General features: G+C 66.8%; 451 protein-coding genes, 1 tRNA gene, 1 pseudogene and 2 riboswitches (2 of these 455 running past the window's edge). Of the genes and pseudogenes, 193 read left to right on the plus strand and 260 right to left on the minus strand.

Features of this window, described 5'->3' with window-relative positions:
* The 3 genes in view from AB0876_RS15805 to AB0876_RS15815 are tightly spaced (at most 33 nt apart) and all read left to right on the plus strand, a layout consistent with a single transcriptional unit that may run on beyond the window.
* A protein-coding gene (locus tag AB0876_RS15805; protein WP_526042381.1) for an NADH-quinone oxidoreductase subunit M crosses the window boundary here: on the plus strand, positions 1-1,132 show its 3' portion. The gene continues 464 nt to the left of window position 1, outside the view; 1,132 of the gene's 1,596 nt are visible here — the last part of the coding sequence; the start codon falls outside the window, past its left edge; its stop codon occupies positions 1,130-1,132.
* A 2-nt stretch (positions 1,133-1,134) separates the two neighbouring features.
* Positions 1,135-2,700: an NADH-quinone oxidoreductase subunit NuoN gene (gene nuoN / locus AB0876_RS15810; protein ID WP_526042382.1), complete on the plus strand. Its 1,566-nt coding sequence runs from the start codon at positions 1,135-1,137 to the stop codon at positions 2,698-2,700.
* Between the two features lie 33 nt (positions 2,701-2,733).
* Positions 2,734-3,501 carry an enoyl-CoA hydratase gene (locus tag AB0876_RS15815; RefSeq protein ID WP_491838326.1) on the plus strand — a complete coding sequence of 256 codons (768 nt, stop codon included), beginning with the start codon at positions 2,734-2,736 and terminating at the stop codon, positions 3,499-3,501.
* On the opposite strand, the gene AB0876_RS15820 is transcribed toward AB0876_RS15815, so the two are convergent.
* The 6 genes from AB0876_RS15820 to AB0876_RS15845 all read right to left on the minus strand — a co-directional run bounded on the left by AB0876_RS15820 (position 3,498) and on the right by AB0876_RS15845 (position 9,051).
* A complete protein-coding gene (locus tag AB0876_RS15820) occupies positions 3,498-4,544 on the minus strand; it encodes a zinc-dependent alcohol dehydrogenase family protein (protein ID WP_491838325.1) in 1,047 nt (348 codons plus the stop codon). The two genes, AB0876_RS15815 and AB0876_RS15820, sit on opposite strands and share 4 nt — an antisense overlap.
* A gap of 31 nt (positions 4,545-4,575) precedes the next feature.
* Positions 4,576-5,250: a PIG-L deacetylase family protein gene (locus AB0876_RS15825; protein WP_491838324.1), complete on the minus strand. Its 675-nt coding sequence runs from the start codon at positions 5,248-5,250 to the stop codon at positions 4,576-4,578.
* Positions 5,251-5,252: 2 nt separating this feature from the next.
* Positions 5,253-5,651, minus strand: a complete 399-nt coding sequence (locus AB0876_RS15830) for a YybH family protein (protein WP_491838323.1) — start codon at positions 5,649-5,651, stop codon at positions 5,253-5,255.
* Positions 5,652-5,692: 41 nt separating this feature from the next.
* Positions 5,693-7,057, minus strand: coding sequence for an LLM class flavin-dependent oxidoreductase (locus AB0876_RS15835; protein WP_491838322.1), 1,365 nt, complete (start codon positions 7,055-7,057; stop codon positions 5,693-5,695).
* Positions 7,054-8,346: an MFS transporter gene (locus AB0876_RS15840; protein WP_526042754.1), complete on the minus strand. Its 1,293-nt coding sequence runs from the start codon at positions 8,344-8,346 to the stop codon at positions 7,054-7,056. The genes AB0876_RS15835 and AB0876_RS15840 overlap by 4 nt, the downstream gene beginning before the upstream one ends.
* Before the next feature lie 96 nt (positions 8,347-8,442).
* Complete coding sequence (locus tag AB0876_RS15845; protein WP_064878888.1) at positions 8,443-9,051, minus strand: TetR/AcrR family transcriptional regulator; 609 nt, start codon at positions 9,049-9,051, stop codon at positions 8,443-8,445.
* 45 nt (positions 9,052-9,096) lie between these two features.
* Here AB0876_RS15845 and AB0876_RS15850 point away from each other — a divergent pair, with 45 nt between their 5' ends.
* Both AB0876_RS15850 and AB0876_RS15855 read left to right on the plus strand, forming a co-directional pair.
* The gene (locus AB0876_RS15850) at positions 9,097-10,242 is read left to right on the plus strand and encodes a phosphotransferase family protein (RefSeq protein ID WP_491838321.1); all 1,146 of its coding nucleotides are present in this window, start codon (positions 9,097-9,099) and stop codon (positions 10,240-10,242) included.
* The gene (locus AB0876_RS15855) at positions 10,243-11,358 is read left to right on the plus strand and encodes an Rv3169 family protein (protein WP_491838320.1); all 1,116 of its coding nucleotides are present in this window, start codon (positions 10,243-10,245) and stop codon (positions 11,356-11,358) included.
* A 186-nt stretch (positions 11,359-11,544) separates the two neighbouring features.
* Here the strand turns inward: AB0876_RS15855 and AB0876_RS15860 are convergent, their stop codons facing one another.
* The gene (locus AB0876_RS15860) at positions 11,545-11,946 is read right to left on the minus strand and encodes a DUF4345 domain-containing protein (protein WP_491838319.1); all 402 of its coding nucleotides are present in this window, start codon (positions 11,944-11,946) and stop codon (positions 11,545-11,547) included.
* Between AB0876_RS15860 and AB0876_RS15865 the strand changes: the two genes are divergently transcribed.
* Positions 11,945-12,700: a helix-turn-helix transcriptional regulator gene (locus tag AB0876_RS15865; RefSeq protein WP_526042383.1), complete on the plus strand. Its 756-nt coding sequence runs from the start codon at positions 11,945-11,947 to the stop codon at positions 12,698-12,700. The genes AB0876_RS15860 and AB0876_RS15865 overlap by 2 nt on opposite strands.
* A gap of 19 nt (positions 12,701-12,719) precedes the next feature.
* On the opposite strand, the gene AB0876_RS15870 is transcribed toward AB0876_RS15865, so the two are convergent.
* The 4 genes from AB0876_RS15870 to AB0876_RS15885 all read right to left on the minus strand — a co-directional run bounded on the left by AB0876_RS15870 (position 12,720) and on the right by AB0876_RS15885 (position 16,428).
* Positions 12,720-13,085, minus strand: coding sequence for a DoxX family protein (locus AB0876_RS15870; RefSeq protein WP_491838317.1), 366 nt, complete (start codon positions 13,083-13,085; stop codon positions 12,720-12,722).
* Positions 13,082-13,684, minus strand: coding sequence for a TetR/AcrR family transcriptional regulator (locus tag AB0876_RS15875; protein ID WP_491838316.1), 603 nt, complete (start codon positions 13,682-13,684; stop codon positions 13,082-13,084). The genes AB0876_RS15870 and AB0876_RS15875 overlap by 4 nt, the downstream gene beginning before the upstream one ends.
* Before the next feature lie 212 nt (positions 13,685-13,896).
* Positions 13,897-15,390 carry a flavin-containing monooxygenase gene (locus AB0876_RS15880; protein ID WP_491838315.1) on the minus strand — a complete coding sequence of 498 codons (1,494 nt, stop codon included), beginning with the start codon at positions 15,388-15,390 and terminating at the stop codon, positions 13,897-13,899.
* 45 nt (positions 15,391-15,435) lie between these two features.
* Entirely contained in the window at positions 15,436-16,428 is a 993-nt protein-coding gene (locus AB0876_RS15885) for a TIGR03617 family F420-dependent LLM class oxidoreductase (protein WP_526042755.1), read from the minus strand.
* Positions 16,429-16,455: 27 nt separating this feature from the next.
* On the opposite strand from AB0876_RS15885, the gene AB0876_RS15890 reads away from it, so the two are divergent.
* Positions 16,456-17,817 (plus strand): flavin monoamine oxidase family protein, encoded by a 1,362-nt coding sequence (locus tag AB0876_RS15890; RefSeq protein WP_491838314.1) that lies wholly within the window; start codon positions 16,456-16,458, stop codon positions 17,815-17,817.
* On the opposite strand, the gene AB0876_RS15895 is transcribed toward AB0876_RS15890, so the two are convergent.
* The gene (locus tag AB0876_RS15895) at positions 17,807-18,733 is read right to left on the minus strand and encodes an alpha/beta fold hydrolase (protein ID WP_491838313.1); all 927 of its coding nucleotides are present in this window, start codon (positions 18,731-18,733) and stop codon (positions 17,807-17,809) included. The two genes, AB0876_RS15890 and AB0876_RS15895, sit on opposite strands and share 11 nt — an antisense overlap.
* 43 nt (positions 18,734-18,776) lie before the next feature.
* Positions 18,777-19,874 carry an NAD(P)-dependent alcohol dehydrogenase gene (locus AB0876_RS15900; RefSeq protein ID WP_526042384.1) on the minus strand — a complete coding sequence of 366 codons (1,098 nt, stop codon included), beginning with the start codon at positions 19,872-19,874 and terminating at the stop codon, positions 18,777-18,779.
* Between the two features lie 69 nt (positions 19,875-19,943).
* Here AB0876_RS15900 and AB0876_RS15905 point away from each other — a divergent pair, with 69 nt between their 5' ends.
* Positions 19,944-20,924 (plus strand): NADPH:quinone oxidoreductase family protein, encoded by a 981-nt coding sequence (locus tag AB0876_RS15905; protein WP_491838311.1) that lies wholly within the window; start codon positions 19,944-19,946, stop codon positions 20,922-20,924.
* Positions 20,925-20,963: 39 nt separating this feature from the next.
* Complete coding sequence (locus AB0876_RS15910) at positions 20,964-21,386, plus strand: nitroreductase family deazaflavin-dependent oxidoreductase (protein WP_064929660.1); 423 nt, start codon at positions 20,964-20,966, stop codon at positions 21,384-21,386.
* Between the two features lie 3 nt (positions 21,387-21,389).
* Here the strand turns inward: AB0876_RS15910 and AB0876_RS15915 are convergent, their stop codons facing one another.
* The gene (locus tag AB0876_RS15915) at positions 21,390-23,378 is read right to left on the minus strand and encodes an acyltransferase family protein (RefSeq protein ID WP_526042385.1); all 1,989 of its coding nucleotides are present in this window, start codon (positions 23,376-23,378) and stop codon (positions 21,390-21,392) included.
* Positions 23,379-23,667: 289 nt separating this feature from the next.
* Here AB0876_RS15915 and AB0876_RS15920 point away from each other — a divergent pair, with 289 nt between their 5' ends.
* From AB0876_RS15920 to AB0876_RS15930, 3 genes are read left to right on the plus strand one after another with little or no spacing between them, the layout of a single operon-like run.
* The gene (locus tag AB0876_RS15920; RefSeq protein WP_526042386.1) at positions 23,668-24,864 is read left to right on the plus strand and encodes an acyl-CoA dehydrogenase family protein; all 1,197 of its coding nucleotides are present in this window, start codon (positions 23,668-23,670) and stop codon (positions 24,862-24,864) included.
* On the plus strand, positions 24,861-26,324 hold the full coding sequence (locus AB0876_RS15925) for an aldehyde dehydrogenase family protein (protein ID WP_491838307.1): 1,464 nt from the start codon (positions 24,861-24,863) through the stop codon (positions 26,322-26,324). The genes AB0876_RS15920 and AB0876_RS15925 overlap by 4 nt, the downstream gene beginning before the upstream one ends.
* A gap of 2 nt (positions 26,325-26,326) precedes the next feature.
* Complete coding sequence (locus tag AB0876_RS15930; protein WP_491839305.1) at positions 26,327-27,484, plus strand: CaiB/BaiF CoA transferase family protein; 1,158 nt, start codon at positions 26,327-26,329, stop codon at positions 27,482-27,484.
* Here the strand turns inward: AB0876_RS15930 and AB0876_RS15935 are convergent.
* Positions 27,444-28,937, minus strand: a complete 1,494-nt coding sequence (locus AB0876_RS15935; RefSeq protein WP_526042387.1) for a PucR family transcriptional regulator — start codon at positions 28,935-28,937, stop codon at positions 27,444-27,446. The two genes, AB0876_RS15930 and AB0876_RS15935, sit on opposite strands and share 41 nt — an antisense overlap.
* Positions 28,938-29,180: 243 nt before the next feature.
* Between AB0876_RS15935 and AB0876_RS15940 the strand changes: the two genes are divergently transcribed.
* Positions 29,181-29,330, plus strand: coding sequence for a hypothetical protein (locus AB0876_RS15940; RefSeq protein ID WP_088304596.1), 150 nt, complete (start codon positions 29,181-29,183; stop codon positions 29,328-29,330).
* A gap of 71 nt (positions 29,331-29,401) precedes the next feature.
* Here the strand turns inward: AB0876_RS15940 and AB0876_RS15945 are convergent, their stop codons facing one another.
* Both AB0876_RS15945 and AB0876_RS15950 read right to left on the minus strand, forming a co-directional pair.
* A complete protein-coding gene (locus tag AB0876_RS15945) occupies positions 29,402-30,139 on the minus strand; it encodes an SDR family oxidoreductase (RefSeq protein ID WP_491838305.1) in 738 nt (245 codons plus the stop codon).
* A 38-nt stretch (positions 30,140-30,177) separates the two neighbouring features.
* The gene (locus tag AB0876_RS15950; protein ID WP_526042388.1) at positions 30,178-31,620 is read right to left on the minus strand and encodes a DHA2 family efflux MFS transporter permease subunit; all 1,443 of its coding nucleotides are present in this window, start codon (positions 31,618-31,620) and stop codon (positions 30,178-30,180) included.
* Between the two features lie 334 nt (positions 31,621-31,954).
* Between AB0876_RS15950 and AB0876_RS15955 the strand changes: the two genes are divergently transcribed.
* The 3 genes from AB0876_RS15955 to AB0876_RS15965 all read left to right on the plus strand — a co-directional run bounded on the left by AB0876_RS15955 (position 31,955) and on the right by AB0876_RS15965 (position 35,292).
* Positions 31,955-33,385 (plus strand): TIGR00366 family protein, encoded by a 1,431-nt coding sequence (locus AB0876_RS15955; protein ID WP_491838303.1) that lies wholly within the window; start codon positions 31,955-31,957, stop codon positions 33,383-33,385.
* A 74-nt stretch (positions 33,386-33,459) separates the two neighbouring features.
* Complete coding sequence (locus AB0876_RS15960) at positions 33,460-34,527, plus strand: SAM-dependent methyltransferase (RefSeq protein WP_526042389.1); 1,068 nt, start codon at positions 33,460-33,462, stop codon at positions 34,525-34,527.
* 9 nt (positions 34,528-34,536) lie between these two features.
* The gene (locus AB0876_RS15965; RefSeq protein WP_463790033.1) at positions 34,537-35,292 is read left to right on the plus strand and encodes a hypothetical protein; all 756 of its coding nucleotides are present in this window, start codon (positions 34,537-34,539) and stop codon (positions 35,290-35,292) included.
* Positions 35,293-35,560: 268 nt separating this feature from the next.
* Here AB0876_RS15965 and AB0876_RS15970 read toward each other — a convergent pair.
* The 5 genes from AB0876_RS15970 to AB0876_RS15990 form a co-directional block, all read right to left on the minus strand.
* Positions 35,561-35,637 (minus strand) — tRNA-Met (locus AB0876_RS15970).
* A gap of 84 nt (positions 35,638-35,721) precedes the next feature.
* Complete coding sequence (locus AB0876_RS15975; protein ID WP_526042390.1) at positions 35,722-37,116, minus strand: FAD-binding oxidoreductase; 1,395 nt, start codon at positions 37,114-37,116, stop codon at positions 35,722-35,724.
* 129 nt (positions 37,117-37,245) lie between these two features.
* Positions 37,246-37,776, minus strand: coding sequence for a hypothetical protein (locus AB0876_RS15980; protein WP_526042391.1), 531 nt, complete (start codon positions 37,774-37,776; stop codon positions 37,246-37,248).
* A 28-nt stretch (positions 37,777-37,804) separates the two neighbouring features.
* Positions 37,805-40,813 (minus strand): UPF0182 family membrane protein, encoded by a 3,009-nt coding sequence (locus AB0876_RS15985; protein WP_526042392.1) that lies wholly within the window; start codon positions 40,811-40,813, stop codon positions 37,805-37,807.
* Positions 40,814-40,911: 98 nt separating this feature from the next.
* Positions 40,912-41,940: a YlbL family protein gene (locus tag AB0876_RS15990; protein ID WP_526042393.1), complete on the minus strand. Its 1,029-nt coding sequence runs from the start codon at positions 41,938-41,940 to the stop codon at positions 40,912-40,914.
* A 91-nt stretch (positions 41,941-42,031) separates the two neighbouring features.
* Between AB0876_RS15990 and AB0876_RS15995 the strand changes: the two genes are divergently transcribed.
* From AB0876_RS15995 to AB0876_RS16005, 3 genes are read left to right on the plus strand one after another with little or no spacing between them, the layout of a single operon-like run.
* Entirely contained in the window at positions 42,032-43,465 is a 1,434-nt protein-coding gene (locus AB0876_RS15995) for a zinc-dependent metalloprotease (RefSeq protein ID WP_526042394.1), read from the plus strand.
* Between the two features lie 60 nt (positions 43,466-43,525).
* Positions 43,526-44,374 carry a bacteriocin biosynthesis cyclodehydratase domain-containing protein gene (locus AB0876_RS16000; protein ID WP_491838295.1) on the plus strand — a complete coding sequence of 283 codons (849 nt, stop codon included), beginning with the start codon at positions 43,526-43,528 and terminating at the stop codon, positions 44,372-44,374.
* A 42-nt stretch (positions 44,375-44,416) separates the two neighbouring features.
* Positions 44,417-45,751: a macrolide-binding ATPase MABP-1 gene (locus tag AB0876_RS16005; RefSeq protein ID WP_491838294.1), complete on the plus strand. Its 1,335-nt coding sequence runs from the start codon at positions 44,417-44,419 to the stop codon at positions 45,749-45,751.
* Between the two features lie 115 nt (positions 45,752-45,866).
* On the opposite strand, the gene AB0876_RS16010 is transcribed toward AB0876_RS16005, so the two are convergent.
* The 3 genes from AB0876_RS16010 to AB0876_RS16020 form a co-directional block, all read right to left on the minus strand.
* Complete coding sequence (locus AB0876_RS16010; RefSeq protein ID WP_082448913.1) at positions 45,867-46,178, minus strand: WhiB family transcriptional regulator; 312 nt, start codon at positions 46,176-46,178, stop codon at positions 45,867-45,869.
* A 486-nt stretch (positions 46,179-46,664) separates the two neighbouring features.
* Positions 46,665-48,779, minus strand: coding sequence for a UvrD-helicase domain-containing protein (locus tag AB0876_RS16015; RefSeq protein WP_526042395.1), 2,115 nt, complete (start codon positions 48,777-48,779; stop codon positions 46,665-46,667).
* A 55-nt stretch (positions 48,780-48,834) separates the two neighbouring features.
* Complete coding sequence (locus AB0876_RS16020; RefSeq protein WP_526042396.1) at positions 48,835-49,578, minus strand: SDR family oxidoreductase; 744 nt, start codon at positions 49,576-49,578, stop codon at positions 48,835-48,837.
* Between the two features lie 71 nt (positions 49,579-49,649).
* Between AB0876_RS16020 and AB0876_RS16025 the strand changes: the two genes are divergently transcribed.
* Positions 49,650-50,126 carry an RrF2 family transcriptional regulator gene (locus AB0876_RS16025; protein WP_526042397.1) on the plus strand — a complete coding sequence of 159 codons (477 nt, stop codon included), beginning with the start codon at positions 49,650-49,652 and terminating at the stop codon, positions 50,124-50,126.
* A 24-nt stretch (positions 50,127-50,150) separates the two neighbouring features.
* Here AB0876_RS16025 and AB0876_RS16030 read toward each other — a convergent pair whose 3' ends face one another.
* Genes AB0876_RS16030 through AB0876_RS16040 form a run of 3 tightly spaced genes read right to left on the minus strand, consistent with a single transcriptional unit; the run spans position 50,151 to position 52,313 of the window.
* Complete coding sequence (locus tag AB0876_RS16030) at positions 50,151-50,591, minus strand: hypothetical protein (protein ID WP_491838291.1); 441 nt, start codon at positions 50,589-50,591, stop codon at positions 50,151-50,153.
* Positions 50,592-50,602: 11 nt separating this feature from the next.
* A complete protein-coding gene (locus AB0876_RS16035) occupies positions 50,603-51,487 on the minus strand; it encodes a dihydrodipicolinate synthase family protein (protein ID WP_491838290.1) in 885 nt (294 codons plus the stop codon).
* Between the two features lie 40 nt (positions 51,488-51,527).
* Complete coding sequence (locus AB0876_RS16040) at positions 51,528-52,313, minus strand: aldolase (protein ID WP_491838289.1); 786 nt, start codon at positions 52,311-52,313, stop codon at positions 51,528-51,530.
* Positions 52,314-52,467: 154 nt separating this feature from the next.
* Here AB0876_RS16040 and AB0876_RS16045 point away from each other — a divergent pair, with 154 nt between their 5' ends.
* On the plus strand, positions 52,468-53,406 hold the full coding sequence (locus AB0876_RS16045; protein WP_526042756.1) for a carbon-nitrogen hydrolase family protein: 939 nt from the start codon (positions 52,468-52,470) through the stop codon (positions 53,404-53,406).
* A gap of 145 nt (positions 53,407-53,551) precedes the next feature.
* Entirely contained in the window at positions 53,552-53,863 is a 312-nt protein-coding gene (locus AB0876_RS16050; RefSeq protein WP_491838288.1) for a hypothetical protein, read from the plus strand.
* 7 nt (positions 53,864-53,870) lie between these two features.
* Here the strand turns inward: AB0876_RS16050 and AB0876_RS16055 are convergent, their stop codons facing one another.
* From AB0876_RS16055 to AB0876_RS16065, 3 genes are all read right to left on the minus strand, one after another.
* A complete protein-coding gene (locus AB0876_RS16055; protein WP_526042398.1) occupies positions 53,871-54,398 on the minus strand; it encodes a helix-turn-helix domain-containing protein in 528 nt (175 codons plus the stop codon).
* Between the two features lie 112 nt (positions 54,399-54,510).
* Positions 54,511-55,524 (minus strand): acyl-CoA dehydrogenase family protein, encoded by a 1,014-nt coding sequence (locus AB0876_RS16060; protein ID WP_526042399.1) that lies wholly within the window; start codon positions 55,522-55,524, stop codon positions 54,511-54,513.
* Complete coding sequence (locus AB0876_RS16065; RefSeq protein ID WP_526042400.1) at positions 55,521-56,657, minus strand: acyl-CoA dehydrogenase family protein; 1,137 nt, start codon at positions 56,655-56,657, stop codon at positions 55,521-55,523. Before AB0876_RS16065 ends, AB0876_RS16060 begins: the two co-directional genes overlap by 4 nt.
* 101 nt (positions 56,658-56,758) lie before the next feature.
* On the opposite strand from AB0876_RS16065, the gene mrx1 reads away from it, so the two are divergent.
* On the plus strand, positions 56,759-57,004 hold the full coding sequence (mrx1, locus tag AB0876_RS16070) for a mycoredoxin Mrx1 (RefSeq protein ID WP_054601722.1): 246 nt from the start codon (positions 56,759-56,761) through the stop codon (positions 57,002-57,004).
* Positions 57,005-57,009: 5 nt separating this feature from the next.
* On the opposite strand, the gene nudC is transcribed toward mrx1, so the two are convergent.
* Complete coding sequence (nudC, locus tag AB0876_RS16075) at positions 57,010-57,954, minus strand: NAD(+) diphosphatase (protein ID WP_491838284.1); 945 nt, start codon at positions 57,952-57,954, stop codon at positions 57,010-57,012.
* Positions 57,951-59,045 carry a potassium channel family protein gene (locus AB0876_RS16080; RefSeq protein WP_491838283.1) on the minus strand — a complete coding sequence of 365 codons (1,095 nt, stop codon included), beginning with the start codon at positions 59,043-59,045 and terminating at the stop codon, positions 57,951-57,953. Before AB0876_RS16080 ends, nudC begins: the two co-directional genes overlap by 4 nt.
* Positions 59,046-59,120: 75 nt before the next feature.
* Here AB0876_RS16080 and AB0876_RS16085 point away from each other — a divergent pair, with 75 nt between their 5' ends.
* Both AB0876_RS16085 and AB0876_RS16090 read left to right on the plus strand, forming a co-directional pair.
* A complete protein-coding gene (locus AB0876_RS16085) occupies positions 59,121-59,510 on the plus strand; it encodes a DoxX family protein (protein WP_064888262.1) in 390 nt (129 codons plus the stop codon).
* A 118-nt stretch (positions 59,511-59,628) separates the two neighbouring features.
* Complete coding sequence (locus tag AB0876_RS16090) at positions 59,629-60,354, plus strand: VIT1/CCC1 transporter family protein (protein ID WP_526042757.1); 726 nt, start codon at positions 59,629-59,631, stop codon at positions 60,352-60,354.
* Between the two features lie 11 nt (positions 60,355-60,365).
* Here AB0876_RS16090 and AB0876_RS16095 read toward each other — a convergent pair whose 3' ends face one another.
* The gene (locus AB0876_RS16095) at positions 60,366-63,695 is read right to left on the minus strand and encodes an ATP-dependent helicase (protein WP_526042401.1); all 3,330 of its coding nucleotides are present in this window, start codon (positions 63,693-63,695) and stop codon (positions 60,366-60,368) included.
* A complete protein-coding gene (locus AB0876_RS16100; RefSeq protein ID WP_526042402.1) occupies positions 63,692-66,847 on the minus strand; it encodes an ATP-dependent helicase in 3,156 nt (1,051 codons plus the stop codon). The genes AB0876_RS16095 and AB0876_RS16100 overlap by 4 nt, the downstream gene beginning before the upstream one ends.
* Positions 66,848-67,047: 200 nt before the next feature.
* Between AB0876_RS16100 and AB0876_RS16105 the strand changes: the two genes are divergently transcribed.
* On the plus strand, positions 67,048-67,821 hold the full coding sequence (locus AB0876_RS16105; RefSeq protein WP_526042403.1) for an alpha/beta fold hydrolase: 774 nt from the start codon (positions 67,048-67,050) through the stop codon (positions 67,819-67,821).
* Between the two features lies 1 nt (position 67,822).
* Complete coding sequence (locus tag AB0876_RS16110; protein WP_526042404.1) at positions 67,823-68,119, plus strand: MGMT family protein; 297 nt, start codon at positions 67,823-67,825, stop codon at positions 68,117-68,119.
* Between the two features lie 76 nt (positions 68,120-68,195).
* Here AB0876_RS16110 and AB0876_RS16115 read toward each other — a convergent pair whose 3' ends face one another.
* From AB0876_RS16115 to AB0876_RS16125, 3 genes are all read right to left on the minus strand, one after another.
* Positions 68,196-69,050, minus strand: a complete 855-nt coding sequence (locus AB0876_RS16115) for a TIGR02569 family protein (RefSeq protein WP_055112101.1) — start codon at positions 69,048-69,050, stop codon at positions 68,196-68,198.
* Positions 69,051-69,086: 36 nt separating this feature from the next.
* On the minus strand, positions 69,087-70,265 hold the full coding sequence (gene moeZ / locus AB0876_RS16120) for an adenylyltransferase/sulfurtransferase MoeZ (protein WP_526042758.1): 1,179 nt from the start codon (positions 70,263-70,265) through the stop codon (positions 69,087-69,089).
* Positions 70,266-70,452: 187 nt separating this feature from the next.
* A complete protein-coding gene (locus tag AB0876_RS16125) occupies positions 70,453-71,490 on the minus strand; it encodes a DUF3152 domain-containing protein (protein ID WP_491838277.1) in 1,038 nt (345 codons plus the stop codon).
* 199 nt (positions 71,491-71,689) lie between these two features.
* Between AB0876_RS16125 and fasR the strand changes: the two genes are divergently transcribed.
* Complete coding sequence (fasR, locus tag AB0876_RS16130) at positions 71,690-72,346, plus strand: HTH-type transcriptional activator FasR (protein ID WP_055119841.1); 657 nt, start codon at positions 71,690-71,692, stop codon at positions 72,344-72,346.
* 3 nt (positions 72,347-72,349) lie between these two features.
* Here the strand turns inward: fasR and AB0876_RS16135 are convergent, their stop codons facing one another.
* The gene (locus AB0876_RS16135; protein WP_055112097.1) at positions 72,350-72,589 is read right to left on the minus strand and encodes a DUF3107 domain-containing protein; all 240 of its coding nucleotides are present in this window, start codon (positions 72,587-72,589) and stop codon (positions 72,350-72,352) included.
* 231 nt (positions 72,590-72,820) lie between these two features.
* Between AB0876_RS16135 and AB0876_RS16140 the strand changes: the two genes are divergently transcribed.
* Entirely contained in the window at positions 72,821-73,597 is a 777-nt protein-coding gene (locus AB0876_RS16140) for an MmpS family transport accessory protein (RefSeq protein WP_526042405.1), read from the plus strand.
* 39 nt (positions 73,598-73,636) lie between these two features.
* Here the strand turns inward: AB0876_RS16140 and AB0876_RS16145 are convergent, their stop codons facing one another.
* Positions 73,637-74,335: a ferritin-like fold-containing protein gene (locus AB0876_RS16145; protein WP_055112093.1), complete on the minus strand. Its 699-nt coding sequence runs from the start codon at positions 74,333-74,335 to the stop codon at positions 73,637-73,639.
* A gap of 298 nt (positions 74,336-74,633) precedes the next feature.
* Here AB0876_RS16145 and AB0876_RS16150 point away from each other — a divergent pair, with 298 nt between their 5' ends.
* Positions 74,634-76,139, plus strand: a complete 1,506-nt coding sequence (locus AB0876_RS16150) for a DEAD/DEAH box helicase (protein WP_526042406.1) — start codon at positions 74,634-74,636, stop codon at positions 76,137-76,139.
* Between the two features lie 27 nt (positions 76,140-76,166).
* Positions 76,167-77,393: an Rv3212 family protein gene (locus tag AB0876_RS16155; RefSeq protein WP_491838274.1), complete on the plus strand. Its 1,227-nt coding sequence runs from the start codon at positions 76,167-76,169 to the stop codon at positions 77,391-77,393.
* Positions 77,394-77,407: 14 nt separating this feature from the next.
* Here the strand turns inward: AB0876_RS16155 and AB0876_RS16160 are convergent, their stop codons facing one another.
* Complete coding sequence (locus AB0876_RS16160; protein WP_491838273.1) at positions 77,408-78,109, minus strand: PP2C family protein-serine/threonine phosphatase; 702 nt, start codon at positions 78,107-78,109, stop codon at positions 77,408-77,410.
* A gap of 185 nt (positions 78,110-78,294) precedes the next feature.
* Entirely contained in the window at positions 78,295-79,122 is an 828-nt protein-coding gene (locus AB0876_RS16165; RefSeq protein ID WP_055112086.1) for a ParA family protein, read from the minus strand.
* Positions 79,123-79,150: 28 nt separating this feature from the next.
* On the opposite strand from AB0876_RS16165, the gene AB0876_RS16170 reads away from it, so the two are divergent.
* From AB0876_RS16170 to AB0876_RS16180, 3 genes are read left to right on the plus strand one after another with little or no spacing between them, the layout of a single operon-like run.
* Entirely contained in the window at positions 79,151-79,762 is a 612-nt protein-coding gene (locus AB0876_RS16170) for an acid phosphatase (RefSeq protein ID WP_526042407.1), read from the plus strand.
* Positions 79,747-80,844, plus strand: coding sequence for an isochorismate synthase (locus tag AB0876_RS16175; protein ID WP_526042408.1), 1,098 nt, complete (start codon positions 79,747-79,749; stop codon positions 80,842-80,844). The genes AB0876_RS16170 and AB0876_RS16175 overlap by 16 nt, the downstream gene beginning before the upstream one ends.
* The gene (locus AB0876_RS16180) at positions 80,841-81,329 is read left to right on the plus strand and encodes a GNAT family N-acetyltransferase (RefSeq protein ID WP_491838270.1); all 489 of its coding nucleotides are present in this window, start codon (positions 80,841-80,843) and stop codon (positions 81,327-81,329) included. Before AB0876_RS16175 ends, AB0876_RS16180 begins: the two co-directional genes overlap by 4 nt.
* On the opposite strand, the gene AB0876_RS16185 is transcribed toward AB0876_RS16180, so the two are convergent.
* Positions 81,326-81,703 (minus strand): hypothetical protein, encoded by a 378-nt coding sequence (locus AB0876_RS16185; RefSeq protein ID WP_491838269.1) that lies wholly within the window; start codon positions 81,701-81,703, stop codon positions 81,326-81,328. The two genes, AB0876_RS16180 and AB0876_RS16185, sit on opposite strands and share 4 nt — an antisense overlap.
* Complete coding sequence (gene aroQ, locus AB0876_RS16190) at positions 81,700-82,140, minus strand: type II 3-dehydroquinate dehydratase (protein WP_491838268.1); 441 nt, start codon at positions 82,138-82,140, stop codon at positions 81,700-81,702. The genes AB0876_RS16185 and aroQ overlap by 4 nt, the downstream gene beginning before the upstream one ends.
* A gap of 126 nt (positions 82,141-82,266) precedes the next feature.
* On the opposite strand from aroQ, the gene AB0876_RS16195 reads away from it, so the two are divergent.
* The 3 genes from AB0876_RS16195 to whiB1 all read left to right on the plus strand — a co-directional run bounded on the left by AB0876_RS16195 (position 82,267) and on the right by whiB1 (position 84,164).
* Positions 82,267-82,653, plus strand: a complete 387-nt coding sequence (locus AB0876_RS16195; protein ID WP_526042409.1) for a YchJ family metal-binding protein — start codon at positions 82,267-82,269, stop codon at positions 82,651-82,653.
* A gap of 35 nt (positions 82,654-82,688) precedes the next feature.
* Positions 82,689-83,651: a diacylglycerol/lipid kinase family protein gene (locus AB0876_RS16200; protein ID WP_526042410.1), complete on the plus strand. Its 963-nt coding sequence runs from the start codon at positions 82,689-82,691 to the stop codon at positions 83,649-83,651.
* 258 nt (positions 83,652-83,909) lie between these two features.
* Positions 83,910-84,164 (plus strand): transcriptional regulator WhiB1, encoded by a 255-nt coding sequence (whiB1, locus tag AB0876_RS16205; RefSeq protein ID WP_003882795.1) that lies wholly within the window; start codon positions 83,910-83,912, stop codon positions 84,162-84,164.
* A gap of 183 nt (positions 84,165-84,347) precedes the next feature.
* Here the strand turns inward: whiB1 and pdtaS are convergent, their stop codons facing one another.
* The gene (gene pdtaS, locus AB0876_RS16210; protein WP_526042411.1) at positions 84,348-85,847 is read right to left on the minus strand and encodes a two-component system sensor histidine kinase PdtaS; all 1,500 of its coding nucleotides are present in this window, start codon (positions 85,845-85,847) and stop codon (positions 84,348-84,350) included.
* Between the two features lie 37 nt (positions 85,848-85,884).
* Positions 85,885-86,100: a biotin/lipoyl-binding carrier protein gene (locus tag AB0876_RS16215; RefSeq protein WP_328816164.1), complete on the minus strand. Its 216-nt coding sequence runs from the start codon at positions 86,098-86,100 to the stop codon at positions 85,885-85,887.
* A 135-nt stretch (positions 86,101-86,235) separates the two neighbouring features.
* Here AB0876_RS16215 and AB0876_RS16220 point away from each other — a divergent pair, with 135 nt between their 5' ends.
* On the plus strand, positions 86,236-86,328 hold the full coding sequence (locus tag AB0876_RS16220; protein ID WP_003882799.1) for a 50S ribosomal protein bL37: 93 nt from the start codon (positions 86,236-86,238) through the stop codon (positions 86,326-86,328).
* A gap of 81 nt (positions 86,329-86,409) precedes the next feature.
* On the opposite strand, the gene rsrA is transcribed toward AB0876_RS16220, so the two are convergent.
* Entirely contained in the window at positions 86,410-86,724 is a 315-nt protein-coding gene (gene rsrA / locus AB0876_RS16225; protein WP_055112068.1) for a mycothiol system anti-sigma-R factor, read from the minus strand.
* A complete protein-coding gene (locus AB0876_RS16230; RefSeq protein ID WP_055112066.1) occupies positions 86,721-87,365 on the minus strand; it encodes a sigma-70 family RNA polymerase sigma factor in 645 nt (214 codons plus the stop codon). The genes rsrA and AB0876_RS16230 overlap by 4 nt, the downstream gene beginning before the upstream one ends.
* A gap of 228 nt (positions 87,366-87,593) precedes the next feature.
* Here AB0876_RS16230 and AB0876_RS16235 point away from each other — a divergent pair, with 228 nt between their 5' ends.
* The 8 genes from AB0876_RS16235 to AB0876_RS16270 all read left to right on the plus strand — a co-directional run bounded on the left by AB0876_RS16235 (position 87,594) and on the right by AB0876_RS16270 (position 97,157).
* On the plus strand, positions 87,594-88,082 hold the full coding sequence (locus tag AB0876_RS16235; protein WP_526042412.1) for an aminoacyl-tRNA deacylase: 489 nt from the start codon (positions 87,594-87,596) through the stop codon (positions 88,080-88,082).
* Positions 88,083-88,203: 121 nt separating this feature from the next.
* Complete coding sequence (locus AB0876_RS16240; RefSeq protein ID WP_491838263.1) at positions 88,204-89,322, plus strand: acyl-CoA dehydrogenase family protein; 1,119 nt, start codon at positions 88,204-88,206, stop codon at positions 89,320-89,322.
* Between the two features lie 2 nt (positions 89,323-89,324).
* Entirely contained in the window at positions 89,325-90,521 is a 1,197-nt protein-coding gene (locus AB0876_RS16245; protein WP_491838262.1) for an acyl-CoA dehydrogenase family protein, read from the plus strand.
* 3 nt (positions 90,522-90,524) lie between these two features.
* Positions 90,525-92,942 (plus strand): CaiB/BaiF CoA-transferase family protein, encoded by a 2,418-nt coding sequence (locus tag AB0876_RS16250; protein ID WP_526042413.1) that lies wholly within the window; start codon positions 90,525-90,527, stop codon positions 92,940-92,942.
* 80 nt (positions 92,943-93,022) lie between these two features.
* Positions 93,023-93,943: a LysR family transcriptional regulator gene (locus tag AB0876_RS16255; protein WP_491838260.1), complete on the plus strand. Its 921-nt coding sequence runs from the start codon at positions 93,023-93,025 to the stop codon at positions 93,941-93,943.
* A gap of 13 nt (positions 93,944-93,956) precedes the next feature.
* Complete coding sequence (locus AB0876_RS16260) at positions 93,957-94,511, plus strand: M15 family metallopeptidase (RefSeq protein ID WP_491839301.1); 555 nt, start codon at positions 93,957-93,959, stop codon at positions 94,509-94,511.
* 95 nt (positions 94,512-94,606) lie between these two features.
* Complete coding sequence (locus AB0876_RS16265) at positions 94,607-95,455, plus strand: SDR family oxidoreductase (protein WP_491838259.1); 849 nt, start codon at positions 94,607-94,609, stop codon at positions 95,453-95,455.
* A gap of 100 nt (positions 95,456-95,555) precedes the next feature.
* A complete protein-coding gene (locus tag AB0876_RS16270; RefSeq protein ID WP_526042414.1) occupies positions 95,556-97,157 on the plus strand; it encodes an HNH endonuclease signature motif containing protein in 1,602 nt (533 codons plus the stop codon).
* Here AB0876_RS16270 and AB0876_RS16275 read toward each other — a convergent pair.
* Positions 97,154-98,341, minus strand: coding sequence for an NDMA-dependent alcohol dehydrogenase (locus AB0876_RS16275; protein ID WP_491838257.1), 1,188 nt, complete (start codon positions 98,339-98,341; stop codon positions 97,154-97,156). The genes AB0876_RS16270 and AB0876_RS16275 overlap by 4 nt on opposite strands.
* Positions 98,342-98,409: 68 nt before the next feature.
* Here AB0876_RS16275 and AB0876_RS16280 point away from each other — a divergent pair, with 68 nt between their 5' ends.
* The gene (locus AB0876_RS16280) at positions 98,410-99,204 is read left to right on the plus strand and encodes a class I SAM-dependent methyltransferase (RefSeq protein ID WP_491838256.1); all 795 of its coding nucleotides are present in this window, start codon (positions 98,410-98,412) and stop codon (positions 99,202-99,204) included.
* Here the strand turns inward: AB0876_RS16280 and AB0876_RS16285 are convergent.
* Genes AB0876_RS16285 through AB0876_RS16300 form a run of 4 tightly spaced genes read right to left on the minus strand, consistent with a single transcriptional unit; the run spans position 99,201 to position 102,954 of the window.
* A complete protein-coding gene (locus tag AB0876_RS16285) occupies positions 99,201-100,046 on the minus strand; it encodes an enoyl-CoA hydratase/isomerase family protein (protein ID WP_526042415.1) in 846 nt (281 codons plus the stop codon). The two genes, AB0876_RS16280 and AB0876_RS16285, sit on opposite strands and share 4 nt — an antisense overlap.
* Complete coding sequence (locus tag AB0876_RS16290; protein ID WP_491838254.1) at positions 100,046-100,636, minus strand: TetR/AcrR family transcriptional regulator; 591 nt, start codon at positions 100,634-100,636, stop codon at positions 100,046-100,048. Before AB0876_RS16290 ends, AB0876_RS16285 begins: the two co-directional genes overlap by 1 nt.
* A 42-nt stretch (positions 100,637-100,678) precedes the next feature.
* Positions 100,679-102,187 (minus strand): DUF7782 domain-containing protein, encoded by a 1,509-nt coding sequence (locus AB0876_RS16295; protein WP_491838253.1) that lies wholly within the window; start codon positions 102,185-102,187, stop codon positions 100,679-100,681.
* Positions 102,184-102,954: an SOS response-associated peptidase gene (locus AB0876_RS16300; RefSeq protein ID WP_491839300.1), complete on the minus strand. Its 771-nt coding sequence runs from the start codon at positions 102,952-102,954 to the stop codon at positions 102,184-102,186. Before AB0876_RS16300 ends, AB0876_RS16295 begins: the two co-directional genes overlap by 4 nt.
* Before the next feature lie 45 nt (positions 102,955-102,999).
* Here AB0876_RS16300 and aroA point away from each other — a divergent pair, with 45 nt between their 5' ends.
* Genes aroA through AB0876_RS16315 form a run of 3 tightly spaced genes read left to right on the plus strand, consistent with a single transcriptional unit; the run spans position 103,000 to position 106,164 of the window.
* Positions 103,000-104,334, plus strand: coding sequence for a 3-phosphoshikimate 1-carboxyvinyltransferase (aroA, locus tag AB0876_RS16305; protein WP_491838252.1), 1,335 nt, complete (start codon positions 103,000-103,002; stop codon positions 104,332-104,334).
* A gap of 6 nt (positions 104,335-104,340) precedes the next feature.
* The gene (gene rsgA, locus AB0876_RS16310) at positions 104,341-105,321 is read left to right on the plus strand and encodes a ribosome small subunit-dependent GTPase A (RefSeq protein WP_491838251.1); all 981 of its coding nucleotides are present in this window, start codon (positions 104,341-104,343) and stop codon (positions 105,319-105,321) included.
* Positions 105,322-105,357: 36 nt separating this feature from the next.
* Positions 105,358-106,164 (plus strand): SDR family oxidoreductase, encoded by an 807-nt coding sequence (locus tag AB0876_RS16315; protein ID WP_491838250.1) that lies wholly within the window; start codon positions 105,358-105,360, stop codon positions 106,162-106,164.
* A gap of 4 nt (positions 106,165-106,168) precedes the next feature.
* On the opposite strand, the gene AB0876_RS16320 is transcribed toward AB0876_RS16315, so the two are convergent.
* The 8 genes from AB0876_RS16320 to AB0876_RS16355 form a co-directional block, all read right to left on the minus strand.
* Positions 106,169-106,591 carry a hypothetical protein gene (locus AB0876_RS16320; protein WP_491838249.1) on the minus strand — a complete coding sequence of 141 codons (423 nt, stop codon included), beginning with the start codon at positions 106,589-106,591 and terminating at the stop codon, positions 106,169-106,171.
* 64 nt (positions 106,592-106,655) lie between these two features.
* A complete protein-coding gene (locus AB0876_RS16325; protein ID WP_491838248.1) occupies positions 106,656-107,894 on the minus strand; it encodes a fatty acid desaturase family protein in 1,239 nt (412 codons plus the stop codon).
* 68 nt (positions 107,895-107,962) lie between these two features.
* Positions 107,963-109,099 carry a ferredoxin reductase gene (locus AB0876_RS16330; protein ID WP_526042416.1) on the minus strand — a complete coding sequence of 379 codons (1,137 nt, stop codon included), beginning with the start codon at positions 109,097-109,099 and terminating at the stop codon, positions 107,963-107,965.
* Between the two features lie 58 nt (positions 109,100-109,157).
* Positions 109,158-110,567 carry a metal-dependent hydrolase family protein gene (locus AB0876_RS16335; RefSeq protein ID WP_491838246.1) on the minus strand — a complete coding sequence of 470 codons (1,410 nt, stop codon included), beginning with the start codon at positions 110,565-110,567 and terminating at the stop codon, positions 109,158-109,160.
* Positions 110,568-110,587: 20 nt separating this feature from the next.
* The gene (locus AB0876_RS16340) at positions 110,588-111,097 is read right to left on the minus strand and encodes a DUF6912 family protein (protein ID WP_491838245.1); all 510 of its coding nucleotides are present in this window, start codon (positions 111,095-111,097) and stop codon (positions 110,588-110,590) included.
* A gap of 9 nt (positions 111,098-111,106) precedes the next feature.
* Entirely contained in the window at positions 111,107-112,834 is a 1,728-nt protein-coding gene (locus AB0876_RS16345; protein ID WP_491838244.1) for a BCCT family transporter, read from the minus strand.
* 121 nt (positions 112,835-112,955) lie between these two features.
* On the minus strand, positions 112,956-114,365 hold the full coding sequence (locus AB0876_RS16350) for a WS/DGAT/MGAT family O-acyltransferase (RefSeq protein WP_064929018.1): 1,410 nt from the start codon (positions 114,363-114,365) through the stop codon (positions 112,956-112,958).
* Between the two features lie 115 nt (positions 114,366-114,480).
* Entirely contained in the window at positions 114,481-116,334 is a 1,854-nt protein-coding gene (locus AB0876_RS16355; protein WP_491838243.1) for an ABC transporter ATP-binding protein/permease, read from the minus strand.
* Positions 116,335-116,490: 156 nt separating this feature from the next.
* On the opposite strand from AB0876_RS16355, the gene AB0876_RS16360 reads away from it, so the two are divergent.
* Positions 116,491-116,988, plus strand: a complete 498-nt coding sequence (locus AB0876_RS16360; RefSeq protein ID WP_491838242.1) for an Rv3235 family protein — start codon at positions 116,491-116,493, stop codon at positions 116,986-116,988.
* Here AB0876_RS16360 and secA read toward each other — a convergent pair.
* The 9 genes from secA to AB0876_RS16405 form a co-directional block, all read right to left on the minus strand.
* Positions 116,985-119,843 (minus strand): preprotein translocase subunit SecA, encoded by a 2,859-nt coding sequence (secA, locus tag AB0876_RS16365; protein WP_491838241.1) that lies wholly within the window; start codon positions 119,841-119,843, stop codon positions 116,985-116,987. The two genes, AB0876_RS16360 and secA, sit on opposite strands and share 4 nt — an antisense overlap.
* A 161-nt stretch (positions 119,844-120,004) precedes the next feature.
* Positions 120,005-120,655 carry a ribosome hibernation-promoting factor, HPF/YfiA family gene (gene hpf / locus AB0876_RS16370; RefSeq protein ID WP_526042759.1) on the minus strand — a complete coding sequence of 217 codons (651 nt, stop codon included), beginning with the start codon at positions 120,653-120,655 and terminating at the stop codon, positions 120,005-120,007.
* A gap of 330 nt (positions 120,656-120,985) precedes the next feature.
* Positions 120,986-121,615 carry a ComF family protein gene (locus AB0876_RS16375; RefSeq protein ID WP_491839299.1) on the minus strand — a complete coding sequence of 210 codons (630 nt, stop codon included), beginning with the start codon at positions 121,613-121,615 and terminating at the stop codon, positions 120,986-120,988.
* Positions 121,616-121,918: 303 nt separating this feature from the next.
* Entirely contained in the window at positions 121,919-123,679 is a 1,761-nt protein-coding gene (gene lpqB / locus AB0876_RS16380) for an MtrAB system accessory lipoprotein LpqB (RefSeq protein WP_491838239.1), read from the minus strand.
* Positions 123,676-125,337 (minus strand): MtrAB system histidine kinase MtrB, encoded by a 1,662-nt coding sequence (mtrB, locus tag AB0876_RS16385; protein ID WP_064886498.1) that lies wholly within the window; start codon positions 125,335-125,337, stop codon positions 123,676-123,678. The genes lpqB and mtrB overlap by 4 nt, the downstream gene beginning before the upstream one ends.
* Before the next feature lie 46 nt (positions 125,338-125,383).
* Positions 125,384-126,070: a two-component system response regulator MtrA gene (mtrA, locus tag AB0876_RS16390; RefSeq protein WP_019343547.1), complete on the minus strand. Its 687-nt coding sequence runs from the start codon at positions 126,068-126,070 to the stop codon at positions 125,384-125,386.
* A gap of 52 nt (positions 126,071-126,122) precedes the next feature.
* Entirely contained in the window at positions 126,123-126,755 is a 633-nt protein-coding gene (locus AB0876_RS16395; RefSeq protein ID WP_526042417.1) for a dTMP kinase, read from the minus strand.
* 178 nt (positions 126,756-126,933) lie between these two features.
* Positions 126,934-127,956: a tetratricopeptide repeat protein gene (locus AB0876_RS16400; protein WP_526042418.1), complete on the minus strand. Its 1,023-nt coding sequence runs from the start codon at positions 127,954-127,956 to the stop codon at positions 126,934-126,936.
* Complete coding sequence (locus AB0876_RS16405; protein WP_064886431.1) at positions 127,953-129,173, minus strand: AAA family ATPase; 1,221 nt, start codon at positions 129,171-129,173, stop codon at positions 127,953-127,955. The genes AB0876_RS16400 and AB0876_RS16405 overlap by 4 nt, the downstream gene beginning before the upstream one ends.
* A 133-nt stretch (positions 129,174-129,306) precedes the next feature.
* Between AB0876_RS16405 and AB0876_RS16410 the strand changes: the two genes are divergently transcribed.
* Positions 129,307-131,166 carry a fatty acyl-AMP ligase gene (locus tag AB0876_RS16410; protein WP_499045261.1) on the plus strand — a complete coding sequence of 620 codons (1,860 nt, stop codon included), beginning with the start codon at positions 129,307-129,309 and terminating at the stop codon, positions 131,164-131,166.
* Between the two features lie 523 nt (positions 131,167-131,689).
* Complete coding sequence (gene gjpA, locus AB0876_RS16415) at positions 131,690-133,477, plus strand: outer membrane porin GjpA (RefSeq protein ID WP_526042419.1); 1,788 nt, start codon at positions 131,690-131,692, stop codon at positions 133,475-133,477.
* Between the two features lie 77 nt (positions 133,478-133,554).
* Here the strand turns inward: gjpA and ahcY are convergent, their stop codons facing one another.
* From ahcY to AB0876_RS16445, 6 genes are all read right to left on the minus strand, one after another.
* Positions 133,555-135,015, minus strand: a complete 1,461-nt coding sequence (ahcY, locus tag AB0876_RS16420; protein ID WP_448442580.1) for an adenosylhomocysteinase — start codon at positions 135,013-135,015, stop codon at positions 133,555-133,557.
* A 136-nt stretch (positions 135,016-135,151) separates the two neighbouring features.
* The gene (gene alkX, locus AB0876_RS16425; RefSeq protein WP_055111995.1) at positions 135,152-135,775 is read right to left on the minus strand and encodes a TetR family transcriptional regulator AlkX; all 624 of its coding nucleotides are present in this window, start codon (positions 135,773-135,775) and stop codon (positions 135,152-135,154) included.
* Positions 135,776-135,828: 53 nt separating this feature from the next.
* Positions 135,829-136,047 carry a rubredoxin gene (locus AB0876_RS16430; protein WP_055111993.1) on the minus strand — a complete coding sequence of 73 codons (219 nt, stop codon included), beginning with the start codon at positions 136,045-136,047 and terminating at the stop codon, positions 135,829-135,831.
* Positions 136,044-136,217 (minus strand): rubredoxin, encoded by a 174-nt coding sequence (locus tag AB0876_RS16435; RefSeq protein WP_082448908.1) that lies wholly within the window; start codon positions 136,215-136,217, stop codon positions 136,044-136,046. The genes AB0876_RS16430 and AB0876_RS16435 overlap by 4 nt, the downstream gene beginning before the upstream one ends.
* Entirely contained in the window at positions 136,214-137,368 is a 1,155-nt protein-coding gene (locus tag AB0876_RS16440) for an alkane 1-monooxygenase (RefSeq protein WP_413784938.1), read from the minus strand. The genes AB0876_RS16435 and AB0876_RS16440 overlap by 4 nt, the downstream gene beginning before the upstream one ends.
* 218 nt (positions 137,369-137,586) lie before the next feature.
* The gene (locus AB0876_RS16445; RefSeq protein ID WP_003882728.1) at positions 137,587-139,065 is read right to left on the minus strand and encodes an amino acid permease; all 1,479 of its coding nucleotides are present in this window, start codon (positions 139,063-139,065) and stop codon (positions 137,587-137,589) included.
* Between the two features lie 123 nt (positions 139,066-139,188).
* Here AB0876_RS16445 and AB0876_RS16450 point away from each other — a divergent pair, with 123 nt between their 5' ends.
* Entirely contained in the window at positions 139,189-140,022 is an 834-nt protein-coding gene (locus tag AB0876_RS16450; RefSeq protein WP_064886436.1) for a class I SAM-dependent methyltransferase, read from the plus strand.
* Positions 140,023-140,203: 181 nt separating this feature from the next.
* Here the strand turns inward: AB0876_RS16450 and AB0876_RS16455 are convergent, their stop codons facing one another.
* On the minus strand, positions 140,204-141,511 hold the full coding sequence (locus tag AB0876_RS16455; RefSeq protein WP_448442576.1) for a diiron oxygenase: 1,308 nt from the start codon (positions 141,509-141,511) through the stop codon (positions 140,204-140,206).
* Positions 141,512-141,809: 298 nt separating this feature from the next.
* Between AB0876_RS16455 and AB0876_RS16460 the strand changes: the two genes are divergently transcribed.
* Positions 141,810-143,210 (plus strand): FAD-dependent oxidoreductase, encoded by a 1,401-nt coding sequence (locus AB0876_RS16460; protein ID WP_526042420.1) that lies wholly within the window; start codon positions 141,810-141,812, stop codon positions 143,208-143,210.
* On the opposite strand, the gene manA is transcribed toward AB0876_RS16460, so the two are convergent.
* The 4 genes from manA to AB0876_RS16480 all read right to left on the minus strand — a co-directional run bounded on the left by manA (position 143,207) and on the right by AB0876_RS16480 (position 147,429).
* Positions 143,207-144,433, minus strand: a complete 1,227-nt coding sequence (gene manA / locus AB0876_RS16465) for a mannose-6-phosphate isomerase, class I (protein ID WP_448442572.1) — start codon at positions 144,431-144,433, stop codon at positions 143,207-143,209. The genes AB0876_RS16460 and manA overlap by 4 nt on opposite strands.
* 3 nt (positions 144,434-144,436) lie before the next feature.
* Complete coding sequence (locus tag AB0876_RS16470; RefSeq protein WP_064959537.1) at positions 144,437-145,507, minus strand: hypothetical protein; 1,071 nt, start codon at positions 145,505-145,507, stop codon at positions 144,437-144,439.
* The gene (locus tag AB0876_RS16475) at positions 145,504-146,892 is read right to left on the minus strand and encodes a phosphomannomutase/phosphoglucomutase (RefSeq protein WP_448442570.1); all 1,389 of its coding nucleotides are present in this window, start codon (positions 146,890-146,892) and stop codon (positions 145,504-145,506) included. Before AB0876_RS16475 ends, AB0876_RS16470 begins: the two co-directional genes overlap by 4 nt.
* Positions 146,893-147,009: 117 nt before the next feature.
* Positions 147,010-147,429 carry a DUF3499 domain-containing protein gene (locus AB0876_RS16480; RefSeq protein ID WP_055111973.1) on the minus strand — a complete coding sequence of 140 codons (420 nt, stop codon included), beginning with the start codon at positions 147,427-147,429 and terminating at the stop codon, positions 147,010-147,012.
* Between the two features lie 131 nt (positions 147,430-147,560).
* Between AB0876_RS16480 and AB0876_RS16485 the strand changes: the two genes are divergently transcribed.
* Positions 147,561-147,983, plus strand: coding sequence for a metallopeptidase family protein (locus AB0876_RS16485; protein ID WP_055111971.1), 423 nt, complete (start codon positions 147,561-147,563; stop codon positions 147,981-147,983).
* 43 nt (positions 147,984-148,026) lie between these two features.
* On the opposite strand, the gene AB0876_RS16490 is transcribed toward AB0876_RS16485, so the two are convergent.
* Positions 148,027-148,431, minus strand: coding sequence for a WhiB family transcriptional regulator (locus AB0876_RS16490; RefSeq protein WP_064886442.1), 405 nt, complete (start codon positions 148,429-148,431; stop codon positions 148,027-148,029).
* A 294-nt stretch (positions 148,432-148,725) separates the two neighbouring features.
* Here AB0876_RS16490 and cofD point away from each other — a divergent pair, with 294 nt between their 5' ends.
* Genes cofD through AB0876_RS16505 form a run of 3 tightly spaced genes read left to right on the plus strand, consistent with a single transcriptional unit; the run spans position 148,726 to position 151,612 of the window.
* Positions 148,726-149,715, plus strand: coding sequence for a 2-phospho-L-lactate transferase (gene cofD, locus AB0876_RS16495; protein ID WP_448442567.1), 990 nt, complete (start codon positions 148,726-148,728; stop codon positions 149,713-149,715).
* 8 nt (positions 149,716-149,723) lie between these two features.
* Positions 149,724-151,067 carry a coenzyme F420-0:L-glutamate ligase gene (locus tag AB0876_RS16500; RefSeq protein WP_526042760.1) on the plus strand — a complete coding sequence of 448 codons (1,344 nt, stop codon included), beginning with the start codon at positions 149,724-149,726 and terminating at the stop codon, positions 151,065-151,067.
* On the plus strand, positions 151,064-151,612 hold the full coding sequence (locus AB0876_RS16505) for an NUDIX domain-containing protein (protein WP_448442563.1): 549 nt from the start codon (positions 151,064-151,066) through the stop codon (positions 151,610-151,612). The genes AB0876_RS16500 and AB0876_RS16505 overlap by 4 nt, the downstream gene beginning before the upstream one ends.
* Here AB0876_RS16505 and AB0876_RS16510 read toward each other — a convergent pair.
* On the minus strand, positions 151,609-151,956 hold the full coding sequence (locus AB0876_RS16510; RefSeq protein WP_064886446.1) for a DUF732 domain-containing protein: 348 nt from the start codon (positions 151,954-151,956) through the stop codon (positions 151,609-151,611). The two genes, AB0876_RS16505 and AB0876_RS16510, sit on opposite strands and share 4 nt — an antisense overlap.
* A 163-nt stretch (positions 151,957-152,119) precedes the next feature.
* Here AB0876_RS16510 and AB0876_RS16515 point away from each other — a divergent pair, with 163 nt between their 5' ends.
* Positions 152,120-153,469: a hypothetical protein gene (locus tag AB0876_RS16515; protein ID WP_064959541.1), complete on the plus strand. Its 1,350-nt coding sequence runs from the start codon at positions 152,120-152,122 to the stop codon at positions 153,467-153,469.
* An 80-nt stretch (positions 153,470-153,549) separates the two neighbouring features.
* Here AB0876_RS16515 and manB read toward each other — a convergent pair whose 3' ends face one another.
* The 3 genes from manB to rfbD are packed head-to-tail and all read right to left on the minus strand — an operon-like array spanning position 153,550 to position 156,402.
* Positions 153,550-154,629 carry a mannose-1-phosphate guanylyltransferase ManB gene (gene manB, locus AB0876_RS16520; RefSeq protein WP_064886448.1) on the minus strand — a complete coding sequence of 360 codons (1,080 nt, stop codon included), beginning with the start codon at positions 154,627-154,629 and terminating at the stop codon, positions 153,550-153,552.
* A 1-nt stretch (position 154,630) separates the two neighbouring features.
* Entirely contained in the window at positions 154,631-155,521 is an 891-nt protein-coding gene (locus tag AB0876_RS16525) for a glycosyltransferase (protein ID WP_448442559.1), read from the minus strand.
* Positions 155,518-156,402: a dTDP-4-dehydrorhamnose reductase gene (gene rfbD / locus AB0876_RS16530; RefSeq protein ID WP_448442557.1), complete on the minus strand. Its 885-nt coding sequence runs from the start codon at positions 156,400-156,402 to the stop codon at positions 155,518-155,520. Before rfbD ends, AB0876_RS16525 begins: the two co-directional genes overlap by 4 nt.
* A gap of 67 nt (positions 156,403-156,469) precedes the next feature.
* Between rfbD and AB0876_RS16535 the strand changes: the two genes are divergently transcribed.
* A complete protein-coding gene (locus tag AB0876_RS16535) occupies positions 156,470-157,957 on the plus strand; it encodes an LCP family glycopolymer transferase (protein WP_448442555.1) in 1,488 nt (495 codons plus the stop codon).
* 25 nt (positions 157,958-157,982) lie between these two features.
* Positions 157,983-158,687, plus strand: coding sequence for a TIGR03089 family protein (locus AB0876_RS16540; protein WP_526042421.1), 705 nt, complete (start codon positions 157,983-157,985; stop codon positions 158,685-158,687).
* A gap of 86 nt (positions 158,688-158,773) precedes the next feature.
* Here the strand turns inward: AB0876_RS16540 and AB0876_RS16545 are convergent, their stop codons facing one another.
* A complete protein-coding gene (locus AB0876_RS16545) occupies positions 158,774-159,943 on the minus strand; it encodes an acyl-CoA dehydrogenase family protein (RefSeq protein WP_448442551.1) in 1,170 nt (389 codons plus the stop codon).
* A gap of 136 nt (positions 159,944-160,079) precedes the next feature.
* Between AB0876_RS16545 and AB0876_RS16550 the strand changes: the two genes are divergently transcribed.
* Positions 160,080-160,736, plus strand: coding sequence for a TetR family transcriptional regulator (locus tag AB0876_RS16550; RefSeq protein WP_448442549.1), 657 nt, complete (start codon positions 160,080-160,082; stop codon positions 160,734-160,736).
* A gap of 15 nt (positions 160,737-160,751) precedes the next feature.
* Here AB0876_RS16550 and purE read toward each other — a convergent pair whose 3' ends face one another.
* Both purE and AB0876_RS16560 read right to left on the minus strand, forming a co-directional pair.
* Positions 160,752-161,261, minus strand: coding sequence for a 5-(carboxyamino)imidazole ribonucleotide mutase (gene purE / locus AB0876_RS16555; RefSeq protein WP_082963521.1), 510 nt, complete (start codon positions 161,259-161,261; stop codon positions 160,752-160,754).
* Entirely contained in the window at positions 161,248-162,480 is a 1,233-nt protein-coding gene (locus AB0876_RS16560) for a 5-(carboxyamino)imidazole ribonucleotide synthase (RefSeq protein WP_082941845.1), read from the minus strand. The genes purE and AB0876_RS16560 overlap by 14 nt, the downstream gene beginning before the upstream one ends.
* Before the next feature lie 114 nt (positions 162,481-162,594).
* Between AB0876_RS16560 and AB0876_RS16565 the strand changes: the two genes are divergently transcribed.
* The gene (locus tag AB0876_RS16565) at positions 162,595-163,284 is read left to right on the plus strand and encodes a GtrA family protein (RefSeq protein ID WP_064886453.1); all 690 of its coding nucleotides are present in this window, start codon (positions 162,595-162,597) and stop codon (positions 163,282-163,284) included.
* A 25-nt stretch (positions 163,285-163,309) separates the two neighbouring features.
* Here the strand turns inward: AB0876_RS16565 and AB0876_RS16570 are convergent, their stop codons facing one another.
* The 16 genes from AB0876_RS16570 to AB0876_RS16645 form a co-directional block, all read right to left on the minus strand.
* A complete protein-coding gene (locus tag AB0876_RS16570; RefSeq protein ID WP_526042422.1) occupies positions 163,310-163,996 on the minus strand; it encodes an AI-2E family transporter in 687 nt (228 codons plus the stop codon).
* Between the two features lie 10 nt (positions 163,997-164,006).
* On the minus strand, positions 164,007-164,180 hold the full coding sequence (locus tag AB0876_RS16575) for a CsbD family protein (protein WP_064959548.1): 174 nt from the start codon (positions 164,178-164,180) through the stop codon (positions 164,007-164,009).
* Between the two features lie 110 nt (positions 164,181-164,290).
* A complete protein-coding gene (locus AB0876_RS16580) occupies positions 164,291-164,911 on the minus strand; it encodes an SAM-dependent methyltransferase (protein ID WP_064959549.1) in 621 nt (206 codons plus the stop codon).
* A 29-nt stretch (positions 164,912-164,940) separates the two neighbouring features.
* Complete coding sequence (locus AB0876_RS16585; protein ID WP_463789980.1) at positions 164,941-165,720, minus strand: PIG-L deacetylase family protein; 780 nt, start codon at positions 165,718-165,720, stop codon at positions 164,941-164,943.
* A complete protein-coding gene (locus tag AB0876_RS16590; protein ID WP_526042423.1) occupies positions 165,717-166,670 on the minus strand; it encodes an acyl-CoA dehydrogenase family protein in 954 nt (317 codons plus the stop codon). The genes AB0876_RS16585 and AB0876_RS16590 overlap by 4 nt, the downstream gene beginning before the upstream one ends.
* On the minus strand, positions 166,667-167,416 hold the full coding sequence (locus AB0876_RS16595; RefSeq protein WP_064959551.1) for a glycosyltransferase family 2 protein: 750 nt from the start codon (positions 167,414-167,416) through the stop codon (positions 166,667-166,669). Before AB0876_RS16595 ends, AB0876_RS16590 begins: the two co-directional genes overlap by 4 nt.
* Positions 167,417-167,503: 87 nt before the next feature.
* The gene (locus AB0876_RS16600) at positions 167,504-168,022 is read right to left on the minus strand and encodes a PH domain-containing protein (RefSeq protein WP_499045190.1); all 519 of its coding nucleotides are present in this window, start codon (positions 168,020-168,022) and stop codon (positions 167,504-167,506) included.
* A gap of 9 nt (positions 168,023-168,031) precedes the next feature.
* Complete coding sequence (locus tag AB0876_RS16605) at positions 168,032-168,832, minus strand: biotin--[acetyl-CoA-carboxylase] ligase (protein WP_448442541.1); 801 nt, start codon at positions 168,830-168,832, stop codon at positions 168,032-168,034.
* A gap of 24 nt (positions 168,833-168,856) precedes the next feature.
* Positions 168,857-169,987: a Rieske 2Fe-2S domain-containing protein gene (locus tag AB0876_RS16610; RefSeq protein WP_448442539.1), complete on the minus strand. Its 1,131-nt coding sequence runs from the start codon at positions 169,985-169,987 to the stop codon at positions 168,857-168,859.
* A gap of 30 nt (positions 169,988-170,017) precedes the next feature.
* Positions 170,018-171,562, minus strand: coding sequence for an FAD-binding protein (locus AB0876_RS16615; protein ID WP_526042424.1), 1,545 nt, complete (start codon positions 171,560-171,562; stop codon positions 170,018-170,020).
* Between the two features lie 10 nt (positions 171,563-171,572).
* Positions 171,573-173,231: a steroid-22-oyl-CoA synthetase gene (gene casI, locus AB0876_RS16620; RefSeq protein WP_499045185.1), complete on the minus strand. Its 1,659-nt coding sequence runs from the start codon at positions 173,229-173,231 to the stop codon at positions 171,573-171,575.
* Positions 173,224-173,787 carry a nuclear transport factor 2 family protein gene (locus tag AB0876_RS16625; protein WP_499045183.1) on the minus strand — a complete coding sequence of 188 codons (564 nt, stop codon included), beginning with the start codon at positions 173,785-173,787 and terminating at the stop codon, positions 173,224-173,226. Before AB0876_RS16625 ends, casI begins: the two co-directional genes overlap by 8 nt.
* A 214-nt stretch (positions 173,788-174,001) precedes the next feature.
* Positions 174,002-175,144, minus strand: a complete 1,143-nt coding sequence (locus tag AB0876_RS16630; protein ID WP_499045181.1) for a PucR family transcriptional regulator — start codon at positions 175,142-175,144, stop codon at positions 174,002-174,004.
* Between the two features lie 34 nt (positions 175,145-175,178).
* Positions 175,179-176,222 carry a GDP-L-fucose synthase family protein gene (locus AB0876_RS16635; RefSeq protein WP_498885156.1) on the minus strand — a complete coding sequence of 348 codons (1,044 nt, stop codon included), beginning with the start codon at positions 176,220-176,222 and terminating at the stop codon, positions 175,179-175,181.
* Positions 176,171-177,196: a GDP-mannose 4,6-dehydratase gene (gene gmd / locus AB0876_RS16640; RefSeq protein WP_064886501.1), complete on the minus strand. Its 1,026-nt coding sequence runs from the start codon at positions 177,194-177,196 to the stop codon at positions 176,171-176,173. Before gmd ends, AB0876_RS16635 begins: the two co-directional genes overlap by 52 nt.
* 68 nt (positions 177,197-177,264) lie before the next feature.
* Complete coding sequence (locus AB0876_RS16645; protein ID WP_448442527.1) at positions 177,265-178,725, minus strand: sugar transferase; 1,461 nt, start codon at positions 178,723-178,725, stop codon at positions 177,265-177,267.
* 307 nt (positions 178,726-179,032) lie between these two features.
* On the opposite strand from AB0876_RS16645, the gene AB0876_RS16650 reads away from it, so the two are divergent.
* Positions 179,033-179,422 carry a hypothetical protein gene (locus AB0876_RS16650; protein WP_499045179.1) on the plus strand — a complete coding sequence of 130 codons (390 nt, stop codon included), beginning with the start codon at positions 179,033-179,035 and terminating at the stop codon, positions 179,420-179,422.
* Positions 179,419-179,808 (plus strand): hypothetical protein, encoded by a 390-nt coding sequence (locus AB0876_RS16655; protein WP_448442523.1) that lies wholly within the window; start codon positions 179,419-179,421, stop codon positions 179,806-179,808. The genes AB0876_RS16650 and AB0876_RS16655 overlap by 4 nt, the downstream gene beginning before the upstream one ends.
* 9 nt (positions 179,809-179,817) lie before the next feature.
* Here the strand turns inward: AB0876_RS16655 and AB0876_RS16660 are convergent, their stop codons facing one another.
* From AB0876_RS16660 to AB0876_RS16685, 6 genes are read right to left on the minus strand one after another with little or no spacing between them, the layout of a single operon-like run.
* Positions 179,818-180,369 carry a YdcF family protein gene (locus AB0876_RS16660; RefSeq protein ID WP_463789970.1) on the minus strand — a complete coding sequence of 184 codons (552 nt, stop codon included), beginning with the start codon at positions 180,367-180,369 and terminating at the stop codon, positions 179,818-179,820.
* 20 nt (positions 180,370-180,389) lie between these two features.
* Positions 180,390-181,553, minus strand: a complete 1,164-nt coding sequence (locus AB0876_RS16665) for a glycosyltransferase (protein WP_499045175.1) — start codon at positions 181,551-181,553, stop codon at positions 180,390-180,392.
* Positions 181,546-182,859: an MATE family efflux transporter gene (locus tag AB0876_RS16670; RefSeq protein WP_499045173.1), complete on the minus strand. Its 1,314-nt coding sequence runs from the start codon at positions 182,857-182,859 to the stop codon at positions 181,546-181,548. The genes AB0876_RS16665 and AB0876_RS16670 overlap by 8 nt, the downstream gene beginning before the upstream one ends.
* A gap of 58 nt (positions 182,860-182,917) precedes the next feature.
* Positions 182,918-184,165, minus strand: a complete 1,248-nt coding sequence (locus AB0876_RS16675; protein ID WP_526042425.1) for a hypothetical protein — start codon at positions 184,163-184,165, stop codon at positions 182,918-182,920.
* The gene (locus tag AB0876_RS16680; RefSeq protein ID WP_526042426.1) at positions 184,162-185,406 is read right to left on the minus strand and encodes a glycosyltransferase family 4 protein; all 1,245 of its coding nucleotides are present in this window, start codon (positions 185,404-185,406) and stop codon (positions 184,162-184,164) included. Before AB0876_RS16680 ends, AB0876_RS16675 begins: the two co-directional genes overlap by 4 nt.
* On the minus strand, positions 185,397-185,975 hold the full coding sequence (locus tag AB0876_RS16685; protein ID WP_526042761.1) for a putative colanic acid biosynthesis acetyltransferase: 579 nt from the start codon (positions 185,973-185,975) through the stop codon (positions 185,397-185,399). The genes AB0876_RS16680 and AB0876_RS16685 overlap by 10 nt, the downstream gene beginning before the upstream one ends.
* Positions 185,976-186,427: 452 nt before the next feature.
* On the opposite strand from AB0876_RS16685, the gene AB0876_RS16690 reads away from it, so the two are divergent.
* The 4 genes from AB0876_RS16690 to AB0876_RS16705 all read left to right on the plus strand — a co-directional run bounded on the left by AB0876_RS16690 (position 186,428) and on the right by AB0876_RS16705 (position 189,822).
* Complete coding sequence (locus tag AB0876_RS16690) at positions 186,428-187,147, plus strand: acyltransferase (RefSeq protein ID WP_448457008.1); 720 nt, start codon at positions 186,428-186,430, stop codon at positions 187,145-187,147.
* Positions 187,148-187,274: 127 nt separating this feature from the next.
* Positions 187,275-188,903, plus strand: a complete 1,629-nt coding sequence (locus AB0876_RS16695) for an acyl-CoA carboxylase subunit beta (RefSeq protein WP_055111898.1) — start codon at positions 187,275-187,277, stop codon at positions 188,901-188,903.
* Between the two features lie 20 nt (positions 188,904-188,923).
* Positions 188,924-189,172 carry an acyl-CoA carboxylase epsilon subunit gene (locus tag AB0876_RS16700; RefSeq protein WP_526042427.1) on the plus strand — a complete coding sequence of 83 codons (249 nt, stop codon included), beginning with the start codon at positions 188,924-188,926 and terminating at the stop codon, positions 189,170-189,172.
* Between the two features lie 11 nt (positions 189,173-189,183).
* The gene (locus tag AB0876_RS16705; protein ID WP_526042428.1) at positions 189,184-189,822 is read left to right on the plus strand and encodes a Maf family protein; all 639 of its coding nucleotides are present in this window, start codon (positions 189,184-189,186) and stop codon (positions 189,820-189,822) included.
* Positions 189,823-189,861: 39 nt separating this feature from the next.
* Here AB0876_RS16705 and AB0876_RS16710 read toward each other — a convergent pair whose 3' ends face one another.
* The gene (locus AB0876_RS16710; RefSeq protein WP_526042429.1) at positions 189,862-190,971 is read right to left on the minus strand and encodes an alpha/beta fold hydrolase; all 1,110 of its coding nucleotides are present in this window, start codon (positions 190,969-190,971) and stop codon (positions 189,862-189,864) included.
* Positions 190,972-191,227: 256 nt separating this feature from the next.
* Between AB0876_RS16710 and AB0876_RS16715 the strand changes: the two genes are divergently transcribed.
* From AB0876_RS16715 to AB0876_RS16725, 3 genes are all read left to right on the plus strand, one after another.
* Entirely contained in the window at positions 191,228-191,455 is a 228-nt protein-coding gene (locus AB0876_RS16715) for a hypothetical protein (RefSeq protein WP_231395893.1), read from the plus strand.
* An 81-nt stretch (positions 191,456-191,536) separates the two neighbouring features.
* Entirely contained in the window at positions 191,537-192,436 is a 900-nt protein-coding gene (locus tag AB0876_RS16720; protein ID WP_064928885.1) for a sulfurtransferase, read from the plus strand.
* 2 nt (positions 192,437-192,438) lie between these two features.
* Positions 192,439-192,849, plus strand: a complete 411-nt coding sequence (locus AB0876_RS16725) for a SufE family protein (RefSeq protein WP_526042762.1) — start codon at positions 192,439-192,441, stop codon at positions 192,847-192,849.
* Between the two features lie 15 nt (positions 192,850-192,864).
* Here the strand turns inward: AB0876_RS16725 and AB0876_RS16730 are convergent, their stop codons facing one another.
* A complete protein-coding gene (locus tag AB0876_RS16730) occupies positions 192,865-194,004 on the minus strand; it encodes a DUF6199 family natural product biosynthesis protein (protein ID WP_526042430.1) in 1,140 nt (379 codons plus the stop codon).
* A 201-nt stretch (positions 194,005-194,205) separates the two neighbouring features.
* On the opposite strand from AB0876_RS16730, the gene AB0876_RS16735 reads away from it, so the two are divergent.
* From AB0876_RS16735 to AB0876_RS16745, 3 genes are all read left to right on the plus strand, one after another.
* Positions 194,206-195,999: an acetyl/propionyl/methylcrotonyl-CoA carboxylase subunit alpha gene (locus tag AB0876_RS16735; protein ID WP_526042431.1), complete on the plus strand. Its 1,794-nt coding sequence runs from the start codon at positions 194,206-194,208 to the stop codon at positions 195,997-195,999.
* A 109-nt stretch (positions 196,000-196,108) separates the two neighbouring features.
* On the plus strand, positions 196,109-196,441 hold the full coding sequence (locus AB0876_RS16740; RefSeq protein ID WP_409549560.1) for a hypothetical protein: 333 nt from the start codon (positions 196,109-196,111) through the stop codon (positions 196,439-196,441).
* Complete coding sequence (locus AB0876_RS16745; protein WP_491838177.1) at positions 196,438-197,424, plus strand: malate dehydrogenase; 987 nt, start codon at positions 196,438-196,440, stop codon at positions 197,422-197,424. Before AB0876_RS16740 ends, AB0876_RS16745 begins: the two co-directional genes overlap by 4 nt.
* Positions 197,425-197,427: 3 nt before the next feature.
* On the opposite strand, the gene AB0876_RS16750 is transcribed toward AB0876_RS16745, so the two are convergent.
* A complete protein-coding gene (locus AB0876_RS16750; RefSeq protein WP_526042432.1) occupies positions 197,428-197,976 on the minus strand; it encodes a nucleotidyltransferase family protein in 549 nt (182 codons plus the stop codon).
* 196 nt (positions 197,977-198,172) lie between these two features.
* On the opposite strand from AB0876_RS16750, the gene AB0876_RS16755 reads away from it, so the two are divergent.
* On the plus strand, positions 198,173-198,595 hold the full coding sequence (locus AB0876_RS16755; RefSeq protein ID WP_491838175.1) for an STAS domain-containing protein: 423 nt from the start codon (positions 198,173-198,175) through the stop codon (positions 198,593-198,595).
* Here the strand turns inward: AB0876_RS16755 and AB0876_RS16760 are convergent.
* Positions 198,566-199,288 carry an RNA polymerase sigma factor SigF gene (locus AB0876_RS16760; RefSeq protein ID WP_491839296.1) on the minus strand — a complete coding sequence of 241 codons (723 nt, stop codon included), beginning with the start codon at positions 199,286-199,288 and terminating at the stop codon, positions 198,566-198,568. The genes AB0876_RS16755 and AB0876_RS16760 overlap by 30 nt on opposite strands.
* Before the next feature lie 26 nt (positions 199,289-199,314).
* Positions 199,315-199,749, minus strand: a complete 435-nt coding sequence (locus AB0876_RS16765) for an ATP-binding protein (RefSeq protein WP_491838174.1) — start codon at positions 199,747-199,749, stop codon at positions 199,315-199,317.
* Positions 199,750-199,965: 216 nt separating this feature from the next.
* On the opposite strand from AB0876_RS16765, the gene AB0876_RS16770 reads away from it, so the two are divergent.
* Positions 199,966-200,511: a DUF6328 family protein gene (locus tag AB0876_RS16770; RefSeq protein ID WP_491838173.1), complete on the plus strand. Its 546-nt coding sequence runs from the start codon at positions 199,966-199,968 to the stop codon at positions 200,509-200,511.
* Here the strand turns inward: AB0876_RS16770 and AB0876_RS16775 are convergent.
* Positions 200,479-201,465 (minus strand): LLM class F420-dependent oxidoreductase, encoded by a 987-nt coding sequence (locus AB0876_RS16775; protein ID WP_491838172.1) that lies wholly within the window; start codon positions 201,463-201,465, stop codon positions 200,479-200,481. The two genes, AB0876_RS16770 and AB0876_RS16775, sit on opposite strands and share 33 nt — an antisense overlap.
* A gap of 50 nt (positions 201,466-201,515) precedes the next feature.
* Here AB0876_RS16775 and AB0876_RS16780 point away from each other — a divergent pair, with 50 nt between their 5' ends.
* Positions 201,516-201,860 carry a hypothetical protein gene (locus tag AB0876_RS16780; protein WP_491838171.1) on the plus strand — a complete coding sequence of 115 codons (345 nt, stop codon included), beginning with the start codon at positions 201,516-201,518 and terminating at the stop codon, positions 201,858-201,860.
* 62 nt (positions 201,861-201,922) lie between these two features.
* Here the strand turns inward: AB0876_RS16780 and usfY (AB0876_RS16785) are convergent, their stop codons facing one another.
* From usfY (AB0876_RS16785) to AB0876_RS16800, 4 genes are all read right to left on the minus strand, one after another.
* Positions 201,923-202,231, minus strand: a complete 309-nt coding sequence (gene usfY / locus AB0876_RS16785) for a protein UsfY (protein WP_055111866.1) — start codon at positions 202,229-202,231, stop codon at positions 201,923-201,925.
* Between the two features lie 201 nt (positions 202,232-202,432).
* Positions 202,433-202,690: a DUF7218 family protein gene (locus AB0876_RS16790; RefSeq protein WP_491838170.1), complete on the minus strand. Its 258-nt coding sequence runs from the start codon at positions 202,688-202,690 to the stop codon at positions 202,433-202,435.
* Between the two features lie 17 nt (positions 202,691-202,707).
* Positions 202,708-202,863: a hypothetical protein gene (locus AB0876_RS16795; RefSeq protein ID WP_088304566.1), complete on the minus strand. Its 156-nt coding sequence runs from the start codon at positions 202,861-202,863 to the stop codon at positions 202,708-202,710.
* Positions 202,864-202,870: 7 nt separating this feature from the next.
* Positions 202,871-203,104, minus strand: a complete 234-nt coding sequence (locus AB0876_RS16800) for a hypothetical protein (RefSeq protein ID WP_064928857.1) — start codon at positions 203,102-203,104, stop codon at positions 202,871-202,873.
* 86 nt (positions 203,105-203,190) lie between these two features.
* Between AB0876_RS16800 and AB0876_RS16805 the strand changes: the two genes are divergently transcribed.
* The 4 genes from AB0876_RS16805 to AB0876_RS16820 all read left to right on the plus strand — a co-directional run bounded on the left by AB0876_RS16805 (position 203,191) and on the right by AB0876_RS16820 (position 205,387).
* Positions 203,191-203,511, plus strand: coding sequence for an ArsR/SmtB family transcription factor (locus AB0876_RS16805; RefSeq protein ID WP_491838169.1), 321 nt, complete (start codon positions 203,191-203,193; stop codon positions 203,509-203,511).
* Positions 203,508-203,996, plus strand: a complete 489-nt coding sequence (locus tag AB0876_RS16810; RefSeq protein ID WP_491838168.1) for an SRPBCC family protein — start codon at positions 203,508-203,510, stop codon at positions 203,994-203,996. The genes AB0876_RS16805 and AB0876_RS16810 overlap by 4 nt, the downstream gene beginning before the upstream one ends.
* Positions 203,993-204,619 (plus strand): maleylpyruvate isomerase family mycothiol-dependent enzyme, encoded by a 627-nt coding sequence (locus AB0876_RS16815; protein ID WP_526042433.1) that lies wholly within the window; start codon positions 203,993-203,995, stop codon positions 204,617-204,619. The genes AB0876_RS16810 and AB0876_RS16815 overlap by 4 nt, the downstream gene beginning before the upstream one ends.
* A gap of 339 nt (positions 204,620-204,958) precedes the next feature.
* The gene (locus AB0876_RS16820; protein ID WP_491838166.1) at positions 204,959-205,387 is read left to right on the plus strand and encodes an STAS domain-containing protein; all 429 of its coding nucleotides are present in this window, start codon (positions 204,959-204,961) and stop codon (positions 205,385-205,387) included.
* On the opposite strand, the gene AB0876_RS16825 is transcribed toward AB0876_RS16820, so the two are convergent.
* Entirely contained in the window at positions 205,381-205,785 is a 405-nt protein-coding gene (locus AB0876_RS16825) for an anti-sigma factor (RefSeq protein WP_491838165.1), read from the minus strand. The two genes, AB0876_RS16820 and AB0876_RS16825, sit on opposite strands and share 7 nt — an antisense overlap.
* Positions 205,786-205,945: 160 nt before the next feature.
* On the opposite strand from AB0876_RS16825, the gene AB0876_RS16830 reads away from it, so the two are divergent.
* From AB0876_RS16830 to AB0876_RS16860, 7 genes are all read left to right on the plus strand, one after another.
* On the plus strand, positions 205,946-206,965 hold the full coding sequence (locus tag AB0876_RS16830; RefSeq protein WP_491838164.1) for a DNA topoisomerase IB: 1,020 nt from the start codon (positions 205,946-205,948) through the stop codon (positions 206,963-206,965).
* A 48-nt stretch (positions 206,966-207,013) separates the two neighbouring features.
* Positions 207,014-207,238: a hypothetical protein gene (locus tag AB0876_RS16835; protein WP_491838163.1), complete on the plus strand. Its 225-nt coding sequence runs from the start codon at positions 207,014-207,016 to the stop codon at positions 207,236-207,238.
* A 12-nt stretch (positions 207,239-207,250) separates the two neighbouring features.
* Positions 207,251-207,724: a hypothetical protein gene (locus AB0876_RS16840; RefSeq protein WP_491838162.1), complete on the plus strand. Its 474-nt coding sequence runs from the start codon at positions 207,251-207,253 to the stop codon at positions 207,722-207,724.
* The gene (locus tag AB0876_RS16845) at positions 207,724-208,953 is read left to right on the plus strand and encodes an Nramp family divalent metal transporter (RefSeq protein WP_491838161.1); all 1,230 of its coding nucleotides are present in this window, start codon (positions 207,724-207,726) and stop codon (positions 208,951-208,953) included. Before AB0876_RS16840 ends, AB0876_RS16845 begins: the two co-directional genes overlap by 1 nt.
* Positions 208,950-209,315: a PRC-barrel domain-containing protein gene (locus AB0876_RS16850; RefSeq protein WP_491838160.1), complete on the plus strand. Its 366-nt coding sequence runs from the start codon at positions 208,950-208,952 to the stop codon at positions 209,313-209,315. The genes AB0876_RS16845 and AB0876_RS16850 overlap by 4 nt, the downstream gene beginning before the upstream one ends.
* Positions 209,302-209,640, plus strand: a complete 339-nt coding sequence (locus AB0876_RS16855) for a hypothetical protein (RefSeq protein WP_491838159.1) — start codon at positions 209,302-209,304, stop codon at positions 209,638-209,640. The genes AB0876_RS16850 and AB0876_RS16855 overlap by 14 nt, the downstream gene beginning before the upstream one ends.
* A gap of 226 nt (positions 209,641-209,866) precedes the next feature.
* Positions 209,867-210,886, plus strand: a complete 1,020-nt coding sequence (locus tag AB0876_RS16860; RefSeq protein WP_491839294.1) for an iron-containing redox enzyme family protein — start codon at positions 209,867-209,869, stop codon at positions 210,884-210,886.
* Here AB0876_RS16860 and AB0876_RS16865 read toward each other — a convergent pair.
* Both AB0876_RS16865 and AB0876_RS16870 read right to left on the minus strand, forming a co-directional pair.
* Complete coding sequence (locus AB0876_RS16865) at positions 210,866-211,081, minus strand: CDGSH iron-sulfur domain-containing protein (RefSeq protein ID WP_491838158.1); 216 nt, start codon at positions 211,079-211,081, stop codon at positions 210,866-210,868. The genes AB0876_RS16860 and AB0876_RS16865 overlap by 21 nt on opposite strands.
* The gene (locus AB0876_RS16870; RefSeq protein WP_491838157.1) at positions 211,078-211,755 is read right to left on the minus strand and encodes a HemK2/MTQ2 family protein methyltransferase; all 678 of its coding nucleotides are present in this window, start codon (positions 211,753-211,755) and stop codon (positions 211,078-211,080) included. Before AB0876_RS16870 ends, AB0876_RS16865 begins: the two co-directional genes overlap by 4 nt.
* A gap of 159 nt (positions 211,756-211,914) precedes the next feature.
* Between AB0876_RS16870 and mbp1 the strand changes: the two genes are divergently transcribed.
* Positions 211,915-212,157 carry a microaggregate-binding protein 1 gene (mbp1, locus tag AB0876_RS16875; RefSeq protein ID WP_029107199.1) on the plus strand — a complete coding sequence of 81 codons (243 nt, stop codon included), beginning with the start codon at positions 211,915-211,917 and terminating at the stop codon, positions 212,155-212,157.
* Between the two features lie 64 nt (positions 212,158-212,221).
* On the opposite strand, the gene usfY (AB0876_RS16880) is transcribed toward mbp1, so the two are convergent.
* The 3 genes from usfY (AB0876_RS16880) to AB0876_RS16890 are packed head-to-tail and all read right to left on the minus strand — an operon-like array spanning position 212,222 to position 213,877.
* Positions 212,222-212,530, minus strand: a complete 309-nt coding sequence (gene usfY / locus AB0876_RS16880; protein WP_491838156.1) for a protein UsfY — start codon at positions 212,528-212,530, stop codon at positions 212,222-212,224.
* A gap of 12 nt (positions 212,531-212,542) precedes the next feature.
* Positions 212,543-213,160 (minus strand): flavodoxin family protein, encoded by a 618-nt coding sequence (locus AB0876_RS16885; protein ID WP_491838155.1) that lies wholly within the window; start codon positions 213,158-213,160, stop codon positions 212,543-212,545.
* A gap of 30 nt (positions 213,161-213,190) precedes the next feature.
* Positions 213,191-213,877: a PAS and ANTAR domain-containing protein gene (locus AB0876_RS16890; RefSeq protein ID WP_491838154.1), complete on the minus strand. Its 687-nt coding sequence runs from the start codon at positions 213,875-213,877 to the stop codon at positions 213,191-213,193.
* A gap of 72 nt (positions 213,878-213,949) precedes the next feature.
* Here AB0876_RS16890 and AB0876_RS16895 point away from each other — a divergent pair, with 72 nt between their 5' ends.
* Positions 213,950-214,513, plus strand: coding sequence for a restriction endonuclease (locus tag AB0876_RS16895; protein WP_491838153.1), 564 nt, complete (start codon positions 213,950-213,952; stop codon positions 214,511-214,513).
* On the opposite strand, the gene lat is transcribed toward AB0876_RS16895, so the two are convergent.
* Both lat and AB0876_RS16905 read right to left on the minus strand, forming a co-directional pair.
* Positions 214,510-215,844, minus strand: coding sequence for an L-lysine 6-transaminase (gene lat, locus AB0876_RS16900; protein WP_491838152.1), 1,335 nt, complete (start codon positions 215,842-215,844; stop codon positions 214,510-214,512). The two genes, AB0876_RS16895 and lat, sit on opposite strands and share 4 nt — an antisense overlap.
* A 52-nt stretch (positions 215,845-215,896) precedes the next feature.
* On the minus strand, positions 215,897-216,361 hold the full coding sequence (locus AB0876_RS16905; protein WP_491838151.1) for an Lrp/AsnC family transcriptional regulator: 465 nt from the start codon (positions 216,359-216,361) through the stop codon (positions 215,897-215,899).
* Positions 216,362-216,403: 42 nt separating this feature from the next.
* Between AB0876_RS16905 and amaB the strand changes: the two genes are divergently transcribed.
* On the plus strand, positions 216,404-217,954 hold the full coding sequence (gene amaB / locus AB0876_RS16910; protein ID WP_491838150.1) for an L-piperidine-6-carboxylate dehydrogenase: 1,551 nt from the start codon (positions 216,404-216,406) through the stop codon (positions 217,952-217,954).
* Between the two features lie 5 nt (positions 217,955-217,959).
* Here amaB and AB0876_RS16915 read toward each other — a convergent pair whose 3' ends face one another.
* From AB0876_RS16915 to AB0876_RS16925, 3 genes and pseudogenes are all read right to left on the minus strand, one after another.
* Positions 217,960-218,208 (minus strand): hypothetical protein, encoded by a 249-nt coding sequence (locus AB0876_RS16915; RefSeq protein WP_491838149.1) that lies wholly within the window; start codon positions 218,206-218,208, stop codon positions 217,960-217,962.
* An 82-nt stretch (positions 218,209-218,290) separates the two neighbouring features.
* Positions 218,291-219,001, minus strand: coding sequence for a Rieske (2Fe-2S) protein (locus AB0876_RS16920; protein WP_491839293.1), 711 nt, complete (start codon positions 218,999-219,001; stop codon positions 218,291-218,293).
* Between the two features lie 30 nt (positions 219,002-219,031).
* Positions 219,032-219,247, minus strand: a pseudogene (locus AB0876_RS16925) (RNA polymerase sigma factor); the annotation flags it as partial.
* A 189-nt stretch (positions 219,248-219,436) separates the two neighbouring features.
* Here AB0876_RS16925 and AB0876_RS16930 point away from each other — a divergent pair.
* The 3 genes from AB0876_RS16930 to AB0876_RS16940 are packed head-to-tail and all read left to right on the plus strand — an operon-like array spanning position 219,437 to position 221,526.
* Positions 219,437-219,799 carry a cupredoxin domain-containing protein gene (locus AB0876_RS16930; RefSeq protein ID WP_491838148.1) on the plus strand — a complete coding sequence of 121 codons (363 nt, stop codon included), beginning with the start codon at positions 219,437-219,439 and terminating at the stop codon, positions 219,797-219,799.
* Positions 219,796-220,713 (plus strand): metallophosphoesterase family protein, encoded by a 918-nt coding sequence (locus AB0876_RS16935; protein WP_491838147.1) that lies wholly within the window; start codon positions 219,796-219,798, stop codon positions 220,711-220,713. The genes AB0876_RS16930 and AB0876_RS16935 overlap by 4 nt, the downstream gene beginning before the upstream one ends.
* 9 nt (positions 220,714-220,722) lie before the next feature.
* Positions 220,723-221,526 carry an SDR family NAD(P)-dependent oxidoreductase gene (locus tag AB0876_RS16940; RefSeq protein WP_491838146.1) on the plus strand — a complete coding sequence of 268 codons (804 nt, stop codon included), beginning with the start codon at positions 220,723-220,725 and terminating at the stop codon, positions 221,524-221,526.
* Here AB0876_RS16940 and AB0876_RS16945 read toward each other — a convergent pair.
* Both AB0876_RS16945 and AB0876_RS16950 read right to left on the minus strand, forming a co-directional pair.
* Positions 221,506-222,957 carry a lipase maturation factor family protein gene (locus AB0876_RS16945; protein ID WP_491838145.1) on the minus strand — a complete coding sequence of 484 codons (1,452 nt, stop codon included), beginning with the start codon at positions 222,955-222,957 and terminating at the stop codon, positions 221,506-221,508. The two genes, AB0876_RS16940 and AB0876_RS16945, sit on opposite strands and share 21 nt — an antisense overlap.
* An 80-nt stretch (positions 222,958-223,037) precedes the next feature.
* Positions 223,038-224,429 carry a cytochrome P450 gene (locus tag AB0876_RS16950; protein WP_491838144.1) on the minus strand — a complete coding sequence of 464 codons (1,392 nt, stop codon included), beginning with the start codon at positions 224,427-224,429 and terminating at the stop codon, positions 223,038-223,040.
* Positions 224,430-224,491: 62 nt separating this feature from the next.
* Between AB0876_RS16950 and AB0876_RS16955 the strand changes: the two genes are divergently transcribed.
* Positions 224,492-225,145, plus strand: coding sequence for a TetR/AcrR family transcriptional regulator (locus AB0876_RS16955; RefSeq protein WP_491838143.1), 654 nt, complete (start codon positions 224,492-224,494; stop codon positions 225,143-225,145).
* Between the two features lie 36 nt (positions 225,146-225,181).
* Positions 225,182-229,702 (plus strand): ATP-dependent helicase, encoded by a 4,521-nt coding sequence (locus AB0876_RS16960; protein WP_526042434.1) that lies wholly within the window; start codon positions 225,182-225,184, stop codon positions 229,700-229,702.
* Positions 229,703-229,708: 6 nt separating this feature from the next.
* Here the strand turns inward: AB0876_RS16960 and AB0876_RS16965 are convergent, their stop codons facing one another.
* Positions 229,709-230,245, minus strand: coding sequence for a TrmH family RNA methyltransferase (locus tag AB0876_RS16965; protein WP_491838141.1), 537 nt, complete (start codon positions 230,243-230,245; stop codon positions 229,709-229,711).
* A gap of 102 nt (positions 230,246-230,347) precedes the next feature.
* Between AB0876_RS16965 and nei2 the strand changes: the two genes are divergently transcribed.
* Together nei2 and AB0876_RS16975 are read left to right on the plus strand one after the other, a co-directional pair.
* On the plus strand, positions 230,348-231,100 hold the full coding sequence (gene nei2 / locus AB0876_RS16970; RefSeq protein WP_491838140.1) for an endonuclease VIII Nei2: 753 nt from the start codon (positions 230,348-230,350) through the stop codon (positions 231,098-231,100).
* A 68-nt stretch (positions 231,101-231,168) separates the two neighbouring features.
* Positions 231,169-232,713, plus strand: coding sequence for an HNH endonuclease signature motif containing protein (locus tag AB0876_RS16975; protein ID WP_526042435.1), 1,545 nt, complete (start codon positions 231,169-231,171; stop codon positions 232,711-232,713).
* Positions 232,714-232,733: 20 nt separating this feature from the next.
* On the opposite strand, the gene AB0876_RS16980 is transcribed toward AB0876_RS16975, so the two are convergent.
* Both AB0876_RS16980 and AB0876_RS16985 read right to left on the minus strand, forming a co-directional pair.
* A complete protein-coding gene (locus tag AB0876_RS16980) occupies positions 232,734-234,050 on the minus strand; it encodes a flavin monoamine oxidase family protein (RefSeq protein WP_526042436.1) in 1,317 nt (438 codons plus the stop codon).
* A gap of 90 nt (positions 234,051-234,140) precedes the next feature.
* The gene (locus AB0876_RS16985; RefSeq protein ID WP_491838137.1) at positions 234,141-234,749 is read right to left on the minus strand and encodes a TetR/AcrR family transcriptional regulator; all 609 of its coding nucleotides are present in this window, start codon (positions 234,747-234,749) and stop codon (positions 234,141-234,143) included.
* A gap of 42 nt (positions 234,750-234,791) precedes the next feature.
* Between AB0876_RS16985 and AB0876_RS16990 the strand changes: the two genes are divergently transcribed.
* Complete coding sequence (locus AB0876_RS16990; RefSeq protein WP_526042437.1) at positions 234,792-235,307, plus strand: GNAT family N-acetyltransferase; 516 nt, start codon at positions 234,792-234,794, stop codon at positions 235,305-235,307.
* Here the strand turns inward: AB0876_RS16990 and AB0876_RS16995 are convergent.
* Positions 235,297-236,445 (minus strand): fatty acid desaturase family protein, encoded by a 1,149-nt coding sequence (locus AB0876_RS16995; RefSeq protein ID WP_526042438.1) that lies wholly within the window; start codon positions 236,443-236,445, stop codon positions 235,297-235,299. The genes AB0876_RS16990 and AB0876_RS16995 overlap by 11 nt on opposite strands.
* 38 nt (positions 236,446-236,483) lie before the next feature.
* Positions 236,484-237,536 carry a ferredoxin reductase gene (locus AB0876_RS17000; RefSeq protein WP_526042439.1) on the minus strand — a complete coding sequence of 351 codons (1,053 nt, stop codon included), beginning with the start codon at positions 237,534-237,536 and terminating at the stop codon, positions 236,484-236,486.
* A 145-nt stretch (positions 237,537-237,681) separates the two neighbouring features.
* Here AB0876_RS17000 and AB0876_RS17005 point away from each other — a divergent pair, with 145 nt between their 5' ends.
* The 6 genes from AB0876_RS17005 (at position 237,682) to AB0876_RS17030 (ending at position 245,960) form a co-directional block, all read left to right on the plus strand.
* Complete coding sequence (locus AB0876_RS17005) at positions 237,682-238,374, plus strand: TetR family transcriptional regulator (RefSeq protein WP_491838133.1); 693 nt, start codon at positions 237,682-237,684, stop codon at positions 238,372-238,374.
* A gap of 37 nt (positions 238,375-238,411) precedes the next feature.
* The gene (locus tag AB0876_RS17010; RefSeq protein WP_055111379.1) at positions 238,412-238,894 is read left to right on the plus strand and encodes an Lrp/AsnC family transcriptional regulator; all 483 of its coding nucleotides are present in this window, start codon (positions 238,412-238,414) and stop codon (positions 238,892-238,894) included.
* Positions 238,895-239,057: 163 nt separating this feature from the next.
* A complete protein-coding gene (locus tag AB0876_RS17015) occupies positions 239,058-242,537 on the plus strand; it encodes an indolepyruvate ferredoxin oxidoreductase family protein (RefSeq protein ID WP_526042440.1) in 3,480 nt (1,159 codons plus the stop codon).
* 42 nt (positions 242,538-242,579) lie between these two features.
* The gene (locus AB0876_RS17020) at positions 242,580-243,641 is read left to right on the plus strand and encodes a Glu/Leu/Phe/Val dehydrogenase dimerization domain-containing protein (protein WP_526042763.1); all 1,062 of its coding nucleotides are present in this window, start codon (positions 242,580-242,582) and stop codon (positions 243,639-243,641) included.
* A complete protein-coding gene (locus AB0876_RS17025; RefSeq protein ID WP_526042441.1) occupies positions 243,641-245,140 on the plus strand; it encodes an amino acid permease in 1,500 nt (499 codons plus the stop codon). Before AB0876_RS17020 ends, AB0876_RS17025 begins: the two co-directional genes overlap by 1 nt.
* 28 nt (positions 245,141-245,168) lie before the next feature.
* Complete coding sequence (locus AB0876_RS17030; RefSeq protein WP_491838130.1) at positions 245,169-245,960, plus strand: enoyl-CoA hydratase/isomerase family protein; 792 nt, start codon at positions 245,169-245,171, stop codon at positions 245,958-245,960.
* A gap of 3 nt (positions 245,961-245,963) precedes the next feature.
* Here AB0876_RS17030 and AB0876_RS17035 read toward each other — a convergent pair whose 3' ends face one another.
* The 4 genes from AB0876_RS17035 to AB0876_RS17050 are packed head-to-tail and all read right to left on the minus strand — an operon-like array spanning position 245,964 to position 250,019.
* A complete protein-coding gene (locus AB0876_RS17035) occupies positions 245,964-246,575 on the minus strand; it encodes a hypothetical protein (protein WP_526042442.1) in 612 nt (203 codons plus the stop codon).
* Entirely contained in the window at positions 246,572-247,342 is a 771-nt protein-coding gene (locus tag AB0876_RS17040) for an SDR family NAD(P)-dependent oxidoreductase (protein WP_526042443.1), read from the minus strand. Before AB0876_RS17040 ends, AB0876_RS17035 begins: the two co-directional genes overlap by 4 nt.
* A 41-nt stretch (positions 247,343-247,383) precedes the next feature.
* The gene (locus AB0876_RS17045; protein WP_526042444.1) at positions 247,384-248,277 is read right to left on the minus strand and encodes a pseudouridine synthase; all 894 of its coding nucleotides are present in this window, start codon (positions 248,275-248,277) and stop codon (positions 247,384-247,386) included.
* Positions 248,274-250,019 (minus strand): glycerol-3-phosphate dehydrogenase/oxidase, encoded by a 1,746-nt coding sequence (locus AB0876_RS17050; RefSeq protein ID WP_491838126.1) that lies wholly within the window; start codon positions 250,017-250,019, stop codon positions 248,274-248,276. Before AB0876_RS17050 ends, AB0876_RS17045 begins: the two co-directional genes overlap by 4 nt.
* Before the next feature lie 103 nt (positions 250,020-250,122).
* Here AB0876_RS17050 and AB0876_RS17055 point away from each other — a divergent pair, with 103 nt between their 5' ends.
* Positions 250,123-250,755 (plus strand): hypothetical protein, encoded by a 633-nt coding sequence (locus AB0876_RS17055; protein WP_526042445.1) that lies wholly within the window; start codon positions 250,123-250,125, stop codon positions 250,753-250,755.
* A 9-nt stretch (positions 250,756-250,764) separates the two neighbouring features.
* Here AB0876_RS17055 and AB0876_RS17060 read toward each other — a convergent pair whose 3' ends face one another.
* Positions 250,765-252,180: an NAD(P)H-quinone dehydrogenase gene (locus AB0876_RS17060; RefSeq protein ID WP_526042446.1), complete on the minus strand. Its 1,416-nt coding sequence runs from the start codon at positions 252,178-252,180 to the stop codon at positions 250,765-250,767.
* A 41-nt stretch (positions 252,181-252,221) separates the two neighbouring features.
* Here AB0876_RS17060 and AB0876_RS17065 point away from each other — a divergent pair, with 41 nt between their 5' ends.
* Positions 252,222-252,689, plus strand: a complete 468-nt coding sequence (locus AB0876_RS17065; RefSeq protein ID WP_055109562.1) for a gamma-glutamylcyclotransferase family protein — start codon at positions 252,222-252,224, stop codon at positions 252,687-252,689.
* Positions 252,690-252,699: 10 nt separating this feature from the next.
* On the opposite strand, the gene AB0876_RS17070 is transcribed toward AB0876_RS17065, so the two are convergent.
* Both AB0876_RS17070 and AB0876_RS17075 read right to left on the minus strand, forming a co-directional pair.
* Positions 252,700-253,866 (minus strand): M20 family metallopeptidase, encoded by a 1,167-nt coding sequence (locus AB0876_RS17070; RefSeq protein ID WP_055109563.1) that lies wholly within the window; start codon positions 253,864-253,866, stop codon positions 252,700-252,702.
* On the minus strand, positions 253,863-255,047 hold the full coding sequence (locus tag AB0876_RS17075; RefSeq protein ID WP_526042447.1) for a M20 family metallopeptidase: 1,185 nt from the start codon (positions 255,045-255,047) through the stop codon (positions 253,863-253,865). The genes AB0876_RS17070 and AB0876_RS17075 overlap by 4 nt, the downstream gene beginning before the upstream one ends.
* Positions 255,048-255,094: 47 nt before the next feature.
* Between AB0876_RS17075 and AB0876_RS17080 the strand changes: the two genes are divergently transcribed.
* Positions 255,095-255,886 carry a purine-nucleoside phosphorylase gene (locus AB0876_RS17080; protein ID WP_526042448.1) on the plus strand — a complete coding sequence of 264 codons (792 nt, stop codon included), beginning with the start codon at positions 255,095-255,097 and terminating at the stop codon, positions 255,884-255,886.
* On the opposite strand, the gene AB0876_RS17085 is transcribed toward AB0876_RS17080, so the two are convergent.
* Entirely contained in the window at positions 255,883-256,428 is a 546-nt protein-coding gene (locus AB0876_RS17085; RefSeq protein WP_526042449.1) for a TetR/AcrR family transcriptional regulator, read from the minus strand. The genes AB0876_RS17080 and AB0876_RS17085 overlap by 4 nt on opposite strands.
* Before the next feature lie 100 nt (positions 256,429-256,528).
* Between AB0876_RS17085 and AB0876_RS17090 the strand changes: the two genes are divergently transcribed.
* Entirely contained in the window at positions 256,529-257,689 is a 1,161-nt protein-coding gene (locus tag AB0876_RS17090; RefSeq protein ID WP_526042450.1) for an FAD-dependent oxidoreductase, read from the plus strand.
* 14 nt (positions 257,690-257,703) lie between these two features.
* Positions 257,704-258,471 carry a hypothetical protein gene (locus AB0876_RS17095; RefSeq protein WP_491838117.1) on the plus strand — a complete coding sequence of 256 codons (768 nt, stop codon included), beginning with the start codon at positions 257,704-257,706 and terminating at the stop codon, positions 258,469-258,471.
* Here the strand turns inward: AB0876_RS17095 and AB0876_RS17100 are convergent.
* Positions 258,426-259,532: an AbrB family protein gene (locus tag AB0876_RS17100; RefSeq protein ID WP_491839291.1), complete on the minus strand. Its 1,107-nt coding sequence runs from the start codon at positions 259,530-259,532 to the stop codon at positions 258,426-258,428. The genes AB0876_RS17095 and AB0876_RS17100 overlap by 46 nt on opposite strands.
* Before the next feature lie 109 nt (positions 259,533-259,641).
* Here AB0876_RS17100 and AB0876_RS17105 point away from each other — a divergent pair, with 109 nt between their 5' ends.
* The 3 genes from AB0876_RS17105 to AB0876_RS17115 are packed head-to-tail and all read left to right on the plus strand — an operon-like array spanning position 259,642 to position 263,218.
* The gene (locus tag AB0876_RS17105; RefSeq protein WP_491838116.1) at positions 259,642-260,088 is read left to right on the plus strand and encodes a MarR family winged helix-turn-helix transcriptional regulator; all 447 of its coding nucleotides are present in this window, start codon (positions 259,642-259,644) and stop codon (positions 260,086-260,088) included.
* Positions 260,085-261,701 carry a phospho-sugar mutase gene (locus tag AB0876_RS17110; RefSeq protein WP_491838115.1) on the plus strand — a complete coding sequence of 539 codons (1,617 nt, stop codon included), beginning with the start codon at positions 260,085-260,087 and terminating at the stop codon, positions 261,699-261,701. The genes AB0876_RS17105 and AB0876_RS17110 overlap by 4 nt, the downstream gene beginning before the upstream one ends.
* Before the next feature lie 11 nt (positions 261,702-261,712).
* On the plus strand, positions 261,713-263,218 hold the full coding sequence (locus tag AB0876_RS17115; RefSeq protein WP_491838114.1) for a hypothetical protein: 1,506 nt from the start codon (positions 261,713-261,715) through the stop codon (positions 263,216-263,218).
* Here the strand turns inward: AB0876_RS17115 and upp are convergent.
* Positions 263,215-263,838 carry a uracil phosphoribosyltransferase gene (upp, locus tag AB0876_RS17120; RefSeq protein ID WP_064879401.1) on the minus strand — a complete coding sequence of 208 codons (624 nt, stop codon included), beginning with the start codon at positions 263,836-263,838 and terminating at the stop codon, positions 263,215-263,217. The genes AB0876_RS17115 and upp overlap by 4 nt on opposite strands.
* Before the next feature lie 158 nt (positions 263,839-263,996).
* Between upp and AB0876_RS17125 the strand changes: the two genes are divergently transcribed.
* The 5 genes from AB0876_RS17125 (at position 263,997) to satS (ending at position 268,309) form a co-directional block, all read left to right on the plus strand.
* Positions 263,997-264,635 (plus strand): sigma-70 family RNA polymerase sigma factor, encoded by a 639-nt coding sequence (locus AB0876_RS17125; protein WP_491838113.1) that lies wholly within the window; start codon positions 263,997-263,999, stop codon positions 264,633-264,635.
* Positions 264,636-264,654: 19 nt separating this feature from the next.
* Positions 264,655-265,392 carry an SDR family NAD(P)-dependent oxidoreductase gene (locus AB0876_RS17130; protein ID WP_491838112.1) on the plus strand — a complete coding sequence of 246 codons (738 nt, stop codon included), beginning with the start codon at positions 264,655-264,657 and terminating at the stop codon, positions 265,390-265,392.
* Between the two features lie 176 nt (positions 265,393-265,568).
* On the plus strand, positions 265,569-265,874 hold the full coding sequence (locus AB0876_RS17135) for a hypothetical protein (protein ID WP_491838111.1): 306 nt from the start codon (positions 265,569-265,571) through the stop codon (positions 265,872-265,874).
* A gap of 2 nt (positions 265,875-265,876) precedes the next feature.
* Positions 265,877-266,959, plus strand: a complete 1,083-nt coding sequence (locus tag AB0876_RS17140) for a C40 family peptidase (protein WP_526042451.1) — start codon at positions 265,877-265,879, stop codon at positions 266,957-266,959.
* A gap of 72 nt (positions 266,960-267,031) precedes the next feature.
* Positions 267,032-268,309, plus strand: coding sequence for a protein export chaperone SatS (satS, locus tag AB0876_RS17145; protein ID WP_491838109.1), 1,278 nt, complete (start codon positions 267,032-267,034; stop codon positions 268,307-268,309).
* A gap of 3 nt (positions 268,310-268,312) precedes the next feature.
* Here satS and AB0876_RS17150 read toward each other — a convergent pair whose 3' ends face one another.
* Complete coding sequence (locus tag AB0876_RS17150) at positions 268,313-269,869, minus strand: BamB-related PQQ repeat family beta-propellar protein (RefSeq protein WP_526042452.1); 1,557 nt, start codon at positions 269,867-269,869, stop codon at positions 268,313-268,315.
* Between the two features lie 70 nt (positions 269,870-269,939).
* On the opposite strand from AB0876_RS17150, the gene AB0876_RS17155 reads away from it, so the two are divergent.
* The gene (locus AB0876_RS17155; RefSeq protein ID WP_491838107.1) at positions 269,940-270,749 is read left to right on the plus strand and encodes an alpha/beta fold hydrolase; all 810 of its coding nucleotides are present in this window, start codon (positions 269,940-269,942) and stop codon (positions 270,747-270,749) included.
* A 15-nt stretch (positions 270,750-270,764) separates the two neighbouring features.
* Here AB0876_RS17155 and AB0876_RS17160 read toward each other — a convergent pair whose 3' ends face one another.
* The 5 genes from AB0876_RS17160 to AB0876_RS17180 all read right to left on the minus strand — a co-directional run bounded on the left by AB0876_RS17160 (position 270,765) and on the right by AB0876_RS17180 (position 275,596).
* Complete coding sequence (locus tag AB0876_RS17160; RefSeq protein WP_526042453.1) at positions 270,765-272,171, minus strand: DUF1254 domain-containing protein; 1,407 nt, start codon at positions 272,169-272,171, stop codon at positions 270,765-270,767.
* A 75-nt stretch (positions 272,172-272,246) separates the two neighbouring features.
* Entirely contained in the window at positions 272,247-272,519 is a 273-nt protein-coding gene (locus AB0876_RS17165; RefSeq protein WP_526042454.1) for a hypothetical protein, read from the minus strand.
* Positions 272,520-272,646: 127 nt separating this feature from the next.
* The gene (locus AB0876_RS17170) at positions 272,647-273,735 is read right to left on the minus strand and encodes an adenosine deaminase (RefSeq protein WP_491838104.1); all 1,089 of its coding nucleotides are present in this window, start codon (positions 273,733-273,735) and stop codon (positions 272,647-272,649) included.
* Between the two features lie 111 nt (positions 273,736-273,846).
* Positions 273,847-275,148 carry a thymidine phosphorylase gene (locus AB0876_RS17175; protein ID WP_491838103.1) on the minus strand — a complete coding sequence of 434 codons (1,302 nt, stop codon included), beginning with the start codon at positions 275,146-275,148 and terminating at the stop codon, positions 273,847-273,849.
* Positions 275,149-275,197: 49 nt separating this feature from the next.
* Entirely contained in the window at positions 275,198-275,596 is a 399-nt protein-coding gene (locus AB0876_RS17180; RefSeq protein ID WP_491838102.1) for a cytidine deaminase, read from the minus strand.
* Between the two features lie 214 nt (positions 275,597-275,810).
* Between AB0876_RS17180 and sdhC the strand changes: the two genes are divergently transcribed.
* The 6 genes from sdhC to AB0876_RS17210 all read left to right on the plus strand — a co-directional run bounded on the left by sdhC (position 275,811) and on the right by AB0876_RS17210 (position 280,908).
* Positions 275,811-276,227 carry a succinate dehydrogenase, cytochrome b556 subunit gene (gene sdhC / locus AB0876_RS17185; RefSeq protein ID WP_082448777.1) on the plus strand — a complete coding sequence of 139 codons (417 nt, stop codon included), beginning with the start codon at positions 275,811-275,813 and terminating at the stop codon, positions 276,225-276,227.
* Between the two features lie 47 nt (positions 276,228-276,274).
* Positions 276,275-276,697 (plus strand): succinate dehydrogenase hydrophobic membrane anchor subunit, encoded by a 423-nt coding sequence (locus AB0876_RS17190; protein WP_003882378.1) that lies wholly within the window; start codon positions 276,275-276,277, stop codon positions 276,695-276,697.
* 3 nt (positions 276,698-276,700) lie between these two features.
* Positions 276,701-278,455 (plus strand): succinate dehydrogenase flavoprotein subunit, encoded by a 1,755-nt coding sequence (sdhA, locus tag AB0876_RS17195; protein ID WP_491838101.1) that lies wholly within the window; start codon positions 276,701-276,703, stop codon positions 278,453-278,455.
* 3 nt (positions 278,456-278,458) lie between these two features.
* Positions 278,459-279,244 (plus strand): succinate dehydrogenase iron-sulfur subunit, encoded by a 786-nt coding sequence (locus AB0876_RS17200; protein ID WP_064879385.1) that lies wholly within the window; start codon positions 278,459-278,461, stop codon positions 279,242-279,244.
* Between the two features lie 161 nt (positions 279,245-279,405).
* Positions 279,406-280,008 (plus strand): carboxymuconolactone decarboxylase family protein, encoded by a 603-nt coding sequence (locus AB0876_RS17205; protein WP_491838100.1) that lies wholly within the window; start codon positions 279,406-279,408, stop codon positions 280,006-280,008.
* Between the two features lie 108 nt (positions 280,009-280,116).
* Entirely contained in the window at positions 280,117-280,908 is a 792-nt protein-coding gene (locus AB0876_RS17210) for a phosphatidylethanolamine N-methyltransferase family domain-containing protein (protein WP_526042455.1), read from the plus strand.
* A gap of 3 nt (positions 280,909-280,911) precedes the next feature.
* On the opposite strand, the gene AB0876_RS17215 is transcribed toward AB0876_RS17210, so the two are convergent.
* From AB0876_RS17215 to AB0876_RS17265, 11 genes are all read right to left on the minus strand, one after another.
* The gene (locus AB0876_RS17215; protein ID WP_526042456.1) at positions 280,912-281,406 is read right to left on the minus strand and encodes a PPOX class F420-dependent oxidoreductase; all 495 of its coding nucleotides are present in this window, start codon (positions 281,404-281,406) and stop codon (positions 280,912-280,914) included.
* The gene (gene sigJ, locus AB0876_RS17220; protein ID WP_526042457.1) at positions 281,406-282,332 is read right to left on the minus strand and encodes an RNA polymerase sigma factor SigJ; all 927 of its coding nucleotides are present in this window, start codon (positions 282,330-282,332) and stop codon (positions 281,406-281,408) included. Before sigJ ends, AB0876_RS17215 begins: the two co-directional genes overlap by 1 nt.
* A 23-nt stretch (positions 282,333-282,355) precedes the next feature.
* Positions 282,356-282,694, minus strand: a complete 339-nt coding sequence (locus AB0876_RS17225; protein WP_526042458.1) for a cupin domain-containing protein — start codon at positions 282,692-282,694, stop codon at positions 282,356-282,358.
* A 16-nt stretch (positions 282,695-282,710) separates the two neighbouring features.
* Complete coding sequence (locus AB0876_RS17230; protein WP_491838095.1) at positions 282,711-284,129, minus strand: NAD(P)/FAD-dependent oxidoreductase; 1,419 nt, start codon at positions 284,127-284,129, stop codon at positions 282,711-282,713.
* 53 nt (positions 284,130-284,182) lie between these two features.
* Positions 284,183-285,271 (minus strand): ABC transporter ATP-binding protein, encoded by a 1,089-nt coding sequence (locus AB0876_RS17235; RefSeq protein WP_491838094.1) that lies wholly within the window; start codon positions 285,269-285,271, stop codon positions 284,183-284,185.
* Positions 285,261-286,061: an ABC transporter permease gene (locus AB0876_RS17240; RefSeq protein WP_526042459.1), complete on the minus strand. Its 801-nt coding sequence runs from the start codon at positions 286,059-286,061 to the stop codon at positions 285,261-285,263. Before AB0876_RS17240 ends, AB0876_RS17235 begins: the two co-directional genes overlap by 11 nt.
* Entirely contained in the window at positions 286,058-286,945 is an 888-nt protein-coding gene (locus AB0876_RS17245) for an ABC transporter permease (protein WP_526042460.1), read from the minus strand. The genes AB0876_RS17240 and AB0876_RS17245 overlap by 4 nt, the downstream gene beginning before the upstream one ends.
* Positions 286,946-286,961: 16 nt before the next feature.
* Positions 286,962-288,086, minus strand: coding sequence for an ABC transporter substrate-binding protein (locus AB0876_RS17250; RefSeq protein WP_135360872.1), 1,125 nt, complete (start codon positions 288,084-288,086; stop codon positions 286,962-286,964).
* 71 nt (positions 288,087-288,157) lie between these two features.
* Positions 288,158-288,751 (minus strand): type II toxin-antitoxin system RelB family anti-toxin, encoded by a 594-nt coding sequence (gene relB / locus AB0876_RS17255; protein WP_003882365.1) that lies wholly within the window; start codon positions 288,749-288,751, stop codon positions 288,158-288,160.
* Positions 288,752-288,989: 238 nt separating this feature from the next.
* Positions 288,990-290,138 carry an FAD-dependent oxidoreductase gene (locus tag AB0876_RS17260; protein WP_526042764.1) on the minus strand — a complete coding sequence of 383 codons (1,149 nt, stop codon included), beginning with the start codon at positions 290,136-290,138 and terminating at the stop codon, positions 288,990-288,992.
* 28 nt (positions 290,139-290,166) lie between these two features.
* On the minus strand, positions 290,167-291,654 hold the full coding sequence (locus AB0876_RS17265; protein ID WP_526042461.1) for an aminobutyraldehyde dehydrogenase: 1,488 nt from the start codon (positions 291,652-291,654) through the stop codon (positions 290,167-290,169).
* Between the two features lie 123 nt (positions 291,655-291,777).
* Here AB0876_RS17265 and AB0876_RS17270 point away from each other — a divergent pair, with 123 nt between their 5' ends.
* The 6 genes from AB0876_RS17270 to AB0876_RS17295 all read left to right on the plus strand — a co-directional run bounded on the left by AB0876_RS17270 (position 291,778) and on the right by AB0876_RS17295 (position 298,092).
* Positions 291,778-292,293: an Lrp/AsnC family transcriptional regulator gene (locus AB0876_RS17270; RefSeq protein ID WP_463793300.1), complete on the plus strand. Its 516-nt coding sequence runs from the start codon at positions 291,778-291,780 to the stop codon at positions 292,291-292,293.
* The gene (locus AB0876_RS17275) at positions 292,290-293,678 is read left to right on the plus strand and encodes an aspartate aminotransferase family protein (protein WP_064936410.1); all 1,389 of its coding nucleotides are present in this window, start codon (positions 292,290-292,292) and stop codon (positions 293,676-293,678) included. The genes AB0876_RS17270 and AB0876_RS17275 overlap by 4 nt, the downstream gene beginning before the upstream one ends.
* A gap of 62 nt (positions 293,679-293,740) precedes the next feature.
* The gene (locus AB0876_RS17280) at positions 293,741-294,766 is read left to right on the plus strand and encodes an SMP-30/gluconolactonase/LRE family protein (protein ID WP_526042462.1); all 1,026 of its coding nucleotides are present in this window, start codon (positions 293,741-293,743) and stop codon (positions 294,764-294,766) included.
* 114 nt (positions 294,767-294,880) lie between these two features.
* A complete protein-coding gene (locus AB0876_RS17285; RefSeq protein ID WP_526042463.1) occupies positions 294,881-296,095 on the plus strand; it encodes a D-alanyl-D-alanine carboxypeptidase family protein in 1,215 nt (404 codons plus the stop codon).
* 126 nt (positions 296,096-296,221) lie between these two features.
* On the plus strand, positions 296,222-296,851 hold the full coding sequence (locus AB0876_RS17290; protein WP_526042464.1) for a TetR/AcrR family transcriptional regulator: 630 nt from the start codon (positions 296,222-296,224) through the stop codon (positions 296,849-296,851).
* Positions 296,848-298,092, plus strand: a complete 1,245-nt coding sequence (locus AB0876_RS17295; RefSeq protein WP_526042465.1) for a glycosyltransferase — start codon at positions 296,848-296,850, stop codon at positions 298,090-298,092. The genes AB0876_RS17290 and AB0876_RS17295 overlap by 4 nt, the downstream gene beginning before the upstream one ends.
* A gap of 97 nt (positions 298,093-298,189) precedes the next feature.
* On the opposite strand, the gene AB0876_RS17300 is transcribed toward AB0876_RS17295, so the two are convergent.
* Complete coding sequence (locus tag AB0876_RS17300; RefSeq protein ID WP_526042466.1) at positions 298,190-299,047, minus strand: nitronate monooxygenase; 858 nt, start codon at positions 299,045-299,047, stop codon at positions 298,190-298,192.
* A 21-nt stretch (positions 299,048-299,068) separates the two neighbouring features.
* Positions 299,069-299,133: riboswitch (guanidine-III (ykkC-III) riboswitch) on the plus strand.
* 12 nt (positions 299,134-299,145) lie between these two features.
* On the opposite strand from AB0876_RS17300, the gene AB0876_RS17305 reads away from it, so the two are divergent.
* Positions 299,146-299,463, plus strand: coding sequence for a DMT family transporter (locus AB0876_RS17305; protein WP_491838087.1), 318 nt, complete (start codon positions 299,146-299,148; stop codon positions 299,461-299,463).
* Between the two features lie 230 nt (positions 299,464-299,693).
* Here AB0876_RS17305 and yhjD read toward each other — a convergent pair whose 3' ends face one another.
* Genes yhjD through AB0876_RS17320 form a run of 3 tightly spaced genes read right to left on the minus strand, consistent with a single transcriptional unit; the run spans position 299,694 to position 302,195 of the window.
* Complete coding sequence (gene yhjD / locus AB0876_RS17310) at positions 299,694-300,710, minus strand: inner membrane protein YhjD (protein WP_526042467.1); 1,017 nt, start codon at positions 300,708-300,710, stop codon at positions 299,694-299,696.
* A gap of 20 nt (positions 300,711-300,730) precedes the next feature.
* Entirely contained in the window at positions 300,731-301,747 is a 1,017-nt protein-coding gene (gene trpS, locus AB0876_RS17315; RefSeq protein WP_526042468.1) for a tryptophan--tRNA ligase, read from the minus strand.
* Between the two features lie 34 nt (positions 301,748-301,781).
* Complete coding sequence (locus AB0876_RS17320) at positions 301,782-302,195, minus strand: MarR family winged helix-turn-helix transcriptional regulator (protein ID WP_491838084.1); 414 nt, start codon at positions 302,193-302,195, stop codon at positions 301,782-301,784.
* Positions 302,196-302,246: 51 nt separating this feature from the next.
* Here AB0876_RS17320 and AB0876_RS17325 point away from each other — a divergent pair, with 51 nt between their 5' ends.
* Positions 302,247-302,864, plus strand: coding sequence for a TIGR03086 family metal-binding protein (locus AB0876_RS17325; protein ID WP_526042469.1), 618 nt, complete (start codon positions 302,247-302,249; stop codon positions 302,862-302,864).
* Here the strand turns inward: AB0876_RS17325 and AB0876_RS17330 are convergent.
* Positions 302,855-303,646 (minus strand): exodeoxyribonuclease III, encoded by a 792-nt coding sequence (locus tag AB0876_RS17330; RefSeq protein ID WP_526042765.1) that lies wholly within the window; start codon positions 303,644-303,646, stop codon positions 302,855-302,857. The genes AB0876_RS17325 and AB0876_RS17330 overlap by 10 nt on opposite strands.
* Before the next feature lie 89 nt (positions 303,647-303,735).
* On the opposite strand from AB0876_RS17330, the gene ephH reads away from it, so the two are divergent.
* Positions 303,736-304,563: an epoxide hydrolase EphH gene (ephH, locus tag AB0876_RS17335; RefSeq protein ID WP_526042470.1), complete on the plus strand. Its 828-nt coding sequence runs from the start codon at positions 303,736-303,738 to the stop codon at positions 304,561-304,563.
* Positions 304,564-304,639: 76 nt separating this feature from the next.
* Here the strand turns inward: ephH and AB0876_RS17340 are convergent, their stop codons facing one another.
* On the minus strand, positions 304,640-306,880 hold the full coding sequence (locus tag AB0876_RS17340) for an NADP-dependent isocitrate dehydrogenase (protein WP_526042471.1): 2,241 nt from the start codon (positions 306,878-306,880) through the stop codon (positions 304,640-304,642).
* Positions 306,881-307,158: 278 nt separating this feature from the next.
* Positions 307,159-307,278: riboswitch (SAM riboswitch) on the plus strand.
* Between the two features lie 171 nt (positions 307,279-307,449).
* On the opposite strand from AB0876_RS17340, the gene AB0876_RS17345 reads away from it, so the two are divergent.
* From AB0876_RS17345 to AB0876_RS17355, 3 genes are read left to right on the plus strand one after another with little or no spacing between them, the layout of a single operon-like run.
* On the plus strand, positions 307,450-308,772 hold the full coding sequence (locus tag AB0876_RS17345; RefSeq protein ID WP_526042472.1) for a bifunctional o-acetylhomoserine/o-acetylserine sulfhydrylase: 1,323 nt from the start codon (positions 307,450-307,452) through the stop codon (positions 308,770-308,772).
* A 20-nt stretch (positions 308,773-308,792) separates the two neighbouring features.
* A complete protein-coding gene (gene metX / locus AB0876_RS17350) occupies positions 308,793-309,923 on the plus strand; it encodes a homoserine O-acetyltransferase MetX (protein ID WP_526042473.1) in 1,131 nt (376 codons plus the stop codon).
* A complete protein-coding gene (locus AB0876_RS17355; RefSeq protein WP_526042474.1) occupies positions 309,920-310,645 on the plus strand; it encodes a class I SAM-dependent methyltransferase in 726 nt (241 codons plus the stop codon). Before metX ends, AB0876_RS17355 begins: the two co-directional genes overlap by 4 nt.
* A gap of 11 nt (positions 310,646-310,656) precedes the next feature.
* Here AB0876_RS17355 and AB0876_RS17360 read toward each other — a convergent pair whose 3' ends face one another.
* Positions 310,657-311,190, minus strand: coding sequence for a winged helix-turn-helix transcriptional regulator (locus tag AB0876_RS17360; protein ID WP_526042475.1), 534 nt, complete (start codon positions 311,188-311,190; stop codon positions 310,657-310,659).
* A gap of 52 nt (positions 311,191-311,242) precedes the next feature.
* Between AB0876_RS17360 and AB0876_RS17365 the strand changes: the two genes are divergently transcribed.
* Positions 311,243-311,662, plus strand: coding sequence for a nuclear transport factor 2 family protein (locus tag AB0876_RS17365; RefSeq protein ID WP_526042476.1), 420 nt, complete (start codon positions 311,243-311,245; stop codon positions 311,660-311,662).
* On the opposite strand, the gene AB0876_RS17370 is transcribed toward AB0876_RS17365, so the two are convergent.
* Both AB0876_RS17370 and AB0876_RS17375 read right to left on the minus strand, forming a co-directional pair.
* Positions 311,652-313,199, minus strand: coding sequence for an FAD-dependent oxidoreductase (locus AB0876_RS17370; protein WP_526042477.1), 1,548 nt, complete (start codon positions 313,197-313,199; stop codon positions 311,652-311,654). The genes AB0876_RS17365 and AB0876_RS17370 overlap by 11 nt on opposite strands.
* Entirely contained in the window at positions 313,196-313,819 is a 624-nt protein-coding gene (locus AB0876_RS17375) for a TetR/AcrR family transcriptional regulator (protein ID WP_526042478.1), read from the minus strand. The genes AB0876_RS17370 and AB0876_RS17375 overlap by 4 nt, the downstream gene beginning before the upstream one ends.
* A gap of 104 nt (positions 313,820-313,923) precedes the next feature.
* Here AB0876_RS17375 and AB0876_RS17380 point away from each other — a divergent pair, with 104 nt between their 5' ends.
* From AB0876_RS17380 to erm, 3 genes are all read left to right on the plus strand, one after another.
* Entirely contained in the window at positions 313,924-314,268 is a 345-nt protein-coding gene (locus AB0876_RS17380; RefSeq protein WP_491838073.1) for a type II toxin-antitoxin system Phd/YefM family antitoxin, read from the plus strand.
* 9 nt (positions 314,269-314,277) lie between these two features.
* Positions 314,278-314,901, plus strand: coding sequence for an ATPase (locus AB0876_RS17385; protein WP_526042479.1), 624 nt, complete (start codon positions 314,278-314,280; stop codon positions 314,899-314,901).
* Between the two features lie 136 nt (positions 314,902-315,037).
* Complete coding sequence (erm, locus tag AB0876_RS17390; RefSeq protein ID WP_526042480.1) at positions 315,038-315,778, plus strand: 23S ribosomal RNA methyltransferase Erm; 741 nt, start codon at positions 315,038-315,040, stop codon at positions 315,776-315,778.
* On the opposite strand, the gene AB0876_RS17395 is transcribed toward erm, so the two are convergent.
* Positions 315,775-316,068 (minus strand): DUF3017 domain-containing protein, encoded by a 294-nt coding sequence (locus AB0876_RS17395; protein ID WP_055109665.1) that lies wholly within the window; start codon positions 316,066-316,068, stop codon positions 315,775-315,777. The genes erm and AB0876_RS17395 overlap by 4 nt on opposite strands.
* Positions 316,065-316,916, minus strand: a complete 852-nt coding sequence (locus AB0876_RS17400; protein ID WP_064880194.1) for a bifunctional methylenetetrahydrofolate dehydrogenase/methenyltetrahydrofolate cyclohydrolase — start codon at positions 316,914-316,916, stop codon at positions 316,065-316,067. Before AB0876_RS17400 ends, AB0876_RS17395 begins: the two co-directional genes overlap by 4 nt.
* Before the next feature lie 37 nt (positions 316,917-316,953).
* Between AB0876_RS17400 and AB0876_RS17405 the strand changes: the two genes are divergently transcribed.
* Together AB0876_RS17405 and AB0876_RS17410 are read left to right on the plus strand one after the other, a co-directional pair.
* The gene (locus AB0876_RS17405) at positions 316,954-318,177 is read left to right on the plus strand and encodes an NADH:flavin oxidoreductase (protein WP_526042481.1); all 1,224 of its coding nucleotides are present in this window, start codon (positions 316,954-316,956) and stop codon (positions 318,175-318,177) included.
* Between the two features lie 23 nt (positions 318,178-318,200).
* Entirely contained in the window at positions 318,201-319,085 is an 885-nt protein-coding gene (locus AB0876_RS17410; protein WP_491839288.1) for a diphosphate--fructose-6-phosphate 1-phosphotransferase, read from the plus strand.
* Here the strand turns inward: AB0876_RS17410 and AB0876_RS17415 are convergent.
* Positions 319,082-320,842: a BamB-related PQQ repeat family beta-propellar protein gene (locus AB0876_RS17415; protein ID WP_526042482.1), complete on the minus strand. Its 1,761-nt coding sequence runs from the start codon at positions 320,840-320,842 to the stop codon at positions 319,082-319,084. The two genes, AB0876_RS17410 and AB0876_RS17415, sit on opposite strands and share 4 nt — an antisense overlap.
* A gap of 76 nt (positions 320,843-320,918) precedes the next feature.
* Between AB0876_RS17415 and AB0876_RS17420 the strand changes: the two genes are divergently transcribed.
* Complete coding sequence (locus tag AB0876_RS17420; protein WP_491838068.1) at positions 320,919-323,582, plus strand: FHA domain-containing protein; 2,664 nt, start codon at positions 320,919-320,921, stop codon at positions 323,580-323,582.
* 182 nt (positions 323,583-323,764) lie between these two features.
* Here AB0876_RS17420 and AB0876_RS17425 read toward each other — a convergent pair whose 3' ends face one another.
* The 5 genes from AB0876_RS17425 to AB0876_RS17445 are packed head-to-tail and all read right to left on the minus strand — an operon-like array spanning position 323,765 to position 328,727.
* Positions 323,765-324,328 carry a pentapeptide repeat-containing protein gene (locus AB0876_RS17425; RefSeq protein WP_418020357.1) on the minus strand — a complete coding sequence of 188 codons (564 nt, stop codon included), beginning with the start codon at positions 324,326-324,328 and terminating at the stop codon, positions 323,765-323,767.
* A 3-nt stretch (positions 324,329-324,331) separates the two neighbouring features.
* Positions 324,332-324,943 (minus strand): GTP-binding protein, encoded by a 612-nt coding sequence (locus AB0876_RS17430; RefSeq protein ID WP_526042483.1) that lies wholly within the window; start codon positions 324,941-324,943, stop codon positions 324,332-324,334.
* Positions 324,924-325,289, minus strand: a complete 366-nt coding sequence (locus AB0876_RS17435) for a DUF742 domain-containing protein (RefSeq protein WP_082448780.1) — start codon at positions 325,287-325,289, stop codon at positions 324,924-324,926. Before AB0876_RS17435 ends, AB0876_RS17430 begins: the two co-directional genes overlap by 20 nt.
* Before the next feature lie 34 nt (positions 325,290-325,323).
* Positions 325,324-325,731 carry a roadblock/LC7 domain-containing protein gene (locus tag AB0876_RS17440; protein ID WP_019346515.1) on the minus strand — a complete coding sequence of 136 codons (408 nt, stop codon included), beginning with the start codon at positions 325,729-325,731 and terminating at the stop codon, positions 325,324-325,326.
* Positions 325,728-328,727: a HAMP domain-containing sensor histidine kinase gene (locus AB0876_RS17445; protein ID WP_526042484.1), complete on the minus strand. Its 3,000-nt coding sequence runs from the start codon at positions 328,725-328,727 to the stop codon at positions 325,728-325,730. The genes AB0876_RS17440 and AB0876_RS17445 overlap by 4 nt, the downstream gene beginning before the upstream one ends.
* Before the next feature lie 331 nt (positions 328,728-329,058).
* Between AB0876_RS17445 and AB0876_RS17450 the strand changes: the two genes are divergently transcribed.
* Entirely contained in the window at positions 329,059-329,523 is a 465-nt protein-coding gene (locus AB0876_RS17450) for a tRNA (cytidine(34)-2'-O)-methyltransferase (protein WP_491838066.1), read from the plus strand.
* A 111-nt stretch (positions 329,524-329,634) separates the two neighbouring features.
* On the opposite strand, the gene AB0876_RS17455 is transcribed toward AB0876_RS17450, so the two are convergent.
* Positions 329,635-330,288, minus strand: coding sequence for a nitroreductase family protein (locus AB0876_RS17455; RefSeq protein ID WP_526042485.1), 654 nt, complete (start codon positions 330,286-330,288; stop codon positions 329,635-329,637).
* A 146-nt stretch (positions 330,289-330,434) separates the two neighbouring features.
* The gene (locus AB0876_RS17460; RefSeq protein ID WP_064880189.1) at positions 330,435-331,007 is read right to left on the minus strand and encodes a hypothetical protein; all 573 of its coding nucleotides are present in this window, start codon (positions 331,005-331,007) and stop codon (positions 330,435-330,437) included.
* Between the two features lie 306 nt (positions 331,008-331,313).
* Between AB0876_RS17460 and AB0876_RS17465 the strand changes: the two genes are divergently transcribed.
* Positions 331,314-332,243 (plus strand): hypothetical protein, encoded by a 930-nt coding sequence (locus tag AB0876_RS17465; protein WP_526042486.1) that lies wholly within the window; start codon positions 331,314-331,316, stop codon positions 332,241-332,243.
* A gap of 17 nt (positions 332,244-332,260) precedes the next feature.
* Here AB0876_RS17465 and AB0876_RS17470 read toward each other — a convergent pair whose 3' ends face one another.
* Entirely contained in the window at positions 332,261-335,545 is a 3,285-nt protein-coding gene (locus AB0876_RS17470) for a DNA polymerase III subunit alpha (protein ID WP_526042487.1), read from the minus strand.
* 141 nt (positions 335,546-335,686) lie between these two features.
* Between AB0876_RS17470 and AB0876_RS17475 the strand changes: the two genes are divergently transcribed.
* Positions 335,687-336,688, plus strand: coding sequence for a hypothetical protein (locus tag AB0876_RS17475; protein ID WP_526042488.1), 1,002 nt, complete (start codon positions 335,687-335,689; stop codon positions 336,686-336,688).
* 29 nt (positions 336,689-336,717) lie between these two features.
* Here AB0876_RS17475 and AB0876_RS17480 read toward each other — a convergent pair whose 3' ends face one another.
* From AB0876_RS17480 to AB0876_RS17490, 3 genes are all read right to left on the minus strand, one after another.
* Entirely contained in the window at positions 336,718-338,274 is a 1,557-nt protein-coding gene (locus AB0876_RS17480; protein WP_526042489.1) for an amino acid permease, read from the minus strand.
* Complete coding sequence (locus AB0876_RS17485) at positions 338,271-339,161, minus strand: universal stress protein (protein ID WP_491839287.1); 891 nt, start codon at positions 339,159-339,161, stop codon at positions 338,271-338,273. Before AB0876_RS17485 ends, AB0876_RS17480 begins: the two co-directional genes overlap by 4 nt.
* A gap of 114 nt (positions 339,162-339,275) precedes the next feature.
* Positions 339,276-340,145: a MaoC family dehydratase gene (locus tag AB0876_RS17490; protein ID WP_055109688.1), complete on the minus strand. Its 870-nt coding sequence runs from the start codon at positions 340,143-340,145 to the stop codon at positions 339,276-339,278.
* Positions 340,146-340,225: 80 nt separating this feature from the next.
* Here AB0876_RS17490 and AB0876_RS17495 point away from each other — a divergent pair, with 80 nt between their 5' ends.
* Positions 340,226-342,253 carry an SDR family oxidoreductase gene (locus tag AB0876_RS17495; protein WP_526042490.1) on the plus strand — a complete coding sequence of 676 codons (2,028 nt, stop codon included), beginning with the start codon at positions 340,226-340,228 and terminating at the stop codon, positions 342,251-342,253.
* Position 342,254: 1 nt separating this feature from the next.
* Here the strand turns inward: AB0876_RS17495 and AB0876_RS17500 are convergent, their stop codons facing one another.
* Positions 342,255-342,902, minus strand: a complete 648-nt coding sequence (locus tag AB0876_RS17500) for a TetR/AcrR family transcriptional regulator (RefSeq protein WP_491838036.1) — start codon at positions 342,900-342,902, stop codon at positions 342,255-342,257.
* A gap of 51 nt (positions 342,903-342,953) precedes the next feature.
* On the opposite strand from AB0876_RS17500, the gene AB0876_RS17505 reads away from it, so the two are divergent.
* From AB0876_RS17505 to AB0876_RS17515, 3 genes are all read left to right on the plus strand, one after another.
* Entirely contained in the window at positions 342,954-343,700 is a 747-nt protein-coding gene (locus AB0876_RS17505; RefSeq protein WP_526042491.1) for an SDR family NAD(P)-dependent oxidoreductase, read from the plus strand.
* Positions 343,701-343,716: 16 nt separating this feature from the next.
* Positions 343,717-344,034, plus strand: coding sequence for an SMR family transporter (locus tag AB0876_RS17510; protein ID WP_448445682.1), 318 nt, complete (start codon positions 343,717-343,719; stop codon positions 344,032-344,034).
* Between the two features lie 90 nt (positions 344,035-344,124).
* Positions 344,125-345,159, plus strand: a complete 1,035-nt coding sequence (locus AB0876_RS17515; RefSeq protein WP_491839283.1) for a nucleoside hydrolase — start codon at positions 344,125-344,127, stop codon at positions 345,157-345,159.
* A gap of 7 nt (positions 345,160-345,166) precedes the next feature.
* Here AB0876_RS17515 and AB0876_RS17520 read toward each other — a convergent pair whose 3' ends face one another.
* Both AB0876_RS17520 and imuA' read right to left on the minus strand, forming a co-directional pair.
* A complete protein-coding gene (locus tag AB0876_RS17520) occupies positions 345,167-346,753 on the minus strand; it encodes a DNA polymerase Y family protein (protein ID WP_526042492.1) in 1,587 nt (528 codons plus the stop codon).
* Positions 346,754-346,756: 3 nt separating this feature from the next.
* Positions 346,757-347,464: a DnaE2-dependent mutagenesis accessory factor ImuA' gene (imuA', locus tag AB0876_RS17525; protein ID WP_491838032.1), complete on the minus strand. Its 708-nt coding sequence runs from the start codon at positions 347,462-347,464 to the stop codon at positions 346,757-346,759.
* Positions 347,465-347,758: 294 nt separating this feature from the next.
* Here imuA' and AB0876_RS17530 point away from each other — a divergent pair, with 294 nt between their 5' ends.
* The 7 genes from AB0876_RS17530 to AB0876_RS17560 all read left to right on the plus strand — a co-directional run bounded on the left by AB0876_RS17530 (position 347,759) and on the right by AB0876_RS17560 (position 354,391).
* Entirely contained in the window at positions 347,759-348,055 is a 297-nt protein-coding gene (locus AB0876_RS17530) for a hypothetical protein (protein WP_491838031.1), read from the plus strand.
* Positions 348,056-348,309: 254 nt separating this feature from the next.
* Positions 348,310-348,594, plus strand: a complete 285-nt coding sequence (locus AB0876_RS17535; protein ID WP_526042493.1) for a hypothetical protein — start codon at positions 348,310-348,312, stop codon at positions 348,592-348,594.
* Between the two features lie 40 nt (positions 348,595-348,634).
* Positions 348,635-350,248, plus strand: coding sequence for a S53 family peptidase (locus AB0876_RS17540; protein ID WP_526042494.1), 1,614 nt, complete (start codon positions 348,635-348,637; stop codon positions 350,246-350,248).
* Positions 350,245-351,453 carry a zinc ribbon domain-containing protein gene (locus AB0876_RS17545; RefSeq protein WP_135359315.1) on the plus strand — a complete coding sequence of 403 codons (1,209 nt, stop codon included), beginning with the start codon at positions 350,245-350,247 and terminating at the stop codon, positions 351,451-351,453. The genes AB0876_RS17540 and AB0876_RS17545 overlap by 4 nt, the downstream gene beginning before the upstream one ends.
* Positions 351,450-352,169: a hypothetical protein gene (locus AB0876_RS17550; protein ID WP_526042495.1), complete on the plus strand. Its 720-nt coding sequence runs from the start codon at positions 351,450-351,452 to the stop codon at positions 352,167-352,169. The genes AB0876_RS17545 and AB0876_RS17550 overlap by 4 nt, the downstream gene beginning before the upstream one ends.
* A gap of 127 nt (positions 352,170-352,296) precedes the next feature.
* Positions 352,297-352,584: a hypothetical protein gene (locus tag AB0876_RS17555; protein ID WP_526042496.1), complete on the plus strand. Its 288-nt coding sequence runs from the start codon at positions 352,297-352,299 to the stop codon at positions 352,582-352,584.
* A 190-nt stretch (positions 352,585-352,774) separates the two neighbouring features.
* Positions 352,775-354,391, plus strand: a complete 1,617-nt coding sequence (locus AB0876_RS17560; RefSeq protein WP_526042497.1) for a zinc ribbon domain-containing protein — start codon at positions 352,775-352,777, stop codon at positions 354,389-354,391.
* Here the strand turns inward: AB0876_RS17560 and guaA are convergent, their stop codons facing one another.
* Positions 354,392-355,951: a glutamine-hydrolyzing GMP synthase gene (guaA, locus tag AB0876_RS17565; protein ID WP_491838026.1), complete on the minus strand. Its 1,560-nt coding sequence runs from the start codon at positions 355,949-355,951 to the stop codon at positions 354,392-354,394. It lies immediately after the preceding gene.
* Between the two features lie 113 nt (positions 355,952-356,064).
* On the opposite strand from guaA, the gene AB0876_RS17570 reads away from it, so the two are divergent.
* The 5 genes from AB0876_RS17570 to AB0876_RS17590 all read left to right on the plus strand — a co-directional run bounded on the left by AB0876_RS17570 (position 356,065) and on the right by AB0876_RS17590 (position 361,361).
* Positions 356,065-356,313 (plus strand): DUF7683 domain-containing protein, encoded by a 249-nt coding sequence (locus AB0876_RS17570; RefSeq protein WP_491838025.1) that lies wholly within the window; start codon positions 356,065-356,067, stop codon positions 356,311-356,313.
* A gap of 38 nt (positions 356,314-356,351) precedes the next feature.
* Complete coding sequence (locus AB0876_RS17575; protein ID WP_491838024.1) at positions 356,352-356,597, plus strand: DUF7683 domain-containing protein; 246 nt, start codon at positions 356,352-356,354, stop codon at positions 356,595-356,597.
* Positions 356,598-356,689: 92 nt separating this feature from the next.
* The gene (locus tag AB0876_RS17580) at positions 356,690-357,433 is read left to right on the plus strand and encodes a beta-phosphoglucomutase family hydrolase (protein ID WP_491839281.1); all 744 of its coding nucleotides are present in this window, start codon (positions 356,690-356,692) and stop codon (positions 357,431-357,433) included.
* Positions 357,433-359,790, plus strand: coding sequence for a glycoside hydrolase family 65 protein (locus AB0876_RS17585; RefSeq protein ID WP_491838023.1), 2,358 nt, complete (start codon positions 357,433-357,435; stop codon positions 359,788-359,790). The genes AB0876_RS17580 and AB0876_RS17585 overlap by 1 nt, the downstream gene beginning before the upstream one ends.
* A 116-nt stretch (positions 359,791-359,906) precedes the next feature.
* Positions 359,907-361,361, plus strand: coding sequence for a catalase (locus tag AB0876_RS17590; RefSeq protein WP_526042498.1), 1,455 nt, complete (start codon positions 359,907-359,909; stop codon positions 361,359-361,361).
* Here AB0876_RS17590 and AB0876_RS17595 read toward each other — a convergent pair whose 3' ends face one another.
* Positions 361,362-361,943, minus strand: a complete 582-nt coding sequence (locus AB0876_RS17595) for a TetR/AcrR family transcriptional regulator (RefSeq protein ID WP_491838021.1) — start codon at positions 361,941-361,943, stop codon at positions 361,362-361,364.
* A 73-nt stretch (positions 361,944-362,016) separates the two neighbouring features.
* On the opposite strand from AB0876_RS17595, the gene AB0876_RS17600 reads away from it, so the two are divergent.
* On the plus strand, positions 362,017-362,913 hold the full coding sequence (locus AB0876_RS17600) for a TauD/TfdA dioxygenase family protein (protein WP_526042499.1): 897 nt from the start codon (positions 362,017-362,019) through the stop codon (positions 362,911-362,913).
* Here the strand turns inward: AB0876_RS17600 and AB0876_RS17605 are convergent, their stop codons facing one another.
* Both AB0876_RS17605 and AB0876_RS17610 read right to left on the minus strand, forming a co-directional pair.
* A complete protein-coding gene (locus AB0876_RS17605; protein ID WP_526042500.1) occupies positions 362,914-364,905 on the minus strand; it encodes a YhgE/Pip family protein in 1,992 nt (663 codons plus the stop codon).
* Positions 364,905-365,684: a P-loop NTPase family protein gene (locus tag AB0876_RS17610; protein WP_526042501.1), complete on the minus strand. Its 780-nt coding sequence runs from the start codon at positions 365,682-365,684 to the stop codon at positions 364,905-364,907. The genes AB0876_RS17605 and AB0876_RS17610 overlap by 1 nt, the downstream gene beginning before the upstream one ends.
* A 46-nt stretch (positions 365,685-365,730) precedes the next feature.
* Between AB0876_RS17610 and AB0876_RS17615 the strand changes: the two genes are divergently transcribed.
* Entirely contained in the window at positions 365,731-366,354 is a 624-nt protein-coding gene (locus AB0876_RS17615) for a TetR/AcrR family transcriptional regulator (RefSeq protein WP_526042766.1), read from the plus strand.
* A gap of 5 nt (positions 366,355-366,359) precedes the next feature.
* Here the strand turns inward: AB0876_RS17615 and phoU are convergent, their stop codons facing one another.
* The 4 genes from phoU to guaB form a co-directional block, all read right to left on the minus strand.
* Positions 366,360-367,019 carry a phosphate signaling complex protein PhoU gene (gene phoU / locus AB0876_RS17620; RefSeq protein WP_055111425.1) on the minus strand — a complete coding sequence of 220 codons (660 nt, stop codon included), beginning with the start codon at positions 367,017-367,019 and terminating at the stop codon, positions 366,360-366,362.
* A gap of 66 nt (positions 367,020-367,085) precedes the next feature.
* On the minus strand, positions 367,086-368,822 hold the full coding sequence (locus AB0876_RS17625) for a GMC oxidoreductase (RefSeq protein WP_526042502.1): 1,737 nt from the start codon (positions 368,820-368,822) through the stop codon (positions 367,086-367,088).
* Positions 368,823-369,023: 201 nt separating this feature from the next.
* A complete protein-coding gene (locus AB0876_RS17630; protein ID WP_499049484.1) occupies positions 369,024-370,151 on the minus strand; it encodes a GuaB3 family IMP dehydrogenase-related protein in 1,128 nt (375 codons plus the stop codon).
* A 38-nt stretch (positions 370,152-370,189) separates the two neighbouring features.
* Complete coding sequence (gene guaB / locus AB0876_RS17635) at positions 370,190-371,731, minus strand: IMP dehydrogenase (protein ID WP_055109737.1); 1,542 nt, start codon at positions 371,729-371,731, stop codon at positions 370,190-370,192.
* Positions 371,732-371,889: 158 nt separating this feature from the next.
* Here guaB and AB0876_RS17640 point away from each other — a divergent pair, with 158 nt between their 5' ends.
* Positions 371,890-372,294, plus strand: a complete 405-nt coding sequence (locus AB0876_RS17640; protein ID WP_003882245.1) for a DUF5319 domain-containing protein — start codon at positions 371,890-371,892, stop codon at positions 372,292-372,294.
* Here the strand turns inward: AB0876_RS17640 and AB0876_RS17645 are convergent.
* The 3 genes from AB0876_RS17645 to AB0876_RS17655 form a co-directional block, all read right to left on the minus strand.
* A complete protein-coding gene (locus tag AB0876_RS17645) occupies positions 372,285-373,472 on the minus strand; it encodes an anti-sigma-D factor RsdA (protein WP_498885321.1) in 1,188 nt (395 codons plus the stop codon). The genes AB0876_RS17640 and AB0876_RS17645 overlap by 10 nt on opposite strands.
* Positions 373,465-374,043, minus strand: coding sequence for a sigma-70 family RNA polymerase sigma factor (locus AB0876_RS17650; RefSeq protein ID WP_055109741.1), 579 nt, complete (start codon positions 374,041-374,043; stop codon positions 373,465-373,467). Before AB0876_RS17650 ends, AB0876_RS17645 begins: the two co-directional genes overlap by 8 nt.
* A 101-nt stretch (positions 374,044-374,144) precedes the next feature.
* Positions 374,145-374,942 (minus strand): hypothetical protein, encoded by a 798-nt coding sequence (locus AB0876_RS17655; protein WP_526042503.1) that lies wholly within the window; start codon positions 374,940-374,942, stop codon positions 374,145-374,147.
* A gap of 437 nt (positions 374,943-375,379) precedes the next feature.
* Between AB0876_RS17655 and AB0876_RS17660 the strand changes: the two genes are divergently transcribed.
* Entirely contained in the window at positions 375,380-375,670 is a 291-nt protein-coding gene (locus AB0876_RS17660; RefSeq protein ID WP_055111427.1) for a WhiB family transcriptional regulator, read from the plus strand.
* Between the two features lie 89 nt (positions 375,671-375,759).
* Here the strand turns inward: AB0876_RS17660 and AB0876_RS17665 are convergent, their stop codons facing one another.
* Entirely contained in the window at positions 375,760-376,104 is a 345-nt protein-coding gene (locus AB0876_RS17665) for a DoxX family protein (protein WP_064960857.1), read from the minus strand.
* 95 nt (positions 376,105-376,199) lie between these two features.
* Here AB0876_RS17665 and AB0876_RS17670 point away from each other — a divergent pair, with 95 nt between their 5' ends.
* A complete protein-coding gene (locus AB0876_RS17670; protein ID WP_498885324.1) occupies positions 376,200-377,066 on the plus strand; it encodes a sigma-70 family RNA polymerase sigma factor in 867 nt (288 codons plus the stop codon).
* Here the strand turns inward: AB0876_RS17670 and AB0876_RS17675 are convergent.
* A complete protein-coding gene (locus AB0876_RS17675) occupies positions 377,063-378,520 on the minus strand; it encodes an amidase (RefSeq protein WP_448445714.1) in 1,458 nt (485 codons plus the stop codon). The genes AB0876_RS17670 and AB0876_RS17675 overlap by 4 nt on opposite strands.
* Before the next feature lie 173 nt (positions 378,521-378,693).
* Between AB0876_RS17675 and AB0876_RS17680 the strand changes: the two genes are divergently transcribed.
* Positions 378,694-379,158 (plus strand): OsmC family protein, encoded by a 465-nt coding sequence (locus tag AB0876_RS17680; RefSeq protein WP_526042504.1) that lies wholly within the window; start codon positions 378,694-378,696, stop codon positions 379,156-379,158.
* Between the two features lie 99 nt (positions 379,159-379,257).
* Positions 379,258-379,665: a nitroreductase family deazaflavin-dependent oxidoreductase gene (locus AB0876_RS17685; RefSeq protein WP_491838010.1), complete on the plus strand. Its 408-nt coding sequence runs from the start codon at positions 379,258-379,260 to the stop codon at positions 379,663-379,665.
* Between the two features lie 19 nt (positions 379,666-379,684).
* Here AB0876_RS17685 and AB0876_RS17690 read toward each other — a convergent pair whose 3' ends face one another.
* The gene (locus AB0876_RS17690) at positions 379,685-380,233 is read right to left on the minus strand and encodes a TetR/AcrR family transcriptional regulator (protein ID WP_491838009.1); all 549 of its coding nucleotides are present in this window, start codon (positions 380,231-380,233) and stop codon (positions 379,685-379,687) included.
* A 137-nt stretch (positions 380,234-380,370) separates the two neighbouring features.
* Between AB0876_RS17690 and AB0876_RS17695 the strand changes: the two genes are divergently transcribed.
* Complete coding sequence (locus AB0876_RS17695; protein ID WP_526042505.1) at positions 380,371-380,772, plus strand: hypothetical protein; 402 nt, start codon at positions 380,371-380,373, stop codon at positions 380,770-380,772.
* A gap of 13 nt (positions 380,773-380,785) precedes the next feature.
* On the opposite strand, the gene AB0876_RS17700 is transcribed toward AB0876_RS17695, so the two are convergent.
* From AB0876_RS17700 to AB0876_RS17720, 5 genes are all read right to left on the minus strand, one after another.
* Positions 380,786-381,580, minus strand: coding sequence for an enoyl-CoA hydratase (locus tag AB0876_RS17700; protein ID WP_526042506.1), 795 nt, complete (start codon positions 381,578-381,580; stop codon positions 380,786-380,788).
* A complete protein-coding gene (locus AB0876_RS17705) occupies positions 381,577-382,611 on the minus strand; it encodes a zinc-binding dehydrogenase (RefSeq protein WP_491838006.1) in 1,035 nt (344 codons plus the stop codon). The genes AB0876_RS17700 and AB0876_RS17705 overlap by 4 nt, the downstream gene beginning before the upstream one ends.
* 118 nt (positions 382,612-382,729) lie before the next feature.
* Positions 382,730-383,314 carry an HD domain-containing protein gene (locus tag AB0876_RS17710; RefSeq protein ID WP_526042507.1) on the minus strand — a complete coding sequence of 195 codons (585 nt, stop codon included), beginning with the start codon at positions 383,312-383,314 and terminating at the stop codon, positions 382,730-382,732.
* A 15-nt stretch (positions 383,315-383,329) separates the two neighbouring features.
* Complete coding sequence (locus tag AB0876_RS17715) at positions 383,330-384,781, minus strand: FAD-dependent oxidoreductase (protein ID WP_491838004.1); 1,452 nt, start codon at positions 384,779-384,781, stop codon at positions 383,330-383,332.
* Between the two features lie 92 nt (positions 384,782-384,873).
* Positions 384,874-386,499, minus strand: coding sequence for a BamB-related PQQ repeat family beta-propellar protein (locus AB0876_RS17720; protein WP_526042508.1), 1,626 nt, complete (start codon positions 386,497-386,499; stop codon positions 384,874-384,876).
* A gap of 79 nt (positions 386,500-386,578) precedes the next feature.
* On the opposite strand from AB0876_RS17720, the gene AB0876_RS17725 reads away from it, so the two are divergent.
* Together AB0876_RS17725 and AB0876_RS17730 are read left to right on the plus strand one after the other, a co-directional pair.
* A complete protein-coding gene (locus AB0876_RS17725; RefSeq protein WP_491838002.1) occupies positions 386,579-387,244 on the plus strand; it encodes a DUF6891 domain-containing protein in 666 nt (221 codons plus the stop codon).
* A 66-nt stretch (positions 387,245-387,310) separates the two neighbouring features.
* Positions 387,311-387,856: a hypothetical protein gene (locus tag AB0876_RS17730; protein ID WP_526042509.1), complete on the plus strand. Its 546-nt coding sequence runs from the start codon at positions 387,311-387,313 to the stop codon at positions 387,854-387,856.
* Here the strand turns inward: AB0876_RS17730 and AB0876_RS17735 are convergent.
* Entirely contained in the window at positions 387,819-388,298 is a 480-nt protein-coding gene (locus tag AB0876_RS17735) for an SRPBCC family protein (RefSeq protein ID WP_491838000.1), read from the minus strand. The genes AB0876_RS17730 and AB0876_RS17735 overlap by 38 nt on opposite strands.
* A 353-nt stretch (positions 388,299-388,651) precedes the next feature.
* Here AB0876_RS17735 and AB0876_RS17740 point away from each other — a divergent pair, with 353 nt between their 5' ends.
* From AB0876_RS17740 to AB0876_RS17750, 3 genes are all read left to right on the plus strand, one after another.
* On the plus strand, positions 388,652-388,849 hold the full coding sequence (locus tag AB0876_RS17740) for a hypothetical protein (RefSeq protein WP_526042510.1): 198 nt from the start codon (positions 388,652-388,654) through the stop codon (positions 388,847-388,849).
* A gap of 396 nt (positions 388,850-389,245) precedes the next feature.
* Positions 389,246-389,470, plus strand: coding sequence for a hypothetical protein (locus tag AB0876_RS17745; RefSeq protein WP_526042511.1), 225 nt, complete (start codon positions 389,246-389,248; stop codon positions 389,468-389,470).
* Positions 389,471-389,571: 101 nt separating this feature from the next.
* Positions 389,572-390,030 carry a hypothetical protein gene (locus AB0876_RS17750; protein ID WP_526042512.1) on the plus strand — a complete coding sequence of 153 codons (459 nt, stop codon included), beginning with the start codon at positions 389,572-389,574 and terminating at the stop codon, positions 390,028-390,030.
* A 33-nt stretch (positions 390,031-390,063) separates the two neighbouring features.
* Here the strand turns inward: AB0876_RS17750 and AB0876_RS17755 are convergent, their stop codons facing one another.
* On the minus strand, positions 390,064-390,471 hold the full coding sequence (locus AB0876_RS17755; protein WP_526042513.1) for a DUF2510 domain-containing protein: 408 nt from the start codon (positions 390,469-390,471) through the stop codon (positions 390,064-390,066).
* A gap of 229 nt (positions 390,472-390,700) precedes the next feature.
* Between AB0876_RS17755 and AB0876_RS17760 the strand changes: the two genes are divergently transcribed.
* Positions 390,701-391,012, plus strand: coding sequence for a DUF2510 domain-containing protein (locus AB0876_RS17760; RefSeq protein WP_526042514.1), 312 nt, complete (start codon positions 390,701-390,703; stop codon positions 391,010-391,012).
* 246 nt (positions 391,013-391,258) lie between these two features.
* Here the strand turns inward: AB0876_RS17760 and groL are convergent, their stop codons facing one another.
* A complete protein-coding gene (gene groL / locus AB0876_RS17765; RefSeq protein WP_526042515.1) occupies positions 391,259-392,878 on the minus strand; it encodes a chaperonin GroEL in 1,620 nt (539 codons plus the stop codon).
* Between the two features lie 87 nt (positions 392,879-392,965).
* Entirely contained in the window at positions 392,966-393,268 is a 303-nt protein-coding gene (gene groES / locus AB0876_RS17770) for a co-chaperone GroES (RefSeq protein ID WP_036390082.1), read from the minus strand.
* A 256-nt stretch (positions 393,269-393,524) separates the two neighbouring features.
* Between groES and AB0876_RS17775 the strand changes: the two genes are divergently transcribed.
* A complete protein-coding gene (locus AB0876_RS17775; RefSeq protein WP_526042516.1) occupies positions 393,525-394,817 on the plus strand; it encodes an HNH endonuclease signature motif containing protein in 1,293 nt (430 codons plus the stop codon).
* Here AB0876_RS17775 and AB0876_RS17780 read toward each other — a convergent pair.
* From AB0876_RS17780 to AB0876_RS17790, 3 genes are read right to left on the minus strand one after another with little or no spacing between them, the layout of a single operon-like run.
* Positions 394,752-396,419, minus strand: a complete 1,668-nt coding sequence (locus AB0876_RS17780) for a diol dehydratase reactivase ATPase-like domain-containing protein (protein ID WP_526042517.1) — start codon at positions 396,417-396,419, stop codon at positions 394,752-394,754. The genes AB0876_RS17775 and AB0876_RS17780 overlap by 66 nt on opposite strands.
* Positions 396,416-396,775, minus strand: coding sequence for a diol dehydratase small subunit (locus AB0876_RS17785; protein ID WP_491837982.1), 360 nt, complete (start codon positions 396,773-396,775; stop codon positions 396,416-396,418). Before AB0876_RS17785 ends, AB0876_RS17780 begins: the two co-directional genes overlap by 4 nt.
* Entirely contained in the window at positions 396,772-399,039 is a 2,268-nt protein-coding gene (locus tag AB0876_RS17790; protein ID WP_526042518.1) for a propanediol/glycerol family dehydratase large subunit, read from the minus strand. Before AB0876_RS17790 ends, AB0876_RS17785 begins: the two co-directional genes overlap by 4 nt.
* 263 nt (positions 399,040-399,302) lie before the next feature.
* Between AB0876_RS17790 and AB0876_RS17795 the strand changes: the two genes are divergently transcribed.
* Positions 399,303-400,745 (plus strand): APC family permease, encoded by a 1,443-nt coding sequence (locus tag AB0876_RS17795; protein WP_491837980.1) that lies wholly within the window; start codon positions 399,303-399,305, stop codon positions 400,743-400,745.
* A 112-nt stretch (positions 400,746-400,857) separates the two neighbouring features.
* Positions 400,858-401,892, plus strand: coding sequence for a PucR family transcriptional regulator ligand-binding domain-containing protein (locus AB0876_RS17800; RefSeq protein ID WP_491837979.1), 1,035 nt, complete (start codon positions 400,858-400,860; stop codon positions 401,890-401,892).
* 1 nt (position 401,893) lies between these two features.
* On the opposite strand, the gene AB0876_RS17805 is transcribed toward AB0876_RS17800, so the two are convergent.
* The 10 genes from AB0876_RS17805 to AB0876_RS17850 form a co-directional block, all read right to left on the minus strand.
* Positions 401,894-402,361: a nuclear transport factor 2 family protein gene (locus AB0876_RS17805; RefSeq protein ID WP_491837978.1), complete on the minus strand. Its 468-nt coding sequence runs from the start codon at positions 402,359-402,361 to the stop codon at positions 401,894-401,896.
* Positions 402,358-403,380 (minus strand): tRNA (adenosine(37)-N6)-threonylcarbamoyltransferase complex transferase subunit TsaD, encoded by a 1,023-nt coding sequence (gene tsaD, locus AB0876_RS17810; RefSeq protein ID WP_491837977.1) that lies wholly within the window; start codon positions 403,378-403,380, stop codon positions 402,358-402,360. Before tsaD ends, AB0876_RS17805 begins: the two co-directional genes overlap by 4 nt.
* Positions 403,377-403,838, minus strand: a complete 462-nt coding sequence (gene rimI / locus AB0876_RS17815) for a ribosomal protein S18-alanine N-acetyltransferase (protein ID WP_491837976.1) — start codon at positions 403,836-403,838, stop codon at positions 403,377-403,379. The genes tsaD and rimI overlap by 4 nt, the downstream gene beginning before the upstream one ends.
* Positions 403,835-404,479 (minus strand): tRNA (adenosine(37)-N6)-threonylcarbamoyltransferase complex dimerization subunit type 1 TsaB, encoded by a 645-nt coding sequence (gene tsaB / locus AB0876_RS17820; RefSeq protein WP_526042519.1) that lies wholly within the window; start codon positions 404,477-404,479, stop codon positions 403,835-403,837. Before tsaB ends, rimI begins: the two co-directional genes overlap by 4 nt.
* Positions 404,476-404,943, minus strand: a complete 468-nt coding sequence (tsaE, locus tag AB0876_RS17825; protein ID WP_055109778.1) for a tRNA (adenosine(37)-N6)-threonylcarbamoyltransferase complex ATPase subunit type 1 TsaE — start codon at positions 404,941-404,943, stop codon at positions 404,476-404,478. The genes tsaB and tsaE overlap by 4 nt, the downstream gene beginning before the upstream one ends.
* Positions 404,936-406,024, minus strand: coding sequence for an alpha/beta fold hydrolase (locus AB0876_RS17830; protein ID WP_491837974.1), 1,089 nt, complete (start codon positions 406,022-406,024; stop codon positions 404,936-404,938). Before AB0876_RS17830 ends, tsaE begins: the two co-directional genes overlap by 8 nt.
* Positions 406,021-407,190 (minus strand): alanine racemase, encoded by a 1,170-nt coding sequence (alr, locus tag AB0876_RS17835; protein ID WP_526042520.1) that lies wholly within the window; start codon positions 407,188-407,190, stop codon positions 406,021-406,023. Before alr ends, AB0876_RS17830 begins: the two co-directional genes overlap by 4 nt.
* Positions 407,191-407,259: 69 nt before the next feature.
* Positions 407,260-408,651, minus strand: a complete 1,392-nt coding sequence (gene gad / locus AB0876_RS17840; protein ID WP_491837972.1) for a glutamate decarboxylase — start codon at positions 408,649-408,651, stop codon at positions 407,260-407,262.
* A gap of 15 nt (positions 408,652-408,666) precedes the next feature.
* Positions 408,667-410,079 (minus strand): NAD(P)H-hydrate dehydratase, encoded by a 1,413-nt coding sequence (locus AB0876_RS17845; RefSeq protein ID WP_526042767.1) that lies wholly within the window; start codon positions 410,077-410,079, stop codon positions 408,667-408,669.
* 182 nt (positions 410,080-410,261) lie between these two features.
* Positions 410,262-410,912, minus strand: a complete 651-nt coding sequence (locus AB0876_RS17850; protein ID WP_526042521.1) for a TetR/AcrR family transcriptional regulator — start codon at positions 410,910-410,912, stop codon at positions 410,262-410,264.
* 66 nt (positions 410,913-410,978) lie between these two features.
* Between AB0876_RS17850 and AB0876_RS17855 the strand changes: the two genes are divergently transcribed.
* Positions 410,979-411,935 carry a PDR/VanB family oxidoreductase gene (locus tag AB0876_RS17855; protein WP_526042522.1) on the plus strand — a complete coding sequence of 319 codons (957 nt, stop codon included), beginning with the start codon at positions 410,979-410,981 and terminating at the stop codon, positions 411,933-411,935.
* 8 nt (positions 411,936-411,943) lie between these two features.
* Entirely contained in the window at positions 411,944-412,615 is a 672-nt protein-coding gene (locus tag AB0876_RS17860; RefSeq protein WP_526042523.1) for an MSMEG_1061 family FMN-dependent PPOX-type flavoprotein, read from the plus strand.
* A gap of 2 nt (positions 412,616-412,617) precedes the next feature.
* On the opposite strand, the gene AB0876_RS17865 is transcribed toward AB0876_RS17860, so the two are convergent.
* Complete coding sequence (locus AB0876_RS17865) at positions 412,618-413,697, minus strand: zinc-dependent dehydrogenase (RefSeq protein ID WP_526042524.1); 1,080 nt, start codon at positions 413,695-413,697, stop codon at positions 412,618-412,620.
* Positions 413,698-413,895: 198 nt separating this feature from the next.
* Here AB0876_RS17865 and AB0876_RS17870 point away from each other — a divergent pair, with 198 nt between their 5' ends.
* Together AB0876_RS17870 and AB0876_RS17875 are read left to right on the plus strand one after the other, a co-directional pair.
* Positions 413,896-415,878: a PTS mannitol transporter subunit IICBA gene (locus AB0876_RS17870; RefSeq protein ID WP_526042768.1), complete on the plus strand. Its 1,983-nt coding sequence runs from the start codon at positions 413,896-413,898 to the stop codon at positions 415,876-415,878.
* A gap of 35 nt (positions 415,879-415,913) precedes the next feature.
* Positions 415,914-416,672, plus strand: coding sequence for a DeoR/GlpR family DNA-binding transcription regulator (locus tag AB0876_RS17875; RefSeq protein ID WP_491837967.1), 759 nt, complete (start codon positions 415,914-415,916; stop codon positions 416,670-416,672).
* A 15-nt stretch (positions 416,673-416,687) separates the two neighbouring features.
* On the opposite strand, the gene AB0876_RS17880 is transcribed toward AB0876_RS17875, so the two are convergent.
* On the minus strand, positions 416,688-417,608 hold the full coding sequence (locus AB0876_RS17880) for an alpha/beta fold hydrolase (RefSeq protein ID WP_526042525.1): 921 nt from the start codon (positions 417,606-417,608) through the stop codon (positions 416,688-416,690).
* Between the two features lie 17 nt (positions 417,609-417,625).
* On the minus strand, positions 417,626-419,503 hold the full coding sequence (glmS, locus tag AB0876_RS17885; protein WP_526042526.1) for a glutamine--fructose-6-phosphate transaminase (isomerizing): 1,878 nt from the start codon (positions 419,501-419,503) through the stop codon (positions 417,626-417,628).
* Positions 419,504-419,644: 141 nt separating this feature from the next.
* Here glmS and AB0876_RS17890 point away from each other — a divergent pair, with 141 nt between their 5' ends.
* Positions 419,645-420,496, plus strand: a complete 852-nt coding sequence (locus tag AB0876_RS17890; RefSeq protein WP_491837964.1) for a dienelactone hydrolase family protein — start codon at positions 419,645-419,647, stop codon at positions 420,494-420,496.
* A gap of 7 nt (positions 420,497-420,503) precedes the next feature.
* Here the strand turns inward: AB0876_RS17890 and AB0876_RS17895 are convergent, their stop codons facing one another.
* Positions 420,504-421,220, minus strand: coding sequence for an SDR family oxidoreductase (locus AB0876_RS17895; RefSeq protein ID WP_491837963.1), 717 nt, complete (start codon positions 421,218-421,220; stop codon positions 420,504-420,506).
* Positions 421,221-421,291: 71 nt separating this feature from the next.
* On the opposite strand from AB0876_RS17895, the gene AB0876_RS17900 reads away from it, so the two are divergent.
* Both AB0876_RS17900 and AB0876_RS17905 read left to right on the plus strand, forming a co-directional pair.
* Positions 421,292-422,176, plus strand: a complete 885-nt coding sequence (locus tag AB0876_RS17900) for a LysR family transcriptional regulator (RefSeq protein WP_526042527.1) — start codon at positions 421,292-421,294, stop codon at positions 422,174-422,176.
* Positions 422,176-422,787, plus strand: a complete 612-nt coding sequence (locus AB0876_RS17905; protein WP_526042528.1) for a hypothetical protein — start codon at positions 422,176-422,178, stop codon at positions 422,785-422,787. Before AB0876_RS17900 ends, AB0876_RS17905 begins: the two co-directional genes overlap by 1 nt.
* Positions 422,788-422,909: 122 nt before the next feature.
* Here the strand turns inward: AB0876_RS17905 and AB0876_RS17910 are convergent, their stop codons facing one another.
* Positions 422,910-423,104 (minus strand): Rv2686c family ABC transporter permease subunit, encoded by a 195-nt coding sequence (locus AB0876_RS17910; RefSeq protein ID WP_526042529.1) that lies wholly within the window; start codon positions 423,102-423,104, stop codon positions 422,910-422,912.
* A 29-nt stretch (positions 423,105-423,133) separates the two neighbouring features.
* On the opposite strand from AB0876_RS17910, the gene AB0876_RS17915 reads away from it, so the two are divergent.
* Positions 423,134-424,174, plus strand: coding sequence for an LLM class F420-dependent oxidoreductase (locus AB0876_RS17915; protein WP_526042530.1), 1,041 nt, complete (start codon positions 423,134-423,136; stop codon positions 424,172-424,174).
* On the opposite strand, the gene AB0876_RS17920 is transcribed toward AB0876_RS17915, so the two are convergent.
* The 3 genes from AB0876_RS17920 to AB0876_RS17930 all read right to left on the minus strand — a co-directional run bounded on the left by AB0876_RS17920 (position 424,164) and on the right by AB0876_RS17930 (position 425,651).
* Complete coding sequence (locus AB0876_RS17920; protein WP_526042531.1) at positions 424,164-424,334, minus strand: hypothetical protein; 171 nt, start codon at positions 424,332-424,334, stop codon at positions 424,164-424,166. The two genes, AB0876_RS17915 and AB0876_RS17920, sit on opposite strands and share 11 nt — an antisense overlap.
* 176 nt (positions 424,335-424,510) lie before the next feature.
* Positions 424,511-425,164, minus strand: a complete 654-nt coding sequence (locus AB0876_RS17925) for a TetR/AcrR family transcriptional regulator (RefSeq protein WP_526042532.1) — start codon at positions 425,162-425,164, stop codon at positions 424,511-424,513.
* A 43-nt stretch (positions 425,165-425,207) separates the two neighbouring features.
* A complete protein-coding gene (locus tag AB0876_RS17930; protein ID WP_526042533.1) occupies positions 425,208-425,651 on the minus strand; it encodes a hypothetical protein in 444 nt (147 codons plus the stop codon).
* A 30-nt stretch (positions 425,652-425,681) separates the two neighbouring features.
* Here AB0876_RS17930 and pdxR point away from each other — a divergent pair, with 30 nt between their 5' ends.
* Positions 425,682-427,103 carry a MocR-like pyridoxine biosynthesis transcription factor PdxR gene (pdxR, locus tag AB0876_RS17935; RefSeq protein WP_526042534.1) on the plus strand — a complete coding sequence of 474 codons (1,422 nt, stop codon included), beginning with the start codon at positions 425,682-425,684 and terminating at the stop codon, positions 427,101-427,103.
* Positions 427,104-427,228: 125 nt separating this feature from the next.
* Here the strand turns inward: pdxR and AB0876_RS17940 are convergent, their stop codons facing one another.
* The 16 genes from AB0876_RS17940 to AB0876_RS18015 form a co-directional block, all read right to left on the minus strand.
* Positions 427,229-428,368 carry an aromatic ring-hydroxylating oxygenase subunit alpha gene (locus AB0876_RS17940; RefSeq protein ID WP_526042535.1) on the minus strand — a complete coding sequence of 380 codons (1,140 nt, stop codon included), beginning with the start codon at positions 428,366-428,368 and terminating at the stop codon, positions 427,229-427,231.
* A 125-nt stretch (positions 428,369-428,493) separates the two neighbouring features.
* Entirely contained in the window at positions 428,494-429,924 is a 1,431-nt protein-coding gene (locus AB0876_RS17945) for a hypothetical protein (protein ID WP_526042536.1), read from the minus strand.
* A 3-nt stretch (positions 429,925-429,927) separates the two neighbouring features.
* Positions 429,928-430,233 carry a type VII secretion target gene (locus tag AB0876_RS17950; RefSeq protein WP_526042537.1) on the minus strand — a complete coding sequence of 102 codons (306 nt, stop codon included), beginning with the start codon at positions 430,231-430,233 and terminating at the stop codon, positions 429,928-429,930.
* Positions 430,234-430,302: 69 nt separating this feature from the next.
* Complete coding sequence (gene glmM, locus AB0876_RS17955; RefSeq protein ID WP_526042538.1) at positions 430,303-431,643, minus strand: phosphoglucosamine mutase; 1,341 nt, start codon at positions 431,641-431,643, stop codon at positions 430,303-430,305.
* Positions 431,644-431,798: 155 nt separating this feature from the next.
* On the minus strand, positions 431,799-432,227 hold the full coding sequence (locus tag AB0876_RS17960) for a hypothetical protein (RefSeq protein WP_526042539.1): 429 nt from the start codon (positions 432,225-432,227) through the stop codon (positions 431,799-431,801).
* A 331-nt stretch (positions 432,228-432,558) separates the two neighbouring features.
* Positions 432,559-432,996 carry a 30S ribosomal protein S9 gene (gene rpsI / locus AB0876_RS17965; protein ID WP_498886184.1) on the minus strand — a complete coding sequence of 146 codons (438 nt, stop codon included), beginning with the start codon at positions 432,994-432,996 and terminating at the stop codon, positions 432,559-432,561.
* A 35-nt stretch (positions 432,997-433,031) separates the two neighbouring features.
* The gene (gene rplM, locus AB0876_RS17970; RefSeq protein WP_526042540.1) at positions 433,032-433,475 is read right to left on the minus strand and encodes a 50S ribosomal protein L13; all 444 of its coding nucleotides are present in this window, start codon (positions 433,473-433,475) and stop codon (positions 433,032-433,034) included.
* A gap of 246 nt (positions 433,476-433,721) precedes the next feature.
* On the minus strand, positions 433,722-435,008 hold the full coding sequence (locus AB0876_RS17975) for an HAD family hydrolase (protein WP_526042541.1): 1,287 nt from the start codon (positions 435,006-435,008) through the stop codon (positions 433,722-433,724).
* A 13-nt stretch (positions 435,009-435,021) separates the two neighbouring features.
* Positions 435,022-435,795 (minus strand): ethanolamine ammonia-lyase subunit EutC, encoded by a 774-nt coding sequence (eutC, locus tag AB0876_RS17980; protein WP_526042542.1) that lies wholly within the window; start codon positions 435,793-435,795, stop codon positions 435,022-435,024.
* Positions 435,792-437,207, minus strand: coding sequence for an ethanolamine ammonia-lyase subunit EutB (locus AB0876_RS17985; RefSeq protein ID WP_526042543.1), 1,416 nt, complete (start codon positions 437,205-437,207; stop codon positions 435,792-435,794). The genes eutC and AB0876_RS17985 overlap by 4 nt, the downstream gene beginning before the upstream one ends.
* Positions 437,204-438,619, minus strand: coding sequence for an ethanolamine permease (gene eat / locus AB0876_RS17990; protein ID WP_064933008.1), 1,416 nt, complete (start codon positions 438,617-438,619; stop codon positions 437,204-437,206). The genes AB0876_RS17985 and eat overlap by 4 nt, the downstream gene beginning before the upstream one ends.
* 221 nt (positions 438,620-438,840) lie before the next feature.
* Positions 438,841-439,281 (minus strand): glycerol dehydratase reactivase beta/small subunit family protein, encoded by a 441-nt coding sequence (locus AB0876_RS17995; RefSeq protein WP_526042544.1) that lies wholly within the window; start codon positions 439,279-439,281, stop codon positions 438,841-438,843.
* Positions 439,190-441,049, minus strand: a complete 1,860-nt coding sequence (locus AB0876_RS18000; RefSeq protein ID WP_526042545.1) for a diol dehydratase reactivase subunit alpha — start codon at positions 441,047-441,049, stop codon at positions 439,190-439,192. The genes AB0876_RS17995 and AB0876_RS18000 overlap by 92 nt, the downstream gene beginning before the upstream one ends.
* The gene (locus tag AB0876_RS18005) at positions 441,049-441,645 is read right to left on the minus strand and encodes a propanediol/glycerol family dehydratase medium subunit (RefSeq protein WP_491837924.1); all 597 of its coding nucleotides are present in this window, start codon (positions 441,643-441,645) and stop codon (positions 441,049-441,051) included. The genes AB0876_RS18000 and AB0876_RS18005 overlap by 1 nt, the downstream gene beginning before the upstream one ends.
* A 1-nt stretch (position 441,646) precedes the next feature.
* Complete coding sequence (locus AB0876_RS18010; RefSeq protein WP_526042546.1) at positions 441,647-443,365, minus strand: propanediol/glycerol family dehydratase large subunit; 1,719 nt, start codon at positions 443,363-443,365, stop codon at positions 441,647-441,649.
* 10 nt (positions 443,366-443,375) lie between these two features.
* Positions 443,376-443,804 (minus strand): diol dehydratase small subunit, encoded by a 429-nt coding sequence (locus AB0876_RS18015; protein WP_526042547.1) that lies wholly within the window; start codon positions 443,802-443,804, stop codon positions 443,376-443,378.
* A 124-nt stretch (positions 443,805-443,928) separates the two neighbouring features.
* Between AB0876_RS18015 and AB0876_RS18020 the strand changes: the two genes are divergently transcribed.
* Positions 443,929-444,654, plus strand: a complete 726-nt coding sequence (locus tag AB0876_RS18020) for a (2Fe-2S)-binding protein (RefSeq protein ID WP_526042548.1) — start codon at positions 443,929-443,931, stop codon at positions 444,652-444,654.
* A 28-nt stretch (positions 444,655-444,682) separates the two neighbouring features.
* Here the strand turns inward: AB0876_RS18020 and AB0876_RS18025 are convergent, their stop codons facing one another.
* The 4 genes from AB0876_RS18025 to AB0876_RS18040 form a co-directional block, all read right to left on the minus strand.
* On the minus strand, positions 444,683-445,081 hold the full coding sequence (locus AB0876_RS18025) for a heme-binding protein (RefSeq protein ID WP_526042549.1): 399 nt from the start codon (positions 445,079-445,081) through the stop codon (positions 444,683-444,685).
* Positions 445,082-445,207: 126 nt separating this feature from the next.
* Positions 445,208-446,269: an alcohol dehydrogenase AdhP gene (adhP, locus tag AB0876_RS18030; RefSeq protein ID WP_526042550.1), complete on the minus strand. Its 1,062-nt coding sequence runs from the start codon at positions 446,267-446,269 to the stop codon at positions 445,208-445,210.
* A gap of 151 nt (positions 446,270-446,420) precedes the next feature.
* Entirely contained in the window at positions 446,421-447,944 is a 1,524-nt protein-coding gene (gene adh, locus AB0876_RS18035) for an aldehyde dehydrogenase (RefSeq protein WP_526042551.1), read from the minus strand.
* Between the two features lie 108 nt (positions 447,945-448,052).
* Entirely contained in the window at positions 448,053-449,318 is a 1,266-nt protein-coding gene (locus tag AB0876_RS18040) for a GAF domain-containing protein (protein WP_491837918.1), read from the minus strand.
* A gap of 319 nt (positions 449,319-449,637) precedes the next feature.
* Here AB0876_RS18040 and AB0876_RS18045 point away from each other — a divergent pair, with 319 nt between their 5' ends.
* Positions 449,638-451,050 carry a DEAD/DEAH box helicase gene (locus tag AB0876_RS18045; RefSeq protein ID WP_491837917.1) on the plus strand — a complete coding sequence of 471 codons (1,413 nt, stop codon included), beginning with the start codon at positions 449,638-449,640 and terminating at the stop codon, positions 451,048-451,050.
* A gap of 82 nt (positions 451,051-451,132) precedes the next feature.
* Here AB0876_RS18045 and AB0876_RS18050 read toward each other — a convergent pair whose 3' ends face one another.
* The 4 genes from AB0876_RS18050 to eccCb all read right to left on the minus strand — a co-directional run.
* The gene (locus AB0876_RS18050; RefSeq protein ID WP_064883162.1) at positions 451,133-451,429 is read right to left on the minus strand and encodes a WXG100 family type VII secretion target; all 297 of its coding nucleotides are present in this window, start codon (positions 451,427-451,429) and stop codon (positions 451,133-451,135) included.
* Positions 451,430-451,441: 12 nt separating this feature from the next.
* Positions 451,442-451,765, minus strand: coding sequence for a WXG100 family type VII secretion target (locus AB0876_RS18055; protein ID WP_491837916.1), 324 nt, complete (start codon positions 451,763-451,765; stop codon positions 451,442-451,444).
* A gap of 77 nt (positions 451,766-451,842) precedes the next feature.
* Complete coding sequence (locus AB0876_RS18060; protein WP_526042552.1) at positions 451,843-452,991, minus strand: type VII secretion-associated protein; 1,149 nt, start codon at positions 452,989-452,991, stop codon at positions 451,843-451,845.
* Positions 452,988-454,148, minus strand: the 3' portion of a protein-coding gene (gene eccCb, locus AB0876_RS18065; RefSeq protein ID WP_526042769.1) for a type VII secretion protein EccCb. Its footprint extends 2,601 nt past the window's final position; the window shows 1,161 of its 3,762 coding nt (coding positions 2,602-3,762); its start codon lies beyond the right edge, outside the window — the gene reads right to left on this strand; it ends in the stop codon at positions 452,988-452,990. Before eccCb ends, AB0876_RS18060 begins: the two co-directional genes overlap by 4 nt.

Genomic DNA, 454,148 nt, shown 5'->3' on the forward strand with positions numbered 1-454,148 from the left:
GATGTATTTCCTGATCGGTGGGTTCGGAGGAAACCGAGCTCAAGCTTCCAAAGCAGCAGTGAAGTTCCTGCTGTACAACCTGTTCGGCGGCCTGGTCATGCTGGCCGCGGTGATCGGGCTCTACGTGGTCACCGCGGGCAGCGATGCCTTCGATTCGGGCACGTTCGACTTCCGCGCGATCGTCGCCGCGGTCTCGTCCGGCGAGCTCGTGATCAACCCCGCGGTGGCGAACTTCCTGTTCCTGGGTTTCGTGTTCGCATTCGCGGTCAAGGCACCGTTGTGGCCGTTCCACCGCTGGCTGCCCGATGCCGCGGTTCAGGCCACCCCGGCCAGCGCGGTGCTGATGATGGCCATCATGGACAAGGTCGGCACGTTCGGCATGCTGCGCTACTGCCTACCGCTGTTCCCCGATGCGTCAACGTATTTCCGGCCCCTGGTCATCACTCTCGCGGTGATCGGCATCGTCTACGGCGCCGTCCTGGCGATCGGCCAGACCGATGTGATGCGGTTGATCGCCTACACCTCGATCTCGCATTTCGGTTTCATCATCCTCGGCATCTTCGTGATGACCAGTCAGGGTCAGGCCGGGTCGGCCCTCTACATGATCAACCATGGGATCTCCACGGCCGCACTGTTCCTGATCGCCGGATTCCTGGTCTCGCGCCGTGGCTCCCGGTTGATCGATTCCTACGGCGGCGTGCAGAAGGTGGCACCGGTCCTTGCCGGAACGTTCCTGGTGGCGGGCCTGGCCACGTTGTCCTTGCCGGGCCTGGCGCCGTTCATCAGTGAATTCCTGGTTCTCATCGGCACATTCACTCGCTACCCGGTGGTCGCGGTGTTCGCCGCCACCGCCCTGGTGCTGTCCGCCGTGTACATCCTGTGGATGTACCAACGGATGATGACCGGTCCGGTCCCCGAAGGGCTCTCGGGCGACGCACACCGGATTCGGGACCTGGTTCCTCGCGAGCTCGCCGTGGTGGTCCCCCTGATCGCGCTGCTGCTGGTGTTGGGCATCTATCCCAAACCCGCTCTGGACGTGATCAATCCGGCCGTCCAGCACACGTTGACCACCATCGGACAGAACGATCCGCCGCCGCAGATGTTGCCCAAGATCGCAGAGGGGGTCCGCTGATCATGGTGACGCCGAGCATCGAATACGGCCTGCTCTCCCCCATGCTGATCGTGTTCGGGGTGGGGGTGGCCGGTGTGCTGGTCGAGGCTTTCCTGTCCCGATCGGCCCGCTACCGGGTACAGGTGGTCCTTGCACTGGGCGGATTGCTCGCCGCCGTCGTGGCCGTCGTCCTGGTGGCCCGGGACCTTCACGGCACCCCCGGCCGACCCGCGGTGCTGGGCTCGGTGGTCCTCGATGCACCCGCACTGTTCCTGCAGGGCACCATCGCCGTCGTCGGCGCACTGGGGATCCTGCTGATCGCCGAACGGCAGCCCAGAACTGCCACGCAAGACGGCGTCGCCGGTCTGGACGGCTTCACGCCTCAGGCCTCCGCGGTGCCGGGAAGCGTGGCCGAGAAGATGGCCACCAAGGCCGGGGTGATGCAGACCGAGGTCTTCCCGTTGACCATGTTCGCCATCGGCGGCATGCTCCTGTTCCCGGCCGCCGATGATCTGCTGACCATGTTCATCGCGCTGGAAGTCCTTTCGCTTCCGCTGTACCTGCTGTGCGGGCTGGCCCGACACCGGCGGTTGCTGTCGCAGGAAGCGTCGATGAAATACTTTCTGCTGGGCGCCTTCTCGTCGGCCTTCTTCCTGTACGGCGCGGCCATGCTGTACGGCTACGCCGGTACCCTCGATCTGGCCGGAATCGCCACGGCCGTGGGCACCAAGGCACCCAACACTCCGTTGGCACTGATCGGTGTTGCCCTCTTGCTGGTCGGGGTGTTGTTCAAAGTCGGTGCCGTTCCGTTCCATTCGTGGATTCCCGACGTGTACCAGGGCGCCCCGACCGCGATCACCGCGTTCATGGCCGCGGGGACCAAGATCGCTGCGTTCGGCGCCATGCTGCGCATCTTCTACGTGGCGCTGCCGCAGTTGCGCGACGACTGGCGGCCCGTGCTGTGGGCGATCGCGATCCTGACCATGGTGGTCGGCACCATCACCGCCGTCACCCAGACGGACGTGAAACGCATGCTCGCCTACTCGGCGGTGGCCCACTCGGGTTTCATCCTCACCGGCGTGATCGCCGCCAACCCCGCCGGAGTGTCCTCCACGCTGTTCTACCTGTTCACCTACGGATTCAGCACACTGGGCGCGTTCGCGGTCGTCGGCCTGGTTCGCAACGCCGCCGACGAGGAGGAGACCTCGATGGCGCAGTGGGCCGGCCTGGGCCGGCGATATCCCATTGTCGGCGTGGTGTTTTCGCTGTTCCTGCTGGCGTTCGCCGGAATTCCGCTGACCAGCGGATTCGTCAGCAAGTTCGCGGTGTTCAAGGCCGCCGGTGAAGGCGGGGCCATCCCGCTGGTCATCATCGGCGTCATCGCCAGTGCCGTGGCGGCCTATTTCTACGTGCGGGTGATCGTGCTGATGTTCTTCACCGACCCGCCCGAGGAGGCACCCGAAGTCGTGGTTCCGAGTGGACTCACCACCGCCGTCATCACCGTCACCGCGGCCGTCACCTTCGCGCTCGGCGCCCTGCCGCAGCCGCTGCTGGACCTGGCCAACAATGCCGAGACCTTCCTGCGGTGAGTTCCTGCCTCGAGCAGTCGCTACATTCGACTCATGACGACGGTCCTGACCACTGACCACGGCGCCATCCGGGTCCTCACTCTGAATCGTCCCCAGTCGCGGAACGCGCTGGGACGCGAGCTCATCGAGGAGCTGTACGGCGCCCTGGACGACGCCGATACCGACCCGGCCGTACGGACGATCGTGCTCACCGGGACCGACCCGGCGTTCTGCGCCGGCGTCGACCTCAAAGAGGCCCAGACGCTCGGCATGGACTACTTCGAGAAGTTCCGGTCGCACAACTGCATCACCAAGACCGGCGAGTTGCGCACCCCGATCATCGGGGCGATCAACGGAGCGACGTTCACCGGCGGGCTGGAGATGGTTCTGGGCTGCGACTTCCTGATCGCCTCCGAGCGGGCGGTGTTCGCCGACACCCACGCCCGGGTCGGCATCCTGCCCGGCGGCGGGATGACCGCACGACTGCCTCACGTGGTGGGTGCGGCAATGGCGCGCCGGCTGTCGATGACCGGGGAGGTCATCGATGCCGCCCGCGCCGAACACCTCGGCCTGGTCACCGAGGTGGTTCCGCACGAGCGGCTGTTGGAGCGGGCACTGGAACTGGCCGGTCAGATCGCCGAGGTGCCGGGACCGACCATGGCCGGTCTCAAAGAGATCTACACCCGCGGCAGCCGGCCGATCGTCGGTCCCGCACTCGCCGCCGAGCAGGAGATCGCCGGCGCGCAGGCCCGGGATTTCGACGGTCTGGGTGACCGCTATCAGGCGGTGGCCCAACGTAACCGGGGTCAGATCGACAGCTAGCCCGTCGAGGCCGGCTCGATGATCGTCATCCCCGGCCCGGTGGGCGTGTCCATGGCGGCCATCGCCGCGCCCGCCTGCTCGAGTCCCACACGCCGGGTAACCAGCAACTCCGGTTGCAGTGCGCCGGACGCGAGGAGACCCAGCATCGCCGGGTAGTCGACGGCAGCCATGCCGTGCGACCCGAGGATCGCGAGTTCCTGGGCGATCACCCGGTCCATCGGAAGCGCGGTCTGTGCCGCATCACCCAGCAGGAGCCCGACCTGGATGTGCCGACCGCGCCGCCGCAACGAGGACACGGAGGCCGCCGCGACCGCCGGATGCCCGATCGCGTCGACCCCGATGTGTGCACCGCCGCCGGTCCGTTTCACCACGTCCGCTGCGGTGTCGGGGATCTCGGTGGCATTGATCAGCTCATCGGCTCCGAGACGGCTCGCGACGTCGAGCGCCTCGGCGCTGCGGTCCACGGCAACGACCTTGGCGCCGAACGCTTTCGCGATCATCACCGCCGACAGGCCTACCCCGCCGCACCCGTGAACCGCGACCCACTGCCCGGGCTGCACCTCACCGCGGGTGACCAGGGCTCGGTACGAGGTCGCGAATCGGCACCCCAGCGAGGCCGCCGCCACGAACGAGACCGCGTCGGGCAGACGGACAAGGTTGGCTTGCGCCCGCGGGACCGCGACCCGCTGCGCGAAGGAGCCGGGCAGAGTGAACCCCGGCTGGAGCTGGTCGGGGCATACCTGGGCATTGCCGGACACGCAGAACTCGCAGTGACCGCAACCCAGGACGAACGGCGCGGTCACCCGATCGCCCATCTGCCAGCCCGCTACCTCGGCGCCCACCGCCACGACGGTCCCGGCGAATTCGTGTCCGGGAATGATCGGCAAGGCCACCGGATCGTGTCCCCGCCAGGCGTGCCAGTCGGACCGGCACACGCCGGTGGCCGCCACCTCGACGACCACCCCGTCGTCGGGACATTCAGGGTCGGCCATGTCGACCACGACGGGCCGCCCACCCACCTCGGAATAGACCACTGCACGCACAGTTGCGATGGTAGGCCGACTCCTGCCCGGTTCAGCGATGCCGCGTCAGAATGAAGCCGACGGTGCGCCCGCCGAATCCCGGCAGGGCGGGCGTCGACATCTCGACCTGTTGTCGGGCCTGCTCGACGACGGGAGTCTGCGGGTCGAGCACCGACAGGTAAACCTCATGGGCGGCAAGAGAACTCACTGCCACATCGGTATAGTCGTCGACGACCTCGCAGTGCGACGGGTCCGGCCCGTTCTCGAAGAGCCAGGCCGGCGGGTCGGCCAGGCTGTCGTACGCCGCCGCGACGGCGTGGGCGAATTCGATGTGGTCACGCTGATTGGGTGCGCCGGGCGCCCAGCTCGGCCCGCTGTAGAGGGTGACGACGACGTCGGGGCTCACTGCCTCGATGGTCTCGGCGATCTTCGCCCGCAGTTCAGGGGTGTCGCGGATATTGCTGTCCGGAAAGTCCCAGAACGACACGTCATCAACCCCGACGATGGCCGCCGACCGCCGCTGCTCCCCCTCCCGCAACGGCCCGGCCTGTTCGGGCGGCATACCGGCGATGCCGACCTCACCACGCGAGGCCAGCGCGTACTTCACGGACTTACCCTCGTCGGTCCACTTCGCGACGGCAGCCCCGACGCCGTACTCGGGATCGTCCGGGTGCGCCACCAACACCAGCGCGGTTTGCCAATCGGCGGGAAACGGTTGCACGGCCATCGCTAACTCACCCGGGTGTTGTGGGCGGAACGGATCAGCCAGCGTTCGTCGTTCTCGACGAGGACGTAGCTGATGATGCCGCTGCGGTCCTGCGCCTTCGCGTCCGGCTGGACGTGGTCGGGCCAGTCCCAACGGGTGTGCACCAGCGCCACCCCCGGTGCGATCTCATCGATGGCCTCGACCCGCTGCGTGTAGTTGTGCTTCTGCCGGACAACGGATTCCGGAACATCGCGGTGCCCTTCGACATTGTCTTGACGCGAAGTCCACCACAATCCGCTGTGCGCGACGAAGTCGGCGTCCTCGGTGAAGTACCGGCCCCAGCCATCCATGTCGTGCGCTACCCACAGGTCGGTGGTGGCGGCGATGACGGCCCTGATGTCCTGTCGGTCCTTCAGATTCATTCCACCAGTGTCGGACCTCAACCGTGGTTCATGTCAATGCCTCAGGCCCAGTACGGCGGCCGGTGGGCGGCGCCGGGATGGTCAGGCGAGAGCAACGGTCCGGCCCCTCCCAGATGCTCACGGAGTGTCACCCGCTCACCGTGGTCGGGCACCCTGCCGCGACGACGCAGTTCGGGCACGACATGGCGGGCGAAGTCGACGAAGGTGCCCGGTGTGGTGACATAGGCCAGGTTGAACCCGTCGACGTCGGCCTCGTCGGCCCAGCGTTCGAGTTCGTCGGCGACCTCCGTCGCTGAGCCCACCACCACCGGCCCACGCCCGCCCAGACCGACCTCGTCGGCCAACTCCCCCGCCGTCCAGTTCCGGTCCGGCGTGGTAAACGATGCCAGCGCCGAACGATTGGCCTCGGTCTGCACGTATCTCAGCGGTTCGTCGGCACCGAGCTCGGCCAGATCGACCCCGGTCCAGCCGCCGAACAGCGCCAGCGCACCGTCCGCGCTGACGTACTGCCGGTAGTCGTCCAGCTTGGCCACGGCCGCCTCATGGGTCTCTGCGACGATCGGGGTCAGCATCGTGAAAACCTTGATGGACCGGGGATCTCGTCCGTGCTCAGCTGCAGCGGCGCGCAGCGCCTTGACCGGCTCGGCGACAATCTCGGGCGTCGGGCCGGAAACGAACACCGCCTCGGCATGCGCCGCGGCGAACCGGACCCCTCGCGGCGAGGCACCCGCCTGAAACAGCACAGGGGTGCGCTGCGGAGACGGTTCGCACAGGAACGGCCCTGGGACGCTGAAGTAGCGACCCTTGTGCTCGATGTCATGGACTTTCGCTGGGTCGGTGAACACGCCCCGTTCCCGGTCACGGACGACGGCGCCGGGTTCCCACGATGCCTCCCACAGCTTGTAGCAGACCTCGAGGTACTCCTCGGCGATGTCGTACCGCTCGTCGTGTGGGATCTGGGTGTCCAGTCCCAGATTGCGTGCGGCACTGTCGAGATAGGAGGTGACGATGTTCCAGGCCACCCGACCGCCCGTCAGGTGATCCAGGGTGGAGAAACGACGTGCCAAGGCGTAGGGCTGCTCATAGGTCAACGACGCCGTGACACCGAATCCCAGGGTTTCGGTGACCGCTGCCATGGCCGAAACCGCCAGCGTCGGGTCGTTGACGGGAACCTGTGCGGCATCGGCCACCGCCGCATCCCGTGAACCGCCGTAGACGTCGTAGACGCCGAGCACGTCTGCGAGAAACAGCGCGTCGAAGCCACCGGCCTCCAGCGTGCGGGCCAGCTCCGTCCAGTACCCGAGTTCGCGGTACCGGTAGCCCCGATCTTCGGGATGACGCCACAACCCCGGGGACTGGTGTCCGACACAGGCCATGTCGAAGGCGTTGAGGTAGATCCTGGTCATGATGCATCCCCGATCTCGTCCAGATGTGTTTCCCGCGCGAAATAGGCGGCGGTGAAGGTGATCGCCGTCAGCACCGCGAAATACCCCACGATCAGCCAGGGGCTGCCGCCGCCGGCGACCAGCAGGGCCGCGGCGATCAGCGGTGCGAAGCCTCCCGAGAGCACCGCACCGATCTGATAACCCAGCGAAGCACCGCTGTAGCGCAGCCGTGTGTCGAACAGTTCCCCGAACCAGGCGGCCTGTGGACCGTACATGGCGTCATGGGCGACGTTGACGCCGAACACGATCGACAACACGATCGCGATGTGCGATCCGGTTCCGGCGGCGACGAAGAACAGGATCAGGGCCAATACTCCGGCCACCGCACCGAACAGATACGGAGGACGCCTACCGACCCGGTCGGACAGCACGGCCCACGCGGGCGTGCTGATCAGGCCGACGGCAGACGCGATCAAGACGGCTGTCAACCCGACCTGACTGCCCGCTGACGACGAATCCTGCAGGTACGTCAATGAATACGTGGTCAACAGGACAAACAGGGCGATCTGCGAGAACCGCAGTGCCGTGGTGATCAACACATTGCGCGGCTGCGTGCGCAATACCTCCAGCACCGGCAGCCGCGCCACCTCGCCGCGATCCCGGACCTGGGTGAACACCTCGGCATCGGTAAGCCTCAGCCGGATCACCAGACCGACGACGACCAGAACGGCACTGAGCAGGAAGGGGATTCGCCAACCATAGGCCAGGAAGGTGTCGGGCCCGGTGATTGTCCTGGTGAGGTAGAAGACCGCCGTCGACAACAACATGCCCGCCGGCGAACCCAATTGGGTGAAGCTGCCGAACAGACCGCGTCGACCGGCCGGCGCGTGTTCCACCGAAAGTAATGCCGCACCACCCCATTCGGCACCCACCGCCAGACCCTGGAGCAACCGCAGGAATACCAGCAGCACGGGTGCGATCAGCCCGACCTGGGCGTAGGTCGGCAGGAGTCCGATCGCGAAGGTACTGAGGCCCATGCCGACGAGTGCCGCTACCAGAACCGATTTGCGGCCCAGACGATCGCCGTAGTGGCCTGATATCAGGGCGCCCAGGGGCCGGGCCCCGAACCCCGCGGCATAGGTCGCGAACGCGGCCAGTGTGCCTGCCGTCGACGAAATATTCGGGAAGAACAGCGGTTTGAAGACCAGGGCCGCAGCCGTGGCGTACAGGTAGAAGTCGTACCACTCGATCGTGGTGCCGACCGCACTGCCCAACGCGACGGTGCGCGCACTCGGCTTGGCGGTGGCCAGTGAACGTGGGTCGGTAACAGTCACGTGGCCGCAGGTTATGCGGCGTCGGGAGCGCCCGGAAGATTTGTCCTCAGTGTGACGTAAAGGCGTCGGGCGTCATGGTTTGACGGTCGCCCCGTGCACCAGGATGGCCGCCGTCTGCGCCACCCACTCGTCGTCGAGTTCACGTTCCGGCCACAGCAGCATCCGCAGCATGGTCGAGCCGCCGATGAGCTCCACCAGGCGGTCGGGGTCGACATCTGGTTGGACCTCACCCCGCACGATGCCGTCGACGATCCGGGCTCGCACGGTGACGAAGGTCCCGGCGAACCTCTGCATCACGCGGGAGTTCAGGTCGGTGTCGGCGACGACGTCCGCGACCAGTCCGGGCAAGGCCGCACGCATGACCGGGCTGGTGAACACATCGCGGGCGGCGCCGATCATCGCCCGAATGTCGGCGGCGATGTCACCGGCCGGCGCGGTCAGACCTGACGCGGTCGCGGGGAACACCGCCTCGTGGACCAACTCGGCCTTGCTCGACCACCGGCGGTACAGCGCGGTTTTCGTGGTCTGCGCGCGCTCGGCGACCGCGGCCATCGTCAGGTTCGCGTAACCGATTTCGACAAGCAGGTCCACGGTGGCCTGCAATATGGCAGCGTCGATGCGCGGGTCACGGGGACGCCCCGCTCCGGCGGTCTTGCCAACCGGTGATGGCTCTGCTTTCATAACGCTACTAACAGTATCGTAATTGTGGCCGTAAGGAACAGTTGAATGGCAAACGAGGCCGTGGACGCTCCTGTGGAGAACGTCGACCACCTGCAACGCTCCAGCCGCGACGTCACCACCCTCCCCTCGGTGCTGTCGAAATGGCTGTCCTCCGTGATGCCGGGCGGTGTCACCCCCGAAATCACCGTGGAAAGCGGTGTGGACTCAAACGGTATGTCCTCAGAAACGATCATGCTGACCGGACGCTGGCAGGAGAACGGCGAGCCGAAGGAGCAAAAGTGGGTGGCCCGCGTCGCCCCCACCCAGGACGATGTCCCGGTGTTCTCGTCGTACCGGCTGGACCACCAGTTCGAGGTGATGCGGCAGGTCGGCGAACTCACCGACGTGCCCGTCCCCAACGTGCGCTGGATGGACACCACCGGCGAGGTGCTGGGCACGCCGTTCTTCCTGATGGACCGGGTCGACGGCCAGGTTCCGCCCGATGTCATGCCCTACACCTTCGGCGGGAACTGGTTCGCCGACGCCCCGATCGAACGCCAGCGCGAACTGCAGGACAGCACCGTGGCGGTGCTCGCCAAGCTGCATGCGATCCCAGATGCCGCAGAGCGGTTCGGGTTCCTGTCCGAGATCGATCCGCCCGGGGACACCCCGCTGCGCCGGCACTTCGGCTGGCTGAAGGACTGGTACGAATTCTCGGTCCCCGATATCGGCCGCTCACCACTCGTCGAGCGAGCGCTGAAATGGCTCGAGGACAACTTCCCCGAGGACGTCGCGGCGTCCGAAACCGTTTTGACGTGGGGTGATTCGCGTATCGGCAACGTGCTGTACGACGACTTCCGCCCTGCTGCCGTCCTCGATTGGGAGATGGCGACCCTCGGCCCCCGCGAGCTCGATGTCTCCTGGATCATCTTCGCGCACATGGTGTTTCAGGAGCTGTCCGGCATGGCCGGATTGCCCGGTCTGCCCGACGTAATGCGTGAGGAAGATGTCCGCGCGACCTACCGCGAGTTGACCGGGGTAGAACTCGGCGACCTGCGCTGGTTCTACATCTATTCGGGCGTCATCTGGTGTTGCGTGTTCATGCGCACCGGCGCCCGGCGCGTGCACTTCGGCGAGACCGAGAAGCCCGACGATGTCGAAACGATGTTCTACCACGCGCCGTTGCTGCGGCGCCTGATCGAGGAGTCCTAAATGCTCGGCCCGATGGACGAATACCCCGTCCACCAAGTCCCCCAGCCGATCGCCTGGCCCGGCTCGTCCGACCGGAACTTCTACGACCGTTCGTATTTCAACGCCCATGACCGCACCGGTGACATCTTCGTCATCACCGGTCTCGGCTACTACCCCAACCTCGGGGTGAAGGACGCCTACTTCCTGGTACGGCGCGGGGACGAGCAGACCGCCGTGCACCTGTCCGACGCGATCGATCAGGACCGGCTCAACCAGCACGTGCTCGGCTACCGGGTCGAGGTCACCGAACCGCTGCGCAAGATCCGGATCGTGCTCGACGAGACCGAGGGCGTCGCCGCGGATCTCACCTGGAACGGTCTGTTCGACGTGGTACAGGAGCAGCCGCACCTGATGCGTCAGGGAAACCGGGTCACGCTCGACGCCCAGCGCTTCGCCCAAACCGGTTCCTGGAGCGGCCATCTGGAGATCGACGGCCAGCGCATCGACGTCGACCCGGAGACCTGGATCGGCTCCCGCGACCGGTCCTGGGGCATCCGTCCGGTCGGTGAGGCCGAGCCTGCGGGGCGTCCGGCCGACCCGCCGTTCGAAGGCATGTGGTGGCTGTACGTCCCGATGGCGTTCGACGACTTCTCGATCGTCTTCATCATCCAGGAGGATCCCAGCGGATTCCGCTCGCTCAACGACTGCAGCCGGGTCTTCAAGGACGGCCGCGTCGAGCAGCTCGGCTGGCCGCGGGTGAAGATCCACTACCGCTCCGGCACCCGGATTCCGACCGGCGCCACCATCGAGGCCACCACGCCCGACGGCACGCCCGTCCGGTTCGACGTGGAATCCAAACTGCCGGTGCCGATCCACGTCGGCGGCGGTTACGGCGGCGACGTCGACTGGATCCACGGCGTGTGGAAGGGCGAGAAGTTCACCGAACGGCGCACCTACGACATGACCGATCCGGCCGTCGTCGGCCGCACCGCGTTCGGTGTGATCGACCACGTCGGTCGCGCCGTCTGCACCGAAGGCAACGGTGCACCGGTCGAGGGTTGGGGCCTGTTCGAGCACGGCGCACTCGGCCGCCACGATCCGTCCGGCTTCGCCGATTGGCTCACCGTCGCCCCGTAGCTTGTCACTCGCCAGCTGGCTGTTTGTCACGCCAGAGTGGCTGTCGCCGCCGGCGGCCACTCTGGCGTGACAATGCAATGCGGGCCCATGCCACGGCGTCACGCTGGCGTGACGCTCGGGCTCGAGTGCCACTCTGGCGTGACAATGCGGCGGGAAAGCGCGGCAGCGGAAAGCTCGGCAGGACGCCTACGCAGCCCAGAACAGCGCGCCCGCGCCGATCGCCTCGACCAGGCAGTAGAACCAGTTGGGGTAGAACGACGTACGTTCGTCGAACACCGCCGATACACCGCGGCCGACTGCCATCCCGGCCAGCGCGGCGCCGACGGTGATCAGGATCCCGGTGCGGACCTCCCCCGGCGTCACGGCCGCGTAGGTCAGCACCGCGGCGATCGCGATACCGAAACCGCCATACACGCCACGGACTTCCGCGCGGGCTGCGGCCGTTCTGAGGTCGTAGTCGAACGGACGCAGAATCGTCTGCGGAGCTGCCAGGGCGTAGACACCCATGCCGAGGAAGAACACCCCGGCCACGACGATCACTGCGATAACCACGGTAGCCTCCTGATCAATTGATGAGGAGGCCAGCATGCCGCCTGAACCCGGACCCGCGCTTCCACAAACCTGCTGCCCGACGGTCTGGCTATGGCCGGGGCAGGCGCTCTACGCCGGGCCGGGACTCGGCCTTGAGCCGCATTCCGGATCGGTGTGGTGCCTGGCCGTCGGCATCGACGGGCCGCTGACCGTGACACTCCAGGGCAGCGCAACCGTCGCACGCAGCGTGTTGATCCCGCCCCGGCTCACCCATCACCTTTCGATGCAGGGCGGGTTGGTGTCGAGCTACCTCGATCCCAGCTCGCAACGCAGCGCGTCGTGCCGGCAGCAGTTCACCGAGTTCCGGGACGGCATCGGGGTAGGCCATGCCGCCGAGACCAGACTGACGGCCATGCCGGAGGACGACGAGGCCGCGCGGCGCTGGCTGGACCTGGCCGCCCCGGATACCCCTCATCGGATCGACCCGCGGATCGAATTGGTGGCCAAGCAGATTCGCGAGGATCCCGCCGCAGCGGTATCCGCACGCGAACTCGCAGCCGCCGCGGGTGTCTCCGAATCGCGGTTCCTGCACCTGTTCCGCCGCGAGGCAGGAACGAGTCTGCGGCGCTACCGGATCTGGAGCCGGCTGGTCGCGGCCGGGACTGCCGTGGCGGCCGGTGAGAATCTGACGACCGCTGCCGCCGATGCCGGGTTCGCCAGCCCGTCACACCTGGCCGACACCTTCAAGACCACGTTCGGGCTGTCGGCGACGCAGTTGTTGACGACGGGGCTGCGCATCCGCACGCCGTGACGTGGTTGGACAGCATGCCTCATACCGCGTAGGAGACCACCAGTACGAAGGCCGAGAACAGCAGCATGCCTATGCAATTGATCCAGAATTCCTGTTTGAGAAATCGGGCGCGGTAGTGCGCATAGCAGGCGCACAGGAAATAGACGACAATTCCCACATTGGCCGAGAACGCCACGCCTGGATATTTGAGACCGGCAATCAACCCGACGCCGGCAAGAAGTTTGACCACGATCAGCACCCACCACCAGTCACGAGGGAGTCCGACACCATCGAGGCATCCTTGGATGAATCGCGGCGGCTTGAGCGAGATCAGCGCGTCCCCGAGGATCACGATCGCCAGAATTGCGGTGAGCCACCACCAGTGCGGCGTGTCGATCACAATCATTCTCCTTGTCGGGTTGGTGCGATGACGCACTCGATGACGTCGCGTAGTTGGTCGGGCACCGACCGGTGTCCCAATGCCTGGTTGTTGCCGCTGAGCACAATGCCCAGGTATGCGAAGTAGATGGTGCGAGCATTGCGCGCGGCATCAGACTCGCCGAGACCGAGGTGCAGCAGAGCGGATTCGATTTCGCCCACCAGGATTTCTGCCAGATCACCAAAGATGCTCGAAGTGTGATCTCCGCGAACAATGATCGACGCATACCGGCGTGAGAGGGCTGGATCTTCGGCGAAGTAGGTCAGGAACGGTTCGAACAGTTTGGCGATCGCCTTCGGCGCATTCGTGTGAGATGGCCTTCGGGTGAGACTTTTCCGGTTGGCGTGCACCGCTGCGATCCGGTCGTCGAACACTGCCACCAACAAGCCGTCTTTGTCTCCGACGCTCATCACGGTCCCGCTGCTCACTCCGGCATCGGTTGCGATCTGCCGAACAGTCGTCGAATCAAAGCCTTGCTCGCGGAACAGCTTTTCGGCGGTCGCCAAAACCTTGCGCTGGGTTGCATCCCGCTGTTCGGCCCTTGACTGAACATGTTCAGTGAACATGTTCAGGACACTGCCACCTCGTCGGGCGCCGTGTCAAGGACGAGATTGTCCGAACGGTGGAAAAGGCGGCACACCAGCCACACTGGTCGCCGCGTGGGGGCTGCGGTTGGAACCGTTTGCCCTGCGCATCCGCACACCGTGACGTGACGAGCGTGCACAAACCGCTGACGAAATACGGCGTGTCGGGCAGCAGACACGCACGGTCGCGGTGCTTAGGAGGCCACCGACTCGGCAGCAGGGGCGCGGCCGAAGACCATCGACTCGTCGATGCGGTCGAAGCGGTGGTCGATGGCATCCAGCACGTAGTTGTGCCGCACGTGCCACGGCCGCTTGGTGCCCGAACGCGGCAGCGCATGCTCGGAACGCTGGATATAGCCGGCCTCAAGGTCCCAGGTCCGCTTCTCCGGCATCGGCGCCGCACCCTTGTGCGGGTAGGCGTGGGTGTAGCCGTGAGCGCCCATGTAGGCCAACAGGTTTGCGAACGCCCGCGCGGTCATGTCGGCGCGCAGCGTCCACGACGCGTTCGTGTAGCCGATGCACCAAGCCAGGTTCGGGACATCCTCGAGCAGGAACTCCTTGTAGACATACCGCTCGGTCGGCTTGACCTCGTGACCGTCCAGCGACAACCGGATGCCGCCGAGGGCCTGTAGTTGCAGGCCGGTCGCGGTGACGATCACGTCGGCATCGACCCGCGCGCCCGACTTCAACACGATGCCCGCGGCGTCGATGTGGTCGATGTGATCGGTGACGACATCGACCCGTCCGTCGCTGATGTGCCCGAACAGATCCCCGTCGAGCACCAGGCACAACCGTTGATCCCACGGCTTGTACCGCGGCTTGAAATGTACGTCGACGGGATACCCCTCGGGCAGCAGGGCCACCGTCCGGCTGCGCAGGAACCGGCGACCGAGGTCGGGTGCCTTACGGAAGAAGAAGTAGCTCAGCACGTGGATCATCGCGTTGCGGAACCGCACGATCTGATGAGAGAGCTTGCGCGGAAGAAACTTACGGATCGCCTGCACCGAGGGAACGATGCGGTCCGCCGCCACCATGTAGGTCGGTGAGCGCTGGAGCATCGTGACGTGCGACGCCTGCTGTGCCAGAGCGGGCACCAGACTGACCGCGGTGGCCCCACTGCCGATCACCACGACGCGCTTGCTCGAGTAATCCAGTGACTCGGGCCAGAACTGCGGGTGCACGACGTCGCCACCGAACGTCTCGATGCCGGGGAACTCCGGGGTGTAGGGCTCGTCGTAGTTGTAGTAGCCGGTGCCGCAGAACAGGTACCGGCACCGGAAGGTCACGGCCTGGCCGTCCTGCTCGGTATGCACCGTCCAGGTGTCGGTGCCCGAATCCCAATCCGCCGACAGCACACGGGTGTTGAACCGGATATGGCGGTCGATACCGTGTTCCCGGGCAGTCTCGGTCAGGTAGTCCCGAATATCGCTGCCGTCGGCGACGTTCTCCGGCCGGGTCCAGGGTTGATACGGGAAGCTCAGCGTGAAGATGTCGCTGTCCGAGCGGATCCCCGGATACCGGAACAGGTCCCAGGTGCCGCCGATCCGCGCCCGGCGTTCCAGCACGGTGTAGGTCAGCCCGGGACTCTTCTCGTGGACACGATAGGCCGCGCCCAGCCCCGAGATCCCGGCCCCGATGATGAGCACATCCGAATAGTCCGGATCCGCCGCCTGGCGATCACCGCCCATGGCGAACCTCCTTTGGTCCCGACGAGTACCACCCACCCTAGGCGTTCAGTCGCGCAGCGCGTCGACGATCTGGGCAAGCGAATCCACCGCGATCGGGCCGGGTTGGTACAGGCAGATCCGCTCGGACACCCCGGCCACGCGGTCCCGGATGTGGGCGGCGACATCGGCGGGGCTACCGCAGGCCGCGATGGTGTGCAGCACCTCGTCGTCGATCAGCGAACCCATCTCCTGCCAGCGGCCCTGCTTGGACAACGCGTTGAGTTCCGGCTGCAGGTCACCCCAGCCGTGCACGTCCAGCACCGGGCGATAGGCCGGGGTCGAGCCGTAGAAGGCCAGCAGCCGCCGCGTCGCGTCGTGAGTCGGGTCATTTTCGGATCCGACCGACACGATGATCTCCGGAACGATCGCCAGCTCTCCCGCGTCACGTCCGGCGGCGGCGAGCCCGTCACGCACCGCGGGCAACGTCGCCTCGTGCAGGAACCGCTTCGACCCGAACGGCATGACCAGCAGGCCGTCGGCGAACTGCGCGGTGGCCCGGGTGAGCCGCGGGCCCAGCGCACCGACATAGATCGGCGGCGGACCGTACGGGTTGTCCCGCGGGGTGAACGTGGGCGTCATCAAGGTGTGCCGGTAGTAGTCGCCTCTGAAATTCAAGGAGTCGAGTCCGTCTGGGTTCTCCCAGGCAGCGAAGATCGCCCGCAACGCCGCGACGAACTCGGACATCCGGGCCACCGGCCGGTCGAAGTCCGCACCGAAGCGCTTCTCGATCTGTGTCCGGATCTGGGTACCGAGCCCGAGCGTGAACCTTCCACCGGACAGGATCTGGTGGTCGATCGCCTGGTGTGCCAGGTGAATCGGGTTACGGGGAAACGCAATTGCCACATTCGTCATCAGGTCGAGATCCCCGACCGTGGAAGCGAGCGTCAGCGGGGTGAACACGTCGTGGGGTCCCTCGAAGGTGAACACCCCACTGGCACCGGCCTCGCGCAGGGCCGCAGCCCGACCCATCGCGTCGCGCGGCCCGAACAACGCTGTCATGACCTTCACGCGTGAGAGCCTAGACAGGTGAGCATCCCAACGAGCACCGACGTCGTCGTCGTGGGTGCCGGTTTCGCCGGCCTGTCCGCTGCCCGCGCCCTGACCCGGCTCGGACACGAGGTGGTGGTGCTCGAGGGCCGCGACCGGGTTGGCGGACGCTCGTCGACCACCACGATCGCCGGCGTGCCGGTCGACCTGGGCGGCACGTTCGTCGGCCCCACCCAGGACGCGGTGCTGGCGCTGGCCGACGAACTCGGGTGCCGCACCGTGCCCACCTACGACCGCGGCAAGAACCTGATTCGCTGGCATGGCCGGGTCCGGTCCTACCGCAGCACGATCCCGCGGCTGTCGATGATGGAACTGTTCGACGTATCCCGCATCCAGTGGCGCTTCGAACGGCTCTGCCGGCTCATCCGGGTCAATGAGCCGTGGAAGAGTTCGAACGCCGAGAAGCTCGACGAGCTCACGCTGGAGCAGTGGCTGCGCTCGGCCGGGGCCAACGCCTCGACGCGCAACCTCATGGCGATCATGTCCCGGGTCACGTGGGGCGCCGAGCCCGACGAGGTGTCGATGTTGCACGCCGCCCGCTACGTCAAGGCCGCCGGCGGGCTCGATCGCATGCTCGACGTCCGTGGCGGCGCCCAACAGGACCGGTTTCCCGGCGGCACCCAGCAGATCGCGTCGAAGATGGCCGAGGAACTCGGAGATCGGGTGGTGCTCGACGCCCCGGTGGGCCGCATCGAACGCCACGACGACGGCACCGTCGCAGTGACATGTCCCTCCGGCGTGGTGCAGGCACGCGCGGTGATCGTGGCGATCCCGCCACAGCACCGGACCGGGATCGAGTTCAGCCCGGCGCTGCCCAAGCCATATACCGACTTGGCGGCGAACTGGCCGCAGGGCAACCTCAGCAAGGCATATGCCGCCTATGAACGACCGTTCTGGCGCACCAACGGTTGCTCAGGCGAAGCATTGTCCGACGAGGGCCCCGTCTTCATCACCTTCGATGTGAGCCCGGCGGACGGCAGTTCCGGCGGACCCGGAATCCTGCTCGGGTTCACCGACGCCCGCACCTTCGACCGGTTGTCACCCGCGGAGCGCCGCGAGCAGGCCCTGTCCGGGTTCGCCACCCTGTTCGGCGACGCGGCCCGCCAACCGATCGATTACGTCGACCACTGTTGGAGCGCAGAACAATTCGCTCCGGGCGGGCCGACGGCGGCGGTGCCGCCGGGATCGTGGACTCAGTACGGCAAGTGGCTGCGGGAACCGGTGGACGCGATCCACTGGGCCGGCACCGAAACCGCGAATGAGTGGACCGGGTTTCTCGACGGAGCGGTGCGGTCCGGCCAGCGTGCGGCCGCCGAAGTCGCAGGTCGCCTTACTGATTGACCACCTGGGGCGACGCGACCGATTCGGCCAGCGCCCGCAACTGGGCGTTCACCTGCGACGGGCATTCCAGGATGGCGCAGTGCCCACCGGGCATCTCGACGAAGGCATGCAGGTTCGGGGCGTCGGCGGCGATCCGGCGGGCGGCGTTGATGGGTAGCAAGCGGTCCTTGGAGCTGCCGATCACCAGCGTGGGCACCGACAGGTTCTGCAGCGAGATGTGTTGTGGGCCCAGCCCGTTCACCAGCGTGCGGGCCCAGCCGCCGCGTCCGGCGGCCGGAGTCTCGGCGAACAGTTGATAGATGAACTCAGCGACCGACGGATCGGCGTCACGGCCCACTGCCAGACGGGCGACGAATCGCTTGTTGGGACGCTCGACGATCCGCGGCATCCGCGTACCGCCGAAGGTCCGGATCGCCGTGCCGGCTGCCCGGGCCCGCGTCGACGCCAGCGGGGCCGGCACCCTCAACAGCTTCACGTCGCGCACCAGGTCTCCGGTGGTGGTGTTGATCAGTGCGACGGCGTCGGCACGGGCGGGAACCCGGGCCGGATAGCGTTGCGACCATGAAGTGATCGCGATACCGCCCATCGAATGCCCGGCGACGACGGCACGTTCACCAGGCCTCAGCGTGGCGTCGAGTACCGCGTCGAGATCGGCGGCGAGGTGGTTGAGGCTGTAGCGGTGACGCCCGCGCGGGGTCTCGCTGTGGCCGTGTCCGCGATGGTCGTAGGCGATGACGCGGAAGTCCGTGGCCAGATCGGCGATCTGGTGCGCCCAGACGCCGATGGCACACGTGATGCCGTGAGCCAACACGATCGGGTAGCCGTCCTCGGGCCCGAACACCTCGGCATGCAGCCGCACGCCGTCGACGGCGCGCACCTCGACAGTGCGTCCCGGTGGTAGCTGGGGAAGGGTCATGATGCTCCGATCGTTGGCGTCGTTGCCGGGTGAAACAGAGGCATTACGAGCTTACCGTTTGGGTAATCAGCACGGGTTTTACCACGTCAGCGGACTTTGCGGCGGCCCACGCGCGGCCGAAGTCGTCGAACGGGTAGCGGCTGACGAACTTGTCGAGCGGTAGTTCGCCACGCCGGTACAGATCGACCAGGCGCGGGATGAAGGTCTGCGGTTCGCTGTCTCCCTCGACCACACCGCGCACGCTCAGCCCCTTGCCCATGATCGCGGCGACCGGCAGTTCGGCCGTCAACGCGCCGAGGCCCAGTAGCGCCAGGGTGCCGCGCTCGCGCAACACCGTGATCGCTGTCATCAGGACGTCCGGGCGCGCGGTGGTGTCGACTGCCGCGGCCGCTCCCCCGGTCAGCTCGAGCACGGCCGCGGCCACGTCGCCGCCGGCGGTCGGGTCGATCGTGGCGGTGGCACCCAACTCGATTGCCAGCGAACGTCGTTCGGCGATCGGGTCGACTGCGACGACGGACCGGCACCCCGCAATGCGGGCGCCCATGACCGCGGAAAGCCCCACCGCGCCGGCCCCGAACACCACAAGTGCATCCGTGGGTTGCGGCGCAAGCACATTGAGCACGGCGCCCACCCCGGTCTGCACGCTGCAGCCCAGTGGGGCGGCCAGCGCGGGGTCGATCGGCTGGGGCAGCACCACAGCGTTGCGGCTGCCGGCGATCGCATACGTGCAGAAACTGGACTGGCCGAAGAAGCCGCTCCCGATGGGGACACCGTCGGCGTGCAGCGCGCTGGACTCTCCGCGGGTGCCGCGCATGTTCAGGTCGGTGGAACGTTCGCAGTAGGCCGGGGTGTCCGCCTGGCAGTTGGAGCAGGCGCCGCAACTGGCGAAGGTGAGAACGACCTGGTCCCCCACCGCGGGTACGGCATCCGGCCCCGCCTCGATGACCGTGCCCGCACCTTCGTGACCGAACACCATCGGCAGCTTTCGAAACCGCGCCGCGACACTCACATCGGTGTGGCAGATGCCCACTGCGTCGATGCGAACCAGCACTTCGTCGCCGCGGGGTGGACGAATCTGCACGTCGGTGAGCTGGGGATCGGCTCCGGCGTCGAGCACCACCGCAGCGCGGGCGTTGAGCATCCGGTGATGCTAAGCCACGGACTTGACACCTGTCACAATTGGCTGGCGACCCACCAGAAGGAGACAACGATGCGTGCAGCACAGATCACCCGACTCGACGGTCCGGACGCGGTGCGGGTGGCCGAGGTGGAGGAGCCCTCCAGTGCCGAGGGCGCCGATCAGGTCGTGATCGACGTCCACGCCGCTGGGGTCGCCTTCCCTGACGCCCTGCTCACCCGGGGTCTCTACCAGTACAAGCCGGAGCTTCCGTTCACCCCGGGCGCCGAGATCGCCGGCGTGGTGCGCAGCGCCCCCGCCGATGCCCATGTCGCCGCCGGCGACCGCGTGCTGGGCCTGACCATGCTGTCGGGCGGCATGGCCGAAGTCGTCGCCCTGCCTTCCGAGCGCGTGTTCCCCCTACCGGACGCCGTGTCGTTCGAGGCCGGCGCCGGCATCCTGTTCAACGATCTGACCGTCCAGTTCGCCCTGCGCACCCGCGGCCGGCTGGCCGAGGGCGAGACCGTCCTGGTGCACGGCGCCGCGGGCGGCATCGGCACCTCGGCGCTGCGGCTGGCCCCGGCATTGGGAGCCGCACGCACCATCGCGGTGGTATCCACCGAGGAGAAGGCCGAGATCGCCAGGGCCGCAGGCGCTTCCGACGTGGTGTTGGCTGACGGGTTCCGCGATGCGGTGAAGGAACTCACCGGCGGGCGGGGCGTGGACATCGTGGTCGACCCGGTCGGCGGGGATCGCTTCACCGACTCGCTGCGATCGCTGGCCGTGGGCGGACGGCTTCTGGTCATCGGGTTCACCGGCGGCGAGATCCCTACCGTGAAGGTCAATCGCCTACTGCTCAACAACGTCGACGTCGTCGGCGCGGGGTGGGGCGCCTGGACGTTCTCCCACCCCGGCTACCTGCAGGAGCAGTGGGCCGAACTGCAGCCCCTGCTGGCCTCCGGCGCAGTGCCCGCACCACAGCCCGAGGTGTTTCCGCTCGAGCAGGCCGCACAGGCCATCGCGTCGCTGGAGAACCGCAGCGCCAAGGGCAAGGTGGTGCTGAAGCTGCGGTGACCCGGGAATAACAGCGCCCGCGCCGGTGTTGCGGGGTGCGTGAGTGAACATGCCGAACTGAGCCCGACCGACTGGGTACGCGACCAGACCCAACGCATCCTGGAACAAGGCACCACCGAGGGCGTCGAGGTGCTCGACCGTCCGATCGTGCTGTTCACGACGACGGGCGCCAAGTCCGGCAAGAAGCGGTACGTACCGCTGATGCGCGTGGAGGAGAACGGCCGCTACGCGATGGTGGCCTCCAAGGGCGGCGCACCGGAGCATCCGTCGTGGTACTTCAACGTCAAGGCCAACCCCGCCGTGACGGTGCAGGACGGCGACAAGACGGTCTCGCTGACCGCCCGCGAAATCTCCGGTGACGAGCGCGAACACTGGTGGAAGCTCGCCGTAGAGGCCTACCCGCCCTACGCCGAATACCAGACCAAGACCGACCGACAGATTCCGGTCTTCATCGTCGAATGACGACTACCACCATCCGAGGGCGTCGGACATCTGCCGCGCCAACTCGGTGGTGAGTGTCCGCACGTAGGTCGCCGACAGGTGGTGGGCATCGTGGTACACCAACACGTTGCCCTCCACGGCGCGGCAGATCGTCGGCCGGCACACCGCATCGGTGAGGTCGAGAACCTTCATCAGCGGATAGTCGGCCAGGTAGTCAAGGGTCGGATTGCGTTGCGCCAGGGCTTCGTTGCGCGGTACCCCACAGGACTCGACGTCACCGCCCTTGGACAGGCAGTCCACCGGCGAGAAGAACCAGCCGTCACGGAGCATCCACGGCGTGTCACGCATGCCGAGCATCGGAATCCCATTGGCGGACAACTCATCCCATATGCCCAGATAGTAGTCGGGCACGTAGTCGCCCGGGCCGTTGAGGATCGGGCGCGTCGAGGTGAAGAACACGTAGTCCGGTCGGTCGGCGATGATCTGCGCCAAGGCGTTGTCCGACCACGTTCGACAGGACGGATATTTCTCGAACGACCCCGCGATGATCGGCACGGGTTTGGTGGTCAGCGGACAACCGAACTTCAGGTAGGTGGTCACCTTGACGCCGTGTTGGCGTCCGATCTGATGTAGCGCCGTCAGCCAGTGCTCGGAATGCGACCCACCCGCCAACGCGATGGTGTGGGCGCCGTTGGGATCTCCGTACACGCAGGTGACGACCTCGCCACCGGTGAACCCCGTGACGCAATGATCGATCGACGACGGCGGGATGTCGTCATCTGCTTCCAGCGCGCTCGGGCGCATCGGCAGTTTGGCGACCCGGTGATTCTCGGTGAGCGCGAGCGCGCCCGGGTAGTCCCGCATCGACAGCATGCTGAGTTCCGCGCCGCTGGCCCGGGCGAGGGCGACATGTCCGCGCCACATCAGCGACGACGCCACCAGCAGCACCGTCATCAGCAGCACCGCGGCACCCGGCACAGCCCACATGCGGGCAAGCCGATACCACCGGGCTTGCCATTGCGCCCTGGCTGACCATGCGGTGAGCCAGGCAATCAGGACGGCGGCCAGAGCGACAGCGGCGCCATCGGCCAGGCCGACGGCATCGTCATTGATGAAGGCCAGCCAGAAGATCAACAAGGGCCAGTGCCACAGGTACAGCGGGTAGGCCATCGATCCGAACGCGACCAACGGGCCGCTGCGCAGGATTTCGTTCGCCCTCGGCGGCATCGCCTGGGCTGCGCTGACTATCACCAGCACGGTCGCCGCCACCGGAATCAACGCCCAGGCGCCCGGGGACTGCACCGTCCGGTCCGTGAGCACACCGCACACCAGGATCGCCGCCAGACCGGCCGCGGCGACACCGGCGCGCAGCCAACACGGCCACCGAAGTCGACCCACCGGCCCGGCCACGAGTGCCGCCGCGAGAACCCCGGCCAACACCTCCCAGGCCCGGGCGAAGGTGCTGTAGTAGGCGAGCATCGGGCTATCCGACTGCGTCGTGACCGCGTAGTACAGCGAGGCCGCCAGCGCGACAGCGGACACCCCGACCAGGATTGTGGGTCGTGCGAGGCGTCCCCGACGCGCCGTCACCGCCATGACCACCCCGGCGAGCACAAAGAACGCCAGAGTGAACTGGCCCAGCATCGAGAGCGCCCACAGGTGATGCAGCGGGGTCACTGTCTCGCCGGCCTGGACATAGTCGTCGGCCGAGCCCAGCAACTGCCAATTCTGATAGAAGCCCAGGCTGGCCAGGGTCTGATCAGCGAAGGCCTCCCACCTGGTCTCCGGCTGGACAAGAACCGTCAGCACCGCACACACGGCCAGCGCGAGAACCAACGGAGGCACCACCCGGCGCACCACCCGGCCCATCTCTGCGGCCAGCGCCGCGGGGCTCGCCAGGCTGCGCAGAACCCGACCACCGATGAAGAAGCCGGTCAGAACCAGCAGGACATCCAGCCCGCCGCAGGCCCGCCCGAACCAGAAATGGCAGATGACGACCATCACGATGGCCATACCACTCAACCCGATCAGGTCATCGCGAACCCGCCGCGCAACGGAAGGTACGAGAACCGGATCGCCAACAATCACCTGCACACTGAACTTTCCCTGGGGTGTCTTCGCCGGTCACTGACGAAGGAACACCCTCGGGCCACGCCGTTCGCCGCACCGAGCATAGGCCACCCAACCGGGTGGTCAGGTCCGGCAACTGGGTACCCGAATTCTCCCTATCGGACAGGTAGTAAGCCCCTGTTGTACGAATCGGACATAGGCATGTGCGCGCGGGCAAATCTAGCCTGGAGGCATGACCGCCACCGCCACACCGGCTGCCAAGAAGTCCACCTACCGGCCGCTGGAGCTGTTCGACACCGACCGGTTGCTCGACGACGACGAACGCGAGATCGCGGCGACCGTGCGCAAGTTTGTCGATACCCGCCTGCGGCCCAACGTCGGCGAATGGTTCGAATCGGCCACCCTGCCCCGGGAGCTGGCCAAGGAGTTCGGCAAGCTCGGCGTTCTCGGTATGCACCTGCAGGGCTACGGCTGTGCGGGCACGAACGCCGTCAGCTACGGGCTGGCCTGCATGGAGCTGGAGGCCGGCGACAGCGGGTTCCGCAGCTTCGTCTCCGTCCAGGGCTCGCTGTCGATGTTCTCCATCTACCGCTACGGCTCGGAGGAACAGAAGAACGAATGGCTGCCCCGGCTGGCCGCCGGTGATGCGATCGGCTGCTTCGGCCTGACCGAACCCGACTTCGGTTCCAACCCGGCCGGAATGCGCACCCGCGCCCGCCGCGACGGAAGCGACTGGGTGCTCAACGGCACCAAGATGTGGATCACCAACGGCAACCTCGCCGACGTGGCCACCGTGTGGGCGCAGACCGACGAGGGTATTCGCGGCTTCCTGGTGCCCACCGACACCCCGGGCTTCACCGCCAACGAGATTCACCGCAAGCTCTCCCTGCGTGCCTCGGTCACCTCCGAGCTCGTGCTGGACAACGTCCGGCTGCCCGCCTCGGCGCAGCTGCCGCTGGCCGAAGGACTGTCTGCCCCGCTGTCGTGCCTCAACGAGGCCCGGTTCGGCATCGTGTTCGGCTCACTCGGTGCGGCCCGCGACAGCCTGGAGACCGCGATCGACTACGCCGGCTCGCGCGAGGTGTTCGACAAGCCACTGACCAGCTACCAGCTCACCCAGGAAAAGCTCGCGAACATGACGGTCGAACTCGGCAAGGGGATGCTGCTGGCAATCCACCTGGGCCGCATCAAGGATGCCGAAGCGGTACGGCCAGAGCAGATCAGCCTGGGCAAGCTCAACAACGTCCGCGAAGCACTGGCCATCGCCCGTGAATGCCGGACACTGTTGGGCGGCAGCGGCATCACCCTCGAATACTCGCCGCTGCGCCACGCCAACAACCTCGAATCCGTCCTCACCTACGAGGGCACCTCCGAGATGCACCTGCTGTCCATCGGCAAGGCGCTGACCGGGCAGGCGGCCTTCCGTTGATGACCGCTGCCATCGAGCACCTGATCGGCGGACAATGGGTACCCGGCACCGGCGACACGCTGCTCAGCGTGAACCCGGCACAACCGAGTCTGGTTGTGGCCCAGGGAAGTAATGCCCGCACTTCCGACGTCGACGCCGCGGTGGCCGCCGCCACCGCGGCAGCGCCGGCCTGGGCCGCCACCCCGATGCACCAGCGCGGCACGGTCCTGCTGGGCGCCGCGGACATCGTCGACCGCCACGCCGAGGCGTGGGGGCTCGAGCTGGCGCGTGAAGAGGGCAAGACGAAAGCCGAAGGCGTCGGCGAGGTTCGGCGGGCCGCCCAGATCCTGCGCTACTACGGGAACGAGGGTGATCGGCAGGCAGGCGAGATCTACGCCTCGCCCCGGGCCGGTGAACAGATCCTCATCACCCGAAAGCCGCTCGGCGTGGTCGGGGTGATCACCCCGTTCAACTTCCCCATCGCCATTCCGGCCTGGAAGATCGCGCCCGCATTGATCTACGGCAACACCGTCCTGTGGAAACCGGCGAGCACCGTTCCGCTGCTGGCGATCCGACTCGCCCAGGCGCTCAGCGACGGCGGCCTGCCCGCCGGCGTGCTCAACCTGCTGATCGGCGGATCCGACGTCGGCAACGCCATCGTCGACCACCCCGGCATCGACGGCATCACGTTCACCGGTTCCACCGGGGTCGGACGGCGTATTGCCGCGTCCGCAGCCGCGCGCGGAGTCCCGGCGCAGGCCGAGATGGGCGGTAAGAACGCCGCCGTCGTGCTCGACGACGCTGATGTCGAACTGGCCCTCGAGCAGGTGATGCTCGGCGCGTTCCGCTCGACCGGTCAGAAGTGCACCGCCACGTCCCGCCTGATCGTCACCGACGGGATCGCCGACGAGTTCCTGGCCGCGCTGGCCGAGCGCGCCGCGTCCCTGACGGTCGGGGATCCGACCGACGACGCAACCCAGATGGGGCCTGTCGTCAATGACGCTGCACACCGGTCTATTTCGGCGGGGATTCAGAACGCTGCCGCGCAGGGTGCCACGGTGTTGACCGGTGGCACCCCCTACTCGGAGGGCCTGCTGGCCGAGGGCTACTTCATCGCACCGACTGTCGTCGAACTCAACGGCGAAGCCGCCGACGTGTGGACCGACGAATTGTTCGGACCGGTCCTTGCCGTCAAGCGGGCCGCCGATGCCGACGCCGCGTTCAGCCTTGCCAATGACAGCGAGTTCGGGCTCTCGGCAGCGATTTTCACCCAGGACCTGACCCGGGCGCTGCAGGCTGTCGAGCAGATCGACGTCGGCGTGCTGCACGTCAACTCCGAGTCTGCCGGTGCCGACCCGCATGTACCGTTCGGCGGAGCCAAGAAGAGCGGGCTCGGCCCCAAGGAGCAGGGCGGCGCCGCACGGGAATTCTTCACCCACACCACCACGGTGTACCTGCGGGGCGGGCGGCCGGGCGCATGAACGTGAGCACGGGTGCCCTCGACGGAGTCGTCGTCGTCGATTTCAGCCGCGTCCTTGCCGGGCCGTACGCGACCATGATGCTCGGCGACTTCGGCGCCGAGGTCATCAAGGTCGAACGCCCGGGCACCGGCGACGACACCCGCGCGTGGGGTCCGCCTTACGACTCGACCGGCGTGGCAACGTATTTCAACGCCGTCAACCGCAACAAGCGTTCGGTGACGCTCGACCTCACCGACCCCGACGACCGCGAGCACGCCCGATCCCTGGTAGCCCGCGCCGACATCGTGGTGGAGAACTTCCGGCCGGGGACGATGGAGAAACTCGGCCTGGGCTACGAAGATCTGCGGGCGATCCGTCCCGATCTGATCTACTGCTCGATCACCGGGTTCGGCCGGGACGGCGGCGCCGAACTGCCGGGCTATGACCTGCTGGTGCAGGCGGTCGGCGGGTTGATGAGTGTCACCGGAACCGAGCCCGGCGATCCGACCAAGGCCGGCGTGGCCCTGGTCGACGTGCTGGCCGGCCTGCACGCGCTGAGTGGAATCCTGGCGGCGCTGGCGCACCGCGACCGCACCGGAGTCGGACAGCGCGTCGACACCAATCTCTTCTCGGTGTTGTTGTCCTCCATGGTCAATCAGGCTTCCGGGTACCTCGGGGCCGGCGCGGTGCCGCAGATCATGGGCAATCGCCATCCGAGTATCGCGCCGTACCAGACGTTCGACACCGCAGACCGGCCCATCGCGGTCGCCGTCGGCAACGACAAACAGTTCCGGTCCTTCGCCGCCGCCATCGGCGAACCACAGCTGGCCCAGGATCCCCGGTTCGCCACCAATCCGGACCGGGTCGCCCACCGGGATGCATTGTGCGCCATCATCGAAACCGCGCTGAAGAGACACGGTGCCGATCACTGGTACGCCGCGCTGACCGCCTCTAGTGTGCCGGCCGGCCCGATCAACGACCTGGCGGAGGCATTCGCGTTCGCCCACCGACTCGGCTTGGAAGCGACCGTCGCGGTGCCCGGAACACCCACACCCCAAGTGGCCAACCCGATCACCTTGTCGGCGACCCCGGTCAGCTACCGCAGTGGACCACCACGCCTGGGCGCCGGCGACGACGCTCTCAGCCCGGCCGGCGAGACGCCAGCAGCTGCCAGGCCTTGAGCGCCAACCACAGCTGTGCCCGGGTGTCGGCCGATTCAAGGTCGTCACCCAACAGTTGGGAGATCCGCCGCATCCGGTTGCGCATGGTGTGGCGGTGCACCGCAAGCTCGGTGGCCGCCGCCTCCATCTGACCGTTGCGGCCGAGGAAGGCCGCGAGGGTGGGGATGAGATCCTCCCCACCCGCCAGTGCGTCCAATGGAGCTGCCAACACCCGTAATTCGGTCGTGCTCCGACCCTCGAGCAGCACACCCATCGGGCTGAGTTCACCGAATTCGGTGAACCTCCCGCTGCCGGAATGCGCCGCGATGCGGGCCTGCTCCAAGGCCGTGGACAGATCGGTCAGCCCGGCAGTTCGGCTCATCCCACCGCTGACCGTGATTCCCGTCTTTTGCTCGAGTTCCTCGATCACCGTGCGGATGCGACGTCGGCTCCCGGCCGCCGGCACGATGATCACGATCTCGTCACCCATCGGGGCCATCAGAAACGATGTCAGTACCCGACCCAGCACGTGCTGCGCGGCCAGCAGCGGGCCCGCGCCGGTGAACGACGCCACCACGATGTCGCCGTCGGGCTCAAAACCGAAGTAACGCAACACCGCACCGTCGACAGCACCCGCGCCGGAAATCATCTCGCGGGCCACTGCAGTCCGCAACAGCTGCTCGGCATCGACCACCCGGGCCGGTTTCTCGATCGCGATCGAGATCAGCGACACGGCATGGGCGACCAGGAGCCGGTCGGCATTGGACATCGGATCGGACGTGCGTATCGCAAGCCGTCCGCGAACGGGCTGGGCGGCCCGTAGATTCTGGATGGTCACATAGGCATCCCCGTCGGCGGTGACATGGGCTCCGTGCCGACGCGCGGTCTGAACCTGCTCTCCGAGCACGGCGGTCAGCCGCTCCCGGTCGTCGCCGCCGGCCGCCAGCACAGTGCCGTCGTTGTCCACCACGACGACGGTCGCGGACAGACGATCCGCCAAAGCGTCGACCACCCCGGGAATGCCGCCCCGCAGTGTCGCCCGGGCCAGTACCTCCTGATCGTCGACCACGCGCTGCACCGAGCGCAGTTCGTCGGCCTTGAGCGCGTCGATCACCGCCCGCGCGATCGCGATGAACGGCGTCGACGCGGGCACTTCGAGCACGGGAATCCCCAACTGATCTCCGGCGGCACGTACCGCCGGCGGGATGTCGGCGATCATGGTGCCGGTGTCGACGGCCAGCGCCGCGGTACCGGCCGCGGCCAGGCGTGCCACGTAGGCGAATTGCGCGTCGGCGTCCGCTCCGATGTTGATGCCGGTCGTCATCACCAGCTCGCCGCCGGCCAGATACGGAGCCGGGTCGGGCAACTCGATCGCATGCGCCCACGAGATCTCGCGGTCCGCGCCGCGCGCTCCGGCCACCAGGACCAGACCGAGACTGTCGACCTCGGTCAGATCCCGCACGGTGAGTGCCACAGGAGAAGTCTTACTCCTTTTCCGCAGTCGGCGGCATCACCACGGCACTTGACTGTGACCGCGCCCACTCCCTTCCGGCGAAACAGGTTGAGCTGTAGCGAAACTCACACTCTAAGAATTGCTTTTAGACAGCCGCTGCGAGGACCATGGGAGATGTCCATTTCGCTCGGGCGATCCCCGAGGTGTGGACGTCAACAAACAACGAGTACCCGTGATCCGGGGCACTTTCGAGGAGTGAGAAGTATGTCCTTCGCACAGTTTCGCGCAAACCAGAAGCGCGCCAACATGCGGCGCCGCCTCTATGCGCGGATCAACGAACTGCCGAACTCGTCGGTTCGCGAAGAGTTGATCGCAGTAGTTCAGCGGCACGAGCTTCAGGATGCAGATCACTGAGATGACGATTCCGCTGTACAGAGCCGGTGGCCCGAAGGCCTCCGGCTCTGTTGTTTTCGGCGTCCGGTCCGTCAGCCGCGGCCGAAGTACGGCATGGACCGCGCCATCACCGTCAGCGACGGCACCGACACCTCCAGGGGCAGATCGATCAGGTGCGCCACGGCGCGGGCCACATGCTCGACATCGAAAGTCGGCTCAGCTGCGAGACTTCCGTCGGCCTGCAGGGTCTGGTGACTGAATCCCGCGGTCATGTCGGTCGCGGCATTGCCGATGTCGATCTGGGTGATGCAGATGTCGATATCGCGTAGGTCCAACAACATTGACGCGGTCAGCCCACTCATCGCGTGTTTGGTGACGGTGTAGGCCAGGCTTCTGGGGCGGGGCCGGTGTGCCGAGATCGAACCGTTGTTGATGATCCGCCCGCCGCGCGGCAGCTGGGCGGCCATGACTCGAGCGGCTTCCCGGGCACAGAACACCGCGCCGTCGACATTGGTGCGCCATGTGTCGTGCCACTGCTGGTCGTCGAGGTCGGCGATCGACGCCGACGGCCCGAACACCCCGGCGTTGTTGAACAACACGTCGACGCGCCCGAATGTCGACACCGCGTCGGCGAACAACGCCTGCACCGAGGCTGAATCCGTGACGTCGGTAGGCACGACGCGGGTGTTCGGATTCCCGCCTCCCACCTCGACCAGCGGCTCGGCACGGCGACCCGCCAACACGAGCTGATGACCGGCGTCCAGCAGAACCCGGGCCGTCGCGCGGCCGATACCACTACCCGCGCCCGTGATGACCACGACTTTGCCCATGCGCCCGATTGTGCCCGACCTCGGCCGAGCGCCCGCGCCTAATGTGTCGGCGTGCCACCCGCCGGGCTCGGCCGCGGGGCGGTGAAGAAGGACCCGGTCACGGCGAACACGCTGATCACCGCGGCGGCGGTGAAGGCCGCATGCACGCCGGGCAGATCCGGGGCCCCACCCGAGTGGGACGCCTTGGTCATCACCGTCACGAACAACGCGGTTCCCGCCGCACCGCCGACCTGCTGCAGCGTCGTCAGAATGGCGCTGCCGTGCGAGTAGAACCGGTCGGGCAGGACTGCGAGCGCGTCAGTCATCAACGGCGTGAACATCATCGACAGCCCGAGCATCATGACCGACTGCAAGACCACCAGTTCCCAGACCGGCGACGCCGCCGACAGCAGCGTGAAACCCCACAGCGACACACACAGCATCAACGACCCGGGCACGACCAGCAGACGGGCGCCGTGACGGTCATAGGCCCGCCCGACCAGCGGCCCGGCCAACCCCATCAACAGCCCGCCGGGCAGCGTCGCCAACCCGGCGACCAACGCGCTCTGCTTCAGCACGTCCTGCACATACAACGGCACCATGATGATGGCGCCGAACAACCCCATGAAGCCGAGGACCACCAGGCTCAGCGACACCGAGAACCGCCGATAGGTGAACGGCCGCAGGTCCAGGAACGCACGGTCGCGGCGTTGCAGCTGTATCTGCCGCGCACCGAATGCCACCATCGCCACGGCCCCGATCACCATCGGCACCCACGCAGGTACCGCCTGCCGGCTGTGCGCGGACTCGCCCATGAGCGACAGCCCGAACACCAAGCCCGCGAACGCGATCGCCGACAGCGGGACCGAGACGGGATCGATCGGGGTGGGATGCTCCCGTTCGTCGTCGACGCGCAGCCACGCGAGACCAGCGCTCAGCGCGAGCAGGGCGATCGGCAGCACGATCCAGAACATCCACCGCCAGTCCAGCGAGCCGAGGATGAACCCCGACAGCGTAGGCCCGATCGCCGGTGCGACGGCGATGACGATCGAGATGGTGCCCATCATCTGGCCGCGCCGGTCGGCGGGAATCAGCGTCATGACCGTCGTCATCAGCAGCGGCATCATGACCGCGGTACCGCAGGCCTGCACGATGCGTCCGACCAGCAGGACCGTGAAACCCGGCGCGAGCGCGGCCACCAGCGTGCCGGTGCAGAACAACGACATCGACGCGAGGTAGATACTGCGCACCGGGAACCGCTGCAGCAGCGAACCCGACATCGGGATGACCACCGCCATGGTCAACAAGAAGCCACTGGTGAGCCATTGCGCGGTGCTCGCCGAGATGTCCAGGTCGACGATCAGTGCAGGTAACGCAACGCTCATGATCGTCTCGTTGAGGATCATCACGAACGCCGAGCTGACCAACAGCGCGATGATGACATTGGCGCTCGACTGGGCACGCGGTTGCGCCGCGATCTCCCCCGCGCTCGGGCCCGTCATTGTTTCCCACTCTCCTAGCTCCCCCGAGCTTTGCCTGCGCAGCCACCCAGGGTAGGTCGGACACCCGACATCAGGGAAACCGATTTTGCTGCGGCCGACCGGCCGCAGGCACTGCTCGCCCATCGAGCCGTCGCGCGAAGCGCTGGGCCAGTGCGGTATTCGCACCGAGTGGGCATAACCCACACCCGGCAGTTCGTCGGTGAATTGCAGCTGTCGATCCTTCCCGGCCAACCGCCCACTGCGGAGTGTTCCGAAGACTAGAGTCCGTGCCGAACCGCGGCGCCTGCCGCCGATGGCGGCAGCGCCTGGGACACCAAAACGGCGAGGTGGATCAATGACCACGAGCGAAGAACCGCGGACCAAGCGCCGCGGCATCATGCAGTCCCTCACCGGGCTGTGTGTCCGCTATGTCGAGCGCTTGATGCCCGACCCATATCTGTTCGCGGTCATCCTGACCCTCGTCGTCGCCGGCCTGGTCGCCTTCTTGGTGCACGGTGCAACGCCCGACGGCATGCTCAAGGCGTGGTACGGCGGCGTCTGGGGATCGCAGAACATCTTCACGTTCGCCTTCCAGATGGTTCTGATCCTGGTGACGGGCTACACACTCGCCGAGGCGCCGATTCTGAAACGGGCCATCGTCGCCATCGCCGCCAAACCGAACAACCAGGTTCAGGGCGCCTTCCTCTGCTTCGGCGTGAGCGCTGTTCTCTCCCTGCTGAACTGGGGACTCGGGTTGGTGGCCGGCGCGCTGGTCGCCCGGCAGGTTGCGAAGCGATTCACCGACGCGCATTTCGGCTACCTCATCGCGGCGGCGTTCATGGGCTTCATCGTCTGGACGCAGGGGCTCTCGTCGTCGATCGCCCTGGCGAACACGGACAGCACCAGCCCGATCAACGTGATCCACAAGATCACCGGCGTCACTGTGCCGCTGAGCCTGACGATCTTCCAGCCCTACAGCTGGCTGTCGGTGATCGTCGTGCTGGCGCTGCTCGCGCTCGCCATCTGGCGGATGGAACCGACGCAGAGCCTCGCACCCGATCCCGCAGTGTTCGAGGACGAGGATGCGCCCGAAGAAATGGGCGGATCGCCGGCTTCGTCGGCGGAAGGCAAGAAGACGTTCGCCGAATGGCTGGAAAACCTGTGGATCCTCAATGTTTTGGTATTCGCCGCGGGTATCGCCTATTTCGTGCTCAGCGGCTTCGCACTGAACATCTCATCGATGATCATGTTGTTCACCATCACCAGCGCGTTGCTGCACCGGACACCGATCCGGTTCATCCGGGCCTTCACCGGTGCCGCCAAGGTGTCCGGCCCACTGCTCCTGCAGTACCCGCTGTACGGCGGTCTGGTCGGCTTGCTGGGCTATCAGGCGGTGGAGGGTGCCAAACCGCTGCAGACTCTGCTGGCCGAAGCGTTCGTGAACGGCGCGACCCAGTACACGCTGCCGTTCCTGACCTTCATCGGCTCGTTGATCATCAGCCTGTTCGTGCCGTCGGGCGGTGGGCACTGGGCGGTACAGGGCCCGATCGCCGTCGATTCGGCGCTGGCGATCGGTCAGGACTCACCGGCGTACCTGGGATTGATCTCCATGGCGGTCGCAGTCGGCGAGGGCGTCGCGAACATGATCCAGCCGTTCTGGCTACTGCCCCTGCTGGCGATTGCGAAGCTCAATGTCCGCCAGGTGATGGGCTTCACGGTGGTCGCGTTCCTGATCGGAGTGGTGGTGCTGGGCGCCACCACGCTCCTTGCGCCGTACGTGATCTGAAGTCGGTGTCACAAACAAAAATCGGGTAGTGCACTACTGCATACTGCGCTGCAGCGTCACGCAAGTATCGGCCCATGACAATCACGGACGCGGCGCCGCACAATGGCAGCGCTCCCACATTCCTGGTATCCGCCAACGATGCACCACATCCCCTGGCCCTCATCGCAGCCCGTTTCAAAGAAGCGATGAGGGCCGCGGACAAGCTGATCATCGACGGCCGTGCCACACCCGATGAGGCACAGGCCCATGTTTCGTCCGCCTGCAATGCCCTCTCCGACCAGATCCACCTCCACTTGCGGCCGGGTAACCCCGGCGTCGACGAGATGGGGGCATTCATACACGCGGAGACCTACCCGTACCTGGGGCTGAGCACCCTGATCGACCGCTCCTACACCAAACCGCGGGGCTATGCCGGGGACTATCTGACGTTGCAGATGGTCTACGACGACCAACCGGACGGGGTACGCAGGCTCGGTCCCTACATCGACCGGTGGTTTCTCGACATACCGGCTTCGCGCGCCGTGAAGAATCGTCGACAGCTGCTGCGCGACACCATCATCGACACTGCGCGGGCCTGCAACGATAGACGGGCTGCGATCACAAGTCTGGCCTGCGGGCCCGCCCGGGAGATCTTCGACATCTTCTCCGAGCCAGACCACCCGGACATCACCGCTACCTGTCTGGACATCGACGACCAGGCATTGGCCTACGCACAGAGCCTCGCAGACAGTGCCGGTGTGACCGGAAGAGTTACGTTCGTTCAAGCCAACGTCGTCAAACTAGCGCTGGGACGTCAAACTCTGACGTTGGGCGATCAGGATCTGGTGTATTCGATTGGCCTCATCGACTATCTGGCCGATCACCTCGTCATCAGACTGCTCGACTGGATCTACCGCCACCTGCGTCCAGGTGGCACGGCGATTGTCGGGAACTTCGATGTCGACAATCCGGACCGGGCGTTCATGGACCACCTGCTGGACTGGAGGCTGATTCACCGGTCACCGCAAGACTTGGCAGATCTGTTCGCACGATCGGAGTTCGGGCACGCGCCGGTCGAGATTCGTCGCGAAGCCACGGGGATCAACCTGTTCGCTTCGGCTACCCGGCCGAAACCATCACCCGCAGTTACTTCACAGGCTTAGGGTCGCGACATGCGGGAGTCAACCGTGATACGCCGAATAGCCTCGGTAACTGTCGTCGTGTCGATGATCGGCGTGGGTACGGCGTGCCACTCCGGCGGTTCGGGCAACTCCAGCAGTCCGGCTCCGACCACCAGCGCATCGGCCAACGTCGCGCCGTTCAGCGGATTCATCGAAGCCGTCAACGGCGCCAAAGGGCCCGTCACTTACCGGGCGGAGCTCCCTCAGCTGCGCGACGGAGACGCAACGGCCCGCGACGAGTTCAACACCGGCATGCGCGCGGCCCTCGACGAATACCTCACGCCGCCCGACGACAACCGCCCGGTGACGGTCGCGCCCGGCGTCATCGATGAAGACAAGCGCAGCGAGGTGTCCCACATCGGTTTCGGCGCGGTGGCCGGCGTGCTGCTGCTCAACATCTTCGTCGACCATGCAGCGCACCCGTTCAACACCGTGTCCACGAAGGTGATCGACGTCCACACGGCGAAGCCGATCCTGATCACCGATCTGTTCACCGACCAGACTGCCGGACTGACCGCGTTGGTCGACGGCATCAAGGCCGAGATGGCCGACGAGGAGAAGTTGGCCAATCAGCCCGCGCCGGCCCCGGTCGCCGATCAACTCGGCAATTGGGTACCCGACGACGACGGACTGGTTGTCTACGTTTCGGTCGCCCACGTACTCGGCGACTACTACCCGGTGACCGTGCACTGGGACGCCATCGCGGGCGTGCTCGCGCCGGGGATGCGGGACACGCTGACGAAATAGCCTGCGGTCACGTCTCGTTTCGTCGGAACAGCCGGGTGCGACGAGCTGGGTGATCTCGCTTGGCGTCGTTTGAATTGGCCCGCTTCCGGCGTTGACGACGGTGTGTTTGACGTCGCCGGTGATCTCCCATTGCGTGGTGCACCTCGCGGGATCGACGGCTCGTGCCCACGTGTGGGAGTTCAGATCTCCACCGACAAGCACTGTCGATCCGCGTTCCCAATCCATAGAAAATGGCCCTCGGAGATAATCTCCGAGGGCCATTTCCTCTTGGTAGCGGGGACAGGATTCGAACCTGCGACCTCTGGGTTATGAGCCCAGCGAGCTACCGAGCTGCTCCACCCCGCGTTGCGAATACAAGGTTACCGGGGTCTTACGTCGAGCTCCAAATCGAGTGCTCAGAGAGGTTTCCGGCCCGAAAACGACCGGAAATCAGCCCACAAAACGCACCACCTGACCGCACCGGAACACCCCGGCCGGGTCGTGCCGGTCGGCCAGTGCGGCCAACCAGTGCCGGGTGTCCTCGTCATAGACCCGGGCGGCCCGCCCGGCGTCCTCGGACGGTGCGAAATTGGCGAGCTGGCCGCCGCTGGACCATGGCGACAGCGCCACGATGAGCGCTCCGGCCTGCGGCACCACGGCATCGGCAATCGGGGGCACCAGGACCCCGATGGTGCTCACCGCGAAGGCGGCGTCGCGATGGCAGAACGCGCTGCGGTGCCGGCCCTCACGGGCCAGCGCCCCGCCCAGCATCCGGACTTCCACGATCGTCTGCACCGAGCCCGAATCCGGCCCGGCCGCGGCCAGCAGCACCTCGACCGTCTCCGCGGTCAGTTCCCGCAACAGCGTGTGATGCTCGAAGATCGGCATCGGATCCACCGGGTCGGCGTGCACGGCGCCGATGGCGGCATAGGGCATCACCGCGACGGTATCGAGCACCGGGGTCGCGACTGCGCGCATCGGCGCCAGCAACCGCTCAGCCTCGGCGAAATCGCCAAGGGCTGCGTACCGCACCGCCACGGTCAAGCGGCCGGCCAACGGTTCCGGAACTCCGGGCATCGGCGGGAGCTGTTGCAGTGCAATGGATGTCGAGATCGAATCGGGCAGCGCGGCACACCACCCCGCCCACTCGCGCAGCACAACGCCGGCGTCGGCACCATCGAAATACACCGCGCCACCGTAGAACTCAGCGATGGGCAGCAAATCGATCTCGACCGAGGTGACGATACCCAGCGTCGACTTTCCGCCGCGCAGCCCCCAGAACAACTCCGCGTTCTCCTCCGGCGTGGCACGCAGCAACTCCCCCGCCCCGGTGACCAACTCGAACGATCGCACGTAGTCCGACGACAGCCCGAAAGTGCGGACCAACGGCCCGATGCCTGCGCCGGTGAGAAACCCCACGACGCCCACGCTGGGGGCCGAACCGCCCAGCCCGGCCAGACCGTGCGGGGAAGCCGCGTCCTGCACCTGCTGCCACGTGGCCCCGGCCGCCACCCGCGCGGTACGCGCCACGGGATCGACGCTGACACCTGTCATCGCAGAGGTCAGCACCAGGATCGTGTCGCGGGCCACCGCCATGGTGCCGTGACCGGTGGCCTGGACGGCGACCCGGTAACCTCTGGCCGCCGCGAAGCCCACGGTGTTGGCGATGTCGTAGGCGGTGGCCGCCAGCACCACCGCGGCAGGCTCGACAGCGGCCGCCGCATTCCACGGGGTGGCCCGTTCATAGCCGGCTTCCCCAGGTAGGGCCACGGGGGCGGCGACGTGGGCTCGCAGGCCCTTCAACGCGTCGTCCAGGCCGTCGTGGGCGACATCGGTCAGGGTCATCGGGGTCCTCTCAAGATGAGCGCAGAAAGTCGTGCAAGATACTCGCCACACAGCATCGCCTAGCCGACTTGGCGTTGACTTGGCGGCCAGTTCAGAGAGGCAGTGGCGCGGCAGTAGACCTGCGCCGCATCACTTCTTTTGCGGCCTGCACACCCCTGCGAACTCCTTGCCTTCCTTCTCCGTCACACCCGCGTCGTCGAGCCAACCGACGCCTTCGAAGTAGAAGGTCCCGGCCGGGTGACTGGTCGATCCGGCGGCGACCTCGGCCGTCCGAGCGGTCGCGGGGTACCCCCCGGGCGTGGACTGCACATTGAGGAACAAATATTCTTCTGTGCGCCAATCGAAGTCAGGCGGCGGCGCTTCCGTCACGGTCAGACCCGGATAGGGTCCACCGACGGTGAACCGGTCGAGAGTCGCCGTACCGGAGGGATCGGTCAACACGAGCTTCGGGCCGAATCCAAATCCGACCTCCACCGACCGCACCCCGGCGCAGCCCGGCGGCATCCAGATCTCCAGCTTGCCGTCGGTGACCCGGGCGCCGAACGCCGGCCGCATCGGGGCGGCGAACGGCGCATCCGACCACGGACGCTCCCCGGTCCGGCAAGCGGTGAGCTCCGCCGCCACCAGCAGCGTCAACAGCACGGCCAGCCAGGACCTCACGAGTCACCCCCGCCTGCGAAGCCCTCCGCTACTTCGACGAATTGAACTTGTTCATCGCATCGTTCAAGCGCTGCAACGCCTGCCCGTACTTACCGAAGTCGCCACTGCGCTGTGCATCCTGTGCCTCCGACAGCGCCGATTCGACGTCCTTGAGCGCCGCGGACTTGGCCGGCGACAGCTGCACCGGCTCACCTGGCGGCACTGCGGCGGCCGGCGGTGGGACGGCCTGGGGCGCCTGGCCGTCGGCATTGGCCGGTGGCGGCGCCGCCGGTGCCGCTTCCGGCGTCGCGGCAGACTGCGGCTTGCCGTCGGTGGGGGCCACATTGGTGGCGGTGGCGCCGGCACCCGGCCCGAACAGCTCGGTCAGCGCGGCACCGACGGTCGGGCCGTAACCCACCTTGTCGCCGTAGAGCATGGCCACGCGGATCAACCGCGGATAGGTCGAGGCTGCGTCACTGGTTCCCGGTGACGCGTAAACCGGTGCCACATAAAGCAATCCACCGTCGGCCACCGGCAGGGTCAACAGGTTGCCCCACCGGATCCGGTTCAGGTTGTCGCGTCCGATCACACCGAGGTCCTGCGTCACCGCGGTATCGGTACTGATCGCGTTGAACGCCTGCTTGGGCCCCTTGACCTCGCCCGGGATCGTCAGCACGGTGATCTTGCCGTAGGTCGCCGGGTCCGAGCTGGCGCTGACATAGGCCGCCAAGAACTCGCGCTGCAGCCAGTTCAATGCACTGGTCAACTGGAACGACGGCGAACCATTGTTGTTCACCAGGTCTTTGGCGACGATGTAGAACGGCGGCTGATAGCTGCTTGCCGTCGGGTTGGGATCCAGCGGCACATTCCAGAAGTCGGCGTTGGTGAAGAACTTCACCGGGTCGTCGACGTGGTACTTGGTCAGCAGCGACCGCTGAACCTTGAACAGATCCTCGGGATAACGCAGGTGCGCCTGCAGTTCCGGAGAGATGTCCGCCTTCGGCTTGACCGTGCCGGGGAACACGCTCATCCAGGCCTTGAGCACCGGATCCTGCTCGTCCTGGGCGTACAGCGTGACCGTGCCGTCGTAGGCATCGACGGTGGCCTTGACCGAGTTGCGGATGTACGACACCTGCTTGTCCGGTGCCAGCCGGTTGACCGCCACCTCGTTCGAATCGGCCGTCGCGCTCGACAACGTCGTCAACTCCGAATACGGATAGTTGTCCAGCGTGGTGTAGCCGTCGACGATCCAGACCATTCGCTTGTTGACGATCGCCGGGTACACGGATGTGTCGGTGGTCAGCCACGGCGCCACCGCCTCCACCCGCTCGGCCGGATCCCGGTTGAACAGGATCTTGCTGTTCTCACCGATCACGTTGGACAGCAGGAAGTTTCGCTCGGCGAACTTGGCGGCGAACACTGACCGGGCCAGCCAGTTACCGATCGGCACACCGCCGGTGCCCGAGTACGTGTAGTTCTTGGTGTCGGTGTTGGTCTCGTAGTCGTATTCGCGGTCGACGTCACCGTTCTTGCCGACGATCGCATAGTCGGCCGCGGTATCGGCGATCACCGGCCCGAAGTACACCCGGGGCTGGTCCAGCGGTGCCGGCCCGGGCGAGACCACCTTGCCGTTGGCACCGACGACGCTGGCGAGGAACTCCGGGTAACCACCGTTCTGGTTGGGGTCGTCGGCGATACCGCGCACCGTGTTGGCCGGCGAGGCGATGAAGCCGTTGCCGTGGGTGTAGACGGTGTGCCGGTTGATCCAGTCGCGCTGGTTCTCGATCAGCCGGTCCGGATTGAGTTCGCGCGCGGCGACGACGAAGTCACGAAGATTGCCGTCAGAGCCGGCGTAGCGGTCGATGGCCAGCTGATCCGGGAAGAAGTAGAAGTTCTTACCCTGCTGGAACTGGGTGAACGCGGGGCTGACGATCGTCGGATCGAGCAACCGGATGTTCGACGTGGTCGCCCGGTCCGCAGCGACCTGCGCGGCGGTGGTCTGACCGTTGCTCTCGTAATTGCGGTACGTCACCGTGTCGTCGGTGAGCCCGTAGGCCTGCCGGGTCGCGGTGATACTGCGGCTGATGTACTCGCTCTCCTTCTGCGCGGCGTTGGGCTTGACGCTGAACTGCTCGACGATCAGCGGCCACCCTGCACCGACCACCATCGAGCTCAGCAGCAACAGCACCACGCCGATGGCCGGAATCCGCAAATCACGCAGCACGATCGCCGAGAACACCGCCACCGCGCAGATCAGGGCGATCGCCAGCAGGATCAGCTTGGCAGGCAGCACGGCGTTGATATCGGTGTAGCCCGCACCGGTGAACGGCTTGCCGGCGCGGGTATTGCTCAGCAACTCGTAGCGGTCCAGCCAGTACGCGAATGCCTTGAGCAGGATCAGGAAGCCGACCAGGCTGATCAGCTGGATGCGCGCAGCGCGGCTCAGCGCTCCGCTGCGACCGGCGAGACGGATTCCGCCGAACACATAGTGCCCCAGCAGATTCGCGACGAACGCCAGGAAGGTCGCGACGAACAGATACGTCAGGACCAGCCGATAGAACGGCAGGTCGAACGCGTAGAAGCCCAGATCCCGACCGAACTGCGGATCGGTGATCCCGAAGTCACTGCCGTGCAGGAACAACTGCACGCGCACCCAGTAGCTCTGCGCGATGACACCGGCCAGCAGGCCGATGAAGACCGGCACCCCGATCCCGAACAAGCGCAGCCGGGCCAACACGGTGGTCCGGTAACGCGCCACCGGATCGTTCGGGCCCGCCGCCGGGACGAACACCGGACGGGTGCGATAGGCCAGGGCCAGGCCGGCGAACACCACCAGACCGATGAGCAGGCCGACCACGAGGAACACGATGAGCCGGGTGGCCAGCACCGTGGTGAACACCGAGCGGTACCCCAGCTCGCCGAACCACAACCAGTCGACATAGCCGTCGACGACCCGAGGCCCGATCAACAGCGCCAGCACTGCCACCAGTGCCAGGCCGATCAGTATCCGGCTACGTCGCGTCAGCTTCGGCATCCTCGCCGCGGGCCGCATCCCCACTCGTGAACTCCCGTTTCAGCCTCGGTGGACTCGTGGCATGCCCGACGGGGCCGCCCGATTTTCTACAACTCTAGCCATCCACAGGCTGCGCGCGGGTTTCAGCAACGAGGCGGTTCGCCACCGGCAGAAATCGTGTGCAACGCATCGACGGCCTGGGTCAAGGTGTCCACCTTCACCAACTCCATGCCGTCCTGAGGCGCAGAACGCGCCTCGGTGCAGTTGTCGGCCGGTACCAGGAACACCGAGGCGCCCGCTTCCTTGGCCGCCAGCATCTTGTGCGTGATGCCACCGATCGACCCGACCTTGCCCTCACCGGTGATGGTTCCCGTGCCCGCGATGAACTTGCCGTCGTTGAGATCACCGGTGCTCAGCTTGTCGACCACGGCCAAGCTGAACATCAGGCCGGCAGACGGGCCGCCGATGTTGGCCAGGTTGAAGTCGATGGCGAACGGCGCCCACGGCGCATCGAGCACACCCACGCCCAGGAATCCGTAGTCCCGATCCGGGTTGTCCCCGAGCGTGATCGTCGCGACCCCGGGCGGGGCGTTCTTGCGCCGGAAGTCGATCACCAACTGCTCGCCCGGCTTGGTCTTCTTCAAGATGGCCTGGAACTCGTCGAGGTTGGCCACCGGTATCCCGTTCACGCCGTCGATCGCGTCACCGTCGCGCAGCTTGCCCGCCGAGGGGCCGGGATCGGTGACGCTCTGCACGGTCACCGCCACGGGGTACTTCAGGAACGACAGCGCCGCGTACTCGGCGCTGTCCTCGGACCGCTTGAAATCCGAGTTGTTGGCCTCGTCGATCTCGTTCTTGGATTTGTCCGGCGGGTACACCAGGTCGCGCGGCACCAGTTGCTCACGGCCCGACATCCACAACGCCATCGCCTGGCCCAGGGTCAGGCCGTCACGCTGGGACACCGTGGTCATGTTCAGGTGCCCCGCCGTGGGGTGGACGTGTGCATCGGGGCCTTGGATGTCGACGACCTGCTTGCCCTCGACCTCGCCCAGGGTGTTGAACGTCGGACCCGGCCCCAACGAGACGAAGGGCACCGTCACCACCGACAGCAGGACGCCGAACGCCAAAATCGGCACCAGCGCAACCAGCAGCGTCAAAATCCGCCTGTTCACGCCGCCCACAGTAAAGCCTGAACCATCGTGTTCACCCACAGCGTGACCCACAGGCACACCCGGGCACCCCGTCATGAGTACCGTTGTGGGTATGGCTGACCTGCCCTTCGGCTTCTCCGCCGGGAACGACCCCGACCGAGACAAAGACAAGAAGGACCCCGATTCGGGATCCGGTTCCGGCAACTCCGGGCCAGGTCCGGGGTCGGATCCGTTCGGTTTCGGCATGGGCGGAGCCAACTTCGACATGGGCGATCTCGGGCAGATCTTCACCAAGCTCGGGGAGATGTTCAGCGGCGCAAGTGGCGCCATGGGCGGCAAACAATCCGGTCCGGTGAACTACGACCTGGCCCGGCAGTTGGCGTCCAACTCGATCGGATTCGTCGCCCCGGTGCCGGAGAAGACCGCCGGCGCGGTCGCGGACGCGGTACGCCTGGCCGAGACCTGGCTCGACGGGGTCACCCCGCTGCCCGCGGGCACCACCAGGTCGGTGGCGTGGACGCCGAGCGACTGGCTGGACCACACGCTCGACACCTGGAAGCGGCTGTGTGACCCGGTGGCCGAGCAGATCTCCTCGGTGTGGGCGTCGGCGCTTCCAGAAGAGGCCAAGAGCATGGCCGGCCCGCTGCTGGCGATGATGTCGCAGATGGGCGGCATGGCGTTCGGCTCCCAACTGGGCCAGGCGCTGGGCAAGCTGTCCCGCGAAGTGCTCACCTCCACCGACGTCGGCCTGCCGCTGGGTCCCAAGGGCGTCGCGGCCCTCATGCCCGAGGCCATCGAATCGCTCGCCGAGGGACTGGAGCGTCCGCGCAGCGAGATCCTGACCTTCCTGGCCGCCCGCGAGGCTGCCCACCACCGACTGTTCAGCCATGTGCCGTGGCTATCGAGCCAGCTGCTCGGCGCCGTCGAGGCCTTCGCCAAGGGCATGAAGGTCGACATGTCGGGCATCGAGGACTTCGCCCGCGGGTTCAATCCGGCCTCCCTCGGCGACCCGTCGGAGATGGAACAGCTGCTCAATCAGGGCATCTTCGAGCCCAAGGCCACACCCGAACAGGAAGCCGCCCTGGAACGGCTCGAAACCCTGCTGGCCCTCATCGAGGGCTGGGTGCAGACCGTCGTCACCGCCGCGCTGGGCGACCGGATTCCAGGCACCTCCGCGCTGGCCGAAATGCTCCGTCGTCGACGCGCCACCGGTGGACCCGCCGAACAGACCTTCGCCACGCTCGTCGGCCTGGAACTGCGCCCCCGCAAGATGCGCGAAGCCGCGGTGCTGTGGGAACGGCTCACCGAGGCCGTCGGCACCGATGTCCGCGACAGCGTGTGGCAACACCCCGACCTGCTGCCGAGCGCGGCCGATCTAGACGAGCCGGCCGGCTTCATCGACCGGATGGTCGGCGGCGACACCAGCGGCATCGACAGTGCCTTCGAACAGGCTTTGGCTGATCTTGAAAAAGAAGCCGATCTGGAGAAAGAACAGCGCGAGGGTGGCAACGGCGACGCCAAGGATGACGGCGACAGCGACAACTGACCCTCTCAGCCCTGTGGATAACTGAAACGGCGGTGCCTGCCGCCGTGGCAGAGTCATCGCATGACGCGCTACGTGCTCGCCGCAGGCCGTCCGATCCTGCTGCGCCCCGACGACTCGGTTCAGTTGGGCTGGGACCCGCGGCGCGCGGTACTGGTGCGGCCGCCGGCCGGACTGAGCCAGGCACAATTGGCCGATCTGCTGCGGGCACTGCAAGCGGGCGCAACCCGCGACGAATTGGCCATGGCGGCAGGAACATTCGACGATGCTGAGGCGATCGACGAGCTCATCGGCGCATTGACCGAAGCCGAGATGCTCACGGCGCTGACTGCCGCGCCGCCACGGCCGGCCCGGTCGGCCTCCATCCGCGTGCACGGCCGCGGACCACTCTCGGAACTGCTGACCAACGGCCTGCGCTGCTCGGGCGCCCGGGTCAGGCACAGCACGCACCCGCACACCAGGAACGTGGCGGCCTCCACCGACCTCGTGGTGCTGGCCGATTACCAGATGTCCGACCCGCGGCTGCTGCAAGAACTGCATCGCGGCGGAATCGCCCACCTGCCGGTGCGGGTCCGCGACGGCGCCGGTCTGGTGGGGCCGCTGGTGGTGCCCGGCCAGACCAGCTGCCTGCACTGCGCCGATCTGCACCGCGCCGATCGCGACGCGGCGTGGCCGGCCGTGGCCACCCAGCTCAGAGGTGCCGTGGGCAGCGCCAGCCGCGCGACCATCCTGGCCACCGCGGCCCTGGCCATGCGTCAGGTCGATCTGGTGATCCGTGCCGTCAGCCATTCTGGCGGTGCGCAGCCGGCGCCCGAGGCGCCGCCGACGCTCAACACCACACTCGAACTCGACGCCGACGGGTACGCGATCGCTGCCAGACATTGGTCCCGCCACCCCGACTGCCCGTGTTGAAAACGAATGTTGCCAGTTAGTTGCGGCACATTCAGGAGCATCGTGGATGATGGTCTGGTGACCGACATCAAACGGGGAAGCGTCGCACGGAATGCGAAGCTGGCCGGTCTGGCCGGCGGTATGGCGGGACGGGCAGCACTAGGCTTCGGCAAGCGTCTGACCGGCAAGTCCAAGGACGAAGTCACCGCCGAACTGATGGACAAAGCCGCTCAACAATTGTTCGCCGTGCTCGGTGAGCTCAAGGGCGGAGCGATGAAGGTGGGCCAGGCACTGTCGGTGCTGGAGGCGGCCATCCCCGAGCAGTACGGCAAGCCGTATCGCGAAGCTCTGACCAAATTGCAGCGCGAAGCTCCCCCGCTGCCGGCAGCCAAGGTGCACCGCGTGCTCGATGCACAGCTGGGCACCAAATGGCGGGAGCGGTTCACCTCCTTCGACGACACCCCGGTGGCCTCGGCCAGCATCGGCCAGGTGCACAAGGCGGTCTGGTCCGACGGCCGTGAGGTGGCCGTCAAGATTCAATACCCCGGTGCCGACGAGGCACTGCGCGCGGACCTCAAGACGATCCAGCGCCTGGTCGGCGTGTTCAAGCAGCTGGCCCCTGGCGTCGACATCCAGGGCATCGTCGACGAGTTGATCGAACGCACCGACATGGAGCTGGACTACCGGCTCGAGGCCGAGAATCAGCGTGCGTTCGCCAAGGCGTACCGCGACGATCCGCACTTCCGCGTTCCGGCCATCGTCGCCAGCGCACCGAAGGTCGTCATCGCCGAATGGATGGACGGCATCCCGATGTCGGTGATCATCCGCGAGGGCACGCCCGAACAGCGCGACCTGATGGGCACCCGACTGTCCGAGCTCACCTTTGACGCGCCCAAGCGCTTGCAGATGATGCACGGCGATGCCCATCCGGGGAATTTCATGTTGCTGCCCGACGGGCGGATGGGCGTCATCGACTTCGGCGCTGTCGCGCCACTGCCCGACGGCTTCCCGACGTCTCTGGGTGAGTGCATCCGGCTGGCTCGGGACAAGAACTACGACGAGCTGCTGCCCACCATGGAGGAAGCCGGTTTCATCCAGAAGGGCCAACAGGTTTCGATCGAGGAAGTCGACGACATGTTGCGCCAGTACGTCGAACCGATCGAGGTCGACGTGTTCCACTACAACCGCCGTTGGATTCAGCGGATGGCGGCCGGTCAGATGGACAACTGGGTGGCCCAGATCAGGACAGCCCGCCAGCTCGATCTGCCGCCGAACCTGGCCATCCCGCTGCGGGTGATCGCTTCGACCATCGCCATGTGCTGTCAGCTCGACGCGCATGTGCCGGTGAAAGCCATTGCCACCGAACTGGTTCCGGGTTTCGCGGACGAAGCGGCCTGACCCCCGCTCGCTTCTCGAATGTCACGCTGGAGTGACGCCCGGCTTCGGGCGTCACTCCAGCGTGACAATGGCGGGTTCGTCCGTGTGGACCGACGCGGAGGCCCCGGCCGCCGCACTAGGCGGCGGCCGGGTTACCTGCGGCGTTCTTCCGCGGACGGCCACGCGGCCGCTTGCGGGCCACAATGGTTCCGCGGTCGAGGATCTCGCCGCCCCAGACGCCCCACGGCTCCTGCCGTTCCAGCGCGGCGGCCAGGCACTCGTTACGGATCGGGCAATCCGCGCACAGTGCCTTGGCCTGCTCCAGATCGACTGGGCTCTCGGCGAACCACAGATCGGGATTCCCGATGTGGCATGGCACCGCCGGCAGCCGCTCTTCGCATGTCACCGGCGCGACGCTCATCTCCGGAGCGGTCATCGCAATGGACATGTGCTTATCCCCCTGCTTCCTGGTCGTTTGTTGTCGGCGATCTGTCTCTTCGAGGGATCTGCGACCAGGTTTCGAGGGTTGGAACAACTCCCAAAAACAATGGCCACGGATCCGGTTGACTGCGGGTCCGTGGCCATTTGGCTGTGATGGGAGCTCTTCCTAGAAGGGGCTCCGATCCACGGACGCGCCAGTCGCGGCGGCGGGACGGCGCTTATGCTGCGGCGCAATAGCAGCAGCGGCGGCGGCCGGCCATCCGGCGGCGGGGGCAGCGGGTGCGGCGTACCGACGGGCTGCCGGGGAAACCGCGGCAACGGCGACGGCGAGCACGGACGACGGCATGCCAGCAACCGCTACACCGCTGAATTCGATGTTGTTATCCATTGCGGGCACCCTCCTTCCGTCTCGTTACCAGAGCTGTGTTACGAGGCTAAAGCCTAACAGCCAGATCGCACAACCTATTTTCTACCTGCGGTTTTGGCACGATCTTTACGAATTTTGGCGGCCGCGAACCAACTCGAGAACATCTGGGCCGTATTGCTCAAGCTTGCGCGCACCGATCCCGGGAAGCGCCACCAGTGCGGCTTCGTCGGTCGGCAGAGACTCGGCGATGGCGATCAGAGTGTTGTCCGTGAACACCACATAGGCCGGCACTTTCATCTCCTTGGAGACCCGTAGCCGCCATTCCTTGAGCTCGGCGAGCAGCTCCTCGTCCAAGTCCGACGGGCAGGTTTCGCAGCGCCGCAACATGATCGCGGGCGGAGTTGTCAGAGCGGCATTGCAGACCCGGCAGCGCGGCGCCGGTCCTCGCTGACGACGCGACCGGTCCGGGCTTGAGCCGGCCCCGTTCTGCAGCTGCGGCGCGATGCCGTTGAGGAACCGCGACGGCCGTCGGCCCTGCCGCCCGCCCGGGGTCCGGGCCAGCGCCCAGCTCAGCCCCAGGTGTACCCGGGCACGGGTGACCCCGACATAGAGCAGCCGACGCTCCTCCTCCACCGGTTCACTGTCGGGTCCGTGCGCGAGCGCATGGGAGATCGGCAAAGTGTTGTCGGCCAGGCCTACCAGGTACACCGCATCCCACTCCAGCCCCTTGGCGGCGTGCAGCGACGCCAGCGTCACGCCCTGCACCACCGGTGGGTGGCGCGAGTCGGCCCGCTGGCGCAGTTCGGCGACCAATGCCCGCAGATCCAGCTCAGGGCGCACCGCGACCTCTTCGTCGACCAGTTCGGCCAACGCCGTCAACGCTTCCCAGCGTTCCCGCGCCTTGGTGCCGGCCGGCGGCTCGGCCGTCAACCCCAGCGGTTCCAGGAGCTCACGCACGAGGGCGGGCAGGTTGTCCTCGGGAATGTCCCGCTCCGCGAAGCGTTGCATCGCTACCAGTGACTGACGGATCTCCTGGCGGCTGAAAAAGCCCTCGCCGCCGCGCACCTGGAACGCAACCCCCGCCTCGGTGAGCGCCTCCTCATAGACCTCGGACTGCGCGTTGATCCGGTAGAGCACCGCGATTTCGGCCGGCTCCGTTCCGTTTTCGATCAGCTTCTTGATGGACCGGGCGACGGCGTTGGCCTCGGCGACCTCGTCCGGATATTCGGAAAACGTCGGCTCGGGACCAGAATCGCGCTGCCCCACCAGATGCAGCTTGCTGCCGGCCATCCGGCCACGTGCGGCTGCGATCACCCGGTTGGCCAGTGACACCACCTGCGGCGTCGAGCGGTAGTCGCGCTCCAGCCGCACCACCGCGGCGTCGGGGAAACGTCGCGAGAAGTCCAGCAGGAACCGCGGGGTGGCCCCGGTGAACGAGTAGATCGTCTGGTTGGCATCACCGACCACGGTGAGATCGTCGCGCTCCCCCAGCCACGCGTCGAGCACCCGTTGCTGCAGGGGCGTGACGTCCTGGTACTCGTCGACGACGAAGCAGCGGTAGCGGTCGCGGAATTCCTGCGCGACGGCGGCGTCGTTTTCGATGGCCGCGGCGGTGTGCAGCAGCAGGTCGTCGAAGTCCAGCAATGCTGAGCCGTCGCGGCGCGCCTTGAGCGCCTCGTAGCCCGAATAGACCGCCGCCACCTTGGAGGCGTCGAACGGAATGTCACGCCCGGTCTTCGCGACGGCCGTGCTGTAGGCCTCGGGGGTGATCAAAGATGCCTTGGCCCATTCGATTTCGCCGGCCAGGTCACGGACATCGTCAGTACTGGTCTGCATACCCGCCCGGTTGGCGGCCTGTGCGACGACGGAGAACTTGCTGTCGAGCAACTCCCATCCGGTGTCGCCGACCAGCCGCGGCCAGAAGTACTGCAGCTGCCGGCGCGCCGCGGCGTGAAACGTCACCGCCTGCACCGCAGCGGTGTTCACCCCCGACTCCTGGCCCAGCACGCGCAACCGGCTCCGCATCTCCCCGGCCGCGCGCGCGGTGAAGGTCACCGCCAGCACCTGACTGGGCGCGACGTGACCACCGGCCACCAGATGCGCGATCCGGCGGGTGATGGTGCGGGTCTTGCCGGTGCCCGCGCCGGCGAGCACGCACACCGGACCGCGGGCGGCCAGCACAGCCTCCCGCTGCTCATCGTCCAGATCGCCCAAGGCGGGCGAGGGAGCCTCCAACGGCATGCGGTCCATGGTGTCAGAGACCGGTGACATCATCGGGCCCGGCGTGTCCCCCGGCCTACCGCTGCCGGCTCAGCCACTGGTCGAAGGTGGTGGGCGCGATGCGGGCATTCTCACCGGGCAACAAGGCATTGCCCGACATCGACAGCCCGAAGATCGACGACCACGTCGGCACCAGCGTCAACTCACGCCCGCGCGCCGCCAGGGTCCGGCGGGCCAGGTCCACCAGATCCTGGGTCTGCGGACCGGCCACGTCGACGTGGCGGCCCTGCGGGTCGCCCACCACCACCTCGGCGAGCACGGCGGCCACGTCGTCGGGATCGATGGGCTGAACCAGCAACGGGGCGATTTCGGCACGCCCGTTCTGCTCGGTCCAACGCACCACCATCTCGGCGAAATCATGGAACTGGGTGGCCGGCACGATCGTCCACGGCACGGACCCGGCCTCGATCAGCCGCTCCTGCTCGCGTTTTCCGGCATAGTGCGGATTGCCCTCGATGTCGTGGATTCCCACGATGGACAGCAGCACATGGTGCGCCACTCCCGTGCGTGCTTCGGCCGCGAGCAAGTTGCGGGTGGCGGTGCCCAGGTAGTCCACGGTGCTGTCCCGGTCCGCGGGCGGCGCACTGATCGCGTCGACGACCGCCTGCACCCCGGCCAGGGCCGCGTCGAGACCCTCCCCGGTGGACAGGTCCACCCCGTTCGAGCGGCTCATCGCCACCACGTCGTGTCCGGCACCCTGCAGCGCCGCGACCACGCGCGCGCCGATGTTCCCTGTAGCCCCGGCAACTGCGATCCGCATGACGACTCCTGTCCTGGCCGATAGATATCTCGGACTATATAGGTCCTTGATATCTGTAATAAACTTCGGCCGTGAAACTTCCCGTGGCTACGGAGTGGGCGCTGCACTGCGCGACGTCGCTGGCGCAGCTCGAGGCCGGGACCACCGCATCGGCCGCCGATCTCGCGGAGTACTTCGACCTGCCCGCGGCCTACCTCGCCAAGCAGCTGCAGGCGCTCACCCGTGCGAGCGTGCTGACCGCGACGACCGGCCCGCGCGGTGGGTTCCGGCTCGGGCGGGCACCAGCCGACATCACGCTGCTGCAGATCGTCGAAGCCGTCGACGGTGCGGCCGCTCCCTACGAATGCCGCGAGATCCGGCAGCAGGGCCGCGGCGCCCTACCTGCCGTCTGGTGCCGCCACGAGTGCATCCTGGCCGTGAAAATGGCTGAGGCGCACCAGGCTTGGCGGGCCAGCCTCGACGACGTCACGCTTGCCGACATCCTCGCCGACATCCCGGCCGCGGCACCGGCCCGCACCCGAAAGTTGTTGGGCAGGCGGGGCACATAGCCGGATCGCGCCCGCCCGGTCAACTCAGCCCCATTGTCCGACCACGTATCCGACGAGCAGAACCGCGAATCCACCGATCTCACCGGCGATCAGCAGCGCCATCGAGACGTGCATCCCGGCATTCGGGTGTTCGAACTGATTCGTCGTGTCACGCCGCGCGCCATGGACGATGTAGCTGATGATCGCGGCGAGGAAGAAGAACACCAGCACCATGGCCGCAGTCAGGTTGACCCAGTCCGGCCACGCACTGAGTTCGACGAACACCGCGGTCAGCAGCGTCGCGAACGCATACAGCAGCGACGCACGATGGGCGATGTCGACATACGGATGGGCGACGTGCTGCGCGGAAGTGGCCATCTGCCGGTACTTCCACACTCCGAGTGCGAGTGCCAGCAGGAAGATCAGCCCGGCCGCGAGCAACGTCGTCGCGGTGGCAATACCCAACGCCGGGATGGCGCGATCCATGCCGCCGCCCCTCACGACACGTCGAGGAGCCGGCGCAGTTCCTCGCGATCGTCGCCATCGAGCGGGAGCAACGGCAGCCGCGGCACGCCGACCCCCTGGCCCACCAGTTCCAGGCCGCCTTTGATCGTGGTGGGCAGACCGCCCGCGACGATGAACTCCAGGAAGGGCTTGAGTTCGGTGTAGATGGCCTCAGCCTTCGTCCAGTCTCCGGCCTGTGCCGCTGCGTAGAGATCCAGGCACGGCTGCGGCAGCAGGTTCGGCGCCGCTGTACACCAGCCCCTGGCTCCCGCCTTGAAGGCCTTGAGAATCATGGGATTACTGCCGTTGTAGAACGGCAGCCGGCCGTCGGTGAGCTCGGACAGGCGCTCCATGCGGGTGATGTCACCGGTGGATTCCTTGACCATGGTGACGTTGTCGATGTCGTTGAACATCTGCACCAGCAGCTCCGGCCGCATGTCGATGCCACTGGTCGCCGGGTTGTTGTAGACCATGATCGGAATCCCGATCGCGGCGCCGATCGCCGCGTAGTGCTGGGCGATCTCCCGTTCGGACAGCTTCCAATACGAGATCGGCAGCACCATCACCGCGTCGGCACCGGCGCGCTCGGCGTACTGGGCCCGGCGAATGGTGTTGGCCGTGGTCAGATCTGAGGCTCCGATGATGACGGGGACCCGCCGGTCGACCACCCCGATCGTGGTGTCGATGACGGCATCGAACTCGGCTTCGGTGAGGTACGCCGACTCACCGGTGCTGCCGAGCGGGACGATGCCGTGCGCTCCGCCGGCCACCAGGCGTTCGACCAGGGCAGCGAGCTTGCCCGTGTCGATCTGGTGGTCGTCGGTGAACGGCGTCACCGGATAGGCGAGAATTCCGTGGATCTCAGTGTTGGCAGTCATGTTCGTCCTTCTTCCGTACGGTTGGAGCTGGCTTCGGGGATCAACTGGTGAGCGCGTCGGGGTGATTGCGCAGCGCGCGCCGGGCGTAGTAGGCGAAGTTGGCCTGGCTGCGTTTGGGCCGCAGCGTCCAGTCGTGGGCCTCGCGGGCCAGTCGCGGCGGCAGTTCGGCGATGGTGCCCGCGGCCATGGCGGCCAGTTGCAGTTTGGCGCCGCGCTCGATCAGCATCGCCAGCGAGCATGATTCCTCGATGCTCGCTCCGGCGATCACATGGCCGTGGTGGGCCAACAGGATCGCCTTCTTGTCCCCCAGTGCGGCGCTGATGATCTCGCCCTCTTCGTTGCCGACCGGAACGCCGGGCCAGTCGGCCAGGAAGGCGCAATCGTCGTACAGGGGCGCGATGTCCATCTGCGATACCTGCAGCGGGACTTCCAGCATCGACAGCGCCGCGACGTGGAACGGATGCGTGTGCACGATGCACTGGACGTCGGGCCTGGCGCGGTAGATCCAGGTGTGGAATCGATTGGCGGGATTGGCCATTCCCTCGCCCTCGAGGACGTTGAGATCTTCGTCGACCAGCAACAGATTGTCTTCGGAGATCTCGTCGAAGCCCAGCCCCAGCCGTTGGGTGTAGTAGGTACCGGGCGTGCCGGCCCGCGCGGTGATCTGACCGGCCAGGCCGGAGTCGTGGCCCGCGTCGAAAAGTGCCCGACACGTCAACGCCAGCTTCTGCCGCGTCGTCAGGGTCGACTCTTCGATATGAGTCGACAACCCGTCGAGGGCACGCTGCATCAGAACTTGTTTCGAATCACCAAGCGTAGTCGTCATCTCGGCCTGCCTTTCTCGGTGGGGAACCAGCGACACAAGAATTACCGTATGACACTTTGTGTCCTGATGTCAACGTTGCTGAGCACCAGCTACGCTTGCCAGCAGGTGACACCATGTGTCCACCGTGCATTCACAATCCAAGGAGAGTTCGATCATGGTCCTGGCGGCGGCAGTCCAACTCGACGCGACACTCGCCGATGTTCCGGCCAACCTGGCCGCCTGCGAGCGGCTCAGCGATGAGGCCGGGCATGCGGGGGCACGGATCATCGCGCTACCGGAGTTCTTCTCCACGGGGATCGGCTTCGCAGCCTCGCTGGCCGACGCAGCGTTACCCCCGGACGGCCCCGCCACGCAGCTTCTCACCACGCTCGCCCGCCGGCACTCAGCCCTGGTGGGCGGCTCTTTCCTCTGCCGCGACCCCGACGGACACGTCCGCAACGCGTATTTTCTCGCCGATCCGACCGGCGTCATCGGGCGACACGACAAGGACCTCCCCACGATGTGGGAGAACGCGTTCTACGTGGGCGGCAACGACGACGGCGTCATCGACACCGCCGGGTATCAGGTAGGCGCCGCGGTGTGCTGGGAGCTGATGCGCACAGACACGGTCCGACGCCTGCGGGGTCGCGTGGACCTCCTCATGACCGGCTCGGGCTGGTGGTCGATCCCCCGGTGGCAACCACATGCCGTGTTCGACCGCATGGAGCACAACAACCGTCGCACCGCGCGCACAGCGGCGGCCTCGTTCTCCCGCTATATCGGTGCACCCTGCGTGCACGCGGCCCACGCAGGCAACCTCGAATGCTCAATGCCCTGGTTGCCGGCGACCTACCGCGGCCACTTCGAGGGCTCGACCATGATCACCACGGCCGCCGGCGAGATCGTCGCCGAACGACGGGCCGAGGAAGGAGAGGGCGTGGTTCTCGGGGAGATCGCGGTCGGCCGCCGGGATCCCGGCCTGTCCGCCCCCAGCGGCTATTGGTTACACAAGCGCGGCCTCCTACCGAGCACAGTCTGGCACTACCAGCGCTGGCACGGCCGCCCGTGGTACCGACGCAACGTGGCTGGCACCCCATCGGGGGTATCGGCCTAGGAACACCTTCACCGGGCGAAACCCGGTCGAAACATGCGCTTTTCACCCCGACAACCGCAGGCCAAACAATATGTTTCCTTCATGACACATTGTGTCCTATGATTCGAGGCGTACTGCTCGGACCATCGAGAAGGAGTGCAAAGCCATGAAGCACATCGCAACCATCACGGCGCTTTCTGTGGGCGTAGTCGCCGGCGGCCTCACTGTCGGCGCCGCGGTCGCCGCGGCGGCCCCGACCGGACCGTCGGCAGCAGAAACCATCGCGCGACTACAGGCCGAAGGCAAGCGGGTGATCATCAACCGGGTCGGCAGCGGCCCGCTCAGTCAGTGCATGGTGACCGATGTCCGCTCAGTGGTCTTACGGCCGCAGGCGAAGACGGTCACGATCCACGGCCTGCCGGATCTGGAGCCCATCCCCACCGTGCACGTGAACCTCAAGTGCTCGCGCGGGTCCTGAACGTAAGTCAGCGGTTACGGCCGTACTCGGTGTGGGTGATCACCAGAACCTCACTGGGCGTGCTCCCCCGCTGCCGCAGCTGGTGCGGTAACGACGCATCGAAATATGCGCAATCGCCGGGTTCCAGGATGACCAGGTCGTCCTGGTAGCGCAGCTCCACGACACCTGCGTGGACGAACACCAGCTCCTGCCCGGCATGCTCTGGATGCGGATGTTCGGCGAACTTCAGTGTCGGTCGCACGATGAACGGCGACATCGACTTTCCGAGCATTCCCGCGGCCACGGCGTGATAGCGGCTGCTGCCCCGCTCGCCCGCACGGTCGATGGACAACGTCGTGACGGCAGGATCCTCGGAGAACAACTGTGCGACATCGACCTCGAGCGCACGCGCCAACTTCATCGCCACCGCGATCGACGGGGTGGAACGCTGGCGTTCGACCTTGGACAGGTAACTCTTGGTCAACCCCGTCGCCTCGGCGAGCTCCTCAAGCGTCATGCCCCGCTGTTGACGCACAGCACGCAACAGAGCGCTCATAACACCTCCTGCTCCCGGCGAAGAATACCCAATTCGGGTAATAGTCCCATAGGACAGCCAGTGTCATATCGTCGACATTCCGATCGGCCATACTCTCCTGGTGACGCGCGAACTATCCGCCGGCACCAGTGACCAACGCCCACAACCCGTCCGCGCCAGCCCGAGTGGCGTACTCGGTGAGCTTGTCGTCCCATTGCGCGACCGACCCGTACTCCGAGCGCCACGACAGTGCCGGCATGGTGAACTCGTGCAGGCGATGCTCGCGGGTGGTACCGATCGCGCCGTGGACCTGATGAGCGTTGCGCACGACCACTGACGCCGCATGGCCCGCGCAGGAACGTGCGACTGCGACAAGGAAATCCAACTGCGGTGAGGACCAATCCGAACGCAGCGCCTCGGCCAACGCGCCGTCGGTGGCCGCGCGAGCCAGTGCCGACTCGGCAGCGATGTCGGCCACCAGGTTCTGCACCGCCTGGAATTTCGCCAGCGGCCGGCCGAACTGGGTGCGCTCGGTCGTGTGAGCCACCGACATCGCCAGGATCCGGTCGAGTGCGGCACATACCTGAATCGCCCGCACCAGTGCGGCACGGCGGGTGAAATGATCGAACACGTTGTCGGGCAACGATGTTCCGCCCAACGCGGCGAGATCTGCTCTGACGTCATCGCGCGGCTCCCCCGCCCGGTTGTGGCCGGGGATGACCGTCAGCGACGCGGTGTCCACGTCGGCCACGCGGTAGCCCGCATCGTCGCGCCAGAGCACCACCACCCGCTCGGAGTCCGCCGCCCACGGCACCCCGCGGGCCGCACCGTCGGCGTCGAGCAGGCAGGCGGTGCGGCGCGCGTCGTCGACCTCCAGCCCGGCCGTCTCCAGCAGCCAGCAGGCCAGCAGATCGTGTTCACCCAGTGGGACACTCACGCCGTGACCGGCGGCCGCGCGCAGTAACTCGGCGGCCTCAGCCCAGCCGGCCCCGCTACCGCCGCCTTCCTCGGCTCCGGTCAGCCGGATCAGCCCGAGTTCCCCAAGTTGGTCCCACAATTCGTCGACGCCCTCACCGGGCGCGTACTTCTCACGGTGGGCGGCGAACACCGCCGCCATCATCTCCACCAGTTCGGTGTCGACACTCATCTCATCCCCAATCCCCGCGCAATGACCCCGCGCAACACCTCGTTGGTACCGCCGCGCAGGGTGAACCCCGGACGCTGGGCCACGGCGTCGGCCAGCATCGCGTCGTAGCTCTCGTCCTCCGTCTCCCCGAGAACGTCGGCGAAATCGGCAATATCGCCTTCGGTGGATGTTCCGAGCACCTTCACCACAGCCGCCGCGGTGTCGGCCGGCTCGTGCCGCTCCAGCGCTCCTGCCACCGCCATCGACATCTGGTGCAGTCCGGTGATGCGGGCCAGATAGCGCCCCAGATCTGGGTGGCGCGGCAGAGATCCGTCGCGCATGTGCGAGGCCAGGTCGGCCAGCAGCGGGAAGGTCGACAGGAAGCGCTCGGGCCCACTGCGTTCGAAGCTGAGCTCGGAGGTCACCTGCTGCCAACCGTTGCCGATGGTGCCGAACACCATGGTGTCGGGCACGAACACCTCATCGAGGATCACCTCGTTGAAATGGTGCTTGCCGTTCATCGAGATGATGGGCCGGATGTCCACGCCGGGCGCGTGCAGATCGACGATGAACTGGCTCAGGCCGTCGTGGCGGTGTGCGGGATCGACCGGCGCACTGCGGGCCAGGCAGATGAACGCGTGGGCCAGATGTGCCCCCGATGTCCACACCTTCGCACCGGTGATCGCCCAACCCCCGTCGACCTGCACCGCCTTGGTGCGCACGCTGGCCAGATCTGATCCGGAATCCGGCTCGCTCATGCCGATTCCGAAATAGCACTCACCTTTGGCGATGGCGGGTAAGAACTTTCGTCGCTGCTCCTCGGTGCCGTACTTGAGCAGTGACGGGACGATCTGCCGGTCGGCGATCCAGTGCGCCCCCACCGGAGCCCCGGCCGCCAGCAGCTCCTCGGTGACCACGAAGCGTTCCTGGTGGCTGCGCCCGTGCCCGCCGTAGGAGACCGGCACCGTCATGCCCAACCAGTCGTTGGCGGCCAGCGCCCGGCTGAAGTCCTCGTCCCAACCGGTCAGCCAGCTGTCGGCATACCGGCCGATCCTGCCGGCCCGCTGCTGCTCGGCGACGAATGCGCGCACCTGTAGCCGCAGCTCGTCGAGCGCGTGCGGGTCGCCGGCCACCGGCGGTACCAATCGGGTCATGTTCGGCTCCGTCCCATTGCAGATTGGCAACTTACCGCTGCGGGCCGGAGACCTGCGTCACCGCGGGGATCAGGCAGCCGTTCAGCTACGTTATGTGCACTATGACTGCTACACCCACTGTGACCATGTACACCACGACGTGGTGCGGCTACTGCTCGCGGCTCAAGATGGCGTTGAAGTCCGAGGGCATCGCCTGGACCGAGGTCGACATCGAGCAGGATCCGGCCGCCGCCGAGTTCGTCGGGTCGGTCAACGGCGGTAACCACGTGGTACCGACCCTGAAGTTCGCCGACGGGTCGACGCTGACCAACCCGACCATCAAGCAGGTCAAGGCCAAGCTCGGCTAGCCGTCTCAGTCCAGCGCCGCCCAGGATTCGATGATCTCGCGAGCGATCGAAATCGAGCCGGGCAGCAGCAACCGTGACCGGGAATCGCCGTCGGCCGCACCCCAGTCCCCCTGGTCCAGCGCTTCACGGATCTCGGCCCGGGTGAACCAGCCGGCCTCGGCGATCTCGCCGTCATTGAACGAGAACGGCTGCTCGGGATCGCCGACGGCGTGGAAGCCCACCATCAGCGACCGCGGGAACGGCCACGGCTGACTCCCCAGGTACTGCACATCGGTCACCGTGATGCCGATCTCCTCGGAGATCTCCCGCACCACACAGGTCTCGAAGGATTCACCGGCCTCGACGAAACCGGCGAGGATCGAGAACAACCGCTCGGGCCACACCGTCTGCCGGGCCAGCACCGCGCGGTCGAAGCCGTCATGAACCAGGCAGATCACCGCCGGGTCGATGCGCGGGAACTCCTCGTGGCCGTTGACCGGGTCGACGCGGGACCAGCCGCCTTTGGCCGGTTTGGTGGCGCCACCGTCCACCGCGCTGAACCGGGCCCGGTCATGCCAGTTGAGCAACGCTGTCGCGGTCGACACCAACTGGGCGCTGACGTCGTCGAAGACCTCACCGGCCCGGCGTAGGTCGAGCACCTCGACCGGCTGGTCCGGGTCCTCGGGCCCCTCCAGAGCGCTGCGAATGCCCCAGACATGCCGCCCGTCGGCCAGCCGTCCCAAGAACACCGCGTGCTCCGGCGGCTTGTCGGTGCCCAGGCTCGAAGCCTTGCCGAGGACCACCTGGCCACCTGAGATCAGCACCTGGTTGCGTCGGTCGACCCGCAGCAGCAGCGCGTCCTTCCAGCCTTCGGTCGCGGCGTCGATATCGGTGCGCAGGGCATCGGCACGGTCGGCACCGACCCGCGAGAGCAGAGGAACGTTGCGCAGGCCGAAGGTTCTAGGTGTCATCGCTCGGCGTCCGCGCTGCGGATGTAGAGCAGCCGGTCCCCGGCCTCCAGCGCATCCACCTCAGGCGCGTCGACCCGCACCAACCGGCCGCCGCGCACCACACCCAGCACGATGTCGTGCAGATGGCGCGGAGAGCCGCCCTCCTCCTTCGGAGTGACCTCGCGCTCGGCGATGGCGAAGCCCGCGTCGGGAGTCAGCAGATCCTCCATCATCTCCACCACGCTGGGTGTCTGCGTCGCGATACCGAGCAGGCGGCCGGCGGTCTCGGACGACACGACCGTGGAGTCCGCGCCCGACTGCTTGAGCAGATGCAGGTTGTCCGACTCCCGCACCGCCGCGATGATCTTGGCTTTGGGGGCCAACTCGCGGGCCGTCAACGTGACCAGTACCGCGCTGGCGTCGTTGTCTGCCGCGACGATGATCGACTTGGCGTGCTGGGCGCCTGCCAGCCGCAGGACACCGGAATTGGTGGCGTCGCCATGCACGGTCACCAACCCAGCGCCCTTGGCGCGTTCCAGCGCTGCCGCGTTCTCGTCGACGACGACGATGTCAGCCGGGGAGACCTCGTCGCCGACCATTGCGGCGACCGCCGTCCGGCCCTTGGTGCCGTATCCGATGACGACGGTGTGGTTACGCACTTTGTTCCTCCATCGCTGAATCTTCAGCGCCTGCCGGGATTGGGTGGTCAGGGTTTCCACGGTGGTACCGATGAGAACGATCAGGAAGGCCACCCGCAGTGGCGTGATGACGATGACGTTCACCAGCCGGGCCGAATCCGAGTACGGCGTGATGTCGCCGTACCCCGTGGTCGACAGCGACACCGTCGCGTAGTACAGGCAATCCAGGAACGTCAACGGATTGTCGGGATTCGGGGCACTGTCGTTGTCCCGATACCCGTAGCGGTCTGCGTAGACGATGAGCACCGCCGCGAACAGCGCGCCCAACGCGTACAGCACCCGCATGAAGATCTTGCGGGCCGGGCTGACGAACGGCTCGGGGATGCGCAGCACATCGACGAGCGCGGCATCCGGGCGCGAAGTCAGGTTCGGGTCCATCGCGGCGAGCCGGCGCCGCAGCCTGCCTTTAGCCACGCGACCCCATCATCGAGCAAAGCACCCCGGGATGTGCCGGGATCATTCCGATCAGACGCACGCCACAATGTAACCATGACCGCACCCGAGCCTCAGCGGATCTCCTCCGCACCCACCGCACAACGCATGGCGGCCCTGCTCCTGGGCATGGGCACGCTGCACTTCGTCGCGCCCAAACCCTTCGACTCGATCATCCCGGCCGAGCTGCCCGGCAGCGCCCGCTTCTACACCTACGCCTCCGGCGTCGGCGAGCTGGCCACCGGCGCCCTGCTCGCCGCGCCCCGCACCCGGCGCCTCGGCGCACTGGCCGCCGTGGCCCTGTTCATCGCCGTGTTCCCCGGCAACGTGAACATGGTCCGGCTGTGGTGGGACAAGCCCTGGCCGATGCGGATCGTGGCGATCGCCCGGCTGCCGCTGCAGATCCCGATGATCACCACGGCACTGCGGGTGTACCGCAACTCGTAGCCGCGCTACCAGAACAACTGGCTACCAACGAGTTTCACCGCCCGGCGCAGGTTCGGACCCTTCCCGAGCCGAGGTTTGGCAAGGCTATCGTTGCTGGTGACGTGCCGTTTTGATCGATATGGTCGGGATCGTGACGAATCCCAGCCATCCCTCCGAGCCGCACGTCGGATCACTGTCGTCGAAGCTGAACTGGCTGCGCGCCGGGGTTTTGGGCGCCAACGACGGCATCGTCTCCACCGCAGGCATCGTGGTGGGTGTGGCCGCGGCGACGGTGGAGCAAGCGCCGATTCTGACCGCCGGCATCGCAGGCCTGGCCGCCGGCGCAGTCTCGATGGCGTTGGGTGAGTACGTCTCGGTGAGCACGCAACGCGACACCGAACGCGCACTGCTGCGCAAGGAACGCCGCGAGTTGCGTGACGACCCGGCCGCCGAATTGGACGAGTTGAGCGCGCTCTACGAGGCCAAGGGGCTGTCGACGGCGACCGCACGCACGGTGGCCGAGGAACTCACCGACCACGACGCCTTCGCCGCGCACGCCGAGGTCGAATTGGGTATCGATCCCAAGGATCTGACCAATCCGTGGCAGGCGGCAGCATCCTCGGCGCTGTCCTTCACCATCGGTGCGCTGCTGCCGTTAATCGCGATCCTGGTCCCACCGACAACGTGGCGTATCCCGGTGACCGTGGTGGCGGTGCTGCTGGCGCTGATGCTCACCGGGGCGGTATCGGCCGGGCTGGGTGGGGCGCCGAAGGGACGCGCGGTGCTGCGCAACGTGATCGGCGGCGGCCTGGCCCTCGCGATCACCTATCTGATCGGCCTTCTGGTGGGCACCACCATCACCTGACCGGAATACATCTAGAACTCCCGGGCCCCGCTCGACGATGCCGCGGGGTCGGCCAGCAGCGCGACGAGTTCGTCCTCCCCTGGTAGCGCTTCCGGGCTGACGGTCCGCCCCGAGCGCACATAGTGGAACGCGGCCCGTACCGACTCCGGTGCGCATCCGCGCAGCGACGCCCAGGCCAGGCGGTATACCGCGAGCTGAACCGCGGCCTGCGCCATGGCTTCCGGCGTGGCCGGCGGCTCGCCCGTCTTCCAGTCGACCACGGTGGTCGTGCCGTCCTCGTCTGCGAACACCGCGTCGATACGGCCGCGCACGACGGTTGTTCGAGTCGTTCCGATCGCCATGTCGAAGGGCACCTCCACCTCGATCGGGGTGCGTGCGGCCCACGACGACATGACGAAGGCGTCCTGCAACTCGGACAGTTCGGCAGCGCTCGCACGTCCGCTGTCACTGTCCACCGCACCGGGGATGTCGTCGAGGTCGAACAGCCGTTCCGAATGGAAGAACCGCTGCACCCACTCGTGAAACGCGGTGCCCAGCAGCGCATGCGGGTCCGGGCGTTGCGGCAACCTCCGGCGCAGGCGCTGCAACGCAGCCTCCCGGTCACGGCTCAACTCCACCAAGGTGCTGACCGACACCTGGCCGGGCAGCTCAAGCGGCGCGACCTGTGGCGCACGATCCCGCTCGGCCAGAAGTGCATCGACATCGGCGGCCCAGCCCTCGGCGTCGGCGGTGTCGGTGTCGGTGTCGGTGTCAGCGGCGTGCTCCGAGCCCGCCTCCGCCCGGCTGCCGTCGGCCAACACCTGGGCCACCAGCGCCGCACCCCGGTCGACGTCGGACTCTCTGGCGGGGGCCGCCGGCCAGATCGCTTCGACAGCCTTGTCCCGCAACGGGTTGACCTCGCCGGCCGACGGGTCGGGAGCCCACTGTTCGATCTCGCCACACGGCTGCCCCTGCGCGGCCGCATCCTCGATGATGGTCTTGATCTCACACAGGAACTCCGAGGGCCCACGCGGCTTGCTTTCGGTGGCACCCCAGTGATGCCCGGAGATCAGCAGGGTGTCCTCCGAGCGGGTGATCGCGACGTAGAGCAACCGGCGCTCCTCGTCGATGCGCCGCTGCTCGAGGCTCCGTTTGTGATCAGAGATCTTGTCCGACAGGATCTTCCGGTCGTTGATGTCAGACGTGTCGAGCACGGGCACACCCAACTCCGACTCGGTCGCACGATCGCCACGCAGCAGCGGAGGCAGATCCGACGAGTCGGTGAGCCAGGTACGTGCCGATGCGGTCGACGGAAATACCCGGCCGCTGAGGTGTGGCACCGCGACCACCTGCCATTCCAGCCCCTTGGCGGCGTGCACGGTCAGGATCTGCACCCGGTCGTGCGACACCGTCAATTCGGCGGGCGCCAGGCCATTTTCGACCTCCGTCGCCACATCCAGGTAGGCCAGCAGCGCGAGCACCGACCCACCCGCGCGCCCGGCGAAATCGGCCACCAGGTCACAGAAGGTGTCGAGGTTCTCGGTCCCGGTCCAACCCGCCGCCACCGGGCGGGCCGCGCGAGCCTCGGCATCCAGTCCCGCGACCCGTCGCACCTCGGCCACCAACTCGGGCAGCGGGTGGCTCAGATGTGCCCGCAGCATGGTCAGTTCGCGCCCGAGCGCCTCGATCCGCTGATAACCCGCAGGCGAATAGTGTTCGGCGGCACCGGGATCGCAGAGCGCGTCGGCCAGACAGGCCGAGTCCGCATCCGGAGCGGCCTGAGCGACGATCTCCGCGGCGCTGGGCTCCCCCACCGGACGATCGTCGAGTTCCCTGGCCCGGCGCCACAGCGCGGCGATGTCCCGGGCACCGAACCGCCACCGCGGCCCCGTCAGCACCCGCATCACCGCGGACCCCGCGGCGGGATCGGCCACCAGCCGCAGCATCGCGACCAGGTCGGCCACCTCGGGTACCGCCAACAGTCCGGCCACCCCGACCACCTCGGCCGGCACCCCGCGGGCGCTGAGTGCCTCGGCCATCGGCGCGGCGTCGGCGTTACGCCGCACCAGCACCGCTGCGGTCGGCGTCTCCGTCCCCTGTGCCACCGCCCCGTGGTAGATCCGGGCCAGATGGTCTGCGACCCAATCACGTTCGGTCTCGACATTATTGAGCAGCGCACACCGGATGGTGCCCGGCTCGGCATCGGGCCTGGGCCGCAGTTCATGCACCGTCACCGAGCGACGCCGGGCTTCGGCCGATACCGCGTTGGCCAGATGCAGGGCACTCGGCGGGTTACGCCAACTGGTGCGCAGTTCCAGCGTCGGGGCGGGACTCCCGTCGATCAGCGGAAAGTCAGTGGTGAACCGGGGCAGGTTGGTTGCCGACGCGCCCCGCCAGCCATAGATCGACTGGATCGGGTCACCCACCGCAGTCAGTGCCAGGCCTTCGTCGACGCCTCCGCCGAACAGCGAGGACAGCGCCACCCGCTGCGCGTGCCCGGTGTCCTGGTACTCATCGAGGAGCACCACCCGGAAACGCTGCCGCAGTTGTTCACCAACCTGCGGGAAATTCGCGGCCAGCCGCGCCGCCGCGGACATCTGCATACCGAAATCCATCACCTTGTCGGCGCGCATCCGCTGGTGCAGCGCATCGATCAACGGCACCAGCTCGGTGCGTTCGGTCTGGGTGGCCAGCATCTTGAGCAGCCACTGGCTGGGCCCGCGGTCACGCTGATAGGGGCCGGCAGGCAGGGTGTGCACCAACCGCTCCAGCTCCACGTGCGTATCACGCAGTTGATCGGTGTCCACCAGGTGCTCGGCCAGCGCGCCGGCCAGGCGCAGCACCATGCCGGTGACAGCGGCCGGGGTCTTCTCGATGGCCAACTCCCCCGGGTGCGCACACACCACATCGAAGGCCAGCTGCCACAGCTCCGTCTCACTGAGCAGCCGGGTGTCCGGCTCGACCGGGAGCAGCAGCCCGTGCTCGCGCAGCAGGGTGCCGGCGAACGCGTGATAGGTACTGACCGTGGCGATTTCATCGGCGCCGCCGGGCACCGGCGCCAGACCGGCACCGGCAAGGCGGGCCAGCCGGGTCCGGACTCGGCGCAGCAACTGGCCCGCGGCCTTGCGGGTGAAGGTCAGGCCCAGTACTTGTGAGGGGGTGGCATAGCCATTGGCCACCAACCAGACGACCCGGGCCGCCATGGTCTCGGTCTTACCGGCGCCCGCGCCCGCGATGACCACCAACGGTCCCGGCGGTGCGGCGATCACCGCGGCCTGCTCCTCGGTCGGCGGGAACAGTCCCAGCGCGGAGGACAATTCGGCCGGGCTGTACCGCACGGCGGCCTGTGCGGATTCCGTCATGACCGGTCCCCCGCAGCCTGGGCCGGGCACGACGAACGCACCGGGCAGTTCGCGCAACCGTCGTTGACGCGGGCCACGAACTGCGGCCCGGCGGTGGCCGCCGCCGCACTGCTGACCGTGCCCAGCCAATCGGCACGAGTGTCTGGTGTCATCGGATCCTGTTCGCGTTCGGTGGCGCCCGCCGCACCTGCCTTGCCCAGGTATACCAACCGGCCCCCGCCCGGCTGATCCCCCTGCGGCAGTAGTCCCGCGGCCACCGCCAGCTGATACGTGGCCAGCTGGGCGTGCTTCTGCGCGTCGTCCTTGGTGACCGGACTCTTACCGGTCTTCAGGTCGACCACGACGAGCCGATCCGCCTGATCCCGCTCGAGCCGATCCAGCCGGCCCCGCACCCGAACGCCCGGCCCGTCGGGACCCGGCTCGACGAGCACGCCCTCGACGTCGATCTCGGTGGAAACCTCGGTCAGCTGTGCCCGGGAGTCCGCGCGCCACCTGGTGAAGGTTTCCAGCATCTCGCGGTGGCGGGACAACTCGTTGTCCGAGTACCACCTTGCCTCGAAAGGCAGGTCTTCCCAGACCTTTTCCAGGTCGTTGACCAGCTGGCTCTCGGTCTTTCCGGAGTCGGCGACCAGCGCATGCAGCAATGAGCCGACCGTCGAACGCACGTCGCGCCCGTCACTGCCGCCGTGGCGCTCCAGCAGCCAGCGCAGCGGGCAGTCGGTGAGCATCTGCAGCGTGGACGGCGACAACACAACCTCAGGCGCCACGCCATCGGTCTCAGACCACAGCGGCTCCTCGGTAGACAACGCCGTCATGGTGTGCCATTGCGAAGGATCCGCCCCCGGCACACCGGCTGCGGCCAGCCTGGCCAACTGAGTTGCCGCGCAGGACCGGGACTCGTCGTCGACAGCACCCTCCGGCGCGCACACGACCGCCCGCAGCCGGCCGACCACCGCCGACGGCAACAGCACCCGCGGTGCGGCCAACGGCGGAAGCGGAACGGATTCCGTTGCCACCTCGGCCAGTTCGGCACAGAACAAAGACGGCAGCAACGATTCGTCCCCGCCATCGCTGTCGACCGCGGTCACCAGCAGCCGGGTCCGGGCCCGCCCCATCGCTGCCATCAACAGCCGCCGTTCCTCGGCGAGTAGAGGGGCGCGGGTCGACACTGCGCGGTCATCGGGCGCGGCCACCCCGTCGAGCACATCAACCAGATTCTGCGTACCCAGGATCCCGCCGCGCGGAATGGTATTGGGCCACAGTCCTTCCTGCACTCCGGCGATCACCACGAAGTCCCATTCGCGGCCGAGTGCAGCATGCGCGCTGAGCACCGAGACCGCGTCAGGCCTGGTGTTCGAATCCGAGGCCGACATCGACGAGCCCAAGGTCGCCACATGGTCCACCAGCCCGCGCAGCGATGCCCCCGCCGTGCGGCTCACAAACTGATCGGCCACATCGAACAGGGTGGTCACCGCGTCGAGGTCACGGTCGGCCTGGGCACCGATGGTGCCGCCCCGCTCACTGGCGGCCAGCCAGCGCGGCTGCAACCGGCAGGCGTTCCAGACCTGCCACAAGGTGTGGCGCGGATCGGCGCCGTCCCGTTGGCTGCGACGGGCGGCGGCCAGCACCGACCGCAGCCGGCGCAGCGGCTTGACGTGTTCGGCCGACAACCCGGCCGGCTCCGCGTCGATGGCCGCAACGAGCAGATCGGTGAAATCCTTTGGTGGCGTGGAGCCATCGGCACGTCGCAGCGCCCGTCGCAACTGCCGCAGGGTCACCGGGTCGACGCGTCCGATCGGACCGGTGAGCAGGTTGATCGCGCTGTCGCCGTCGAGTCTCCCGGCCGCCGCCACCTCCAACACCGTCAGCAGGGCCGCGACCGCAGGCTGCTGGGCCAGCCCCAGATCGGCACCCGTGGCGTGCACCGGCACCCCGGCCCCACTCAGTGCCCGCGCCAGAGCCGCGCCTACCCGCGGAACCGAACGCACCACCACCGCCATCTCCGACCAGGGCACCCCGTCCACCAGATGAGCACGGCGCAGTGCGTCGGCGATGTAGGCGTTCTCGGCATGCGGCGTGGCCGCCAACCGCATGGTCACCTCACCTTGTCCATGCTCGGGGTTGCCTTCCATCGCGCGCCCGGCCCCCACACCGGGCAGCCGGCGGGCGATACCCGAGATCGCCGCAGCGACCGCGGGGGCACAGCGGCGTGACTCGGTGAGGATGATCGCCGGGGCATCCTCGCCGCCGTGATCGCGCAACAACACCGGATCGGCGCCGCGGTAGGAGAACACCGTCTGGTCCGGGTCACCCGCGATCACGGTCAAGCCCGCCCCGGCAGCCAGCACCCGCACCAACAACGCGGCCTGTGGGTCGAGGTGCTGGGCGTCGTCGACCAGCAGCAGGCTGATCCGCGCCCGCTCGGCGGCCAGCAGATCCGCGTCGGTCCCGAGCGCCTCCAGCGCCGCACCGACCAGTTCGGCTGCCCCCAGCGCGGGGACCGTGGCCTGCGGTGCGGCCATCCCGACGGCCGACCGCAACAGCATGATCTGCTCGTAGGCCTGGGCAAACCGGCCCGCCGCCAACCATTCCGGACGTCCCGCCGAACGGCCCAGCCGTTGCAGGGCACGCGGATCCACGCCGCGCTCGGTGCAGCGGGCCATCAGATCACGCAGCTCGGTGGCGAAGCCCGCGGTACTCAGCGCGGGCCACAGCTGCTCGGGCCAGCCCACGAGGGAATCCGCGCCGTCCTCGATATCTCCGGCCAGCAGTTCCCGGATGATGCCGTCCTGTTCAGCAGTGGTGATCAGCCGCGGCGGCGGATCACCGTTGCGCTGAGCCGCCAGCCGCAGCAGCGCGAACGCATAGGAATGCACGGTGCGCACCATCGGTTCCCGTACGACACCGTGCGTGCCCGCCCCGAGCAGGCGGGCGGTGATGGCGGCCCTGGCCTCGCCCCGCAACCGGGCCGAACCGGTCAGCAACAGCACCGACTCGGGATCGGTGCCTGCCGCGATGTGCTCGACCGCGGTGTGGATCAACAGCGAGCTCTTGCCGGTGCCCGGCCCGCCCAACACCCGCACCACACCACCGCGCCCCGGTACCAGCAGCTCGGTGCCGGCCAGTGCCGGTTCGATGTGGTGTGTGGTCATGGAGGAGATGACACCAGAAGGGACCGACAAGTAGCGGAGCGGATTGGAGCGAAAGGCCCGACAAGTAGCGGAGCGGATTGGAGCGAAAGGCCCGACAAGTAGCGGAGCGGATTGGAGCGAAAGGCCCGACAAGTAGCGGAGCGGATTGGAGCGAAAGGCCCGACAAGTAACGGTGCCGCGACTCCTGGCAGCATGAACGGATGTCAGCCGACAAGTTGCACGTCCACCGTTACGGTCCCGCCGATCCGGCCCGTCTGTTGCTCGTCCACGGATTGACCGGACACGGGGAACGCTGGAAGACATTGGCCGAACAACACCTGCCCGAGGTGGCCGTGCTGGCGCCAGATCTGCTCGGGCACGGCCGCTCGTCGTGGGCCGCCCCGTGGACGCTCGACGCCAATGTCGAGGCCCTGGCATCGCTGTTGGACGGTCCGACGCTGGTGGCCGGGCATTCGTTCGGCGGTGCGGTGGCACTCAATCTCGCTGCCGCACATCCCGATCTGGTCAGCGGGCTGCTGCTGTTGGACCCTGCGGTCGAACTCGACGGCGAATGGATGCGTGACATCGCCGATTCCATGTTGGCCTCGCCCGACTATCCCGACCGCGCCGAGGCACGCGCGGAGAAGGCCAACGGTTCGTGGGGCGAGGTAGCACCGGATGAGTTGGACCGTGACCTCGACGAGCACCTCGTCGAACTACCCGGCGGCCGCTACGGGTGGCGGATCAGCATCCCGGCGATGATGTCGTATTGGAGCGAGCTGGCCCGCCCGGTTGCGCTGCCGCGCAAGGGCACACCCACGGTGCTGGTTCGCGCTACCCGCACCAGCCCGCCGTATGCGCGGGACGGTCTCATCGGCGCACTCAGCAGACAACTTGGCCCGGACTTCACCCTGCTGGATTGGGACTGCGATCACATGGTGGCCCAGGCCAAGCCCGCCGAGACCGCGAAGCTGATCCTCGAGCAACTGGGCTGACATGCCCGCCGTCACCGAGGAACAGGTGGAGACCGTGCGCGCACTGGTCGCCGCGATCCCGTCGGGCCGCGTCTGCACGTACGGCGACATCGCCGATGCCGCAGAGCTTTCCAGTCCGCGAATCGTCGGTTGGATCATGCGGACAGACTCCTCGGACCTGCCCTGGCACCGGGTGATCCCGGCATCGGGGCGCCCGGCCCCGCACCTGGCGACCCGGCAGTTGGAACGGCTGCGCGCCGAAGGGGTGCTCGCCGTCGACGGGCGGGTCCGCCTGACCGAGTACCGCCACCGGTTCTGACCGCGAACAGACACATAGGTACCCGGAAGTGGTCGAAACGGGGTACTGCCGCGTCTGCTTGCGGGAGAAAGGTGAGTTACAGGATCAGCCGGACCAGCGAGGCAGTGCGGGCCAGGCCCGGGAAGGCCGCGGCAGTCGACCGCGGGTGCAGCGCGTGAACGGCGAGGCGGAACATCAACGCCCGCAACAACATCTGCGGCCATTCGGGCAGTGACTGCCACCGCTCGACCAGCCCGTCGTCGGCGTCGCCCCAGGACAGTGCGTCGATCACCACGACCCCGGCAGCCCACGGGGCGGGGCGCCAGTACGGGGTGATGTCGGTGATTCCCGGCGCGGCCGTCCCGGCGAAAAGCACTGTGCCGTAAAGGTCACCGTGGACCAGTTGACTGGAGCTCTTGGTCGGCCTGCGCAGGCCGGCCAACTGATTGATCAGTTCGACCGAGCGCTGACCGTCTGACGAACCGGGCGAGACCCTCGCGCCGGGCGGCAACGAATGCAGCGGCCGGTCCTCCCAGGCCGCCCGGTCGGCGGCGATGAACACGTCGACGTCAGCCCATGGCGCGACGGGCGGTTGGGTGAGGAAGCGGGGCCGCTCCAGCTTCGCGGTGGCCTCGTGCAATCGCACTGCGGCCGACACCACCTCGTCGTGACGGGGCTCGGGAGTCCCGGCGACGAAGGTGTCGGCACGCCACCCGGCGACCACGTAGCGGCCGTCCGTCGAGCGGACCGGGCGGGCCAGCCGCACGCCGTCGATGAACAGCGATTCCCGCACCTTGGCCGACCACGCCGCACGGGCGTGCTCGGGCACCATCGACATCACAACCTCGCCGCAGCGCCAGCCACCCTCCCAGCCTGAGCCGAGCGGTACCGGGCGCACCCCGGACAGGCCGAACGCCGCCAGCACATGTTCCGGCGGCCGTTCCACACTCACAACCTCAGCCTAAGGTGTGGACCGGCAAACCAGCCGTCAGTACATCACCATGTCGGGCTCGAGTTGCTTGGCCCAGGCCACAATTCCGCCCTGCAGATGCACCGCGTCGGAGAAACCGGCCTGTTTGACGATGGCGAGCACCTCAGCGGAACGTATCCCGGTCTTGCAGTACAGCACCGGTGTCCGGTCCACCGGGAGCTTGGCCAGTGCGTCACCCGACTCGAACGTCGGCTTCGGGATCAGCTCGGCGCCCTCGATGTGATTGATATCCCACTCGACGGGCTCGCGGACATCGATCAGCGCCAACGGTTTCCCGGAATCGATGAGCTCCTTGAGCTCCAGCGGGGTGACCGTCGACCCGGCAGCGGCCTCCGCGGCGGCATCCGAAACCACACCGCAGAAGGCTTCGTAATCGATCAACTCGGTGATCTTGGGAGTCGCCGGGTCCTTGCGGATCCGGATGGTGCGGTAGGTCATGTCCAGCGCGTCATAGACCATCAGCCGGCCCAGCAGTGGCTCGCCGATGCCGGTGATGAGCTTGATTGCCTCGGTCCCCATCACCGACGCGATCGAGGCGCACAGGATGCCCAGCACGCCACCTTCGGCGCACGAGGGCACCATGCCCGGCGGCGGCGGCTCGGGATAGAGGTCGCGGTAGTTCAGGCCGAGACCGTCGGGAGCGTCCTCCCAGAACACCGATACCTGACCCTCGAACCGGTAGATCGAACCCCACACATAAGGCTTGCCTGCCAGCACCGCGGCATCGTTGACCAGGTAGCGGGTGGCGAAGTTGTCGGTGCCGTCGAGGATCAGGTCGTACTGGCTGAACAGCTCCACCGCATTGTCGGGTTCCAACCGGAACTCGTGCAGATTCACCGTCACCAGCGGGTTGATCTCCAGCACCGACTCCTTGGCGCTCTGCGCCTTGGATCGCCCGATGTCGGACTGACCGTGGATGATCTGCCGCTGCAGATTGGACTCGTCGACGACATCGAACTCGACGATGCCGATGGTGCCCACCCCGGCCGCGGCCAGGTACAGCAATGTCGGTGAACCGAGCCCACCGGCCCCGATCACCAGCACCTTGGCATTCTTCAGCCGCTTCTGCCCGATCACGCCGACATCCGGAATGATCAGGTGCCGGCTGTAGCGCGTCACTTCTTCGCGCGTCAGCTCGGCGGCCGGCTCGACCAACGGCGGTAACGACACGTCCAAATTCGCGGACACCGGATGTCTCCTCAGTTTCAGATGATCAGTTCATCGTCCCAGCTGCTCGTACCCACAACGGTAATCCGGTGCCGATGCTTCCCGTGCCCCGCCCACCGCGATCGCTCCGGCCACGTGTCCAGCCACCGATCTCGACGCCCGTGCCGCGCGGCGAATCCCACCACGGCGGCGGCGGTCAGGCGATCGGGTACGGCCAGGGATTGAACTTGCAGGTCAGACCATCGGCCGTGACAGTTCCGGGGTCGAACTTGGCGGCATCGTCATTCGAGGTGGAGAACGTCTGCTGCATCATGATCGGCGCCAGCTTCCCGTTGGCTTCACAGGCTTCATGGCGCTGGTACCCGATGGCGTGACCAACCTCATGGTTGATCAGGTACTGGCGGTAGGACCCGATGTCCCCCTGGAACGGCACCGCACCGCGCACCCAACGAGCCTCGTTGACGAAGACGCGGGGCTGATGCCCGTCGTACGACGGGTTGTAGCAGGACGATTCCAGCTCGATGTCGTAGCCACAGCCCTCCCGGACCGTCATCGGAGAGGTCAGCGACACCCGGAAATCGGGTTCGACACCGCTGGTCTCATCGACCCGGGTGAAGGCGAACAGCCCGTTGTGCGTCCAGCTCTTCGGATTGGCCAGGGTCTCGCTGACCATCCGGGCAAAACCGTCGTCACCTCCGAACGCGGTGGTGTCGACTCCGTCCTCGACCTCGACGCTGTAGGTGAACGACTTCGTGGTGCCCTGGCCGATCTTGGGAGTGGTGCCCGGCACGATCCGCCAGGTCCGGGCGCCGGCCTCGGTGAACTGGCCGCCGGCGGGCAGGATCCCGGTGGGCAGGTTCGCGTCGAACTGGGTCAGGCCCTTGGGCGGCGCGCCGATGATCGAGGTGCTGGCCACATCGATCGTGGGAGGGCCCTGCACCGGGCCCTCCTCTTCCTGCGCGGAGTGCGGCGCGCTGGTGCCGGTGATCGTCTGGTACATGACCACCACGGTCAGCACGATGAGGACCGGCAGCGCATACGCGCGCCAGCCGTAGGTGGACACGAAGCGGCCGATCCACGTCTGCTTACGCCACTGCTGGTGGTCGTCGCGGTTGGATCTGGCTCGTCCTGAATCGGAGGCAATCGGATCTCGCTGAGCGCGTAGCGGCTCCCGCCACTCGTTGCGCAGCGCCGGGACACGGCCACCCCCGCGACGTCCCGGGTCGTAGGTCACCGGACCAGAATGGCACAGAGTCCTGTGGATGGGTTCGGAGCGCAGCTATGCCGTGACCTCGCCGGTGTCATTTCGAAATCCATGCCGTTTCGCATCGCCCGCACGACGGCAGTGACGAGTCACGGTAGTAGTGTCGGTGCGATCAGCGGCTCGGATGAACATGTCCAAGTGCGCCAGAGCAATACAGATTGAGGACCTGATGAGCGATCTCGCCAACACCGCCGAGAGGAGAGGCGACAAGCCTGCGACCGGTGGTCGACGCGGCAACCGCCTGCCTCGTGATGAGCGGCGCGGACAGCTGTTGGCAGCCGCCAGCGAGGTATTCGTCGAACGCGGATACCACGCGGCAGGGATGGATGAGATCGCCGAACGCGCGGGTGTGAGCAAACCCGTTCTGTATCAACACTTCTCGTCGAAGCTCGAGCTGTACCTGGCAGTGCTGCAGCGCCATGTCGACAACCTGGTGTCCGGCGTGCGCCAGGCCTTGCGCACCACGACCGACAACCGGCAGCGGCTGCGTGCCGCGGTCGAGGCGTTCTTCGATTTCATCGAGCACGACAGCCAGGGGTACCGGCTGATTTTCGAGAATGACTACGTCAGCGAGCCGCAGGTGGCGGCTCAGGTGAAGGTGGCAACCGAGGCCTGCACCGATGCGGTGTTCGATCTGATCAGCCGCGATTCCGGTCTGGAGGCGCACCGCGCCAGGATGATCGCGGTCGGACTGGTGGCCATCAGCGTCGACTCGGCGCGGTACTGGCTGACCAATGAACGGCCGATCGACCGGAATACCGCCGTGGACGGCACGGTGCAGTTCGCCTGGGGCGGACTGTCACACGTGCCACTCACGCGGTCGTAGAACTCAGGCGGATTCCGCCCCCACGCCGAAACCGACCCGACGCACGTCGGCGGCGCCGATCTCCACATAGGCGATCCGGCTGTTCTGCACCAGGAATCGCCGTCCCTTCTCATCGGTCAACGCCAGCACACCCGAATCCTTGGCGAGTGCGTCGGTGACCTGCTGCTCCACCTCGGTGGGTGTCTGCGCGCTGTTGAAGGTGAGCTCGCGCGGGCTGTCCGTGACACCGATTTTGACCTCCACGCTGGACCCTTCTTTCTTTCTCACAACGTTTGTCGACTTCCCTGAGCAGGCTAGTGGACGGTCGGACCCGCCTGCCGCGAGCGGGGCTGGACAAGAGGTACGCCGTGCGCGAAACACAGATACCGAACCGAGTCCGGACCGTGACCGACACGCACCGAACTCAACCTCATCTGTCACTTTCGTCTCGATAGCATCAGTTTCGATATTGGACGAGACGACTGGGACAGCCGCATGACCAGGCACTATTCGCCGTATGACACCACTCCGACCGAGCGCTTCGGGGATCACCCGTATGAGTCGGGCGGGTACTCCGGCCATACCTCGGCCGGCTACAACTACAGCCCAGAGTCGGACCATTCGGTCGATTACGACGCCGACTACGACGACTACGACGACGAGGTCACGTTCTACGAGGACCCCATCGACCGGCGCTGGATCTGGGTGGCCGCTGTGGCCGGCGCGATCCTGTTGATCGCGGTGATCTGCACCGTGGTGATCCTCGGCGGCGGGGACAGCGGTTCGGTGTCGGCCACGCTGACCTCACCGGCGGCCCAGCCGACACAGACCACCCAACCGGCCCAGGACGCCACCTCCAAGCCGGTCCCGCCGCGCGCAGCACCGACGGCGCCGCTGTCCCCCGAAACCGTGACCACGGTGACGCCGTCACCCAGTGCCACCGCGGCGCCTGCGCCCGTCGCCCCGCCGGCCGAGGCGGCCCCACCCGCAGCCGCCGTGAGTCCGAACACCATCACCTACCGGGTGACCGGCAACCGGCAGCTCATCGACCTGGTGACCATCGTCTACACCGACGCGCAGGGCGCCCTGCAGACCGACATCAACGTCGCGCTGCCCTGGGCCAAGACCGTCGTGCTCAACCCCGGCGTCACGCTCAAGTCGGTGACCGCGACCAGCGTCGCGGGTCAGCTCAACTGCTCGATCACCGACGCGGCGGGCGGCGTGATCATGGCGCAGAACAACAACACGATGATCACCACCTGCACGCAGTAGAGACAGAACCTCTCAGCGGCGACTGGGTCTGGCGGATATCTACGCCAGGCCCAGTTCCTGCATCCGGGACTGATGGGTGTTCTGCAGCCTGCCGAAGAACTCGGCCAGCTGGGTCAGGCCCTCGCCGCTCGACATCACCAGGTCGACCAGTTCGTCGTGATCGGCCAGCACGAACTGCGCCTGGGTGACGGCCTCACCGAGCAGTCGACGCGCCCACAGCGCCAGTCGGTGCCGCTGGCGATCGCTGGCAGTCACCGCCGCGCGCACCTCGGCGACCACGAACTGCGAATGCCCGGTTTCGGACAGCACCGCGCGCACCACTTTGGCCACCTGCTCGGGTAACGCGTCAGCGATCTCCAGGTAGAAATCCGCCGCCAGCGCATCACCGATGTAGGTCTTGACCAACGCCTCCAGCCAGGTGCTCGGCGTAGTCATCCGGTGGTAGTTCTCCAGCACCGAGGCGTATTTCGTCATCGCCGAAACGACGTCAACTCCCCTGTGCTCCAACGCATCCCGAAGCAATTCGTAGTGACCCATCTCCGCAGCGGCCATGCTCGCCATGTTGATCCGGCCACGCAGGTTCGGCGCCATACGCGCCTCTTCGGTAAGCCGGTAGAACGCCGCGACCTCGCCGTAGGCCAGCACCGCGAACAACTCGTTGACCCCGGGATGATCCGCCGTCACGCCCGAATCGACCGGTTCTGCGATCCGTTCCGCGGCAGGCTGAGGCGAATTCATGAAGCCAACTCTAGACGCCGTCGGGAGACCTGGATCGGCTGGCAAATCGGTCCACATCCCGCGACCAGCTACAATGGCAGACGGTAACGGCTTCGAGCCGACTGTTTCAGCGCCCGAACCGCTACCAGGAAATGTGCGTGCACGCAGTTGGCCCGCCCTGTGGAGCTGGGCCCAGCGGATCGGCAGCGCCGATGGATACGACCCGTATCCGGTGAACCCGACCGTTGTTTCATCGTCAAAACTCCGTGTGCGCTGGATGCCCGTGAGGTTTGACAGTGAAAGGCCACCTCTTCCAACCATGACTCATGTAAATAAAACGTTTGCCGAGCTCGGCGTCCGCGACGAAATCGTCCGCGCCCTCCGTGAGACCGGTATCGAACACCCCTTTGCCATCCAGGAACTGACCCTCCCGCTCGCGCTTGCCGGCGACGATCTGATCGGTCAGGCCCGCACCGGTATGGGCAAGACCTACGCCTTCGGTGTCCCGCTGCTGCATCGCATCTCCACCGACGAGACCCGCCCGCTCAACGGCACCCCCCGTGCCCTGATCGTCGTGCCCACCCGTGAGCTCTGCATTCAGGTCTATGGCGACCTCGCCGGAGCGGCCAAGTACGTCACCACGGGCGATCGCAAATTCTCCGTGACCTCGATCTACGGCGGCCGTCCCTACGAGCCCCAGATCGAAGCGCTGCGCAAGGGCGTCGACGTCGTCGTCGGCACCCCGGGCCGCCTGCTCGACCTGGCCCAGCAGGGGCACCTCCAGCTCGGCGGACTGTCCGTGCTCGTGCTCGACGAAGCCGACGAGATGCTGGACCTGGGCTTCCTGCCCGACATCGAGCGCATCCTGCGGCTGACCCCGGACGATCGTCAGTCGATGCTGTTCTCGGCCACCATGCCCGACCCGATCATCACGCTGGCCCGCACGTTCATGAACCAGCCGACTCACATCCGGGCCGAGGCCCCGCACTCGGCGGCCACCCACGACACCACCGAGCAGTTCGCCTATCGGGCCCACGCTCTGGACAAGTCCGAGCTGGTGAGCCGGATCCTGCAGGCCGAGGGCCGCGGCGCCACGATGATCTTCACCCGCACCAAGCGCACCGCACAGAAGGTGTCCGACGAGCTCGCCGAGCGTGGATTCAAGGTCGACGCCGTGCACGGCGATCTCGGCCAGGGTGCCCGCGAGAAGGCACTCAAGTCGTTCCGCAGCGGCGCCGTCGACGTGCTGGTCGCGACCGACGTCGCGGCACGGGGTATTGACATCGACGACGTCACACACGTCATCAACTACCAGTGCCCCGAGGACGAGCAGGCCTACGTGCACCGCATCGGACGCACCGGCCGCGCCGGCAAGACCGGTGTCGCCATCACCCTGGTCGACTGGGACGAACTGGGCCGGTGGGAAACGATCGACAAGGCGCTGGGCCTGAACTGCCCCGATCCGGCAGAGACCTATTCCAGCTCACCGCATATCTACGAAGAGCTGGGCATCCCGACCGACGCCACGGGCACCATCGGCGAGCCCGTCAAGGCCAAGGCCAAGGCCAAGCGCAGCCCCGACGAGAAGCGCATCTCCTCGGCCGACTCCGAGGGCCGGCCGGCCAAGACCCGGACCCGCAACCGTCGGCGTACCCGCGGCGGCGAGGCGGCCTCCGGTCACCCCGAAGGCGCCGCCCCGGCAGCCGAGAGCACCGATTCCGCACCGGTCACCGACTCGGAGGACACCGCCGGCGATGCATCGTCCGCCGGACGACGTCGACGTCGGCGCCGCCCCCGGAAGACCGAGACCGCCACGGCCGGCTGACCGGCGCACGCCAGACAAGACCGGTCAGTGGTCAAACCCGAACGCCGCACCCGCGGCGACATGGCCGCCGCGGCGGCAATCGTCGCGATCGTCGCGCTGGCGGCCGGCCTGATCTGGTGGACGAGTGACGCCCGGGCCACCATCAGCAGACCGGCTGCAGCGCCCGTTCCCTACCTGACGCCGGCCCACGAGGTACCGGCCGGGCTGCAGCAGTTGTGGACCGCCGACAGCCCTCGGACCACCGAACCCGTGCTCGCCGGCGGATCGGTGGTGACCGCCGAGGGTTCCACCGTCGAAGGCCGTGACCCCGCCAGTGGCGCCGTGCTGTGGAGCTACGCCCGCGACCTCGAACTGTGCGGTGTGACGGCGGTGTACCAGTACGCGGTCGCGGTGTATCCCGATGTCCGCGGCTGCGGACAGGTCAGCACCGTCGACGGCAAGACCGGCAGGCGCGGGCCTGCCCGCACCGCCTACGCCGACCCCGAAGTTCAGCTGACGTCCGACGGCTCCACGGTGCTCTCGGCCGGGGACAGTCGACTTGAGCTGTGGCGCTCGGACATGGTCCGGATGCTGTCCTATGGTGCGCTGGACGCCCGCATCAAGCCCGACGTGCCGGCATCACCGGTATGCCGCCAGCTGTCGGCAGCAGCGAATTCCTCGGCCGTGTCGGTGCTGGAATCGTGCCCGAAGAGCAAGTTCATCCGGCTGACGCTGCTGCGCCCAGCCGACGAAGAAGACACTCCCGAAGTGCGCTACGTCGAACTGCAGGACATCACCGACGAGTCCGGGGCCAAGGTGATCGCGGTGTCCGGCACCACGACCGCGGTGTATCTGCCCACACCGAGGCCGATGGTCAACGTCATCGACGAGACCGGAAAGACGCTTGCCAGCCTGCCGCTGGCCAAGCCTGCGGCGCCGCAGTCGACGACCACCCGAGCCGGGGATCTGATCACCTGGTGGACCGGCGACTCGGTTCTGGTGTTCAGCACCAACGGAGGGTCCGGCCTTCAGTACAAGTTCACCGTCAGCCCGTCGGGGCCGCATCTTCCGGTCGGGCCCGCCACGGTGATGGCCGGTCGGTTATTGGTTCCGGTCAGCGACGGTTACGACGTCTTCGACCAGGAGACCGGAGCCGGCCAGCGGCACATCGCACTGCCGCGTAGCCCCAGCGTGTCGCCGGTGGTGCCGGTGGCGGCCGGTGACACCGTGCTCGAACAGCGCGGCACGCAACTGGTGGCCCTCGGCGCGAACTGAACCGGACGTCCGGCTCAGCCGATATCGATCACGATCACCGTGGTGTTGTCGCTGCCGCCGGCGTCGTTGGCGACCTGGACCAGCCGCTGCGCAACGACCTCGGGGTCGTCCTCTGCGGCGGCGTCGACGATGTCGGCATCATCCGCACCGGCGAACAATCCGTCACTGCTGATCAACAGCCGGTCTCCCGGACGACACTCCAGATCGAACAGATCGGGCCGGATGGCGGGGCCGATACCGAGCGCCCGGGTCAGCAGATGCCGGTGCGGGTGGAAGCGGGCCTCTTCACGGGTGATCTCACCGGCCCGCACCAGCTCTCCGGAAACACTGTGATCGTTGGTCAGCTGACTCATCGCGCCCTCGCGGATCAGGTTGAGCGGCGAATCCCCGATGTTGATGGCCAGCGGCCCGCCCTGCTCGTCGCCGAAGAACGCCACCACGGTCAGCGTGGCACCCGAACTGGTACCCGACGCGCTGACATGCGCGAAAACCTGTTCATTGGCCTGCTGGACCGCCCCGATCAGGCCGTCGCGGTCGGGCGCGGCGGTGAAGCCTGCGGCGAGCGCCTCCACCGCGATCCGGCTGGCGTGGTCACCTTCGGGTCCGAAACCGTCGGCCACCGCGTACAGAATGCCGTCGGCGAGCAGCGAATCCTGGTTGCTCTCCCGCACCGGGCCCTGGTCGGTGGCCGTCGCGGACCGTAGCACCGAAGCCATGGAGTTCGTCCTCTCGTCGCTCCGGCGACCCCCTGCCACCGGAAAAGGCACTGTTCACCGAGCCGCCCGTTGCTGACCGGTACCTCCGGTCGGAATAGGGCGATCCCCGCGACAGGCATGCGTGCTCCGCGGAGCAACCTCGCCGTGCGCGCCTGGGCAACCTGGTCTGTCCATGGGACTGCTCCCTACACCACCTCAGGTGCGAAGGTCGGCAGCTTCTTGCCGGACTTCCAGTGTTTGAGCAGGGCCTGGGCCAGCTCACGATAGGCCAGCCCGCCCTTGCTCTTGCGGCCGGCCAGCACCGAGGATCCCGATGCGCTGGCCTCGGCGAACCGCACGGTGCGCGGAATCGGCGGAGCCAGTACGGGCAGTTCGTACCGGTCAGCGACATCCAGCAGCACGTCACGGCTGTGCGTGGTGCGCGAATCGTAGAGCGTCGGCAGCGCGCCGAGCAGTGCCAGCTCGGGGTTGGTGATCTGCTGTACGTCGGAGATCGTGCGCAGGAACTGGCCCACGCCGCGGTGGGCCAGGGTCTCGCACTGCAACGGCACGATCACCTCGTTCGCGGCCGTCAGACCGTTGAGCGTCAACACGCCCAGAGATGGCGGGCAGTCGATGATCACCACGTCGAAATCGTCGGAAACCTTGGCCAAGGCCCGTTTGAGCGCATACTCCCGCCCGGCCCGCATCAGCAGCATTGCTTCGGATCCAGCCAGATCGATGTTGGCCGGCAGCAGCGTCATCCCCTCGGCCGTCTCGACCAGCGCCGCCCCCGGCTCGACGTCGCCGAGCAATACCTCGTGTACCGACACCGGCAGCTTGTCCGGGTCGTGGCCCAATGAAAACGTCAGACAGCCTTGCGGATCCAGATCGACCAGCAGCACCCGCCGACCCTGCTCGGACATCGCCGCACCCAGCGACGCCACCGTCGTCGTCTTGGCTACCCCACCCTTTTGATTGGCGACCGCTAATACTCGCGTCACACCTTCATCCAAGCACGCTCCCGGCGGCATTGCCGGAACGTGCGGCAGAATCGCCGGTGTGAGCGACCGCCTGCACCGCCTGATCCTGCTTCGCCACGGCGAGACCGAATGGTCGGCTACCGGCAGGCACACCGGCCGCACCGAGCAGAATTTGACCGAAACCGGACGGGAGCAGGCCGTGCTGGCCCGCCCGGCACTCGCCGAGTTGCAGCTGACCGAGCCACTGGTGATCAGCAGCCCGCGGCGCCGCGCGCTGGACACCGCCGAACTGGCCGGACTGCATGTCGACGAGATCGACCCCGAGCTGTCCGAATGGGATTACGGCGACTATGAGGGACTGACCACACCTCAGATCCGCGAAAGCGTGCCCGACTGGCTGGTGTGGACACATGGCTGTCCCGGCGGCGAGAGCGTCGATCAGGTTTCCGCCCGTGCCGACCGCGCGATCGGCACGGCGCTGGATCATCTGGCCACCCGAGACGTGGTGTTCGTCGGGCACGGGCATTTCTCCCGGGCGATGTTGACCCGCTGGGCGGAACTGCCGGTGTCCGAAGGGATCCGGCTGTCGATGGTGCCGGCATCGCTGGCAGTCTGCGGATTCGAGCACGGTGTGCGTCAGATCACCGCGCTCGGGCTGACCGGTCACCCCAACCCGTGCCTGTCGCAGTGAACCCGTCGTTCGTGTTGGCCGGGCCGAAGGGCGCCGTCCTGGCCGAGGGGGTGCGCACCGGATTCGCCTATATCGCCGACGCCCAGGCCGCGCTGCGGTCGGGTACGCCAATAGTGCTGGGCGCGTTGCCATTCGATCCGGCCACACCGGCCGCGTTGTACGAACCCGATGCGGTCCGGTTCACCGATGTGCTCCCGGACTGGCCCGTGAATCCGTCCCCGACGGTGGTGGAGCGCGAAACCCTGCCACCGGGATCGGTGCACCGCGAGCGGGTGGCCGAGGCGATCCGGCGGCTGCAGGATCCGCAGATCCCGATCGACAAGGTGGTGCTGGCCCGCTCGCTGCGCCTGTCCACGGATTCCGCATGGGACGTCCGGACCGTGTTACGCCGACTGGCCGACGCCGACCCCGCCGCCACCGTCTACCTGGCCGATCTGTCTCCGGCGGGCGGCGCGAATGCCGGCACGGCCCTGGTGGGCGCGAGCCCCGAACTGTTGGTGGCGCGCGAGGGCGAGACGGTGATCTGCCAGCCCTTCGCCGGGTCGGCACCACGCTCGGCCGATCCTGCCGTGGACGCCGCCAACGCGACCGCGCTGGCGGCTTCGGCGAAGAACCGCCACGAGCACCAACTGGTGGTCGACATGATGCGTCGGGCGCTCGAGCCCTTGTGCGTCGAGCTGCAGATCGCCGAGGAACCACAGCTGCACGGCACCGACGCACTGTGGCACCTGAGCACCCCCGTGGTGGGCCGTCTTCGCGAAAAAGACACCACCGCAATCGATCTGGCACTCGCACTGCACCCCACCCCCGCGGTCGGCGGGGTGCCGACCGACCGCGCCGCCGCACTGATCGGCGAACTGGAGGGCGATCGCGGGTTCTACGCGGGCGCCGTGGGCTGGTGCGACAGCAGCGGCGACGGGCGCTGGGTGGTGTCGATCCGGTGTGCGGTGCTGTCCGCGGATCGATGCACGGCCCTGGCCAGCGCCGGCGGCGGTATCGTCGCCGAATCCGATCCCGACGACGAAGTCGACGAGACCACCACGAAATTCAGAACCATCCTGACTGGACTAGGGGCGACATGAGCGAGTTGATCCGCCGGGCGCGACCCGGCGACGAGGTCGAGATCACCGCGATGATCCGCGAGTTGGCCGAGTTCGAACGCGCCGCCGATGAGTGCACCGTCACCGAAACGCAGATGCACACAGCACTTTTCGGTGACCGACCGGTGGCCTATGCGCACATGCTGGAGGTCGACGGGCAGGTGGCCGCGACGGCGGTGTGGTTCCTGAACTTCTCCACCTGGGACGGCGTCGCCGGCCTCTATCTGGAGGACCTCTACGTGCGTCCGGCCTTCCGGCGCCGCGGACTGGCCCGAAAGCTGTTGTCCACCTTGGCCGCCGAATGCGTCGAACAGGGCTACACCCGGATGACCTGGGCGGTGCTGAACTGGAACGTCAACGCCATCGCACTGTATGACGCCGTGGGCGGCAAGCCGCAGACCGAGTGGACCACCTACCGAGTATCGGGACCAGAGCTTTCAGCACTGGCCGCCGAGCAGCGCGGCTAATCGCGTCGGGCGATCCAGTCCACCGAGGAGGGGCTGAACAGCAGACCCAGGGTGATCAGGGCGAGCAGCCCGACCAGCACGCCGTACACCACGTGGTGCGAGGTGATCACGTACCAGGCCACCGGCAGCAACAGCAGGTTGGCCAACACCGCGATCCCCCGGCCCCAATACCGCGCGGCGATCAGCGCCCAGCCACCCGCGAGCACCCCACCACCGATCAGCAGGAACCAGATCGCTGTGCCGTACCCGCTGACGATGTGCTGATCTGCACCGCCCAGCGCCCGCACCAGCAGCACGACCGCCATGACCAGCGCGGCGATCCCTTCGGCCGCGGTCAGAAAACCTGCGTACCGGATGGCGGGAGGCTGGATCACGACTCCCGCTCCGCCAGGTACCGCACCGCGTATTCGTAGCCGGCCGGACCCGCGCCGGCGATGACGACCTCGGCGACTGCCGAGACGTACGAGTGATGCCGGAACGCCTCGCGAGTGTGGATGTTGCTCAGGTGAACCTCGACCACCGGCAGTTCGGCGGCGCTGAGCGCATCGCGGATCGCCACCGAGGTGTGGCTGTAGGCCGCCGGATTGATGATGATGCCGACGCAGTCCTGCCGGGCCGCCTGAATGGCGTCGACGAGCGCACCCTCGTGGTTGCTCTGCACGGCGCGGACCTCGAAGCCGAACTCGGCCGCCAGGTCGGCCACCCGCTGCTCGATCTGGGCCAGCGTGGTGGAGCCGTAGATCTCGGGCTGCCGGGTGCCCAGCATGTTGAGATTCGGTCCGTTGACGAGCAGTAATCGGCGTGCGGTCACGTCCTGTACGGTACCGACGCCCGCGTGGTTTTCGACGTCCAGATCGACGTCAGGGTCGTGAGCGGGCAGAAAACACAGCCCTCACGTCGATCTCGGCGCCCAGGACCGCCCGGAATACTTGCCTACGTGACCGACCAACCCTGCCCGTGCGGCACCGGCCTGGCCTACGCCGACTGCTGCGGGCCGCTGCACACCGGTACGCAGCAGGCCCCCACGGCCGTTGCCCTGATGCGGTCCCGGTTCAGCGCGTTCGCCGTCGGCGACGTCGACTACCTGTTGACCTCCTGGCATCCCGACACCCGCCCCGCCGACCTGTCCCTCGACGGGGACATCGTGTGGCGGCGGTTGCAGATCGTCGACACAAAGTCGGGAGGCGAAGACGACACCGAAGGCGTGGTCGAGTTCCGCGCCCAGTACGTCCACGACGGCAGCCGGCACATCCTGCATGAACGGAGCCGTTTCGAGCGGGTCGGCGGCCGGTGGCGCTACCTGGATGGACAGATTCACGAATAACTGCCGTACACCTTGCCCGGTTAGGCTCATGCCCCGTGCGTGCCGTGCTGATCGTCAATCCGAACGCGACCTCGACCACCCCGGCCGGGCGTGACCTGCTCGCCCACGCGCTGGAAAGTCGGGTGACGCTGACCGTCGAACACACCAATCATCGAGGTCACGCCATCGAGATCGCCCGCGATGCCGCACGTGACGGTGTGGACGTGCTGATCGTGCACGGTGGAGACGGCACGGTCAACGAAGTCGTCAACGGCCTGCTCGGCGACTGTGGAACCCGTCCCGACGCCGCCCTGGCGCCCGCGGTCGCCGTCGTGCCCGGCGGTTCGGCCAACGTCTTCGCCCGGGCGCTGGGCATCAGCCCCGATCCCATCGAGGCCACCAACCAACTCGTCGACCTCCTCGGCGGCTACCGGATGGGACGCCCGTGGCGCCGCATCGGCCTGATGGACTGCGGCGAGCGCTGGGGCGTGTTCACCGCCGGGATGGGCGTGGACGGCGACGTGGTGGCGGCGGTGGAGGCCCAGCGTGCGAAGGGACGCAAGGTCACCGCATCCCGCTACATCCGGGTGGCTGTGCGGGAGTTCCTGACGACCGCACGCCGGGAACCGACGTTGACGCTGCATCTGCCGGGCGCCGACCCGATTGCCGGGGTGCACTTCGCGTTCGTGTCGAACTCCAGCCCCTGGACGTATGCGAACAGCCGCCCGGTGTGGACGAACCCCGAAACCACGTTCGACACCGGCTTGGGAGTGTTCGCCACCACGAGCATGAACATCTGGTCGAATCTGCGTCTGGTCCGGCAGATGGTGGCCCGCAAGCCCCGCCTCGAGGCCAAGCACCTGATCCGCGACGACAACGTCTCATCGGTCACCGTGACGAGCAACACGCCTGCCGCCTGCCAGATTGACGGAGATTACATCGGCACGCGCGAAACCATGACGTTCACGTCGGTTCCCGAGGCGCTCAGCGTCGTCGCACCGACGAATAAAAGTGATTGACCTGCGCAAACACACCGCCTAGGGTGGAATTAGGGCGCAGCTAGATCCAGAGTGTAGTACACAGGAGTGAGGGTTCTGGTCACCGCCCCACCCAGTGACATTGCCCACGTGTTAACTCAATGCTATTGACATCTGTTCAGCCTGTGAAAGCATCAATGCAACAGTGCAGAAACATTCGTGTGCACGCGTTAACAGCCGAAGAAAATCTGGTGCGCTTTGCCGCGCACACATGACATGTCTAACGAGGAGTTTGATCTTATGGATTGGCGCCACAAGGCCGTCTGTCGCGACGAAGATCCGGAGCTGTTCTTCCCCGTGGGAAACAGTGGCCCGGCGCTTGCTCAGATCGCCGACGCGAAGCTGGTCTGCAACCGTTGCCCTGTAACCACTGAGTGCCTCACCTGGGCCTTGGACTCCGGCCAGGACGCCGGCGTGTGGGGCGGGATGAGCGAGGACGAGCGTCGTGCGCTCAAGCGTCGCAACGCCCGCACCAAAGCCCGCACCGGAGTCTGACCTTTCGGTTCAGATCACGACGCAAGCTATGGCCCCGACAATGTCGGGGCCATAGCTTATTTTTTGGACAATTCGCTACAGCAAATTGCGTAATTGTCATCACACCTTCTATTGACGCAACTGAGTAATTGCTTCAGTGGTACTGGCGTCCCACTGTGAACGCCCTGTGGCCCGCGGCCGGGCTCACTGGATGCCGCGACTGCGCCTGCCGATCGGCACCCGCAGCACTACATCGGTCCCCCCCGACGGGACATCGTGCATACCCAGCGAGCCGTCCAATTCCGCGGTGACCAGCGTTCGCACGATCTGCAGGCCCAGCCGGTCGGACTTCTCCAGGCTGAACCCGTCGGGCACGCCACGCCCGTCGTCGTGCACCACGACGTCGAGCCAGCGGGCGGAGCGCTCGGCCCGGATGGTCACGCAACCCTGGGGCGTGTCGGCGTCGAAGGCATGCTCGATGGCGTTCTGCACCAATTCGGTGATCACCATGATCAAGGCCGTCGCGCGGTCGGCGTCGAGCACGCCGAGGGCGCCGTCGCGGTTGATCCGGATCGGGGTGTCCACCGAGGCAACGTCGTTCATGATCGGCAGGATCCGGTCGATCACCTCGTCGAGGTTGACCTCCTCGTCGACCGACATCGACAACGCGTCGTGTACCAGTGCGATCGACGACACCCGTCGCACCGATTCGATCAGCGCCTCGCGGGCCTCCAGGTTGTTGGTCCGGCGTGCCTGCAGTCGCAACAGGGCCGCCACGGTCTGCAGGTTGTTCTTCACCCGGTGATGGATCTCGCGGATGGTGGCGTCCTTGCTCAGCAGCGCACGGTCGCGCCGTTTGACCTCGGTGACGTCGCGGATCAGGACGGCGGCTCCGACCGCGGCGCCATGCACGACCAACGGCAGGGTCCGCAACAGTACCGCCGCACCGCCGGCGTCGACCTCCATGCGCATGCTGGAGCCTCCGGCCAGGGAGTCGCGGACGTGGTTGGCCAGTTCCTGGGCCTCGAACGGGTCGGAGATCAACGGCCGGGTGACGGTGACCAGATTGTGCCCGTCGAGCTCGGACGCCAGGCCCATGCGGTGATAGGCCGAGATGGCGTTGGGACTGGCGAACACCACATCGCCGACCTTGTCGAGGCGGATGAAACCGTCGCCCACCCGCGGGCTGGAACGCGACATGGCCAGATCGCCGACGTTCGGGAAGGTGCCCTCGGACAGCATGTGCAGCAGATCGCTCGCACAGTCCAGGTAGGCGCCCTCCAGCGGGCTGGCCATCCGACGGGCGGCCAGCGCGGTCTGGTGGGTCAACACCGCGACCACGTGATCGCGATGCCGCACGGGCACGGCTTCCACGTTCAGACCGGGGAGATCCGGCGAATGTCGTTGTGTGCCACCGTTTCCCCGTCCGATCGCACCCGACTCGAACGCCGTGGTGACGACGGGGAGGTCTGCGGCCGCAGCCAGCGTGCCGACCGAGTCGGCCAGCAAGACGGTGGGGGCGGTATTGGGCCGCACCTGCGCGACGCACACCAGCACGCCGTCGTCGCGGCGAACCCACATCAGATAGTCGGCGAACGACAGGTCGGCCAGCAGCTGCCACTCCCCGACCACCGCATGCAGGTGGTCCACGGCGCTGCCGGGCAGCATCGTGTGTTCGGCGAGCAGGTCACCGAGAGTGGACATCAGCCAACGTCCACCGGGAACAGGGAAACGAACCGAGTCAGTCGATCACCGCGATGAGATCGCCGGCCTGGATCACGTCGCCCTCGGCGACGCTGACCTTGGTAACGGTGCCCGCGACCTCAGCGAGGACCGGGATCTCCATCTTCATCGACTCGAGCAGCACCAGGGTGTCCCCCGCACCGATCTGATCGCCCTCGTGAACCACGACCTCCAGCACACTGGCCACGATTTCGGCGCGAACGTCCTCGGCCATCTTCACCCCACTTCACTCCGGCGCTAACCCGACTACTTCTGCGGCCTATATCGAACCACAACCCCGGGTGGACAGCGCCGCCCCCGGGGCATGAGACACTAGGGAGCAAGTTCTTACACCATCTGGAGGATCATCATGGCCAAGCGTGGCCGCAAGAAGCGGGACCGCAAGCACTCGAAGGCGAACCACGGCAAGCGCCCCAACGCCGGTTCGAAGTCAGTGCGCTAGCCGCTTCGGCAGACTGTGACCGCCCGACTCCCTTCGGAGATCGGGCGGTTTGTCGTCGGGCCACACAGGCTCAGCGCCTGGTCAGCCCCGGATGATGGTGGTCTGGCTGATCTGGATCCGCAGCCGTTCCCGCAGCCCCTCAGGAGCCTTTTCACCGCTGCACTTGGCCGCGATGAGCTTCTTGACGCGCTCCTCGACCCCGTAGTGACGTAGGCACGCCGGGCATTCTTCGAGATGGTGCTTGAGCTTGTCACGGCTTTCGGCCGTGCACTCGCCGTCGAGCAACGTCCATACCTCGGCGATCACCGCGGCGCACTCCGGATGTTCGGGGTCGACGGGTCCCACCGGCGGGCTCCAGCGCTCGTCCTCGCGATTCGACTCACGGTCCCCGCTCATGAGGACACCTCCTCCGGCTCACCAAGCTGCTGACCTCGGATGAAGCCGCGATCCCTGGCCACATCGGCCAGCAGGTCACGTAGCTGCTTGCGGCCGCGGTGCAGGCGGGACATCACGGTCCCGATGGGAGTATCCATGATCTCGGCGATCTCCTTGTAGGGGAAGCCCTCGACGTCGGCGTAATACACCGCCATCCGGAATTCCTCGGGCAGCGCCTGCAGCGCTGCCTTGATCTCGGTGTCGGGCAGCGACTCCAGTGCTTCGACCTCCGCCGACCGCAAACCGGTCGAGGAGTGCTCGGCGTTGGCAGCCAGCTGCCAGTCGGTGATCTCGTCGGTCGGGTACTCGGCAGGTTGGCGCTGCTTCTTGCGGTAGCTGTTGATGTAGGTGTTGGTCAGGATGCGGTAGAGCCACGCCTTGAGGTTGGTGCCCTCACGGAACGACCGGAAGCCGGCGTATGCCTTGACCATGGTTTCCTGCAGCAGGTCCTCGGCGTCGGCGGGGTTGCGGGTCATGCGCAGGGCGCCGCCGTAGAGCTGGTCCAGCAGCGGGATGGCATCGCGTTCGAACCGTGCGGTCAGCTCGGCATCGGTTTCAGTCGGCTGCGGCGTGTCAGGCTCGGCCTGCTCGACGTCAGTCATCGTGGGAAACACCTTCCCTTCTGTCACGGCGCCACCAAGGGGTCCGGAATACCACTGGGTATCCGGCGTCCGTTCCAGGCAAACGGTTGGCACCAGAATCCTCCTTACAGATCCTAGAGCGTGCTACCGACAAGTAGCGCTGAGCAGGTGTCGAGAGCAATAACAGCATGCAGGGGCCACTGTGTTCCCGCACGTTGGTCCCGCGCGTGCCCGGCTACGCTGAGCGCCGTGGCACGTGCAGCGACACCCGCGATCGCAGCTCTGGTGGCGGCGGGCATCGACCACCAGGTCGTGCAGTACCACCACGATTCCCGCAACGAGTCGTTCGGGGCGGAGGCGGTCGCGGAACTGGCGGCGGACGGCTTCGCCGCCGAGCAGGTGTTCAAGACGCTGGTCATCGCCTTGCCGAAGGGCCTGGCCGTGGCCGTGCTACCGGTGCCGAGCAAGTTGTCGCTGAAGGCCGCGGCGGCGGCGCTGGGGGTTCCGAAGGCCGAGATGGCCGACCCGGCGGCAGCCCAGCGCTCCAGCGGATACGTGGTCGGCGGCATCTCCCCGCTGGGCCAGCGCAAGGCGCTGCCCACCGTCGTCGACGCCAGGGCACTGGCGTTCGACAAGGTGCTGTGCAGCGCGGGCAGGCGGGGTTGGGACATCGCGCTGGCTCCGGCCGACCTGATTCGGGCCACCGGCGCAGTAACCGCCGAGATCGCGGTCATCTGAACCCTCCGACCCGGCTTCGCCGTCGGCATGTCGCAATTGGAAACGTACCGGTGTCCGAATCCGTGATTTACATCACGAGCCCCGCCGGATTGCATGGACCCGACAAGGAAGGCTGGAGCCCATGACGATCAGTGTGGCCGAGCGGGCAGAACTGGCCGCCGCGGTCTCCGCGTTGCTGCACGACGAATGCACCGAGCAGGACGTACGAAGGGTGATGGACAGCGACGACGGGTTCGACCGCGAGTTGTGGCGCAAGCTCGCCGCCCAGGGGGTGACCGGCCTGCTGGTCGACACCGAGTACGGCGGCGTCGGCCTGAGCGCCCTCGAACTCGAGGCCGTCGCGGAGGCGACCGGTGCCGCGCTGCTACCGGCACCGTTCCTGTCCAGCGCGGTGCTGGCGTCAGCCCTGATCGACGCGGCAGGTTCCGACGCCGACAAGCAACGCCTACTGCCTGCCCTGGTCGAGGGCACGTCGGTGGGCACCGTCGCGGTGACCGGCTCCCGGGGAACCTGGGCGCCGGAGGGCGTCGCGGTTCGCGCCGCTTCGGCCACCGATGGCCCGGAAGGCACCGACCACACGCTGACCGGCAATGCTCACTACGTCATGCACGGGCAGGTCGCCGACGTGATCCTGGTGGTGGCCCGCGTCAACGGAGACTTCGGCGTCTTCCAGATCGCACCCGACGCGGACGGTTTCGAGCGCACGGCCGCAACGGTTTTCGACGCGACCGTCCCGTTGTCGACCTACACCTTCGACACCGCCCCGGCCCGTCGCATCGGCACCGCCGGCTGGGACGCGGTGCAGCGCGCCCTCGACCTCGGATTGGTCGCTCTGGCGGGTGAACAGGTGGGCGGGACCAGGCGGATCTTCGACATCACCGTGGACTATCTCAAGACCCGGATCCAGTTCGGCCGTCCCATCGGCAGCTTCCAGGCCCTCAAGCACATGGCGGCTGACTTGCTGGTTCAGGTGGAATCGGCCACCTCGGCCGCCCAGCATGCCGCAACCGAACTTGCCGCTGATAGCGAAAAAGTCAGTGGTGCAATCGGTCTGGCCGGATTCACCTGCGCCGAGGCCTACCATACGACCGCCCTGTCGGCGATCCAGATGCACGGCGGCATCGCGTTCACCTGGGAGCACCCGGCCCACCTGTTCCTGCGCCGGGCCCGTACCGGCCTGCACCTGCTCGGCGGCTCGGGCCTGCACCGCGAGCGCTACCTCTCGTCGAAAGGCGCCTGACGATGACCGCCAACGAACTACCCGGCGCCGATCAACTGCGCACCGAGGTGCGCGACTGGCTCGCCCAGAACTGGTCAGGGTTACCGAAATCCACGAATCCGTGGGTCAGCTCCCCCGAGCGGGTGGCCTGGCTGGAGAAGGTGCTCGACGCGGGCTACGCGGTGCCGACCTACCCCACCGAATGGTTCGGGCGGGCGTACCCGAACGCACTGGCGGCGGTGATCGAGCAGGAGTTCCGGGCGGTCAAGGCACCCGGTGCGCGCCAGGACAAATACAGCATCCCGGCCAACACTGCGCTCAAGTTCGGCACCGATCGGCTCAAGAACGACCTGGTGCGTGAGTTCCTGACCGAGCGGGCCCGCACCTGCCTGCTCTACAGCGAGCCCGGGGCCGGATCCGATCTGGCCGCCGTGCGCACCACCGCGGTCCGCGACGGCGACGAGTGGGTGGTCAACGGCCAGAAGGTGTGGACCTCGGGTGCCACCACGTCCGAGTACGCGCTGCTGATCGCCCGCACCGACTGGGATGTGCCCAAGCACAAAGGCTTGAGCTTCTTCATGATTCCGATGCGACAGCCGGGTATCGAGGTGCGTCCGCTGGTCCAGATCACCGGCGAATCGCACTTCAACGAGGTCTTCATCACCGACGCGCGGGTGTCCGAAGCCTACCTGCTCGGCGGGGAAGGCAACGGATGGCGGGTGCTGCAGACCGCACTGGCCTACGAGCGGTCGATCATGGGCGACGGCGGGCGCGGCTCACGCAACCGCACCCGGGCCGACGACCTCATCGGCCTGGCCCGCGACCATGGCCGCCTGGAGGATCCGGCAGTCCGCAAGGAACTGGCCGACGTACTGGCGTTGCGCGAACTCAACTCGCTCAACAACGCCCGCGCCAAGGCCGCTGCGGCCCAAGGTACTTCCAGCTCCATCATGTCGCTCGGGAAGCTGGCCATGTCGAACATCCTGCACGCCGAGGCGCGCCTCAAGACCGAGATCATCGGCGCCGAAGCACTTTTGGCCGGTCCCGAGAACCCCGAGGCCGACGACATCAACTTCCTGACCCTCAACGCGTTCTTCACCTCGATCGGCGGCGGCACCGACCAGGTCCAGCGCAACATCATCGGTGAGCGCGTACTCGGCCTGGCCAAGGAACCCGAGGTCGATCGGGACATCCCGTTCCGCCAGGCCCGCCGGAGCTGAGCGGTGACCAACCCCGACGACTACGACCCGCCGCTGGCCGGGGTGCGCATCCTCGACCTGTCCCGCGGCCCGATGACGGCGGTCGGCCGCCTGCTGGCCGACCTCGGCGCCTCGGTGACCCAGGTGCACATCCCCGGTGTCACCGAGGCACCCGACGATCGCCTCGCCGCAGGTGGCGGGGTCGATCCCGAATCGGTGGGCGCCGCGATCAACCGGTACGGCCTGAGCACCGTCGTCATCGATCTCTCGATCCCCGACGACCGCCGTCGCTGGGTTCACCTGTTGGCCGGGGCCGACATCCTGATCGAGGACACCTGTCCGGACTCTTCGGCCGAGAAAGCCTTGGCGGCGCGCAATATTCACGCCGAACACCCGGGCCTGGTGATCCTGTCCATCAGCGATTTCGGCCGCGATACCAGCTATCGCGGTTGGCACGCCACGACCCCGGTGCTGCACGCGCTGACCAGCGAGCTGTCCCGCTCGGGTATCCCGGGGCGGGAGCCCCTGGTGCCGCCGGCGGCGCAGCTGCCCTATCACGTGGCGGCAGCGCAGGCCGCGGTGATGACCGTCAGCGTGCATCTGGACCGATTACGTACGGGCGAAGGCGATCTCATCGATTTCTCGATTCTCGACGGCGCCATGCAGACCCTCGATCCTCCGCACGGAACAGTGGGGACGGCCTCGGCCGGAGTGGCGTTGAGCCGCCAACGACGCAACTGGAACGCCGAACGACTGCGATACCCGATCATCGCGTGCAAGGACGGGCACGTGCGAATCTGCCTTTTGGCAAAACGCCAGTGGCACGGCATGTTCGAGTGGATGGGCCGACCCGACGAGTTCGCCGATCCTTCGTTCGACCGGCTCAAGGTGCGGCTCAGCTCGCCCGAGCTGCTGGCCGGCGTCGGCCGGTTCTGCGCCGGGCAGACCCGGGCCGAGCTGGAGGTCGCCGGCCAGCGCCACGGAGTGCCGACGGCGGCGGTGCTGACACTGGCCGAAACCCTCGGCACCGACCAGGTCATGAGCCGCGGGTACTTCCACGAGGTGGAGCTGGCCCCGGGAATGCCTGCGCCCGTGCCGGCCGGCGTCGTCGAGATCGACGGGCACCGGGCCAAGGCGCCGGCCCGGTCCGACCATGAGGCCGACGGACACCCGCGCCACCTCGATGTGGCACCGCTACTCGCCGGCCGCGACCGCCGCAACGAAGGCCTTCCGCTGGAAGGTGTACGGGTGCTGGATCTCGGCGTGATCGTCGTCGGGTCCGACACCGGGCGACTCTTCGGCGATCTCGGCGCCAACGTCATCAAGATCGAGAACTCCGCGTTCCCGGATGGCCTGCGGGGCAACCTGACCTCGATGTCGCCGACGTACGCCGCCGGCCACCGCAACAAACGTTCGATCGGCATCGATCTGCGGACGCCGCGGGGCCGGGCAGTGGCGCACCAGCTGGTCGCGATGTCCGACGTCGTGCTGACCAACTTCAAACCGGGCGTGGCCGAGACGCTGGGAATGGACTACCAGACGTTGCGGGACGTGAACCCCGGCATCGTGGTCGTGGACAGTTCGGCCTTCGGGCCCACCGGACCTTGGGCCAAGCGAATGGGCTACGGCCCGCTGGTCCGTGCAGCCGCCGGGTTCACCGACCTGTGGGTGTATCCGGATGAACCAGAGTCGTTCTGCGACACCGTCACCGTCTACCCCGATCACGTGGCGGCCCGAATCGGCGCGCTCGGGGCGCTGGCGCTGCTGCTGCGCCGCGAACGGACCGGGACCGGTGGATCGGCCAGCGTCGCGCAGTCGGAGGTGATGCTGAGCCATCTGGCGGGAGAGATCGCGGCGGAGGTCCTGGTGCGCCGCGGCCACGAATCCTCGGCCCTACCGGTCCACGATGCCCCGTGGGGCCTGTTCCCGGCTGCCGGCGAGGACACCTGGCTCGCGGTCACCGTGCGCGATGACGCTGATTGGCACGCCCTGTGTGGGGTGATCAGTCGTCCCGACCTCGGCGCCGACGCGCAACTGGGCACCCGTAGTGGCCGGGACGCTCACCGTGGCCGCATCGACGAGGCGGTGCGGTCCTGGACCGCACAGCGCCCGGCGACCGAGGCGATGGAGCTGCTGCAGTCGGCCGGTGTGCCTGCCGGCGCCGCGCTGCATGCCGACGACATCGCCGGCTGGGACTATTACGTGCAGCGCCGCGCCTTCCGCGAGGAGTTGCACCCCCACGCCGAGGAGCCGTTCACGATGGAGAACGTGCAGATCCATTCGGATCGCGTCGCCGATCCACCGCTGATCCAGGCGCCGTTGCTCGGCGAGCAGACCCGCGACATCGCCGTCGAACTGTTGGGCCTCGACAAGGCCGACATCGACGAGCTGATCGAGACCGGGGTGCTCGAAGTGCCGCAGAGCGCCGTGCCAACAGGCTGAACACCACGCCTGCCGGCGACTGATCGGGTGTCCCTCGTACGATTCGTGGGTCCCCTCGCCCTCACGCCGGAAAAGACCGCATGGACTTCACCAGACTCAGGTACTTCGTGGCGGTCGCCGAGGAATTGCACTTCAAGCGGGCCGCCGACCGGTTGATGATCACGCCGCCCCCGCTGAGCAAGCAGATCAAGCTGCTGGAATCAGAACTCGGCGGGCAGCTCTTCGAGCGCAACTACCACGAGGTCCGGTTGACGCCGCTGGGCGCCAAACTGCTCGGCCCTGCGCGCGAAATCCTGCGCCAGGTCGAGGAATTGAAGGCCACCGCGACCCGGCTCACCGAAGGAGCCGCCACCGTCCGGGTCGGTGCCACCGCCTATGCGCCATCGGATTTCGTGGCGCAGGTCCAGACGGCCGTCGCCAACTTGCCGGTACCGACCGAGTTCAGCGTTCCGGGGTCGGCCGCCGAGGTGACCGCCAAGTTGGTGTCCGGTCATCTCGATCTCGGTCTGATCCATCTACCCACCGCCGACAAGCGGCTGCAGTACCGCGTGGTGGCCACCTTCCAGGGCGCGGTGGCGGTCCGTTTCGACGATCCACTGGCCACCAGGGACCTGGTGTCCATCGAGGAGCTCCGCGATCGCGATGTGGTCATCGACTTCGCCCGACCCAATCCTGTCATGCTGGCCGGCCTGACCCGTGCGCTCAATGCCCGGGGGGTGACCCGCATCGTGCGCACCACCAACCAGTTCGGCGGCGAACTGGAGATGGCCGCGCAGGTGTTCAACCGCCACCTCGTCGCGGTGGTGCCCTACGCACCCGAGTCGCTGATCGGCAAGATCTTCTCGCCACCGGAATTCACGCTGGTGCCGATCGACGAGAGCACCTGGTCGCCGGCCCGGATCGCTCTGGCCTGGGTGCCTGATCGCCTGAAGAACCCCACCGAGATCGAGTCGCTGGTGGAGGAGCTGGCGGTCGACCTGGCCCGCGGGCGGGCGCAGTAGTGTGGGCACAGTGATACCGAAGCTGGTGGGCACCACTGTGGCCTCGAGCGTCGCCGTCCTGGCGGCCCTGCTCGGCCAGCCGGCGCCGGCCGGACCGCAGATCCGGTTGGTCGACAACCCCGTCCCGATGACCCAGGGGGACGGCTCGCTGCCCGACGGGCAGGTCCTCACCCCGTATGACGTGCAGAATCCGGCGATCGGCCGGTTGGACCCGCGCCTGCTGGCCGCCATTCAGAACGCTGCCGATGCCGCGGCCGCCGACGGCGTGACCATGACGATCAACTCGGGGTGGCGCTCGGCCGGTTTCCAGCAGTCACTGCTGGATCAGGCGGTGCAGACATACGGCAGCCTGGCGGCGGCCCGTCAGTACGTGCAGACGCCGGCTGCGTCCCGGCACGTGACCGGGGAGGCGGTCGATGTCGGGGGTCCGCAGGCCGATCACTGGCTGATCGCCAACGGTGCCCGCTTCGGGCTGTGCCAGATCTACGCCAACGAGCTGTGGCACTTCGAACTCGTCGCCGACCCGGCCGGCAACTGCCCGGCGCTGCAACCCAACGCGGCAGGCTGAGCCGCCGCCGATTTCTGCATGAGGGTTGCTGGGATCGTCGATCAACCGCCCGGGTGTAGAAACCACGAGCCCTGCAGGCGCTTATCGTGTTCCCTATGACTCTGTCCGGGAAGACCATGTTCATCTCCGGCGCCAGCCGCGGCATCGGGTTGGCGATCGCCAAGAAGGCCGCCGCCGACGGCGCCAACATCGCGCTGGTCGCCAAGACCGCCGAACCGCATCCCAAGCTCGAAGGCACCGTCTACACGGCCGCCAAGGAGATCGAAGAGGCCGGCGGGCAGGCTCTGCCGATCGTCGGAGACGTGCGTGACGGCGACTCGGTGGCCGCGGCAGTAGAACAAGCGGTCACCCAATTCGGCGGTATCGATCTCTGCGTCAACAACGCCTCGGCGATCAATCTCGGCTCCATCGAGGAAGTTCCGCTCAAGCGCTTCGACCTGATGAACGGGATCCAGATCCGCGGCACCTACGCCGTGTCGCAGGCCTGCATCCCGCACATGAAGGGCCGCGAAAACCCCCACATCCTGACGCTGTCCCCGCCGATCCGCCTGGAGTCGGAGTGGCTCAAGCCGACCGCGTACATGATGGCCAAGTACGGAATGACGTTGTGTGCCTTGGGTATCGCCGAGGAGATGCGCGAGGCAGGCATCGCGTCGAACACGCTGTGGCCGCGCACCCTGGTGGCCACCGCGGCGGTGCAGAACCTGCTCGGCGGTGACGAGGCCATGGGCCGCGCCCGCAAGCCCGACGTCTACGCCGACGCGGCCTACGCGATCTTCAACAAGCCCGCCCGCGAGTACACGGGCCAGAGCTTGTTGTGTGAGGACGTACTGCTCGCGAACGGCGTGACCGATCTGTCGGTGTACGACTGCGTGCCCGGATCAGAACTCGGCGTCGACCTGTGGGTGGACACCCCCAACCCGCCGGGATACGTCCAGCGCTGATTCGCGCCGCTCGCCAGGCGATTGCCCGCCTGGCGAGCGACAATTCAGCGACAATCGAAAAGTGTGGCCAACCTGCTGATATGCGAGTAATATCGAACATGTGTTCGAATTGCTCAATCGGTCGGCGCTCCGTGAATACACTGACGCCGCACTGATCGACGCGCTCGAGCACCGCACCCGCGCCGAAGCCATCGAAGCCGCCGGACGTCTGGCAACCATCGCCGAGATCGTGGCCCGCCACTGCGACGACGAAGACGACATCTCCGCATTCCGGGTGATCGACGGCTGGGAAACCGCCACCGCCGCGATCAGCGCCGCCTGCAACCTGACCCGCCGCGCCGCCTCCACCCAAATGCGCATCGCCCAAGCCCTACGCGAACGGCTCCCCAAAGTCGCCGCCGTATTCGCCCGCGGAGACATCTCAACCGCCGTCGTCTCCACCATCACCTGGCGCACCCAACTCGTCACCGACGACGACGCCATACAACTGATCGACACCGCCCTGGCCGGCGCCGCCACCACCTACGGCGCACTGACCGCCTCCAAGACCGAACAGGCCATTGACGTATGGGTCGAAAAATTCGACCCCGCCGCCGTACGCAAAACCCGCACCGCCGCCCGAGAACGCGACATCCACTTCGGCGACCCCGACGACCCCAACGGCACCGTCTCCATCTGGGGACGCCTACTCGCCACCGACGCAGCCCTGCTCAAAAACCTACTCAACGCCATGGCCCGCGGAGTCTGCGACAACGACCCCCGCACCCTCGGCCAACGCCGCTCCGACGCACTGGGCGCCATCGGCGCCGGAGCCGACCACCTCACCTGCCAATGCAACAACCCCGACTGCCCAGCCACCGGCGTCGACCCCCGCTCCCGTGCCGTAGTGATCCACCTACTCGCACAACTCCTGCCCCAAAGCGCCGCCAACGCCCAAGAAGACGAGGACCACGCCGGCGCAGACGACGCCACCCAGGAGCCCGACGGCAATGACGACCCGGTCGACACTTCCGCCGACGAACCTGCAGCGCAACCACCCCGCGACCCCCGCATCCACGGCGAACCCGATCCCAGCGATCACGCCGACGACCGGAAACCGGCTGTAACCGGCGGCCCCGCAGTCATTCTCGGCGGCGGGATAGTGCCCGCACCGCTACTGGCCGAACTGATCGCCACCGGCGCCACGGTCAAACACCTCACCGACCCCGAGGACCTCACCACCCAAACCAACTACCGGCCCTCGCCGAAACTGGCCACATTCGTCCGGATGCGCGACCTCGTGTGCATGTTCCCCGGCTGCGCAGTATCAGCCCACAACTGCGATCTCGACCACGCCACCCCCTGGCCGGCCGGTCACACCCATCCCGGCAACCTCGGCCCCAAATGCCGAACCCACCACCTCCTCAAGACATTCCAAACCGGCGAGAACGGCTGGACCGACACCCAGCACCCCGACGGCAGCCACACCTGGACCTCCCCCACCGGCCACACCTACCAAACGACGCCCTTCAGTCAGATCCTGTTTCCCGATTGGACCAGCCACACCCCAGCCCCACCGACAACACCAGCACCAACACCCACCACCACCGACCGGCACATGAAAATGCCGCTGCGCCAACAAACCCGCCAACAAACCCGCACCCAACGCATCAACACCGAACGCCGACTCAACACAGAACAAGACAAACCGCCGCCGTACTAATCGAATTCGATGATGCCGCGGATATTGCGCCCCTCACGCATATCGGTGATGGCGTCGTTGATCTGATCGAGCCGGTACCGCCGCGTGACCAGTTCGTCGAGTTTGAGGTGGCCGTTGCGATACATGTCCAGCAGCATGGGCATACTCGCACGGGCGTTCATCCCGCCGTAGAGCAGTCCCTTGAACGTCTTGCAGTTCTGCAGCATGTCGACCAGCACCATCGGCACCATGCTGAGCTCGATCTTCGGCACGGCGGTCATCAGGCAGGTACCCCCCTTGCGGGTCAGCATCAGGGCCGGCGCCACCATCTCTGCGCGTACGACGCTCGGTGTGAGCACCACCCGGTCTGCCATAACCCCGCGGGTCAGTTCCTGAACCAGCGGTATCGCTGCTTCCATCGACGGACAGGTGTCCGTCGCGCCGAAGAACTTCGCCGTGTCCCGTTTGAACTCGACGGGGTCCACCGCGATCACCAGGTTGGCGCCTGCTGCACGGGCACCCTGAACCGCGTTCATCCCCACTCCGCCGGTGCCGACGATCACGACTGTGTCGCCGGGCTGTGTTCCGACACCGACGGTTCCCGAACCCCAGCCTGTCGTCACGCCGCAGGACAGCAGTGATGCGGCCACGAGTGGAACCGACTCGTCGAGCTTGATCACCGAATGTTCAGACAGGACCGCGTATTCGGAGAAAGTGCCGAGCTGACCGAAGGCCATCAGGTCCTCGTCGCCGAGGTGATGCCTGATGGTGTTGTCGGTGACCATCTCCTTGGCCATCATCATCGCCCCGTTGTCGCAGAGGTACGTCATCCCCGACACGCACCAGCGGCACGTGCCGCACGCCGCGATGAACGACAGGCCGACGTGATCGCCCGGTTGCACAGACTGCACACCCGGCCCGACGGCCTCGACGATGCCGGCCCCCTCGTGTCCACCGAGCATCGGGAAGTAGTCCGGCGCAGGCATACCCATCGCCTCGTATATGGCCAACAGCTCCGGCGTCGGCACCATGTCGCCGGTCGCGAAGTGGTCGTCGGTGTGGCAGATCCCGGCCACGGCCATCTTTACCAGGACCTCACCGGTTCGCGGCGGGTCGAGGGTGACCTCTTCGATCTCCCAGTCCAGCCCGACGCCGCGCAGTACTGCGCCCCGGCACTTCAGCGGCTTTGCAGGTGATTCGGTCATTCATCGAGCATCTGTCCGCCATGCAGGGCGCAATAGCGTATCCGCATACCCCATCTAGGCTCGTCTGCATGTCTGACCCGCAACCCACCAACTGGGCCGCCGGCCGCTATCAAGCAGTCGCCGAACAGATCGTCGTCATCGCCGGTGAGGTCGTCGCCACCGCCGACCGGCTGCGGCCGGTCCGCGACACCACCCTGGTCGACCTGGCGTGCGGCACCGGAAGCGCTGCACTGGCTGCCACTGAGGCCGGGGCCCACGTCACCGGCGTGGACCTCACCGCCGAGCTGATCGCCATCGCCTCAGAGCGCCCTGGAGCCGACGCGGTGCAGTGGGTCGTCGCCGACGCCGCCCACACCGGGCTGCCCGCGGGCGGATTCGACACCGTGGTGTCGAACATGGGGATCATCTTCGTCGAGCCCACCAGCCTGGTGGCCGAGGTCGCCCGGCTGTTGAACCCGGGCGGGATCTTCGCGTTCTCCACCTGGATCCGTGACGAGGCCGGCAGCCCGTTCTTCACCCCGATCGTGGAAACCCTCGGTGCGCCGCCGGCGGCGGCCTACTCGCCCGATCAGTGGGGCGATCCCGATGTCGTGCTCTCGCGCCTCGGCGTTGGTTTCAACGATGTCCATTTCGAAACCGCCTCACACACATGGAAATTCGACTCTGTCGAAACGGCGGTCCGATTCATCTCGGACGAATCGCCGATGCACGTCAACCTGCTGAGCCGGCTGGATGACGTGACGCGAACCCGGCTGCTCGACGCCTTCACCGCGGCGCTGGCCGCACAGACCGAGGACGACGGCCGGGTCGTCTTCGACGCGCCCTATGCGGTGGTGACGGCACGCAAGATCAGGAACGATTAGCGCGCCCGCGTCCCGCCGGACAGCATGGTCTCGACGCTGTCGGCGAAAGCCGCGGTGGTGAAACAAGTCGGTTCGGCGAACTCTTCGAGCATGAGCGCGTCGTTCCAACTGGCGTCGGCCGCGGTCCGCAGCAGGGGTTTGGTCATCGCGACCGCGTGCGGCGGCAGCGCGGCGACCCGGGAACACCATTCGTCGGCGGTGGCGAGTAGCTGGTCGTGGGCGACGACCTCGTGCACCAGGCCCAGCCGCTGCGCGGTTTCGGCGTCGATGTGCTCGCCTTTCAGGTAGTAGGCCAGCGCACCCTGATAGCCGAGTCGCCGGGTGAGCGCCCAACTGGTGCCCACCTCCGGGATCAATCCGAGGCGGGCGAAGGCAGGCACGATGATGGCCCGCTCACTGGCGATGGTCAGATCGCACGTCAGCGCCCAGGCCAGCCCGACACCGGCGGCCGGACCGTTGAGGGCGGCCACGAAGACGGTGTCCGCGCCCGCGATGAGCCGGGCGATACCTCCGAATTCGCGTCGTATCCAGCGCCATACGTCCGCCGTTCCCTCGGCCCGGTACCGATTCTCGACGGCCGCACGCATCATGCGCAGGTCGCCGCCCGCGCTGAAGCCCGGGTCTGCGCCCGTCAGCACGACAGCGCGAATCTCGTTGTCTGCCACCAACTCCTCCAGAGCCCGGCGCAGCTGCCGGACCAGCGGCGCGGACAGTACGTTCAGCCGGTCAGGTTCGTCGAGGGTCACCACCGCGCGGTCGCCGCTGCGCTCGACCACAATCCGTTGTGGCGCAGCCGGATCGTCGCCTTCGGCAACCATGCCGCGATACAAGGGCTCGTCCATCAGAAATTCTCCTCAATCGGTTTGGCCTGCAATGCATTCCATGCCGCATCGGCAAATGTCTCGACGACCTCGCTGTCCATCTCGGTGACATCGCCGGCCACCCAGTGGCGGGCGTACTCCTGCGCGGGGCCGAACCATAGGGCGGCCGTGACGCCGGGATGGATGGCGGAAAGCACTCCGTAGGCGCGGTGTGGCCGCCACCAGGCCTGGATCGCCGCGAAGAAGTCCTGATTGGCCGCCCGCAACGCGCTGCTGTCGAGCCGGTCGCCCAGCAGGAGTGCGGCTTCGCCGCGGTGTGCTGCGATCCAGTTCAGGTGATGCCGCACCCCGCCGCGAATTCCTTCTTCGGCGGTGTCCTGCCCACGCAGCATCTCCACGAAACCGGCCTGGTACTCCGCCATGACCTGGGCGTAGACCGCCGCTGCCAGCGCCGGCTTGTCGGGAAAGTGGTGGTAGAGCGATCCGACGCTCACCTCGGCCTCACGCCGCATCTCGTCGAGCGTCGGGGCGATGGTCCCCTCCGACCCGAACCGTCGTCGCGCGACCGCCAGTAATCGGTCCCGCGCGCCCCTACCCTTTGACGGCGCCACGAGGATTACTCTAGCAAAACCGAGCAATCCTCTAAAGAGCTGTCATTCTGCCTGGTAGAGGATTCCGCGGCCGATCGCTTCCCGCACCTCCGGCAGCGCGGCCTGCGCCAGTGCGTCGGCATCGACGCCGTGATGGGTGGCCAGCAGTTGGATCAAGGCACCCAACGGCACCTCGCCGCGGCAGCCCGCCAGAAGCGCTCGCATCACCTCGTCGACCCCGATGACGGCGGCCGGACCGCCAGGGCGGCGCACCGCGGCGCCCACCTCCTGCCAGCCATCCGGCCCGGGCAGCGCCTGCGCCTCCAGGAACACCGGCGCCGTGGAGAGCCGGGCTGCGAGCAGCGTGTCGTCGGAGGTGTCGCGCAGGAATGCCCGCCGGGCGAAGAACGCGTCCACCTCGGCTCCGGTGACCGCCTCGTCGACGCCGGTGATCTCCTCGAGGATCTGCTCGGGCAGTTCCCCGTTTCGCGGGACCCGCAGCGAGATCATGCCCATCCCGACGCCGGCGATCCCCTGTTCGGTGAACCAGTCGAGCCATTCACCACCGCGCTGCGCCTGCCGATCGAGGTCTTCTCCGGCGTCGGCCAGCCACAACGAGACATAGCTGACCGGGTCGGCCAGCTCGCGCTGTACCACCCAGGCGTGCAGGCCGGTGCCGGCCAGCCAGCCTGAAACCCGCTCCCGCCAGTCGTGGCCCTCGCGCACAATCCAGTTCGCCATGATGTGGGCAGTGCCACCCGGGGACAGATGATCACCGATCTGCTCGATCAGGCTCTGGCACAACGCATCTCCCGCCACACCCGAATCGCGGTAGATGTAATCGCGGGCACCCGAACCCACCACGAACGGTGGATTGGAGACGATCAGATCGAATCGCTCGCCCGCCACCGGTTCGAAGAGGCTGCCCTGACGCAGGTCCCACGACATGCCGTTCAGCCGTGCAGTCATCGCGGCCAGTACCAGCGCCCGCTCGTTGGTGTCGGTCGCGACGATCTCGTCGCAGTGTGCGTCCAGATGCAGCGCCTGGATACCGCATCCGGTTCCGAGGTCGAGAGCGCGGCCGACCGGGTTACGCGTGACCGCCCGCGCCAATGACACCGACGCCCCGCCGATGCCGAGCACGTGATCGTGTCGCAACGGCCCCCGGCGCACCGCCGCGTCCTGGTCGGACACGACGTAAAAATCCCGGGCTCCGTCGCTGTGCGGGCGGATGTCGAGCGCGGCCCGAACCTTGTCGCCGGTGAACTCCAGTACGCCGCCCGCAGCCAGCGCCTGCGGGCTGGTCGACGGGAATGCCGCCTCGACCAGATCGCGCGCCTCCTCGGTCCCGAGCAGCAGCAGACGCACCAGCACGGCCAGCCGCTGCCGGTCCGCCGGGGCGGCATGGGTGACCCGCAGGACCGGCCACCACACGCCCCGGCCCAGCGCGGCGTTGGCGTCGGCGCCGAGCAGCTCGGCCACCCCGTCGGTGGTGAATCCGGCCGATCGCAGGTCGGCACCGATTGCGTCGACCAGGTCAGGATCGACCACACCGGCATCGATGCCGCTCAAAACAACCCCATCTCTTCGGGCTCGGCCGGCTCGATGAGCTCGGGGCCGTTGTTGCGGACACTGTTGACCAGTCGTGACACCTCACGGACGGCGATCCGGTCGAGATCCCCGTGACCACGCAGCAGGCCCTCGTCGATGGGGGCGTCGGGATCCATCCAGCGGTCCCAGTCGGGCGCGCTGATGGTCAGCGGCATCCGGTCATGGATCTCGGCGAGCGGTCCGGCGGAGTCGGTGGTGATGATCGTGCAACTGAGCAGGGGCGGCGCGTCCTTCGGTGCGCCCTGCGGACGCCACGTCGTCCACAGCCCCGCCATGAACAGCAGCTCGCCGTCGGCGCCGTACATGTAGTACGGGGTCTTGGCGGCTTTCTTGCCGGCCGTGTCCGCGTTCGGCTTCCACTCGTACCAACCGTCCATCGGGATCAGACACCGCTTGCTCTTGGCGGAGTTGCGGAATGCCGGTGACGTGGTGACCTTCTCGGCGCGCGCGTTGATCAGCAGCGGTCCCTTGGTGTCGGGGCCGCCACCCTCGGCCGTCTTCACCCACGGCGGGATCAGCCCCCAGCGCATGGACCGGACCCGGCGGGTCGATTCGTCCTCCGGCTCGGTGTGCCGTTTGACCACGCTGCTGATGCTCGTGGTGGGGGCGACGTTGTAATTGGCGCCTGCCACATCCTTGTCTCCCGGGCTCGACGCGCTCTCGTCGAGCGCCTGGATCTTCTGCGCCAGCAGCGCCGGATCGGTGGTCACCGCGAAACGTCCACACATAGTGCCCATGGTTGCAGAGTCCGCGGACAAGGCAGGATGTAGTGCGTGAGTGCACGTGAGGAGCAAACAGAACACTGGCAGGCCCCGTCGACGACGGTGCCGGTCGACGCCACCGTCACGGTGCCGGGTTCGAAGTCTCTGACCAACCGTGCACTCGTACTGGCCGCTCTGGCCACCGCGCAGGGGCCCTCCACCGTCAGCGGCGCGCTGCGCAGCCGCGACACCGACTTGATGATCGACGCGATCCGCACCCTCGGCGTCAGCGTCACGGCAGCCGAACACGACGACACCGCGCTGACCGTCAGTGGCCGCATCGCGCCGGCCCCGGATGCGCGGGTCGATTGCGGGCTGGCCGGCACCGTGCTGCGGTTCGTGCCCCCGGTCGCCGCGTTGGGCACCGCCTCGGTCACCTTCGACGGCGACGAGCAGGCCCGGTCCCGGCCGATCTCCCCGCTACTCAACGGGCTGCGTGGGCTCGGAGTCGAGGTGGACGGTGACGGTCTGCCGTTCGCGGTACTCGGCCGGGGCGCCGTCGCCGGTGGCACCGTCGAGATCGACGCGTCGGGTTCCTCGCAGTTCGTCTCCGGGTTGTTGTTGTCGGGTGCGACCTTCACCGACGGGCTCACCATCGTGCACACCGGAGCCTCGGTGCCGTCGGCCCCGCACGTCGCGATGACGGTGGCGATGCTGCGCGACGCCGGGGTGCAGGTCGATGACTCGACCCCCAACCGCTGGCGGGTCTCCCCCGGGCCGGTCACCGCGCGGGCCTGGCACATCGAACCGGATCTGTCGAACTCCACGCCCTTTCTGGCCGCTGCGATCGTCACCGGCGGAACGGTGCGGATCGCAGGCTGGCCGTCGGCCAGCATCCAGCCCGCCGACACCATCCTCGACCTTCTGACGAAGGTGAATGCGACTGTCCACCAACGTGATACCCATTTGGAGGTCAGCGGCGCCGAAGGGTATGGCGGGTTTGACGCCGACCTGCACGACGTCGGCGAGCTCGCCCCCACGGTGGCAGCGCTGGCCGCATTGGCCGCTGACGGCTCGACGTCACGGCTGCGGGGTATCGCGCACCTGCGCGGGCACGAGACCGACCGGCTGGCCGCACTGACCGCCGAGATCAACGGGCTCGGCGGCGATTGCGCCGAGACCGAGGACGGCCTGCTCATCACCGCACGGCCGCTGCACGGCGGAGTGTGGCGCTCTTACGCCGACCACCGGATGGCCACCGCCGGCGCGATCATCGGCCTGCGCGTAGCGGGTGTCGCGGTGGAGAACATCGAGACCACCGCCAAGACCCTGCCCGATTTCCCGCGCATGTGGGAGCAGATGCTGGCGGGCGACCCGCATACTGGCCTTCATACGAGGGGGAAGTAAACCACTTTGGGAGCGCGGGAATACGACGAGTCCGATGTCCGGATCAGGCCGGGCCGGGGTACCCGTCCGCGCACCAAGACCCGCCCCGACCACGCCGATGCCCAGTCCGCGATGGTGGTGACCGTCGACCGCGGCCGCTGGGGCTGCGCCCTGGATCGCGACCCGCATCACCGCGTGGTCGCGATGCGGGCCCGTGAACTGGGCCGCACCCCGATCGTCGTCGGCGACGACGTCGACATCGTCGGCGACCTGTCCGGCCGCCCCGACACCCTGGCTCGGATCGTCCGCCGTGGTGAACGCCGAACAGTGTTGCGCCGCACCGCTGATGACACCGATCCGACGGAACGGGTGGTGGTCGCCAACGCCGACCAGCTGCTGATCGTGGTGGCTCTCGCCGATCCGCCGCCACGCACGGGCTTCGTCGAACGCGCGCTGATCGCCGCCTACGCGGGCGGCCTGAAACCGGTGCTGTGCCTGACGAAATCCGATCTCGCCGACCCCGAGCCGTTCGCCGCCCAGTTCACCGATCTCGATCTGACCATCGTCACCGCGGGCCGTGACGATCCACTCGACGCCGTCGCACCGCTGCTGACCGATCAAGTCACCGTGTTCCTCGGGCATTCCGGCGTGGGTAAGTCGACGCTGGTGAATCGCCTTGTCCCGGAGGCTGATCGGGCCACGGGCGAGGTCTCGGGCGTCGGCAAGGGCAAGCACACGTCCACCCAGTCGGTGGCACTGCCGCTCGACGGGCAGGGCTGGGTGATCGACACCCCGGGCATCAGGTCGTTCGGGTTGGCGCACATTCAACCGGACGACGTGATCAGGGCGTTCTCGGATCTGGCCGACACCATCGAGGACTGTCCGCGCGGCTGCGGCCATATGGGCCCACCAGCCGATCCCGAATGTGCGCTGGACACCCTGACCGGGCCGGCGGCGGGCCGGGTCGCGGCGGCGCGTCACCTGTTGACCGCTCTGCGGGAAGCCTGACCTGCGCCGACGTCTCGGCGACTATGGTCGCTGATCGTGGCTACTTACGTTCTCACCGGCAGCGCCTCTGGGCTTGGAGCGGCAACCAAGAAACGGCTGGAATCCGACGGGCATCGGGTGATCGGCGTCGACCTGCGCGGGGCCGACGTGAACGTGGACCTGAGCACCCCCGACGGGCGTGCGGAGGCGATCGTCAAGGTCACCGAACTGGCCGACGGCGGCATCGACGGTTTCGTCCCGTTCGCCGGTCTGGCCGCCGCAACCGGCCGTCCGGCGGACCTGCTCATCGCCGTCAACTACTTCGGTGCCATCGAGCTGCTGGAAGGTCTGCGTCCGCTGCTGGCCGGCCGGGAGAACGCCTCGGTGGTGCTGATCAGTTCGAATTCGACGACCACCCAACCCAATTGGCCGGTAGAGCTGGCCGAGGCCTGCCTGGCCGGTGACGAGACGGGCGCCAACACCGTCGCCTCCACCTACGGCGATTACGCGGCGCTGCAGGCCTACCCGGCGACCAAGGCAGCCCTGGCGTACTACGCCCGCACCAAGTCGGCGGAGTACATCGCCGACGGCATCCGGCTCAACGCGATCGCGCCGGGGCTCATCGACACCCCGATGACCCAGGAGGGCCGCAAGGATCCGCTGACGGGTGCGGGGATGGAGCAGTTCCTCAAGACGATCCCCGCCGGACGCGGCGGGCGGCCCGAAGAGGTGGCCGCGCTGGTGACATTCCTGCTGGGCCCCGATGCGGGTTACTTCGTCGGGTCGGTCATCTTCGTCGATGGCGGTATCGACGCCGCCCTCCGGGGCAAGGACTGGCCGAAGGTCTGGGAACTCAACATGTAACGGGTCAGTGCTTGGTCTTGGCCTGGTCGGCCGCAGCCTGCTGCTGTTCCTCCTCGGCCTGCTGCTTGGCCGCCGCGATGGCGGCGCGCCCCTCCGGGCTGGCGGCCGAGTTGCCCGGGGTCTTGGCCGAGGCCACCCCGGCGTTGCAGTTCAGGTTGATCAGCACCGTGTCGGTGACGGGCGCGAAGTTGTCCCCTTTGTGCCAGGACGCCTTCTCCGAGCTCGCCACCACGCAGTCGTCGTCAGCCTCGGAATCACCCGAGCGGGTCGCGACGACACCCTTCATCCCGGCATCGGACAGCTCCGACTGCACGTCGGAGTATTTCTGCCCGGCGTAGTCGTCGGCCGCGGCGATACCGGTGGCCAGTGCACCCACCGGAACGGCCGAGGCGCCCAGCACCAGGGCTGCCGCAAGTAGCTTCCTCACGAACGCAGAATATGAACGACGACTGCGAGGACCCTGGGAGTGCGTCGGGCAATTGCTTGGAGTCTCAGCGCCGGCGCCAGCCCCGCACGGTCGCGATGGCCGTCTTCAGACCACGACGACGTCCCGTCGTCGGATCGGTGACGCCGTACCCGTCGAGCTCGGTGAACATCCGCTCACTGCGCGTTTCCGGGGCGTTGTCGGCCGTGTCCTTCAGGAACCGGTCCGGCAGCGACAGTTTGGCGATCGTGCGCCAGGTCTTGCCGTACTGCACCAGGAACGGCCCCGTGGTGTAGGGCAGGTCGTACTTGTCGCACAGCGCCCGCACCCGGACCGCGATCTCGGCGTACCGATTGCTCGGCAGATCCGGGAACAGGTGATGCTCGATCTGGTAGCTCAGATTGCCGCTCATGAAGGCCAGCACCGGTCCCGAGTTGAAGTTGGCGCTGCCCAGCATCTGGCGCAGATACCACTGCCCCTTGGACTCACCGACCATGTCGGTCTTGGTGAATTTCTCTGCGCCATCGGGGAAATGGCCGCAGAAGATCACCGCGTTGGCCCAGACATTGCGGATGACGTTGGCCACCGCGTTGGCCTTCAAGGTGGACTTGAAGGTGGCACCGGGCGACAGCGACGTGATCGCCGGCCAGACCACGTAGTCCTTGGCCAGCTGGTGGCCGGCCTTGACGCCGAACTCACGGACCCGGACGAGCGTCGCGTTGCGGTTGTCGCGGCCCTTGAAGATCTTGCCGAGCTCCAGGTGCTGCAACCCGACGCCCCACTCGAAGCCGATCGCGAGAAGGGTGTTGAAGAGCAGGTTGCCGTAGAGGTTGAACGGCTTCCACTTGGCATCCCGGGTCACTCGGATGACGCCGTAGCCCACGTCGTCATCCATGCCGAGGATGTTCGTGTACTTGTGGTGCATGAAGTTGTGGGTGAACCGCCAGTGCTTGGACGCCCCGCTCATGTCCCACTCCCACGACGAGGAGTGAATCTCGGGATCGTTCATCCAGTCCCACTGGCCGTGCATGGTGTTGTGGCCGATCTCCATGTTCTCGATGATCTTGGCCACGCCCAGGGTGATGGTGCCCGCCCACCACGCGGAACGCTTCGAGCTCGCCGCGAGCATGACGCGGCCGGCGACGTCGAGCGCACGTTGCGCCGCGATGGTGCGGCGGATGTAGCGGGCGTCCCGCTCACCACGGGAGTCTTCGATGTCTTGTCGGATCGCGTCGAGTTCGATGCCCAGATTCTCGATGTCGGCATCGGTCAGATGCGCGAATGCGGGAACGTCGGTTACTGCCATCGTCAGCCTCCTCTCAATTACCTACGGTAGCGTAACCTACGATCCCGTAGGTTACTAGCCAGTAAAGCTTAAACATCCAGCACGCAGTCGCCGGAGGCGGCGGAAACACACGTCTGGATCCTGGTGCCCGGGTCATGCTCGACGCCGGTGCGTAGATCGCGCACATGCCCTTCGACCAGGCCCACCACACAGGACTGGCAGATCCCCATCCGACAGCCGAACGGCATCTGAATCCCGACCTGCTCCCCCGCGTCCATCAACGGCGTCGCGCCGTCGATCGTGACCTCCTTGCCGCTGCGCTCGAACGTCACCGTGCCCCCGGCGCCGTGCGGAGCCGCCCGCGACACCGCGAACCGCTCCAGGTGCAGGTGCTCGGCGATACCGGCGGCCTCCCACACCTGTTCGGCGTCGTTGAGCATGCCCTCGGGCCCGCACGCCCATGCTTGACGCTCGCGCCAATCGGGAACCAACTCACCGAGTTGCGCAAGATCAAGCCTGCCTTCGGTCCGAGTGCTGCGCAACAACAGCCGATAGCCGGGATGCGCATCGTGCAGTTCCGCCAGCTCCTGCCCGAACATCACATCGGATTCGGTTGGCGCGGAATGCACGTGCACGATGTCGGTGATCTGGCCCCGGCGCACCAGGGTGCGCAGCATCGACATCACCGGGGTGATGCCCGAGCCCGCCGTCACGAACAGGACCGTTGCCGGCGCCGGTTGCGGCATGACGAAGTTGCCCTGCGGCGCGGCCAGTCGCACCACGGTTCCCGCCTGGAGACCGTCGACGAGGTGCGCCGACAAGAAGCCCTCCGGCATCGCCTTGACGGTGATCGCGATGGTGCGCGCGGACTTCTCCGGCGTCGAGGTCAGCGAATATGACCGCCAGCGCCAGCGCCCGTCGATCAGCACACCGATGCCGATGTACTGACCGGGCTCATAGTCGAACGCGAACCCCCAGCCCGGCTTGATCACCAGGGTCGCCGAGTCGGCGGTTTCCCGCCGCACCTCGACCACCCGGCCGCGCAACTCCCGTGCCGACCACAACGGGTTGGCCAGTTTGAGGTAGTCGTCGGGCAGCAGCGGCGTGGTCACCTGACCTACGATGCGGCGAAGCGCGTTCCAGCCGGGGCGCCGCGCGGCGCCGGCGATCGTGGGGCGGACCGTGTCGGCCACATTGGCCGAGACCTTGATGGAGTTCTTGGCCATGAACCTACGGTACCGTAGGTTACTGCCCCGTAGCTAGTCGTACGTCCGCTCTCACAGGTCAGGACGCCAAGGTGTTCTTGTACGTTTTCCCATCCTTCATGATCACTTTGAAATTACGTTCCGGGTCGGCGACCAGGTCCAATTGAGCCAGCGGGTCACCGTCGACCAGCAAGAGATCCGCCAGCGCCCCCTCCTGCACCACGCCCAGCTTTCCGGCGTACGGACTGCGCTTGCCTGACATCGCCAGCAGTTCGGCGTTGGTCCCGGTGGCCATCGTCAACGTCTCGGCGGGTGAGAACCACTTGCCCAGCCCGGCCAACAGCGCGCCCTGTTTCGGCGCCAGCTGCGGCGAGAACAGGATGTCGGTGCCGAAGGCCGTCTTGAGCTTGTACTTGCGGGCCAACTGATAGACGTTGCCGACGCCGTCGACGATCTCCTTGGCCTTGGCGGCCTCGTCGGAGCCCGGCGGAAACGCACCGATCATCTCGGCCGGGATGGGCTGCGTGCTCAGCCAGATGTTCTTGTCCGCCATCTCTTTGGCCGTCGCCTCATCCATCAGGTGGGCGTGCTCGATGCAGGTGACGCCGGCGCGGATCGCCTGCTGGATGGTTTGCGGGGTGTAGGCGTGTACGGCCACATAGGTGCCCCAGTTGCCGGCCGCTTCGGTGGCCGCCCGCAGTTCGGGTTCGGTGAAGGTGGTGACGTCGAGCGGACTGTGCGGGGAGGACACCCCGCCCCCGGCGGTCAGCTTGATCTGCGAGGCACCCTGGAACAGCTGCTCGCGCGCACGCATCCGCACCTCGTCGGGACTGTCGGCCACCATGGCGGCGCCGAGTTCCTCCTGACGCGACTGCGGGCCACCGGGATTGCGCGGCAGATCCGCGGGGGTACGGAAGTCACCATGGCCGCTGGTGACGGTGATGATCGCACCCGACGGGAAGATGCGCGGTCCGTCGATGACGCCTTCGTCGATGGCCTTCTTGAGCCCGAAGCTCGGGCCACCGAGATCGCGCACCGTGGTGAATCCACGCATCAAGGTGTCGCCGGCCTCGGCGCCGGCCAACAGGTTGAGGTACCCCGGATCCAACGTCGTCAGCTGTGTCACCGGCGGCCGCACGAGCATTGTGTGCCAATGGTTGTCGATCAGCCCGGGCATCAACGTGCGTCCACCGCCGTCGATCACCGTGGCGGCCGGATCAGCCGGGAGCTCCGCGGTGGAGATCCGTTCGATCCGGTTCCCTTTCACCCGCACATTCGACGGCGCCGACAGCCGATCACTATGGCCGTCAAAGATTTTCACGTTGCGGAAGTCCGTGGTGGCCACCCCCGGTGCCGCAGGCGGCGGCGCAGACTCCGCGGGACGACCCGGTTCCGAGGGTCCGGCCGCTGAGGTGTCACCCCCGCCGGTCGAACATGCCGCACTCGCCAAGACCACGGCCAGCACCGCCAACAGCCCGAATCCGCGCATCAAAATCCCCGTCTCGTCGATCAGAGCAGTTCAAGCAGGAACGGCAATTCCTGCGGGGCGTACCACGCCAGGTCGTGATCCTGGGCGTCTCCCACCGTGAGTTCGGCGTCCTCGTCGCCCATGTCCGCCTCGTCGATGACGTCCACTGCGGCCAGCACCGCCGACTCCGCATCGGCATTGTCGACGTACACCGCGACCACGGCATCGATCGGCAACGGCCCGGACAGCCGCACCACGGCGTCGTCGAGATCAGGGCGAATCGTCACCTCCACGTCCGGCCCCGGGTCGGCCACCACGACCGCGCGCCGTGGCGGCAGGCCCGAATCGGACGGGCCGCCGGCCAGCAACCGCAGGGAGGCCAGCGCGGCTTCCCGCAAGGCCACCTCGGCGAGTTCGTCGTCGTCGCCCTCGGCATATGCCTCCCGCAACGTCGGGGTGACCGCGAACGCGGTCCCGTTCACGACGAGCAGGTGACGGTCGGCGACGAGCTGCTGCAGGGCGACCAGGGTCGTCGGGATGTAGACGCGCACACCGCGAGGTTAATCGTCCGCGGCGTCTCTGCGGTCGTCGGCTTGCGGGTCCTTCTCCACCGAAATCACGAAATCGTCGCCGTGCTGGGTGACACCGGCGACCACCGCATCGTTGACCGCCTCCAGCGCGTACTCGCGGCGCACCACCAGCGGATCCTGGCGCAGGTCCCGGACCAGCGACACCGCGAGCCCGATCATCACGAGCACAAAGGGCACCGCGACGATGATGGTGATCGACTGCAGGCCGTTCAGCGCGTCGGCTCCACCGACCAGCAGCATGACCGCGGCCACCGCCCCGGTGGCAACACCCCAGAAGATCACCGTGGGCCGGGTCGGCTTGATGGTGCCGCGCTCGGACAGCGAACCCATCACGATCGAGGCCGCATCGGCACCGGACACGAAGAAGATGGCGACGAGCACCATCACCACCACGCTGGTGACGGTCGCGATCGGATACTCGCCGAGCAAGCTGAACAGCTGTTGCTCCTGGCTGCCCATGCCGGCCAGGTCCACCCCGTTCTGCTGCTCGAAGATGGCCGCGCCGCCGAACACACAGAACCAGACCACCGACACCACGCTGGGCACCAGCAGCACGCCCGTGACGAACTGCCGGATGGTGCGGCCGCGGGAGATCCGGGCGATGAACATCCCGACGAAGGGGGTCCAGGAGATCCACCAGGCCCAGTAGAAGATGGTCCAGCTCTGCAGCCAGGTGCTGACCGCTTCGCCTTCGGCACCGGTCCGGGCGGCCATCTGGGCGAGATCTCCGAAGTAACTGCCGATGGACGTCGGAATCATGTTCAGCATGAACATGGTCGGGCCGACCAGGAAGATGAACAGCGCCATGGCCAGCGCCAGCACCATGTTGATGTTGGACAACCACTGGATCCCGCGCGCGACCCCGGACACCGCCGACAGGACGAAGGCGATGGTGAGGATCGTGATGATGCCGATCAGGACCGCATTGCCGGTTTCACCGATTCCGGCGACGATGTGCAGCCCGCTGCGGATCTGCAGCGCGCCGAGGCCGAGCGAGGCGGCGGACCCGAACAGCGTGGCGAAGATCGCCAGCATGTCGATCACCTTGCCCCACGGCCCGTTGGCGTGTCTGCCCAGCAACGGCTCGAACGCTGCCGACACCAGCTGCAACCGGCCCTTGCGGTAGACGCCGTAAGCGATGGTCAGGCCGACGACGGCGTAGATCGCCCACGGGTGCAACGTCCAGTGGAACATCGTGGTCGCCATCGCGGTCTCGGCCGCCCTGGGATTGCCGGGTCCCCCGGTTCCCGGTGGCGGCGAGGCGAAATGCGACAGCGGCTCGGACACCCCGAAGAACATCAGGCCGATACCCATGCCGGCGCTGAACATCATCGCCACCCAGGACACGGTGCGGAACTCCGGCTCGTCGTCGTCACGGCCTAGCGGGATGTTGCCGTAGCGGCTCATCGCCAGCCAGATCACGAAGATCACGAACCCGGACGCCGTCAGGACGAACAACCAACCAACATCGGCCATCACCCAGCCGAGGGCGTTCTTCGAGGCGCTGGCAAGCGAATCCGTGCTGACGAATCCCCAGACCAGGAATGCGAGCGCGATGACGGCGGTGACCCCGAAAACCACCCAGTCGACGCCGGCGCGGCGGGTGTAGGCCTTCTGCTCTACCGGGACGTCGAGCACCGGGTGGTGGGGCACCACCTCGGCAACCGACTTGAGCGCATCCTCGGTCTTCTTGACCATGGATCTCTTGGCCTCGTGCGTGTTCTCGTCGGATCTACTTTTTCGTATCTCAGCTGGCATGATCAATTCATCAGACCGCGAATTGCAGCTCAGGTCAAACAGCCCACGCGTCGTGCCGGGTTTATCTCGCCGCCTCGAGCAACTCTTCGAGGGATTCGCGGAACAGGCTCGGCAACACGTCGACGTCGCTCATCGCGTCCCGGTCGGCGTTGATCCCGAAGTACAACATGCCGTTGTACGACGTGACCCCGATGGCCAGCACCTGGTTCTGCAGCAACGGCGGCACCGCGTACGTCTCCAGCAACTTGGTGCCCGCGACATACATCTGCTTCTGGGCCCCGGGCACGTTGGTGATCAGCAGGTTGAACAGCCGCGCCGAGAAACCTGTCGCCACCCGAATACCCATGGCGTGCAAGGTCGGCGGCGCGAACCCGGACAGTGTCACGATGGTGCGCGCATCGACCAGGCTGGCTGCGGTGGAATGAGATTCGGTGGCGTGGGCGATCTGCGACAGCCGCACCACCGCATTGCCCTCGCCGACCGGGAGGTCGACCAGGAACGGCGACACCTCGCTGATGGCCTGGCCCGGTCCCGTGGAGTCCAGTTCGGCATCCGGGTACACCGACATCGGCGCCATCGCCCGGACGGTGGTGGTCGGGGTGACCGGTTCCCCCCGGGACAGCAGCCAGTTGCGCAGCGCGCCGGCCACCACAGCGAGGACGACGTCGTTGATGTCGCAGTTGTAGCGGGCCCGCACCAGTCGGTAGTCCTCCAGCCGATGCTCGTCCACCGAGAACCTGCGGTTGCGCGAGACCGTGGTGTTGAGCGGACTGCTCGGGGCCGTGCCGCGGGCGACCGTGCGGGCCACATCGGCAACGCGACGGCCCACCGCCGCCAGTTCGCTGGCACTGGTGGCCACCTCGGTCACCGTGTCACGCAAGGCCGCGAGCTGGGTGGTCGGGCGGGTGATCCACTCCCCGATCGCACCGAGCATCAACTGACGGTCGCTGGGTTCGCGGGCCGGGATCCAGATGTCCTCGCCGAACTCCGGCGGCTTCTGCGCGCGATCGACGATCACGTGCCCGATCTCGAGCGCGGTCATCCCGTTGACCAGGGCCTGGTGCGTCTTGGTGTAGATGGCGATGCGGTTCTTGGTCAACCCTTCGACCAGGTACATCTCCCACAGCGGACGGGTCCGGTCCAGCGGCCGCGAGCCGAGCCGGGCGATCAGGTCGTGCAGCTGCGCGTCGCTTCCCGGAGACGGCAGCGCCGAGCGCCGAATGTGATAGGTGATGTCGAAATCCCGGTCGTCCACCCACACCGGCCGGGCCAGGCCCAGCGTCACCTCACGCACCTTCTGCCGGTAGCGAGGGATCTGCGGCAGCCGGTGCTCGACGGTCTCCAGCAGGGTCTCGTAACTCAAGCCGGCCCGCGGCTTGCGCAGGATCGACAAGGACCCCACATACATCGGCGTAGCCGTGTTCTCCAGATGGAAGAACGCTGCGTCGGACGCCGACAGCCTGTTCACCATGCGGCGCCAACCTCCCCTTCTCGCTCCCTTGAACCCGTCACGTTAACCGGCGAATCTGCTGCTCCGCATCACGGGTGCTACCGCGCGTCAATTTCACGCCGGAGCTACTGAGAGTTCATCCCGGGATCACCGAGAGCTCCCAGCGCCCACTGCCCTCCAACTGCAACCGTGACCGGTGATGCCGGTCGATGGTGGACCGGTGCCCCACACTGACCACCACACAGTCGGGTAACCGTTCCCGCACCAGCCCATACATGGCGTCCTCCAGTCCCTCGTCCAAAGCGGAGGTCGACTCGTCGAGGAACACCACCCGCGGACGGACCAGCAGCACCCGCGCAAAGGACACCCGCTGCTGCTCGCCCAGGGACAGCACCGACGCCCAGTCGGCCTCCTCGTCCAGGCGCTCGGTCAGATGCCCGAGGGCCACCGCGCGCAAGGTGTCCCGCAGTTCGCTGTCGCCCACATCGGCAATCGGCAACGGGTACACCACCGAGGCCCGCAGGTCGCCCAGCGGCAGGTACGGCAGTTGGGGCAGGAACAGCGTCGACCACCCGTACGGATACTCCGCCAGTCCCCGGGCCCTCGGCCACAACTCGGCCAGGCTGCGCAGCAGGGTCGTCTTACCGCACCCGGACGGCCCCTTGACCACCACGCTGTCACCCGGGTTCAGCACCATCGACAGATCCGCGATCAGCGGACGCCCCTGCAGGTCGTCGACCTGTACCTCCGTGAGCGCCAGCGAATCACGGGTGGCCGCGACCGAGATCCGGGGCAGCTCCCGGGCCCGGTGATCACTCTCGAGCATCTGATCGATGCGCATCAGGGCAGCCCGGTAGACGGTGAACTCGTCATAGCTGTCCCGGAAGAACGACATTGCGCCACAGACATTTCCGAACGCCGCAACCGTCTGCAGCAGACCGCCGAGCGTGATCTGACCGGCAAAGAACCGCGGCGCCTGCACGATGTAGGGGATCATGCCCGTCGTCACGTCTCCGACCCCGCGGTTCCAGCCGTTGAGGCGCAACTGCGCGAACACGATTCGCCACATGTTGGCGATGATCTCGGCGAACCGGGAGTGCAGCAGTTTCCGTTCACGCTCCCCACCTCGGTAGAACGCAACGCGCTCGGCACTGTCGCGCAACCGCACCAGCGCATAGCGGAAACTGGCGCTGAACCGTTCGTTGAGGAAGTTCAGCCGGACCAGGGGGCGGCCGATCCAGAACGCGATGACCGTCACCGTGATCGAGAAGATGAACGCCACGAAGACCATCGCCCGCGGAATCACCCAGCCGCCCAACTGCAATGGCCCTGATAGTTGCCACAACACCCCGGTGAACATGACGATCAACAAAGACTTGCTCACCGCGCCGATGCTCAGGTCGACCGATTTGGTGGTGAAGGTCTCGACGTCGGTCTGGATGCGCTGATCAGGGTTCTCCACCGGCGCATCAAGAAAGCGGTTGCGGTAGAACGCATCGCCGGCCATCCAGTCGTCGACCAGCCGGGCGTTGAGCCAGACCCGCCAATGGATCGAGAAGACGCGGCGCAGGAACAGGTCGACAACGGTGTAGATGACGGTGAGCGCCACCAGAATCCCGCTGATCGCAAACGACGTCATGAACGCCTGGCGCGCGGCGTCGAGTTTCGCGTCGTCGTGGGTGGCGAGTGCCTCCGAACCGGCCTGCACCGCATTCATCAGGTCCGCGTACTGGTAGGTGAAAATGACCACCACCCGCGCCGCATACACGGTGTGCCACAGGATGAACGCCAGCAGCGCCCAGGTGCGCCAACTACCCGCGCCGGTGAAGAACGGTGCGTTGACGCGCCAGAACTGTTGTCCCCACCGGGTGAACCTGGCGATGAGCACTGCCACGACGAGGAACACCACGAACGTGATCACCCACGCCTGCAGCGTCCACACCAGCGAGCGCAGCGGCTCGGCCGGCCAATCGATGCTGGGCTGAACCATTCTGTTCTCCCTGGTTCGACGACTCTCGTCACGCTAACCGGAGAAACCGAGCGCCGGATTATCCGTGCTTTCGGCACGCCGAACCCATGCGATCATGGGTAGGTCTGCACCTCTCCAGCAGATGTCGTCCGTGATGCCGACCGCTGGAGGTTGCCTGTGACCACCCCGAAACGCGCTGTGCAGCCGCTGACCGCACCCGTCATCGACTGCGAGCCGCCGGCGCTGCCACTGGGCGGCCCACCGCCTGACGTACCTGCCGCCGCCGCTTGCCCGGCCCCGACCGTGCTGCACGGGCACAGCCCGCGCCGGTTGCGGCTGGTCAGCCCCGAACCCGAACGCCAATTGCACCCCGGCGCGGCGCAATTCGCCGACATGGCCCTGCGCCGGGTCCTTGAGGTCGTCGACCGGCGCAGGCCGCCGTCTCAGCTGAAATCACTGATGAGCCAGCTGTTGCTGGACGCGGTCGTCGCCTCCGCCACATCCCGGCACGTCACCACCGCCAGCCTGCGTCGGGTGGGGTTACGCCCGGCAGCCTCACCCGAGGCCGCCGAGCTGTTCGCCACCTATACCCGCGGGGCGCGCGTACGCGCCATCGCCGGGCGTATCGAATTGCGCAGTGGCCGTTGGCAACTCACTGCGCTGCAGTTGGGTTAACCCTTGCGGTGCGACTTCGACGGCCGGCCGGTCTTGGCCTGCTTGCGGGCTGCTTCGCGCCGCTCGCGCCGTGTGCCACCACCGGAGGACGCGGCATGCTTCCCGCCACCGCCGGACCGCTGCACCTCCGCGGTTCCGTCCTCGGACGGTCCGGTGTAGGTCAGCGGCGGAGCGTCGTTCTCGATGCCCTTGGCGCGCAATGCAGGTGCCGGGCGCTCCTTGGTCGCCACCGCACCCGACTCCGCGTCTGCGGCGGTGGCCTCACCGGCCTTCGCTGCGGCGGCCGCGGCGAACTCGGCCAGCCCGCTGGGGGCGGCCACCGGTGCCACCTGGGTGCTCGGCTGCGAAGGCACAGCCTCGACCTGGACGTTGAACAGGAATCCGACCGACTCCTCCTTGAGCGCGTCGAGCATGCCGACGAACATGTCGTAGCCCTCGCGCTGGTACTCGACCAGCGGATCGCGCTGCGCCATCGCGCGCAGGCCGATGCCCTCCTTGAGGTAGTCCATCTCGTAGAGGTGCTCGCGCCACTTGCGGTCGATCACGTTGAGCAGGACGTTGCGCTCCAGCTGGCGCATGGCCCCCTCGCCCGCCAGTTCCTCGAGCTGCTTCTCGCGCTCGGCGTAGGCACGGTCGGCGTCGGCGACCAGTGCTTCGAGCAACTCGTCACGGGTCAGCTCACCGGGCTCGCCCACCGCATCGGAATCGACCAGGTCGTGGTGGTCGATGCCCACCGGGTACAGCGTCTTGAGCGCCTCCCACAGCTTGGCCAGATCCCAGTCCTCGGCATAACCCTCGGCGGTGGCACCGTCGACGTAGGCGGTGATCACGTCGACGAGCATGTCGTGGGCCTGTTCCTGGAGGTTCTCGCCCTCCAGGAGCATCCGCCGCTCCTTGTAGATGACCTTGCGCTGCTGGTTCATCACCTCGTCGTACTTGAGGACGTTCTTGCGGACCTCGAAGTTCTGCTGCTCGACCTGGGTCTGCGCGCTCTTGATCGCGCGGGTCACCATCTTGGCCTCGATCGGCACATCGTCGGGCAGGTTCAGCCTCGTCAGCAGCGACTCCAGGGTCGCGCCGTTGAACCGTCGCATCAACTCGTCACCCAGCGACAGGTAGAACCGGGACTCGCCTGGGTCGCCCTGGCGGCCCGAGCGGCCGCGCAGCTGGTTGTCGATACGCCGGGACTCATGACGCTCGGTGCCCAGCACATACAGCCCACCGGCCTCGGTGACCTTCTCGGCCTCCTTGTTGGCCTCTTCCTTGATGGCCGTGAGGGTGTCGTCCCAGGCGGCCTCGTACTCCTCCGGAGTCTCCACCGGATCCAGGCCCTTTTCGCGCAGCCGCTTGTCGGCCAGGAAGTCGGCGTTGCCGCCGAGCACGATGTCCGTACCACGACCGGCCATGTTGGTGGCGACCGTGATGGCGCCGAGCCGGCCGGCCTCGGCGATGATGTTCGCCTCCTGCTCGTGGTACTTCGCGTTCAGGACGTTGTGCGGAATCTTGCGCTTGGTGAACTGCCGCGACAGGTACTCGGAGCGCTCGACGCTGGTGGTACCGATCAGCACCGGCTGACCCTTTTCATAGCGCTCGGACACGTCGTCGACGACCGCGATGTACTTGGCTTCCTCGGTCTTGTAGATCAGGTCGCCCTGATCGGCACGGACCATCGGCTTGTTGGTGGGGATCGGCACCACACCCAGCTTGTAGATCTCGTGCAGCTCGGCGGCCTCGGTCTCGGCCGTACCGGTCATGCCGGACAGCTTGTCGTAGAGCCGGAAGTAGTTCTGCAGCGTGATGGTGGCCAGTGTCTGGTTCTCGGCCTTGATCTCGACGTGCTCTTTGGCCTCGATCGCCTGGTGCATGCCCTCGTTGTAGCGGCGTCCCAGCAGAACACGGCCGGTGAACTCGTCGACGATGAGCACCTCGCCGTCGCGGACGATGTAGTCCTTGTCGCGCTGGAACAGCTCCTTGGCCTTGATGGCGTTGTTCAGGTAGCTGACCAGCGGCGAGTTGGCCGCCTCGTAGAGGTTCTCGATGCCCAACTGGTCCTCGACGAACTCCACGCCCAGCTCGTGCACGCCGATGGTGCGCTTGCGGATGTCGACCTCGTAGTGGGTGTCCTTCTCCATCAACGGGGCCAGCCGGGCGAACTCGCTGTACCAGTTGGAGGCGCCGTCGGCGGGGCCCGAGATGATCAGCGGGGTACGGGCCTCGTCGATGAGGATCGAGTCGACCTCGTCCACGATCGCGAAGTTGTGGCCACGCTGGACCATGTCCTCGGTGGAGTGCGCCATGTTGTCGCGCAGGTAGTCGAACCCGAACTCGTTGTTGGTGCCGTAGGTGATGTCGGCGTGGTACGCCGTCCTGCGCTCCTCCGGGGTCAGGCCCGAGAGGATGACGCCGACCTCCAGGCCCAGGAACCGGTGCACGCGGCCCATCCACTCGCTGTCGCGTTTGGCCAGGTAGTCGTTGACCGTAACCACGTGCACGCCCTCGCCGGACAGCGCGTTGAGGTAGGCCGGCAGCACCGCGGTCAGGGTCTTGCCCTCACCGGTCTTCATCTCGGCGACGTTGCCGAAGTGCAGCGCCGCGCCGCCCATGATCTGGACCTCGAAGTGCTTTTGGGACAGCACGCGCCACGCCGCCTCACGGGCCACCGCGAACGCCTCGGGCAGCAGGTCGTCGAGGTCCTCGCCATCGGCGATGCGCTTCTTGAACTCGTCGGTCTTGCCGCGCAGCTCGGCGTCCGAGAGCTTCTCCATGTCGTCGGACAAGGTGTCGACATAGTCGGCCACCTTCTTGAGGCGCTTGACCATGCGGCCTTCACCGAGACGGAGCAACTTCGACAGCACGCTATTTCCCCTGTGGGTTCGATGGATCCCGTGGGCGGGATCGCACGGGCTTAGTTGACGTCCATCGTAGGTGACCGGTCGAAGTCGCTGGTTCTGCTGGCGCGAAGAGACAAAATCGCACCCCGGAATGCTCCGAGGTGCGATTCTGCGCCTTCTGGCGGTCAGGCCAGACGGATCAGCCCGTAGTCGTAGGCGTGGCGGCGATACACCACCGACGGGCGGTCGCTCTCCTTGTCTTGGAACAGGAAGAAATCGTGGCCGACCAGCTCCATCTCATAGAGGGCGTCGTCGACGGTCATCGGCTTCGCCGGGTGTTCTTTGGTCCGTACGATCCGGCCCGGCTCATGGTCGTCGAGACCATCCGACAATCCGGCATCGGCCGTCGCGGTCGGCTGCTGCTCGAACAGCGTCTCGTGCGCGGTTGCTTCGGCCAGCGAGACCGGGGTCTTGTCGCCGTAGTGGATCTTGCGGCGGTCCTTGCTCTTGCGGAGCCTGCTTTCGAGTTTGCCGGCCGCTGATTCCAGGGCCGCATAGAAGCTGTCTGCGCAGGCCTCGCCGCGCACCACCGGGCCACGGCCGCGGGCCGTGATCTCGACGTGCTGGCAGTTTTTGCGCTGACGGCGGTTACGTTCGTGGTCGAGTTCGACGTCGAACAGGTAGATGGTGCGGTCGAACCGCTCCAGGCGCGACAACTTCTCCGAGACGTAGATACGGAAGTGATCGGGAACTTCGACGTTTCGACCTTTGACCACGACCTCTGCGTTCGGCTCCGGGGTGGTGTCGCCGACCTGCTCGTCGGGGTCGACCACCATGGTGGCGCTTGTGTCCGGGGAATGGGTTGACATACTCGGCAACTCGTTTCTCTCAGTTGTCACACGCGTTCACGCGTGCCCTACTTCTCAACGAATCGAGATGGTGCCGATGGGCCGAATAGTTTGCTCCACCCATCGGCGAAAGGTGTCGGGTACTCACCTCCTACCGTTTGGCAGTGAAGTGGCGCCGCGTTCCGGGGGCGCCGCCGTGAGTCGTTCACGGGTGGTTGCTGCCGACGGTAGTCCGTGTTCACCCACTCGTGCCACCAATTTCAAATACGTGTTCTCAGTTCTTCATGTGGGTTTGATCTCGGCGAAATGACGCGCGCGTCAGGCGTGTGAAATCGCCAGTACAACAGCCACGTCGGCCCCCGAAGTGGTAAGCATCCGCACCGATTCGGCCGCCGTGGCTCCGGTGGTGACGATGTCGTCGACCAGCACCACTTCACCCGCGACCGGTCTGATCAGACGCACGCGGCCGGCGATGTTGCGCTGGCGCGCGGCGCCCGACAGGCCCACCGAATCCCGCACCCACGGCCGCAGGCGCAGCGCGGGCACCACACCGACACCCGGTAGACCGGCGACCGCCGCCGTGGCGATCCGGCGGACCGGGTCACCACCGCGCCGACGCGCCGCGACGAGACGGGTGGGGGCCGGGACCAGTGTCACCGGCGTGCCGATGACGCCCCAGGTCAGCAGATGCTGCAGGCCGGCATTCAGCGCGCCGGCCAGCGGGACGATCAGGTCGCTGCGGCCGTGTTCCTTGGCCGCCACGATGGCGCGCCGGCGGATACCGGCGTGGCGGCCCAGGGCAAACACCGGAACTCCCGGATCGGTTCGCGGAGTGACCAGGTGCGGCTCGTCCTCGCCGACGCTCAGCTGCGCGGCACACGTCGCACACCACCTGGTCGACGGTGCCCCACAGCCACCGCACTCCAGCGGCAGGATGAGGTCGAGCATGCCGGCAGTCTGCGCGTCGGGGCCGACATCTTCGCCGGGCTCGGCCGGCGATTGAGCGCGGTGCTTGCCCGCCGCGCTTCGTCGCATGCCCGTCGCTTCGCCGTCGATTTCCACCGCAGGGTCGCGACGCGCGCCGCGGCACAGCCCACAGGTCGAAAATGGCGACAACTGCGCAGCCGTTCTTCGCCCCATCGCCGCCGATTTCCACCGCAGGCTCGCGACGAGCGCCGCGGCACAACCCTCACGTAGAAACCGGCACGGTGCGCGATGGCGCGGTGCGCGCCGAAGGAGTCCGCCGACGAATCAACCCGGCAGCACGGGCAACGAGCCGGGAACCATCAGCGGCCGCACCTCGACCCACCCGGGGTTGTCCTCACTGACCGATGCGGACAACTGCATCACCCCGCGCTGGTCGGCGACGTAGACCGTCGACGGATTCGCGGCCACCATGCCCACCGGGACCTGCAGATTGCGGCTGGGCCCGTCCGAGTTCACCCCGTCGAGATTGACGTAGGACACCGGGTGCGCCGGATCGGTCCGGCTGACCACGATGTCGTCGCCGGTACGCCAGGAAAGCGACACCACCGTGTTGCCCAGGCCGAAGCCGAGGCGCCGCGGATAGGTCAGCAGGAACTGGCCTTCCGGTGTCCGCTCGATCCCGGCCAGGATCACCTGCCCACCGATCACCATCGCCGCGCGGGTGCCGTCCCGCGACAGCTGCAGTTCGGTGATGGGGCCGGGATATCGGGTGACCACGGCCGCCGCGTCGACGGGGATACGGGCGGGCACACCGGACGCGTCGCGGATGGCGCGGACCACGTTGACGTCGTCGACCACCACCCACACGGCCTGGTCCAGCGACCAGCTCGGCCGGCTCAGGGTGCGGCCCTCGATGGCCATCGCGGTGGGGCCTCCCAGCGGGCCCATCCACAGCGAGGCGGCCGTCGCCTCCGGGGCATCGGGCAACACGACGACTGACGCCGCATCCTGACCATTGCGCGACACCGCTGCCGACTTCTGATTGGGTGCCGAACCGAACGCGCCGGGCACACGGGTGGTGCTCTGCCCGTCCAACGCCACCAGCGATCCGCCGACCAGTGCGTGCAGGCCGGCGGCCGCGCCGGGCACCGCCCCCGGGTCGGTGGCCGCGACGTCGGAGGTCTCCCAGCCGTCGGCGAACCGGTCGTCCAGCGGGGCACCGTCGACGTTGATCACGTAAGGCCCACTGATCCCGGCCCGCGACAGGGTCCAGATGATCTGTGCGGCGAGCAGTTGCCTGCTGTGCGGATCGGTGGTCGAGAGGTTCTCGAGGTCGATTCGGGCGCCGCCGTAGCCGCGCCCCACTCCGGTCTTTCCACCGTCGGCCCGGGTGACCGGACCACGCAGCCGCAATGGTGCGTCGAGCAGATTACGCACGGCCCTGGCGATCTCCGGGCGAGGTCCGGAAACCAGTTTGGAGATCAGTTCGGTGGCCAACTGGTCGGGATCGGACACCGCGACATAACGCGGGTCCGGTACGACCGTGGTTCCGGTCGGGTCGACGAAGTAGAGCGTGTTGCGCTTGTAGGTGGACTGAAACTGTTGCCAGTCAAGGAAAACCCCGTTGGGCAGCCGGTCGATGCGCCAACCGGCCGGAGTCTGGACCAGCTCGATCGGGCCGGGGTCGGGCAGTGCCCCCTCCCCGGTCTCGAACACCCCCATGTCGGACAGGGATCCCAGGATGTCTGCCCGCATGCTCACCGAAACCCGGTCCGCGCCACGGGTTTCGACGAACACCACCCGGTCGAGCAGCAGTGCGCTGCCGGCGTCGTCCCACGAGCTGGACGCCGACTCGGTGAGGAACTGCCGGGCCGCGAGGTGCCGGTTCGCGGGATCGGCGGTGGCCTTGAGGAATTCGCGCAGGAGAACGTCGGGGTCCATGCCCGGCGCCGGTTTCGGCAGGTTCGGTGGCGCCGGCCGGTCGACGGTGCCGATCGCTTGAGGGGAGGACGAATTCGGAATTCCGGCGCATCCGGACACCAGAACTACCAGACCGACGACCACCACCGTCAGTAGGCGCTTCACACGTTCTCCTCCGCATGCTCGCGGTCGCGGTTGGGACGCTGGCGCGACTTCTGCTGCTGCGAAGCAGGTTTCAGCGGCAGCGGGCTGGTGGTCACCTTGTGGCCGCGTACCAGGGGCAGCGTCAGACGGAAGCAGGCTCCCTTGCCGGGTTCACCCCAGGCCTCCAACCGGCCCTGGTGCAGGCGCGCATCCTCGATGCTGATGGCCAGGCCCAGGCCGGTGCCACCGGAGCGGCGCACCCGGGACGGGTCGGACCGCCAGAACCGGCTGAACACCAGCTTCTCCTCGCCGGGACGCAGGCCGACACCGTAATCGCGCACGGTGACGGCGACGGTGTCCTCGTCGGCAGCCATCCGGATGCGCACCGGTTTGCGTTCGGCGTGGTCGATGGCGTTGGCGATGAGGTTGCGCAGGATGCGTTCCACCCGACGCGGATCCACCTCGGCGATCACCTCGTCACCCGGCATGTTGACGTCGAGCTCGACCTCGGCATCGGCCGCCAGGTGTCCGACGTTGTCCAGCGCGCTCTGCACCGTCGTCCGCAGATCCACCGACTCCACCGACAGCTCGGCCACGCCGGCGTCGTGGCGGGAGATCTCCAGGAGGTCGGCCAGCAGGGTCTCGAACCGGTCCAACTCGTTGACCATGAGCTCGGTAGACCGGCGCAGGGCGGGGTCGAGGTCCTCGCTGTGATCGTGGATCAGGTCGGCGGCCATGCGCACCGTGGTCAGCGGGGTCCGCAGTTCATGGCTGACGTCAGAGGTGAAGCGGCGCTGCAGGTTTCCGAATTCCTCGAGCTGCTGGATTTGGCGCGACAGACTCTCGGCCATGTCGTTGAACGACACCGCGAGCCGGGCCATGTCGTCCTCGCCGCGCACCGGCATCCGCTCGGTCAGGTGGCCCTCAGCGAACCGCTCGGCGATCCGCGAGGCGGACCGGACCGGCTGCACGATCTGACGGGCCACCACCAGAGCGATCGCCGCCAGCAGACCGAGCAGCACCACGCCGCCGGTCGCCATGGTGCCGCGCACCAGGGAGATGGTGCTTTCCTCGTTGTTCAGCGGAAAGATCAGGTACAGCTCAAGATTGGGCACCGACGAGGACGCCGGGCTGCCGACGATCAGCGCAGGACCGGAGAACGCATCGGTGGCGACCGGGGTGTACTGGTAGCTGACCTGTCCGGCCTTGACGAAGTCACGTAGCGCCTTGGGCACCTGTTGCACCGGCCCGGCCGCAGCGGCTTCGCGCGGCCCGTCGCCGGGGACCATGAGCACCGCGTCGAACGCACCGGCCACATCCGCTCGAGCGTCGGCCTTGCGATCGATCAGGGTGTTCCGGGCCAACTGCAGACTGCTGTCGAGCGACCGGCTCTCCTCACCGCCGACGATGCCGCCGACCGTGACGCGGGCCCGTTCCACCTCCTCGGTGGCGGCCTTGACCTTGACCTCGAGGATCCGGTCGGTGATCTGGCTGGTCAGCACGAAGCCGAGCACCAGGATGACGGCGAGCGAGAGCCCCAGGGTCAGCGTCACGACCCGCAGTTGCAGCGAACGGCGCCAGACCAGGCTCACTGCCCGTCCGAGCGTCCCCAATCCGCGCAACAGCGGACCAGAACCTCCCCAGCGGCCACGGATGCGGCGCCTGGAGCTGAAGATCACGGCCACCGCCGGGCGGTGAGCGTTACGGCGACGGCGAGCCGTCCTGTCACGGCGGTCCGGCCTTGTATCCCACTCCTCGAACGGTCAATACCACCTGCGGGTTCTCCGGGTCTTTCTCGACCTTGGCCCGCAACCGCTGGACATGCACGTTCACCAAACGGGTGTCAGCGGGGTGGCGATATCCCCACACCTGTTCGAGCAGCACATCACGAGTAAACACCTGGCGTGGTTTGCGTGCCAGCGCCACCAGCAGGTCGAACTCCAGCGGTGTCAGCGAAATCTGCTCGCCCTGCCGGGTCACCTTGTGGGCGGGCACGTCGATCTCGACATCGTTGATCGAGAGCAGCTCGGCAGGCTCGTCCTCGTTGCGGCGCAGACGCGCGCGCACCCGGGCCACCAGCTCCTTCGGCTTGAAAGGCTTCATCACGTAGTCGTCGGCGCCGGACTCCAGGCCGAGTACCACGTCAACAGTGTCGGTCTTGGCCGTCAGCATGACGATGGGCACGCCGGAGTCGGCACGGAGCACCCGGCACACGTCGATCCCGTTCATGCCGGGCAGCATCAGATCCAACAGGACCAGGTCAGGCCGCAATTCGCGGACCGCTGTCAGCGCCTGGCTGCCATCGCCGATGACCGCGGTGTCGAATCCTTCACCACGCAAGACGATGGTGAGCATCTCGGCCAGCGATGGGTCGTCGTCGACGACAAGGATCCTTTGCCTCATGGTGTCCATGGTGTCACCCGATCGCGATAAAACCGGGGTACCACACGCGGGTTTCTCCGCTTTATCTGCTGCTTAGCCGCCTCGCCAAGGCCGCTGGGTCCACATCGGGGCCCGCGACCGCCCATCGGCCGCACCAGTCGGCGGCTGCCAGCGCGGCATACACCGCACCGGTGCGCTGTTGCAGCCCGCCGTCGCGCTCGTAGGCGTCCTTGGCGCGGTCGGCCTCGGTGTTGGCGCGATGCTCGGCCCGCGCAGCAGCCAGCTCGGTCGGGACGTCGAGCAGAATCTGCCAATCCGGGCTGGGGAGTTTGAGGCGGTCGAACTCGAGCTCACGCACCCAGGCCACCGCCTCCCCGTCGGCGCCCTGGTGGAGCCGGGCCGCGCTGTAGGCGGCGTTGGACGCCACGTAGCGATCCAGGATGACGACGTCATAGGCCGCCTGGAGATGTTCGATCTCGTCCCGGGCACCGGCGCGGTCGAGCGCGAACAGGGTGGCCATCGCGTAGACGGATTCGGCCAGATCGCCGTGGGCGCCGTGCAGCGCCTCGGCGGCCAGGTCCGCGGGCACCGAGCGGTGATAGCGCGGGAACGCCAGGGTGCCGACGGAGAGGTGGTCGGCCTCGAACGCGGACCGCAGGCCACCCGTCAACGTACGTTTGCCTGCGCCGTCGACACCCTCGATCGCAATGAGCACCCCGCGAGCCTAGCTCTGCGGCGGCCGTCGCCCCCCAATGTCACGCCAGAGTGGCGCCAGCCCTCGAGCGTCACGCTGGAGTGGCGGCTCGTTGGCCACGTAGCCATCGGTGATCGTGTTGTCCCGCAACGTCCCGTCTATGTCGAAGGCGATGGTTACCTGCTCCACTTGCCATCCCCTACTGACCGCTCAGCCAGCCGTACACCCGCAGACACACGGCCCCGAACAACAACAACGGGCCCGAGAGATCTGTCAGCGGAGTCGATCCCACCACCACGGTGGCCACCCCCGCGACGATCGCGAACACCAGGAACAGTAGGCGGACGGCCAGGAAGGTTCGCTCACGTAACACTGCACGCAGCGTCGAGCGCGGCACGCTGCGCACGAGCCAGGCGATCACCGCCACCAACCCGAGCGTCAGCAAGGCGGTGAAAATCCTTGGTACCACGGTCGGTTGGGAATCGCCGTGCGCGGCCATCACGGAGATCATCGCGAATGCCAGGAAGATGACGCACGCCGTGGAAACGCGCAGTACGCGGATCAGTACCACCCCGATGTTGCGGCGGGCCAACGCGCCCAGTCCCGGGTCCAGCCGGCCCGCCCCGAGGAAGCCGTTGATCGACGTCGTCAACTTGCCCCACTTCAGCCTGGCGACCGCTAGATTGTGGACTGCCGAGGCGTGGTCGGGCTCCAGCCGCAAGGCTGCCTGGTAGTTGTCCTCGGCAGCGGTGGAACTCCCCAGCGCCCGGTGGATGTCACCGCGCAGCACCAGCGAGTCCACCGACTCGGGGTGCAACCGGAGAGCTTCGTCGATCACGTCGAGCGCCTCGCGCGACCGCCCGGCCTCGTGCAACAGACTGGCGTAGGTGTAATGCACGGAATAGATGTGCGGATTCTCCGTGGCTGCTTTCCACGCCATCTGCAGCGCTTCCTGCCGCCGTCCCTGTCCGTTCAGCGCGAGGGCATACACACGCATCACGTGTTCGTCGCCGGGAGCGGCGGCCAACGCCGAATGCGCGGCCTGCGCCGCCCGCTGATAGTCCTTCAACCCCAGGCACGCACGGGCGTACTGCGCAAGGAGTCCGGCATCGTTGGGGGCTTCGGCCAACGCGGACTGCAGCACTTCGGCAGCCCGCTGGTAGTTTCTGGTGCCCAGATACGCCTCGGCGACATCGCCGGGGCCTGCGGCTGCCGACGTCACCGAAGTTTGTTCCGCCGCATGTATTTTGCGAGATCGTCGTAGGTGCCGTCGCGGTTGCTGAACTCCACGACGTTACGTGCGGTCTCGAACCACGGTCCGGTCGACGGCCGGATCTGCGCCACCGCGGCGTCGATGTCGGACATCTGAACGGGCCGCACCTGACCGCTTCGCAGAGATTCGGCCATCGCCAATTGCGTTGCGGTATCACAGACATGGGCCAGGTCGGCGCCGGAGAAACCGTCGGTACGTTTGGCCACCGACGCCAGGTTGATGCCCTCCACCGGCCGGTCCTGCAGATGCAACTTCATGATCGCCGCACGCGCATCGACGTCAGGCAATGACACGAAGATCATCCGGTCGAACCGGCCGGGCCTGCGCAGCGCGGCGTCGACATCCCATGGAGCGTTGGTGGCGCCCAGCACGTAGACACCGTCGTTGTCGGATGTGGCCGAATCCAGTTCTTCCAGAAGGGCGTTCACGACGGTCCGTAACCCGGCAGACCCGCTCAGTGCCGAACGACGATGACCGAGCGCATCCACCTCGTCGAAGAACAGCACGCAGGGCGCGTTGCGACGCGCGTTGTCGAAGATCGCCCGGACACTGTGTTCGCTCTCGCCGAGCCAACGGGACAACACGTCGGCGATCCCGACCTGATAGAAGTTCGCCCCGAGTTCGCCGGACACCGCCTTGGCGATGTACGTCTTGCCGCATCCGGGTGGGCCGTACAGCAGCAGTCCGCCGCGCGCGGACACCTTGAATGCCTTCATCAGCTCGGGATTGCGGATGGGGCCCAGCAGTGAGAGCTCGAGCTGTTTCTTGACCTCGGCCATCCCCGCGATGTCGTCGAGCCGGACCGACGTGCGCTGCAGTGCGTCGTAGTCGTTCTCGTTGACGGCTTCGGCGGGTTCGGTGACGAATGCCGGTTTGACGATGTCGGCGACCTCCTTCTCGGCCGCCGTCCAGTCGAAGCCCCGAGCGGGCTCTGCGGGCGCAGCAGGCGCTGACGCGCCCGCCAGGCCGGCGCTGCACTGCTGCAGCAGCGTCACGGCCCGGATGTTCGAGGCGTCCTGGGCCAGCACTGCGCTGCAATGTGTCAGCGCCTCGGCATAGCGGCCCCGTTCGACCAGCAAAGTGGCCAGGTGCAGGCGCAACTCTGCCAGCTCCGGGCTGCGTTCAACAGCGGCAGCTAACTCCTGGATGACTGCGTCCTCAGCCATGCAAACCCCCGATCGATCGCTGGTGAAATCCTATCCGGAGCTCGACGCCGCCTCCTGCGGGTAATCCGAGGGCCCTCCGGGGCGTCCGGTACGGTCGCCTGATCCCAGGAATCGCCGACGTATGAGGTAGCGGATGCACCAGAACACAGTGCTCGCGGTGAAGCCCGCCGCAGCAACCCTGCTGGAGATGCTGCAGCAGCGGGCCGCGACGTATCAGGACAAGGTTGCGTTCAGCTTCTCCTACGACGGCGACGACCAGAACCGCACCCAGCTGACCTACCGCGACCTGGATCGACGGGCCCGCGCGATCGCGTCCACCCTGCAAGAACTGGGCGCTGCCGGTGAACGCGTTCTGGTCCTGTGCCGGCCCGGCCTGGATTCCGTCGCCGGGTTCTTCGGCTGCATCTACGCGGGCGCTGTCGCCGTGCCGGTGCACGAGCGGCTGGCTCCGCGTCTGTCCTCGGTGGTGCCCGACGCACATGCGCGCTTCGCCCTGGCCACCGCCGAGACGCAGGCGAAGATCAAGGCCGCCATCGATGAGTTGGCCGAGGGGCGTGACCTGCGGTGGGTCCGCACCGATGAGGTGGACGGCGCTTCCGCAGACGGCAGCGGCTGGACAGCACCCGATGTCGACGCCGACGCGATCGCCATGGTGCAGTACACGTCTGGCTCCACCACGACCCCGAAGGGCGTCGCCCTGACGCACCGAAACCTTATGCACAACATGGAGTCGATCCGCCAGGTATGGCACGGCGACGACACCGCAACCAGCGTGTTCTGGCTGCCGTCCCACCACGACATGGGGCTGATCGGCGGGATCCTCTCGATGATCTACGTCGGGTGCACCACCCATCTGATGTCGCCGTCCTCCTTCGTCAAACGGCCGATGGGCTGGCTCGAAGCGATCTCCCGGCTTCGCGCAACCTTCACCGCCGCACCGAACTTCGCCTACGACCGGTGTGTCGACGAGAGCACCGCAGAGCAGCGCGCGGCGCTCGATCTGTCCAGCCTGGCCACCGCCATGAACGGCGCCGAACCGGTACAGGCCGGCACGCTGGAGAAGTTCGCCGAGGCGTTCGCACCGGCGGGCTTCCGGCCGGAGGCGCTGTGTCCGGTGTACGGGCTCGCGGAGGCGACGTTGCTGGTGTCCGGCGGGTCGGACTCCGCGTTGCCGGTCGTTGCACACGTCGATCGCACCGGCCTTCAGGTCGATCGCGTCGTCGACGTCGACCCGGGACATCCGGCTGCTCTGGCGTTGGTGGGATGCGGTCGTCCGCGAGGCGGCCAGGACGTGGCCATCGTCGACCCGCAGACCCACCAGCCTTGTGGGGCAGACGAAGTCGGCGAGATCTGGATCGCCGGTCCCAGCGTCGGTTGGGGCTATTGGGCCCGACCGGACGAGACGACGCAGACGTTCTCGGCGACGCTGCCAGACGAATCCGGCGGCCCGTTCCTGCGCACCGGCGATCTGGGTTTCCTTCGTTCGGGCGAGCTGTACATCACGGGACGCTGCAAGGACCTCGTCGTCATCCGTGGCGGCAACTACTACCCCAACGACATCGAGCGGACGGTGCAGGACTGCCATCCGGCACTCGTCTCGGGCCGCGGCGCCGTCTTCACAATCACTCCCGGCCTGGGCGCCGTCGAACAGATGGTGATCGTGCAGGAGGTGGCGCGCCGACGAGAGGGGTCGGCCGACCTCGCCGCGGTGGCCGATGCGATCCGGACCGCGGTGACCACGCGATACGGAGTCGAGCCGAATTCGGTTCTACTGGTGGAACATCTGTCGATTCCGACGACGTCGAGCGGCAAGATCCAACGGGGCCGGTGCCGGCAACAGTTGCTCGACGACGAGATCGCACCCGTGGCGCACTGGCGTAGGCCGTCGGCACTCGATGACCTCGCCAAGGCCAGGGAACTCGAGGCGGCGATCCAGATTGCCGAGCTGATCAAGGCGGAGGCGGCCCGCCAGCAGGCCGCCGGCCAGAACTGACTCAAAAGCTGACCAAGATTGTTAGCTGACCGTGGCCACCCGACCGGGTGGCCACGGGTTGTCGCGTCCGAATCTGGTCGGCACGACCCAGGCACGGCCCGTACCGCGAGCCACGGTTTCCGCCCACCCACGCACAAATGACGCTGCACCGAGATGCCTCGACCTCGCGCGCCTGCCCCATCCGAGCCGGATGACCGACTACCGGCAGCACGCCCGGAACGGGGCTTGATCGCATGAATCATGTTGTCAGACAAATTTTTTGACAGACGACACACGATCTCGCCGGGCGCTCGGCGACGCGAATCGATACCTCACCCCGAGGTCGTTCGCGACATAAGAAAATGTCTAATTATTAGCCCAAATCAGGTTCGAGCCCAGCGAGCAGCGGATTCCCGCGCCGCAACGCGTTGCTCGAAGGCGCGGAACCTTAAACTGGCTACATTCGTTGCCCAAATTTTGCATCTGCAACTACTTGGCCAGGCTATGGTCTGTCCGATTATTTACAGATGCGAAAGGAGATGCCGTGCATCTCGTTGCTCAGCCCCACACTGCCGTGGGTGCAAAGCAAGAAACCACCCGTCACTGGCTCACTGCAGCCGGAGTCGTTGTCGCCGCTGCCGGAATGATCGCTGCCACGCCGGGGATCTCCCCGGTCCAGGCCGGCGTTCAGCACGACATCCAGGCCGACGCGGTCCGGCTGACGGCGGGTTGGGACCCCTTCGCGCCGTTGCAGGCGGCCTTCGACACTGCGAAAGCCAACGGCACGATCCTGGGCGACAACTTCCTGTTGGCCCCGGGAGTCGGACTGCAACAGGCGATCGCCAACCAGATCGGTTACGCCAAGCAGCTGTTCGACGACCCGTCGAGCTTCGAGGCCGTGTCGCAACAGTTCGCAGCCAATGCGATGAAGGTGCTGACCGGTCTCACCCTGATCGGCGCGGACGAGGAAACCAGGGACGCGGTGGTCAAGCACACCCTGGGTGGTATGCACGGCATGGCGCTCGACATGTTCCCCGGCTTCCTGGCCGAAGGTGTTGACCCCGAGGCCTTCTCGGCGGTCATGAGTGTCTTGGCCTCGCCGCTGAGCGGTGTGCTCATCGGCTCCATCGGGCCGGTCGTCAGCCCCGCGGTGGCGCTCCTCAACAGTGCCGTGGCGATCTCAAACGCGCTTCAGGCCGGTGACTCGACGACGGCGCTCTCCAGCCTGCTCGGGGTACCGGCCGGCATGGTCGACGCGTTCCTCAACGGTGCCAACCTCAACCTCGATGCGCTGGCGCCCATGATCAACGATGCGGGGCTGATCAAGGACACCGTCACCATCGCCGGGCTCAACATCGCGTTCGGCGGTCTGCTCACCCCGGGCTCCACCGACCGGAGCACCTACGAGTACACCGACGAAGACGGCAACAAGGTCACGATCCCCTCGGTCGGCGGCTCGATCTTCAACAGCCTCGGCATGGATATCAAGCTCGGTGCCCTGCCCATCTCGGTCAAGGGTGAGGCCGTCGGCCCGATCGGCGCCCTGCAGGGTCTGTCGCAGACGGTCGGCGTGCTGCTCGGCAGCGGCTGGGACGATTGGGACGGCAAGGGGAATGCTCCTGCCCCGAAGCCCCCGCTGTTCGGACTGCATCCGCTCGCGACGGGCGACATTCTGAGCGACACCGCCGAAAGTGCAGGCGTCACCAAACTTCGTGAAGCGTTGAAGGGTGCCGCTGTCGAGAACATCGTCAAGAAGCTGCAAGGCATCACCACGGGCACCGAAGAGGCCGCCGACCTGGCTCCGGTCACGGATGCCGACAGTTCGGTCACCGACAGTTCAGCCGCCAACGCCATCGCAGCGGCCAACGAGCTGACGCACACAACCGTGAACAAGACCGTCACGGTGTCGTTGGAGAAGCCGGCCGCCGTACCCGCGGCCGCGGATGCCACCAAGGCCCCCGCCACCACCAAGGTCGATACCGCCGACGAGACCAGCGCCACCGACGAGACCGCCGGAACGGCAACGGAATCGGCTGACGATGCCGGGACCGTAGTGGAGGCGACGCCTAAGGCCCAGACCCGCCTGAAGGCGCCGTCTACCCGGCCGGCCGGCCCGACGGACAAGGCCCCGCGCAGCAATCTGGTCAAGGGCGTCAAGGATGCAGTGAAGAACGTCCGCAACGGCCTGGGCGCGAACAGCACCCGCAAGTCCAGCGAATCTGCCTCCAGCTCAAACGGTTCGAGTGCCGGTGCGTCCAGCTCCGGTTCCGAATCCACCAAGCCGGCCAAGAAGGACGCCGGCAGCAAGAGCAAGCACGACAACAAGAAGTAATCGGCCAGCAGACAGAAAAATGCCCCAAATCGCTTGATTTGGGGCATTTTTCCGTCTGGTCGCGCTACCTCAGTGACTCAGTAGCGGTAGTGCTCCGGCTTGTACGGGCCGTCGACGTCGACGCCGATGTACTCGGCCTGCTCCTTGGTGAGCTTGGTCAGCGAGCCACCCAGCGCCTCGACGTGGATGCGCGCCACCTTCTCATCGAGGTGCTTGGCCAGGCGGTAGACCTCGTTGTCGTACTCGTCGTTCTTGGTCCACAGCTCGATCTGGGCGATCACCTGGTTCGAGAAGCTGTTGCTCATCACGAACGACGGGTGGCCCGTGGCGTTTCCGAGGTTGAGCAGTCGGCCCTCGCTCAGCACGATGATCGACTTGCCCGAGTCGCCGAAGGTCCACTGGTCGACCTGCGGCTTGATGTTCAACCGCGTAGCGCCCGACTTCTCCAGGGCCGCCATGTCGATCTCGTTGTCGAAGTGGCCGATGTTGCCCAGGATCGCGTGGTCCTTCATCGCCTTCATGTGGTCCAGCAGGATGATGTCGAAGTTGCCGGTCGCGGTCACCACGATGTCGGCGTTGCCGATCGCCTCTTCGACGGTCACCACGTCGTAGCCGTCCATCAGCGCCTGCAGGGCGTTGATCGGGTCGACCTCGGTGACCTGCACGCGGGCGCCCTGACCGGCCAGCGACTCGGCACAGCCCTTGCCCACGTCGCCGTAGCCGCAGATCAGCACCTTCTTGCCGCCGATCAGCGCGTCGGTGCCACGGTTGATGCCGTCGACCAGCGAGTGCCGGGTGCCGTACTTGTTGTCGAACTTGCTCTTGGTGACCGAGTCGTTGACGTTGATGGCCGGGAACGCCAGCTCACCCGCGGCGGCGAACTGGTACAGCCGCAGCACGCCGGTGGTGGTCTCCTCGGTGACACCCTTGACCGACGCGGCGATCTTGGTCCACTTGTCCTTCTCGGTCTCGAAGCGCTTGCGCACCAGGGACAGGAAGACCTTCCACTCGGCCGAGTCGTCTTCCTCGGAGGGCGGGACCACGCCGGCCTTCTCGTACTCGGCGCCACGCAGCACGAGCATGGTGGCGTCGCCGCCGTCGTCGAGGATCATGTTCGCCGGCTCACCCTCCCAGGTGAGCATCTGCTCGGCGGCCCACCAGTACTCCTCCAGCGTCTCGCCCTTCCAGGCGAACACGGGGGTGCCCTTGGGCTCCTCCGGGGTGCCGTTCGGACCGACGACGACCGCCGCGGCGGCATGGTCCTGGGTGGAGAAGATGTTGCAGGAAGCCCATCGCACTTCGGCGCCGAGAGCAACCAGCGTCTCGATCAGCACCGCGGTCTGCACGGTCATGTGCAGTGAGCCGGAGATGCGGGCGCCCTTGAGCGGCTGCACGTCGTGGTACTCGCGGCGCAGCGCCATGAGGCCGGGCATCTCGTGCTCGGCCAGGCGGATCTCCTTGCGGCCGAATTCGGCCAGCGAGAGGTCGGCCACCTTGTAGTCGATACCGTTGAGGCTGTCGGCCTTCAACTCGGTCATGTAGAGCCCTCTTTCAGTCGTGATTGCTTGCACGCGCGCAGACGCGCCCGACGGCGACGCCACACGCAGATACCTCTAGCCTGCGGGCTCGCGGGACAGGCGCTCATGCGGAGTAACGGCAGCGGCGCTCTGACAGCTACGGGGTATCTATGACACCGTAGCGCTCGGCGAAAGGCGTCATGAGTCGGGCCAGGTCACCGGCCACGTCGTGGTCCGCCTCGGGCGGCATCGACACGTAACTCATCGCCAGGCGCACGATCGCCCGGGCCAGCACCCCGGCGTCCTCGTCACTGGCTTTCATCCAGCTGTTCTGAAAGGTTCCGGTCAACCGGGCGGAGCATCGGGAGATGATCGGGCCGCTGCCGGTGGTGATGATCTGGAGCAGGTCGGGCTTGGAAGCGCCGGTGAGCAACGAGATCACCAGCGGATCGGCGGCCGATTCCAGGAAGAACGCCCGGAACCCCTCCAGGAACGCCGCGTGCACCTCGCCGACGTTGTTGTTGATCGCATTGTCGACCGCGTCGACCAGCCGGTCCGCCAGACGCATGGCATAACCCTCGGCCAGCCCCTGCCGGGAGCCGAACTCGTTGTAGATCGTCTGACGGCTGATCCCCGCGACCTGGGCCACGTGCGAGAGCGTGATGGCCGACCAGTCGCGGGTCAACAGCAGTTCCCGCATGCCGTCGAGAATCGAATCGCGCAGCAGCACCCTGGATGCCTCCGCATACGGGATGCGCTGTTTGTCTCGCGGCCGACTCACACGGGCGACAATATCGCTTTCCGTCCGTGTTTCGAGCGCGTCGCTCGAAGCCGTCAAGGCCGTGCGACCTCGACCATCTCGAAATCGGTCTTCGCAGCGCCACAATCCGGGCAGCTCCAGTCCTCGGGGATGTCATCCCATCGGGTCCCCGGCGCGATGCCGTCCTCGGGCCAGCCCTTGGCCTCGTCGTACTCGAATCCGCACTGGACGCAGATGTACAGCTTGTACGGCTCGGTGCCGGTCGGCTCCTCGCGCAAGCGCTCGTCGGTCATTTCACTGCTCCCATCGGTTCGAAGTCGACCTTCTCCCGCACCGCACAGTCCGGGCAGCACCAGTCGTCGGGCACGTCGCTCCATGGAGTTCCGGCCGGGAACCCCTCTCGCGGAGCGCCTTTCGCTTCGTCGTACACGTAGCCGCATCCGGGACACTCGTAGGCGCTCACGCGGCATCACCGGCCCCGTAGCGCGCCAACACCTTCGCCCGCAGCCGCGGCTGGATGTTCACCTTGGTGATGTCACCGTCGTAGTGCTCCAGCACCCGGTGGTCCATCAGCTTGCGCCACAACGGCGGCAGGTAGGTGAGCCCGATCAGCGACGCATACCCGCTGGGCAGGTTGGGTGCGCCGTCGATGCTGCGCAGGGTCTGGTACCGGCGGGTGGGGTTGGCGTGGTGATCGCTGTGCCGCTGCAGGTGATACAGGAACAGGTTGGTGACGATGTGGTCGGAGTTCCAGCTGTGCACCGGGGCGCACCGCTCGTAGCGACCGCTGGCCGTCTTCTGCCGCAACAGCCCGTAGTGCTCGAGGTAGTTCACCGATTCCAGCAGGCTGAAGCCGTAGATGGCCTGGATGACGATGAACGGGATCAGCGCGGGTCCGAACACCGCGATCAGGATGCCGAAGAACACCACCGACATGGCCCACGCATTGAGAACGTCGTTGGACCAGTGCCACGGCGACTTGTCCTGCCGGCGCAAGCGCTGGGCCTCCAACTCCCACGACGAGCGCAGGCTACCGAACACGCTGCGCGGCAGGAACTCCCAGAAGGTCTCGCCGAAACGCGCCGACGCGGGATCCTCGGGCGTGGCGACCCGCACGTGGTGCCCACGGTTGTGCTCGATGTAGAAGTGGCCGTACCAGGTCTGGGCCAGCGTGATCTTGGACAGCCAGCGCTCCAACGAGTCTCGCTTGTGCCCCATCTCATGCGCGGTGTTGATGCCCACCCCTCCGAGCACACCCACCGACAACGCGATACCGATCTTGGCCGGCCAACCGAGTCCGCCGTCGAACCCGAGCCAGCTGAGATCGGACGCCGTGAACAGATACGCGCCCATGACGACGCTCGCGTACTGGAACGGGATGTAGAGGTAGGTGCAGTACCGGTAGTACTTGTCGTTCTCCAGCTGCTCCATCACCTCGTCGGGCGGGTTCTGGCCGTCGGGCCCGAACCGCAGGTCCAACAGCGGCAGCAGCACGTAGAGCAGGATCGGCCCGATCCACAGTGGCACCTGGGCGGCGGTGTGCCAGCCGAGCTGGTTGAGCCCCCAGATCAGCGGCAGCATCACGAAGATCGCCGTCGGGGCGATCAGGCCCATGAGCCACAGATGCCGCTTCTTGTCCCGCCACTGCCCGACGTCTGCGACGTCCGGTCCGCTCGAGAGTTCCGCCACCACGATGAGCCTCCTTGTGTGAGTGCTGTCACTGCGATGACTTGACTATAAGCGCGCCTATGTCTCTTGTCTAGACATTGACCTATCTTTTGTAAAGTGACCCAGGCCACGAGGGATCCACTGCGGTCGAGCGTCGATTTCAGCTACTGCGACGGCGTCGCCGCGACTTCCCTACTGGCCAGCGTCGAATGACTCCGGCCGTACACGGCGTACACCACCACCCCGATCACCATCCAGAGCAGGAACCGGATCCAGGTCAGCCCGGTGAGGTTGAGCATCAACCACAGGCACGCCAGGATCGCGGCGATCGGCAACACCGGCACCCACGGCACGCGGAATCCGCGCTTCAGATCGGGCCGGGTCCGCCGCAGCACGATCACCCCGGCCGAGACCAGCACGAAGGCGAACAGCGTGCCGATGTTGACCATCTCCTCGAGCCGGCCCATCGGGAACACCGAGGCGGCGATCGCCACCAGCACCCCGACGATCAGGGTGATGCGGACCGGCGTCCCGTGGGTGCCGGTCACGGCCAGCTGTCGCGGCAGCAGACCGTCGCGCGACATCGCGAACAGCACGCGGGTCTGTCCCAGCATCAGCACGATCACCACCGTGGTGAGCCCGGCAAGCGCGCCGATGGAGATCACCTTCGCGGCCCAGTGCACACCGTTGGCTTCGAAGGCAGTGGCCAGGTTGGCGTGGCCGTCGGGTGCATCGCGTAGCACGGTGTAGGACACCATGCCGGAAAGCACCACCGACACCGCGACGTACAACACGGTGACGATCCCGAGTGAGGCCAGGATGCCGCGGGGTACGTCACGCTGCGGATCGCGGGTCTCCTCGGCAGTGGTTGCGACGACGTCGAACCCGATGAACGCGAAGAACACGATCGAGGCACCGGCCAGCACCCCGTACCAGCCGTAGTGGCTGCCCGCCGCGCCGGTCAACAACGAGAACAGTGACTGGTCGGCCCCGCTCGCCCCCTCGCCGGCCTCGTTCGGCGGAATGAACGGGGTGTAGTTGGCGGCCTTTATATAGAAGGCGCCCACGACCACCACCAACAGCACAACCGACACCTTGATGACGGTGATGACCAGGCTGAAGAGCGCTGACAACTTGGTGCCCACCACCAGCAGGACCGTCACCAGCGCGATGATCACCAACGCGCCCCAGTCGATCTCCAGACCGCCGAAATCCGCGATCCCGCCCCCGAACCCGAACACGGTTCCGAGGTAGCTCGACCACCCCTTGGCCACCACCGCGGACGCGACGGCGAACTCCAGGATCAGGTCCCATCCGATGATCCACGCCGCGAACTCCCCGAACGTGGCATAGGAGAAGGTGTACGCGCTACCGGCCACCGGCACGGTAGAGGCGAACTCCGCGTAGCACAGGGCGGCCAACCCGCACGCGACGGCGGCGATGACGAAGGCAATCGAGATCGCAGGCCCGGTCAAGTTGCCCGCCGTGGAAGCGGTGATGGTGAAAATGCCCGCACCGATGACGACCGAGACACCGAACACCGTCAGGTCCCACCAGGTGAGGTCCTTGCGGAGCCGGGTCGACGGTTCGTCGGTGTCGGCAATCGACTGTTCGACAGATTTGATTCGCCGAAGGGCAGACATCCCGTCATGCTCCCATCACGGTGGCGGTGAAACCGGTAGGACTCTCAAACTTCGCCGAACCGTGCCCTGCCGCGAGAGTGGGGCGTACGTCACACTCGGCGCCGATCGTGATACGGTCCGCGCATGGCTGAGCTCCCCTATTTCGACTTGCTGATCGATGAACGGCAGGAAGGTGGCGAAACGGGCCAGCTGTGGGAAAACCAGGTGCACTGGGGCTACTGGGAAGACCCCAAGACCGCCAAGGGCACCCGGGATGACTACATCGCGGCCATGGAGCAGATGGACCATGTCCTGTTCGCCGCCGGAAAGGTTGCCGACGGGCAGAAGCTGCTGGACGCCGGCTGCGGGTTCGGTGGGACCATCCAGCAGATCAACGGCACCTACTCGGACATGGACCTCACCGGCCTCAACATCGACCCGCGCCAGCTCGCGGCGGCCGAGGCCCAGACCAAGCCCGTCAACGGCAACAAGATCGGTTGGGTCGAGGCCGACGCCTGCCAGTTGCCGTTCGAGGACAACTCCTTCGACCGTGTCCTGGCCGTCGAATGCATCTTCCACTTCCCGTCCCGCGAGAAGTTCCTCGCCGAAGCCGCGCGGGTGCTCAAGCCGGGCGGGTACCTGGCGGTGTCCGACTTCGTACCGACCCTGATGTTCTTCGGGAAGACCCCGATCTGGATGGCGATCCGTCCCCGGATCGCGAAGTCCTACGGAACGCTCGGGAATGTCCCGCTGCGGGGTTACCGGTCCATGGGTAAGCGTGCGGGGCTCGAGCTCGCCGAGAAACGCAACATCCGGAAGAACACCTTGCCGACGTACCCCTTCCTGCTCAAGTTCTTTCGCGAGCAGGGGTCAGCGGACGCCCAGAAGACGATGATCGTCGGCACACGCTGGATGAAGTGGCTGTCCAAGGCCGGCCTCATCCAATACCGCGTGTACACGTTCCAAAAGCCCGCCTGACCGGTAGCCGGATCGGCCTGAAACTCCTCGACTGACGCGGCGCCGCCCGCGCAGGCCGTCATGCGCCGAGGCCGGCCGAGACCAGGGGCACCAGACTCACTCAGGCTCAGCGGTTCTCCCCGGATACGCGTCGCAGGACGTTGCCGGTCGGCAACGTCCTGCGCAAACGATTCAGGTTGGCTCAGAGGGTGGGCATGAATTCGGCGAGTGCCAGGATCATGAAGACCACCAAGGCGAGTCCGATCAGCCCGCCGGCGGGAATCATGGCCACGCACACCACTATCCACACAAGAAGCCTCGGCCATTCGAACGGCTGGTTGCCCATCACACCGCCACGGCGCTCCCGGAACGTGTGATAGGCCGCCCACACGCCCGCGCCGGCAGCGGCGCAGCCGATGATCTTCAGGCCGTCCGGCGCCACCAGCAGGGCAACGCCCGCCATGATCGCCACGGCCGCAAGGCGGGCCGCCACTGCCGTGCGAAGCCCGGTCACGCGCGTGATCGCCGAGCCGCGATCCGGCTCACCGCGGTACCGCGGTAGCCGCCCGTCGATACCCAACATTCGCCAGATCCAGCGCGACCACACCGTCCGCAAACCGAGGTCCTCGGCTACTCGCCGAACATCGGCAGCCGATTCAGCCATCATCTGGCGCGACTGATCGCTCCGCCAGAACGCAGCCTTGAAAACCCGTCGCGGAACACCGAATTGCCGGGCAAATGTGCGCGGCGGCCCCATCATCTCCCCGATCAACCACCGCAGAAAGAACGGGAAAAGAATTGCGTACCACGCTCGCTTGCGCCGACTGACGCTCTGCATTCGCTGAGCCAGAAGGTCGTCGGCAAACGATATATGGCGCGCTTCCTCGGCCAGGTGAATGTAGGTGATCTTGTTCAGCAGCGGCGGCACGTGCGCTGCGCCACGATGCTGCAGCGTCTGCTGGAAGTGCAGCGGCTGTTCACCGCACAGCACCCCGATGAAGTGAATCATGTTGGCATAACCGCCGATAAAGCCCAGGATCGGTCCGATAAACCGGGACCCTCGCCGCATTCCTGGCACGTCCTCGCCAGTGCGGTTGACGAATTCCTGGAACATCTGGATGTGATTGCATTCGTCGATCAGTTCGTGGAGCAGATACTGGAATACCGGCGAACCATTCGGCATCTTGCCGGCGTAATGCACCACTCCTCGAATCAACATCATTTCGAATTGGAGGGTGACCTTCAGGGTGTTCGCAGTTACCCAGCGTCCCATGTCGATACGGCGCTGCAAAGGCTGTTGGGCATACCATTCAGTAGCCGCGAGCGGGGCACTGTCCGGGTCGAGTTGCCATCGCGGGTCGTCGTCTGCCAGCGCGTTTTCGGGTGCGTCCCAGTCGATGTCAACGTACGGATCGAAGCGTCGACGGACCGTCGCACGAGAGAGGGCCTCCACCCTGTCGAAATAGAGGTCCCCCGTTGCCGTGCCGTCCGCGTCGCTGACCGTTGTCATTGCCCCATCCGTTGACTGTGAGTTTCCTTGCAGAGGGTATCAACTTGAGAGCCATATCACGCCTCCAGCCACAGGATTGTGCCACGAGTTGTTGCACGTTCGTTAGACAGGCCCACTGGGCGGGACGCCCGGTTGCGCCACCCGGGTGCACGGACCGTGCCTGCAGCGCAGCGCAGGCCCACACCCGGACACCCAGGAGCACACTCCCCAATCGAGGACGCGTGGCCCGTCGTTACAGTTGACGCTGCTTCTGATTTTTGTGCGCCGGACGCCGTGGGCCCAGTACCGTGTCGATCTAATGCACAGCTCATCCAGAACCCTCGCGACCCACGCCGTTGTCATCGGCGGCAGCATCGCCGGGCTGTGCGCGGCCAGGGTCCTCGCCGATCACTACGGCCACGTCACCCTGTACGAGCGTGACGAGCTGCCGGATCAGCCCGTCAACCGCGGCGCCATACCGCAGGGCCAACATGTGCACCTCCTGATGGCTCGCGGGGCCGACGAGTTGGAGGCCCTCTTTCCCGGATTGCTCGTCGACATGGTGGCCGCGAACGTTCCGGTGGTGGAGAACCGACCGTCCTCCATCCACTTCGAGGCCGGCGGGCACCTACTCGGTACCGGACAGACGCTCAAGTCAAACTTCACCGCGTACGTGCCCAGCCGCGGACAGCTGGAATGGCAGATTCGCAGACGGGTGTCGGGATTGCCCAACGTGCAGATCCTGCGACGGGGAGTGAGCGAACCGCAGTACGACCCCGGTACCGAACGGGTCACCGGCCTCGTGCTCGACGACGGTGAACAGGTTGCGGCGGACATGGTGGTCGACGCCTCCGGCCGCGGCAGTCGGCTGCCAGTGTGGTTGGAACAGTGGGGCTACGAGCGACCGCCCGAGGAATCGATCAAAGTCGGGGTCACGTACGCGTCACAGCGGGTCCGTATCCCCGCGGAGCTGATCAACGAGAAAATGGTCGTCGTCAGTGCGGCGCATGACAGCGGTCTTGGTATGGGCATGCTGTTCCACGAGGATGGCATCTGGACGGTCACCGCGTTCGGTGTCGCCAAGGCCGAGCCACCGAGCGATTTCGCCGGCATCAAACAACTTGGTGGCACCGCGCTGCCACCGCACCTTGCGACGGCGTTGCGCGCCGGTGAAGCGGTGGGTGACATGAACTTTCACCGTTATCCGGTGGCCAAGTGGCGGCGCTACGACAAACTGGACCGGTTCCCTGACGGGATCTTTCCGTTCGGCGATGCGGTGGTCAGCTTGAATCCGACGTACGGGCAGGGCGTGACCATGTCGACCGTGCAGGCGGCCAATCTGCGCCAGGTGCTCGCCGAAGGAACCCAAGATCTGGTTCGCCGACTGGCACGGCGCACCGCGAAAACCACCTACCCGGTGTGGATGATGAACTCGGTTGCCGATCAGGTGAAGCACGGGGCGGAAGGCGACAAGGCCTTCTGGTACAGCCCGTTGTTCGGTCTCTTCGACCAGTTCCTCGGCGCAGCCGAAACGGATCCCGTTCTGGCCGAGTGGTTTCTGCGGCGTACGAGCATGCTCGACAGCCTGTGGCTCACTCCACCCCCACGGATCGTCGGACGTGCGATCCGCCACAACATCAAGGCGTGGCTGGCCGAACGCCGCCGGCGCCCCAATGGCTCCGAGCAGTCGCTTACCGCCCGCGGCCGATCTGTCGGCTAGATCCCGATCGTCACGCGGAACAGTTTCGTCGGCTCGGCCGCGGTCAGCCGGATGGGACCGTCCTCGGCCGCCACCCACGCCGCCGCGCCACGCTGCAGCGTCAGCTTGTCGTCGTCGGCATAGATCACGGCGGCGCCTTCGATACACAACAGCAGCTGCGGACCATCGTGGTGGGAGTGCACGTCGATCTCGTCACCGAGGTGCTCACCGTCGACCGTCAGCGCCGACACCGCGAATTCCTGCGCGGGCGTCCGATAGATGGTTTCCGTTCCCTCCGTGACGGTTTCCGACCGCAGCCGATCTTCCGGCGTCGGGGTGAAGTCCAGCACCCGCAATAGTTCCGGCACGTCGACGTGCTTCGGGGTCAGCCCGCCGCGCAGCACGTTGTCCGAGTTGGCCATCACCTCAACGCCGACACCATGCAGATAGGCATGCAGATTTCCGGCGGGAAGGTAGATGCCCTCGCCAGGTCCCAGGCTGATGCGGTTCAGCAACAGGGAGGCCAACACCCCGGCATCGCCGGGGTATCGTTCACCGAGTTCCAGCACCGTCTTGACCTCGGCTGCGAATTTCTTTGCCCCGGAACGGATGTAGTGGACCGCCCCGTCGAGAACAGCCGGCACCAACACGTCGAGATCGGGCTGCGGCGCGGTGATCCAGGTAGTGAACAGGGCCCGCAACCCGTCGGCATCGGACTGATCCGACAGCAGGTTAATGAACGGATCGAGATCCGAGACCGCCAGCGCACGCATCAACTCGACCGTGCGGTCTACCGGGCGGAATCCGGCCAGCGCATCGAATTGTCCCAACGCAACCAGCAATTCGGGTTTATGGCTCCGGTCACGATAATTGCGGACGGGTGAGGACACCGGGATGTCGAGTCGGTCCTCGCGGTCGAAGCCCTCCCTCGCCTGCGCGGCACTTGGATGGGCCTGCAACGACAACGGCTCATCTGCGGCCAGCACCTTCACGAGGAAGGGCAGCGCATCGCCGAATCTGCCGATCGCCACGCTGCCCAGTTGCCCCTCGGGGTCGTCCTGAACGGCCTGGAGCAACGACTTTTCACCGTGTTCGGTCTGTAGCCACGCCGGGTCCTGCGGATGTGCGCCGAGCCACAGCTCGGCCTCCGGATGGATTGTCGGACTGGGCCTTCCGGTGAAATCAGCGATTGCAGTGCGCGAACCCCAGGCATAGGTCCGCACCGCTCCCCGTAGCAGATGCACGTCTTATCCTCGAACCAGTTTCAAATACACGGCCGTCATCTCCAAGCGGACAGCCAGAACCGCCAGTTGTTGTTCCGGGCGCCCCACCGGCAGGGTCGTCCCAGCCTGGTCCGGCACATCCTCGGCACCGATCATCACGATGTCGTCGAAGCCGCTGACCCTCGCCCCCACCAGTTGTCGTTCGGTATCGGTGATCAAGGCGAACGTACGCATGCGGCGCGGCAGCGGTCCGTCGATCTCCTCGTCGTGGAACAAGGACCGGGTCTCAGGGTGGGCGACCGCGCCGCTGCCGATCGCAGCGAGAACGTCACCCAGTCCGGCGGCGGCCACCACTTCACCCGCCAGCCTCAGCATCACCGTCGCCCCGTGCCGGGCCAGCGCCAGGGTGGCCGGATTGTCACCGGCCAGCACGACCGCCCTGTCCGACATCCGTTCGGCCAGGGTCTTGGCCGGGTTGGTGAACAGGTCCCGTCCGGCGCTGTTGCGAAGGGCCTCGGCATCCAATTCGTCTGCGAGCGCGGCCAGATCCACGCGCATACCGTGATCCACCACTTGCAGCGCGGCCAGACCCGCGGCCAGGTATCGAGTCAGTCCGAAGTCGTCGGGAACCCACAACCTGGGTGCCAGCACCACCGCGCGTCCGGCCGCGACATCACGCAACGGGCCCTCGTGCGGCGCCACGATCAGCACCCGGGCCCCGCGACGCACCCCGGTGGCCGCCGCGTTCACCAGAGCCGGATCGCCCGGATCGTCACCGGCCACGATCACCACGTCGAGTGCCCCCAGCCACGGCGGGGTCTCGGCGGCCACCACGATGGGAGCGGCGATCGATGCGCCGAGAACGGCGGCCAACATGGCGCCTGCATTCTCGGCAGCGCCGCGGCCGGCAACCCAAATCACCGTCCGCGGAGGATGATCGGCGTGCAGCGGGTCGAGCAGTCCTTCGGCCACTGCCGCGGCGGTCGCCCGAACCTGGGCACCCGCCATGGCCGCCGCCCGTAGCAGACCGTTGCGATCGGCGGCCAGAAGTCCGTCACCGTCGTCCAGGTCGACCGTGGCGTCCACGGCGTTCACGGCACCGGCTCGCTCACCCCACGGATCTGTCCCGAAACTCTGTCGACGAGGGCGGCGACGTCCTCGGCAGTGCGTGCTTCCACGTTCAGACGCAGCAGCGGTTCGGTATTCGACGTGCGCAGGTTGAACCAGCTGCCACCGCCGAGATCGACGGTGACGCCGTCGAGGTGGTCGATGGACTGGATCGAGCCGGAGAACGACTTCAGCACGGCATCGACACAGGCCGGCGCGTCGCTGACGGTGAAGTTGATCTCGCCGGAGGCCTCATAGCGCTGATAGTCCGCCATGAAGTCAGACAGCGGACGATCCTGCTCGCCCAGGGCGGCCAACACGTGCAGGGCCGCGAGCATGCCGGAATCGGCGCCCCAGAAATCACGGAAGTAGTAGTGCGCCGAGTGTTCTCCGCCGAAGATGGCGCCGGTCTCGGCCATCAGGCCCTTGATGTAGGAGTGCCCGACCCGGGACCGCACAGGAGTGCCGCCGCGCTCGATCACCAACTCGGGAACAGCGCGCGAGGTGATCAGATTGTGGATCACGGTGGCACCGATTTCCCGCTTGAGCTCACGGGCGGCCACCAATGCGGTCACCGCGGACGGCGACACCGGACGGCCGAGTTCGTCGACGACGAAGCAGCGGTCGGCATCACCGTCGAACGCCAGGCCGATATCGGCGCCGCTGGCCAGTACGTGGGCCTGCAGGTCGACGAGGTTGGCCGGATCCAGTGGGTTGGCCTCGTGATTGGGGAAGCTGCCGTCGAGTTCGAAGAACAACGGGAGAATCGTGGCCCCCGGGATCGGCCCGAGCACCGCAGGCGTGGTGTGGCCGGCCATTCCGTTGCCCGCGTCCACTGCGATGCGCAGCGGACGCAGCCCGGTCAGATCGACCAGAGAGCGGAGGAAGGTGCCGTAGTCCGCCAGCACATCGCGATCGGAGATCACACCGGGCGGGCCGTCGTGGGCAGGCACCCCCGAAATCACCTCGTCGGAGATCATGGACAGTCCGGTGTCCTTGCCTACCGGTTTGGCCCCGGCGCGGCACAGTTTGATCCCGTTGTACGCAGCCGGGTTGTGGCTGGCGGTGAACATCGCTCCGGGGCAGTCCAACAGACCCGAGGCGAAGTAGAGCTGATCGGTGGAGGCCAACCCGATGCGGACCACATCCAAGCCCTGGGCTGTCACGCCGTCGGCGAATGCGGCCGCCAGCGTCGGCGAACTCTCTCGCATGTCATAGCCGATCACGACCTGTGTGGCGCCCTCGGCGCGGACCAGGCGAGCGAACGCACCGGCGACGTCGGCCACGAACGCTTCGTCGATCTGGCTACCGACCAGACCACGGACGTCATAGGCCTTGATGACATCGTGAACAGCCGCCGCTGGCCTAGACATATAGCTCCTTGTGAAACGGGATCGTTGGCGCCAGCCTAACCGTCGGGCGGCGCCGACACGTTCACTACTCTTGGGCCGGTCGTCGTCTAATCAGGATCTAATCAGGGCTAGTCCGTACTAGTTGTCGGGGTCCGGCAAGACCCGCAGGTGCCCGCGACGGCGGCCGTTGGTCTCGGCGGGACGCGCCTGCGGCGCCATCACCGCACTGGCCCCCACACCGGTGGAGGGATCGGAGAATCCGGCCACCACCCCGCTGTGGGGAACCGCACCGGGCTGGCCTTCACGCACGGCGTCGGCGAGTGCGACGAGGTCGTCCTCGTCGGGGTGGGTGGGCAGCGGGCCGGCATGACGGACCAACTCCCAGCCTCGCGGTGCCGTGATCCGGCCGGCGTGGCCGACGCAGAGGTCCCAGGAGTGGGGTTCAGACACCGTGGCCAGGGGTCCGACCACCGCCGTGGAGTCGGAGTAGACAAAAGTCAACGTCGCCACGGCATAGTGCGGGCACCCGGGCCGGCAGCAGCGACGGGGAACATTCACGCAACAGAGATTACTTTGGACGGTCGCTGTGCGGTGCCGGACACGCGCAGCCGTCGGGTCCCCGATCCCGAACCGTTACGATCATCGCCGTGGCCCAGCGAAACCCATGGCGATCGCGTCGCGGCCGCGACATGCGCGGACCGCTGCTGCCGCGCTCGGTTCCCGGCTGGCGTAGTCGGGGCGAGCGGTTCGACATGGCTGTACTGGAAGCGTATGAGCCGATCGAGCGTCGGTGGGCGGCGCGGATCAAAGAACTCGATGTCGCGGTGGATGAGATTCCGCGGATGTCCCCGAAGGATCCCGAGGGCGTGCAATGGCCGCCCGAGGTCATCGCCGACGGACCGATCGCGCTGGCGCGGTTGATACCTGCTGGGGTTGATGTCAGAGGAAATGCGACCCGGGCTCGAATTGTCTTGTTCCGCAAGCCCATCGAGCGCCGGGTCAAAGGATCCGATGAGCTAGCTGACCTGCTGCATGAAATCCTGGTGGCCCAGGTGGCCACCTATCTGGGAGTTGAACCGTCAGTCATCGACCCAACGATCGACGACGACTGACGTCGAGCGCTACATCGTGCGATGAGCGCTCCGCCGGAGAGCGTCAGATGATGCCGCGCTTGAGGCGGCGACGCTCCCGTTCGGACAATCCTCCCCAGATGCCGAAGCGCTCATCGTGCGCGAGCGCGTACTCCAGGCAGGCATCCTTGACTTCACAGCCCAGGCAGATGCGCTTGGCCTCGCGGGTAGACCCGCCCTTCTCCGGAAAGAACGCCTCCGGGTCGGTCTGTGCGCACAGCGCACGTTCCTGCCATTGGTCGTCTTCGTCTTCCGGATCAACATCAATGTGTTCGGGAACCGAACTCACCGGAACCAGACTCAGTTGAGGACGTCCGGCCGCCCCCAGCGGTGTCGGTCCCACGTTGATGTGCGGTGCGTTGTCTACCGAGCCGAGTAGCCGATCGTCAAACCGGACCACATGATCGAAATCGCCGCTCTCATAAGACATTATCCCCCGCCTCCTCACTCGGTCTCGTAGATCCTAAGTGGAGCCCCACTACTGCGATGTGCGGTCACCCCATTCGAACAGTTGATCGAATCTCGGTCCGCGACACCGGAATCGGTCACCAACCGGGAAATGACACATCTGTGATTACACACGTGTTAGCTGCCAGGGTCAAGCGCCAGGACGCGAATTCATACCATCTCGTAATGTCAAATCGGCGCGTCGCGACATCGGCGTGTCCTGCCCGTGACGACGTCGTTTCCATCCGCACGCTCTCAACGCTTAGGGTCGGACGTTGTGAAGATCACCGTTCTGGTCGGCGGCGTCGGAGGCGCCCGGTTTTTGCTGGGCGTACAGCACCTGTTGGGCCTCGGCCAGTTCGCCGGGACCGACAGCAAGCAAAAACATGAACTCACCGCGATCGTGAACGTCGGTGACGACGCCTGGATGCACGGCGTGCGCATCTGCCCGGACCTCGACACCTGCATGTACACGCTGGGTGGCGGTATCGACCCCGAACGCGGCTGGGGTCACCGCAATGAAACGTGGCACGCCAAGGAAGAACTCGCTGCCTACGGTGTGCAACCCGACTGGTTCGGACTCGGCGACCGGGACTTGGCCACCCATCTGGTTCGCACCCAGATGCTGCGCGCCGGCTACCCGCTGTCACAGGTCACCGAGGCATTGTGTAAGCGCTGGTCACCGGGGGCGCGGTTGCTGCCCGTCACCGACGACCGCAGCGAGACCCACGTGGTGATCACCGACCCCGAGGATGGGGAACGACGGGCCATCCACTTCCAGGAGTGGTGGGTGCGTCACCGCGCGCAGGTGCCCTCACACAGCTTTGCGTTCGTCGGAGCGGAACAGGCAACCGCGGCGCCGGGCGTCGCCGAGGCAATCACCGACGCCGATGCGGTGTTGCTGGCGCCGTCGAATCCCGTCGTGAGTATCGGACCGATCCTGCAGATTCCCGGCGTCCGCGGCGCGCTGCGCTCGACCAAGGCGCCGGTGGTCGGCTACTCCCCCATCATCAATGGAAAACCGTTGCGCGGCATGGCCGATGAGTGCCTGTCCATCATCGGTGTGGAATCCACGTCACAGGCCGTCGGCCGGCATTTCGGCGCCCGGTCGGGCACCGGAATCCTGGACGGCTGGCTGATACACGAGGGCGATGAGGCCGACATCGCGGGAGTTCAGGTGCGCGCGGTGCCACTGCTGATGACCGACCCGTCGACCACCGCCGAGATGGTGCGGGCCGGCCTTGACCTGGCCGGCGTTGCGCTGTGAGCACTGCTGTGAACACCGAACACGGCTCCGGCGACAAGGTCGAGATCCTGCCGGTGGCAGGGCTTCCTGAGTTCCGCCCCGGAGATGACCTGGCCACCGTTCTTGCCGAAGCGGCACCTTGGCTGCGCGACGGTGATGTACTGGTGGTCACCAGTAAGGTCGTCTCCAAGTGCGAGGGCCGCATCGTCACCGCTCCTTCCGATCCGGAAGAGCGGGATACCCTGCGGCGCAAGCTGATCGACAGCGAGGCGGTTCGGGTACTGGCCCGCAAGGGCCGGACGCTGATCACCGAGAACGCGATCGGGCTGGTCCAAGCCGCCGCCGGCGTCGACGGCTCCAATGTCGACTCGAACGAGTTGGCGCTGCTGCCGGTCGATCCCGACGGCAGCGCGCAGGCACTACGTGTCGGCCTCCGTGAGAAACTCGGCGTCGCCGTCGGCGTCGTGATCACCGACACCATGGGCCGCGCCTGGCGCAACGGCCAGGCCGATTTCGCGATCGGCGCGTCCGGGCTCACCGTTCTCCACGGCTACGCCGGAGCGCGCGACCGGCACGGCAATGAGCTGCTGGTCACCGAGGTGGCCGTGGCTGACGAGATCGCTGCCGCAGCGGATCTGGTGAAGGGCAAGCTCACCGCGATCCCCGTCGCCGTCGTGCGTGGGCTTGAGCTGACCGACGACGGGTCGAACGCGGCCACATTGCTGCGCTCCGGCGAGGACGACCTGTTCTGGCTCGGCACAGCCGAGTCGATCGAGCTGGGACGCAGCCAGGCTCAGCTGCTGCGCCGCTCGGTGCGCGCGTTCTCCGACGAGCCCGTCGACCACGCGCTCATCGAAGCCGCCATCGGCGAGGCGCTGACCGCACCCGCGCCGCACCACACCCGTCCGGTGCGGTTCGTCTGGATGCAGGACGATGCCACCCGCGTCCGGCTCCTGGACCGGATGAAAGACAAGTGGCGGGACGATCTGAGCGGCGACGGCCGAGATCCCGAGTCCGTCGAGCGGCGCCTGAACCGCGGTCAGATCCTGTACGACGCTCCGGAACTGGTGATTCCGTTCATGGTTCCCGACGGTGCCCACAGCTATCCCGACGAAGCCCGCACGCAGGCCGAACACACCATGTTCACCGTCGCCGTGGGCGCGGCGGTGCAGGCCCTGCTGGTGGCGCTGGCGGTGCGTGAGGTGGGCAGCTGCTGGATCGGATCCACGATCTTCGCCGCCGATCTGGTCCGTTCCGAGCTCGATCTCCCGCCGGATTGGGAGCCCCTCGGGGCCATCGCGATCGGTCACCCCGCCGATCCGCAGCCTCCCCGCGACCCGGTGCCCACCGACGGCCTGCTGGTCGTGAAGTGAGCGCCGAGAGCCTGCACGCCTCCGCCGTCGAGGTGTTGACGCATTGGCAGACAGCCGATCCCGGTCAGGACACGCTGCGACATGCGGTGCTGTCATTTCTGGCTGCCCGTCCGGATGCCTGTCTCCGGGCATGCGTTCCCGGTCACATCACCGCCTCGGCACTGGTCGTCGACCACACCGGCACGCAGACACTGCTCACCCTGCATCCGCGCTTCGGCCGCTGGCTGCAACTCGGCGGGCATTGTGAGGAAACCGATTCCGACATTCGCGCCGCCGCGTTGCGCGAGGCCACCGAGGAGTCCGGGATCACCGGGCTGATCATCGACACACAACTGGCCGCGCTGCACGTGCACCCGGTCACCTGCTCGCTCGGGGTACCGACCCGCCACCTCGACATGCAGTTCGTGGTAAGGGCCCCCGAAGGTGCCGAGATCGCCTGCAGTGACGAGTCTTTGGATCTACGGTGGTGGCCGTTGGAGGCGCTGCCCGAGGGTACCGACTTCGGGTTGACCCAGCTTGCCGGCACCGTGACCGGAGCCCCCTAGCGCGGCGCCTGCGTGCAGTAGGACCGACGGGCTGCGCGCAGTGCAACTGCGGCTTGATCCGGAGCAGCGCCGTACTGGCCCGCCATCTGATCGATCACCGCCTGTGCCGGCGTACCGGTATAGAGCAGGCGGCACATCTCCCGGCCCACCATCAGCAACTGGTCATCGTCACCGGGGAACACCCCGCGCGTGGCTTTGAGGTAGGTGTTGTCTTCCCCGGTCAGCGGGATGGGCCAGGCCACCGCCTCCGGTGCGGTGATTCCCAGAACCCCTCCGAGCACCACCAGAGCCGCCAGCGGCGCCACCCCATTGCGCCGCAATACGTTGAACATGCCGTTGGACATGACCCTCCCCTTCTGCCGATAGAAGCCTAAGGCCGCCGGGGGTCCGGCAAACACACTTTTTCGGCGCCAGAGGCCGCCGAAGTTAGGTAGTCGACTACTCAAGCGCTGCTGGGCCCGATCTCCCTACCGTTGATACGCCACGGAAATACGGGTGGGAGGCACCATGAGCCTGCAGATCGAATCCCCTGCCGAAGACTCCGCCGGCGGCAAGAATGGCGACAAGCCGCCGGAGCAGCAGACTTCGCAAGTCGAAACCCCGCTGGGTGTCCGCCCCCGGGTCACAGAGGCTCTGCTGCTTATCTGCCTGACTGTCCAGACCGCAGTAGTTCTCTGGCTCGCGGTCTGGGACGCCACGCTGACCCGTTCAGCCTGGGATCTGTTAGGTGCCGCACTGCTTCTCGGTATCGGGATCACATGCGCGCTCGCGATCGGCGCGATACTGAGAAAATCGTCGAGCGCGTTCCTCACGGCGATGACAAGCCAGATCTTCGTGGTCTGTCTGGCGGCGTACGTGTGGCTCGTCGACGAGCGCAGCCCGGTCCGGCAACTGATCGGTATCACCGGGACGGCGCTGGTCTTCGGCGCGGTTGCTCTCTTCTGGATGGTCTACCTGGCCAGGTACACCCATGGAGCGATCAACCGGGGCGCGGTGGCAGTCGTCGCATTGTTCCCGGTGTTGGGACTGGTCCAGTTCTGGCTGCAATCGGACTACCTGCCTGCGCGTTCACTTCCCCTGGTCGATGTGCAAGCCGAACTGACTCCAGTGGGTTCCTCGGGTTCGATCATCCACTTGTCCGCCAACCTCACCATCCATAATCGCAGTTCGGTAGCGGTCGACATCCCGGCGGGCGTCATGCGGATAAGGGCATACCCGTTCGGGGTCCCGGAGGAGCCTGCGACCACCAATACGGTTGCCTCGTACCTGGATCCGGTGGGAAGCATGATCGGCGACTACCGCCAGATCCCGGTCCTGCCCAGCGACTCCAAGTTGCTGTATGCGGGCAGCATCGGCGCCGCTGGGAAGTTCCTGACGCCCGGGTCCACCACAGGCGCGCAGATGATTCTCGATATCAACCCGCAGACTGTGCGGTTGGTCCAGATGGGTGTCAGCATCGTCGCCGTGACCCGCCGCGCTGTGCAGGACACCCGGACCTGCTACGAACCCAAGAAGTCCTACACCGAGGACATTGAAGCGTTCCTGAAAGAGGCACGCCGGCTGCATGATTGGGTGGGTGGTGGCCAGGCGCTCTGCACCGAGACGCAATTCGCGGCCAGGGGTGCGATCGAAGAACTGGTCTCCGACCACCCGGTGCTGAGGATCTCCACCGTGGTGGACCACCCCGTGTTCACGACGCCGATGTTGGTACCGCTTCTGGGCACCAAAACCTCTCTCGACGATCCGGCGGGCGGGATGGACGAGGCCGCTACCATCGAAACAGCGACGCCCTCAGGGATATTCGGCGGAGGTGCCGAATATGCACCTGCCGACTCCGACTTGCACAAGACGGGCTGAGCACCACCGAGGCTACGGTTTATGACGCATTTCCGCCGATTCTCGTCAGATAGCGCAGTTTCGGCGCAGTAGCCGCGATCTCAGACGTCGGTGGAGTACCGGATGCCGCCGTCGGGGATGGACACCCCGGGCCACACCCTGGCACCGCGCAACAGTTCGCAGCGCGCACCGATGTCGGCACCGTCGCCGATCACGCCGTCGCGGATCAGTGCGCGCGGACCGATACGGGCACCGAAGCCCACGATCGAACGTTCAATCACCGCACCGGCTTCCACGCGCACCCCGTCGAAGATCACCGCGCCGTCGAGGCGGGCGCCCGCACCGATCTCGGCTCCGCGGCCCACCACGGTGCCGCCGATCAGCAAGGCGCCCGGCGCGACCGCCGCACCTTCGTGGACCAGTGACTCACCACGCTGGCCGTTGAGCGCCGGCGACGGCGCGATGCCACGAACCAGATCGGCAGAGCCGCGGACGAAATCGTCCGGCGTGCCCATGTCCCGCCAATACGAGGCGTCCACATACCCGCACATCTTCAGTCCGCGGGAGAGCACCTCGGGGAAGATCTCGCGCTCGACCGACAGGGCCCGTCCGCGCGGGATCTCGTCGATCACGTTGCGGTTGAACACATAACAGCCCGCATTGATCTGGTCGGTCGGCGGATCCTGGGTTTTCTCGAGGAACGCGGTCACGAACCCGTCGGCATCGGTGGGCACGCAGCCGAACGCCCGCGGATCGCTGACGCGCACCAGATGCAGCGTGACGTCGGCCTGGTGGGTGTCATGGGACTGGAGCAACGCGCCGAGATCGGCCGCCGACAGCACGTCACCGTTGAACACCATGGCCGTGTCGTAGCGCAGCTTGTCGGCCACGTTGGCGATGGCGCCACCGGTGCCGAGAGCCTCGGTCTCGGTGACGTATTCGATCTCCAGCCCCAGATCCGAGCCGTTACCGAAAGCTTCCTCGAAAACCTCGGCCTTGTACGAGGTGCCCATCACGACATGTTTGATGCCGGCCACCGCGATCCGGGCCAGCAGATGGGTCAGGAACGGCACGCCCGCCGTCGGCAACATCGGCTTGGGCGCCGAGAGGGTCAGCGGCCGCAGCCTGGTGCCTCGTCCACCGACGAGGACGACGGCGTCCACCTCCGCGGGATTGATCACGTCAGTGCCCTTTCGCCTGTTTACGTCGTGAACTACCGACCACCAGGCCCGCACGTGCTGCCAGCGCGCCCCGAATTGTCCACCGTAACGGCGCCTGCCAGGGCGCCGGGTATCGATCAGCCAAGAAAGTGTAGGTACTGCGGTGATGGGCGGCCAAGTTGCGCGCCGGGTCACGGCCGGTGGAGTGCCCCTTGTGGTGCAGCACCTCCGCCGTCGGGACGTAGACGTTCTGCCAGCCGGCCCGGGCGATCCGGTCACCGAGGTCGACGTCTTCCATATACATGAAGTAGCGCTCGTCGAACCCCCCGACCGCGTCGAAGGCGGCCCGGCGCATCAGCAGGCAGGAACCGGACAGCCAGCCGACCTCGCGCTCACTCGGGTCCTGCCGGTCCTGGCGGTAGGCCGCCGTCCACGGATTCGACTTCCAGAACGGGCCCACCACGGCATGCATGCCGCCACGGACCAGGCTCGGCTGATGGCGCGCCGACGGGTACACGGAACCGTCGGGATCGCGGACCAACGGTCCGAGCGCCCCCGCGCGCGGCCACCTCTTCGCCGCGTCGAGCAGCAGGTCGATCGAACGTGGGCCCCACTGCACGTCGGGGTTGGCGACGATGAAAAATTCCGGGCACTCCGCATCCGAGATCTGCTCGGCGCCGCGGTTGACGGCGCTGCCGTAACCCAGATTGCTGCCGGTTCGGAGCAGGCGCACGTTCGGGTAGCGCTTCTCGGCCAGCTCGGGTGCGCCGTCCGTTGAACCGTTGTCAGCCATCACGACCGTCACCGGACGGTCGGTGGCCAGGGCGAGGGAGGCCAGGAAACGGTCCAGGTGTCGACCCGGCGAGTACGTCACCGTCACCACCACGAGCGGGCGGGCCGCATCCTCAGTCACGGCGTAGAGGGTAGCGGGCCGGACGGGCTCTCTTTTCCAACCGCTGCTGCCAGGGCTTCCCGCCAATCGCGCAGCGGGGTCAGGCCCGCTTCGGCGGATCGGCGCGCGGACAAGACTGTGTAGGCCGGGCGCGGCGCGGGCCGCGGGTGACGGTCACTCCCGACCGGCCGAACCCGCTCCGGATCGGCACCGACGGCCACGAAGGTCTCTCGCGCCTGGTCGAACCGGCTGGCCGACCCCGCGTTGGCGGCATGCAACACGCCGGGTCGCACACCGCCGTCGGCGATCTGCAGCAGAGCCGTCACCAGGTCGCCGGTGTAGGTAGGTGACCCGATCTGGTCGGCGACCACATCCACGGGGCCGTCGCCGGCGGCCAGCCGGCGCATGGTCGCCACGAAGTCTTTCCCGTCGCCACCGCGGTACACCCATGCCGTGCGAACGACGTACGCATCGGGTTTGGCGGTCAGCACCGCCTGTTCCCCGGCCAGTTTGGTCTGGCCGTAGATGTTGACCGGCCCGGTGGGGTCGTCGACCTCATAGGGGGTGCGACGCTGCGCCGAGGCGCCGAATACATAGTCGGTGGAGATGTGCACCAGCGCGGCACCGGCGCCGGCACACGCCGTAGCGAGGTTGCCCGGGCCCACGACATTGACCGCGTGGGCCCGGTCCTGGTCGGTTTCTGCGGCGTCCACCTGCGTGTATGCCGCGCAGTTGATCACCACATCGCCGGACTCGACGAACCCTCGCACTGTGTCGACGTTGGTGATATCACAATCGGCAGAGGTCAGGGCCAGCACGTCACGACCCTCACGACGTCCCTGATCAGCCAATACGCGGCCGACCATGCCGCCGGCCCCGGTGATCACAATCCGTTGCGCCATGCGACCGAGTCTGGCACGCCGGTCCGCGTTACCCGGCTCACGTCCAGGCCGCAAGTAGCCTGGGCACGTGCGCATCCCCCTCCTTCGCTCCCTTGCTGTCGCCACGGCGTCGGCCGTGGTGCTCGGAACAGGGGTGGCCTGGTCCCAGATCCGCTCGTTCGAATCCGGCATCAACCACATCAGCTCTGCGGCGCTCGGCGGCGGCGGTGAGGACGGCGCCATCGACATCCTGCTGGTCGGGATGGACAGCCGCACCGACGCCCACGGCAACCCGCTGTCGCAGGAAGAGCTGGACACCCTGCGCGCCGGTGACGACGTCTCGACCAATACCGACACCATCATCCTGATCCGCATCCCCAACAACGGGAAGTCGGCCACCGCCATCTCCATCCCTCGCGATTCGTACGTCGAAGCACCGGGCTGGGGAAAGATGAAGATCAACGGCGTGTTCGGGGACGTCAAGCTCGACCGCATGAAGCAGCTCGTCGAGGTCGAGGGCGAGGATCCGGCGGTCGCCGAGCCCAAGGCCACCGAAGCCGCTCGCGAGGAGCTCATCCAGACGGTCGCCTCGTTGACCGGCGTCACCGTGGACCATTACGCCGAAATCGGACTACTCGGCTTCGCGCTGATCACCGATGCCCTGGGCGGCGTCAATGTCTGCCTCAAAGATGCTGTCTACGAACCGCTCTCCGGTGCCGATTTTCCCGCCGGCTGGCAGAAACTCAACGGCCCGCAGGCACTGAGCTTCGTTCGGCAACGTCATGACCTGCCGCGCGGCGACCTCGACCGGGTGACCCGCCAGCAGTCGGTGATGGCGTCGCTGGCCCATGAGGTGATCTCCAGCAAGACGCTGTCCAGCCCGGGAACGCTGGGTCGGCTGCAGGATGCCGTGCAGCGCTCGGTGGTGATCTCCGACGGCTGGGACATCATGAATTTCGTCGAACAGCTGCAGAAGCTTGCAGCCGGCAGCGTGGCGTTCGCCACCATCCCGATCCTGCGTGAGGACGGCTGGAGCGACGACGGCATGCAGAGCGTCGTCCGGGTGGATCCCGACGAGGTCCACCAGTGGGTGTCGAGCCTGCTGCAGGACCAGGACCAGGGCAAGACCGAACAACTCAGCTACTCACCGGAGAACACCACCGTCGAGGTGGTCAACGGCACCGACATCAACGGCCTGGCGGCCGCGGTGTCACAGGTACTGGGCAACAAGGGATTCGTGCCCGGTGCCACCGGTAACCACGAGGGCGCCCCGCCCGCGTCCAGCCAGGTGCTGGCCGCCAAGAGCGATGACCTCGGCGCCCAGGCGGTGTCCAAGGATCTCGGCGGGCTGCCGGTGAACGAGGATTCGTCGCTGCCACCCGGTGCGGTACGGGTGGTCCTGGCCGCGGATTACACCGGCCCCGGCTCCGACGGCATGGATCCGACCTCAGGCGCGGGCATCGTGGATCCGGCCGCGGCCGGCGACAGTTACAGCGATACCGGCGAACAGACCCCGCCACCACCGCCGTCGCCGATCCTCAATGCAGGTTCGGACGATCCCAAGTGCGTGAACTGATCGTCCTCGAGTAAAACCAGAGGCTATGAGCACAGTCAGCGCTGCGATCCTGGATCCGTTGTTGGCCGCGGACCCGGCAGGCCCACGGATCACCTACTACGACGACGCGACCGGTGAGCGCATCGAGTTGTCGGCGGTGACCATGGCCAACTGGGCCGCCAAGACCGCCAACCTGCTGCGCGACGAGATGGGCGCGGGCCCGGGAACCCGGGTGGCGGTGCTGCTGCCCGCTCACTGGCAGACGGCCGCGGCGCTGTTCGGGATCTGGTGGATCGGCAGTGAAGTAGTGCTGGACGGGGACGCTGACATGGCTCTGTGCACGCGGGACCGGCTCGACGAGGCCGACGACGCGGTATCCGGAGGCGAGGTTGCGGTGCTGTCGCTGGATCCGTTCGGCAAGCCGGCGCCGGATCTGCCGATCGGGGTCACCGACTACGCCACCGCGGTACGGGTCCACGGTGATCAGATCGTGCCCGAGCGGGTTCCGGGCCCGGCCCTGGCCGGGCGATCGGTGTCCGAGGTATTGGAAGCGGCCAGAAATTCCGCTGCCGCACAGGGTTTCACCGCCGACGACCGAGTGCTCTCGAGCGCGGCGTGGGCCACTCCAGACGAGCTCGTCGCGAATCTGATCGCAGTGTTCGCCGCCGGGGCGTCACTCGTGCAGGTGGCCAATCCCGATGTGGACGCACAGGAACGGCGTCGCACCACGGAGAAAGTCACCCGCGGCTAGATCAACGTGCCCCGAAAAGCCCGATGGCCAGTTACCGCACGGCCTTTCGATGAAAGCGTGCGCCAACTGGCCACTGGGCGTCGGAATTACTTCAGCAGGGCGCGGCTCATGACCACGCGCTGAATCTGGTTGGTGCCCTCGTAGATCTGGGTGATCTTGGCGTCACGCATCATGCGCTCGACCGGGAAGTCCACGGTGTAACCGGCGCCGCCGAACAGCTGCACCGCATCGGTGGTGACCTCCATGGCCACATCCGAGGCCAGGCACTTGCTCGCCGCCGAGATGAAGCCGAGGTTGCCCTCGCCGCGCTCGGCGCGCGCCGCGGCCGAGTACACCATCAACCGCGCGGCCTCCACCTTCATGGCCATGTCGGCGAGCATGAACTGCACGCCCTGGTTGTCACTGACCGGACGGCCGAACTGCTTGCGGTCCTTGGTGTAGGCGATCGCCGCGTCCAACGCACCCTGAGCGATACCGACGGCTTGCGCGCCGATGGTCGGGCGCGTGTGGTCCAGTGTGGCCAGCGCGGTCTTGAACCCGGTGCCGGGATCGCCGATGATCCGGTCCCCCGGAACGCGGCAGTTCTCGAAATACAACTCGGTCGTCGGGCTGCCCTTGATGCCGAGCTTGCGCTCCTTGGGGCCGACCACGAAGCCCTCGTCGTCCTTGTGGACCATGAACGCCGAGATGCCGTTGGCGCCCTTGTCGGGGTCGGTCACCGCCATGACGGTGTACCAGGTCGACTTGCCGCCGTTGGTGATCCAGCACTTGGTGCCGTTGAGGATCCAGCCGTCACCGTCGGCCTTGGCGCGGGTCCGCATGCCGGCGGCGTCGCTGCCCGCCTCGCGCTCGGACAGCGCGTAGGACGCCATCGCCTCACCCGAGGCGAGCGACGGCAGCACCTGCTTCTTCAGCTCATCCGAGCCGCGCAGGATCAGACCCATGGTGCCCAGCTTGTTGACCGCCGGGATCAGCGACGCCGAGCAATCCACCCGGGCCACTTCCTCGATCACGATGCAGGCCGCGACCGAGTCCGCTCCCTGGCCGCCGTACTCCTCCGGCACGTGAATCGCGTTGAAACCCGAGGCGTTCAGGGCCTGCAGGGCTTCTTCCGGGAAACGCGCATTCTCGTCGACGTCGGCAGCGTGCGGGGCGATTTCCTTCTCCGCCAGCGCCCGAATCGCCGACCGAAGCTCCTGATGCTCCTCCGGCAGCTGAAACAGATCGAATGATGGGTTACCGGCCCAACCAGCCATGATCTTCTCCTTCGCTATCAGCCCTTGGCTCTCTTGGTTTCCATCGTTGCCCGGACTGCACATCGAGTACATCGCCCTGCTACTTTTGGTACCCAGTACCATAGCATCGGCACTCAGTACCATGAAAGGTGCACTCATGCCCGACCTGCCAAGTACCCGGGAGCGCCTGGTGAGCGCGGCATTCGAGCTGTTCGAGGAGCGTGGATACGAGGCCACCAGCGTCGACGACATCGCGACACGGGCGGGGGTGGGACGCACCACTGCGTTCCGTCAGTTCGGGTCGAAAGAGGCGTTGATCTTTCCCGATCACGAGGCGCTGCTACGCCGCGCAGACGAGAGATTGTCGGCAACGCCGGCCGAAGCGCTCCCCGCCGAGGTCATCGCGGTGGCGACCACCTCGGTCTTCGAGAACTATCTCGCCGAGGGCGAGCGTGCCCGGACGCGGTACCGGCTCACCCGCTCGGTACCTGCCCTGCGCGACTTCGAAACAGCCGTGGTGTCGCGGTATGTCCGGCTGTTCACCAAACACCTTCGGACCGCGCAGACCGAGGATTGGACGGCGGGCCTGCGCGCCGAACTGTTCGCCAACGCCGTCGTCGCCGCACACAACCATGTTCTGCGCCGGTGGTTGCGTGGCGATGTGACCAACCCGCGGTCAGACCTGGCCGAGGCGCTGGCCGCCACCTGGCCGATCTACCGGGGCGGTAGCGGCCGCACCGCCGTTGTGGTGATGTCGACCGATGAACCGGTCGAGTCCCTGACGTCTCGTATTCGCGAGCTCATCGGGGATTGACTCACTGTCGCCCGGTCAGCCCAGCAGGCGATCGCGCAGGGCGGCGTCCTTCTCCAGCACCATGGTTTCCAGATCCGCCTGGAATTTCACCATCCGGGCCTGTAGTGCGGGATCTGACGAACCGAGGATTCGTACGGCCAGCAAGCCCGCATTGCGTGCTCCGCCAATGGAAACCGTGGCCACCGGCACCCCGGCCGGCATCTGCACGATCGACAGCAGCGAGTCCATGCCGTCGAGACGGGCCAGCGGCACCGGGACGCCGATGACCGGAAGCGGTGTCGCGGACGCCACCATGCCGGGTAGGTGCGCCGCGCCACCCGCTCCGGCGATGATCACCTCGATCCCCCGGTCTGCGGCGGTCTTGGCGTAGTCGAGCATCCGCTGCGGGGTGCGGTGCGCGGAGACGACACCGACCTCGAACGGCACCTCGAACTCTGCGAGGGCGGTGGCCGCGTCGGACATCACCGACCAGTCACTGTCGCTGCCCATGATGAGGCCAACCCTGGGGCCGTTACTCTGCGCCATGTTCATCCCATCCGTCGGTCCACTCGCCGTGCGACAACCAGTGCGCCGCGCGCACCGCACGCTCGCGAAGTTCATCCATATCCGTGCCGATGATGTTGACGTGTCCGAGTTTGCGTCCGGGCCGCTCGCCCTTGCCGTACAGGTGCACCTTCGCGTCGGGGATCCGCGCGAAGAGGTGGTGCAGGCGCTCGTCCATCGACATCGTCGGTGTCTCCGGAGCCCCCAGCACGTTGGCCATCACCGCGGCCGGGGCAATCGCAGAGGTGTCACCCAACGGGTAGTCCAGCACGGCCCGCAGGTGCTGCTCGAACTGGCTGGTGACCGCGCCGTCCATGGTCCAGTGCCCGGAGTTGTGCGGCCGCATCGCCAACTCGTTGACCAGCAGCGTGCCGTCGACCGTCTCGAACAACTCGACCGCCAGCACCCCGACGACGCCGAGTTCGTTCGCCACTCGCAGGCCGAGTTCCTGTGCGGCCGAGCCGAGTTCGTCGGACAGTCCGGGAGCCGGGGCGTACACCTCGACGCAGATACCGTTGCGTTGCACGGTTTCGACGACGGGCCAGGCCGCCCCCTGTCCGAACGGCGAGCGCGCCACCAGCGCGGCCAGTTCCCGGCGCATCGCGACACGTTCCTCGGCCAGTACCGGTACCCCGTCGGCCAGGTAGCCGGCCACGACCTCGCGCGCGGTCGCCACGTCGTCGGCCATCACCACGCCCTTGCCGTCGTAGCCGCCGCGCACCGTCTTGATCACCACCGGGCCGTCGATCTCCCGCACGAATTCCTCGACGTCGGCGACCGAGGTGATCTCGGCGAAGCGCGGCACCGGGACACCCAGGCTGTGCAGCTTGCGACGCATGAGCAGCTTGTCCTGGGCGTGCACGAGCGCCTGCGGCGGCGGGTTGACCGTGATGCCTTCGGCCACGAGTGTGTCCAGGTGTTCGGTGGGCACGTGCTCGTGGTCGAACGTCAACACCGTGGCGCCGTCCGCCGCCCGGCGCAGCGCGTCCAGGTCGGTGTGAGAGCCGATGACGACATCGGGAGTGACCTGCGCGGCGGATTCGTCCGGTCCGGCGGACAGCACCCGCAGGGTCTGCCCCAGCGCGACGGCCGCCTGGTGGGTCATCCTCGCGAGCTGGCCGCCGCCGATCATCACCACTGTCGGATTCCGCCTGCTCACGGGCGAAGGCGGCTTCTGGGGAGTTGTCGGCACGCACTCCATGGTGTCATGCGCGAATTCATGACTTCGTCATGACCGGCGCATTGACCTGCGGTTAAGGTCCGGGGCCCGCAACGATGCGGCATCTGACGGGGCATTTACGTACACTGCCTAGTTGTGTCCTTTGCCGATGCGACAATCGCTCGATTGCCGCGGTTCGTCCGTCCCTACGCCGAGCGGCATCACGAGCTGATCAAGTTCGCGATCGTCGGCGCGACGACGTTTGTCATCGATTCGGCCATTTTCTACACCCTCAAACTCACGGTGCTGGAACCCAAACCGGTCACCGCCAAGATCATCGCCGGCATCGTCGCGGTCATCGCCTCCTACATCCTCAACCGGGAATGGAGCTTCCAGAACCGCGGCGGCCGCGAGCGCCACCACGAGGCCTTGCTGTTCTTCGCGTTCAGCGGCGTGGGTGTGCTGCTGTCGATGCTGCCGCTGTATTTCTCCAGCTATGTGCTCGGCCTTCGGGTTCCCGAGGTCTCACTGACTGTGGAGAACATCGCCGACTTCATCTCCGCCTACATTCTGGGCAACCTGCTTCAGATGGCCTTCCGGTTCTGGGCGTTCCGCCGCTGGGTGTTCCCCGACGAGTTCGTCGACAAGCCCGACCTGGCACTGGAGTCCACACTCACCGGCGGTGGCTTCGCCGAAGCGCTGGAGAACCATTCCGAACTCCACAAGCCCGCGACCGTGACGCCGCTGCGCACGCGCGGATCAGACGGGGTCCTCCGGCGGCCGGGCCGTCGCTCGAAGGCGCGTCAACTCGGTGACTCATCGGACCCCGTGTCGAAGAGTTCCTGACATCTCGGCCCCGACGTCAGACCGGTCATCGACGGTCGAGCTGCGGGAAGAGCGTCTCCCGCGCCAGTAGCACCAGCACGATGACCGCCCCGCTGACCGCGCCGACGACGATTTTCCCGGCACCGACGATGCCACCGGCCAAGGCGGAAGCGTTTCCGCCCGCGAGTGCATCATTGAGCTTGTCCTGCAGGTGGAATCGGCCGTCGAGCTGGTCGACGATCGGGTATCGGTGCTGCAGGTCATGCAGGTAGTCGGGAGCGTTGTGGACGAGTGCGCTGCCCTGGGTGACCAGAGGCGGAATCGCGGCCGCCACGAACCCCGCGATCATGAGGATCGCCGCCAAGAACACCACCGTCACCGCCGACCAGCGCGGGATCCGGTGGCGCACCAACCAGGACACGGCAGGCTCAAGGCCGATCGCGACGAACCCGGCGACGACGATGAGGATCACCGCCCCGCGCGCAGCGATCAGCAGCTCGATGCCGCCGTAGGTGACAGCCACCCCCGCCGCGCCGGCCATGCCGATCATGAAGGGCGAAGCGCGGTTGAAACGAGGCCCCGCCTCGCCCAGCGGGTGGGCCGGCGAACTGATCTGCGCCGCGCCCTTCTCCGCAGCGACGATCACGTCACCCTCGGCCTCCGTGTGAGGTTGACCGACGGATTTGTCGTGGGCCGCGTCGGCACCGGCGGCCGATGCATCACGGCCAGACATCGTCGTGGGGTCAGTCCTTGAAGACGTCCTTGATCTTCTCCCCGGCCTGCTTCACGTTGCCTTTGGCCTGGTCCTTGTGCCCCTCGGCCTCGGTGTCCCTGTCTCCGGTGGCCTGACCGACCTTCTCCTTGGCCTTTCCTGCGAGCTCTTCGGCCTTGTTCTTGGCCTTGTCGACGGCGCTCATGTGTTTCTCCTTCAAACTGGCTTGGCCACGGGTTCGCGGCACGGGAATGACATAGCGCGGGAACGAGATTCGTCGCGCAGTCACGCATCGGATACCCAACCCGGCGATATCTAACCCTTCTCTGGAGATCCGCGATCAGCTCCCGGCACACCATTGCGCGCAGCGACGGACGCAGCACTGTGGGTGTCGAAGACCTCGATGACCACGTCGCGGTCGCGGTAGCCGCCGATCGAAATGAGACCCGGCGTCGCCCCGATGACCCGGTTGGCCTGATCACCGCTGAGCGGATAGTCGGCGACCTCGTGACGCCAGTGCGCCGCTATCACCGTCGCACCGCGGGCCAACTGCGGACACTCCCGGCGGAGCAGCTCAGCCAGCAATTCCTCGTCCAGGTAGTACGCCACTTCAGAAAGCACAAGTAGGTCGAAAGGCCCTGGCGGCCAAGGATCGTCGAGAGATCCACGGGTCAGGGTGACGCGGTCCCGCGTCCCGTCACGGTCATCGGCACGCAATCGGACGTCGGCGATCTGTAGCGCGGACGCCGCCACATCCATTGCGGTGACGTGATCGCAGCGCCCGGCGAGCAGGGCGGTGAGGGTGCCGATCGAGCAACCCGGCTCGAAGGCATGCCGATAGCGCCGGTACGGCAACATCGACAGAGTGATCGCGTACTTGCGTTGCTCATACCAGCGGGTCGCCAGCTGCCATGGGTCGGCCGAGGCCGCGTACATGCGGTCGAAGTATGCGTCGGGCAGGCGCGTCAACGGAACACCAGCTCTCCGACCGCGAGCAGGCGAGGCAACACGAACGGCGGCAGCACTGGGCCCCCACCAGGCGCAGAAGGGTGAAACTGACTGCGGAAGCATTGCGCGGCAACCTGCTTGAGCCCCACGGCGGAGGCCGTCAATGGCACCGTAAGCGCCCGATCCCAGGGCACTGCGGAGTCTCCAGGCCTGGCCCAGTGCCACATCCAGACCGGGTACTCGAGCAGAACTGCTGCGGTGCGGCGCACGGCCGTGGCGGCGGCCCGTCCGACGGCCTCGTGATCCGGGTGCCCGTCACCGCGCCACGTTGTGGCACACCAGGTCCCGGGCGGGCAAGCCTGGAGAATCCCGGTCAGCAGATCGGTGATCGAGTCCTGGTGGGCGGCAAGCTCGCCGTCAGGTAATGCGAGGCTGATCGGCTCACCCACACCGAGAACCTTTGCTGCCTTTACCAACTCGGCTCTCCTGGTCCGTTCCAGCCGGAATCTGTCGACCGGGGTGAGATCGCCTTGGGCCGCCCCGCCGTCACTGACCGACACCACCTGGACGTCGATACCCCGCGCCGCCAGCAGCGCCGTGGTCGCCCCGAAGCCGAGGGTCTCGTCGTCGGGATGCGGTGCGACCACCACCAGCGCGGGACAAGTGCTGAGATCCAACTCGCCGAAGGAGCGGCCCCAACTGGTCCAGACGTGGCCGGGGGTGCCGCCGCAGCTCAGCGGCCGTGACCCGAACCGCGGTGCGTTGCCGCACGATTCAGCAGACTCCGCGGCAGTCATCGGTGCTCCCCCGCCAGCCTTCCGAGCGCGGCGAGGTCACGCTCGGCGTGGCTCTGCCGCACGTAGATCGTCAGATCCGCGACGTGTCGTGCGTGCTGGGCATCCTGGCACAGCGGCGCTGGCCCGAGTGCGCGGCCTGTGCGGGTGATCGCCGCGTCGACAGCGGTTTCGATGACGGCGCGGGTTCGCCTGGCCAACAATTGGGCCGACTCGGACCGGTCGAACGGGTCGGCGTCGGTCGCCGCAGCCGCCGCGGCCAGCATCGCTTCGGCGGCCGCGATCGCAGCGTCGACAGCGCCGAGGTGGGCCAGCGCATGCTCGTCGGCGTCTCCGCGTGCGACGCGGCCGTACAGGGGTGCGGCGACCGCGCGGGCGGCGCCGAGCCAGCACGCCGCGACGCCGATCGCGCCGTGCCAGAAGCCGGGACGATCCAGATAGTCGCCGGGACCACCGACGGGTACCCCGAGCACATTGCTGAATTGGACCGAGCGGGTGTCACTGGCCGCCATGCCGGCATTCCTCCAGGTACTGGGCAGGGGCTGCACCCCGGCGCTGTCAGTCGCCACCAGGTACAGCCCGCGGCGGCCGTCGTCTCGGCGAGCTGTGACCAACGCGTGTGTGCAGAGCCCCGCTCCCGAGCACCACGGTTTGGTTCCTGACAGTCTCACTGTGTCTGTTTCGCGGTCTCCCGTGGTGTGGGCGTTGAGTACGGCCTCCGGGTCTTCGGCGGCCCACACCGCCCACAGCTCGCCTGGGGCAGGCGGTTTGCCCCCGAGCTCGTCGAGGATCGCGACCGCGTCGACGTGAGCTTCCGCGAGTCGCCCGGCGACGACGTCGATTTCCGTCAGCTCCGCAAGCCGCTGCCAGCGCCGCGCCGTCGCACCGGAACCTGGTAGTGGCAACTCCAGCCGGCCTGACTCCAGCCAGTTCCGGACCAAGCTCGCCGTCATGCGGAATCCCTTTCTGCCGAAGGGAATACGGATCGCGATAAATCGCGGAGGTAACTGGCGAAGCCGCCGGGAGCGCGGCCGTTCCGCCGCGCTGACGTGGTGACCGACAGCGACGGGTCCCGCCGTATCCGATAGGAGGCGGTCTCGAACCTTTCGACCAGTTCGACATCCTCGCCAGTCGTCAGCGGGTGGAAGCCGCCAACCCGCCAGTACGCGTCGGCACGGAAACCCATGTTGGCGCCGTGGATGTGGTTGTGACTGTTGCTGCCCCGCATATCGGACTCGTATGCATGCAGGTACCGACGGACCAGTGCGGCGGGGTGATGCCGCCAGTCGGCCACCCGCACCACCCCCAGCACCATGTCGGCAGCCGGCGCGGTCTGACGCAGCAGCCAGTCGGGGTCCACTCGGCTGTCGGCGTCGGTGGTGGCGTACCAGACACGCGAGTCGTCGACGTGGTTGCTCAGCGAGTGCGCGTAGGAGAAACCGGCGGCTCGGCTCGCACCGACGTTGCCCGCCTCGACACTGACGAAGTGGACGTCGCAGCCGAACTGGCCCGCCAACTGGGCGCTGCTGTCGTCACAGGAATCGAGGACGACTACGACCAGCACCGGCCCCTGCCAACATGCCGCGGCCGTGGTGATCCCGCGCAGGCAGCGAGGCAACACTGCAGCTTCGTTGTGGGCCGGTATCACCACCACGGCCTGATCGAAGGCGGTCTCCAAGTGGTTCGGCCGTGCGGTCATGGCTGATAGATAGCCATTTCCACCCGATTCCACACCCACTGGCCCCAGTGGCGGCGGCAACTGGCCCGGCCGTCACCCGACGCAGTGTCAGCTGGGCGACTCTTCGGACCCCAGAGTGTCGAAAACTTCGTGATACAGCAGTGAATGCACCTGTTCCACACGCGGAATGTCGTGGAATTCCAGGGGATCCTGCGACGCTGATTCAATGATCAACGTGCCGGTGCGCATCAGCCGGTCGGTCAGCCCGTGGCGGAATTCGACGCTGTTGATCCGCGCGAGCGGGATGTCGATGCCCGAGCGGGTCAGGAGGCCGTGCCGGAACATCACCCGGCGGTCGGTGATGACGAAGTGGGTGGTCCACCAGTTCAGGAATGGCCAGACCGTCAGCCAGCCGACCACGATCAGCCAGATCGAGCCGATCACGATGAACAGGACGTTCTTGGCGGTGGCCTGCCAGTCCATGGTGTTGACCACGGCTGCGACGAACGCCGAGGCCGCAGTGATCAGGACCAGGACCAGGACCGGTCCGATCAGGCGTTTCCAGTGGGGGTGCCGATGCAGCACCACCTGCTCGTCCTTGGCCAGCACATTCTCCGGGTAGCCCACGGCAGAACTCTACGACTCCTCGGGGCGCAGGTGCGTGATGTCGCCCGCAGACAACGTGACCTGTTCGGTTGCGGTGTCGATGATCAGGCGCCCGAGATCGTCGACGTCGACGGCAGTGCCCACCAAGGTGTTGTCGCCGGGAAGGATCGCGCGGACGCGGCTGCCGATGGTGACGCTGCGGGCACGGTAGTCGGCCGCGAGCGACGGATCGTCATCGCGCCAGGCGGTGATACGTGCGTCGAGATGACGCAGCAGGGCCCGCGCGAGCGGCGTGCGGTCCACGGTCGCCGTGCCGAGTTGGGTGAGCGAGGTGGCGCGCGGATCGGGTGCTTCCTCGGCGGTCATCGTCACGTTCAGGCCGAGGCCGACGACGATGACCGGAGCCGGCGAGGCCACCTCGGCGAGGATGCCGGCCAGCTTTCCGCCGCCGGGCCCTACCAGGACGTCATTGGGCCATTTCAGGCCGACCCGCGTCCCGGCGACCTCGGCGACCGCATCGACGGTGGCCAGGCCGGTGGCCAACGGCAGCCACCCCCAACGGTTCGGGGACACCGCCGAGCCGTCGACGCCGAAGGACACGATCACCTGTGAGCGGGGCGGTGCTGACCAGTGCCTGCCGTGTCGGCCGCGGCCGGCGTGCTGATGCTCGGCGAACAGCACCGCGCCGGCGATGTCCTCGCCCGACGCCGCCCGCGCCAACAGGTCGGCATTGGTTGATCCGGTCTCATCGACGACATCGACGCGCCGCCACGACAGGCCCTCGAGCCCGTCGCGCAAAGTCGTCACGTCCAACGCTGGCCTTGTGTTCATCGCGGCCAAGCTTACGGCGCGACGTCAGTGGGAAGCCCGGGCAGCGTTGGGCGCCGCGAGGTTGTCGGCGACCTCCTGGTGCCACAGCTCGTTGGCATGCGTGGTGTCGACCTCCTGCTCGAAGCGGTCGGTCATGTCCGGTGTGACATCGGCGAGATCGACGTAGAACTGCTCGTACCAGCGGCGGTGGTGGTAGACGGGGCCGTCCTCCTCGGTCAGCAGCGGGTTGTCGATGCGTGCCTTGTGTTTCCAGATCTCGACGTCCTCCATGAAGCCGTCACCGAACGTCCGGCTCATCGTGGCTGCGAGTTTCTCGGCCTTGTCGCCGGGCATCGTTGGATTCTGCTGGACCGCGACACCCCACTGCAGCACGAACGAATCGTGCGTCACCGGGTAGTGACAGTTGATCAGGGCGATCTCGACGGTGAAGTTTGGGGCAAGGTCGTTGTGCAACCAGTTGATCATGTAGGCCGGACCGAAATACGTTGCCTCCGAACGCAAGTAGGTGCCGTCCCAGAGTTCTCTGGTGGCGTAGTCCGGCCGTGGCTTGGACTCCATGAACTGGCTGGCCGTGTGGCCTTCGATGACATTCTTGAAGTACGTCGGGTAGGCGTGATGGATGTAGAAGAAGTGCGCCATGTCGACGTTGTTGTCGACGATCTCGCGGCAGTGGGACCCTTCGATGAGAATCGAATTCCACTGCCACGGCGACCAGATCCCGTCCTCATAGCCTTCGATGGTGGGCGGCGTCAGCTCGGCCGGGGGCGTCGAGCCCTCTGGATCGTGCCAGACCAGCAGCTGGCCGTTGACCTCGGTCGTGTCCCACTTGCGGGTACGCGCCAGTCGCGGTGTCCGCTTGGCATATGGCACCAGCTTGCACTTTCCGTCGGCGCCCCAACGCCAGTCGTGGAACGGGCAGGCCAGGTTGTCGTCCTTGACCGAGCCCATCGACAGGTCACCGCCCATGTGCCTGCAGTACGAGTCGAGTACGTGCAGTGCGCCGGCGGAGTCGGAATAGACGACCAGCTTGGTGCCGAAGGCTTCGATACCGTGCGGCTTCCCGTCCCGAAACGTGTCAGCGAGGCCGACGCAGTGCCAGCCGCGCGCGAAGCGCGTCATCGCAACGCCGGTGTCGATTTCCCGGATGTCACTCATTGCTACCTCGGTTCTTCGCGCAAGCGCTCATCACATGTCTCTCCCTAGCATGTCTTTGACCGCCAGGTGGCTGAACAGCATGCTGGTTCCGATCGGATTTCCGCCGCCCGGATAGGCGGTGCCGCTCGGGGCGGCCATGGTGTTGCCCGCGGCATACAGTCCGGCGATCACCTGACCGTCCCCGTCGAGCACCCGGGCCGCGGTGTCGGTACGCAACCCGCCCTTGGTGCCCAGGTCGGAGATGCCGAAAGCAGCGGCGTGGAACGGGCCCTTCTCGATCGCGACGAGTGGGGATGCGCCGCCGGAGAACGCCCGGTCGTACGCCTCGTCGCCGCGCCCGAAGTCCTCGTCCGAGCCGGCGTAGACGAAGCCGTTGAAGCGCGTCACGGTGGCAGTCAGGTTCTCGGCGGGAATGCCGATCTTGGCGGCCAGTTCCTCCAGGGTGTCGGCGGTGTGCCACAGCCCGGCGTCGAGGTAGCGCTGCGTGTCGACCATCGAGACGTTGGTGGCCTTGACGGGAGGGACTTCCCCCTCCCGGTCGTCGTAGATCATCCAGTACGGCAACGTCATCGAACCGTCGGCCAGCCGCGGCAGGATTGCCCGGCCGATCCGGTCGTAGGCGGCAGATTCGTTGACGAAACGCTGTCCGTTCTGGTCGACGAAGATACCGCCGGTGAACCACAGCGCGAACGCCGAACGGCCGTCGGGGTGCGTCAACCCCGGGGACCACCAGGCCTGCTCCATCAGGTCGACGTCGGCGCCGACGGCCATCGCCGCCTGGTGTGCCTGGCCCAGGTTGGCCGGCGGCCCCATGGTGTCGCGGGCGACGCCAGGAACCCCGTGTTCACGGCGCAGTTCGTCGTTGCCTTCGAAGCCGCCGGCAGCGAGCAGCACTCCGCGGCGGGCCCGGATCGCCCGCCGCTCGCCGTCGGATTCGACGATCGCACCGGTCACGGTCCCGTCCTCGACCACCAATTCGACCAGCGGGGTGTTGCGGCGAAGTGAGGTATTCGGGTACTGCTCAATGGCTTTGAGGAACCGGGCGATCAGTGCCCGGCCGCCGATGAAGTAGTCATCCGGCTGCTCGGCGCCCAGCCGGTCGGCGTCCAGCGGGCCTCGTACCAGCTCGCGCAGGTGCGGGGCTTTCTCCACCTTCAGTGGGCGGGCCGCGATGTGGCGCTGGCCGTCGGCGCGAGCCTTGGGCGCCTTGCCGAAGTAGTCCGGCCACGGCATCGGCGCGAACTTCAGATTCTCGTCGGCTTCCAGGTACTCGATCAACCCGGCGCCGCCGCGGACGTAGGTGTCCTGCAGCTCCCGCGGCGTACGGTCCCCGACGACGGCGTGGTAGTACTCCAGCGCATCTTCGATGGTGTCGTCGGTGCCCGCCCGCTTCAGCACCGGGTTGCACGGGAACCACACGCCGCCGCCACCCGAATACGCTGTGGTGCCGCCGTATTTGTCGCTGGCTTCCACCAGGGTCACCGACAGACCCTCGCGAGCCGCGGTGTAGGCGCCGGTCACGCCGCCACCTCCCGATCCCGCGACCAGGACGTCACATTCCTCTGCCCATTTCATGCGGACCGCCTCATAGGTAACGCTGCCTCCCGTACTGCGCGAACTCGGCGTCCAGCGCCTGCTTGCCATCGTCGCCCATGGCCAGATACGCCGGTGCTCCGCGTCCCGCCCACCGGTACACCACCTCGTCGGTGTGCCAGCGTTCCTGCTGCAGTTTCCGTTTGAGCACCTTGTTGGACCCGGTCACCGGCAGATTCTTGGATACCCGCAGGAAACGCGGAATTGCCTTGGTGCCCAGGTCATCCTGTTCGGACAGGTAGGACACGAAGGCGGCGGGGTCGAAGCCGGCGGGATCGGCCACCTCGATCGCAGCCATCACCTGATCGCCCGAGCGCGGATCGGGCACCGCGTAGACGCCGGCCGCCACCACATCGGGATGGCGGCGCAGCACCCGCTCGATGTTGAGCGCGGAGGTGTTCTCGCCGTCCACCCGGATCCAGTCGCCGCGACGGCCCGCGAAGTAGATGAACCCCTGCTCGTCGAGATAGCCGAGATCCCCGGTCCAGTACCAGCCGTTGCGGATACGTTCGGCGTTGGCCTCGTCGTTCTTGTAGTAGCCCTCGAACGTGCGGGTGCCGAACTTGTCGACGATCTCCCCCACCGCGTCGTCGGGGTTGAGGACCCGGCCGTGCTCATCGAAAACCGCAGGCGCACAATCGTTCAGCGATTCAGGGTCGATGATCGCCACCCCCTCATGCGCGGGCCGGCCGAGCGCACCCGGCGGCATGTCGGGGGCCAGCACCACTGCCCCACCGCCTTCGCTGGAGCCGTAGCCCTCGAACAGTTCGGCGTCGAAGCGGCGGCGGAACTCGTTCTGGTCATCAGGCGACGCCTCGGTACCGAAGCCGCGGACCAACGGGTTCTCGGCATCGTCGGGTTGTTCGGCGGTGGCCATCAGATAGCCGAGCGCCTTTCCCACATAGGTGAAGAACGTCGCGCCGAAGTACCGCACGTCGGGCAGGAAACCGGACGCCGAGAAGGATGGCGTCAGGCACACCGTGGCACCGACGGACAACGCCGGCGCCCACAGCGCCATGATGGCGTTGCCGTGGAACAGCGGCATGCAGCAGTACTCCACGTCCTCGCGCACATGGCCGAACTTCTCGGCGGCCGCATAGCCGATCCGGGCCAGCCTGCCCTGGCTGCAGATGACGGCCTTGGAGGCGCCCGTCGTTCCCGAGGTGAACAGCAGCAACATCAGGGAGTCCTCGGTGACCCCGGGCGCGACCGCAGGGGTGACACAATGTGCGTCGAGTTGCGCCGCATGGTCCGGGCCGTCGACCACCAGGAACCGGTCCGGCGCCAACCCGACGTCGAGGTCACGCAGACGCGCGGCACCCGCGGTGTCGGTGACGATCAATTGGCAGTCGGCAAGCCGGATTTCGGCTGCGAGCTCGGCGGCGCCCCGGGTCGGGTTGATCCCGACGATGGTCGCCCCGACCAGGGCCGCACCACCGAGCCAGAACAGGAAGTCCGGCACGTTGTCCAGCAGCACGCCGATGTGCAGCGGGCCGTCCACCCGCATCGCCTCCGCCAGCGCACCACGCGCCGCGGATTCGGCAACCACCTCGTCCCACGTCCAGTCCCGGTCGCGGGTGCGCAGGCCGACGTGTTGGTCGCCGACCCGGTCGAGCAGCAGTGAGGCGATGTCGGTTCGAGCGTCAGGCATTGGCTTGGGCGGCGGCGCGCTTCTGGTCGATGTAGGCCTGCGGCAGGTCCTCTTCGCTCAGCTTGGTCACGCTGACCGGGCCGGTCTGGTAGGCGTCCTCACCGACGATCAGGCCGTCGGCGTCGATCGGCCAGTTGATGAGCTGACGGAACAGCAGCAGGTAATCGCCGGCCGGGTCTTCGACCTCGACACCGATCGCCTGCGCGGCCGCGCCCGGGTAGATCATCTTCATCCAGCCTTCGGTCATCACCAGATCATCGTCGAGGGCGAGGCGATCGATCTCGAAAACGAGATGGTTGGCGCCACTGGCCACGAATTCCTCGTAGTAGGCACGCACGCCCTCGGTGGTCTTGGGGCCCATATCGGCGTTCGCGTACCAGAAGTGGTAGTCCGGGTTCGGGGCCAGGGTGGCCATCAGCCGCTCCATGTCGGGCTCGGCCTCGGCCTTCATGTGCTCGAGAACGATGCTGAGCACCTGACGGTGCCGCTCGTTGGTGGTGACGGCAAGACGCTCTTCCACGGGGACCCAGGTCTTGGTCGGGTCGATAACGGCCATGTCGGCCTCCTTGTCGGTTGTGAGCTCGTGTGGGCTGCACCGCAATCTTTGGCCAATGAGGTGATGGTGGTCACCCGCCATGCGTCGGTCTATTCCACCAATTCATCCGACAGTTGTCGACCGGATCGAGCTGCGCCTGCCGACTGGCCACTTATGCCACGGCCATCGCGATATGGCGTGCCATAAGTGGCCACTCGCCGGCGAGGCCCGGCGCCTACAGCAGGTCCGCATCGGCGAGTTCGGCCGAGGACATCGCGATCCGCCGCACCATGAGCACCAGCGTGCCCAGGAAGCGGTCGACAGGGTCGTCGAAATCCCATCCCATTGCGGCCTGCACACGCGCCAGCCGCGCCGCGACGGTGCTGTGGTGCACGTGCAGTTCGGCGGCGGTCCGCCGCAGCGAGCCGTACACGAAGAACGCCTCGGTGGTCCGCACGTCGAGATCCCCGGCAGGAGATGAAGCAATCTCGTTGATATGGGCCACATCTCGGTTGCGACGCACCCGGTCGATCGGCAGGTCGGCCAGAAGTTCCAGTGAGCTCAACCGCTCGTAGGCCACCACCCGCCTGCCGAATCCCGTTGATGACGCGAACCGCAACGCGCGCACGGCCTCATGCCACGACGTCGACGCGCTGAATGCGTTTCCCACGGAGCCGATTCCGACCCACGGTCCCGACGCGGTGCCGACATTCACCACTGTCGGGAACTGCTCGACGATGACGCGCTCCAGGCGGTCCGAGAACTCACGTATGTCGAACGGTCCCTGACACACGATGGCCGTCGCGTTACCGATGACGGCGGACCGCACCGCCGGCGCGGGCAGCTCGCCGGTGATGAGCCGCACCGTCTCCCGCGGCGGATGTCCCGATGCCGCCAGCACAAATGTCGGCCGGCTCTCGTCGAGCCCCAACAGTCGGATGGCCCGGGCCCGGTCTTCACGGTGCTCTTTGGCCGACAGCACGACCTCGAGCAGTGCCGGGTCCCCGAGGTGCGGTGTCCCGCTCACCCCGGTCCGTGCCGCGACGCGACCCAGTACCCGTCGCAGCCGGTCCAGCAGCACCTCGTCCAGCGGATGCCCGGATCCGTCACGTTCCACCCAGACGAGCGTCTCGTGCTGATCCGATGTCGGCGCGGCGGTGTCGTCGATCGGATCGAGCCGTCCCGACGCGTCGTAGCGGACAACGGTGCCGCCGGGCCAGCGGACCCCGACCGGGCAACCCGCCGTCAACGCGGCAAACTGCACGGCGGCGTCGGCGTTGACCTCCTGCTCCTCCAGCCCGTCGAATTGCGCGATGAGCCGCAGCACCGATGCGGGGTCGGTGCCCAGTTCGGACAGCACCAGCGGCCCGGGGGTCATGGTCGAGAGCGTAGGCCCACGGCTGGGCAGGCCCTCAGGCGAGTGCCACCCGCCTGACGTCCGCCCGATTCTGTCGGTACCACGCCAGGGTCTGCTCGATCCCGTCATGCAGCGAAATCGACGGTTGCCAACCGCTGTCCCGCAAGGTGCTGATGTCCAGCAGCTTGCGGGGGGTGCCGTCGGGCTTGCTGGTGTCCCAGGCCGTCTCGCCCTCGTATCCCACTGCAGTCGCGACGAGCTGCGCTGTCTCTCGGATCGAGTGGTCTGTCCCGGTGCCCACGTTGACCTGTTGTGGCCCGTCGAACTGCTGAAGCAGATGTAGACAGGCCGACGCCATGTCGTCGACATGCATGAACTCACGGCGCACGGTGCCGGTGCCCCAGTTCGTCACCTGGGACTTGCCCGATTCCTTCGCTTCTTCGTACCGGTGGATCAAGGCCGGTAGGACGTGCGAGGTCGTCGGGGAGAAATTGTCACCGGGCCCGTACAGGTTCGTCGGCATTGCCGATATCCACGGCAAGCCGTATTGCCGCCGTACCGCCTGGACCGCCACGATTCCGGCGATCTTCGCGATCGCGTAGGCATCGTTGGTCTCCTCCAGGGATCCGGTCAGCAATGCATCCTCGGTGATCGGCTGTGCTGCCATCTTCGGGTAGATGCATGACGATCCGAGAAAGAGCAGACGCTGGGTGCCGTATTTGAGCGCCGCGTCCATCACGTTGGTCTGTATCCGCAGATTCTCGGAGATGAAGTCCACCGGGTAGGTCTTGTTCGCCAGGATTCCACCGACCCGCGCCGCCGCCAAAATCACCACCGGTGGTTGGGTTTTCGCGAAGAACTCGAATGTCGCCGCCCGGTCGGTCAGATCCAACTCACGGTGCGACCGGCCGATGAGATCGGTAAATCCCTCCGATTGCAGCTTCCGGTGGATCGCGGACCCGACCATGCCCCGATGGCCGGCGATGTACGTCGGCGCTGCGGGGTCGAGCGGATGTGCCGTGTTGACAAGGTCATTCCGAAGCAATGTCAGCCCCACCCCGCCAAGGCCGGCGTGTCGATCCATGGCTTGCCGAGGCATTCGAGCTGCGCGATGTCGGCCTCCACCATGATCTGTGCGAGTTGGGGCGTACGCACCGTCGGACTCCAGCCGAGCAGCCGGTCGGCTCTGGCGGCGTCACCGACGAGCGCATCGACCTCGGTGGGACGCAGGTAGCGCTCGTCGAACCGGACGTGCCGTTCCCAGTCCAGGCCCGCATGTTCGAAGGCGGCGACGAGAAAGTCGCGCACGGTGTACCGGTCGCCGGTGGCGAGCACGTAATCTTCGGGCTCATCGACCTGCAGCGTGCGCCACATCCCCTCGACGTATTCCGGTGCGTAACCCCAGTCGCGGATCGCGTCCAGGTTGCCGAGATAGAGGTGCTCATCGATCCCGGCTTTGATCCGCGCGGCGGCTCGGGTGATCTTCCTTGTCACGAAAGTCTCACCACGGCGCGGTGACTCGTGGTTGAACAGGATCCCGTTGACGGCGAACATCCCGTAGGCCTCGCGGTAATTCCGGGTCATCCAGTACGAGTAGACCTTGGCTGCCCCGTAGGGCGAGCGCGGATAGAAGCTTGTCTGCTCGTTCTGCGGAGGGGGTGAACCACCGAACATCTCTGAACTGGAGGCCTGGTAGAAGCGACACGGAACCTTCGAGATCCGCACGGCCTCCAGCAGTCGTGCGGAACCGATACCGGTGGTGTCACCCGTGTGTTCGGGTTCGTCGAAGCTGACCCGCACATGCGATTGTGCGGCCAGGTTGTACACCTCGTCCGGTTCGATGGTGCTCAGCAGGGTTACCAACCGCGCGCCGTCGCTGAGATCGCCATAGTGCAAGAACAGTTGCGCGTGTGGATCGTGTGGATCGACGTACAGATGATCGATCCGAGCGGTGTTGAAGGACGAAGACCGACGGATCAGCCCATGCACCTCGTAACCCTTGTTGAGCAGGAACTCGGTCAGGTAAGAACCGTCCTGACCCGTGATTCCGGTGATCAGGGCTTTCTTCTTCACCTGATTCACTGCGTGTTCTCCTTAATCTCGTACACCCGTAAAGCATTGGGTGGATTTGCTTTTGGAGATCAGTACGCTCCCTGGCTGAGCAGCACTGCCCGCACGGTCTTGGCGATGATGACCAGGTCGGCCACCATCGACCAGTTCTCGACATAGGAAAGATCCAGCCGCACCGATTCCTGCCAAGACAGGTCCGCCCGTCCACTGACCTGCCACAGACCGGTGATACCCGGCTTGACGAGCAATCTGCGCTGAACGTCGCCATCGTAGGTTTCGACCTCCTGCCGCAGCGGTGGACGAGGGCCGACGACGCTCATTTCCTGCCTGAGCACGTTGACGAACTGTGGCAGCTCATCGATGCTGAGCCGGCGGAGGATCTTGCCCACCGATGTGACGCGCGGATCGTCCTTGATCTTGAAGAGAACTCCGCCGGAGCTCTCGTTCAGGTTTTGCAGGCTCTCCAGTTGACGATCCGCATCCGAGACCATCGTACGGAACTTCAGCATTGCGAACGGCCGGCCGTCGATGCCGATGCGTTCGGCCGTGTAGAACACCGGTCCCCGGCTGTCGAGCTTGATGGCGATCGCCGCGGCCAGCAGCACCGGGGAGGCAACGACGAGTGCGGCCGCCGCGAAAACGAAGTCAAATGCCCGTTTCTCGAATCGCTTCGCGCCGTCGTACTGCGGCTTCTCGACATGTACCAGCGGGAATCCGGCTACCGGCCGCATCTCTAGCCGCGCCCCGGAAACGTCCATCACACCCGGCGAGACCACGAGGTCGACTCCCATCGCCTCCAGGTCCCACATGAGTTTCCGAATCCCCTCGTAGCCGAAGTGGTCGACGCCCGTTACGGCTACCGTGTCGGCGCCGCATTCTCGGATGGCGTCCAGGACATACTCCTCGCCACCCATGATCGGGATTTCCTGATCGCCCACGGTGAGACGTTCGCCCGCGGGCGCTCCATAGCCTGGAATGCCCACTGCCACAATGGCGTATCCGGCGCGCGGATCGCGGGTCAACTCCTGCGCGAGATAAGAGACCGCATCGGCATCACCGATCGCCATCACCGCCGTCTGATAACGCCCCTCCGCCCGTTGCTTGGCAAGGTAACGACGCCAACCCCACCTGGTCAGGCACAACGTGACGGTTCCGGTGGGCAGCGCAACCGCAAGGTAGCCGCGCGCAATCTCGAGCTGAAGTAGGAACGCAATTATCGCGATGCCCCCGAAGGTCCAGAAAGACGCAGACGCAACGCGTTTGTACTCCTCGGCACCCGCCCCGGTCACCCGCGGCGACCTGGTTCGACACAGCGAGAGCGCACCCAGCCAGATGGCGCCGAACAGTATCGAAACGGACGTGATGTATCCGTCGGTGCTGGAAAGATCCGGCGCTTGCCCGAAACGGACGTACTGCGCCAGCACCACCGCCGCGCACACCACGAGAACGTCGGTGATCAGAATGTTGACCAGGTACTGCCGTTGCCATCGAGTGCGTTTGAACACTTCTCGCGGCATCGTCACGACGGTCATTTTTTGTCGTGCACCTCCCCGGCCCATGGCCGGCGGGAATGCCTCGCAATCCACTCATACGCGCAATTGCGGCAATCTTTACAACAACAACCGCGCGACCCTGGGCGTCGTACATCGATTATGCGGTCCGTTTGCAATCTAACAGTTCCTCATCGTTGTCGGCCGGGCAGGTTTGGGGCAGAGCGGCACGAAAGGACTCAATTCAGCTCGCTTTTCGAGCACACGCTGCGAAAACGCACACAGTGGCAACGGATGTTGTGACAACCCACACCACGACGTCGACCAGCGGCGGTTAACCTGATCAGCGATGACCTCGACTTCGGCCGGCAGTTGGCAGCTGCGGTGGATCATTGTGGGCGCCGTAGGCGGAGCTGTGGTGCGCCATCTCGCGATCCAGATATGGGATACGCCCGCCCATCTGCTTCTGATCACCCTGATCGTAATGACGATCTCCGGTTTCGCGATGGGCGCCGCACTCACTTGGCCTGTGCGCCAACAGTTCCGGTCCTTCACCTGGGGCGCAGCCGGAGCTGCGGCCAGCCTCAGCGGCTACAACGCCCTCGCCATCGACCAGCCTGCGCTGAGCGCACTCACGATGCTGCTGTTGGCACCCGTGTGCGCCTTGTCGGGTCTGTGCGGCGGCGCAGTACTGGGATTGCGAATGAGCCCTGCGAGAGGCGAGGACACCCTGCCGTGATCACCGATCTGCTGCTGGTTGCGGCAGGTGCTGCGGCGGGCGCCCCTGCTGCGGTCTACCTCTATCGAAATGCCGACAGATGGCGCATCATTGCGATCAACTCTGTGGTGTGCGCCCTGCTGGGGTGTCTCACCGCCCTGCAGACCACGATGGATTCGCCGCCTCCCGTCCTGCTCGTCGGTGAGGGACTACTGGTGACGGCGGCGCCGATGACCACCGTGTTGCTCCCGCTGGCCGCGATCGACCCGCGCGGGTACCCCTGGCAGACGATCCGCCGCACTGCGCGCACCCTCGCGTTAACCGCCATGTACTGCAGCGCATTTGCCATGATCGGATATCTCAGTGTCTATGTATTCGCGGGCGTCCAGTACAAGCTGAAGTGGTGACTCACCGGCTCAGTCACACTTCTTCGACTCCATCACCGCCTTTCCCAACGCGAAGAACTGGTACAGGTAGGTGTACTCCCACGAGCCCGCAGACAGGCGGTATTCGCGCGGTACTGCGCGCATCACGGTGGAGTCTGCCGAGGAGGAGAAACAATGCTCGAAGATGAAACGGGCCCGGGGTAAGTGGTACTGCCAGGAAGCGACCACCACAGTGGCCCAGCCTCTTTCGCGGGCCAACTGCCGAATCAGCTTCGCCTCACCGAGGGTGGTAGAGGGCTTCGGTGGCACGCACAACACTTCGACACCTGGTGGACGCCGGTTGCACGCCTTCTTCATCACCGGATCCGATGACCGATATGGGTTGGACAACACCAACACTGGGGCGACGCCATCGCGGACCAGTTGAAAGCCATAGTCCTCGCGGCCATCGTGCTCACCACCGAGAACGAACACCGCGTCGGCCTTACGCAAGTCGTCCTGCGGTGCGTAACGGAACACCACCGTGCCGACGGCAGCGACGAGAAGCAGAAGAACCACCACGGCAGTGGCGACAACGGTCACGCCGATACGCAAGCGCCGAGTCAATCGTCCTCCCCCACATAGACGGCGGCCAGGTCGCGAGCGATGGCTTCCATGCTGAAGACCGCGGCAGCAGTCTGGCGCGCAGCAGCGCTCATCTTCTCCCGCAGCTGCTGGTCGATGATCAATGTGCGCATCGCCTCGATCAGAGCATCCTCCGATTCATCCACCACGATTCCGCTACCAGAAGCACGCACCGTTTCCGCCAGCCCACAGCTCTCGGTGATCACCACAGGCAATCCGACCGACATCGCCTCCAGCACCGACATCGGAAAGGGTTCATCGACCGAGGGCAATACGTAGATGGACGCGGCAGCCATCCGCGCCACCGTACGGTCCGGTGGCAACGCTCCCTCCCAACGGATCTCGTCGGACCGGCTATCAGATCGCGCGATGGTATCGAGAACCTCGGTCCCCTCGCCTTCGTCGGGACCGACCAGGGTGAACCGCGCATCGCACCCCGCCGCGAGCAGGCGGGCGGCGGCTTTCGCAAAGAGCACGGGACGTTTCCGTGCCTGTAACCGCGCCAGGTACAGCACCTCGACGCACCCGGCCGTCCGGTCGGCACGGGCAGCCGCGTGCGCCCCTTCGTACCCGGGAACGCCGTTGCGAAGGTGCCGCACCGCAGCCTCGGGTTGCACGCGTAGCAGTGCGGCCCGCTCGTCTTCGGTCAGATACAGAACGGCGGCTGCTCGGCGCAGAATCGGCCGGGTCAGAATGCGGTCCAGGATCGGTGCAATCGGATGACTGCTGTCGGTGACCATTCCGTGGGTCTGCACGACCAGGCGCTTCCGCAGCATCAGCGCGATCGCGGCCGCCGGCAACGTGATCAGATCGCGTGCCAGGTGCACATGGATCACGTCGAAAGACTTGCGGTTGCGCATCATCCAGCCGAGCAGCGCCGGAGCGAGCAATCCGGAGAATCCCAACATGGGAATGATGCTGCGGGCCTTCGCGAGTCGGACCGGAACCCCGTCGAGCACGGTGGGAATCTGCGGATAGCCGCGCACCGCACCCGCGACCAGGGTTCGATGACCGGCCGCGCGCAGTTGTCGGGTTAAGTTGAACGCCACCCTGACCGGCCCGCCGTAGGCACCGTCCGGCGTGATCAGCGTAACGACGTGAAGCACGGCCGGCCGAACCGCACCGGTGAACTCCTCACTCATCGGACCTGCGGCCTCTCATCTCCGCTTCGAGGACATCGACCGTCGGCCAGGCAATCCCGGTCTTTTCCAACGGCTTTTGCAACTCGACCGCAGCGTCCTGGCCGGCAGAGGGCGCCTCAGTCGCGCCGTGCCATGCAACGCGCCGGGCGAGCCCAACACCGACCAGAGCGGCGAGAACACCCGCCACAGCCAGCGAGATGGCGATGGCGACCGCTGTGCCCACTGCCAGTCCGGCGCACAGGCACAGACCGAGTTGCAGGCCGATCTGGAATAGCTTGACCCGCAAGACCGTCCTGCTCATGCCCCGCGCCTGGAAGAAGCTGTACACGCTGACCATCCAGCACATTGCCGCGCATTCGATCCCGAGATAGACGACGAGTGCCGAGGCATACGTCCACGTGTCGCCCAGGATGGCGGAGCCCAGTCGGCTCGGGATGAGGGCCAGGCACAGGCCTGCCACCACGGTCAAACCCGACGTAGCGATGGATGTCTTGACGAGTACCCGCCACTGCTCGCCGATCGATGCCGCTGCACGGCGGACATGCGGAACGAACACCAGAGGCAATGCCGACACCAGCATTGCAATCGGCCCGAACAGTGTCGCCGCGCCGCGCAGCCCGGCCGCCGCGGTGCCGCTCACCACTACCGTCACGGTCAGTGTCACGAGGGTGGCACCAACCTGGTTGAGCGCATAGACAATTCCGAATCTCAGCCGGGCACGGTCATACGTGCGCCACCACCCGACGAGGCGATGACCCCGTGGTCTGGTCTGCAGGACCCGCATCAGCACCACCGCCGAAACGAGTCCGCCCACACCCCACAGGTACACCGTGACCACTGCCGACATCCCGGAGGTGATCAGGTTGACCAGGTAGACGGCCAGGATCCACACCACCCAGAACCCATCACAGACGGCCGCGGCGAGTGGTCTGCCTTGTGCGATCGCGACGAATCGCAGCACATCCTGGGCCAGGACGGCAACCAGGCTCACGGCGAACGCCACACCGATCCAGATCTGGCCGAAAACTCCTGACAGGACCAGCAATACCGCGCCCGCGACGACCGATGTCAGCAGCGACCAACTAATCGCGTACCCGCCTTCGGCCGATATCTCGCGCCGGTACATGTTGCTGGTCAGCAGCAGCGCGGTACCCAGCGCCCCCCGGTTGAAGCCGATCCAGGTGGTGGCCACCGTGACGAGCAGGGCGACGATCCCGAACTGCTCGGCCGGTGAAACCTGGGCCACCGCAAAGACCATCAGCGCATTGCTGGCGCTCGACAACACCTGGTCGGCGGTGGTGATCACCCCTGTCGAGCGTGTTCGCGGCCCACTCTCAGTCGACGGCATCGGTGTCCGAACCATCTCACCGCCCCACCCGACTGTTCGGTGTTGCAATCTGGCCCATGCGCACCAGCGGCGAATCTGTCGCCACGATCCGGTCGAGGACCGCGGAAATCGTCTCGGGGTCGAATGTGCTTTCGTAGTACGACGCGGTGAGATGCAGTTCGGAGTCGACGCGGTTGACGGCCAACGAGATCTGGTTCGAGTAGCGCACCGGCGCCTTGCGGACGAAGTGGTGTCCGTTCGGCGTGGTCGCCCAGGAAATCTTGCTGCCCGCAGCCGAGTTGGCGTGGTCGGTCACGACGATCCGGGCCCGTCGGCTGTTGGTCTGCCAACGGGGAAGGTCGGCTGGACGGGTACGGAGCCGCGCGGCGTATGCCATGCCGTACCGGACCAGGGCTCGGCACCCGTGCGTGTACTCGCTTATCGCACCGGCCACCAGGGCCGGGTCGTAAGGTGGCGCAACCTGTATGGGCGCGATGCCGACGAAATTCGCCAAGGTGCCCGCCCCGGGCGGAAGGTACCGCCCCAGGTCGACCAGGAGGCCGACCTCGTCTTCCGGCGTTATTCCGTGGCTGCACAGTCCGTCCAGAAAGGCCGAGAGGACGATGGCCGCCAGCGGTGCGCGTGGCAGGCAGATGTCACGGTTCGCCCGCACCTCTTCCAGGAAGCCGGGTCGGCTTCGGGCGTATGCCAACGATTCCGGTTCATCGAATTGCCCGGTGGGAACCACGGCGGCACTGCGGCGCAGCGGTTCGTCCAGTGCCCGCAGCAGGCGCATGGGTTCTTTGCGCGCGGTGTGGGCAAAGGCACGCAGGCCAGGGTTACTGGTGGTCGCCACGGGTGCGGGTTCACTGAATCCGTGACTTTCCGAGCCGGCCGCTGCGATCACCTCGCTGAACAGCCGTCCGCCACCGAGACCGTGGTCGAAATTCAGAAACAGCCATCGGTCCGCGATGTGGACGTGCACGGTAGCCGGCGGAACCGCCGGACCACCGGCCAGCAGGTCGAGCATCGCCCGGGCGGGGTCAGAAATATCCGGGGCCGGGCCGCTGGTCAGCACCACCCCGTCGCACGCCGGATCGAAATCCCAGTGCCGCGACCTGCGGGTCGGACGCAAGCCTAGGCGGTTCTGCGGTCCCGCCACAGCGATGGTCTGCAGCCGCGCTTTGAGCAGGTCCGGCGGGAGCACCCGCTCCAGCGGCCCCACCAGATAGGTGGCCGGCTGCCCGGCGTAAAAGCAGTCGTTGCGACTTACCTGAGTGGTCACGCCGGCAGTCCTCGGGCAGCGGAAGCCAGATCGCTCACCCACTTCTCATACTGCGCAACCGCATTGGCCGCGCCGAGGCGATCGCGGGCATATCGCGCCCCGCAGGAGCCGAATCGCTGCCGGGTCTGCTCATCGCCGGCGAGCTGTCGCACCGAGTCGACAAGGGATTCTGGATCACCCGGCGGAATGACGAGTCCGGCTCCGGATGCACGAAGCTCTTCGGCGCTTCCGCTGGTCGGTTCGGTGGCGGCGATAATCGGCTTGGCCGCAGCGAAGTACGACGTCAGCTTGCTCGGAACGGCCATCTCGCCCACTCCGGGACGCTCGTTGACGAGCAGGATGTCCGCGGCAGCCAGCGCCGCGCGAAACTCGCCGTCAGGCAACGGGTCGATCAGTTGCACGGCTTCGGCGTCCCGGGCGATAGCGTCGAGCAGGCGACGCTGGTTACCGTCGCCGACCAGGACAAAGCGGATGTCGGGGTCGTCGACCTCCGCGTCACCGGCGAGTTTCCCTGCGGCAACCACGTTTTCAAGGCCCTGCTTCACACCCATATTGCCGGTGTGCATCACGATGGTCTCGTTGGGCTGCCAACCGTACTTCTCTCGCACTGCCGACGGTGCGCTCGCAGGGTCGGCGTCGTCGATATGGGTCCAATTCCGGATGACAGCCAGATCGTCACTGCGCACGCCGATCTCGGCCAGTGAATCGGCAAACCGTGGGTGAATGACCGCGACGCCGGTTGCGGACCTCAGGACCGTCGATTCCAGCCGGGCGGCCACCGCGGCGGACCGCCCTCCGACCGCCCCGGTTTCCACCACGCCCTTGCTGTACACGTCCTGCACGATGACCCCGACCGGGGTCTTCGACAACCGGGCCCGCGCGACCACGGGAGCGGCGGACAGCAGCGCGGGACTCACGGTGATCACCACCTCGGGGTCATCCCACTTGTGGCTGGCCACCGCAGATCCGAAGCTGGCCTCCATCCGGATTCGGCCCAGTGCGCTGTGCGCGTCTGGCACGTAATGGCCGACGCGGTGCACAGTCACACCTCGCACCGCCTCGGTACAGCGGCGCACGCCTTGGTACTCCTGGGCGACACGCCACTGGGGGTAATGCGGCAACCCGGTGATCACCGTGACGTCATGTCCACGCTCGGCGAGTCCTTCGGCAATCCCGGTGGTATACGGGGCTATTCCGGTCACTTCCGGCGCGTAGTTGATACCGATGATCGTCACCCGCATGCGGCCCCCTTCGTCGGCCGCGGCGGGAACAGCGTATGACCGGCCGGAACGTCCTGGGAGACAAGAGTGGTCGCGGCGATGGTCGCGCCGTCGCCGATTCGCACCCCCCGCAACACGGTTGCGCGGGCAGCCAGCCAGACCTGGTCACCTATCACGATGGGCCCATTATCGAACTCGAACGTCGGACTGGCCCGATCATGGCTACCGGTGCACAGCAGAACATCTTGGGAGACACACGAATTCGATCCGATTTTCACATTTTCGAGGTTGAGTATCCACGCACCCTCACCGATCCACGAATACGCGCCCACGTCGAGCTTCCACGGCCAGTGGATTTTGACGTCGTGGCGGATCAGCGCGCCGATCCCAATCCTGGCGCCGAATGCCCGCAGTACGGCAACCCGCACCCGGTTCGGCATCCACCACCGGAACAGAACGGATCGCGAAACGACCAGCCACATGATCTGCACCGGCAGACTCCGGCCGCGGTCATAGCCCGTCCCGGCAAAGCCGGAGAGCGCAAATCGATTGCCGGTGGAGGGCAGTTCGCTCGATGACGTTGATGACATTGGCGCGATCAGGTGAAAGCTCCCGTCCGCTTGGCGGCGCACGGAGGTCCACAACAACAACGATTGCGCAATCACGCGACATCACAATGTTCGCTTGTCGGACGTCCCCCGGCGCCGTACCGGCATTTTCATCACGACCCCGGTCACTGATCCAGGTCGTGGGCACCCAGTGTCTGCGACACTGGCGTGACGTCCCGACCATACGCAACGACAAGCGATCTGGCACCCGTCACCTGTCAGAGCGTGGATCAGCACTTTCGGGTCGTCGTCCTGATCTACCCCGAATCAGCTGTGCCCACACGGATATCGGTGTGTACCTCATCTCGTGGCCTCCGTGATCCGCCCCACAAACTGTCGTAGCGGTAAACGCGTGAGTGGTCCGGCGTCAGTAGATTCGGCAGTACCGACCGACGATGTCCGCCATGGGACCACTGGCGGAGAAAGGCGTATCGATGCTGGAAATGCTTTGCTGGCTTCTACTTCCGCCGTCGTCGTTCAAGAACCGGGTACTGCGGTTGTTCGGTCATCGAATCGCCGGCACCGCCAGAGTCGGTCCGACCGTTGTCCGCAACGTCGGGCGTTTTGAGCTGGGCGAAGGCACTCGGATCGGAGCATTCAATGTGGTCCGCGGGCTGGGGTTGGTGCGTTTCGACGACTACGCGGCGATGGAATCGTGGAATTGGATATCGGCACACCCCGCCTTCCAGCAACTCGACGCTCGGGCCGGGACGCTGTTCCTCGGCTACGGCGCGAAGCTGGGCAGCAGGCACTACGCGGACTGCTCCGGCACGATCGTCGTCCGCGAGTACGCCGCGGTCGGCGGCAACCGGTGCCTCCTGCAGACCCACGAGCCCGATTTCGCCCACAAGCGCCAAACGGTCGGCCGGATAACCGTCGGACACCATTCACTGGTCGGCAGCCGAGCCGTGATGCTGAAGGACAGCCACCTTCCCGATCAGTCGCTGCTGGCCGCCAATTCGACCCTGACCCGCGGATCGACACCTGAGTCGAAGCGCGGGCTGTACGCCGGGTCGCCGGCCACCTGGAAGCGGGAGACCCATGGTGAGTACTTCGACCGCGACACGCTCAGCATGACCGAACATGTGATCGACAGCCCCATGGGTGTGCTGCCCGAGGACCGTGCGCTCGACACCGGACCGTTCGGTCCCTGACCGGCCTGCACGCCCCGCGAACCCATTTGCCCCATGCGTGGACACGTCTCAGTCCGGACGGAGCGTGACGCGCGCCACGCCCACCTCTCTTAGACCAGTCTTAGGGTTACCGATAGCATCGTGACCCATGACGAGCGTTACCGAGCCGTCCGCCGAGCACCAGGTGGACATCCACACCACTGCAGGCAAGCTGGCTGATCTCAAGAGGCGGGCCGAGGAGACGCTGCATCCTGTCGGCGAAGAAGCCGTGGAGAAGGTGCACGCCAAGGGCAAGCTGACGGCCCGAGAGCGCATCCTCGCGCTGCTCGACGAAGGTTCGTTCGTCGAGCTCGACGCGCTCGCCAAGCACCGCAGCACCAACTTCGGCCTGGAGAACAACCGGCCGCTGGGCGACGGTGTGATCACCGGCTACGGCACCATCGACGGCCGCGACGTCTGCATCTTCAGCCAGGACGCCACCGTCTTCGGCGGCAGCCTCGGCGAGGTCTACGGCGAGAAGATCGTCAAGGTCCAGGAGCTGGCCATCAAGACCGGCCGCCCCCTGATCGGCATCAACGACGGCGCCGGCGCCCGCATCCAGGAGGGTGTGGTCTCCCTCGGCCTGTACAGCCGGATCTTCCACAACAACATCAAGGCCTCGGGTGTCATCCCGCAGATCTCGCTGATCATGGGCGCGGCGGCCGGTGGCCACGTGTACTCCCCCGCCTTGACCGACTTCATCGTCATGGTCGACCAGACCAGCCAGATGTTCATCACCGGCCCGGACGTCATCAAGACCGTCACCGGCGAGGACGTCACCATGGAGGAGCTGGGCGGCGCCCACACCCACATGGCCAAGTCCGGTACCGCGCACTACGTCGCCTCGGGTGAGCAGGACGCCTTCGAGTACGTCCGCGATCTGCTGAGCTACCTGCCCCCGAACAACTACGCCGAGCCGCCGCACTACCCGGTCGCACCGGCGCAGGGCTCGATCGAAGAGACCCTGACCGACGAGGACATCGAGCTCGACACGCTGATCCCGGACTCCCCGAATCAGCCGTACGACATGCACGAGGTCATCACCCGCATCCTCGACGACGACGAGTTCCTCGAGGTGCAGGCCGGGTACGCCGGCAACATCGTGGTCGGCTTCGGCCGGGTCGACGGTCGCCCGGTGGGCATCGTGGCCAACCAGCCCACCCAGTTCGCCGGCTGCCTCGACATCAACGCCTCGGAGAAGGCCGCCCGGTTCATCCGGACGTGCGACTGCTTCAACATCCCGATCGTCCTGCTGGTCGACGTCCCGGGCTTCCTGCCCGGCACGGACCAGGAGTACAACGGCATCATCCGCCGCGGCGCCAAGCTGCTCTACGCCTACGGTGAGGCCACGGTCGCCAAGGTCACCGTCATCACCCGCAAGTCCTACGGTGGCGCGTACTGCGTGATGGGCTCGAAGGACATGGGCGCCGACGTGGTCGTGGCCTGGCCGACGGCCCAGATCGCCGTGATGGGTGCCTCGGGCGCGGTGGGCTTCGTCTACCGCTCGCAGCTCAAACAGGCGGCGCAGGACGGCCAAGATGTTGATGCGCTGCGCCTGGAACTGCAGCAGACCTACGAGGACACTCTGGTCAACCCGTACATCGCGGCGGAGCGCGGTTACGTCGACGCGGTCATCCCGCCGTCGCACACCCGCGGCTACGTGGCCAATGCACTGCGACTGCTGGAGCGCAAGATCATCCAGATGCCGCCGAAGAAGCACGGAAACATCCCACTGTGAGCGGGGCGAGCGAGGCGACTGTGGCTGACGAAACCGCCACCGAAGAGGTCAAGGCCGACCACGAGGCACACATCAAGGTGCTGCGTGGTCAGCCCACCGATGAGGAGATGGCCGCGCTGATGGCCGTCCTCAGCACTGCGGGTGGCGGCGACACCGGCCCTGTACTGCGGGATCGCAATCTGTGGGGCCACCCGGTGGACAAGCTGCGCTACTCGATCTTCAGCTGGCAGCGGGTGACGCTGCTGGAGCGCACCCACATGCGGCGCTAGTGGATAGCTGAATGACCCGGGTCGTCCTGGGTTCGGCATCGACAGGCCGGCTTGGCGTTCTGCGCCAGGCCGGCCTCGATCCGTTGGTGGTGGTGTCAGGCGTCGACGAGGACGCCGTCATCGCATCATTGGCCGATGCACCGCCCGAGCGCGTGGTGAGCGGCCTGGCCGCAGCCAAGGCAGACGAGGTGGCATCCCATGTTCCGGCCGCCATCGCCGCGGACTGCGTGGTCATCGGTTGTGACTCGATGCTGTTTCTCGACGGACGCTTGTGCGGCAAGCCCGGGGACGTCGATACCGCGCGGCAGCAATGGCAGGCCATGGCGGGCCGGACGGCCCAGCTGTACTCCGGTCATGCCGTACTCGTGGTCCGCGACGGCACCGTCACCCACCGGCTGGCCGATACCGGTATCACCGCAGTGCATTTCGGCTCGCCGACGGAATCGGATCTGGAAGCCTATCTACGCAGCGGCGAACCACTCGGTGTCGCAGGCGGTTTCACGCTCGACGGGCTGGGTGGCTGGTTCATCGAAGGCATCGAAGGCGATCCGTCCAACGTGATCGGGCTGAGCCTCCCGCTGCTACGTCGGATGCTCGCCGAGTGTGGTCTGTCCGTCGCACGACTCTGGGCGGGTTCGGCGCAGCTCTGAAGGCCGAGGGGCGCCCTCACACCCACGGGCGTGAAACCCTCATGCCGGGCGTGCGACCCGCCTTCTTCTGGCCGTGCGAGCTGCGGCGATCCGCACGACCTCCTTCGACGCCCGACGGATCAGCTCCATCTCGACGCGCTCGACACGCAGGCGCCGGCCGGCCCCGATCGTCTTGGCTCCGGCGGTGAGCCGGTGCACCCACGCGTCGGGTTCGATCAACGCCGTCTCCCACGCCTGCGCGTCGCGCCAGTCGTCCAGGCCGACCGCGGTGGCCTCGCAGCGCAGGGCTGCGCCGAGTTCGCGGTCGAGAAGTTGGCGCACCGCATCGGCGCCCCGCCACGGATCGTTTATCAGCCAGGAATGGTAGGCACCGGGTATCCGGTACAGCGTCGCGTCGGCCTCATCCGCCAGTTCCACCGCGCACTCGAACGGCACTATGCCGTCACTTTCCCCGTGCAGCACCATCGTGGGGACCTCCCGATCCCGCAACTTTCGCAGTAGGGAGCCGCATTTATCGGATCGCATCAAGGCGCGCGCGGCGCCGGCGAAACCGGTGTGCGGCAGCATTTTGCCCATCGACACCGCGGTCAGCATTCGCAGGTACCGGTTGACGGCGGCTACCTTCATCCAGATCGGGTCGCGATACATGTCGGAGACGGCTCCGGCCACGGCGCGCATCATCAGCCGTGGTGACCGCATGGTCGTCTCAAGGGCGGCGTCGAACGACGCCCCTGCCGCAGCGTCGATGAGCAGCGCCGCAAGTACCCGGTCGGGCGCGATCGCGGCGAGTTGTATGACTATCCGGCCGCCCATCGAATGACCGGCGAGAACAGCACGCCGAATACCGAGTACATCGAGCGTACGCAAGACCAAATCAGTGCGGTCGTTCAATTCATCTGCCTCACAAGGCAAATCGACAGTGTCTCCGTGCCCGGCAACGTCGATCGCCACGACGAGAAATCCGAGTGCGGCGATACGGTTGAGCAATCGCAGGTAATGCCGGCGGTTGAGGCCGAGGCCGTGCAGGAAGACCATGGGCACGCCGTGGCCCCCGATCGAGACTCCGACCTGGAGGCCATCGTCGAGTTCGAGCACGTGATGCTCGAAGCGCACCCCTCGTCCCGCGAGATCGGTTGCCACCGCGTCCATCCCGGCTCCTTCGTTTTGGAAACGGGTATACCCCGGCGGGGCATTTGTAAACCCGATGGCAGGGAGCCGCCGGCACTGCGCCTGCCCGGGCGGCCTCATGTGTTGGGGCTCAATGCAGTTCGGGGGCACGCCACCGTCTGCCGCCGACTTTCCGACGCCCGCGGTTGCGCGGAGTGATCAAATTGCAACCTTTTCGCCTGGCGCCACGCCGCGTCGATGTCGCGAATAGTCTCAACTGTGGGTTGACACTGGGCCGATGCCAGTCGAAGAAACAATGTGGGATGTTCGTGTAGCACGCGACTTCGAGACCTGTGATCTGGAGCGGCTGCGCGCCGCATTCGCCGACATCATCTCCAAGCGCCTGTCTCCCGGCAAGCGTCTGCTGCGCGTGGTGACCTGGTCTCAGAACGGCGGCTCGCTCTTCCGCGCCAACAACGGCGTCCGCCGTTTCGCCGTGGCCTACGAGGTCGCGTTCACCGCGTGACTCACCGCCTGGGCGGCAAATCCACGCCGGTCACCGACACTGCCACATCGCGAATATCCGGACCGACGGTACGCTCATGGTGTGCCGCTGCCTGCTGATCCCAGCCCCACTCTTGCCGAGTACGCCCATCCGGAGCGCCTGGTCACCGCCGATTGGCTGGCCAGCAACCTGGGTCGGCCCGGCTTGGCCATCGTCGAATCCGACGAGGATGTCCTTCTCTACGACACCGGCCACATCCCCGGTGCGGTCAAGATCGACTGGCATCTCGACCTCAACGACCCCAATGTGCGCGACTACATCAACGGTGAGCAGTTCGCCGAGCTGATGGATCGCAAGGGCATCAGCCGCGACGACACCGTCGTCATCTACGGCGACAAGAGCAACTGGTGGGCGGCCTACGCCCTGTGGGTGTTCACCCTGTTCGGGCACCCCGACGTGCGCCTGCTCGACGGCGGCCGCGACCTGTGGGTTTCCCACGGTCGCGACACCACGCTCGAGGTGCCCACCCGTCAGTCCAGCGGCTATCCGGTCGTGGAGCGCAACGACGCCCCGATCCGGGCCTACCGCAACGACGTACTGGACATCCTCGGCAAGCAACCGCTGATCGACGTCCGCTCGCCCCAGGAGTACACCGGCGAACGCACCCACATGCCCGACTATCCGGAAGAGGGCGCGCTTCGCGGCGGGCACATTCCGACGGCGAAGTCGATCCCCTGGGCCAAGGCGGCCCGGGACAGCGGTCAGTTCCGTAGTCGCGCCGAGCTCGAGGAGCTCTACGGTTTCCTCAAGCCCTCCGACGGCGTGACCCCGGAAACAGTCGTCTACTGCCGCATCGGTGAGCGCTCCAGCCACACGTGGTTCGTGTTGACCCACCTGCTGGGGCTGCCCGGGGTGCGCAACTACGACGGCTCGTGGACCGAGTGGGGCAACGCCGTGCGGGTCCCGGTGGCTGTCGGTCCCGATCCGGGCGAAGCTCCGTGACGATGCCGGCCGCCCTGGCCGAGGTCGTCTCCGACTTCCAGGAGGTTGCCGGCCAGGATAAGTTGCAGCTGTTGTTGGAGTTCGCCAACGAGCTGCCCCCTTTGCCGACTCATCTTGAGGAAGCGGCAATGGAGCCGGTGCCGGAGTGCCAGTCCCCGTTGTTCCTCGACGTCGACGCGTCCGACCGGGACGAGGTGCGGCTGTACTTCAGCGCTCCCCCGGAGGCTCCGACGACGCGCGGCTTCGCCGCGATCCTGGCCACCGGTCTGGACGGCCAGTCCGCCGATGACATCTTGGCGGTGCCCGATGACTTCTACACCGCGCTGGGCCTGGCCGCGTTGATCAGCCCGCTGCGGCTTCGCGGTATGTCGGCGATGCTGACGCGAATCAAGCGGCGGCTGCGCGGCGCCTGAGCCGGCGAAGGCAGGTCAGCTCCGCGGCACCCGATTCCCCGGCGCCGCGCCGGAAACCTCGACAGCGGCCTCGTTCGATACCGGACCGTCGGTGACAATCGTTGTGCTATCGGTGATTTCACCCCACCGACTGGTTTTCACCCGCACTTGCGAACCTCCGGCCCGGCACTGCGCATCGTCCGTGGCGGGGTGCCGGCCGGCCTCGGACCAACGCAGCCGCACGTTGACTGTCACAGTGGGCGTACCGAGGCCGGACACCGTGGGCACCGCCTGACAGCCCCCGGACGGACTGCTCGACGAAATGCCGTCCTCGACCTGGACGCCCTTCGGGACGAGATACGACACCTCCAGGAATTGCGCGTCCTTGTGGATGCCGCCGGATCCGGCCGCGATGGCGTAACCCACGATCGGCAGCGCTCCGCGGTCGGAAACGAGCGGAACGGAGCCGTCCGCGTTGGGCACCTCGGCGAGTTCGGGAACGACATTGCCGACCGCTGCAGCCACCCCGTTGCCGTCTTCTGTCAGGATCGGTCCGCTGGTGGTGATTACCGGCGCCGCGGCCGGGAACGGGCCCAGGGAGACCTTTTCCAGCTTGGCCCCGTTGCCGATCCGACAAGAATCGTTCTGGTCCATATCGCCGAGGCGCTCCGGTGCCCAGGAGAGGCCGATCGTCACGTCGAGGCGCCCGTCGTCACTTGGAGTCTTCGTCGGGACCGACGCGCACGGGTAGGTGAACCGCTCCGACATGGTCCGGATGTAGCCCGGCACCGACCGGGACGGCGCCGTGTAATACAAGTCGACCGAGACGCCCACGGGCACGTACCTGGCTATATAGCCGATCACCGGCAGCAGACCGCGTGTCTCGGGTTGTGGCACCACGAAGGCCGCCTCAGCCGCCTGCTGCTGCGCCTGCGCCTCGCGGCGGTCCTTCCGTTGGAAGTCACTGTGAATGACTGACCAGCCCACGAACAGCGCGAGAAGGATCACGAACATGCCGCCGGCCCGGGTCATCCCGTAGGCCACATCGCTCGGTTCGTTGGCCTCGGGATGGCGGAACTTCCAGGACTGCGTGGCCCACCAGATGCCCCGCGGCGCCGCCGCCATCACGCCGCCCACCAACACGCCCACGACAATCAGAAAAATCCCCACACCCACGGACCAACAGTAATAGCGTCGGGCTGTCGGTCGACTCGGTATTTCAGCCCGTCAGCAGGGCTGATGAGTTCACCGAGAAATCCAGCGCGAAACCTACTCACCGGTAACCGATACCGGATTGGGAAGCCTCAAGGTGCGGCGCATAAACTGCCCGCGATAGATTCTTAAAGACGTTTCTTAGAGAACTGCCGAGGAGGCACCGTGGCCAACCACGCCAGCTCAAAGATCTCCAAGGTGCTGGTCGCCAATCGCGGGGAGATCGCGGTCCGGGTGATCCGCGCCGCTAAAGACGCTGGACTTGCCAGCGTGGCCGTGTACGCCGAACCAGACGCCGATGCACCGCACGTACGGCTTGCCGATGAAGCTTTCGCCTTGGGGGGCCAGACCTCAGCCGAGTCCTACCTGGTGTTCGAGAAGCTCCTGGACGCCGCCGCGAAGTCCGGCGCCAACGCGATCCACCCGGGTTACGGCTTCCTGTCGGAGAACGCCGACTTCGCCCAGGCCGTGCTCGATGCCGGGCTGATCTGGATCGGGCCCAGCCCGCAGTCGATCCGGGATCTCGGTGACAAGGTCACCGCGCGCCACATCGCCGCCAAGGCCAAGGCGCCGCTGGTGCCGGGCACCCCGGACCCGGTCAAGGATGCCGACGAGGTCGTGGCGTTCGCCAAGGAGTTCGGCGTGCCGGTCGCGATCAAGGCCGCCTTCGGTGGTGGCGGTCGCGGCATGAAGGTGGCCCGCACGCTCGAGGAGATCCCGGAGCTGTTCGAGTCGGCGACCCGTGAGGCCGTCGCGGCGTTCGGTCGCGGTGAGTGCTTCGTCGAGCGCTACCTGGACAAGCCGCGCCACGTCGAGGCTCAGGTCATCGCCGATACCCACGGCAACGTCATCGTCGCCGGTACCCGCGACTGCTCGCTGCAGCGCCGCTTCCAGAAGCTGGTCGAGGAGGCCCCCGCGCCGTTCCTGACCGACGCGCAGCGCAAGGAGATCCACGAGTCCGCCAAGCGCATCTGCAAGGAGGCTGGTTACTACGGTGCCGGCACCGTCGAGTACCTGGTCGGCCAGGACGGCCTGATCTCCTTCCTCGAGGTCAACACCCGCCTGCAGGTGGAACACCCCGTCACCGAGGAGACCTCGGGCATCGACCTGGTGTTGCAGCAGTTCAAGATCGCCAACGGCGAAGCCCTGGATATCACCGAGGACCCGACTCCGCGCGGCCACTCCTTCGAGTTCCGCATCAACGGCGAGGACGCCGGCCGCGGCTTCCTGCCTGCCCCCGGTCCGGTCACCAAGTTCGAGGCCCCGACCGGCCCGGGCGTCCGGATGGACTCCGGTGTGGAGAGCGGCTCGGTCATCGGCGGTCAGTTCGACTCGATGCTGGCCAAGCTGATCGTCACCGGTGCCACCCGCGATGAGGCTCTGGCCCGCTCCCGCCGTGCGCTGGCAGAGTTCAACGTCGAGGGCCTGGCCACCGTCATCCCGTTCCACCGGGCTGTGGTGTCCGACCCCGCCTTCATCGGCGACGAGGACGGTTTCACCGTCCACACCCGCTGGATCGAGACCGAGTGGGACAACACCGTCGAACCGTTCACCGGTGGCGATCCGATCGAGGAAGAGGACACCATTCCTCGCCAGACCGTGGTCGTCGAGGTCGGTGGGCGTCGCCTCGAGGTGTCGCTGCCCGGTGACCTGGCGCTCGGCGGAGGCGGCGGCGCTGCCCCCGGCGCGATCCGCAAGAAGCCCAAGGCCCGCAAGCGCGGCGCCAGCGGCGGCGCGGCAGCCTCGGGTGACTCGGTGACCGCGCCGATGCAGGGCACCGTGGTCAAGGTGGCCGTCGAGGAGGGCCAGGAGGTGGCCGCAGGCGACCTCGTGGTGGTTCTGGAGGCCATGAAGATGGAGAACCCGGTGACCGCCCACAAGGACGGCGTCATCACGGGGTTGGCCGTCGAGGCCGGTGCCGCCATCACCCAGGGCACCGTGATCGCCGAGATCAAGTAATTCTTCTCACGCCGAGTGGCCACTTGTGGCACGGATTCTGTTGAATCTTGTGCTGTAAGTGGCCACTCGGCATTTGTGCCGGCATGTGTGACAGCAGGGTGGAGGTCTTGTGGAACCTGTGGAGATCAACAACGGCCAGTGGTATCTGCGCGGGCTGCGCGCCGACGACCGTGTCGATGACCGGCCGGCGCTCACCGACCTGGGCGAGGACGACCTGGACTACGTGCACGACGCCACGGACGGTTGGGCCGATGACACCCGGTACACGTGGGCCGTCTGTGAACCGACCACCGGCGAACTGCTCGCGGAGGTCATCCTCGATCCCGTCACCGGATTCCTGAGCAGCCGAGGCCGGCCCGGATTCGAGGACGCCGCCGCGATCTCGGAGGACACCGTGCGGCGCTACGCGACGCAGGTGCTCGGGCTGGAGGTGCACACGTGACCGCCCCCAAAGTCGTCACGGTCACCGGCGCGGCAGGCCAGATCGGCTACGCCGCGCTGTTCCGCATCGGTGCCGGCGCCCTGCTGGGACGCGACGTGCCGGTGAAGCTACGCCTGCTGGAACTGCCCGCGGCGATCCGCGCGGCCGAGGGCGTGGTCATGGAGCTGGTCGACAGCGCCTTCGACGGGCTGGTCGACGTCGAGATCTACGACGACCCGGTGCGAGCATTCGACGGGGTCGACGTTGCGCTGCTGGTCGGGGCCAGGCCCCGCAGTAAAGGCATGGAACGCGCCGACCTGTTGGCGGCCAACGCCGCGATCTTCGCCGAGTCGGGCAAGGCCCTGAACTCCGGTGCCGCCGCCGACGTGCGCGTCGTGGTGGTCGGCAACCCGGCCAACACCAACGCGTTGGTGGCCGCGGCCCACGCTCCCGACATTCCGTCCGAGCGATTCACCGCGCTGACCCGCCTCGACCACAACCGCGCTGTCGCGGCTCTGGCCACCCATGCCGGTGTGCACGTCACCGACGTGTCCCGGGTGACTGTGTGGGGCAACCATTCCCCGAGCATGTACCCCGACATCTTTCACGCGGTGGTCGCCGGGCGGCCGGGTTCGGAGTACGCCGCTGACACCGCCTGGCTGACCGACGACTTCATCCCGACCGTGGCCACCCGCGGTACCGCGATCATCGAGGCTCGTGGCACCTCCTCGGCCGCGTCGGCCGCCAACGCCGCCATCGACCACGTCCGGGATTGGGTGGACGGCACCGATGCCGACGACTGGACCTCGGTGGCTCTGCCGTCTCCCGGCGTCTACGGGGTGCCTGAGGGCGTGGTCGCCTCGCTGCCGGTGCGTGCGGTCGACGGCGCATGGGAGATCGTGGAGGGCCTGGAGATCAACGACTTCTCCCGGGCCCGTATCGACGCGTCGGTGGCCGAGCTGCTCGACGAGCGTCACGCGGTCGAGCGACTGGGTCTGCTGTAGCGGTCAGCGTTCGTCGATGTCCAGACCGGTTGCCAGGTCACCGCATTCGACCGCGACGACGTTGTCGCGGCCGCCGAGAAATGCCCGGGCGCCCTGGTCGCCGTCCAGAGTGCCCGTGAGCTCAGAGAGGTGCCTGCGGGCCACGACGACGGGGTGGCCGGGACGGCCCTGGTAGATGGCGCGGGCCAGGCCGGAACCGGAGCCGCGCGCCGCAGCCAGGACCCGCGCAACGACGTCGTCCGCCACGTCCGGCGTGTCCACGGTGTGCAGGATGACCCATTCCGCGTCGCCCACGGCGGCGAGCCCTTCGCGGACCGACGCGCTCATGCCGTCGGCCCAGCGTGCGGCCACCACGGCGCGGGCGGGCGCAGGCACGTCCACCACGGCGGCGCCCAGTACCACGATCACGTCGTCGCACCCGCCGCCGGCGAGTGCGGCCACCGCATGCTGGAGCCAAACACCCTCTTCAGCAAGAACTTTCGGCATTCCGAAGCGACTGCCCGCGCCGGCGGCCAGCACCACCCCGGCAACGGCTGCGTCAGCGTTCGGCATGCGAACAGTCTGACCTTGAACTCTAAGAATCCACTCAGACAAATTGTCCGATGACCTTGATCGCGGTAGGGTCCAAGGCAGGTTGAGTTCACAGCCGCAGCGGGCGTCAACGGCATACGCGCGGGAACTCCCGTTGTTGTCGATTGACGCCGCACCAACAGTACGAATACGCGTATTACGACTGATGGAGCTAAGAATGACCGTCTTTTCGACGAACGCACTGATCGACCGGACCGACAATTCGCAGGCCGGGTTTTCGACCCGCCGACTGCCGCCGTCAACGGCGGTGATCAGCGCTCACGGCGAGATCGATGCCACCAACGCAAACGAGTTCGCCGACTACGCATTGCGACACGCCGACGAGTCCGAGCGGCTGGCCGTCGACTTGACAGAGGTCGAGTTCTTCGGCACCGCAGGGCTTTCCGCCCTCAAGGCCATCGAAGCGCGCTGCTCTGTCAGCGATATCGACTGGGTTCTGGTGCCGAGCAAGGCGGTAAACCGACTGCTCCGCATCTGCGACCCCGAGTCGGACTGGCACACGTGCTACAGCGTGGCCGCGGCCCTGTCCACGTTGAACGGCAAAACCCCGCTACTGCAACTGGTCACGAAGTCGCGCTAGCGATTTCGCCAGCAGCCTCGACACGTGCATCTGCGAGACACCGACCCGCTCGGCGATCTGCGTCTGCGTCATGGATTCGAAGAAGCGCAGCAGCAGTACCGTCCGTTCGCGCTCAGGTAGTTGAGCGAGCAACGGCCGCAACGTCTCTCGATTGTCGATTTGATCCAGGCCGTCGTCCAGGTCGCCGAGCGTGTCCACGATCGCGGGCGCATCCTCGTCTCCACCGCCACCGCTGTCGATCGAAAGGGTGTTGTACGAGCTGCCCGCCACCAGGCCTTCGATCACCTCTTCGCGGTCCATGTCGAGTTCCGCGGCGAGCTCAGAGGCCGTCGGCGCACGGCCCAGCCGCTGGGACAACTCCGCAGTCGCCGAGCCGAGCCGCAGGTGCAGTTCCTTGAGCCGCCGTGGCACCTTCACCGACCAGCTGTTGTCCCGGAAGTGGCGTCGGACCTCCCCCATGATCGTCGGCACTGCAAATGACACGAAGTCTGACCCGGCCTCGACGTCGAACCGGTTCACCGCGTTCACCAGTCCGACCCGTGCCACCTGGACCAGGTCCTCGCGCGGTTCACCGCGGCCGTCGAATCGCCGCGCGATGTGGTCGGCGAGGGGCAGGCACCGCGCGACGATCCGCTCACGTTGACGTTCACGGGCCGGCGAGTCCTCGGACAGTCCGCTGAGTTCGCGAAACATGTCGCGAACATCCGCATATTCCGACGTCACCGCAGCAGGCTCGCTCGCCTCGTCGTCAAGGTGATGCCGTGTACCTGCCCGGCCTCGGGGCCGTCACCGTCGGTGAACGTGGTGACCTCATCGGACAGGGAGCTCAATACGTGCCAACTGAAGCTGCCGGGCTCGACGACGGCAGGCTCCGTGCTCGTCGTGGAGGCGGTGATGACGACGGATTCTTCCTGGGGGTCGACGGTCAGTCGCAGCGTCGAATCCGGCGACGCGGCCCGGATCAAAGCCGTGCAGGCCTCGTCCACGGCCAACCGGAGGTCAGCGACGACGTCGAAATCAAGATCTTCGAATGCTGCTACCGCAGCGATAAGCGTACGTACTACAGCCAGGTTCTCCAGCCTGGCAGCGACCCGAATCTCCACTGACCGCTCCGCGCGGTTCAGCGGCTTGGGTTGGCCTTGTTCGTCGGCCATCTCACCTCCCGACATCTCGGATCGACAGTATCCCAGGTGGGGACCCGCCCCTCACGAGTCGGCTCTGCTGACCACAACGCGTCGCGATGTCGGTCTCGACTTCGACACTGCTGTTCCTTTCCTGCACCCTCACGCGGCCCCGCGTGGAACCTCCGGCCAGGGATGCCCATCGCGGCGCGACCTGAAACCTCTGACAAACGTGGGATTATCGAACGTATGGATCCGGACCGTCCCGAGCTGGATCAGCGCTGGGACCAGACCGCCCGGCATGAAACGGAAGCCGAACGGCTTGACCGTAACTGGAGCAGCCTGCTGCAGGAACTGCGGGTCGTTCAGACCGGTGTCCAGCTGCTCACCGGCCTGCTGCTGACTCTGCCGTTCCAGGAACGATTCCCGATGCTCGACGAGCCCATGCGGGTCGTCTATCTCGTGACGGTCGCATGTTCGGCCGCCGCCACCGCGCTGCTCGTCGCCCCGGTGGGGATGCATCGCATCCTGTTCCGCAGGCACCGGTTGAACCTGCTGGTGTCCGCCGCGCACAGGTGCGCATTCATCGGGCTGGTGTTGCTCGGGCTCGCGATGACCGGGGTGACCGAGTTGATCTTCGACACGGTTGCCGGGCGCGAGGCCGGAGTGATCGCCGGGGTCGTCGCCCTGCTGACGTTCGTCGGAGTCTGGCTGCTGCTGCCGTTTGCGATGCGGCTGGGTCATCCGATGTCGGCCGGACCCTCAGTCGAGTTCGGCGCGCAGCGCAGCCAATAGCGGCCGCGCCGCCTCGTCGAGAAAGCGCTGCTGTCCCTCATCACCGATCTGGACCAGGGCGATATCGGTGAACCCCGCGTCGCGGTAGGGGGCCACGGCGGCGACGATCGCGTCCAGGTCCGGTCCGCACGGGATGGCACCGGCCACGTCCTCGGGACGCACGAACCGGGTTGCCGCCGCGAATCCCGCCGGAGTCGGCAGGTCGGCGTTGACCGCCCAGCCACCGCCGAACCAGCGGAACTGGTCATGGGCGCGCTCCACCGCCGCGGCCCGGTCAGGATCCCAGCACACCGGTACCTGTCCGATCACGCGTCCCTCGGGCAGTACGCCGGTGGCCTGACGGCGCTCCTGCCACCCTTCGACGATCTCCCGGTCGGGTGCGACGTTGATCAGGTGATCGGCGGCCACGGCAAGCTTCTCGAGTGCTTTCTCACCCGTCATCGAGACGGCGATGGTCACCGGCACTTCCGGCACATCCCAGATCCGCGCGGAGTCCACCTCGTAGAACTCTCCCCGGAAATCGATCAGGTCCCCGCCGAGGAGTTCACGAATCAGCTTGATCGCCTCGGCGAGCATGTCGAGGCGACGGTCCACGGTGGGCCATCCCTTCCCCACCACGTGTTCGTTGAGGTTCTCCCCGCTGCCGAGACCGAGGGTGAACCGGCCGTCGGCCAGGATCTGCACGGTGGCTGCCTGCTGGGCGACTATCGCCGGGTGATATCTGATCGTCGGACAGGTCACATACGAATACAGCTGCACGGTATTCGTCGCGTGGGCCACCGCGCCCAACACCGGCCAGGCATTCGGGGCGTGGCCCTGACTGGACAGCCACGGGCTGTAGTGGTCACTGCTCACCTCGAAGTCGAAGCCCGCCCGCTCTGCCGATACCGCGTAATCGACCAGCTGTCGTGGGCCGCTCTGCTCGGTCATCAAGGTGTATCCGAATCTGGCCATGCCGCACGAATACCCGTGCAGAAGTTCATGAAACTGGGTATGCGAAGCCCATGACCGAATCACAGACTGTGCAGACACAGGACACCGGCAATCGCCGACTTCGGATCTCGACGACATGGGTACTGGCCCTGTTGACGGTGCCGGCGGCCATCGCGGTGTTCCTGTACGGCATGGGTGCGGTGATGGGCATGGCCGGCTGCACCAACGAGGCGTGCGCGAACAAGGGCCCGGGCGAATTCTGGTTCGGGATCCTGTTCTACGGCGCGCCGGTGGTGCCCGTGGTCACGATCGCCATATCGATATTCACCTCGCGGCTCCGGTACGGCGTTCTGGTCCCCCTCATCGGATTAGCACTTTTGGCAATCGATTTCGCGGTACTGGCACTCACATTCTGAGCCATAGCGCATCGCAAGACAGGGACCCGGCCGCACAGCGGCCGGGACGGTCGTCACAGGGCTCAGCTGCTGGGCCGCTGCCTCATCACGCCGGGATGGTCGGTGTACCAGCGGTCCTCGATGCGACGCACCCGCATGTGCTCGAGCGCCAGCCACATCGATCCGATGACAAACCCGGCGGCAGACAAGGTGCCCACCATCAGTCCGACATCGGAATGGCCGGTGGCGAACGCCGCCAGGGTGCCGACAAACAGGACCAACCCCACGAGGATCAGTACCAGCGCGGGCATGATGACGTTGTCCTTCATCGACTCGCCGGCATGCGGCCGGGTTGTCCGGGCGTGGTCAACTGGATCTTTTGGGCCATGCATGGCTGCTCCTTCCGCCATTTCTCGCCCCACCTGCCGTACATGGGCTGCCTTCCACGGTAGATCTCCTAGGCGTCTCTGGCGACAAAACCGGCATGATCGCCTCCCGCCGGCCCGCCTACCGCCCGAGAACGCCTTGAGCTGCGAAGACGGCCCGGCCGCGACGGTTGCGCCGTCGGCCGGGCCGTTCCTCAGTCAGCCAGCTCAGTGATTGCGGAGCATCCCGATCAGCTGATGCTTGTTCTTGTCGGAATACCCTTTGATACCAAGCTCTTTGGCCCGCTGTCGCAGATGATCGACCGTCCAGTCGTCATAGGAACCGGACTCGCCTCCGGCGCGTCCGACACTCGAACGCCCCTTGGCGGCAGCGGCGTTCGAGATCCGCGCCGCCTTCTCCTTCGAGTTGCCCTCGTCTCGCAGCTCCTCGTAGAGCTTCTCGTCCTTGATCGACGGATTCGGCATCGTGCACCTTCCTTTTCTCAGTACCAGCTTCGCCGCCCGGCAACCGGCCGTCCGATGGCCCCGAGCAGCCAGAACACGCCGCCGATGACCAGCAGGATCACGCCGACCACCCAGAGCAGGTAGATGTTGAAGATCAGACCGAGGATGAGCAGAATCGCTCCGAGCAGAATCATGGTGACCTCAATTCACGGCGGCGATGGAGGCCATCGCGCTGGGTTGGGGCAAACGGCACTCGTCCACCTTCGGATTGACGCCCGCGTAGTTGAGCGGACCGGCGATGACCGTGAGCGCTATCGCGCCCGCAGTCGCGCAGTTCGTTGATCCACCATGGAAATAATCGCGCTGCCAGGCTGCCACCACGCCGATGATCAGCCAGATGAGCACGAGTGTTCCAAACAATCCACCAAGTCTCATGACATGCGAAGTACCCCGCTGACGCGCGGGTCAAACTTGGGCAAACCGGTCGATCACGCGCATTGGTAAGCATAGACTTACCGTTCGTGACCACTTACCCACTGGCAGATCCGTGGGCCGCCCTGGCCGACGGCACACGGCGAGCCATCGTCAGGAGGTTGGCTTCGGGGCCGATAGCAGTGGGCGAGTTGGCCCGCGACCTCCCGATCAGCCGGCCGGCGGTCTCACAGCATCTGAAGGTTCTGAAATGCGCTGGGCTGGTGACCGATCGGGCAGTCGGAACCCGGCGTCTGTACCACGTCAATCCCGAGGGCGTCGCGGCCCTGCGTGCCGAGTTGGACGCCTTCTGGGGCCAGGCGCTGGACGCCTACCGGAACATCGTCGAGCAGGAGGGAGAGTCGAAGTGACACCCGCAAAGGTCGAGCCCATCCGCAAGAGTGTCGTCGTCGGCGCAGCAGTGGAACGGGCGTTCGCACTGTTCGTCGATCGATTCGATGCGATCAAGCCCCGCGAACACAATCTGCTCTCGGTTCCGATCGCGCAGACCGTCTTCGAACCCTACGTCGGCGGCAGGATCTACGACGTCGGGACCGACGGCAGCCGATGTGAGTGGGCGCGGGTCCTGGTCTACGAACCGCCCACCCGCATCGTCTTCTCCTGGGACATCGGACCGACGTGGCGCATCGAATCCGACCTGGATCGGACGAGCGAGGTGGAAGTCCGGTTCATCGCCGAAGGCGACGATCGCACGCGGGTCGAGTTGGAACACCGACATCTCGAGCGCCATGGCGACGACTGGCAGGCGGTGGCCGGCGGGGTCGGCGGCGACGCCGGATGGCCGCTGTACCTGGGGCGCTTTCTCGACGTGGTCACACAGGAGGCATCACGATGAGCACCGACGAACCGTCGCTCATGGACCTGGCCTGCGCCGAGCGAACCGATCTCGCCGACTTCCTGGCCACCTTGACTCCCGAACAATGGGGGACCGAGTCACTGTGCGCCGGATGGACCGTGAAAGACGTTGTCGCGCATGTCATCAGTTATGACGAACTGAACATCGCAGGGTTGCTCAAACGCTTCGCAAAGGGACGGATCGTGCGTGCCAACGAGATCGGTGTCGCAGAGTACGCGGCGATGTCCACCGACGAACTGCTCGCGTTTCTTTACCGACATCTGCGACCGCATGGCCTGACCGCCGGATTCGGCGGCATGATCGGCCTGGTCGACGGCACCGTCCATCACCAGGACATCCGCCGCGCACTCGGCCGCCCCCGAGTGGTGCCCGCGCAGCGGTTGCAACGAATCCTGCCCTTGGTGCCGGGTAACCCGCGACTGGGAGCCGGCCGGCGGATCAGAGAACTCCGGTTGCGGGCCGACGACATCGAATGGGTACACGGCGACGGCCCAGAAGTCACCGGCCACGGCGAGGCACTGCTGCTGGCCATGACCGGCCGCAGGCAAGCCGCCGAAGAACTCACGGGCCCCGGCGTGGCAACCCTGCTAAGCCGACTCTGACGGCGCGACGGCGCACAGCACCATCGAAATACACCTTGCCCGTAGCGGTTTGACCCTCAGCCGGCGTCGTGGCGGACATCCCACGAGGCCGGCCCACTGCCACCCGCGCGTGCCGGCGGTGTGACTAATGTGGCCGACGGGACGGGAGGGACGAATGACGCACCGAGATTGATTGTTCGAGCCCACGAGGGCGCGTAGAGTCCTATGCAGGTTGAGTTCACAGCCGCCCCGGAATCGTCATCGGGTGCAGGGTAGTGATACTCCCTGTATCCAGGGGTTTTGAGCCTACAGAGCCTGAACAGTGACGTGACCACAGTAATTGCTACTGAGGGAGTCACGATGTCCACCATCAACGCCGCGAAGCCGGCAAAAACGTCTTCCACCGACCACAGCCGCGCGCAGTTCTATGCGCAATGGCTCTGGCCGGCGACGTCAGTAATCAGCGTCCAAGGCGAGTTGGACGCGTCCAACGCCACCGAGCTGACCGAATGCGGAATCCGGAACAGCAGGCCGCGCGGACAGCTGGTCCTGGACCTGAGCGAAGTCGAGTTCTTCGGCGCAGGGTGCTTCGCCTGCCTACACACCCTCAACGTGCGGTGCGCCTGCGAGGGCATCGACTGGGTCCTGATCCCCAGCACCGCTGTTTCCCGGGTATTGGGGATCTGCGATCCCGCCTGCGCGTTGCCGGTCTCCAACGAGCTTCCGGCCGCCCTGTCGATGCTGCGCGATCAGCCACGGCAGCTTCAATTGGTGAACGTGCATCACTGACGTCGCGCCGAGGTCCCCTGCCGCCGGATGGTCAGCGAGATGCCCAGCGTCGGCTCGGGACTGCCGGTGCGCTCGAAATCGGCATCGTCGACAAAGCTGTCCACGCGATCGGTGAGCGCTTCCAATACCCGGCGGCTGAAGCCGCTCAAGACGGCACTGCCAGGGGCGTTGTCGGCAAGGGCACAGTCCGTCGACACGCGGACGTTGAGTTCGTGGGGGCGGGGGTCTTGCACCAGTACCAGGTAAGCCCCTGGCGAGGCGATGCCGATCAGCACTGTGCACGCTTCATCAACCGCCAGCGCCAGATCATCCGCTGTATCGCTGCTGAGGTCTTCATAGTCGGCCAGACAGCACGTCATCGCTCTCACCACGGCCAGCGCCTCGACTCTGGCAGGCACCCTGAGTTCCACGGCTCGCGGCCCGCTGGTGTGGCCAGATCCCCCGTGGGGTATCCGCCGACCGTGCAGCACAGTGAGCCGAGGTCCCGGTACCCGCTCAGATGACATACCTGTCGCGTACCCGCGGCGTTCCAGTCGCTAAACCAAAGGGGCGGACCCGATGAGGCTACGTCGAAGCGTCATCGGCGATCCGGGGCTCCGCCGGGTACGTCGTGGCCGTGGATTCGGTTACCGCGACGACGAGGGCGCTGCTGTCACTGATCCGGCGACGCTGAAGCGCATCGAGGATCTGGTCATTCCGCCGGCTTGGAAGAAAGTCTGGATATGTCCCTACCCCAACGGACACATCCAGGCCGTCGGCACCGACGTCGCGGGACGGCGGCAGTACCTCTATCACTCTCAATGGCAGCAGGAGCGCAGCGAGGAGAAATTCGACCGGGTGCTGGAGTTGTCGGCCGGGCTGACTGACTGGCGCACCGACATCGCAACTGATCTGCGTCGACGCGGGCTGACCCGCGATCGCGTACTGGCACTTGGCCTTCGCTTGTTGGACCTCGGATACTTCCGGGCCGGCGGCGATCAGTACGCCCAGGAGAATAATTCGTTCGGCATCGCGACGCTGCTGCGTGAACACATCACCCTGCGGCCGGATGCAGTCGGATTCGACTATCCGGCCAAGAGCGGCGTGCGCCGCGCGCTGGTGGTGGAAGATCCAGCGGTGGTACGGGCGGTGCGGTCGCTGCAGCGGGCTCGTGGCAATGACGATCGCCTACTGGCATACCGCAACTCGTCGGAATGGACCGAGGTCCACGCCGACGACCTCAATGTGCGGTTCAAAGAGATGGTCGGTGACGAGTACACCGTGAAGGACCTGCGAACGTGGCACGGCACAGTGCTGGCGGCCGAGGCGTTCGTCGACGCGGATCCGCCGGTCGACGACAAGGTGATCAAACGCGTCGAATCCGCGGTAATGCGCGAAGTCTCCGAGGCTCTCGGCAACACCCCGGCGGTGGCCCGTAGCGCCTACGTCGACCCGCGGGTGGTCGACGCATATCGGGACGGATTGACGATCGCAGCCGGATTCCGCCGCGCTACCCGCACACGGAACAGCGACAGACGCCAGGAGATCCTGGATCGCAGTACAGCCCGGTTGATCCGAAAGGTGGCCCGACGGGCATGACCGAACCCTGGAGCGTTTGATCAAACGGCCACGGGGTATTCGGGCCGCATGACCCGCGAAGACGTGCCCGACGAGGTGCCCGTTGCCGATGCACTCGAGCAGCAACGCGAGCAGACCGACTCGGTGCCCGACGCCGAAGCCCCGGTCTCCGATGTGGACAGCCCACCGCTGGAGGCGACAGAACCTGACTGGCAGGAACAACGCGAGGTGGTCGCCGACGACGCGGGTCGCGACGAGTTCGACCGCGAAGACGGCGAGACGCTGCCCGGGTGAGGGTAGGGCGTCATGGCCGGAGAAGGTGACCCCGAAGACAAACCGCGACGAGTACGGGCGGCGCTACTTGCCGCCCTGCTGGTGGTCTCCCTGGGTCTGTTGCTGACCTGCTGCCCGGCCAACCGCGACGGCATGTCGGGCCAGCTCGCCCAGGCGATGGAAGAGTCGGTGGCCGCCGCCCGCAGCGGGGCATACGCGCTCGACCTCCGGACACGTGACCGGTCCACACCGCAACTGGTGAGCGTTCAGATCTCCGATGCGCGTGACGAGATCGCCAAGGCCTACAAGGGAATTGCCGACCTCAAAGCCAGTTATCCGGTCGATCTCGACCGCCAGAGAATGCTCACCGAAGCCATGACGACCATGATCGGTCAACTCAATGCCGCATCCGCGCGGGTCCGCGAGATCGCCACCGAACCCGACTTGACCGTACTGCGCACCCAACTCCTGACATCGGCCGCCGCGCTGGAAGCCGGCTACCGCTGATGAAGAAGTTCTTCGCGGTAGCGCTGGGGATCCTGACCGCGATCGGTGGGTTCCTCGACATCGGCGACCTGGTGACCAACGCCGTGGTCGGTTCGCGGTTCGGTCTCGCACTCGTCTGGGTTGTGCTCGTGGGCGTGGTCGGCATCTGCTTGTTCGCCCAGATGGCGGGCCGGGTCGCCGCGGTCAGCGGGCGAGCCACGTTCGAGATCATCCGGGAACGCCTGGGCCCGCGCACCGCCGCGGCCAACCTGAGCGCATCGTTTCTGATCAACCTGATGACGCTGACCGCCGAGATCGGTGGTGTGGCACTGGCCCTGCAACTTGCCACCGACGTCGGACGGATGCTGTGGATACCGGTGGCAGCCGTGGCGGTGTGGCTGGTGGTCTGGCGGGTCAAGTTCTCGGTCATGGAGAACACCGCCGGTCTGGCGGGCCTGTGCCTGATCGTGTTCGCCGTCGCCGTCTTTGCCCTGCAACCGCATTGGGGCGAGCTCGCCCATCAGGTCGCGCAACCGGTGATCCCGGAATCCGAGTCCTCCGCGACGTACTGGTACTACGCGATCGCACTGTTCGGCGCGGCAATGACGCCGTACGAGGTGTTCTTCTTCTCCTCCGGTGCCGTAGAAGAGCATTGGAAGACAAAAGATCTCGGGGTCTCACGCCTCAACGTCCTGGTCGGGTTCCCGCTCGGCGGCATCCTGTCGGTCGCCATTGCCGCCTGTGCGACGTTGGTTCTCCTGCCGAATCAGATCGAGGTGACGTCGCTGTCTCAAGTGGTGATGCCGGTTATCGAGGCCGGCGGCAAGCTGGCCCTGGCGTTCGCGATCATCGGCATCGTGGCGGCCACATTCGGCGCGGCCCTTGAGACCACACTGTCCAGCGGCTACACCTTGGCGCAGTTCTTGGGGTGGCCGTGGGGCAAGTTCCGCCGTCCGGCCGAGGCATCCCGCTTCCACGTGGTGATGTTCGTGAGCATCGTCGTCGGTGCCGCCGTTCTGTTCACCGGCGTCGACCCGGTCATGGTCACCGAGTACTCGGTCGTGTTCTCGGCTATCGCACTCCCCCTGACCTACCTGCCCATCCTGATCGTGGCCAACGATCCGGAATACATGGGCGACAAGACCAATGGAAGGTTGCTCAACATGTTCGGGTCCGTGTACCTGGTGATAATCGTGGCGGCCTCGCTGGCGGCCATTCCGCTGATGATCGTGACCGGGGCAGGCCAGTGAGAATCGTCGACGCGCGCCTGCACCTGTTGGACCGGCAGATACTCGACGACGACGGCGCCCCGGTCGGCATCGTCGACGACCTCGAACTCGACGGCATCGAGGCCGATGTGGATATCGAACCGGGCAGCCCGGCACCATACGTCAGCGCGATCCTGTCCGGTCAGGTGGTGATGACCCGGATCCTCGGCGGCGCGCCACCGCGGTCGATGCTGCACGAAATTCCGTGGCAGCAGGTCGCTTCGGTCGCCGTGACCGTGCAACTGACGGACTCCGAACTGCCGTCGGACACCGATTGGGTAGAGCGCTGGTTGCGCGATCACATCGTCGCCCGCATCCCGGGAGGGCGTCATGCAGCTGAGTAACCTGCTGGGGCTCCGCGTGCTGGATGCCGGCCACCACCCCGTCGGTACCGTCATCGATGTCCGGCTCAAGATCGCAGACCATAGCGGGGAGCGACCAGGCCGCCCAGAACTGGCCGGCCTGGTCGTGAGCCCCCGTACTCGCTCGTCGTACCTGGGTTACGAACGTACGGGCATCAACGCCCCGGCCCTCATCGCAACCATCGCCGCATGGCGCCATCGAGGCACCTTTCTGGCGGCATGGGAAGACGTGGCCCGGATCGGGTCCGACCACGTCACGCTGCGTGTCGGCTACAGCCGACGTTCGCCGGCCCTGCCGACTCAGTGACCCCGTCACCGTGGCAGTGCCACAGCAATTCGGTGAGGGCGTACTCACTGAGAGCCTGCCGCTGCTCGCGCTCGATGACATCGGCGATCCGCTCGAAAACGGACGGTGCTGGTCCGGCCATGTTTCTCACCTCGACTCCAACAAGTTGCGGTATACCCCGCCCGGTACCCCAACAAACCGACGGGCCGGTTTACCAGAGACCGTCGACGGGCATACCTCAACCGCCATGACGACGCTCTTCAACGCTCCGGAACCGGGGCTTCCGCCTGCGAAGGGGCCCATCTCCGCCGCGCTGATCGACAGGCTCGGCGATCGCGCACCGCACAACCACCTCGAACCGGTCTGGATTCCGCTGCGCGATTCCGATCCGCTCGGCCTGGATGTGCAGCTGTCGCTCTATCTCTGCTACGAACTGCACTACCGGGGATTCTCCGGTGTCGATCAGGACTGGGAGTGGAACGCCGGCCTGTTGCACCTTCGCTCGCAGTTCGAACGGATCTTTCTCGCGGCGGTCCGCCGCGAGGTCGGCAGAATCGACCTCGAGGACTCTGCCGAGCGAGAGATGGCGCGCTTGTCGGTCGAGCCCCGTGACGGCACCGGCCCGTCGTATCACCTTCGTGATGCGGGCACGTGGGAGCAGATGCGCGAGTACTTCGTGCACCGGTCGCTGTACCACCTCAAAGAGGGTGACCCGCACGCCTGGCTGATCCCCCGCCTCAGCGGCCAGGCCAAGGCCGCCTTCGTCGCCGTCGAATACGACGAATACGGCGCCGGCTCGTCAGACCGCATCCACCAGAACCTGTTCGCCGACCTCCTGAAAGAGGCCGAGCTGGACGATGCCTACCTCGGCTATCTCGACGCGGTACCGGCCGAAAGCCTCGCGTTGGTCAATCTGATGTCCATGTTCGGCCTGCATCGACGACTACGTGGCGCCGCCACCGGGCACTTCGCGGCCACCGAGATCACCTCTTCACCGGGGTCGCAGCGCCTGGTGGCCGCCCTGGAGCGGCTCGAGGCGCCCGAGGCGTGTGTCCGGTTCTACCGTGAGCATGTCGAAGCCGACGCGGTACACGAGCAGGTCGTCCGCCACGATGTGGTGGGCGACCTCGTGCGGCGCGAACCCGAACTCGACCGCGACGTGGTGTTCGGGATGCGGGCGTTCGCCGCCATGGAGGACAGGTTGGCCGATCACCTGATGAAAAGCTGGCTGGCCGAACGTAGTTCGCTATGCCGACCGCTTTCCTGAGCTTGGGCAGGACCGCTTGATCTTGCGGTGGCTGGTGTCACACAACGGATAGGTCTTGGACCGGCGACACGTACAGATGGCCACCATGAACCGATCGGATTCGACGGTGCTCCCGTCGGGCAGCTCGATTCGGACGGGCCCTTCGACGAGGATCGGCCCCCCCTGGACCACTCGCACTGCCCGGCGATCGGTCATGGCTTGTCCGCCCGGATGACGACCAGTTCTTCTTCCGTCCGGTCATCGGTCAGACGCCCGGTGTCTCGAAGCCACGGAGCTTGTAAGTGCAGCACCGGTCCGAACGGAATTCGTTGGGTGACATAGATGTCCGCATCCAGCCCACCCGCACGCAACAGCCTCACCGACTCCGTGACGTCGGCGAACTCGGATTGGACGAGGTACAGAGATCCGCCTTCCGCCAGCATTTCGACAGCCGAGCGGCACAATGGGTCGAGGATCAGCCGACCGTCCGGACCGCCGTTCCAGGAAGCCATCGGGCCGGTCGACAGCATCATTCCGGCAGAGGTTTCCGGTGCCACCGGAACGTAGGGCGGGTTGCACACGACGATGTCGAACGGTTCGTGTTCCAGCGCCTGAGTCCACGAACCGAGCCTGGCGTCGACATCGACCTGTGCAGCCAATGCGTTGGCCTGGGTGCATCGCACCGCGCTCGGCGAAATATCCAGCGCGGTAACCGCACTGGCGCCCAGCTCGGCCGCGGCAATGGCAACCACTCCGCTCCCGGCGCACAGGTCCACCACCCGGCGGCCGGACACCACACCGTTGCGCGTGAGGGCATCGATGAGCAGCCATGAGTCCTGCTGCGGGCAATAGACGTTCTCCGCGCCAACGGCAATGCTTCCGGAAATCACCCCTATTCGGTACCCATCCGGGCGCCAGGCAAACTCGCTTGTCGCGAACGCCACGATTAGGCACGTCACGTTTAGTGCCTGCGCATCAGGGAATCCAAGGTGTGCGTGGAGAAGCCGCGTAGTAAACACCAATCCACTCCTGAAGCGGAAAGGTAGAGCATGACCGAGAAGAACTCAGGACCTGAAGAAGGCATCAAGGGCGTCGTCGAGGACGTCAAGGGCAAGGCCAAGGAAGCTGTCGGCACCGTGACCGGGCGCGAAGACCTCGTTCGTGAGGGCAAAGCGCAGCAGGACAAGGCCGATGCGCAGCAGGACGCCGCCAAGAAGGAGGCCGAAGCCGAATCGGCCCGGGCGGGTGCCAAGGCCGCCGAGAAGCGCGAGCAGGCGAGCCAGCGTCCCTAGCCCGGCCTGATTGAAAGAGATGGCCCAGCAACAACCTGTTGCTGGGCCATCTCGTGTATTCAGGTCAGCTGTTCGGCGCTTGCCTGATCACATCGGGATGCTCTGCGTACCACCGTTCTTCGAGGCGACGCACGCGCTGGTGAGCGACCAGGAGCCAGAGCCCGCCGCCCAGCAGTCCCACCGCGGCGAGAATCGCGAGCACCACCGCTGCTCCGGTGTTACCGGTCGCGAAGCCGACCAGGCATGCAACAAACATCACCAGACCCACACCGACCAGGATCAGAGCGGGCATGTTGCGGTTGTCTTTCATCGACTCGCCGGCATGCGGCCTGGTTGTCCTGGTGTGGTCGACGGGGTCGTCGGGACCTTTCATTGTTTCTCCCTTTCACTCATAGCGCGGGTATTGGCCGACCTTGAGTAGTCCGGCCAGGTGCGCCGCGTTGCGCGCGGCCGCGGCGGTGGCGTCGGCGACGGGATCGGGCACCTCGTCGAGATCCAGGTAATCGGTGCCGTGCATGGCCTCGCCGTTCCAGTACGTACAGCCCTGCGCCGGAATGGTGTAGCCGATGTCGTTGAGCGCCTGGAAGAGATCGGCGACCGTCTTGTGCGCGCCGTCCTCGTTGCCGACAACCGACACCAGCGCCACTTTGCCCGCCAACACCGGGCGGCCGGCGTCGTCGGTATTGGAAAGCTCGGCATCCAGCCGCTCGAGAACGCGCTGCGCGATGCTCGCCGGGTGCCCGAGCCATACCGGTGTCGACAGCAGCAGGATGTCGGCGTCCAGAATCTTCCTACGGATCTCGGGCCACTGGTCGTCGCCACCCATATCGGCTTCGACCCCGGGCTCGATGATGAAGTCTGCGCACCGGACCGACTCGGTGCTGACGCCGAGCACACCGAGATTCTCGCGAACCTGATCGGCGATCAGCTCGCTACTGGACTCGGCCGGCCGGCGTTTGAGACTGCAGACCAAAGCCAGCGCAGTCAGGTTCGGCGCGGTCATGGGTCCGAGGCTTCCCAGGACCGGGACGGGCTAAACCTCCGGGCCGACCCGCTGGTGGGCGGTGAGCAGTAACCGGTCGAACACCACGCGGCTCGGAAGCGTCTCGGTGTAGTCGAGCGCCAGAAAATCTCGTGCCAGCTGCTCGGCAAGCAGGCGCAGCTTGGTGTTGGTTTCCTGTGACCGCCATTTCAGCAGCTCGAACGCCGCATCTTCGTCGAGCCGGTAGATCAGCATCAACATGCCTTTGGCCTGCTCGATCGCACCACGGGCCTCGGCGATCTCGGCCACCACCTCGGTGACCGCCTGCTGCCGCGCCCGCGCGACGGACGGAGAGACGTCGACGTAGAAACCGTGCGTTCCGATGACCGCGCCGGAGTCATCGAAGAGCTGATCCCCGACGACGACGACCTGGTGGACGTCGCCGGCCGTATCGATGATCCGGTGTCGGGTGCTGAACGCACCCGAGGTGCGCCGCATCTCAAGCAGGGTGGCTGCCACCTGCCCGTAGTCCTCGGGGTGCTTGTGGGACAGCACCACCTCGGTCGTCGGGTTCGCGGTACCCGGTTCATACCCGTGCATCCGCTCCACCTGCGGCGACCATTCCCAGCGCTCATCGGCGAAGTAGAACCTGAACCAGCCGACCCGCTGCGCCTCACCGCCGGCAAAGGCATGCTCAATCGGCGAGTTGCGGTTTCCCTCGGCCGAGTCACTCGTCACGGGGTTGAGAATAACGCGCCGGGCTGGCGGCAACTCAATTGATTGTCACAGGTGAGGTCTACATTCGGCGCTGTGAGACGGCTTCGGATCAAGGTCCTCATCGCAGCCGGGGTCGCGGCGGCGATCGCAAGTCATCTGGCCGGGGTCGGCACGGCATGGAGCCTGGTCATCGGCGTCCTGTTGCCGCTGACCTTGGCGGCCACGCCACGGTTCGTCGCGGGCGCCTTCCACGGTGCCCGCACACCCGGCGTCCGTGAGCAGGCCGCCACCCAGATGACCGGGCTGGAGTTCGAGGATCGCGTGGCCCAGGTGGCCCGCAGCTGTGGACTGCCGGTGATCATGACCCCTCTCACCGGCGACTGGGGGGTGGATCTGATCGTCGGTCGCAGGCCCAATCGGATTGCGGTGCAGTGCAAATGCCTGTCACGTCCGGTGGGGGCCGGCGCCGTACAGGAGGTCGTCGCGGGCGCTCCGATGCAGGATTGTGCCAGGACCATGGTGGTCACCAACAACGAATTCACCCCGGCTGCACGCAAACTCGCCGAACTGCACGGGTGCGAGCTGGTGGGCGGAGCAGAGTTGCCCAGGCTCAAGTCGATCCTGCGTCGCGCGGCGTCGGCGGAACGTGCGCCCTAGCCCGCCAGCGGTGATCTCAGTGCAGCCCGCACCGCGTCGAGGCACGCATCGATCTCGGTACGCGTGACGGTCAGCGCCGGCCGGAACCGCACCGAGTCGGTGCCGCTCGGCAGCATGATGACGTGGCTGCCCCACAACCGGCGAATCAGCTCGTCGCGGGCGGCGGGCGAAGGCAGGCTGAATGCGCACATCAGACCGCGCCCTCGCGGATCGAGCACGGTATCGGCGAAATCCACTGCCAACTCCCGTAACTGGCCGAGAAGGTAGTCGCCGATCAGCGCGGCATTGCGCAACAGTCCGTCGGACTCGATGACCTCCAGGATGCGGCGCGACCGCACCATGTCGACCAGGTTGCCACCCCAGGTGGAGTTGATCCGCGAGCTGGCGGTGAACACGTTGTCGACGACCTCGTCGACCCGCCGGCCGGCCATCACGCCACACACCTGGGTTTTCTTGCCGAACGCGACGATATCCGGCGTGACTCCCAATTGCTGGTAGGCCCAGGCGGTTCCGGTGATACCACACCCGGTCTGCACCTCGTCGAAGATCAGCAGGGCGTCGAATTCGTCGCATAGCTCCCGCATCGCGGAGAAGAACTGCGGCCGCATGTGCCGGTCACCACCCTCACCCTGGATCGGCTCGGCGATGAAGCAGGCGATGTCGTCCGGGTTGGCCTCGAACGCCGCCCTTGCCTGCCGTAGCGAATCAGCTTCGACCGCAGCAATATCCACCCCTGGTCGCAGGTACGGGGCATCCATGCGGGGCCAGTCGAACTTGGGGAAGCGGGCCACCTTCACCGGGTCGGTGTTGGTCAGCGACATCGTGTATCCGCTGCGGCCGTGGAAGGCTCCGCGCAGGTGGAGCACCTTGGTACCGAGGGCCGCGTCGATCCCGCGGGCCTCGTTGTGGCGGCTCTTCCAGTCGAACGCCACCTTGAGAGCATTCTCGACCGCCAGGGCTCCGCCGTCGACGAAGAACAGGTGCGGAAGGTCCGGGTCTCCGAGTACCCGGCGGAAGGCGTCGACGAATCGGGCCAACGGCACGCTGTAGATGTCGGAATTGCTGGGCTTGTTCACCGCGACCCGGGCCAGTTCGGCCCGGAAATGTTCGTCGTCGGCCAGCGCCGGATGGTTCATCCCGAGCGCGGACGAAGCGAAGAAGGTGAACATGTCCAGGAAACGGTCGCCGGTACGTGCATCCACCAGATAGGAGCCCCGGGAGCGGTCGAGGTCGAGGACGAAATCGAAGCCGTCGGTCAGGATGCTGCGGGCCAGGACGGCTCGTACCTGGTCAGGCGTTACCTGCGGCGTAGGTGTCAACACTGCAGTCATGACACCATCTTAGCGGAATCTTTACGGTGAATATGGGACTAAACCGTAATCGTTACGGAACGTAGTCTCGTCCGCTGTAAAATGTCTGCAAGATGATCGTGCTGCGCGTGCGGACGTTGGCAGCGGTCCTGATCCGCTGGAGCAGGTCCTCCAACGCCCGCGCCGAGGCCACCCGAACCAGCAGGACGTAGCTCTCGTCACCGGCCACCGAGTGACACGACTCGATTTCGGGGATGTGCTGCAACCGGGCGGGTGCATCATCGGGTTGAGACGGATCGAGAGGGGTGATGGCGACGAACGCCGAGAGCATGTTGCCCAGCGCCTCGGGGTTGAGCCGCGCAGCGTATCCGGTCACCACGCCCCGCGACTCCAACCGGCGCACCCGCGCCTGCACCGCCGAGACCGACAATCCGGCCACTGCGGCCAGCTGCGCCAGTGTGGCCCTGCCGTCGGCCACCAGCGCGCGGACGAGAGTCCGGTCGGTGTCGTCCAGCACGTGCTCGTCGGCTTCACCCATGGTCGGAAACTGTAACGCCGCCACCAACCAGAAAGGCAGACGATGACCACCACCGAACGGACCGACCTCCCCACGGCAGAGGTGTTGCGCCGGCGGGTACGGCAGGCTCTCGATGCTGTGGGGGCGACGGCGGAACTGGGTGAACCGACCGCCCCGGGTCCCGGCCTGCACGCCAGCACCCCGATCAGCGGCGACGTATTGTTCACGCTGCCAGAGGACAGTCCCGATCAGGTCGATGCTGCGATCACCGCTGCGGCACAGGCCTTCTCGACATGGCGCACCACTCCGGCACCGGTACGCGGCGCGTTGGTGGCGCGGCTGGGCGAGTTGCTCGTCGAGCACAAGGCAGATCTGGCGACACTGGTGACGGTGGAGGCGGGCAAGATCACCTCAGAGGCACTGGGCGAGGTCCAGGAAATGATCGACGTCTGCCAGTTCGCGGTCGGGCTGTCACGCCAGTTGTACGGTCGCACCATCGCTTCCGAACGTCCCGGGCACCGACTGATGGAGACGTGGCACCCGCTGGGCGTCGTCGGCGTGATCACCGCGTTCAACTTTCCGGTTGCGGTGTGGGCGTGGAACACCGCGATCGCCCTGGTGTGCGGCGATACCGTGGTGTGGAAACCCTCTGAGCTGACTCCCCTGACCGCGATCGCCTGTCAGGCGCTGATCGAACGCGCCGCAACCGATGTCGGTGCGCCCACGGAAGTGAGCCGGCTGATCCTCGGCGGGCGCGAGTTGGGTGAACGACTGGTCGACGATCCGCGGGTGGCGCTGCTCAGCGCGACCGGTTCGGTGCGGATGGGCCAACAGGTGGGTCCGCGCGTTGCCGCCCGGTTCGGCAAGGCGCTGCTCGAGTTGGGTGGCAACAATGCCGCGATCGTGACTCCCTCGGCCGATCTGGATCTCGCCGTGCGCGCCATCGTGTTCTCCGCCGCGGGCACCGCGGGACAACGCTGCACCACGCTGCGCCGGTTGATCGTGCACTCGTCCATTGCCGACGACCTGGTGTCCCGAATCGTCGCGGCCTACCAGAGCCTGCCCGTCGGTGATCCGAGTGTGGACAGCACCCTGGTCGGCCCGCTCATCCACACCCGCGCCTATCGCGACATGGTCGGGGCGTTGGAGCAGGCCCGCGCCGATGGCGGCGAGGTGTTCGGCGGTGAGCGTCACGACCTGGGTGACGAGGGCGCGTTCTACGTGGCTCCCGCAGTGGTCCGGATGCCTGCGCAATCCGCGGTGGTGCACACCGAGACGTTCGCGCCGATTCTCTACGTCCTGACCTACGACGATATCGACGACGCGATCGCCCTGAACAATGCGGTGCCACAAGGGCTTTCCTCGGCCATCTTCACCACCGATGTGCGCGAGGCCGAGCGGTTCATGGCCGCCGACGGATCCGACTGCGGTATCGCCAATGTCAACATCGGGACGTCGGGCGCCGAGATCGGCGGGGCGTTCGGCGGCGAGAAGCACACCGGCGGTGGCCGCGAATCAGGCTCGGATGCCTGGAAGGCGTACATGCGTCGCGCGACCAACACGGTCAACTATTCCTCCGAGCTGCCACTGGCTCAGGGCGTGCACTTCGGCTAGCCGGCTCAGCCGTCCTGTTGACACACGACGTCGACGTACACGGTGGTGAACTGCAGCGCGGTGGTGCGTGTGGCGGGCACCCCGTGCACATCGGTCACCCTGCACTGCGACAGCGGAACTCCGTTGTCCCCGTTGATCTGAACGGTGTACCCGGCAGCCGTCAGGTCCCGCACCACATCGGCGGCTCTGGTACCGCCGGTGGGTGCTGCCGAGGCCGGGGCGGCAGCACCCAGGAACCCCACTACCACTGCCACAGCGCATATCGATCGGTTCATCTGGAGGCCCTCCCGCATCCGTAGGTTTCACCTATCGATACGCACTGTGGTTACATCCGGTTCAGGCCGGCCGCTCCGGCGGCCGTGGGGCCAACACCTCGATGCTCCCGCCTCGCTCTCGGACATCGAAGTGCGGCAACGGCTTCGGCGCGATCGGAAGTTGGTGTGTGAGTACCTGGCCGGCCGGCGAGAACGACGTCACGTGGCACGGGCAGCGAAGGCTGTCCACGGCGCCGTCGAACCACAGCTTGCACCCCTGATGGGTGCATACCCCCGATACGGCATCGACCTTTCCTCCCGCCCGCCGGACGAATCCCGACACCGTGCCGAGGTCGAACGACAGCACGGAACCCTCTGCGAGATCGGCGCTTCTCGCCACCGGCAGCCACTCGCCGTCGTTGGGCACCAGGTCAGCACCGTCGGCCTGCGCAGGCTCGGTGGGCTGCTCCCGGTCGGACACGACATGGTCGATCGATACGGCGGCGACGGCCGCGGTCGCCGCCGCGGCGGTGCCCACGATGACCTGCCGGCGGGTGGCCGACGGCCCCGGCCGCGCCGGTTCGTCCGCTTCTGCATGGGAAAGCTGTTGGGCGATACGGCTCTTGAGGTCATCGACGAACTCCGGCCGGGGTTCGACTGCGTCGGGACGTGCTGCCCGCAGTTCGATCGCCGCGCGAATCTGTGCGGCGTCGAAGTCGTCGGCCGGGAAGGATTCGGGTCGTCGCCCGGCGAGTAGATCGTCGACGTATTTGCGTACCCCGCGCCTGGTCACCGTGACTCTCCCTCGTTGATCTGAGCGGCCAGAGCGGACCTCGGCCACGCTCGCCGAGAGCCGCAGCGGCCGAAGCGCGGCCAAGAAGACCTCCGAGGTCAGGTCCTCGGCGTCGGCGTGGCTGCCCAACCGCGCGTAGAGCAATCGGTACACCCACGTCAGGTTGTCGTCGTACACGGCGTCCCAGCTCGGATAACACCCCTCCGGCACGATCCGCAGTTCCGGGCGCTCACGTCCGACAGGCATCGAGCATCCTCAGCACCGGCCACCCGCCTTTCACCATGCGGGAACCCGGAGCAGGCTCCCGCACACCTAGATAGAGCGGCGGGTTACACGCGAACGGCGTCCGCATCTGACCAGCATCCACCGGTGTAACCCGGCGCGCTATCTCCTGATGACCGTTTCTGCGCCGCTCTCGACACAACGGAGGTTCCGATGGTCCGACGATTCCCTGCCTCTGCGGCCGTTGCCGCCCTGGCAATAACGGCGGCGTCCGCGTGCTCCGGTGCGCCGGCCGCGCCGGCAAGCACATCGTCGGCACCGGTCCCCGGAACCGCCGTCAGCATCGACAACTTCGCGTTCGCTCCCGCCACGCTGACGGTGCACCGTGGCGACACCGTGACGTGGACCAATCACGACGAGGAACCGCACACCGTCGCGGCCGGCGACGGCTCGTTCCGCTCCCCCGGCATGGACTCCAACGCCACCTTCAGCTTCACCTTCACCAAACCGGGTAGCTACGACTACATCTGCTCGATTCACCCCTCCATGCGCGGCACCGTGGTGGTGACCTCATGACCGATTCGCACGCCATGAGCCGTCGCCAACTCATCCGCCACGGCGCCTGGTTCGGCGCCGCGGTCGGTCTCGCGGTGGTCGGCGGTGAGGTGATCTCGCATGCCGCGGTCAAACCCACCGCGGTGGTGTCGGGGCCGACGATGCGTTTCGCCCAGGTCTCCGACAGCCATATCGGGTTCAACGGATCCGCCAATACCGATGTGGCCGGGTCCTTCGGCCGGGCGATCGACCAGATCAATTCGCTGGACTACACCCCGGATTTCGTCATCCACACCGGTGATCTCACGCACCTGTCCACGCCCGCACAGTTCGATCGGGTCAAGCAGATGATGGGCGACCTCAAGACACCGCTCGTGTTCACGGTGCCCGGCGAACACGATTCGGTCGACGACGCCGGCCAGAAGTACCGGTCGGTGTTCGGAGCGGGCGCCCGCGGCGACGGGTGGTACAGCTTCGACATCGCCGGGGTACACGTCATCGGGCTGGTCAACACGTTGAACCTGAAGAAGCTGGGGCATCTCGGCGTCGATCAACTGGACTTCATCGAGAAGGACGTCGCCCCGTTGTCCTCGGACACTCCGATCGTGGTGTTCAGCCACATTCCGTTGTTCGCGATGTACCCGGACTGGGGCTGGGGTACCGACGACGCCACTCAGGCGTTGAGCTACCTGCGCCGGTTCGCCTCGGTCACCTGTCTCAACGGTCATGTGCACCAACTGTTCTCGAAGACCGAGGGCAACGTGACGTTCCACAGCGGTACCACCACCGCCTATCCCCTGCCGCATCCCGGCGACGGTCCGGCGCCCAAACCGCTGACCCTCCCTGCCGGTCGCCTGCACGACGCCCTGGGAATCCGGGAAGTCAGCTACACCAAGGGCACCACGGCACTGGCGCTCAAGGAGGACCGGCTGTAAGCAGGAGGCATGCAGATTGAGAACTCGGTGGCGGTCATCACCGGCGCCGGATCGGGAATCGGCCGTGCGCTGGCCACATCGTTCGCGGCGGCAGGTGCACGCGTGGTCGCCGCCGACCTCGACGCGGAGTCGGCCGAGCAGACGGCGGCCCAGATCCGTTCCGGCGGCGGGCAGGCACTGGGTGTTCGGGCCGACGCCGGTGTCACCGCCGATATCGAGGAGCTGACCACCACCGAGTTCGGCCCGGTCGACATCTACGTCGCCAACGCCGGGATTCTCGGCGCACCGGGCCTCGGCACCGACGAGGACTGGGATTCGATCCTGGACGTCAACCTGCGCGCACATATCCGCGCCGCGCAAGTGCTTGTGCCGCAATGGTTGTCGCGCGGAGGCGGATACTTCGTATCCCTTGCCTCGGCGGCCGGTCTACTGTCCCAGATCGGAGCCGCCGGGTATGCCGTGACCAAACACGCCGCGGTCGGCTTCGCCGAATGGCTGGCCATCACCTACGGCGATGACAACATCGGGGTCAGCTGTGTGTGCCCGCTGGGTGTGGACACCCCGCTCCTCGACGCGGTACGTACTTCGGCCGATCCGGACGCCGCGGCCGGTGCCGCGTCGATCGTGCAGTCCGGCGAGGTCATCAGTGCAGAACAGGTGGCCACCGCAACGGTCGAGGCCGTGCAGTCGGGCCGGTTTCTCGTGCTGCCGCACCCGCAGGTGCTCGACATGTACCGGCACAAGGGTTCCGATTACGACCGGTGGATCGCCGGGATGCGCCGCTACCAGCGCTCACTGCGCGCCGGCCGATGAGCGGCCCGCCGCAGGCAACGATTGCGGCGGCACGTACACGCCCAGCGATATGCGGTGCCACCAGACGTGTTCGTGCCGCAGCTCGGTCCAGGTGCTGAACTCGTACCGGTACAGCGTCGCCCGCACGTATCGCGGCGGATCGTCCGGGAAGGGATTGCACCGCAGCAGCTTCAGCGTGTCTCGATCGTTCTCCAGCAGCCGGGTCAGCAGCATGCGCAGCCAGCCGTGGGCGTAGGCCGGTGAGATGGCGGCGAACCACATCAGCCAGTCCAAGCGAAGGTGATAGGGCGCGAACTGCCGCGGCCATCGACGGACATCGCCGGGCTTGCCCTTGAACTCGTACTCCTTCCACACGGTGTGCTCACCCAGGCTGGCGTCCGAGGTGCCCTCCAAAACCACTTCGTCACGGGTGCGGCCGACGGTGCCGAACGCGCCGTACGAATTCACCAGGTGATAGCGGGTGTACGAGGCATTCATCCGCTGACGTTTCGAGATGAGGTTGCGGGCCGGCAGGTAGCTCATCACCGCCACCGCGGCCGCGAATCCGACCACCGCCACGATGAACCACACTGGGGTCGGGCCGAATTGATGTTCAGGAACCGGGAACAGTGCGGCGGCACTGGAATCCGACACCGCGCTGAAGGCCAGGACGATGGTGATCCAGTTGAGCCAGGCGAAGTTGCCCGACGCGACCAGCCACAGCTGGGTGACGATCACGACGAGCGCGGCCCCACTGGCCACCGGTTGCGGGGCGAACAAGGCGAACGGCACGATGAGTTGGGCAAAGTGGTTGCCGGCCACCTCGATTCGGTGCAGGGGCTTGGGCAAATGGTGGAAGAACCAGCTCAGCGGCCCCGGCATGGGTTGCGTTTCATGGTGGTAGTACAGGCAGGTGAGGTTGCGCCAGCACGGATCACCTCGGAGTTTGATCAGCCCGGCGCCGAACTCGACCCGGAACACGAGCCACCGGGCCAACCACAGCACCAGCAGCGGAGGGCCGACGTCGTCGTTGCCCAGGAAGGTCACCAGGAACCCGGCTTCCAGCAGCAGCGATTCCCACCCGAACGAGTACCACGTCTGGCCGACGTTCACGATCGACAGGTACAGCGCCCACAGGAGCAGCCAGGCCGGCATCGCGACCCACAGCGGCACCATGTCGCCGCAACCGACGAGCAGGGCGGCGGCGAGCAACGCACCCGTTGCGCACACGCCGGCGAAGAAGCGGTCGGTGTAGTGAAACTGAAACAGGCTCGGGGCGCTGCGGAATGAGTTGGCAGCCAGGAATCGCGGGATCGGCAGCAGGCCGCGCGCACCGAGGAGGCCGCGGAACTGCCGGGCCGCCACGATGAACGCGATCAGGTAGATCGCGGCGGTTCCCCGCTGCAATACCTGTCGGGCCAACCAGTATTCGTCTGCGATGAACCATTCCATGCGCGGACCTGACGACGTTGCGGGTCTGTCCACGAGAACGGTACCCCGAATCGGGGCATTTCATGCGCGGTACGCCGACGCTAGCGGCGCCGCAGGGTCAACCGGAAGCCGGCCGGCATCATGGTCAGGCGCTCCTGCACCTGCAGCGTGTAGTCCGGATCGGCGATCAGGTCATAGCGGCGGATCAGCACGGCGAGCATCAACACGGCTTCATGGAGGGCGAACTGTCTACCTATGCAAGATCTTTCACCGGTCCCGAACGGCTTGTACAGGCCACCGGGGCGCGTCCGCATCTGCTCCGGGGTGAACCGGTCGGGGTCGAATGCCTCAGGGTCGTGCCCCCAGCGCGGATCCCGGTGCAGGGTCGAGGTCAGGGCCAGCGCCCAGTCACCCTTGCGCATCGGGTGCATTCCGGCCAGCACGGTGTCCTCGCGGGCCGCCCGGTAGTAGGCCGGAACCGTCGGCTGCAACCGCAATGACTCGTCGAGAACGCGCCGGACATACCGTAATTTGGCGACCTTCTCGAACTCGGGCCGCTGCTCGTCGCCCCACACCTCCTCGACCTCGGCGCGGGCCCGGGCCAGCACCTCCGGGTGCCGCGACAGGAAGTACAGCGCGAATGACAAGGCACCGGAGGTAGTTTCGTGGCCGGCGATCAAGAAGTTGATCAGCTGGTAGCGAATGTTGGCGGCGTCGAGATCGGACTCCAGCATGATTTGCAGCAGGTCGTCGTGGCGCCCCGATGGCTGTGTCCGCCGTGCGGCGACGATGTCGTCGGCCAGGCCGTGCAGATAACGTGCGTCGCGGTGGAGCCGGTGCTCGTAGCGCCGGTAGGCGAACGGGGGCAGGAATGTTTCCCGCAGCACCCCGAGGCGGTCAGCGGCCAGCAGCGCCGAGACCATGTGGGCAACGAACGGGTGGACGGTGTCGCTCTGGAAACACCGGAACGAGTACCCGGCAGTGCACCGCCCGATGGTCTCCAGGGTGACCCGGGTGGTGTCGGCCGAGACATCGACGGTTTCGCCGGCGCCGGCCTGCTGATCCCAATGGTCGGTGAGCTCGTCGGCGACGTCGAACATCACCGCGTGATAGCGGCGCATCGCGGACTGGCTGAACGCCGGCATCAGCAGTTGATGCGCCGTGAGCCAGTTCGGCTCGTCGTTGTAGGCGGTGAACAGTCCATCGCCCGCCACGATCCGCAGGGCCTCGATATCGGGGCCCACATGCTTGCAGAACCGGGTTTCGTCGTTGAGATCGTTGACCGCGTCGGCACCGGCGGCCACCACGTAACGGGCACCCAGGAACCGGAACTCGCAGATGGGCCCCAGCTCGGCCATGCCCATGGCGTTCTGCATCGAGGAATCCGGCTGCAGACCGAAGATGTCACCGAGCAGGGGCACCCGCCGCGGTGGGTGGGGCAGTTTCGGATACTTGGCACCTTCAGGTGAGGTCCGCGCGCCCACGACGGTCATGACACCAGATTTCCGCCTTGTTATACATGTGTCAAGTAAGGGCCTGGCGTTAGGCTGCAGTCGTGGGTGCCGAGTCGAGACGCCGGCTGTCCCCCGCCGACAGACGCAACGAGCTGTTGGCGCTGGGAGCCGAGGTGTTCGGCCAGCGACCGTACGACGAGGTCCGCATCGACGAGATCGCTGAGCGCGCCGGGGTCTCTCGCGCCCTGATGTACCACTACTTCCCCGACAAGCGGGCCTTCTTCGCCGCCGTCGTCCGAGCCGAGGGCGAGCGGTTGTTCGAGGCCACCAGCACGCCTCCCGAGCCTGGTCAGAGCCTGTTCGGCCAGCTGCGCGCCGGCGTTCTGGCCTATCTGCGCTACGACGAGGAGCATCCGCACGGCGCTTGGGCCGCGTACATGGGTCTGGGTCGCACCGACCCAGTGCTGCGCGGCGTCGACGACATCGACAACGACCGCCAGGCCGACCGGATCATGGGCCGGATCAGCGACGCGATATCCGAGCCCCTCGACGCCAAGGTCGAACGCGATCTGCGGGCCACCGTGTACGGCTGGCTGGCCCTGACCTTCGAGATGTGCCGACAACGGCTCAAGGACCCCTCGATCGACGCGGGATTCGTCGCCGACAGCTGCGCGCACGCCCTGCTCGACGCCATCGGCCGGGTGCCGGGCCTGCCCGCCGAACTGGTGTGTGCGGCTGCTCCCGAACACCGCTGAAACCCACTTGTCGGTGCTGCGCGGCAGGATGGCTAGATGACCACCACGCCGGCAGACCCGCTGGCCCGGTTCAGTGCGCTGACCCGGGAGTGGTTCACGGCCGCCTTCCCGGCCCCGACGGCTGCCCAGGCCCAGGCCTGGTCCGCCATCGCCGAGGGGCACAACACCCTGGTCATCGCCCCCACCGGGTCGGGTAAGACCCTCGCCGCGTTCCTGTGGGCCATCGACGAGCTGGCCCAGTTGCCGCCCGATCCCCGCTCCGGCACCACCGTGCTCTACGTATCGCCGCTCAAGGCCCTGGCCGTCGACGTCGAACGCAACCTGCGCACCCCGCTGACCGGGATCACCCGGGTGGCCGAACGTCACGGGGTGCCGGCCCCGTCCATCAGCGTCGGCGTCCGCTCCGGGGACACCCCGCCCAGTGCGCGCCGCGCGATGCTGGCCAAGCCGCCCGACATCCTGATCACCACGCCGGAATCCCTGTTCCTGATGCTGACCTCGGCGGCCCGCGAGACCCTTGCCAACGTCCGGACCGTGATCGTCGACGAGGTCCACGCCGTCGCCGCCACCAAACGTGGTGCGCACCTGGCCCTTTCACTCGAACGGCTCGACCAGCTGCTCGACAAACCCGCCCAGCGGATCGGCTTGTCGGCCACGGTGCGTCCTCCCGAGGAGGTGGCCCGGTTCCTGTCGGGCCAGGCCCCCACCACCATCGTCGCCCCGCCGTCCGGCAAGACCTTCGACCTCTCCGTGCAGGTCCCGGTGCCGGACATGGCCAACCTCGACAACAACAGCATCTGGCCCGACGTCGAGGAGCGCATCGTCGACCTGATCGAGTCACACCAGTCCTCGATCGTGTTCGCCAACTCCCGCCGGCTGGCCGAACGGCTGACCTCACGTCTCAACGAGATCCACGCCGAACGGACCGGAGTCGAGCTCTCACTCGACCACAATCCGGAGGTGGGTGGTGGCGCCCCGGCCCAACTCATGGCCAGCGGTCAGGCCAACGGCGCGCCGACGCTACTGGCCCGCGCGCACCACGGTTCGGTCAGCAAGGAGCAGCGGGCCCAGGTCGAAGACGACCTCAAGACCGGCCGGTTACGCGCCGTGGTCGCCACCTCCAGCCTGGAGCTGGGCATCGACATGGGTGCGGTCGATCTGGTGATCCAGGTCGAGTCGCCGCCGTCGGTGGCCAGCGGGCTGCAGCGCATCGGACGTGCCGGGCACCAGGTCGGCGAGATCTCCCAGGGCGTGCTGTTCCCGAAGCACCGCACCGATCTGATCGGCTGCGCGGTGACGGTGCAGCGCATGCGCTCCGGTGACATCGAGACCATGCACGTGCCGGCCAACCCGCTCGACGTGCTGGCCCAGCACACGGTGGCGGCGGCCGCCCTGGAGCCGGTGGATGCCGACGCATGGTTCGACGCGGTGCGCCGCAGCGCTCCGTTCGCCACGCTCCCGCGCAGTGCGTTCGAAGCCACGTTGGACCTGTTGTCCGGCAAGTATCCGTCCACCGAGTTCGCCGAGCTGCGGCCACGCCTGGTCTACGACCGCGACCACGGCATCCTGACCGGCCGCCCGGGCGCCCAGCGCCTGGCAGTCACCTCCGGCGGGGCCATCCCAGATCGCGGGCTGTTCACCGTGTACCTGGCCACCGAATCGGAAAAGCCTTCCCGGGTCGGCGAACTCGACGAAGAGATGGTCTACGAATCTCGCCCCGGCGACGTCATCTCCCTGGGCGCAACCAGTTGGCGGATCACCGAGATCACCCACGACCGGGTTCTGGTGATCCCCGCCCCGGGTCAGCCGGCCCGGCTGCCGTTCTGGCGTGGCGACAGCGTGGGACGGCCCGCCGAATTGGGCGAGGCGGTCGGGGCATTCACCGGGGAACTCGCCGCGCTAAATCGCGCTGAGTTCGATGAGCGTTGCCAGACAATGGGTTTCGCCGGTTTCGCCACCGACAACCTGTACCAGCTGTTGCACGACCAGCGCGAGGCCACCGGTGTGGTCCCCAGCGACAGCACTTTTGTGGTGGAGTGTTTCCGGGATGAGCTGGGCGACTGGCGGGTGATCCTGCATTCTCCGTACGGCCTGCGGGTCCACGGGCCGCTGGCCCTGGCGGTCGGTCGACGGTTGCGGGAACGCTACGGCATCGACGAGAAGCCCACCGCCTCAGACGACGGCATCATCGTGCGGCTGCCCGACAGCGGCGAAACCCCGCCCGGTGCAGACCTGTTCGTGTTCGACGCCGACGAGATCGAACCCATCGTCACGGCCGAGGTGGGCGGTTCGGCGTTGTTCGCGTCCCGCTTCCGCGAATGCGCCGCGAGAGCCCTGCTGCTGCCGCGCCGGCACCCCGGCAAGCGATCCCCGTTGTGGCATCAACGGCAACGCGCCGCGCAACTGCTCGACATCGCCCGCAAGTACCCGGACTTCCCGATCGTGCTGGAAACCGTGCGCGAATGCCTGCAGGACGTCTACGACGTTCCCGCCCTGACCGAGCTGATGCGCCGGGTGGCCCAACGCCGGCTGCGCGTGCTCGAGGTGGAGACCGCCACCCCGTCACCGTTCGCGGCCTCGCTGTTGTTCGGCTACGTGGGTGCGTTCATGTACGAGGGCGACAGTCCGCTGGCCGAGCGGCGCGCGGCCGCGCTGGCCTTGGACACCGTGCTGCTCTCCGAACTGCTCGGCCGGGTGGAACTCCGCGAACTGCTGGATCCGGCGGTCGTCGCCTCTACTTCGGCACAGCTGCAACACCTGACGGAAGAACGAGCCGCGCGCGACGCCGAGGCCGTGGCCGACCTGTTGCGGATGCTGGGCCCGCTCACTGAGGCCGAGATCGCCGAGCGCGCCACCACCGACACCATCGGGGGCTGGCTCGACGGGCTGCACTCCGCCAAACGCGCGCTGCCCGTGACCTACGCCGGCCAGACCTGGTGGGCAGCAGTAGAAGACATCGGACTGTTGCGCGACGGGGTCGGGGCGCCGGTACCCGTCGGGGTGCCCATGGCATTCACCGAATCCATCGACGACCCCCTCGGGGATCTGATCGGACGCTACGCCCGTACCCACGGCCCGTTCACCACCACCGAGGTCGCCGTGCGGTTCGGGCTCGGCCTGCGGGTGACCGCAGATGTGTTGGGCCGCATGGCTGTCGACGGCCGGCTGGTGCGCGGCGAGTTCGTCGATGATCTTCCCGGCGATCAGTGGTGCGACGCCGAGGTACTGCGCATCCTGCGCCGTCGCTCATTGGCCGCGTTGCGCGCCCAGGTCGAGCCCGTCAGCATCGCCGCCTATGGCCGCTTCCTGCCGTCCTGGCAGCACGTGGGGTCCAACCACAGCGCTGGTATCGACGGGTTGGCCTCGGTGATCGAGCAACTGTCCGGAGTCCTCCTGCCCGCGTCGGCCGTGGAATCGCTGGTGTTCGGGCAGCGGGTTCGCGACTATCAGCCGGCGATGTTGGATGAGCTGCTCGCTTCCGGGGAGGTCATGTGGTCCGGTGCCGGGCAGATCGGCAGCAGTGACGGTTGGGTGACGTTCCACCTGGCCGAGACTGCGCCACTGACGCTACTGATCCCTGCAGAGATCGAGTTCACCGACACCCACCGGGCCATCATGGAGACGCTCGGGCACGGCGGGGCGTATTTCTTCCGTCAGCTGGCCGATCAAACCGCCGAATCCGAGCTCAAAACGGCGCTGTGGGAACTGATCTGGGCCGGCTGGATCACCGGAGACACCTTCGCACCGGTGCGGGCGATGCTGTCGGGTCCCCGACGGTCAGGGGCACCCGCACACCGTCAGCGTCAGCGTCCACCCCGGCTCAGCCGCTACAGCGTCGCACGCCCGCACAGCCGCGCGGCTGATCCGATGGTGTCCGGCCGGTGGTCGACACTACCTGGTGCCGAACCGGATTCGACCGTGCGGGCGCACTTCCAGGCCGAGCTGCTGTTGAACCGGCACGGGGTGCTGACCAAGGGGGCAGCGGCAGCCGAGGGCGTGCCGGGCGGGTTCGCCACGTTGTACAAGGTGCTGAGTGCATTCGAGGACGCCGGCCGCTGCCAGCGGGGCTACTTCGTCGAGTCACTCGGCGGGGCCCAGTTCGCGGCGGCCTCGACCGTCGACCGACTCCGGTCCTATCTCGACGGCGTCGATCCCCGGCGCCCCGAGTACCACGCCGTGATGCTCGCCGCGACCGACCCGGCCAACCCGTACGGCGCCGCGTTGGCCTGGCCCGATCGCTCAGGCGACTCCGATGCCCATCGACCCGGCCGCAAGGCCGGTGCCCTCGTCGCACTCGTCGACGGGCAGTTGGTCTGGTTCCTGGAGCGTGGTGGCAAGACCCTGCTCAGCTTCACCTCCGATCCCGACACGCAACGGGCCGCCGCAGGCGCTCTGGCCGAACTCGTGAGCGCCGGGCGCATGCCGTCACTACTGGTCGAGCGGATCAACGGGGTGGCCGTACTCGATCCCGGGGTCGACGAGGATCGCGCCACCGTGCAAGAGGCGCTGCTCGGCGTCGGGTTCGCCCGCACCCCGCGTGGTTTGCGACTGAGGTAGCCGGCCTCACAGGAGGCCTGCGACCTTGTACAGCACGAGCGATCCCGCGACAGCCACGTTGAGGCTGTGGCCCGTACCCACCATCGGAATCTCGACCGCGAGATCAAGCAATTCCATTGCATCGGAAGGTATACCGCCGCCCTCGTTGCCGAGAACCACCACGGTGCGGGAGCGCGCCGCAGGCAGGTCCGCCAGGCGGATCGACTCGTCGGTGAGTTCGACGCCGATGATGCGCGTTGATCGCTCCCGCTGCTTGTCCAGCCAGCCGACGACGTCGCCGTAGATCCAATGGACGCACGACCTGTGCCGCAGCGTGTTTCCCTTACGGAGAGCCTCGGGAACCCATGGCAACCGGGGCACGGCCAGACATGCGCCCACCGCATCGCACGTGCGGAGCAGCGTGCCGAGATTGACCCCATGCTTGGGCCACAGCGGCGCGACGATGATGTGGTTCCAACACTGGTGACGGCCCGAGCGGCGCTGCCGGTGGATCTCTTTACGGGTACGAATACGAGGCGCCGACTGCGGCGCCGTACCGCTCATCGGGGGGCGGGAACGCCCTTCCCGCGGAGTCGAGAATTTATCACCGGGCGATTATGCCATCGAGCATCCGCCAACTTCCATGGCAACTGGTTCAATGAAAACATGCCCGAGGGAGATACCGTCTTCCACACCGCCACGGCGCTGCGCACTGCTCTGGCGGGAAAAATGTTGACGCGCTGCGACATTCGGGTTCCGCGCTATGCCACCGTCGACCTGACCGGGCACATGGTCGACGAGGTGATCAGCCGAGGCAAGCACCTGTTCATCCGAGTTGGTCCGGCCAGCATCCACTCCCACCTGAAGATGGAGGGCAGTTGGCGTATCGGCTGGCCCAAAGGCGCGGCGCATCGCATCCGCATCGTGCTGGAGACTGCCGACAGCCGGGCCACCGGGATCGATCTCGGCGTTCTCGAAGTACTCGACCGCGACACCGATATGGCCGCGGTGGAGCATCTGGGGCCGGACCTGCTCGGCCCCGACTGGGAGCCGCGCACCGCTGTGGCCAATTTGGTTTCTGATCCCGATCGAGCCCTGGCGCCGGCCCTGCTCGATCAACGGGTGATGGCAGGGGTGGGCAACGTCTACTGCAACGAGCTGTGTTTTATCTTCGGACGTCTGCCCACCTCGCCGGTGAGCTCGCTGGCCGATCCCCTACGCGTCGTGCAACGTGCTCGGGACATGCTGTGGCTCAACCGGTCCCGCTGGAACCGCACCACCACCGGGGATACCCGGCCAGGACGTCAGCTCTGGGTGTACGGCCGCGCCGGTGAACCATGCCGACGCTGCGGGACACTGATCGAGACCGATGCCGGCGGTGAGCGGGTGACCTACTGGTGTCCGACCTGTCAAACGTAAGGCCGTTGCATCGACGTCCTGAGACATAACGCCTGTGCGTGTCCGGGGGTCGGCGTATTATCGAACACATGTTCGAAGGCGATTCCGATGTGGCACTGATCGACGCGATGTCCGCGTCGGCCCGTGCGGAATCAGCGGCCATTGCGGGGCGGCTGGCCGCGATCGGGGCGTTGGACCGCCTGCGGGAACACGAGTTGGCCGAATCGATCTTTTGGACCACCGATCCGTTCGAAGAAGTGTCCGCCGAAGTGTCGGCGGCGTTGCGGATCAGTCGTGGCCGCGCCGGTACTCAGGTGCATCACGCCCGGGTGCTGCGCGACAAACTCCCGTTGGTGGCGGCCCGGTTCGCCGTTGGGGACATCGACTACCGGGTGGTGCGGATGATCATCGCCCGCACCGGCATCGTGGATCCCGCAGTGTGGACGGGGTTGGATGAGGAACTCGCCGGCCGGGCGCATAAATGGATGCGGTTCTCCGAACGACAGCTACGCGACCGGGTGGATCAATGGATCGCCAAACTCGACCCCAACGGGGTACGAGTCCCACCCCCTATCGACGACGGGCGGTTCGTTCAGGTCGAACCAAGCACCCCGGGCATGGCCTCGGTATGGGCCAACCTCCACGCCGCCGACGGGGTCGCCTTCAGTCAACGCCTTGACGCGGTCGCCGACACCGTCTGCAAACACGACCCCCGCACCCGCGAACAGCGCCGCGCCGATGCCGTGGGACCGGTCGCCCGACTCGAATCCCAACTGCCGTGCCTGTGCGGACTCGACGACTGCCCCGCCAAACAAAAACGCGCCGCCGCGGATGCAGCGATCGTGCACGTGCTGGCCGACCAGGCCACCGTGGACGGTCGCTCGGATGATCCGGGGTATCTGGCCGGCCATGGCATCCTGCCCGCCGAATCGGTCCGCGACCTGGCCGCCACCGCCAAGGTCAAACCCGTACGCATACCCACCGGGCGCCCGGCTGAGCCCACGGAGCCTGGCGAGCCGAAGGAACCCGGTGAGGCCGCCGACACGGCTGAGCCTGGCGAGCTCAGCGATCCGGCCGAGCCGGAACGCCCTGAGCCCGCTGCTGCCGGCGAGCCGCAGTACCGCCCCTCGGTCGCACTGTCAGAGTTCATCCACTGGCGCGACCTGACGTGCCGATTCCCGGGCTGTGATGCCCCCGTCGAACGCTGCGATATCGACCACACCGCACCCTGGCCTACCGGGCCGACACATCCCTCGAACACCAAACTATTTTGCCGCGCACACCATTTAGTGAAAACGTTCTGCCCCGGCTGGAGCGACCGTCAACGACCCGACGGCACCATCGAGATCACCACCCCCACCGGACACACCCACGTGACCGAACCCCACGGCGCCGGCATGTTCCCCACCCTGGGCCAACCCACCGGGGACCTCAACCTCCCCGAACCGCAAGCACCACCCAACTTCAATCGCGCGGCGAAAATGCCCAAACGCAGCCGCACCCGCGAACAAGACCGACAAGACCGCATCGCCGACGAACGACGCCTACGCGCCGAACTCAACAACGACCTCGACGTCGAACGCCAATACCAAGCCTGGCTCGCCGAAGAATACGGACCACCACCACCCTTCTGAGACAGGGCGATCATGGGCTGCTATGCAGGTAGCGCCTGAGTGACCTCCTGCGCCACCCGAGTACCTGATTCGATGGCGCCCTCGATATAGCCGGCATGGTCGCTCGCGGTTTCGGTTCCCGCCCAATGGATGTGGCCAACAGGCTCGAAGGGCCACGGAAGTAGCCCGTCCAGGGTGCCCGCGATGGGCAGTGCCATATAGCCGCCGCCGACGTATTCATCGGTCTGCCAAGACTTCTCATGCCAGCTGACCGGCTCAAGCACCTCTGGCCCGATGTGACCGATCAAGGGTTCCAGCACGGCCCTGCGACGCTCATCGGCGCTGAGACCATCGAGCTGACGGGCCGCGGGCCCCCCGACGAGCACACATAGATGCCCCGGACCGTCCGGCGGGCTGGTGTCGAACACGCCGCTACCCGGGCCGTCGAGGACGATGAGCTCACCACCCTTGCGCTGCCTCCAGAACGGCCGGTGGTACACCGCAATGGCCTTGTAGACCGATCCCATATACGTGTCATCCGCAAGCCGCGCCCGCTCTGGCGGCAGCGGCGGTTGGTGGGTGATAGACCGCGCCATTGGCGCCGGTACAGTGACGATCACCTTGGCGGCCCGCACCGCGCCCGCGGTGGACTCGACTGTCACGCCAGATTCGTCGCGGCTGATCTTTACGACCTTATGCCCCAGGCGGATCCGGGAACCGAGCTCGGCAGCAAAACCGTCGGCCAGCCCCCGCATACCCTCGACGATCAGGGAATCCTGCGCGCCTCCCTTGGTCGACAACATGGTGAGCACGCCGCCTTGCTGGCGGATCATTCGCGCCATCGCATACACCGAGTGTCGGTCCAGATCGGCAGTCCACGACACCGCCGCAATCACTTCCAGCAGCCGGCGTGCAGTGCGGCCCGGCACCCGGCGCAGCCATGAGTCCACAGTCTTGTCGTTCCACCGCTGCGGAACTCCGGTGCGGGACAACACCTCTACACCGGCCAGCGCCAATACCGCCGTGAGCACAGCCGGCGATGCTGCCGACAACCGACGTGAGCGGTCGACGAGGCCGGGCATCGGACGCGTGTGCATCTGATACCTGGTGAGGCCGAACTCGTCGACCAGCGACGAGAGCCGGTGGTGCCCGTGGCCGATCCACTGACCACCGAGGTCGACCGTCGACCCCAGCGCGGTGGTCTCGCTCATCGTTCGGCCGCCGAGTCGGTCCGAAGCTTCCAATACGAGCACGTCGATTCCGCGACGGTGCAGCTCGCGGGCTGCCATCAGCCCCGATACTCCCGCGCCGACCACGACCACCGTGGTCTGTTCCGTTGCGTCTTCTTGCGCCGTCATCACGACCCGTCATTTCTAAGTCGGTCAACCGTCCGACTTTTATAGCACGAGAGGACCCGAGGGCGACAGCCCGGCGCCGTCCTCAAGCCACTAGGCCGCAGGCTGCGGGTCCGCGAGCGTCACCAGCATCTGGATCGCGTGGTCGAGGTCGCGGCGCGCGCGCCCGCGGTCCCGGCTCGCCACGTACTGGATGATCAGCCCGTCGAGCATCGCGAGCCCGAGGCGGCCCAGCGTGGCGAAGTCCACGGCGCAGCACTCCCCGGCGGCGTTGGCGGACTGCTCACAGAACTCGGTGACCAGCGCGGTGTACCGGTCGTACTGCAGCCGCGCCAGCCCCTCCGAGCCCTCGCTGCGCACGGAGTACATCGCCAGTTCGTACTGCATGACCTGCACCCCGACGTCACCTTCGACCAGGGCCTCCCAGAACGTCGTGACACCGTGGCTCAGGGCGTGCGCCAGACCTTGGTCGAGTTCCAGGCTGCCGTGCACGGTGGCGACGACATCGTCGATGACGGCGACAATGACGGCGCGCAGCATCTGATCCTTGGACGGAAACACGTAGTGCAAGGTGCCGAGCGGGATGCCCGCCTCCGCCGCGACTGCGCGCAGGGTCGTTCCCGGCACGCCGACGTCACTGAGGACGCGGATCGCCGCCGCGACGATCTGCTCCTGACGCTCGGCTGCCTTGACGTAGGCCATCGGAACCTCTCCCCTCAACTGAGCGACAGCTTAGGGTGAAACATGGCCAACGTCGTCGTCCGCGCTACGTCACCGGACGACCTTGATGCGATCAGCGCGATCTATGCCCATCACGTCGAGACCGGGGTCGCCACGTTCGAACTGATCCCACCGCATCGCGAAGAGTGGGAGAGTCGGCTGGCGACCGCGCGTGAACGTGAATTGCCGTTCCTCACCGCCACACTCGACGACGAGATCGTCGGCTATGCCTACTGCTCGCCGTGGAAGCTGCGCCCGGCGTATCGGCACACCGTGGAGAACTCGATCTACCTGGCACCACAAACCGCCGGCCGCGGCATCGGAACCCTACTGCTGCAAGGACTTCTGAGCGGCTGCACTGCGGCAGGCATCCGTGAGGTCATCGCCGTGGTGGTCGACACCGACGAGGCGGCGGCATCTCTTGCCCTGCACCGCAAGCACGGTTTCGCTGAGGCGGGCCGACTGCGCGCGGTCGGATACAAGCACGGACGATGGCTGGACACGGTGCTGCTTCAGTGCAGCCTGTCGATCAGCAGTTGACGAGTTCGGGCTCGCAGATCGGCTGCGATGCAGGCTCCTTGGCAACCGACTCCTCGACCGGGACTTCCTTGGGCGCAGCATCCTTGGGCGTGCCGCCCCAGGGGAACGCCAGTCGCACGATCTTGCGCACGACGGAGGCGAACTGCTTGTGGATCGGGCCAGTGTTGTAGGGCAGGCCGTAGCGCTGGCAGATCTCCTTCACCTCGCCTGAGATCTCGGCGTAGCGATGCGCCGGGATGTCCGGGAACAGGTGGTGTTCGATCTGGAAGGACAGGTTGCCGCTGAAGATGTGGAACCACTTGCCGCCGGTCAGGTTTGCCGAGCCGAGCAACTGGCGGAAGTACCACTGTCCACGGGTCTCGTTCTCGGTCTCCTCGATGGTGAACTCGTGGGTCCCCTCCGGGAAGTGCCCGCAGAAGATGATCGTGTAGGACCACACGTTGCGCATCAGGTTGGCGGTCATGTTGCCCGCGAACACAAATGGCGCGAACGGCCCTGCCAGCAGCGGGAAGGCCACGTAGTCCTTCACGGTCTGCTTGCGCACCTTCGCCCACATCTCGCGCAACATGTCCTTCTTGTCCCGCAGGCGGATCTCACCGGTGCGGATGCGCTCGGTCTCGAGCTCGTGCAGCGCGACACCATACTGGAAGAACACCATCAGCAGGAAGGCGTACAGCGGATTTCCCAGGTAGTACGGGCTCCACTTCTGGTCTTCGCTCATCCGCAGGACGCCGTAACCGATGTCGCGGTCCATGTCGACGATGTTGGTGTAGGTGTGGTGCATGTAGTTGTGCGAGTGCCGCCATTGATTGGACGGGCACGCCGAATCCCACTCGAAGTTCTGGCCGCGCAACGCCGGATCGCCCATCCAGTCGTACTGGCCGTGCATGACGTTGTGGCCGATCTCCATGTTGTCGAGGATCTTCGACAATCCGAGCATCACCGTGCCGATCGGCCACGCCGGCGGCAGGAACAGCAAGGCACGGCCACCGACCTCAAGCTTGCGTTGCATCTTGATGATGTCGCGGATGTAGGTGGCGTCGCGCTCACCGAGGTCGGCGAGCGCGCGTTCACGGATGGAGTCGAGTTCGGCGCCGAAGGTCTCGAACTGCTCGGGGGTCAGGGTGTAGTGAGTCATGGTGTGTCCTTTCTTCGAAAAGGGCTGAAAGTAGGTGTCTAGAGGTCGATCTGGACGTCGCCGCAGGGGGCGGTCACACAGATTTCGATGTTTTCGTCAGGGTCCGTCGAGACCGCGCCGGTGATCAGGTTTTTCACCGGGCCGCTGATCTTCTTGCGGGTGCAGGTGTGGCAGATGCCCATCCGGCAACCGCTCGTCGGATTCAGTCCGGCGGCCTCGGCCTGCTCCAGGATCGAGCGGCCGTCGTCGACGACTGCGACGACGCTTTCGGTGAAGGCGACGGTTCCGCCGGACACCTCGGTCGGCGCGGCGATCACCGGCGGCACAAAGCTCTCCGAACGGGCTTCGGGCAGCAGGCCCTTGACCGCGGAGACCAGAGCCGGTGGGCCGCAGACGAACACCGCGTCGGGGTTCGGCATCGCGGCGGCCAGGTGGTCCGGACCGAAGTGTCCGGTCAGGTCGCCCTGGTTCGAACGGGTGTAGCTGTGCAGCACCGTGACGCCCGGGGTCGCCGCCAGTTCGGTGGCGTACGCAGCCTCTTCGGGGTTACGGGAGTAGTGGATGAAGGCAACCTCGCCGTCGAAGTTCTCCTCGCGCAGGGTGCGCAGCATGGAGAGCACCGGCGTGATGCCGCTGCCGCCGGAGACCAGCAGGATGCGGCGGGGGCGCTGTTCCGGAATGACAAAGTCGCCGCCGACCGAGTCGAGGCCGAGGACCATGCCCGGCGCTGCGTTGCGGTACAGGTACTGCGAGACCAGTCCGTCGTCGTGCAGGCCGATGGTCAACTCGATGACGGGGCTGCCTTCGGCGTTGGCCGGCGAGTAGCACCGGGTGCGGCGGCGGCCGTCGATCTCCACGGTCAGGTTGATGTGCTGGCCGGCCTTGAAACCCCGCCAGGCGTCGTTGGGCTGCAGGGTCAAGGTGACGCTGCGGGGAGTCTGCTTACGGACGGCGACCACCTTGGCGCGGGCGTCATTGACGGTCCAGGTGCGGTCATAAACCTCGGTGTACCGGTCCACGCCGTGCGGGCCGGTGAGGATCCCAACCAGGGCGGAGCGCCGGATTCGGCGGCTCAAAGTTTCGGTGAACATGTGTACACAATGAAGCCGTCGAGCCGTTCACGTCAAGGGTTAAGCCGCAGGTTGTTGTGCGGATCACGTGGTGAACAAATGTGCCGACATGTCATACACAATCGTTCTGATCAGGCGTTCGATGTCCCTGTGCTAGCTTTTTTCGGTGAACAGTCGTAGCCCCAGTTCACGAGACCGGCGGTCAAGCCGCTCGTCAAGCTCCCGGTCCAAGGACAAAACCAAGGACAACCTGTCTCGCGAGGAGCGCAAGGAAGCCACCCGCCGCGCGATCATCACGGCCGCCCTGAAGTTGCTCGAAGAGGACAGTTTCAGCGCGCTCAGCCTGCGTGAGGTCACCCGGGAGGCCGGAATCGTGCCTGCCGCCTTCTACCGGCACTTCGAAACCATGGACGCGCTCGGCCTGGTGCTGATCGACGAGTCCTTCCGCGCCCTCCGGGAGATGCTCCGCGGCGGTCGCGCCGGCCAGCTCGACCCCAAGCGCATCATCGAGTCCTCGGTCGACATCCTGTTCAACAGCGTCGCCGAACGGCCCGAGCACTGGCGCTTCATCAGCCGGGAACGCAACACCGGGGTCACTGTCGTGCGCTATGCGATCCGCACGGAGATCCGGTTGATCACCTCCGAGCTGGCCATCGACCTGGCCCGGCTACCCGGCCTGACCACATGGAGCAGCGAGGATCTCAATATCCTGTCCGGGCTGTTCGTCAATTCGATGATGGTCACGGCGGAATCCATCGAGGACGCCAACGACGCGAAGGCGCTCGCAGACATCAAGCAGACCGCACGCAAGCAGCTCCGCATGATCGTGGTCGGCGTCGCGGGCTGGAATAGCCGCTGACGTCACCGCCCGAACCGTGGCAATGGGAAAATGCCACATGGCCATCAAGATTGACGCCCTCGATGCCGCACTGCTGTCGGCATTGGCGACCGACCCACGCACGCCGATTCTTGAGCTGGCGTCGCGACTGAAGGTCGCCCGCAACACGGTGCAGGCGCGCATGAAGCGGCTCGAGGAATCCGGTCTGGTCCGCGGATTCCCACCGAACATCGACCTGGCGGAACTCGGGTACGCGGTGCACGCCTTCGTCGGTATCGAAACCGACCAGAACAAGATGAACGCCATCATCGACGCGCTGCGCGCAGTCCCCCACGTGCTGGAGGTGCACGCAACGACCGGCCGGGCCGATCTCCTGGTCCGCATTGCCGCCCAGACCCAAGAGGAGCTACTGCGGCTCATCCAGGAAGTGCATCGGATCGACGGCGTCAAGCATTCGGAAACCATGCTCGCGATGGCGACTCCGGTCGAATACCGGTCGCTGCCCCTCGTACAGCATCTGACTCAGCACTCAACAAAATGATGCGTGGATCACAGTGCTCCACGTCACAATTGAGCAATCTGATCAACATTTTCGCCAACTATTGACGCGGATCACCCTCCACGGCAGATTTCGCTGCACCGATTGCTAGTAGTTCTCGCTTCGCAGCTCACGATCTGAGTTGTGGAAAGTGTGGAGGTTATCCGTGACCAGCGTGCTGTCCCGATCCGAACTCACCGCGACGGAACCCGTCGCGCCGTACGACCTCGACGACCGGTATCGAGTGGGGGCCGGACCGGTATTGCTCACCGGGGTGCAGGCGATCGCGCGAATGATGGTCGAGCAGCATGTCCGTGACCTCCGCGCCGGTCGCCGCGTGGCAACCTTCGTCTCCGGCTACCAGGGCAGCCCACTGGGCGGCGTGGACAAGATGCTGCTGGGTATGCCCAACGTGCTGGCCGAGCACGACGTCGTCTTCACTCCAGGGTTCAACGAGGAACTCGCGGCCACCTCCGTCTGGGGCAGCCAGACCGACCTCCCGGCAGGCAAGGCAACCCACGACGGCGTCGTCGGCATCTGGTACGGCAAGGGCCCCGGCGTCGACCGCGCCACCGATGCGCTGCGGCACGCCAACATGTACGGCGTCAACCCGCGCGGTGGTGTGCTGCTGCTCGTCGGCGATGACCCGGCATCGAAGTCGTCGACGGTGCCTGCGGTCAGCGAGCGGTCCCTGGCCGCACTGGGTATCCCGGTGCTGTTCCCGCGCAACGCCGAGGAGATCATCACGATGGGCATGCAGGGTGTCGCGCTGTCGCGGGCTTCTGGCTGCGTCGTGGCGATGAAGATCGTGGCCGATGTCGCCGACGGCGCGTGGACGGTCGACGCCGAAGTGTCCGATCTCGCCATCAAGGTGCCCGAAATCCAATGGGATGGACAGCCATTCACCTACCGCCAGCGCCCGATGGCCTCCCCGGCGGACAGCCTGCTCGCCGAGGCCGACCTGTACGGGCCGCGCTGGGCGACCGTGCGTGCCTTCGGTACGGCGAACGACCTCGACGTCGTCGAGGTAGCCCCGATGCGCGCCAAGGTCGGCATCGCCGCCACCGGCACGACATTCGACGCGGTGCGTCAGGCGCTGCTCGACCTCGGCGTCGACGACGCGGCGTTGCACAGGGCGGGAATCCGCCTGCTGCGCATCGGGATGCCATACCCGGTCGGGCAGCAGTCGGTCAGGGAGTTCGCCCGTGGCCTCGAGCAGGTGATCGTCGTCGAGGACAAGACCGCGTTCATCGAGACACAGGTCCGCGAAATCCTCTACGGCACCGCCGATACGCCGCAGATCATCGGGAAGTCCGACGCTGCCGGCGCGCCGCTGTTCCCGCTCGGTGGCGAGCTGACCGCCGGTCGTCTGCTGGCGCCGCTGCGCCGCGTGCTGCGCGACCATGTCGAGGTGAAGCGCATGCCGCCACCCTCCCTGTCACTGGAAGTGTTGTCCGCCAAGCGAACCGCATACTTCTGCAGCGGCTGCCCGCACAACCGCTCCACCGCGATCCCCGAGGGCTCGATCGGTGGTGGCGGCATCGGCTGCCACACGCTCGTCACCATGTCGGGCCGCAGAGACAGTGCCGTGGTCGGCCTGACGCAGATGGGTGGCGAAGGGAGCCAGTGGATCGGGCAGGCGCCGTTCACCGATGTGCCGCACCTGTTCCAGAATGTGGGCGACGGCACCTTCTTCCACTCCGGTCAGCTTGCAGTGCAGGCCTGCATCGCGGCCGGGGTGAACATCACCTACAAACTGCTCTACAACGAGGTCGTCGCCATGACCGGCGCGCAGGACGTCGAGGGTGGGCTGGGTGTTGCCGAACTCACCCACAAGCTCACCACCGAAGGCGTCCGGCAGATCATCGTCTGCGCCGACGAACCCAAGCGGCACAACAGGAAAGCCCTCGCCAAGGGCACGCTGCTCTGGCACCGCGACCGGCTCGATGAAGCACAGAAAGTCTTGCGCGAGATCCCGGGCGTCACCGTCCTCATCTACGACCAGCACTGTGCCTCCGACGCTCGCCGCCAACGCAAGCGCGGCACCCTGCCCACCCGCAACACCCGTGTGGTGATCAACGAAGCGGTCTGCGAGGGCTGCGGCGACTGCGGCACCAAGTCGAACTGCCTGTCCGTGCAACCCGTCGATACCGAATTCGGACGCAAAACCCGTATCGACCAGACCTCGTGCAACACCGACTACAGCTGCCTCGACGGTGACTGCCCGTCGTTTGTCACGGTGGAGCTGACGCCGGACACCAAGGGCCGCAAGACAGCCCGACGGAAGAGCGCCGAGCCGCCGCGTGTCGCGGACCCGGGCTTCGGCATCCCTACCGGCACCCAGAATGTCCTACTGGCAGGCATCGGCGGCACCGGGATCGTCACGGTCAACCAGGTTCTGGCCACCGCCGCGCTGCGCGCCGGCTACCAGGTCGAAAGCCTCGACCAGATCGGGCTCAGCCAGAAGGCCGGACCGGTCGTATCCCACCTGAGGTTCTCGACCACCGCGCTGGAGCCCGCCAACCGGCTCACCCCGGGCGGCGCCGACTGCATCGTCGCGATCGACCTGCTGACGGCGACCGACAGCCGCAACCTCGCCTACGGCAGTCCGGAGCGCACGGTCGCCGTCGCGTCGACGAGCCAGACCCCTACCGGCGACATGGTGTACGACAAGTCGGTTGCCTACCCCGAGACCCAGTCGCTGCTGGACCGGCTCGCGGTGGCCACCCGGGCACTCACCCATTTCGACGCGCTCGCCGCGGCCGAGGCATTGTTCGGCAATACCGCCGCGGCCAACTTCCTGGTCATCGGCGCCGCATTCCAGAACGGCGGGTTGCGCCTCCCCGAGGCGAGCATCGAAGAGGCCATCGGCATCAACGGCGTCGCGGTCGCCGCCAACGTCGCGGCATTCCGCTGGGGCCGGTTCGCGGTCGCCGATCCGGCTGCGTTCGCCGCCGCGGTGGATGCAGCGCGGCCGAAAAGCGCGCCCGCTGTTGCGAGCCCGGAACTGTTGACCGGAACCACCTTCGACGGCGAGGTCCGGCGCCTGGTCGAACTGCGTGCGGCTGAGTTGGTTCGCTACCAGAGCGCGAGAATCGCCCGCCGCTACGTCGATGCGGTGCAGTCAGTCTGGCAGTCGGAGCGTGCTGTCACCGACAAGACGGCATTCAGCGAGGCCGTCGCGCGGGGACTGCACAAGTTCACTGCCTACAAGGACGAGTACGAAGTGGCGCGCCTGTTGGTCGATCCGGCCTTCCTGGCCGACGTGCAGGCGCAGGTGCCCAACGGTGAGAATCTGACCTATCGGCTGCATCCGCCCGCTCTGCGTGCGATGGGCCGCTCGAAGAAGGTCGGGTTCGGGCCGAGATCGCATGTGGCACTGAAGCTGCTCGCCAAGGCCAAGGTGTTGCGCGGCACCAAGCTGGATCCGTTCGGCTACGCCCATGTCCGGAAAGTGGAGCGGCAGTTGCTGTCCCATTACACCGACATGGTGCTCAGGCTCGCCGCCGCATTGAGCACGGACAACTACGACACCGCCGTCGAGGCGGCCGGACTGCCCGACCTGGTCCGAGGCTACGAGGACGTCAAGCTCGGCAACGTCGAGCTGTACCGGGCGCGCCTGCGCGACCTCGGCATCACCGCCTGACCATCCACGATAGAAAGAGAAAAGGAATCACCAGTGACAGTCATGCCCACCACCCTCGGGGTCTTCGGTCGCTCCCGCGAACTGAGCGCCAGAAGTCACGAGCAGGTCGTGTTCTGCGAGGACGAGAAGTCCGGACTGAAGGCGATCATCGCCATCCACTCGACCACCCTTGGCCCGGCGCTCGGCGGCTGCCGGATGTACCCGTATGCCGACGAATTCGAGGCCCTCGAGGACGTGCTGCGGTTGTCCTGGGGGATGACCTACAAGGCCGCGGCGGCCGGGGTGAACCTGGGCGGGGGGAAGTCTGTCATCATCGGCGACCCGACCAGCGACAAGAGCGAAGAGCTGTTCGCCGCGTTCGCCCGGTTCGTCGACAACCTCGGCGGACGGTACGTCACCGCGGGTGACGTCGGCACCAACACGGACGACCTGGACGTCATCGGCAAGTACACCACGTACGTCACCGGTCGCAGCACCGCAGCGGGCGGTTCCGGCGACAGCGCGCGGCTGACGGCACTCGGCGTGTTCAACGCCATGCGCGCCGGAGCCGAATCCGTCTGGGGTACGGCATCGTTGGCCGGCCGTACGGTGGGTGTCGAAGGCGTCGGCAAGGTAGGGCGCGAACTGATCGCCCTGCTGCTCGCCGACGGCGCAGAGGTATGCGCGACCGATGTGAACGACGCTGCACTGCAGCGAATCTCGATTTATCATCCATCGGTTCGTCTGCTGAGCTCGGTGGCAGACGCACCCGTCGATGTCTACGCGCCGTGCGCCCTGGGGGCTACCCTGACGCCTGCGAGCGCGGAAACCATCGAGGCGAAGCTGATCTGCGGCGCGGCCAACAACCAGCTGGCCGATCCCGGTGTCGAGCATCTGCTTCGCCGGCGCGCGATCACCTGGGTGCCTGACTTCGTCGCCAATGCAGGCGGCCTCATGCAGGTCGCCGGCGAATTGCAGGGTGTTGACCGCGCCACGGTGGAAGCCGACGTGACCCGCATCTTCGACCGATCCCGCGAAATCATCTCCGCGGCACGGGAATCGGGCGTCAGCATCGGTGCGGCAGCGAACCGGTTCGCCGAACGACGCCTCGACGGCGCGATCTGATGTCGGCCGGCGGCGGATGGTTCCGTACCAAGTCGATAGAGCAGTCGATCCGGGACACCGACGAACCTGACTCGAAGCTGCGCAAGGATCTGACGGCAAGAGATCTCACCGTCTTCGGCGTCGCGGTCGTCATCGGTGCCGGCATCTTCACCTTGACTGCTCAGACGGCGGGCACCATGGCGGGACCGTCCGTATCGCTGGCCTTCATTCTCGCGGCGATCACCTGCGGGCTCACTGCACTCTGCTACGCGGAATTCGCCTCCACGGTCCCCGTGGCGGGCAGCGCGTACACCTTCTCCTACGCCACCTTCGGCGAGTTGGTCGCCTGGATCATCGGCTGGGACCTGATATTGGAGTTCGCGCTCGCGGTATCCGTTGTCGCCAAAGGCTGGTCGCAATACCTGGGTGAAATCCTCGGCGGATCGATGTCGCCGGTCGCGCATTTCGGGTCGGTCAAGTTCGACTGGGGTGCGGTGGTGATCATCGCCATCGTCGGGTTCCTGTTGGCGACCGGGACCAAACTGTCCTCACGGGTGTCCGCCGTCGCGGTGGCGATCAAACTCGCGGTGATCGTCCTGATCCTCGTGGTCGGCGCAGGCTACTTCAAAGCATCGAACCTCACGCCCTTCATCCCGCCGGCTCAGCCATCGGCCAGAGCGGACGGCGTGCACCAGTCGATGCTCGGGTGGCTCACCGGGACCGGCGGCTCGAGCTTCGGCTGGCTGGGCCTACTGACTGCAGCCAGCATCGCCTTCTTCGCCTTCATCGGCTTCGACGTGGTCGCCACCGCCGCGGAGGAGACCCGCAATCCGCAGCGCGACGTACCGCGCGGCATCTTCGGAGCGCTTGCCATCGTCACGGTGTGCTACGTTTCCGTCTCATTCGTCCTCACCGGCATGGTGCCGTACACCCAGCTCCAAGGCGACAATGCCACCCTGGCAACGGCATTCGCCCTGCACGGTGACACCTGGGCGAAGAACATCATTTCCATCGGAGCGTTGGCCGGCCTGTCGACCGTCGTCATGGTGATGTTCCTCGGCCAGACCCGGGTCCTGTTCGCGATGTCCCGCGACGGACTGCTCCCCCGCCGCCTCGCGCACACCAGCAGGCAGGGCACCCCGGTACGCCTGACGGTCATCGTGGGAACGGCGTGCGCGCTGCTCGCGGCGTTCGTCGACTTCGGCACTCTCGCGGGAATGGTCAACATCGGCACCCTGTTCGCGTTCATCCTCGTTGCGATCGGCGTCCCGGTCCTGCGCCGGACCCGGCCCGATCTGAAGCGCGGCTTCCGTGTTCCGTTCGTTCCGGTGATACCGATTCTGGCCGCACTCTCCTGCCTGTGGCTGATGTTCAACCTCGAGTTGGAGACCTGGCTGCGCTTCGCGATCTGGATGGCGATCGGCGTGGTGCTGTACTTCGCCTACGGACGCTCCCATTCGATGCTGGCGCGGCGGCAGGAGCGCCGCGACGTCGCCGACCTTGTTGAAGTGTCAGTCTGAACCAGGTGCGGCGGATAGGGTCCCGCTCATGTCCCTTGCAGAGCCACTCGACCTCACCTACCCGCGCCCTGACATCGCCGTCGTCACCCTCAATCGGCCCGAGAAACTGAACGCGCTGTCGTACGAACTGGTCGAGGCCCTGCACGCCACCCTCGACGAGATCGCGGGCAACAACGAGTGCCGCGTCGTGGTCCTCACCGGCGCCGGTCGCGGCTTCTGCTCAGGGCTGGATCTGAGCAATCCCAACCCGCCCGAGGCGGGTGGCGGCACCGAGTTTCCCCGCTCGGGCATGCGCTGGCAGGAACGCATCGCCAACCTGACGGTCAAGCTGCACCGGCTGCGCCAGCCCGTCATCGCCGCGGTCAACGGCGCGGCCTACGGCGGCGGCTTCGCGCTGGCCGCGGCGAGCGACATCCGCATCGCCGGCCCGGCGGCGAAGTTCTGCACACAGTTCATCAAGCTGGGCATCGGCGGCTGCGACATCGGGGTGAGCTACACCCTGCCGAGGATCATCGGCGCGGGCCCGGCGTTCGATCTGATCCTGACCGCGCGGGCGGTCGACGCGACCGAGGCGCTGCGACTCGGCCTGGTCACCCGCATCGTCGACGACACCGCGGAGTTGGTCGACGCTGCCCTGGAGATTGCCGAAACCCTCTGCGGATATGGCAAATTCGGCCTGGAATCCACCAAACAGGTGCTCTGGGCCAATCTCGACGCCGGCTGCCTGGAGACCGCGCTGCACGTGGAGAACCGCAGCCAGATCCTGTCCGTCGGCACGGGCAGTCTGAGCGGGACAGCTCAGTTCACCAAGCGTGAGTGAGCATCACAACTTGCGCCCGTTGATCGGCACGAGCCACAGGAATCCGATCGCGAGCAGCCAAGCCAGCATGACGGTAGCGAAGATGAACCCTGCGATCCGAAAGCGCCGAGGCGAGGTGAAAGGCAGCGTCATCACGACCATGAGCGCCACGATCCCGAGTCCGCGCACAAACGATTTGGTCGCGATGAACGAGGCCACCAGTACGGCCACCACAGCGAACGGGATGGCCCACCGGTAGTACTCGCGCGGCATGCCGAACGGCAACATCGCTCCGTCGGCCGGCAGCACCAGATCGGGCCGATAATGCGCCAGCCACCGCCCGATCTGCCCGGTGGGCCAATCCTTCTCGAACTCATGCGGGTAGATCGCTTCTACATCCTGCGCGCAGATGGCCCAGGCATTGAAGACGACTCGAAAGGAGTTGCTCATATTGACCATGGCGATGCCGGTGATGTCGCGCCACTCGAGCTGCACTGTCTTCCCGCGACGTTCGAACGTGATGCCGGCCGGCGACATCGTCAAGGTCTGACGGGCGCGACTGCGCCACACCCGGGTACTGTCTGCGCCCTGCAACACGACCGGCACGGTGAAGTCGTCGTGCACCGGCACAGTCATCGCGCTGTCCCGCCCCCGTCGACGATGACCACCTGACCGGTCATGTAGCTGCCGGCATCCGAACACATCAGCAAGGCCGCGCCGACCATCTCGTCCGGGGTGGCCAGCCGCTTCATCAGCGTCCCGCCCTTCATCAGATCGATAGCCTCCTGCGGGTTGTTGCGCATCATGTCGGTGTCGACCGGTCCCGGCGCCAAGGCGTTCACCCGGATGCCCAGCGGGGCGAACTCGGCCGCCATCGACCGGGTGACCGACATCAGCGCGGCCTTGCCCGAGGCATAGATCGACAGTTCGGGGGCGAAATTGAACGCCCCGACCGACACCATGTTCAGCACCGCGGCCTTGGGGCTGGCCTTCAGATGCGGCAAGGCGTGCTGCACCAGGAACACCGGCCCGCGCAGGTTCACCTCATAGGACTTGGCCCAGGCCTCCGGTGTCATCTGTCCCAGCGGCTGCGCGAGCGCGTTGGCGGCGTTGTTGACCACCACGTCGACCCCACCGAACTCGGCGACCGTACGCTCGACCAGCGCGCCGAGGTCGTCGATGTTGCCGCTGTGGGTCGGCACCCCGATCGCCTGTCCCCCGAGCTCGCGCAGGTGCTCGGCCGCCCGTTCGCAGGCATCGGCCTTGCGGCTGGCAACCACCACGCGGGCGCCGGCCAGCGTGAAGCCCTCGGCGAGGGCCAATCCGATGCCACGGGTGCCGCCGGTGACGATCACGGTGCGGTCGGTCATGTCGAACAGATGCTCAAAGGTCTCACGGTTCACCCCGTCAGTAGACCATCACCACGGTCCGGTCGTGCAAGGCTTCAGCCCAATGTCCTGGCACTCACGAATTCGCGGTCCTCACCGGTGATCGGGTCGGTGAACTCGAGGCGCTGGGCCAACAGTTGCAGTGGATGTTCGAAATCATCCGGTGCGACGTCGATCACGTTGGGGTACAAGGAATCCCCGATGATCGGCAACCCGATCGAGTTCAAGTGCACCCGCAGCTGATGCGTCTGCCCGGTACGGGGCGACAGGCGGTACAGCCCGCTTTCCAGTTCCTCGACATAGGTCTCGGCGTTGGGCGCCCCGGGTTCCTCGAAGGCCTGTAACCGGCCGCGGTGCTTGATGATCCGGCTGCGCAAGGTGATGGGCAACGAGACGGTGGCGGTGCCTGCGGCCCGGGCCAGGTACGTCTTGCGGGTCTTACCCTCGGCGAACAGCCGCTGATAGCTTCCCCGCACCTCGGGACGCACGGTGAACAGCAGCACCCCGGCGGTCAGGCGGTCCAGCCGGTGCGCAGGGCTCAGCTCCGGCAGGTCGAGCTTCCGACGCAACCGCACCAGCGCCGTCTGTGCGACGTGCCCACCGCGTGGCATCGTGGCCAGGAAGTGTGGTTTGTCGACGACGACAATGTCGTCGTCGCGGTAGAGCACCGGGATGTCGAACGGCACCTCCACCTCATCTGCCAAGTCGCGGTAGAAGTAGACGTGGGCACCTGCGGGCAGTGTCGTGGTGGCGTCGACGACTGTGCCGTCGGGCAGAACCACTTCCCCGGCAAGCACTTTCGCGCCGATACCGAACCGCGTCTGCAGCTCGTCGTACACATTCGCCAGGGAATCCCCGGTCGCTGCGCTCCTGCCCGCCGGACCAAGCAACCGCAACCGCGCCGGCCCGATACCGTCACGCGCCGGCAGCGGCGGGGGGCGCTTTCTCAATTGAGCGGCACGGGTTCGAGGATCTCGGCGCGGGCCTCGGGCGCAGCCTGGCGCAGTGCATCGGCGGACTCGTCGTCGGGCTGGGTCTGCGACAGCACCTCGGCCTCCACCCGGGCGACATACGTGGCAACCTCGCGGTCGACGTCCTCGGCGGACCATCCCAGTACGGGCGCAACCACTTCGGCGACCTCACGGGCGCAATCGACTCCGCGGTGCGGATATTCGATGGCGACCCGCATCCGGCGGGCCAGGATGTCCTCCAGGTGCAGAGCGCCTTCGGCCGCAGCGGCGTAGTAGGCCTCGACCTTCAAGTAGACCGGCGCAGCGGTGATGGGTGCCAGCAGTTCAGGCCGGCCCTCCGCCATCTTGAGCACCTCGCTGATCAGCGAGCCGTACCGGTCGAGCAGATGCCGGACGCGATAAGGATGCAGTCCGTATTGCTTGCCGACGTATTCGGTCTGATTGATCAGGGCGAAGTACCCGTCGGCACCCATCAGCGGGACCTTCTCGGTGATCGAGGGCGCCACCCGGGCTGGAATGAACTCTGCGGCAGCGTCGATCGCGTCGGCTGCCATCACCCGGTAGGTGGTGTACTTCCCGCCCGCGATCGCCACGAGTCCCGGCGAAGGCACCGCGACGGCGTGCTCACGCGAGAGCTTGGAGGTCTCCTCGCTCTCACCGGCCAGCAGCGGACGCAACCCGGCGTAGACGCCGTCGATGTCGTCGTGGGTCAACGGGGTTGCCAGCACGGTGTTGACATGGCCGAGGATGTAATCGATGTCGGCCTTGGTCGCGGCGGGGTGCGCGAGATCGAGATTCCAGTCCGTGTCCGTGGTTCCGATGATCCAGTGCGTACCCCACGGAATCACGAACAGCACCGACTTCTCGGTGCGCAGGATGATCGCCACCTCGCTGACGATCCGGTCCCGCGGAACCACGATGTGCACCCCCTTGGAGGCACGCACCCGGAACCGGCCGCGTTCCTTGGACAACGCCTGGATCTCGTCCGTCCACACCCCGGTGGCGTTGACCACCACGTGGCCCCGCACTTCCGTGATGGCGCCGTCCTCGGAATCGCGCAGCGTGACACCCACCACGCGATCTCCCTCACGCAGCAACGCCACCACCTGGCTCGACGAGCGCACGACCGCGCCGTAGTGGGCCGCGGTGCGGGCCACCGTCATGGTGTGCCGGGCGTCGTCGACCACGGTGTCGTAGTAGCGGATACCGCCGATCAGGGAACTACGCTTCAGCCCAGGGGCCAGGCGCAGCGCTCCGGACTTGGTCAAATGCTTTTGTGCCGGAACGGATTTCGCGCCGCCCAGCTGGTCGTACAGGAAGATGCCCGCCGCGATATAGGGCCGCTCCCACCAACGGTTGGTCAGCGGGAACAGGAACGGCAACGGCTTGACCAGGTGCGGCGCCAACGTGGTCAGCGAGAGTTCACGCTCGTACAGGGCCTCGCGCACCAGGCCGAATTCGAGCTGCTCGAGATAACGCAGCCCGCCGTGGAACATCTTGGAGCTGCGACTGGAGGTGCCGGAAGCGAAATCGCGAGCCTCGACGAGGGCCACGGTGAGTCCGCGGGTCGCAGCGTCCAACGCCGCCCCGGCGCCCACCACACCGCCGCCGATGACCACTACATCGAATTGTTCACTGCCGAGTCGTTGCCAGGCTTGCGCCCTGTGCTGCGGTCCGAGGAAGGTTTGCCCGTCGCCCGGTGCTGAGATCGGGTCAGTCACGAAACCCAGGCTACGTGGGTGACGTGGGATCTGCCCGATTCTGCCCGTCCTCGGCCAGTCCAATTCGTCTGCGCCGCCTCTTTTGAGCGGTAGGTTCCCTAGCGTGTCGATTCAACCCCCGGGCTTGCCGGGACAGCCATACCCGCCCGGTGGTGTCGGGCCGACGGGATACGGATACGGACCGCCGCCTGGTTACTTTCCCGGCCCGCCGCAACGGAAGGCGGCGCCGAAGAAGCTCTGGTACGGCGTCGGCGCGGCACTGTTCATCGTCGGGGTGCTGGTCGCGGTATTCGGGGGCGTGGGGATGATCAGTAGTTTTTCCGACGCGGCACCTGATGCCGAACACACCTTCGGAAGCGGCGAGACGACGACGGTGCACTTCGACGCCGGCGAGACCAGGGTGATCTTCGCGGCAGAGCCTGATGAGAATCACCATGTGCGGTGCAACGTGAGCACGGGAACCGGTTCCGACGATGACATCGAGATGGTCAACTACGACGGCACCCTCACGATCAACCAGTGGCAGGCCCTGTTCACCGTGACCGTGAAAAACGCGTCTGACTACGCCGTCACATGCAAAGGTGCTGCCTCAGACCAGTTCGGGGTAGGCGGTGACGCCAAACCCGGCTCGCTCGTCGGCGGTATCTTCGCCATCTTCGGCGGCGGCATCCTGTGTGTCGCCGGGATCCTGACGCTGATCATCACGGCGCTGTTGCGACGACGCCGCCGGGCGTGACACCGGCCGCTAGTCCAGGTCGTCGTGCTTCATCAACTGACGCGCGGCCTCGGTGATCGAACCGGACAACGACGGGTACACCGAGAAGGTCTGGGCCAACTCGGCGACCGGAATGCCGTTCTGAACCGCCAGGGCGATCGGCAGGATCAGCTCGGAGGCGATCGGCGCCACCACCACACCGCCGATCACCACCCCGGTTGCCGGGCGGCAGAAGATCTTCACGAAGCCGCGGCGCAGGCTGGACATCTTGGCCCGGGCGTTCGTGTTGAGCGGCAGGGTCAGGGTGCGGGCCGGTACCGACCCGTCGTCGATCGCAGCCTGTGGCACCCCGACCGCAGCGATCTCGGGGCGGGTGAACACCGCCGCGGCGACGGTGCGCAACCGGATCGGAGCCACGGCCTCGCCGAGGGCGTGATACATCGCGATGCGTCCCTGCATGGCCGCCACCGAGGCCAGCGGCAGCAGTCCGGTGCAGTCCCCCGCCGCGTAGATACCGGACACCGAGGTCCGCGACACGCGGTCGACCTTGAGGTAATTGCCCGACCCGAGCTCGATGCCGACGCGCTCCAGACCGAGACCACTCGTGTTGGGGACCGAGCCGACCGTCATCAGGGCATGGCTGCCGTCGACGGTGCGCCCGTCGGCCATCGTGACGCGCACGCCACTCTCGCTGCGGGTGACCGACTGGGCTCGGGCGTTCTTGATCAGCGTGACACCGCGTTCGGAGAACACTTCCTCCAGCACGGCGGCGGCGTCGGAATCTTCGTGCGGCAGGATCTGATCCCGGCTGGCCACGACCGTCACGGTCACGCCGAGTTCGGTGTAGGCGTTGACGAACTCGGCGCCGGTGACACCCGACCCCACCACCACGAGATGCTCCGGCAGCGATTCGAGGTCATAGAGCTGGCGCCAGTTGAGGATGCGTTCGCCGTCGGGAACGGCGTTGGGCAGTACCCGCGGACTGGCACCGGTGGCGATCAGCACCACGTCGGCGGGCAGCTGGCTGACCGCGCCATCGGGGCCGGTGACCTTGACGCGGTGCTGGGCCATGCCAGGGACGTCGTCGATCAGCTCGCCGCGGCCGGCGATCAGCTCGATTCCCTGGCTGCGCAGCCGCTCGGCGATGTCGTCGGACTGAGCCGTCGCCAGGTTCTTGACCCGCTCGTTGATCTGCGGCAGCGAGATCTTGGACTGTTCGAAGTCCAGCGAATATCCAAGATTGGGAGCGCGCCGCAGTTCGGTGCGCACACCCGTGGACGCGATGAAGGTCTTGGACGGCACGCAGTCCCACAGCACGCAGGCACCGCCGATGCCGTCGGAGTCGATGACCGTCACATGCGCGACCTCAGGGCCGCGGGCAGCGGCGACAAGTGCCGCCTCATATCCGGCGGGTCCGCCGCCGATGATCACGATGCGGGTAGCCACCGCACCAACCTAACGAACTTTGCGCACTAAGCTGTCTTACCGTGCCGCTTTACGCCGCCTACGGGTCCAATATGCATCCGGAGCAAATGCTCGAGCGGGCTCCACACTCCCCGATGGCCGGAACCGGATGGCTGCATGGCTGGCGGTTGACGTTCGGCGGTGAGGACATCGGCTGGGAAGGCGCGCTGGCGACCGTCGTCGAGGACCCGCTGTCGAAGGTTTTCGTCGTGCTCTACGACATGACGCCGGCCGACGAGCAGTCGCTCGACCGGTGGGAGGGGTCCGAGCTCGGGTTCCACAAGAAGATCCGCTGCCGGGTACACCGCTTGTCGTCGGACACCACCACCGACCCGGTACTGGCCTGGCTCTATGTCGTCGACGCGTGGGAGGGCGGCCTGCCCTCGGCCCGCTATCTCGGCGTGATGGCCGATGCCGCGGAGATCGCCGGCGCGCCGGACGAGTACGTGCACGATCTGCGTACCCGTCCCGCCCGCAATATCGGGCCGTAGCTGGTTCCGCTCAGGCAGAGGCCTCGACGATGTTGACCATCGTCCGGACACCGACGCCCAACGCACGTTCGTCGATGTCGAACGTCGGCTGATGTAGATCGAGTTGCGGCCCTTGTCCGCTCCAGACGCCGAGCCGCCCCATGGCACCGGGCACGTCTTCGAGGTACCAGGAGAAATCCTCGCCGCCGCCGGACTGATGAGTGTCGGCGAGTACGTCGGGGCCGATGGCCTCGATGGCGTGCGTGAGGATGCGGGTGGACACCTCTTCGTTGACCACCGGGGGCACGCCGCGCCGGTAGTTGAGGCTGTGCGAGATGTTCAGCGGCGCGAGCAGCGACGTAACCGTCTCTTCCACAATCGATTCCAGCGTCAGCCAGGTATCGCGACTTGCCGTGCGGATGGTCCCGGCCAAGGTGCCGATCTGCGGGATGGCATTGGCGGCCACACCGGCGTTGACCGCGCCCCACACCATCACGGTGTCATGGCGGGGGTCGATGCGACGGGACAGCACGCCGGGCAATCCGGTGATCAACGTTCCCAGCCCGTAGACCAGGTCACCGGTCAGGTGCGGCCGGGAAGTGTGCCCGCCGGGCGAGTGCAGGGTGATCTCGATGGAATCGGCGGCCGATGTGATCGGTCCGGGCTTGGTGGCGACCTGGCCGACCATCAGCCGAGGATCGCAGTGCAGCGCGAAGATCCGGCTCACCCCGGTCAGTACACCCGCGTTGATCGCGTCGATCGCGCCGCCGGGCATCAGCTCTTCGGCCGCCTGGAAGAGCAACCGGACCCCGACCGGGAGCTCCGGCACCGACGCCAACGCCATCGCGGCGCCGAGCAGTACCGCGGTGTGTGCGTCGTGCCCGCAGGCGTGCGCGACGTTGGGCACCGTGGAGGCGTAGGACGCGCCCGTGCGGTCGGCCATCGGCAGGGCGTCCATGTCAGCGCGCAGCGCGATCCGCGGGCGGTCCTCCGGCCCGAAGTCACACGTCAGTCCGGTGCCGCCGGGCAGCACCTTGGGGTTGAGCCCGGCCTCGGCCAAGTGGTGGGCCACGAACTCGGTGGTCGCGAACTCCTGGCGACCCAACTCCGGATGGGCGTGCAGGTGCCGCCGCCACGACACCATCTCGTCGTAGTTGGCCGACAACCAGCGGGCAGCCGCGTGCTGCAGCACACTCATGACGCCTGCCTCCTATACAGCGCCTCCAGCACCCGGTCCCGCTGCGCAGGCGTCTCGGCCAGCTGAACGACGCTGCGGGCCAACATGATTGCCCCTTCCAGCACAGCCTTGTCCGCACTCGGGCCTGCCGCGGCAGCGGTGAACGCCGGTTGGTGGATCGCGGCGCCGCCCGAGTCGATACCGATCACCGGATGGATGCCGGGCATCACCTGACTGATGTTGCCCATATCGGTACTGCCCAGTGGCACACTCGCCTCCACGTTCTCCGGCAACGGGTTACGGCCCAGACGCAGCATTTCGGCGCGGATGGTCTCCGAGAGCCACGGATCGGGCACCAGTTCGGCGTAGGCCGGGCCGATCTCGGTGACCAGATGCTCGCAGCCCGTCGCCAGCGCCCCGGCCGAAAAACAGCCGGCCATCCGGTCTTCCAGCTCGCGCAGGGCCGCCATGTCGGTGGCCCGCATCGTGTATCGCATTTCGGCCCGACCGGGAATGACGTTGGTGGCCTGCCCGCCGTGCGTGACGATCCCGTGCACCATCTGGCCCGGCATGAGCTGCTGGCGCAGCAGCCCGATCGCGACCTGCGCGACGGTGACCGCGTCACCGGCGTTCACACCCAGATAAGGCGCCACGGCGGCATGCGATTCCCGGCCGGTGTAGTTCACCGTCACCTCGGAGAGCGCCAGCGAGCGCGCCGCGGCGATGTCCACGGGCCCGGGATGCAGCATGACCGTCGCGGCGATGTCGTCGAACACACCGGCATTGAGCAGCAAGACTTTTCCGCCACCGAGTTCCTCGGCCGGGGTGCCGATCAACACGACGGTCAGGCCGAGCTCGTCGGCGACATCGGCGAGAGCCAGTGCGGTGCCGACCGCCGAGGCCGCGATGATGTTGTGTCCGCAGGCATGCCCGATCTCGGGAAGGGCGTCGTACTCCGCGCAGACGCCGACCACCAGCGGGCCGCTGCCGTAGGAGGCCCGGAACGCGGTGTCCAGCCCTCCGGCCGCCGCGGTGATCTCGAAGCCGTACTCGGCCACCAGCGCCTGGGTCTTGGCGCAGCTGCGGTGCTCGGCGAACGCCAACTCCGGCTCGGCATGTATCGAGTGGGAAAGTTCGACGAGGTCGCCACGACGCCGGTTGATGGCGTCTTCGACGCTCAGCGAGGCGGTGGCGGAGGGCATCCTCGCAGTATCTCACTGCCAGTTTCCGGCGGTTAAGCTCGCCTATCGTGACCGATCCCCAGGCATCCAGCCAGGCCGCCGCCGCCATCGCCGAACGGACCGGCGTCGAACGCCACGATGTCGCGGTGGTGCTCGGATCGGGTTGGGCACCCGCGGTAGCCGAGCTGGGCGAGCCGGTGGCCACGGTGCCGATGGCCGATCTCCCCGGCTTCACCCCGCCGACCGCGACCGGCCACGGCGGCCTGGTGCACTCGGTTCGCCTCGGGAGTCACCGCGTGCTGGTGCTGGCCGGGCGCATCCACGCCTATGAGGGCCACGACCTGCAGCATGTCGTGCATCCGGTCCGGACTGCCGCGGCAACGGGCGTATCCACCGTGGTACTGACCAACGCGGCCGGCGGTCTGCGAGCCGAGTATCAGGTGGGCCAGCCGGTACTGATCAGTGATCATCTCAACCTCACGGCGCGGTCGCCGCTGGTCGGTGCCCAGTTCGTCGACCTCGTCGACGCCTACTCCCCCAAACTTCGAGACCTGGCCCGGGAGATCGAGCCGACCCTGGCCGAGGGCGTCTATGCCGGGCTGCCCGGTCCGCATTACGAGACCCCGGCCGAGATCCGGATGCTGCGCACCCTCGGGGCGGATCTGGTCGGCATGTCGACGGTGCACGAGACCATCGCTGCCCGCGCCGCCGGCCTGCAGGTGCTGGGCATCTCGATGGTGACGAACCTGGCTGCCGGGATGACGGGTGAACCGCTCAGCCACGCCGAGGTCCTCGAGGCCGGGCGTCAGTCGGCAACCCGGATGGGTTCCCTGTTGGCTTCGGTGATCAGACAGATCTAACCGACGAGATACCGCTGCAGGGTGGGTCCGATCCAGTCGACGACCTCCTGGCGGGACATGGTGACCAGCGGCGGGAATTCCAGCACGTAACGGCACAACGCCATACCCAGGACCTGGGACGCGGCGAGGCTGGCCCGCACCGGCGTGTCGGGAGCGTCGCCGGTGGTCTGCGCTATCACCGGGGCGAGTTGCGCCGCGAAGATCGTGCGCATCCGCTCGGCAACGGCCTCGTTGGTAACGCCGGCCCGCAACAGGATCAGCAGCGCCTCGTCGCGCTCCCAGCGTTCGAGGAAATGCGCGGCCAGCGCGGCGCCGATCTCTTCGCGTGCGACCCGGGTGAGATCCGGTAGTTCCAAATCGAATTCGGCGGCAGCGGCGAACAGCCGCTCCTTGTTGCCGTAGTAGCGCATCACCATCGCCGGGTCGATCCCCGCGTCGGCCGCAATCGCCCGGATGGTCGCGCGCTCGTATCCGTCGGCGGCGAAGCGCTCCCGAGCCGCGGCGAGGATCACGGACTTGGTCTCGGCTGCCGGACGTCGCATGTCAACAAGTGTAGGTCAACAACCGTTGACAACCATTCCCGACAGGCCTACCTTGAAGTCAACAAGCGTTGACCAACAGTTGTTGACAAAGGAGTCGAAGATGCAAGCGCTCACCACCGACGTCCTGATCGTCGGAGCCGGACCCGTCGGCCTGACCGCCGCCATCGTGCTCATCCAGCACGGCCACGAGGTGACCATCGTGGATCGGCAGGCCGAGGGCACCAACACCTCGCGGGCGGCCGTGGTCCACCCCCACACCCTGGAATTGCTGGAGCCCTACGGCGTGGTCGCAGACCTCGTCGCTCGCGGCGTGCACACCCCGACCTTCGCCATCCGGGACCGCGACGATCTCCTGATCGCAGTGCCGTTCAGCGGCCTGCCGACCCGTTACCCGTACACGCTGATGATCTCGCAGGCCGACACCGAGGCGTTCCTCCTCGACCGGCTGGAAGAGCTGGGCGGCAAGGTCGTCCGCCCCGCTTCGGTCATCAGGATCCAGCAGACCGCCGACCAGGCAATCGCCACGTTCGCCGATGGCCAGCAGATCCGGGCCCGGTACCTGATCGGAGCCGACGGCATGCACAGCACGGTCCGCGACCAAGCCGGGATCGCGTTCAGCGGCGGCACCTACGGCGAGTCGTTCGCGCTCGCCGATGTCCGCCTGTCCGGTGGTGTAGCTGCCGGCATCCCCAACGATCAGGTGATCCTGTACTTCTCGCCGGCCGGGCTGGTCGTCGTCGCGCCACTGCCCGACGGGATGTACCGCATCGTCGCGACGGTGGACGAAGCCCCGCAGCAGCCGGACGTCGCCTTTGTGCAATCGCTTCTGGACGACCGCGGCCCGGTGGCCGAACCCGCGGTGGTCGAGGAGGTGGTGTGGGGTTCCCGGTTCCGCGTGCATCACCGCATCGCCGACGCGTTCCGCAACCGCCGCATCCTGCTGGCAGGCGACGCCGCACACGTGCACTCCCCCGCCGGCGGGCAGGGCATGAACCTCGGCATCGAGGATGCCGTCGTCCTCGGTGAGCACCTGGCGCAGGTGCTGGACGCCGGAGCCGGCGACGCCGTGCTCGACGAATACGCCGCCACCCGCCGTCACACCGCACGCGGTGTCGTCTCGATGACCAGCCGGCTCACCGAACTCGCCACCGCGTCCGCCCGCCGCCGCCCGATCCGCAATCGCGTCATGCGACTGGCCGGCAAGCTGCCCGTCGTCCGCCGGGCGCTGGCCTGGCAGTTGTCCGGCCTGAACCGGCGTTGAACAGGGAGAAGCTGATGAAACTGGTGAATGACCAACTCGCGGTACCGGTCCGGCTCATCCGACCGACGGACGAGGGATTTCTGATCCTGGCCGCCGAGGCCGGCCGCTGGGCCGGGCCGCTCCCCCTGCCGTCGCGCACCCGCCGCCGGCTGGCCGGCCACCTCGAACAGTGCGCGGCGAAGCTGGCTGAGCGCGATTACGTCGTCGAGGCCGTGGTGTTCCGGGGAGCGCTGCGACCGCCCGGCGAGGGCGCAGCGCTGCTGGCGCGCGCCGGGGTCCGCCCCGCCCGCTACGACCTGGTCGTCCTGATTCGCACCACCGATGTCGACGCGATCGACGACGTGCGAGCCGACGACGCCTACCGCGCCATGGTTTCCGAGATCCACCGGTGGGCAAGGCATTCCTACCAGCTGGCAGCGGACAACGCCGCCCGGATCGCCGACGTCGACCACACCGGCGACCGCTGGTTCCTGTTCAACTACTTTCACTGCGATTCAGCGGAAACCGTCTATGCCACGTGGGAATACACAGCCGGCTGGTTTCAGCGCCACACCCGCCTGCCGGACTCGACGCTGCTCGCCCCACGGCCAGGTGAACCGACGGACTACCGCGTGGTCAACCACGCCAGTTGGCCGACGCTGCGGGCGTTCCTACCGAGTCTGCTGCTCCGTCGCACGTTCCGAACCTTCGTGCTGGCCAACTTCAAGGCCAATACCGTGGCGGCCCAGCCGATCATCTATCGCCGGACCGCGGCCATCGGTTCGTCGGCATCCCGGTCGTGAGGCTCGTCGCGGCGCCGGACCAGCCGGGCCATGACCCGCGCCATGAGCGGGGCGGCGAACAACATCAGCAGCACCCGGAGCACCTGGGCAGCGATGATGAAGGTGACGTTGGACCCCGTCTCCACCGCGGTGGCGAGAACCGCGTAGACGCCACCCGGGCTGGTCGCCAGGTAGCCCTCCAATTGCGTCATCCCGGTGACGTTGGCCAGCAACACCCCGAGTCCGGCGGTCGCCACGCCGAGCACGACTATCAACGTCAGCGCCAGCGGAAGTATCCGGCCGATCGCCCGTAGCGAGTCGCGGGTGAAGGCAATGCCGGCCTGCCAGCCGATCACCATGTAGGCGGCCTGCACCAGCAGCACCGGAACGGCCAGCCCGAAGGACAGACCCGTGAGCTGCAGTGCCACCGTCAGAGCCAGCGGGCCGAGTAGTCCGGCGCCCGGCAACCTGGCCCAACGCCCGCCGACCACCCCGACCGCAACGATCACGGCAAGCATGCCCAGGCTGAAATACCAAGGCGCTGAGGCGGATTCACCCGGATCTGACGGCGGGTGCGACCGGTCGGCGTGGAAGACCAGGGTCACCACGAGCGGAATGGTCCCGGTGACCAGTGCCACCCGAAGATATTGGACGACGGAAACGACGCGATCGTCGCCGCCGAGTTCGCGGGCGATGGCCACCAGGCCCGACGCGCCCCCGGCCACGAGCGCGAGGGAGCCGGTCAGCGGACTGACGTCGCGGTGCAGACCGAGCAATCCGCCGGCGAGAATGCTGAGCAGCAGCGTGGCCACGGTGATCACCAGCACGATCAGCCAGTCCGATCCGAGCGCACTGACGGCGTCCCGATGGACCATCGTGCCGATGTAGACGCCCAGCACGCCCTGGGCGGCCACCCCCGCCGGGCGCGGCATCTGTTCCGGGGCGAGCGAGACCAGCGCCAACACGATGCCCACCGCGAGTCCGGCGAACAGCGCGGCCGAGGGTACGTCGACGAGGGTGAGCGGGACGGTGACGGCGACGGTCGCGACGAGAAGCAACACCCACCGCAGCATCCGTGTCATCCCCGTCATGCACCTCCACCCGAGATAATAAGGGATACCTTTGTAATATTCACGGTCCAATGGCATTCAAATGCTTCAATCGCGTCGAATACCAAGGTATAACTTTCCTATGGCGGCGACATCGGCGACTGAACTGCGCGAGTCGATGATGGCGGTGGCGCGGCAGATGCGGCGGCACCGTCCAGATCACGGCCTGACGTTGAGCCAGCTGGAACTGCTGGGCGAGGCCAGTCGCAGCGGAACCACCACCCCGGCCGAGATGGGTACGCGGCTGCATGTGCGGGCCCAGTCGCTGACCGACAGCATCAACGAACTGGTGCGCCGCGGCCTGATCGCGCGACGTCCCGACGACAACGACCGCCGCCGCCAGCTCATCGAGATCACCGCAGCAGGAACGGCGTTGCTGCAGGCCGACCGCGACGAACGCGACGCCTGGCTGCACGCCACGATGCGGGAGAACCTCACCGATCTGGAATTCGATCTGCTGATGCTGGTGGCACCGGTCCTGCGCAAGCTGGCGTACTCCGACGCCGCTGCGGGCACACTTGGGTCATGACCACCATCGCGACCGCTGCCGCCGAATGGATCGCGCATGACCCCGACCCTCAAACCGCGGCCGAACTGTCCTCCTGCACTCCCGAAGAACTCGACCGCCGGTTCGGCAATCCGCTGACCTTCGGCACCGCCGGGCTGCGCGGACCGTTGCGGGGCGGGCCCGATGCCATGAACCTGGCCGTCGTCATCCGCACCACCTGGGCACTGGCCCAGGTCCTCAAGGACAGATGCCTGGGCGGGTCGCACGTGGTGGTGGGCCGCGATGCCCGGCACCGGTCCGACGAGTTCGCCCTGGCAGCCGCCGAAGTCCTTGCCGCCGAGGGCTTCCAGGTTGTCCTGATGATGGCCGCGGTCCCCACACCGGTCGTCGCCTACACCGTTCGGCACCTGCCTGCCGTCGCCGGCATCCAGATCACTGCATCGCACAATCCGCCGACGGACAACGGCTACAAGGTGTTCCTCGACGGTGGCATGCAGATCATCTCGCCCGCCGACCGGGATATCGAAGCCGCGGTGGCCCGAGCGCCGTATGCAGACGAAATCCGCCGATCCCCAGTGGAAACCGGTGGGCGCCACCAGGTCTACGGCTATCTGGAGCGGGCCGCCCGGGTCCGCCGCAGCACCGGTTCGGTGCGGGTGGCGCTGACGCCGCTGCACGGAGTCGGCGGCGAGTACGCGCTTGATGCCCTGGCCCTGGCCGGGTTCGACGACGTGCACGTGGTCGAGGAACAGTTCACCCCCGACCCGGACTTCCCCTCGGTCAGCTTCCCCAATCCCGAGGAGCCGGGTGCGGTCGACGCGCTGCTGGCCCTGGCCGACGACATCGACGCCGAGATCGCCATCGCCCTTGACCCCGACGCCGACCGATGCGCCGTCGGTGTACCCGGCCCGGACGGATGGCGCATGCTCACCGGCGACGAAACCGGCTGGCTGCTCGGCGATTACATCCTGTCTCAACTCGAGCCCGGCCCGGTCAGCGAAGCCGCCCTGGTGGCCAGCACCGTGGTGTCCTCCCGGATGCTGGCCGCCATCGCAGCGGCGCACGGTGCCCAGCACGCCGAAACCCTCACCGGATTCAAGTGGCTGGCCCGCGCCCAATCGCCCGGCAACACCCTGGTCTACGCCTACGAGGAGGCGATCGGTCATTGTGTCGACCCGGCCTCGGTGCGCGACAAGGACGGGATCAGCGCGGCGATCCTGGCCGCTGATCTGACCTCCGCACTGCGCGCTCAGGGCCGCACCATGCTCGACGCCCTCGATGCACTGGCCAAGGCACACGGCGTGCATGTGACGGGCGCGGTCAGCCGCCACGTCGACGACGCCGAAACGGCCATGACCCGATTGCGCGAGGCCCCGCCGACCGAACTGGCCGGCATCGGCGTCACCGTCGACGATCTGCTGGAGCGGCGTGGACAACAACGCACCGATGCGCTGATCTTCACCGGTGATGACGCCGGTACCTCGGTCCGCGTGGTGGTACGCCCATCGGGGACGGAGCCGAAACTCAAGTCCTACACCGAAGTCCGGTGTACACCGACCGATGATCTGGATACCGCGCGGGCCCACGCCCAGAAGCTGAGCCAGGACCTCGCCGACGCGGCTGCGCGCTGGTAGCCGGAAACGTAATGCCGGACTGGACTTATCAACCGCTTCGCCCCATCGCGTCCGCCGTCATCGGTGAACATCGCACCCAACGCTGGGCGCTGCGGTTTCTGGCCACGCTGGTCGAGGCGGGCGGGTACCGCTGGATCCCCAGGGTTTTCGATCACCCGCCGGTCCCGCCCGAGTGGACAGGCCGCTTCGGGGCGGTGGTCCCGCCGTCGGTGGCGCGCGACGCCGTGCTGGTGTTGCCGGTCCAGAGTGCCAGCATCATCGAGATCGCGCCGGTGACCGCCGCCGACGTCGAAGCCGTACGTCGGGCCGCCACGGGTCGGCGCTGCCGTGTCGTCGCGCGGGTGGATTCTGCCGAGGTAGCCGAACTGATCGCCGCTGACGTCGACGAGGTGGCCGTCGGCGCAGCCCGTGGGCACCGCTACCTGAACGATCCGGATGTCGCCGCCGCCGTTGTGGCGCTCCAAGATCCGGACGTCATCGTGCTGGCCCGGCCGAGCGTGCTGCTCGCGACCGGTCCGGGCTGGTTCAACCGCGTGATCGAGGCAGCCTCGCAGACATCGACGCCGCCGCCGAGCCTGGCCGACGCCGGGCTCAACCCGTTTCGCTGGCCGGGCTGGCTGTGGGGTGTGCTGGCCGGACTCGGCTTGATGGTGGCGGGTGTCGGTGCCGGCGCCATCACGCTCGGTCCCGTGTTGCTGAGTTATGACCGTTCCTATCTCGGCCTCGGGCTGGATGGCCTGCGGCAGATCAACGACAACCTTGTGCATTTCATCCAACATGACCGGATCAGCATGGCGGGCAACATGATCGGCCTCGGCGCGCTGTACACCGGCCTGTCCTGGGGCGGCATCAGGCGCGGCTTGGCATGGGCGCGCACGGCCCTGCTCATCTCAGGACTCGTCGCGTTCCTCACGCTGTTCTACTTCGTCGGGACAGGCTTCGTCGATCCCCTGCACACGCTGGTGGTGGTGACGCTGTTCCCGATGCTGCTGGCCGCGGTCTGGAACAAGCCCGACCCGCCCCGATGGCGGTCACTGCCGGACGGTCCGGAGCCGCAGCGCCGTCGCGCATTGTGGGGACAGTTGCTGTTCATCGGCCTCGGCGCCGGGCTCGCCGTCGCCGGCGCGACCATCTCGTTCGTCGGACTGACCGACGTGTTCGTCAGCACCGACCTGGGCTACCTGCACACCCATGGCGCGACGCTGCGGGCCGCCGACCCGCAACTGCTCGGCTTCATCGCCCACGACCGGGCCGGATTCGGTGGGGCTCTGATCGGTTCCGGGCTGGCGATCGCACTGATCGCGCTGTGGGGATTCCGCCGCGGCGAGCGCTGGGTGTGGTGGTCGTTGTTGATCGGGTTCGTGACGGGCACGTTGCCGGCGCTGGCCGTGCACTATGCGATCGGGTACACGACCTTCATCCATCTGCTGCCGGTGTATGTGCTCATGCTGGCCACCGCGGCGGCACTGGTGTTGTCCCGGCCGTACCTGACGGCGACCGAGCCTCAGCGGCCTTAGCGCGGGCCGAACTGACGGTCCCCGGCATCGCCGAGCCCCGGGACGATGTAGGCGATCTCGTTGAGGCCCTCATCGATGGTTGCAGTGATCAACCGGATCTCGGGGGCGACCTTCTCCAGCGCGGCGATCCCCTGCGGAGCACACACCACACACACCGCGGTGATGTCGTCGGCGTTGCGCTCTTTCAGCAGGTTGAGGGTGTAGGCCATCGAGCCGCCCGTCGCCAGCATCGGGTCGAGCACGAACACCGACCGCGTGCTCAGGTCGTCGGGCAACGACGCCAGGTAGGGCGTCGGCTGGTGCGTCGACTCGTCGCGCGCCATCCCGACGAACCCGACCTGCGCCTCCGGGATCAGGGCGTGCGCCTGGTCGACCATCCCGAGCCCGGCCCGCAGCACCGGCACCAACAGCGGCGGATTGGCCAACCGCGAACCGGTGGTATCGGTCACCGGGGTGCGCACCGCGATCTGCTCGCAGGGCGCGTCCCGGGTCGCCTCGTACACCAGCATCATCGTCAGATCGCGCAGCGCCGCACGGAACCCGGCGTTGTCGGTCCGCTCGTCCCGCAGGGTGGTCAGCCGCGCGGCGGCCAGGGGGTGGTCGACGACGCGCACATCCATGCGCTGACCTTAACGGTCAGCGCCGTCGGCGTGCATGTCTATCCGGTGTCCACCCCACGGACTACGAGGACCACGGATTCTCAAGGGTCCGCTACGAGCTTTCGCGAATCAAGCTGAGGACACGCTCGTTCTTGTCCTCAAACGCTGGAGTTCTGATCATGACGAGAGTCGTAACCGCCCCGTCAGCCGATATCACGTCAGCGGCCGTCTCCGACGCGCAACTGGCGGCCCGGTTCGTCCGCGACGCCATGCCATTTCACTCCATCCTGCTGCGCACCGCGCGGCGGCTGACGCACAGCCAGGCCGACGCCGAGGACCTGGTTCAGGACACATTGATGAATGCCTACACCGGTTTCCACCGGTTCGAACCGGGCACCAATCTGCGTGCCTGGCTGTTCCGCATCCTGCACAACCGGTGGATCAGCACGCACCGCATGAAGCAGCGGCGTCCCGACACGTTCGCCGTCCCGGAGTTCACCGACAGCGACATGTTCGGCAGCGCAACCCATTCCACGACCCTCCAGCGCTCCGCCGAGGACCTCGCCCTCGATCTGTTCTGCGACGACCGGATCCGTGATGCGTTGCAGACGCTGCCCGAGGGTTTCCGAACAGTGTTGTACTACGCCGACATCGAGGGCTGCACATATGCCGAGGTCGCCGCACGCATGGGAATCCCCCTGGGAACCGTCATGTCACGCATAGCGCGCAGCCGCGAACGCCTGCGGGCCGCGCTCGCCGATGTCGCCGACGACCGCTGGATCCCCCACGAAGACGACGGCACCCGCAATGTCGCATGACGAACAACGAGAGGACACCATGGAATCGGGATCGACAGAACTCAACGGCTATCGCGCACTGGTCACCGGCGGCACCGCGGGCATCGGCTTGGCCTGTGCCGACCTGCTGGGCCGGGCCGGCGCGGACGTGACCATCACCGGGCGAGATGAACAACGGGGACGCGACGCCGCGGCCGCGCTCGGTGGGGACGTCCAGTTCGTGAGCGCCGACCTCGCCGACCTGGACTCGGTGCGATCGCTGGCGCAACGATGCGGCGAGCTCGACATCTTGGTCAACAACGCCGCGGCGTTTCCCGGAGCTCTCACCGTCGAACAGGATGTCGCCTCCTTCGAGCGGACTTTCGACACCAATGTGCGGGGCACCTATTTCCTCGTCGCGCAGCTGGTGGGCGGAATGCTCGAACGCGGCCGCGGCAGCATCGTCAACGTCACCTCGATGGTCGCGTCCAAGGGGGTGCCCGGTGCGTCGACCTACAGTGCTTCCAAGGCGGCCGTCGAATCTCTGACCCGCACCTGGGCCGCGGAATTCGGTTCCGGCGGAGTGCGAGTCAACAGTGTCGCGCCAGGGCCCACCCGCACCGAAGGCGTCGCGGCCCAATGGGGCGACACCAACGAGGAACTCGGCCGCGCCCTGCCCCTGGGCCGCACGGCCACCCCGGAGGAGATCGCCCACGCGGTGCTGTTCCTGAGCTCGCCGCGGGCGGCATTCATCACCGGCTCGGTGTTGCATGCCGACGGCGGTGGTACCGCCATCTGAGCGGGCAAGCACCGGAACGGCGGGCCGGGCAGCCAGGCGTACGCCGATTTCCACACCAGGGCAGCCACCCCGGCGCGCCAACAAGCCCTGGCGTGGGAAACGACGCGGGAGCACGACCACCCGAACGCGCCACGGATCACGCGGAACCGATCAGGGGCGGCGGACGTCCTAACCACATGACCGCCGAGCCCCTGCGCGCCGACATGACGGGCATCCACGCCCTCGGCGGCGCCTTCGACGCACACGCCGCCGATCTCAACGCGGTGGCCGCATCACTGCGGTCGATGCCGTCACCGGCGGGCGCCCTCGGCCCGATCGGCGAACGGTTCGTCGCCGCCTTCGCCGCATCCGTCAGCGCCCACATCGACGCGGTAGCGGCGCTGAGTGCCCGGGCCGACACGGGTGCCGTCAGCGCCGGGGCCACCGCCGCCGGCTACGACGCCGCCGGTCAGCTGGCCGCCGCACTGTTGCCTCGGGTATAGCCGTGCCCGCGTCCGCCGCCGCGCTGGCCACGCCGCTGTATGCGCTGCGTGACCTCCTGGGCAGTGGCGGGCCGGAGACGGCGCCCACCGTGACGGCGCTGGACGCGGCCCATTCCACCCTGTCGGATATCGCCGCGGCACTCGGCCGATCGTGGGAACGCGCCGCCGGCGACTGGTCGGGTACGGCGGCAACAGCGGCCGCCGGCTTCGCCGCAGGCACCGCGGCAGAGGTGACCGATCTGGCCGCACAGGCGCACGTACTGAGCGCTGCTGCCCGGCGTGCGGGCTCAGCCGTGACCGAGGCGAGGTCGCGACTGCAGGCCATCATCGACCGCTTCGAGGATCGCGCCGCGGCGTTGATCCCCCATCTCGACGAGCCCGGCGTGGCTGAGGAACTGCAGGCCGAGGCACGGCGCGCGGTCGCTGAGGCGTCGGCCGTCGTCGACGAACTACGCGCCGAACTGGACGATCAGGCCGGCGCGGTCACCGCTGGGATGCGCGCGGCCTCGGCGGGGCCACCGGCCGGCGCCCCGACGTCGCCGGGATTTCCGGGGGCCGGCTTCTCCGGGGCGGGGTTCTCGGGAGGCTCACCGCTGGGCGGCTGGGGTGGCGCCGCAGACCTACCGGTGGCATCGGGTGCCGATCGCTACGAAGCGCCGGCCGGGCTCCGCGACCCAGGCATGTTCGGCGAGGGCGTGGCGGTGCGGCTGCCCGACGGCAGTACCGCGGTGGCACCCAATGCCGTGGCAGCCAGCGCGGTGCGGCATGCGCTGACCCAACTCGGGGTCCCCTACCGGTGGGGCGGCACTGCGCCCGGCGTCGGCCTGGACTGCAGCGGGCTCACTCAATGGGCCTATCACGAAGCCGGGCTGGACATTCCGCGGCTGGCCCAGGAGCAGGACATCGGCAAGGCGGTCTCGGCGGCGACTCTGCGCCCGGGTGACCTGGCGGTATGGGACGGCCATGTCGCCATGATCGTCGGCGAAAATACGATGATCGAGGCCGGTGACCCGGTCAAACTGTCGCCCGTCCGAACGACGAATGCCGGGCAGGGCTTTCAGGGCTTCTGGCGACCGACGGTGTGATGCCACCCGAACCGGCCCCCGAACGGGACACAACCTGACTGGCGTCAGAGGCGTCCCATTAGGCTGTGCCGCATGGCTGCTGACATCGTGCCGATCAGGCTCGGGCTGACGAAGGGCGACCTCTACACACTGTGGGCTCCGCGTTGGCGGGATGCCGGTGACGAGTGGGAGGCCTTCCTCGGCGAGGGTGACGCCCTGTTCGCCTTCGAATCGGTCGCTGACCTCGCGGCATTCGTCCGCACCAACACCGACAACGATCTGGCCGACCACCCGACGTGGGAGAAGCTGACCGCGGCCAACGCCCACAAGCTGCAACCGGCCGACGACCGTGAATACGACATCGTCGGGCTGCCGGACCTGGTCGCCGACAAGCCGACCGAAGAGTCCGTCGCGACCGTGCACCGCACGCTGGTGGTGGTCTCCTCCATCGGCTCGGTCTGTGAACTGGCGGCCATCAGCAAGTTCTTCAACGGCAACCCGGTGCTCGGCACGGTCGGTGGCGGACTGGACGGCTTCACCGGCCGCTCCGGGCGCAAGCGTTGGGCCGAGATCGAAGCCGTGATCGCCCGGGGCTGGGACGGCGTGCTCGACGCCATCGACGAGATCGTCACCGTTCCCGAGGACATCGACGAAGCCGCGGTGAAGAAGGCCGAGGCCGAGCTCGAGGAAGACGCTCCCGAGGAGGACGAGGACGACCTCGCCATCGGCGCTGACACCGAAGATTCCGAGGGCGACGACAACGAAGACGACGAGGACGCCGAACCCGCGCGCAGCGTTGCCGACACCGCTGTCCTCGGTGACGACGAGGACTTCTGGCACAAGGTCGGTATCGACCCGGTGCGCATCATGACCGGCTCAGGAACCGTCTACACCCTGCGCTGCTACCTCGACGACGATCCGGTCTTCCTCGGCCGCAACGGTCGCATCAGCGTGTTCAGCTCCGAGCGGGCCCTGGCTCGCTACCTGGCCGACGAGCACGACCACGACCTGTCGGACCTGGCCACCTATGACGACATCAGGACCGCCGCCACCGACGGCTCCCTGCGGGTCGAGGTCGCCGAGGAGAACGTCTACGTCCTGTCCGGCATTTCCGATGACATCGCCGACGGACCCGACGCGGTCGACCACGACCAATTGGAGTTGGCCGTCGAGCTGCTGCGTGACGTCAGCGACTACTCCGAGGACAAGACCGTCGACGAGACGCTTGCCGAGACGAAAGCCCTCGGCAAGTTCGTGAGCTATGTGCTCGGCGACGAGGGCGCCCGCAAGCCCGACGCGCCGTACGCCCAGGCCGTCGAGCAGTGGGACGCGTTGGAGCGTTTCGTGGAATCGCGCCTGCGGGCGGAGTAGAGCTCAGGACACGCGCTTCAGGTCGTCGTACCCTTCGATGTACAGCCCGTCACCCGCCCAGGTGACGATGTGGACATCGTCGGGGAACTGCCAGGTTCGTTGGCCGGTCGCGGTGTCGTAGGCGCTCACCGGCCCGTCTCCGCTTCCCACGATCTGCTTGCCGTCGGTGGCGATAATGAAGCCTGAGATCTCTGCACGGTCGACAAACGCACCCGTTCCGTCATTGCAGCCTCGTACTCGCACGCCACCGGCACGCGTGCCCACCTCCGAGTACGACAAGACACACAACCCGCCGACGCCTTCGAGGGAGACCAAGGTGTCGGACGTCATCGGAATCTGCTGGGACCACGTCAATTCTCCGGTGAGCGGGTCCACTCCGGCGATCTCGCGCTTCTCCTCGCTGTACACGATCGGCGACGTGACGCCCGACATTGTGTACGGTACCGAGCCGTTGAAGCTGAATATCGGGGTGGCGCCGGGAAGCCGATAACCGCGGTCCTCCGGAATCCTCCACGCCAGCTTTCCGGTGAACGAGTAGAAATCGATGCGCTGTCTCGGTAACCCGCTCCGCATGATCGGCCCGCTCCGCTGCGACACCGCGATGCCCCGACTGGTGGCGATGACACTGTCGACCGCCCCGATGGAGAACAACTCGCTACCGGTTTTGGCGTCGTAGAACTTGGTACTCAAACCGCCCCGCTCTTGTTCCGCCACCACGCCTTGGTCCAAGAACACCGACGTCTGTCCAGGCATCGGCTTGGTCCAGAGTTGCTGTCCCGAATCGTCGAACACGGTGAGGCTCTGCTGATGGCTGGAATACGCGAGCAAGCCGGAACCGCTGTAGGTCCGTGGGAGTCCTCCTCCTTGATTCGGTGCCACGTTCTTCGTGGCGCCGGTGGCCACATCCAGAAGTGCCGCGCTCTTGTCAGCGGCAACGCAGAGGGCGGTGGCGCCCGACGTGCTGAAGACGCAGTTCGTAAACACGCCCGGCTTTAGCCATTTCTGCGAGCCGTTGCCGGCATCCAGCGCGGTGAAGGAATCGTTCAGATTGACCAGGACGGTCTTGGTATCGCCACCGACAACCCTGGTAAGCCCACGTGGGCTGCCCCCACCCAGCGGATAGCTCCACAGCGGAACGCCAGGGGCCGCGCCGAGCGAGGGCAGCTTGACCGCGGTAGGCGGACGCTCCACCCCAGCGATCTCAGCCTTGCCCGCAGCAGTATCGGCCTCCGACAACCCTGAGTCAGAGCCAGACATCCAGTACACAACCGAGCCGACCAATGCCAGCACGACAACCACTGCGGCAACGACGATTCCGATGACCTTGCCGCGTCCGCGGCGATCCTCCGGGGGCTGCGGACTGAACTGATGTGGGTATCCGCCGTAGGGCGGTTGCTGGCCCCATCCCTGCGATGCGGGAGTCGTAGGAAATCCAGGTGCGGCGCCGAAGACCGGGGGCGCACCGGGTTGTACCGCGGGAGTATCGAACGGCGACCCGCTCATGCCTGGTGCCTGCTGACCATCGTTGTCGCCCCACGGCGAACTCCCCCACGGGTTCACGTTGGGAGTGTATTTGACAGGTCCTGGGGTGAGCCGATGAGTTCTGGCCGCGCCGGCGGTCAGATCACTCATGACCGCATCGACCAGCCTTTCCACGCACACCGTCGAGGTTCCCGGGGCTCGCCTACACTACGAGGTGCGCGGGGAGGGCCCGCTGTTGCTGATCCTCGGCGCGCCGATGGCCGCCGCCGAATTCGCGCCGCTGGCCCACGCGCTGGCCGGTGACCGCACCGTGGTGACGGCCGACCCGCGCGGCGTCGCCCACAGTTCCCTCGACGATCCGACCGAGAACTCCATCCCGGAGCGCCGGGCCGATGACGTCGCCGCGATCCTCGACGATCTGAACGCCGACTCCGCTGACGTGTTCGGCTCGTCCGGCGGTGCGGTGACCGGCCTGTCATTGGTGGCCCGCCACCCCGAACGGGTGCGCATCCTCGTCGCGCACGAGCCTCCCGTGCTGGAGTTGCTGCCCGACGCCGCCGCGCAACGCGCCGCCACCGAGGACATCATCGCCACGTTCAACCGCGACGGGATGTTCGCGGCCTGGGGCAAGTTCATGGCCAACGCCGGCTTCGACGTACCGCCCGGTGCACCGGAGATGCCCGCGCCGAGCGATCAGGAACTGCGCGACGCGGACCACTTCTTCAACCACGAACTCCGCGCCACCACCCGCTTCCTGCCCGATGTCGCCGCGCTCAAGAACGGACGGGTCGTGCTGGGACTCGGTGAGGAGTCCGGGCGCCTGTTGACGAAGCGGACCACCATGGCACTGGCCGACCTGCTGGGCGTGCGCCCGGTGAAGTTCCCCGGCGACCATGGTGGATTCATGGCTGCGCCAGGGACTTTCGCCGACGTACTCCGTGGGGTGTTGCGCGACTGACCTGTCCGCCGAAGGTCAGTGTTTGATGACCTTCGGCGGCTGCCAGGTGCCGTTGAGCGCCTCCTCCTTGGGCCAGTACAACCGCAGGATCATCTGGAACGGTCCGTCCGGCGCCGGCAGCCAGTTCGCCTCTTTCTCTGCGCCGGGCGACTGATTCTGCACGTAGATCGTGACGCCACCGTCGGGATCTTTGACCAGACTCGGCAGCATCGGCGAATTGATGAGGTACCGGTTGATCGGGTTGGCCACCAACAGGCTCTGCGGCATCTTGTACATCGTGGTCGACCAGAAGGAGTTGACCGGTGGCAACTGCCCGGGCGCGAACCGCACGGTGTAGTTGTTGTTCCCGGCCAACGGTGCCCCGGTCGAGTCGACGGCCAGCACCGGGTAGATGGCCTCCTGCGCGGTGTTGCCGTAGATGCCCAGCACCGCGGCAGCCATGCGGTAGAGGTAGTTGTCCTTCAACGCTTCCCGCGTGCCGAACAGATCGGCCGACGTCACCTGGCCGGAATCCAGCTTGTCTTTCTTGAAGGTGTTGACCTCGGCCCAGGCGTCGGCCATCCCGTCCTGCACGGCTTGCAGGGTTTCCTTGCTCATGGTGTCGGAGTTGAAGTCGCCGTCGGGGCCGATTCCGATGGTGGCGAATCGAGCCCGAAGATCCTTCTCGGAAGGCACTTCTGGCGCGTATTTCAGAAGAAAGTTGAGGATCTGGAAGAACTTCGGCGACGTCTTCTGCTCATCGGGGGTCAGCGGCGCGATGAAGTCCACCGCAGGAGCGGTCGATGCGGGCTGCTTGGCGAACGCCGAGAGCGGCTCGACGGTGTAGCCGGCCTGGATCTTCTTGACATTGTCGATGTCCTTCGGATCGAACAGCTGCGTGCGGTAGATGACCAACGCAAAATCGGTGTCGGAGCGGATCACCTCGGTGATGCCGGATGGCTTGTCGCCCTTCCAACTCGGGCCGGCCAGCAGGTACTTGCCGCCACCGTTCCCGGTGGCGCGACTGCCCACGTAGGCGAAGTTATAGGTGTAGCTGTCGATGAACTGCAGCGAGTAGTACCGGCCTGCCTCGATCGGCGGCACAGTGAGCACCAACGGTTCTGCGCGTAGGTCAGCGCCCAACATCGTGTACGGAGTATCGGAGTTGGGTGTCTGGATCGTGGTGTCCTCGGGCGTGAACACCCGCGCGATGCTGTGCGTCTGGTTCCAGTCACCCTTGTACTGGGGGTTGGCCTTGTCGACGAAGTAGGCGTGCTGGATGCGATACGAATCGACCATCGGGAAGCCGTATATGTAAGCCTGCTTGACGATCTCGCGCACCGTCTCCGGTGTCGGCGCCGCGCCGGGCGACTCCTTGGCCCCACCACAGCTGACCACGGCCGCAAGCAGCAGGGCGGTCAGTCCGAACGACAAATACTTCATCCATCACTCCTGATCGAGTCGAAACTGGCACTGGCGCGGCAGATCCACTGCCGCGCCAGGTCGAAATTGTCTTTCTCAGCAGGGGTCGCCGGGAGGGGTGAAGTAGGGAACGCCTTCGACGGTGTAGCACGGAACTTCGCCCGGTACGTAGGGGACATGTGCGGCCGCGATGGCCGCGCCGGTAGCTACATCGCCGGCGATGTTGGTGCAGCCTCCGGCGGCGAAATGGCGTCCGTCTGCTCCGGCGCAGACGTCGGCGCCGGCGGTCGGTACCGCGACAACCGGAAGGAGCACCGCCGCCGTTGCCAGCACTGCGCCGGACAACACCGTGGTGAGGGGTCGGGCCATGAGGTCTCCTCGTTGATCCGGGCACGATCTTGCGTCGGGCCTGCTGGATTGTCGCAGCCGTAAACGCTGTTGTTACAGCGTTTCGACTGGAAATTTTCGGCGAGGAGAATTTGCCCGACGCGGTAACTCAGCCGACCAGGACCGCGTACCGGGGTTTGATCACCTCGTCGATGATGGCGAGCCGTTCATCGAAGGGAATGAACGCCGACTTCATCGCATTGATGGTGAACCGCTCCAGGTCGCTCCAGCCGTAGCCGAAGGCCTCGACCAGGCGCAGCATCTCCTGGCTCATGGTGGTGTCACTCATCAGCCGGTTGTCGGTATTGACGGTGACGCGGAACCGCAGCCGGGCCAGCCGGTCGAACGGATGCTCGGCGATGCTGGGCGCCGCCCCGGTCTGCACGTTGCTGCTGGGGCACATCTCCAGCGGAATTCGCTTGTCCCGCAGGATGGATGCGAGCCGGCCCAGATGCTGGGTGCCGTCGTCGAACTCGGTGATGTCATCGACGATGCGCACCCCATGGCCCAGCCGGTCAGCCCCGCAGAATGCGATGGCCTCGTGGATGGACGGCAAGCCGAACGCCTCACCGGCGTGAATGGTGAAGCGCGCGTTGTTACCTCGCATGTATTCGAACGCGTCGAGGTGCCGGGTGGGCGGGTACCCAGCCTCGGCTCCGGCGATGTCGAAACCGACAACACCCTTGTCGCGGAAGCGGATTGCCAGTTCGGCGATCTCCCGGGAGCGGGCAGCGTGACGCATCGCGGTGACCAGGCAGCGCACGGTGATGGTGCGCCCCTCGGCAGCGGCCGCCTTCTCGCCGTCGGCGAAGCCGGCCAACACGGCGTCGACCACGTCGTCGAGCGACAGGCCGCGATCGATGTGTAGTTCGGGGGCGAACCGGATCTCGGCGTAGACGACGTTGTCGGCGGCGAGGTCCTCGACGCACTCGTAGGCGACGCGGTGCAACGCCTCCGGGGTCTGCATGACCCCGACGGTGTGGGCGAACGGTTCCAGGTAGCGCACCAACGAGCCGCTGTGCGCGGCGGTGCGGAAGAACGTGGCCAGCTCGTCGACCTCGGTGGCCGGCAGGTCGTCATAGCCGAGCTGACCGGCCAGATCGAGCACCGTGGCCGGCCTCAGGCCGCCGTCGAGGTGGTCGTGCAGCAGGGCCTTGGGAGCGTGCTGGATCTTGTCCAGACTCAGCGGCGTACTCATGCCCCCATCATGCGCGTCAGCGGCGCCGCTGCGCCGTCGAAACCGGGTCGCGGCGGGTGACGATCAGACCAATACCGGCCTATTTGTGAGTGTCCGCGGATTGGCGCCGCGTCAGCCGATCCGGTCGATGATCAGGGGCCGCTGCATGGGCGCGGTGTCGCCGACCGTCCAGGCGCCGTCGAGTTCAGCCAGAGCACCGGGCAGCCGCTCGGGCGTTTCGGTGTACAGAGTGAACAGCGCCTCGCCCGCGGCGACCGGCTCTCCCGGCGTGCGGTGGATCCGCACGCCCGCGCCGAACTGCACCGGTTCGCCCGGCTGGGTACGGCCGGCACCCAACCGCCACGCGGCCAGCGCCACGCCCATGGCATCGAGATCGCCCATGATGCCGCCGTGCGGGGCTGTCACGGTCTCCGTGGCCGTCCCGATCGGTAGCGGGTGGGTCAGATCCCCGCCCTGGGCCGCCACCAGCGCACGGAAGCAATCCATCGCGCTGCCGTCCCGCAGGGTCTCGGCCGGGTCGGAGTCACCGATGCCGGCCGCATCGAGCATCTCCGTCGCGAGCGCCAGCGTCAGCGCGACCACGTCGGACGGCCCGCCGCCGGCCAGGACCTCCAGCGACTCGCTGACCTCCACGGAGTTGCCGACGGTCCGGCCCAGCGGGCAGTTCATGTCGGTGAGAAGGGCCCGGGTCGGCACCCCGTTGGCATTGCCGAGGTCGACCATGGTCGCCGCCAGCTCACGCGACTCGGCCTCGGTCTTGAGGAACGCGCCACGGCCGACCTTGACGTCGAGCACCAGGGACCGCGCCCCTTCTGCCAGCTTCTTGCTCATGATGGAACTGGCGATCAGCGGCAGTGAGTCGACCGTCGAGGTGATGTCGCGCAATGCGTAGATCTTCCGGTCGGCCGGCGCCAGCTCGCCTGCGGCGAAGATCGCCGCCCCGATGTCCCGAAGTTGTTGCCGGATCTGGCCTTTCGACAATTCGGCGGTGAAACCCTGGATCGCCTCGAGCTTGTCCAGCGTGCCGCCGGTATGCCCGAGCCCGCGCCCGGAGGCCTGCGGGACGCTGGCACCACAGGCCATCACAACCGGCAGCAGCGGAATGGTGATCTTGTCCCCCACCCCGCCCGTGGAGTGCTTGTCCACCAGGGCCAGTGGGCGGCTCGGCGCGGCCGCACGGCGGAGATCAGAGAAGTCGAACCGCTCCCCGGAATTGACCATGGCCGCCGTCCACCGGGCAATCTCGGCCGGCGTCATCCCCTTCAGGAAGATCGCCATCAGTAGCGCCGACATCTGTTCGTCGGCGACCCGTCCATGGGTGTAGCCGTCGATCACCCAATCGATCGCGGCGTCGGACAGAACACCGCCGTCACGCTTGGTTCGGATCACGGTAGGTGCGTCGAGATGCGACATGGCCGCCAACCTACTCGCCAGTAACCCGGAGTTGTTGGACCACTTGGCCTTACCTACGCTCCAGGTCGTCGGGCCCGAAGGCGTCGGGCAGCAGCTCGCCCAGCGGCCGCGGGCCCCGGGGATGGTCGATCAGCAACTCGGGGCCGCCGTGCTCGAGCAGCACCTGCCGACAGCGCCCGCAGGGCATCAACGCGCCCCCGTCCGGGCCCACACACGCCAGTGCGATGAGCCTTCCGCCGCCCCCGGAATGCAGGGCGCAGGCCACAGCACACTCGGCACAGAGACCTAGGCCATATGAGACATTCTCCACATTGCAGCCGGTGACGACGCGGCCGTCGTCGACGAGGGCGGCAGCCCCCACCGGGAACCCCGAATAGGGGGCGTAGGCGCGAGAGGAAGCCTCGATCGCCTTGTAACGCAACAGGTTCCAGTCGACATCAACAGTCATGCGGCCACCCCCGGCAAAGGTTCTGAATGCATTCCGAAACCCCAATTCCCGACCCGCACAGTAAGATAGGTAAGCCTAACTTTCTCGCGTTTTTGCGGTAGAACGGCTCAACCGTAATTCCTTCGCCAGTACAAATGGGTTTAGAGTCGCCCCGAGGTTTGGGGCTAATTCACAGGCAGGTCCCGAACGTCCACCGAAGACGTTGGAGGGCGAGATGAGTACTCAGACGGAGGTGCCGGCTCCGCAACCCAGGAAAACCCGTCGGCGCACCCTGTACAAGGGTGACCCGGGAATGTGGTCCTGGGTATTGCACCGTATTACCGGTGCCACGATTTTCTTCTTCCTGTTCGTACATGTCCTTGATACCGCGCTGGTCCGGGTGAGCCCGCAGGCCTACAACGAGGTCATCGAGACGTACAAGACGCCCATCGTCGGACTGATGGAGATGGGCCTGGTCGCCGCGGTGCTCTTCCACGCACTGAACGGCATCCGCGTCATCCTCATCGACTTCTGGCAGCAGGGTCCCCGCTACCAGCGGCAGATGCTCGCGGTCGCCGTCGGCGTCTTTGCCGTGGTCCTCATCGCAGCACTAGGAGTTCTCGGTATGCACATGGCGGAGCGGTTCCTGTGAGCGCGCCAGGAGCGGGCGAGTCGCGGTTGGGCCGTCCGGCGCCGGTGATGGAGCGCGAGCACGACCGGCCGGCCGCGCTGGACCACCCACGCGCACCCCGTCGCCCCCGCGGTATCCCCTACTTCGAGAAGTACGCCTGGCTGTTCATGCGGTTCTCCGGCCTGGCGCTGGTGTTCCTCGCACTTGGCCACCTGTTCATCATGCTGATGTGGCAGGACGGCGTGTACCGCATCGACTTCAACTACGTCGCACAGCGCTGGGCGTCCCCGTTCTGGCAGATCTGGGACATGGCCCTGCTGTGGCTCGCGATGATCCACGGGGCCAACGGCCTGCGCACCATCATCGGCGACTATGCCCGTAAGAACGTCACGAAGTTCTACCTGAATTCGCTGCTTCTGCTGGCGACAGGGTTCACGTTGGTTCTGGGTACCTACGTCCTGGTCACCTTCGACCCGAATATTGGGGGTTAACCAATGATTCAGGAACACCGCTACGACGTCGTCATCGTCGGCGCCGGCGGCGCCGGCATGCGCGCTGCCGTCGAGGCCGGCCCGCGCGTCCGTACCGCAGTGCTCACCAAGCTGTACCCGACCCGGTCCCACACCGGCGCGGCCCAGGGCGGCATGTGCGCCGCACTGGCCAACGTCGAAGAGGACAACTGGGAATGGCACACCTTCGACACCGTCAAGGGCGGCGATTACCTCGCTGACCAGGACGCCGTCGAGATCATGGCCAAGGAGGCCATCGACGCGGTGCTGGACCTCGAGAAGATGGGCATGCCGTTCAACCGGACGCCCGAGGGCCGCATCGACCAGCGCCGGTTCGGCGGGCACACCCGCGACCACGGCAAGGCCCCCGTGCGCCGGGCCTGCTACGCCGCCGACCGCACCGGCCACATGATCCTGCAGACGCTGTACCAAAACTGCGTCAAGCACGACGTGGAGTTCTTCAACGAGTTCTACGCCCTGGACATCGCGCTGACCGATACTCCGGCGGGCCCGGTGGCCACCGGCGTCATCGCCTACGAGCTGGCGACCGGCGACATCCACATCTTCCACGCCAAGGCGGTCGTCTTCGCCACCGGCGGTTCGGGCCGGATGTACAAGACCACCTCCAACGCCCACACGCTGACCGGTGACGGCCTGGGCATCATCTTCCGCAAGGGACTTCCCTTGGAAGACATGGAGTTTCACCAGTTCCACCCGACAGGCCTGGCCGGCCTGGGCATCCTGATCTCCGAGGCCGTGCGCGGCGAGGGCGGCCGGTTGCTCAACGGCGAGGGTGAGCGGTTCATGGAGCGCTACGCGCCGACGATCGTCGACCTTGCGCCGCGTGACATCGTCGCCCGGTCGATGGTGCTCGAGGTGCTCGAAGGCCGCGGTGCCGGACCGAACAAGGACTACGTCTACATCGACGTGCGTCACCTCGGCGAGGACGTGCTCGAGGCCAAGCTGCCCGACATCACCGAGTTCGCCCGCACCTACCTGGGTGTGGACCCGGTGACCGAACTGGTGCCGGTCTACCCGACCTGCCACTACGTCATGGGCGGCATCCCGACCACGATCCACGGCCAGGTGCTGCGCGACAACACCAACGTCATCCCCGGCCTGTACGCCGCCGGTGAATGTGCGTGTGTGTCGGTGCACGGCGCCAACCGCCTCGGCACCAACTCGCTGCTGGACATCAACGTGTTCGGCCGCCGCGCCGGTATCGCCGCCGCCGAGTACGCCGCCAACCACAACCACGTCGACCTGCCGGAGAACCCGGCCGACATGGTGGTCGGCTGGGTCGGCGACATCCTGTCCGAGCACGGCAACGAGCGCGTCGCCGACATCCGCACTGCCCTGCAGCAGTCGATGGACAACAACGCCGCGGTGTTCCGCACCGAGGAGACGCTCAAGCAGGCGCTGACCGACATCCACGCACTCAAGGAGCGCTACGCGCGAATCACGGTGCACGACAAGGGCAAGCGCTACAACAGCGACCTGCTCGAGGCGATCGAGCTGGGCTTCCTGCTGGAGCTGGCCGAGGTCACCGTGGTCGGGGCGCTCAACCGCAAGGAGTCCCGCGGCGGGCACGCGCGTGAGGATTACCCCGATCGCGACGACACCAACTACATGCGCCACACCATGGCCTACAAGGAGGGCAGCGAGCTGCTGTCCGACATCCGGCTGGACTACAAGCCCGTGGTCCAGACGCGGTACGAGCCGATGGAAAGGAAGTACTAGACCGTGAGTGCACCTGTCATCGACAAGCCCGAAGCCGGCGATCCGCCGCTGCCCCCGGTCCCCGAGGGCGCGGTCATGGTCACCCTCAAGATCGCCCGGTTCAACCCCGAGGACCCCGACGCCGCGGGCTGGCAGAGCTTCCGGGTTCCATGCCTGCCCTCGGACCGGCTGCTCAACCTGCTCCTGTACGTGAAGGGCTACCTGGACGGCACGCTGACCTTCCGGCGCTCCTGCGCCCACGGTGTGTGCGGCTCGGATGCCATGCGGATCAACGGCGTGAACCGGCTGGCCTGCAAGGTTCTCATGCGGGATCTGCTGCCCAAGAAGGCGAGCAAGCAGCTCACCATCACCATCGAGCCGATCCGCGGCCTGCCCGTGGAGAAGGACCTCGTGGTGGACATGGAGCCGTTCTTCGACGCGTACCGCGCGGTGAAGCCGTACCTGATCACCAGTGGTAACCCGCCCACCAAGGAGCGCATCCAGAGCGCCACCGACCGGGCCCGCTACGACGACACCACCAAGTGCATCCTGTGTGCGTGCTGCACCACGAGCTGCCCGGTGTACTGGAGCGAAGGGTCGTACTTCGGCCCCGCTGCGATCGTCAACGCGCACCGGTTCATCTTCGATTCGCGTGACGAGGCGGCCGCCGAGCGGCTGGACATCCTCAACGAGGTCGACGGTGTGTGGCGCTGCCGCACCACCTTCAACTGCACCGAGGCCTGCCCGCGTGGCATCCAGGTGACCCAGGCGATCCAGGAGGTCAAGCGCGCGCTGATGTTCGCGCGCTAGGCCTGTCGCCGACCCTGCTTACCGGGCGTCGATTCTGCGCTCAGATCGTGTTTTCGAGGGGAATCACGATCTGAGCGCAGCGTCGGCGCCCGTTTTGCATTCTCGCGCCCCGGCGGTCACACCCGCTGTCACACATTTCGGGGCCATCTCGTCTAACGGGTATGACCGAGACCAAGACACGAATTCCTGCTGTAACCCCCAAACAAGCCGGCCTGCTGACCCGAGCCATGTACTGGTACGCCAAGCGCCAGTTCGGTGAGGTGCCTGAGCCGTTCGCGGTGGCTGCCCACCATCCGCGTCTGCTGGTCGCCAACGGTGTCCACGAGATGCTGCTGCAGGGCGGCTCCAAGAAACTGCCCGCCACGGTTCGCGAGCTCGCGGTGTTCTGGACCGCCCGCACCGTCGGCTGCTCGTGGTGTGTGGACTTCGGCTCCATGCTGATGCGGCTGGAGAACCTCGACGTGGAACGGCTCAAGTCGATCGACGACTACGCCACCTCGCCGCTGTTCACCGATGACGAGCGCGCCGCGATCGCCTATGCGAACGCGATGACCACCGACCCGCACACCGTCACCGACGAGCAGGTGACCGATCTGCAACGCCGGTTCGGCGACGACGGCGTGATCGAGCTGACGTATCAGATCGGGGTGGAGAACATGCGGTCGCGGATGTACTCGGCGCTGGGCATCACCGAGCAGGGCTTCAACTCCGGGGATGCGTGCCGGGTGCCCTGGGCCGACGAGCGCTCGCGCGAGGAGCAGTGACTCCGGAGTAAGCGCGGGCGCTGGCTTCAGGATGCGGCCAGGTGGTAGAACACGTTACAGAAACAGCGGCCCCTGCTGCTGAAACCACCTGCTCAGCGAGGAGCGCCCATGCACTGGTACACCGGCAACACGTTCTACGACACCGTGTTGACCGCGGCCTTCGCGTTCGCCGTATTCGTGATCATCGGCGGCTTCTTCGCCCAGAGCTCCTATGGGCGTTTCTCGACGACGAAACTCGGCCTCAACCTCAACCCGAAGCTCGGCTGGTGGCTGATGGAGATTCCCGCGACCGTGGTGTTCTTGATCAGCTACCTGGCCGGGCCGCACCGATTCGAGCCGACGTCCCTGGTACTGGCGGGAATCTGGATGCTGCACTACGCCAACCGGGGCTGGTTCTTCCCGCTGGCGATCCGCCAGGTGCCGGGCAAGCGGGGCACCTTCAACGTCTCGGTGATCGTGATGGGCATGCTCGTGACCTCCATGCACGGCTACCTCAACGGGACCCTGTTCAGCCACGACTTCTTCGGGCAGTACACCACCGCCTGGTTGACCGACCCGCGATTCCTGGCGGGGTTGGTGATCTACCTGTGCGGGTTCGCGTTGCTGGTCAACTCCGAGTCGATCGTGCGAAATCTGCGGGACAAGAAGAATCCGGGTGGTGCCGAGTACCGGATCCCGTTCGGTGGCGGCTTCCGGTTCGTCACCAGCCCGGCGTATCTCGGTGAGATCATCGCCTGGTCCGGTTTCGCGCTGCTGACCTGGGCCCTGCCCGGCGTTGCGATCCTGTTGATCACCGCAGGAAATCTGATTCCCCGGGCGCTGGGCACCCACGGTTGGTACCAGGAGAAGTTCCCCGAATACCCCACCGACCGCAAGGCGTTGATCCCCTACGTCCTGTGAGCGTCACGCCTCCGCGGGCGTGATCTCGATGTAAGCCGTTGGTACCCTGGCCAGTTGGCTGCCGTAGTCGAGGCTGCGCTCGAACACCTTCATCGGCGCACTCCAGTTGGCGGCGATCACCGCCTCGGCGTGGGCGTGTTCGGCCTCGGGCAGGATGCGCGCCACGCCGGCGACGACGGGTCCGCTGGGCTTACCGCGTAGATTGCTCGCGACCACAAGGACTTTCGGGTTGTTGCGGATTCGCTTGACCTTCCCGGTCGACGGATCGGTGCGCACATAGATCTTGCCGCCGGCCACACCGTGGTTGATCGGGCTGGGCATCGCCTCACCCGAGCGCTTGAAGGTCACCAGCACGATCTGGCGGTACTTCTCGAAACCGGAGAAGTCCGATCCGGTGGGCGCGCCGATGTCGAAGGCGTCGCGATGGCGCATCTTGTCCATGCCGCGGAACATCATTCGGCTGAACGTGTGGGCCAAGGTGCCCGGTTCGTTCGGCATCACTGGCCACCTCCGTGCTCGGCACCCCCGCGAAGGGGCGATCCGGTGAACTTGTCAGGGTTGGCGATGTCCCACACCGCGCAGACCAAGCCGTCGCGAACGGTGAAGATCGTGACCCGCGGCATCATCTCGGGATACCCGTCCCCGGCGGGCGCGCCTGCCGTGTAGACCCCCAGCTGGCCGTTGACGAGGGCAAATTGACTGCCGGCCAACCAGTTCGGGCCGTACTTCGTGGACAGGCCGAGGATGAACCGGGCCACCTTGTCCGGCCCGTGGATGACACGGGCAGCGGTCGGGGCGCGACGGTTCGAATCGCCGGTGAACGTGACGTCGGGGTGCAGCAGCCGTACGACGGCATCGAGCTCCCCCGACGCCAGCGCGGCCATCAGCTCACCGGCGACCTGGTTGTGCAGGTCGTCGGGCGACGAAGCAGGCGGATTGTCGGAGACCGCGCGGCGGGCCCGCGAGGCCAGCTGGCGGGCCGAGGCATCGCTGACGCCGAGCACGCCGGCAACCTCGCTGAAGGGCAGGCCGAACCCGTCGTGCAACACGAACGCCACCCGCTGATCGGGGGTGAGCCGCTCCAGCACCACCATCGCGGCGAACCGGGCGTCCTCCCCCGCCACCACGCTGGTGAGCGGGTCGTTGGCGTCGAAACCGGTCACGACGGGCTCGGGCAGCCATTCCCCGTAATACGCTTCGCGCCGATGCGCGGCCGAGCGGAGCCGGTCCAGCCCGAGCCGGCTCACCACGGTGGTCAACCAGGCCCGTAGGTCGGCGATCTGGGTACGATTGGAGTCCCAGCGGATCCACGCGTCCTGGACGATGTCCTCGGCATCGGCGAAGGTTCCGGTGAGGCGATAGGCCACGGCAAGCAGGTGTGGCCGCAACTCCTCGAACTCGCCGACCCGAGCGCTCGCGGTCATGCCCCCCAGTTTAGGGCGCGCCCTCAGGCACCGACCATGACGTAAGTCTTACGGATCGCCTCCGTGACGAACCACGTCCCGCGCCACCCTCGAGGCAGGACCAGCAGCGTGCCCGGCCCGATGTCGGCGCGCGTTCCGTCCTCCCCGACCACGGTCCCGGCGCCCGAGATGATGTGACACACCTCGGTCGCACCCGAACGGTCTGCGGTGAACTCACCCGGGCCGCATTCCCACACCCCGGTGTCGGTCACCGCGTCGGCCCAGACACTGATCGCAGATTCCAGCTGACCGCTGACACTCGTCGGTTTCGGTTGCGGCTCGGGCAGTTCGGCCCTGGACGCGTCAACATGCAGCAGGTTCACAGTCGTCTCCATCGCGTCAGCGCCCCGTGATCTTGTTGGCCACCCGCGCCAGCCCACTGGTACCGGCCAGCCCACGGGTGGACTCGCGACGGTCAGCGGTGCGGTACAGCGCATACATCGCCTGGACCCCGAGCCACCGGAATGGCTCCGGTTCCCACTTGCGGACCCGTCGCCCCACCCAGGGCAACCGGGTGAGCGCGGTGTCACGCTTGAGGACGAGGTCGGCGAGGGTGTGCCCGGCCAGGTTGGTGGTGGTCAGGCCGCTGCCGACATACCCGCCCGCGGTGCCGAGCCCGCTGGCCTGGTCGAAGTCCACGGTGGCGGTCCAGTCGCGTGGCACTCCGAGCACGCCGCACCAGGCGTGCTCGATCGGAACATCGCGGGTAGCGGGGAACATGTCGCGAACCAGTGCGCCGAGCGCGTCGATGGTCCACTGCTGGGTGGCCCCGCGATGATCGAGCGCCGAGCCGTACCGGTACGGGATCCCGCGGCCGCCCAAGGCGATTCGATTGTCCGCCGTACGCTGGGCGTACATGTAGCCGTGCGCGTAGTCGCCGAGGAGCTCGGCCCCCTTCCAGCCGACCTCCTGCAGCACGGATTCCGGAAGCGGTTCGGTCACGACCATCGACGAGTTCATCGGCAGCCACGCGCGGCGTTGTCCCGGCATGGTCGCGGTGAAACCTTCGAGACAGCGCAGGATCACGGGGGCGCGGACATCGCCGCGGGCCGTGATGGCCCGGCCGGCCTTGATGTCGGTCACCTCGGTCTGCTCGTAGATGGCGACGCCCATGCCCTCCACCACGCGGGCCAGGCCGCCCACCAGCTTGGCCGGCTGCACGCGTGCACAGTGCGGGGTGAACAGCGCACCCATGGCGCCTTCGACCCGGATGCGGGCATTGGATTCGTCACCGGTGAGCACAACGAAGTCCTCCTCGGTCGCACCCCAGCTCCGCTCGTAGTCGAGCGACTCGCGCAGCCTGCCCATCTGGGCCTGGTTGCGTGCCACGTGCAGCACACCGTCCTTGACGATGTCGGCCTCGATACCCTCGGACTCAGTGACGCCGATGACCTCGTCCACCGCACCCCGCATGGCCCGCATGAGTTCAACGACGCCGCCGTGACCGTGCGTGGAAGCGTAGGCGTCGCGGGACCCGGCGAGTTCGGCGGACAGCCATCCACCGTTACGGCCGGACGCCCCGAAACCGGCGAACTCCTTCTCCAGCATCACGATTCGCAGGTCAGGCTGTTCCCGCTTGAGGTAATACGCTGCCCACAAGCCGGTCAGCCCGGCCCCGACGATGCAGACGTCGGCTTCGAGCGACCCCGGCAGCGGCGGTCTCGATTTCGGAAAACCCGCCGCGCGATACCAGAACGACACGCTGCCGTTCACGAAGTCATTGGCGAGACCGCTGGTCGTGCGACCGTCGGGGGACATCTTGGTTCTCCTGTACTCGTGGCTGTTGTCAGTGATGGATATGCCGGCCGACGTCACGTGTCGGCGGGCAGGATCGTGGCGACATCCGGATCGAAGGTCAACCAGACCTTCTGCCCCGCCTGGGTCGGCGTGATGCTGTCCGCACTTTCCCGGACGAGCGCTACGGTGCCGTCGGGCAGGCTGACCTCGACCTTGCGGGAGTTGCCTAGGTAGATTTCCTGAATCACGGTGCCCGGCACCGCATTGACGGCCTCGGGCTCCGCATCGCCGGTGAGGATGCGGATCCGCTCCGGACGCACCACCACGGCCACCGCGTCACCACTGGCAGCATCGCCCCGGCCGGCCACGATCCGCCGCCCATAGGCGTTCACGGCGAGCCCGTCTTCGAGCTTTCCGTAGAACAGCGACGACTCCCCGAGGAACCGGGCCACGAAGATGCTCTGCGGGCGCTCGTAAAGATCTGTGGGCGAGCCGATCTGTTCGATTCTGGCCTTGTTGAACACTGCGATGCGGTCGGACAGCACCAGGGCCTCGTCCTGGTCGTGCGTGACGTAGACGAACGTGGTGCCGAGCTCGCCGTGGATGCGCTTGATCTCCAGTTGCAGCGAATCGCGCAGTTTCTTGTCCAGCGCACCGAGCGGTTCGTCCATCAGCAGCACCCGCGGTTCGTAGACCATGGCCCGGGCGAACGCGACCCGCTGCTGCTGACCACCGGACAGTTCCTTGGGCATCCGCTTGCCGTAGCCGTCGAGGCCGACGGTCCGCAGCGCGGCAGCCACCTTCTCGCGACGCTGCGCCTTGGCCATCTTGCGTTGCCGCAGCGGATATTCGACGTTGTCGATCACCGTCATGTGCGGGAACAGCGCGTAGTGCTGGAACACCATGCCGATGTTGCGGCGGTACGGCGGCAGATCGGCGACCGGCCGACCGTCGATCAACAGCTCGCCGTCGGTGACGTCGGCGAAGCCGGCAATCATGTTGAGCGTGGTGGTCTTTCCCGAGCCGCTGGGGCCGAGAAGGGTGAGGAATTCACCCGGCCGCGCATCGAGGTCGATGGCGTTGACGACGGTCTCCGACCCGTAGGTCTTGGTCAGGCGCCGCATGGTGATCGACGCTCCGTGCGGGGTTTGGTCAGTGGACACGGTTCCTCCTGCGCGAATAGATGCCCGCGACGACGGTCAGACACGTCGTGAGGGCGAGGATGAGGGTGGCGGCCGCAGCGATGGTGGGATCGGTGTCACGGGTGACCGAGGCATACATCTTGACCGGCAATGTCTGCAGATACGGGTTCTGGATGAACAGCGACAACACCACTTCGTCGAAGCTCGTCGCGAACGCGAACAGCGCACCCGAGAGCACCCCCGGGGCCACCGAAGGCAGTGTGACGGTCCGGAAGGTGGTCCAGCGGCCGGCACCGCAGATCGCCGCGGCATCCTCCAGGCGCCGGTCGAACCCCTGCAGACTGGCCATCACCGGCACGATGACGAACGGCAGCGCCAACATGCTGTGCGCGACGACGAAGCCGAACACCGTCCCGAGCAGGTTCAGCCTCAGGAACAACGCGTACAGGCCGACCGCTACCACGATCACCGGGACCACCATGGGAGCCAACAGGAATGCGCGTATCCCCTGCCGCCCGGCCAGCGCCGTACGGCTGAGCGCCACCGCCGCGGCAGTGCCGAACAAGGTCGCGAACACCGCCACCAGGATGCCGACTTCCAGGCTCGCCTTCAGTGCCGAGATCCACGCGGGGTCCTCGAAGAACGTGTGGTACCACCGCGTCGACCATCCGGTCGGCGGGAACGCGAACGAGGGCCGGTCGGTGAAGCTCAACGGCACCACGATCAACGACGGTGCGACCAGCCATAATCCGACACCCGCGCAGAACAATCCGAGCAGAACGTTCCAGAACGTCTTCATGTGCCGTGTCATGCCGTGCGCTCCTTCCGGTTTCGGCGCAGCAGATACATCAGGGCCGCGAGGACCAGGAAGGTGACGAGCAGCAGGACCACTCCCATCGCCCCTCCCCTGCCCCAGGCCAGCAGACTGGTGACCTGCACATAGATCTGCTGACTGATCAGGGCGTCGTCGGGAGCGCCGAGCAGCGCCGGGGTGACGTAGAAGCCGAGGCTGCTGATGAACACCATCAGGCAGCCGGCTCCCACACCGGGCATCGACAGCGGAACCCAGATCCTGGCGAACGAGATCACCGGTCGCGCACCGAGACTCGACGATGCGAGCACGAGCCTGCGGTCGATACCGGACATCACCGCGTACAGCGGCAGCACCATGAACGGCAGCAGGATCTGACTCATGCCGATGACCACACCCAGGTTGGTGCGCAGCAACGGCACACCGCCCAGCCCGACGAAGGACAGCAGGGTCTGTATCGGTCCGCCGTCCTCCAGCAGGATCAGCCAGGCGAAGGTGCGCACCATCAAACTGGTCCAGAACGGCACCAGCACGATCAGTGTCAGCGCGATACGCACCGCCGGTCCGAACGCGACCATGGCATACGCGTACGGGTAGCCGAGAATCAGGCAGATCGCCGTGACCTCCAGGCCCGTGGTGAACGTGCGCAACAGAACACTGCGTTGTACGGAATCGCCCAGGTACCAGGCGAAGTTGCCGAAGCCGAGTTCTGGATCGCTGAAGGCCTGCCAGAACATGATGACCAGAGGCAGTCCGAACACCCCGACCACGAGCAGGATCGACGGCAGCAACAACCCGACGTCGCCCCATCTCCGACCCGAAGGCGGGGCGGCTGTCTGGGTCTTGGGTGGCGCTCCGCCCGCCAGAACATCGACCATCGACATGCGACGAAAACCCTTCCTAGCCCGCGAGCCAGGCCGTGTACTTGGACGCGATCTCTTCCTGGTGTTCGGCCCAGTACGCGAGATCAAGTGGGAACCGGTCCTTTTCCCGCTCCGGCGTGGTGGTCAGATACGACCGGGCGAGATCGTCGAGCTGCGGCTTGGCGTCGACGTTGATCGGGCTGTAAGACGTGAGCTCGGCAAGCTTGGCCTGCTGCTGCGCACCGAGGTAGAAGTTGATGAACGCCATGGAGGCCTTGGGGTTCCGGGCGCCGACGGGCACGGCGATCGTGTCAGCCTCGGGCATCCACTGGTCCCACATCGGGGCGAACGGCGCCCCGTTCTTGACGGCCGAATACGCCCGGCCGCTCCATACCAGCGCCATGTCGACCTGGCCGGATTCGATGAGCTGCTGGGACTGCGCGCCCGTGGTCCAGAAGATCGTGTCCTTGCGGATGCTGTTCATCTTGTTCAACGCCCGGTCCAGGTCGATCGGGTAAACCGCGTCGCGCGCCACGCCGTCGGCGAGCAGTGCACCTTCGAGAACACCCGGGTCGAGCTCACCGGGCACGCCCTCGATGGCCCGCTTACCCGGGAACTTCGCAGTGTCGTAGAAATCGGCCCAGGTCTTCGGCGGGTTGGCACCGTACTTCTCGGTGTTGTAAACCACGATCAGGCCGTAACCCATTGCGGGGACCGAACAATCGTCGGTCTTGGTGCCCGCAGGCAGCTTGCTGATGTCCACGATGCTGGTATCGAGCGGCATGAACAGGGTGCCGCAGTTCTTGGCGGTGAAGACGTTGGTGCTGTCGACCACGTCCCAAGTCACGTTCTTGGAGTCGACCTGGGCCTTGATCTTCGAGTTCTCGGTGGGACCGTCCTGCAACACTTTTGCCCCGGACTGCGCCGCGAACGGTTCGATCGCGGCTTTCGCCTGACCGTCCTGGAAGATGCCGCCGTAGGAGACGAATGTCATCGTGGTCCCTTTGAGAGCACCCTCTTTGACCGTGCCCGCTTGCGGCGGTCCGCTGCCCAGATCCACATCGGCGGCCTGGCCGGGACCTGCCGGCGTACATGCGGTTGCCAGGAGAACGCCTGCGGCGATCAAGGCGGGCACACTGCGGGCGACAGGTGAGGTGTTCATTTGCGGATCTCCTTTGATCTGGGCGGAAAGGTGTTCGCGGATGCGGGCATCCGCAGCGGGTGAGCGGCCCGTCAGGTCGGCCAGTCAGTCGGGGGGCTGACGATCCAGATGAGTTCGACCGGCGCGTCGCTCAAGTTGTGGACGGTGTGCGGCATGGATGTCCGGTACTCCGCGCTGTCGCCCGGTTCGAGCAGATAGCGCTCGCCGTCGAGCTCAAGGGTCGGAGTGCCGGCGATGACGATGAGGATCTCCTGCGCGTCACCGTGCACATATGCCTCGCCCGCACTCGAACCGGGCGACAGTTCCCCCGCGTACACTTCGAGGTTTCGCAGCGGCTTCTGCGACAACAGGTACTTCGAGCTCAGCTCCGACACCTCGATGGTGGGGCGAGCCGCCTTCCGGAGAATGCGGACGTCGCTGACCTCGTCGTCGGTGAACAGGTCGGGCAGGACAATGCCCAGTGACTGCGCCAACCGGCGCAACGTTCCGACACTGGCGTTGACCTGGCCGCGTTCGACCTGGCTGAGGAAGCCCGGGGAGATACCGGCCCTGTCGGCCAACTGCCGAAGAGACATCTTCCGCGCGGCGCGGAACTGCCGGATCCGGGCACCGACCACGGTGTCTGCCGTCGTCCCAGCGGGGTCCGGCTCGACAGTCGCACTCATATCGAAACATCCGTTCGTCTCATCAGAGCAGGAGGATTGTTTTCAACGAACACTTTGTTCGCTCAGGCCGAACCCTATGTCTGCTTTGATTGCGCACGCAAGGGCTGGATCACATTCCCCACACTTTGTGGGATAGGACACAGTGGCTCGTTATCGGCTGCCGTCAGCAGAAATGCCGTCGATTAGCACGGCGGAAACCGCCATCGGCGACTGATTTCGTAGACCCGTCGGACGCCTTCTAGTGCCTACCGAGCACATGCGGGCCGGTGCGCGCGGGCACGCCCTGGGCGAAGCGCGCCAACGACCATGCGGCTACATCAGCGTCCGGCATGCGCCCCTCGGCCAGATCGGCGAGCACCTCACCCATCAGCGCGGAGTACTTGAAGCCCTCCCCCGAGTCTCCGCAGGCGATGACGATCCCTCCGGCGAGCCGATCGACGACGAAGGTGCCGTCGGGAGAGTCGGTCCAACTGCACACCTGGGCGTCGAGCACCGTCGGATTCACCGAGGACATATCGGCGCGCACCCGGTCACGCAGGACAGCGGTCCGCCCGGCATCGGGCGTCCGGTCGATGTCGCCGGCCCGGTAGTCCCGCAATGGCTTGTCCAGACCGATCTTGTAGCCCGCGCCCGGCGAGGGCATGGCGTAGATGCCGGGGCGGTCATCACCCGGCCCGTCGAACAGGCACGGAAAGTCGTCGGTGGCAGCAGGATCGGCCGGATCGCCGAAGTAGACCACCTGTTCCAGATATGGGTGCAGCGACAGCTCGAGGCCGAGCGGTGACAACAGCGGCCCAGCCCCCGGCCCGGCGGCGATCACCGCGACGTCGGCGTCGATGGCATCCCCGTCGTCCAGTACCACCCGGACACCGTTGGCGGCCTTCTCCACAGCGGCCACATCCCGTTCGAGAACCGTTGCGCCGGAAGCGCTCCGGAAAAGCTTCAGCTGAGCCTTGAGCGATTCCACAGCCAGGACGACACCCGCCACCGGCTGCCACAGCGCGTCACGTCCGTCGCCGCGCAGACCGGGGAAGAACCGGTCCACATCGCCTGGGGCCACGCTCGTGTACGACACCCCGAGAGCGTCCAGCGTCGACTGCACGGCAGGCAGTGACTGGTCGTCACGCCACAGCAGGCCACGGGTGAGGAACACCGGGGTGCCGGCTCGTTCGGCGAGGCGGTGCATCGCGTCAACCCCACGCTGCGCCAACCGCACCCGGAGCGGGTCGGGATCGGCCAGCCGCCACAACCGGGTCGATCCCCCGGATGACGACAGCGTGTTGAGCGGGCCGTAGCGGTCGATCAGCGTCACCCGGTGCCCGCGGCGGGCGAGTTCGCCCGCGGCGGGCAGACCCCAGGCACCCGCGCCGATCACCACGCACTTCATGGCCACGGCAGCATTCCCTCCGGATCGGTCAGCGCTTGTTGAAAACCGTTCGGTGCCATTCTTTTTCGGCGACCCCGGTGATATCGCTCATCACATGCTTGATGGTGAGGTACTCCTCGAACGAGTAGTCGCTCATGTCCTTGCCGAAGCCCGACGCGCCGACGCCACCATGCGGCATCTCGCTGATGATCGGGATGTGGTCGTTGACCCACACGCATCCCGCGTTGATCTCGCGTGAAGCCCGCTGCGCGCGGTACACGTCGCGGGTCCAGGCCGAGGCCGCCAGACCATAGACGGTGTCGTTGGCCTGCCGGATCGCGTCGTCGTCATCGGTGAACGGGCGCACGGTGAGCACCGGTCCGAAGATCTCGTCGCGATAGACCTCGGAGGTCTCGGCGACGTCGGCGATCAGGGTGGGCCGGTAGAACGCACCGGGCAGATCGGGTGCCTCGCCGCCGGTGACGACGCGGCCGCCCTGCTCGGGTGCGCGCGCCACCATCTGCGCGACCTTGTCGCGGTGGGCGAACGAGATGAGCGGGCCCAGGTCGGTGTCGGGATCGTGCGGATCTCCGACCACCATCTTGCTCATCACCTCGGCGACGCCGGCGACGAAGTCGTCGTACAGGTCCCGGGCGACGATGGCCCGGGTCGCAGCGGTGCAGTCCTGGCCCGTGTTGATCAGCGAACCGGCCACCGCGCCCTGGATCGCGGCGTCCAGATCGGCGTCGTCGAACACCACGAACGGCGCCTTGCCACCCAGCTCAAGCTGGGTGCGGTGGCCGTGGACGGCGGCGGCCGCCATCACCTTGCGGCCGACAGCGGTCGAGCCGGTGAAGGTGACGACGTCCACGTCGCGGTGCCCGGCGAGGGCGGTACCCACGTCCGCGCCACCACCGGTGACCACGTTCAACACTCCGTCGGGCAGCCCGGCCTCGGTGGCCAGCCGCGCCAGAGTGAGGGTGGTCAGCGGGGTGATCTCGGCAGGCTTGATGACGACGGAACAGCCGGCCGCCAGCGCGGGGATGACCTTCCACACCGCCATCTGCAGCGGGTAGTTCCACGGGGTGATGGTGGCGACGACGCCGACGGCTTCGCGCCGGATGCTGGAGGTGTGGTCACCGGAGTACTCCGCCGTGGCCTTGCCCTCCAGGTGGCGGGCCGCGCCGGCGAAGTAGTCGATGTTGTCGATGCTGCCGGGCACGTCGAACTCGGTGGCCAGGCGCACCGGCTTACCGGTCTGGCTGACCTCCTCGGCAATCAGCTGATCAGCATGTTCGTCGGCGAGCTTGGCCAGCTTGGCCAGCACGGCGGACCGCTCGGCGGGTGTCGCCTTGGACCACGCCGGGAACGCCTGGCGGGCAGCGGCGACGGCGTTGTCGACGTCGGCAGGAGTGGCCAGTGCGTAGTCGGCAACGGCCTGCCCGGTGGCCGGGTCGATGATCCGGTGGGTCGGCCCGGACGTCGCCACCGACGCGCCATTGATCCAGCTGCTTGTCACATTCACTGCCACGCTCATGGGGCCCCACGGTAACCGATAGCAGATTTGATCTCTACGCAATCCCGCGTTCGGCCCGGTTCAAACGAGGGATTTCATCGATTCGATTGCCACAAACGACGGATTCCGTGCACAATCAGAGTCATGAGCAACCCTGAGGGTGACGACCTTCAGCCCGTCCAGCTGCGGGTGAACAACAATTCTCGCACCGCCTTTCAACTCGACGACCTGTCGAAGGCGATCATCGAGAAGCTGCAGGCCGACGGCCGCCGTTCGTATGCCGGGATCGGTAAGGCCGTGGGCCTGTCCGAAGCCGCGGTGCGCCAACGCGTGCAACGCATGGTCGACGCGGGCGTCATGCAGATCGTCGCGGTCACCGATCCGCTGCAACTCGGGTTCGCACGCCAGGCGATGATCGGCATCCGGTGCACCGGCGACACCCTCAAGCTGGCCGAGAAACTGTCCGCCATCGACGCCGTCGACTACGTGGTACTGACCGCCGGATCCTTCGACGCCATCTGCGAAGTGGTCTGCGAAGACGACGACAGCCTGCTCGAACTTCTCAACACCCAGATCCGCTCGCTGCCGGGAGTGATAACCACCGAAACCCTTGTTTACCTGAAACTCGTCAAACAGCAATACAATTGGGGAACGCGATGACTATCGCAGAACACGCACCAACCACCTCCACCACAGATCTGGCCGCCAAGGCCAACCGCCATCTGTGGGGACACTTCGCCCGACACGGCGAAGGCATCACACCGCCAATCATCACCCGCGGCGAGGGTGTCCGGATCTTCGACGACAAGGGCAAGAGCTACATCGACGGCCTGTCCGGCCTTTTCGTCGTCCAGGTCGGCCACGGCCGCAAGGAACTTGCCGAGGCCGCCGCCAAGCAAGCCGAGAAACTGTCCTTCTTCCCGCTGTGGTCCTACGCCACGCCGCCGGCCATCGAACTGGCCGAACGCGTCGCCAACTACGCCCCCGGCGACCTGAACCGGGTCTTCTTCACCACCGGAGGCGGCGAAGCCGTCGAGAGCGCCTGGAAACTGGCCAAGCAGTACTTCAAGCTGACCGGAAAACCCGGCAAGCACAAGGTGGTTTCGCGTGCGATCGCGTACCACGGCACCCCGCAGGGCGCGCTGGCGATCACCGGCATCCCGGCGTTCAAGGCGCCGTTCGAGCCGCTGACCCCCGGCGGCTTCCGCGCACCGAACACCAACTTCTACCGGGCACCTGCCGAATATGCGCACGACGAAAAGGCTTTCGGTCGCTACTGCGCCGACCGGATCGCCGAGGCCATCGAGTTCGAGGGCCCCGAGACCGTGGCCGCGGTGTTCCTCGAGCCGGTGCAGAACGCGGGCGGTTGCTTCCCTCCCCCGCCCGGCTACTTCGAGCGGGTGCGCGAGATCTGCGATCAGTACGACGTGCTGCTGGTGTCCGACGAGGTGATCTGCGCTTACGGTCGCATCGGGTCGATGTTCGCCTGCGACGACCTGGGCTACGTGCCCGACATCATCACCAGCGCCAAGGGCCTGACCTCGGGCTATTCACCGCTGGGTGCGATGGTGGCCAGTGACCGCCTCTTCGAACCGTTCAACGACGGCAAGACCGTCTTCGGCCACGGCTATACCTTTGGCGGGCACCCGGTTTCAGCCGCGGTCGCCATGGCCAACCTCGACATCTTCGAGCGCGAGGGCATCAACGACCACGTCAAGCAAGCCGCCCCGGCGTTCCGGGCCACCCTGGAGAAGCTCTACGACCTGCCGATCGTGGGCGACGTCCGCGGCGAGGGCTTCTTCTACGGCATCGAACTCGTCAAGGACAAAGCCACCAAGGAGACGTTCAACGACGAGGAGTCCGAGCGCCTGCTGCGCGGGTTCCTGACCCCGGCACTCTGGGAAGCCGGACTGTACTGCCGCGCCGACGACCGTGGCGACCCAGTGATCCAACTGGCCCCGCCGCTGATCAGCGGGCAGGCCGAGTTCGACGCGATCTACGAGATCCTGCACGGCGTGCTGACCGAGGCCGGAAAGCTGTTGTAACTCGGCTTCTTTTGCGCGAAACGGCATTCCAGCAGAACAAGTTCGAGTAACTCCCTGCCGGAATGCCGTTTCGGCGGCAGACTGGCAGCGTGCCTCGCAAGCCAGCCATCGACCCGGTCCGTTGGACACCGCCACCGATCGCCCCGCTGCCCGAATACGGGCCGGCCGAACTGACCATCGTGCCGGTGCCCGGAGACGGACCTGAGGATGTCGTGGTCGACGCCTCCGGACACCTGTGGACCGGGTTGGTCGACGGACGGATCGTGCGCGTCTCGCCCGACGGTGACGCGGTCGTCGTCGCCGAGACCGGCGGACGCCCACTGGGCCTGCACGTCGCCCGCGACGGCCGCGTGTTGATCTGCGACAGTCACCGGGGGCTGCTGGCTCTGGATCCTTCCACCGGAGTGTTGTCGACGCTCGTGGAGTCCGTGGGCGGCCGGCCCCTGAAATTCTGCTCGAATGTGACCGAGACTGCGGACGGCACAATCTATTTCACCGAGTCGACCAGTCAGTTCCATTTCGAGCATTTCGCCGGCGCCATCATGGAAGCCCGTGGTCGCGGCAGCCTGTTCCGGCTGAGCACCGACGGCTCCGTCACCACCTTGGTGGACGGTCTGTACTTCGCCAACGGCGTGACCACCACCGCCGACGAATCGGCGTTGGTGTTCGCCGAAACTCAGGGCCGGCGGCTGTCGAAGTACTGGCTGAACGGGCCGCGGGCCGGGACCGTGACGCTGCTGGCAGCGCACCTACCCGGCTATCCGGACAACATCTCCACCGGCGCCGATGGCCGGATCTGGGTTGCGATGGTGTCCCCGCCCAATGCTGCGGCGGAAGCGCTCGCGCCGCGTGCGCCGATGATCCGAAAACTACTGTGGCAGTTACCTGACCGAATCCAACCCAAGATCCGCCCGCAAGTGTGGGCACTGGCCTTCGACGCCGACTCCGGCGAGGTGCTCGCCGGGCTGCGCACCACCCGGCCAGATTTCGGTACGGTCACCGGGCTCGTCGAATCCGCAGGCAGGCTGTGGATGTCCACCATCGCCTTCCCGGCGCTCGCCTACGCCGAGCTTCGCGATCTGGGGTGAGCACCGGGCGCCCGTCGCCGAGATTCCACTTCGATCACAATCGTCACACAAACCACACACGTCACAGCGTGGCAAACGGGAAATTTGGTGCCGATCACCTAATCTTCGGACACGATGGCGACCTTGCGGAGGACTACCCAGCGCGCGGTGTCCGCGTTTGCGGCACTGGCGATGCTGACGGCACCCCTGATGACGGCCGGCGCGGCCAATGCTGACCCGGCGCCCGAATGCCCGTACAAGGTGACCACTCCTCCAGCGGTTGACGCCTCCGAAGTGCCCAAGCCGGGCGAGGTCGCACCGGGACCACTGCCCGTGCCCGCCAAGACGGTTGGCGGTGAGGCGCTTTCAGGTTGTGGAGTGATCACCGCCGCAAACACTCCGCCACTGCCCAACGATGTCTCCGCCGAGGCCTGGGTGGTCGCCGATCTCGACAGCGGCGACATCATCGCTGCCCGCGACCCGCACGGCCGCCACCGTCCGGCCAGCATCATCAAGGTGCTGGTGGCCACCGCTGCGCTCAACGAACTCAACCTCAACAAGTTGGTTGCCGGCACTCAGGAAGACGCCAACTCCGAGGGCACCCGGGTCGGCGTCGGTCCCGGCGGTCAGTACACGATCAACGACCTGCTGCACGGTCTGCTGATGCACTCCGGCAACGATGCCGCACATGCCCTGGCGGTTCAGCTGGGCGGCATGGACCCCGCGCTACAGAAACTGAACATCCTGGCCGGCAAGCTCGGCGGACGCGATACCCGTGCGGCCACCCCTTCTGGCCTCGACGGCCCAGGTATGAGCACCTCGGCCTATGACATCGCCCTGTTCTACCGCTACGCCTGGGAGAACCCGGCATTCGCTGACATCGTCGCCACCCAGACCTACGACTTCCCAGGCCGTGACGGCAATCCGTCCTATCCGGTGGAGAACGACAACAAGCTGCTCTACAACTACCCGGGCGCGATGGGCGGCAAGACCGGATACACCGATGATGCGGGGCAGACCTTCGTGGGCGCGGCCAATCGTGACGGCCGCCGCCTGGTGGCCATCCTGATGAAGGGCACCCGGGTCCCGATCGCGCCGTGGGAGCAGGCCGCGCACCTGCTCGACTACGGGTTCGCCACTCCCCCGGGAACCAAGGTCGGGACCCTCGTCGACCCCGATCCGTCACTGACCACCCCCAAGGCCGACCCAGCGGCCGCAGCCCAGGCGGCGTCGGTTCTGCCTCCGGCAGATGCCCTGCCCGTGCGGATCGGCGTCGGGATCGTCGGAGTGCTGGTGGTGTTCATGCTCATGATGGGCGCGCGGTCGCTGAACCGCCGCACCATTCGTTAATCCCTTTCGCGGACCACCCTCCCGCGAGCAGACGGCGCCGTACCCGGGAACTGCAGTTCTCGGGTACCGCGACGTCTTTTCGTCGTACCCTTGCCAGGTTCTGACCGATCGGTCTAATCTCAGACCATGCGGTCTGAAGGCACGAAAACGTTCACCGAGCAGGCCCGCCGGCGGCAGATCGTCGACGGCGCGTTGGAAGTGATTGCCGAACGCGGCTACCCGCAGGCATCGCTAGCCCGCATTGCCGAGCACATCGGTATCGCGAAAAGCGCTGTCCTCTACCACTTCACCAGCAAGTCTGAAGTGGTCGAGGCAGTCTTCACCGAGATCTTCACCCGCGGGGCCGCGGTGATCGTGCCCGCCGTCAACGCCGAAACCACCGCGGCGACAAAGCTGTCCGCCTACATCCGGGCCAACGTCACATTCGTCGCGGCCAACCGGTCGGCGGCCGTGGCCATGCTCGAGCTCATCTCCGGTTACCGCGACGCGGACGGGCTACGGGTTGACCAAGCCGCCGCCAAGGCGGTGCAGGAACATCCGCCAGCCGGAGAAATGGCCGCCCTCGACCCGCTGACCATCTTCGCCGAAGGTGTGAGCAACGGTGAATTCCGCGATCTGTCACCGCTGCCCATGAAGAACATCCTGCGCGGCGCGCTGGACAGCGCCGCGCAGGAGTACGCCCGAGATCCCGAGTACGACGTCGTCGGCCACGGCGAAGCGATCGTGGAGATCTTCGAGAAGGCCACCGCACCATGACCACGATCGCCATCATTGCCATCGGTAGTCGCGGTGATGTCGCACCGCTGACCGGGGTCGGTGTACGGCTACGGCAAGCCGGTCACCGCGTGATCGTGGTGGCGTTTCAGGCATTCGCCGATCTGGTGACCGGATGCGGGCTGGAGTTCCGCGGGCTCGACGACGACACCGCCGAGCTGTCGGACGTATCGGCACGCCAGGCCGCACAAGCCATGGCAGCGTTCCTCTCCCCACGCGGAATGCGGACGTTGGGCAACGATGTGCTGGCCGCCGTGGGTGACGAGCGACTCGATGCCCTGCTGCTGTCACCGTTCGCCGAACTGGTCGGCCATCCGCTGGCCGAGGCGCTCGCCATCCCCAGCATCGGCGTGCGGATGCAGCCCATGTCGGCGACTGCGGACTACCCGCCGGCATTGCTGGGAGCAGGGACCGCCGGGCGATACGGAAACCGGCCGGCGGCGCGGATCGGCGAAACGCTGATCGACGGCCTGTACGGCAGGACTACCAATCACTTTCGCGAGCAGCTCGGTCTGCCGAGGCGCGCCGCCCGGCTGTTGCGGCAGCAACGCACCGATGCGAGCTGGCCCATCCTGTACGGCTACTCCTCCGCAGTGCTGCCCCGACCGTCGGACTGGAGAACCGGGATCGACGTCGTCGGCTACTGGTGGCCGGCACCCCCGTCCGGGTGGGAACCACCCGACGAACTGGTGAAGTTCCTCGGCGCCGGCCCATCACCGGTTGTCATCGGTTTCGGCAGTACCGTCAACAGCCGCGACGCGGCTGAGAAGATGTCGGCCGTAGTCACGCAGGCCGTTCGCATCGCAGGCGCGCGGGCAGTGATCCAGGCCGGTTGGTCGGGCCTACATGCCTACGGGGACGACGTGCTCGCGGTCGGCGATGTGCCGCACGATTGGTTGTTCCCACGGGCGTCCGCGGTCGTACACCACTGCGGCGCGGGCACCACAGCTGCGGGGCTACGGGCAGGCGTACCGACGATTGCTGTGCCTGCCGACTTCGGGGACCAACCGTTCTGGGCGCGACACCTTTTCGAACTCGGAGTCAGCCCGCCGCCGCTCCGGCAGAATCGCCTGAACCCCGGTGAGCTCGGCGCCGCAATACGAACGGCGCTGTCGAACAACATATTTCGAGACAGTGCCAACAGTCTCGCGACGCGCATCAGTACCGAGGACGGCGCACGAAAGGTGGTGTCGACAGTGGAGCGGGCACTCAGCTACCGCTGAGGAAATCTCCCATTCGGCTGACACATAATTGCCACACGTGTTAAATACACCCCGGGCCTGCCAATCCGCCGCCGCTCTCGGCGGTTTGGCAGGCCCATCATCGCCAACGTCGCAGTAGCTGCTCGGCACCGTCGGACAGCGACGCCACGATTTCAGCCGCGCTCACCGAGCGTCGAACCTCCCCGACGCCCTGCCCCGCGTTGACCGGGGACCCACGCAGCACCCGTTCGGGAATACTTTCCGGCCAGCGATATCCGGCGGCGATGTCGTACTCGCTGGTGAGCTCGGTGGCGTCACCCGCTGCGGTCAGCAGCGCCTCACGCGCCGGGACCGGGGTCAACGCCTCCACACAGGCGGCGAACGCCGTGCCGACCCAGGCCGCGCCCGCCCCGGCCGCCAACACCGCGGCCACGGCCCGCGGCGACGAGATCCCACCGGCAGCCAGCACCGGTACGTCGACCACGTCGAGCACCTCGGCCAACAGCGGCAGCGTCCCGACCGTCGGCTCACCGTGACCGCCGCCCTCGGCGCCCCGCGCCACCACCACGTCGACACCGGCGTCGACTGCCCGCCGGGCCGCATCGACCGTCGCCACCTGGGTCGTCACCGTCAGGCCCGCATCATGCGCCCGACGGACCCAGTCCCAGTCCTCACCGAAGCTCACGCTCAACAACGCCGGCTGAGCCGCCAGCGCGACGTCGAAGAGATCCGGCCGATCGTGAACGACCCAGTGCACCAGGCCAATTCCGAATCGCTGTCCATCGAGTTGTGTCAATTCAGCGGTCAGTTGCTCCGCCGTCGCCGAACTGCCCATGCCGACCATGCCGAGGCCTCCGGCAGCCGAGACCGCGGCGGCCAGCCGGCCTCCGGCCGCACCACCCATCGGCGCGTTGACGATAGGGACGTCGATGCCGATCGACTGCGACCATGTGGTTGCCAAGCTCACAGCCCGCAATGTTACGTCGTTGTTACAATGGCAACTGCCAGCACATGGCACCGGACGAGGCCACCCGTACCCGGCCAGCGACAAGACGGGGTGTTTGGAGGTGTGCCATGGCTTGGCTGATTCTCGTCGTCTCAGGTGTCCTGGAAGCAGTCTGGGCGACCGCCCTGAGCAAGACCGACGGTTTCACCCGTCTGGTTCCGTCAGTGATTTTCGGTGTGGCGCTTGTGTTCTCGATGATCGGACTGGCCATCGCGATGCGTAGCCTGCCGCCCGGCACCAGCTATGCGATCTGGGTCGGCATCGGCGCGGTGCTCACCGTCGGCTTCGCGATGATCACCGGCGCGGAATCCGCATCGGTGATCAAGGTGCTGCTGATGCTCGGTGTCGTCGGCTGCATCGTGGGCCTCAAGGCCGTCAGCCACTAGCTAGCTTTTTCCCGCCGGCGCCGACTGTGTCACGCCAGCGTGGCTCTCGGCGTCGCGAGCTGCACTGGCGTGACAGTCGGTTGCCCGCGATAGAGCCGATGCGACGCTTCACGCGCGAGTGTCACGCTGGAGTGGCAGCCGCGTTCGACAGCCACTCCAGCGTGACAAACCGGCCACCGCCGCAGACAGCCACAGCCACGGCCGCAGCCACAGCCGCAGACCCTCAGCCACTACCTGCGCAGTAAGCGCGAAAGCCCGAGCGCGCCAATGGCTCCCATGGCAGCAGCGGCCAGCGCGCCGGACACCCCGATCCCCTCGTGGACCTGCACCCGGGTGACGATCTGCGCGGGGTCCGGTGGTGGCACCGGCGCCTCCGCCAGGCTCTCCGTGGACGTCGCCGCCCAGGCCGTCGCGAACAGGATGAGCCGCGCGGTGACGTAGGCGAACACCATCAAACCCAGCACCGGCCCGAACGTCGCCCCCGCCGGGCCGTTCAGCACGGACTGCAGGTAGATCGACGCGACCTGCTTGAAGATCTCGAAACCCACGGCAGCCAAGAGGCCGGCCCGGATCGACCGGCGGAACGGCACCGGTTCGCGCGGCAACCGGGAGATGATCCAGGTGAACAACAGCCACGAGATCGAGACCGACACCGCGATCGAGATGACGCGTAGCCCGCCGCCGAGTATGGCGCCGTCGTGAAGGCCGATCCAGCGCAATATCTTCCGCATCAAGGAGGGGTCCCCAAGCACGGTCAGCCCGATGGTGACCACCATCGCCAGGAACGCCGACACCAGGGCGAGCAGATCCGACAGCTTGTTACCGACGAAGCTGGATTCGGCGTGTTGCTCCCACATCTGGCTCAAAGCCTCGCGCAGGTTCGCCATCCAGCCCAGGCCGGCCCACGCCGCGGTTGCGAGGCCGATCACGCCGACCGTGCCGCGCGAGGCAATGGCCGAATCCATCAGGGTAACCAGTTGCTGGCCGAGGTCACCGGATACCGCCTCACGGATCCGGTGCTCGATTTCTTCGAGCAGATCCGGACGGCGCGACAGCAGGAAGCCACCGGCGGCGAACCCGACCATCAGTAGCGGGAACAGGGCGAAGATCGTGAAATAGGTGATGCCAGCGGCGTAGAAGTTGCCGTTGCAGTCGTTATAGCGCTCCTGCGCCCGCATCACGTGGTCGAACCATGGAAAGCGCGCACGCACTCGGGCCAGTAGCCCCGGCTTCTCAGGCTCGTCCACCGCCGACCCCTCCCTGGCGCTTATGGCGTTTGCTGGAGAAACCCTATCCTGTCGTAAACCCGGGCGAGGGTCTTCCCCGCGACCTCCCGGGAATGTTCCGCGCCGGCGGCCAGCACAGCCTGCAGTTCTGCGGTGTCAGCCAATAATTCGTCCACGCGTGTCTTGATCGGCGTGACGAACTCCACCACAGCCTCGGCGGTCTCCTTCTTGAGATCGCCGTAGCCGCGGCCCGCATAGCCCTCGACCAACTTGTCGACATCGGTGCCGGTCACCGCGGACTGGATCGTCAGCAGGTTCGAGATGCCGGGCTTGGCCTCCGGATCGAACCGGATCTCACGCTCACTGTCGGTCACCGCGGAGCGGATCTTCTTGGCTGTGGCCTTCGGGTCGTCGAGCAGGCTGATCAGCCCGGCATCGGACGCCGCAGACTTGCTCATTTTCGACGACGGATCCTGCAGGTCGTAGATCTTGGCCGTCGCCTTGGGAATCATGGCCTCGGGCACCACGAACGTGTCGGGGAACCGGGCGTTGAACCGCTGCGCCAGGTCGCGGGCCAGCTCCAGGTGCTGACGCTGGTCTTCCCCGACCGGGACCAGGTCGGTGTCGTAGAGCAGCACGTCGGCGGCCATCAGCACCGGATAGGTGAACAGGCCCACGGTGGTGGCGTCCGCACCCTGCTTCTGCGACTTGTCCTTGAACTGTGTCATCCGCGATGCCTGGCCGAAGCCGGTGAAACATCCCAGCACCCAAGCCAATTGACTGTGCTCGGGCACGTGGCTCTGGACGAACACGGTGCTGCGCGCCGGATCGATACCCAGCGCCAGGTACTGCGCGGCGGTCACCAGCGTGCGCCGGCGCAGAGTCTCGGGATCCTGCGGCACGGTGATGGCGTGCTGGTCGACGACGCAGAAGAACGCCTCGTACCCGTCCTGTAGCTGCGCCCAGTGCGTGACGGCACCCAGGGCATTACCGAGGTGCAGGGAGTCCGACGTGGGCTGAGCGCCCGAGAATACGACCTGTTTGCTTCCGCTACTCATGATGCTGTTGATTTTCGCACTGGCGTCATCCGGATTATTCGGGGGTCAGCCGCTGCAGGACCCGCAAGAACACCGCACGCTCGTCTGCCGACAGCTCGCCGAGCCAACGCTCCTCACCGCGCTGGATCTCCCGCTGGGCCGCATCCTTGACCGCACGGCCGGCCTCGGTGATGCCCAACAGCCGGACCCGCCGATCGTCGGGGTCGGCCTCGCGCTCGATGAAGCCCTGCTGCTGCAGGTCATCGAGGGTGCGGATGATGCGGGTCTTGTCCGCGCCGATCGCCTCGGCCAGCGCCGCCTGCGTTCGCACCGACGACCGGTCGAGCGCGAGCAGGACGACGTAGCCCCACATTGTCAGCCCGTGGGCGTCGAGTACCGGCTGCTCGGCGGCCATCAGGTCCCGCATCAACGGGGCAAGCATGGCCGCCAGATCCGGGCGCTTCGACATCCGCTCATGGTAGGCGTTGCAATATCGTAAGCTCACGCTTATCGTAGGCTCATGCCTACTATTGAAACAGACCTCCGCACCTTCCATCGCGTCGCCGTGCTGCGCTCCGTCGAAGCCGTCGACGCGGTCCGCACCTCGGACCTGAACCGCCCCACGCCGTGCACGGAGTGGACGCTGGCGGACCTCCTGGCGCACATGACCGTGCAGCACCACGGGTTCGCCGCGGCCGCGCGCGGACATGGCGCCGACGAAGCGGTATGGCAAGTGGCGACAGTGGCCGACGCCGTCCGCGCCGACCCGGTCGGCACCTATGCTGCTGCCGCCCACGATGTGCTCGACGCGTTCGCGGCCGACGGAATCACCGAGGCGACGTTCGCCTTGCCCGAGTTCGGACCGGATGCGACATTCCCCGGCGCGTTGGCGATCGGATTCCACTTCGTCGACTACGCCGTCCACGGGTGGGATGTCGCAGCTTCGATGGGTGTGCCGTACCAACTGCCCGACGACGCGGTCACTGCCCTGCTTCCGCTGGTCATGGGGATTCCCGACGGAGACTTGCGTGACAGTGCGGCGTCACCGTTCGACCGGGCGGTCGATGCCACGGCCACAACGGAATTCGAGAAGGTCCTGCTGCATCTCGGCCGCAGGCCTAACTGGCGTCAGCCGTAACTGACCGTCACCGGTGAGTGATCCGACCACCGCAGCGCGTACAGCTCGGCCCGGTCCACCCGCGCCGACGTTGCCCGGACCGCCAGGGTCGGGCTGGCCAGGTGATAGTCGATGCGCCAACCGGCGTCGTTGTCGAAAGCCTTGCCGCGCCACGACCACCAGCTGTAGGGCCCGGCCACATCGGGATGCAGCACCCGCACCACGTCCACCCAGCCGGTGCCCAGAAGCTCAGTGAGCCAGGCCCGCTCGCTGGGCAGGAACCCGGCCTTCTTGACGTTGCCCTTCCAGTTCTTGATGTCGTTCTCGGTGTGGGCGATGTTCCAGTCGCCGCACAGCACCGCGTCGCGAGAGTGCAGCTCGGCCATCCGGGCCGCGATCGTGGCCATGAACCGTTCCTTCTCCAGCTGACGGTCCGTCTCGGCCTCGCCGGTCGGCACGTAGATGCTGGCGACCGTGACTCCCGCGGTGTCCACCTCGAGGTAGCGCCCGTGGGCCTCGAACTCGTCGGACACCAGCAGTCGCGCGGCCTCGATGGGATGCCGGGACAACACCGCAACGCCGTTGCGGCCCTTGACATGCGGGACGGCCGAGGCCAGATTCCACCCGTCGGCCAGTGCCGGGGTCAGGGCATCGTTGAGCTGCTCATCGTCGGCCCTGGTCTCCTGCAGACACACCACATCGGCGTCGGTCTCCTTGAGCCAGGGCAGCAGGCCGAGGTTGTCGGTGGACCGCTGCTTGACCGCGGCGCGGATGCCGTTGACGTTGATGGTGCTGACGGTCAGGGGTCCCGGAGATGCCACGGCCCCGACCCTACCGACCCACACCGACAGCCCCTTGCGGTACCGGCGGTATCACCTTAATGTCGGGCGACATGGCTGAACGTGCTCCCATCCACCTGGGATCGGGCGAACCAATTCTGTTGCTGCACCCCTTCCTGCTGTCGCAGAGCGTGTGGAAGTACGTCGCGCCGCAACTCGCACAGACCGGGCGCTACGAGGTGTTCGCCCCCACCATGGCCGGCCACCATGGCGGCGCACACGCGCCGCTGCTCCTCGACGTCGCGACACTGGCCGACGACGTCGAACGCCGCCTCGACGAACTGGGCTGGTGCACCGCGCACATCGTCGGAAACTCACTCGGCGGCTGGGTGGCCTTCGAGCTGGAACGCCGCGGCCGGGCCCGCACGCTGACCGGCATCGCCCCCGCGGGTGGCTGGTCGATGCACACGCTGGCGAAGTACGAGATCATCGCCAAGTTCCTGGCGGCCCTGCCGGTCGTACTGTCCACTGCGGTGTTGCGTCAGCAGCTGCTCAAACTCCCGATGACGAAGCAGATCTCATATCTGGCCGTGAGCGCGACCCCCGAGGTGCTCAACGACAGCGACCGTCGCGATCTGATCGACGATCTGGCACACTGCCCGGCCTACTTCAAGCTCATGGTCAAGGCACTGACCACCGCGGGACTGATGGAGATCAAGAACTCGCGAACCCCGACCCAACTCGTGATCTGCGAGAAGGACCGGGTGCTGCCCGCGCCGCGATTCACCCGGCACTTCACCAAGAGCCTGGCACCCGACGCGGTGGTCACCACGCTGAAGGGTGTGGGACACGTCCCGATGTTCGAGGCACCCGACACCATCACCCGGCTGATCACCGAATTCGTCGACCGGCACATGGACCAAACGCGCGCGACGGGGTAGTCGACCATGCGCGTAGGCTCGGAGAGCTGAGCACAGGCTCGGCGCGGATGCTGCCGCGCCGAGCCCGACCTGCTAGCTAGGCCTTCTCGAAAGCGGCCAGCGCGTCGTTGAGCGTCTTGCTCGGACGCATCACCGCGGCGGTCTTCTCGGCGTCCGGGTAGTAGTAGCCGCCGATGTCGGCCGGCTTGCCCTGCGCCGCGTTGAGTTCGGCGACGATGGCCTGCTCGTGCTCGCCGAGCGACTTGGCCAGCGGCGCGAAGTGCTCGGCCAGCTCCTTGTCCTCGGTCTGCTCGGCCAGTGCCTGCGCCCAGTAGAGCGCGAGGTAGAACTGGCTGCCGCGGTTGTCGAGCTCTCCGGTCTTGCGCGACGGAGACTTGTTCTCGTCCAACAACTCTCCGGTCGCGGTGTCGAGCGCGTGCGCCAGCACCTTGGCCTTCTCGTTGTCCAGCTTGTTGCCCAGGTCCTCGAGGCTGGCACCCAGCGCGAGGAACTCGCCGAGCGAATCCCAGCGCAGGTGGTTCTCCTCCACCAGCTGGTGCACGTGCTTGGGCGCCGAACCACCGGCACCGGTCTCGTACAGCCCGCCACCGGCCATCAGCGGCACGATCGAGAGCATCTTGGCGCTGGTGCCCAGCTCCAGGATCGGGAACAGGTCGGTCAGGTAGTCGCGCAGGATGTTGCCGGTCACCGAGATGGTGTCCTGGCCGCGGATCAGACGCTCCAGGGTGTAGCGCATGGCCCACACCTGCGGCAGGATCGTGATCTCCAGCCCCTCGGTGTCTTCCTCCTTGAGGTAGGCCTTGACCTTCTTGCGCAGCTCGTTCTCGTGCGGACGCTCGTCGTCGAGCCAGAACACGGCAGGCATACCGGAGAGCCGGGCCCGGTTGACGGCCAGCTTGACCCAGTCGCGGATCGGGGCGTCCTTGACGATCGGCATGCGCCAGATGTCGCCCTCTTCGACCTCCTGGCTCAGCAGGACCTCACCGGAATCGATGTCGACGATCTTGGTGGTCCCGGCCTGAGGGATCTCGAAGGTCTTGTCGTGGCTGCCGTACTCCTCGGCCTTCTGCGCCATCAGACCGACGTTGGGAACGGTGCCCATCGTGGTCGGATCGAACTGACCGTGGGTCTTACAGAAGTTGATCACTTCTTGGTACATCCGGGAGAAGGTCGACTCCGGGTTGACCGCCTTGGTGTCCTTGGTACGGCCGTCGGCGCCGTACATCTTGCCTCCGAGCCGGATCATCGCCGGCATCGACGCGTCGACGATCACGTCGGACGGCGAGTGGAAGTTCGAGATGCCCTTGGCCGAATCGACCATGGCCAGCTCGGGGCGGTGCTCGTGGCAGCGGTGCAGATCCTCGACGATCTCTTCGCGCTGCGAGGCCGGCAGCGCCTCGATCTTGCTGTAGAGATCCGACAGACCGTTGTTGACGTTGACGCCGAGCTCGTCGAACAGCTTCTGGTGCTTGGCAAAGGCGTCCTTGTAGAAGACCTTCACTGCGTGGCCGAAGACGATCGGGTGGCTGACCTTCATCATGGTCGCCTTGACGTGCAGCGAGAACATCACGCCCGTCTTGTAGGCGTCCTCGATCTGCTCCTCGTAGAACTCGATCAGCGCTTTCTTGCTCATGTACATGCTGTCGATGACGTCGCCCTCGTCGAGCTTCACCTCGGGCTTCAAGACGATGGTCTCGCCCCCGGTGGTCTCCAGCTCCATGCGGACGTTGCGGGCCTTGTCGAGCGTCATCGACTCTTCACCGTGGTAAAAGTCGCCGGTCTTCATGGTCGCCACGTGAGTGCGGGAGGCCTGCGACCACTCGCCCATGCTGTGCGGGTGCTTGCGCGCGTACTCCTTGACCGCCTTGGGCGCCCGGCGGTCCGAGTTGCCCTCGCGCAGAACGGGGTTCACCGCGCTGCCGAGGATCTTGGAGTAGCGGTCCTTGAGGGCCTTCTCCTCGTCGGTCTTCGGATCACCCGGGTAGTCCGGGATTGCGTAGCCCTTCTCCTGCAGCTCCTTGACGGCAGCCACGAGCTGCGGGACCGAGGCACTGATGTTGGGCAGCTTGATGATGTTGGTCTCGGGCAGCTGGGTGAGACGGCCCAGCTCGCCGAGGTTGTCCGGGACGCGCTGGTCCTCGGTGAGGTAATCGCTGAACTCGGCCAGGATGCGAGCTGCCACCGAGATGTCACTGGTCTGGACATCGATGCCGGCGGGCTCGGCAAAAGCGCGGATGATCGGTAAGAAGGAGTACGTCGCAAGCAGCGGCGCCTCGTCGGTCAGCGTGTAGATGATGGTCGGCTGCTGGGCAGTCATGGTTGCTCTCCCGGCGTCAGTCTGGGTTCGACGAGGATCACTCGTTCTCACCCGCGGTTATTCGCTGCTCTGTATCGCGGGCCAGACTACAAGGGCGCGGTCGGCCGCGAAGGAGCAGCTTTCATTACTGACCAGTAACTTTGGCCTACGTCCAGGCGTACAACACCTCTATGCGACGGCCGGACCGAACGCGTCTCAGCCCCCGTTTCACAGAACGGGCAAACACCCCGGGACAACCGACTGGCACGGCCTCAGCGCGTTGCGATAAGCTGCAGGCCGGTCATGAGTGTCAGCATCAAGCCCCGGCTTGCTGGCCGGCAACCCTCCAACCGCGGTGGGGTGCCCCGGGTGATGACCAGGTTGAGCAGCTGTGAGCAGCTGCAAGGCAAGCGCGGGTCCGAAGGTACGGGCCCCCAGACAGACAGGGAAACCTGATGGAGGCCACCCGTATGTATGTGTCCGTGAATTGTTGGTGTCTGCTGCCTGTCGTCGCCGACGACAGGCGCGACTCCCAGTAGCCGACCACACCCCTACCTTCCTCATCCCCTCACCGGAGGAGACACCAAGCCATGACAACCGCCGAGAACTGGTCATTCGAGACCAAGCAGATCCATGCGGGGCAGACGCCGGACAGCGCCACCAACGCCCGGGCCCTGCCGATCTACCAGACCACGTCGTACACGTTCCGCGACACCGACCACGCCGCCGCCCTGTTCGGACTGGCCGAGCCGGGCAACATCTACACCCGGATCATGAATCCCACGACCGACGTGGTCGAGCAGCGCATCGCGGCGCTCGAAGGCGGCGTCGCCGCCCTGCTGCTGTCCTCGGGCCAGGCCGCCGCAACATTCGCCATCCTCAACCTGGCCGGCACCGGTGACCACATCGTGTCGAGCCCCCGCCTGTACGGCGGTACGTACAACCTGTTCCACTACACGCTGCCCAAGCTCGGCATCGAGGTCAGCTTCGTCAAAGACCCTGATGCTCCCGACTCATGGCGCGCGGCCGTCCGGCCGAACACCAAGGCCTTCTTCGCCGAGACCATCTCCAACCCCCAGATCGATGTGCTCGACATCCCCGGCGTATCCGCCGTGGCACACGAGAACGGTGTCCCGCTGATCGTCGACAACACGATCGCCACGCCCTACCTGATCCAGCCCATCGCACTCGGCGCCGACATCGTGGTGCACTCGGCCACCAAGTACCTGGGCGGACACGGTTCGGCGATTGCCGGCGTGATCGTCGACAGCGGCAACTTCGACTGGACCAACGGACGCTTTCCGGGGTTCACCGAGCCGGACCCCAGCTACCACGGCGTGATCTTCGCCGAGCTCGGCGCTCCGGCCTACGCCCTCAAGGCGAGGGTGCAGCTGCTACGCGATCTGGGCAGCGCCCTGTCACCTTTCAACGCCTTTTTGATCGCGCAGGGATTGGAAACGCTGTCGCTGCGTGTTGAACGCCACGTGGCCAATGCGCAGAAGGTCGCCGAGTACCTGGCCGGGCACTCCGGCGTCACCTCGGTGAATTACGCCGGACTCCCCACCTCGCCCTGGTATGAGCAGGGTCAGAAGCTGGCGCCCAAGGGCACCGGCGCGGTGCTGGCATTCGAGCTGGCGGGCGGCGTGGAAGCGGGCAAGGCGTTCGTCAACGCCCTCACGTTGCACAGCCACGTCGCCAACATCGGTGATGTGCGCTCGCTGGTGATCCACCCCGCCTCGACCACACACGCACAGCTCTCCCCCGAGGAGCAGCTGTCCACCGGCGTGACCCCCGGGCTGGTGCGGCTGGCCGTCGGTATCGAGGGCATCGACGACATCCTGGCCGACCTGGAGCAGGGATTCGCCGCCGCCCGTCCGTTCAGCGGCGTCGCGCAGACTGCGGCGACGGTGTAGGACGGCGAGAGAAGACCGGCATGACGATCACCGAAGAACCCGCCGTGTCCACCGTCCCGTTGCCTGCCGAAGGCGAGATCAGCGTGGTGCACATCGGTGCCCTGACGCTGGAAAGCGGCACCGTCCTGCCCGACGTGTCGATCGCCGTGCAGCGCTGGGGTGAGCTGTCCCCCGCACGCGACAACGTGGTGATGGTGCTGCACGCGCTGACCGGCGACTCCCATGTCACCGGACCAGCCGGCGAAGGCCATCCGACCGCGGGTTGGTGGGACGGGGTGGCCGGACCGGGTGCCCCGATCGATACCGACCAGTGGTGCGCAATCTCGACCAACGTGCTCGGCGGCTGCCAGGGCTCGACCGGACCGGGTTCCCTTGCCCCCGACGGAAAGCCATGGGGCTCACGGTTTCCCCAGATCACGATCCGCGACCAGGTCGAGGCCGACCGGGCTGCACTGGCCGCCCTCGGCATCACCGAGGTGGCCGCGGTCGTCGGCGGGTCGATGGGCGGGGCCCGAGCGCTGGAATGGCTCGTCGGGCATCCCGACGAGGTTCGGGCCGGCCTGGTACTGGCCGTCGGGGCCCGCGCGACCGCCGATCAGATCGGCACCCAGAGCACCCAGGTGGCCGCGATCAAGGCCGATCCGGACTGGCAGGGCGGTGACTACTACGGCACCGGCCGGTCACCATCGGCCGGCATGGAGATCGCCCGGCGCTTCGCGCACCTGACCTATCGCGGTGAAGAGGAACTCGACGACCGCTTCGGCAACGACGCCCAGGGCGACGAGGACCCGACCGACGGGGGACGTTACGGGGTGCAGAGCTACCTCGAGTACCAGGGCGGCAAGCTGGCCCGCCGATTCGATCCTGGCACCTATGTGACCCTCTCGGATGCGCTGTCCACCCACGATGTGGGCCGCGGCCGCGACGGAGTCGCCAGCGCACTGCACAGTTGTCCGGTGCCCGTCATCGTCGGCGGGATCACCTCCGACCGGCTCTACCCCATCCGGCTGCAACAGGAACTGGCCGAGTTGCTGCCGGGTTGCAACGGCCTCGACGTGGTCGACTCGGCGTTCGGCCACGACGGCTTCCTGGTCGAGACGGAGGTGGTGGGCAAATTGATCCGCCGCACGCTGGAGCTGGCACAGCGGTGAGCTCACCCAAGGCGCGTTCCCTGTCCTTCGGCTCTGAGGCCGCAGCCTACGAACGCGGCCGGCCGTCGTATCCGCCGGAGGCGATCGACTGGCTGCTGCCCGAGGGTGCCCACGACGTGCTGGATCTGGGCGCAGGTACCGGCAAGCTGACCACCCGGCTCGTCGAGCGCGGACTGGATGTCATCGCCGTCGACCCCATTCCGGAAATGCTTGAGCTGCTGACGAACTCGTTGCCGGACACCCCGGCACTGCTCGGTACGGCCGAGGAGATTCCACTGGCCGACAACAGCGTCGACGCGGTGCTGGTGGCCCAGGCGTGGCACTGGTTCGACCCGGAACGGGCAGTCAAGGAAGTCAGCCGGGTGCTGCGCCCGGGCGGTCGGCTGGGGCTGGTGTGGAACACCCGCGACGAGCGGTCAGGCTGGGTCAAGGATCTGGGACGGATCATCGGACCCGAACATGATCCCAACAGCGAGGTGGCACTGGGTGAACCGTTCGGCGAGATCGAACGTCACCAGGTGGAGTGGACGAGTTACCTGACGCCCCAGGCACTCATCGATCTGGTGGCGTCGCGCAGCTACTGCATCACCTCACCGGAGCGGGTGCGCACCCAGACGCTGGAGCAGGTCCGCGAACTGCTGTCCACCCACCCGGCGCTGGCCCATTCATCGGGCCTGGCACTGCCCTACGTCACGATCGGCATCCGGGCCACACTTGCCTGAGGACAACCGAACTAGGCGTCGCGGCCCATGATGAACTCGCCGATGACGGCGGTACCCGGGCCCGGCCGCGCACCCGGACCGACCGTGGCGGTGGTGGTGTCTGCGCCGAGTTCGCCGCCACACTGGGCGCATACCGTCTTCGCTGTTGTGACACAACCACATTCGTCGTGAACAAGTAGGGCCGGCGGCCCATCCGACCCGGCCTGCCACTTGTCCCCCCACGCCAGCAGCGTTGCGATCACCGGGTAGAGATCACGACCTTTGTCGGTGAGCAGGTACTCGTACCGCGGTGGCGCGCTCTGATACTGCCGCCGTTCCACGACTCCGTGCCCTTCGAGTTCGTCGAGACGCGCGGCCAGGATGTTCGACGCGATACCTAGGTCGCGGCGGATGTCCTCGAACCGCGTCAGCCCCGCGAACAGGTCACGCAGGACCAACGGGGTCCAGCGTTGCCCGACCACGTCGACCGCGCGCGCAATCGAGCACGCGATATCGCCGAAGGACTGTTTGGGCACACCCGAACCGTAGTCCATTGCGAATTGCAATGAACAGAGTTTAGGGTGGGTTGCAATTCGCAAGTGACTGAAGGATGGGGCGATGACAACGACGACAGACTCGGTCAGCGCGTTCTGCGAGGCCACCCGCACCAACGACATCGACCGAGCGATGGCCACGCTGGCCCCAGACGCGGAACTCATCTCGCCGTTGTCCGGCCGGATGGTGTTCCGCGGACACGACGATCTCCGCTCGCTGCTCACCGCGGTGTACGGCGGCCTGCGGCAACTGTCGTGGCAGGAACCGATCGGCGAGGGACAGATTCGCGTGGCCGTCAGCGAAGGCCGGGTCGCAGGCGTCACCATCACCGACGCACTGGTGCTCGAACTCGACGACACCGGCCAGATTCGGCGGCTGCGCCCGCACCTGCGGCCGTGGCTCGCGACCACGGTCTTCGCACTCCTGCTCGGACCGAAAATCGCCCGCCACCCCGCCGTCCTGCGCCTTGCCCTCAGGCGCTGAGCGCGTCCAGTTCCGCCTCCGGTCCGACCCAACGCTGCAGCGCGCCACGTAGTCGGTCCTGGTCGCGCTCTTCGAAATCGTCTGCCGCCCAGGCGACATAGCCGTCAGGCCGGATCAGCAGGAACGCGGCGGGCGCGCCTTCTGCGGTCGCCACCGTCACGTCCAGCCGGTCGCGCCAGCCCTCGACCCCGTCGGCGCAGGCGCCGCCGGACAGGTCAAGCAACATCGGCCTCCCCGACTGCAGCAACTCGGCAACCCGGCGACCGTCGTCCAGGACGAAATCAGGCACGAAGTATCCGGACAGCCGGTGCTCGTCGTCGACGTCGTAACGGACATCCGACCCGGCCAGGACTCCGGCGATGTGCGCCGCACCGTCCGGCGTGGCCAGGAGCTCGCCGAAAAGCTGTCGCAGTGCGGTGACTTCGGGCCCGGAGGCCATCAGCGCGGCCTGGGCCATCGAGTGCATCATCACCCGCTGCCCGGCCGGCCAGCGCTCACTGTGATAGCTGTCCAGCAGGCCGTCAGGCGCCCAGCCCTGCACTGTGGCAGCCAGTTTCCAGCCGAGGTTCATCGCGTCCTGCAGTCCCAGGTTCAGGCCCGGGCCGCCCATGGCCGAATGCACGTGGGCGGCGTCTCCCACCAGGAAGACGTTGCCCGCGCGGTACTGCTCGGCCTGACGGGTGTTCTGGCCGTTGATCCGGCGCAGAGCATGCGGCCCCGGTCCGTCCGGCGGTTCGATCGGCAGCTCGGCACCGACCACTCGCCTCACGCTCGCGCGCAACTCGTCGATCGTCAGCTCCGGTGCGTCCTCGGGCAGGACGGAGCCGTACTCGATGGTCCCCAGCATCGACCGGCCCTCCTGGAACTCGGCATAGATCAGCACACCATCGTCGAAGCGATTGTGTCCGAAGGGGATTCGTCCGATACCAGGGATGTTCAGTTGGCCGTAGCCCGCGCGCAACTCATCCGGCAGGCTGATGTGGGCCACCCTCGCGACCATCTCGGTGGTCAGCCCGGGGAATTCGATGCCTGCCTTCTTCCTGACCGGACTGCGGCCCCCGTCGGCGCCGACGAGATAGGTGGTCGCCAGCCGGTAGTTACCCGCGGGCGCGGCGACCTCAACGGTGATGCCATCGGATTCCTGCCGGAGATCGACGAACTCATGCCCCCACCGGATCTCGACCCCAAGGCCCTGCACCCAGTCGACCAGTTGGCGCACGACCTTGGGCTGTTGAATCAGCATGCCGTACATCGGGTTGTCGACCACATCGACGAACGGCACCTGCATGCCCGCGAAGATGTAGCCCCCCATCGGCTCCGGGGCCGCGTCCGAACCACTGAGCGTCCGGTACAGACCCCGCAGATCGAGCACGCGGTTGGCCTGCCCGACAATGCCGTTGGCCTTGAGCTCCTCGCTGGGCTCAGGCAACTGCTCCAACACCACCGGCCGCACCCCGGCCAGGGCCAACTCACCGGCCACCAGCAGACCGTTGGGCCCGGCGCCGGAGATGACGACGTCCACCTTGTTCTCGTTCATGAGTTCCTTCCCGGTTCAGGTAGACCCGCAGCCACCGCTGCGAACCCTTTGCGCAGCAGTGACGTGAAAGACACTGGCGGATCGGCGTTCCCGTACTCGTCCATCGCGACATCGCCGACCGCACGCACGACGGCAGCCACCAGCCGCGGATACATGTCACGTTCCGGGTCGGTGCCGGTCCGTTCGGCGATCGCCGTCACCCACTCGTCGGACATCCCCCGGAAGGTCGCATCGCGTATCTCTGGGATCATCAGCAGTTTTCGGACCTCGGCCAGCTGCCGGCGGGTCGGCAGCACGCTCTCCGCACCGTAGACGTCGGACATATCGGCGTCCACCGGATTAATCACGGACTCGGTGATGGCGGTCCACAGTGGTTCGTCGGCCGGCCGGGATCTCAGCAGGTCGATGCTGCGACGCAAGCGTTCCTGCTGCCGGTACGCCAGCGCGTCGTACTTGCCGGCGAAGTAGTTGGTGAAGGTGCGCACCGAGACCCCGGCGAGATTGGCGATGTCTTCGCGGGTGACGTTCTCCAGCCCGCGCTCGAAAGCCAACGTCAACGCCGCATCGCTCAGCGCCCGTCGGGTGTCGAGCTTCTTGCGTTCCCGCAGTCCCGGTTCCATGCCACCACTGTAGAACAATTAGTGCCCACTGGGCAATATTGCCTACTGGGCATTTCCTGAGAATTGCCGGTGGCTGAAATAGCCAAAATGGCTAAAATGGCCATATGGCTACGCTGACTTTCCGCAACCGCGCCGGCGAGCTCGTCGATGTGCCCTCCGTCGCGGCCACCCGGTTCAAGAACGAGTTCGCCGCGATCGTCGAACAGGCCGCCCTCGGCGGCGCCGTCACGATCACCAAACACAATGCCCCCAAGGCGGTGCTCGTCTCCTACGCCGAGTTCGAGGCGCTCACCCGCGCCAACGCCCCGGCCCTCGACGAGCTGACCGAGGAGTTCGACACCCTGCTGGAACGCATGCAGACGCCGGAATCCAAGGCAGCCGTGGGCGCTGCCTTCGACGCCACACCCGAGCAGCTGGGCGCCGCGGCGCAATCGGCACAACGAGGCTGAGCCCGTCAGGTGCCTTGCATCTACGTCCTTGCCGGGGTCAACGGCGCCGGCAAGAGCAGCATCGGCGGTGCCACCATCCGCTCTTTCGGAGGCGACTACTTCAACCCCGACGAAGCCGCTCGCCAGCTGAGGGCCGCCAATTCCGAGCTCGACCAGACCCGTGCCAACAGCCTGGCCTGGCATCAGGGCAAGCGGCTACTGGAACGCGCCATCGCCGAAAAGCTCGACCTGGCCATCGAATCCACCCTCGCCGGCAGCACCATTCCCCGCCTGTTGACCGAAGCCACCGCGGAAGGATTCGAGGTGCGGATCTGGTACGTCGGGCTGGCCTCCCCCGAGCTGCACATCGAGCGGGTACGACACCGGGTGGGCACCGGCGGTCATGACATCCCGGAATCCTCGATCCGGCGCCGGTGGCGACACAGCAGGCAGAACCTCGTGCAGTTGCTCCCAGCGGTCACCGAACTACGCGTCTACGACAACTCCGCCGACGCCGATCCGGCCGGTGAGCACGCCCCGCTGCCGGTTCTGGTACTGCATGTGGCCCGCGGTGAGGTCGTCGGTCCAGCCGATCTGTCGAACACGCCGGGCTGGGCCAAGCCGATCGTGGCGGCCGCACTGAAATTGGGTTGAGCACCTGGGCCGGCTCACCTACCGTGTTGGCCATGTCGGTGACCTACATCCGCTTGCGCATCACCTAGCGGCGGATCTGCACTTCCTCTAAACATCCGCCGCAGCAGCGTCTTGCCCCTGCGATCGCGGAGTGTCCGTGTCTTCACCTCATCACGGCCGGCACGTATACGGCCAGAATTTCCTGTGCGACCGACGAGTGGTCGCCGATATCGTCAAAATCGTCTCGCACACAACAGGTCCCATTGTCGAGATCGGCGCCGGAGACGGGGCACTGACCCTGCCGCTGCAACGGCTGAACCGACAGCTGACCGCCATCGAGATCGACCCTCGGCGAGCCGGCCGACTGGCGGCCCGAACCACTGCCGAGGTGGTCGAAATCGACTTCCTGCGGTACCGACTGCCATCGGTACCTCATGTCGTGGTGGGCAATCTTCCGTTTCATCTCACCACTGCCATCCTCCGGCGCCTGCTGCACGGCCCGGGATGGACCGATGCCGTACTGCTGATGCAGTGGGAGGTGGCCCGGCGACGGGCCGCCGTGGGCGGCGCCACCATGATGACCGCGCAGTGGTGGCCATGGTTCGAATTCGGTTTGGCACGAAAGGTGTCCGCGGACGCGTTCCGTCCAAGGCCCGGAGTGGATGCCGGCCTGCTGACCATCAGACGCCGCGGTGAACCCCTGGTCCCACCGGCCGACCGTCGCCGGTATCAGGCACTGGCACACGAGGTGTTCACCGGACGGGGTCGCGGCCTGGCGCAAATTCTGCGACAGCGTGTAGACCGGCGGTGGTTGCAGGCCAATGGAATTCACCCGTCGGCACTTCCACGAGATCTGTCCGCACCGCAATGGGCGGCGTTGTTCGCAGCGGTCAGCTAGCTGGTGCCGAGCGGGTCGATGGTCCACGCGATGTAGAGCACAATGGCGCTCACCGTGGCGGTGGTCGTGAAGTCGATGGTCCGCGAACGCACCACCAGGAGCCCGGCCCGGTCATCGGTCAGGGCCAGCCGCAGCGCTGCCGCCGCGCCCACGCCGATCCCGATCACCAGCGCGCCGCGGCGCCAATAGCCCGCCACCACCAAGGCGAAGGCCGCGATGAAGATCAGCCCGACCACCAGGATCGGCCACTGGCCAGCGAACACCTTGCGGACGAACTCGTTCACTGTCACGCCAGTTTCGACTCTTCGGCCTCGACGACGTTGGTCAGCAGGAACGCCCGCGTCAGGGGCCCCACCCCGCCCGGGTTGGGTGACACGTGCCCGGCGACGTCCCAGACGTCAGGCGCGACGTCACCGGTGAGCTTGCCGTCCACCCGGCTCACACCGACGTCGACGACGGCTGCACCGGGCTTGACCATGTCGGCGGTCACCATGTGCGGCACCCCGACCGCGGCGATGATGATGTCAGCCTGCCGCGTCAGAGCAGGCAGATCGCGGGTACCCGTGTGGCACAGCGTGACCGTGGCGTTCTCCGAGCGCCGGGTGAGCAACAGGCCCATCGGCCGGCCGACTGTCACCCCGCGCCCGATCACCACGACATGCGCCCCCGCGATCGGCACGTCGAACCGCCGCAGCAGGTGCACGATGCCGCGCGGCGTGCAGGGAAGAGCCGCTTCCTTGCCCAGCACGAGCCGGCCCAGGTTGGTCGGATGCAGACCGTCGGCGTCCTTGGCCGGATCGATGCGCTCCAACGCGGCGTTCTCGTCCAGATGCTTCGGCAACGGCAGCTGCACGATGTAGCCCGTGCACTCCGGGTTGGCGTTGAGCTCGTCGATGGTCTCGTCGAGCTGCGCCTGGGTGATGTCGGCAGGCAGGTCGCGGCGGATCGAGTTGATCCCCACCTTGGCGCAGTCGGCATGCTTGCCGCGCACGTAAGCCTGCGAACCGGGGTCGTCACCGACCAACACGGTCCCGAGCCCGGGCGTCCGGCCCGCTTCGGTCAATTTCGCGACGCGCTGCTTGAGATCAACGAAGATCTCGTCGCGCGTGGCCTTACCGTCCAACACAATGGAACCCACGGGTGCCATTGTGTCAGCCGCGTGGCAGGCTCAGCATATGAACACCCAGCCCAATGTGTTCACTGACGTATTCAGTGAGGCCAAGCTCGGCCCGGTGACGCTGCGCAACCGCATCATCAAGGCCGCCACCTTCGAAGCATCCACACCCAATGCGCTGGTCACCGATGATTTGATCAACTACCACCGGCTGCCCGCGGCCGGCGGCGTCGGCATGACCACCGTCGCGTACTGCGCGGTCTCCCCCGGCGGCCGCACCGACGGCTGGCAGATCTGGATGCGGCCCGAGGCCGTGCCCGGACTCACCAAACTCACCGAGACCATCCACGCCGAGGGTGCGGCCATCAGTGCCCAGATCGGCCACGCCGGGCCGGTCGCCAACTCACGCACCAACAAGGCCAAGGCACTGGCGCCGGTGCGGTTCTTCAACCCGCTGTCGATGCGGTTCGCCAAGAAGGCCTCGATCGACGACATCCGCGATGTCACCGAAGCGCACGCCAATGCCGCACGGCTGGCCATCGACGCCGGATTCGACGCGGTCGAGGTTCACCTCGGCCACAACTATCTGGCCAGCTCGTTCCTGTCCCCACTGATCAACCGGCGCACCGACGAGTTCGGCGGTTCGCTGGAGAACCGGGCAAAGGTGGCCCGCGGTGTGGTGCGCGCGGTCCGCGACGCCGTCGACAAACACGGCGACCGGAAGATCGCCGTCATTGCCAAGCTCAACATGAGCGACGGCATCCGCGGCGGCATCCCGATGGACGAGTCGCTGCAGACCGCGAAGTGGCTCGAGGAGGACGGCGGGCTGGACGCCATCGAGCTCACCGCAGGCAGCTCGCTGGTCAACCCGATGTACCTGTTCCGCGGCGGCGCTCCGGTCAAGGAGTTCGCGGCGAACTTCAAACCGCCGATCAGCTGGGGCATCCGGATGAGCGGCAACAAGTTCTTCCGCGAATACCCGTACCACGAGGCGTATCTGATGCGCGACGCCGAGAAGTTCCGCGCCGAGCTGACCATGCCCATCATCCTGCTGGGCGGCATCACCAACCGGGAGACCATGGACCGGGCGATGGCGGCGGGCTTCGACTTCGTCGCGATGGGCCGCGCACTGCTCGCCGAGCCGGACCTGCTCAACCGGATCAAGGCAGAGAACGAAAAGGGTTCGGTCAAATCGCTTTGCACGCACTGCAACGAGTGCATGCCGACGATCTACAGCCACACCCATTGCGTGGTGACGGGAGCCCCGGACACACTCGTGAGGTGAGCACAGACGCCGTCAGCGACACCATGGTGACCTACCGCTACGTGCGGGTCGGCCTGGTGGCGCTGGTGGTGTTCCTGTTGACCTCGCTGGCATTGACCTGGGCACACACCTGCCCGCAGGGCTCCATCAGCGCGTTCTTCTACACCCGGACCCACGCGGTGTTCCTGGCGTCCCTGTGCGCGATCGGCATCTGCCTGATCGCCTACAAGGGCAGCCGGGTGGGTGAGGACGCGCTGCTGAACTACTCCGGCTTCATGGCGTTCATCGTCGCGTTGGTACCCACCGGCCCCGGCGACGACCTGTGTCGGCCATGGCTTCCCACCGTCAGCGACCCGTTCGGCGGCGTCGCCAACAATGTCGCCGCGTTGTTCGTGGCCGTCGCCGTCGGCACCGGGATGTACCTGGCGCTCGGTCGCTGGCGTCGCCCGCAAGTGCCGCCCGTGCCGTCCGAACCGTCCTGCGCCGAGGCCGCCACCCTGTGGAAGACCGTCGCCACCGCGCTGCTTCGGGTCGAAAAGTGGCTCCCGACAGCGCTGTTGGTCATCTCCATCGCCGGTGCGCCGCTGATGCTGTGGGACTGGTTCGCCGAACACGCACACGTCATCGCCGCGGTGGCGATGTTCCTGGCCATCACGCTCGTCGCGGTCTACCACGCGTGCTACGCGCGGGCCGCCGTGCGACAGCACCTGGCCCGGTTCTACGCGACCATCGCCGCGCTGATGCTCGTCACCGTGGTGGCCGGCGTCGTGTTGCTGATCCTGGGATGGCATTTCGGCGTCATCACCGTCGAACTCATCCTCATCGTGCTTTTCGCGGTGTTCTGGGCCGTGCAGACCTGGGACGTCTGGGACGCCCAGGACCGCTACCCGGCAGAAGCCGTGCCGGCGCTGGCCGAGACACCCGCTTAGGCGGTGTACCCGTCGATCTGCAGCGTCTTCCCCTCGGCCCGCAGAACCAGCACCGCACCCGGGGACGGGACGAGGCCCTCCACCGATTGAGCCGGCACCGTTGCGGTCTGGGCGCACGTCTTCGCGTCGAAGGTGCGCAGCGATCCCCCGGCGCCCCGGTCGGCGAGGACCAGGGTGCCGGGGAACGCCACGTAGGCAGGTTGATCGACCCGCCGACTCGGCACGGTCGAGCGAGCCGGCTCAACGCCATCGGGGAGCTGGCACCGTTGCCGACCGTCAGCACCGAACAGGGTCAGCCGAGTCGCCCGATCATCGAGATACCACACCACGAAATCATCACTGGGGCCATAGGATTCGGCCAGACGCGCGTCCGCCGGCAACGGGCTGACGGTGCGGTGAACGATATCGGCATACCTGACATCCGCGGGTGTTCCGGATCCCAGCATGGAAACGAAGACTCCAATGCCATTGGCCGGGCGGGCCGCGATCTGGAGGTAGCGCTGATCGATCGGCGCCTTCGGGTCGACCTTTTGCTCCGTCAGCACTGTGTCCCAACCGATTTGTCCGGTTTCGGGATCGAGCACGCTCAACCAGACCTTGCCGTCCTCACATTGGACGGTCGACACCACGCCGGAGGCCGTCACGATGGGTTCGGTGATGGCGCAACCGAGATGGGGAGCGGGCACGCTCCACAACACGCGGCCGGTCCGGCTGTCGTACCGGGACCAGATGCGCTCGTCGTTCCACCCGACGATGAACGGACCGGTCGCGGCGCGATAACGCCCACGGACCGCCGCGCCCAGGGCTTCATCGCCGCTGGCCCAAAGCTGCGCACCGGTGACTGCATCCAGACCGACCAGGCCACCATCGATGAACGCCACCACCGTGGCGCCGTTGTCGACCACCCGCATTCCGCTGACGGCTATCTCCGCCGGCCCGGTACGCGCGTAGTGCCAGCGCTCCTTGCCGTCGGAACCGTAACCCGTGATGCGGCCGTGCTGATACACGGCGAAACCGGCTCCGGCCGAATCGATGTCGTATACCGACACGTCTTTGTCGGCGAACGCGTCAGGCACCGTCACGGTGAACGTCCGCTTCCCCAACGCAGTGGGAATCGCGGGCGCATCGGTAGCTGCTGCCGTCGACGAGTCGACGAATCGCCCGTCGTCACCGGCGCGGAAGGCGCCCGCGGTCACCACCGCGGCAACCACGACGGCGATCGCTGCACCGACCGCCAGCAACTTCACCGAGCCCCGTTCCAACCGCGGGAAGGCCCGCGCGGCCAGGAACGTCGCCGCCGCGCCGGCCAGGCACAACCACCACGACGCCGCGCCGAGAGGCAACGCCGTGGTGACCGGGGCGCTGTCCATCACCCGGTGGTAGAACGCCGGGATGCCCTGGCTGATGTAGGCGATGACCAGTATCGCCGCCACACCCGCGGCACCCGCCGGGGTGGCCGCCAGATCACGGTCGGTGCGTCCGCGCCAGACGCTGTAGGCCATCGCCGCGATCAACACCACCGCGATCACGGTCACCACCAGCGCCATCCGATTCGGCAACGCGTCGCCCCAGCGGTGCATGCCGGACACGTACCAGGCGCTCTCACCTGCACTGCGCGGCGCAACCAGCCGCGCCCAGGCGCTCAGCGCCAAGGCCCACACCAACCACACCGCTGCCGCACCGGCCAGCACGGTGCCCACCTGCCGCAGCGCACCGAGTACCCGCCCGGCCGCCTTCTGCGCCCCTTCAGAACCCATGCGTGCCATCGTCACACGCCGCCACACCGCCGCAACGGCCCAGCCCCGGTGAGAACAACCGATAGAGTTGAGCGCGATGAGCCCTGCGCTGACCGTTCGTTACGACGGGTCGACCCGTACCTTTGCCCCGGGCAACGATGTCGTCATCGGCCGAGACCTCCGCGCCGACGTCCGCATCGCCCACCCGCTGATCTCGCGTGCCCACCTGGTGCTGCGCTTCGACCAAGGTCGATGGGTCGCGATCGACAACGGCAGCCTCAACGGCATGTACGCCAACGGCCGCCGGGTGCCCACGCTCGACATCCATGACGGCCAGGTCGTCAACATCGGCAACCCGGACGGACCACAGCTGACCTTCGAGGTCGGCCGGGTCCAGGAGGGGTCCGTCGGCCGCACGCCGACAGCAGCAGTACCGATCGCGAACCGGCCCAGTGGCGCCTGGCCCACCCAGGCCGCACCCGGCCGGCAGCAGTACGGCCAGCCACCCGCGGCCCAGCGGCCCGGTTACTCGTCCGGCCCGCAACCTCGCTACCCGGCCCCGCCCACCGGTGGGTATCCCAGCGGTCCACAGGGCGGTTACCCGAGCGGCCCACAATCCGGCTACCCGAGTGGCCCGCAGACCGGCCACCCCAGCGGTCCACAGGCCTATCAGCCCCCACCCGTTCGCAACTCGAACCCGGGCGCCGCGCCGACGACGATGGGGCCGGCTGCCGCCTCGGCCCGCGGCAGCAGTGAGTCCGGCGGCAACATCGCCACCAGCATGCTCAAGATCCTGCGCCCAGGACGCCCCAGCCCGGCCCCGGCAGGCGCGGTGAAGATCGGCCGCGAAACCGACAACGACATCGTCATCCCCGATGTGCTGGCCTCGCGGCATCACGCCACGTTGATCCCGATGACCGGCGGCACCGCGATCCGCGACGAACGCAGCATCAACGGCACGTTCGTCAACGGCGCCCGTGTGGACTCCGCAATCCTGCACGACGGCGACGTGGTCACCATCGGCAACGTCGACCTGGTGTTCTCCGGCGGCACCCTCGTGCGCCGCAGCGAGACCGAGGCCGACACCCGCACCGGGGGCCTCGAGGTCCGGGCCCTGACATGGACGATCGAGGGCAACAAGACGCTGCTCGAGAACATCTCGCTCGACGCACGACCCGGCATGCTGACCGCCGTCATCGGTCCGTCGGGCGCGGGCAAGTCGACGTTCGCCCGACAGGTCGCCGGCCTGACCCATCCGACCAGCGGCACGGTCACGTTCGAGGGCCACGACGTCCACGCCGAGTACGCCTCGCTGCGATCCCGCATCGGTATGGTGCCGCAGGACGATGTCGTGCACGGTCAGCTCACCGTCCGGCAGGCACTCATGTACGCCGCCGAGCTGCGACTGCCGCCGGACACCACCAAAGCCGACCGCGAACAGGTCGTCATGCAGGTGCTCGAAGAACTCGAGATGACCAAACATCTCGACACCCGGGTCGAAAAGCTGTCCGGTGGGCAGCGCAAACGCGCCTCGGTCGCCCTCGAACTGCTGACCGGCCCGTCCCTGCTGATCCTCGACGAACCGACCTCGGGTCTGGACCCGGCATTGGACCGCCAGGTCATGACGATGCTGCGCCAGCTCGCCGACGCCGGCCGCGTCGTGCTCGTCATCACGCACTCCCTCACGTATCTGGACGTGTGCGATCAGGTGCTGCTGCTGGCGCCGGGCGGGAAGACCGCGTTCTGCGGGCCGCCGGACGAGATCGGCGAGGAACTCGGCACCACCAACTGGGCCGACATCTTCAGCACCGTCGCGGGCGACCCTGAAGGAGCCAAGCAGCGGTACCTCGCCAAACACGGCCCCCCGCCGCCGAAACCGCCCGCCGAGAAACCGGAGAGCCTCGGCGAGCCGACGCACACCAGCCTGTTCCGCCAGCTGTCCACGATCGCCCGCCGACAAGTCCGGCTGATCGTGTCCGACCGCGGCTACACCGCGTTCCTGTTGATGCTGCCGTTCATCATGGGTGTGCTGTCGTTGTCAGTGCCCGGTGATGTCGGGTTCGGTCTGCCGGTGCCGGCCGTCCAAGGCGGCGAAGCGCCCAACGAAGCGGGCCAGATCCTGGTGATGCTCAACGTCGGCGCAATCTTCATGGGCACCGCGCTGACCATCCGCGCACTGATCGGTGAGCAGGCGATCTTCCGTCGTGAACAGGCCGTCGGCCTGTCGACGACGGCGTACCTGATGGCCAAGATCGCAGTCTTCGCAGTGTTCGCGGTGATCCAGTCCGCCATCGTCACGGTGATCACGATCCTCGGCAAGGGCTGGGGCCCGGGCGCTGTCGACAGAGGTGCGTTCCTGGGCGGCCGCAACCTCGAATTGTTCATCGACATCTCGATGACATGTGTGGCCTCGGCGATGGTCGGGCTCGCGCTGTCGGCACTGGCCCGCTCGGCCGAGCAGATCATGCCGCTACTGGTGGTGACGGTGATGAGCCAGCTGGTGTTCTCCGGCGGCATGATCCCGGTGACCGACCGCGTCGTGCTGGATCAGTTGTCCTGGATCACCCCGGCGCGCTGGGGCTTCGCGGCCTCGGCATCGACCATCGACCTGACCCGCCTGGTGCCGCCACCGCTGCTGCCCGCCGACTCGCACTGGAAGCACACCCCGTCGGTGTGGCTGATCAACATCGGCATCCTGTTGCTGCTCTGCATCGTCTACACCGGGTTCGTCCGCTGGCGGATCCGGCTGAAATCCGCCTAGCCCTCGCCAGCGTCCAAACCCTTCGTCGCGCCCACCTTTTGTCACTCCGGAGTGATGCTCGAGCTCGGGCGTCACTCTGGAGTGACAAAGCGGATTTGGGTGCCGCGCTAGCGTGACGCTCGACGCCGACGGTCACGCTGGCGTGGCAAAGCGGGCGCCGGAAGGCCGCGGCTGAGCCCCCGCTACCCGCCGTGGACGTCGAGACCGTGGGCGGCCGAGTAGGCCAGCGCCTGGGAGATGTCGATCTTGGCGCCACGCAGTTTCGCAGTGGTCCAGAAGGTGGGGTCGACGCGGGCACCACGCAGATCGGCCTCATCGAGCTTGGCGTCCTGCACCCGGGCGCCGGTCAGGTCCGCCTGCCGTAGCACCGCCTTGCGCAGGTCCACACCGACCAGACTGGCCTCGCGCATCCGGCAGTCCGACAGGTCGACCCCGCGCAGATCGCAGCCGCCCAGCACGGCCAGCGTCAGATCCGACTCCACGATCTTGATCGGCCGCAGCCGGCACTCGGTGAACACCGAGCCCAGCAGGCTGCAGTTGGTGAACTCGCTGTGCCACAGCGTGGCGCGGCGAAACGTGCAGTTGCGGAACGCCGAGCCGAAATGTTGCGACTCGGACATGTCGACACCGCTGAAATTGCACTCGGTGAACACCACCCGCTCGGTGCGCAGCCGGCTCAGATCTTCCTCGCGGAAGTCGTGGCCAGTGAATTCCCTGTCCGCCCAGGCGGTTTCGTCAGCTACCACGCCTCAGCCGGGCAACGCCGACATCGTCGTCAACGAGTACTCGGTGACGGCGATCAGCGCAGCCTTGGCCGAGTTGCGGTCGCGGGCATCCACGGCGACCACCGGGATGTGCTCCGGCAGCGCCAGAGCCTTGCGGACCGCCTGGGTGGGATGCTTTGGCGCGTCGTCGAACTCGTTCACCGCGACGATGAACGGCAGCTTGCGGGCCTCGAAGAAGTCGACCGCGGCGAAGCTGTCCTGCAGGCGGCGCACGTCGACCAGGATGATGGCGCCGATCGCGCCGCGCACCAGGTCGTCCCACATGAACCAGAACCGTCGCTGCCCGGGTGTGCCGAACAGGTACAGCACCAGATCCTCGTCCAGCGTGATGCGGCCGAAGTCCATCGCGACGGTCGTGGTGCGCTTGTCCGGGGTTCCGTCCAGGGTGTCGACGCCCTCAGACACGTTGGTGACCAACGCTTCTGTGCGCAGCGGCATGATCTCGGAGACCGCGCCGACGAATGTCGTCTTCCCTGCCCCGAACCCGCCAGAAATGACGATCTTCGTCGAGGCGGCCCCACGTCGGGGGGCGCCACCGCCGGAGGCCGAGCGGGGTTCAGAGTGCTCGTAGGCCACGCAGGGTCCTTCCAATCAATTCGCGGCGTTCGTCGAAGCTAGCCGAATCATCAAGGGTGGCTTCCACCCGTAGATAACCCTGCGTCACCAAGTCCCCGATCAGCACGCGCGCCACGCCGAGCGGGAGAGATAAATGAGCGGCAATCTCGGCAACCGAAGGACTGCCGGTGCACAACTCTACGATCTGTGCGCGCACATCGTGCCCAGTCCAGCGCGGTTCACGTGTCGTGTCGGTTTTTTGTATCGGCGCTTCCAGCGGAAGGTGCACGCGCGAGTCGGTGCGGCCGGCCGTCAGCGTGTACGGCCGCACCAGACTCGGACGGTCAGTAGTTTCCGGTTCGTCCACAGGCACCTCGCGAAGGGCAGAAGGGGTCGGGGACTCAGGACGGTTGCGGCGTACGGCGCGAAGACTGCACCACCGCGCCGACCCGTTCGACCAGAATGGCCATCTCGTAGCCGACCTGCCCGATGTCACACGACGGGGCGGTCAGGGTGGCCAGGTTGGAGCCGTCGCCCACCCGCATCAGCAGCAGGTAGCCGTTCTCCATCTCGACCACCGACTGCATCACGTGACCGCCATTGAACAACTGGGAGGCACCGGTGGCTAGGCTCGCCAGGCCGGAGGAGACCGCGGCGAGCTGGTCGGCCCGCTCGACCGGCATGTGTTCGCTGGCAGCCATCAGCAGTCCGTCGGCCGAAACCAGCACCGCGTGGGACACCCCGGATACCTCGCGGGCGAACTTGGACACGAGCCAGTCCAGGGAGTCGCGCTGCGTCGGACGGGTCATTCGTTATCGGTTCCTCTGGTCTCACGGGCATGCGATCGTCCGGCGTGCACGCCCCCGAAAAGGTTGCTGGTGCTCGTACGGACAGACTCGGGGTCACGCGGTTTGAACGCCGCGAACATGCCGCTGTCAGGTTCGTCTGCCGATGCTACCGTCTCGAAGCCCTCGTCGTTACGGTGTACTCCACCGTTGCGGTGACGACCGTTGGACTCGCCGGCCACCCCGACCGCGGCAGCGACACCACCCGGCACCAGACGGGCACCCGGCGTACGCATGGGCAGGCCTTCCTCGGTGTGCTCCTCGACGGGCGCATCCTGCGCCGCGGCGGCCACCGACCAGCCCTTCTCCCAGACCGTTTTCCAATCCAGGTCGGCGCTGCGCACATGCGTCGTCGGGTCGATATCGAATTCCGAAATCATCGACTGATAGATCGAGTCGCCCTCGACCTCTGCGCTTTCGGCCTGAGCCTGAGCCGCTTCGACGGGTTCTTCCGCTCCCTCGCCGGGATCCGGTACGTGCACACCGTTGACACCGTTGAGGTCACTGTGGCCGTTCAGACCGCTGTGGCCGTTGAGACCGTTGACCCCATTGAGGCCGTTGACTCCGTTGACGCCGTTCGTGGCGGCTTGCCCGCGAGAGGCGAAGAACGACGACGTGTTGGTCGGTGACAGTCGTCCGGGCTCCGCGTCTTCGTCGGCCGCGGTGTCGGCCCCCGCGTCCGCCGCTGCATCCGAACCCAGGTCCGCCGCCGCGCCCGCTTGCCCCTTGGCCAGGGCCGCACTCTCTTCGGTATGCACCGGCCACTGCTGTGGCCACTCGCTGACCGGTTCGCCCTCGGGCTCTTCAACCGATTCCTCGGCCTCCGATTCCGGTTGGGGGGCCAGCGTGCCCGGCAGCTCCGAGATACCGCTGGCTCCCGGACTGCGCTGAGGCAGCAGGTCGAACGGAACATCGGCACCGTTGACATGAGGCTCGTCGAGACCGGACCCGAACATCGAGGCGTCGGCGGGATCGGCGTCCAACGACAACGCCGTGGCGATCCCGGCATGGGCATCGACGGGCATGCCATAGGGCAGCTCGTCGACGGCGTCGCCGCCGTCGCGGGCCAACAGCGTGGCCGGGACGTACACCCCTGCCGTGGTGCCCGAGCTCGGTTCCTCGGCGACCGTGCTGCGCAGCCGCACCACCAAACCGTGCTGGGTGGCCAGTCGCCCGACCACGAACAGGCCCATGTGGCGTGCGGTGTAGGGGTTGACCTCACCGCCGGACTGCAGACGGGTGTTCGCGACCCGCAGGTCAGCCTCGGTCATGCCGAGGCCGACGTCGCTGACCTCGATCACCAACGCACCCTTGGCGGCGTGCACCGCTGACACCCGCACCTGCGAAATCGGCGGCGAATAGCGCAGCGCGTTGTCGAGCAGCTCGGCCAGCATGTGGATCAAGTCGCCGGCTACGGCACCGGCAATCTCGACGTCGGCCACCGAGGCGGTGACGACGCGCGTGTAGTCCTCCACCTCCGAGGCCGCTGCGTTGACCACCGTCGCCAGCGGGACCGGGCGGCTGTGCTCGCGGGCCAGCTTGGATCCGGACAGCACCAACAGGTTGGCACCGTTTCGGCGCATGCGGGCAGCCAGGTGGTCGAGCCGGAACAGGCTCTCCAAGCGCTCCGGGTTGTCCTCGTTGCGTTCCAGCTGATCGATGAGGCTCAGCTGCTGATCGACCAGTGAGCGGCTGCGCCGCGACAACGTCTCGAACATGTCGGAGACCTGCAACTGGAGCTGCGCCTGCTCGCCGGCGAGGAACACCGCCTGCTCGTGCAGTTCATCGACGGCGTGGGCCACCTGGCCGACCTCTTCGGTGGTCTGCACGGGGATCGGGGTGACCGGAACCAACTCGCCGCCGGCGCGGACCCGTTCGATCTCCTTGGCCAGATCCTGATGGGCCACCCGCAGGGCGCTGTCCCGAAGGGTCCGCAGCGGACGCACCAGCGAGCGGGCCACCAGCAAAACGATGACCATGGCGCTGACGATCGCGGTCGCAACCAGGATCGCGTCGCGGATCGCGTCGTTGCGGGCGTCGTTGGCCTGAGCCTCGACCGCGGCCGGAATCGCCGAGGTGGTGTTCTCGATGATCTGCCCGGCGATCTTGTCGGTCGCCTGCAGCGACGCCAGCATGTCGGGGTTACCGACGAGCGGAACGCCCGGGTTGGACATCATCGCCATGCGCTTGACCATCTCGGCGCGGAGTGTGGCCGCCTCCTCGGAGCCACCTCCCAGAACCTTGGTCAGTGCCGCGACTGTGGACGGTTCGGTACCGGCCATCGTGATCATCGAGGTGCGCAGCAGAGGTTCCGGCTCGGCACCGCCCGCAGTGACCAGCATCTGCTGGATGGCCATCTGGCCGCGCGCGCCGACCGCCCGGGCCAGCGCCTCAACCTGAGACTGAAGCGACTGCTGGTTGCTGTGCACCGAACCGGTGATGGCAGCTTCCCCGGTCAGCAGCAGCGGGCCGTAGTTGAGGATGCGCTGACGGAGGTCGATCGAGTTCGACATCACGGCATCGACCAGTTCCGGCCCCTTGGTGAGCAGGCTGCCCACCGCCTGGCCGACGTCCTCGGCCACCTCGGTGGCTTCCAGACGTTGCTGCAGGTCCAATTTCCGGTCATTGAAAGTGGACATCGCGGCCTGCCCATCGCCACCCTCGGTAGCTGCGATGAGCACACCCTCCATGGCGGCCATGTAGTCGTCGATACCGGGAATCAACTCGGCCCGGTCGGCGGCCAGCCGGAGATCTCCGGCGGCGCTGGCACTGGCATAGATGCGCAAGCCACCGAACGTCGCGGCCAGGATCAGTGGCACGAGGACGATGGCGAGGACTTTCCGGGTGACCGGCCAGTTGGCCGGCGACCAGCGCGAAGGGCGCTTGGCCGGAGCCGATGGTGCTGGGGAGAATTCGACGAGGGTGCCGTCAGCCTGTTTCAGCTGCGTAAAGGCAGTCATCGGCGCCCAACCGCACTACCGGCTGCGTGGCCGCAATTTACTCGTGGGGCGTGATTCATAAGACTTCCTGCTGTTTCCGCCCAGGCGGGGGCGGGCGTCAAACGCCTTGGCAATTGCACGAGTATGACAGCAGCTCGCGAGCGTTTCCACAATTCTTACTGAACAGACAGAGTTCGTGACCGAGCTGTAGCGGAGTTGTGTGGTAATCGAGCAAACAGTGATGTGCTTGCCCAAACACGTGCCGATTTCCCGCTCCGATTCGCAGGCTGATTCACGGATGAAATTGCATCCCGATTCGTCACCGGGCGGGCCGCCATACGATCATCATCGGATGTTCCGGGTGATGTTCTTTTCTCCCCGTATCGCACCCAACACCGGCAATGCGATCCGGATGGTGGCGGGCACCGGATGCGAGCTGCATCTGGTCGAGCCGCTGGGTTTCGATCTGTCCGAACCCAAGCTGCGCCGGGCCGGCCTGGACTACCACGACCTGGCATCGGTGACGGTGCACGCCGACCTGGCCGCGGCGTGGCGCGCGCTGATGCCGGCCCGGGTCTATGCCTTCACCGCGCACGCGTCGACGTCGTTCACCGACGTCTCCTATCAACCCGGCGATGTACTGATGTTCGGCCCGGAACCCACCGGACTGGATGCACAAACTCTGGCCGATCCCAATATCACCGCGCAGGTGCGTATTCCGATGGTCGCCGGCAGGCGGTCGCTGAATTTGTCGAATGCGGCGGCCGTCGCCGCCTATGAGGCTTGGCGCCAACACGGGTTCGCCGGCGGCGTCTAGTTACGCCGCGGGCGTGGGCCGCCACGCGACCCACGCCCGAATCCCACAGAGTGTTCATACTCCGGCTTCACAATTTCATCTCGGACAACAGGCGCCCCAGGGCGCCCGGACTCACCAACTGTCCCAGTGCGAGAACTGCTCGGCGGGAAGGCGCTTGGCCTTCTTGAAATCGGTGCCCACGGTGTAGGCGACCGGGAACAGACCGGCCTGGGCGTACCGGTCGAACGGGATGCCCAGCAGTTCGGCGGCCTGCTTCTCACCGTCGCCGAGCAGGTGCAGCGTCGTCCAGGCCGACCCAAGACCCCGCGACCGCAGCGCCAGCATGAAGCTCCACACCGCGGGTAGCAGGGAACCCCAGAACGATGCGCTCATGCCTGCGGGTGCGCCGTCGGGACGGCCCTCAAGGCACGGGATCATGAGCACCGGCGCCTTCTCGAAGTTGTCGGTGAGATACCGAGCGGAACTAGTCACCGCATCCATCTGCTGGTCGCGGATGTCGCCGCGCTCCGGCTTCGGTTGATCGAGGTACGGGTTGGCATTGGTCCGGTAGATGTCAGCCAGGGCCTTTTTCTTTGCCGGGTCTTCGACGAAAACCCATTGCCAGCCTTGCGCATTCGACCCGGTCGGGGCCTGAAGCGCCAGGTCGAGGCACTCCATGAGCACCTCGCGCGAGACCGGCTTCTCGAAGTCGAGACGTTTGCGCACCGAGCGCGTAGTGGTGAGGAGCTCGTCAACGGTCAAGTTCAGGGCTGGTTCGGCTGTCATGCCGCGAGACTACAACCGTTCGCCGAACCAGAGAAGCTCCCCAGCAGTTTGCTGGGGAGCTTCCAATCATCGTGCGCTGCAGTACAACTCAGCTAACCGATGGAGGTTGCGCGCCGACGCCTGATCGACGACGGTGCACGGGCTTTTCAGCCGGCGTTCTCGGAGACCAGCACCGGCTCCCAGCCGTTGGCCTGCGGCTCGTCCGATGACGCGTAGTCAACCGAGGACGGGACGGCGTGGATGCCGTGATCGTCGCCGGGCAACCCGCCGAGCGCGGCGATGGTGTCGCGGATCTTGGCAGCCTCGGCATCGGTCGGCGTTGCGCCGGCCTCGAGTTCGTCGAGCAGTCCGTCGCGCAGACCCGCGCCGTTGGCGACTTCCTGAGCCGACAGCTTGGCGTGGACGCGGGTGACGTAGATCTGCTGTCCCAGAGAGGAACCCGGAGCCGACGCGGCGTGGGCCATCAGCGAGTCATACCGCTGGCGAACCCCGCTGAGCGCCACGATGACCGCAGGAGACGGCCGGTTGCTGCTGGCCGCCTCGGCCAGGGAGGCACGCAGCTTGCGCAGGCCGGACAGGACGACGTCGGCGCGCTTGTGGAACTTCTTGTCCTCGGGGAAGGGCAGTGCGTCGATAGCAGCGGAATACATGTGCATCGCCGCCTCCGACAGACTGACGATGACCGCCGAATCACCTTCCAGCGTCGCGTTTTGTCCCATGGGCCCTCAATTCTCAAGCGAAAAGATCAACAGAAAGTGGGCGGCCGGTTGCCGGACCATCGGGTCCGATTCTCCGCCGCTCACGGTGAGCACGCCGATGACACTAGCGGTTTCGGAGCGGCACGTCATCGCTAGGGGCACTTGAAGAATGACGAGAAACAGGGTATGCGAGTGCGGGTGCCACCGGCCGGTAGCACGCGGCGCCGAGGGTGGCCTTACTCTGAACGTCGGCACGGTGGCAGGCTTGGCCGACGGGAGGTCGACATGGCCGGACTAACTGAATCGACAAGGGCCGCTGAGTCTTCAGTGGGTGCCCCGCCGGACTACGACCAGGTGGGCGAGGTGACCGAGCCGATGCGGGTGGCTGTGGTGGGTCAAGCCACCGCCCCCAAGGCGATGTCGGTCGACACCAAGGCGAACAAGGGATGGCTGGTGTGCGGCGGCCTGACCGGCCTGGCGATCGTCGGTTATCTGGTGTTCGGCCCGGGAGCGTCCGGCAGTAAGGCCGAGTGGTTCTTCGGTGCCGTCGTCTTCGTCGTCGTGATGGTGACGATGTGGCTGACCCTCACCATCCAGCGTCAGGCCAAGAACGACATCGCCCGGGCCGACGAGCGGCTGCGCCATGAGCTGGCGGCCGCCGACGAGCGCTCGGCGCTGGAACTCGCCCTGACCCAGAAATGGCATCGGGCCCAGATGGAGTCGCAGCAGAAACTGCACCACGCCGAACTGGTGGCCCAGCACGAACTCGCGCGCATCGAGCGCAACAACCTGCTGGAACAACTGCAGAAGCAGGCAATGATCGAGGTGTCCCGCGCGGTGGGTGCACACACCCGGATGCTCGCAACGCTGTGGACCGAAGGCGCGACGCAGCTGCGCAACCCGGACCGCGCCGAACGGGAAGCCGCGATGAACGCGCTCTTCGGGCAGATCAGCCAGGTGGTGAGCGACGTTTCGGTCGAGCTCGACAACGCCCACCTGCTCAGCCAGGACGACCGCCTGCAGGATGCGCTCAACCGGGTCAACGACGCGGTGCTGATGGCGATCCAGGTCGCCGAGGATCTGCACGCCGATGTGGTCGAGGGCCGGACCCCGGAGACCAACCCCATCCCGGCCGTCCAGCATCTCCTGCACGAGCGGGCCACCGCCGCGCGGCGGCTGGCCTGGTCGCTGCTGCGGACCGGGCTGGAAGGCAGCGCCGGTCCGGCCGTCGACCCGGTCATCGACCCGTCGGTCTGAGCGCCGATCCTCGGCCCTCAGCGGAAGTCTCGCGACCGCGAGCCGACCCTCAGCTCGACCGGCCCCATCCGGTCGGCGATCACGGTGACCGCACCACTGGCGTTCTGCACGATGCCGCGGACCACCAGCGCCGGTGCCGTCTGCGCCAGCTTGCGGTAGCGCGCCCACACCCCCGGTGCACACAGCACATTGACCATCCCGGTCTCGTCTTCCAGGTTCATGAACGTCACCCCCTGCGCGGTCGCCGGGCGCTGGCGGTGAGTCACCGCCCCGGCAACCAGGATTCGGGTCCCGTCGACGACCTCCAGCAACTTGTCGGCGGGAATCACGCCGAGGGCGTCGAGGTCGGCGCGCAGGTACTGGGTGGGGTAACTGTCCGGTGAGACACCGGTGGCCCACACATCAGCGGCCGACAGCTCCAGCGCACTCATCCCGGGTAGCGGCGGCACGTGCGAGGAAGAGCCCACCCCCGGCAGCCGGTCTGGCCGCTGGGTGGCCGCCGCACCTGCCGCCCACAGCGCCTCGCGCCTGCTGATCCCGAAACAACCCAGCGCACCGGCGGTGGCCAGCGCCTCGGTCTGCGGCACCGACAGCTGCACCCGGCTGGTCAGGTCGATCAGGGTGGTGAACGGCCCGTTGGCATCTCGCTCATCGACCAACCGCCCCGCCAACTCGTCACCGATGTGGCGGACACTGCCCAGCCCCAACCGCACGTCCATGCCGAGGTTCTCGCACGTCGCGTAGGCCAGGGATGCGTTGACGTCAGGGCCGTGCACCACCACCCCGTGCCGACGGGCGTCGGCAACCAGGGACTGCGGCGAGTAGAACCCCATCGGCTGAGCCCGCAGCAGGGCCGCGCAGAACGCCGCCGGATGGTGCAGCTTGAACCACGACGAATAGAAGACGAGCGACGCGAAACTCAACGAATGGCTTTCCGGGAAGCCGAAATTGGCGAACGCTTCCAGCTTCTCGTAGATCTGCTCGGCCACATCGCCGGTGATCCCGTGAAGCTCCCGCATGCCGTCGTAGAACCGGCTGCGTAGCCGCCGCATCTTCTCGGTGGAGCGTTTGGAACCCATCGCCCGGCGCAGCTGGTCGGCCTCGGCCGCGGTGAAACCCGCACAGTCGACTGCCAATTGCATGAGCTGCTCCTGGAACAACGGGATGCCCAGCGTCTTGCGCAGCGCGGACTCCATCGACGGATGGTCGTAGGTGACGGGCTCCATACCGTTGCGGCGACGGATGTACGGATGCACCGAGCCACCCTGGATCGGGCCCGGCCGGATCAGCGCCACCTCGACCACCAGGTCGTAGAACTCCCGCGGCTTGAGCCGGGGCAGGGTGGCCATCTGCGCGCGGGACTCGACCTGGAACACCCCTACCGAGTCGGCCTTCTGCAACATCTCGTAGACCGCCGGTTCGGACAGATCCAGCTTGGCCAGGTCGACGACGATGCCCTTGTGCTCGGCCAACAGGTCGATGGCGTAGTGCAGCGCCGAGAGCATGCCGAGGCCGAGCAGATCGAACTTCACCAAACCTATTGCCGCACAGTCATCCTTGTCCCACTGCAACACGCTGCGGTTGGCCATGCGGGCCCACTCCACCGGGCACACGTCGGCGATCGGGCGGTCACAGATCACCATGCCGCCCGAGTGGATGCCGAGGTGCCGGGGCAGATTGGCGATCTGGGTGGCCAGCTCGATCACCGGTTGCGGGATGTCTTCCGCCTCCGGCGAGTCCGGACGCCCGTTCCACCGGCTGAGTTGCTTGCTCCAGGCGTCCTGCTGACCCTGGGAAAAGCCCAACGCCCTGGCCATGTCGCGGACCGCACTGCGTCCGCGGTAGGTGATGACGTTGGCGACCTGGGCGGCGTAGTCACGGCCGTAACGCTCGTAGACGTACTGGATAACGTTCTCGCGCAAGTCCGATTCGATATCGATGTCGATATCGGGCGGCCCGTCGCGAGCCGGAGACAGAAACCGTTCGAACAGCAGCTCGTTGGCGATCGGGTCGACGTTGGTGACCTTGAGCGCGTAGCAGACCGCCGAGTTGGCCGCCGATCCCCTACCCTGACACAGGATGTCGTTGTCCCGGCAGAACCGGGTGATGTCGTGCACCACCAGGAAATAGCCGGGAAACTTCAACTGCTCGATAATGCGCAACTCGTGTTCTATCTGCGCATAGGCCTTTTTCGCGCTGTCGACGGGCCCGTAGCGTTCGGCCGCTCCCGCCATGACCAGATGCCGCAGCCAACTGTCCTCGGTATGCCCGGCCGGGATGTCGAACGGCGGCAGCTGCGGAGCGATGAGCGCCAGGCCGAAGGCACACTGCTCACCGAGATCGACTGCCGCCGAAACGATCTCAGTACCGAACCGCTGGGCCATCTCCTCCCCCGAACGCAGGTGGGACCCGCCGAGCGGGGCCAGCCAGCCCGCCGCGGTGTCCATCGAGTTGCGGGCCCGGATCGCCGCCATCGCCATGGCCAGCCGGCCCCGGTCGGGTGCCGCGAAGTGCGCACCGGTGGTGGCCACCACCGGTATCCCGAACCTCGACGCCAGCCCGGCCAGGACGGCATTGCGTTCGTCGTCACACGGATGGCCATGATGGGTGAGTTCGATGCTGACCCGGTCGACCCCGAACCGGTCCACCAGATCCGCCAGCGCAGCGGCGGCAGCGTCCGGACCACCTTCCGAGAGCGCCTGGCGGACATGACCTTTGCGACAGCCCGTGAGAATGTGCCAGTGCCCACCGGCAGCCTCGGTGAGCCCGTCGAAGTCGTAGCGGGGCTTACCCTTCTCGCCACCGGCCAGGTGCGCCTTGGCGATCTCGCGAGACAACCGCCGATACCCCTCCGGCCCGCGGGCCAGCACCAGCAGATGCGGACCGGGCGGGTCCGGATCCTCGGTACGGGGAACGTTCCCCAGCGACAGCTCCGCGCCGAACACCGTGGACACGTCCAGTTCCCGGGCCGCCTCGGCGAACCGGACCACTCCGTAGAGCCCGTCGTGATCGGTCAGCGCGATCGCCCGCAGGTTCAGCCGGGCCGCCTCCTCGACCAACTCCTCCGGCGTACTCGCACCGTCGAGGAAGCTGTAGGCGCTGTGCGTGTGCAGCTCGGCGTACGGCACTGAGCCGGGTGTGCGGGAAACCCCGGGTGGCTGATAGCTACCGCGTTTGCGCGACCAGGCCGGGCTGTCCCCGCCGTCGCCGACGGGCTCCAATGGCAGGCCGGAACGGCGGGGCTTGCCGGTAAGCACCCGCTCCATCTCCGACCAGCTCGGCGGCCCGTTATGCCAACCCACCTCGCCAGTATATCGAACGTCTGTTCGATATCTCATGGGTGTGCGGCAACGGGTGTAGCCCGATACAACCCAAGAGATGCCGATCACGTCGTCGCCCCCTACGATGCCTCTGGGCTGGGGATCGGCTGTGAAAGGACGGCAATGGCGTCAACGAAATACATCGGCTACGTCGGTGGTGTCGCGGTGGCGGCGGGAGTCGGCGCGGCGATCGCCGTGGCCGGCCAGGGCACTGCTCACGCTGATTCGACGGATGGTGCCTCCAAGGAGTCGACCGGCAGCACATCCCAGCACGTCAACGCCGGACCCAAGCGCGGTATCGCCAAGGCCGGCGAGGTCAAGCGCCCCAAGCCGTTGTCCAAGGTCCCGTTGTCCAAGGTCAAAGAAAGCGTCAGGGACAACCTCGAGAAGCGCGCCGGCAAGATCGAGAAAGCCGCTGCCCAGGTCACTGACACCGTCAAGTCCGCCAAACCGGTGGCCGCCGCGCCCAAACCGAAGCCCACTGCCGAGGAGTTCGAGGCCGGCGAGGTCGCCAAGCTCAAGGACCTGTTCTCCCCCAAGCAGGCCGCAGCTCCCAAGCCGGCGCCCGTGGTGGAGGAAAAGCCGGATACCGAAACAGTCGCGCAGCCGACGAGCAAAACCTCGGTCGCCCCGAAGGTCGCCGCGGTCCAGGACCAGGCAGCTACGCCGTGGGACCCCAACCCGCTGCGCGACAATGATCCCGAACCGAAAGACATTCCCCCCGAGATCCTGAATCTGCGGGATGCGTTGATGGGCGCCGCGCCGAACGAGCTCAAACCGCTTGTGCGCGAGGCGACCGAGCAGATCTACCGGGGCACCCAGATCGTGCCGTGGGTGAATGCGGTGATCCCGATCAGCAAGATTCTGCCCAGCCTGGCACCGGCGCTGGGTGACGATCCGGCCGCGCGGGATGCCCGGCAGACCATCATCAACGAGCTGATCAAGACCACGCCGCCGGGTTCGGCGGTGTACTACGGCTACGACATCATCGCCGACTTGATCAACCTGGAGGAGCCCGGCGCCGAACTCAAGGTCCAGGCCGTGACCACGGTCTGGGATCTCCTCGATCCATTCGAGCTGGCACACAACAAGGGCAACTCCGGCATCGGCGGCGCGGCCGGCTGAGCCACACCTTCACCGCGCCCGGGTGGGCCCTACTCCACGAGTGAAGGCGTGTCGTACCGCAGGGTTTCGCCCCGGAAGAACTCTGGACTGCGAGACCGCCAGACCATCATCAGCACGGCACCGAGGATCAGCACGCCGAAGCCGATGAAGAACACCAGGCCGATGCCGCCGATCGCCGCGCCGCTGGCGTTCTCCGGGTCCATGCTCTCCTTGATCGAGATCACGAACACCGCGGCCAGCACGATTCCGCCGAGCAGCGGGAACAGGAACTTGAACACCATGTTGTGGGCGTTGTCGAACAGCTCACGGCGGAAGAACCAGACACATGCAAACGCGGTGATGCCGTAGTACCAGCAGATCATGATGCCAAGGGCGGCAATGGTATCCAGCAGCGCACTCTCCGAGAGCAGGCTCACCACGGTGTAGAACACCCCGGTGACCACCCCGGCGGTGACGGTCGCGAACACCGGCACCAGATAGCGCGGGCTGACCTCGGCGAAACGCGGCGGGAACGCCTTGTAGGCGCCCATCGCCAGCATCGCCCGTGCGGCGGGCAGGAACGTGGTCTGCAGGCTGGCCACCGACGAAGCCAGGATCGCCAGGAACAGCAGCGGCCCGGCATAGGTACCGAGCACCGGATCCGCCAACGCGGCGAACACGTTTTCGGCATTGTCCGGATTGCCCAGCCCGAGATCGGTTTCCCCGACGCCGGCATACATCATGACCGCGACAGCGATCAGCAGATACGTCGCCAGGATGGACAGGACGCACAGCAGCCCGGCCCGGCCCGGCACCTTCGTCGGATCTTTGGACTCCTCCCCCAGGGTCAGGCAGGTGTCCCAACCCCAGAAGGCGAAGATCGACCCGGTTACCCCAACCACGAAGGCGCTCAACGCAAGTCCGTTGAACGGATTGAACCAGTCCAGGTCGAACGACAGCCCGGCCGGCGCATCGCCGCGGCTCACGTGCACGAACGCCATCACCGCGAACGCCAGCAGCACCACCATCTGGAATCCGACCAGTACGTACTGCACGCGTTCACTGGTGGTGATGCCACGACTGGCGACCAGAGTCGCGATGACCAGGAACACCAGCGTGGTGATGATGTTGATGGCCTTGTTGTCGGCGAGCTCGGCGATCGACGGGTGGTTGGTGATCCGAGCGATGAACAGATAGAAGAACTCCACCGCGATGGCGGCGAGGTTGGACAGCACGATGATGGACGCGACCACCATGCCCCACCCACACATCCAGCCGACATACGGGCCGAATGCCTTGGTGGACCACGTGAACGACGCCCCGCAGTCGGGTGCGCGCGAGTTCAGCTCACGATAGGCGTAGGCGGTCAGGAACATCGGGATGAACCCGGCGATGAAGATCGCGGGCATCTTGAGTCCGACGGCCGCGACGATCAACCCGATGCTCGCAGTCAGCGTGTATCCGGGTGCCACACATGAGATGCCGAGGATCGCACCGGAGAAGGTGCCGACCTTGCCCGCGGCCAGACCCTTGGAGACCAGCCCGGCAGAGTGCTCGGCGGCTTCGAGCTTCTGATGCGACGCGGATTCCGATGCGGACTCGGTCATGAGTGATCCTCGCCGTCTTTCAGTTCATCCCGGGGCACAACCACCATGGGCACGTCCAACACCCGCAACATCTTGGCCGCCGTGGAACCGAGGAAGATCCGTCGCGGCGCGCTGAGCCGACTGGATCCGACCATGATGATGTCGCCGTCATCCCACCCCAACTGTTCGACGGCGGCCTCGACGCTGGGCCCGGTCACGATGGTCGAGGACACCGGAAAATCCGCAGGCAGTTCATTTCTGGCGGCCTCCAAAGTCCGTTCGGCGTGCGCGAGCGCGTGGGCTCGCACGGCTTCACTGTCGCCGCGCAGCGAGCCGAAGGTCGGATCGAGCGCAACCAGCGACACCAACCGCAGCGGGATATCCGCGGCCCGGCTGGCCCGTACCGCGGTGGCGAGCAACAGATCCGAACCTTGACGCTGACCGATGGCACACGTGATCTCATGCACCCGTTCGATCTTCGAATCGCGCGTTCCGCGGGGCGCCACCGCAACCGGCACCGGCGAGGCGTGCAACAACTCGTTGACCACCGACCCCAGCGAGTAGCTGCCGACCAACCCGCCACCTGCACCGCCGACCACGATCGCGATCGCCTGGAGACGCAGTGCTTCGCGGATCAGACCGTCGGTGAACGACTCGTCGAAGCTCAGATGCGTGTGAGCCACAACGTCGTCGGGCACCAGGCCCAGGGCATCGTCCAGCCAACCCTGCGCCTGCTCGGCCAGGACTTCCTCGTAGCCGCCCTTGGGAACGGTGCCCGGCGGCGCGTTGTCGGGTGGCAGCACGATGCAGACGTGAACCTCGGCGGCCAGCGTTCGGGCGAACCGAACTGCCAACGCCAGCGCGTCGGCGCCACCGGGAGTGGCCAGATACCCAACGACCAGGTTCACCTGCGTCATCTGCCACCGCCCATCCCCGCACCGCCGTGCGACCTCAGTGGTTCGATCCTGTCAATCCACCACGCGGTGTGCAGCCGCTTCTACGAAATTGCCGCGCCTGCCAGATCAGTCGGAATACTCGGCGACACCGTCCTCCAGCACGAGCCGGGCATCGGCACCGTCGGGCCCGGCGGCCTCGGTACGGAACACGGCCCGCCCCGGTTCGGTGCGCCAGATCGACGTCGTCAGCGTCTCCCCCGGGAACACCGGAGAGCTGAACCGCGCTGCCACGGCATGGACCTTCGTGGCGTCGCCGCCACCGAGTTCGGCGACCAGCGCCCGCCCGGCCACCCCGTAGGTGCACAGACCGTGCAGGATCGGCTTCGGGAACCCGGCCAGATTCTTCGCGAACCACGGATCGCTGTGCAGCGGGTTGCGGTCCCCAGAGAGTCGATAGATCAGCGCCTGATCCTCGCGGGTGGGCAACGCCACCTGGGCGTCCGCGTCGCGATCGGGAATCTGCGGCGCCACGGGACGTTGCCCCTGCTGCCCACCGAACCCGCCTTCACCCCGAATCACCACGGTGGTAAGGGTTTCGGCGACCACCTCGCCGCTGGCCGGATCGGTGCCGATGCCCTTGAGCATGACCACCGCGTTCTTACCCTCACCCTTGTCCTGGATGTCGACGACCTCGGAGACCACACTGAGCTTCCCGGCCGGGGGCAGTGGCCGGTGCAGCCGGATCTCCTGGGAGCCGTGCAGAAGCATGCCGAAGTTGAACGTGCCGATCTTGAGTGCTGCAGGGAAAGCCGAGCAGGCGATCACCGCATAGGTCGGCAACACCTGCTGTTCGATCTCGTGACTGTTCTCGGTGGTGAAGGCGAGGTCGTCGGTACCCGCGCCCACGCCGATGGCGTACAGCAGGGTGTCGCGGTCGGTCCAGTCGAACGGAATCGGATCGGTTGTCTCGCCAATGGCGTCCGGATTGAGGGGCATGCGTGCCGACGATAGCGGTTCAGTGGCCGAGTTGACCGGCCTTGTTGACGTTTGCCCGATCTAAGGCCACGATGGCTCGCATGCACTATGTCGTTACCGGCGGTACCGGGTTTATTGGCCGCCGAGTGATCAGCCGGATTCTGTCCCGCGAACCCGACGCCGAGGTGTGGGTGCTGGTGCGCCGCGAGTCGCTGACGCGGTTCGAGCGGCTGGCCCAGAACTGGGATGAGCGGGTGAAACCGCTGGTCGGCGACCTGACAGTGGCTGATCTGGGGCTATCCGACGCCGATATCGCCGAGCTGGGCGACGTCTCGCATGTGGTGCACTGCGCGGCGATCTACGACATGACGGTCGGCGAATCCGAACAGCGGACGGCCAACGTGGAGGGCACCCGCGCGGTGATCGGGTTGACCCGGCGCCTCGACGCCACGTTGCACCACGTGTCCTCGATCGCGGTGGCGGGAAACCACCGGGGTGTGTTCACCGAGGACGATTTCGACGTCGCCCAGGACCTGCCGACGCCGTATCACCAGACCAAGTTCGAGGCCGAACTGCTGGTGCGCTCGACGCCGGGCCTGCGCTACCGGGTGTACCGCCCTGCCGTCGTGGTCGGCGATTCGGCGACCGGCGAGATGGACAAGATCGACGGCCCGTATTACTTCTTCGGCGTGCTGGCCCGGCTGGCGGCGCTTCCCAGGTTCACGCCCATGATGCTGCCGGACTCGGGTAGGACGAATGTGGTGCCGGTGGACTACGTGGTCGACGCGATGGTTGCGCTGATGCATACCGACGGCAAGGACGGTGAGGCGTTCCACCTGACCGCACCCGAGACCATCGGGTTGCGCGACATCTACCGCGGCGTGGCCGCCGAGGCCGGGCTGCCGCCGCTGCGCGGCTCGCTGCCGCGGGCGACCGCGGCGCCGGTGTTGCGGGCGCGGGGCCGGGTCAAGGCGGTACGCAACATCGTCGCCACCCAGCTGGGCATTCCGGGTGACGTGCTCGACGTGGCGGAGTTACGGCCGACCTTCACCGCGGACAACGCCACCGCTGCGCTGCGCGGTACCGGGATCTCCGTGCCCGAATTCTCTTCGTACGCACCGAAACTATGGCGGTACTGGGCTGAGCACCTCGATCCCGACCGGGCCCGTCGCGATGATCCGGCCGGCCCCCTCGTCGGCAAACACGTCATCATCACCGGAGCTTCCAGCGGCATCGGCCGAGCCTCGGCGATCGCCGTGGCCGAACGCGGTGCCTGCGTCTTCGCCCTGGCCCGCAGCGGCGAGGCACTCGACGGCCTGGTCGCCGAGATCCGCGCGGCGGGCGGGCAGGCCTACGCATTCACCTGTGACGTCACCGATTCCGCGTCGGTCGAGCACACCGTCAAGGACATCCTCGGCCGGTTCGGCCACGTCGACTACCTGGTGAACAACGCCGGCCGGTCGATCCGCCGGTCGGTGACCAACTCGACGGACCGGTTGCACGATTACGAACGGGTGATGGCGGTCAACTACTTCGGTTCGGTGCGCATGGTGCTGGCCCTGCTGCCGCACTGGCGCGAACGCCGGTTCGGCCACGTGGTCAACGTGTCCAGCGCCGGCGTGCAGGCCAACACCCCGAAGTACAGCGCCTACCTGCCCTCCAAGGCGGCGCTCGACGCCTTCTCCGAGGTGGTCGGCACCGAAACCCTCTCCGATCACATCACCTTCACCAATATCCATATGCCGCTGGTGAAGACGCCGATGATCGCGCCGTCGCGCAAGCTCAATCCCGTGCCGCCGATCTCGGCCGAACATGCCGCGGCCATGGTGGTGCGCGGCCTGGTGGACAAGCCGGCCCGGATCGACACCCCGCTGGGCACCGTCGCCGATTTCGGTAACTACCTGACCCCGAAACTGTCTCGTCGCGTTCTGCATCAGCTGTATCTGGGGTATCCGGATTCGGCGGCCGCGCGCGGTGAGGCCGGTGAGAGCCCTCAGACGCCGGCAGGTGAACTGACGCAGCGGCGACCGAAGCGGCCGGTCCGCAGCGCCCGAAGCCTGCGGGTCCCGCGTACGGTGGCCCGCCCGGTGAAGCGGGCGGTGCGGCTGGTGCCGGGCGTGCACTGGTGAGTCACGGCGTACCAGACCTTTTCGCGCCGGCATTCCTGACCGCACTGTCCCAGGCCAGCATTGCCAGGTCCACGGCCGCATCCATGTCGGCCCGGGGCGCGCCGTCCCTTGCCTGGATGGACAATCCGTGGAGCACGGTGATCAGGAACGACGCGAGCCGCTGCGGATCCACATCACCGGGCAGCTCGCCGTCGGCCACGGCCTCCCGGATCCGGGCCTGTAACTGCGCGCGATCTTCGTCCCGGTAGCGCTTGAGCAGGTCGCGCAACGCCTCGGTCTCGGTCGAATACGCGATCCCCGCGAGCACGATCAAGCAGCCGGGTGGACTGTCAGGGTCGGCGTACTGGCGCACACTGTCGCGCAGCATGGCCTCGACGGCGTCCCGAATCGGAACCGGACGCGCCAGCGCCATCATGAGCGGCGAGCGTTCCGGGGCACCGTAATACGCGACCACCTCGCGGAACAGCTCTTCCTTCGAGCCGAACGTCGCATACAGGCTCGGCGCGTTGAGCCCCATCGCGCCGGTCAGGTCACTCACCCGGGTGCCTTCGTAGCCACGCTCCCAGAACACGTCCATCGCAGCCTGCAGCGCGGTGTCTCGGTCGAACGCGCGCGGCCGGCCGCGACGGGCAGTGGGTTGACGGGGCATGCCAACAGTCTATATTTGTAGTGTCTATTACAAAATTGATTGGAGCCAGGTATGGCGTTGAAGGCGTTGACATCCAAGGTCGCACTCGTCACCGGCGGCAGCCGCGGAATCGGTGCGGCCATCGCGCGCCGCCTGGCGGCCGAAGGCGCCGACGTGGCCTTCACCTATCACTCCTCCCCCGAGCGAGCGGCCGAAGTGGTCGACGCGATCACCGGTCTCGGCACGAAAGCCCTTGCCCTGCAGATCGACAGCGCTGCACCCGATGCGGCACCGCGCGCGGTCGACGCCGTCCTCGAGGCGTTCGGCCGGCTGGACATCCTGGTGAACAACGCCGGAGTTTTCCCCAACGGTCAGCTGGAGACGGTGACCGCCGCCGACATCGACCAGGCGATCAATCTGCACATCCGCGCGCCGTTCCTGTTCAGTCAGTCCGCGGCAGCGGCCATGGGCGAAGGCGGCCGGATCATCACGATCGGTAGCAATCTCGCCGACCGCACCCCCTTTCCCGGGGTGACGCTGTATTCGACGACCAAGGCTGCCGTCGGCGCGCTCGCTCGGGGACTGGCCCGCGATCTCGGGCCCCGTGGAATCACCGCCAACGTGGTGCAGCCCGGCAATACCGACACCGAGATGAATCCGGCCGGCAGTCCCGAGGCCCTCGCCGATCTGCCGAACATTCCGCTGGGACGCTTCGCGCAGGCCGACGAAATCGCCGGCGCTGTCGCCTACCTCGCCGGTCCGGACGCGCAGTACGTGAACGGCGCAACCCTTACCGTCGACGGCGGCTACAACGCCTGACGTCGTGGAGACAAGGATGTCGTGGGCATTGCTGGTCTTCGCCGGCCTGCTGGAGATCGTGTGGGCACTGGCGATCAAGCAGTCGGACGGGTTCACCCGGTTGTGGTGGAGTGTGGTGTGCGTGGTGGCCGCGGTGGCCAGCTTCGTGATTCTCGCCATGGTGGTCAGGCACCTGCCCGTCGGCACCGCGTATGCGGTCTGGGCAGGCATCGGCGCGGTCGGTGTCACCATCGCGGGAGTGGTGATGTTCAGCGATGCGTTGACGCCCTTGCGAATGACGTTCATCGCGATGATCGTGGTCGGCCTCGTCGGGCTGCGATTCGTCGAGTCGTGAGCCGATACGCCATGACGTTGGCATATCGTTGACGCCGTGACGCCACCGCTGCCGAGCGGCGAATCAACCGAGCCGCCGAACGGCGAACCGATGCTGCCCGTGTTCGCCGACGTCGACACCGGTGTCGACGACGCCATGGCGCTGGCTTATCTGCTGGCCAGCCCGGAGGCCGAGCTGGTCGGTATCGCCTCGACCGCGGGAAATGTTCCGGTGCAACAGGTCTGCACCAACAACCTCGGTCTGCTGGAGCTGTGCAGGGTGACCGGAATACCGGTCTCCAAGGGAGCCGAACAGCCATTGAGCGCTCCGCTGCGGACCGCCGAGGACACCCACGGGCCGCAGGGCCTGGGATACGCAGAGCTGCCGGCCGGCGACCGACTGCTCACCGCGCATGACGCCGCCGAGGCCTGGGTGCGGGCCGCGCGCGCCTATCCTGGCGAGCTGATCGGGCTGGCGACCGGCCCACTGACCAACCTGGCGCTGGCCATGCGCGCCGAGCCCACCCTTCCCAAGCTGCTGCGCCGGCTGGTGATCATGGGCGGGGCATTCGACTACCGGGGCAACACCACACCCGTGTCGGAATGGAACATCAGCGTCGACCCCGAATCGGCAGCCGAGGTGTTCGGCGGTTGGAATGCCGCCTGGGGTCTCGACGAAGCCACCCATGTGCCAATCGTGCTGGGCCTCAACCTCACCGAGAACATCGCGATGACGCCTGCGCTGCTGAACCGGCTGGCGACCGCAGCCGGTTCACCGTCCATCCCGATGAGCGTGCTCGACGAGCGGGGCACCCGGTCGAGCACGGACAATCCGTTGATCCGGGCCCTCGAGGACGCCATGCGGTTCTACTTCGAATTCCACTTCGACACCGGTGACGGGTACCTGGCACACCTGCACGATCCGCTGGCCGCCGCAGTCGCTCTGGATCCAGAACTGGTGAGCTACCGGGAAACCACTGTCGATGTGGAGCTCAGCGGCACCCTGACGCGCGGCATGACGGTGGCCGACTGGCGGGGACATTGGGGCCGTCCACCGAATGCGCTGATCGGTACCGAGGTCGACCCGACAGCATTCTTCGACCGGTTCATCAGCCGGGTCGGGGCTTTCGCACAACGCCTGAGCTGATCAGTCCTCATTCATAGGCGCCCTCCAGATACCACCGACGCTGCCGATAACACAGCAGCAGGGCGAGATCATCCCCTTCTCTGCCTCCAGAACGCAGCAGCACCTGGACCCGCGCCGTCCGGCCGGCCCCTCGGTTCTCCGGATCCCACCACCGCTCGTCGACCGGCCACGGCCCGGCCCACCAGCGCAGCCTGCCGTCACGGCGGCCGGCACCGGCCAGCTGCGCCGGATCTGCCGAGAACAACCCGCGACTGGTGACCCGCACCAGGTTTCCTTGTCCATCAAGCAATTCCACCGGATCGTCGAGCAGCACGGTCGGCGAGGGCTCGGGTAACTGACCGGGCCAGGGCTGGCGTGGATCGGCTCGCGGTACCGGCTCGTCCCCCAACGGCGTGAGGGTGATGCGCTCGGCAGGCCCGCGCCCGCCGCTGAGCACCGGAACCTGCACCGCTTCCGGGCCGAGCAGCCCCTGAACCCGCAGCAGCGCCCGCCGGGCCCGCAGCCGATCCTCCTCCCCCAACCCGCCCCACAGCGGCAATTGCAGCGCCGCCGCCGACACCACCTCCACCGGGCGCAGGCGCAGCACCGTGACCGGACCGGTGGGCCGCTCGGAGGTGCGACGGTTCAGCCAGCCGTCCAGCTGCCAACGCACCCGGTCGGCGGTGGCATCCTCGGACAGTGGTTCGGCACACCGCCAGACCCGTTCCAGCTCTTCGCCGTTGGCAGTGATGGCGTGGATGGCCAAGCGGGTACAGCCCACCCCGGCCGCCTCCAGATGACGATGCAGATCACTGGCCAGGGACCGTCCCGCGAAGGCTGCGGCGTCCACCCTTTCGATCGGCGGGTCACAGTTCATCACCGCATCGAGTTCGGTGGCCGGATCCCGTCCGGAGGGACCGCGGTCAGGCTCCCCGCAGGCGAACCGGTGCGCCGTCACCGCGTCGGCCCCGAACCGTGAGGCGACGTCGGTGCGGGACAATTCGGCGAACTGGCCGAGGGTTCGGATGCCCATCCGCCACAACAGGTCTGCGAGTTCTTCGCGCCCCGGGGCAGCCAGGGCCGGTTCCGTGGACAGTTGCCGGATCGACAGCCCGGACAGAAACCGGGCGTCGTTCCCGGGTTCGACGATGCAACCAGCCCGGGCGGCGAAGACCGCGGTGGAAAGTTGGTCGGCGATACCGACCTGGCATTCGGCCCCCGCTGCGGCGACGGCGTCGATCAACCGTTCGGCCGCAACCGGTTCGGACCCGAAGTACCGCGCCGCGCCGCGCACCGAGAGCACCAGCAGTCCCGGACGCAGCACCTCGGCGCGCGGCACCAGGTCATCGACGGCGAGCGTCACGTTCTCGAAATGGCGGGCGTCCCTGGCCGGATCCGCAGTGACGACGTGCAGTTGTGGGCACCGGGCCTGCGCCTCGCGCCGGCGCAGCCTGCGCCGGACCCCGGCCGCACGCGCCGACGCCGAGCAGGCGATCACCCGGTTGGCCAGGGTGACCGCGACCGGCACCGTCGAGGACAGACCCGCCGCCGTCGCCGCGGCCACCGCCGGCCAGTCCATACACCAGAGGGCAAGCACCCTGGAATCAGCAGGCACGAGCTATCCGCCTGCCGCACAAGCCGTTCCGATGCCCCGCCCCCTGGCCCGCATGGCCAACCGGACCCGGCTGATGCGGCCGCAGCCGGGTGTCGGGGTGTCCTGACCGGCACCGGCCACCTCATAACCGCACACCCGGGCCTCCAGCCGAGCCGATGCACCCTGCCAGTCACCGTCGGTAACCAGCAGCGTGCAGCCTTTCTGCCGGGCCCGCGCCACCATCACCCTGGCCCGACTCGGAGGCACCGAACGCCCACCCAACCCGAGCACCACCAGATCCATCCCGTCCATCAGCACCGAGGCCACCTCGACCGGGTCGGCACCTGGATCGGGGATCACCGCGAGCCGGCTCAGATCGGCGCCCATCTCCACCGCGGCCAGCAGGCCGACATCGGGTTGGCCGATGATCACCGCATGCCCACCCCCGGATGTCACCGCCGCCACCATGCCCAGCGTCAGCGACCGGGCACCCGCGGCCACCGCGACGGACCCGCGAGGCAGCATCGTCGGTAAGCCCTCAGGCAACGCCTCAACCAGGGTTTCAGGCGGCTCCAGCAAAGATTCCGGAGCCGGTACCACCGCTTCGGACCGGGGCACGCCGCGATGCACCGGACCGACCTTCCCCGACACCGAGGCAATCTTGCGACGGAGGTGTTCTACCTGTTCAGAGCGGGTAAGTAGGCGTAAATCAAGCTCAGCCGCAACAGTCACAACAACACCTCCCGCACCATCTGCATCTAACGATTTTCGAATGTATGTTCGATGTCTCGAGTAAACACCTACCCCCCGACAGCGTCAAGCTGCGCCCAACGGCGACCGCCCCGGGAAGGCGAAGCCGGCCGGGACCGTTCTGCGGCCGTGCCGACTCTGAGTTAGAGTTCGCCCCACCAGCACCCGCTTCGGGATGGGACTGGGCCGCCATTTGCGTTGCAGGTAGCGGGAATCCGCAGCGATTCGCCGAAGGCCAGGATCTGTAACAGCACGGGGGACAGTGAGGACAGCATCATGAAGTCTGGGCAGTTGACTCGTCGGCTCACCGTCATCGCGGGCGGTGCGGCAGTCATCGGGATGATCTCGTTCACCGCGGCATGCGGTACCGAGGAGCAGAAGGGTCCCGAGACCACCACGCCGACGACGACAACCACGACCACCACCACCGCGCCGGCCACCCCTGCCCCGCCCCCGACGGTCGAGCCGACCGAGAAGTCGATCAACCCCACCGGCGGCAACCTGTTCACGCCCGGTGTGAAGGCACCGGCGGCACCGACCGCCATCCCCGGCAACAGGTCGAACACCGGGTAGAACGCGGTTTCGGCGGCTTGCCGGACCCCGGCGCCACCTGCCCCGGCAAGCAACGCCGTCCCGTCACATCCCGATCAGCAGTGCCTGCAGCAAATGGCTCTGCGACCACGCGGACCTTAAGTTAGAGTTCGGTTCACCAGAACCCGCTTCGGGATGGGACTGGCCACCACTTTGCGTTGCAGGTAGTGGGAATCCACCAGGATTCGCCGAAGATCGAGTTCTGTAACAGCACGGGGGACAGTGAGGACACCATCATGAAGTCTGGGCAGTTGACTCGTCGGCTCACCGTCATCGCGGGCGGTGCAGCAGTCATCGGGATGATCTCGTTCACCGCAGCATGCGGTACCGAAGAGCAGAAGGGTCCCGAGACCACCACGCCGACCACGACGACAACCACGACCACCACACCGCCGGCCACCCCTGCCCCGCCCCCGACGATCGAACCGAGCGAGAAGTCGATCAACCCCACCGGCGGCAACCTGTTCACGCCCGGCGTGAAGGCACCGCCGGCACCGACCGCCATCCCCGGCGACAACTAGACGCGGAGCGCAGAGAGTCGGTCGTCCGCCCATGGCCGGGATGAACATCGCCCCCTGGCGGGTAGTACTGGCGCTGGTCGTGTTCAGCACCCTGCTGGTCTCCGACCTGCGGACTACGCCCGCCCAGGGCGGATCGGCGTACGGACCCACCCACATCGCGGGTCCGTACGCCCAACTGCTTTCCGCCTCAACCGATCTCGGCCCAGCCGGGAGTGGTTCGGCGCAGCTCACCATGACGCTGCACAGCGCCGACCGACCGGCTGCGCTGCTCGGGTGGGCCGAAGAGCATTCACTGTCCATCCGGTGGCGGCCCGGTGACTCCTGGGCCATCGCCGAAGGCCGATCCGCCGACCTGGCAACCGCTTTCGGCGTGGACATCCATGACTACCGGGGCCGGCGCGGTCAGGAGTTCTACGCCTCACCGCAGCAGCCGTCGGTACCCGACCGGCTGTCCGCGGAGGTCACCGAAGTCGGCCGCATCCTGGGTTACACGCCCTACCGGATGTCACTGCCGGACCTGAGGAACCTGCCGACCGATGTCCCGGATCAAGGGTTGACGCCGCAGGGGGTGCTCAACACCTACAACCTCGGCAACCTGGCGGAGCAGGGATTCACCGGCAAGGGCACCGCCATCGTGTTCTTCGCGTTCGACGGTTTCGATCAGGCCGACCTGGACACCTTCGCCACCACCTTCGACCTGCCCCAGTTCACGCCGATCGTGGTCGGCGGCCAACCGAGTGCCCCGCACGGCGAGACCACCATGGATCTGCAGCTCGCCCACGCCATCGCCCCGGATGCGCAGAAGGTCGTCGTCAACGCCCGGCCGACAGTCCAGGGTGACGGCGCCTACGAGAAGATCGGGAAGATGCTGGAATCTGCCGACCAGCAGTTTCCCGGTGCAGTCTGGAGCTTCTCGATCGGCTGGGGCTGCGACAAGCTGATCACCGCCGCCGATCTCGCCCCGGTCCGCTCCGCGCTGGCCACCGCACACACCCACGGCACCACGGCATTTGATGCCAGCGGAGACCTCGCCGGCCTGGAATGCAAAGGCGGACAAGACTGGTCATCCGCACCCAGCGAGGACGACATCGGCCTGGACTCGGTGGCCTCCCTGCCAGAGATGACCGATGTCGGTGGCACGACACTGTCCACCGACGCCCACGGCGGCTGGCTCGCCGAGCAGGCCTGGTTCGACGTCCCGCTGTCGCAAGGCACCGGCGGTGGCGTCTCCGCGATCTTCGACCGCCCCGAATGGCAACGCAACGTATCCGCTCCCGGCGACGACGGTGCCCGGCGGCGGCTCACCCCGGATGTGGCCGCGGTGGCCGATCCGTTCACCGGCGTGAAAATCGTTCTCAACAACCAGGTTCTGGTCGGGGGCGGCACATCGCAGTCCGCCCCGCTGTGGGCCGGGATGGCCGCCGTGATGAACCAGTACCTGATCGCCAACGGCGGCCGGGCGCTCGGCGACCTCAATCCGCTGTTGTACAAGATCGCCTCGGGCGCCCCGCTGCCGGCCTTCCGTGATGTCGACCTCGGTGGCAACGCGGTGGCCACCGCCTCACCCGGCTACGACCTGGTGACCGGACTCGGGTCACCCGATGTGGAGAACCTCGCCAAGAACATCCTTGTCCTGCAGAAGGCGCACCGATGACCGATACACCCGACGACACCGACGTGCCGACCACGGAGTGCCGGGTCTGCAAAGTCGATGTACCCGACGGCAAGTACTGCGGGCTGTGCGGGGTTCCGATCGACAAGGAACAAGGTGACGGCCCGGAGTGGTTGCGCCTCAGCGCATCCTGCGTGGCCCCCGATGAACACCTGTTGCGGCCGTCGATCGCCAGCTCACTGTTCCCCCACCTGTCGCACCAGTCCCGCACCCCCTTCCGCATCGCGATGCTGGTCCTGCTGGCAGGTCTGGTGGCCTGCGCGGTGCTGAGGTTGCCCGCGGCCCTGATCGCGGTGGCCGCACTCGGACTCCCGCTGCTGTTCCTGATCTATCTCTACGAGTCCGACGCCTTCCGCGACCTGCACCGTGTCAACCTGGTGGTGACCATCGTGCTGGGAATCGCGTTGGGAATCGGCTGGGTGCTTCTCACCGGCCACATGATGGCCAAGTCCTACGGCGTCCCGCTCGGAAGCGGTGTGACCGCGTTCCGGATCATGCGCAACGGCTTGGGAATTCCGCTGGGCGGAGCATTCCTGATGCTGGTTCCCGCTGTCGTGGTCCGCCTGACCAACCGGTCGAGCCGGGAATCGTTGGACGGCTTCATGATCGGCGCCCTCGGTGCCACGGCCTTCACTGCAGCCACCACGCTCACCCGGCTGGCACCGCAACTCACCACCGGCATGGTGGCGCGAAACCGCCCGATCTCCGGTCTGATCATCGAGGCCGGAATCCGCGGGGTAGCCATGCCTTTGACCGCCGCAGCCATCGGTGGCCTGATCGGCGCAGCCCTTTGGTTCACCCGCCCCGCCACCAAGGTCGACAAACACGTCGGCTATGTGCGGCTGGTGATGTTCTCCTGCGCGTTCGCGGTGCTGATCGTCTACTGCGCACTGGGTCTGGTCGATGTGGCGCGCGTTCCGCAATGGATCCAGTTGGCGGTGCACCTCACGGTTTCGATGATGGCGTTGTTGGCCTTGCGGGTCGGTCTGCATCTGGCGCTGCTGCACGAAGCCCAAGACGAGATCGCCTCCGATCAGCCCATCTTCTGTGCCCGCTGCGGCCATATCGTGCCCGATATGTCGTTCTGCCCGCACTGCGGTGCGGCTACCCACGCATCGTCGCGCACGTCCAGACAACAGCGTCGTGAGCACCGGCCGGTGCGTGCCCCTGGGGCAGATGCCGGGTGAGCACATTCTTTCCCGGATATGCGGTGCCCATTTCCACCGGCCGAACCCGGGCGATTCGCCGTACCTCCGCCCTGAAAGTTGTGGCGACCCTGACCGCCGGAATCGCCCTCGTTGCCGGGGTACTGGCCTGGGTCTCGCATACGACGAGTAAGCCACCGGCTCGCTACATGTGCCCACCCGACTGCGGGTCGCCCCCGACCGGGCAGGCTGTGGCGATCAATCCGGTGTTCACCGCACCCGACGGCAGCTTCTCGGTTTCCTACCCCGTGGCCTCCTCGGCATACAAGGTCACCACCAACCCGACCGGTGTCACCGCGGAGTTCAAAGCCGGCGACGGCGGCATGCTGCAGTTGTTCAGCGAGCCGGCAACCGGACGTAGCGCCGAGGACATCGCCAACTCTCTGGTCAAGAAGACATATCCGGACACCAAGACCGCCTACAGCATCCCCAACGCCATGGTGGGTTACCACCCCGGGTTCGGCCTGGTCGCCGACTGCTGGCCGCAGAGCGCGACAAGTAACTACATGCGGATGCGGGTGCTGGTGTTGGTCGCGGTGAAGGACGACCTCGCGCTCATCGCGTCGGCCGTCGGACCGTATCGGGAATTCGGCCCCGGCTCGGGGGCCAGTAAACCGTCGGGCGCCAACTTGCAGTTGGCGCTGGACATGGGGAAATACGTCAACAGTTTCCGGTGGCGCGGAGACCCCGACCGCTGATCGCCTGCCGTCGGGCCGGAAACACGGAATTGACGCCCACGCCGGAACGCGCTGGGTTAGAGTTTGCTGGCGGACCCGTTTCGCGGGCCGCATCTGTTTCGTCCGCGGGGGACAGTGAGGACTAATCATGAGGTCACGTCGATCAACTCGTCGCCTCGCAGCTGCCGCTGCCTCCGCCGCGATCATCGGAATGATCGGGCTCAGCGCTTGCGGTACCGGCGAGAAGGCACCGGAAACCACCACGCCGTCCACCACCACAACGACGACGACCACAACGACGTCAGTGTTGCCGCCGACGGAGCCCACCGAGAAGCAGGTCTCCCCCGGGGGCGCCAACAGCTTCACACCCACCCACGTAGAACCCGTGGCGCCGCCCACCGGGCGTCACGGCATCGGTAGCCCTCATAGGCAATAGCGCCGGAACCGGCTCAGAGGAGCCGGCACCCACCATCGAATGGCGGGTATGCCGGGTATGCCGCACCGAAGTACCGGCCGGCACCTTCTGTGGAGCGTGCGGCACCTACCTGAACCAGCCGCGCCACGGGGTCAGCTGGTTACGGCCAGGGGCGTACTGCGTCGGCCGCGAGCACCTGCTGCGGCCGTCGGTGGTCAGCTCTCTGTTCCCGGCACTACCGCACCGTTCGCGGCCGTCCTACCGACTCGGGATAACAGCGCTGGCGGTGGCGGTGCTCGCCTGCACCCTGCTGCGAGTGCCCGCCGCGATCACCGCCCTGGCCGCGTTCGGTTTACCCCTGCTGTTCGTCACCTATCTCCGTGAATCCGCTGTCTTTCAGAATCTTCCGCCACGTACTCTGCTGCTGACCGGTGTCCTGGGTGCCGGTCTGGGCGCAGCCTGGACACTGCTGACCGGAACCGCGGTGGCGCGTGAGTACGACATGCCGATGGGCGTCGACGTGCCGGAGTTCCGGATCATGCGCGACGGCCTCGGCGTCCCGCTCGGTGCGGTGGTGCTGATGCTCATCCCGGTGGTGGTCATCCGCCTGATCGGACCGCGCACCCGAGAATCGTTGAACGGCTTTGTGATCGGAGCCCTCGGAGTGCTCTCCTTCACCGCGGCAGCCACATTGGGCCGGTTGGCGCCACAATTCGACGACGGGCTGGTGGACCACGACCGCCCCTTGACCGGGCTGCTGGTCCACGCCGGCATTCAGGCAGTCGCGGTTCCGTTGACCGCCGCGGCCGCAGGGGCTCTCGTCGGGGTGGTCCTGTGGTTCACTCCGGTCAAGGACAACGCCTGGCACCCCGGATACTTGCGCGCAGCCCTTGCGGTAACGGTCGCCGCCGTCCCAGTCTTATACGCGATCCTCGGCCTTGTCGACGTCGCGCCGACACCCGAGATCTTGGTCCTGGTAGTGCATTTGGCCGTGATGGCCTTGGCCATGCTTGCGTTGCGGATCGGTCTGCAGATCGCCCTGTTGTACGAAGCGCACGGCACCATCCACACCGACGGATCGCTGCAGTGCCGGCAATGCGAGCACACCGTTCCCGACCTGGCGTTCTGTCTCGATTGCGGCGCGGCGATCCGCGCATTGCAGCGGGCCGCACCCCGGGCCGGCCGACCGCTGCTGAGGGCATGGGGTACCGGCGTCGTGCTGCTGACCGCCGCGCTCGTCGTGGTATCGGCGGTGGTCAGCAGTCCGCCCGCCCGCTACCGGTGTCCACCGGATTGCGGCCATCCGCCGACCAGCGATCCGGTGGCAACGAATCCCCGCTTCACCGCACCCGACGGCGCATTCTCGGTCGCCTATCCCGCGAATGGTGCGGCGTACCGGGTCACCACCGCCGACGACGGAGTCACGGCGGACTTTCTCGCCGGCGACGGCGGCACGATGCAACTGATCGGTACCCCCGCCAAGGGGCGGACGCCGAAGGCAATCGCCGAGGAGCTGGTCGAGAGCGCCTACCCCGACACCGAAATGGACTACGAGATCCCGAACGCGATGGTCGGGTACCAACCCGGCTACGGCATGGTCGTCGACAGCTGGCCGCAGAATGCCACCGGTGACTACATGCGGATGCGCGTCGTCATTCTGGCGGCGGTCAAAAACGACCTGGCACTGATCGCGATTGCGACGGGCCCGTACCACGAATACGGTCCGAGCTTCGGTTCAGGCAAACCCTCGGGCGCCAATCTCGACCTTGCCCTGGATATGGGTAAGTACGTCAACAGTTTTCGTTGGCGTGGAGACCCGGCGCGCTGATCACTCCCACTCGATGGTGCCCGGCGGCTTGCTGGTGACATCCAGCACGACCCGGTTGACCTCAGGCACCTCGTTGGTGATCCGGGTCGAAATCCGTTCCAGCACTTCGTAAGGCACGCGGGTCCAGTCCGCGGTCATGGCGTCCTCACTGGACACCGGCCGCAGCACGATCGGGTGGCCGTAGGTACGTCCATCGCCCTGCACGCCGACCGAACGGACGTCGGCCAGCAGCACGACCGGGCACTGCCAGATCTGTTGATCCAGACCGGCGGCGGTGAGCTCTTCGCGGGCGATCGCATCGGCACGGCGCAGGGTGTCCAGCCGATCGGCGGTCACCTCGCCGACGATGCGGATGCCCAGCCCCGGCCCCGGGAAGGGTTGGCGGCCAACGATTTCCTCGGGCAGGCCCAGTTCACGGCCCACCGCCCGCACCTCGTCCTTGAACAGCAGACGCAGCGGTTCGACGAGCTTGAACTTCAGGTCGTCGGGCAGCCCGCCGACGTTGTGGTGGCTCTTGATGTTGGCCGTGCCGGTGCCGCCGCCGGATTCCACGACGTCGGGGTACAGCGTGCCCTGCACCAGATACTCGATCTCGCCCTCGCTGGCACCCAGGGTGTCGCGGACCACCCGCTCGAACGCCCGGATGAATTCGCGACCGATGATCTTGCGCTTGCCCTCGGGGTTGGTCACCCCGGACAGTGCCTCCAGGAAGCGGTCGGCGACGTCGAGGGTGACCAGTTTGGCGCCGGTCGCCGCGACGAAGTCGCGCTCGACCTGGGCGCGCTCCCCCGCCCGCAGCAGGCCGTGGTCGACGAACACACACGTGAGCCGGTCGCCGATGGCGCGTTGCACCAGTGCGGCCGCCACCGCGGAGTCGACGCCGCCCGACAATGCGCAGATGGCCTGGCCGTCACCGATCTGGGCCCGCACTGCCTCGATCAGCTGATCGGCGATGTTGGCGGCGGTCCACGTCGCACCGATGCCGGCGAACTCGTGCAGGAACCGGCTCAGCACCTGCTGGCCGTGCGGGGAATGCAGGACCTCGGGGTGGTACTGGACGCCGGCCAGCCGGCGGGCCCGGTTCTCGAAGCCGGCGACGGGCGCCCCGGCGCTCGAGGCGATGACACTGAACCCATCCGGCGCCGCGGTGACGGCGTCGCCGTGGCTCATCCACACGGGCTGGGTGCCCGGCAGTTCGGCATGCAGGTCGCCACCGGAGACGTTCAGCTCGGTCCGGCCATATTCGCTGGTCCCGGTGTGTTCGACGGTCCCACCGAGCGCCTGGGCCATCGCCTGGAAGCCGTAGCAGATGCCGAACACCGGGACGTCGAGATCGAACAGTGCGGGGTCGAGCCGCGGGGCACCCTCGGCATAGACACTGGCCGGGCCGCCCGAGAGCACGATGGCCTGCGGATCCTTGGCCTTGATCTCCTCGACCGTGGTGGTGTGCGGGATCACCTCGGAAAACACCCGCGCCTCGCGGACCCGGCGAGCGATCAGCTGTGCGTACTGAGCGCCGAAGTCGACGACGAGGACAGGACGGGGAGATGCAGACGTCACCGCAACAGTCTAGTGGGCAGGTCAGCGCGTGCTTGAGGTGCCGGAAATCTTGGTGATGGCACCCAGGTGTGGGTCCTACAGTCAGTTGACGATCTCGCGGAGGAAGTGGCGCCATGACACTGCAGTGGACTCTTGAAGGTTTTCACCCCCATACCGAAGAACTGGTTCACGACTACCCACTTCCCCGCTTGACTGCAGCAGCAATACGCCAGATCTTGAACGTACCCGAAGAAATTCCGGTCGAACCTTTTTGTTTCGACATACCGGACGACAAGGCGGTGCACGCACTGGCGGAATTCGCGGATGCGCCCGTCACCATTGATCCGGCGTTTACGTATCAACTCGGGTGCTCCAGCGAGTAGCTCATCGATCACTTTGACAGGAGAATGACCGAAACCCGATGTGGCACATAGAAGTATTTGACACAAAGACCGAATCACTGGCCGCCGAACACCCACTCCCCAAGCTCGATACTTCGACCGTCCGTAGAATATTGAATATTCATGACGACCAGCCTGTTGAACCATTCTCGTTCGACGTGAATCAGCCCGACATTTTTGATGCGCTTGCCGAATTCGGTGACGATGTCTTCGCGCTGGAGCCTGAGCGAACCTACTATCTGGCCTTCTCCAGCGTCGCCCGATGACACTCCAAAGTCACGCCGAAGCCGTGTTTAAACCCACCCCTCGCCCGGTGATTACGCATGATGGAGAAGACGTCGGCGAAAGCGAGGACGCTGTGCTGGGCTTGCCCGAGCAGATCACCGCGTGCCTGTTCGACCTCGATGGTGTCCTCACCGACACCGCGAGCGTGCACAAGAAGGCCTGGAAGGCCATGTTCGACGACTATCTGCGCACGCGGGCCACACGTACCGGGGACGAGTTCGTCGCCTTCGACATCGACGCCGACTACCTGAACTACGTCGACGGCAAGCGCCGTGAGGACGGCGTCCGGTCGTTTCTGTCCAGTCGCGGGATCCAACTGCCCGAGGGCACCCCGGACGACTCGGCAGATGCCGACACCATCGAGGGCCTCGGCAATCGGAAGAACGCGATGTTCCACCAGACCCTGAAGATGGACGGCGTCGAGGTGTTCCCTGGATCGCGGCGGTACCTGCAGGCAGTGACCGAGGCTGGGCTGCGCCGCGCGGTGGTGTCGTCGAGCGCCAACACCGAGGAGGTACTCAAGATCACCGGACTGGACAGCTTCATCGAGCAGCGCGTGGACGGAGTCACCATGCGCGAGGAGAACATCCCGGGGAAACCGGCACCGGACAGTTTCCTGCGTGCCGCCGAGCTACTCGGTGTCTCCCCCGCGCAGGCCGCGGTATTCGAGGATGCCCTGGCCGGGGTGGCGGCGGGCCGGGCCGGGAAGTTCGGATTCGTGGTGGGCGTGGACCGGGTGGGTCAGGCCGCGCAGTTGCGTCGCGACGGCGCGGACATCGTCGTCACCGATCTGGGCGAGCTGGGGGCAGCGCCATGATGATCACCCACGACGCGTACCCGGTGGAACCGTGGCAGGTGCGTGAAACCCGGCTGGATCTGAACCTGCTGGCACAGTCCGAATCGCTGTTCGCATTGTCCAACGGTCACATCGGCCTGCGCGGCAATCTTGATGAAGGCGAGCCGTTCGGTTTGCCCGGCACCTACCTGGCCGGCTTCTTCGAGATGCGTCCGCTGCCCTACGCCGAAGCCGGATTCGGCTACCCCGAGGCCGGGCAGACGGTCGTCGACGTCACCAACGGCAAGGTCATGCGGCTGCTGGTCGACGACGAGCCCTTCGACGTGCGCTACGGCGATCTGCTGGACCACGAGCGGACGCTGGATCTGCGCGCAGGCACTCTGACCCGCCGCGCCCACTGGCGGTCACCGGCCGGAAAACAGGTCAAGGTGGTTTCCACCCGACTCGTGTCGTTCGCGCACCGCGGAGTCGCAGCCATCGAATACGTCGTCGAAGCGATTGACGAATTCGTCCGCGTGACAGTCCAATCCGAACTCGTCACCAACGAAGACCAACCCGAGACGTCCGACGATCCCCGGGTCTCGGCAGTACTCAAACATCCACTGCACGCCGTGCACCACGAGAACACCGACCACGGTGCGCTGCTGGTCCACCGCACGATCGGCAGCGGCTTGATGATGGCGGCCGCGATGGACCACGACGTCGACGTGCCCGGCCGCGTCGAAGTCAGCACCGAATCCTGGGAAGATCTGGCCCGCACCACCGTCATCTGCGGGCTGCGGCCAGGTCAGAAGCTGCGGATCGTCAAATACCTCGGCTATGGATGGTCAAGCCTGCGTTCGCGCCCGGCACTGCGCGATCAGGCCGCCGCGGCCATCACGGGCGCCCGCTACAGCGGTTGGCAAGGGCTGCTCGACTCGCAGCGCGCCTATCTCGACGAGTTCTGGGACTGCGCCGACGTCGAAGTCGAGGGAGATCCGGATTGCCAGCAGGCGGTGCGCTTCGGCCTGTTCCACGTGTTGCAGGCCAGCGCGCGAGCCGAGCGACGCGCGATCGCGGGCAAGGGGCTGACCGGCACGGGTTATGACGGCCATGCGTTCTGGGACACCGAAGGTTTCGTGCTGCCGGTGCTGACGTACACCAAACCTGAGGCCGCGGCCGATGCGCTGCGGTGGCGGGCCTCCACACTGGAACTGGCCCGCGAACGCGCGGCACTGCTCGATCTGAAGGGCGCCAGTTTCCCGTGGCGAACCATCCGCGGCGAGGAATGTTCGGCCTACTGGCCCGCGGGTACGGCGGCATGGCACATCAACGCCGATATCGCCGCGGCGTTCGAGCGCTATCGCGTTGTGACCGGCGATGATTCGCTCGAGCAGGAGTGCGGCCTCGAGGTCCTGGTGGACACCGCGCGGCTGTGGATGTCGCTGGGGCACCATGATCGCCATGGGGTGTGGCATCTCGACGGCGTCACCGGTCCTGATGAATACACCGCGGTGGTGCGCGACAACGTGTTCACCAACCTGATGGCCGCACACAACCTGCGGGTGGCAGCCGCCGCGTGCATGCGCCATCCGGATCTGTCCAATTCGATGGGCGTGACCACAGAGGAGGCCGCGGCCTGGCGGGACGCCGCCGACGCCGTCCACATCCCCTACGACGAAGAGCTGGGCGTGCACCAGCAGTGCCAGGGCTTCACCACGCTGGCCGAATGGGATTTCACCGCCAACACCACCTACCCGCTGTTGATGAACGAGCCGTATGTCCGGCTCTACCCGACCCAGGTCCTCAAACAGGCAGATTTGGTGCTGGCCATGCAATGGCAGAGCCACGCCTTCACCCCGGAACAGAAAGCCCGCAACGTCGACTACTACGAGCGGCGCACCACCAGGGACTCGTCACTGTCGGCATGCACCCAGGCAGTGATGTGCGCGGAGGTCGGTCACCTCGACCTGGCCCACGACTACACCTATGAGGCCGCCCTGATCGACCTGCGGGATCTACACCGGAACACCCGCGACGGTCTGCACATGGCGTCGCTTGCCGGGGCCTGGACGGCACTGGTGGCGGGGTTCGGCGGACTGCGTGACGACGAGGGCGCCCTCTCCCTCGACCCACACCTGCCCGACGGCATCTCGTGCCTACGGTTCCGATTGCGGTGGAGGGATTTTCGGGTAACGGTCGACGCGCACCACGACACCGTCACCTACACCTTGCGCGACGGACCGGACGGGTCGCTGACCATCCGTCACGCCGGTGAGGAGGTACACCTGAGCACCCGCGAGCCGACCACCGTCAAAGTCCGTCCCCGGCATCCGCTGCTGCCGCCCCCGCCGCAGCCGGCGGGGCGCGAACCAGTGCGTCGCCGCACGGGTCAGTAGAAACCGACCCGGCCGGTTTGAAATCTCAAGGTCACGGGGTACTCGGCTGTCGTAAGTCTCAGCGGTCGCATTGCTGTGCGCAGTGCGCGGCGCTGAACAGCGAAAGGAGCGACGGGGTGACCGGTACCCAGCCCAAGCCGACAACCACCGACGCCGGAATTCCGGTGTACAGCGACGAACATTCGTTGACGATCGGTCCGGACGGGCCGATCCTGCTGCAGGACCACTACCTGATCGAGCAGATGGCGATGTTCAACCGGGAGCGCATCCCGGAGCGCCAGCCGCACGCCAAGGGCGGCGGCGCATTCGGTCACTTCGAGGTGACCCACGATGTCAGCGCCTACACCAAGGCCGCGGTGTTCCAGCCGGGCGTCAAAACCGAGACATTGACCCGGTTTTCGACCGTCGCCGGTGAACGGGGCAGCCCAGACACCTGGCGTGACCCTCGCGGGTTCGCGACCAAGTTCTACACCACCGAGGGCAATTTCGACATGGTCGGCAACAACACCCCGGTGTTCTTCATGCGGGACCCGTTGAAGTTCCAGCACTTCATCCGCTCGCAGAAGCGGCGAAGCGACAACAACACCCGCGATCACGACATGCAGTGGGATTTCTGGACGCTGTCGCCGGAATCCGCGCACCAAGTCACCTGGCTGATGGGTGACCGCGGCATCCCGAAAGACTGGCGGCACATGAACGGCTACTCCAGCCACACCTACAGCTGGATCAACGCTGCCGGAGAAATCACCTGGGTCAAGTACCACTTCATCACCAACCAGGGCATCGACTTCCTCACCCAGGAGGAAGCCGACCGAATGGCCGGCGTCGACGGCGATGCCCATCAGCGTGATCTGTACGACTCGATCGACCGCGGCGACTTCCCGAGCTGGACGTTGAAGGTGCAGCTCATGCCGTTCGAGGAAGCCAAGGACTACCGGTTCAACCCGTTCGACCTGACCAAGGTGTGGCCGCACGGCGACTACCCGCTGCACGATGTCGGCACGCTGACGCTGGACCGCAATGTCGAGGACTATCACACCGAAATAGAGCAGGCCGCGTTCGAACCGAACAACCGGGTGGCCGGCACCGGTCTGAGTCCGGACAAGATGCTGTTGGCCCGTGACTTCTCCTACGCCGACGCCCACCGTCACCGGCTCGGGACCAACTACAAGCAGATCCCGGTCAACGCCCCGAAGGTCGAGGTGAACAGCTACTCGAAAGACGGGGCCATGCGGATGAAGAACGTGTCCGACCCGGTCTACGCCCCGAACTCGTACGGCGGCCCGCAGGCCGACCCGGCCCGCACCGGTGAATCGCTGTGGCGTGCCGACGGCGAGATGATCCGCGCCGCCTACACGCTGCACGCCGAGGATGACGATTGGGGCCAGGCCGGGACGATGGTGCGCGACGTGCTCGACGACGCGGCGCGGGCCCGGCTGGTGTCGAATATCGCCGGGCACCTGTCGAAGGGGGTTTCCGAGCACGTGCTCGAGCGGGCCTTCGAGTACTGGAAGAATGTCGACAAACAGCTCGGCGAGAAAGTCGAATCGTCAGTCCGCAACGGCGGCTGACTAATCCGCGGCGGCGCCGGGTTCGAGGATCCGTGCGACCTCGGCGCCCGTCGCGTCCCGTACCGCGTCGTCGCTGATCGGATCGAGTCCGGTCGCCGACCGCAGGAACGGCTCGAAGAACCGCCAACCCAGATTCAGGGCAACGGCATTGGCGACGGCCAGCCGACCCTCGCGTTCGTCGTCGAAACGCGGAAGCACCTCGTCGAGCAGCCTCGTGACCCCCGGAAACCGGGTCTGCAGTTGACCGATCGGGTAGCCGTCGAGCAGTGCCCTGGCCATCACTCGCATGTGCTGGTCCATGTTCCGATCGATCTCGTCGACCGGGCCATCGCCATCGAGCAGGGCGGTAAGCCGGGCACCGAGGTGCTCAAGCACCGCTCCGACCAACTGCTCCTTCGTGCCGAAGTGCCGGTAGATCAGCCCGTGGTTGACCTTCGACCTGGCGGCGATGTCGCGGATCGACGTGGCCGCCGGACCGCGTTCGGCGAACAGATCCGCTGCCGCCGACAGTGCGGCCGCGACCACCTCGTCCTTGCCGACCGGACCGGCCGCAGCCTTTGCCGGTGGCGTCGGTGTAGTCATGTGGTTACACTAGCCCATATGCATGTGTAGTCACCTGACTACACCTGTTCCCACCAGCGAAAAGGACAAGCCGATGACTGCTTCCACCACTGCGCTTACGGTCACAAAGCTCGGCAGCCGCATCGGCGCCCGGATTGACGGCGTGAAACTCAGCGGGGATCTCGACGAGGGCACGGTCGCCGAGATCCGGCGCGCGCTGCTCGAGCACAAGGTCGTCTTCTTCGGTGGCCAGCACGACCTCACCGACGAGGAGCACCATGCGTTCGCGCGACTGATGGGCAAGCCCGTCGGTCACCATGCCCTCAAACAGGAGGACGCCCCGCTCATCACCCCGCTCGATTCCGAGTACGCCAAGGCCACCCGCTGGCATACCGACGTCACGTTCGTGCCGGACTACCCGGCCATCTCGATCCTGCGGGCGGTGACACTGCCCGCATACGGCGGATCCACCCTGTGGGCCTCGACCGCGGCCGCCTACGATCACCTGCCCGCACCGCTGAAAGCCCTCACCGAAAACCTCTGGGCCGTCCACAGCAACCGCTTCGACTACGCGGCCGCAGCGGTTGCCGCACTGAGCGAAGAACAGCAGTTGATGCGGGCCGCGTTCGAGAAGCCCGACTTCCGCACCGAGCACCCGGTGGTGCGGGTACATCCCGAGACCGGTGAGCGCACCCTGGTGGCCGGCGATTTCACCCGCGGCTTCCTCGGCCTGGACAGCCATGAATCCGCCACCCTGCTGGAGTTGCTCCAGCGTCGGATCACCATGCCAGAAAACACGATTCGCTGGAACTGGGCACCCGGTGACGTCGCGATGTGGGACAACCGGGCCACCCAGCACCGTGCGGTCGACGATTACGACGACCAGCGCCGGGTGATGCACCGCGTGACGCTTTCCGGTGATGTCCCCGTCGATATCCACGGGCGGCCCAGCCGTCCCCTCGCGGATGCCGCACTGCTGCAGGCGGTCTGACTACATCTTGATCGCCGGCATCAGCCTGGTCATGTTCCACAGGCGGTTTCGTCGGGCCGAGAGTGCCGAAATGGTCAGGGCCCCCACCCAGATCAGCAGCAGGGTGATGATCGACTGCCAGAGTCGGTGATCGATCCCGCCCAGGATGAGCTGACGTAATCCGTTGACGCCGTATGTCATCGGATCGTAATGGTGGAAGAACTGGAACGGCCGCGATGTGGTCTCGACCGGGTACATCCCGCCGGCGCTGACCAACTGAAGCATCAGCAGCGCCATCAGAAGCACGCGTCCCACCGCGGGGCCTACGAGGGCGTTGACCGCTTGCGTCGCGGCGACGAAGGCGCATGACACCAGGATCATGAAGCCCAGCATCGCGACGGGATGCACCACCTGCATGCCGAGCGCGAACCGCACCACGCAGTACAGGATGATCGCCTGGAACACCCCGATCACCGCGGCAGGAAGGTAGCTGGCGAGCACCACCCGGATCGCCAGCACCTCCGCGGCTATCGGCCGATTCTGCAACGGCCGCAACACCATCCACAGCACAAGTGCGCCGAAGAACAGGGCGAGGGTGATGAAGAACGGTGCCATCCCGGTGCCGAAGTTGGGCGCGGAGTTCTCTGCCGAGTTCTGCAGGTGAACCGGGCCGCCGATGGTGTCGGCGATCGCCTCCTTCTGGGCGGGAGTCCAATCCGGTACCTGGCCGGCACCGTCGGCCAGCTTGGTGGCCAACTCGGCCGATCCGCTCCGCAGCTGGGTGGTGCCGGATTTCAGCTGCCCGGCACCGGTGTCGAGTTTGGCGATACCACTGGCCAGTTCGGCATTGCCCGACGCAAGCTGCTGGGCGCCCCCGCGCAGTTGGTTCAGCTTGGCGCTGAGATCGGAGTTCTTGCTGCCCACCTGATCGAGCGCGGAGTTCAGCGGGCTGCCGGGGTTACGCAACGACGAGGTCATCGAGATCGCCGCGTTTTCGGCATCGGTGAGTTGTTGACGGATATGCGGGGTAAATTGGTGGGCCCGAAGGTCATCCGCCACCCCGCGCAGGGCTCCGGCGGCATTGTTGGCGATCGGGTCGGGGCTGGTCGACAGCTGGTCGATCACCGAGGTCAGGGCCGTCGCGGCAGAATCCTGCGCTCCGGTGATGGCCCCGATCTGGTCATTGGCCTGCCGCAGTGCAGCAGTACCGTCTTCCAGTTTCTGGGTGTCGCCACCGATCTTCGACAGCGCCGAGGTGACCGCGACCAGCGGATCGGTCGCCTTGTTGATCCCATCGGAGAGCTGTTTGGCGCCGGTGGCCAGCTGCGCCGAACCGGACCGCGCATCGTGCAGGCCGGCCGCCAGCTGACCGGCACCGTCGTCGACTTTCACTGCGCCGTCGGCGAGTTGGGCCGCGCCATCGGCGGCCTGCTTGATGCCGGCGCCGGAGCTGACCACCACCGAGAGCACCTGGTTGACCGCCTGGCCGGAGATCCGCGTCGACACCGCATTGAGCACCTGGTCGATGGCGGTGCGGCCGATGTTCGACGAGATGTAGTTGTTGGCGTCGTTGTACACCGCGTTCAGGTTCGCCTGCTTGGGCGCTCCGGTCAGCGGTGACGCTATCGCCTCACTGAAATCCGGTGGCAGCTCGAGCATGAAGTAGTACGTACCGTGGTCGACGCCTTTGCGGGCCTCTTCCTCGTCCACCACATGCCAGTTCAGGCTGGCATCGTCGGTCAGGCTTTTGGCGATCTCAGCCCCGACATTGACGTGCTGTCCCGACACCACGGCACCCCGGTCCGAATTGACCAGGGCCACCGGCATTTTGTCGACCTGGCCGAAGGGATCCCAGTAGGCCCAGAGATACAGGGCACCGTAGACGAGCGGCAGCAGCATCAGCACCACGATCGCGGCCCGGGTCATCCGGCTGCGGCCGAAGCGTTTGATTTCCGAGCCGAAGGCGAGACCGGCCAGTGGGGACGAGCCGCTTGCGCGAAGGCGTTTCAGCATCAGGAGTTCTTTCCGGTGAGGATGCGGTGATCGTGCAGGTCGTGGTCGGGAGCCTCATGACCGAGCGGGTTGGTCACTCCGACAACGACACTGCGCCGGGTGGCGATGGCACCCAACCGCTCGACCGCGATTGCGCGCCGACAGTTGTCCCGGACCTGTTCGAGGTCACCGACCACGAGGATCGGGCGTTTGGAGAACAGCGCCAGGGTGACTTTCAGCAGGAACAGGTCAAGGTCGGACAGTTCGCTGATATAGGTCTCCGGAGCGGGCGGCGTCAGGTCGCCGAAGACTTCGCGTAGTGCGGACTCGCCGGCTTCGGCCGGCACCCGGCGGTACCACGGGGCCAGCCAGCGGCGCTGCTCGGCGAGCACCGTCTGGACGGTGACCGAGTCTTCGAGTTCGTCGATGTCGGCGAACGCCGCGATCGCGCAATGTCGGCGGATGTCGCGGGGCCGAGACTCGCCGCAGACGGTCACGGTGCCGTGGGTAGGTGCCAGACGGCCGGCCAGCGTCAGCAGCAGCGCGGTCTGGCCCCATCCCCCGGGCATCTGGATGGCGTGGAATCCCGGGGTGAGTTCGAGGTCGATCCCGGAGAACAACGGGCCGTGCTCGCCGTCGACCCCGAGTCCGGCCGCGGTGATCTGCGGCGCGCCTTCAGCACCTTCCGCGCCTTCAGCACCGTCCGCGTCGTTCTGGGCGTCGTCCCCATCGGACGCCTCCTGGGACGCGTCGGACGTGACGGTCTCGGGGGTGTCCCCGGCATCGTCCCTGTCTTCCATCTCCGACCTTTCGATACTCGCTGGTATCCATTCGATACTAGCGAGTATTGTGTTGGTCATGACCGCTGTCAAACCGGCACGTACCCGCCCGACCCGCGACGAGGTTCGCGACCGGATTCTGGATGCCGCGCTGACGGTTTTCGCCGCGGAAGGCTTCGCAGGCGCCACCATCGACGCCATCGGTCAGGCCGCGGGATTCACCAAGGGCGCGGTGTACTCCAACTTCGAATCCAAGGACGAGCTGTTCCTGGCCCTGTTGGACCGGCAGTTCGAGAGCCGCGGCGCACTCATCGCGACCGCTCTCGACAGCGGGCAGGGCGACACCGCCGCGATCGCCGCAGCGCTGAGCCGCGCAACGCTGAACTCAATCCACGACCAGAACGAGTACCAGATCGTGCTGATCGAGTACTGGCTGCGCGCAGTGCGCGATCCCCAGCTGCGCGAACGCCTGGTGGCCCGCCGCCGCACGGCCGCCGATCAAGCCCTACGCATCGTCGAACAGGCCGGAACGTCACTGCCCGGCAGGCAGCTGTCGGCGCTCGCCCAATTGGTGGTCACCATCATCTCGGGGATCGCGACCGAGGAGGTGCTGCAACCGGGCACCATCGACATCGACACCCTGACCCGCTTGTTCACGGCCCTGCTGGAATCCAGCCCGGACGGCCGGTAGCCGGCTCAGGCCAGCTTCTTGTGCACGGGCCGACCGCCCGTGGCCTCGAAGATCACCCGCTTGCCGATCTCGACGGCGTGGTCGGCATACCGCTCGTAGTAGCGGCCCAGCAGTGCGACGTCGACAGCCGAGCACACCCCGTCCTCCCACTGACGGTCCAGCAGCAGGGTGAACAGGTGGCGATGCTCGGCGTCGACGCCGTCGTCCTCGTCGCGCAGACGTGCCGCGGCATCCGGATCGCGCGACACCAGGATTTCCTGCGCCGTCTGCGCCAACCGGACGGCTTGCGATCCCATGTCGGTGAAACTCGCGCGCACCTCGTCAGGCAGGGCGCACTCGGGATGACGCAACCGGGAGATGTCGGCGACATGCACGGCGAGCGCGCCCATCCGGTCGATATCGGCAGCGATGTGCATCGACCCGACCACCGTGCGTAACTCGCCGGCGACGGGCTGCTGGAGGACCAGCAGCCGGAATGCCGACTCCTCGATGCGGCGGTTGTAGTCAGCGATGTGTTCGTGATCGGCGATGACCTGCTCGGCCAAGGACAGATCGGAGTCGAGCAGGGCCTCGTTGGCCCGCTGCATCGCACTCACCGCCAGTGCACACATCTCGGCAAGTTGGTCGGACAATGCGGCCAACTCGTCGTGAAATGCCTTTCGCATGCGCCACACCTTCCTCGCCGGACCGTGCCGTCCGGCGAGGGTTAGGTACCCGCAATGGGGCGGGGGCTAACCGCCCGTGTTGACGGGTTCGATCGGCAGCCGCCGCAACCCACCGGGCGCCTCGGCCGGCACCACGGGATGCGCTGGGGCGATCGGCGCCAGCTTCCGGTAGGACTCACCCTGAGCCGGACGCTCGTCGTTCTGCCCCTTGTTCGGCCACAGCGACGCCGCGCGTTCGGCCTGCGCGGTGATCGAAAGCGATGGGTTCACGCCGAGGTTCGCCGAGATCGCGGCGCCGTCCATGACGTAGAGCGTCGGGTAGTTGTACACGCGCTGATACGGGTCGATGACACCGTGCTCGGCGCTGTCGCCGATGGCCGCCCCGCCGAGGAAGTGTGCGGTGAGCGGGATGTTGAACAGCTCGCCCCAGGTGCCGCCGGCGACACCGTCGACCTTCTCCGCCATCCGCCTCGTGAACTCGTTGCCCACGGGGATCCACGTCGGATTCGGTTCGCCGTGGCCCTGTTTGGACGTCATCACCCGCTTGCCCCCGGGCCCACGCTTGGTGAAGGTGGTGATCGAGTTGTCCAGGTGCTGCATCACCAGCGCGATCACCGTGCGCTCGCTCCACCGCTGCGGGTTGAGGAGCCGGACCAGCTTGGCCGGATCCTCGCGGGCCTGATCGAGGAACTGCCGCCAACGGGGAACGTCGGTGCCCTTGGGCCCGGTGCCGTCGGTCATCAAGGTCTGCAGCAGGCCCATCGCGTTGGAGCCCTTGCCGTAGCGCACCGGTTCCACATGCGTGTCGGAGGTGGGATGCACCGAGGAGGTGATGGCCACGCCGTGGGTGAGATCCATGCCGGGTGTCACCTTGAGGGTCTGCGCACCCACGATGGACTCGGAGTTGGTGCGGGTCAGCACGCCGAGTTTGGTGGAGAGCTTGGCGAGCTTGCCGGTGTCCCGCATCTTGAACAGCAGCTTCTGGGTGTTGTAGGTCCCGGCCGCCAGGATCAGGTGCGTCGCAGTGAAGGTCTTGCGGTGACGCCGCAGCTTGCTGCCGGTGCGCACGGTCGTGACCTCCCAGACGCCGTCGGCGCGCTGCTCGAAGCTCGTCACGGTGGTCAACGGATGTACTTGTGCGCCGGCCGATTCCGCCAGGCCGAGGTAGTTCTTGACGAGCGTGTTCTTGGCGCCATGCCGGCAGCCGGTCATGCACTCGCCACACTCGATACACCCGGTGCGGGCCGGGCCGACTCCACCGAAGAACGGATCCGGCACGGTCTTGCCCGGCGTCATCTCACCGTCGAGACCGAAGAACACGCCGACCGGTGTGGCGACGAACGTGTCCCCGCAACCCATGTCGTCGGCGACCTCTTTGACGATGCGGTCCGCGTCGGTGAAGGTCGGGTTCTTCACGACTCCGAGCATCCGCTGGGCCTGGTCGTAGTGCGGCATCAACTCAGCCCGCCAGTCGGTGATGTCCTTCCACTGCGGGTCGTTGAAGAACGGGTCCGGCGGCACGTACAGGGTGTTGGCGTAGTTCAGGGATCCACCGCCGACCCCGGCGCCGGCCAGGATCATCACGTTGCGCAGCAGATGGATGCGCTGGATGCCGTACATGCCCAGCTGCGGCGCCCAGAGGAACTTGCGCAGGTCCCACGAAGTCTTGGCGAAGTCGGCATCGGTGAACCGCTGGCCGGCTTCGAGTACTCCGACCCGATAGCCCTTCTCGGTGAGGCGCAGCGCGCTGACGCTGCCGCCGAATCCCGAACCGATCACCAAGACGTCATAGTCAGGCTGCATGTGACCAGTATGACGCTACCCGCAGGTAACTTCTAGACAGGAGGCCCTAACTTGTAAAGAAGAATTTCTCCATGCCGCGGCGACCTCTACCGATTTCTACCTCAGGGTCGCGATCTCGGCTGAGCACAACCCTGGCGTAGGAAACCGCGCGCGGCGGGCCCGGCAAACGGCGCAGCTGGTCCGGGGGGGATCCCGCCGAGGTCAGGAACCGACCGTCAGGCCGACCTTCTGGAACTCCTTGAGATCGCAGTATCCGGCCTTGGCCATCGACCGGCGCAGGCCGCCGACCAGGTTCAACGAACCGAACGGATCGTCGGACGGTCCGGTGAGCACCTGCTCCAGGCTGGGCCGCTCCCCGACCGCCACCTGCAGCAGCGCGCCACGCGGCAACGACGGGTGGGCCGCCGCCGAGGGCCAGAACCAACCGCTGCCCTGCGCTTCGTCGGCCACCGCGAGCGGGGTACCGAGCACGACGGCGTCGGCGCCGCAAGCGATCGCCTTGGCCAGGTCGCCGGAGGTGTGGATGTCGCCGTCGGCCAGCACGTGCACGTAGCGGCCGCCGGTCTCATCGAGGTATTCACGGCGGGCGGCCGCCGCGTCGGCGATCGCAGTGGCCATCGGCACGCTGATGCCGAGCACCTCGTCGCTGGTGGTGACGCCGGCGGTGGAGCCGTAGCCGACGATCACGCCGGCCGCGCCGGTGCGCATCAAGTGCAGCGCGGTGCGGTGGTCGAGCACGCCACCGGCCACCACCGGTACGTCGAGCTCGGAGATGAAGGTCTTCAGGTTGAGCGGCTCGCCGTCGGACGCGACCCGCTCGGCGGAGATGATGGTGCCCTGGATGACCAGCAGGTCGATCCCGGCGGCCACCAGCGTCGGGGTCAGGGCCTGAGCGTTCTGCGGGCTGACGCGCACCGCCGTGGTCACGCCGGCCTCGCGGATACGGGCCACCGCTGCGCCGAGCAGGTCGGGGTCCAGCGGCGCGGCATGCAACTGCTGCAGCATGCGGATCGCGGCAGAGTCGTCGTCGGCGTTCGCGGCGACGTCGAGGACCTTGGCGATCTTCTCCTCGACATCGGCGTGCCGGCCGATCAGCCCCTCGCCGTTGAGCACGCCGAGACCGCCGAGCCGGCCCATCTCGATCGCGAACTCCACCGACACCAGGGAGTCGGTGGGGTGCGCGATGACCGGGACCTCGAAGCGGTAGGCATCGAGCTGCCAGGCCGTCGAGACATCCTGGGACGAGCGGGTGCGCCGCGAGGGCACGATCGTGACGTCGTCGAGCTCATAGGTACGGCGGGCGGTCCTGCCCATGCCGATTTCAACCATGTCGCGCATGACTGTTCTTAGTCTCCTGCCCCACCGATTCAGCGGGTGTAGTAGTTGGGGGCCTCGACAGTCATGGTGATGTCGTGCGGGTGGCTTTCCTTCAACCCGGCCGCCGTGATCTGGACGAACTGCGCCTGCTGCAACTGCTCGATGGTCGCCGAGCCGGTGTAGCCCATGGCTGCCCGCAGCCCGCCGGTGAGCTGGTGGATCACCGAGCCCAGCGGCCCCCGGAACGGCACCCGGCCCTCGATGCCCTCGGGCACCAGCTTGTCCTCGGAGAGCACGTCGTCCTGGAAGTAGCGGTCTTTGGAGTAGGACTTGCCACCGCCGCGTCCCTGCATGGCACCCAGCGAGCCCATGCCGCGGTAGCTCTTGAACTGCTTGCCGTTGACGAAGATCAGGTCGCCCGGCGACTCGGCGGTGCCGGCCAGCAGCGAGCCCAGCATGGCCGTCGATGCGCCGGCCGCCAGCGCCTTGGCGATGTCGCCCGAGTACTGCAGACCGCCATCGGCGATCACCGGCACGCCGTAGGGCTTGCAGGCGGCGACGGCTTCGAGGATCGCGGTGATCTGCGGGGCGCCGACACCGGCGACCACGCGGGTGGTGCAGATCGAGCCGGGGCCCACACCGACCTTGACCGCGTCGGCGCCGGCCTGCACCAGCGCAGCGGCCGCGGCGCGGGTCGCGACGTTGCCGCCGACGACCTCGACGCGGTCGCCCACGGTCTGCTTCACCCGCGCCACCATGTCGAGCACGCCGCGGTTGTGGGCGTGGGCGGTGTCGACGATCAGCACGTCGACTCCGGCGTCGACCAGTGTCATGGCCCGCGCCCAGGCGTCGTCGCCGACGCCCACCGCAGCGCCGACCAGGAGCCGGCCGTCGCTGTCCTTGGTGGCCAACGGGAACTGCTCGGTCTTGACGAAGTCCTTGACGGTGATCAGGCCGGTCAGCTTGCCGTGACCGTCGACGATCGGGAGCTTCTCGATCTTGTGGCGGCGCAGCAGGCCGAGGGCAGCCTCGGCGGACACGCCTTCCTGGGCGGTGATCAGCGGCGTCTTGGTCATCACCTCGGCGACGGGCTTGTTCTCGTCGACCTCGAAGCGCATGTCACGGTTGGTGATGATCCCGACGAGTTGCCCGGCCTCGTCGACGACCGGCAGCCCCGAGATCCGGAACCGGGCGCACATCGCGTCGACCTCGGCCAGGGTGTTGGTGGGCGAGCAGGTGACCGGGTCGGTGACCATACCGGCCTCCGACCTCTTCACCGTCTCCACCTGGGCGGCCTGTTCGGCGGCCGGAAGGTTGCGGTGCAGCACGCCCATCCCACCGGCGCGGGCCATCGCGATGGCCATCCGCGATTCGGTGACGGTGTCCATCGCGGAGCTGACCATCGGCACCCGCAGACGGATGTTCCGGGTCAGCTGGCTCGAGGTGTCAGCGGTGGCCGGGACCACATCCGAGGCAGCAGGCAGCAGCAGGACGTCATCAAAGGTGAGACCGAGCATCGCGATCTTGGTGGGATCGTCGCCGCCGGTCGACACCGGTACGGCAATGGGAACGCTGCTTTCAGCGATCGACATGGGTGGGGCCTCCAGTGGCAGGCGTGGGGCTTATAACCCGATTCTATCGGCTCGGTTATTGACAGTGATGTTGCCGTTCCTTGCACCTCAGGGTGCACATCCCCCCGCGCATCAGGACGGCTGGCGCGATACCTGTGCGGCTGCGTAGTGTGGGACTCGTGCGTGACCACCTCCCCCCTGGTTTGCCGCCCGATCCGTTTGCCGATGATCCTTGCGATCCTTCTGCTGCGCTGGACGCGATCGAGCCGGGCCAGCCGCTGGACCCTCAGGAACGGACGGCTGTCGAGGCTGATCTAGCTGATCTCGCGGTATACGAGGCGCTGTTGGCGCACAAGGGAATTCGCGGTCTCGTCGTCTGCTGTGACGAATGCCAGCAGGACCACTACCACGACTGGGACATGCTGCGGGCCAACCTGCTGCAGCTGCTCGTCGACGGCACGGTGCGCCCGCACGAGCCGGCCTACGACCCCGAGCCCGATGCCTACGTGACGTGGGACTACTGCCGCGGCTATGCTGACGCGTCCCTCAACGAGGCGACCTCGGACACCGACGGCTACCGCTGACCGCCGCCTAGCCCCGGCAACAGGGGCACTTCGATCCCCGGCGATGCCGGGCCCTCTCCGTTATGTCCGCCCGACGGGCTTTCGTGACCTCCGCCACTGCTGGGCTCCACAGGTGCGGCCTGCGTGGTACGCACCGACGGCGCGGACGGCACGGATGTCGGCTCGACGGTCGGCGCGACAGTCGTAGTGGTCACCGCGGGCGCTTCGGCCGCCGGTGCGGCCGTGGTGGTCGGCGCCGAGGACGTGCGAGGCGCCGCCGGCGTTGAGGCGGGCGAGGACTCTGTCGCAGTGGCCGGCGCGCTCGTCGTCGGCTCGGCACTGCTCGACGGCGTCGGGGCCGTGGTCGACGACGGCGGCGTCGACGGCTGGCTGGTCGTCGGTTGCGACGTCGGGTTCTCCGATGGCGACGTGGGTGACGTGGACGTCTCCGAACCCGGGCTGGGCTCTGTCGTCGGTGTCGAAGGCCCGGTCGTCGGTGTCGAAGGCGACGTCGGCGTCGTCTCCCCCGGCGTGGACGGGGACTGCGGTGTCGTCGTCACCGTCACCTCGGGTAACACCACCGGCGGTGCATCGGGCGGCACGGTCGCGTTCGGGTCGCGGTTCTCCACCTTGACCGACAGTTGCTGCCACTGGTCGACGAGTTCCTGCTTGCGCTGCTCGTCGCCGACGGTGGCGACCGTGGTCGTGATGGTCTGCAGCTTCTGCTGGGCCTGCTCCCACTGCCCGTCGTCGATCATCTGCTGGACCTGCTTGAGCTCGCTCGACGCCAGTTCGACGCCCACGTCGCGGGTTACCGGCGCGGACCCGAAGACCAGTCCGCGCACACCGTAGAGGGCATCGCCCGGGCCGGAGCCGTACACGGCCGCACCGAATCCGCCGAGGCACAGCACCGCGGCCGCCATGGAGCCCACCAGCGCCATCGGGATGCGCACCCGACCCTGCCCGGTCGCCTTGTCGAGCGCCTTGACGGCCTCACGCGGTGTCGCGATGCCCGCCATCGGGGTTTGTCGTGCGTCGTCGCGCCAACCGGCCAGCAGGACGGCCAGTTCGGCCTCCTCCCGGTCGGTCGCATAGACCTGCCGCTCGAGGGACAGCGCCTCGATGAATTTCTCGGACCGGTTGATCTCGTTGAGGGACGGATCACCACCGTTTGAGGTCCAGCGGCCGAAGTCAGGCATGGTCGCGCCCCGTCGCCATGATCTCGTTCTTCAGCCGGGCGAGCGCACGGTGCTGCGCGACGCGCACGGCGCCGGCGGTGCTTCCGACGGCCTCCGCGGTCTCCTCGGCGCTCATGCCGACGACGATGCGCAGGATCAGGATCTCGCGCTGCTTCTCGGGCAGCACGGACAGCAGCCTGGCCATCCGTTCAGAAGACTCGGTGTCGAGAGCGGTCTGCTCGGGCCCCGCGTCAAGGGAGAACCGCTCGGGCACCACCTCGGTGGGCTCGGCACGGTTCCTGGCTGCCGCGCGATGCGCGTCAGCAACCTTGTGCGCAGCGATGCCGTAGACAAAGGCCAGGAACGGGCGTCCCTGATCCTTGTAGCGCGGCAGCGCCGTAATGGCGGCCAAGCAAACCTCCTGCGCAACGTCATCAGCTGATAGACCACTGCGCTCGGTCGCCCCCACCCTCGCCCGGACATACCGAACGACGATCGGCCGAATGATCTCCAGCACTTCCGAGAGCGCGTTCCGATCACCTGCCACTGCGTCAGCAACGACAATGTCGAGACGGTCTCCCGAACTTGTCATCGTGGGCGATCTCTCCAGCGTTACGTTGCACCGACACTCGGGGCGGATTGGCTCAGCTAAACAATAACGATCGATGAGGCAGGGCCCTGCCGGTGCCAGATCTAGGCGCCGGCCCACACCCCGCCTCTGCGACGCACTGTATCGGCGCCGAGGTCCCGGATCCGGTTGATTTGGGCAGCGTCGTGTGACTCGCTGCCGATGTCGGCCAGCACGCACGCCAACGCCCAGCGCAGCGGGATCAGTCCGAATTTCTCGGTGGCCGGCAGTGCCGCGTCGGCGACCTCCCGCGCGGCGTCGAGCTCGCCGGCACTGCACAGCGCCGCGGCCAGCACGACGTCGGATTTGACGGCGTGGCGCGTCGAGCGATGGCCGGCCGCGGCCGCGACTCCGCATCGGGCATGTTCGACGGCCTCGGCGCCGTGCCCCTGGACCATGGCCAGTTCGGCGCTCACCCACGACAGCCGGATCCGCTGCCGCGAGTCGCCGGGGGCGTCGATGGCGCGCGCCCGGTCGAGCAGGCGGGCCGACACCCCGAACCGACCCATCCCCAGGGCGTCGGCGGCGAGCCCGACGAGCGCGTCGCCGGCGGCCTCGTCATCGTCGCCGCGGTGCGCCCACGCCTGGCCGTCGGCGCCGCGAGCGCGCGCGTGCCCACCCAGCTGGCGAAGAAACGAGGCGCGGGTGCTGTGGACCAGCGAGACCAACGGACCCGAGTCCTGGCACCGCAGGATCTCGGCAAGCTCGGTGAGCGCACAGGCGTAGCGCCCCTGCCCGCCGGCGGCGACCGCCCGCAGCCAGCGCTCGTGCGGCGTGGTCGCGCCGGGCAGCGGCCAGCGGCCGGGGTCGGCCCCGAAGGCAGCGTCAGCCAGGGCCGCGGCGGCCCCTGCGATTGCAGTCATCGGTCAGCGACGCTATCAATACCGTCGGTACCGCCGGGTTCGTGGGCAACCCGGCACGGACGGATACGCCGGAATTCACGTTGCCGGCGACAATTAGTTAACAATTGATGGCTCGAATGTTAATGGCAGGTCAACTAACTATCGCCCGGCCGGAATAGCGCATGACGACACCTCTGGTCCGAGCAGGGAAAATCCGATGACCTCTAGCAGATCCTTAACACCGATGTCTCGGTCACCGCGTCACAATGATGAACGTGATGTAAATTCTCGACCTGCGGTTATGTCCTTTAGCACATCGGCAAGGTATTGACTCGCTTTATCGGGCCCCCCTAGTTTGTGTGCACGAGCGGTCATCGGCGACATGTGCTCAGTTCGGTTCCACCGACTCAAACCCGCCCACTTTTGGCGAAATGGGCGAGCAGAGAGGGGTTTTCCAAATGCCGCAGCCGCAGCAACTTCCCGGACCCAATGCGGATATCTGGGATTGGCAAATGCAGGGACTTTGCCGTGGAGTCGATTCGTCAGTGTTCTTCCATCCCGATGGCGAGCGCGGGCGGGCCCGGGCGCAACGCGAGGTTCGCGCCAAGGAGATGTGCCGCAGCTGCCCGGTGATCACCCAGTGCCGCACCCACGCGCTCGCCGTCGGCGAGCCCTATGGCATCTGGGGCGGCTTGAGCGAGTCCGAGCGCGAGCTCTTGCTCAAGCGGGGGATCCGCCGCAGCGCCTGAATCCCGCAGCAAACTTCACACGCCGAACTGCAGAGGCTCCATTCCGCGAGGGATGGGGCCTTTGCAGTTCCTGGCATCCACAGCCAGGGTCAGCCCGCCAGGAAGGCCCCAAGCGCGAGGACCGCGAGCACGAGGAACGCGGCGGGAAAGGCGATGTTGTAGAACACGCCCGCACGGATGTGGGTGATGACGGCGCCGACGAAGAACCCGATCAGCCCGATCGCGGCGGCGATACCCAGCGGCGGGAAGGCCAACAGGCCCACGAGCAGTCCGACCGCGCCCGCGCCCTTGAGCAGTCCGAGGGTCGGTACCCAACTCCGCGGGACACCGACCTCGGCGGAGTTCGCGAGGACGAAGCGGACCGCGGCGAGGTCCGCGACGGCCATCGCCCCATTGGCCACGATGGCGATCGCGACGATCACGGCCGCGATCATGCCGAGTTGTAGGGTCATGATGGTCGTCTCCCATGTTCGGATGCTGCGGTGGTGGTTCACCTTGATGACGTTTCCGACGCCCGGAAGGTGACGCTGTGACCGATCTGGAGACCCTGGCCGCCCGGTTCGAGGAGGATCGGCACCACTTACGCGAGGTCGCCCACCGACTGCTCGGCTCGGTGCATGACGCCGACGACGCGGTCCAGGCCGCGTGGCTGAAAGTGAGCCGGCGCGGCATCGCCGAGGTGACCAATCCGACTGGCTGGTTCACCACGGTGACCGCCCACGAATGCCTCGACCGACTCCGGGAGCGGAAACGCCGCGCGGAAGTGCTCGGCGCCGACGAGCACGTTCCTGCTGCCGTGGCTCCGGCCGCCGAGGAACAGGTGGCCATGGCCGAGTCGGTGGGCCGCGCCCTGCTGGTGGTGCTCGACCGGCTCTCCCCCGCCCAGCGCGTGGCGTTCGTTCTGCACGACGCCTTCGCCGTGCCCTTCGACGACATCGCCGCGCTGCTCGACCGCACGCCGGCAGCCACCAAGAAACTGGCCAGCCGGGCCCGGGAGCGGGTGCGGGGTGCAACCAGCGCGGCTCGCCCCACCGCCGAACACCTGTCCGTCGCGCGAGCTTTCCTGGCAGCCTCGCAGGAGGGCGACCTCGACGCTCTGCTGGAGATCCTCGACCCCGACGTGGTGCGCCGCGTGGACCGAGTGCTCGTCGGCGGGCACATTCCCGTCGAGCTTCGGGGCGCCCGGGAGTTCGTCGAGGAGTCCAAGCTGTTCGCCGCGACAGCGCGCGGCGGCGAGGTCGCCGTTCTCGACGGCGCCGCGGGCATCGTCGTCGCGCCCGCCGGTCAGCTCAAGTCCCTACTGCGCCTTGATATTCGGGACGGCCGGATCCATGTCATCGACATCATCGGCGATCCGGACCGCCTGGCGTCGGTCGACGTGACGTTGGCGGACTAGGCACCCGGAGGTGCCTGGAAGCCACCGATCTGCTGTTCGAGCAGTTCGGCCAGCCGCAGCGGCGTGTGGTCCTCAAACATCGGACCGATGAGCTGCACTCCCACCGGCAGTCCCTCGGCGGACCGCCCCGCCGGTACGGCGGTAGCGGGCAGGCCGGGCATGGTGGCCAGTCCGGCCCAGACGAGCTGGTCGAAGTACGCGTACTCGACACCGTCGACATCGATCCGACGTTCCAACAGATCTGGGTTGTGGTCATGCGGGAACGCCGGAGTCGGCGTGATCGGACACACGACGACATCGAACTCACCGAACAACTGTCGCCAGCCCTGGCGGTGGAGTTCGCGACGGTTGTTCACCTCGATCCAATCGCGGTGGCTCGACACCATTCCGCGCAACCGAGCCGCATCGAGGCTCTGATCGTCTGGGCTCAGGCCGGCGGCGAGGGTTTGCAGCTGCTCGTACGCGTCGACCGGGAATCGCGCCGAGGTGCTGGAAAACAGCAACTGCGTGTACAGCAACGCGGCTTCGGCCAGATCGGGCAGCAGTGGACTGTGTCGTTCGACGCGGGCACCGCTGGAAGCAAGGGCATCCGCCACCCGGCTGATGCCGGCGCGCACCGCGGCTGAGGTTGCGAGGAACGGATGCTCATCGAGGACCAGGACCCGGAAGTCGCCGAGGCCCTCATGACGCGGGGGCGGCAGCGTCACCCGGTGTGCCACACCGAGAGTCAGCGGGTCCGGTCCTGCCATCACGTCGAGCAGGAGTGCGAGATCGCGGGCAGTGCGCGCCATCGGACCGACGACGGCGAGGTCGGACTCGGTCGGCAATGCCGGGGTCGACGGCGGGGTCATACCGCGGATCGCGGCCAGGCCGAGGGTCGGCTTGTGCGCGTAGACGCCGCAGAAATGCGCGGGGGTCCGCAATGATCCGGCGAGGTCGGAGCCGATGGACAGGGCGCCGAATCCCGAGGCCAGGGCCGCCGCCGAGCCACCGGAAGATCCGCCCGAGGTGCGATCGGGATCCCACGGATTGTTGGTGGTGCCGTAGATCTCGTTGAAGGTCTGGATGTCCTGCAGCCCCAACGGGACGTTGGTCTTACCGAGCACCACCGCGCCGGCGGCCTTGAGCCGCGACACCTGTACCGCGTCCGCGGCCGGCCGGAAGTCCCGGAACTGCGGCATGCCCCAGGTCGTGGGCAGCCCCGCCATGTTGTAGGACTCCTTGACCGTCACGGGAATACCCAGCAGCGGCCGGTCTTCGCCCCGGGCACGTGCCCGGTCGGCGTCCCGTGCAGAATCCCGTGCCCGGTCGAAGTCGGGCACACAGATCGCGTTGATCACCGGGTCATCCCGCTCGATCCCAGTGATCGCCGCCTCGGTCAGCTCCACCGAGGACACTTCACCGGCGCGCAACGCGACCGCCAACTCACCGGCCGACTGAAAATTCCACTCCATGAATCCGACGCTAAACGCGCGCTGCGGGAGCCATAAAATCCCACTTCCTGCAACAGCTGGTCCCCCTCGGGTGCGCAGTTCCCCGTAAGCGCGCGGTACCCAGGTTGCGGACAGACAACTCATGCGACGATCCGGTCTGGAAAGCCATCGATCGACTTGTTGAGGAGAGCGGGATGACATCTGAGGAACCCGGGCGCGACACCGCATCGCCGGTCGGTGTGGTGACCGTGGCGGAGACGGGCGCCGGCACCTACACCCAGCAGATCACCGCCGGACGCCACCAACTCATCGCCGACGAGCCCCTCCCGGTGGGCGGCGACGCCGGCCCGAATCCCTATGACCTGGTGCTGGCCGGCCTGGGGGCGTGTACGTCCATGACGGTGCGGATGTATGCCAACCGCAAAGGCTGGCCGCTTCAACAGGTACGAGTGGCGTTGCGGCACTCACGTATTCATGCCAAGGACTGCGCCGACTGTGAGACCACCAAGGGCATGATCGACCACATCGATCGCGAGATCGAGTTGGTCGGCGACCTCGACGACGCCCAACGGGAACGGTTGATGGGCATCGCCGAGCGCTGCCCGGTACATCAGACCCTCACCTCGTCGGTCCACATCACCACGACCGCGATTCCGTGATCTGCACCGAAACTCCGCGACCGTGCACCCAGATCGCGCATTCACGCGATTTTGTGATCTGAGTGCACCGTCGCGCCGCGCAGGCGTAGGAAGGAGGCCATGGCAGACAACTGGAATGACAACATCATCGCCGAGTTTCGCGCCAATGGCGGCAAGGTCGGCGGGCCGTTCGAGGGTGCGCCCCTGCTCCTGCTGCACACCACCGGAGCCAAGTCCGGTAAGGAGCGGGTCAACCCGGTGATGGCGTTCGACCTCGACGGGAAGCTCGCGATCGTCGGTTCCTACGCGGGCGCTGACGTCGACCCCGCGTGGTTGCACAATCTGCGCGCGCATCCCGATGCCCACATCGAGATCGGCACCGACGCCTACGACGTACATGCACGTGAAATGCCGCGGGCGGAGCGCGACGCCGCCTATCCACGCATCGTCGAGAAGGCACCGGGATTCGGGGAATATCAGACCAAGACCGACCGGGTCATCCCGGTCATCGAACTGCAGCGGCGGTAGCCGAAATCAGCGCCGCGGCCTAGTCGGGCGCCCGCACGGTCGGCCAGAAGAGCTGGAACAAGCGTTCGTCCCAGCCGTCCTTGACACCGCCGGTGCGGGCGCTTTCGGCTATGTAGGCACCGACCACTGCATCAATCAGTGTCACGGTGTCGACGTCCGCGCGCATCGAACCATCGGCTTTCGCAGCATCAACCACAACCGCCAGCGCGGCACGTTGGTCGACGAGGATTCGCCTGAAAACGGCAGTGAATTCGGGGTCATCCTCAGTGAGCATCGCCGCCAGCCCACCGAGGCCGATACCGTCCTCGACCATGCCGACCGCCTGGGAGATGAGCCACCGCAGCCGCTCGGGCGCCGTCGCATCGGGATCCACGGGACTCGGGGACGCGAGGCGCGACAGCGCGCTCGCCAGCATGTCCCGTCGATTCGGATGTCGCCGGTAGATCGTCGTTTTCGCGATTCCTGAGTGCGCGGCAACCGCCTCCACGGTCACGGCGCGCGGTCCGCCGCTTCGCAGCAGGTGCAGCGTCGATTCCGCGATACCGTCCTCGACCCGTCCCTGCGCCACCGCCCAGCCTCCTTCGCTCGCCAATTCGCCTGCCGGGAATATCTCAACCCAACTATGCGCTACGCTATACGTAGCGACCGATACGCTCCGCGTAGCGTTTCGTTCGTCGGCACATTCAATTCCTATGAGGTGATCCCATGCTGAAAGCTCTCCGTCGCATTCCGGTTTCCAACGTCGCGTACTTGCTGTTGCTCATCGCGTTCGTCTCACTCGGGCTGCTCGTCACGGCCATGGCTCTCGGCAGCAACCTGGCGCTCGTCGCCGGTATCGCGTTGATCGTGTCTTTCGGCGGCGCCGTCGCCGGCTTCCGAGCGAGCGCCCGCAGGTTGAACGAGGCCCGACGCCCCGGGGCTCCGGCTCACAACGTGAGTATGTTCTCGACCCCCATCGCCCAGGACCAGGTGAACCGTTATCGCGAGATGTACCGCGCCACAGGTCAAGACCGCACCACGGATCGGGAGATGGCGGTACTTGGTGGCGGGGAGTCAAGGGACCCGGCGGCATCCCAATCGCGCGCCCACCATCGCCACGCTGCCTGACTCTTTGCCCGCCCTACCCGCGCGCCGCGTGAGGTGCCGACGACCAAGCGGGAAGGCGCTTGTCGATGAAGGCCTGCACACCCTCGAGTGCGCTCGGATCCATCATGTTGCAGGCCATCGTCGTGCCCGCGTCGGTGTAGGCGGACTCTATGTCGACCTCGATCTGCCGGTAGAACAACGCTTTTCCCATCGCGACGGCGACCCGGGGCTTCGCGACGATGCTCGCGACCAGCGCTTCGATCTCGTCGTCCAGGGCGTCCGCTGCTGCCACCCGGTTGACCAGACCCAACGACCGGGCCTGCTCGGCAGTGACGAACTCACCGGTTACCAGCATCTCGAAGGCAGCCTTGCGAGGCACGTTGCGCGACAACGCCACTCCCGGAGTCGCACAGAACAGCCCGGCATTGACGCCGCTGACCGCCAGCCGCGCATCGTCGCTCGCCACCGCGAGGTCGCACATCGCGACAAGCTGACAGCCCGCTGCGGTGGCAAGCCCGTGGACGCGGGCGATCACCGGCACCGGCAGGCGCTGGATCGACAGCATCACGGTGGTGCACTGTGCGAACAATCGCTCGTAGTACGCCAGCGACGGCTCGGCCCGCATTTCCTTGAGGTCATGCCCGGCGCAGAAGGCCTTGCCGGAAGCTGCCAGGATCACGGCCCGCACGGTCTGGTCTTCGGCTAGCGCGCCGAACGCGTCACCGAGCGCGGTCAGCATCGCCTCGGACAACGCGTTGAAGGCCTGCGGGCGGTTCAGGGTGAGCGTGACGACACCACGCTCGTCGCGGTCCTGGAGCAGCAGTGTCATGGCTCGATCAACACCTTGAGGGCCTCGCGGTCGGCCATGGCGCGATACCCGTCAGGGGTGTCGTCGAGGCCGATGGTCCGGTCGAACACCCGGCCGGGTTCGATGATGCCCTCGAGAACGTCGGGCATGAGTTCCTCGATGTAGGCGCGAGCGGGCGCGACACCGCCGGTGAGGGTCACATTGCGGAAGAACGTGCCGAAACCCATTGGCACTTCGGTGTATTGAGAAACGCCCAACCGGCTGACGCGACCCCCGGCGCGGACCGCGTCGAGGGCGGTGGCCAGCGATGGTTCGGTCCCGACGCATTCGATCACCGCGCGCGTACCGTCGCCGCCGGTGAGTTCGCGGATCTTCTCGACGGCTTCGTCGCCGCGCTCGGCGACGACATCGGTGGCGCCGAACTCGCGCCCGAGGTCGGTGCGGACCGTGTGCCGGCCGTTCAGGATGATCTGTTCGGCACCCAGCCGCTTGGCGGCGAGCACTGCGCACAACCCCACCGCACCGTCACCGATGACGGTCACCGACGATCCCGGCCCCACCCCGGCCGTCACCACGCCGTGGTGACCGGTGCAGAAAACGTCGGACAACGTCAGCAGGGAGGGCATGAGCGCCGCGTCCTCCGCCACCGGAAGCTTCACCAGCGTGCCCTGCGCCTGCGGAACGCGCACGGCCTCGCCCTGGCCGGCATCGACGCCGGGCGCGCCCCAACCACCGCCGTGACGGCACGACGTCTGCAATCCCTCCTGGCAGAAGTCACACGTGTTGTCCGCCCACACGAAGGGGGCGACCACCAGATCGCCGCGCCGCAAACCGGACACGTCAGCGCCGACGTCATCGACGATGCCGATGAATTCGTGGCCCATCCGCCTGCCACCGTCCTTGTGCGGCATCGACTGGTAGGGCCACAGGTCGCTACCGCAGATGCAGGCCCGGGTGACCCGCACGATCGCGTCGGTGGGTTCCTTCACAACGGGGTCGGGTACGTCCTCGACACGCACGTCGCCGGCCCCATACATCACGGTTGCTCGCATGCTCGGTTCCTTCACTCGTCCGGGTGGCAGGTGAGTCCCAATGTTTCGAGGCTAAGCCCGCGGCAGCTGCTCTGTCTCGGGAGCACCTGATTGTTCGGTTCGTTGCAGCGACGGCGACCTAGGCGTCCATCGGGTTGGCCCGGATGCGTTCGGCGCCATTGTTGGCCACTGATGCGGCAGCGGCGCCACCCGGTTTGCGGCCGGCCTGGTCCTCGAAGCAGGCAATGAACTCGCGCCCGAACGAATGTCTGGGATAGCGCGCGAGGATGTCCGTCCTCACGTCGGCGGGAAACGCCTCCGGCCGGCGTCCGACGACGTCCCAGCCGGTGGCCACCTGCAAGAGGTGCGACTCAGGGTCGGCAGCCGCCGAAATGTCGTCGCGCATGTGCAACACGATGATCTCCGTCGCCCTGCCGGCCCGGTCGGCAGACCACCCGGCCGCCACGCCGAACACCCAGGCCAGGTCCCCACCCGCCTCCTCGAACGACACCCGGTGACTGTCGAACGGGTCGGTGAGACCGATGTCGTGCAGCAGTGCCGAAACGTAGTAAAGCTCGTCGTCGAAGGAGATGCCATGCGCCGCCGCATACGTCGCGCCCCACAGATATGAACGGATGCAGTGGTTGAGCAAAGCGGATGAATAGAAGCGCGTGGCTACCGCCAAGGCCGCTGCGGCCGCCGGCGTCTGCGGAAGCTCCTCCATCGAGCCGTCCCTCCCTCAGAAGTTCAAGCCCGAGAACATGATCCGCCCCGGGTCATACTTCTGCCGGGTAGCGGCCAGGCGGGACAAGTTGGCGCCGAAATACCGAGACGCCGGTTGGTTCGTTTCGAGATAGTTGACGTAGCCGCCCGCCGAATACGGCGCCACCGCCTGATGGGCGATAGCCAGCCAGTTGGCCGCTGCCGCAGGCGAACCGGAGGTTTCCACGTACCACTGCACCAATGAGGACTGCCGCCGCCACGGAAAGGCGGTGTCACCCGGGCCCACGGTGGCCAGCGCGCCGTCGAGCGCATGCATGATGACGATCGGGCGGCCGGCCCCAGCGGGGAAGGCGTTGAATGCCGCAGCGATGCCCTGAGCCGCGGCCGGGGTGATCGTCGGGAAGACGTCGGATCCGCCGACATAGCCGAGCGGTGACGGGTTGAGATTGTCGGCGGCCAGGAATTTCACCAGATCCAGGTAGTTGAACGTGCGGTTCTCGGTGCTGGCCGGCTGCAGCCCCACTGCCTTGATCACGGCGGCTCCCACGCTGCTGCCCGAGCCGGCCGGGCAGGTCGCCAGGATGCGACAGTGCGCGCCCTGCGGATCGGTGATGGTGTCGGCCAGTGCCCAGCTGCTGCGGTCGGCGGTACGCAGCCAGTTCTGCCAGCCCAGGAGGACCTGCGGGAAAGACTCCAGCGGGAAATGCAGCCCGACGACGTCCACGTCGCTGGTCGGGAACGTGGCGAAGGTCAGCGCCGTCGTCACCCCGAAATTGCCGCCACCACCGCCGCGCAATGCCCAGTACAGATCCGGGTTCTCGGTGGCCGAGGCCGTCACCCCGGCGCCGCCCGGCAGCACCACCGTCGCCGCCACCAATTGATCGCTCAGCAGGCCCGCATGCCGTGATTGGGCGCCCAGCCCACCACCCAGGGCGTGCCCCGCGACGCCGACCGACGGGCAGGTACCCGTCGGGATGCCCCGCCCGGCACCGGCCAGCGCCTGGTGAATCGCGTACAGCGAGGTCGCGGGCGTTACCGTCACACGCCCGGTCGCCGCGTCGTAGTTGATGTCACCGGGCAGTTGGCGCAGGTCCAGCACCATCGTGCCGTTGGCTGTCGACGCGCCCACATAGGAGTGCCCGCCGCCGCGCGGAGCGACCTTGAGGTTGTGCGTCGCAGCGAAGGCCAGCGCCCGTTGCACGTCCGCCGCCGATGCCGGGGTGACGACCGCCGCCGGCGTCAGGCCGTTGAAGTTGGTATTGAAAACACTTTTGGCCGAAGCGAATTGTCCACCGCTGTCCGGAAGTACCACTTTCCCGTTGATGGCAGCCGAGAGGTCACCCCAGCCGGCCGGATCCGCACTGGCCCGGCTCGACCCGAACACCGCGCCGACGGCCAACGCACCCACGGCGCCGCGCAGGAACGTCTGACGCGAGACCCCACGCGGCGACTCCCGCGGTTCCGTCATATCCGCATTGTGAGCTGCCCGGGATCAAAAACCCCGCTCATGCTTGGCGTGTCGCGTCAATGGTCGTTGCCGGGCGGAGCCGATGGCGCGTGTCAAATCACCCGAATCACGATGTTGCGATCGGAGATATACGCTCCGCCCGACACCCAGACTTGGTCAGAGCCATCGTCAAACTTCTTCCGCCACAACTCCTTCCCACTGACGTCGACACAGATCACATCCCGTTGGTCACGGTACAAGTACCGCGCACCATCGGATCCGAGGAAGAAGGTCATCTGCACATTCGCGGTTGGCGCAACGTTGACATCCTGGCAACTACCAGCCTTCAGCTTGGCATCCGAGGTCTCCTGCACACCGATCACGCACAATTCGCCACTGCCGAATCCCCCGATCATGTTGGCAAGCACCGCATCTGCGCCGGCGGGATACGTCCAGAGAACACGTCCCGACTTCCCGTCGAACGCACGGAAGTCGCCGGTAGATCGGTTGTAGGCCAGCGGATAGTAGAAACCTGACGAGCCGTACCGGGTGTTTCCAGGACGACCCAAGGGAAAGTCGTACTTTCCGGAGCCCACATTGCCCATCAGGGTGTACCCCTCGCTGGCCACGGTGGCGGTGTTTCTGCCGCTGAAGTCAAAGAACTTGAACGAGTTTCCAAATTCCACCGCGAATCCCGATGCAAAAGCGGTATTTGAGGTGCTCGGTTCGCTCACGATGGGCTTTCCGGTGTTGGCGTCAAGCACCTCGTGCTCGGTGATGACGACCCCTTGATCGCCGAACACCGAGACGCCGTCATGCCGAACACGCCATGCTTCATTGCCATCCGCGCCATACGAGACCAGTTCATTGCGAAAAACGACAGCGATGCCGTCACCGCTTCCTTGAAGATTGGTTATCCGGTCCGACGGCAACGAAGGCTGGCTCAATATGCGTCCGGTTGCCACATCGAGGAACACCAGCACTTCGGGATCTCCACAGCAGAGATTCAGATTGAGTCCACATCCCATGGTCTTTGCCGAACGGGTGATGACGCACTTGGCGCTCCCGAAACGGTTGATATTGACCTTGGGCGGCTTGACCCCCTGTGACCAGCGCGGTTCGCCGGTCTCCTTGTCCAGGGCCATCACGCCCTGATCTGACCCGACCACCACGGTGTAGGCGTCGCCGCCGAGCACATACGCGTCAATGCCGGTCTCGTAGGTCCACCGCGGTTCGCTGATCGGTTTCTCCAGCGAGGGCAACGCAACATCGGCCGGCGGCCGTAGGTCACCCAGTAGCGGCACGGACGCCGGGAGCGGTCCTCCGCCCGCCGCAGTCACCTCGCCCGCTCCCCCGCCGCGGTTCAACCACCACAGAACCCCGCCGACCCCCGCGGTGGCGAATACGACGGCGCACACCACGGTGAGCACCAACCACACCTTCCGCTTCTTGCGCGGCGGTTCTGGCGGTGGCTCCGCCGGTTGATACCCGGCCTGAAAGACCGGAGGAAATTGACCGAACGACGGGTCCGCCGGCGGGAATTGATGGCCACCACCTTGAAACGGACTCGCCGGTGGAGGCTGGTTACCGAAAGGGCTCGAGTAAGGGTTCGGCGCACCACCCGCCGACGAAAACGGGTCGTTCGGATAAGTCACCGTCATTCCGTACCATGCCGCCACGCCGGTAGCAATGTTGCGCCGTTTGCCGCACGTGGCTGTCACCGCCCGCTTTTCGTGCACGCGTCGACGCGTAACCGCGGTTACGATCGCCCCGCCGGGCGGATTCGCCCGTCCCGACAACATCTGGAGGCCCAGCGCTGTGAGCGCACCGTCGAACCCGAACGTGATCCCCGCTTACGCCACGCTTCCCGACCTGCCATTGGACGACGAGGACCGCGCCAGTTTGACCTCAGAGATCTGGGGCATGCTGGTCACCGGCAACGACGACGCCGAGGACTTCCTCGACACCTATGCCGAGGACTACGAGCTCACCGAGGAGCAGCTCACGGCAGCCTTCGCGTCGCTACGCGAAGCGAGACTGCGCCAACAGACCGAGATCGGTGACTACCGGTCCCGGACGCAGGCGGCGTTCGAGGAACTCAACGCCAACGGCGTGATCGCCCGCGCCGACTTCTCCTGCTGCGGAACCTGCGCATCGGCCGAGATCGGCGACGAGCGCGACGACAGCCGACACTGGAACGGCTACATCTACTTCCACAGCCAGGACACCGACCGCCTGGTCGAGGACGGCTCCACCTACATCGGCTATGGAGCGTTCGAGCCGGAGAACTTCGACGAGGACGCCTACAACCGGCTGAGTGATCAGGCAAAGGAAGATCTGTACGTCGGCGACGTGACGCGGATGCTCGACGAGGTGGTGTTCCCCATCGTGCGGCGCCACGGCATCGAGCCCGACTGGAACCGCGACCTCGGAACGCGGGTGCTGCTCACCAACGCCGACTGGTATGCGCCGATCGAGAGCTGACGATCTGTAACTCCTGTGGCGGGCGCGCCGACATACAGTTCAGCGCGTCCGAAGGAGGATAGCCCGATGCCGAATCATCGTCGCCGCGCAATGACCGCTGTCGGTGCTGCGGCCGCTGCGCTTGCCGTACCGGCCGTCCTGAACATCCCTCCAGCCCACGCGAACCCGCTGCCCGGCTTCTGCGTTCCACCCAACGTGGTCGACGACGTGTGCACAGCGCGGCTGAAGTCGGTGACGGCCGATGTGATCGACGGGACGATCACCGGGACGCCGGTCGGCGGCAGCACGGCGATCACCCTTGCAGGACAAGCGGATGCGTACCTGAAATCGACCGGGTTCGGCGATACACCGCCGGATCCGGTTCAAGAATGGGACACCCAGATCGACAAGGTCGGCAATCTCGACACCTCCCCCTCCAACCCCAATTGGTACGGCAATGCGAAGGCCAGGGTGTTCCTGCCCCGGACTCTGAACGACCTGGCCACCAAGTTTCCTCCCGACAGCCTGATCGTGCGGTTTGTGTCCGACGACGCCCGTCCGGACGCGTTGCGGCTGGTGTCCATTCAGCCGACCGCTACAACCGATCCTGTGCCAACCCGGCCAGGTGCTTGAGCGAGTTGTCCAGGTGCTGCCGGTCGAACGGCGGGAACTCGATCTCTTCGCGAAGTGCGGGCGGCACCGCCGACCAGTCGTACGTCAAGGTGACCTGCGTCCGGTCGTCCCCGCGCGGCTCAAGGTCATAGCGCCAGATCCAGCCGCCGAACTCGATAGTGGCGTCGTCGTCACCCTGGCCAGGCAGCCACGCAATCGCGCGCGAAGGCTCGAAAACCTCCACCCGGTTGGCCATTTCGTAGTGCATGCCGCCAAAGTTGTCGTGGTACATCGCCATCCGGAAGATCTGGCCCACTTCGGTCAGCGGCTTGCCGTCGAGTGACTCCCGGACCCAGCCGGTGCCGTCGATCGCCTGGTGGGTGGTCGGGTCGGCCAGCACCGCGAACACGGTTTCGGCCGGCGCGTTGATGGTGCACGCAGAGCTCATGGTTTCGTCAGACATACCCGTACCGACCATCGGCGGCCCAGAAACTCATCGAGCCTGCGCTCAGGTAGTCGTTCCGCGCAGTGGGACCACATGTCTAGTCGGAAGACCGTTGCACCCGCTGATTTCTCCTTCAACTCGTGAAATTCCCCGAGGCGACCATCGAGTCCGGTCGCTCGCTTGTGATGAGGGCGAGCGGGAGGCCCTCGCGCCGAACCGTAGAGGTGATTCGACATCTGCGGATCGGGGACGTCGGGATGTAGAACACCAGCTCTCCAAGGACCGAGGCAGGGCTGTGTTCAGGCACAAAGGGAGGGCTGCGCGGTGCCGCTTCGGCCGGTGCCAGTACACCCAAGCAGTAGCATTCCTGCGTGAGTAACAAGCGTTACTGTCCAAAGTGCTTCGCGGCGGTGGAGGTTGGCGAGGACGATTTCCTCGTGCTGCACTATCGGACGATCGCTAGTGGCAAGCATCGCAAATGCCCGGGTAAGAAGCGTGGCAAAAAAGAGCGCCCCTCAGCCATCACCGTGGTTTCCGGCGGACTGCCGAACAGTAAGCGTCGACGATGACGTGAGCACTAGGTAGGCAGACGACATTGGATCGACTCCCTTGCCGAGCGAGCCGAGGCTGGACATATATGACGACACTTGCAGTATTGGTGCCGCACTGGTCTACCTCGTGAAGCGAATGGAAATGTTCTGCGGAGCAACAGATTCTGCAGTACTGATGTATAAGCGCAGCGCTCGAACAGGCATCCCCCAAAACGCGTACCGGCTGTCGACGCACTCAGGGCACAAGCCAGGCACTACTCCGCACACAGGCTTGCACCCCGAAAATCACCAGGAGGTGTTAGCTGCAAGCATCGCCGTGATCCGGGATCAGGAGGCGATCGCCGCTGCCGTCGAAGGCATCATCAGCACCCTGTCTGCGACCTCGGCCACTGCGAAGACGGACAAGGGAGTCATATGAGATCAGACGGAGGCCGACTAGGCCGTGACCACATCCGCGTGGCTCTCGAGGTGCGCGTTGCCCGCTACCATCCCGGCGGGGAACTCCTGCCGGTCGGAAACGGAATCCCGTTCGATCGCGAGCAACGCGACATCTGCCAAGCCGTGGCGTCGGGCGGCGACGTAAACGCGGCCGAGGCCGCCTTGTGGGCTGCCTTCGAAAAGGTATTTCCAGCCGAATGATCTGGGCCGGCCCCCGACGCCGAACCGCCTCTTCGAATACGCGATTATGCGGAGATAATCCGGCTCGTTCAGCTACTTTTGCCGACATGTGGAAGTGCGGTGTGGCCGCGGTTGCAGTCCTGATCAGCGGTTGCGGTGGTGGAGGAGGACCGTTAGCAGCCAAACACGAGGCCCCTAAGTTCTCCTCAACCGCTGACATCCAAGCTGCATTGAATGACGCCGGTCTCACATGCAGCGACTTCAAAGAAGTAGCGAAGAGTGACAGCAACTTCGCGGAGCAGAGCACCGCCAACGAGGTCGCGAATTGCGCCGTCGAGGGCGAGAAGATCGACCTAATAACCTTCAAAGACAAAGGCCAGCAAGACAACTGGCTGAACATGAGTAGGCAGATGGGCTGCGTGATGGGATCAGCCTTTGGTGTCTCCAACATGCACTTTGTTCGCGGCAACGGCTGGGGCGTGGCCGAAGGGTCTCAAACCATCTCCGACAAGATCGCCGACGCCATAGGAGGCGAAGCAGTCCACGTCGATTGCAAGGACGTGAAACTACCCGGCAACTGAAAGAGGGACTGCCCAATCAGATCAGTGGGCGTGCTACTGGTTAAACATGCGCGAGATCTCGTTGCGCTTGTTCGACATCTCATTCTCGATGTAGATGGCGTTCACCAGAGCGAGTGCCAGCAGCACTGCCGCGACAATGCGGACCCACTTTGCAGCACCCAGGAAGAAGGCAACGGCCGTACCGGCAGCCACGACGGCGACCCCAGTCCACACCGGGCCCGATCCGGTCAGGAGGCTCACCGATTGCATCGACATCACAAGCCCGATAACGACGAGCACGCAGACGCCGGCGGCGACAGCGGCTTGCTTGCCGCTGTTGGCCTTATCCGTTGCAGTTGGTCCCGACGCCGGCCCACTCCACGAAGTGCCGTTCCAATAGATCCGGTTCCCGGGGTCAGACGGGTCTGGATACCAACCGGGTGCAGGCGATGGGTTCGACATGGTCAACTCTCCCTGAGGATTGGTGCTGACAGCTCCGCGATCGAGCTGGTTGCCGGAGATTAGCAACCGGCAACGACACAACGCCGCGATTCGGGACAGGCGGTCTGGGCTAACGACGGAAAGTCGATCAGGTTCAACTGGTCACGAGGTACCCGACATGTCGACTACTTTGTCGTGCGGAAGTGATTGCACTTCGGTAGCTGGCGAGGCGGGGAGAGCACAAGCGACGATGGCAGCACAACAAGTACCGGGTTGGTATCCGGACCCGAACGACGATAGCGCTGAAGTCTATTGGGACGGTGATCGCTGGCACGGGCGACGAGTCAGCGCGACGCCAGAAGCGACCGGCGGTGGTGAAGCGTCCAAGCCGCATGACGCTAGCGCCGACCACACAATCGAAGGGCAGCTAGACAAGGTCCACCGATGGTGGTCTGAACTATCAACAGCAGGTCAGGCTGGCGTCCTCGTGGCAATCGTGATCGCGGTGATCATCATCGCCTCGGTGATCTCGGACCTTCCGGACTGGATGTACACCCGATGACACGCAACACCAGGAAGCAATCATTGCTCTTGCTGGCGTAATGGCGACAACCCGACGCGGAGCGTGGGAACGGAGCCCGAAGGCTCCGCCTCCCACGGCCTGTACGACCTAGCTCTCTTCTGCTTTCTTCGCGGCCTGATCAACCGCAGCCTTGACGGCGTGTCGCCCGCTTCAGCGCAGTCCGTGTCGCCCACAGCAACGAAAACACCCCCGACCCAACAGGACCGGGGGTGTTTTGCGAACAACTTAGTGAGCGTGGCCGTGATGGCCGTGCCCGTGATCTTCTTCCTCGGCGGGCTTGTCCACGACGGCCGTCTCGGTCGTCAGGATCATGCGCGCCACGGATGCGGCGTTGAGCACCGCCGAGCGGGTCACCTTGGCCGGATCCACGATGCCCTCGGCGACCAGGTCACCATAGGTCAGGGTGGCGGCGTTGAAGCCCTGCCCGTTGGACTGCTCGCTGACCTTGTTCACCACAACGGAGCCGTCCAGGCCGGCGTTGGTGGCGATCCAGTACAGCGGGGCCGACAGTGCCGACGAGAACACCTCGACACCGAGAGCCTCGTCGCCCTTGACCTCGCCGCGCAGCTTGTCGAGGGCCGCACGGGCCTGCACGAGCGCCGCGCCACCACCGGTGACGATGCCCTCCTCGACGGCAGCCTTGGCCGCCGCGACGGCGTCCTCGACCGCTTCCTTGCGCTTCTTCAGGTCGGTCTCGGTGGCCGCGCCGACCTTGATCACCGCGACGCCGCCGGACAGCTTGGCCAGCCGCTCCTGCAGCTTCTCCCGATCCCAGTCGGAATCGGTGGTCTCGATCTCGGCCTTGAGCTGCTTGACGCGGTCGGCGACCGCATCCTTGGATCCGCCACCGTCGACGATCACGGTGCTGTCCTTGGTGACCACGACGCGACGGGCGGAGCCCAGCACGTCCAGGCCGGCCTCGCGCAGCACCAGGCCCACGTCGGGGTTGACGACCTGGCCACCGGTGACGATGGCGAGATCGTCCAGGAACGCCTTGCGACGATCGCCGAAGAACGGCGCCTTGACGGCGACGGCCTTGAGCGTCTTGCGGATGGCGTTGACCACCAGCGTGGACAGGGCCTCGCCCTCGATGTCCTCGGCGATGATCAGCAGCGGCTTGCCCGATTCGGCGACCTTCTCCAGCAACGGCAGCAGGTCGGGCAGCGAGCTGATCTTGTCGCGGTGCAGCAGCACCACCGCATCCTCGAGCACCGCTTCCTGCGAGTCGAAGTCGTTGACGAAGTAGGCCGAGATGAAGCCCTTGTCGAAGCCGACACCCTCGGTGACCTCGAGTTCGGTGCTCAGCGTCGAAGACTCTTCGATCGTGACCACGCCGTCGTGACCGACCTTGGTCATGGCCTCGCCGACCAGCTGACCGATCTGCTCATCGCGCGAGGACACCGTGGCGACCTGGGCGATGGCTTTTTCGTCCGACACCGGGGTGGCCGCGGCCAGCAGGGCCTCGGACACGGCGTCGGCGGCCTTGCTGATGCCCTGACCCAGGGCGATGGGGTTGGCACCGGCCGCGACGTTGCGCAGGCCGGCCTTGACCAGGGCCTGAGCGAGGACGGTAGCGGTGGTGGTGCCGTCGCCTGCGACGTCGTTGGTCTTGGTGGCCACCGACTTCACCAGCTGGGCGCCGAGGTTCTCGAACGGGTCTTCCAGGTCGATCTCGCGCGCGATGGTCACACCGTCATTGGTGACCTGCGGGCCGCCGAAAGCCTTGGCGAGCACCACGTTCCGACCGCGCGGACCCAGCGTCACCTTGACCGCATCGGCGAGCTTGTCGACGCCGGCCTCCATGGCACGGCGCGCAGTCTCGTTGAACTCAATCTGCTTGCTCATAAGTCTCTTTCATGACTCCTAACGCATACCGCCCCGGAAACCGCCCGCACTGAAACGCGGGGATCTCCGGGGCGGACGCACGAGTACTTACTTAGCGACGACAGCCAGCACGTCGCGGGCGGACAGGATCAGGTACTCCTCGCCGTTGTACTTGATCTCGGTGCCGCCGTACTTGCTGTAGATGACGGTGTCGCCCTCGGCAACGTCCAGGGGGATCCGCTTCTCGCCATCCTCATCCCAGCGGCCGGGGCCAACTGCGACGACGGTGCCTTCCTGCGGCTTTTCCTTGGCGGTGTCGGGGATAACCAGACCGGAAGCGGTCGTGGTCTCGGCCGCGTTGGCCTGAACGAGGATCTTGTCCTCGAGTGGCTTGATGTTGACTGCCACGATGGAAGCCCTCCACTTTTTCGGGGTGTGGATCCGGGGGATTCCCCAGATGCCGGTTAACCAGGTGTTCGGCAAGCGCCCGTTCCCCTTGCTCCGTCGTCGCGGGTGCCGGCGCCGGGGGTTGGCCGCATGCCACCTAGCACTCTATACATGCGAGTGCTAGCACTCAAGGGTGGGTTGTGCGCCGCCTGCGAACTCATCCATGGGCTGAAACCCTGTCAAAGAGATCGAGTCAGTGAACGGTGCTACACTCGAACACATGTTCGAAGATAGTTGGAACATCGACCCCGACGCCACGGAGGCGGCGTTGGTGGAGCAGCTAGCCGCGATGACCCGCGCGACCGCCGGCATTGCCGCGGCACAGGCCAGAGTGACGACGATGCTGGAGGCCAAGCGCCTCGCCCGTAAGGCCGCTGAGGGTGTGCCCGCCGCAAGACGCGCTCAAGGGCTGGCATCCGAGGTGGGGCTGGCCCGCAAGACCTCCCCTTGGCACGGGGCCAAGTATCTGAAGATGTCCAGGATCCTGGTCGACGACATGCCCTACACGCTCGCGGCTCTGCAGTCCGGCGTGCTTACCGAAGACCGGGCGATGATCATCGCGGACCAGGCCGCCTGCCTCTCACCAGCAGATCGACACGCGATGGACGCCGAACTGTGCGCGGATCCCGCAGTGCTGGATGGTCTTGGGGACAAAAAGGTTGAGGCTGAGGCCGGGCGGGTGGCTTTTCGCCTCGACCACGACGCGGTGATGGCGCGCATCAGCCGCCATCAGTGCGATCGCGCTGTCACGCTGCGTCCGGCCCCGCACGGAATGGCGTACGTGACGGCGCTGCTGACCTCCGCAGAAGGCGTTACGGCCTATCAAGCGCTGCAGGCGGAGGCCGCCGCCGCCAGGGCCGCCTCGATCGCCGCCGGAAGTGGATGCCAGGGGCGAGGCCCGTTGATGGCCGATGCCTTCTACCGACGGGTCACCGGGCGTGAGGTCGAAGCCGCGGTCCCGGTCGCGCTCAATCTGGTGGTCTCCGACGAGAGCTTGTTGGCCCAGGGTTCCGAACCGGCGGTGCTGCAGGGATACGGCCCCATCCCGGCAGAGGTGGCCCGGCAGATGACCTTGGCGGCGCTGCTGGACCCCCAGGCCGAGGCCGCGGTGCGCAAGCTCTACGCCGATCCGGCCACCGGCAACCTGGTCGCCATGGAGTCCACCGCCCGGGCGTTCCCCAAGGGGCTGCGCTGGCTGATCGCCATGCGTGACCAAAAGTGCCGCACGCCGTATTGCGACGCCCCCATCCGGCACATCGACCACATCACCCGGCACGCCGACGGTGGCGCGACCACCTCCGTCAACGGGCAAGGGCTTTGCGAACGCTGCAATTACGCAAAGGAAAGCCCCGGGTGGCAGACCGCGACCACCTACGACGGTTACGGCCGGCACACCACAGAACTCACCACGCCGACCGGTCGGACCTATCGAAGTATCGCCCCGCCGCTACCCACCGGCGCGCGGGTGTTCACCAGCGACATCCACGTCGTGCGCATTCACGCTGCCGCCTGACCGGTCGACCCGGTCCAGCTCTTCATCCCGCGGCTGACCGCCCGGCATCCGCGCCGCCATGGCCACCAGTCCATAGGCCACCGCGAACCGATGCCCCAGCTGACCGGCCACATTTCCCCGGCCCACACTCACGTCGTGGCCGAGCTGCTCACTGACCGCTCGGACCAGTTCGTCGTCACTGGCGCCGCCTCCGACGAGCAGCACTCCGGTTACCCCGGGGGCCGCCCGCTCGATACCCCGCATCACGTTGCCACCGATCACCTGTCGTTTGGCGGCCAGGCGCCAACTGCGCCACTCGGCACCCGACAGCCGCGACGTGAAGGGCAACCACCCGCTGGGGGCCGCGGTCAGCAACCATCCGCTGCACCGGCCGCTGACCGGCGTGTCCAAGAACTGTCGCCGACCGTGTTCGTCCTCGATGATCTGGACGGTGACAGCCGTGACCGCCTCCGCCCGTTTGGCGTATTCGGCGGCGCTTCGGGAGATGTCCAGGGCGGTGGCCGTCGCCGCCGTCAGCAGCTGTCCGGCACCCGGCAGCACGACGCGGGATCCGTCGGACACGACATCGACGGTGCCCCCGCCGACATCCACCACCACGACCTCGGGAGTGATCCCGGGAGTGGTGAGAGCGCCGACGCGGGCCGCCGCAGCCTCCGAGGCGACGCGTGTCACCGGTACGCCCAATGCCTGGGCCAACTCGTCGGCCCCGGCCGGCGGTTCGTGCTCGCCGGCCATGTTCGCCATCACCAGGCTGTCCACGGTGACCGACCCGCGCCGCGAATTGGCTTGCGCCGCGATGTCGGCGAGGTAAACCACGTGGGCGCTCTCCCCCACGGGCCGGACGACGGCTGCGGTAGCCGCCGGTTCGGCATCGCCGAGGCTGACCACCGCACAGGCACTGTCGAAGAGCTGGTCGGCGATCACGCGCGCGTCGGCCCGCTCGGCCTCGCTCAGCCCGAACACATCGGCGAGCCAGAAGGGATCGGTGAGACGTTGCAGAGGTGCGACGCCCTGGCGGACTTCGACGGCGACGCGGGTCGCCGGCAGCAACGGCTTGATGTCGACGTCGTCGACGACGGGCAGAGCAGTGTTCAGCCGATTCGACACCAGCACGGCCTCGTCGTTGGCCGTCAACACCGCGGTGACGTTGCATCCCTGGGCTACAGCGTCATTCACTCGCTGCGCGACCTCACGATATCCCCACTGCGCCGTCGCGCAGGCGACGACCGGGCGGCCGGGATCCACGTCACCGAGGCACTCGACCGGAACCGGCTTCCCCACACCGACCGCATCTCCCGCGGTGGTGGCGGCCGACCGGGTGACGATCGTCAGCCTGCCTGTCCGTCGGGTTTCGAGTTGAACCTGTTCGACGGTGGACTTCACGGGCGGTGTCGGCGCAAACGCTGCCCGGTCGATCACCAGCCCATGCGACTCGGCCAGGCGCCGCACCAACTGCGCGGCGCCCTGCAACGCCCGGGGCGATCCCTTGCCACCACGGGTCGGCGTGCGGGCACTGGCCAGCACCGTCAGTTCGGTGTCCATCCGGCAGAGCACCACCTCGGTGGTGGAGTTGCCGATGTCGACACCGGCCCAGACGGTCACCGCAGCAGGCCGCGCCGCTGGTAGGCCGTCGCCGCCTCCCGGACCAGTGCCGCGCAGGCGGGCGCATCCCGGTCGGCGAGACGTTGCGCCAGTTCCTCCAGCTCGGCGAAGGTCGACCGGCGGGGCCGCAGCGCCTCGTAGGCGTCGAGCATCTCCTCGGAGCTCAGTGCGGTCATCTCAGCAGCCCGCCGCAGGTTCATCCCCAATTGCAGGGAGCCGGAGCGCTCCGCGATATCTGCTTGGGACAGAAGGGTTTCGCGGCTGATCCGGATGTCGTCGAGAACCAGTTCACCGTTGCGGGCGGCCTCGACCGTCACCTCGGTGAGGCTGCGGCCCGAGTGTGCGGTGATCGTCATCGCTTGAGCTCCAATTCCATGTTCGCGCCCTGGTTGTCGCATTCGGACCGCTCGATCGCCACCATCGACACCACTCTGGTGTGGTACCGGGCGGTGATCGCCTCGTCGGTGTACGCGTTGCGCATCGGGGCAGGAGTCGCACCCTTGGCGTGCCGGCCGGCGTTGATGCCGATCAGCCGGTACATCTCGGGGGTGATCAGCGGTGCCACACTGAGCAATTCGAGGTTGGCCAACGGCGGGAGATCGCGGCGGTGGATCAGTGTGGTCCCCTTGGCCTGAAGCCCGACGCCGATCCCGGAACCGGACAGCCGGGCCGCGGACTTGCCGATCACCCCGAGATCCACGGAGTCGGCGATCCGAACCAGGCGCGGCACACACTGCTCCTCTTCCAGCCCGGCCAGGATCTGTTCCAGCGCGTCGTAGACGGTCATCCCCGACAGGGTGCGAAACAGCTTGACGCCGAACGCGGGAGACACACCGATGACCACTTCGCGGGGATCTTCTCCCACGCCCGCGGCCCCACTGACGATCAGCCGGTCCGGATGAGCGAAGGTCGCCTGCTCCTTGACCAGGTCGGTCACCGACCGCGCCTGACGCACGGCGTCGATCTGAGCCTGACGCTCTGGCGTCGGCCGGTACCCGGTGCCGGGACCGCGGTAGTCGTTCGGATCCTGCAGCGCTGACAGCACATTCATCTGTTCGTCGAAGATCGCCGCGGTCTGCAGGTAGTCACCGGTGACGCGGGCCTTCGCCATGTTCAGGACCCGTTCGGCGATGTCGGTGAATCCCGTCTCGGCGAGCGCGGCGACGATGTCGAGCACCGTCAGATCCGACTGCTCGATCATCCGGGCGGCGCTGAGCACCTTGACCCCGTCGGTGGGCGGCAGATCCTTGGAACCCGCCGCCCCGACAACGGTTTCCACATGCTCGTCGTCGAAATCGGCGAGCCCCAGATATTCGAATACCGCCCGGGTGGCCTCGGCCGCCTGACGGCGCATGGCTTCCAGCGTCGTCGGGTCCACCGACCGCAGCCCGCCGTCGACGCCCCAGTCACGCTGCATCACCAGATAGTCATCGAGGTCGGCGGCATTGAAGTTGGACGGGCCGAACATGTTGTCGTAGGCCACCACCGAACCGAAGCCGGAGAAGATGAAGTCCGATCCCGACAACAGAACCGGCAGCGTCCGGCTGGTTCGGCGCATCGTGGACTCGGAGACCAGCGAGTCGTTGCCGCTGCACGATTCCAGCCCGCGCAACATGACCATCAGGTTCTCGGCGATCAGTTCGCGGACACCGCCGGGCACCGACGCGGTGATCGAGGCGCCGTCGATGCCGCCGTTCTGAACCCCCTGTGCACCAATTCCTTTGGCCAGGGCGACACAGCGGGACTCCAGGTAGTTCATCGACTTGCGCTCGGCCTGGCCCATCAGGACCTCCGAGCCCGCCCCGCTGGACAACCGCATCTTGATACCGCGGGAGGCGTAGGACGACGTGAGAAACGCCTTCGACCACGGGGTGTCGTCACCGTCGGTGAACACCTGCTCGGTGCCGTACACCGAGACCGTCTCGGCGTAGGACACCAGGCCGCGCACCCCGAGTTCCAGCTCGCGCGCCTCCTCGACCGAGCACTGTGTCAGCGCCCCGGGCGCGGGTACCTGCGACCCGATCAGCAGGCCGACCGCGACGGCCGGGGCGTCATCGAGCACCGGGACGGTGGCTTCGAGTTCGCGGAACCCGTAGACGACGGCAGTGGCGGCATCGGCCGCGATGAGCAAGGGGTCGTCGAGGCGGTTGGTGACATGTGCCTGGTTCGCGGGCGTGCGGCGGGCCCGCATCTTCATCATCGCCATCTGGATCTCCACGGGCTGCAGCAGCGCCACCACCCGGGCCATCTTGGCCGGGGTCAATCCGCTGCAGACGCGCAGCACCTCCTCGCGCGGCACACCCGAGTCGACGATCATCCGGGCCAGCTCGACGTCACTCATCGCCATCGATCGCGGTGCCTCCGCGGGATCGACGGCGTAGCGCACGATGAACTCGTCGATGGTGTCGAAGTCGGCGACGGACTTCGAATCCATCTCCACCACGGTGCCGTCGTCGGCCACCTTCCAGGACGGTTCCGGATCGTAGGGCGACAGATGGGAGATCATGCCCAGCTCGGGGTCCGCCTGGGCGAATCCGTCCAGGTTGACGCGCTGCTCATCCAGCAGTCGGATGCGTCCCAGCCGGTGATCCTGCTCGGTTTCGCTGCTGTCCGGGTTCATTGCAGTCGTCGTACCTCTCTGTCGGCGTGACGGGTGTGTCGCGTAACCGGCCAAGCATCGACTGGATGCCGCGGTGGAAACAACATCCGCCCGGCACCTTCCAACAAAGTGTGTGACTGCGGAGCGGCCGATGTGAACTGGCTTACAACAAGGTGTTGGAAAGTGATCAACTGCAGTGGCGAAGCGGCCTGTGATTCTCGCAAACTTGCCCCGGACTTCACCCAGCCGCCAACTGCGGCGGGCAGTTAGGAGGAATCAACCCAATGACCGAGGTTGTCAACGCGGGCCAGAAGACCCCACCTGATACGTCATCGGACGGCCGTCCGGCCAAATTGCGCGGCCACCTCGGCGTGCCCGCGATCGTGCTGATGGTCGTGGCGGCCTCGGCGCCGCTGTCGACCATCGGCGGCAATGTGCCGATCGCGATGGCGTTGGGCAACACCACCGGCATCCCGGTCGCCTTCATCGTCGCTGGCGTCATCTTCGGCCTCTTCGCGGCCAGCTTCGTCGCGATGTCGAAGTACGTCACCGACGCCGGGGCCTTCTACGCCTACATCCGTGAGTCGCTCGGCCGGGCGGCCGGCACCGGTGCGGCCGTGCTCGCGCTCCCGGCCTACATGGCGACTCTGATCGCCGTGGCCGCCTACGACGGCGTCATCCTCAACGAGCTGATCACCCGGTTCGGTGGACCTGATCTGCCCTGGTGGTTGTTGACCGGCGTGGTGCTGGCTGCCGTCGGTTGGCTCGGCTACCGCGACATCGATCTCAGTGCCAAGGTGCTCGGTGTCTTCCTGGTGTCCGAGGTCGCGATCCTCATGGTGGTGGATCTGGTCATCGTGGTGCGCGGCGGCGAGCACGGTCTCACGGGTGACTCGTTCACCCCGCAGGGCATCGCCGGCGGATTCGGCATCGCCCTGCTGTACGCCCTGTGGGGATTCGTCGGCGTCGAGGCGACCGCGGTTTTCCGGGACGAGGCCAAGGACCCCGACCGCACCGTGCCCCGGGCCACCTACTGGGCGGTGGGCATCGTCGCGGTCTTCTACGCCTTCACCAGCTGGGCCCTCGTCGAGGGCAACGGCGGGCACGACGCCATCCAGCTCGCCACCGACGACCCCGACAACTTCATGGTGAACACCGCGGGCAAGTACCTCGGCATGGTCGGACGTGACCTGAACACCATCCTGTGGTCTGTCAGTGTCTTTGCGTGTGCCCTCGCGTTCCACAACATCGCGTCGCGCTACGCGTTCGTGCTCGGACAGAGCGGCGTGTTCTCGAAGAAGATCGGCAAGGTGCACGAGCGTCATGGTTCACCGTCGAACGCCTCGCTGGTCATCACCGTGGCCTCGTTCGTCGTGATGGGTATCTGTGCCGCGCTTCAGCTGGACCCGGTGTTGCAGATCTTCGGACCGGGTGGTGGCCTCGGCATCCTGGCCCTCGCGCTGCTGTGGCTGCTGACCACGATCTCGGTGGTGATTTTCTTTGTCCGGCGTGGCAACTCCACCGGCAAGGTGGTGCTGGCCTCGTTCGCGACGCTCGCCCTTGCAGCGGCCCTGGTGCTGGTGGTGTCCAACCTGACCCTGGTGGTCGGCGGCACTCCCGCGCTGGCGGCGATCTTCGGTGTGATGCCACTGATCTTCTTCGCAGTGGGCATGCTGCTGAGCCGACGGTCCACCGGGGAACTGGCCTCGATCTCGTCCGTCGGCTGACCGAACCCCGACGTCGGTGGCCACCTGCCGGGCAGGTGGTCACCGACGTGACTGGTCGCTGATACCGTCGGCTTCGACGCACCGCCGAGCAGTTGATCAGAAGGGAAGCGGCATGTCCGAGGACTCGTCGCTGAGTGTGGCGGCGGTCTTGACGATTCCACCCCTGGACCAGGGTTCAGTGGTCGCGGGCCACCGGGGACTGGCCCGCGAGGTCCGCTGGGTGGACATCATCCACGCACCCGCCGAGGACTTCGTCCGGCCCGGCGACCTGGTGCTCACCACCGGCGCCGACCTCAAACAACCCGGTGTGCGCGAATTCCTGGTTTCCCTGGTGGCCTCACCGGCCGCCGGCATCATTCTCAGCCCACCCCCCGATGTGGACGCGCGCGACCTCCTCGAGCTGCTGATCCCGCTCGCCGACCAGCATGCGTGCCCATTTGTCCTGCTGCCCTGGGAAATTGCCTTCGCCGATGTCCAGAAGACCATCCTGCCGCTGATCGGTCCTTCCCCGCCGGACACCGGGGTTCAGATGGTCATCGGGCGCCGCGTGCGTGACGATCCCCAGTGGGGCGAGGCCGCCGACAGGTTCGCCAACGCATTGCACGAATTGGCGCTCGCCGCCGGCCTCACGGTCACGTCATCGGTCACCGATGATCTGGTCATGGGCCATTTCTCTTCGGCCCCAACGGAATCCACGGTGTCCGGATTGGTCGATTCCGCACAGCGACTCAGCAGGCTCCCCGACGACCTCGTGACCTGGGCACTGCTGGCGCCCGCGCCCGGCCATGCGGTCACCGTTGCCGCCCCGGTTTCGCCCGCCCTACCCGAAGGCCCGGTCGGTCCCATGCAGTTCGCCGAGGTGCTGCGTCAGCACCCGCGCAGCATGGCGTCCGTCCTGCAAACGCTTCAGCCGCTCATCGACTACGACAAGACCCGGCGTGGACAACTGGTGCACACCCTGGAGATCCTGCTCGACGAAGCGACGAACACCAGTGCGGCGGCGCGGGCGCTGTTCCTGAACCGCCACTCGCTGCTGTACCGGATCAAACTCATCGAGGAACTCACCGGGCTGTCACTCAAGAACCCCGCCGACCGTTTCCAGCTGGAGGTCAGCGTGCGGGTTCACCACATCAACGAAGCGCGCTGACCTAGCGTTCGTACTGTCGCGGGTCGACGTTCAGGTGCGCCGAGACGTCACCCACCATCTCCACGTCGACCTTGCGTTCGGTGAAGTGCCAGCCCTCGTCATCCCGCGCGAACGTGTCGAAGTACCGCCCGACGACGATGGGCTGTAGCGGAACGGCTTTCGGGCCGTCCGGGACGTGTTGCACGACGCAGAACGTCGAGCGGGCTTCGGCCCGGTCGCCGTCGAGTTCGACGATCGGATTGAGCACCAGGTGACGGGTTCGGGTGCGGTTGCCGTGCTCGGGGAACCGGCGCGTGGTGTGGGCGAACAACTTCGCGATGGTCTGGGCTCCAGAGACGCTGCCGGAAGCCGGGCCGCCGAAGGTGGCCCGGCCCAGTAGCTCCCCGACCCCGTCGAAGTCGCCGGCGTCGATCAGCTCGGCATAGCGGTACAGCAGCTCTGTGACGTCAAGCTTGTCCGCGAAACTCATGCAACCTGTCCCTTCACCACCGGTAGACCCGGGTCACTGGCCGCATCCAGCGGCGACGGTTCTGCCCCGGCCGCGATCAGGTGTGCCGCGAACGAGGCGATCATCGCGCCGTTGTCGGTGCACAACCGCGGCCGCGGCACCCGCAGCGCCAGACCCGCTGCCGCGCAGCGTTCCTCGGCGAGTTCACGCAGCCGCGAGTTGGCCGCCACCCCGCCCGCGATGAGCAGGGTGGAGACCCCGAGATCGGTGGCGGCGCGGACGGCCTTGGCGGTCAGCACGTCGGCAACGGCCTCCTGGAAGCCGGCCGCCACATCGGCCTGGGAGGCCTCCGGATGAGCTTCCACGTAGCGGGCGACCGCGGTCTTCAGTCCCGAGAAGCTGAACACGTACGGGTCGTCACGCGGCCCGGTCATGCCGCGGGGAAAGACGATGGCGTCACGGTCCCCGGTGCGGGCCAGCTCGTCGAGCACCCGTCCACCCGGATAGCCCAGCCCGAGCAGCCGGGCCACCTTGTCGTACGCCTCACCCGCGGCGTCGTCGACGGTGCTGCCCAACTCGATGATCGGCTGCCCCAGCGACCGGACATGCAGCAGATGGGTGTGCCCGCCCGAGACCAGCAGGCCGACACTTTCGGGCAGCGGCCCGTGGTCGTACACGTCGGCGGCCAGGTGCCCGCCGAGGTGATTGACCCCGTAGAAGGGAACGTTCCAGCCGGCGGCGTATGCCTTGGCGGCGGCCACCCCGACCAGCAGCGCCCCGGCCAGACCGGGGCCGATGGTCGCGGCGACGACGTCAGGCCGCTCGATGCCTGCGGCGTCCAGCGCCCGGCGCATGGTCGGGCCCAGCGCTTCCAGGTGCGCGCGCGAGGCGATCTCGGGAACGACGCCGCCGTAGCGGGCGTGCTCGTCGACGCTGGAGGCGACCTCGTCGGCGAGAAGCTTGACGGTTCCGTCTGCGGCGAGATCGGCGATGCCGACTCCCGTTTCGTCACAAGAGCTTTCGATGGCCAGGATGATCACGTCGGGCCCCCTTGGGGAAGGCGTTGCATGGTGTAGGCGTCGGCGCCGCTGGCGCGGTAGTACCGCTTGCGCAGGCCGATGTTGACGAATCCGACGCTCTCGTACAGCGCGATGGCCGGTTCGTTGTCGGTGCGGACCTCCAGGAAAACCGTTCCGCCCGAAGCGTAGTCGAGCAGGCCGTCGAGCAGCCTGCGCCCGATCCCCTGCCCCTGGAACTCGGGATCGACACCGATGGTGTGGATCTCGTACTCGTACGGGCGCATCCGTCCCAGCCGGGAGATCCCGGCATAGCCGACCAGAACGCCGTCGCTGCGGGCCGCGATATACCGATTGTGCTTGGCGTCGAGTTCGGCCAGGAACGCCCGGGCCGGCCATGGGTCGTCGCCGACGAACAGCTTGGCTTCCAGCTCGGCACACCGCGTGGCGTCGGCACGGGTGAGTGCGTCGTACACGGTCACTTCCGCACCGCCGCAGAAGTTTTGGGCACAGAGGGTTTCGCGTCGGGCCGACGCAGATACAGCGGCACCAGCGGCTGCGGATCGCCCCAGTCGCCCACCGCCAGCACCAATCCCGCCGGCGTCGGGTACACCACGTCGAGCCGGGGCAGCGCGAACAGGGCCGCGTGATCGGGTGAACCGGCCACCGCGGCCGAAGGCTCCAGTGCCACATCGGCGGGTGCGTTGACGGCGGGCCCGTCGACCCGAACTCCGTCGCGGTAGCGCGCCCAGTACACCTCGCGCCGCCGCGCGTCGGTGACCACCAGCACGTCGCCGTCGGTGTGAACACCGATGGCGTCCAGGCTGCACACCCCGTGCACCGGAACACCCAGTGCATGACCGAACGCAGCGGCACTGGCCATCCCCACCCGCAGCCCGGTGAACGGGCCCGGTCCGCAGCCGACGACGACCGCGTCGAGCTCCGCGACAGTGATACCGGCATCGGACACGGCACCGAGCACGTTGGGCGTGAGCTGCTCGGCGTGGGCCCGGGCATCCAACGTCACCCGTTCCGCGAGAGTGCGCACGGCGCCGTCCTCGGCGCGGTGGACCACGCCGGCGCTGACCGCCGGGGTCGCGGTGTCGATGGTCAAGATGTTCATGGGGCGCTCCACTGCCAGATCACCGTGCGCGTCTCGGTGTCGGTGTCGCGCTCGATGCGGATGTCCAGGTGATGATCGGAGAGCCGTTCGGCCAGGCCCTCGCCCCACTCGACCACCACCACGGCGTCGTCGAGATCGGTGTCGAGGTCGAGCGCATCGAGCTCCCCCAACAGGTCGACGCCGGGATGGTCGAGCAGCCGGTACATGTCCACATGCACCATCGCCGGTCGGCCGGCCTGCCGGGCGGGATGCACCCGGGCCAGCACGTACGTCGGGGAGACCACCGGCCCGTCCACGTCCATCGCCGCCGCGATGCCCTTGGCCATCACCGTCTTGCCCGCCCCCAGCGGACCCGACAACACCACCACGTCACCGGCTTTCAGCCCCGCGCCCAGTGTCGCGCCCAGGGCGATGGTGTCCTCGGTGGTGGCGAGCTCGGCCGTGCCGGCGCTGCGCTCAGCCACGGAACCGGACCCGATCGCGGACCCGGCGGGACAGCGTGACGAGTTTGGAGGGGGTAGCCCGCTCCACCAGACGGACCAGTGCGTCGTCGATCACCACGGGCTCCTCAAGCTGGACCAGATGACCGGCTCCCCCGACGATCACCAGTTCGGAACGGGGTAGCTGTGCGGCCATGGCCTTTGAGTATTCCATCGGGGTGAGCAGGTCCCGGTCACCGCAGGCGATGAGTGTCGGCACCTTGGCCAGTACCCGCAGCGCCCCGGCCTCGTCGTGGACCTCGAGGGCGTGCAGGAATTCGACCAGCGTGGTGATCGACGTGCCGTGCATCATCCGCTGGGAGAACTCGACGACGCTGGGGCTGACCGACTCGTCGCCGTAGGACGCCGCGCGCAGGATCGGCCCGATCACCGACCGGGCCGCGCCGCGGGTGCGGTGCACAGCACCGGGGGCATAGCGGGCCAGGAACCGCACCGCCTCCAGCGCCGGGTTCCGCAAGATCTCCCCCAGCGGTGAGCGCGCCACACCTTCGACGGCCGAGGAGATCACCGCGGCGCCGACGATCTGTTTCGGGTAACGGTGCGGGAACTGCCGGGCATGCGAGAGGACTGTCATGCCGCCCATCGAATGGCCGACGAGTACCGCGGGTCCACGTGGGACTGTCACGGCCAGAACGGCTTCCAGGTCGCGCCCGAGTTGTTCGACGGTGTAGGTGTCCGGCGGCGCCGTCCCCGACTGTCCGTGGCCACGCTGGTCGTAGAACACCATCCGCACCTGCGGGCCCCACTGATCGGCCAGCCGGGTGCGCTGAAAGTAGAAGGCGCCCATGCGCAAACAGAATCCGTGGGCGAACACGACCGTCAGCGGTGCGTCGTTGGGGCCGACCTCACGCACGGCCAGCGGCACCCCGTCAGCTGTCGTCACCACGGAACTTCGGTCGGCGTCCAGACGCTCGAAATCTTCACCCAGGTAGGGATCCTCGCCGGTGCTGCGCCGGGTCAGGGACCGCGCCACCGACCTGCCCGCCACCGTGCCCACGGCGGTGAGCCCGGCGGCACCGGCCAGCCACTGAGCATTGCGACTCAACGCTCGCGACCTGCCTGCAGATAGGTGCGGGTGATCCGGCCACGTGGGCTGGTGGCCACCTCGTAGTTGATGGTGCCGAGCAGTTCGGCCCAGTCCTGGGCGGTCTGTTCGCCCTGGGCGCCGGGACCGAACAGGATCGCGTCGTCCCCTTCGGCCACGTCGGTGGCATCCGGGCCGAGGTCGACGACGAACTGATCCATGCAGATCCGCCCGACGGCCGCGCGGCGCCTGCCCTTGATCAGCACCTCGATTCTTCCGCTCAACGAGCGGAAGATGCCGTCGGCGTAGCCCACCGGCAGCAGCGCCAGCGTGGTGTCCCGGTCGGCGATCCACCGGTGACCGTAGGACACCCCGTCGCCGGCATGCACCGAACGGACCAGTGCGACAGGGCATTTCAACGTCATGGCGGGAATCAGACCCATGTCGCCACGCTCGGGGATGGGGCTCAGCCCGTAGACCGCGATCCCGGGTCGCACCATGTCGAACGCCAGATCCGGCCGGGTCATGGCGGCGGGCGAGTTCGCGATGTGGGCCACCTCGAACACCACACCCTGCTCGGCGGCCTGCTCGCGCATCGCGGTCAGGCGCTTGCCCTGCAGCTCGTTGAACGGGTTGTCGGGCTCGTCGCCGTGCACCAGGTGACTCATGATGCCGCGCACCCGGATCGCGCCATCGGCCTGGGCCCGGGCCAGCGCGGTGACCATCGCGGGGAAATCTGCCGGGCTGACGCCGTTGCGGCTCAAACCGGTGTCCACCTTCACCGTGACCGTCGCAGCGCGGCCGGTCTGGCGCACGGCGGCCAGCACGTCGTCGAGCTGGCGCACCGAGGACACCGCGACCTGCACATCGTTTTCCAGTGCCGGCGTGAAGTCGGCGCCCGGCGGGTGCAGCCAACACAGCACCGGAGCGGTGATCCCGCCAGTCCGCAGCGCGACCGCCTCGGCGATGGTCACCACCCCGAGCTCGGCGGCCCCGGCGGCCAACGCGGCCTTGCCCACCTCGACGGCACCGTGGCCGTAACCGTCGGCCTTGACCACAGCCATCACCCGGGCGGCGCCGGCATGTTCACGCAGCAGGCGGACGTTGTGGTCGATCGCGCCGAGGTCCACCACCGCCTGCGGCGATGCGTGTGGGGTCAGCGAGGTCGCGCGTTCGGTCGTCTGCATGTCATATCACCGCCGACCATTGTCCCAGAGGCACAAATCCGGCCTGATCAGCGGACCGGCCCGGCCCATCTAGTGCGCAAACGGCTGCAGGTCGTTGAACGCTCCACGCGGCTTGAGGGCATCGAGGCGCCCGAGCACCGTGATGGTGTCCTCCTTGAGCGCCCGGGCCAGATCGGCCGAGAACCCCTCGCGCACGACCACCCGCAGCACCACGACATCCGTGGCTCCCTCGGGCATGGTGTAGGCCGGCACCTGCCAGCCGAAGGAGCGCAAACCCTCCGACACGTCGAACTCGGTGTAGCCCGGCTTTCCTTTGAGCCGGAAGCTGACCACGGGAATGGCCGAACCATCGGTGATCAGCTCGAAGTGTTCACTGTCGCGCAGCTCGTCCCCCAGCCAGCGCGCCGTCTGCGACAGGCACTGCATCACCTGGGTGTACCCGGCCCGGCCCAGCCGCAGGAAGTTGTAGTACTGACCCACCACCTGGTTACCGGGCCTGGAGAAGTTCAGGGTGAACGTCGGCATGTCCCCACCGAGGTAGTTGACCCGGAACACCAGGTCCTCGGGCAGGTACTCCTTGCTGCGCCACACCACGAAGCCGATGCCCGGGTAGGTCAGCCCGTACTTGTGACCGCTGACGTTGATCGACACCACCCGCGGCAACCGGAAATCCCACTCCAGGTCGGGGTGCAGGAACGGGACGACGAACCCGCCGCTGGCGGCGTCGACGTGGACCGGGATGTCCAGGCCCTTGTCTTGCGCGAGCTGATCCAGCGCCGCACAGATCTCGGCGATCGGCTCCAGCTCCCCGGTGTAGGTGGTGCCCAGGATCGCGACGACACCGATGGTGTCCTCGTCGACCGCGTCGAGCACCTGCTCGGGGGTGATCACGTAGCGCCCGTTCTCCATGGGCAGGTACCGCGGTTCGACGTCGAAGTACCGGCAGAACTTCTCCCACACCACCTGGACGTTGGAACCCATCACGAGGTTGGGTCTTCTGGAATTCCAGCCGTCCTTTCCTGACCCGACCTTCTCGCGCCACCGCCATTTCATTGCCAGGCCGCCCAGCATCACTGCCTCGCTGGAGCCGATCGTCGAGACTCCACATGCGGCCGAAGCGTCATCGTCGCTCAGTCCTTCGGCGTGGAACAGGTCGGCGACCATGCTCACGCAGCGCGCCTCGATCGCCGCGGTCGCCGGGTACTCGTCCTTGTCGATCATGTTCTTGTCGAACGTCTCGGCCATGAGCTTCTCGGCCTCGGGGTCCATCCACGTGGTGACGAACGTCGCGAGGTTCAACCGTGAGCTGCCGTCGAGCATGAGCTCGTCGTGGATGAACCGGTAGGCCGCACCGGGTTCCATCGCATCGTCGGGCAGGCGCAGCGACGGAACCGGGGCCATCGCCAATCTGCCGGTGTAGGCGGGCGAGATGTGCGGGGCGCGATGGTGCTTGTGCGGCATGGAATTCCTTTTCTTCTACAGCGCAGCGATTGCCGCGCGGACATGAGCGAGGATGCGTGACGCCGAGGTCGGCGCCGGGTTGGGACCGGGATCGGCCGCCGACAGGTTGGCGGCGCGGGCATGGACGAAGGCGGCTGCGGCCGCGGCTTCGCCGGGGGGCAGTCCGGCGGCCAGCAGGGATCCGATGATCCCGGACAGCACATCTCCGGAACCGGCTGTGGCGGCCCATGATTGGCCCGCGGGGTTGAGATACGTGGTGTGCCCGGGTGAGGCGATGACGGTGACGTTGCCTTTGAGCAACACGGTGGCACCGAGTCGCTCTGCCAGACCGCGGGTGGCGGCGACGCGGTCGGCGCCCGGTGGATCTCCTGCCAGCCGTTCGAATTCCCCGGCATGCGGGGTGAGCACGGTCGGTGCGCCGCGACCGGTCAGCAGGCCGGGGTCGGCGGCCAGCAGAGTGAGACCGTCGGCGTCGACGATCACCGGCAGATCGGTTTCGAGTGCGAAACGCAGCGCGGACTTGGCCGTGTCATCGGTGCCGAGCCCCGGCCCGACCACCCAGGCCTGAACCCGCCCCGCCTCCTGAGGACTGGGTGCGGCGATCACCTCGGGCCAGTGTGAAAGCACCTGCGGTCCGGCACTTCCCGCATAGCGGACCATGCCGGAGGTGGCGGCCACCGCAGCTCCGGTGCTCAACACCGCCGCACCGGGATAGGTCGCCGAGCCGGACACCACGCCCGTCACCCCTTGGGTGTACTTGTCGTCGTGTGGTCCCGGTATCGGCCAGATCTCCCGGACGTCGGCTACCTGCAGGCCGGCCAGATCGGTGGGCGCCAGATCCAGACCGATGTCGACGAGTTCGACGCGACCGCAATCGCCCAGTGCGTGTACCGGTTTGAGGCCGCCGAACGTGACGGTCAGGACGGCATGCACATGGGGGCCGTCCGCGGCGCCGGTCTGCACGTCGAGGCCGCTGGGGATGTCGACGGCGACCACGGGTGCGGTGTTGGCCTCGAACAACGCCGCAGCGTTGGCGCGCAGCGGACCGCGCCCGGAGATACCGACGACGCCGTCGATCACCAGATCAGTTGCCGCAGAGATCCCGGACACCACCCGTCCCCCGGCGCGCCGGAACGCCGCCAGACCCTTGGCGTGAGTCTTCTCGGGATTGAGCAGGACGGCATCGGCAGCTGCTCCGCGTCGGCGCAGGAACGTCGCCGCCCACAGTGCGTCGCCGCCGTTGTCACCGGAACCGACCACCGCACAGATCCGTCGACCGGCCACACCACCGGTACGCAGCTTCAACTCGGCCACGATCGCCGTTGCCAGGCCATAGGCGGCGCGGCCCATCAGCACCCCGTCGGGCAGCGATGCCAGTAACGGCGCTTCGGCGGCACGGATCGCATCGGCCGAGTAGTAGTACCGCATCCGCTCCGCTCCGCTCGATGTGTCGTCGACTTTGCCGCGCGCCAACAGGTTACGTGTGTTTGCTGTCGAGCGTCACCGAAAGTGACGTCACGGCTGCTACGGAGTCTCTGCAGCGACCGCTGTGTCACGTTCGCGTGATCCGGGCGATCGTGGCCGGGACTGAGCGACAACCGTGTGGCGGCTCAGTCGCGTCCTTCAGCGGAGCGCATGCCCGACATGAGCAGGTTCAACCCGAACTCGAACCGCGCGTCGAAGTCGAGCAGTTGCTCGACGGGGCTTGACGCGAGGTGTGGATAGTCGCCGGCACGAACCACACCTTCGAGCGTCTCGGTCTCGCCCCCGGCCGCGCCCTGTTGTTCCAGCACTTCACCGAGGACGTAGCAGAACAGTGAACTCGCCGCCCACAAGGCGTATTCACGGGCCAGACCGCCGGCGCGGGTACTGCCGACGAGCGTGTCGACGAAGGTCAGGTTGGCCCGCTTGGCGGCATAGTTGCCGCCGACGATCCGAGCTCCGTCGCGCTGTGCCAGCAGGGCCGAACGGAGTCCCGCAGCAAGACTTTTGACGCGGTGAGTCCATTCCGGATCGGCCATGTCGGCGTTTTCGAGTGCCTTCGCCAGAATCGTCTCGGCCATCTCGTCGATGAGGGCGTCTTTGCCGTCGACCAGTCGGTAGATCGTCGGCAGGTGCGCCTGCAGCCGGTCGGCCAGCCGGCGCATCGTCAGCGATTCCAGCCCGCCGTCGTTGACCAGCGCCAAGGCTTCTCCGACCACGCGGTCCACCGACAGCTTGGCCAGCGCCACGCGATCGCGACCAGTCGAGGAGGTTGACACGTTAACGATGTTAACACTACCCTCTGACCTGCAATTAACATTGTTAACAGCCAAGGAGGGTGTGACGTGGGCGAACTGACAGCCGACGGGATCGGCGTCGCCGTCCGCCAACTCCGTTGGGAGTCCGACGGCGTGGTGTCTGTGCAATTGCAGCCGCCTTCCGGCGAGCTGCTGCCGGCCTGGGACCCCGGCGCACACATCGATCTGCTCCTGCCGACCGGCATCCAGCGCCAGTATTCGTTGTGCGGGCCGGTCGGTGAGCGGTCGTACTACCGCATCGGGGTGCGGCGGGAACGCACCAGCCGCGGCGGTTCCGAGTACGTGCACGCGTTTCTGCGCCCGGGGCAGCAACTCACGGTTGCCGGGCTACGCAACACCTTCGAGCTGCATCGGGCCACCTCATATGTGTTCGTGGCCGGCGGCATCGGGATCACCCCCATCCTCCCGATGATCCGTCAGGCCGAAACCTGGGGCCTGGACTGGAAACTGCTCTACGGCGGGCACACCGCGACCTCGATGCCGTTCTCGGACGAACTCCGCGGATACGGAACGCGCGTGGGCTTCTACGCCTCCGACGCAGACGGTCGCATCCCTCTCGATGAGCAGTTCGCGCAGGTCCGGCGCGGTGCGAAAATCTATGCGTGCGGCCCCTCGGCGCTGCTGTCGGCACTGCAGGACGCCACCGCCCACTGGCCGGCCGACAGTCTGCATCTCGAGCGCTTCAAACCACGCAAGCGGGCGGCATCCGCCGAAGACAAACCGATCGAGGTGGTGTGCGCCACGTCGGACAGGACCGTCAACGTCGAAGCGGGCCAGAGCATCCTCGCCGCGCTCGAAGGTGCCGGGATCAATACGCCGTCGTCGTGCCGATCCGGGATCTGCGGTGCCTGCGAGACCGCTGTCGTCGAGGGCGTCCCCGACCATCGGGACGACATTCTCTCCGAGTCCGAGCGCGCCGCCAACGATCGCATGTTCGTCTGCGTTTCCCGGGCGCAAACTCCCCGGCTGGTTCTCGACATCTAGGGAATTCGATGATGAAAACCACAGGCACAGCGGCAGACTCGTACTCCCCCATCACCATGGACCGCGTCAGGGAGATCGTCGGGTACCCGGAACGGTTCATCGCCGAGAAGAAGGAGCCGAAGCTCGGGGAATTCTCGGCTCGGTTCATCGCGCACAGCCCGTTCTTCTGCATGGCCACCGTGGGTGCCGACGGACAGCTGGACACCAGCCCGCGCGGAGACCCTCCGGGATCGGTACGGATCCTCGACCCGTGGACGCTCGCCATCCCCGACCGGCCGGGCAACAAGCTCGCCGACACCCACGAGAACATCACCAAGCATCCCGCGGTGGGACTGGTCTTCTTCGTGCCGGGTATCCGTGAGGTGATCAGGGTGAACGGGGACGCGTTCGTCACCGACGACCCGGAGCTACTCGAAATGCTCAGCGCCGACGGCAAACCCGCGGTGCTGGCCACCATCGTGCGCATTCGCGAAGTGTTCGGGCAGTGCGGCAAGGCCGTGATCCGGGCCAAGCTCTGGGAAGGCGACAGCCGGGGCCTGGCCGACGCCGTGACATTGGGCGGGGACTTCTACACCCTCTCGATCACCGAGAGCGCGGCGAAGATGGCCGAGAAACTCGGCGACCTGGCCGGCTCGCTTCATGCCGTGATCGACGACCACTACGAGAACGAGCTGTACTGACCTCAGACTGCTGCGGTCGCAGCGGCGGGTTCAACCGTCACCTTGATGGCCTCACCGTTCTGCACGATCGAGAACGCGTCGAGCACATCATCGAGCGGGATGTGGCGCGTGATGAGGTCTTTCACCGGCACCTGACCGGTCGAGATGTACTGCAGCGCACGCTTGTTGTGCTCCGGTGCGGAACCGTTGGCACCGTGGATGTGCAACTGCCGGTAGTGCACCACGTTCGAATCACAGGTGATGGTCGGGTTTGTCTTGGGCAGTCCGCCAAAGAAAGAGATTCGCCCGTTTCGGGCCGCCATCGCGATGGCCTGTTCCTGGGTGATGTTGGCCGCGGTGGCGGTGATGACGACGTCTGCACCGCGGCCACCGGTTAGTTCCATCACCTTCTCGACGACGTCGACCTCCGCCGCGTTGATCACCTCGTCGGGATGGACAGCGTCGGCCGAGATCTTGAGCCGGCTTTCGTTCACGTCGACGAGATAGACCGGGCCGCAGTTGTGCACGCCGCGCGCGATCCGGGTGTGCATGCAGCCGATGGGTCCGGCACCGAACACCACGACGGTGTCACCTTCTTCGATCCCGAGCAGATCCTGCGCGTTGATCGCACACGCGAAAGGTTCGGCCGCCGACGCCTCGTCGTAGCTGACATTGTCCGGAATCCGGTTCAGCCCATCGACCTTGAGCACCTGGCGCGGAACGATCATGTACTCGGCGAACCCGCCGTCGTACTGGTAGCCCATCGATGTCTGGTTCTGGCAGACGGCCATCCAGCCCTTGCGGCACTCGTGACATTCTCCGCACGGGACCGCCGCGATGACCTGAACCCGGTCCCCCTCGGCCCAATCGGTGCCATAGGTGGAATTCACGTCAGCACCGACTTCCACGATGTCACCGGCGATCTCGTGGCCGATGGTGCGCGGCGGGGTCAGGTTCTGATGTCCGTTGCGCAGGATCTTGACGTCGGTGCCGCAGGTGGAGCAGTTGCGCACCCGGATCTTCACCTCGTCGGGACCGCACTGGGGCTCCGGCACATCCTCGAGCCGGACATCCTCGGGGGCGTAGAAACGCAGGGCTTTCATGACGGTCCTCTCGACGGCGGGCAGGGACTGGCGATAACCGGGTTGGTATCAGCACCCTAACGCCAATGTGGTCATAAAACCACATTTTCTGATGCCCATTTGAGCCCAATTGCTTGCGCATGTGCCCATTTGTGCGGTGTACTGGGAGTTCATGTGACCGGCGTCACCCAGCAGGCCGGCCAGATCGGAGGTCGTCAGATGTCCACTGTCGAAGCGCCACGCACCGGAGTTCGGGTGTACGTGCAGAAGCTGGGCACCTCGCTGTCGAACATGGTGATGCCGAACATCGGCGCCTTCATCGCCTGGGGCCTGATCACCGCACTTTTCATCGAGCAGGGCTGGCTGCAGGCCATCTTCTCCGGGCTCAGGGACCCGGACGGCTGGGTGGCCAGGATCGGCGGCTGGGGCAGCTACGACGGCGCCGGGATCGTCGGCCCGATGATCACCTACCTGCTGCCCGTCCTGATCGGATACACCGGTGGCCGGATGATCCACGGCAACCGTGGTGCCGTCGTCGGCGCGATCGCCACCATGGGGGTGGTCGCCGGTGCCGACGTCCCGATGTTCATGGGCGCGATGATCATGGGCCCGCTGGGCGGCTGGGCAATGAAGAAGGCCGACGCACTCTGGGACGGCAAGATACGGCCCGGCTTCGAGATGCTCGTCGACAACTTCTCCGCAGGCATCCTGGGCATGCTGCTGGCCATCTTCGGGTTCTTCGGTATCGGGCCGATCGTGTCGTCGTTCACCCGCGCCGCCGGAAACGCGGTGGATTTCCTGGTCAACAATGACCTGCTGCCCCTGACCTCAATACTCATCGAGCCGGCGAAGGTGCTGTTCCTCAACAACGCCATCAACCACGGAGTCCTGACACCACTGGGGACCACCCAGGCGCTGGAGACCGGCAAGTCGATCCTGTTCCTGCTCGAGACCAACCCCGGCCCCGGCCTGGGAGTCCTGTTGGCGTTCATGGTGTTCGGGCGCGGCGCTGCCCGCGCCTCCGCTCCGGGCGCCGCGATCATCCAGTTCCTCGGCGGTATCCACGAGATCTACTTCCCCTACGTGCTGATGAAGCCCAAGCTCATCGCCGCCACCATCCTCGGCGGCATGACCGGCGTCTTCATCAACGTGCTGTTCGGTTCCGGACTGCGCGCACCGGCCGCACCCGGTTCGATCATTGCGATCTATGCGCAGACCGCCGGCGGCAGCTTCCTCGGTGTGACGTTGTCGGTGCTCGCGGCCACCGCGGTCTCGTTCGCCGTCGCCTCACTGCTGCTCAAGACCGATCGTGCCGATGCCGAGCCCGATCTGGCTGCGGCCACCGCCGAGATGGAGGCACTCAAGGGCAAGAAGTCCAGCGTGGCTTCCGCCCTGGTCGGTGCGCCCAAGGGGCCGGTGTCCAGCATCGTGTTCGCCTGTGACGCCGGTATGGGGTCCTCGGCGATGGGTGCGTCGGTGCTGCGCAAGAAGATCCGGTCCGCAGGCTTCGCTGACATCGCGGTGACCAACCAGTCGATCGCGAACCTCACCGACACCTACGACTTGGTGGTCACCCATCGCGATCTGACCGATCGTGCCCGCCTGAAAACCGCCTCCGCCGTTCATGTCTCGGTCGAGGACTTCATGAGCTCCCCCCGCTACGACGAGATCGTCGAAATGTTGCGGGACACGAACGCGGCTGCCGGTGCGGTCGCCACGGATGAGCGCTTGCGCGAAGACCAGAAAGCTTCGGAACGACCCGAGAGCACCGGGGCCGAGGTTCTGCCCCTCGAATCGATCGTCCTGGCCGGCTCCGCGACCTCGGCGGACGCCGCCATCGACGAGGCCGGTGCTCTATTGGTGGCAGCGGACTCCGTCGAGCCGGCCTACGTGGATGCCATGCACGAACGCGAGAGGTCGGTGTCGACCTACATGGGCAATGGTCTGGCCATCCCGCACGGCACCAACGAGGCCAAGACCGCGATCCGCCGTACCGGGATCTCGTTCGTGCGCTATCCCGAACCCATCGACTGGAACGGCAAACCCGCCGAGTTCGTCGTCGGCATCGCCGGGCTGGGCAACGACCACATGGCTCTGCTGACCAAGATCGCCCATGTCTTCCTCGACAAGGACGAGGTGGCCCGGCTCCGCGCGGCGACCACCGCAGATGACGTGCGTGCCGTGCTTTCCGACAGCAAATAAGCGACGCCACACCCGGGTGCCCCAGAATGGCAAGCGTGGATTCAGATACCCGCCAGAGTCGCATCGTCGAGTTCGCGCGCAGCCGGGGCCGTGTCGAGGTGCTGACGCTGGCCGACGAACTCGACGTCGCGGCCGAGACCATCCGCCGCGACCTCAAGGCGCTGGCCGGGCGACGACTGCTCAAACGGGTGCACGGCGGGGCGATCCCACTGGAGACCGCCGCGTTCGAGTCCACCGTCGAATACCGCAGCCAGGTGGACCTGGCCCAGAAGCACCGCATCGCAGCCGCGGCAGCACAGCTGTTGCACGGCGCCGAAACCGTCTACCTGGACGAGGGTTTCACACCACGGCTGATCGCCGAGCAGCTCGCCGACCAGGAACTGACCGTCGTGACATCCTCGCTGCTTGCCGCCGAAGCGCTGGCGCACAGCGAAACGGTGACCGTCCTGATGATCGGCGGGCGCATGCGCGGACGCACCCTGGCGACCGTCGACCACTGGGCGGTGGAGCGTCTGAACAGCCTGGTCATCGACATCGCATTCCTGGGCACCAACGGGATCACCGCTGAGCACGGCCTCACCACACCGGATCCCGCGGTGGCCGCGGTGAAGCAGACCGCGGTGAAGGTCGCGCAGCGGTGCGTACTGGTGGCCGCGCATTCCAAGTTCGGGGAGACGAGTTTCTGCCGGTTCGCAGACGTCGCCGACTTCGAGTCGATCGTCACCGGCGCCGAGTTACCCGTGGAGGAAGCACAGCGTTATGAAGCGCTGGGGCCGTCGGTGCTCCGCGCCTGAAGACGGTTCCGAGGCTCACACCTCGTCCCAGAATCGGCCCGTCCGCTGCGCGATCTCCTCGGGGTACTCACCGTTGATGGCGTGAGAAGCATCGGCCCAGAGTTCGACTTCCCCGCGCGCCAGCACCTCTCGCGCCCGCGCCACGGCTCGCTCCGGGTCGAGCATGACGCTGCGGCCCGCGATCAACGCCAGCACCGGCACGTCGAGACTCCGCAGTTCCTCGTCGCTGAACAGTTCCGGCATCGGAGTATGCAGCGTGAAATCCTTTGCCCCGGCATCGATCAGTGCAGATTCGCTCGCGGCGCCCTCAAGGTCGGCACCACCGGCGATCCAGCTGTGCACCCTCCGGCGCCAGCTCCTCGGTACGCCCGGGGCGAACAGCGCCACCGAGGCCACAATGGCCTTGGCCGGGATTCCGGTGAAGGTGAAAACCGGGTCGAGCAGGGTCAGCGAGGCTATCCGGCCGGGCCGGTGCACCGCACAGTTCGCTGCCGTCCAGCCGCCCATCGATACCCCGAGTAGATGCGCCAGATCCAGCTCGAGACCGGCCAGCACCTCATCGAGCCACTGTGCCGTATCCGCGCCTCCGCGAACCACCTTGTGCTGCACCGACAGACCGGCCTCACCGAGTAGGTCGATCGCATACACCGTGCGCAGTTGCAGCAACGGCCCGAGGTTGACCCGGTACATCGGCGTCGACGCGTTGCGGCCCGGCAGCAGCACCACCGGCGCACCCGAATCCGGTCCGGCGAACCGGTAGGCCCGGACCGTTCCGAACGAGGTTGGTACATCGAATAATTCGAATGGCGGCAGGGTCGCCATCCCGGCTCGGTAGGCGTCCAGGAAGTGCTCGAACGCCGACTCGGAGACGAAGGCCCCCAACCTGTCCCGGGCCCACCGTCGGGCAATGTTGACCTTGGGAACCCGCAGATCCATCAGACGGCGCGACGGCCCTACTCGACGGTGACGGACTTGGCCAGGTTGCGTGGCTTGTCGACGTCGTAACCCCGCGCCCGCGCCACCCCGGCCGCGAAGACCTGCAGCGGGATGGTCGACAGCAACGGCTGGAAAAGCGTTGACACCGCGGGGATCTCGATCAGGTGATCGGCGTAGGGGCGCACCGTGTCGTCCCCCTCCTCGGCGATCACGATCGTCACCGCACCACGCGCCTGGATCTCGCGGATGTTGGAGAGCAGCTTGGCATGCAGCATCTGCGCGTTCTTGGGTGACGGCATCACCACGATGACCGGCAGGTCCTCGTCGATCAGCGCGATCGGGCCGTGCTTGAGCTCGCCGGCGGCGAAGCCCTCGGCGTGCATGTAGGCCAGCTCCTTGAGCTTGAGCGCACCCTCCAACGCCACCGGATAGCCGACGTGCCGCCCCAGGAACAGCACCGTGGGCGACTTCGCGAAACGCTGCGCCAACTGCGCCACCGGCTCGATGCCGGCCAGCACCCGGCCGATCATGTCCGGCATGGCTTCCAGATCGTGGTACTCGCGCTCGACCTCGTCGGGGTACTTGGTCCCGCGGGCCTGCGCCAGCGCCAACCCCACCAGGTAGTTCGCGGCGATCTGGGCCAGGAACGTCTTGGTGGCGGCCACGCCGATCTCCGGCCCGGCCCGGGTGTAGAGGACTGCGTCGGCCTCGCGCGGGATCTGGCTGCCGTTGGTGTTGCAGATCGCCAGCACCTTGGCCTTCTGAGTCTTGGCGTGCCGCACCGCTTCCAGGGTGTCGGCGGTCTCGCCGGACTGCGAGATGGCGATCACCAGGGTGCTGCGGTCCAGCACCGGGTCCCGGTAGCGGAACTCGCTGGCGAGCTCGACCTCGACGGGCAGCCGGGTCCAGTGCTCGATGGCGTACTTGGCCAGCAGACCCGAGTGGTAGGCGGTGCCGCAGGCGACGATGAAGACCTTGTCGATCTCGCGGAGTTCCTGATCGCTCAGGCGCTGCTCGTCGAGCACGATGCTGCCGTCGACGAAATGGCCCAGCAGGGTGTCGGCGACCGCGGCGGGCTGCTCGGCGATCTCCTTGAGCATGAAGTAGTCGTAGCCACCCTTTTCGGCGGCGTCGAGATCCCAGTCGATGTGGAACTCGCGGTAGTCGCGGCCGGCCTGCAGGTCATCGCGGCCGAAGAAGTCGGTGATCCGGTAGCCGTCGGCGGTCAGCACCACGGCCTGGTCCTGGCCCAGCTCCACGGCGTGCCGGGTGTGCTCGATGAACGCCGCCACATCGGAGCCGACGAACATCTCGCCGTCACCGATACCGACCACCAGTGGGGTGGACCGACGCGCGGCCACGATCGTTCCCGGATCGTCGGCGTTGGCGAATACCAGGGTGAAGTGGCCTTCGAGGCGCTGAAGCACGGCCAGCACGGAGGCCGGGAAATCGCCGGCGGTGGCGCCCTGTGCGTACTGACGGGCCACGAGGTGCACCGCCACCTCGGAATCGGTGTCGCTGGAGAATTCGACCCCGTCGGCTTCGAGCTCGGCACGCAGAACCGCGAAGTTCTCGATGATGCCGTTGTGGACGACGGCGATCTTGGCCGCCGCGTCACGGTGGGGGTGGGCGTTGCGGTCGGTGGGACGGCCGTGGGTGGCCCAGCGGGTGTGGCCGAGGCCGGTACTGCCGGTCAGGATGCCATCGTCGGTCTCGGCGAGGGCGGTCTCCAGGTTGGCCAGCCGGCCGGCGCGTCGACGCACCGTCAACCCGCCGTTGCCGTCGATCAAGGCGATTCCCGCGGAGTCGTAGCCCCGGTATTCCATCCGCCGCAGCGCGTCGACCACGATGCCGCGGGCCGGGCGCGCCCCGACGTAGCCGACGATTCCACACATAGGGTCCCAGGGTAGTGCAGTCGGCCGCCTGACCCGATTCTGCGGCGGCGGGGTTTGACGCAGATCACCGTGTCGGCACATGGACGCGACTCAGGTTCAATCGGCGCTCACGCGCCACGCGCCCTGCGCTACGGTCAACGCGTGGCCAGCACAAAGAAGCTCTTCGCAGGGTTGACCCGCCGCGGACCGCATCGGGTTCTGCGCGGTGACCTGGCGTTCGCCGGCATGCCAGGAGTGGTGTACACGCCCGAGTCCGGCCTGAATCTGCCCGGCGTGGTGTTCGCCCACGAATGGATGACGCGAGCGGAGAACTACACCGGCACGCTCGAACATCTGGCGTCGTGGGGCATCGTGGCGGCGGCGCCCGACACCGAGACGAGCGTGGCCCCGTCGGTGCTCAATTTCGCCTTCGACCTGGGTGCAGCCCTGGAGATCATCACCGGGGTGCGGCTGGGGACGGGCAAGATCAGCGTGCACCCGGGCAAGCGTGGTGTGGTCGGGCACGGTTTCGGCGGATCGGCCGCGGTGTTCGCCGCCGCGGGAATGGGAGGTGACCCGGCCCGCCCGAAGGCCGTGGTGTCGCTGTTCCCGACGGTGACCAAGCCGCCCGCCGAACAACCGGCATCGACGCTGCAGGTGCCCGGCCTGGTCCTGACTGCCCCCGGCGATCCCATGACACTGCGGTCGAACGCCGTGGAACTGGCTCGCGCCTGGGAGGGTGCGACGCTACGGACGGTCAGCAAGGCCCAGGCCGGTGGCCTGGTCGAGGGACGCCGTCTGGCCCGGTTCATCGGGCTGCCCGGCGCCGACAAAGACACCCAGAAGATCGTTCGTGGCCTGCTCACCGGGTACCTGCTGGCCACCCTGGCCGGCGACAAGACCTACCGCGATTTCGCCGATCCCGAGTCCACACTGCCCCATACCGAGACGGCCGACCCGAACGCCGATCCGGTTGCTCTCGAAGACAAGGTCGTCGCGCTGCTCAAGCCGTGATCGGGCGTCACACCAGGGTCGTGCCGCCGTCCACTGTCAGCACCACCCCGGTACCGAACTCCTGTTCCATCAGGTAGGTGTACGCCAAGGCGGTGTCGGCCGGTTCGCCGATCCGACCCACCGGCAGATTGCTGGCGAACTGCTCGTAGACGGCTTCCCGGTCCGCCTCACCGAGCGCCGACCACAACGGGGTACGAATCGGGCCCGGGGCAACCCCGTTGACGCGTATCGGCGCGAGTTCAACAGCCAGCGCCCTGGTCATCGCGTTGATCGCGCCGCAGATGGCGGTCGGCAGCACGCCGAGGCCGGGTTTCTCCGCGGCCGTACCGCTGGTGAGGGTGATCGATCCGCCGGGGGCGATCTGGGGGGTAAAGGCCCGGATGATCTGCAGCTGGCCGGTGAAGCGGGTGCCGAGGAAGTCGTTGATCACCTCGGCGGTCAGGTCCGCGAGGCGGACGTGGGTGAGCGATTCGCCGGCAGTGAACACCAGATGCTCGATCTGGCCGACCTCGTCGACGAGGTGACCGAGGGAGGCCGGGTCACCGAGGTCGACCGTCATCCCCCGGGCGTTCTCACCCAGTTCGGCGACAGCTCGATCGACGTTGGACTGGCTCCGCGACACCACGATCGGGACGCCGCCACGGTCAGCCACCACTTCTGCCACCCCGAGCCCGATGCCGGAGGTGCCGCCGATGATCAGGACGCGTGCGTTCTTGAGATTCATGAGTCCACTGTGAGTTCGCCACGGGGCACTCGTCCAAGACCCTTTTCGTCGTGCGGCGATACCCTCAAGGCATGAGCACGCCGGACCTCGATCTGCGAAAGCTGCGGTATTTCGTCGCCGTCGCCGAGGAGCTCAACTTCGGCAGGGCGGCGCAGCGTCTCCACATCGCCCAACCGGTGCTGTCACGGCAGATCCGGGCGTTCGAAGGTGAACTCGGCGTGACGCTCTTGGACCGCAATTCGGGTGGAACCCAGCTGACCGCGGCGGGCACCCAGCTGCTCCGGGACGCCAAAGTATTACTCGATGAAGCAAAAGCACTGCGGCAGAGGCTGTCCCAGACCGCCGGGCACAACGTGACGTTGACCGTGGGGGTGATGGCCGGGCTGCGCGCCACAGCGGCCGCCGCGGTGTGGGAAGCAGTCGACCCTCGCCGCCGTGCGGTCGTGCGTCAGATCCCTTGGCACGAACAAGCAGAGTTGGTCCGGGCCGGCGAGGTCGATGTCGTCTATGCGCGGGGACCCGTCGACCACCGCGGGTTGGGAAGCATCCCGCTCCTGGAAGAGCCGATGGACGCGGTACTGCCCGCGGATGATGCCCTTGTGACGCGTGCGTCGGTGCGCCTGGCCGACCTTGCGTCACGAATGTTGTTGCTGCCGGACCCCGCGATGATTCCGGGTTGGCAGTCCGCAATCATCTCGCCCGGTCAGCGTTGGGCACCACCCCGCGAGGAGTTCCGCACTCTGGAGGACAAACTCGAACATGTCGCCGCTCGTGAGGGTTTCGTCATCCTGCCGCATTCCACGACTACCTACTACCGTCGCCCCGACGTCAACGCCGTTCCGATCGAGGATCTCGCCCCATCCCGGGTGACGCTCATCTGGGACGCGGCGACAGACAACCCGGTACGGGATGAGTTCGTAGCGGCGGCGCTGGCGTGCCGGGACGAGACGATCTGATGGCCGACGAAGCCACCTGGGTGAGAGCGGCAGAACCCATCATTCCGCCGGCGCTGGCAGTCCAGAAGACAGTCGGTGTACCGGACTTCGAGGTCTACCAACTGATGACGATGAAGTGGGGAATGATCCCGAAGCGCGCCATGATCGAATGGACGTTGACGGAGTTCGGAATCCCGCTCGACGACGCGCAACGTATCCATCGGCAGGTCGCCGGATTGCTGGAAGTGGAATCGTCCCGCTTCGACAACCTGAAACAGGTTGTCGGCGTATCAAAACAAGACCCGACGTCATTGACCTTCAGTAGTGTGCTGTGGCCGGGATTCGAGTTCACCGCTCGCCAAGGAGCTGACGGAACGCTCGAATCGGCGCAGTACCGCCGCGCCGGGGGATGCGTACGGCCCGCCAAATCACCCCGTGAGCAGCCCCCGTGGAGTATGGACACCGTCGAGTTCGTCGAACATTTCGGCCCCGCCACCCTCACCCATCGCAATTCCCTCACCGACGATGTTCTTCCCGCGCACGAGGTGTACGACTTCGAGTGGAACGGCAGGCGGTACGGCGCCGGCTTCAGCTGGGGCCTGTTCCTGCTCGCAGGCCAGTATTGGGAATGAGGCTTGAGTTCCGCGGACCACAACAAGGTGCAGGCCGGCGGACTTCGAGAGACGCGTGCGCCACCGTTACGGTGGCCAAACAGCCAACCGTCCTGACCCACCTCCGTCGTCACGTGAGAGCGTCAGCTGTTCTTGGCGAGGAACCGACGGAACAACGGCCAGGCAATCGCAAGGTTGTATGGCACTCCGGCCACCAGATACGGCCCACCAGGTGCCGTGCGCACCGGCGACCCAGAACGCCGTTGCCACCAATACGGCGGCAACCTACCGAAGGCCAAGTTCCACGACGAGTCGATGAACCACGCCAGCCGACCCAACCAACTGGTTGGGTTGCTACACTCCTGCGATGCGCACTGGCATCTTCCTGAGTTATGCCGGCGGCTTCAAAGAGGCTGCCGACCAAGTCGTCGAACTGGAGAAGGTGGGCGTCGACATCGCCCTGGTCGCCGAGGCGTACTCCTACGACGCGATCAGCCAGCTCGGGTACCTGGCCGCCAAGACCTCCACCATGGAGCTCGGCACCGGTGTGGTCCCGATCTATACCCGCACGCCGGCCCTGATGGCCATGACCGCGGCCGGTGTCGATTACGTATCCGACGGCCGGTTCCGCCTGGGTATCGGCACCTCCGGACCGCAGGTGATGGAGGGTTTCCACGGCGTGCCCTTCGACGCGCCGCTGGGCCGAACCCGCGAGGTGGTCGAAATCTGCCGCAAGGTGTGGCGCCGCGAGAACCTGGACTACGACGGCAAGTACTACCAGCTGCCGCTGCCCGCCGACCGCGGCACCGGCCTGGGTAAGTCACTTCACCTGATCAATCACCCTGTCCGTGAGCGCATTCCGATCACCATCGCGGCGCTGGGACCGAAGAACGTCGAGCTGACCGCCGAGATCGCCGAGGGCTGGCAGCCGGTGTTCTACCTCCCGGAGAAGGCCGACGACGTGTGGGGCGACGCCCTGCGGGCCGGGGCCGCCAAGCGCGATCCGGCACTGGGACCGCTGGACGTCATGGTCAGCGCCAGCCTGGCCATCGGTGACGACGTCGATGACCGGCTCGCCTGGGCGAAACCCCAACTGGCGCTGTACATCGGCGGCATGGGCGCGCGCGGGCAGAACTTCTACCACAAGCTGGCCACCCGGTACGGCTACGGCGAGGTCGCCGACCACATCCAGGACCTGTTCCTGGCGGGCAAGAAGGCCGAGGCCATCGCCGCCGTCCCCGACGACCTGGTGCGCAACGTATCGCTGGTCGGGCCGAAGGGATTCGTCAAAGAGCGGCTCGCTGCCTACGCCGAAGCCGGGGTGACCACCATGCTGGTGCACCCGTTGGCCACCGATACCGCCGAGACGGTGAAGTTCTGCGAGGAGCTCGTCTCGCTCACCAGCTAGAGCCCGCCCGCAGGTTGGAGAACTCGACCGGCTCAACCCCCAGCCGCTTGCCGCCGACGAAACCTACGCCGAAGTTCTGTGGGCCCTGCCCCAACGCAATGCGCCGCACCTGCGGAACGTCGTCGAGCATGAGATCGCCGACGGCCCGCAGGTGGAACACGCGGCGCCGTCTACCGGCTCGGGTTCACCCGAGCAGTCGGTGCACGACAACCGTCACAACCGTCGAACTGCACACGCTGGGGCTCACCCGAGACCGCATCACGTTCGACCAACCGCCCCGTGGAATCGGAATCCGCACACTGGGTCGCGTGTAGTGGACTGGACAGCGGAACCTTGTCAGCCAGGCTTGTTGGCCGAACTCCTGGCGGTAGCCGCATCCAGGAGCAGCGATTCGAACAACCGATTGACGCCGTCCATCTCACTCGGTTCGGTCACCGCCGCCGCATGGGCGAATCCGTCGACGATCGCGCTGATCACCCGTGCCACCTGAACCGGATCGAGATCGGCGGAAATCAAACCGCCCCGCTGCCCCTCGACGACGGAGCGCGCCAGCGCGTCGGTCATCCGCGCTCCTTGCCGCGCGAAGGATTCGGCCAACTCCTGGTGCCGACGCGCATCGATCGGCGCGGTGGCGACGAACCCAGCCAGTTCGGGAAACTCGCGATTGATCCGTATCGATTCAGTCAGTGCTGCGCGCAGCAGTTCGTGCATCGAGTGCGGCCCAGACATTGCCGGCGCGGCACTCGCCAGGATCTTGCCGTAGACGTCATCGCAAACCGCTTCGAACAGGTTGTTCTTCGCGCCGAAATGATAGTAGACCGAACCTGCTGTCACACCGGCGATCTCGGCGATCTGGTTGTTCGTGGCGGGTCCGTAGCCGAACTGAGCGAAGCACCGGCAGGCGGCGTCGACGACCCGTTGGCGGGTGTCGCCGCTGTCGATGCCTGCGGGCCGTCCGGGTCCGACCTTCGCGGTTCTTGGCGCGCTCATCGCACCATCTTCACCCAGAGTCCCGGACGCCGGGGTGACCACGTCAGTTGTCAATGCCGGCGTTCTGACGCCGCGTGATCCACTCCCGCGCCCGCGCCAAGGTAGCCGCGGGATCAAAAGGCGCCGCGTCCCATGTGGTGGACCGCACCTCGCCGCGGTCGCCGTAGCGCCGCATGATGTCGACGTGATGCGGCAGCCCGATAAACCGCTGCAGCGCTTCGGTATCCGTCCAAACCGAGATCGATCCAGATCTGCTGGCGGTCGGCAGACTCCACAGCCAGAGTCCGACGGCGCCCGGCATGGCGTACCAACCTTCCCGCATCCGTACTCCGTGAACTGCGATTCCGGGTACGTCCCTCCGGTGTTGCGCGGTGTACTCGGTGACGCTGACGACGACGGGGGCGTCGCCTGGATTAACCGGTCCCGGCACCCACGAGGCGATGAGCGGGTAGCCGAGCGACGAGGCAAGATCACTGATCACGGTCATGGAATCCAAAGTGGGTCCTAGAATTGGTATGTGTCAGGATCCAATCAGCCTCGACCAAACCGGACCAATTCTGCGGAGTCGGATTTCCCACCGGATCTGCTACTCGCCTTGGACCGGACCTCGCGCGACGGACTCGCCGTACAACTGCAGCACCAGCTGCGCACCGCGGTGCAACACGGCAGCCTCGCGGCCGGAACCCTGCTGCCGCCGACGCGAATTCTCGCCCAACAGCTCGGTGTGGCACGGAGCGTCGTCGTCACCGCGTACGAACTTCTCGCCTCGGACGGCTACCTGACCACCCGCCAAGGGTCTGGCACCCGGGTCCGGCCCGTCGCCACCCCTCCCCCGCCTCAGACCACGACCGTTGCACCGCAGTACATCCCGCTGCTCGGCGGAGTTCCTGACCCCGCGCTGTTTCCGCGCACCGAATGGCTCCGTCACTATCGCGCGGCGCTCACCGAAGCTCCGAACGCCCAGCTGACCTATCCAAACCCACTAGGTGCACGGGCACTGCGCGGGGCGGTCACCGGTTACATCGCCCGTGTCCGCGGTGTGATGACCACACCTGATCACCTGTTGATCACCTCAGGTCTGACCCAGGCGGTCGTCCTGGTGGCCCGCGCCCTGCGTGCCCGCGGGCATGACGCCATCGCGGTCGAGGATCCGGGATTCGCCTTCCATCGCGAGGCCATCATGAACACGGGCATGCAGGCCGTGCCGGTACCGGTGGACGACGACGGTCTCAGCGTGGACCGGCTCGCCGAACTCGACGTCGGCGCGGTGTTGGTGGCACCCGCGCATTCCTATCCGACCGGCGCAGCACTGTCCCACGAGCGCCGGGCAGCGCTCATCGCTTGGGCCCGCCGCCGCGAAGCACTGATCATCGAAGACGACTACGACGCGGAGTTCCGCTACGACCGGACCCCGATCGGCGCCTTGCAGGGCCTGGCACCCGATCGGGTCGCCTACGCCGGCTGTATCAGCAAGACACTCACCCCGTCGCTACGGATGGGCTGGATTGCCGTGCCGCCCTGGCTGGTTCACGACGTGACTAACGAGAAACTCTACGACGACATGGGAAACTCGACCCTCGAACAGCTCGCCCTCACTCGGTTCGTGGAGACCGGCGGCCTGACCCGTCACCTACGCCGGGTCCGGCCGATCTACCGTCGGCGGCGTGACACCACACTGGCGGCGATCGCCGCATCACTGCCGCATGCCGAGCCCCGCGGGATCGCCGCGGGGCTCCACGTCTATCTGCGACTGCCTGTAGGCATAGATGAGGACGCACTGGTCCACGCCGCCCGGGACCGGGGCCTGATCCTTACGGGAGCCCGTGCGCACTGGGCCGACCCTGGTTCAGCGCCACCGGCACTGGTGATCGGATACGGCCTCATCGGTGAGGCGGCCATCCGCGACGGCATCACCCTCCTCGGGTCGATCACCACCTGATCAGCGCTGCGGCACGCTGAACTGCTGCCAACTGCTCTGGCGGGGTGATACAACCACTCCGCAACGTCGGCACGACACCGGCATCATCGGCAATTCCTCGAGACGTGGGTCGAGGCAGCCGCCGGTCATGGGACGGATTGCGCGGTGGCGCGGGAAGCGATGTTGTCTTCTATCTCCTGTGCCCACGCATCCTGAGCGCTCGTGGTGTCGATCTCGTACTCGAACCGGTCGACCATGTCGGCCGAGACATCGTCGGCTTCGACGTAGAACTGTTCGTACCAACGGCGCAGTTGGTACACCGGCCCATCCTCTTCGCACAACAACGGGTTGTCGATGCGCGCCTTGGTTTTCCAGATCGCCACGTCCTGCTCGAAACCGATCTTGACCCAGTCACCCAGGGCGATGGCGTTCTGCATCGCCAGCTCCCCGGACAACCCCTCGGCCTTCTTGACGATGATGCCGTATTGCAGGACAAACGAATTCGCGTCGATCGGATAGTGGCAGTTGATCAGCACGCTGTAATGGTCGGCGTCGGGATAGTGGTAGGTCAGGTCATCGATCATGAAGGCCGGCCCGTAGTACGACGCCACCGAGGTGGTGCCGAGCATCGTCGAGCCGCCGACATCGTCGCGGTCAGCACGGGTATCGGCGTTCATGTACTGGGTCGCGATGTGGCCCTCGAAGATGTTCTTGAAGTACGTGGGCATCGATCCGTGCACGTAGAAGAAGTGCGCCATGTCCACCACGTTGTCCACCAACTCCCGGCAGTTGGCGTCGACGACCGTTGTGTACCAATGCCAATCGGTCCACTCGTCGCTGGTGGCACCTTCGATGCGCGGAATCGTCACATCGGCGGGTGGGGTTTTGCCCTCGGGATCGTTCCAGACGAACAGCATCCCGTCCTGCTCAAGGGTCGTCCAGGTGGCGGTCCGGGCCAGGCGTGGGGCGCGCTTGCCGTACGGCACGGTCTTGCAGCGTCCGTCGCCACCCCAGCGCCAGTCATGGAACGGGCAGGCGATCTCGTTCCCCTTGACCTGACCTTGGGACAGATCGCCACCCATATGCCGGCAGTACCCGTCCAGGACGTTGATCTTGCCGGCCCCGCTGCGGAATACGACAAGTTTCTGACCGAAGACGTTGATCGCGTGCGGTTCCCCGTCACCGAGGTCGCGAGTCAACCCAAGGCAGTGCCAGCCACGGGCAAAACGCGCCGGTGGTGGGTCGGCTGCGATCTCCCGTACCTCGCACTCGGATTCCATTTCCATCAAGGACCCCCTCCGAAGGTTCGCGGTGACTGTGGTTCACGTCACAACCAGGTCTAACACCCGGCTACCCACGACTGGGCCCGAAGTCCCACTGGCAGGGATCGAAATGCGATTCAGTGCGGGAGCTAGCCGCCGACCTGCGGGAGCGCATCCGCGGCGATCTCACACGGGGTGCCACCCACAGGCTCAGCAAGCGGTGCGGCAGCGGGCACGGCCGGCGGGGTGAGGGCCTCGGGCACCTCCGTGGCCGCAGGCGGTGGATCCGGTTGAGATTCAGTCACTTCCGCAGCCGGATCCTCCAGCCCCGCAGGTTCGCCCTCGGCGGCGTCATCGGTCTCGTCCTCGTCGGTCTCGACCCCATCAGGGCCGTCCTCGTCGGTGCCGTCCTCGTCGGTGCCGTCCTCGGCCTCATCGTGGGCGTCGTCGTCTGGCACCGGATCGATGTCCTCGTCCGGCAGGTCAGCGATGTCCCCGGGTAGATCGTCGGCCGACGACCCGATCAGCCCGCCCAGCAGATCGGCCAGTTGCGGCCCGGTACCGGCCAGGCCGGAACCGATGTCGGGCAGACCACCCAGACCGGGCAGGCCACCGCCACCGAGGCTCTGGCCCGATCCTGCCGGTGAGGCCAAGGCGGGTGCCGCCGACTCAACGGGTGCCGCCGCCGGGAGGGCCGGCTCAGGGCCTGCCGCCGCTCCGGACGCAGTCTCGGCGGGCAGCACAGCCGCGGGAGCCGGAAATGATGGCGCGCTCGCCGGAGCCGCGGTGGATCCCCCGACCGCACCGGCTGCCGAAGACCGCTCAGCTGCATCAGCGGCCAAGGCCAGGGCGGGGCCACGGGGTGCGCCAGTGGGAAGCCAGACCGGCCCCAGCTCCCCCGGAATGCCGAATACCGGGTGCGCCTCGGCTCGCAGCGCCGCGACGGCCTGCGCGTACGCATCGGCCACCGCTCGCGTCGTGCTCCGCATCGCCGTCAACCAGTCCCCGCCAATATCGTTGGCCACAAAGGGTTTCACCTGGGTGTCGATCAGCTCGCTGGCCGCCGAGCGGTCCCCCACCCCGCCGCTCACGGTTCGCGCCGCTGCGAGCCAGCTGCCCCGCTGGCCGGCCCGGCTCTGCTCGATCTGCAGCGCGGCGGAGACCTTGGCGTCGACCGCCGCCCACAGATTGTCACGTAACCGGGCCAATGTGGCTGCAGCTCCGCGGATCCCGGCGGCGACCTGCGCCGCCGACGTGGCATGCCGGCCCAGGAAATCCGTCGACGCCTGAGCCCCGGTGCCGTGCCAGGCCTGCGTCAGACTCTGAAACTGGCTGTCCTGCAGCTGCAATACCTGCTCGGCGGCGGCTGCAGCCGCCGCCAGTGAGGCACATTCGGTGTCCAGCGCCCGTAGGTCCAGGCCGTCCTCGGCGGCATACCAGTCGCGCATCTGATAGCGATATCGCGTCAGATCGGGATGATCGAAGCCCAGCAGGTGGCAGGCCCAGACGTACTCGGCGACCGTGTCGACGGCGGCCTGCCCCTCATCCAGGCGGGCCGCGACGTCGAGGCTTGCCACCACGGCTCAACCCACCCGGGCCGCGGCACGCGCGTCGGCAACCGCATACCGATCGATCGAGCCGCACAGCATGGCCGCGATCTCGGCACTGGCCCGGGACCATTGCCGCAACCCGTCCGTCACCTCGTCCACGGCGGTCCGCACGGCGTCGCCGTCGGCCACGTGGGCATGCCCGGCGGCGGCCCCGTCGAAAACCGGGCCACGCAACCGGTCGCGCACCAGTGAATCGAGATCGGCGGCAACGGCGTCGTATCCGGCGGCCACCGCGGACAGCGCCGCCCCGTCGAGACGGACGGCTGTTACATCTCCCATGCCCGGTTTAGACGCAGCAAACCCTTATCGGGTTCCCTCGGGGCTGAATGTTCCTCGCGCGAGCGCTCGTCAGGCCGACTGGCCGCTGACCGAATCGGCCACCCGAACCGCGACCATCCGGGCCGTGTTCTCGTCGGCGGCCTCGACCATCACTCGAACCACCTGTTCGGTGCCCGAGGGCCGCAACAGGATTCGGCCGGTGTCACCCAGCTCGGCCTCGGCCTGGGCCACGGCGGACTGCACCGAAGGCGCCTTGGCCACCGCGGCCTTGTCGTCAACCGCCACGTTGATCAGAACCTGCGGCAACGTGCGCATCGGCTCGGCCAGCGCGGCCAACGTGGCGCGGGTCTGAGCCATCCGAGACATCAGCCGCAGCCCGGTGACGATGCCGTCTCCGGTCGTGCCGAAGCCGGGCAACACGATGTGACCGGACTGCTCACCGCCGAGCGAGAACTCACCGGCCCGCAGTTCCTCCAGGACGTAGCGGTCCCCGACACCGGTGGTGCGGACCTCAATACCGGCCGCCCGCATGGCCAGATGCAAGCCCAGATTGCTCATCACCGTGGCCACCAGCGTGTCCGACGACAGCTCGCCGGCCTCCTGCATGGCCAGCGCCAGCACCACCATGATCGCGTCACCGTCGATGACGGCGCCCGTGGCGTCCACCGCCAGGCACCGGTCGGCATCCCCGTCGTGGGCCAGACCGAGATCGGCGCCGTGCTCGAGGACGGCGGCCTGCAGCACCTCCATGTGGGTGGATCCGCAGCCGTCGTTGATGTTGAGGCCGTTGGGTTCGGCGTTGATCGCGATGACGTTGGCCCCGGCAGCCCGGTAGGCCCGGGGAGCGGCCGCCCACGCCGCGCCGTGCGCGCAGTCGACGACGACGGTGAGACCCTCCAGTCGGGTGGTGACGGCCTTCGACGCGTGCCGCAGATAGCGGTCCAACGCGTCCTCGGCATCCAGCACCCGGCCGATACCGGCCCCCGTCGGTCGCAGGCCGGGCCCAGCGTTGACCAGTTCCTCGATGCGGTCCTCAGCGGTGTCGTCGAGCTTGTGCCCGCCCGGACCGAAGATCTTGATGCCGTTGTCGGGCATCGGGTTGTGCGACGCGGAGATCATCACCCCGAAATCCGCGTCATAGGCACTGGTCAGATATGCCACAGCGGGCGTCGGCAGCACGCCGACCCGCAGGGCGTCGACACCCTCACTGGTGATGCCGGCGATCACCGCGGCTTCCAGCATCTCGCCGCTGGCCCGCGGATCACGGCCCACGACCGCCACCCGACGACCGGGACCGGTGGAATTGCCGAGACGCCGCGCAGCCGCCGAACCGAGTGCCACTGCCAGTTCGGCAGTCAGATCGCGATTGGCGACCCCACGCACCCCATCGGTGCCGAACAGTCGACCCATGCCCTTAAACTTCTCATAATTGGCTGCCGTAAACACAACCGGCGAGGTCAGCGACCATGTCGGGGCCGAATCGAAACCTCGCCGTGATGGCCGGCGACGCTCGCCGGATCACCGCCCGCGGGTCGGCGCAGGCGGTGACCGTCGGCGGCAAGCCGTTAGCTGGAGCCGGTGTCAGACGACGAATGGCTGCCACCCGGCGCCATCGGAGGTGCCGTCGTCGGCGCAACGCTGTGTGGCGCCGTGCCCGGGGCGACCCCGCCCGGGCGCTCAGTGGTCCCGTTCTGGCTGAACGAGATGGTGCCGAGGTTGTTGGTGCACACCACGTGGTCGGTGCTGTTGGCGTCAACGCCCTGAACGGCAGTGGTCAACGATGCCGTGTCGGTGTTCTCGCACACGCCTGCCGCGATCTGGGCGGCCGCGGCGTCGTCGACGTTCTCCAGGACCGAGACGTTGCCGAGAGTCAGGTTGACCTTGCCGTCACCGGCAGTCTCCGGCGCCGCCTGGGCGATACCCAGACCCACGGTAAACAGCAACGACCCGCCGAGCATCGCGCCCGCAGTCGCTGTCTTCACGAAGTTCCCCACAATTACTCCTTCCGATGGGACAGCGGCACCCGGTCCCCCGACGTCAGAACGACGTCTACCGGCGGCAGGAAGGTCCTGCGGGCGCAACCCTGCTGACACAAAGCGGCCCCCTGCTCTCCGCCCAGTGGACTTCCACGCAGGATCCACCTTCAAACCCGAATCCCGGAAAAAGATCTCGTGGCGGCGGCGCCGCTTTCGACATCAGGGTCGCAAAAAGCCGCCGGAGCAGCCCAGATGTAGAACTCGGCGACACTACGCCGACGCAAAAACAAACCCGCCGGGCGTGTACATGACACACCCGGCGGGTTCGTTCGGCCGCAATGGCGACAGATCAGCGCTTGCTGTACTGAGGCGCCTTGCGGGCCTTCTTGAGGCCGTACTTCTTGCGCTCGATGGCACGCGGGTCACGGGTCAGGAAGCCCGCCTTCTTCAGTGCGGGCCGGTCCTCCGGCTGCACCAGAATCAGCGCACGGGCGATCGCCAGACGCAGAGCGCCGGCCTGACCCGAGGGGCCACCACCATCGAGGTGGGCGAAGATGTCGAACTGCTCGAGGCGGTCGACGGTCACCAGCGGGGCCTTGATCAGCTGCTGGTGCACCTTGTTCGGGAAGTAGTTCTCCAGGGTGCGGCCGTCCAGGTTGAACTGGCCGGTGCCGGGCACCAGGCGCACCCGCACCACGGCCTCCTTGCGGCGGCCGACGGTCTGGATCGGACGGTCGATGATGACCGGCTCGCGGTGCTCCTGCTCCACCTCGACGGCTTCGGTCACGGCTTCGACGACGTCGCCGTTCTCAATCGTTTCGGTCACTGGGCCACCTGCTTGATCTCGTACGGAACCGGCTGCTGCGCGGCGTGCGGATGATCCGGACCGGCGTAGACCTTGAGCTTCTTCTGGATCTGCCGACCGAGCTTGGTGTGGGGCAGCATGCCGATGATCGCGTTCTCGACGACGCGGGTCGGGTGCTTCTGCAGCAGCTCGCCGATGGTGCGCTTGCGCAGACCGCCGGGGTAACCCGAGTGGCTGTAAGCGAACTTGTTGGTGAGCTTGTTGCCGCTGACGGCAATCTTCTCGGCGTTGATGACGATGACGAAGTCGCCACCATCGACATTGGGCGTGAATGTCGGCTTGTGCTTGCCGCGCAGCAGATTGGCAGCTGCAGCGGCGAGCCGGCCGAGCACCACGTCTTGGGCGTCGATGACATACCACTGGTGCGTGGTGTCACCCGCCTTCGGCGTGTACGTAGGCACAGCGCTTACCTCATATCTTTATTCGAGCGCTAGCTCGGGTTTCGGGTGCCGGTCAGGTGAGTGCGCTACGTGGTCCCGGCGACCGACATTGACCCGGGGCACCGCTCGCCCAAAAGGGCAGCACACACCAACGGAGCAGCTTACCTGTGAGCGTCCTCGCAGGTCAAAACGCGGGTTCCCAGGTCGAACGTTGGCTTCTGTGCGAGTTCATCGAGAAATCTCGCACACAAACCGACGCTCGGGCCACTAGGACACCGAGTCCTGCTGATCAGGCACGACGCTACCGTCCGGGCGGTGCAGTGGGGCGTCCTTGCCGCTGGGCTCGATGTAGCCCTCCGTCGTGCACTCGTACGGGTCGGCCTGCTTCTTCTTCGGATCGATGAACATCGGATTGACCACCCAGCGACCGTCGGAGTTGTCGTAGGCGGTGCACATCAACTCGGTCTTGTTGCGGTTGAGCACCAGACGCAGCGCTGTGGCGTCGGTGAGGAACGTGACGTCGGTGTCGGAGTCCCCCGCGCCGAAGGCCGCGCGCTTCGGCTCGGCCTGCTGCTCGAACGCGGCCGGCCCCTTGATGCCGAAGACGTCCTCGTTGACCCGGCACCGCTTGCCCTCGATGTACGGGATGGCCGTCTCGCCACCACACGGCACCAGCCTCGACGTCAGCACATCACCGTCGCGCTCGGTCCGCACGCCCATCACCTTGTCCGGGGTGAAACCGAGATCGGCCGCCCACACCCGCACCACCGGCTCGGCCGACGCGGAGATGATTCGAACGTCGAAACCGTTGGCCCGCAAGGTTTCCACCAGATCGCGCATCTGCGGGTAGTAGCGAACCCAACCGGTCTCGTCACCGCTGCCGACCTTCTGCTCGGTGCCCTCGGGCGCATCGAGGTTCTCCTTGCGTGCTGCCTCGGCGAAACCGGTCAGCTCGGATTCGGGCCAGCCGGCCAGCATCTGCGCGGCCCAGGCATACGAGGGCTCGAACCGGCGGGCGTTGAACCCGGCGAACGCCGGCTCGTCGGCACGCGTCTCACCGTCGGTGTAGACCGACAGCAGTTCGTCGGCGCAGCCCAGATCGGTGTTCGTCGGCATCGGTTGGCCCGGAGTGGTTGCGGCGCAAGCCTTGCCGAGCGCAGCCGCAGCCTGCGGGGTGAGGTACGGGCTCGTCGTCGACCAGTCGCCGCCTGCGGGTGCCCGCAGCTTGCCGTTGCGCACCATCCAGAAGAACGTCGCATCCCCGATGTCGTTCTTGACCACGGTGTTGTCCCAGTCGAACAACGCCAGCGGGGCGCCGTCGGCCACCGAGCCGTCCGCCCCGCAGGTGCCGAGTTCGGCGAGCATCGCGTCGATCCGGTCCCGGTTGTCGCCGTACCAACCGGGGTTCTCCGCCAGGGTGCGACAGTTGGCGGCGGGTGTCTCGGTGCCGGTTTGCGTGCCGGCCGACGGCTCCGCCGATTCGTTGCTGGTACCGCAGCCCGCGACGGCGACGGTCGTCGCGGCGAGCAGGGACAGGACGGCACGCACGGTCATTGAGACTCCTGATTCAGTTGAGCGGGGTCATGCTGGTCGGGTCGAGCGTGGAGGTTCGTGAGGTGTCCTTGAGGTCGACGCCGGAGCGGCCCAGCGCCAACGCGCCGTCGACCAGGCCTGCCGCCACCCGCGCGGCTTCGGTGTATCCCAGGCCGTCGGGCGGGTGGATGTTGGAGATGCAGTTGCGGTCGGCGTCGGTGCGGCCGGGCATCGGCAGGTGGGTCAGGTAGATGCCGAGGCTGTCGGCGACGCTCAAGCCCGGCCGTTCTCCGACGATGACGAGCACGGTCCGCATGCGGGCCTGAGCTGCTACGTGGTCGCCGAGTGCGACGCGGGCCTGCGTCGCGATCACCGGCGGGGCCAGGGTGTAGCGGTCCTTCAATTGCGCCACCAGAGCGGCCAGCAGCTCGGCGCCATGACGATCCAGTGCCGTCGGCGACAAACCGTCGGCCAGCACGAAGCCGATGTCGGCCGGGGTTTCGGGCACCGCCATGCCGGCTGCGGGCGCCCGGCCCAGATCGGGACGGCGCAGGTACTCGTCGCGCGAGGTGGCTTGGCTGGTCACCACCGTCGGCTCACCGATACCCACCTCGAGGACAGCTTGCCTGAGCCGATCCAAGTCCAGCGGCACGTGCACGGCGTCGCGCGCCGCGGCGTGGGCGGCGGCCAGCTCCAGCACCCGGCGCGTCGGCAACGCGTTGCCGGCCCGGCCCAGCCCGATCCTGGCCTGCGTGGTTTTGCGCAGCTCATCCCAGAACTCTTGAACCGCAACCTCGTTCGGGCTCATCGCACCTCCCCCGAAGTCAACGACCGCAACGCCGAGCGCTCCAGGTCGAACGGGGTGAGCTTCCCGGAGTCGTCGACCATGCCGACGCTGCGCAGCCACGCCTCGAACTCCGGAGCCGGTCGCAGGCCCAGTGTGCGCCGCGTGGTCAGCACGTCGTGGAACGACAAGCTCTGGTAGCCCAGCATGACGTCGTCGGCGCCGGGCACGGTGATGACGAACGCCACCCCCGCGGCAGCCAGCAACGTCAGCAGGGTGTCCATGTCGTTCTGGTCGGCCTCGGCGTGGTTGGTGTAGCAGACGTCCACCCCCATCGGCAGGCCGAGCAGCTTGCCGCAGAAGTGGTCCTCCAGGCCGGCGCGGATGATCTGCTTGCCGTCGTAGAGGTACTCCGGCCCGATGAAGCCGACGACCGTGTTGACCAGCAGCGGCTGCAGGTCGCGGGCCACCGCGTAGGCGCGGGCCTCCAGGGTCTGCTGGTCGACGGGCTTGCCGCCGACGCCCAGGTGCGTGCCCGAGCTCAGCACCGAGCCCTGCCCGGTCTCCAGGTACATGACGTTGTCGCCGACGGTGCCGCGGTGCAGGCTGCGGGCAGCCTCGTTGCCTTCCCGCAGCAACTGCAGGTTCACCCCGAACGCGGAGTTGGCGCCCTCCGTGCCGGCGATCGACTGGAACATCAGGTCCACCGGCGCACCGGCCTCGATCAGCCCGATCGTGGTGGTGACATGCGAGAGCACACACGACTGGGCCGGAATGTCGTAGCGGGTGCGGATCGAGTCGAGCAGATACAGCAGATCGGCGGTGGCCTGCGGCGAGTCGGTGGCCGGGTTGATCCCGATCACCGCGTCGCCGCACCCCAGCAGCAGGCCATCGAGCACCGCCGCGGCGATGCCACGGGGGTCGTCGGTCGGATGGTTGGGCTGCAGCCGGGTGGCCAGGGTTCCGCGGCCGCCGACGGTGGTCCGGAACGCTGCGGTCACCTCGGCGGCGGCCGAGACCGCGATCAGATCCTGGTTACGCATGATCTTGCTGACCGCGGCCACCATCTCCGGGGTGAGCCCCGGTGCGACCGCGGACAGCCGCTCGGCGCTGTGATCATGGGCCGTGACGTCCATCAGCCAGTCCCGCAGCCCGCCGACGGTCAGATGCGAGATCTCCGAAAAGGCCTGGCGGTCATGGCTGTCCATGATCAGCCGGGTGACCTCGTCGGTGTCATACGGCACCAGTTCCTCGTTGAGGAAGACGTCCAGCGGCAGGTCCGCGAGCACCCAGGCGGCCGCGGCGCGTTCACCGTCGTGCTCGGCCGCGCAGCCGGCGAGTTGATCGCCGGAGCGCAGCGGGGTGGCCTTGGCCATCACCTCGACCAGACCGTCGAAGCTGTAGGTCACCCCCGAAACCTGCTGGTGGTACTTCATTTCAGGGCACTCTCCGCTTCCGCGAGCATCGCGAACTCCTCGTCGGGCGAGTTGGCGACCAGGCGGTGGCGGCTGTAGAGCGCGAAGTAGAGCATGAACGCGCAGAACACAGCCAGGCACAGGCCCGCGGCCACGGGGCTGACCACGAAGGTCGCGATGAGCGCGACGATCGCGACGACGAGGGCGAAGCCGGTGGTGACGATGCCGCCCGGGGTGCGGTACGGCCGCTTCATCTCCGGCTCACGCACCCGCAGCACGATGTGGCTGATCATCATCAGCACGTAGCTCAGCGCTGCGCCGAACACCGCCATGTTCAGGATCAGATCACCGTGACCGGTCAGCGACAACAGGAAGCCGACGATGCCGGGGACGATCAGCGCGAGCGTCGGGGCCTTGCGCTTGTTGGTGACCGACAGCCTCGTGGGCAGGTACCCGGCCCGCGACAGCGCGAAGGTCTGCCGCGAGTAGGCGTAGATGATCGAGAAGAAGCTCGCGATCAGCCCGAACAGACCGATGTAGTTGACCGCCTTGGCGGCGAACCCGGTACCACCGAGGGCCTGCACCAGCGGATCGTCCACCGTCGACATCGCGTCGGCACCGCCGGCACCGGCCGTCAGGAACAGCACGGTGACGCAGGTGATGATCAGCACCGTCATCGCGGCGATGATGCCGCGCGGCACGTTGCGCTCGGGGTTGGCGGTCTCCTCCGCTGCCAGCGGGACGCCCTCGACGGCCAGGAAGAACCAGATGGCGAACGGGATCGCCGCCCAGATGCCCAGGTAACCGTGCGGCAGGAAGCTCGAGGCGCCCACCGCGGCGGCATCGGGGGCGATGTCGGTCAGGTTGGCGACGTCGAAGTGGCCGATGGCGCTCACGGCGAAGATGACCAGGCCCAGCAGCGCGATCGCGGTGATGACGAACATCAGCCGCAGCGCCTCACCGACTCCGGCGAGGTGGATGCCGATGAAGATGACGAACGCCGCCAGGTAGACCCACCAGCCCTTGTGAATACCGAACAGCCCGAGCGATTCGACATAGCCGCCGATGAAGGTGGCGATGGCCGCGGGAGCGATCGAGTATTCGATCAGGATCGCGGTACCGGTGGCGAAGCCGCCCCACGGGCCCAGCGCACGACGGGCGAACGTGTAGCCGCCGCCGGCCGCGGGCAGCGCCGAGGACAGCTCGGCCAGGCCGAGGACCATGCAGAAGTACATCGCGGCGATCACCACCACGGCGATCAGCAGACCACCGAAGCCGCCGTGGGCGAGGCCGAAGTTCCAGCCCGAGAAATCACCGGACACCACATAACTGACGCCCAGGCCGGCCAACAGCAGCCACCCCGCGCTTCCGGATTTGAGCTGACGTTTCTGTAGATAGTCAGCGCTCTCCAGGTGTTCTTCCACACCCGCCATGTCAAACTCCTTCATTTACAACGTTTTCGCATGTCTCGTATGTGATGCCGTCAGCTGATGACGGTCTTCGCAGGCGGTGGCCCACCTTTACCCCGGCAACACCGCCGGTCCGACGCCGGATCTCCGGCGAGTTCACCTTCCAAAGGTATGAAAATCAACCTTTAATCGAAGATTATTACCCCACTCTGCGGCGGTGTCTACCCCAACGGCCAGTTTCGTTGTCAATCGTCGGGTTTGAGCGGAACACCGACCACGATCCGGGCCGCGTTGTGCCCGCGTACCCGGACAACCGACGAGCCCGCGCTTGCACCAGACATCAACTCGGGCAACGGATCTGACAGCTTGGCATGTTGCACGCACACTTCACCGCCGGGGCCGACGCCCACCCCGACATGCAGCGGCGACCTGAGCGCCGCGCGACGCGCAAGTTCGGTCGCAGGCACCTCGGCGTCACCCGGAACCAACAGGTACGGAACACCTTCTTCCTCGATGCCCGCGAGCACGTCGCGTTCGACATCCCCGCTGCCCGAGCTCAAGACCACGATCGCAGGACGATCGGGTTGACCACCGCTATGCACTGAGACCCGCTCCGACCAGTTGAGCGTGCGACGCCACCAGACCCGTGGCCACGGCGTTCCGCGGCCCCTCTGACCCGCGCACATTTCCTGTGCCGCAGACGATTCCGAACGGAGCAACAGCATCCGCGATGAGTTCGGGGATCTCGAAGTCCAGTGCGCACCCACCGAGCAGCACCACGAACCCGATCTGTCGCAGGTCACCGCCGGGCGCGACAGCCCGCAGTGCGCGCAACGCATTGACCACGAAGACCCGCTCCTTGGCTGCGCGGCGCACCAGCCTGACCCGGTCCATGGAATGCCGGGTGGGGATCGCATTCATGCCGTATTCAGCAAGCGTGACCACTCGCGCGAACGACGCAGCGGGCAGCGGCTTCTCGAAGAACATCACGGTGCCGTTCTCCAGCCGGACATGAAAGAAGCTCTCCGCCTTACCCAACGGTGATCGTTTGATGTCCTCGGCCAGTTCCAGGTTGTCGAGACCGAGCTCGGCGTCGATCAGCTTGGTGACCAGATCGCCCGCACCGGCCAGATGCACGGTACTGATCCCGCCGTCTACCGCTATCAATGCGGCATCGGTCGACCCACCACCCAGATCGAGCACCACGAGCGGCTTGTCGGTGCCCGGCGTGGTCAGCGCACCCAGCGCCGCCATCTCGGCCTCGACACCACCGACCATTACCTCGACACTGTCGGCCCCGGCGGCCCGCAACCGGGCCCGGACTTCGTCGGCCACCGCTCGCATTCCGCTTTCACGCGTCCGGACCATGGCCGCCAACGCAACCGCGTTCTCTAGGGCCACCTCACCGGCCACCCCGCCACGAACCTCCTGGGGCACAAAGGTATCCACCGCGAGCAGATCCTGGATACAGACGTCGTCCAGCGCGTGTCCGGAGAGCTCGGCCATGCTGTGCCGGACGTTGGCGATCATGCCGCCGGTGTTGGTGCCGGCCTCCCCCGCCACGTCCGCCAGTGGAGCGACCCGCTCGACCGCGCTCATGATCTCCTGCGCACCGCGGGACACGTCGACGGTCGCCCGCTTGTGCACACCGGACAGCTCGAGCGATCCAGCCGGGATACTGCGATCGGCGACATCGCCTGCGGGAGTGCGCACCACCACCGCCGAGCGGTTGCCGGTCAACGCCCGAGCCACCGGCGAGATCACCTTGGTGGCAGCCGCGTCCAGGTCGAAGATCGTCGCCAGCCCATAGGCATTGGACAGGGTACGGATCGAGTTGCCGGGTGCGGCCACCTCGACCGCGGCCAGCATGCCCAGCGGCACCGCATCGATGCGCGACACCTCGTCGATCACCGGGACCACGGAGTCGAGCCGGTTGGCCACCAGCACCGCGTCGTCGTTGCCCAGGATCACCCCGCACACCGTCAGACCTTGTGCCGCTGCCGCATTGATCCCGCGTGCCGCGTCCTCGAAGTCCACGTCCCTGGGCACCACCACGATCACTTCGGTGCCGGACGGCGTTCGGTCGAGGGCGTCGAACGCCACGGTGACGCCCACACCGAGACCGCGTCCGCCCGGGGTGCGCGGGTCATGGCCGATCATCGTCGACTCGGTGATGATGGTTTCGGTGATGGTCTCCATCGCCATGCCACTGATCACCGGCGTGGCCTCGTTCAGCAGGACGATGTCCAGGTCGGCCAGCCGCACCGCGCTCACCTCCAGCGCTCGAACCACCGCCTGGGCCACGCCGTCCACATTTCGAGGCGTGCCCTTGACGCCCGTCGTCGCGGTCAGTGCCGCGCCACGGAACCTGGTCGAGCCGTCAGTCGCGACGACCGCGGCACTGGCCTCGGTCGTCGAGTTGCCGATGTCGACACCGACAACAGTCAAAGCCATCAGGTACCCAGTGCCTCGGGGGTCAGCTCGCCGAACTCCGGCGTCACCTCGACCGGGCGATCCTGCTTGCGGATCTGCTGGGTCTCCTTCAGGTGCAGCAGCGCCGCCTTGGCCTGCCAACGGGGTCGCGCCATCTGATCGTTGAGCGTCGGAACCGGTTCGGGTGACTCGCCTTTGGCGTACTGGGCGGCGTTCGACCCGATGCGGCGATAGGTCTCCAACGTCATCAGCGGACTCTGGGGGAAAAGTTCGAGACTGGACAACCTCGGCAGGTCACGTTGATGGATCATCGACGTGCCGCGAGACAGGATGCCGATACCGATGCCCGACCCGCTGAGCCTGGCCGCCGCGTGTGCGACCACGGCGAGGTCGCTGCTGTGCCGGATACGGATACACCGCGCGGCCACTTCCTGCTCCTCGATACCGGCCAGGATCTGGCGGATCACGTCGGCATGGGACAGGCCGACGATGGTCTGGCTGAAGAAGTCGGCGAACGCCGGCGAAATCGCCAGCACCACTTCATCAGAGCGCTTGCCGGGTTCTGCGGGTCGCTCGCCGGTGAAACTCAGTGTCCGCTGCCCGGTCACTGCCGACATGTCACTCGACCTCCAGTTCAGGGTTCTCGGCGCTGGTCACGTGACGTAGCCGCTTCATCTCTTCCCAGCGAGCGCCCGTGGGGCGGTAGCCGGTGCCCGGGCCTGCATAGTCGTTGCGGTCGTTGACCGCGGACAACGGCTGGAGCTCGCGCGTCATGATCGCCGACGTCTGCAGCAGGTCACCCGAGACCCGTTGTCGCAGAACGGCCAACAGATTCTCGGCGACATCGGAGAAACCGGTCGATTCGAGCGCCTTCACCAAGTCCAGTCCCGTGATGTTGCGGTCCATCACCTGCTGAGCGCCCTTGAGGTCTTCCAGGACGTCACGCGGGATCAACTCGCGGCTGCCGTGCGCATACACGGCCGTCTCGATCTCGGCGTCGGAGATGGCAGGCAGATCGAGGTAGGCGAACACCGCCTGCAGCGCCTTGGCCGCACGATGCCGGACTGCGAGAATCTCGGCCTCGTTGACGTGGCGCAACCCGCCGTCGATCTGCAGGTCCCGCTGGATGGTGTTGAAGTCGTCGTAATCCTCGGCGTCGAGGTTGGATCCGGCGAACATGTCGTCGTAGTTGGGTGGCGCCGAGTAACCCGAGCAGATGAAATCGGTGCCCGGCATCAGCTGCGGCAACAACCGCGCCACCCGGCGCATCGGCGAGTGGGAGAACGACTGGTCGTTGCCGGAGGCGCATTCCAGGTCCACCGCCGAGGCAATCAGATTCTCCGCCGCCACCGCCCGGATCCCCGCCGGTACCGCACCCGGCACGCCGATGCAGGAGATCGAACCGTTCTGCAGGCCTTGCACGCCTGCGCCTTTCGCGACCAGGATGCACCGGATCTCCAGGTACAGCATGGAGCGGCCTTCGGCGTTGCCCATCTGCACCTCGGAACCGGTGCCCGAGGTGAACCGCATCTTGATGCCACGCGAGGCATAGGCCGCGGCCAGGAAGGCCTTCGACCACGGGGTGTCGTCGCCGTCGACGAACACCGACTCGGTGCCGTAGACCGAGATGGTCTCGGCATAGGCGGTGATGCCGCGCATGCCGAGTTCGAGCTCGGTGGCCTCCTCGAGGGCGCACTGGGTCAGGCGGCCACCACAGCCGACCTGGCTGCCGATCTGCTGTGCCATCGCCACCAGCGGTGCGTAGCGCACCACACCCAAAGTGGTTTCCACTTCCGAGAATCCGCGCAGCGAGGCCTCGGCGGCTTCACACGCGACCTGCAGCGGGTTGTCCCGAGCGCTGGTGCAGTGCGCCTGGTTCGCCGGGGTGCGACGGGCCCGCATCTTCTGCATCCCCATCATGATCTCGACGATGTTCAGCGTCTTCGCCACTTCGAGCAGCTTGGCCGGGGTCAGTGCCGTGGTCACCGCGATCACCTCGTCGCGGGACACGTGGGGATCGACCAGCATCCGGGCGATGTCGGCTGCCGGGATCGCCATCGCCTGCTCGGTGGTCGCGGTGTCGATGGCGTGATCGGCGATGAACTGGTCGATGAAATCGAAATCCGCGCGGTCCCGGCCGTCCATCTCGACAATCACCCCGTCGACGACGCGCACGCTCGGCGCGGGATCGAATGCGCTGTCCAGCGCGACCATGCCCACCTCGGGCCATTCCTCGACGAAGCCGTCGAGGTTCACCGGCCGGTCCTCCAGCACCTTGGTGCGCTCGGACTGCCGGCGCTGGCCGGCCGCGGAATGTTGTGGCGATACTGCCGTCACCGGTGTTCTCCTATTCGCTGGTGGCCAGGATGTCGCGGCGCTCGTAGACGTCGGCGGCCTCGCGGACGAGCCCGGCCAGCAGTGTCGCCCCGTATTTCGTGTCCAACTCGTCGGCGATCGCGTCGAGGTCAGCCTTGGTGGAAGCGTTGGGCCGCAGCGCGTTGTAGATCTGCAGCACCCGCTCGTCGCTGATGGCGGTCATCTCCGCCGCGCGACGCAGGTTCGAGCCGAGCTGCCGGCGTCCCACCTTCTCGGCGATCTGCGCCTGCAGTCGCAAGGTCGGCGGGGTAATACGGAGGTCCGATGCGGCGACCTCACCAGACATCACCGCATCCATGGTGATGTCACCGATCGGCTTGCCGTTGGGGGTGAACAGCAGATCCTCGCGATGGATGCTCAACGGGTAATCGACCGAAGGATCGAGGATCGGTTCCGTCATTCACTACTCCAACTGACTCGGGGCGGTTCTCCCACCGACGTGCAACACAACGCGGCCCAATTGTGCGCTGCATCACGTTGCATCAGGGTTGCGCTGCAGGTCAGTGGGCTAACCTGTCCCGACGATGGACGCTGGAAAATCCGACCCGATCGCCGCGCTGGGAGAGTTCTTCGCCCTTCCGGCGGCCGACCCCGCCACCTGGCGGCCGATCGCGTCCCTGTGCGGCGACCAGGCGGCCGTGCACGAGTACACGATGCGCACCCGAGCCGCGACCGCGTCCGGTTTCGGTATCGACGAAGCCGATGTCCCCGTCAAGGCGGCGGCGTCCTCCGTGCACCTGTCGATCACGGCCAGACTGCTGTCCCCCGTTGTCGGCGCCGCGGCATGCCTGGGTACCGTCCCGCTACTGACCTTGGATTCGCTTTTCTGGCAAGCTGATTCGTCCCACCGACCGGCCCTCGGAGCAGCAGGCGCCGAATGGGTGACCGAGACCGATCCACGCCGGGCCGCGGCCGTCATCACCGGTTCTCTGATCGGAAACGTGCTGAGCCTACTGAACAACACCATGCGGTCGACGGAATCTCTTTCACCCCAGGTGATGTGGGGCAATATCGCCTCGGCCGCCAACGGCGCAGTCACCGTACTGGCCCAGTCCCGTCCCGACGCGCAGGCGGGTGGCCGCGCCCTCATCGACGCGCTGATCGCCACCGAACCGCTGTGCGGCACCGCGGACTTCGCCGGAGGACGGTTCCGGCGCCGCAACTGCTGCCTGTTCTACCAGGTTCCCGGCGGCGGCTACTGCGGCGACTGCGTTCTTGTCGACGGTCTTCCCGACGATGTGACCGGCTGAAGCTACATTGCCGCGGCCGCGGCCGCGGTTACATTGCCGCGGCCGCGGCGGTGGCCACCGCTACGTCCTGCTCGACGCTGCCGGCGCTGACCCCGACCGCGCCGATCACGACCCCGTCGGCTTCCAGCAGTATTCCGCCGCCGAACACGACCAATCCGCCCGAGGTCTGCTCCAGGCCGTACAGTTCGCCGCCCGGCTGGCAGACCTCCATCAGTGCGCTGGTGGGCAGGTTCATCATCACGGCGGTACGCGCCTTACGGATCGAGATGTCGATGCTTGCCTTGATCGCACCGTCCATGCGCACGAAGGCGACCAAATGTCCTCCGTCGTCGACCACGGCGATGTTCATCGGCTGGCGGATCTCCTCCGCCTTGACTACGGCGGCGTCGATCACCTTCTGCGCGATCAGCAGGGGCAGGGAACCCATCAGTCTCCTCGTGAATCATGTTGATGGACAGTGTCTATAAGCAGTACCGCGAGTGTGAAGGTGTTACGAGCGTGCGGGTCAGATGTCGCAACAGCTTCACACTCGAGGCAGATCAGGGGACCTCTACTACCGGTAGTCGATGACGACTCGACCGTCGATCTGTCCACGCTCCATCCGGTCGAACACCTCATTGATCTGATCCAGTGACGTCGTCTCGACGGTCGGATGGATCAGGCCCCGGGCGTAGAAGTCGAGGGCTTCCGCCATGTCCTGGCGCGTGCCCACGATCGAGCCACGGATAGTCAGGCCCTTGAGCACGATGTCGAAGATCGGCGCCGGGAAGTCGCCCGGGGGCAGCCCGTTGAACACGATCGTGCCACCACGCCGGGCCAGCCCGATGGCCTGGCCGAACGCCTGCGGATGGACCGCCGTCACCAGCACGCCGTGCACGCCACCGGTGGCCTTCTGCACCTCGGCCACCACGTCGGAGTTCTTCGCATTTATCGTCACCTCGGCACCGAGCCGGCCGGCCAAGGCCAGTTTGGCATCGTCGATGTCGATCGCGACCACTCGCAGGCCCATCGCGCGGGCGTATTGCACTGCGATATGCCCCAGGCCTCCGACGCCAGAGATCGCCACCCACTGGCCCGGCCGAGTGTCGGTCACCTTCAAGCCCTTGTAGACCGTCACCCCGGCGCACAGGATGGGCGCCACCTCCACCGGGTCGACACCGTCCGGGATCCGCGCCGCGTAGGCCGCGTTGACCAGCATGTAGGAGCCGAAGCTGCCGTTGACGCTGTAGCCACCGTTCTGCTGGCTCTCGCACAGCGTCTCCCAGCCGGTACGGCAGTACTCACAGCTGCCGCAGGCCGACCACAGCCAGGCATTGCCCACCTTGTCACCGACCTTCAGGTCCTCGACACCGGGCCCCAGCGCCACCACGGTGCCACACCCTTCGTGGCCCGGTACGAACGGTGGGCTGGGCTTCACCGGCCAATCACCGTGTGCGGCATGCAGGTCGGTGTGGCAGACGCCGGAGGTCTCGAGCTTGACCAACGCCTCCCCTGGTCCGGGTGTGGGCAGCTCGAGATCGGAAATCTTCAGTGGTGCACCGAATTCGGTGACCACTGCGGCACGCATGGTGTCGGATCTGGTGGCGCCGACACTGTTGTCGAGAGTCTGGGTCATGAGTCGTTCCAATCGGAAGGTTTTGCTGGCGGCCGATTTTGTTGTTATTCGGTTGTGCGAATCGCTGGCAGCACCGGCGTACACCGGTGCTGCCAACCCGGCAGCGTTGAACGACCTTCTGAGCCGACTCAGGGCTCTCGGCAGGCGACTTTCAGAAGAAGCCCTGGGCCTTGTTGCCGTAGCTCACCAACAGGTTCTTGGTCTGCTGGTAGTGATCGAGCATCATCTTGTGGTTCTCCCGGCCGATGCCGGACTGCTTGTATCCGCCGAACGCCGCGTGGGCGGGGTAGGCGTGGTAGCAGTTGGTCCACACCCGGCCGGCCTTGATGTCCCGGCCGGCGCGGTAGGCGGTATTGCCGTTACGGCTCCACACGCCTGCGCCCAGACCGTAGAGGGTGTCGTTGGCGATCGAGATCGCGTCGTCGTAATCGGTGAACGACGTGACCGCCACGACCGGGCCGAAGATCTCCTCCTGGAACAGCCGCATCTTGTTGTTGCCCGTGAAGATCGTCGGCGCAACGTAGAAGCCACCGTTGAGATCGCCACCGAGATCGGCCCGCTCGCCACCGGTGATCAGTTGGGCGCCTTCGGATTTCCCGATCTCGATGTAGGACAGGATCTTCTCCAGCTGATCGTTGGAGGCCTGCGCACCGATCATCGTCTCGGTGTCCAGCGGGTCGCCCTGGCGTACCGCCTTGGTACGGATGGCGGCCAATTCCAGGAACTCGTCGTAGATGTCGGCCTGGATCAGCGACCGCGACGGGCAGGTGCACACCTCGCCCTGGTTCAGCGCGAACATGGTGAACCCTTCCAGGGCCTTGTCCTGGAAGTCGTCGGCGGCGGCCAGCACATCGGAGAAGAAGATGTTCGGGCTCTTGCCACCCAGCTCGAGCGTCACCGGGATCAGGTTCTGGCTGGCGTACTGCATGATCAGGCGACCGGTGGTGGTCTCGCCGGTGAACGCGATCTTGGCGATCCGGTTGCTCGAGGCCAGCGGCTTGCCGGCCTCCACACCGAACCCGTTGACCACGTTGACCACACCGGCAGGCAGCAGGTCACCGATCAGCGACATCAGGAACAGCACCGAAACCGGGGTCTGCTCAGCGGGTTTGAGCACCACAGCGTTGCCCGCTGCCAGTGCCGGGGCCAGCTTCCACACCGCCATCAGGATCGGGAAGTTCCACGGGATGATCTGGCCGACCACACCGAGCGGCTCATGGAAGTGGTAGGCGACGGTGTCCTCGTCGATCTGGGAGAGCGAGCCTTCCTGGGCACGCAGGACACCGGCGAAGTACCGGAAATGGTCGATCGCCAGCGGGATGTCGGCATTCAGCGTCTCGCGGATCGGCTTGCCGTTGTCCCACGACTCGGCCAGTGCGACGGCTTCGAGGTTCTCCTCGATGCGGTCGGCGATCTTGTTGAGGATCACGGCGCGCTCGGCGGGCGAGGTCTTGCCCCAGGCCGGCGCGGCCGCGTGCGCGGCATCGAGGGCCTTCTCGACGTCGGCCTCGGTGGAGCGGGCCACCTCGCAGAACACCTGGCCCGTGACCGGCGTCGGGTTCTCGAAGTAGCGGCCCTCGGCCGGCGCGACCCACTGTCCGCCGATGAAGTTGTCGTAGCGGGATTCGAACGACATCACGGCGCCGTCGGCACCCGGACGTGCATAAACAGTCATGGCAATCTCCTGCATTCGGACACCGAAATGTGTCGGTAGTCACTAAAGGTAGTCAGCAGTAGGTTGCAGCACAGTTGCACACGTTGCAGGGCGTTCGAACCGACCAAACTAGCCCAGTTCGGAGTCGATACCGGCCAGGTGACCGCGGGCCTGCGCCCTGGCCAACGGGTCGGCGTCGGCATGGTCGTGCAAGACCCGCCAGCCCTGTCGGTCGTCACGGCCGTCGGGCAGTGCCAACCACCGCCGCAGCAGGCCCAGATCGCTGCCGGTCAGCACCGCTTCGCGCAGGCCGGCGCTCAACTCGGTGCGCAGCCGCGCAATCGCCGGCGAGACCGACTGCGGCAGCAACGCGCCCGAGTACGCATCCAGGGCGGCCGAGACGTTCCCGGCCTGCAACGCGTCGTACACGTCACCCATGTCGCTGGCCACCGGCGCCAACAGCCGGTACGGCCGCGACTCGATGTAGCTGCTGCCGATGACCCGCCGCAACCGCGACACCTCGGCGCGGACGGTGACCACGTCGAGGTCCTTGTCGTCGAGCAACATGGCCAGATGATCGGCACTCAGCCCCTCGGGATGCCGGATCAGCAGGACCAGGATGTCGGCATGGCGACCGGTGAGAATGCTGGACTGCGGCCGGCCCGCGGCGTCGGCCATCCGCCATCGCGGGCGATCCGCGCCCAGCACCGTCAGCCGCGCCGTCTCGGTTTCCGCCGGCTCGGCCGGTCCGGTGAGCCGCAAGAGGGCCAGCTGGTTCTCGACCGCCACAGCAGTGGCCCTGACCAGTGCCAATGTCTGAGGTGTGGCGACCGCGGACCCGCCGGTCAGGTCGATGGCGCCCAGCAGCACCCCGGTGGCCGGGTCGTGCACGGGCACGGCGGTGCAACTCCACGAGTGCACGGTTCGGGAGAAGTGCTCGGACCCCAGGATCTGCAGTTCCCGGTCCAGCGCCAGAGCGGTGCCGGGGGCGTTGGTGCCCGCCGCCCGCTCACTCCAGTCCGACCCCGGGACGAAGTTCATCCCTTCGGCCTTGCGGCGCGCGCCGTGGTCTCCCTCGACCCACAGCAGCGTGCCGTCGGCCGCGGTGATCGCCACCAGTACTCCGGCGCCGACGGCGTCGTCGACCAGCAGCCGACGGATCAGCGGCAGAGTGGGCGCGAGCGGGTGCGTGTTGCGCAACTCGGTCAGCGAAGCGGCCGCGGCAGCCGCCCGGGCGCCCATGTCGGGGTCCACCCCGGTGGCCAGACTGCGTTGCCAGCTCTCCACGATCACGCGACGAACCGGGGTGGTATCCAGGGAATCGGCGTCCACCCGGCCGGCGATGAACAGGTCATGGATCGCGCGCACCTTCGCGGGAAGTGCCCGGGGCGACATCCGGCCTCCCACGCTTCTCGATGCGGCCACCGCTATCACGCTCCCGGCGTCGGGCCATTGACATGGCATTCACGCGTGTCCGCCAGGATAGTTGACCTGCCGGGCCTGTGATGGATCCCACCCGCTGGTCAGGCGCTCGGGAATCGGGAAATCCGCCGATGACCGGTATAGTTGGGCCACGGCGGCTTGTCTGTTCTGCCTTTGCCGCCTTCTCGATCGTCAACCGAGCGCCGCGAGATCTCACTCGCGCCGGGCAGGACGACCGCCCTCTATTTTCGGAGCTTTCATTTTGTCTGTCCAAGAAACCCCTGGCACCGCCGTGCCTACTTTCGCCGAGCTCGGCCTGCCCGCCGAGATCGTCGCCACCCTCGCGGGGAACGGCGTGGAGTCGCCTTTCCCGATCCAGGCCGCGACGCTGCCTGACTCGCTCAAGGGCCGCGATGTCCTCGGCCGCGGCCGGACCGGGTCCGGCAAGACGTACGCGTTCCTGTTGCCCCTGGTGGCACGCTTGGCGACCAGCGGCACCCGCCGGGCGCCGAACCGGCCCCGCGCGCTGATCCTGGCGCCGACCCGTGAGCTCGTCACCCAGATCGAGGCCTCGCTCGCACCGCTGGCCAAGGCCACCGGCCTGCGGTCGGTCAACATCTTCGGTGGCGTGGGCCCCAACCCGCAGATCTCCGCCCTCAGAGGGGGCGTGGACATCGTGATCGCCTGCCCGGGCCGGCTCGAAGACCACATGCGGTCCGGCCACGCCGACCTGTCCGCAGTCGAGGTCACCGTGCTCGACGAAGCCGACCACATGGCTGACCTCGGCTTCCTGCCCGGCGTGAAGCGCCTGCTGGACCGCACGCCGAAAGACTGCCAGCGCCTGCTGTTCTCGGCCACGCTCGACGCCGGGGTCGACGTGCTGGTCAAGCGCTACCTGCACGACCCGGTGGTGCACAGTGTCGATTCGGCACAGTCGCCGGTAACCGCGATGGTGCACCACGTGCTGCACGTGGACAACGCCTCACGGGTCAACGTGGTTGCCGATCTGGCCGCCGCCCCCGGGCGCACCATCGTGTTCGCCCGCACCAAGCACGGCGCGAAAAACCTGACCCGTCAGCTCAATTCGCGCGGCGTCTCGGCAGTCGAGCTGCACGGCAATCTGTCCCAGAATGCCCGCACCCGCAACCTGACGGCGTTCTCCGACGGATCGGCCGGCGTCCTGGTGGCCACCGACATCGCCGCCCGCGGTATCCACGTCGACGACGTCAGCCTCGTCGTGCACGCCGACCCGCCCGTCGAGCACAAGGCCTACCTGCACCGGTCCGGCCGTACGGCTCGCGCCGGCAACGAGGGCACCGTCGTGACGCTCATGCATGACGCACAGGTCTCCGATGTGCGCACCCTGACCAAGAAGGCCGGAGTCAAGCCCACGATCACCCGGGTGAACGGCATCGACCATCCGGTGCTTCGTGAGATCGCCCCCGGAGACCGGGTTTTCGGTGATCCCATCCGTCCCGAGCCGACCACCCAGGCCGCTCCGGCGCCGCGGCGTCAGGGCAACAGGTCCGGGCAGTCGGGCAAGTCGGGCCAGCAGCAGGGTCGCAACCGCCCGAATGGGTCCTCGCGCAACGGCGGCGGCGCGCCCGCAGCCCGTTCCGGGTCCCGTTCCGGGGCCAGTGCAGGCGGGCAACAGCGCGGTGGTGGACACCGCCGTCCCCGTCGCGACTCCGGCTCGGCTCGCTAGCCCGAACCAGACGAAAGTGTGCGGTCCCGCCCGGTCCTCTCCACCGGACGGGACCGCACATGTCTTTCTGGGCTGAGCGGCCTCAGGCTCCCCACGCGTTGGCTGCACTGCGGTCGGTCGCGGCCACCTCGTCGGCACCGTCGCGCACCGCATTGCCCAGGGAGAACAGGATCTCGTTGAGAGCCGCCGCGGCCTGATTCCAGCGGGCCTGCTCGACGGCGTAGGCCTGCGCGGCCTCACGGGTCCAGACCTGCTGCAAAGGCGCGATCTGCGAACGCAATTCATCGAGGGCGGCGTTGAACCGGCTCGATGTCGTGTGGATCTCCTGGCGAACCGAGTACTCGATCTCGCCGAAGTCGTAGGACAGCACGTGATCCATGGCCGGCGCCGATCAGATACCGTCGCCGACGGCGCCGAGCCGCTGCGCGTGAGTGTCGGCCGCAGCGCGCAGCGTGCGCTCGTTGGTCCGGATGGTCTCCGCGATACGGCCCAATGTGGTGTGCAGTGTCAGCGATTCACTGTTCCAGCGGTCCACCACGTCACGGAACCGCGCTGCCGCCACGCCGCCCCACACCGACGGTGGCACACTGCTCATCTTTCCGATGAAGCTCTGCAGCATGGACCGGACGTCGTCGTTGAGCACGTCGATCCGCCCGGCCACACTCGTCATTACCTCGAAGTCGGTGCCCAATGGCCCCGCCGGTCCTGGTGACATGTCCTCTGGCCCTCCGGTCTTGTGTTGCGGGATATAACAATTCGACGCAGCCCGGCCCGGTTTGGTTCCACCCGATTTCAGAACACCGCGTGTGCGGACCGGGTGGCCGCCTCACACGCCCAGCGCACGGCCTCGCCGTGCCCCGGTGCGCTCTGGCACCCGACCGCGATCCGCACGGCACCGTCGACGAACACCGCCCAACGGATCTCCCGCCCGGTTCGGACCTCCCGGTAGCTGACCACTTGTCGGGCAGCGACGACCGCGGACGGCTCGAAGTCGACGAACACCCCCGCGGGTTGCTCGTGCAGGGTGCGCCGCAGAGTGTCAGCCACGGTGCCGTCACCGACACCGGACTGGGTCAGATGGATCATCAGCTCTGGGTCGGTCGGCGAAACCACCTCGACCCGAGCCGATCCCGGCCCCTCGGTGCTTCTTCGCACCGTCCAACCTGCCGGAATCTGCACACCGACCCGACCCTCGACCAGGACCGTCATCGACCGGTGGTCGGTGGGCGGACCGTGAGCGGCGAAGGCGATCCCACCGAGTGCCGCAGCCAAGGCCGAGGCGGCGCACATCGCGAACCTCCCGGTCCGGCTCCGCCTCCCGAGTTGCTCATCGGCCGGGGTATCCGGTGCGACGAGCGTGTTCCGCCAGCTTCGCGCGTCGGCCATGGTCGCCACCACGTCACGATGGCGAAGCGCAGCCACCACCTCGTTCCCCAGTGTCACAGCTCCGGGCACCTCGACCGGCGCATCGACAACCACCTCTGCCGATCTGCCGGCGATCGCCAGCACCGCGCGCACGACCGTGTCTGCATCCGGACCGTCCTCGGCATGGCGGGCCAGTCCGACGCGACCGGCATGGACACCGGACACCATGACGACGTCGTCGGCGATCTCGACCACCACCGCGGATCCCGCGGGCAGCGATGCACTCAGGGCCTGAACCCGCTGCATCACAACCACTTCAGAGCCCATCACCGCATCCCGCGCGCGGTCGCACCGGTCGGCTGTCCACCACGTCGGACACACCAGGATGAGCGTCCCCGCCCCGGCACCGGCCGCACCGAGAACCTCGACCCACAGATCCGACACTGCGACCGGTTCGTCCTCGATCAGGACGATCTCGTCGTCGATACCGGCGACCGCGACTGCGGCGAGGTTCGCCGCAACGGGGCCGGGTCCGCGCACGGTCACCGGACCCACCTCGATGACGGCTGACGTCACCGCGCCTCGTCTCCTCTGGGAAGGGCGATCTGGACCAGCTGATCGGGTGCCGCGCGGGTGATCAGCGTGCCACGCCCCGGTGGGAGCCGAATCGGCCGTACCGACCCCAGCAGCACACCGTCGTCGGGACCGGCGCTCATCATCAGGCCCATGCAGCCGAGGTCCTTGACCGCCGACAGCACCGGATCGAACATCGCCCGCGCCGCACCGCCGGAACGGCGGGCCAGCAGCAGGTGCAGTCCGAGGTCTCGGGCATGCGGCAGATAACTCAACAGCGGTGACAGCGGATTCGGTCCGCCGCCGGCCACCAGGTCGTAATCGTCGACCACGACGTAGATCTCGGGCCCGGTCCACCACGAGCGGTCGCGAAGCTCTCGCTGGGTGACCTCTGGACCCGGCAACCGGTTCTTCAGCGTCTCAAGCACTCTCGGAAGTGCCGCGTCCAGCGCCGCGACCGACGCGGCGTATCCGGCCAGATGTCCCGATTCCACCGCGCCCAGCAAGGCGCGGCGGAAATCCACGATGAGCAGTTGCACGCTCGCTGGGTCGTTGCCCGCCGCCAGGTCGCAGCACAGGGCGCGCAGTGCGGTGGACTTGCCGCATCCGGTGTCACCGAAGATCACCAGATCGGGCTGGGCGTTGAAATCGACCATCACCGGCATGAGTTCGCGTTCACCGAGCCCCAGCAGCACCTCGGTGGCGGGTCGGGTCCGAGACACCGAGCGCAGCAGCTCGTGCCCGTGCACACACGCAGGCAGGAGCCGGATCTCCGGCGCGCGGGCCTCGCCGCACTGCGCCTGCAGAACGTCCCCGATCCGCTCCAGCGCCGCACCGATGCCGGCGTCAGACGGTGTGCCATCGAGCCGGGGCAACGCGATCAACAACTCGCGACCGTCCTGGGTGAGTCCCCGCCCCGGCGCGCACTGGGTCAACTGGCGGGCGCGTTTGCGGTCCATCTCGGACTCGGCCGGATCGCCGAGCCGCAACTCGATGCGGGTACCCAGTTGGTCCTTGAACGCGGGACGGAACTCTCCCCACCGCGACGCGGTCGCGACCACATGAATGCCGAGTGAAAGCCCCTGCACGGCAAGCGAGGTGACCGTCGGCTCCAGCGCGTCGAATTCGGCTCGGAACGTCGACCAGCCGTCGATGACCAG

It is taken from the genome of Mycobacterium sp. NPDC049093 (assembly GCF_040704635.1).
Lineage (GTDB): Bacteria > Actinomycetota > Actinomycetes > Mycobacteriales > Mycobacteriaceae > Mycobacterium.

Bases quoted from the DNA above. Each gene is read 5' to 3' on its own strand.
- AB0876_RS16150 (WP_526042406.1), top strand. From the start codon at position 74,634: ATGACTCATGTAAATAAAACGTTTGCCGAGCTCGGCGTCCGCGACGAA.
- AB0876_RS17680 (WP_526042504.1), top strand. From the start codon at position 378,694: ATGACATCTGAGGAACCCGGGCGCGACACCGCATCGCCGGTCGGTGTG.
- AB0876_RS16750 (WP_526042432.1), bottom strand. From the start codon at position 197,976: ATGCCGAACGCTGACGCAGCCGTTGCCGGGGTGGTGCTGGCCGCCGGC.
- AB0876_RS16765 (WP_491838174.1), bottom strand. From the start codon at position 199,749: ATGGCCGACGAACAAGGCCAACCCAAGCCGCTGAACCGCGCGGAGCGG.
- AB0876_RS16710 (WP_526042429.1), bottom strand. From the start codon at position 190,971: ATGGACGCGGTGGCAACCGATCTCGCGGGACGAGGGGTGCGCTTCGAG.
- relB (WP_003882365.1), bottom strand. From the start codon at position 288,751: ATGAGTGCGACTGTCGAGCCGGACCCCGCTGGGACGACGGCAGACACC.
- AB0876_RS17660 (WP_055111427.1), top strand. From the start codon at position 375,380: ATGCCGCAGCCGCAGCAACTTCCCGGACCCAATGCGGATATCTGGGAT.
- AB0876_RS17505 (WP_526042491.1), top strand. From the start codon at position 342,954: ATGGCGTTGAAGGCGTTGACATCCAAGGTCGCACTCGTCACCGGCGGC.
- AB0876_RS16860 (WP_491839294.1), top strand. From the start codon at position 209,867: ATGACGACGCTCTTCAACGCTCCGGAACCGGGGCTTCCGCCTGCGAAG.
- AB0876_RS17455 (WP_526042485.1), bottom strand. From the start codon at position 330,288: ATGACAGCCGAACCAGCCCTGAACTTGACCGTTGACGAGCTCCTCACC.
- AB0876_RS16590 (WP_526042423.1), bottom strand. From the start codon at position 166,670: ATGACGGCGAGCTTGGTCCGGAACTGGCTGGAGTCAGGCCGGCTGGAG.
- AB0876_RS18050 (WP_064883162.1), bottom strand. From the start codon at position 451,429: ATGGATCACGTGCTGTCCTACGACTTCGGCGAGATCGAGTACTCGGTT.
- AB0876_RS16680 (WP_526042426.1), bottom strand. From the start codon at position 185,406: ATGCGGGTGACGATCATCGGTATCAACTACGCGCCGGAAGTGACCGGA.
- AB0876_RS17440 (WP_019346515.1), bottom strand. From the start codon at position 325,731: ATGACCCGTCCGACGCAGCGCGACTCCCTGGACTGGCTCGTGTCCAAG.
- AB0876_RS16550 (WP_448442549.1), top strand. From the start codon at position 160,080: ATGCCCGACCTGCCAAGTACCCGGGAGCGCCTGGTGAGCGCGGCATTC.
- AB0876_RS16585 (WP_463789980.1), bottom strand. From the start codon at position 165,720: ATGACTGCCGCGGAGTCTGCTGAATCGTGCGGCAACGCACCGCGGTTC.
- AB0876_RS17210 (WP_526042455.1), top strand. From the start codon at position 280,117: ATGCACTGGTACACCGGCAACACGTTCTACGACACCGTGTTGACCGCG.
- guaB (WP_055109737.1), bottom strand. From the start codon at position 371,731: ATGTCGATCGCTGAAAGCAGCGTTCCCATTGCCGTACCGGTGTCGACC.
- rsrA (WP_055112068.1), bottom strand. From the start codon at position 86,724: ATGAGCGGGGACCGTGAGTCGAATCGCGAGGACGAGCGCTGGAGCCCG.
- AB0876_RS17975 (WP_526042541.1), bottom strand. From the start codon at position 435,008: ATGACCGTGCGTGCCGTCCTGTCCCTGCTCGCCGCGACGACCGTCGCC.
- AB0876_RS16490 (WP_064886442.1), bottom strand. From the start codon at position 148,431: ATGTCTTATGAGAGCGGCGATTTCGATCATGTGGTCCGGTTTGACGAT.
- eutC (WP_526042542.1), bottom strand. From the start codon at position 435,795: ATGAGCCCGAACGAGGTTGCGGTTCAAGAGTTCTGGGATGAGCTGCGC.
- AB0876_RS17155 (WP_491838107.1), top strand. From the start codon at position 269,940: ATGACCGCATCGACCAGCCTTTCCACGCACACCGTCGAGGTTCCCGGG.
- AB0876_RS17265 (WP_526042461.1), bottom strand. From the start codon at position 291,654: ATGAGCGTGGCAGTGAATGTGACAAGCAGCTGGATCAATGGCGCGTCG.
- AB0876_RS17405 (WP_526042481.1), top strand. From the start codon at position 316,954: ATGAACACCCAGCCCAATGTGTTCACTGACGTATTCAGTGAGGCCAAG.
- sdhA (WP_491838101.1), top strand. From the start codon at position 276,701: ATGATTCAGGAACACCGCTACGACGTCGTCATCGTCGGCGCCGGCGGC.
- nuoN (WP_526042382.1), top strand. From the start codon at position 1,135: ATGGTGACGCCGAGCATCGAATACGGCCTGCTCTCCCCCATGCTGATC.
- AB0876_RS17170 (WP_491838104.1), bottom strand. From the start codon at position 273,735: ATGAGTACGCCGCTGAGTCTGGACAAGATCCAGCACGCTCCCAAGGCC.
- AB0876_RS16060 (WP_526042399.1), bottom strand. From the start codon at position 55,524: ATGAGTGTCGACACCGAACTGGTGGAGATGATGGCGGCGGTGTTCGCC.
- AB0876_RS17085 (WP_526042449.1), bottom strand. From the start codon at position 256,428: ATGCGACGTCCGGCAGCCGAGACCAAGTCCGTGATCCTCGCCGCGGCT.
- AB0876_RS15915 (WP_526042385.1), bottom strand. From the start codon at position 23,378: ATGGCCATCGTGATGGTCGTCATCTGCCATTTCTGGTTCGGGCGGGCC.
- metX (WP_526042473.1), top strand. From the start codon at position 308,793: ATGACGATCACCGAAGAACCCGCCGTGTCCACCGTCCCGTTGCCTGCC.
- AB0876_RS15975 (WP_526042390.1), bottom strand. From the start codon at position 37,116: ATGACCCTGACCGATGTCGCCCACGACGGCCTGGACGACGCGTTGAAG.
- AB0876_RS16445 (WP_003882728.1), bottom strand. From the start codon at position 139,065: ATGTCTGCCCTTCGGCGAATCAAATCTGTCGAACAGTCGATTGCCGAC.
- AB0876_RS16695 (WP_055111898.1), top strand. From the start codon at position 187,275: ATGACGAGCGTTACCGAGCCGTCCGCCGAGCACCAGGTGGACATCCAC.
- AB0876_RS17915 (WP_526042530.1), top strand. From the start codon at position 423,134: ATGCGCACTGGCATCTTCCTGAGTTATGCCGGCGGCTTCAAAGAGGCT.
- AB0876_RS16775 (WP_491838172.1), bottom strand. From the start codon at position 201,465: ATGGCCAGATTCGGATACACCTTGATGACCGAGCAGAGCGGCCCACGA.
- phoU (WP_055111425.1), bottom strand. From the start codon at position 367,019: ATGCGAAAGGCATTTCACGACGAGTTGGCCGCATTGTCCGACCAACTT.
- AB0876_RS17095 (WP_491838117.1), top strand. From the start codon at position 257,704: ATGAAACTGGTGAATGACCAACTCGCGGTACCGGTCCGGCTCATCCGA.
- AB0876_RS18040 (WP_491837918.1), bottom strand. From the start codon at position 449,318: ATGTCGCCCCGGGCACTTCCCGCGAAGGTGCGCGCGATCCATGACCTG.
- AB0876_RS16180 (WP_491838270.1), top strand. From the start codon at position 80,841: ATGAGCGAGTTGATCCGCCGGGCGCGACCCGGCGACGAGGTCGAGATC.
- adhP (WP_526042550.1), bottom strand. From the start codon at position 446,269: ATGACCCAGACTCTCGACAACAGTGTCGGCGCCACCAGATCCGACACC.
- AB0876_RS16240 (WP_491838263.1), top strand. From the start codon at position 88,204: ATGACGATCAGTGTGGCCGAGCGGGCAGAACTGGCCGCCGCGGTCTCC.
- AB0876_RS17695 (WP_526042505.1), top strand. From the start codon at position 380,371: ATGCTGAAAGCTCTCCGTCGCATTCCGGTTTCCAACGTCGCGTACTTG.
- glmM (WP_526042538.1), bottom strand. From the start codon at position 431,643: ATGGGTCGACTGTTCGGCACCGATGGGGTGCGTGGGGTCGCCAATCGC.
- upp (WP_064879401.1), bottom strand. From the start codon at position 263,838: ATGGATGTGCGCGTCGTCGACCACCCCCTGGCCGCCGCGCGGCTGACC.
- AB0876_RS16815 (WP_526042433.1), top strand. From the start codon at position 203,993: ATGAGCACCGACGAACCGTCGCTCATGGACCTGGCCTGCGCCGAGCGA.
- AB0876_RS15965 (WP_463790033.1), top strand. From the start codon at position 34,537: ATGCGGGAGTCAACCGTGATACGCCGAATAGCCTCGGTAACTGTCGTC.
- AB0876_RS18020 (WP_526042548.1), top strand. From the start codon at position 443,929: ATGGACGCTGGAAAATCCGACCCGATCGCCGCGCTGGGAGAGTTCTTC.
- AB0876_RS16830 (WP_491838164.1), top strand. From the start codon at position 205,946: ATGAGGCTACGTCGAAGCGTCATCGGCGATCCGGGGCTCCGCCGGGTA.
- AB0876_RS15845 (WP_064878888.1), bottom strand. From the start codon at position 9,051: ATGAAAGCAGAGCCATCACCGGTTGGCAAGACCGCCGGAGCGGGGCGT.
- AB0876_RS16430 (WP_055111993.1), bottom strand. From the start codon at position 136,047: ATGACCGACGAGCGCTTGCGCGAGGAGCCGACCGGCACCGAGCCGTAC.
- AB0876_RS16725 (WP_526042762.1), top strand. From the start codon at position 192,439: ATGCCGGCCGCCCTGGCCGAGGTCGTCTCCGACTTCCAGGAGGTTGCC.
- gad (WP_491837972.1), bottom strand. From the start codon at position 408,651: ATGCCGCACAAGCACCATCGCGCCCCGCACATCTCGCCCGCCTACACC.
- AB0876_RS17785 (WP_491837982.1), bottom strand. From the start codon at position 396,775: ATGACGATCACCGCACACTCGGGCCGCAGCCTCACCGAGGTGACGGTC.
- AB0876_RS17880 (WP_526042525.1), bottom strand. From the start codon at position 417,608: ATGGATCTGCGGGTTCCCAAGGTCAACATTGCCCGACGGTGGGCCCGG.
- AB0876_RS15835 (WP_491838322.1), bottom strand. From the start codon at position 7,057: ATGACCAGGATCTACCTCAACGCCTTCGACATGGCCTGTGTCGGACAC.
- AB0876_RS17160 (WP_526042453.1), bottom strand. From the start codon at position 272,171: ATGAAGTATTTGTCGTTCGGACTGACCGCCCTGCTGCTTGCGGCCGTG.
- AB0876_RS15830 (WP_491838323.1), bottom strand. From the start codon at position 5,651: ATGAATCTGAAGGACCGACAGGACATCAGGGCCGTCATCGCCGCCACC.
- AB0876_RS15860 (WP_491838319.1), bottom strand. From the start codon at position 11,946: ATGCTGGCCTCCTCATCAATTGATCAGGAGGCTACCGTGGTTATCGCA.
- AB0876_RS17305 (WP_491838087.1), top strand. From the start codon at position 299,146: ATGGCTTGGCTGATTCTCGTCGTCTCAGGTGTCCTGGAAGCAGTCTGG.
- AB0876_RS16795 (WP_088304566.1), bottom strand. From the start codon at position 202,863: ATGATTCTGCTCGGAGCGATTCTGCTCATCCTCGGTCTGATCTTCAAC.
- AB0876_RS16580 (WP_064959549.1), bottom strand. From the start codon at position 164,911: ATGTACGCGGCCTCGGCCGACCCATGGCAGCTGGCGACCCGCTGGTAT.
- AB0876_RS16975 (WP_526042435.1), top strand. From the start codon at position 231,169: ATGTTCGAAGGCGATTCCGATGTGGCACTGATCGACGCGATGTCCGCG.
- AB0876_RS16330 (WP_526042416.1), bottom strand. From the start codon at position 109,099: ATGGCCAAGAACTCCATCAAGGTCTCGGCCAATGTGGCCGACACGGTC.
- AB0876_RS15995 (WP_526042394.1), top strand. From the start codon at position 42,032: ATGGCTGACCTGCCCTTCGGCTTCTCCGCCGGGAACGACCCCGACCGA.
- AB0876_RS18005 (WP_491837924.1), bottom strand. From the start codon at position 441,645: ATGTCGGCAGTGACCGGGCAGCGGACACTGAGTTTCACCGGCGAGCGA.
- AB0876_RS16515 (WP_064959541.1), top strand. From the start codon at position 152,120: ATGAGCCTGCAGATCGAATCCCCTGCCGAAGACTCCGCCGGCGGCAAG.
- AB0876_RS17630 (WP_499049484.1), bottom strand. From the start codon at position 370,151: ATGGTTGAAATCGGCATGGGCAGGACCGCCCGCCGTACCTATGAGCTC.
- AB0876_RS17420 (WP_491838068.1), top strand. From the start codon at position 320,919: ATGAGCCCTGCGCTGACCGTTCGTTACGACGGGTCGACCCGTACCTTT.
- AB0876_RS17940 (WP_526042535.1), bottom strand. From the start codon at position 428,368: ATGGAAATGGAATCCGAGTGCGAGGTACGGGAGATCGCAGCCGACCCA.
- AB0876_RS16635 (WP_498885156.1), bottom strand. From the start codon at position 176,222: ATGCCTCGGCAAGCCATGGATCGACACGCCGGCCTTGGCGGGGTGGGG.
- AB0876_RS16770 (WP_491838173.1), top strand. From the start codon at position 199,966: ATGGATCCGGACCGTCCCGAGCTGGATCAGCGCTGGGACCAGACCGCC.
- AB0876_RS15875 (WP_491838316.1), bottom strand. From the start codon at position 13,684: ATGTTCACTGAACATGTTCAGTCAAGGGCCGAACAGCGGGATGCAACC.
- AB0876_RS16560 (WP_082941845.1), bottom strand. From the start codon at position 162,480: ATGGAGTGCGTGCCGACAACTCCCCAGAAGCCGCCTTCGCCCGTGAGC.
- AB0876_RS16105 (WP_526042403.1), top strand. From the start codon at position 67,048: ATGTCAGCCGACAAGTTGCACGTCCACCGTTACGGTCCCGCCGATCCG.
- AB0876_RS17340 (WP_526042471.1), bottom strand. From the start codon at position 306,880: ATGACTGCCCAGCAGCCGACCATCATCTACACGCTGACCGACGAGGCG.
- AB0876_RS16510 (WP_064886446.1), bottom strand. From the start codon at position 151,956: ATGTCCAACGGCATGTTCAACGTATTGCGGCGCAATGGGGTGGCGCCG.
- AB0876_RS16790 (WP_491838170.1), bottom strand. From the start codon at position 202,690: ATGCCGAATCCGTCGATCAAGGACGAGAAGCTCTACGAGGAGCTGCGA.
- AB0876_RS17575 (WP_491838024.1), top strand. From the start codon at position 356,352: ATGTGGCACATAGAAGTATTTGACACAAAGACCGAATCACTGGCCGCC.
- AB0876_RS18025 (WP_526042549.1), bottom strand. From the start codon at position 445,081: ATGGGTTCCCTGCCCCTGCTGATCGCGCAGAAGGTGATCGACGCCGCC.
- AB0876_RS17790 (WP_526042518.1), bottom strand. From the start codon at position 399,039: ATGAACCCGGACAGCAGCGAAACCGAGCAGGATCACCGGCTGGGACGC.
- AB0876_RS17800 (WP_491837979.1), top strand. From the start codon at position 400,858: ATGTCCGAGGACTCGTCGCTGAGTGTGGCGGCGGTCTTGACGATTCCA.
- purE (WP_082963521.1), bottom strand. From the start codon at position 161,261: ATGGCGCAGAGTAACGGCCCCAGGGTTGGCCTCATCATGGGCAGCGAC.
- AB0876_RS16015 (WP_526042395.1), bottom strand. From the start codon at position 48,779: ATGCCGTTGGAGGCTCCCTCGCCCGCCTTGGGCGATCTGGACGATGAG.
- AB0876_RS17365 (WP_526042476.1), top strand. From the start codon at position 311,243: ATGACAACGACGACAGACTCGGTCAGCGCGTTCTGCGAGGCCACCCGC.
- AB0876_RS16960 (WP_526042434.1), top strand. From the start codon at position 225,182: ATGACCACCACGCCGGCAGACCCGCTGGCCCGGTTCAGTGCGCTGACC.
- AB0876_RS16595 (WP_064959551.1), bottom strand. From the start codon at position 167,416: ATGACCGCACGGCCGAACCACTTGGAGACCGCCTTCGATCAGGCCGTG.
- AB0876_RS16690 (WP_448457008.1), top strand. From the start codon at position 186,428: ATGCTGGAAATGCTTTGCTGGCTTCTACTTCCGCCGTCGTCGTTCAAG.
- AB0876_RS15870 (WP_491838317.1), bottom strand. From the start codon at position 13,085: ATGATTGTGATCGACACGCCGCACTGGTGGTGGCTCACCGCAATTCTG.
- pdtaS (WP_526042411.1), bottom strand. From the start codon at position 85,847: ATGTCCACTCTCGGTGACCTGCTCGCCGAACACACGATGCTGCCCGGC.
- AB0876_RS16325 (WP_491838248.1), bottom strand. From the start codon at position 107,894: ATGGCAGTAACCGACGTTCCCGCATTCGCGCATCTGACCGATGCCGAC.
- AB0876_RS17370 (WP_526042477.1), bottom strand. From the start codon at position 313,199: ATGAACGAGAACAAGGTGGACGTCGTCATCTCCGGCGCCGGGCCCAAC.
- AB0876_RS16820 (WP_491838166.1), top strand. From the start codon at position 204,959: ATGTCCACCATCAACGCCGCGAAGCCGGCAAAAACGTCTTCCACCGAC.
- AB0876_RS17295 (WP_526042465.1), top strand. From the start codon at position 296,848: ATGACCACGATCGCCATCATTGCCATCGGTAGTCGCGGTGATGTCGCA.
- trpS (WP_526042468.1), bottom strand. From the start codon at position 301,747: ATGAGTAGCGGAAGCAAACAGGTCGTATTCTCGGGCGCTCAGCCCACG.
- eat (WP_064933008.1), bottom strand. From the start codon at position 438,619: ATGGCGGGTGTGGAAGAACACCTGGAGAGCGCTGACTATCTACAGAAA.
- AB0876_RS16010 (WP_082448913.1), bottom strand. From the start codon at position 46,178: ATGTCCATTGCGATGACCGCTCCGGAGATGAGCGTCGCGCCGGTGACA.
- AB0876_RS17930 (WP_526042533.1), bottom strand. From the start codon at position 425,651: ATGACCGTGATCAGTGATCTTGCCTCGTCGCTCGGCTACCCGCTCATC.
- AB0876_RS16140 (WP_526042405.1), top strand. From the start codon at position 72,821: ATGACCAGGCACTATTCGCCGTATGACACCACTCCGACCGAGCGCTTC.
- AB0876_RS17710 (WP_526042507.1), bottom strand. From the start codon at position 383,314: ATGGAGGAGCTTCCGCAGACGCCGGCGGCCGCAGCGGCCTTGGCGGTA.
- mtrA (WP_019343547.1), bottom strand. From the start codon at position 126,070: ATGGACACCATGAGGCAAAGGATCCTTGTCGTCGACGACGACCCATCG.
- AB0876_RS17860 (WP_526042523.1), top strand. From the start codon at position 411,944: ATGATGAAAACCACAGGCACAGCGGCAGACTCGTACTCCCCCATCACC.
- AB0876_RS16685 (WP_526042761.1), bottom strand. From the start codon at position 185,975: ATGTCATCAACGTCATCGAGCGAACTGCCCTCCACCGGCAATCGATTT.
- AB0876_RS16065 (WP_526042400.1), bottom strand. From the start codon at position 56,657: ATGACCCGATTGGTACCGCCGGTGGCCGGCGACCCGCACGCGCTCGAC.
- AB0876_RS16940 (WP_491838146.1), top strand. From the start codon at position 220,723: ATGCAGATTGAGAACTCGGTGGCGGTCATCACCGGCGCCGGATCGGGA.
- AB0876_RS15895 (WP_491838313.1), bottom strand. From the start codon at position 18,733: ATGACCCTTCCCCAGCTACCACCGGGACGCACTGTCGAGGTGCGCGCC.
- AB0876_RS15825 (WP_491838324.1), bottom strand. From the start codon at position 5,250: ATGGCCGTGCAACCGTTTCCCGCCGATTGGCAAACCGCGCTGGTGTTG.
- AB0876_RS16100 (WP_526042402.1), bottom strand. From the start codon at position 66,847: ATGACCACACACCACATCGAACCGGCACTGGCCGGCACCGAGCTGCTG.
- AB0876_RS17190 (WP_003882378.1), top strand. From the start codon at position 276,275: ATGGAGCGCGAGCACGACCGGCCGGCCGCGCTGGACCACCCACGCGCA.
- AB0876_RS17700 (WP_526042506.1), bottom strand. From the start codon at position 381,580: ATGACACTGCTGCTCCAGGACCGCGACGAGCGTGGTGTCGTCACGCTC.
- AB0876_RS16245 (WP_491838262.1), top strand. From the start codon at position 89,325: ATGACCGCCAACGAACTACCCGGCGCCGATCAACTGCGCACCGAGGTG.
- AB0876_RS17030 (WP_491838130.1), top strand. From the start codon at position 245,169: ATGTCCCTTGCAGAGCCACTCGACCTCACCTACCCGCGCCCTGACATC.
- AB0876_RS16410 (WP_499045261.1), top strand. From the start codon at position 129,307: ATGCACCAGAACACAGTGCTCGCGGTGAAGCCCGCCGCAGCAACCCTG.
- AB0876_RS17290 (WP_526042464.1), top strand. From the start codon at position 296,222: ATGCGGTCTGAAGGCACGAAAACGTTCACCGAGCAGGCCCGCCGGCGG.
- AB0876_RS15960 (WP_526042389.1), top strand. From the start codon at position 33,460: ATGACAATCACGGACGCGGCGCCGCACAATGGCAGCGCTCCCACATTC.
- AB0876_RS17805 (WP_491837978.1), bottom strand. From the start codon at position 402,361: ATGAGTTTCGCGGACAAGCTTGACGTCACAGAGCTGCTGTACCGCTAT.
- AB0876_RS16085 (WP_064888262.1), top strand. From the start codon at position 59,121: ATGACCGCACCCGAGCCTCAGCGGATCTCCTCCGCACCCACCGCACAA.
- whiB1 (WP_003882795.1), top strand. From the start codon at position 83,910: ATGGATTGGCGCCACAAGGCCGTCTGTCGCGACGAAGATCCGGAGCTG.
- AB0876_RS16095 (WP_526042401.1), bottom strand. From the start codon at position 63,695: ATGACGGAATCCGCACAGGCCGCCGTGCGGTACAGCCCGGCCGAATTG.
- AB0876_RS16965 (WP_491838141.1), bottom strand. From the start codon at position 230,245: ATGAGCGGTACGGCGCCGCAGTCGGCGCCTCGTATTCGTACCCGTAAA.
- AB0876_RS17925 (WP_526042532.1), bottom strand. From the start codon at position 425,164: ATGAGCGCGCCAAGAACCGCGAAGGTCGGACCCGGACGGCCCGCAGGC.
- AB0876_RS16110 (WP_526042404.1), top strand. From the start codon at position 67,823: ATGCCCGCCGTCACCGAGGAACAGGTGGAGACCGTGCGCGCACTGGTC.
- AB0876_RS16335 (WP_491838246.1), bottom strand. From the start codon at position 110,567: ATGCGCGGATTCGGGCTGTTGGCGGTGCTGGCCGTGGTCTTGGCGAGT.
- AB0876_RS16280 (WP_491838256.1), top strand. From the start codon at position 98,410: ATGTCTGACCCGCAACCCACCAACTGGGCCGCCGGCCGCTATCAAGCA.
- AB0876_RS17380 (WP_491838073.1), top strand. From the start codon at position 313,924: ATGGCTACGCTGACTTTCCGCAACCGCGCCGGCGAGCTCGTCGATGTG.
- AB0876_RS16405 (WP_064886431.1), bottom strand. From the start codon at position 129,173: ATGGCTGAGGACGCAGTCATCCAGGAGTTAGCTGCCGCTGTTGAACGC.
- rfbD (WP_448442557.1), bottom strand. From the start codon at position 156,402: ATGGCGCAACGGATTGTGATCACCGGGGCCGGCGGCATGGTCGGCCGC.
- AB0876_RS17655 (WP_526042503.1), bottom strand. From the start codon at position 374,942: ATGACTGCAATCGCAGGGGCCGCCGCGGCCCTGGCTGACGCTGCCTTC.
- AB0876_RS18015 (WP_526042547.1), bottom strand. From the start codon at position 443,804: ATGACGGAACCGATCCTCGATCCTTCGGTCGATTACCCGTTGAGCATC.
- AB0876_RS16145 (WP_055112093.1), bottom strand. From the start codon at position 74,335: ATGAATTCGCCTCAGCCTGCCGCGGAACGGATCGCAGAACCGGTCGAT.
- AB0876_RS17135 (WP_491838111.1), top strand. From the start codon at position 265,569: ATGACCGCCGAGCCCCTGCGCGCCGACATGACGGGCATCCACGCCCTC.
- AB0876_RS17895 (WP_491837963.1), bottom strand. From the start codon at position 421,220: ATGAATCTCAAGAACGCACGCGTCCTGATCATCGGCGGCACCTCCGGC.
- AB0876_RS16570 (WP_526042422.1), bottom strand. From the start codon at position 163,996: ATGTCTGGCCGTGATGCATCGGCCGCCGGTGCCGACGCGGCCCACGAC.
- AB0876_RS16705 (WP_526042428.1), top strand. From the start codon at position 189,184: ATGACCCGGGTCGTCCTGGGTTCGGCATCGACAGGCCGGCTTGGCGTT.
- AB0876_RS16540 (WP_526042421.1), top strand. From the start codon at position 157,983: ATGAGCACAGTCAGCGCTGCGATCCTGGATCCGTTGTTGGCCGCGGAC.
- AB0876_RS16220 (WP_003882799.1), top strand. From the start codon at position 86,236: ATGGCCAAGCGTGGCCGCAAGAAGCGGGACCGCAAGCACTCGAAGGCG.
- AB0876_RS15885 (WP_526042755.1), bottom strand. From the start codon at position 16,428: ATGACAGCGTTGTTCGGGCCGCGCGACGCGATGGGTCGGGCTGCGGCC.
- AB0876_RS16630 (WP_499045181.1), bottom strand. From the start codon at position 175,144: ATGACCCCCGGGCCGCTGGTGCTGTCCGAACTGGGCACCGACCCCGCA.
- AB0876_RS15855 (WP_491838320.1), top strand. From the start codon at position 10,243: ATGCTCGGCCCGATGGACGAATACCCCGTCCACCAAGTCCCCCAGCCG.
- AB0876_RS16950 (WP_491838144.1), bottom strand. From the start codon at position 224,429: ATGACCGTCGTGGGCGCGCGGACCTCACCTGAAGGTGCCAAGTATCCG.
- AB0876_RS16995 (WP_526042438.1), bottom strand. From the start codon at position 236,445: ATGACTCACTACACCCTGACCCCCGAGCAGTTCGAGACCTTCGGCGCC.
- AB0876_RS16040 (WP_491838289.1), bottom strand. From the start codon at position 52,313: ATGACGACTACGCTTGGTGATTCGAAACAAGTTCTGATGCAGCGTGCC.
- AB0876_RS16930 (WP_491838148.1), top strand. From the start codon at position 219,437: ATGGTCCGACGATTCCCTGCCTCTGCGGCCGTTGCCGCCCTGGCAATA.
- AB0876_RS16345 (WP_491838244.1), bottom strand. From the start codon at position 112,834: ATGGTCAAGAAGACCGAGGATGCGCTCAAGTCGGTTGCCGAGGTGGTG.
- AB0876_RS15940 (WP_088304596.1), top strand. From the start codon at position 29,181: ATGTCCTTCGCACAGTTTCGCGCAAACCAGAAGCGCGCCAACATGCGG.
- AB0876_RS17020 (WP_526042763.1), top strand. From the start codon at position 242,580: ATGCCCACCACCCTCGGGGTCTTCGGTCGCTCCCGCGAACTGAGCGCC.
- AB0876_RS17650 (WP_055109741.1), bottom strand. From the start codon at position 374,043: ATGACAAGTTCGGGAGACCGTCTCGACATTGTCGTTGCTGACGCAGTG.
- AB0876_RS17515 (WP_491839283.1), top strand. From the start codon at position 344,125: ATGCTGCCCGTGTTCGCCGACGTCGACACCGGTGTCGACGACGCCATG.
- AB0876_RS17275 (WP_064936410.1), top strand. From the start codon at position 292,290: ATGACTATCGCAGAACACGCACCAACCACCTCCACCACAGATCTGGCC.
- AB0876_RS17495 (WP_526042490.1), top strand. From the start codon at position 340,226: ATGCACTATGTCGTTACCGGCGGTACCGGGTTTATTGGCCGCCGAGTG.
- AB0876_RS16090 (WP_526042757.1), top strand. From the start codon at position 59,629: ATGGTCGGGATCGTGACGAATCCCAGCCATCCCTCCGAGCCGCACGTC.
- alr (WP_526042520.1), bottom strand. From the start codon at position 407,190: ATGCAGACGACCGAACGCGCGACCTCGCTGACCCCACACGCATCGCCG.
- AB0876_RS17090 (WP_526042450.1), top strand. From the start codon at position 256,529: ATGCAAGCGCTCACCACCGACGTCCTGATCGTCGGAGCCGGACCCGTC.
- AB0876_RS17240 (WP_526042459.1), bottom strand. From the start codon at position 286,061: ATGACACGGCACATGAAGACGTTCTGGAACGTTCTGCTCGGATTGTTC.
- sigJ (WP_526042457.1), bottom strand. From the start codon at position 282,332: ATGACCGCGAGCGCTCGGGTCGGCGAGTTCGAGGAGTTGCGGCCACAC.
- AB0876_RS16980 (WP_526042436.1), bottom strand. From the start codon at position 234,050: ATGACGGCGCAAGAAGACGCAACGGAACAGACCACGGTGGTCGTGGTC.
- AB0876_RS18055 (WP_491837916.1), bottom strand. From the start codon at position 451,765: ATGTCACCAGGACCGGCGGGGCCATTGGGCACCGACTTCGAGGTAATG.
- AB0876_RS17130 (WP_491838112.1), top strand. From the start codon at position 264,655: ATGGAATCGGGATCGACAGAACTCAACGGCTATCGCGCACTGGTCACC.
- AB0876_RS16605 (WP_448442541.1), bottom strand. From the start codon at position 168,832: ATGAACACAAGGCCAGCGTTGGACGTGACGACTTTGCGCGACGGGCTC.
- AB0876_RS16645 (WP_448442527.1), bottom strand. From the start codon at position 178,725: ATGACCGTCGTGACGATGCCGCGAGAAGTGTTCAAACGCACTCGATGG.
- AB0876_RS17280 (WP_526042462.1), top strand. From the start codon at position 293,741: ATGCCGTTTCGGCGGCAGACTGGCAGCGTGCCTCGCAAGCCAGCCATC.
- AB0876_RS17410 (WP_491839288.1), top strand. From the start codon at position 318,201: ATGGTGACCTACCGCTACGTGCGGGTCGGCCTGGTGGCGCTGGTGGTG.
- AB0876_RS16455 (WP_448442576.1), bottom strand. From the start codon at position 141,511: ATGACAACGGTCAGCGACGCGGACGGCACGGCAACGGGGGACCTCTAT.
- AB0876_RS16840 (WP_491838162.1), top strand. From the start codon at position 207,251: ATGGCCGGAGAAGGTGACCCCGAAGACAAACCGCGACGAGTACGGGCG.
- glmS (WP_526042526.1), bottom strand. From the start codon at position 419,503: ATGTGTGGAATCGTCGGCTACGTCGGGGCGCGCCCGGCCCGCGGCATC.
- AB0876_RS17325 (WP_526042469.1), top strand. From the start codon at position 302,247: ATGCCTACTATTGAAACAGACCTCCGCACCTTCCATCGCGTCGCCGTG.
- AB0876_RS16800 (WP_064928857.1), bottom strand. From the start codon at position 203,104: ATGAGACTTGGTGGATTGTTTGGAACACTCGTGCTCATCTGGCTGATC.
- AB0876_RS17250 (WP_135360872.1), bottom strand. From the start codon at position 288,086: ATGAACACCTCACCTGTCGCCCGCAGTGTGCCCGCCTTGATCGCCGCA.
- AB0876_RS16990 (WP_526042437.1), top strand. From the start codon at position 234,792: ATGGCCAACGTCGTCGTCCGCGCTACGTCACCGGACGACCTTGATGCG.
- AB0876_RS16440 (WP_413784938.1), bottom strand. From the start codon at position 137,368: ATGGGCCTGATCGCCCCGACGGCGATCTTCGTGATGCTGCCGCTGATC.
- AB0876_RS15850 (WP_491838321.1), top strand. From the start codon at position 9,097: ATGGCAAACGAGGCCGTGGACGCTCCTGTGGAGAACGTCGACCACCTG.
- AB0876_RS17100 (WP_491839291.1), bottom strand. From the start codon at position 259,532: ATGACACGGATGCTGCGGTGGGTGTTGCTTCTCGTCGCGACCGTCGCC.
- AB0876_RS17480 (WP_526042489.1), bottom strand. From the start codon at position 338,274: ATGACCGAGTCCGCATCGGAATCCGCGTCGCATCAGAAGCTCGAAGCC.
- AB0876_RS17775 (WP_526042516.1), top strand. From the start codon at position 393,525: ATGTTCGAAGATAGTTGGAACATCGACCCCGACGCCACGGAGGCGGCG.
- AB0876_RS17320 (WP_491838084.1), bottom strand. From the start codon at position 302,195: ATGTCGAAGCGCCCGGATCTGGCGGCCATGCTTGCCCCGTTGATGCGG.
- AB0876_RS15950 (WP_526042388.1), bottom strand. From the start codon at position 31,620: ATGACGGGCCCGAGCGCGGGGGAGATCGCGGCGCAACCGCGTGCCCAG.
- AB0876_RS16255 (WP_491838260.1), top strand. From the start codon at position 93,023: ATGGACTTCACCAGACTCAGGTACTTCGTGGCGGTCGCCGAGGAATTG.
- AB0876_RS16055 (WP_526042398.1), bottom strand. From the start codon at position 54,398: ATGAGCGCTCTGTTGCGTGCTGTGCGTCAACAGCGGGGCATGACGCTT.
- AB0876_RS17535 (WP_526042493.1), top strand. From the start codon at position 348,310: ATGAAGTCTGGGCAGTTGACTCGTCGGCTCACCGTCATCGCGGGCGGT.
- AB0876_RS17490 (WP_055109688.1), bottom strand. From the start codon at position 340,145: ATGCCCCTCAATCCGGACGCCATTGGCGAGACAACCGATCCGATTCCG.
- AB0876_RS16035 (WP_491838290.1), bottom strand. From the start codon at position 51,487: ATGACTGCCAACACTGAGATCCACGGAATTCTCGCCTATCCGGTGACG.
- AB0876_RS17025 (WP_526042441.1), top strand. From the start codon at position 243,641: ATGTCGGCCGGCGGCGGATGGTTCCGTACCAAGTCGATAGAGCAGTCG.
- AB0876_RS17115 (WP_491838114.1), top strand. From the start codon at position 261,713: ATGCCGGACTGGACTTATCAACCGCTTCGCCCCATCGCGTCCGCCGTC.
- AB0876_RS16545 (WP_448442551.1), bottom strand. From the start codon at position 159,943: ATGGCTGGTTGGGCCGGTAACCCATCATTCGATCTGTTTCAGCTGCCG.
- AB0876_RS16030 (WP_491838291.1), bottom strand. From the start codon at position 50,591: ATGGATCGCGCCATCCCGGCGTTGGGTATTGCCACCGCGACGACGTTG.
- AB0876_RS17870 (WP_526042768.1), top strand. From the start codon at position 413,896: ATGTCCACTGTCGAAGCGCCACGCACCGGAGTTCGGGTGTACGTGCAG.
- AB0876_RS15865 (WP_526042383.1), top strand. From the start codon at position 11,945: ATGCCGCCTGAACCCGGACCCGCGCTTCCACAAACCTGCTGCCCGACG.
- AB0876_RS17610 (WP_526042501.1), bottom strand. From the start codon at position 365,684: ATGGAAGACAGGGACGATGCCGGGGACACCCCCGAGACCGTCACGTCC.
- AB0876_RS16160 (WP_491838273.1), bottom strand. From the start codon at position 78,109: ATGGCTTCGGTGCTACGGTCCGCGACGGCCACCGACCAGGGCCCGGTG.
- AB0876_RS17180 (WP_491838102.1), bottom strand. From the start codon at position 275,596: ATGACTGTTGATGTCGACTGGAACCTGTTGCGTTACAAGGCGATCGAG.
- AB0876_RS17545 (WP_135359315.1), top strand. From the start codon at position 350,245: ATGACCGATACACCCGACGACACCGACGTGCCGACCACGGAGTGCCGG.
- AB0876_RS17600 (WP_526042499.1), top strand. From the start codon at position 362,017: ATGACTGCTTCCACCACTGCGCTTACGGTCACAAAGCTCGGCAGCCGC.
- adh (WP_526042551.1), bottom strand. From the start codon at position 447,944: ATGACTGTTTATGCACGTCCGGGTGCCGACGGCGCCGTGATGTCGTTC.
- AB0876_RS17950 (WP_526042537.1), bottom strand. From the start codon at position 430,233: ATGGGAGATGTAACAGCCGTCCGTCTCGACGGGGCGGCGCTGTCCGCG.
- AB0876_RS16045 (WP_526042756.1), top strand. From the start codon at position 52,468: ATGGTCCTGGCGGCGGCAGTCCAACTCGACGCGACACTCGCCGATGTT.
- AB0876_RS16230 (WP_055112066.1), bottom strand. From the start codon at position 87,365: ATGACTGACGTCGAGCAGGCCGAGCCTGACACGCCGCAGCCGACTGAA.
- AB0876_RS17125 (WP_491838113.1), top strand. From the start codon at position 263,997: ATGACGAGAGTCGTAACCGCCCCGTCAGCCGATATCACGTCAGCGGCC.
- AB0876_RS17345 (WP_526042472.1), top strand. From the start codon at position 307,450: ATGACAACCGCCGAGAACTGGTCATTCGAGACCAAGCAGATCCATGCG.
- AB0876_RS17865 (WP_526042524.1), bottom strand. From the start codon at position 413,697: ATGAAAGCCCTGCGTTTCTACGCCCCCGAGGATGTCCGGCTCGAGGAT.
- AB0876_RS17175 (WP_491838103.1), bottom strand. From the start codon at position 275,148: ATGTCGCATCTCGACGCACCTACCGTGATCCGAACCAAGCGTGACGGC.
- nei2 (WP_491838140.1), top strand. From the start codon at position 230,348: ATGCCCGAGGGAGATACCGTCTTCCACACCGCCACGGCGCTGCGCACT.
- groL (WP_526042515.1), bottom strand. From the start codon at position 392,878: ATGAGCAAGCAGATTGAGTTCAACGAGACTGCGCGCCGTGCCATGGAG.
- AB0876_RS16835 (WP_491838163.1), top strand. From the start codon at position 207,014: ATGACCCGCGAAGACGTGCCCGACGAGGTGCCCGTTGCCGATGCACTC.
- AB0876_RS17035 (WP_526042442.1), bottom strand. From the start codon at position 246,575: ATGACTGTGCCGGTGCACGACGACTTCACCGTGCCGGTCGTGTTGCAG.
- AB0876_RS16450 (WP_064886436.1), top strand. From the start codon at position 139,189: ATGGCTGAGCTCCCCTATTTCGACTTGCTGATCGATGAACGGCAGGAA.
- AB0876_RS16755 (WP_491838175.1), top strand. From the start codon at position 198,173: ATGACCGTCTTTTCGACGAACGCACTGATCGACCGGACCGACAATTCG.
- AB0876_RS17905 (WP_526042528.1), top strand. From the start codon at position 422,176: ATGGCCGACGAAGCCACCTGGGTGAGAGCGGCAGAACCCATCATTCCG.
- AB0876_RS16715 (WP_231395893.1), top strand. From the start codon at position 191,228: ATGCCAGTCGAAGAAACAATGTGGGATGTTCGTGTAGCACGCGACTTC.
- ahcY (WP_448442580.1), bottom strand. From the start codon at position 135,015: ATGACCGAGTTGAAGGCCGACAGCCTCAACGGTATCGACTACAAGGTG.
- AB0876_RS17705 (WP_491838006.1), bottom strand. From the start codon at position 382,611: ATGCGAGCAACCGTGATGTATGGGGCCGGCGACGTGCGTGTCGAGGAC.
- AB0876_RS16020 (WP_526042396.1), bottom strand. From the start codon at position 49,578: ATGCGGATCGCAGTTGCCGGGGCTACAGGGAACATCGGCGCGCGCGTG.
- AB0876_RS17460 (WP_064880189.1), bottom strand. From the start codon at position 331,007: ATGGGACAAAACGCGACGCTGGAAGGTGATTCGGCGGTCATCGTCAGT.
- AB0876_RS17625 (WP_526042502.1), bottom strand. From the start codon at position 368,822: ATGCAGCCTGACTATGACGTCTTGGTGATCGGTTCGGGATTCGGCGGC.
- AB0876_RS17585 (WP_491838023.1), top strand. From the start codon at position 357,433: ATGATCACCCACGACGCGTACCCGGTGGAACCGTGGCAGGTGCGTGAA.
- AB0876_RS15880 (WP_491838315.1), bottom strand. From the start codon at position 15,390: ATGGGCGGTGATCGCCAGGCGGCGGATCCGGACTATTCGGATGTGCTC.
- AB0876_RS17540 (WP_526042494.1), top strand. From the start codon at position 348,635: ATGAACATCGCCCCCTGGCGGGTAGTACTGGCGCTGGTCGTGTTCAGC.
- AB0876_RS17845 (WP_526042767.1), bottom strand. From the start codon at position 410,079: ATGCGGTACTACTACTCGGCCGATGCGATCCGTGCCGCCGAAGCGCCG.
- AB0876_RS16760 (WP_491839296.1), bottom strand. From the start codon at position 199,288: ATGTTTCGCGAACTCAGCGGACTGTCCGAGGACTCGCCGGCCCGTGAA.
- AB0876_RS15945 (WP_491838305.1), bottom strand. From the start codon at position 30,139: ATGGGCAAAGTCGTGGTCATCACGGGCGCGGGTAGTGGTATCGGCCGC.
- satS (WP_491838109.1), top strand. From the start codon at position 267,032: ATGGCTGCTGACATCGTGCCGATCAGGCTCGGGCTGACGAAGGGCGAC.
- AB0876_RS17270 (WP_463793300.1), top strand. From the start codon at position 291,778: ATGAGCAACCCTGAGGGTGACGACCTTCAGCCCGTCCAGCTGCGGGTG.
- AB0876_RS15920 (WP_526042386.1), top strand. From the start codon at position 23,668: ATGACCGCCACCGCCACACCGGCTGCCAAGAAGTCCACCTACCGGCCG.
- AB0876_RS17110 (WP_491838115.1), top strand. From the start codon at position 260,085: ATGACCACCATCGCGACCGCTGCCGCCGAATGGATCGCGCATGACCCC.
- AB0876_RS17500 (WP_491838036.1), bottom strand. From the start codon at position 342,902: ATGCCCCGTCAACCCACTGCCCGTCGCGGCCGGCCGCGCGCGTTCGAC.
- AB0876_RS17445 (WP_526042484.1), bottom strand. From the start codon at position 328,727: ATGACTGCCTTTACGCAGCTGAAACAGGCTGACGGCACCCTCGTCGAA.
- AB0876_RS17685 (WP_491838010.1), top strand. From the start codon at position 379,258: ATGGCAGACAACTGGAATGACAACATCATCGCCGAGTTTCGCGCCAAT.
- AB0876_RS17645 (WP_498885321.1), bottom strand. From the start codon at position 373,472: ATGCCTGACTTCGGCCGCTGGACCTCAAACGGTGGTGATCCGTCCCTC.
- AB0876_RS16575 (WP_064959548.1), bottom strand. From the start codon at position 164,180: ATGAGCGCCGTCGACAAGGCCAAGAACAAGGCCGAAGAGCTCGCAGGA.
- AB0876_RS16905 (WP_491838151.1), bottom strand. From the start codon at position 216,361: ATGGGTGAAGCCGACGAGCACGTGCTGGACGACACCGACCGGACTCTC.
- AB0876_RS17000 (WP_526042439.1), bottom strand. From the start codon at position 237,536: ATGTTCACCGAAACTTTGAGCCGCCGAATCCGGCGCTCCGCCCTGGTT.
- amaB (WP_491838150.1), top strand. From the start codon at position 216,404: ATGACCACCACCGAACGGACCGACCTCCCCACGGCAGAGGTGTTGCGC.
- AB0876_RS16865 (WP_491838158.1), bottom strand. From the start codon at position 211,081: ATGACCGATCGCCGGGCAGTGCGAGTGGTCCAGGGGGGGCCGATCCTC.
- AB0876_RS17215 (WP_526042456.1), bottom strand. From the start codon at position 281,406: ATGCCGAACGAACCGGGCACCTTGGCCCACACGTTCAGCCGAATGATG.
- AB0876_RS16275 (WP_491838257.1), bottom strand. From the start codon at position 98,341: ATGACCGAATCACCTGCAAAGCCGCTGAAGTGCCGGGGCGCAGTACTG.
- AB0876_RS17165 (WP_526042454.1), bottom strand. From the start codon at position 272,519: ATGGCCCGACCCCTCACCACGGTGTTGTCCGGCGCAGTGCTGGCAACG.
- AB0876_RS17755 (WP_526042513.1), bottom strand. From the start codon at position 390,471: ATGTCGAACCCATCGCCTGCACCCGGTTGGTATCCAGACCCGTCTGAC.
- usfY (WP_491838156.1), bottom strand. From the start codon at position 212,530: ATGAAAGGTCCCGACGACCCCGTCGACCACACCAGGACAACCAGGCCG.
- AB0876_RS17510 (WP_448445682.1), top strand. From the start codon at position 343,717: ATGTCGTGGGCATTGCTGGTCTTCGCCGGCCTGCTGGAGATCGTGTGG.
- AB0876_RS15815 (WP_491838326.1), top strand. From the start codon at position 2,734: ATGACGACGGTCCTGACCACTGACCACGGCGCCATCCGGGTCCTCACT.
- AB0876_RS17245 (WP_526042460.1), bottom strand. From the start codon at position 286,945: ATGTCGATGGTCGATGTTCTGGCGGGCGGAGCGCCACCCAAGACCCAG.
- AB0876_RS17730 (WP_526042509.1), top strand. From the start codon at position 387,311: ATGCCGAATCATCGTCGCCGCGCAATGACCGCTGTCGGTGCTGCGGCC.
- AB0876_RS15955 (WP_491838303.1), top strand. From the start codon at position 31,955: ATGACCACGAGCGAAGAACCGCGGACCAAGCGCCGCGGCATCATGCAG.
- AB0876_RS18000 (WP_526042545.1), bottom strand. From the start codon at position 441,049: ATGGCTTTGACTGTTGTCGGTGTCGACATCGGCAACTCGACGACCGAG.
- AB0876_RS15900 (WP_526042384.1), bottom strand. From the start codon at position 19,874: ATGCTCAACGCCCGCGCTGCGGTGGTGCTCGACGCCGGAGCCGATCCC.
- AB0876_RS17675 (WP_448445714.1), bottom strand. From the start codon at position 378,520: ATGGAGTGGAATTTTCAGTCGGCCGGTGAGTTGGCGGTCGCGTTGCGC.
- AB0876_RS17715 (WP_491838004.1), bottom strand. From the start codon at position 384,781: ATGACGGAACCGCGGGAGTCGCCGCGTGGGGTCTCGCGTCAGACGTTC.
- AB0876_RS16285 (WP_526042415.1), bottom strand. From the start codon at position 100,046: ATGGACGAGCCCTTGTATCGCGGCATGGTTGCCGAAGGCGACGATCCG.
- AB0876_RS16665 (WP_499045175.1), bottom strand. From the start codon at position 181,553: ATGAGTGAGGAGTTCACCGGTGCGGTTCGGCCGGCCGTGCTTCACGTC.
- AB0876_RS17985 (WP_526042543.1), bottom strand. From the start codon at position 437,207: ATGAAGTACCACCAGCAGGTTTCGGGGGTGACCTACAGCTTCGACGGT.
- lat (WP_491838152.1), bottom strand. From the start codon at position 215,844: ATGACTGCAGTGTTGACACCTACGCCGCAGGTAACGCCTGACCAGGTA.
- casI (WP_499045185.1), bottom strand. From the start codon at position 173,231: ATGCCTGACGCTCGAACCGACATCGCCTCACTGCTGCTCGACCGGGTC.
- AB0876_RS16350 (WP_064929018.1), bottom strand. From the start codon at position 114,365: ATGGTGAACAGGCTGTCGGCGTCCGACGCAGCGTTCTTCCATCTGGAG.
- AB0876_RS17285 (WP_526042463.1), top strand. From the start codon at position 294,881: ATGGCGACCTTGCGGAGGACTACCCAGCGCGCGGTGTCCGCGTTTGCG.
- AB0876_RS16375 (WP_491839299.1), bottom strand. From the start codon at position 121,615: ATGCTCGACCTCATCCTGCCGCTGGAGTGCGGTGGCTGTGGGGCACCG.
- AB0876_RS17995 (WP_526042544.1), bottom strand. From the start codon at position 439,281: ATGTGCGCGGGTCAGAGGGGCCGCGGAACGCCGTGGCCACGGGTCTGG.
- usfY (WP_055111866.1), bottom strand. From the start codon at position 202,231: ATGCATGGCCCAAAAGATCCAGTTGACCACGCCCGGACAACCCGGCCG.
- AB0876_RS16475 (WP_448442570.1), bottom strand. From the start codon at position 146,892: ATGTCTAGGCCAGCGGCGGCTGTTCACGATGTCATCAAGGCCTATGAC.
- AB0876_RS16780 (WP_491838171.1), top strand. From the start codon at position 201,516: ATGACCGAATCACAGACTGTGCAGACACAGGACACCGGCAATCGCCGA.
- fasR (WP_055119841.1), top strand. From the start codon at position 71,690: ATGAGCGATCTCGCCAACACCGCCGAGAGGAGAGGCGACAAGCCTGCG.
- mbp1 (WP_029107199.1), top strand. From the start codon at position 211,915: ATGACCGAGAAGAACTCAGGACCTGAAGAAGGCATCAAGGGCGTCGTC.
- AB0876_RS17570 (WP_491838025.1), top strand. From the start codon at position 356,065: ATGACACTGCAGTGGACTCTTGAAGGTTTTCACCCCCATACCGAAGAA.
- AB0876_RS17415 (WP_526042482.1), bottom strand. From the start codon at position 320,842: ATGGGTTCTGAAGGGGCGCAGAAGGCGGCCGGGCGGGTACTCGGTGCG.
- AB0876_RS17530 (WP_491838031.1), top strand. From the start codon at position 347,759: ATGAAGTCTGGGCAGTTGACTCGTCGGCTCACCGTCATCGCGGGCGGT.
- AB0876_RS16985 (WP_491838137.1), bottom strand. From the start codon at position 234,749: ATGGCCTACGTCAAGGCAGCCGAGCGTCAGGAGCAGATCGTCGCGGCG.
- AB0876_RS17230 (WP_491838095.1), bottom strand. From the start codon at position 284,129: ATGTCCCCCGACGGTCGCACGACCAGCGGTCTCGCCAATGACTTCGTG.
- AB0876_RS17595 (WP_491838021.1), bottom strand. From the start codon at position 361,943: ATGACTACACCGACGCCACCGGCAAAGGCTGCGGCCGGTCCGGTCGGC.
- AB0876_RS16650 (WP_499045179.1), top strand. From the start codon at position 179,033: ATGACCTCGACTTCGGCCGGCAGTTGGCAGCTGCGGTGGATCATTGTG.
- AB0876_RS17555 (WP_526042496.1), top strand. From the start codon at position 352,297: ATGAGGTCACGTCGATCAACTCGTCGCCTCGCAGCTGCCGCTGCCTCC.
- nudC (WP_491838284.1), bottom strand. From the start codon at position 57,954: ATGACACCTAGAACCTTCGGCCTGCGCAACGTTCCTCTGCTCTCGCGG.
- AB0876_RS17900 (WP_526042527.1), top strand. From the start codon at position 421,292: ATGAGCACGCCGGACCTCGATCTGCGAAAGCTGCGGTATTTCGTCGCC.
- AB0876_RS17605 (WP_526042500.1), bottom strand. From the start codon at position 364,905: ATGCTGAAACGCCTTCGCGCAAGCGGCTCGTCCCCACTGGCCGGTCTC.
- AB0876_RS16625 (WP_499045183.1), bottom strand. From the start codon at position 173,787: ATGGCCGTTATCGACCCGACCAAGACCTGGGTCCCCGTGGAAGAGCGT.
- AB0876_RS16000 (WP_491838295.1), top strand. From the start codon at position 43,526: ATGACGCGCTACGTGCTCGCCGCAGGCCGTCCGATCCTGCTGCGCCCC.
- ephH (WP_526042470.1), top strand. From the start codon at position 303,736: ATGGCTGAACGTGCTCCCATCCACCTGGGATCGGGCGAACCAATTCTG.
- AB0876_RS17105 (WP_491838116.1), top strand. From the start codon at position 259,642: ATGGCGGCGACATCGGCGACTGAACTGCGCGAGTCGATGATGGCGGTG.
- sdhC (WP_082448777.1), top strand. From the start codon at position 275,811: ATGAGTACTCAGACGGAGGTGCCGGCTCCGCAACCCAGGAAAACCCGT.
- AB0876_RS17375 (WP_526042478.1), bottom strand. From the start codon at position 313,819: ATGGAACCGGGACTGCGGGAACGCAAGAAGCTCGACACCCGACGGGCG.
- AB0876_RS16300 (WP_491839300.1), bottom strand. From the start codon at position 102,954: ATGTGTGGACGTTTCGCGGTGACCACCGATCCGGCGCTGCTGGCGCAG.
- AB0876_RS16885 (WP_491838155.1), bottom strand. From the start codon at position 213,160: ATGACCGCGCCGAACCTGACTGCGCTGGCTTTGGTCTGCAGTCTCAAA.
- AB0876_RS16945 (WP_491838145.1), bottom strand. From the start codon at position 222,957: ATGGAATGGTTCATCGCAGACGAATACTGGTTGGCCCGACAGGTATTG.
- AB0876_RS16855 (WP_491838159.1), top strand. From the start codon at position 209,302: ATGCAGCTGAGTAACCTGCTGGGGCTCCGCGTGCTGGATGCCGGCCAC.
- AB0876_RS17665 (WP_064960857.1), bottom strand. From the start codon at position 376,104: ATGATCGCGGCCGTGATCGTCGCGATCGCCATCGTGGCCAATGGGGCG.
- AB0876_RS16615 (WP_526042424.1), bottom strand. From the start codon at position 171,562: ATGAAATGGGCAGAGGAATGTGACGTCCTGGTCGCGGGATCGGGAGGT.
- mrx1 (WP_054601722.1), top strand. From the start codon at position 56,759: ATGACTGCTACACCCACTGTGACCATGTACACCACGACGTGGTGCGGC.
- tsaB (WP_526042519.1), bottom strand. From the start codon at position 404,479: ATGAACATCTTGACCATCGACACCGCGACCCCGGCGGTCAGCGCCGGC.
- AB0876_RS15905 (WP_491838311.1), top strand. From the start codon at position 19,944: ATGCGTGCAGCACAGATCACCCGACTCGACGGTCCGGACGCGGTGCGG.
- AB0876_RS17260 (WP_526042764.1), bottom strand. From the start codon at position 290,138: ATGAAGTGCGTGGTGATCGGCGCGGGTGCCTGGGGTCTGCCCGCCGCG.
- AB0876_RS17010 (WP_055111379.1), top strand. From the start codon at position 238,412: ATGGCCATCAAGATTGACGCCCTCGATGCCGCACTGCTGTCGGCATTG.
- AB0876_RS16265 (WP_491838259.1), top strand. From the start codon at position 94,607: ATGACTCTGTCCGGGAAGACCATGTTCATCTCCGGCGCCAGCCGCGGC.
- AB0876_RS16610 (WP_448442539.1), bottom strand. From the start codon at position 169,987: ATGAGTGACATCCGGGAAATCGACACCGGCGTTGCGATGACGCGCTTC.
- AB0876_RS16845 (WP_491838161.1), top strand. From the start codon at position 207,724: ATGAAGAAGTTCTTCGCGGTAGCGCTGGGGATCCTGACCGCGATCGGT.
- AB0876_RS17795 (WP_491837980.1), top strand. From the start codon at position 399,303: ATGACCGAGGTTGTCAACGCGGGCCAGAAGACCCCACCTGATACGTCA.
- AB0876_RS16215 (WP_328816164.1), bottom strand. From the start codon at position 86,100: ATGGCCGAGGACGTTCGCGCCGAAATCGTGGCCAGTGTGCTGGAGGTC.
- AB0876_RS17205 (WP_491838100.1), top strand. From the start codon at position 279,406: ATGACCGAGACCAAGACACGAATTCCTGCTGTAACCCCCAAACAAGCC.
- AB0876_RS17475 (WP_526042488.1), top strand. From the start codon at position 335,687: ATGGCGTCAACGAAATACATCGGCTACGTCGGTGGTGTCGCGGTGGCG.
- hpf (WP_526042759.1), bottom strand. From the start codon at position 120,655: ATGGTGGTCGACCCCGACGAGCAGGTCGGCGACACCACCCCGGAGCCG.
- AB0876_RS17070 (WP_055109563.1), bottom strand. From the start codon at position 253,866: ATGAGTGTGCTGCAGCACGCGGCTGCCCGCTGGTTGTCGGCCAACTAC.
- AB0876_RS17450 (WP_491838066.1), top strand. From the start codon at position 329,059: ATGTTCCGGGTGATGTTCTTTTCTCCCCGTATCGCACCCAACACCGGC.
- AB0876_RS17760 (WP_526042514.1), top strand. From the start codon at position 390,701: ATGGCAGCACAACAAGTACCGGGTTGGTATCCGGACCCGAACGACGAT.
- AB0876_RS16935 (WP_491838147.1), top strand. From the start codon at position 219,796: ATGACCGATTCGCACGCCATGAGCCGTCGCCAACTCATCCGCCACGGC.
- AB0876_RS17745 (WP_526042511.1), top strand. From the start codon at position 389,246: ATGAGATCAGACGGAGGCCGACTAGGCCGTGACCACATCCGCGTGGCT.
- AB0876_RS17735 (WP_491838000.1), bottom strand. From the start codon at position 388,298: ATGTCTGACGAAACCATGAGCTCTGCGTGCACCATCAACGCGCCGGCC.
- AB0876_RS17075 (WP_526042447.1), bottom strand. From the start codon at position 255,047: ATGCCCTCCGCCACCGCCTCGCTGAGCGTCGAAGACGCCATCAACCGG.
- AB0876_RS16460 (WP_526042420.1), top strand. From the start codon at position 141,810: ATGCACAGCTCATCCAGAACCCTCGCGACCCACGCCGTTGTCATCGGC.
- AB0876_RS16165 (WP_055112086.1), bottom strand. From the start codon at position 79,122: ATGCCGCCGGGAGCGTGCTTGGATGAAGGTGTGACGCGAGTATTAGCG.
- AB0876_RS16485 (WP_055111971.1), top strand. From the start codon at position 147,561: ATGCGCGGACCGCTGCTGCCGCGCTCGGTTCCCGGCTGGCGTAGTCGG.
- AB0876_RS16355 (WP_491838243.1), bottom strand. From the start codon at position 116,334: ATGGTTCAGCCCAGCATCGATTGGCCGGCCGAGCCGCTGCGCTCGCTG.
- AB0876_RS16050 (WP_491838288.1), top strand. From the start codon at position 53,552: ATGAAGCACATCGCAACCATCACGGCGCTTTCTGTGGGCGTAGTCGCC.